This is a genomic window from Sphingobium baderi (assembly GCF_001456115.1).
Taxonomy (GTDB): Bacteria; Pseudomonadota; Alphaproteobacteria; order Sphingomonadales; family Sphingomonadaceae; genus Sphingobium; species Sphingobium baderi_A.
Window position 1 is genome coordinate 1,437,004 of record NZ_CP013264.1, and the last position, 456,333, is coordinate 1,893,336.

432 protein-coding genes, 3 tRNA genes, 13 pseudogenes and 1 other annotated feature (2 of these 449 cut by a window edge) are annotated in these 456,333 nt (G+C 61.8%); of the genes and pseudogenes, 267 read left to right on the forward strand and 181 right to left on the reverse strand.

Annotation, left to right across the window (positions count from 1 at the left end; genetic code table 11):
* Positions 1-793, forward strand: partial view of a ParB/RepB/Spo0J family partition protein gene (locus ATN00_RS07220; RefSeq protein ID WP_062063527.1) — the end only. Its footprint begins 1,250 nt before the window's first position; the window shows 793 of its 2,043 coding nt (coding positions 1,251-2,043); its start codon lies beyond the left edge, outside the window; the stop codon is at positions 791-793.
* 196 nt (positions 794-989) lie between these two features.
* Here the strand turns inward: ATN00_RS07220 and ATN00_RS07225 are convergent, their stop codons facing one another.
* The 5 genes from ATN00_RS07225 to ATN00_RS23625 form a co-directional block, all read right to left on the reverse strand.
* Positions 990-1,277, reverse strand: a complete 288-nt coding sequence (locus tag ATN00_RS07225) for a hypothetical protein (RefSeq protein WP_062063528.1) — start codon at positions 1,275-1,277, stop codon at positions 990-992.
* 52 nt (positions 1,278-1,329) lie between these two features.
* Positions 1,330-1,689, reverse strand: a complete 360-nt coding sequence (locus ATN00_RS07230) for an XRE family transcriptional regulator (RefSeq protein WP_082635119.1) — start codon at positions 1,687-1,689, stop codon at positions 1,330-1,332.
* Between the two features lie 128 nt (positions 1,690-1,817).
* Positions 1,818-2,147 (reverse strand): type II toxin-antitoxin system RelE/ParE family toxin, encoded by a 330-nt coding sequence (locus ATN00_RS07235; RefSeq protein WP_062063530.1) that lies wholly within the window; start codon positions 2,145-2,147, stop codon positions 1,818-1,820.
* Complete coding sequence (locus ATN00_RS07240) at positions 2,144-2,368, reverse strand: ribbon-helix-helix domain-containing protein (RefSeq protein WP_420496695.1); 225 nt, start codon at positions 2,366-2,368, stop codon at positions 2,144-2,146. Before ATN00_RS07240 ends, ATN00_RS07235 begins: the two co-directional genes overlap by 4 nt.
* Positions 2,349-2,528 (reverse strand): hypothetical protein, encoded by a 180-nt coding sequence (locus ATN00_RS23625; RefSeq protein ID WP_197413682.1) that lies wholly within the window; start codon positions 2,526-2,528, stop codon positions 2,349-2,351. The genes ATN00_RS07240 and ATN00_RS23625 overlap by 20 nt, the downstream gene beginning before the upstream one ends.
* A gap of 325 nt (positions 2,529-2,853) precedes the next feature.
* Between ATN00_RS23625 and ATN00_RS07245 the strand changes: the two genes are divergently transcribed.
* On the forward strand, positions 2,854-7,134 hold the full coding sequence (locus ATN00_RS07245) for a strawberry notch family protein (RefSeq protein ID WP_062063534.1): 4,281 nt from the start codon (positions 2,854-2,856) through the stop codon (positions 7,132-7,134).
* A 75-nt stretch (positions 7,135-7,209) separates the two neighbouring features.
* Here ATN00_RS07245 and ATN00_RS07250 read toward each other — a convergent pair whose 3' ends face one another.
* Positions 7,210-8,250, reverse strand: coding sequence for a Ros/MucR family transcriptional regulator (locus ATN00_RS07250; protein WP_231746411.1), 1,041 nt, complete (start codon positions 8,248-8,250; stop codon positions 7,210-7,212).
* Between the two features lie 105 nt (positions 8,251-8,355).
* On the opposite strand from ATN00_RS07250, the gene ATN00_RS07255 reads away from it, so the two are divergent.
* From ATN00_RS07255 to ATN00_RS07285, 7 genes are all read left to right on the forward strand, one after another.
* Positions 8,356-8,841, forward strand: coding sequence for a hypothetical protein (locus ATN00_RS07255; RefSeq protein ID WP_062063536.1), 486 nt, complete (start codon positions 8,356-8,358; stop codon positions 8,839-8,841).
* Entirely contained in the window at positions 8,834-9,496 is a 663-nt protein-coding gene (locus ATN00_RS07260) for a hypothetical protein (RefSeq protein WP_062063538.1), read from the forward strand. The genes ATN00_RS07255 and ATN00_RS07260 overlap by 8 nt, the downstream gene beginning before the upstream one ends.
* 43 nt (positions 9,497-9,539) lie before the next feature.
* A complete protein-coding gene (locus tag ATN00_RS07265) occupies positions 9,540-10,244 on the forward strand; it encodes a hypothetical protein (protein WP_062063540.1) in 705 nt (234 codons plus the stop codon).
* Positions 10,245-10,392: 148 nt separating this feature from the next.
* Positions 10,393-11,211, forward strand: a complete 819-nt coding sequence (locus tag ATN00_RS07270) for an N-6 DNA methylase (protein WP_062063542.1) — start codon at positions 10,393-10,395, stop codon at positions 11,209-11,211.
* A gap of 32 nt (positions 11,212-11,243) precedes the next feature.
* The gene (locus ATN00_RS07275) at positions 11,244-11,585 is read left to right on the forward strand and encodes a hypothetical protein (protein ID WP_062063544.1); all 342 of its coding nucleotides are present in this window, start codon (positions 11,244-11,246) and stop codon (positions 11,583-11,585) included.
* A gap of 5 nt (positions 11,586-11,590) precedes the next feature.
* Positions 11,591-12,622 (forward strand): deazapurine DNA modification protein DpdA family protein, encoded by a 1,032-nt coding sequence (locus ATN00_RS07280; RefSeq protein WP_062068509.1) that lies wholly within the window; start codon positions 11,591-11,593, stop codon positions 12,620-12,622.
* A gap of 17 nt (positions 12,623-12,639) precedes the next feature.
* On the forward strand, positions 12,640-12,924 hold the full coding sequence (locus tag ATN00_RS07285) for a hypothetical protein (RefSeq protein ID WP_231746412.1): 285 nt from the start codon (positions 12,640-12,642) through the stop codon (positions 12,922-12,924).
* A gap of 76 nt (positions 12,925-13,000) precedes the next feature.
* Here ATN00_RS07285 and ATN00_RS07290 read toward each other — a convergent pair whose 3' ends face one another.
* The gene (locus ATN00_RS07290) at positions 13,001-13,225 is read right to left on the reverse strand and encodes a hypothetical protein (RefSeq protein WP_231746413.1); all 225 of its coding nucleotides are present in this window, start codon (positions 13,223-13,225) and stop codon (positions 13,001-13,003) included.
* A gap of 124 nt (positions 13,226-13,349) precedes the next feature.
* Entirely contained in the window at positions 13,350-15,080 is a 1,731-nt protein-coding gene (locus ATN00_RS07295; RefSeq protein ID WP_062063548.1) for an ABC transporter ATP-binding protein, read from the reverse strand.
* A gap of 189 nt (positions 15,081-15,269) precedes the next feature.
* Between ATN00_RS07295 and ATN00_RS07305 the strand changes: the two genes are divergently transcribed.
* The 9 genes from ATN00_RS07305 to ATN00_RS07345 all read left to right on the forward strand — a co-directional run bounded on the left by ATN00_RS07305 (position 15,270) and on the right by ATN00_RS07345 (position 21,529).
* Positions 15,270-16,466 (forward strand): hypothetical protein, encoded by a 1,197-nt coding sequence (locus tag ATN00_RS07305; protein ID WP_062063552.1) that lies wholly within the window; start codon positions 15,270-15,272, stop codon positions 16,464-16,466.
* An 86-nt stretch (positions 16,467-16,552) separates the two neighbouring features.
* Positions 16,553-16,765, forward strand: a complete 213-nt coding sequence (locus ATN00_RS07310) for a hypothetical protein (RefSeq protein WP_062063554.1) — start codon at positions 16,553-16,555, stop codon at positions 16,763-16,765.
* Between the two features lie 83 nt (positions 16,766-16,848).
* Complete coding sequence (locus ATN00_RS07315; RefSeq protein ID WP_062063556.1) at positions 16,849-17,316, forward strand: hypothetical protein; 468 nt, start codon at positions 16,849-16,851, stop codon at positions 17,314-17,316.
* Positions 17,309-18,571, forward strand: a complete 1,263-nt coding sequence (locus ATN00_RS07320; protein WP_062068514.1) for a hypothetical protein — start codon at positions 17,309-17,311, stop codon at positions 18,569-18,571. Before ATN00_RS07315 ends, ATN00_RS07320 begins: the two co-directional genes overlap by 8 nt.
* A gap of 52 nt (positions 18,572-18,623) precedes the next feature.
* Positions 18,624-19,058 (forward strand): DUF4262 domain-containing protein, encoded by a 435-nt coding sequence (locus ATN00_RS07325; RefSeq protein WP_062063558.1) that lies wholly within the window; start codon positions 18,624-18,626, stop codon positions 19,056-19,058.
* A 25-nt stretch (positions 19,059-19,083) separates the two neighbouring features.
* The gene (locus ATN00_RS07330; protein ID WP_062063560.1) at positions 19,084-19,395 is read left to right on the forward strand and encodes a hypothetical protein; all 312 of its coding nucleotides are present in this window, start codon (positions 19,084-19,086) and stop codon (positions 19,393-19,395) included.
* Positions 19,396-19,532: 137 nt separating this feature from the next.
* Positions 19,533-19,994 (forward strand): hypothetical protein, encoded by a 462-nt coding sequence (locus tag ATN00_RS07335; protein ID WP_062063562.1) that lies wholly within the window; start codon positions 19,533-19,535, stop codon positions 19,992-19,994.
* 15 nt (positions 19,995-20,009) lie between these two features.
* Positions 20,010-21,092, forward strand: coding sequence for a DUF5983 family protein (locus ATN00_RS07340; RefSeq protein WP_062063565.1), 1,083 nt, complete (start codon positions 20,010-20,012; stop codon positions 21,090-21,092).
* 23 nt (positions 21,093-21,115) lie between these two features.
* Positions 21,116-21,529: a hypothetical protein gene (locus ATN00_RS07345; protein ID WP_062063567.1), complete on the forward strand. Its 414-nt coding sequence runs from the start codon at positions 21,116-21,118 to the stop codon at positions 21,527-21,529.
* A gap of 20 nt (positions 21,530-21,549) precedes the next feature.
* Here ATN00_RS07345 and ATN00_RS23630 read toward each other — a convergent pair whose 3' ends face one another.
* The gene (locus ATN00_RS23630) at positions 21,550-21,714 is read right to left on the reverse strand and encodes a hypothetical protein (protein ID WP_197413683.1); all 165 of its coding nucleotides are present in this window, start codon (positions 21,712-21,714) and stop codon (positions 21,550-21,552) included.
* Positions 21,715-21,848: 134 nt separating this feature from the next.
* Here ATN00_RS23630 and ATN00_RS07350 point away from each other — a divergent pair, with 134 nt between their 5' ends.
* From ATN00_RS07350 to ATN00_RS07405, 12 genes are all read left to right on the forward strand, one after another.
* On the forward strand, positions 21,849-23,840 hold the full coding sequence (locus ATN00_RS07350) for a DUF5983 family protein (RefSeq protein WP_231746414.1): 1,992 nt from the start codon (positions 21,849-21,851) through the stop codon (positions 23,838-23,840).
* Positions 23,837-24,679 (forward strand): hypothetical protein, encoded by an 843-nt coding sequence (locus tag ATN00_RS07355; protein WP_062063569.1) that lies wholly within the window; start codon positions 23,837-23,839, stop codon positions 24,677-24,679. Before ATN00_RS07350 ends, ATN00_RS07355 begins: the two co-directional genes overlap by 4 nt.
* Positions 24,680-24,740: 61 nt before the next feature.
* A complete protein-coding gene (locus ATN00_RS07360) occupies positions 24,741-25,943 on the forward strand; it encodes an ATP-binding protein (RefSeq protein WP_062063571.1) in 1,203 nt (400 codons plus the stop codon).
* 12 nt (positions 25,944-25,955) lie between these two features.
* Positions 25,956-27,239 carry a hypothetical protein gene (locus ATN00_RS07365; protein WP_062063573.1) on the forward strand — a complete coding sequence of 428 codons (1,284 nt, stop codon included), beginning with the start codon at positions 25,956-25,958 and terminating at the stop codon, positions 27,237-27,239.
* A gap of 39 nt (positions 27,240-27,278) precedes the next feature.
* Positions 27,279-27,485 (forward strand): hypothetical protein, encoded by a 207-nt coding sequence (locus ATN00_RS07370; RefSeq protein ID WP_062063574.1) that lies wholly within the window; start codon positions 27,279-27,281, stop codon positions 27,483-27,485.
* On the forward strand, positions 27,482-28,432 hold the full coding sequence (locus ATN00_RS07375; protein WP_062063576.1) for a hypothetical protein: 951 nt from the start codon (positions 27,482-27,484) through the stop codon (positions 28,430-28,432). Before ATN00_RS07370 ends, ATN00_RS07375 begins: the two co-directional genes overlap by 4 nt.
* 622 nt (positions 28,433-29,054) lie before the next feature.
* Positions 29,055-29,525 carry a DUF736 domain-containing protein gene (locus ATN00_RS07380; protein ID WP_062063578.1) on the forward strand — a complete coding sequence of 157 codons (471 nt, stop codon included), beginning with the start codon at positions 29,055-29,057 and terminating at the stop codon, positions 29,523-29,525.
* An 87-nt stretch (positions 29,526-29,612) separates the two neighbouring features.
* Positions 29,613-29,891: a hypothetical protein gene (locus tag ATN00_RS07385; protein WP_062063580.1), complete on the forward strand. Its 279-nt coding sequence runs from the start codon at positions 29,613-29,615 to the stop codon at positions 29,889-29,891.
* Between the two features lie 71 nt (positions 29,892-29,962).
* Positions 29,963-30,973 (forward strand): DUF2493 domain-containing protein, encoded by a 1,011-nt coding sequence (locus tag ATN00_RS07390; RefSeq protein WP_062063582.1) that lies wholly within the window; start codon positions 29,963-29,965, stop codon positions 30,971-30,973.
* Between the two features lie 70 nt (positions 30,974-31,043).
* A complete protein-coding gene (locus ATN00_RS23920) occupies positions 31,044-31,262 on the forward strand; it encodes a DUF6117 family protein (protein WP_062063584.1) in 219 nt (72 codons plus the stop codon).
* Between the two features lie 512 nt (positions 31,263-31,774).
* Complete coding sequence (locus ATN00_RS07400; RefSeq protein ID WP_062063585.1) at positions 31,775-32,755, forward strand: DUF2493 domain-containing protein; 981 nt, start codon at positions 31,775-31,777, stop codon at positions 32,753-32,755.
* 281 nt (positions 32,756-33,036) lie between these two features.
* Positions 33,037-33,549 (forward strand): hypothetical protein, encoded by a 513-nt coding sequence (locus ATN00_RS07405; protein ID WP_062063587.1) that lies wholly within the window; start codon positions 33,037-33,039, stop codon positions 33,547-33,549.
* A 15-nt stretch (positions 33,550-33,564) separates the two neighbouring features.
* On the opposite strand, the gene ATN00_RS07410 is transcribed toward ATN00_RS07405, so the two are convergent.
* Complete coding sequence (locus ATN00_RS07410; protein WP_062068516.1) at positions 33,565-33,801, reverse strand: hypothetical protein; 237 nt, start codon at positions 33,799-33,801, stop codon at positions 33,565-33,567.
* 198 nt (positions 33,802-33,999) lie between these two features.
* Between ATN00_RS07410 and ATN00_RS07415 the strand changes: the two genes are divergently transcribed.
* Together ATN00_RS07415 and ATN00_RS07420 are read left to right on the forward strand one after the other, a co-directional pair.
* Positions 34,000-34,347, forward strand: coding sequence for a hypothetical protein (locus ATN00_RS07415; RefSeq protein WP_062063588.1), 348 nt, complete (start codon positions 34,000-34,002; stop codon positions 34,345-34,347).
* Positions 34,348-34,827: 480 nt separating this feature from the next.
* Positions 34,828-35,292 (forward strand): universal stress protein, encoded by a 465-nt coding sequence (locus ATN00_RS07420; RefSeq protein ID WP_062063590.1) that lies wholly within the window; start codon positions 34,828-34,830, stop codon positions 35,290-35,292.
* Between the two features lie 13 nt (positions 35,293-35,305).
* Here the strand turns inward: ATN00_RS07420 and ATN00_RS23370 are convergent.
* Positions 35,306-36,063, reverse strand: a protein-coding gene (locus ATN00_RS23370) for an IS5 family transposase (protein ID WP_156415239.1) whose coding sequence is annotated in 2 segments (ribosomal slippage) — positions 35,306-35,745 and positions 35,745-36,063 — 759 coding nt in all. Because the reading frame shifts where the segments join, the coding sequence is not laid out codon by codon here.
* 154 nt (positions 36,064-36,217) lie between these two features.
* Here ATN00_RS23370 and ATN00_RS07435 point away from each other — a divergent pair.
* Positions 36,218-37,975, forward strand: a pseudogene (locus ATN00_RS07435) (copper-transporting P-type ATPase); the annotation flags it as partial.
* Positions 37,976-38,008: 33 nt separating this feature from the next.
* On the opposite strand, the pseudogene ATN00_RS24355 reads toward ATN00_RS07435, so the two are convergent.
* Positions 38,009-39,169 (reverse strand): annotated as a pseudogene (locus tag ATN00_RS24355) (IS3 family transposase).
* A 53-nt stretch (positions 39,170-39,222) separates the two neighbouring features.
* Between ATN00_RS24355 and ATN00_RS07450 the strand changes: the two are divergent.
* Positions 39,223-39,702: pseudogene (locus ATN00_RS07450) on the forward strand (HAD-IC family P-type ATPase); the annotation flags it as partial.
* Positions 39,703-40,057: 355 nt separating this feature from the next.
* Here ATN00_RS07450 and ATN00_RS07455 read toward each other — a convergent pair.
* The gene (locus ATN00_RS07455) at positions 40,058-41,173 is read right to left on the reverse strand and encodes an IS110 family RNA-guided transposase (RefSeq protein ID WP_030092861.1); all 1,116 of its coding nucleotides are present in this window, start codon (positions 41,171-41,173) and stop codon (positions 40,058-40,060) included.
* Positions 41,174-41,576: 403 nt separating this feature from the next.
* Between ATN00_RS07455 and ATN00_RS07460 the strand changes: the two genes are divergently transcribed.
* A complete protein-coding gene (locus ATN00_RS07460) occupies positions 41,577-44,486 on the forward strand; it encodes a Tn3 family transposase (protein WP_006961814.1) in 2,910 nt (969 codons plus the stop codon).
* A gap of 40 nt (positions 44,487-44,526) precedes the next feature.
* Positions 44,527-45,495, forward strand: coding sequence for a recombinase family protein (locus ATN00_RS07465; protein WP_225870698.1), 969 nt, complete (start codon positions 44,527-44,529; stop codon positions 45,493-45,495).
* Here the strand turns inward: ATN00_RS07465 and ATN00_RS07470 are convergent.
* The 4 genes and pseudogenes from ATN00_RS07470 to ATN00_RS07485 form a co-directional block, all read right to left on the reverse strand.
* Positions 45,462-46,103: a glutathione S-transferase family protein gene (locus tag ATN00_RS07470; RefSeq protein WP_197413684.1), complete on the reverse strand. Its 642-nt coding sequence runs from the start codon at positions 46,101-46,103 to the stop codon at positions 45,462-45,464. The two genes, ATN00_RS07465 and ATN00_RS07470, sit on opposite strands and share 34 nt — an antisense overlap.
* Before the next feature lie 22 nt (positions 46,104-46,125).
* Entirely contained in the window at positions 46,126-46,578 is a 453-nt protein-coding gene (locus ATN00_RS07475) for a MarR family winged helix-turn-helix transcriptional regulator (protein ID WP_062063601.1), read from the reverse strand.
* 11 nt (positions 46,579-46,589) lie between these two features.
* A complete protein-coding gene (locus ATN00_RS07480) occupies positions 46,590-47,015 on the reverse strand; it encodes an organic hydroperoxide resistance protein (protein ID WP_062063603.1) in 426 nt (141 codons plus the stop codon).
* Positions 47,016-47,107: 92 nt separating this feature from the next.
* Positions 47,108-47,735: pseudogene (locus tag ATN00_RS07485) on the reverse strand (recombinase family protein).
* A gap of 135 nt (positions 47,736-47,870) precedes the next feature.
* Here ATN00_RS07485 and ATN00_RS24360 point away from each other — a divergent pair.
* Positions 47,871-50,833: pseudogene (locus ATN00_RS24360) on the forward strand (Tn3 family transposase).
* Positions 50,834-50,909: 76 nt separating this feature from the next.
* Complete coding sequence (locus tag ATN00_RS07495) at positions 50,910-52,025, forward strand: IS110 family RNA-guided transposase (RefSeq protein ID WP_030092861.1); 1,116 nt, start codon at positions 50,910-50,912, stop codon at positions 52,023-52,025.
* A 405-nt stretch (positions 52,026-52,430) separates the two neighbouring features.
* Here the strand turns inward: ATN00_RS07495 and ATN00_RS07500 are convergent, their stop codons facing one another.
* Both ATN00_RS07500 and ATN00_RS07505 read right to left on the reverse strand, forming a co-directional pair.
* Complete coding sequence (locus ATN00_RS07500; RefSeq protein ID WP_062068521.1) at positions 52,431-53,585, reverse strand: epoxide hydrolase family protein; 1,155 nt, start codon at positions 53,583-53,585, stop codon at positions 52,431-52,433.
* A gap of 78 nt (positions 53,586-53,663) precedes the next feature.
* On the reverse strand, positions 53,664-54,659 hold the full coding sequence (locus ATN00_RS07505) for a hypothetical protein (protein ID WP_062063605.1): 996 nt from the start codon (positions 54,657-54,659) through the stop codon (positions 53,664-53,666).
* A 144-nt stretch (positions 54,660-54,803) separates the two neighbouring features.
* On the opposite strand from ATN00_RS07505, the gene ATN00_RS07510 reads away from it, so the two are divergent.
* From ATN00_RS07510 to ATN00_RS07525, 4 genes are all read left to right on the forward strand, one after another.
* On the forward strand, positions 54,804-55,391 hold the full coding sequence (locus ATN00_RS07510; RefSeq protein ID WP_197413687.1) for a TetR/AcrR family transcriptional regulator: 588 nt from the start codon (positions 54,804-54,806) through the stop codon (positions 55,389-55,391).
* Position 55,392: 1 nt separating this feature from the next.
* The gene (locus tag ATN00_RS07515) at positions 55,393-55,638 is read left to right on the forward strand and encodes a helix-turn-helix domain-containing protein (RefSeq protein ID WP_062063609.1); all 246 of its coding nucleotides are present in this window, start codon (positions 55,393-55,395) and stop codon (positions 55,636-55,638) included.
* A gap of 8 nt (positions 55,639-55,646) precedes the next feature.
* Positions 55,647-55,937 carry a hypothetical protein gene (locus ATN00_RS07520; protein ID WP_156415240.1) on the forward strand — a complete coding sequence of 97 codons (291 nt, stop codon included), beginning with the start codon at positions 55,647-55,649 and terminating at the stop codon, positions 55,935-55,937.
* A 246-nt stretch (positions 55,938-56,183) separates the two neighbouring features.
* A complete protein-coding gene (locus ATN00_RS07525) occupies positions 56,184-56,777 on the forward strand; it encodes an outer membrane protein (RefSeq protein WP_021228529.1) in 594 nt (197 codons plus the stop codon).
* Between the two features lie 72 nt (positions 56,778-56,849).
* On the opposite strand, the gene ATN00_RS07530 is transcribed toward ATN00_RS07525, so the two are convergent.
* The 5 genes from ATN00_RS07530 to ATN00_RS07555 all read right to left on the reverse strand — a co-directional run bounded on the left by ATN00_RS07530 (position 56,850) and on the right by ATN00_RS07555 (position 64,880).
* Positions 56,850-57,464 carry a TetR/AcrR family transcriptional regulator gene (locus tag ATN00_RS07530; protein ID WP_021228528.1) on the reverse strand — a complete coding sequence of 205 codons (615 nt, stop codon included), beginning with the start codon at positions 57,462-57,464 and terminating at the stop codon, positions 56,850-56,852.
* 234 nt (positions 57,465-57,698) lie between these two features.
* Positions 57,699-59,096, reverse strand: coding sequence for an efflux transporter outer membrane subunit (locus ATN00_RS07535; RefSeq protein WP_021228527.1), 1,398 nt, complete (start codon positions 59,094-59,096; stop codon positions 57,699-57,701).
* A gap of 2 nt (positions 59,097-59,098) precedes the next feature.
* Positions 59,099-62,257, reverse strand: a complete 3,159-nt coding sequence (locus ATN00_RS07540) for an efflux RND transporter permease subunit (protein WP_021228526.1) — start codon at positions 62,255-62,257, stop codon at positions 59,099-59,101.
* A gap of 3 nt (positions 62,258-62,260) precedes the next feature.
* The gene (locus ATN00_RS07545; protein ID WP_062063613.1) at positions 62,261-63,409 is read right to left on the reverse strand and encodes an efflux RND transporter periplasmic adaptor subunit; all 1,149 of its coding nucleotides are present in this window, start codon (positions 63,407-63,409) and stop codon (positions 62,261-62,263) included.
* Between the two features lie 874 nt (positions 63,410-64,283).
* Entirely contained in the window at positions 64,284-64,880 is a 597-nt protein-coding gene (locus tag ATN00_RS07555; RefSeq protein WP_062063617.1) for a TetR/AcrR family transcriptional regulator, read from the reverse strand.
* Positions 64,881-65,493: 613 nt separating this feature from the next.
* On the opposite strand from ATN00_RS07555, the gene ATN00_RS07560 reads away from it, so the two are divergent.
* The 3 genes from ATN00_RS07560 to ATN00_RS07570 all read left to right on the forward strand — a co-directional run bounded on the left by ATN00_RS07560 (position 65,494) and on the right by ATN00_RS07570 (position 67,969).
* The gene (locus ATN00_RS07560; RefSeq protein WP_062063619.1) at positions 65,494-65,877 is read left to right on the forward strand and encodes a hypothetical protein; all 384 of its coding nucleotides are present in this window, start codon (positions 65,494-65,496) and stop codon (positions 65,875-65,877) included.
* 213 nt (positions 65,878-66,090) lie between these two features.
* The gene (locus ATN00_RS07565; RefSeq protein ID WP_062063621.1) at positions 66,091-66,927 is read left to right on the forward strand and encodes a universal stress protein; all 837 of its coding nucleotides are present in this window, start codon (positions 66,091-66,093) and stop codon (positions 66,925-66,927) included.
* Between the two features lie 91 nt (positions 66,928-67,018).
* Positions 67,019-67,969: a polyprenyl synthetase family protein gene (locus ATN00_RS07570; RefSeq protein ID WP_082635126.1), complete on the forward strand. Its 951-nt coding sequence runs from the start codon at positions 67,019-67,021 to the stop codon at positions 67,967-67,969.
* 78 nt (positions 67,970-68,047) lie between these two features.
* Here the strand turns inward: ATN00_RS07570 and ATN00_RS07575 are convergent, their stop codons facing one another.
* From ATN00_RS07575 to ATN00_RS07590, 4 genes are all read right to left on the reverse strand, one after another.
* Positions 68,048-69,712 carry an electron transfer flavoprotein-ubiquinone oxidoreductase gene (locus ATN00_RS07575; RefSeq protein WP_062063624.1) on the reverse strand — a complete coding sequence of 555 codons (1,665 nt, stop codon included), beginning with the start codon at positions 69,710-69,712 and terminating at the stop codon, positions 68,048-68,050.
* Positions 69,713-69,766: 54 nt separating this feature from the next.
* Complete coding sequence (locus ATN00_RS07580) at positions 69,767-70,084, reverse strand: 2Fe-2S iron-sulfur cluster-binding family protein (RefSeq protein ID WP_062063626.1); 318 nt, start codon at positions 70,082-70,084, stop codon at positions 69,767-69,769.
* 9 nt (positions 70,085-70,093) lie between these two features.
* Entirely contained in the window at positions 70,094-71,029 is a 936-nt protein-coding gene (locus ATN00_RS07585; protein ID WP_062063628.1) for an electron transfer flavoprotein subunit alpha/FixB family protein, read from the reverse strand.
* Positions 71,030-71,136: 107 nt separating this feature from the next.
* Positions 71,137-71,886: an electron transfer flavoprotein subunit beta/FixA family protein gene (locus tag ATN00_RS07590; protein WP_062063630.1), complete on the reverse strand. Its 750-nt coding sequence runs from the start codon at positions 71,884-71,886 to the stop codon at positions 71,137-71,139.
* 115 nt (positions 71,887-72,001) lie between these two features.
* Between ATN00_RS07590 and ATN00_RS07595 the strand changes: the two genes are divergently transcribed.
* Together ATN00_RS07595 and ATN00_RS07600 are read left to right on the forward strand one after the other, a co-directional pair.
* The gene (locus ATN00_RS07595) at positions 72,002-72,805 is read left to right on the forward strand and encodes a FadR/GntR family transcriptional regulator (protein ID WP_231746463.1); all 804 of its coding nucleotides are present in this window, start codon (positions 72,002-72,004) and stop codon (positions 72,803-72,805) included.
* Positions 72,806-72,868: 63 nt separating this feature from the next.
* Positions 72,869-74,059, forward strand: coding sequence for a CaiB/BaiF CoA transferase family protein (locus tag ATN00_RS07600; RefSeq protein WP_082635127.1), 1,191 nt, complete (start codon positions 72,869-72,871; stop codon positions 74,057-74,059).
* 38 nt (positions 74,060-74,097) lie between these two features.
* On the opposite strand, the gene ATN00_RS07605 is transcribed toward ATN00_RS07600, so the two are convergent.
* Positions 74,098-75,237: an acyl-CoA dehydrogenase family protein gene (locus ATN00_RS07605; protein WP_062063632.1), complete on the reverse strand. Its 1,140-nt coding sequence runs from the start codon at positions 75,235-75,237 to the stop codon at positions 74,098-74,100.
* A gap of 122 nt (positions 75,238-75,359) precedes the next feature.
* Between ATN00_RS07605 and ATN00_RS07610 the strand changes: the two genes are divergently transcribed.
* On the forward strand, positions 75,360-76,592 hold the full coding sequence (locus ATN00_RS07610; protein ID WP_062063634.1) for a LysR family transcriptional regulator: 1,233 nt from the start codon (positions 75,360-75,362) through the stop codon (positions 76,590-76,592).
* Between the two features lie 11 nt (positions 76,593-76,603).
* Here ATN00_RS07610 and ATN00_RS07615 read toward each other — a convergent pair whose 3' ends face one another.
* The 5 genes from ATN00_RS07615 to ATN00_RS07635 all read right to left on the reverse strand — a co-directional run bounded on the left by ATN00_RS07615 (position 76,604) and on the right by ATN00_RS07635 (position 83,533).
* Complete coding sequence (locus ATN00_RS07615) at positions 76,604-78,091, reverse strand: aldehyde dehydrogenase family protein (RefSeq protein ID WP_156415241.1); 1,488 nt, start codon at positions 78,089-78,091, stop codon at positions 76,604-76,606.
* A 19-nt stretch (positions 78,092-78,110) separates the two neighbouring features.
* Positions 78,111-79,736 (reverse strand): GMC family oxidoreductase, encoded by a 1,626-nt coding sequence (locus ATN00_RS07620; protein ID WP_062063635.1) that lies wholly within the window; start codon positions 79,734-79,736, stop codon positions 78,111-78,113.
* Entirely contained in the window at positions 79,733-81,043 is a 1,311-nt protein-coding gene (locus ATN00_RS07625; protein ID WP_062063637.1) for an MFS transporter, read from the reverse strand. Before ATN00_RS07625 ends, ATN00_RS07620 begins: the two co-directional genes overlap by 4 nt.
* A gap of 111 nt (positions 81,044-81,154) precedes the next feature.
* Positions 81,155-82,021 carry a PDR/VanB family oxidoreductase gene (locus ATN00_RS07630; protein WP_231746416.1) on the reverse strand — a complete coding sequence of 289 codons (867 nt, stop codon included), beginning with the start codon at positions 82,019-82,021 and terminating at the stop codon, positions 81,155-81,157.
* 219 nt (positions 82,022-82,240) lie between these two features.
* Complete coding sequence (locus ATN00_RS07635; RefSeq protein WP_231746417.1) at positions 82,241-83,533, reverse strand: Rieske 2Fe-2S domain-containing protein; 1,293 nt, start codon at positions 83,531-83,533, stop codon at positions 82,241-82,243.
* A gap of 388 nt (positions 83,534-83,921) precedes the next feature.
* Here ATN00_RS07635 and ATN00_RS07640 point away from each other — a divergent pair, with 388 nt between their 5' ends.
* The 13 genes from ATN00_RS07640 to ATN00_RS07700 all read left to right on the forward strand — a co-directional run bounded on the left by ATN00_RS07640 (position 83,922) and on the right by ATN00_RS07700 (position 100,514).
* A complete protein-coding gene (locus ATN00_RS07640) occupies positions 83,922-86,051 on the forward strand; it encodes a TonB-dependent receptor (protein WP_231746418.1) in 2,130 nt (709 codons plus the stop codon).
* 68 nt (positions 86,052-86,119) lie between these two features.
* On the forward strand, positions 86,120-86,899 hold the full coding sequence (locus tag ATN00_RS07645; RefSeq protein ID WP_062063643.1) for an SDR family NAD(P)-dependent oxidoreductase: 780 nt from the start codon (positions 86,120-86,122) through the stop codon (positions 86,897-86,899).
* A 167-nt stretch (positions 86,900-87,066) separates the two neighbouring features.
* On the forward strand, positions 87,067-88,110 hold the full coding sequence (locus ATN00_RS07650) for an aromatic ring-hydroxylating oxygenase subunit alpha (protein WP_062063645.1): 1,044 nt from the start codon (positions 87,067-87,069) through the stop codon (positions 88,108-88,110).
* A gap of 101 nt (positions 88,111-88,211) precedes the next feature.
* On the forward strand, positions 88,212-89,408 hold the full coding sequence (locus ATN00_RS07655; RefSeq protein WP_062063647.1) for a Bcr/CflA family efflux MFS transporter: 1,197 nt from the start codon (positions 88,212-88,214) through the stop codon (positions 89,406-89,408).
* An 842-nt stretch (positions 89,409-90,250) separates the two neighbouring features.
* Entirely contained in the window at positions 90,251-92,623 is a 2,373-nt protein-coding gene (locus tag ATN00_RS07660) for a TonB-dependent receptor (RefSeq protein ID WP_062063649.1), read from the forward strand.
* A 54-nt stretch (positions 92,624-92,677) separates the two neighbouring features.
* On the forward strand, positions 92,678-93,610 hold the full coding sequence (locus tag ATN00_RS07665; protein WP_062063651.1) for a DUF7064 domain-containing protein: 933 nt from the start codon (positions 92,678-92,680) through the stop codon (positions 93,608-93,610).
* Position 93,611: 1 nt separating this feature from the next.
* Positions 93,612-94,790: a phosphotransferase family protein gene (locus ATN00_RS07670; protein ID WP_062063653.1), complete on the forward strand. Its 1,179-nt coding sequence runs from the start codon at positions 93,612-93,614 to the stop codon at positions 94,788-94,790.
* A gap of 3 nt (positions 94,791-94,793) precedes the next feature.
* Complete coding sequence (locus ATN00_RS07675) at positions 94,794-95,306, forward strand: hypothetical protein (protein ID WP_062063655.1); 513 nt, start codon at positions 94,794-94,796, stop codon at positions 95,304-95,306.
* Positions 95,307-95,349: 43 nt separating this feature from the next.
* Positions 95,350-96,279: a DUF7064 domain-containing protein gene (locus ATN00_RS07680; protein ID WP_062063657.1), complete on the forward strand. Its 930-nt coding sequence runs from the start codon at positions 95,350-95,352 to the stop codon at positions 96,277-96,279.
* 14 nt (positions 96,280-96,293) lie between these two features.
* Positions 96,294-97,466, forward strand: a complete 1,173-nt coding sequence (locus ATN00_RS07685) for a phosphotransferase family protein (RefSeq protein WP_231746419.1) — start codon at positions 96,294-96,296, stop codon at positions 97,464-97,466.
* Between the two features lie 3 nt (positions 97,467-97,469).
* Positions 97,470-97,976, forward strand: coding sequence for a hypothetical protein (locus tag ATN00_RS07690; RefSeq protein ID WP_062063661.1), 507 nt, complete (start codon positions 97,470-97,472; stop codon positions 97,974-97,976).
* Complete coding sequence (locus ATN00_RS07695; RefSeq protein WP_062063663.1) at positions 97,973-99,400, forward strand: MmgE/PrpD family protein; 1,428 nt, start codon at positions 97,973-97,975, stop codon at positions 99,398-99,400. Before ATN00_RS07690 ends, ATN00_RS07695 begins: the two co-directional genes overlap by 4 nt.
* A 19-nt stretch (positions 99,401-99,419) precedes the next feature.
* Entirely contained in the window at positions 99,420-100,514 is a 1,095-nt protein-coding gene (locus ATN00_RS07700; protein WP_062063665.1) for a Zn-dependent alcohol dehydrogenase, read from the forward strand.
* 180 nt (positions 100,515-100,694) lie between these two features.
* Here ATN00_RS07700 and ATN00_RS07705 read toward each other — a convergent pair whose 3' ends face one another.
* The gene (locus ATN00_RS07705) at positions 100,695-101,435 is read right to left on the reverse strand and encodes a tyrosine-protein phosphatase (RefSeq protein WP_062063666.1); all 741 of its coding nucleotides are present in this window, start codon (positions 101,433-101,435) and stop codon (positions 100,695-100,697) included.
* 312 nt (positions 101,436-101,747) lie between these two features.
* On the opposite strand from ATN00_RS07705, the gene ATN00_RS07710 reads away from it, so the two are divergent.
* Positions 101,748-102,479: a MerR family transcriptional regulator gene (locus tag ATN00_RS07710; protein WP_062068531.1), complete on the forward strand. Its 732-nt coding sequence runs from the start codon at positions 101,748-101,750 to the stop codon at positions 102,477-102,479.
* Here ATN00_RS07710 and ATN00_RS07715 read toward each other — a convergent pair.
* Complete coding sequence (locus ATN00_RS07715) at positions 102,469-103,569, reverse strand: NAD(P)-dependent alcohol dehydrogenase (protein WP_062063668.1); 1,101 nt, start codon at positions 103,567-103,569, stop codon at positions 102,469-102,471. The two genes, ATN00_RS07710 and ATN00_RS07715, sit on opposite strands and share 11 nt — an antisense overlap.
* Before the next feature lie 215 nt (positions 103,570-103,784).
* Between ATN00_RS07715 and ATN00_RS07720 the strand changes: the two genes are divergently transcribed.
* From ATN00_RS07720 to ATN00_RS07730, 3 genes are all read left to right on the forward strand, one after another.
* Positions 103,785-105,086, forward strand: coding sequence for a cytochrome P450 (locus ATN00_RS07720; RefSeq protein ID WP_062063670.1), 1,302 nt, complete (start codon positions 103,785-103,787; stop codon positions 105,084-105,086).
* 164 nt (positions 105,087-105,250) lie between these two features.
* Positions 105,251-107,563, forward strand: coding sequence for a TonB-dependent receptor (locus ATN00_RS07725; protein ID WP_231746420.1), 2,313 nt, complete (start codon positions 105,251-105,253; stop codon positions 107,561-107,563).
* 67 nt (positions 107,564-107,630) lie between these two features.
* Positions 107,631-109,139, forward strand: coding sequence for an aldehyde dehydrogenase family protein (locus ATN00_RS07730; protein ID WP_231746421.1), 1,509 nt, complete (start codon positions 107,631-107,633; stop codon positions 109,137-109,139).
* A gap of 327 nt (positions 109,140-109,466) precedes the next feature.
* Here ATN00_RS07730 and pcaF read toward each other — a convergent pair whose 3' ends face one another.
* From pcaF to ATN00_RS07745, 3 genes are read right to left on the reverse strand one after another with little or no spacing between them, the layout of a single operon-like run.
* Positions 109,467-110,672, reverse strand: coding sequence for a 3-oxoadipyl-CoA thiolase (pcaF, locus tag ATN00_RS07735; RefSeq protein WP_062063674.1), 1,206 nt, complete (start codon positions 110,670-110,672; stop codon positions 109,467-109,469).
* Positions 110,673-110,703: 31 nt separating this feature from the next.
* Complete coding sequence (locus tag ATN00_RS07740; RefSeq protein ID WP_062063677.1) at positions 110,704-111,354, reverse strand: 3-oxoacid CoA-transferase subunit B; 651 nt, start codon at positions 111,352-111,354, stop codon at positions 110,704-110,706.
* Positions 111,355-111,368: 14 nt separating this feature from the next.
* On the reverse strand, positions 111,369-112,058 hold the full coding sequence (locus ATN00_RS07745) for a 3-oxoacid CoA-transferase subunit A (protein WP_062063679.1): 690 nt from the start codon (positions 112,056-112,058) through the stop codon (positions 111,369-111,371).
* A 109-nt stretch (positions 112,059-112,167) separates the two neighbouring features.
* On the opposite strand from ATN00_RS07745, the gene ATN00_RS07750 reads away from it, so the two are divergent.
* Positions 112,168-112,938, forward strand: coding sequence for an IclR family transcriptional regulator domain-containing protein (locus tag ATN00_RS07750; protein WP_062063681.1), 771 nt, complete (start codon positions 112,168-112,170; stop codon positions 112,936-112,938).
* On the opposite strand, the gene ATN00_RS07755 is transcribed toward ATN00_RS07750, so the two are convergent.
* The gene (locus ATN00_RS07755) at positions 112,935-113,201 is read right to left on the reverse strand and encodes a carboxymuconolactone decarboxylase family protein (RefSeq protein WP_062063684.1); all 267 of its coding nucleotides are present in this window, start codon (positions 113,199-113,201) and stop codon (positions 112,935-112,937) included. The two genes, ATN00_RS07750 and ATN00_RS07755, sit on opposite strands and share 4 nt — an antisense overlap.
* 871 nt (positions 113,202-114,072) lie before the next feature.
* Between ATN00_RS07755 and ATN00_RS22800 the strand changes: the two are divergent.
* Positions 114,073-115,391: pseudogene (locus tag ATN00_RS22800) on the forward strand (IS1380 family transposase); the annotation flags it as partial.
* A gap of 17 nt (positions 115,392-115,408) precedes the next feature.
* A pseudogene (gene istB / locus ATN00_RS07770) lies at positions 115,409-116,107 on the forward strand (IS21-like element helper ATPase IstB); the annotation flags it as partial.
* A gap of 49 nt (positions 116,108-116,156) precedes the next feature.
* Here istB and ATN00_RS07775 read toward each other — a convergent pair.
* Positions 116,157-116,465 (reverse strand): annotated as a pseudogene (locus ATN00_RS07775) (IS110 family transposase); the annotation flags it as partial.
* A 406-nt stretch (positions 116,466-116,871) separates the two neighbouring features.
* Between ATN00_RS07775 and ATN00_RS07780 the strand changes: the two are divergent.
* Genes ATN00_RS07780 through ATN00_RS24295 form a run of 4 tightly spaced genes read left to right on the forward strand, consistent with a single transcriptional unit; the run spans position 116,872 to position 123,350 of the window.
* Entirely contained in the window at positions 116,872-117,171 is a 300-nt protein-coding gene (locus ATN00_RS07780; protein ID WP_062063691.1) for a hypothetical protein, read from the forward strand.
* Entirely contained in the window at positions 117,168-119,267 is a 2,100-nt protein-coding gene (locus ATN00_RS07785) for a type IV secretion system DNA-binding domain-containing protein (protein ID WP_062063692.1), read from the forward strand. The genes ATN00_RS07780 and ATN00_RS07785 overlap by 4 nt, the downstream gene beginning before the upstream one ends.
* Positions 119,264-122,230 (forward strand): MobF family relaxase, encoded by a 2,967-nt coding sequence (gene mobF / locus ATN00_RS07790; RefSeq protein WP_062063693.1) that lies wholly within the window; start codon positions 119,264-119,266, stop codon positions 122,228-122,230. Before ATN00_RS07785 ends, mobF begins: the two co-directional genes overlap by 4 nt.
* A 10-nt stretch (positions 122,231-122,240) precedes the next feature.
* The gene (locus ATN00_RS24295) at positions 122,241-123,350 is read left to right on the forward strand and encodes a restriction endonuclease (RefSeq protein WP_335338090.1); all 1,110 of its coding nucleotides are present in this window, start codon (positions 122,241-122,243) and stop codon (positions 123,348-123,350) included.
* 348 nt (positions 123,351-123,698) lie between these two features.
* Here ATN00_RS24295 and ATN00_RS22805 read toward each other — a convergent pair.
* Positions 123,699-124,109: pseudogene (locus ATN00_RS22805) on the reverse strand (IS91 family transposase); the annotation flags it as partial.
* Between the two features lie 9 nt (positions 124,110-124,118).
* A complete protein-coding gene (locus ATN00_RS07805) occupies positions 124,119-124,946 on the reverse strand; it encodes a tyrosine-type recombinase/integrase (RefSeq protein ID WP_231746422.1) in 828 nt (275 codons plus the stop codon).
* A 432-nt stretch (positions 124,947-125,378) separates the two neighbouring features.
* Here ATN00_RS07805 and ATN00_RS07810 point away from each other — a divergent pair, with 432 nt between their 5' ends.
* A complete protein-coding gene (locus ATN00_RS07810; protein ID WP_197413689.1) occupies positions 125,379-126,146 on the forward strand; it encodes an IS5 family transposase in 768 nt (255 codons plus the stop codon).
* A 60-nt stretch (positions 126,147-126,206) separates the two neighbouring features.
* On the opposite strand, the gene ATN00_RS07815 is transcribed toward ATN00_RS07810, so the two are convergent.
* From ATN00_RS07815 to ATN00_RS07835, 4 genes and pseudogenes are all read right to left on the reverse strand, one after another.
* Positions 126,207-126,515, reverse strand: coding sequence for a hypothetical protein (locus ATN00_RS07815; RefSeq protein WP_156415242.1), 309 nt, complete (start codon positions 126,513-126,515; stop codon positions 126,207-126,209).
* 180 nt (positions 126,516-126,695) lie between these two features.
* Positions 126,696-127,441 (reverse strand): annotated as a pseudogene (locus ATN00_RS22810) (IS5 family transposase).
* Positions 127,442-127,541: 100 nt separating this feature from the next.
* Positions 127,542-128,699 carry a cytochrome P450 gene (locus tag ATN00_RS07830; RefSeq protein WP_197413690.1) on the reverse strand — a complete coding sequence of 386 codons (1,158 nt, stop codon included), beginning with the start codon at positions 128,697-128,699 and terminating at the stop codon, positions 127,542-127,544.
* 148 nt (positions 128,700-128,847) lie between these two features.
* Entirely contained in the window at positions 128,848-129,237 is a 390-nt protein-coding gene (locus ATN00_RS07835) for a nuclear transport factor 2 family protein (protein WP_062063701.1), read from the reverse strand.
* Positions 129,238-129,362: 125 nt separating this feature from the next.
* Here ATN00_RS07835 and ATN00_RS07840 point away from each other — a divergent pair, with 125 nt between their 5' ends.
* Complete coding sequence (locus ATN00_RS07840; protein ID WP_062063703.1) at positions 129,363-129,686, forward strand: 2Fe-2S iron-sulfur cluster-binding protein; 324 nt, start codon at positions 129,363-129,365, stop codon at positions 129,684-129,686.
* 33 nt (positions 129,687-129,719) lie between these two features.
* Entirely contained in the window at positions 129,720-130,931 is a 1,212-nt protein-coding gene (locus ATN00_RS07845) for a cytochrome P450 (protein WP_231746423.1), read from the forward strand.
* Between the two features lie 130 nt (positions 130,932-131,061).
* On the opposite strand, the gene ATN00_RS07850 is transcribed toward ATN00_RS07845, so the two are convergent.
* From ATN00_RS07850 to ATN00_RS07885, 8 genes are all read right to left on the reverse strand, one after another.
* A complete protein-coding gene (locus ATN00_RS07850) occupies positions 131,062-132,279 on the reverse strand; it encodes an aromatic ring-hydroxylating oxygenase subunit alpha (RefSeq protein WP_062063704.1) in 1,218 nt (405 codons plus the stop codon).
* A 223-nt stretch (positions 132,280-132,502) separates the two neighbouring features.
* A complete protein-coding gene (locus tag ATN00_RS07855) occupies positions 132,503-135,187 on the reverse strand; it encodes a TonB-dependent receptor (protein ID WP_062063706.1) in 2,685 nt (894 codons plus the stop codon).
* Positions 135,188-135,973: 786 nt separating this feature from the next.
* Positions 135,974-136,804: an SDR family NAD(P)-dependent oxidoreductase gene (locus tag ATN00_RS07860; RefSeq protein ID WP_062063708.1), complete on the reverse strand. Its 831-nt coding sequence runs from the start codon at positions 136,802-136,804 to the stop codon at positions 135,974-135,976.
* Positions 136,805-136,876: 72 nt separating this feature from the next.
* The gene (locus ATN00_RS07865) at positions 136,877-137,722 is read right to left on the reverse strand and encodes a metal-dependent hydrolase (RefSeq protein ID WP_197413691.1); all 846 of its coding nucleotides are present in this window, start codon (positions 137,720-137,722) and stop codon (positions 136,877-136,879) included.
* A 62-nt stretch (positions 137,723-137,784) separates the two neighbouring features.
* Complete coding sequence (locus ATN00_RS07870) at positions 137,785-139,050, reverse strand: aromatic ring-hydroxylating oxygenase subunit alpha (protein ID WP_062063711.1); 1,266 nt, start codon at positions 139,048-139,050, stop codon at positions 137,785-137,787.
* A gap of 33 nt (positions 139,051-139,083) precedes the next feature.
* Positions 139,084-139,431, reverse strand: coding sequence for a thymidine kinase (locus tag ATN00_RS07875; protein ID WP_062063712.1), 348 nt, complete (start codon positions 139,429-139,431; stop codon positions 139,084-139,086).
* A 73-nt stretch (positions 139,432-139,504) separates the two neighbouring features.
* Entirely contained in the window at positions 139,505-139,849 is a 345-nt protein-coding gene (locus ATN00_RS07880) for a hypothetical protein (protein ID WP_062063714.1), read from the reverse strand.
* 234 nt (positions 139,850-140,083) lie between these two features.
* On the reverse strand, positions 140,084-141,109 hold the full coding sequence (locus tag ATN00_RS07885) for a zinc-dependent alcohol dehydrogenase (protein ID WP_062063716.1): 1,026 nt from the start codon (positions 141,107-141,109) through the stop codon (positions 140,084-140,086).
* A 234-nt stretch (positions 141,110-141,343) separates the two neighbouring features.
* Here ATN00_RS07885 and ATN00_RS23635 point away from each other — a divergent pair, with 234 nt between their 5' ends.
* From ATN00_RS23635 to ATN00_RS07910, 5 genes are all read left to right on the forward strand, one after another.
* Complete coding sequence (locus tag ATN00_RS23635; RefSeq protein WP_197413692.1) at positions 141,344-142,018, forward strand: TetR/AcrR family transcriptional regulator; 675 nt, start codon at positions 141,344-141,346, stop codon at positions 142,016-142,018.
* A 163-nt stretch (positions 142,019-142,181) separates the two neighbouring features.
* Positions 142,182-142,583, forward strand: coding sequence for a nuclear transport factor 2 family protein (locus ATN00_RS07895; RefSeq protein ID WP_197413693.1), 402 nt, complete (start codon positions 142,182-142,184; stop codon positions 142,581-142,583).
* A gap of 163 nt (positions 142,584-142,746) precedes the next feature.
* The gene (locus tag ATN00_RS07900) at positions 142,747-144,024 is read left to right on the forward strand and encodes an aromatic ring-hydroxylating oxygenase subunit alpha (RefSeq protein WP_062063721.1); all 1,278 of its coding nucleotides are present in this window, start codon (positions 142,747-142,749) and stop codon (positions 144,022-144,024) included.
* A gap of 166 nt (positions 144,025-144,190) precedes the next feature.
* On the forward strand, positions 144,191-144,967 hold the full coding sequence (locus ATN00_RS07905; protein ID WP_197413694.1) for an SDR family NAD(P)-dependent oxidoreductase: 777 nt from the start codon (positions 144,191-144,193) through the stop codon (positions 144,965-144,967).
* A gap of 43 nt (positions 144,968-145,010) precedes the next feature.
* Complete coding sequence (locus ATN00_RS07910) at positions 145,011-145,733, forward strand: SDR family NAD(P)-dependent oxidoreductase (RefSeq protein WP_062063724.1); 723 nt, start codon at positions 145,011-145,013, stop codon at positions 145,731-145,733.
* 35 nt (positions 145,734-145,768) lie between these two features.
* Here ATN00_RS07910 and ATN00_RS07915 read toward each other — a convergent pair whose 3' ends face one another.
* Both ATN00_RS07915 and ATN00_RS07920 read right to left on the reverse strand, forming a co-directional pair.
* Complete coding sequence (locus tag ATN00_RS07915; RefSeq protein WP_062063726.1) at positions 145,769-146,599, reverse strand: SDR family NAD(P)-dependent oxidoreductase; 831 nt, start codon at positions 146,597-146,599, stop codon at positions 145,769-145,771.
* Between the two features lie 11 nt (positions 146,600-146,610).
* Entirely contained in the window at positions 146,611-147,423 is an 813-nt protein-coding gene (locus tag ATN00_RS07920) for an SDR family NAD(P)-dependent oxidoreductase (RefSeq protein WP_197413695.1), read from the reverse strand.
* Between the two features lie 301 nt (positions 147,424-147,724).
* On the opposite strand from ATN00_RS07920, the gene ATN00_RS07925 reads away from it, so the two are divergent.
* Positions 147,725-149,068 (forward strand): MFS transporter, encoded by a 1,344-nt coding sequence (locus ATN00_RS07925; protein WP_082635131.1) that lies wholly within the window; start codon positions 147,725-147,727, stop codon positions 149,066-149,068.
* 36 nt (positions 149,069-149,104) lie between these two features.
* Here the strand turns inward: ATN00_RS07925 and ATN00_RS07930 are convergent, their stop codons facing one another.
* The 5 genes from ATN00_RS07930 to ATN00_RS07950 all read right to left on the reverse strand — a co-directional run bounded on the left by ATN00_RS07930 (position 149,105) and on the right by ATN00_RS07950 (position 152,952).
* On the reverse strand, positions 149,105-149,503 hold the full coding sequence (locus ATN00_RS07930; RefSeq protein ID WP_062063731.1) for a DUF4440 domain-containing protein: 399 nt from the start codon (positions 149,501-149,503) through the stop codon (positions 149,105-149,107).
* A gap of 36 nt (positions 149,504-149,539) precedes the next feature.
* Positions 149,540-149,950, reverse strand: a complete 411-nt coding sequence (locus ATN00_RS07935) for a hypothetical protein (protein WP_062063732.1) — start codon at positions 149,948-149,950, stop codon at positions 149,540-149,542.
* Positions 149,951-150,226: 276 nt separating this feature from the next.
* The gene (locus tag ATN00_RS07940; protein WP_197413696.1) at positions 150,227-150,934 is read right to left on the reverse strand and encodes a GntR family transcriptional regulator; all 708 of its coding nucleotides are present in this window, start codon (positions 150,932-150,934) and stop codon (positions 150,227-150,229) included.
* A gap of 49 nt (positions 150,935-150,983) precedes the next feature.
* Positions 150,984-151,742 (reverse strand): alpha/beta fold hydrolase, encoded by a 759-nt coding sequence (locus tag ATN00_RS07945; protein WP_156415243.1) that lies wholly within the window; start codon positions 151,740-151,742, stop codon positions 150,984-150,986.
* Complete coding sequence (locus ATN00_RS07950; RefSeq protein WP_082635132.1) at positions 151,726-152,952, reverse strand: epoxide hydrolase family protein; 1,227 nt, start codon at positions 152,950-152,952, stop codon at positions 151,726-151,728. The genes ATN00_RS07945 and ATN00_RS07950 overlap by 17 nt, the downstream gene beginning before the upstream one ends.
* Before the next feature lie 241 nt (positions 152,953-153,193).
* Between ATN00_RS07950 and ATN00_RS07955 the strand changes: the two genes are divergently transcribed.
* On the forward strand, positions 153,194-153,481 hold the full coding sequence (locus tag ATN00_RS07955; RefSeq protein ID WP_062063737.1) for a putative quinol monooxygenase: 288 nt from the start codon (positions 153,194-153,196) through the stop codon (positions 153,479-153,481).
* 152 nt (positions 153,482-153,633) lie between these two features.
* The gene (locus tag ATN00_RS07960; RefSeq protein ID WP_013039168.1) at positions 153,634-154,998 is read left to right on the forward strand and encodes a transposase; all 1,365 of its coding nucleotides are present in this window, start codon (positions 153,634-153,636) and stop codon (positions 154,996-154,998) included.
* Here ATN00_RS07960 and ATN00_RS07965 read toward each other — a convergent pair.
* Positions 154,967-156,079, reverse strand: a complete 1,113-nt coding sequence (locus ATN00_RS07965) for an LLM class flavin-dependent oxidoreductase (RefSeq protein ID WP_062063738.1) — start codon at positions 156,077-156,079, stop codon at positions 154,967-154,969. The genes ATN00_RS07960 and ATN00_RS07965 overlap by 32 nt on opposite strands.
* A 532-nt stretch (positions 156,080-156,611) precedes the next feature.
* Positions 156,612-157,175 carry a DUF1993 domain-containing protein gene (locus ATN00_RS07975; protein ID WP_062063741.1) on the reverse strand — a complete coding sequence of 188 codons (564 nt, stop codon included), beginning with the start codon at positions 157,173-157,175 and terminating at the stop codon, positions 156,612-156,614.
* A gap of 252 nt (positions 157,176-157,427) precedes the next feature.
* Between ATN00_RS07975 and ATN00_RS07980 the strand changes: the two genes are divergently transcribed.
* The 8 genes from ATN00_RS07980 to ATN00_RS08015 all read left to right on the forward strand — a co-directional run bounded on the left by ATN00_RS07980 (position 157,428) and on the right by ATN00_RS08015 (position 163,947).
* A complete protein-coding gene (locus ATN00_RS07980) occupies positions 157,428-157,937 on the forward strand; it encodes a hypothetical protein (protein WP_156415244.1) in 510 nt (169 codons plus the stop codon).
* Between the two features lie 68 nt (positions 157,938-158,005).
* The gene (locus ATN00_RS07985; protein WP_082635133.1) at positions 158,006-159,985 is read left to right on the forward strand and encodes an MDR family MFS transporter; all 1,980 of its coding nucleotides are present in this window, start codon (positions 158,006-158,008) and stop codon (positions 159,983-159,985) included.
* Between the two features lie 147 nt (positions 159,986-160,132).
* Positions 160,133-161,050 carry an acetylglutamate kinase gene (gene argB / locus ATN00_RS07990; RefSeq protein ID WP_062063747.1) on the forward strand — a complete coding sequence of 306 codons (918 nt, stop codon included), beginning with the start codon at positions 160,133-160,135 and terminating at the stop codon, positions 161,048-161,050.
* A 111-nt stretch (positions 161,051-161,161) separates the two neighbouring features.
* Positions 161,162-161,452, forward strand: coding sequence for a YggT family protein (locus tag ATN00_RS07995; RefSeq protein ID WP_062063749.1), 291 nt, complete (start codon positions 161,162-161,164; stop codon positions 161,450-161,452).
* Entirely contained in the window at positions 161,449-161,775 is a 327-nt protein-coding gene (locus ATN00_RS08000) for a DUF167 domain-containing protein (RefSeq protein WP_062063751.1), read from the forward strand. Before ATN00_RS07995 ends, ATN00_RS08000 begins: the two co-directional genes overlap by 4 nt.
* Positions 161,772-162,665, forward strand: coding sequence for a bifunctional methylenetetrahydrofolate dehydrogenase/methenyltetrahydrofolate cyclohydrolase FolD (gene folD / locus ATN00_RS08005; protein ID WP_062063757.1), 894 nt, complete (start codon positions 161,772-161,774; stop codon positions 162,663-162,665). Before ATN00_RS08000 ends, folD begins: the two co-directional genes overlap by 4 nt.
* Entirely contained in the window at positions 162,662-163,333 is a 672-nt protein-coding gene (locus ATN00_RS08010; RefSeq protein WP_062063759.1) for a Cif family virulence factor, read from the forward strand. Before folD ends, ATN00_RS08010 begins: the two co-directional genes overlap by 4 nt.
* Complete coding sequence (locus tag ATN00_RS08015; protein ID WP_062063761.1) at positions 163,330-163,947, forward strand: MarC family protein; 618 nt, start codon at positions 163,330-163,332, stop codon at positions 163,945-163,947. The genes ATN00_RS08010 and ATN00_RS08015 overlap by 4 nt, the downstream gene beginning before the upstream one ends.
* A gap of 4 nt (positions 163,948-163,951) precedes the next feature.
* Here ATN00_RS08015 and ATN00_RS08020 read toward each other — a convergent pair whose 3' ends face one another.
* Complete coding sequence (locus tag ATN00_RS08020; protein WP_062068542.1) at positions 163,952-164,302, reverse strand: DUF3140 domain-containing protein; 351 nt, start codon at positions 164,300-164,302, stop codon at positions 163,952-163,954.
* 66 nt (positions 164,303-164,368) lie between these two features.
* Positions 164,369-165,049 (reverse strand): YiaD family glycine zipper/OmpA-like lipoprotein, encoded by a 681-nt coding sequence (locus ATN00_RS08025; protein WP_062063763.1) that lies wholly within the window; start codon positions 165,047-165,049, stop codon positions 164,369-164,371.
* 152 nt (positions 165,050-165,201) lie between these two features.
* Between ATN00_RS08025 and ATN00_RS08030 the strand changes: the two genes are divergently transcribed.
* Positions 165,202-166,518 (forward strand): hemolysin family protein, encoded by a 1,317-nt coding sequence (locus ATN00_RS08030; RefSeq protein ID WP_062063765.1) that lies wholly within the window; start codon positions 165,202-165,204, stop codon positions 166,516-166,518.
* Positions 166,515-167,342 (forward strand): kinase, encoded by an 828-nt coding sequence (locus tag ATN00_RS08035; RefSeq protein WP_062063767.1) that lies wholly within the window; start codon positions 166,515-166,517, stop codon positions 167,340-167,342. The genes ATN00_RS08030 and ATN00_RS08035 overlap by 4 nt, the downstream gene beginning before the upstream one ends.
* Positions 167,343-167,429: 87 nt before the next feature.
* Here ATN00_RS08035 and ATN00_RS08040 read toward each other — a convergent pair whose 3' ends face one another.
* Entirely contained in the window at positions 167,430-168,026 is a 597-nt protein-coding gene (locus ATN00_RS08040) for a TlpA family protein disulfide reductase (RefSeq protein ID WP_062063768.1), read from the reverse strand.
* 43 nt (positions 168,027-168,069) lie between these two features.
* On the opposite strand from ATN00_RS08040, the gene argH reads away from it, so the two are divergent.
* The 4 genes from argH to ATN00_RS08060 are packed head-to-tail and all read left to right on the forward strand — an operon-like array spanning position 168,070 to position 171,755.
* Positions 168,070-169,440 (forward strand): argininosuccinate lyase, encoded by a 1,371-nt coding sequence (argH, locus tag ATN00_RS08045; protein WP_062063770.1) that lies wholly within the window; start codon positions 168,070-168,072, stop codon positions 169,438-169,440.
* Positions 169,437-169,700: a hypothetical protein gene (locus ATN00_RS08050; RefSeq protein WP_062063772.1), complete on the forward strand. Its 264-nt coding sequence runs from the start codon at positions 169,437-169,439 to the stop codon at positions 169,698-169,700. Before argH ends, ATN00_RS08050 begins: the two co-directional genes overlap by 4 nt.
* Before the next feature lie 22 nt (positions 169,701-169,722).
* A complete protein-coding gene (gene lysA / locus ATN00_RS08055) occupies positions 169,723-170,988 on the forward strand; it encodes a diaminopimelate decarboxylase (protein ID WP_062063774.1) in 1,266 nt (421 codons plus the stop codon).
* The gene (locus ATN00_RS08060; protein WP_062063775.1) at positions 170,988-171,755 is read left to right on the forward strand and encodes a precorrin-2 dehydrogenase/sirohydrochlorin ferrochelatase family protein; all 768 of its coding nucleotides are present in this window, start codon (positions 170,988-170,990) and stop codon (positions 171,753-171,755) included. The genes lysA and ATN00_RS08060 overlap by 1 nt, the downstream gene beginning before the upstream one ends.
* Here ATN00_RS08060 and ATN00_RS08065 read toward each other — a convergent pair.
* Entirely contained in the window at positions 171,752-172,375 is a 624-nt protein-coding gene (locus ATN00_RS08065) for a response regulator (RefSeq protein WP_062063777.1), read from the reverse strand. The two genes, ATN00_RS08060 and ATN00_RS08065, sit on opposite strands and share 4 nt — an antisense overlap.
* 74 nt (positions 172,376-172,449) lie before the next feature.
* Positions 172,450-173,106 (reverse strand): TetR/AcrR family transcriptional regulator, encoded by a 657-nt coding sequence (locus ATN00_RS08070; protein ID WP_062068543.1) that lies wholly within the window; start codon positions 173,104-173,106, stop codon positions 172,450-172,452.
* Between the two features lie 87 nt (positions 173,107-173,193).
* On the opposite strand from ATN00_RS08070, the gene ATN00_RS08075 reads away from it, so the two are divergent.
* The 3 genes from ATN00_RS08075 to ATN00_RS08085 are packed head-to-tail and all read left to right on the forward strand — an operon-like array spanning position 173,194 to position 177,402.
* Positions 173,194-174,708, forward strand: coding sequence for an efflux transporter outer membrane subunit (locus ATN00_RS08075; protein ID WP_062063779.1), 1,515 nt, complete (start codon positions 173,194-173,196; stop codon positions 174,706-174,708).
* Entirely contained in the window at positions 174,701-175,858 is a 1,158-nt protein-coding gene (locus ATN00_RS08080) for an EmrA/EmrK family multidrug efflux transporter periplasmic adaptor subunit (protein ID WP_062063781.1), read from the forward strand. Before ATN00_RS08075 ends, ATN00_RS08080 begins: the two co-directional genes overlap by 8 nt.
* Before the next feature lie 11 nt (positions 175,859-175,869).
* Entirely contained in the window at positions 175,870-177,402 is a 1,533-nt protein-coding gene (locus ATN00_RS08085; RefSeq protein ID WP_062063783.1) for a DHA2 family efflux MFS transporter permease subunit, read from the forward strand.
* 36 nt (positions 177,403-177,438) lie between these two features.
* On the opposite strand, the gene rsmA is transcribed toward ATN00_RS08085, so the two are convergent.
* The 4 genes from rsmA to ATN00_RS08105 all read right to left on the reverse strand — a co-directional run bounded on the left by rsmA (position 177,439) and on the right by ATN00_RS08105 (position 182,953).
* A complete protein-coding gene (gene rsmA, locus ATN00_RS08090) occupies positions 177,439-178,287 on the reverse strand; it encodes a 16S rRNA (adenine(1518)-N(6)/adenine(1519)-N(6))-dimethyltransferase RsmA (protein WP_062063785.1) in 849 nt (282 codons plus the stop codon).
* The gene (pdxA, locus tag ATN00_RS08095; RefSeq protein ID WP_062063787.1) at positions 178,277-179,302 is read right to left on the reverse strand and encodes a 4-hydroxythreonine-4-phosphate dehydrogenase PdxA; all 1,026 of its coding nucleotides are present in this window, start codon (positions 179,300-179,302) and stop codon (positions 178,277-178,279) included. Before pdxA ends, rsmA begins: the two co-directional genes overlap by 11 nt.
* Entirely contained in the window at positions 179,280-180,665 is a 1,386-nt protein-coding gene (locus ATN00_RS08100) for a peptidylprolyl isomerase (protein WP_062063789.1), read from the reverse strand. The genes pdxA and ATN00_RS08100 overlap by 23 nt, the downstream gene beginning before the upstream one ends.
* An 86-nt stretch (positions 180,666-180,751) precedes the next feature.
* A complete protein-coding gene (locus ATN00_RS08105; RefSeq protein WP_082635312.1) occupies positions 180,752-182,953 on the reverse strand; it encodes an LPS-assembly protein LptD in 2,202 nt (733 codons plus the stop codon).
* A gap of 249 nt (positions 182,954-183,202) precedes the next feature.
* Here ATN00_RS08105 and ATN00_RS08110 point away from each other — a divergent pair, with 249 nt between their 5' ends.
* The 4 genes from ATN00_RS08110 (at position 183,203) to chrA (ending at position 187,011) form a co-directional block, all read left to right on the forward strand.
* Positions 183,203-184,648 carry a leucyl aminopeptidase gene (locus ATN00_RS08110; protein WP_062063791.1) on the forward strand — a complete coding sequence of 482 codons (1,446 nt, stop codon included), beginning with the start codon at positions 183,203-183,205 and terminating at the stop codon, positions 184,646-184,648.
* The gene (locus tag ATN00_RS08115; RefSeq protein ID WP_062063792.1) at positions 184,648-185,085 is read left to right on the forward strand and encodes a DNA polymerase III subunit chi; all 438 of its coding nucleotides are present in this window, start codon (positions 184,648-184,650) and stop codon (positions 185,083-185,085) included. The genes ATN00_RS08110 and ATN00_RS08115 overlap by 1 nt, the downstream gene beginning before the upstream one ends.
* 91 nt (positions 185,086-185,176) lie before the next feature.
* Positions 185,177-185,599 carry a nucleoside-diphosphate kinase gene (ndk, locus tag ATN00_RS08120; RefSeq protein ID WP_062063794.1) on the forward strand — a complete coding sequence of 141 codons (423 nt, stop codon included), beginning with the start codon at positions 185,177-185,179 and terminating at the stop codon, positions 185,597-185,599.
* A gap of 221 nt (positions 185,600-185,820) precedes the next feature.
* Positions 185,821-187,011 carry a chromate efflux transporter gene (chrA, locus tag ATN00_RS08125; protein WP_062063796.1) on the forward strand — a complete coding sequence of 397 codons (1,191 nt, stop codon included), beginning with the start codon at positions 185,821-185,823 and terminating at the stop codon, positions 187,009-187,011.
* 6 nt (positions 187,012-187,017) lie between these two features.
* Here chrA and ATN00_RS08130 read toward each other — a convergent pair whose 3' ends face one another.
* From ATN00_RS08130 to ATN00_RS08140, 3 genes are all read right to left on the reverse strand, one after another.
* Positions 187,018-187,701, reverse strand: a complete 684-nt coding sequence (locus tag ATN00_RS08130; protein ID WP_197413700.1) for a glutathione S-transferase family protein — start codon at positions 187,699-187,701, stop codon at positions 187,018-187,020.
* 71 nt (positions 187,702-187,772) lie between these two features.
* Positions 187,773-190,166 carry a membrane-bound PQQ-dependent dehydrogenase, glucose/quinate/shikimate family gene (locus ATN00_RS08135; protein ID WP_062063797.1) on the reverse strand — a complete coding sequence of 798 codons (2,394 nt, stop codon included), beginning with the start codon at positions 190,164-190,166 and terminating at the stop codon, positions 187,773-187,775.
* A 123-nt stretch (positions 190,167-190,289) separates the two neighbouring features.
* Positions 190,290-191,504: an MFS transporter gene (locus tag ATN00_RS08140; RefSeq protein ID WP_062063799.1), complete on the reverse strand. Its 1,215-nt coding sequence runs from the start codon at positions 191,502-191,504 to the stop codon at positions 190,290-190,292.
* A 97-nt stretch (positions 191,505-191,601) separates the two neighbouring features.
* Here ATN00_RS08140 and ATN00_RS08145 point away from each other — a divergent pair, with 97 nt between their 5' ends.
* On the forward strand, positions 191,602-192,399 hold the full coding sequence (locus ATN00_RS08145; protein ID WP_062063801.1) for an AraC family transcriptional regulator: 798 nt from the start codon (positions 191,602-191,604) through the stop codon (positions 192,397-192,399).
* A 43-nt stretch (positions 192,400-192,442) separates the two neighbouring features.
* On the opposite strand, the gene ATN00_RS08150 is transcribed toward ATN00_RS08145, so the two are convergent.
* From ATN00_RS08150 to ATN00_RS08160, 4 genes are all read right to left on the reverse strand, one after another.
* Positions 192,443-193,492 carry a tyrosine-protein phosphatase gene (locus tag ATN00_RS08150; protein ID WP_062063803.1) on the reverse strand — a complete coding sequence of 350 codons (1,050 nt, stop codon included), beginning with the start codon at positions 193,490-193,492 and terminating at the stop codon, positions 192,443-192,445.
* A 108-nt stretch (positions 193,493-193,600) separates the two neighbouring features.
* Positions 193,601-195,976, reverse strand: coding sequence for a TonB-dependent receptor (locus ATN00_RS08155; RefSeq protein WP_062063805.1), 2,376 nt, complete (start codon positions 195,974-195,976; stop codon positions 193,601-193,603).
* A 269-nt stretch (positions 195,977-196,245) separates the two neighbouring features.
* Positions 196,246-196,350: an Arm DNA-binding domain-containing protein gene (locus tag ATN00_RS23640; protein ID WP_231746424.1), complete on the reverse strand. Its 105-nt coding sequence runs from the start codon at positions 196,348-196,350 to the stop codon at positions 196,246-196,248.
* A gap of 164 nt (positions 196,351-196,514) precedes the next feature.
* Positions 196,515-196,588 (reverse strand) — tRNA-Cys (locus ATN00_RS08160).
* Between the two features lie 192 nt (positions 196,589-196,780).
* Here ATN00_RS08160 and ATN00_RS08165 point away from each other — a divergent pair.
* From ATN00_RS08165 to ATN00_RS08190, 6 genes are all read left to right on the forward strand, one after another.
* Complete coding sequence (locus ATN00_RS08165; RefSeq protein WP_062063807.1) at positions 196,781-197,413, forward strand: protein-L-isoaspartate O-methyltransferase family protein; 633 nt, start codon at positions 196,781-196,783, stop codon at positions 197,411-197,413.
* A gap of 13 nt (positions 197,414-197,426) precedes the next feature.
* Entirely contained in the window at positions 197,427-198,908 is a 1,482-nt protein-coding gene (locus ATN00_RS08170; protein ID WP_062063809.1) for a TolC family outer membrane protein, read from the forward strand.
* Positions 198,909-198,974: 66 nt separating this feature from the next.
* Entirely contained in the window at positions 198,975-199,481 is a 507-nt protein-coding gene (locus ATN00_RS08175) for a DUF2497 domain-containing protein (RefSeq protein ID WP_062063811.1), read from the forward strand.
* Between the two features lie 106 nt (positions 199,482-199,587).
* Entirely contained in the window at positions 199,588-201,627 is a 2,040-nt protein-coding gene (locus ATN00_RS08180; RefSeq protein ID WP_062063813.1) for an alpha/beta hydrolase family protein, read from the forward strand.
* Between the two features lie 104 nt (positions 201,628-201,731).
* Complete coding sequence (locus ATN00_RS08185; protein ID WP_062063815.1) at positions 201,732-204,431, forward strand: valine--tRNA ligase; 2,700 nt, start codon at positions 201,732-201,734, stop codon at positions 204,429-204,431.
* A 38-nt stretch (positions 204,432-204,469) separates the two neighbouring features.
* Positions 204,470-205,927, forward strand: coding sequence for an MATE family efflux transporter (locus ATN00_RS08190; RefSeq protein ID WP_062063817.1), 1,458 nt, complete (start codon positions 204,470-204,472; stop codon positions 205,925-205,927).
* Between the two features lie 6 nt (positions 205,928-205,933).
* On the opposite strand, the gene ATN00_RS08195 is transcribed toward ATN00_RS08190, so the two are convergent.
* Positions 205,934-207,592, reverse strand: a complete 1,659-nt coding sequence (locus ATN00_RS08195; protein ID WP_082635313.1) for an ATP-binding protein — start codon at positions 207,590-207,592, stop codon at positions 205,934-205,936.
* A gap of 255 nt (positions 207,593-207,847) precedes the next feature.
* On the opposite strand from ATN00_RS08195, the gene ATN00_RS08200 reads away from it, so the two are divergent.
* On the forward strand, positions 207,848-208,912 hold the full coding sequence (locus ATN00_RS08200; RefSeq protein ID WP_062063819.1) for an acyltransferase family protein: 1,065 nt from the start codon (positions 207,848-207,850) through the stop codon (positions 208,910-208,912).
* 3 nt (positions 208,913-208,915) lie between these two features.
* Here ATN00_RS08200 and ATN00_RS08205 read toward each other — a convergent pair whose 3' ends face one another.
* The 11 genes from ATN00_RS08205 to ATN00_RS08255 form a co-directional block, all read right to left on the reverse strand.
* On the reverse strand, positions 208,916-209,920 hold the full coding sequence (locus tag ATN00_RS08205; protein ID WP_062068551.1) for an LLM class flavin-dependent oxidoreductase: 1,005 nt from the start codon (positions 209,918-209,920) through the stop codon (positions 208,916-208,918).
* A 54-nt stretch (positions 209,921-209,974) separates the two neighbouring features.
* A complete protein-coding gene (locus ATN00_RS08210) occupies positions 209,975-210,415 on the reverse strand; it encodes an Hpt domain-containing protein (RefSeq protein WP_062063821.1) in 441 nt (146 codons plus the stop codon).
* 55 nt (positions 210,416-210,470) lie between these two features.
* Entirely contained in the window at positions 210,471-210,710 is a 240-nt protein-coding gene (locus ATN00_RS08215; RefSeq protein ID WP_062063823.1) for a sulfurtransferase TusA family protein, read from the reverse strand.
* Positions 210,697-212,064 (reverse strand): ribosome biogenesis GTPase Der, encoded by a 1,368-nt coding sequence (gene der / locus ATN00_RS08220; RefSeq protein WP_062063825.1) that lies wholly within the window; start codon positions 212,062-212,064, stop codon positions 210,697-210,699. The genes ATN00_RS08215 and der overlap by 14 nt, the downstream gene beginning before the upstream one ends.
* A 33-nt stretch (positions 212,065-212,097) precedes the next feature.
* Positions 212,098-213,441, reverse strand: coding sequence for an outer membrane protein assembly factor BamB family protein (locus tag ATN00_RS08225; RefSeq protein WP_231746467.1), 1,344 nt, complete (start codon positions 213,439-213,441; stop codon positions 212,098-212,100).
* 14 nt (positions 213,442-213,455) lie between these two features.
* Positions 213,456-214,154 carry a tetratricopeptide repeat protein gene (locus ATN00_RS08230; protein ID WP_062063828.1) on the reverse strand — a complete coding sequence of 233 codons (699 nt, stop codon included), beginning with the start codon at positions 214,152-214,154 and terminating at the stop codon, positions 213,456-213,458.
* A 74-nt stretch (positions 214,155-214,228) separates the two neighbouring features.
* A complete protein-coding gene (gene panB / locus ATN00_RS08235; protein ID WP_062063830.1) occupies positions 214,229-215,101 on the reverse strand; it encodes a 3-methyl-2-oxobutanoate hydroxymethyltransferase in 873 nt (290 codons plus the stop codon).
* A gap of 90 nt (positions 215,102-215,191) precedes the next feature.
* Positions 215,192-217,651: a TonB-dependent receptor gene (locus ATN00_RS08240; RefSeq protein ID WP_062063832.1), complete on the reverse strand. Its 2,460-nt coding sequence runs from the start codon at positions 217,649-217,651 to the stop codon at positions 215,192-215,194.
* Positions 217,652-217,808: 157 nt separating this feature from the next.
* Positions 217,809-217,982: a YezD family protein gene (locus tag ATN00_RS08245; RefSeq protein ID WP_231746425.1), complete on the reverse strand. Its 174-nt coding sequence runs from the start codon at positions 217,980-217,982 to the stop codon at positions 217,809-217,811.
* Positions 217,983-218,084: 102 nt separating this feature from the next.
* Entirely contained in the window at positions 218,085-218,747 is a 663-nt protein-coding gene (locus ATN00_RS08250) for an RBBP9/YdeN family alpha/beta hydrolase (protein ID WP_062068555.1), read from the reverse strand.
* 157 nt (positions 218,748-218,904) lie between these two features.
* Positions 218,905-219,270 (reverse strand): PRC-barrel domain-containing protein, encoded by a 366-nt coding sequence (locus ATN00_RS08255; protein WP_062063835.1) that lies wholly within the window; start codon positions 219,268-219,270, stop codon positions 218,905-218,907.
* A 101-nt stretch (positions 219,271-219,371) separates the two neighbouring features.
* On the opposite strand from ATN00_RS08255, the gene ATN00_RS08260 reads away from it, so the two are divergent.
* Positions 219,372-219,803 (forward strand): OsmC family protein, encoded by a 432-nt coding sequence (locus ATN00_RS08260; protein ID WP_062063837.1) that lies wholly within the window; start codon positions 219,372-219,374, stop codon positions 219,801-219,803.
* An 86-nt stretch (positions 219,804-219,889) separates the two neighbouring features.
* Here ATN00_RS08260 and ATN00_RS08265 read toward each other — a convergent pair whose 3' ends face one another.
* The 8 genes from ATN00_RS08265 to ATN00_RS08300 all read right to left on the reverse strand — a co-directional run bounded on the left by ATN00_RS08265 (position 219,890) and on the right by ATN00_RS08300 (position 229,379).
* Positions 219,890-220,708 (reverse strand): class I SAM-dependent methyltransferase, encoded by an 819-nt coding sequence (locus ATN00_RS08265; protein WP_062063839.1) that lies wholly within the window; start codon positions 220,706-220,708, stop codon positions 219,890-219,892.
* A 139-nt stretch (positions 220,709-220,847) separates the two neighbouring features.
* Positions 220,848-222,371, reverse strand: a complete 1,524-nt coding sequence (locus ATN00_RS08270) for a TadA family conjugal transfer-associated ATPase (protein WP_062063840.1) — start codon at positions 222,369-222,371, stop codon at positions 220,848-220,850.
* Positions 222,372-222,847: 476 nt separating this feature from the next.
* Complete coding sequence (locus ATN00_RS08275) at positions 222,848-223,102, reverse strand: ATP synthase F1 subunit epsilon (protein WP_062063842.1); 255 nt, start codon at positions 223,100-223,102, stop codon at positions 222,848-222,850.
* A gap of 50 nt (positions 223,103-223,152) precedes the next feature.
* Positions 223,153-224,598, reverse strand: coding sequence for a F0F1 ATP synthase subunit beta (atpD, locus tag ATN00_RS08280; protein WP_062063844.1), 1,446 nt, complete (start codon positions 224,596-224,598; stop codon positions 223,153-223,155).
* Between the two features lie 25 nt (positions 224,599-224,623).
* Positions 224,624-225,508 (reverse strand): F0F1 ATP synthase subunit gamma, encoded by an 885-nt coding sequence (locus ATN00_RS08285; RefSeq protein ID WP_062063846.1) that lies wholly within the window; start codon positions 225,506-225,508, stop codon positions 224,624-224,626.
* 55 nt (positions 225,509-225,563) lie between these two features.
* The gene (gene atpA, locus ATN00_RS08290) at positions 225,564-227,093 is read right to left on the reverse strand and encodes a F0F1 ATP synthase subunit alpha (RefSeq protein WP_062063848.1); all 1,530 of its coding nucleotides are present in this window, start codon (positions 227,091-227,093) and stop codon (positions 225,564-225,566) included.
* Positions 227,094-227,095: 2 nt separating this feature from the next.
* Positions 227,096-227,650 carry a F0F1 ATP synthase subunit delta gene (locus tag ATN00_RS08295; RefSeq protein WP_062068557.1) on the reverse strand — a complete coding sequence of 185 codons (555 nt, stop codon included), beginning with the start codon at positions 227,648-227,650 and terminating at the stop codon, positions 227,096-227,098.
* A gap of 181 nt (positions 227,651-227,831) precedes the next feature.
* Positions 227,832-229,379, reverse strand: coding sequence for a S1C family serine protease (locus ATN00_RS08300; protein WP_062063850.1), 1,548 nt, complete (start codon positions 229,377-229,379; stop codon positions 227,832-227,834).
* A 138-nt stretch (positions 229,380-229,517) separates the two neighbouring features.
* On the opposite strand from ATN00_RS08300, the gene ada reads away from it, so the two are divergent.
* Positions 229,518-230,579 carry a bifunctional DNA-binding transcriptional regulator/O6-methylguanine-DNA methyltransferase Ada gene (gene ada / locus ATN00_RS08305; protein ID WP_062068559.1) on the forward strand — a complete coding sequence of 354 codons (1,062 nt, stop codon included), beginning with the start codon at positions 229,518-229,520 and terminating at the stop codon, positions 230,577-230,579.
* Between the two features lie 252 nt (positions 230,580-230,831).
* On the opposite strand, the gene ATN00_RS08310 is transcribed toward ada, so the two are convergent.
* Together ATN00_RS08310 and ATN00_RS08315 are read right to left on the reverse strand one after the other, a co-directional pair.
* Positions 230,832-233,003, reverse strand: coding sequence for a primosomal protein N' (locus tag ATN00_RS08310; protein WP_062063852.1), 2,172 nt, complete (start codon positions 233,001-233,003; stop codon positions 230,832-230,834).
* Positions 233,004-233,047: 44 nt separating this feature from the next.
* Entirely contained in the window at positions 233,048-233,713 is a 666-nt protein-coding gene (locus ATN00_RS08315) for a DUF2490 domain-containing protein (RefSeq protein WP_062063854.1), read from the reverse strand.
* A 154-nt stretch (positions 233,714-233,867) separates the two neighbouring features.
* On the opposite strand from ATN00_RS08315, the gene fsa reads away from it, so the two are divergent.
* Together fsa and ATN00_RS08325 are read left to right on the forward strand one after the other, a co-directional pair.
* Positions 233,868-234,521 carry a fructose-6-phosphate aldolase gene (gene fsa / locus ATN00_RS08320; protein WP_062063856.1) on the forward strand — a complete coding sequence of 218 codons (654 nt, stop codon included), beginning with the start codon at positions 233,868-233,870 and terminating at the stop codon, positions 234,519-234,521.
* A 68-nt stretch (positions 234,522-234,589) separates the two neighbouring features.
* Positions 234,590-234,931 carry an antibiotic biosynthesis monooxygenase family protein gene (locus tag ATN00_RS08325; RefSeq protein ID WP_062063857.1) on the forward strand — a complete coding sequence of 114 codons (342 nt, stop codon included), beginning with the start codon at positions 234,590-234,592 and terminating at the stop codon, positions 234,929-234,931.
* A 12-nt stretch (positions 234,932-234,943) separates the two neighbouring features.
* Here ATN00_RS08325 and ATN00_RS08330 read toward each other — a convergent pair whose 3' ends face one another.
* A complete protein-coding gene (locus tag ATN00_RS08330; protein WP_062063859.1) occupies positions 234,944-235,621 on the reverse strand; it encodes a spermidine synthase in 678 nt (225 codons plus the stop codon).
* A 161-nt stretch (positions 235,622-235,782) separates the two neighbouring features.
* Between ATN00_RS08330 and ATN00_RS08335 the strand changes: the two genes are divergently transcribed.
* Positions 235,783-236,235: a 3'-5' exoribonuclease gene (locus ATN00_RS08335; RefSeq protein WP_062063861.1), complete on the forward strand. Its 453-nt coding sequence runs from the start codon at positions 235,783-235,785 to the stop codon at positions 236,233-236,235.
* A gap of 52 nt (positions 236,236-236,287) precedes the next feature.
* Here ATN00_RS08335 and ATN00_RS08340 read toward each other — a convergent pair.
* Positions 236,288-236,364, reverse strand: a tRNA-Arg gene (locus ATN00_RS08340).
* Positions 236,365-236,450: 86 nt separating this feature from the next.
* Here ATN00_RS08340 and ATN00_RS08345 point away from each other — a divergent pair.
* Positions 236,451-237,170, forward strand: a complete 720-nt coding sequence (locus ATN00_RS08345) for a queuosine precursor transporter (RefSeq protein WP_062063862.1) — start codon at positions 236,451-236,453, stop codon at positions 237,168-237,170.
* Between the two features lie 3 nt (positions 237,171-237,173).
* Here the strand turns inward: ATN00_RS08345 and truA are convergent, their stop codons facing one another.
* Complete coding sequence (gene truA, locus ATN00_RS08350) at positions 237,174-237,917, reverse strand: tRNA pseudouridine(38-40) synthase TruA (RefSeq protein WP_062063864.1); 744 nt, start codon at positions 237,915-237,917, stop codon at positions 237,174-237,176.
* A gap of 25 nt (positions 237,918-237,942) precedes the next feature.
* Positions 237,943-238,851: a methionyl-tRNA formyltransferase gene (fmt, locus tag ATN00_RS08355; RefSeq protein ID WP_062068560.1), complete on the reverse strand. Its 909-nt coding sequence runs from the start codon at positions 238,849-238,851 to the stop codon at positions 237,943-237,945.
* A 117-nt stretch (positions 238,852-238,968) separates the two neighbouring features.
* On the opposite strand from fmt, the gene recR reads away from it, so the two are divergent.
* Positions 238,969-239,565 carry a recombination mediator RecR gene (gene recR / locus ATN00_RS08360; protein WP_062063866.1) on the forward strand — a complete coding sequence of 199 codons (597 nt, stop codon included), beginning with the start codon at positions 238,969-238,971 and terminating at the stop codon, positions 239,563-239,565.
* Positions 239,566-239,596: 31 nt separating this feature from the next.
* A complete protein-coding gene (gene def / locus ATN00_RS08365; RefSeq protein ID WP_021245713.1) occupies positions 239,597-240,130 on the forward strand; it encodes a peptide deformylase in 534 nt (177 codons plus the stop codon).
* Between the two features lie 82 nt (positions 240,131-240,212).
* Here def and ATN00_RS08370 read toward each other — a convergent pair whose 3' ends face one another.
* The 9 genes from ATN00_RS08370 to ATN00_RS08410 form a co-directional block, all read right to left on the reverse strand.
* Complete coding sequence (locus ATN00_RS08370; RefSeq protein WP_062063868.1) at positions 240,213-240,539, reverse strand: hypothetical protein; 327 nt, start codon at positions 240,537-240,539, stop codon at positions 240,213-240,215.
* Between the two features lie 10 nt (positions 240,540-240,549).
* Positions 240,550-240,765 carry a hypothetical protein gene (locus tag ATN00_RS08375; protein WP_062063870.1) on the reverse strand — a complete coding sequence of 72 codons (216 nt, stop codon included), beginning with the start codon at positions 240,763-240,765 and terminating at the stop codon, positions 240,550-240,552.
* A 54-nt stretch (positions 240,766-240,819) separates the two neighbouring features.
* Positions 240,820-241,521, reverse strand: coding sequence for a phosphate regulon transcriptional regulator PhoB (gene phoB / locus ATN00_RS08380; RefSeq protein ID WP_031291547.1), 702 nt, complete (start codon positions 241,519-241,521; stop codon positions 240,820-240,822).
* A 2-nt stretch (positions 241,522-241,523) separates the two neighbouring features.
* Positions 241,524-242,219, reverse strand: coding sequence for a phosphate signaling complex protein PhoU (gene phoU / locus ATN00_RS08385; protein ID WP_062063872.1), 696 nt, complete (start codon positions 242,217-242,219; stop codon positions 241,524-241,526).
* A gap of 35 nt (positions 242,220-242,254) precedes the next feature.
* Positions 242,255-243,043 carry a phosphate ABC transporter ATP-binding protein PstB gene (pstB, locus tag ATN00_RS08390; RefSeq protein ID WP_156415338.1) on the reverse strand — a complete coding sequence of 263 codons (789 nt, stop codon included), beginning with the start codon at positions 243,041-243,043 and terminating at the stop codon, positions 242,255-242,257.
* A 5-nt stretch (positions 243,044-243,048) separates the two neighbouring features.
* Positions 243,049-244,293 carry a phosphate ABC transporter permease PstA gene (gene pstA, locus ATN00_RS08395; protein WP_062063876.1) on the reverse strand — a complete coding sequence of 415 codons (1,245 nt, stop codon included), beginning with the start codon at positions 244,291-244,293 and terminating at the stop codon, positions 243,049-243,051.
* Positions 244,290-245,684, reverse strand: a complete 1,395-nt coding sequence (gene pstC, locus ATN00_RS08400) for a phosphate ABC transporter permease subunit PstC (protein WP_062063878.1) — start codon at positions 245,682-245,684, stop codon at positions 244,290-244,292. The genes pstA and pstC overlap by 4 nt, the downstream gene beginning before the upstream one ends.
* Before the next feature lie 9 nt (positions 245,685-245,693).
* Positions 245,694-246,749, reverse strand: a complete 1,056-nt coding sequence (locus tag ATN00_RS08405) for a substrate-binding domain-containing protein (RefSeq protein ID WP_062063881.1) — start codon at positions 246,747-246,749, stop codon at positions 245,694-245,696.
* Between the two features lie 139 nt (positions 246,750-246,888).
* Positions 246,889-248,151 carry an ATP-binding protein gene (locus ATN00_RS08410; RefSeq protein WP_062063883.1) on the reverse strand — a complete coding sequence of 421 codons (1,263 nt, stop codon included), beginning with the start codon at positions 248,149-248,151 and terminating at the stop codon, positions 246,889-246,891.
* A 98-nt stretch (positions 248,152-248,249) separates the two neighbouring features.
* Here ATN00_RS08410 and ATN00_RS08415 point away from each other — a divergent pair, with 98 nt between their 5' ends.
* From ATN00_RS08415 to ATN00_RS08435, 5 genes are all read left to right on the forward strand, one after another.
* Positions 248,250-248,690 (forward strand): hypothetical protein, encoded by a 441-nt coding sequence (locus ATN00_RS08415; protein WP_062068561.1) that lies wholly within the window; start codon positions 248,250-248,252, stop codon positions 248,688-248,690.
* Between the two features lie 71 nt (positions 248,691-248,761).
* Positions 248,762-249,928 carry a glycosyltransferase gene (locus ATN00_RS08420; protein ID WP_062063885.1) on the forward strand — a complete coding sequence of 389 codons (1,167 nt, stop codon included), beginning with the start codon at positions 248,762-248,764 and terminating at the stop codon, positions 249,926-249,928.
* 70 nt (positions 249,929-249,998) lie between these two features.
* Positions 249,999-250,289, forward strand: coding sequence for an HPr-rel-A system PqqD family peptide chaperone (locus tag ATN00_RS08425; protein WP_231746426.1), 291 nt, complete (start codon positions 249,999-250,001; stop codon positions 250,287-250,289).
* Positions 250,286-251,149 carry an HprK-related kinase A gene (locus tag ATN00_RS08430; RefSeq protein WP_062063888.1) on the forward strand — a complete coding sequence of 288 codons (864 nt, stop codon included), beginning with the start codon at positions 250,286-250,288 and terminating at the stop codon, positions 251,147-251,149. Before ATN00_RS08425 ends, ATN00_RS08430 begins: the two co-directional genes overlap by 4 nt.
* A complete protein-coding gene (locus ATN00_RS08435) occupies positions 251,146-252,138 on the forward strand; it encodes a nucleotidyltransferase domain-containing protein (RefSeq protein ID WP_062063889.1) in 993 nt (330 codons plus the stop codon). The genes ATN00_RS08430 and ATN00_RS08435 overlap by 4 nt, the downstream gene beginning before the upstream one ends.
* A gap of 260 nt (positions 252,139-252,398) precedes the next feature.
* Here the strand turns inward: ATN00_RS08435 and ATN00_RS08440 are convergent, their stop codons facing one another.
* The 3 genes from ATN00_RS08440 to ATN00_RS08450 all read right to left on the reverse strand — a co-directional run bounded on the left by ATN00_RS08440 (position 252,399) and on the right by ATN00_RS08450 (position 255,540).
* Positions 252,399-253,760 carry an amidohydrolase gene (locus ATN00_RS08440; RefSeq protein WP_062063891.1) on the reverse strand — a complete coding sequence of 454 codons (1,362 nt, stop codon included), beginning with the start codon at positions 253,758-253,760 and terminating at the stop codon, positions 252,399-252,401.
* Between the two features lie 306 nt (positions 253,761-254,066).
* A complete protein-coding gene (locus ATN00_RS08445) occupies positions 254,067-255,035 on the reverse strand; it encodes a diacylglycerol/lipid kinase family protein (protein WP_062063894.1) in 969 nt (322 codons plus the stop codon).
* A 10-nt stretch (positions 255,036-255,045) separates the two neighbouring features.
* Complete coding sequence (locus ATN00_RS08450) at positions 255,046-255,540, reverse strand: DUF2141 domain-containing protein (RefSeq protein WP_062063895.1); 495 nt, start codon at positions 255,538-255,540, stop codon at positions 255,046-255,048.
* A 129-nt stretch (positions 255,541-255,669) separates the two neighbouring features.
* Here ATN00_RS08450 and lptF point away from each other — a divergent pair, with 129 nt between their 5' ends.
* Positions 255,670-256,893, forward strand: a complete 1,224-nt coding sequence (gene lptF / locus ATN00_RS08455; RefSeq protein WP_062068563.1) for an LPS export ABC transporter permease LptF — start codon at positions 255,670-255,672, stop codon at positions 256,891-256,893.
* Positions 256,890-257,990 (forward strand): LPS export ABC transporter permease LptG, encoded by a 1,101-nt coding sequence (gene lptG / locus ATN00_RS08460; protein ID WP_082635135.1) that lies wholly within the window; start codon positions 256,890-256,892, stop codon positions 257,988-257,990. Before lptF ends, lptG begins: the two co-directional genes overlap by 4 nt.
* Positions 257,991-258,042: 52 nt before the next feature.
* Here lptG and ATN00_RS23645 read toward each other — a convergent pair whose 3' ends face one another.
* Both ATN00_RS23645 and ATN00_RS08465 read right to left on the reverse strand, forming a co-directional pair.
* Positions 258,043-258,204: a hypothetical protein gene (locus ATN00_RS23645; RefSeq protein WP_197413701.1), complete on the reverse strand. Its 162-nt coding sequence runs from the start codon at positions 258,202-258,204 to the stop codon at positions 258,043-258,045.
* A 9-nt stretch (positions 258,205-258,213) separates the two neighbouring features.
* Entirely contained in the window at positions 258,214-259,296 is a 1,083-nt protein-coding gene (locus ATN00_RS08465; protein WP_062063899.1) for a fatty acid desaturase family protein, read from the reverse strand.
* 176 nt (positions 259,297-259,472) lie between these two features.
* Between ATN00_RS08465 and ATN00_RS08470 the strand changes: the two genes are divergently transcribed.
* From ATN00_RS08470 to ATN00_RS08485, 4 genes are all read left to right on the forward strand, one after another.
* Entirely contained in the window at positions 259,473-260,630 is a 1,158-nt protein-coding gene (locus ATN00_RS08470) for a hypothetical protein (RefSeq protein ID WP_062063900.1), read from the forward strand.
* Positions 260,631-260,706: 76 nt separating this feature from the next.
* Entirely contained in the window at positions 260,707-261,951 is a 1,245-nt protein-coding gene (locus ATN00_RS08475) for a glycosyltransferase family 4 protein (protein ID WP_156415245.1), read from the forward strand.
* Positions 261,952-261,958: 7 nt separating this feature from the next.
* Entirely contained in the window at positions 261,959-262,495 is a 537-nt protein-coding gene (locus ATN00_RS08480; RefSeq protein ID WP_062063902.1) for a sigma-70 family RNA polymerase sigma factor, read from the forward strand.
* Positions 262,488-263,216 carry an anti-sigma factor family protein gene (locus ATN00_RS08485; protein WP_062068566.1) on the forward strand — a complete coding sequence of 243 codons (729 nt, stop codon included), beginning with the start codon at positions 262,488-262,490 and terminating at the stop codon, positions 263,214-263,216. Before ATN00_RS08480 ends, ATN00_RS08485 begins: the two co-directional genes overlap by 8 nt.
* A gap of 9 nt (positions 263,217-263,225) precedes the next feature.
* Here the strand turns inward: ATN00_RS08485 and ATN00_RS08490 are convergent, their stop codons facing one another.
* From ATN00_RS08490 to ATN00_RS08520, 7 genes are all read right to left on the reverse strand, one after another.
* Positions 263,226-263,747, reverse strand: a complete 522-nt coding sequence (locus tag ATN00_RS08490) for a DUF2239 family protein (RefSeq protein ID WP_062068568.1) — start codon at positions 263,745-263,747, stop codon at positions 263,226-263,228.
* Between the two features lie 67 nt (positions 263,748-263,814).
* The gene (xth, locus tag ATN00_RS08495; RefSeq protein WP_062063904.1) at positions 263,815-264,588 is read right to left on the reverse strand and encodes an exodeoxyribonuclease III; all 774 of its coding nucleotides are present in this window, start codon (positions 264,586-264,588) and stop codon (positions 263,815-263,817) included.
* Positions 264,589-264,638: 50 nt separating this feature from the next.
* Positions 264,639-264,965, reverse strand: a complete 327-nt coding sequence (locus ATN00_RS08500) for a HesB/IscA family protein (protein WP_062063905.1) — start codon at positions 264,963-264,965, stop codon at positions 264,639-264,641.
* Between the two features lie 79 nt (positions 264,966-265,044).
* A complete protein-coding gene (locus ATN00_RS08505) occupies positions 265,045-265,770 on the reverse strand; it encodes a M23 family metallopeptidase (RefSeq protein WP_082635136.1) in 726 nt (241 codons plus the stop codon).
* Between the two features lie 105 nt (positions 265,771-265,875).
* Positions 265,876-266,685 carry a ferritin-like domain-containing protein gene (locus ATN00_RS08510; protein ID WP_062063906.1) on the reverse strand — a complete coding sequence of 270 codons (810 nt, stop codon included), beginning with the start codon at positions 266,683-266,685 and terminating at the stop codon, positions 265,876-265,878.
* A complete protein-coding gene (gene bcp, locus ATN00_RS08515; protein WP_062068571.1) occupies positions 266,682-267,143 on the reverse strand; it encodes a thioredoxin-dependent thiol peroxidase in 462 nt (153 codons plus the stop codon). Before bcp ends, ATN00_RS08510 begins: the two co-directional genes overlap by 4 nt.
* The gene (locus ATN00_RS08520; RefSeq protein WP_062063908.1) at positions 267,143-269,833 is read right to left on the reverse strand and encodes a bifunctional [glutamine synthetase] adenylyltransferase/[glutamine synthetase]-adenylyl-L-tyrosine phosphorylase; all 2,691 of its coding nucleotides are present in this window, start codon (positions 269,831-269,833) and stop codon (positions 267,143-267,145) included. The genes bcp and ATN00_RS08520 overlap by 1 nt, the downstream gene beginning before the upstream one ends.
* Before the next feature lie 146 nt (positions 269,834-269,979).
* Between ATN00_RS08520 and ATN00_RS23650 the strand changes: the two genes are divergently transcribed.
* Both ATN00_RS23650 and ATN00_RS08525 read left to right on the forward strand, forming a co-directional pair.
* Positions 269,980-270,111, forward strand: a complete 132-nt coding sequence (locus ATN00_RS23650; protein ID WP_231746428.1) for a NepR family anti-sigma factor — start codon at positions 269,980-269,982, stop codon at positions 270,109-270,111.
* 114 nt (positions 270,112-270,225) lie between these two features.
* Positions 270,226-270,564: a hypothetical protein gene (locus ATN00_RS08525; RefSeq protein ID WP_062063909.1), complete on the forward strand. Its 339-nt coding sequence runs from the start codon at positions 270,226-270,228 to the stop codon at positions 270,562-270,564.
* Here the strand turns inward: ATN00_RS08525 and ypfJ are convergent.
* A complete protein-coding gene (gene ypfJ / locus ATN00_RS08530; protein ID WP_062063911.1) occupies positions 270,561-271,445 on the reverse strand; it encodes a KPN_02809 family neutral zinc metallopeptidase in 885 nt (294 codons plus the stop codon). The two genes, ATN00_RS08525 and ypfJ, sit on opposite strands and share 4 nt — an antisense overlap.
* 151 nt (positions 271,446-271,596) lie before the next feature.
* On the opposite strand from ypfJ, the gene ATN00_RS08535 reads away from it, so the two are divergent.
* The 3 genes from ATN00_RS08535 to glmS all read left to right on the forward strand — a co-directional run bounded on the left by ATN00_RS08535 (position 271,597) and on the right by glmS (position 275,570).
* On the forward strand, positions 271,597-272,790 hold the full coding sequence (locus tag ATN00_RS08535; RefSeq protein ID WP_062068573.1) for a DUF3734 domain-containing protein: 1,194 nt from the start codon (positions 271,597-271,599) through the stop codon (positions 272,788-272,790).
* Positions 272,787-273,578 carry a 3-hydroxybutyrate dehydrogenase gene (locus tag ATN00_RS08540; RefSeq protein WP_062063912.1) on the forward strand — a complete coding sequence of 264 codons (792 nt, stop codon included), beginning with the start codon at positions 272,787-272,789 and terminating at the stop codon, positions 273,576-273,578. The genes ATN00_RS08535 and ATN00_RS08540 overlap by 4 nt, the downstream gene beginning before the upstream one ends.
* Positions 273,579-273,746: 168 nt before the next feature.
* Positions 273,747-275,570, forward strand: a complete 1,824-nt coding sequence (glmS, locus tag ATN00_RS08545; protein ID WP_062063914.1) for a glutamine--fructose-6-phosphate transaminase (isomerizing) — start codon at positions 273,747-273,749, stop codon at positions 275,568-275,570.
* 3 nt (positions 275,571-275,573) lie between these two features.
* Here glmS and ATN00_RS08550 read toward each other — a convergent pair whose 3' ends face one another.
* The 3 genes from ATN00_RS08550 to ATN00_RS08560 form a co-directional block, all read right to left on the reverse strand.
* Entirely contained in the window at positions 275,574-275,771 is a 198-nt protein-coding gene (locus ATN00_RS08550) for a KTSC domain-containing protein (protein WP_062063915.1), read from the reverse strand.
* Between the two features lie 33 nt (positions 275,772-275,804).
* A complete protein-coding gene (locus tag ATN00_RS08555) occupies positions 275,805-277,418 on the reverse strand; it encodes a carbon-nitrogen hydrolase family protein (protein ID WP_062063917.1) in 1,614 nt (537 codons plus the stop codon).
* An 87-nt stretch (positions 277,419-277,505) separates the two neighbouring features.
* Positions 277,506-278,726: an NADP-dependent isocitrate dehydrogenase gene (locus tag ATN00_RS08560; RefSeq protein ID WP_062063918.1), complete on the reverse strand. Its 1,221-nt coding sequence runs from the start codon at positions 278,724-278,726 to the stop codon at positions 277,506-277,508.
* A 172-nt stretch (positions 278,727-278,898) separates the two neighbouring features.
* Between ATN00_RS08560 and ATN00_RS08565 the strand changes: the two genes are divergently transcribed.
* Both ATN00_RS08565 and ATN00_RS08570 read left to right on the forward strand, forming a co-directional pair.
* Complete coding sequence (locus ATN00_RS08565) at positions 278,899-279,633, forward strand: phosphatidylserine decarboxylase (protein WP_062063920.1); 735 nt, start codon at positions 278,899-278,901, stop codon at positions 279,631-279,633.
* Positions 279,634-279,643: 10 nt separating this feature from the next.
* The gene (locus tag ATN00_RS08570; protein WP_062063922.1) at positions 279,644-280,420 is read left to right on the forward strand and encodes a CDP-alcohol phosphatidyltransferase family protein; all 777 of its coding nucleotides are present in this window, start codon (positions 279,644-279,646) and stop codon (positions 280,418-280,420) included.
* A 14-nt stretch (positions 280,421-280,434) separates the two neighbouring features.
* On the opposite strand, the gene ATN00_RS08575 is transcribed toward ATN00_RS08570, so the two are convergent.
* Positions 280,435-280,662, reverse strand: coding sequence for a hypothetical protein (locus ATN00_RS08575; protein WP_062063923.1), 228 nt, complete (start codon positions 280,660-280,662; stop codon positions 280,435-280,437).
* 250 nt (positions 280,663-280,912) lie between these two features.
* Between ATN00_RS08575 and rpsB the strand changes: the two genes are divergently transcribed.
* The 13 genes from rpsB to ATN00_RS08640 all read left to right on the forward strand — a co-directional run bounded on the left by rpsB (position 280,913) and on the right by ATN00_RS08640 (position 292,727).
* Entirely contained in the window at positions 280,913-281,671 is a 759-nt protein-coding gene (gene rpsB / locus ATN00_RS08580) for a 30S ribosomal protein S2 (protein WP_062063925.1), read from the forward strand.
* 105 nt (positions 281,672-281,776) lie between these two features.
* Positions 281,777-282,706 carry a translation elongation factor Ts gene (gene tsf / locus ATN00_RS08585; protein WP_062063927.1) on the forward strand — a complete coding sequence of 310 codons (930 nt, stop codon included), beginning with the start codon at positions 281,777-281,779 and terminating at the stop codon, positions 282,704-282,706.
* A gap of 170 nt (positions 282,707-282,876) precedes the next feature.
* Positions 282,877-283,602, forward strand: a complete 726-nt coding sequence (gene pyrH / locus ATN00_RS08590; protein ID WP_062063929.1) for a UMP kinase — start codon at positions 282,877-282,879, stop codon at positions 283,600-283,602.
* Between the two features lie 6 nt (positions 283,603-283,608).
* A complete protein-coding gene (frr, locus tag ATN00_RS08595) occupies positions 283,609-284,166 on the forward strand; it encodes a ribosome recycling factor (protein WP_062063931.1) in 558 nt (185 codons plus the stop codon).
* Positions 284,167-284,211: 45 nt separating this feature from the next.
* On the forward strand, positions 284,212-284,952 hold the full coding sequence (uppS, locus tag ATN00_RS08600; protein ID WP_062063933.1) for a polyprenyl diphosphate synthase: 741 nt from the start codon (positions 284,212-284,214) through the stop codon (positions 284,950-284,952).
* A 5-nt stretch (positions 284,953-284,957) separates the two neighbouring features.
* A complete protein-coding gene (locus tag ATN00_RS08605; RefSeq protein WP_062063935.1) occupies positions 284,958-285,734 on the forward strand; it encodes a phosphatidate cytidylyltransferase in 777 nt (258 codons plus the stop codon).
* Positions 285,734-286,891, forward strand: coding sequence for a 1-deoxy-D-xylulose-5-phosphate reductoisomerase (locus tag ATN00_RS08610; protein ID WP_062063937.1), 1,158 nt, complete (start codon positions 285,734-285,736; stop codon positions 286,889-286,891). The genes ATN00_RS08605 and ATN00_RS08610 overlap by 1 nt, the downstream gene beginning before the upstream one ends.
* A complete protein-coding gene (gene rseP / locus ATN00_RS08615; RefSeq protein WP_062063939.1) occupies positions 286,888-288,021 on the forward strand; it encodes an RIP metalloprotease RseP in 1,134 nt (377 codons plus the stop codon). The genes ATN00_RS08610 and rseP overlap by 4 nt, the downstream gene beginning before the upstream one ends.
* A gap of 85 nt (positions 288,022-288,106) precedes the next feature.
* Positions 288,107-290,767: an outer membrane protein assembly factor BamA gene (gene bamA / locus ATN00_RS08620; protein ID WP_062063941.1), complete on the forward strand. Its 2,661-nt coding sequence runs from the start codon at positions 288,107-288,109 to the stop codon at positions 290,765-290,767.
* Entirely contained in the window at positions 290,767-291,432 is a 666-nt protein-coding gene (locus ATN00_RS08625; protein WP_062063942.1) for an OmpH/Skp family outer membrane protein, read from the forward strand. Before bamA ends, ATN00_RS08625 begins: the two co-directional genes overlap by 1 nt.
* Positions 291,433-291,438: 6 nt before the next feature.
* Entirely contained in the window at positions 291,439-291,921 is a 483-nt protein-coding gene (gene fabZ, locus ATN00_RS08630; protein ID WP_062063944.1) for a 3-hydroxyacyl-ACP dehydratase FabZ, read from the forward strand.
* A gap of 121 nt (positions 291,922-292,042) precedes the next feature.
* Complete coding sequence (rpmE, locus tag ATN00_RS08635) at positions 292,043-292,267, forward strand: 50S ribosomal protein L31 (protein WP_021245674.1); 225 nt, start codon at positions 292,043-292,045, stop codon at positions 292,265-292,267.
* 157 nt (positions 292,268-292,424) lie between these two features.
* The gene (locus tag ATN00_RS08640; protein ID WP_231746429.1) at positions 292,425-292,727 is read left to right on the forward strand and encodes a putative quinol monooxygenase; all 303 of its coding nucleotides are present in this window, start codon (positions 292,425-292,427) and stop codon (positions 292,725-292,727) included.
* A 96-nt stretch (positions 292,728-292,823) separates the two neighbouring features.
* On the opposite strand, the gene aroB is transcribed toward ATN00_RS08640, so the two are convergent.
* The gene (gene aroB / locus ATN00_RS08645; RefSeq protein WP_062063946.1) at positions 292,824-293,939 is read right to left on the reverse strand and encodes a 3-dehydroquinate synthase; all 1,116 of its coding nucleotides are present in this window, start codon (positions 293,937-293,939) and stop codon (positions 292,824-292,826) included.
* Positions 293,930-294,478 (reverse strand): shikimate kinase, encoded by a 549-nt coding sequence (locus ATN00_RS08650; RefSeq protein WP_062068577.1) that lies wholly within the window; start codon positions 294,476-294,478, stop codon positions 293,930-293,932. Before ATN00_RS08650 ends, aroB begins: the two co-directional genes overlap by 10 nt.
* An 85-nt stretch (positions 294,479-294,563) precedes the next feature.
* On the opposite strand from ATN00_RS08650, the gene ATN00_RS08655 reads away from it, so the two are divergent.
* The 5 genes from ATN00_RS08655 (at position 294,564) to ATN00_RS08675 (ending at position 300,115) form a co-directional block, all read left to right on the forward strand.
* The gene (locus ATN00_RS08655) at positions 294,564-294,749 is read left to right on the forward strand and encodes a hypothetical protein (RefSeq protein ID WP_062063948.1); all 186 of its coding nucleotides are present in this window, start codon (positions 294,564-294,566) and stop codon (positions 294,747-294,749) included.
* 5 nt (positions 294,750-294,754) lie between these two features.
* Entirely contained in the window at positions 294,755-296,569 is a 1,815-nt protein-coding gene (locus ATN00_RS08660; RefSeq protein WP_062063949.1) for a hypothetical protein, read from the forward strand.
* A 3-nt stretch (positions 296,570-296,572) separates the two neighbouring features.
* Complete coding sequence (locus tag ATN00_RS08665) at positions 296,573-297,490, forward strand: tyrosine recombinase (protein ID WP_062063951.1); 918 nt, start codon at positions 296,573-296,575, stop codon at positions 297,488-297,490.
* Positions 297,491-297,501: 11 nt separating this feature from the next.
* Positions 297,502-298,446 carry an acetyl-CoA carboxylase carboxyltransferase subunit alpha gene (locus tag ATN00_RS08670; RefSeq protein WP_062063953.1) on the forward strand — a complete coding sequence of 315 codons (945 nt, stop codon included), beginning with the start codon at positions 297,502-297,504 and terminating at the stop codon, positions 298,444-298,446.
* 247 nt (positions 298,447-298,693) lie between these two features.
* The gene (locus tag ATN00_RS08675) at positions 298,694-300,115 is read left to right on the forward strand and encodes a M48 family metalloprotease (protein ID WP_062063955.1); all 1,422 of its coding nucleotides are present in this window, start codon (positions 298,694-298,696) and stop codon (positions 300,113-300,115) included.
* An 82-nt stretch (positions 300,116-300,197) separates the two neighbouring features.
* Here the strand turns inward: ATN00_RS08675 and ATN00_RS08680 are convergent, their stop codons facing one another.
* Together ATN00_RS08680 and ATN00_RS08685 are read right to left on the reverse strand one after the other, a co-directional pair.
* The gene (locus ATN00_RS08680) at positions 300,198-300,380 is read right to left on the reverse strand and encodes a Flp family type IVb pilin (protein WP_062063957.1); all 183 of its coding nucleotides are present in this window, start codon (positions 300,378-300,380) and stop codon (positions 300,198-300,200) included.
* A 136-nt stretch (positions 300,381-300,516) separates the two neighbouring features.
* A complete protein-coding gene (locus tag ATN00_RS08685) occupies positions 300,517-300,702 on the reverse strand; it encodes a Flp family type IVb pilin (protein WP_062063959.1) in 186 nt (61 codons plus the stop codon).
* 80 nt (positions 300,703-300,782) lie between these two features.
* Here ATN00_RS08685 and ATN00_RS08690 point away from each other — a divergent pair, with 80 nt between their 5' ends.
* Positions 300,783-301,190 carry a (deoxy)nucleoside triphosphate pyrophosphohydrolase gene (locus ATN00_RS08690; protein WP_062063961.1) on the forward strand — a complete coding sequence of 136 codons (408 nt, stop codon included), beginning with the start codon at positions 300,783-300,785 and terminating at the stop codon, positions 301,188-301,190.
* Positions 301,191-301,343: 153 nt separating this feature from the next.
* Here the strand turns inward: ATN00_RS08690 and bfr are convergent, their stop codons facing one another.
* The 3 genes from bfr to ATN00_RS08705 all read right to left on the reverse strand — a co-directional run bounded on the left by bfr (position 301,344) and on the right by ATN00_RS08705 (position 303,456).
* Positions 301,344-301,823 (reverse strand): bacterioferritin, encoded by a 480-nt coding sequence (gene bfr, locus ATN00_RS08695; protein ID WP_062063963.1) that lies wholly within the window; start codon positions 301,821-301,823, stop codon positions 301,344-301,346.
* A 160-nt stretch (positions 301,824-301,983) separates the two neighbouring features.
* Complete coding sequence (locus tag ATN00_RS08700) at positions 301,984-302,154, reverse strand: (2Fe-2S)-binding protein (RefSeq protein WP_062063965.1); 171 nt, start codon at positions 302,152-302,154, stop codon at positions 301,984-301,986.
* Positions 302,155-302,211: 57 nt separating this feature from the next.
* Positions 302,212-303,456 carry a DUF418 domain-containing protein gene (locus ATN00_RS08705; RefSeq protein ID WP_062063967.1) on the reverse strand — a complete coding sequence of 415 codons (1,245 nt, stop codon included), beginning with the start codon at positions 303,454-303,456 and terminating at the stop codon, positions 302,212-302,214.
* Positions 303,457-303,530: 74 nt separating this feature from the next.
* On the opposite strand from ATN00_RS08705, the gene ATN00_RS08710 reads away from it, so the two are divergent.
* Positions 303,531-304,301, forward strand: a complete 771-nt coding sequence (locus ATN00_RS08710; protein ID WP_062063969.1) for a methyltransferase domain-containing protein — start codon at positions 303,531-303,533, stop codon at positions 304,299-304,301.
* A gap of 190 nt (positions 304,302-304,491) precedes the next feature.
* On the opposite strand, the gene purL is transcribed toward ATN00_RS08710, so the two are convergent.
* On the reverse strand, positions 304,492-306,666 hold the full coding sequence (gene purL / locus ATN00_RS08715) for a phosphoribosylformylglycinamidine synthase subunit PurL (protein WP_062063972.1): 2,175 nt from the start codon (positions 306,664-306,666) through the stop codon (positions 304,492-304,494).
* A 100-nt stretch (positions 306,667-306,766) separates the two neighbouring features.
* Between purL and ATN00_RS08720 the strand changes: the two genes are divergently transcribed.
* Positions 306,767-307,204 (forward strand): DUF805 domain-containing protein, encoded by a 438-nt coding sequence (locus ATN00_RS08720; RefSeq protein ID WP_062068579.1) that lies wholly within the window; start codon positions 306,767-306,769, stop codon positions 307,202-307,204.
* Positions 307,205-307,268: 64 nt separating this feature from the next.
* On the opposite strand, the gene ATN00_RS08725 is transcribed toward ATN00_RS08720, so the two are convergent.
* Positions 307,269-307,652, reverse strand: a complete 384-nt coding sequence (locus ATN00_RS08725) for a hypothetical protein (protein WP_062063974.1) — start codon at positions 307,650-307,652, stop codon at positions 307,269-307,271.
* Positions 307,653-307,821: 169 nt separating this feature from the next.
* On the opposite strand from ATN00_RS08725, the gene ATN00_RS08730 reads away from it, so the two are divergent.
* The 6 genes from ATN00_RS08730 (at position 307,822) to ATN00_RS08755 (ending at position 311,752) form a co-directional block, all read left to right on the forward strand.
* Positions 307,822-308,082, forward strand: coding sequence for an exodeoxyribonuclease VII small subunit (locus ATN00_RS08730; protein WP_062063976.1), 261 nt, complete (start codon positions 307,822-307,824; stop codon positions 308,080-308,082).
* Positions 308,083-308,086: 4 nt separating this feature from the next.
* Positions 308,087-308,998, forward strand: coding sequence for a polyprenyl synthetase family protein (locus ATN00_RS08735; RefSeq protein WP_062063978.1), 912 nt, complete (start codon positions 308,087-308,089; stop codon positions 308,996-308,998).
* 2 nt (positions 308,999-309,000) lie between these two features.
* Complete coding sequence (gene coaD, locus ATN00_RS08740; RefSeq protein ID WP_062063980.1) at positions 309,001-309,507, forward strand: pantetheine-phosphate adenylyltransferase; 507 nt, start codon at positions 309,001-309,003, stop codon at positions 309,505-309,507.
* Positions 309,508-309,605: 98 nt separating this feature from the next.
* Positions 309,606-310,379 (forward strand): peptidylprolyl isomerase, encoded by a 774-nt coding sequence (locus ATN00_RS08745; RefSeq protein WP_062063982.1) that lies wholly within the window; start codon positions 309,606-309,608, stop codon positions 310,377-310,379.
* Between the two features lie 24 nt (positions 310,380-310,403).
* A complete protein-coding gene (queA, locus tag ATN00_RS08750; RefSeq protein ID WP_062063984.1) occupies positions 310,404-311,438 on the forward strand; it encodes a tRNA preQ1(34) S-adenosylmethionine ribosyltransferase-isomerase QueA in 1,035 nt (344 codons plus the stop codon).
* 104 nt (positions 311,439-311,542) lie between these two features.
* Positions 311,543-311,752 (forward strand): dodecin, encoded by a 210-nt coding sequence (locus ATN00_RS08755; RefSeq protein WP_062063986.1) that lies wholly within the window; start codon positions 311,543-311,545, stop codon positions 311,750-311,752.
* Between the two features lie 114 nt (positions 311,753-311,866).
* Here the strand turns inward: ATN00_RS08755 and ATN00_RS08760 are convergent, their stop codons facing one another.
* Entirely contained in the window at positions 311,867-312,787 is a 921-nt protein-coding gene (locus tag ATN00_RS08760; RefSeq protein ID WP_062063987.1) for a DUF2171 domain-containing protein, read from the reverse strand.
* Positions 312,788-313,040: 253 nt separating this feature from the next.
* Here ATN00_RS08760 and ATN00_RS08765 point away from each other — a divergent pair.
* From ATN00_RS08765 to ATN00_RS08810, 10 genes and pseudogenes are all read left to right on the forward strand, one after another.
* Positions 313,041-313,116: transfer RNA gene (locus tag ATN00_RS08765), tRNA-Ala, on the forward strand.
* A gap of 101 nt (positions 313,117-313,217) precedes the next feature.
* Positions 313,218-314,933 carry a site-specific integrase gene (locus ATN00_RS08770; RefSeq protein WP_156415246.1) on the forward strand — a complete coding sequence of 572 codons (1,716 nt, stop codon included), beginning with the start codon at positions 313,218-313,220 and terminating at the stop codon, positions 314,931-314,933.
* Between the two features lie 609 nt (positions 314,934-315,542).
* Positions 315,543-316,336 (forward strand): annotated as a pseudogene (locus ATN00_RS22825) (transposase).
* Positions 315,824-315,932: a sequence feature (AL1L pseudoknot), on the forward strand. (Overlaps the previous pseudogene by 109 nt.)
* Positions 316,337-316,365: 29 nt before the next feature.
* Positions 316,366-316,779, forward strand: a pseudogene (locus tag ATN00_RS22830) (transposase); the annotation flags it as partial.
* Positions 316,712-317,113: a phosphoketolase family protein gene (locus ATN00_RS08785; protein WP_062063993.1), complete on the forward strand. Its 402-nt coding sequence runs from the start codon at positions 316,712-316,714 to the stop codon at positions 317,111-317,113. The pseudogene ATN00_RS22830 and the gene ATN00_RS08785, both read left to right, overlap by 68 nt.
* Before the next feature lie 230 nt (positions 317,114-317,343).
* The gene (locus ATN00_RS08790; protein WP_062063995.1) at positions 317,344-318,702 is read left to right on the forward strand and encodes a spinster family MFS transporter; all 1,359 of its coding nucleotides are present in this window, start codon (positions 317,344-317,346) and stop codon (positions 318,700-318,702) included.
* Between the two features lie 74 nt (positions 318,703-318,776).
* The gene (locus ATN00_RS08795) at positions 318,777-320,015 is read left to right on the forward strand and encodes a cytochrome P450 (protein WP_062063997.1); all 1,239 of its coding nucleotides are present in this window, start codon (positions 318,777-318,779) and stop codon (positions 320,013-320,015) included.
* A gap of 76 nt (positions 320,016-320,091) precedes the next feature.
* A complete protein-coding gene (locus ATN00_RS08800; RefSeq protein ID WP_062063999.1) occupies positions 320,092-322,392 on the forward strand; it encodes a TonB-dependent receptor in 2,301 nt (766 codons plus the stop codon).
* 14 nt (positions 322,393-322,406) lie between these two features.
* Positions 322,407-322,769, forward strand: coding sequence for a nuclear transport factor 2 family protein (locus tag ATN00_RS08805; protein ID WP_062064001.1), 363 nt, complete (start codon positions 322,407-322,409; stop codon positions 322,767-322,769).
* Between the two features lie 24 nt (positions 322,770-322,793).
* Positions 322,794-323,570, forward strand: coding sequence for an SDR family NAD(P)-dependent oxidoreductase (locus ATN00_RS08810; protein ID WP_062064003.1), 777 nt, complete (start codon positions 322,794-322,796; stop codon positions 323,568-323,570).
* A gap of 24 nt (positions 323,571-323,594) precedes the next feature.
* Here ATN00_RS08810 and ATN00_RS08815 read toward each other — a convergent pair whose 3' ends face one another.
* Positions 323,595-324,617 carry a hypothetical protein gene (locus ATN00_RS08815; RefSeq protein ID WP_062064005.1) on the reverse strand — a complete coding sequence of 341 codons (1,023 nt, stop codon included), beginning with the start codon at positions 324,615-324,617 and terminating at the stop codon, positions 323,595-323,597.
* The gene (locus ATN00_RS08820; RefSeq protein ID WP_197413702.1) at positions 324,614-325,516 is read right to left on the reverse strand and encodes a Rieske (2Fe-2S) protein; all 903 of its coding nucleotides are present in this window, start codon (positions 325,514-325,516) and stop codon (positions 324,614-324,616) included. Before ATN00_RS08820 ends, ATN00_RS08815 begins: the two co-directional genes overlap by 4 nt.
* 131 nt (positions 325,517-325,647) lie before the next feature.
* Between ATN00_RS08820 and ATN00_RS08825 the strand changes: the two genes are divergently transcribed.
* Positions 325,648-326,373: a GntR family transcriptional regulator gene (locus tag ATN00_RS08825; protein ID WP_062064009.1), complete on the forward strand. Its 726-nt coding sequence runs from the start codon at positions 325,648-325,650 to the stop codon at positions 326,371-326,373.
* Here ATN00_RS08825 and ATN00_RS08830 read toward each other — a convergent pair.
* Positions 326,370-327,290 (reverse strand): NAD(P)-dependent oxidoreductase, encoded by a 921-nt coding sequence (locus ATN00_RS08830; protein ID WP_062064011.1) that lies wholly within the window; start codon positions 327,288-327,290, stop codon positions 326,370-326,372. The genes ATN00_RS08825 and ATN00_RS08830 overlap by 4 nt on opposite strands.
* Before the next feature lie 49 nt (positions 327,291-327,339).
* Between ATN00_RS08830 and ATN00_RS08835 the strand changes: the two genes are divergently transcribed.
* Positions 327,340-327,717, forward strand: a complete 378-nt coding sequence (locus ATN00_RS08835; protein ID WP_062064013.1) for a carboxymuconolactone decarboxylase family protein — start codon at positions 327,340-327,342, stop codon at positions 327,715-327,717.
* On the opposite strand, the gene ATN00_RS08840 is transcribed toward ATN00_RS08835, so the two are convergent.
* Together ATN00_RS08840 and ATN00_RS08845 are read right to left on the reverse strand one after the other, a co-directional pair.
* Positions 327,714-328,973 (reverse strand): cytochrome P450, encoded by a 1,260-nt coding sequence (locus tag ATN00_RS08840; protein ID WP_062064015.1) that lies wholly within the window; start codon positions 328,971-328,973, stop codon positions 327,714-327,716. The genes ATN00_RS08835 and ATN00_RS08840 overlap by 4 nt on opposite strands.
* A 28-nt stretch (positions 328,974-329,001) precedes the next feature.
* Positions 329,002-329,460 (reverse strand): ester cyclase, encoded by a 459-nt coding sequence (locus tag ATN00_RS08845; protein WP_197413703.1) that lies wholly within the window; start codon positions 329,458-329,460, stop codon positions 329,002-329,004.
* Between the two features lie 164 nt (positions 329,461-329,624).
* Between ATN00_RS08845 and ATN00_RS08850 the strand changes: the two genes are divergently transcribed.
* From ATN00_RS08850 to ATN00_RS08875, 6 genes are all read left to right on the forward strand, one after another.
* On the forward strand, positions 329,625-330,887 hold the full coding sequence (locus ATN00_RS08850) for a cytochrome P450 (protein ID WP_062064019.1): 1,263 nt from the start codon (positions 329,625-329,627) through the stop codon (positions 330,885-330,887).
* Positions 330,888-330,960: 73 nt separating this feature from the next.
* Complete coding sequence (locus ATN00_RS08855; RefSeq protein WP_082635139.1) at positions 330,961-333,309, forward strand: TonB-dependent receptor; 2,349 nt, start codon at positions 330,961-330,963, stop codon at positions 333,307-333,309.
* Positions 333,310-333,329: 20 nt separating this feature from the next.
* Positions 333,330-334,094 (forward strand): SDR family NAD(P)-dependent oxidoreductase, encoded by a 765-nt coding sequence (locus tag ATN00_RS08860; protein ID WP_062064023.1) that lies wholly within the window; start codon positions 333,330-333,332, stop codon positions 334,092-334,094.
* Positions 334,095-334,118: 24 nt separating this feature from the next.
* Positions 334,119-334,436 carry a 2Fe-2S iron-sulfur cluster-binding protein gene (locus tag ATN00_RS08865; protein WP_062064025.1) on the forward strand — a complete coding sequence of 106 codons (318 nt, stop codon included), beginning with the start codon at positions 334,119-334,121 and terminating at the stop codon, positions 334,434-334,436.
* A gap of 5 nt (positions 334,437-334,441) precedes the next feature.
* On the forward strand, positions 334,442-335,311 hold the full coding sequence (locus tag ATN00_RS08870; protein ID WP_197413705.1) for an SDR family oxidoreductase: 870 nt from the start codon (positions 334,442-334,444) through the stop codon (positions 335,309-335,311).
* Positions 335,312-335,322: 11 nt separating this feature from the next.
* A complete protein-coding gene (locus tag ATN00_RS08875; protein ID WP_062064029.1) occupies positions 335,323-335,718 on the forward strand; it encodes a nuclear transport factor 2-like protein in 396 nt (131 codons plus the stop codon).
* Between the two features lie 23 nt (positions 335,719-335,741).
* Here the strand turns inward: ATN00_RS08875 and ATN00_RS08880 are convergent, their stop codons facing one another.
* Genes ATN00_RS08880 through ATN00_RS08890 form a run of 3 tightly spaced genes read right to left on the reverse strand, consistent with a single transcriptional unit; the run spans position 335,742 to position 337,849 of the window.
* A complete protein-coding gene (locus tag ATN00_RS08880; RefSeq protein WP_062064031.1) occupies positions 335,742-336,152 on the reverse strand; it encodes a nuclear transport factor 2 family protein in 411 nt (136 codons plus the stop codon).
* Positions 336,142-336,741: a malonic semialdehyde reductase gene (locus tag ATN00_RS08885; protein WP_257720661.1), complete on the reverse strand. Its 600-nt coding sequence runs from the start codon at positions 336,739-336,741 to the stop codon at positions 336,142-336,144. Before ATN00_RS08885 ends, ATN00_RS08880 begins: the two co-directional genes overlap by 11 nt.
* Before the next feature lie 25 nt (positions 336,742-336,766).
* Positions 336,767-337,849 carry a phosphotransferase family protein gene (locus ATN00_RS08890; protein WP_082635141.1) on the reverse strand — a complete coding sequence of 361 codons (1,083 nt, stop codon included), beginning with the start codon at positions 337,847-337,849 and terminating at the stop codon, positions 336,767-336,769.
* Positions 337,850-337,966: 117 nt separating this feature from the next.
* Between ATN00_RS08890 and ATN00_RS08895 the strand changes: the two genes are divergently transcribed.
* The 4 genes from ATN00_RS08895 (at position 337,967) to ATN00_RS08910 (ending at position 341,431) form a co-directional block, all read left to right on the forward strand.
* Positions 337,967-339,076, forward strand: coding sequence for a TIGR03857 family LLM class F420-dependent oxidoreductase (locus tag ATN00_RS08895; protein ID WP_062064035.1), 1,110 nt, complete (start codon positions 337,967-337,969; stop codon positions 339,074-339,076).
* Positions 339,073-339,825, forward strand: a complete 753-nt coding sequence (locus ATN00_RS08900; protein WP_062064037.1) for an SDR family NAD(P)-dependent oxidoreductase — start codon at positions 339,073-339,075, stop codon at positions 339,823-339,825. Before ATN00_RS08895 ends, ATN00_RS08900 begins: the two co-directional genes overlap by 4 nt.
* Positions 339,825-341,138 (forward strand): MFS transporter, encoded by a 1,314-nt coding sequence (locus ATN00_RS08905; RefSeq protein WP_062064038.1) that lies wholly within the window; start codon positions 339,825-339,827, stop codon positions 341,136-341,138. Before ATN00_RS08900 ends, ATN00_RS08905 begins: the two co-directional genes overlap by 1 nt.
* 83 nt (positions 341,139-341,221) lie before the next feature.
* Positions 341,222-341,431 (forward strand): helix-turn-helix domain-containing protein, encoded by a 210-nt coding sequence (locus tag ATN00_RS08910; protein ID WP_257720663.1) that lies wholly within the window; start codon positions 341,222-341,224, stop codon positions 341,429-341,431.
* A 70-nt stretch (positions 341,432-341,501) separates the two neighbouring features.
* Here ATN00_RS08910 and ATN00_RS08915 read toward each other — a convergent pair whose 3' ends face one another.
* Complete coding sequence (locus tag ATN00_RS08915; protein ID WP_062064040.1) at positions 341,502-341,810, reverse strand: DUF4917 family protein; 309 nt, start codon at positions 341,808-341,810, stop codon at positions 341,502-341,504.
* A gap of 416 nt (positions 341,811-342,226) precedes the next feature.
* Between ATN00_RS08915 and ATN00_RS08920 the strand changes: the two genes are divergently transcribed.
* Entirely contained in the window at positions 342,227-342,505 is a 279-nt protein-coding gene (locus ATN00_RS08920; protein WP_062064041.1) for a type II toxin-antitoxin system ParD family antitoxin, read from the forward strand.
* 2 nt (positions 342,506-342,507) lie between these two features.
* The gene (locus ATN00_RS08925) at positions 342,508-342,819 is read left to right on the forward strand and encodes a type II toxin-antitoxin system RelE/ParE family toxin (RefSeq protein ID WP_062064043.1); all 312 of its coding nucleotides are present in this window, start codon (positions 342,508-342,510) and stop codon (positions 342,817-342,819) included.
* Between the two features lie 78 nt (positions 342,820-342,897).
* On the opposite strand, the gene ATN00_RS08930 is transcribed toward ATN00_RS08925, so the two are convergent.
* Positions 342,898-343,407 (reverse strand): hypothetical protein, encoded by a 510-nt coding sequence (locus ATN00_RS08930; RefSeq protein WP_156415248.1) that lies wholly within the window; start codon positions 343,405-343,407, stop codon positions 342,898-342,900.
* An 80-nt stretch (positions 343,408-343,487) separates the two neighbouring features.
* Here ATN00_RS08930 and ATN00_RS08935 point away from each other — a divergent pair, with 80 nt between their 5' ends.
* From ATN00_RS08935 to ATN00_RS08965, 7 genes are all read left to right on the forward strand, one after another.
* Positions 343,488-343,784 (forward strand): hypothetical protein, encoded by a 297-nt coding sequence (locus ATN00_RS08935; RefSeq protein ID WP_062064047.1) that lies wholly within the window; start codon positions 343,488-343,490, stop codon positions 343,782-343,784.
* A gap of 63 nt (positions 343,785-343,847) precedes the next feature.
* Positions 343,848-344,363, forward strand: a complete 516-nt coding sequence (locus ATN00_RS08940) for a hypothetical protein (protein ID WP_062064049.1) — start codon at positions 343,848-343,850, stop codon at positions 344,361-344,363.
* 127 nt (positions 344,364-344,490) lie between these two features.
* The gene (locus ATN00_RS08945) at positions 344,491-344,736 is read left to right on the forward strand and encodes a hypothetical protein (RefSeq protein ID WP_062064051.1); all 246 of its coding nucleotides are present in this window, start codon (positions 344,491-344,493) and stop codon (positions 344,734-344,736) included.
* A gap of 530 nt (positions 344,737-345,266) precedes the next feature.
* Positions 345,267-345,518 carry a helix-turn-helix domain-containing protein gene (locus ATN00_RS23655; protein ID WP_197413706.1) on the forward strand — a complete coding sequence of 84 codons (252 nt, stop codon included), beginning with the start codon at positions 345,267-345,269 and terminating at the stop codon, positions 345,516-345,518.
* A 253-nt stretch (positions 345,519-345,771) separates the two neighbouring features.
* Entirely contained in the window at positions 345,772-347,364 is a 1,593-nt protein-coding gene (locus ATN00_RS08955) for a site-specific integrase (RefSeq protein ID WP_197413707.1), read from the forward strand.
* A complete protein-coding gene (locus tag ATN00_RS08960; protein WP_062064058.1) occupies positions 347,361-348,440 on the forward strand; it encodes a site-specific integrase in 1,080 nt (359 codons plus the stop codon). Before ATN00_RS08955 ends, ATN00_RS08960 begins: the two co-directional genes overlap by 4 nt.
* Positions 348,441-348,670: 230 nt before the next feature.
* Positions 348,671-348,886: a DUF6538 domain-containing protein gene (locus ATN00_RS08965; RefSeq protein ID WP_062064060.1), complete on the forward strand. Its 216-nt coding sequence runs from the start codon at positions 348,671-348,673 to the stop codon at positions 348,884-348,886.
* A 277-nt stretch (positions 348,887-349,163) separates the two neighbouring features.
* On the opposite strand, the gene ATN00_RS08970 is transcribed toward ATN00_RS08965, so the two are convergent.
* Entirely contained in the window at positions 349,164-351,638 is a 2,475-nt protein-coding gene (locus ATN00_RS08970; protein WP_062064062.1) for a TonB-dependent receptor, read from the reverse strand.
* A gap of 254 nt (positions 351,639-351,892) precedes the next feature.
* On the reverse strand, positions 351,893-353,497 hold the full coding sequence (locus ATN00_RS23660) for an amidase (RefSeq protein WP_062064064.1): 1,605 nt from the start codon (positions 353,495-353,497) through the stop codon (positions 351,893-351,895).
* 232 nt (positions 353,498-353,729) lie between these two features.
* Between ATN00_RS23660 and ATN00_RS08980 the strand changes: the two genes are divergently transcribed.
* Positions 353,730-355,100: a FadR/GntR family transcriptional regulator gene (locus ATN00_RS08980; protein ID WP_062064066.1), complete on the forward strand. Its 1,371-nt coding sequence runs from the start codon at positions 353,730-353,732 to the stop codon at positions 355,098-355,100.
* A gap of 167 nt (positions 355,101-355,267) precedes the next feature.
* Here ATN00_RS08980 and ATN00_RS08985 read toward each other — a convergent pair.
* A pseudogene (locus tag ATN00_RS08985) lies at positions 355,268-355,920 on the reverse strand (DUF899 family protein).
* 84 nt (positions 355,921-356,004) lie between these two features.
* Between ATN00_RS08985 and ATN00_RS23380 the strand changes: the two are divergent.
* The 17 genes from ATN00_RS23380 to ATN00_RS09065 all read left to right on the forward strand — a co-directional run bounded on the left by ATN00_RS23380 (position 356,005) and on the right by ATN00_RS09065 (position 371,444).
* Entirely contained in the window at positions 356,005-356,325 is a 321-nt protein-coding gene (locus ATN00_RS23380; RefSeq protein WP_062064070.1) for a hypothetical protein, read from the forward strand.
* Between the two features lie 178 nt (positions 356,326-356,503).
* The gene (locus ATN00_RS23385) at positions 356,504-357,409 is read left to right on the forward strand and encodes a tetratricopeptide repeat protein (protein ID WP_156415249.1); all 906 of its coding nucleotides are present in this window, start codon (positions 356,504-356,506) and stop codon (positions 357,407-357,409) included.
* Positions 357,410-357,717: 308 nt separating this feature from the next.
* Complete coding sequence (locus ATN00_RS09000; RefSeq protein ID WP_231746430.1) at positions 357,718-358,446, forward strand: DUF2569 family protein; 729 nt, start codon at positions 357,718-357,720, stop codon at positions 358,444-358,446.
* A gap of 527 nt (positions 358,447-358,973) precedes the next feature.
* Complete coding sequence (locus ATN00_RS22840; RefSeq protein ID WP_082635143.1) at positions 358,974-359,186, forward strand: Flp family type IVb pilin; 213 nt, start codon at positions 358,974-358,976, stop codon at positions 359,184-359,186.
* Between the two features lie 50 nt (positions 359,187-359,236).
* Positions 359,237-360,187: a Flp pilus assembly protein CpaB gene (cpaB, locus tag ATN00_RS09005; protein WP_082635144.1), complete on the forward strand. Its 951-nt coding sequence runs from the start codon at positions 359,237-359,239 to the stop codon at positions 360,185-360,187.
* Positions 360,188-360,197: 10 nt separating this feature from the next.
* Positions 360,198-361,700, forward strand: a complete 1,503-nt coding sequence (locus tag ATN00_RS09010; RefSeq protein ID WP_082635145.1) for a type II and III secretion system protein family protein — start codon at positions 360,198-360,200, stop codon at positions 361,698-361,700.
* A 13-nt stretch (positions 361,701-361,713) separates the two neighbouring features.
* Positions 361,714-362,010 carry a hypothetical protein gene (locus tag ATN00_RS09015; protein ID WP_062064073.1) on the forward strand — a complete coding sequence of 99 codons (297 nt, stop codon included), beginning with the start codon at positions 361,714-361,716 and terminating at the stop codon, positions 362,008-362,010.
* A gap of 17 nt (positions 362,011-362,027) precedes the next feature.
* Positions 362,028-363,593 carry a pilus assembly protein TadG-related protein gene (locus ATN00_RS09020; RefSeq protein ID WP_062064075.1) on the forward strand — a complete coding sequence of 522 codons (1,566 nt, stop codon included), beginning with the start codon at positions 362,028-362,030 and terminating at the stop codon, positions 363,591-363,593.
* An 8-nt stretch (positions 363,594-363,601) separates the two neighbouring features.
* A complete protein-coding gene (locus ATN00_RS09025) occupies positions 363,602-364,144 on the forward strand; it encodes a TadE/TadG family type IV pilus assembly protein (RefSeq protein ID WP_062064077.1) in 543 nt (180 codons plus the stop codon).
* Positions 364,141-364,791: a TadE/TadG family type IV pilus assembly protein gene (locus ATN00_RS09030; protein ID WP_062064079.1), complete on the forward strand. Its 651-nt coding sequence runs from the start codon at positions 364,141-364,143 to the stop codon at positions 364,789-364,791. The genes ATN00_RS09025 and ATN00_RS09030 overlap by 4 nt, the downstream gene beginning before the upstream one ends.
* Positions 364,792-364,848: 57 nt before the next feature.
* Positions 364,849-366,060: a CpaE/TadZ family protein gene (locus ATN00_RS09035; protein ID WP_082635146.1), complete on the forward strand. Its 1,212-nt coding sequence runs from the start codon at positions 364,849-364,851 to the stop codon at positions 366,058-366,060.
* Positions 366,060-367,421, forward strand: coding sequence for a TadA family conjugal transfer-associated ATPase (locus tag ATN00_RS09040; RefSeq protein ID WP_062064082.1), 1,362 nt, complete (start codon positions 366,060-366,062; stop codon positions 367,419-367,421). Before ATN00_RS09035 ends, ATN00_RS09040 begins: the two co-directional genes overlap by 1 nt.
* On the forward strand, positions 367,421-368,422 hold the full coding sequence (locus ATN00_RS09045) for a type II secretion system F family protein (RefSeq protein ID WP_231746431.1): 1,002 nt from the start codon (positions 367,421-367,423) through the stop codon (positions 368,420-368,422). Before ATN00_RS09040 ends, ATN00_RS09045 begins: the two co-directional genes overlap by 1 nt.
* An 8-nt stretch (positions 368,423-368,430) precedes the next feature.
* On the forward strand, positions 368,431-369,387 hold the full coding sequence (locus ATN00_RS09050; protein WP_062064086.1) for a type II secretion system F family protein: 957 nt from the start codon (positions 368,431-368,433) through the stop codon (positions 369,385-369,387).
* A 1-nt stretch (position 369,388) separates the two neighbouring features.
* Entirely contained in the window at positions 369,389-370,162 is a 774-nt protein-coding gene (locus ATN00_RS09055; protein WP_062064088.1) for a tetratricopeptide repeat protein, read from the forward strand.
* A complete protein-coding gene (locus tag ATN00_RS09060) occupies positions 370,159-370,932 on the forward strand; it encodes a tetratricopeptide repeat protein (protein ID WP_062064090.1) in 774 nt (257 codons plus the stop codon). Before ATN00_RS09055 ends, ATN00_RS09060 begins: the two co-directional genes overlap by 4 nt.
* On the forward strand, positions 370,929-371,444 hold the full coding sequence (locus ATN00_RS09065) for an A24 family peptidase (protein WP_062064092.1): 516 nt from the start codon (positions 370,929-370,931) through the stop codon (positions 371,442-371,444). Before ATN00_RS09060 ends, ATN00_RS09065 begins: the two co-directional genes overlap by 4 nt.
* Before the next feature lie 37 nt (positions 371,445-371,481).
* On the opposite strand, the gene ATN00_RS09070 is transcribed toward ATN00_RS09065, so the two are convergent.
* Positions 371,482-372,114: a response regulator gene (locus ATN00_RS09070; protein ID WP_231746432.1), complete on the reverse strand. Its 633-nt coding sequence runs from the start codon at positions 372,112-372,114 to the stop codon at positions 371,482-371,484.
* Entirely contained in the window at positions 372,114-373,835 is a 1,722-nt protein-coding gene (locus tag ATN00_RS09075; RefSeq protein ID WP_156415250.1) for a sensor histidine kinase, read from the reverse strand. The genes ATN00_RS09070 and ATN00_RS09075 overlap by 1 nt, the downstream gene beginning before the upstream one ends.
* Before the next feature lie 419 nt (positions 373,836-374,254).
* Between ATN00_RS09075 and ATN00_RS09080 the strand changes: the two genes are divergently transcribed.
* Genes ATN00_RS09080 through ATN00_RS09105 form a run of 6 tightly spaced genes read left to right on the forward strand, consistent with a single transcriptional unit; the run spans position 374,255 to position 390,159 of the window.
* Positions 374,255-383,473, forward strand: coding sequence for a beta strand repeat-containing protein (locus tag ATN00_RS09080; RefSeq protein ID WP_062064098.1), 9,219 nt, complete (start codon positions 374,255-374,257; stop codon positions 383,471-383,473).
* 50 nt (positions 383,474-383,523) lie between these two features.
* The gene (locus ATN00_RS09085; RefSeq protein ID WP_197413708.1) at positions 383,524-384,237 is read left to right on the forward strand and encodes an OmpA family protein; all 714 of its coding nucleotides are present in this window, start codon (positions 383,524-383,526) and stop codon (positions 384,235-384,237) included.
* Positions 384,238-384,253: 16 nt separating this feature from the next.
* On the forward strand, positions 384,254-385,642 hold the full coding sequence (locus ATN00_RS09090; protein ID WP_062064100.1) for a TolC family protein: 1,389 nt from the start codon (positions 384,254-384,256) through the stop codon (positions 385,640-385,642).
* 37 nt (positions 385,643-385,679) lie between these two features.
* On the forward strand, positions 385,680-387,851 hold the full coding sequence (locus tag ATN00_RS09095) for a type I secretion system permease/ATPase (RefSeq protein ID WP_062064102.1): 2,172 nt from the start codon (positions 385,680-385,682) through the stop codon (positions 387,849-387,851).
* The gene (locus tag ATN00_RS09100) at positions 387,848-388,873 is read left to right on the forward strand and encodes a cell wall hydrolase (protein ID WP_231746433.1); all 1,026 of its coding nucleotides are present in this window, start codon (positions 387,848-387,850) and stop codon (positions 388,871-388,873) included. Before ATN00_RS09095 ends, ATN00_RS09100 begins: the two co-directional genes overlap by 4 nt.
* Entirely contained in the window at positions 388,870-390,159 is a 1,290-nt protein-coding gene (locus ATN00_RS09105) for an HlyD family type I secretion periplasmic adaptor subunit (RefSeq protein ID WP_062064103.1), read from the forward strand. Before ATN00_RS09100 ends, ATN00_RS09105 begins: the two co-directional genes overlap by 4 nt.
* A 6-nt stretch (positions 390,160-390,165) precedes the next feature.
* On the opposite strand, the gene ATN00_RS09110 is transcribed toward ATN00_RS09105, so the two are convergent.
* Positions 390,166-391,179 (reverse strand): transglutaminase-like cysteine peptidase, encoded by a 1,014-nt coding sequence (locus tag ATN00_RS09110; RefSeq protein ID WP_062064105.1) that lies wholly within the window; start codon positions 391,177-391,179, stop codon positions 390,166-390,168.
* A 454-nt stretch (positions 391,180-391,633) separates the two neighbouring features.
* On the opposite strand from ATN00_RS09110, the gene ATN00_RS09115 reads away from it, so the two are divergent.
* Together ATN00_RS09115 and ATN00_RS09120 are read left to right on the forward strand one after the other, a co-directional pair.
* A complete protein-coding gene (locus tag ATN00_RS09115; RefSeq protein WP_062064107.1) occupies positions 391,634-392,398 on the forward strand; it encodes an NUDIX hydrolase in 765 nt (254 codons plus the stop codon).
* Positions 392,399-392,400: 2 nt separating this feature from the next.
* Positions 392,401-393,126, forward strand: a complete 726-nt coding sequence (locus tag ATN00_RS09120) for an extensin-like domain-containing protein (protein ID WP_062064109.1) — start codon at positions 392,401-392,403, stop codon at positions 393,124-393,126.
* Positions 393,127-393,139: 13 nt separating this feature from the next.
* Here the strand turns inward: ATN00_RS09120 and trpE are convergent, their stop codons facing one another.
* Both trpE and ATN00_RS09130 read right to left on the reverse strand, forming a co-directional pair.
* Positions 393,140-394,669, reverse strand: coding sequence for an anthranilate synthase component I (trpE, locus tag ATN00_RS09125; protein WP_062064111.1), 1,530 nt, complete (start codon positions 394,667-394,669; stop codon positions 393,140-393,142).
* Position 394,670: 1 nt separating this feature from the next.
* Positions 394,671-396,626 carry a peptidylprolyl isomerase gene (locus tag ATN00_RS09130; RefSeq protein WP_062068591.1) on the reverse strand — a complete coding sequence of 652 codons (1,956 nt, stop codon included), beginning with the start codon at positions 396,624-396,626 and terminating at the stop codon, positions 394,671-394,673.
* A gap of 157 nt (positions 396,627-396,783) precedes the next feature.
* Here ATN00_RS09130 and tpiA point away from each other — a divergent pair, with 157 nt between their 5' ends.
* From tpiA to ATN00_RS09145, 3 genes are all read left to right on the forward strand, one after another.
* Positions 396,784-397,524: a triose-phosphate isomerase gene (tpiA, locus tag ATN00_RS09135; RefSeq protein ID WP_062064113.1), complete on the forward strand. Its 741-nt coding sequence runs from the start codon at positions 396,784-396,786 to the stop codon at positions 397,522-397,524.
* 253 nt (positions 397,525-397,777) lie between these two features.
* Positions 397,778-398,158: a preprotein translocase subunit SecG gene (gene secG, locus ATN00_RS09140; protein WP_021245624.1), complete on the forward strand. Its 381-nt coding sequence runs from the start codon at positions 397,778-397,780 to the stop codon at positions 398,156-398,158.
* Positions 398,159-398,247: 89 nt separating this feature from the next.
* A complete protein-coding gene (locus tag ATN00_RS09145) occupies positions 398,248-399,882 on the forward strand; it encodes a CTP synthase (protein ID WP_062064114.1) in 1,635 nt (544 codons plus the stop codon).
* Positions 399,883-399,954: 72 nt separating this feature from the next.
* Here ATN00_RS09145 and ATN00_RS09150 read toward each other — a convergent pair whose 3' ends face one another.
* Positions 399,955-401,139, reverse strand: coding sequence for a PQQ-dependent sugar dehydrogenase (locus tag ATN00_RS09150; RefSeq protein WP_062064116.1), 1,185 nt, complete (start codon positions 401,137-401,139; stop codon positions 399,955-399,957).
* Between the two features lie 113 nt (positions 401,140-401,252).
* Here ATN00_RS09150 and ATN00_RS09155 point away from each other — a divergent pair, with 113 nt between their 5' ends.
* Entirely contained in the window at positions 401,253-402,437 is a 1,185-nt protein-coding gene (locus ATN00_RS09155; protein WP_062064118.1) for an acetyl-CoA C-acyltransferase, read from the forward strand.
* 51 nt (positions 402,438-402,488) lie between these two features.
* Here ATN00_RS09155 and ATN00_RS09160 read toward each other — a convergent pair whose 3' ends face one another.
* Positions 402,489-403,331, reverse strand: a complete 843-nt coding sequence (locus ATN00_RS09160; protein ID WP_062064121.1) for a sterol desaturase family protein — start codon at positions 403,329-403,331, stop codon at positions 402,489-402,491.
* A 100-nt stretch (positions 403,332-403,431) separates the two neighbouring features.
* On the opposite strand from ATN00_RS09160, the gene ATN00_RS09165 reads away from it, so the two are divergent.
* From ATN00_RS09165 to ATN00_RS09190, 6 genes are all read left to right on the forward strand, one after another.
* A complete protein-coding gene (locus ATN00_RS09165; protein WP_197413709.1) occupies positions 403,432-404,343 on the forward strand; it encodes a LysR family transcriptional regulator in 912 nt (303 codons plus the stop codon).
* 191 nt (positions 404,344-404,534) lie between these two features.
* Positions 404,535-405,578, forward strand: a complete 1,044-nt coding sequence (locus ATN00_RS09170) for a COX15/CtaA family protein (protein ID WP_062064125.1) — start codon at positions 404,535-404,537, stop codon at positions 405,576-405,578.
* Positions 405,575-405,919, forward strand: a complete 345-nt coding sequence (cutA, locus tag ATN00_RS09175; RefSeq protein WP_231746434.1) for a divalent-cation tolerance protein CutA — start codon at positions 405,575-405,577, stop codon at positions 405,917-405,919. Before ATN00_RS09170 ends, cutA begins: the two co-directional genes overlap by 4 nt.
* 159 nt (positions 405,920-406,078) lie before the next feature.
* Entirely contained in the window at positions 406,079-406,558 is a 480-nt protein-coding gene (gene rplM, locus ATN00_RS09180; protein WP_082635149.1) for a 50S ribosomal protein L13, read from the forward strand.
* Positions 406,558-407,103 (forward strand): 30S ribosomal protein S9, encoded by a 546-nt coding sequence (gene rpsI / locus ATN00_RS09185; RefSeq protein ID WP_082635150.1) that lies wholly within the window; start codon positions 406,558-406,560, stop codon positions 407,101-407,103. The genes rplM and rpsI overlap by 1 nt, the downstream gene beginning before the upstream one ends.
* Before the next feature lie 199 nt (positions 407,104-407,302).
* On the forward strand, positions 407,303-407,485 hold the full coding sequence (locus ATN00_RS09190) for a CsbD family protein (protein WP_062064127.1): 183 nt from the start codon (positions 407,303-407,305) through the stop codon (positions 407,483-407,485).
* 80 nt (positions 407,486-407,565) lie between these two features.
* On the opposite strand, the gene ATN00_RS09195 is transcribed toward ATN00_RS09190, so the two are convergent.
* Positions 407,566-408,951: an alanine/glycine:cation symporter family protein gene (locus tag ATN00_RS09195; RefSeq protein WP_062064129.1), complete on the reverse strand. Its 1,386-nt coding sequence runs from the start codon at positions 408,949-408,951 to the stop codon at positions 407,566-407,568.
* A gap of 93 nt (positions 408,952-409,044) precedes the next feature.
* Here ATN00_RS09195 and glmM point away from each other — a divergent pair, with 93 nt between their 5' ends.
* From glmM to ATN00_RS09220, 5 genes are all read left to right on the forward strand, one after another.
* Positions 409,045-410,385, forward strand: a complete 1,341-nt coding sequence (glmM, locus tag ATN00_RS09200) for a phosphoglucosamine mutase (protein WP_062064131.1) — start codon at positions 409,045-409,047, stop codon at positions 410,383-410,385.
* On the forward strand, positions 410,385-410,609 hold the full coding sequence (locus ATN00_RS09205; protein ID WP_062064132.1) for a DUF1272 domain-containing protein: 225 nt from the start codon (positions 410,385-410,387) through the stop codon (positions 410,607-410,609). Before glmM ends, ATN00_RS09205 begins: the two co-directional genes overlap by 1 nt.
* Positions 410,606-411,367: a bifunctional hydroxymethylpyrimidine kinase/phosphomethylpyrimidine kinase gene (gene thiD / locus ATN00_RS09210; RefSeq protein ID WP_062064134.1), complete on the forward strand. Its 762-nt coding sequence runs from the start codon at positions 410,606-410,608 to the stop codon at positions 411,365-411,367. Before ATN00_RS09205 ends, thiD begins: the two co-directional genes overlap by 4 nt.
* Positions 411,360-411,959 carry a ribonuclease HII gene (locus ATN00_RS09215; RefSeq protein WP_062064135.1) on the forward strand — a complete coding sequence of 200 codons (600 nt, stop codon included), beginning with the start codon at positions 411,360-411,362 and terminating at the stop codon, positions 411,957-411,959. Before thiD ends, ATN00_RS09215 begins: the two co-directional genes overlap by 8 nt.
* A 159-nt stretch (positions 411,960-412,118) precedes the next feature.
* Positions 412,119-412,742: a L,D-transpeptidase family protein gene (locus ATN00_RS09220; protein WP_062068598.1), complete on the forward strand. Its 624-nt coding sequence runs from the start codon at positions 412,119-412,121 to the stop codon at positions 412,740-412,742.
* A gap of 198 nt (positions 412,743-412,940) precedes the next feature.
* Here the strand turns inward: ATN00_RS09220 and ahpF are convergent, their stop codons facing one another.
* Together ahpF and ahpC are read right to left on the reverse strand one after the other, a co-directional pair.
* Positions 412,941-414,524: an alkyl hydroperoxide reductase subunit F gene (gene ahpF / locus ATN00_RS09225; RefSeq protein WP_062064136.1), complete on the reverse strand. Its 1,584-nt coding sequence runs from the start codon at positions 414,522-414,524 to the stop codon at positions 412,941-412,943.
* A 154-nt stretch (positions 414,525-414,678) separates the two neighbouring features.
* On the reverse strand, positions 414,679-415,242 hold the full coding sequence (ahpC, locus tag ATN00_RS09230; protein ID WP_021245608.1) for an alkyl hydroperoxide reductase subunit C: 564 nt from the start codon (positions 415,240-415,242) through the stop codon (positions 414,679-414,681).
* A gap of 220 nt (positions 415,243-415,462) precedes the next feature.
* On the opposite strand from ahpC, the gene ATN00_RS09235 reads away from it, so the two are divergent.
* Positions 415,463-415,915 carry a hypothetical protein gene (locus ATN00_RS09235; protein ID WP_062064138.1) on the forward strand — a complete coding sequence of 151 codons (453 nt, stop codon included), beginning with the start codon at positions 415,463-415,465 and terminating at the stop codon, positions 415,913-415,915.
* On the opposite strand, the gene ATN00_RS09240 is transcribed toward ATN00_RS09235, so the two are convergent.
* Positions 415,916-416,260 (reverse strand): ArsR/SmtB family transcription factor, encoded by a 345-nt coding sequence (locus ATN00_RS09240; RefSeq protein ID WP_062064139.1) that lies wholly within the window; start codon positions 416,258-416,260, stop codon positions 415,916-415,918.
* A gap of 287 nt (positions 416,261-416,547) precedes the next feature.
* On the opposite strand from ATN00_RS09240, the gene ATN00_RS09245 reads away from it, so the two are divergent.
* Both ATN00_RS09245 and folP read left to right on the forward strand, forming a co-directional pair.
* Positions 416,548-417,672: a site-specific DNA-methyltransferase gene (locus ATN00_RS09245; RefSeq protein WP_062064140.1), complete on the forward strand. Its 1,125-nt coding sequence runs from the start codon at positions 416,548-416,550 to the stop codon at positions 417,670-417,672.
* Between the two features lie 81 nt (positions 417,673-417,753).
* A complete protein-coding gene (gene folP, locus ATN00_RS09250) occupies positions 417,754-418,878 on the forward strand; it encodes a dihydropteroate synthase (protein ID WP_062064141.1) in 1,125 nt (374 codons plus the stop codon).
* Here the strand turns inward: folP and ATN00_RS09255 are convergent.
* On the reverse strand, positions 418,875-419,507 hold the full coding sequence (locus tag ATN00_RS09255) for a hypothetical protein (RefSeq protein ID WP_062068600.1): 633 nt from the start codon (positions 419,505-419,507) through the stop codon (positions 418,875-418,877). The genes folP and ATN00_RS09255 overlap by 4 nt on opposite strands.
* Positions 419,508-419,598: 91 nt before the next feature.
* Positions 419,599-421,041, reverse strand: a complete 1,443-nt coding sequence (locus ATN00_RS09260) for a sigma-54-dependent transcriptional regulator (RefSeq protein ID WP_062064143.1) — start codon at positions 421,039-421,041, stop codon at positions 419,599-419,601.
* Positions 421,042-421,193: 152 nt separating this feature from the next.
* Between ATN00_RS09260 and ATN00_RS09265 the strand changes: the two genes are divergently transcribed.
* From ATN00_RS09265 to ATN00_RS09285, 5 genes are all read left to right on the forward strand, one after another.
* Positions 421,194-421,319: an aa3-type cytochrome c oxidase subunit IV gene (locus tag ATN00_RS09265; RefSeq protein WP_062064144.1), complete on the forward strand. Its 126-nt coding sequence runs from the start codon at positions 421,194-421,196 to the stop codon at positions 421,317-421,319.
* 26 nt (positions 421,320-421,345) lie between these two features.
* Entirely contained in the window at positions 421,346-422,467 is a 1,122-nt protein-coding gene (locus ATN00_RS09270; protein WP_062064145.1) for an NAD(P) transhydrogenase subunit alpha, read from the forward strand.
* Between the two features lie 76 nt (positions 422,468-422,543).
* Positions 422,544-422,828, forward strand: coding sequence for a proton-translocating transhydrogenase family protein (locus tag ATN00_RS09275; protein WP_021245599.1), 285 nt, complete (start codon positions 422,544-422,546; stop codon positions 422,826-422,828).
* A gap of 20 nt (positions 422,829-422,848) precedes the next feature.
* Positions 422,849-424,279: an NAD(P)(+) transhydrogenase (Re/Si-specific) subunit beta gene (locus ATN00_RS09280; RefSeq protein WP_062068602.1), complete on the forward strand. Its 1,431-nt coding sequence runs from the start codon at positions 422,849-422,851 to the stop codon at positions 424,277-424,279.
* Between the two features lie 85 nt (positions 424,280-424,364).
* On the forward strand, positions 424,365-425,057 hold the full coding sequence (locus tag ATN00_RS09285; protein ID WP_062064146.1) for an aspartate/glutamate racemase family protein: 693 nt from the start codon (positions 424,365-424,367) through the stop codon (positions 425,055-425,057).
* 298 nt (positions 425,058-425,355) lie between these two features.
* On the opposite strand, the gene ATN00_RS09290 is transcribed toward ATN00_RS09285, so the two are convergent.
* The 8 genes from ATN00_RS09290 to ATN00_RS09325 form a co-directional block, all read right to left on the reverse strand.
* Entirely contained in the window at positions 425,356-425,784 is a 429-nt protein-coding gene (locus tag ATN00_RS09290) for a DUF2147 domain-containing protein (RefSeq protein ID WP_062064147.1), read from the reverse strand.
* Positions 425,785-425,914: 130 nt separating this feature from the next.
* A complete protein-coding gene (locus ATN00_RS09295) occupies positions 425,915-426,904 on the reverse strand; it encodes a type II secretion system F family protein (protein ID WP_062064148.1) in 990 nt (329 codons plus the stop codon).
* 18 nt (positions 426,905-426,922) lie between these two features.
* Entirely contained in the window at positions 426,923-427,921 is a 999-nt protein-coding gene (locus tag ATN00_RS09300) for a type II secretion system F family protein (protein ID WP_062064150.1), read from the reverse strand.
* A 56-nt stretch (positions 427,922-427,977) separates the two neighbouring features.
* On the reverse strand, positions 427,978-429,258 hold the full coding sequence (locus ATN00_RS09305) for a pilus assembly protein CpaE (RefSeq protein ID WP_062064151.1): 1,281 nt from the start codon (positions 429,256-429,258) through the stop codon (positions 427,978-427,980).
* Position 429,259: 1 nt separating this feature from the next.
* Positions 429,260-429,916 carry a CpaD family pilus assembly protein gene (locus ATN00_RS09310; RefSeq protein ID WP_062064153.1) on the reverse strand — a complete coding sequence of 219 codons (657 nt, stop codon included), beginning with the start codon at positions 429,914-429,916 and terminating at the stop codon, positions 429,260-429,262.
* 16 nt (positions 429,917-429,932) lie between these two features.
* Positions 429,933-431,441: a type II and III secretion system protein family protein gene (locus ATN00_RS09315; protein WP_062064154.1), complete on the reverse strand. Its 1,509-nt coding sequence runs from the start codon at positions 431,439-431,441 to the stop codon at positions 429,933-429,935.
* A gap of 1 nt (position 431,442) precedes the next feature.
* On the reverse strand, positions 431,443-432,438 hold the full coding sequence (cpaB, locus tag ATN00_RS09320) for a Flp pilus assembly protein CpaB (protein ID WP_062068604.1): 996 nt from the start codon (positions 432,436-432,438) through the stop codon (positions 431,443-431,445).
* A gap of 63 nt (positions 432,439-432,501) precedes the next feature.
* A complete protein-coding gene (locus ATN00_RS09325) occupies positions 432,502-432,936 on the reverse strand; it encodes an A24 family peptidase (RefSeq protein WP_231746436.1) in 435 nt (144 codons plus the stop codon).
* Between the two features lie 78 nt (positions 432,937-433,014).
* Here ATN00_RS09325 and ATN00_RS09330 point away from each other — a divergent pair, with 78 nt between their 5' ends.
* The 4 genes from ATN00_RS09330 to ATN00_RS09340 all read left to right on the forward strand — a co-directional run bounded on the left by ATN00_RS09330 (position 433,015) and on the right by ATN00_RS09340 (position 435,968).
* Positions 433,015-433,968, forward strand: coding sequence for an alpha/beta hydrolase (locus ATN00_RS09330; RefSeq protein ID WP_062064156.1), 954 nt, complete (start codon positions 433,015-433,017; stop codon positions 433,966-433,968).
* Positions 433,965-435,068: an NAD(P)/FAD-dependent oxidoreductase gene (locus ATN00_RS09335; protein ID WP_062064157.1), complete on the forward strand. Its 1,104-nt coding sequence runs from the start codon at positions 433,965-433,967 to the stop codon at positions 435,066-435,068. Before ATN00_RS09330 ends, ATN00_RS09335 begins: the two co-directional genes overlap by 4 nt.
* 23 nt (positions 435,069-435,091) lie before the next feature.
* Positions 435,092-435,268, forward strand: a complete 177-nt coding sequence (locus ATN00_RS22845; protein ID WP_082635152.1) for a YegP family protein — start codon at positions 435,092-435,094, stop codon at positions 435,266-435,268.
* 76 nt (positions 435,269-435,344) lie between these two features.
* Positions 435,345-435,968, forward strand: coding sequence for a cation efflux transmembrane domain-containing protein (locus ATN00_RS09340; protein ID WP_062064159.1), 624 nt, complete (start codon positions 435,345-435,347; stop codon positions 435,966-435,968).
* Positions 435,969-435,980: 12 nt separating this feature from the next.
* Here the strand turns inward: ATN00_RS09340 and rnhA are convergent, their stop codons facing one another.
* From rnhA to ispH, 3 genes are read right to left on the reverse strand one after another with little or no spacing between them, the layout of a single operon-like run.
* Complete coding sequence (gene rnhA, locus ATN00_RS09345; protein WP_062064160.1) at positions 435,981-436,427, reverse strand: ribonuclease HI; 447 nt, start codon at positions 436,425-436,427, stop codon at positions 435,981-435,983.
* Positions 436,424-437,401, reverse strand: coding sequence for a homoserine kinase (gene thrB, locus ATN00_RS09350; protein ID WP_062064162.1), 978 nt, complete (start codon positions 437,399-437,401; stop codon positions 436,424-436,426). Before thrB ends, rnhA begins: the two co-directional genes overlap by 4 nt.
* 3 nt (positions 437,402-437,404) lie before the next feature.
* Positions 437,405-438,364, reverse strand: coding sequence for a 4-hydroxy-3-methylbut-2-enyl diphosphate reductase (gene ispH, locus ATN00_RS09355; protein WP_062064164.1), 960 nt, complete (start codon positions 438,362-438,364; stop codon positions 437,405-437,407).
* A 153-nt stretch (positions 438,365-438,517) separates the two neighbouring features.
* On the opposite strand from ispH, the gene ATN00_RS09360 reads away from it, so the two are divergent.
* The 9 genes from ATN00_RS09360 (at position 438,518) to tatC (ending at position 445,645) form a co-directional block, all read left to right on the forward strand.
* Positions 438,518-439,126, forward strand: coding sequence for a hypothetical protein (locus tag ATN00_RS09360; protein WP_062068606.1), 609 nt, complete (start codon positions 438,518-438,520; stop codon positions 439,124-439,126).
* A gap of 110 nt (positions 439,127-439,236) precedes the next feature.
* Positions 439,237-440,964, forward strand: coding sequence for an arginine--tRNA ligase (argS, locus tag ATN00_RS09365; RefSeq protein WP_062064165.1), 1,728 nt, complete (start codon positions 439,237-439,239; stop codon positions 440,962-440,964).
* Positions 440,965-440,996: 32 nt separating this feature from the next.
* A complete protein-coding gene (locus ATN00_RS09370) occupies positions 440,997-441,716 on the forward strand; it encodes an SPOR domain-containing protein (protein ID WP_062064167.1) in 720 nt (239 codons plus the stop codon).
* Positions 441,717-441,774: 58 nt separating this feature from the next.
* Positions 441,775-442,791, forward strand: a complete 1,017-nt coding sequence (gene nagZ, locus ATN00_RS09375; protein ID WP_062068608.1) for a beta-N-acetylhexosaminidase — start codon at positions 441,775-441,777, stop codon at positions 442,789-442,791.
* Positions 442,792-442,802: 11 nt separating this feature from the next.
* Positions 442,803-443,585: a segregation and condensation protein A gene (locus tag ATN00_RS09380; protein ID WP_062064168.1), complete on the forward strand. Its 783-nt coding sequence runs from the start codon at positions 442,803-442,805 to the stop codon at positions 443,583-443,585.
* Positions 443,582-444,175 (forward strand): SMC-Scp complex subunit ScpB, encoded by a 594-nt coding sequence (gene scpB / locus ATN00_RS09385; RefSeq protein WP_062064170.1) that lies wholly within the window; start codon positions 443,582-443,584, stop codon positions 444,173-444,175. Before ATN00_RS09380 ends, scpB begins: the two co-directional genes overlap by 4 nt.
* 28 nt (positions 444,176-444,203) lie before the next feature.
* The gene (locus ATN00_RS09390; protein ID WP_062064171.1) at positions 444,204-444,440 is read left to right on the forward strand and encodes a twin-arginine translocase TatA/TatE family subunit; all 237 of its coding nucleotides are present in this window, start codon (positions 444,204-444,206) and stop codon (positions 444,438-444,440) included.
* 27 nt (positions 444,441-444,467) lie between these two features.
* Complete coding sequence (gene tatB, locus ATN00_RS09395; RefSeq protein ID WP_062064173.1) at positions 444,468-444,872, forward strand: Sec-independent protein translocase protein TatB; 405 nt, start codon at positions 444,468-444,470, stop codon at positions 444,870-444,872.
* Complete coding sequence (gene tatC, locus ATN00_RS09400) at positions 444,869-445,645, forward strand: twin-arginine translocase subunit TatC (protein ID WP_062064174.1); 777 nt, start codon at positions 444,869-444,871, stop codon at positions 445,643-445,645. Before tatB ends, tatC begins: the two co-directional genes overlap by 4 nt.
* Before the next feature lie 67 nt (positions 445,646-445,712).
* Here tatC and ATN00_RS09405 read toward each other — a convergent pair whose 3' ends face one another.
* Positions 445,713-445,841 (reverse strand): entericidin A/B family lipoprotein, encoded by a 129-nt coding sequence (locus ATN00_RS09405; RefSeq protein WP_062064176.1) that lies wholly within the window; start codon positions 445,839-445,841, stop codon positions 445,713-445,715.
* Positions 445,842-446,165: 324 nt separating this feature from the next.
* Positions 446,166-447,110, reverse strand: coding sequence for a cell wall hydrolase (locus ATN00_RS09410; RefSeq protein ID WP_062064178.1), 945 nt, complete (start codon positions 447,108-447,110; stop codon positions 446,166-446,168).
* Between the two features lie 215 nt (positions 447,111-447,325).
* Between ATN00_RS09410 and ATN00_RS09415 the strand changes: the two genes are divergently transcribed.
* The 9 genes from ATN00_RS09415 to ATN00_RS09455 form a co-directional block, all read left to right on the forward strand.
* Positions 447,326-448,321 carry a cysteine synthase A gene (locus tag ATN00_RS09415; protein WP_062068610.1) on the forward strand — a complete coding sequence of 332 codons (996 nt, stop codon included), beginning with the start codon at positions 447,326-447,328 and terminating at the stop codon, positions 448,319-448,321.
* 43 nt (positions 448,322-448,364) lie between these two features.
* Positions 448,365-448,670 carry a hypothetical protein gene (locus ATN00_RS09420; RefSeq protein WP_062064180.1) on the forward strand — a complete coding sequence of 102 codons (306 nt, stop codon included), beginning with the start codon at positions 448,365-448,367 and terminating at the stop codon, positions 448,668-448,670.
* A gap of 34 nt (positions 448,671-448,704) precedes the next feature.
* The gene (locus ATN00_RS09425) at positions 448,705-449,931 is read left to right on the forward strand and encodes a Gldg family protein (protein ID WP_062064182.1); all 1,227 of its coding nucleotides are present in this window, start codon (positions 448,705-448,707) and stop codon (positions 449,929-449,931) included.
* A 187-nt stretch (positions 449,932-450,118) separates the two neighbouring features.
* The gene (locus ATN00_RS09430) at positions 450,119-450,616 is read left to right on the forward strand and encodes a division/cell wall cluster transcriptional repressor MraZ (protein ID WP_062064184.1); all 498 of its coding nucleotides are present in this window, start codon (positions 450,119-450,121) and stop codon (positions 450,614-450,616) included.
* Positions 450,613-451,578, forward strand: coding sequence for a 16S rRNA (cytosine(1402)-N(4))-methyltransferase RsmH (rsmH, locus tag ATN00_RS09435; RefSeq protein ID WP_062064186.1), 966 nt, complete (start codon positions 450,613-450,615; stop codon positions 451,576-451,578). Before ATN00_RS09430 ends, rsmH begins: the two co-directional genes overlap by 4 nt.
* Positions 451,575-452,225 carry a hypothetical protein gene (locus ATN00_RS09440; RefSeq protein WP_062064187.1) on the forward strand — a complete coding sequence of 217 codons (651 nt, stop codon included), beginning with the start codon at positions 451,575-451,577 and terminating at the stop codon, positions 452,223-452,225. The genes rsmH and ATN00_RS09440 overlap by 4 nt, the downstream gene beginning before the upstream one ends.
* The gene (locus tag ATN00_RS09445; protein ID WP_062064189.1) at positions 452,225-453,940 is read left to right on the forward strand and encodes a peptidoglycan D,D-transpeptidase FtsI family protein; all 1,716 of its coding nucleotides are present in this window, start codon (positions 452,225-452,227) and stop codon (positions 453,938-453,940) included. The genes ATN00_RS09440 and ATN00_RS09445 overlap by 1 nt, the downstream gene beginning before the upstream one ends.
* Complete coding sequence (locus ATN00_RS09450) at positions 453,937-455,382, forward strand: UDP-N-acetylmuramoyl-L-alanyl-D-glutamate--2,6-diaminopimelate ligase (protein WP_082635154.1); 1,446 nt, start codon at positions 453,937-453,939, stop codon at positions 455,380-455,382. The genes ATN00_RS09445 and ATN00_RS09450 overlap by 4 nt, the downstream gene beginning before the upstream one ends.
* Positions 455,379-456,333, forward strand: the 5' portion of a protein-coding gene (locus ATN00_RS09455) for a UDP-N-acetylmuramoyl-tripeptide--D-alanyl-D-alanine ligase (protein ID WP_062068614.1). Its footprint extends 440 nt past the window's final position; 955 of the gene's 1,395 nt are visible here — the first part of the coding sequence; it begins with the start codon at positions 455,379-455,381; the stop codon falls past the right edge of the window. The genes ATN00_RS09450 and ATN00_RS09455 overlap by 4 nt, the downstream gene beginning before the upstream one ends.

Consider the following 456,333-nt stretch of genomic DNA (forward strand, 5'->3'; position numbering starts at 1 on the left):
GGACGAAGCGCGAAACAGTGGCCCGGTGATGAGCCAGCGCCTGCGCGAAATGCTGGCGATGATGAAGACCGAACTGCTGGCGGTCCATGTCGCCAGCAATCCCGCATTCGCGCTGGATCTGGGCACCTTCATCATGGTGGACTGCGAATGCCGTTTCTCGTCCTTCGACATTCCGAGCGATCTGCGCGCCTCGGCTCCCGCCCGTCTCCTCGCGGACTTCAAGCCCGAGACGGCCGCTGCGGGGGAATGGACGAAGCTCGATGAGGCGCTCGACCGAAGCTGGGTCAACCACCAGGCCATCGCGGATCGCTACGACGCCTTCTGCGGACTCCCCGATGAAGCGCGCGCGGCCTGGCTCGGCTGGGCGATCGCGCGCACGCTGCAGGCCGTCCCGATCGGCCGCCGCGAAGCGACCTTCCTCGATCATCTGGGAACGAAGCTCGGAATCGATGTCGCGGCCTGGTGGCGCCCGACCGCGCTCACCTACTTCGACAAGCTGACGAAGCCTGCCATTCTCAGCCTGTTCCAGGAGATCGGTGGACTGGAGCTGCAATCCCGCTACGCCGGTTCCAAGAAGCACGATCTTTCGGCTTCGGCCGAGCGGCTTTTCGGAGGCGACGTCATCATCGAACCCGAGATCAAGGAACGAGCGCTTGCATGGCTCCCGGAAGCCATGCGCTTTGGTCCGGCTGAAATCGCTGGCGAGCCGGAAGAGACGCACGACGATCACGACACGTCACCCGCCGGGATCGTCGATGCCGATAACGACGATCAGATCTCCCAGGCTGCCTGATCGGGACCGGGGGGATGGGCTACAAGCCTGTCCCCCTGGCTTCGAGGTTGAACTAGCGTGCCAGACGCCGAAATGGCGGCATTCGGGCACCAACTCCAACGCGACCAGTCCGAAATTTGTCCCCGCGTCTGCGCGAAGTCCAGCATGATGACGGTGACAATTCGCCCTCGAACAGAGCGTATATGCTCTGTCTCGGCTACTGCTGCGATTCTCCTGTTTCCCAATGCAGGAACAGCATCCCCGGCTCCGCCAATGCTTCCCGCAACTCAGCGAACGGGGCTACCAGAGGAAATTGGTCGCGTGCGACAGCACAGAATTCGGTCCATTGACCCTCTTCATCAATCTCGATGAACATCCTGTCCTGTCGAAAGCCTATGCCGACGGTTACCCGGCTTGGCTCATCGTCGGGACCGCGCACAGCGACGATAGTCGATATATTGGCCCATTTCTCGAACCAGCTCGCGCTTCGATCGCCGACTTCCACGCCTGCACTTGAGCGGTCCGGATATTGGAGCGAGGGGTGAGCGGGAGAGCGATCAGTGCCCGGCCGTCGCACCAGTTTCCCTGCTACGTCGGCACCGCCGCTTCGGCAGGTGGCCATCGGCAAGATCGGAATAATTGGCGAGGGTCACCGGAGGGCGATCGGGAAATTCGGCCACGAGCTTCAGATTGCCGCCCATCGCGGCAACGTAGCTTGTGAGCGTCGAGAGCAGGAGATCCGTTCGCCTCTCAAGCCGTGAGACATTCTCCTGCTCCAGGCCGAGCATCTCCGCTATCCGGTCTTGGGTCAGCTTCCTTGCCTGCCGCAGATCGCGCAGCGTCATTTCTTCCGCGATCAATTCGGCGGCACGAGCGTCGATCGTCTCGCGCTGTGCGGGCGTGAATGTGCACGAAATTCGTCAAGCGTCTTTGTCATGCTTGACCTCCTTTCTGATCTGCCCACAGACTGTCTCCATCTTAGGATTTGCCCCGACCGAGAAACGACGCACCCCGAGCGTTATCCCATAGGATCTCGCGCGGCCGACTAATGATCGTTGGGATCGTCGAGCCAGGCCGGAAGGTCGCGGCGCGCGTCGAGCACGCGCCACACATCGATTTGGTCGTCCCGCTCGATATAGAAGACCAGCCACGGAAAGCGTGCGAGGCGGCGATGCCGCAGCCCCGGCAGGGCCAGCTCATGCGCGTAGCGCGGCGAGCCGATGCCGGGATGTTCCGCGACTACGCGATAGGCCCCTTCGAGTGCTGTTACGAAGCTGAGTGCGATATCCGGCCCGGCCTCGCGCGCATAATGGTCGATGGCGTCTTCGACGTCGCGATGAGCCTTGTCGCGGGGAACGACCCGCTTGACGGTCATGCAGCGCGGCGAGCCCGCGCGCGTAGCCCCTCGAAATAGTCGTCATCCGCCGGGGCGCCCGGCGCCGATTCTGCGCCGTCGAGCAACAATCCTCGCAGCCGTTGGCGGTCCTGATCCTTGCGGATCAACTCGCGCACATATTCGCTGCTCGTACCATACCCGCGCCCTACGACTTGTTCGTCGACGAAGGCCTTGAGGGTGTCAGGCAACGAAATGTTCATCGTGCTCATATCGGCTATATAGCTCGTTTGGCAAAATTTGGCAAGATGGTCGCAACAACCAGTCGGTCTCGCTGGCATATGCGCCCGGCGCCACCCTGGCACGGACCTGCGCCGGCATGTCGTTCGGCAGCACCACGCTGAGCTGTTCGGTCCTCCGCATGAACCAGCACTCCTTATGAGGCTGATTTGATCCAATTCGCGCGTCCCTTCAAGGTTGGGATCAGCAATAGGTCGGGCAATGCGAGCATGCATTTGTTGCGCGCCGTCGTCCGTACCACAGGGGCGGCCCTGGCCACCGTTCCTCATTCCACACATCAGTCGAGCTGCGGCGAAGCTGCCTTCGCCCACGCGCCTCTACAGGACGTGCGCGCCCTTGAAACTCGCCCAAATCGCCATCGAGTATCCGATCACGAGAATCGATGCACCCCGACGGAGGAGAGCGGGAAGGGGACAAGAGGATTGTCCTGTTGTCCCAAGAGGTGCCCATGAACTTGCCCCAGCTTGCCTTGTCGCAGACCCGAGACAGCGCTGCATGCCTGTCCGACGTCGCCCGCTCTCTTTGCCACCGCTTGCACAGCGGCGCTTCCGTCAGTCGCCAGGGCCTCAAGCGATTGATGACCGAGGCTTATGGCGGTGACGATGCCGGCGGCCTCTGGTCAATGCGCGACGCCTATGACGCATTGGAAACCGCCCAGGTCCTGCTTCTCGCCGATCCGCAGAACCCGCTCCTGGGCGGCACGCCGGCCGACATTTTCGAACGCCTGCGGCAGTTCGAGCGCGGCTTGCCGACCCAGACCTACCGTTCGGAAAAGCAGATCGACCTCCAGCAGTTCAGCACGCCGATCACCCTGGCCTGGCTCGTGGCCATGGCGGCGTGCTGCGGACCGGACGATATGCTGCTCGAACCCTCGGCCGGCACCGGCATGCTGGCGGTCCATGGCCTGCGGGCGGGCGCACATCTGCTTCTCAACGAACATGATCCCGCCCGTGCCGCCCTCCTGTCCCAGAATCTCGGCCAGATTGTCACCCGCCATGATGGCGAACATATCCATGATCTGCTGATCAGCGAGCGGCCGCCGACGCTGGTGCTGATCAACCCGCCCTTCAGCCGCAGCAATGGACGCGGGATCGACCGCCATGCCGGCGCGCGCCATCTGCGCGCGGCTCTCGCCTGCCTCGCGCCGGGCGGGCGATGCGTGGCCATCATGCCGACCAGCTTCTCACCCGAGGGCTCGGCAGCACTTGGCTATAATGCCGTCGCCGAACTTGTGCCGCCCCGCGTCGAACTTACCATTTCGGGCAGTCCCTACGCCAAACATGGCACGGGGATCGATGTAAGGTTGCTGGTCTTCGACAAGGGATGGACCGGCACGCCCGAGCGCCATTTCGCCAGTGATATCGACGCTGCGCTGCGCCTCGTGCTTGCCATGCCTGATCGGCTCGATCCCATGGAACCGCCGCCGCTTGCCCCGCCGCCGGCCGCCGCTACGCCCCGCCCACTTGTCCTCGCCGCCCCATCCCCCGCCTTGCTCTTTGCGCGCATGAATGGCCAAAGGCTCGCGCCACCCTCGCGGATCGCCGCCACAGCAGATGAGGCGCGACCGATCAGCTATGCCGCGCACCAGACGCCGCTTGCGCCTGGCGAGACCGTGGGCATTTATTCCGCCTGGCGCCTCGCGCGCATCGCCATCGAAAATGCTTCCCGGCATCCCGATGACCTGGTTGAATCCATCGCCATGGCTTCGGTGTCGCTTCCGGTACCGCGCTATCAGCCGATACTCCAGGACCGGGCGATCAGGGCTCTGTCGGAGGCGCAACTCGAAACCATCATCTATGCGGGCGAAGCGCATGAGCGCGATCTTACTGGACGTTTCTCGGCCAATCTTGCGGGCGATCGACTGATCGAGGACAGGGATGGCCAACCCTATCGCACCGGCTTCTTCATCGCCGATGGCACCGGGGTCGGAAAGGGCCGCGAGGCGGCCGGTATCATTCTCGACCAGTGGAACCGCGGCAATCGCCGCGCGATCTGGATTTCCATGGCCGACCTCATCGAGGACGCACGGCGCGACTGGACGGCATTGGGCGGTCTCGCCATCGATATCCAGCCGATCGCAAATTTCCCTCTCGGTAAACCGATCACAATGGAAAGCGGCATCGTCTTCCTGACCTATGCCGCCCTGCGCTCCGCCCGCCATGACGCTGCATCGCGCCTGCAGCAATTGCTGGACTGGACCGGCGAGGACTTTGCCGGCGTGATCGTCTTCGACGAATCCCATGCCATGGCCCATGCCGGCGGAACGGAAACGGATTTCGGGAAGGCGCAGGGGTCGGAACAGGGGCTGGCGGGCGTTCGGTTGCAAAATGCCCTGCCACGAGCCCGCATCCTCTATATGTCCGCCACCGGCGCGGCCAGGCCCGAGAACCTCTCCTATGCCGTGCGGCTCGGCCTGTGGGGCACCGGCACGGCCTTTGCCACGCGCGACATGTTCATGAAGGCGATGGAGGAGGGCGGCATTGCGGCGCTTGAGGTCGTTTGTCGGGATCTCAAGGCGATGGGCCTCTATACCGCCCGGGCCCTGAGCTTCGCGGGCGTGGAATATGAGCCGCTGGAACATGTGCTCACGCCGGACCAGATCGCTATTTACGACGCCTATGCGGACAGCTGGAGCATCATTCACCGCGGACTTCGCGACGTGTTGGCCGAGATCGGTATCGTCGACCGGATATCGGGCAAGACGCAGAACGCGCGCGCACGCGGATCTGCGCTAAGCGCCTTTGAGTCCGCGAAACTGAGGTTCTTTTCCAGCCTTCTCGTGAGCCTGAAAATTCCCTCGCTCATCAAGGCGATCGAACAGGAACTGGCATCGGACAACGCTGTGCTGGTGCAACTCGCAAGCACGGGCGAGGCCATCATGGACCGACGGCTCTCCGAACTCTCTGCGCAAGAGCGGGCAATGATGGATGTTCAGGTTTCCCCCAAAGAGACCCTCATCGACTATTTGAAGAACGCCTTTCCCATCCGCCAGATGCGCGTCTTTCGTGCCGACGATGGCGCCGTGCGCGCCGAACCGATGACCGACGCCGACGGTAATCCGGTCCTGTGCAGGCAGGCGATCGCTGCTCGTGACGCACTAATCGAGGAACTGTGCGCGCTTCCCGCGATTCCGACCGCGCTGGACGCCCTGATCGCGCATTTCGGAACCGATCGCGTCGCCGAGATCACCGGGCGCTCGCGGCGCATCGTGACCGATGTCACCGGAAAGCAGAAGATCGAGAGGCGGGGCGCCCGCGCCAACGTCCTCGAAGTCCAGGCCTTCCAGAATGGGAGCAAGGCGATCGCCGCCTTTTCGCTCGCGGGCAGCACGGGCCGGTCCATGCATTCCGATCGGAACTGCCCGACCGCTCACCGTCGGCGCGCGCATTTTCTTCTCGAGCTGGGCTTCCGCATCCTCTCGGCCGTACAGGGCTTCGGGCGCAGTCATCGCACCAATCAGATGACCGCGCCTGTCTATCGCCCGCTGACCACGGATTGCAGGGGCGAGCGCCGCTTCCTCAGCACTATCATCCGCGGTCTCGAAGCATTGGGCGCCTTGACGAGGGGGCAGCGCCAGACCGGATCGCAGAACCTCTTCGATCCATCCGACAATCTGGAATCGGACTATGCGCGCGACGCACTCACGCAATGGTTCCATCTCCTCTACGAGGGCAAGCTGCGCAGTGTTTCGCTCAAAGCCTTTCAGGAGATGACGGGTCTTGAACTGTGCGGCGAGGGCGGGGAATTGCTCGAGCGCCTGCCTCCCATCCATCGCTGGCTCAACCGCATCCTGGCGCTGCGGATCGCCACCCAGAATAGTATATTCGAGGAGTTTCTGGGGCTGGTCGAGGATCGCGTCGAAGCGGCGCGCACGGCGGGCACGCTGGATCTGGGTATCGAGACCATCCGCGCTGACCGCATGGACCTGCTGTCCGATCAACTCTTGCGCACCGATCCCGTGACCGGCGCCGAGACGCGGCTATTGCGCCTGGAACTGCACCGGCGGCCGCCGATCACCAGCTGGGCCATGCTTCAAATCGAATGCAAGGATGCAGACGATATCGCCTGGCTTCGCAATGCCCGCTCCGGTCGTGTTGCGCTGCGCGTGCCGACATGGCCGGGGCAGGACGAAGAGGGCAACTGGATCGAGCGATGCTATCTTCTTCGTCCCACCGGCCAGTCCCGCATGGAGGTTGCGGCCCTGTCGGCCAGCCACTGGAGCGAGATCGAGCGCGACACATTCCAGTTCCTCTGGGAGCAGGAAGCGGCCGAAGCCGGCAAGAATCTTCTGGTCGAGACAATTACGCTCGCGACCGGGCTGCTATTGCCCGTCTGGAACAAGCTGCCCGAAGATGATGTGCGCGTCTGGCGGATCGACGATGGCGCCGGCACGTCGATCCTGGGACGTATCATCCATCCTGCCGCCATCGAACGGCTCGAAAGGGAGTTCGGGCTCGATGGCGGCATTGCCCTTGGTCCTGAAGAAATCATCGCCGGCGCGCGCGCGGGCACCGGCGTTCCGATCCCTGCCCTGGGAACGGCAAGGCTCGTGCGGGTTCACGTCAACGACAGTCCCCGCCTCGAAATCCGCGACTATCGGCCCGAAGACCGGACCTGGCTGAAGGCCTGCGGCGCGTTCAGCCAGGTTGTGGCCTTCAAGACCAGATTGTTCCTGCCGCCGGAAAGGGCGCGGGACATCCTTGAAAGGATCATCGCCGAGCGCGGCTGATGAAAGCTTCCCGCGGTCTGGGAAACGCCGGACGGGCGAAGTGCGGCTTGTTCCCACCCACTTCGCCGAAGATCATCATTCCGCCTGTGCCGGCACCTCCGGTTCGCCCCCATCCTGTTTCACCGGCGTCGCGCGGCGCCGGGGCGCCTTCGGCTTCGTGGATGGAGTTGCCTCTGCGGCTGCGGCTTTCGCAGGCCCTTTCTTTCTGGAGGCTGGCTTTGCAGGTTCCGCCGCAGCCGGCACGGCTGGAACTTCCTTCGCAGGCGCAGGCGTAACCGGTGGCGTCGGGGACTTTGCCTTCGCCGGCGCCTTCTTCACAGGCGTCTTCTTCACAGGGGATTTCTTTGCCGCGCCTTTCCTGGCCACAGGCTTTGCCTTCGCAGTGGTTTCTTCGCCCTGCGCAGGTGTAACTGCCGGCTCCGGCGTCGATTCGGGTACAGCGGTCCCGGCCTCGCCGCCCAGATCGGCAAGAGCAGCCCTGACACGGACGCGACGGGACTTCTTCTCAGGGACAGGGTCAGCTTCAGCGACCGGTGCGATCTCAGGCGCGGCCGCCGTCGCCGCTGACGAGCCGGCGTCAACCACAGGCGCAGCTTCGACTGAGGGCGCCTCGGCCGCCGACTTTGCGCCAACACGCCTCCCAAGCCCGATCTGCGCGGCGACGGCGCGTCGATGCTCCGAATAGGCCGGCGCGATCATCGGATAATCCTTGGGAAGATTATAGCGTTCGCGATATTCCGCCGGGGTCAGTCCGTTTGTCGCCAGGTGGCGCTTCAATGTCTTGTACGGCTTACCGTCGAGCATGCTGATGATGTGCTCCCGCGAAGCCAGGCTTTTGCGGATCGACACAGCCGGAGCATATTCGGGCGCTGCCGGCGTCTCTACAGTGGCTTTTCGTTCCAGGGCGTCACGGGTCGCTTCGATGATCCCGGCAATATCGCCCGCCGGCACCTGATTGTTCGAGAAATAGGCGCTCAATAACTGCACCGTCATGGCGGTGAAATCGGGCTGCTCGGTGTCGGCCACGGTAAACTCCCTGAACTGGAAGGCCATGAAGATGGCGTTAATTGCGGGAAAGAAGTTGGTCCGACAGCTAAGCGGGAATGCGCTGCTCATGCAAGCGCCCCGTGCATCGCGCTCGCATCGGTCCGAAAACGGGAAGGGGAGGAAGAGGGCAAGATCGGGACCGATTGAAGGTCTTGTTTCCAGGAAAGGCATAGCATGGCCGACCGCGTATCTGCCCACATCATGATCGGGGGCGTGCTTGCCCGCTCCCGATATCCCGAACTCGTCCAGGCTATCGGGAACGATAATCCTTCTATCGATTGGGATGGCACGCCGTTCAACCCTATAGATATACCCATCGATACGCCCCTTGCGCTGATGGATCATGACGTCGCCCATGGTCGTTTCGAAGAGATCGAACATGCCTGTCGCCGCCATGGTCTTCACTATGTTCGCTGGTCCGGCGGCTATCCCGGCAGCTTCCCGTCTGTTCGGCTACTCTACCTGGGCCATGGCGAGCCAAAACAGGTTCTGACAACCGAAGAGGATGAGCAAGTCTTCCCCATCGAACGCATCAGGGAATTGGGAAGCATCGAGGCGATCGAAACGGAATACCGGCTTGCTCGAACGAACCCGCCCCCGCTGGTCCTGATCGATGACGATTCCCGCGATCCGGCTATTTCGGAGACCGTCCATGGCTGATCACTATGTCCAGGGGTCCTTCGCTTTCACTTGCACGGCCGCCGAAAGCGCCCTGATCGAGGAGGCGTGGCAGCACGCTGCCGACCTGCTGGGGGACTTCGCGCCAGGCGAACCGAGCGCGGCGTTTCTGGCCGCCTTCATGCCAACGGATCTCGGCAATCCATTCAACGGCCTGCTCGCGATCTTCGATGATCCTGCCTTTCCCGATTTCGGCGCGGAGATCCAAATTGAAGGTGATGCAGACTGTGTCGTCTCGATCTACGGCACCACGGACTTCCAGCCAGGTCCGATCGCCGAACTCATCCGCCATTGTTGCCAGGAGAGTTTGAAGGCCAGACCCATTGGTTTCGACTGGAGCTATAGCTGCTCCCGTCCCCGTCGCGACACCTTCGGGGGAGGATGGTGCGCGGTATTCGCCGATCATGTCGAGTTCGAAACCACGCAGGAGCAACTGGCGCGACGACTGGCCATATCCGCACCCATGCCAATGCGGGACCCGCCCGATCCATGGATCGACGACCCCGACCACCCGTCCGTCGACTGGGCAGCCGAGGTTCTGAATGGAGACACGCGTCTTGGCTATCTCGAGTGGGCGCTCGCTCGCGCTGACGCAGGCGATAACGGCCAGGCCCTGACTGTACCGCCGCCAGCCTGACCGGCCCACTCCCCGAATTTTCTCCAAGCACAAGGACATTATCATGACCGACGCCATCGCGCCGGGCGCTTCTGCGCGCCTGTATAGCCAGACCGAACATGATGAACGGGGGAACTTCCACTATGAAGGCGACCTCTATCTTGCCGGTGAAGCGCTGCTGCCGCTTGCAGCGCGGATCGAACGCCATCTGGCCGAGTATTTTTCCACAACCACCTTCGCGATCCGCACCGAGAAATTTGCCGGGGGACGCAAGGTCATCGCGGAGATCCTCGATACCCCGACCGACCTGACTGGCCGCGACGCGCAGAATGCCTTCATCGTCGAGATACGCGATCAGATGGAACGGTTCGGATTCACAAGGACGAATCCGCTGCAAGACTTCTGGTCATGCAGTTTCTATTGCGACGTGCGCATAGGCCAGGCCTATTGGGCGGCGCTGGCAAAGCGCCAGGGTAACCGCAATCCGGTCGATACGGTGATATCGTTGGCGGCGTTCAAGAAGCGCGTCAAAGCTGGTGACAGGCTGAAACTGATCGACGCGCCGGCCGGTCATCGCCTGCTTGGAACGAACCGCGAGATCACGAAGGTGCGCTCGGGCGATCTGATCCTCGAAGGACGCTCCTATCTCAGCTTTCCGCGGGCATCGGCTTTTGCCTGTGACGGCCGCCTGATCCGGATCGCCATCGGCTCGGAATATGGTCCGGATGATCACCTGCTCTACGAGTGGACTCGTAAGTCTGTGGCCTGAGCAGAGCCACATCTTCAGGGCATGATCTCTGCAGACCGCCCGCAATCCCGGACAGCCGTAAAGACAAGGGGGTGGCAAAAGACCTCTGAAGCCGGTCCTCCCGCCCGCGCGCTCCCGTCTCCCCCTCATCACCGATCCGGAGGTTCCGATGCATGAGCCCTATCTCAAGGCGATGGCAGCGCTTCTCCGCCGCAGCCAGCCGCGCCACGATCTCTACACCGTTTTCGGTCATTGCATGGAGGCGATGGCGCTCGCCATAGCCAACAGCGTCGATCTGCGTCAGCGCGAGCCGCGCGAAGCGCGCTATCTCGACATTGTCGGCCACTACCGGCCAGATGTGCTCGATCTGTTTCCGCAAGTCCTCGCTGAACTGGTGCAGGCTCTCGAAGCCGGTCCAGGCGACGTACTGGGCGCCCTGTTTCACGACCTCGAGCTTCACAACAAGGCGAGGGGACAATTCTTCACGCCCTATACGCTCAGTCGATTCATGGCTAAGGTGACTATCGGAAATCCGGAAAGCGTAAGATCGATCATCGGCGATCATGGCTTCGTGACCGCCATGGAGCCGGCATGCGGCGCGGGGTCGATGGTCATCGCGCTCGCGGAAGCCATGCGCGATCTCGGGATAAACTATCAGCGCCATCTTCATGTCACTGCGATCGATATCGACCCGCGCGCGATTCATATGGCCTATATCCAGCTCTCGCTGCTGCATGTGCCGGCGCATCTCATGGTCGGAAACTCCCTTTCGGGCGAGACAGCCGAGCATTGGTACACGCCGGCCCATATTCTGGGTGGATGGAACGCCCGGCTCGCCTGTCGACGACGCCATGAGCCCACTGGCGAAACGCATGTGCATCCTGTCGAAGCGCCACCTGCGCCAGTCCCGATGCGCCATACGGTCCCACCGTTTTGCGAGCCCCGCGCCTCGACGCCGGCCATGCCACAGCAACTGACCCTTTTCTGACCATCCAGAATTTCACAATGCAGGAGACTGGCATGTTCCATCATGTCCATATCACCGCACTCAGCCGAACGTCGGCCGGGATGACAGTCATAACGCTGGCCATCTGCGGACCGCGCGGCGGCATGCGCGCCGTCGAAGATATTTCGCTCGAAGAAGCCGAGAAAATGGCGGCGCGGCTTCAGGCTGCCATCACCGCCGCGCGCGCCGGGCTCAACACGGATCCCGCCGACGCCTTCATCCAGGATGTCATCGCGCAGCTCGGCGACCCTGCTCTTGCTCTCGATCCCTCTTTCCGCAGATGGTGCGGCGCAAATCATGGCCTGCTCACCGCTCGCCAGACCGCAGAGCGCTGGTGCCGCTGGCGCGTCGCCTGAGCCCCATGGCGATCGAGATCATGATAGGCCTGCCGCACCTGCGCGAGGGGCCGATATTGAACCGCGCCCGTGCCATGCAGGTGCCGACCCTCATCTCCGCGAACGCGCTGTCGCGCTGGAACCGCAGCAAGGGCTGGCCCGAGTGGCAGGGATGGCGCATGGACTTGCTGAAAAATGCCGACGGATTGTCCAACCTATCATTGGATTCCGCCGGATTCGTGGCTTTGTCCCAATATCGCGGATATCCTTGGGCGACCGAACAATATCTCGATCTCGCAGCAAGCTATCCGTTCCGCTGGTTCGCCAGCATGGACTATTGCGTCGAACCTGAGATCGCGCCCGATCGCGAAGAGGTGCGTGACCGGATTTCGAGAACCATCCGGGTCAATCGCGATTGCTGGCGCGGCGCGCACGACCGCGGCATTGCCCATCGCTTCATGCCCGTAGTGCAGGGCAGGGTTGCGGGCGACTATGAATTTTGCATCGATGCGCTTGGCGACATCATCGATGCCGTGCCTCTGGTCGGGATCGGCTCGATGTGCCGCAGGTCCGTCGGCGGCAGTGACGGCGTGATCGCCATTTTTGAGCATCTCGATCGCATTCTGGGCGAAGGGACAATGGTACATGGCTTCGGCATAAAGGGCACGGCCTTGAGCAAGCTGCGCGGGCTCGAACATCGCATCCAGACAGTCGACAGCCAGGCCTTCGGAATTGCCAGCAGGATCGAGGCGCGCCAGCGCGGCATCTCCAAGACCGATGCCTTCGTTGCCGATCATATGGAAAGATGGGCCCGCCGCCAATATGCGCGGTCCGCCGACGCGCCGACGCCGATACAGGGCGAACTGCCACTTGGCCCCGATGACTGCCCACCGCGCGATCCGTGGGAGAGGGCGATCGCGCAGGCACGCGCCGAAATCCGGGCGCTGATCGAGGAGGGGCAACTCTCGCACAACGAAATTTCTGACGCCTGGGTCGCGCAGTGGGCGGCCGATCTCTTTCAGGCCGAACCGCTTATGTCCTCGGCAAGCCCTCAATGATCCGCCACGGCGAAAGCATGAAACGCATCCTGCCCGATCTATTTGCGGGGGACGAGGTCAGGGCCGAGCGCTACCATCGCGGCTGGGCATTCCAGATGAAATGCGGCCAGCTCGGTCGCCAGCTCTGGTTTGAATATTCTCCGCACGGACTGTGGACCGCCATCGGCACCTGGCGCACCCTGGACACCGGACTCTGGCTTGCCGCCCGCCTCCGCGCCGGAACGCATTTCTGGGATGAAAGCTGCCAGACCGCCCGCCTATATGGTGAAGACGTCTATTCCGCTCTGCGGGACGAGGTGTGACGCGAACAAGCGAAGCTTCGGTCAGCAAAAGCTGAGGCGCGGCCCCGTCATCACTCTTCGCAGCGACGCTATGCGATCAAGCCCCAAGCGCAATGTCCGGAGGAATCGTCCCCTTCCGGCCTACCAGCCTTGCCCCGAAATCATCCTCGAGCGCCACTTTGGCAAGTGCATATTCGACGAGATCGGTTGTCGAGGCGACGCCGCTACGTATCTTGGCGCGATCGATGAGTTGACGCGACACGCGCGCGCTGAGCGAGATGTTTGTGCCTGACAGCAAGCCTGCCGCTTTTGCGGCGGCCACGACCGCTCGATGTCGCTGGGACAGATAATCTTTGTGCTTTACCGGCGTCGGGAACCCCTTCCATTGAACATATACGCCGATGTGCGAAGCTTGGGAAACCTTGCCGGGATGCTCTCCTCCAACCTCACTCTTGCAACCCATGCCACAGAGCCGGGTAGGACGCGCATCGCCGCATCAATTCCGCATGCGATCCGCTGCCGACCAGCTTCCCGCCTTGCATGAAGAGAACCTGGTCGGCGCCCTTGGCTGTCGCCAGGCGATGGGTGATCATGATGAGCGTCGTCGCGCTATTTGTCCTGCGCCGGAGCCTTGCGATCACATCTGCCTCGCTGCGCGGATCGAGTGCGGATGTGCTTTCATCCAGTATCAGGACCGGCACGTCGACCCCCGCCAACCGGGCAAGCTCCAGCTTCTGGATCTGGCCTCCCGACAGGCGCTCGCCCTGTTCTCCCAATTCCATATCGAAGTCGATCGGTCTTCCAGGCTCGTGGAAGCGCCAGACATGAAGCAGTTCCTCGACGTCGCTGATCTGCTGGTTCGCCGGGGGATAGAGGATGTTCTCCCGCAGCGACCGGTTGAACAGACCGATGAACTGCGGCGCATAAAGAATATGGCGATGACGTTTCCCCCAGGGGATCGTCGCCATATCAACCCCTGCAATCTCGACTTTTCCCGAAGCAGGTGCGAGCACGCCGGCCAGAATTTGTGCAAGCGTGGATTTGCCTGAACCATTCGGGCCAACAATCGCGACGAAGCGCCCTGATGCGATATGCAGCGAAATCCCGGCGAGAGCGGGCAGGCCATCACCATAGCTGAAGCTCACATTTTCGGCGGCGAGATCGGCGTCGGCAAAGCGGTCGGGCTGCCGGCAACCCGGCTCGCCATCGTCATGCGTTAATGCCAGCACGTCGCGGATGTTCGCGATCGCGACGCCCGCCTGCGCCAGGATGTAGCCCAGCGCGCTCAGCGGAACCGTCAGCCGAAAGGCGTAGGTTTGCAGCAGCACGAATTCGCCTGCCGTCATTCGGTCTTTGCCGACGTCCAGTCCGGCCAGCATCAGCAGGGCCACAAGCCCGGCGCCGACAATGCAGAATTGCAGCGACGCCATGACGGTCAGCGAACGGTACATGGCCACGCTGGCGTGCCGCCTGGCGCTCAATGTCCTGCCCACATAGAGGAGTTCACGATCGAGGGCGCCGTTGAGGATGACGCGGCGGGCATTGCGGACGATGTCGCCGATCGTGCGGGACACATGCGATGCAGCCGCATTGGTCGCATCGGCATGCACACGGTGGCGTGCCGCACCCATCCAGGTCGCCCCGAGGAATCCCAGAAGCGTAAGCCCAAGGATAAGGACATAGCGCGGTTCGATCAGGCTGGCGATCACCGCGAGACTGGCGAGAGCCTGCAGGAAGACGGGTCCCAGCCGCCAGATCAATCCTTCCACGACCAGCGTCAGGCTATAGGGCAATCGCTCCAGCATGCCAGGAACGCGTCCGCTCCGGCTGTCGCGCGCCGCGGTGATTTGAGGCAGGGCGGCGGCAAGCGCATGGGTGGCGAGGCGTCGGCCCAGTGCATCGACCATAATCGCGGTACAGGAAAGCCTGGCCGTTTCCAGGATGGAGGCACCCGCCCAGCATCCCACGAACAGCAGGATGTACAACAACAATTGCACAGGCGGTCCCACTGGTCCCGCCAGCGTGTCGATCAGCAGCTTGAGCGCATAGGGTCCGGCAACGCCCATCGCGATCACAAGGGCTTCAAGAGCAAAAGCCTCTATCAGGCTTCGCCTGGCGCCGAGGTCCGCCGACAGCATCAGCCGGATCAGCTGGACCAATATACCGAACGTCGTCACTGTATGGACCTCCTGGCGATCAATGGATGAGCCAGAAGGAGGATTTGGAACGCGGCCTCTATCCTAGCGTCAAATCCGGGCGTTGCGAAGCCGGGATCGCGAGACGCAAGGAAAGGGAAGGGAGGGGCGGGAATGTGACGGGAGACGTGGATCGTCCCGTCCTTCCTCACTCTCAAGGAGATGGTTCCCATGGCGACCCTTGCCCGCATGAACGAAGCGCCCCCTGTATCCGCCCCCTATCGCATCGATGTCTCGCGCGGCCGAATGAGCAGCCGCGTATCGTCGGAATGGTTTTCACGCCCCGACGATGAGAAGTATCTTTCGCTGACCAGCCTCTATGATGCTGTGCGCGGCCGCGCGGACCGGGCGACCACGCGCATCGTCGAAAGCCGCGCGATCCGGGTCGAGGCGAAAAGCGACAATCCCGAACGCCTGATGCTGATGGCGCCCGGCGATGATCGCCCGCTGGCGCCGACCAACTGGTCCTTCGGCCAGGTGGCGAGCCTGGTTGGAGCGCCGGCTTCCTATCTGCGCCAGCTTCCGGCCGCCCTTGCGGGCATCAACCTGCAGCACGGGCTCATGACCCACCGCGGGGAGCAGGTCAAACTGCTGCAGACGGACAATGGCAGGACCGAACTGCGGGCTGCAACCGGTTCCGAATATGGTCGCATTTTCGACTGGGAGCTGGTCCAGGCGGTGATGGCCTTCGCCGGTGATGGCGTCGGCGATACGCGATGGAAGGTCCCGGGTACCATCCAGTGGGGCAGTATGACCTACAACCCTCATGTGGATATCACCAGGGAGACGACGACACTTTACGCCTCGGACAGAGATATTTTCCTGTTCCTCGTCGATGATACCCATCCGATCGAGGCAGGAAAACTGCCAAATGGTGATCCAGACCTGTATTTCCGCGGCTTCTATGCCTGGAATAGCGAGGTCGGCTCGAAAACCCTCGGCATCGCAACCTTTTACCTCCGAGGCGTTTGCGCGAACAGATGCCTTTGGGGTGTCGAGAATTTCGAGGAGGTCAACATCCGCCACTCGAAATTCGCCGGCGCCCGTTTTGCTCATCAGGCGGCACCCGCACTCGAGCATTTTGCGAACTCCTCGCCGTCGCATTTCATCTCCGGCATCAAGGCGGCGCGCGAACGGATCGTCGCGCGCAAGGAGGAAGATCGCGAACCTTTCCTGCGCAGGCGCGGTTTCTCCAAAGCGGAAACCACAAAGATCATCCAGACCGTGCTTGCCGAGGAAGGCCGGCCGCCTGAATCCATCTATGATTTCGTGCAGGGCATAACCGCGCTTGCCCGGACAAAGCCCCATCAGGACAGCCGCCTCGAACTGGAAACCAAGGCCCGAAAGCTCCTCGAACAGGCGCTCTGACGTCCGACCTCCTTTCGCTTCTCCCCTTTCCGGTCCGGCATCCTGGTCCCGTGCCAGGATGCCCTTTCTCATGAAAGGATGCTCTCATGCGTCCCCACAAATCTGCTCCCTTCCAGGAGTTTACCGTCGACGTAGCCTTTTTCAGCGGGTCGGACCCTTTCGCCACCGAGACATATCGGATTCCGGCCGCGACATGGTTCAGTGCGCAGCAGCAGGCGCTGCATATGTCGGTGAACAGCGTCTACGACAATGCGCGCATTCCCGATCTGCGTCGCACTGCCACCGTCCGGCCCGCCTGACGCGGGTCTGCGATCACGCCGAAAAGCCAGCCACTGCGCCGTATCATGCGTCGCAGTGGCCGGTCCCGATCAGGGGAATCATCATGCAGGAACCCGACGATCGCATGTGGCGTGCGCTGCTCGATTTCCGCGCGCGCCATGGCAGGCGCTGGAAAGACGCGCTCAATCTCAAATGGATGAACGGCGACGACGAGCGTGAGCCAGATAGCGCATCGCTTCGTACGATCCGCAATCATTTCGGGCCATCCTGGTTCTGGAACCTGCCGAAGCTTCGCCTCGACGATGCGGCGCGGCGTCTCGCCAATCTGGAAAAGCTTCCAGACATGTGCGCCTGCCCACATCCGGACACCGGTAAGACTATCATCATCAAGCGCGGCGAGACCGGATATTGGCCGATGTCCTCGCTCATCGCCGTCGATGCGTTCAACGCCAGTTTCAACGTAACGCCCGCCGCGATCGCAGCCATGCAGGCCGGCGCCATGTTCGGATGGCATGTTGGGGCGGCCGATCCCGATCGCTATGACGCGGCCGGCCACAGCTGCCATGACTGAAGCCTCGACAGCCTTCGATCCCGCCGATGCGCGATGCTGGATCGCGCGGGGTCGCCCTGAGCATCATGCAGAGCAACTGGCTCGCGCCTGGGCTGACTTCCCGGATCTTCCAAATGAGGCGCCAGCGCAGGACCGGATGGCCCGCATTCGTGAACGGGTCGCAGCGCTCCGTCCTCTCAACGACGCCATCTACGAGGAGGGCGAACGCGAGAGGAAACGCCGGAATTTCGCCTTTATCGAGCGCCGTGTGGCCGCCGGCGGCGCCGACACGCGCGATCATGTCATCCTGCAGGCCCGGATCCGCCATGGATATGACTGGGACGATGCCGTTCAATATGGGGACGGCACTATTGCGGCACTTTCAGGCTGGGAGCCGCGCCGATCCTTCCATACCCCGAGTGGCGCGAACGCTGATCCTTTCGAGCGTGCCTACGCTCAGGGCTTTCGCGACGCGGGAGGCTGCTATGACGACCCGTTCGATGCGGCCAGGCGTGCCTATGCTGCTGCTGCCGCGATGCCATGTGAGGCACGAAGCGCCCCTGGCCAGCCGTTGTCCCGGCCGCTCCCAAGCAGTTGGCCTCTCCCCACGGACGCGCCGCGCCCCACGCGATGGTCGAGGCGCCTGCTGATCCTAGGCGAGGCCACCGCGGCGGACACCGGTCTTGACCTTCCCGCCATGCTCCAGTCCCGGCCAGGTCATCAGGCGATGACAGCCATTCTGGCTCTTCCCGGACAGGGATTTCGCCTATGGAATAGTGTCTGCAACGCCGAAACGGCGCGTGCGCTCAGCTCCTTGCCTGTCCTGCTCGCCGATATCGATCCTGATGATCTTCTGGTTGTCGCGCATGGCGCGGATCTCGACTGGATCGACCGTCACGCCGATTTGCTTCCGCTATGCCGCACCATGGAGAGAACACGAAACTCCGTGATCCAGCAACGCGGCCAGCTGCGCGTGTGGCTCGATCGAGGGTTGGATGCCGGCGAAACCAAGGCCGGCGGTCATATCTGCTGGACGAAGATCGCCCAGGGGCTCTCCGGCCGTCTTGGCGAATTCACGGCCCGTTATGCAGGGCGAGCTCGGCCGCGCGGCCACCACATCGTGGTCGAACTCAAAGACGGAACGTCCGCAACCGGCTTCATGACCCCGCAGGGCGAACCGCTCAGACCTGAAGCGATCATCTCCAACAAGGCGCATTTGCGCAAACATATGGCGGCAATGCTGCGCCGCTTCGCCTCAGCGGTCCCGCACTACTGACCTGTCCCGAACGAGGCGACGCCGGCTCGCATCAGGAAATTGGAAGCCCATCATGACCATCCTCACGACCAGCACGGCCGTCATTCAATCCAACATCGACAGGGCGGGCCAACATATTTTCGCAATCTTCCCCGACGCCGACACGGCGGGCTTCGCCTACACGATCGGCAACGCCCGCCTCGGCCTGCCCGAACTGCTGATCATCGGCAATTTCGCGCCGCACCTGATGGCATCGGTTCTCAACGAAGTCGGTCGGCGAATGCGTCAGGCGGACCAGGTGCCCGACAAGGATATCGATATCGGCGGCGCCTTCCCGATCCGTCCGCGCCTTGCCGGGGCGGCGGCGCGCAGCGCATTCACTATCCAGGTCGGGCGCTTTCTTGGCCATGAGGAATATGCCGTCGTCCAACTCCTTCTGCCCGATCCGATGGGCCTTTATCCGGGCGAGGCGAGGTGCGACCCTCGTTATGACGTGCCCCGCCCATGATGTCCTGCCCTTGAGGAACGCGGCCATGCGCCCGAACGCGAAAGGCCCAAATATGGAACCAGGCCAGCAAAACCGGTTGCCCCTGATCGTCAGGCAAGCCGGATATCCAGACATCATGGTGGAAACGCTCGCGGAAGCGTCGCGCCACTATTGCGAACGCCGCGATCAGACTGGTCTTGGCGCCAGTGCATTCCCGGAAGCCGAGCTCATCCGGGAGGGCATCGTCGTCGGCCGCATCAGCTACAATGGCCGTATCTGGAATCCCATCCCATGGCGACCGGGAGACAGGCCCATCTACGACAACGCAACTTGTCGCGGTGGCGAGCCAGAGAGCTGACATCCGTTTCAGCCAGATCGGGCCCCTTCTTCAAGGACATACAGACCGCCTTCACGACCGGGTTACGAAGCGAAGGGGGGAGGGGGCGTGCGTGAAACCGCGAGCAGTATTGCGCACGCATATGAAGGAAATGCCCGATGGATATGATCACCTGCAGGACCCGCATCAGCGGGCAGGCTCCGCTTTACAGCTATCGGGTCCTGGTCCCGCTGGACCAGCTTGCTCTCCACCGTCGGCACCATGTTGTCATTCTTCATGTCCCGACACCGGCGGGCCGGCAGCCCTGTACCCGGCTCGCCGACGTGCTGGCGCCAGGCCGCTGGTTCGAGCGCTATCTCGCCGTGCATTGCGGCCTGGCCGCGCGCCTCAACCTCGTGTCGCGCCGTGTCGAGGCCATCATCCTGCAGGCCATTTTCCCTGAAATGACCGCGCGTCTCGTTCCGCCGATGCTTCTGCTCGACCATGAGCCTGGCGAGGCCCGCCATCGCGTCTCCGGCATCGATTTCAATGCTGCCTTCGATAGCCTTGCACCCAGGATCGAAACGCTGATCGCCACCGATCTCGGCCTTTGTCGCAACAATCACCGCCGCGCAGCCTGAAGCAGGATTGAGCCCATGACCCGCTATGCCCCCTTTCATCTCGAAATCGCCGCCTGCCTATGGGAGGCGGTCCTGACTTTGCGTGATCGGCCTGCCGCCGAACCCGATGCGCTCGACCGCGCCCTGGCCATCCGCGGAACGTTCGACAGGCTTGGGGCTGAGACCCTGCGTCCCATCATACTCAGCTGGACCGCTACGGTCGAACGGGCATTGCAGGGCCTTGATGACGATTGCCCCTTCGGTCTCGACTGGGCCTATATCGGCCGATGGCTGGCCGAAAGCGTCGACTGGTCCCATCCGCACCACCCGGTCCTGCGTTCCGATGCGGCCGGACAGGACACTGAACAGGCTTGGCCGACCGGTATGGGGGAAGAGCCATCGCCGGGACCGACGGATATCGCCGGCCGCGACGATCACCTCGCTCTGCTGGCGCGGATACGCTCGGCCATCGAATATCCCGAGAACCTCGCACACTCTGCGCGCAGCGAACTGATCGCGGCAATCCACAGCGCCGAGGACCACATCGAACGATCGCCCTTGCCCTGGCCGGTCAAGCTTCATGCCGCCGCTATCGAGCACCGCTACGGCACCAATATTCATGCCGCGATCGATGAGTCATCTCTGGACGCGGAAATCGCCGCCTGGTGCCGCGAGTGGTGGAAAGAAACTGGCGACGAGCGCGATCCCGTCACGCTGGACGATGAAACCGTGATTGCCATCTATTTCGACGGGCACCCCTCGGACGGATGCGCCAAAGACCTACTCCAGGTCACGCCGCCGCTTTTCCACACAAGCCTCGCTCCGAAATCGGTGGAAACCGGACGCTATTGCGTGCTCTCGACCGCGCATCTGACGGTCCAGACCGCCGGCCTTCTCGATGGCTGGGCATCCTGGCCGCCGACCGAGCGGCCGATCGACATCGCCGCCTCCGTCTACGGCTGGTTCATTCCCACCCGTTCGCTCGACGAAGCGCGCCAGACGCAACTGCCGGCAGACCTGCTGCGCCTGATGGCGTTCGGCCGAAGCCGGAGCTTCCAGTTCCTTCTGCTCGATTGCGACGGTGACCGCTCGGATGATCTGCCTGTCCACGACTGGTGATCCTAAAATCGAAAGGAATCCCGATGATTGGAACGCTTGAACGCGCCGCGGTACCCTGCCGCTCGGCCAGCGTACGCACACCGCCGACACTTTCCGCCCTGCCGCTACAATCGGGCAAGCTTTATCTTCGGCTCTACCACGGCCGCGCCACGCCGGGCGAACAGATGGAGGACTGGGGCAGCGATGGCCCCGTGATCGGACCGCTGGCTTCGATCCACGTGACTTACATGTGCCAACTGAAATTCGCCGCAGCCCCGGACGTCATGGAACGCTTTTTCCCGGAGGTCATGGCGCAGTGGCGCGCGAGCGGCGTTAGCAACGGTCACGGACCGCTTTGCGACTGGCAATTCAACGTGATCGACGATCTCATTGAATATGGCGGCATACTATATGGGGATTGGTCGATTTTCCTCGCCGACGATCAGGCTGCGCGCTAACCTATTCTGGCCTCACCCGATCATGGGCTATCGGCCCCACGCTCCAGCAGCGACAACAACATCACATGGAGCGCATCTTCCGCGCGCTCCCGTCTTGTCACATCGCTCGAGGCCAGATCCTTTCTCATCCAGTCGGGCAATCGCCGCAGAAGATCGCGCAGTTTCGCATCGTTTGAATGGCTCATCCCTCTCTCTTTGCAGGACGGTCATCCTGGCGACAACCGTCTTGCCCACATCTCATCGGCAAACCGGGATGAAAGGGGAGGGGGCGGCGCAAGAGAGGCGGACAGAGGGTCCGTCGCCGAGACCGGAGATGATCATGCCTCTTCCCGCCACCATCCAGACGGCCGTCAGCCAGGACGCGATCCGCCGCGCATCGCGTCTCTTCTCGGGCGACAGCCGGGACTGCCTCCACGAAATGTGCCAGAATGCGAGGCGGGCCGGCGCCACGCGCATCGCCATCGATCTCACCCGGCAGGATGGCCGGTTCTGCCTGCACATCCGCGACGATGGTTGCGGCATCGACGATCCGGCTGCCCTGCTGCTGTTGGGGCATTCGGGCTGGGACCATGACATCGCGCGATCCGAAGATCCCGCCGGCATGGGCATGTTCAGCCTTGCCGGCCGCACCGTCGACATCCAGTCCTTCTCACCATCGGCCGGCACGGCATGGAAAGTGCGCATCCCGGCAGAGGCTTGGGACAGCGGCGCACCGCTACCGCTTGAACAAGGCACGATTGGCTGGGGCACGCTGATCTCTGTCGAAATGCCCGATGACTGGCAGTTGGGTTTGAACAGCATTGTCGCGGATGTCGCGCTCCACTTTCCCCTGCCGATAACGATGAACGGGATGTTGCAGCCGCGAGAAGATTTTCTGCGGGAAGCTCTGTTCGTCGAGGAAACATGCGGATGCCGTATTGGCGTCTATAATCTCGACCCAGACTTGCAACATGGCCGCCGCATCAACTTTCACGGTTTGCGTGTCAAATGCGCCTTGCCCACAATTGGCGAGATCAAGGACAGTTTCGACCACTGGGCGGTCCGGATCGATATTGTCGACGCGCACGATATCCAGTTGCTATTGCCTGCCCGCAAGGAGGTCATCGAAAGCACAGCGCTGCAGGCCCTTCGCGAAGCCGCGGAACGCGCCATTTACAAAGCCATCGGCGCCAAGGCAGATCATCGTCTCGCATTCGCCAATTGGCAACGGGCAGGCGACCTTGGCGTGGCACTGCCTGAGGTGCGCTCCGGACTTTCAACGTGGCGCCCGGAAACTGCCGACGATTGCCATGGACGCGCTAGCGCAACGATGGCTCCCGAGGGCGCCATGCTGATTGTTCCCACGCTGGAACCCGACATTGCGCAGGCTCTGGCGCTCGCCCGGGACAAATTGCCCCTCCGGGACTTTCAACTGGTCGAAGCGGAACGTCCACTGCAAGGCTATGCCTGGTATGACGCCCTGCCGATCATTGAGCAGATCTCCTTTCGCATTCACCGTGATGGCGCGGAATATCGCTATGATGACGAGACCTGCCTCCCCGCTGATATGGCTTCAGGCCTCAGCGACAGGATTGTCGTCGAACTGATTGTCGCCCAAGTTGGGCACGAGGGTGCATCGCGAAGCGTCCATGCCGTCGAAATCCCGGCTCTTGTGTGCCGCAACGGCGGCTGGGATTTGGAGGAGGCGCTCATCTTCGCGACGCAGGACGGTGGCATCAAACCCGCTCGACTGGGCCGCATGATCTATGCGAGCCTCTTCTGTTCGAGTGACGACAGCGACTGCGACAGCTGGGAAACCCAATCCCGAGCCTTCGAGCGCGATGCGCAGCACGAAGCGACCCGGATCCTTCTTGGAGACGATGCCGCTATCCTCGAAGCCATCAATATGAGCGCGTGGGATCATCTTGGCCTGCTCGATGACTGGCCCGAGCGCCCTGACGAACTCTCCCCTGAAATCTGGGCGCTGCTGACCCACGCGCGCAAGACCGGCGCCAACTGGATCAGCTTCGACCGTGACGAACCGCCTTGCAAGCGATTTCCGGTCTTTTCCGAGGTGACAGAAACAGCGTCAGAGGACGCCGGCGATCTTGCCGCACCGGTGGCCACCGCGAACCCTGTGGCCGGGAGGACCACCGTTCGATGCGGCTCTTGCGGCAGCGCTGATGTGATGCGCGACGCCTGGGCCTGCTGGGACGATGACACCCAGGACTGGGTGCTCGGCTCGGTGTTCGACGCAGCCTTCTGCGAGACTTGCGAGAACGACACCACACTGGTCGTGAAAATCCTTGAAAGCACGGAGATTGCAGCATGATCCTGCCATCGGGCTCCACTGACCATCCTGTCACCCATGTCGCGCTCAGCAGCCTCGAACGCTCGGCCTTGCAGGTCGCTCTTTTCGATCCCGCAGCCATATCGTCGATCCGCGGCGGGGCGCAGCTCAACCTCATCGATGTTGACGACAGCGGCACGCTCAAACATGCTGTCGCCCTCTGCGATTATCCCGATGCGCTCTGGCGCGCGGTGGCGCCCGCCCTTGTCGACGCTCCGGCTCCCGCATCTGCACCGGTCCCGCTGGCCGAACTCTATGCGTCCCGCGCCGTTCCCGATCCGCAGCAGTGTGCCTGCTTCATCGCGCTAACACCCGCCGAACTGGAAGCGGCGCTCGAGGCCGACTATCCCGATGCGCTGGACCGGCGCGACGCCATCGGCGCGCGTATCCATTGCATGCATCAGCTGCGCTGGTTCAACGATATCGTCGCCTTCCTGCCACCCGACACGCTGTCGCAAAGCGGATGGCAGGCTGCCGCACAGCAGATCGAGCAGCCGGAAGGCCCCTGCTGGGCGCCTGAGCTCCTGCTGCGCCGCCGCTCGCTCTTTCGCGATCCGAAACTGGACCGCGCGTCCGCGCTGATCCGGGAAATCGAGGCATCGCTGTGGATAGCATGCGAGGCGCCATTCGGCGCCGGGCAGGATTTCGACGCCTATCGGGCCGGCCTGTTCAGCCAGGTGATGGTCGACGCCTGCGCGCTGGGAATCCTCCACGATGACGGCGATCGCCAGTTCGCTGTCGTGACCGATGCCCTGGAAGCGGCCGGTCATGACTGGCGCAATGCTGGACCCATCATTCTTCCGGCAGCGATCGCCGCCTGAACTTCCCCTCCAAACTCAATGCATACGGCCGCCTTTGGCGGCCGGTGAAGGAGTATGCCCGATGAACATTCCCATCAGCAGTTTCACACGCGACGCCCGCGTCCCGCTCGGCCACTGCTCGACTGGTCCCCTGGAACTGGATCTGGGCAAGCTGATGTCGGGCCGCTGCCTCATCCAGGGATCATCCGGCGCGGGCAAAAGCCAGACGCTGCGCCGGATCATCGAGGAAGCCTTCGACTATCTTACGACCATCATCGTTGACCCCGAGGGAGAGTTCGCCAATCTGGCCGCGCATATCGGCGCTACGACGGTTGTCGCGCGCGATTATGCCAATGACGGTCTTACCGCCCTTGCGCTCCGCACGCGCCAGCACCGCATTGCGCTTCACCTCGATCTCACTGATCTGGAACCCGATCACCGCATCGAGAAAGCTGCCGCCTTTTTCGCAGGACTCCTCTCCGCCCAACGCGAACATTGGGCGCATACGGTGCTGGTTTGCATCGACGAAGCGCATCTGCTCGCACCGCATATGGCGGCGTCCGCTCGCGATGCGGAAACGCGCCGCCTGGGTGTTGCCACACTGACCGACATGTGCGCACGGGGCCGCAAGCGCGGAATCGGCACGATCATCGCCACGCAGCGCCTCGCGAAACTCGCCAGTTCGGTGGTCTCGGAACTGCATAATCATCTGATCGGCCTCAACGTGTTTGACCGCGATGTGGCCCGCGCCGCCGACCTGCTCGGGTTCGGCAGCGATCAGGCAGCGTTGCTACGCCTGCTTCCACCCGGCGAGTTCTTCGCCTTCGGTCCCGCGCTGGCCGCCACGCCCGTCCTCGCGAAAATCGATCCGACGATCACACCGCATATCGGCCGCACGCCCGATCTGGTGGCCGCGGCCGACCCTGGCCCGGACGAGAGCCGCACTCTGCTCGACCTTGAAAATCTGCGCGAGGTCGCACCGAGCAGGACCAGCCATGCCGCCATGCGGGGGCAACGTGCGCTCGACGCCTTTCTGCTGGACCCTGCCGCTCCCGCCGCGGCGCGCATTGTCGGGGCCTTGGGCAACATAGCGCCCAATGCCACCACGGCCGACGATCTTGCGCGCCATCTCGCACTACCCACAAACGATGTGGACGCCGGGCTCGATCTGCTCGCTGCCATCGGCGCGTCCGACACGATGCCGCGGGGGGATACGCGTATTGCGCGTCTGTCGGCCCGGTTGCGCCTGCGCGTCGTCGATACGCCCGTCGTCGGCCTGGTCTGAGAGGAGCGCACCATGACCCAGAACAGCTTCGATCTCGACGCCGATATCGTCGAGCTGACACCCTTTGTCCCCGAAACGGAAGCCGTTCCGACCGCACCGCTTGTAGAGCTGGCTTTCCGTACGGACGCATGGCTCCCAGATGAGACAAGCCGCCTGCGCGCGGCATTTGCCGATGATCGAACCATCGACGAGATCGCCACCATGCTCGGCAGGCCCCGGGCAGGTGTCGCCACGCGTATCCATGACCTTGGCCTGCGCCGTAACTCCCGGCGATCCTGGAGCGACTGGGACGATGAGGAAATGGCACGCTGCTACGCACATGTCCCGACGGCAACGCTGGCCGCCCGGCTTGGCCGGGGCGTGAGTGCCCTCTATGCCCGCGCACGGCTGCTCGGCCTGTCCGAGCCCGGGTCCCCACCCTATAGTGGATGGGAAGATGCGCAACTTCGCGCCGGCTATGAAAAGGGCGTTCCCGTCGCCCAAATCTCCAGCCTCATCGGGCGACCGCTAAGCGGTGTCATCGCGCGCGCATCGGTGCTGGGCCTGCGTCATGCCTGCCAGCCGGACGACTGGAGCGACGCGGAAATGACCCGTGCGCTCAACCTCGCCACCACGGGAGCGCGCTATATGGCCATTGCCCGGATGCTGGCCCACGAAGGATTTCCCGAGCGCAACAGCCGCAGCCTGGGGCAACGCCTGCGCATGCTCGGCTATGGACGAGGCTGGGGACGTGCGTGGATCGCTGAAGAGGATGATCTGCTCCGCCATGCCTATGCGACAGGCGCGAGTCTCACGCCGCTACGGGAAAGGCTGGGCCGTTCGTCCCATTCCATCCGATGGCGCGCTGAAGCGCTGAAGCTTCGCGGCACCCATGTCCGCCGTGACGGATTTCGGCAGGGGCCGGTCTGGACCGCAGAGGATGAAGCGCGTCTGCGCGCCGATTATGGCAAAATCCCGACGCGTGAGATCGCCGAGGCATTAGGGCGCGGGCTTCGCGCTGTGCTCTACAGAGCCAACCATCTGGGCCTTGTCCACGGGTTCATGCGCCCATTCAGCAGCGATGAAGATCGGGCTATCCAAAACGCCTGGCTCCATGGCGTTTCGATGGTCGATGTCGCAGAGGCGCTCGGCCGCGATCCGGCGGTGATCGGCAAGCATGCGGCGCGGATCGGCTACCGGTTCAATGATCCGGCACGGCCAAGCCGGGGACCGCGAACGCGCCGGGCAAGCCGCGCGCCGGTGACGCTGGACAGTCTCCTCGCTCTCGATCCACCCGATCTGCCGATTGCGGCCTGATCGATTTCCATTCCCGGCCAACTCCTTTCGGAGGTTCCCATGGCTCTGCCAGTCCCGCCCGCCTGCCTCTCACCGCTGAGAAGCCAGTTATCCTCCTTCGATCGCGCCTATCGCATTGCGCTGAACCTGCGGCGCGCCACCGGCGTTCCTCATTATGTCGTGCGCGGTCTCGCGCCTTTTCAGGCTTATCGCGTCACCACCCGTCCGCCGCCATGGCCCGACCGTTGGCTGGCGATGGTCGCATGAGCGCGGGCAGTCGTGCGCCCGTCGTCGCGGCATGGGGGGCGGGCACTAATTCGACCGCGATGATCATCGAACTCGTGCGGCGCGGCGAAATCCCTGACATGACCTTGCTGGCGGCGATGCCCGAACAGCCGCACACGCGCAGGCTTATCCCGATATTTCGCCAGTGGATGGACGATCATGGCGTTCCGAACGAGATCGTCGAATATCAGGCCCGGTTCTTTAAACATTGGCCGCCCTACACCTCGCTGCTCGATGCCTGCCTGACGAATGGGACATTGCCGTCGATAGCCTTCGGTCAGCATAGCTGTTCGGCCCGCCATAAAATCTCCCCGCAGGATAAATGGGTCAAGGCATGGCCTCCGGCGCAACACGCCTGGGCAAAGGGCCGCAAGATTGTCCGCCTGATCGGCTACGATTGCTCCGTTCGCGACAATCAACGTTACGCACATCGCGTGGGGCATGTCGATCCGCTCTTCGAGTACAGATATCCGCTGAGAGAATGGGATTTTACACGAGAAGATTGTGAGCGCCTTATCGCGGATGAAGGTCTGCCTCCTTTTTATAAGAGTTCGTGCTTCTTTTGTTCCGGAATGCAAATTTCGGAGGTGCGCGCGCTGCCGCGCGAGGAATTGCGCCTTATCGTTCTGCTCGAAGCGCGCGCCGCGCCGAGGCTTCGAACCGTCGAAGGACTATGGCGCAAGTCGACGAAGAAACGTCCCGGTTCAATGACCGCGTTCATCCGTGCCGAAGGCTTGCTCGATCCCGATGAGATCGACGAGATCATCGCGACAGCGCCGCTCGACCTTCTCGAATTCCAGCGTGTGGCTGCAGCCGTTCCGATCGAGCAGCGATCCCATATCAGCACATGGATCGAGCGTTTCAATGCCGGGCGGGCCTGTGCTTCCCCGTCAAGCAATGATCCGGATGAGTTCCCCCGAGCAGCCTGATTCCAGTTTCTCGTCCACCATTGCACCTCCCTGATACCGGAAGCCATACGGCCATTTGGGATGATGGCCGACAAGATCAGCATAGTCCGCCCAAAGGTCTGCTCCGCCACCTCGCAGCCAATCCGGTCCAGTGCCTCTTGCCGTTGGTCCCACAAATTATCCCCCATAAGACAGAAGTCTACGGCGATCCCGCCGCGCGGCCCGCCGCCATCCTCCGATTGCTCCCGATACCGGAAACGCACCGGCTGGTGCCGTTCCAGCATGGGTCCGCCGGTTCCGCCTGCAGGGACCGCCTGATTATGCTGCCCGCGCCGCTACCGCTACTTCCGCTGGCGTAACGCCAGCGCGGCTACCGCCGCGCCTCCAGCCTCGCTCCCCAGCCCCTCTTCGGCCCCCCCCACCTCCGTCCCGGCCTCGCGCCATGTCGCGGTGGTCGCGCAGAGTTGCGGGCGGGCTGTGGCGTTGCGCGCGGGGCAGGCGGTGCGGCGTCGCGCGGGAGGCAGCGGAGCGCTGGTCCACGGGCGGACGGCGCGCGGGGAGAGGGCGGGACAGAGAGGAGAGAAGGACCGGGGAGGGTGTCGCCGGAGAATGGTTTCCGAGCGACATTCGAAAGGTCAAGACGATGAACATCGGTGAAATCTTCAATGTGAACAACCGCCTGACGGGCTCGATCGCCACCCGCACGATCGATCTCCCCCGCATCGGGCTGCGCAAGGTGATGAGCGAGAACGAGAAGGCCCCGGTCTATGAGATCCTCGCCCTCAACGTCGCGCGTCGCTGGGTCCAGATCGGCGCGCTGTGGGAAGCCGTGTCGAAGCGCACGGGCGAGGTCTTCCTCGCCGGGAACATCGACGATCCCAGCCTGCCCGAACCGATGCCGATCGCGCTCTTCCCGGCCGATCATGGCGGTTACATGGTCGCATGGCGGCGCGACACCATGCGCTCCGACTTCGGCGGCGGCATGGGCGTCAGCCGCACCAACTATGACGATCGCGGCCCGCGCGATCAGGGCGGCTTCGGCGACAGCACCGTGGGTGCAGGCGGCGAACTGACCGGCGCGGGTGCGCCGTTCGGCGAGGAGGATCCGTTCTGATCGCCGGTTGATCGGAACAGGTTCCGGGCCGGGGAGGCGTCAGGCTTCCCCGGCCCTTTTCTTTTCTCCTGTCTGAGGAGGCAGCCCATGCCGCTCCCTTCGTTGCACGACCTCGCCCCGTTCGCCGATCTCTCCGCGCTCTGCGCCGCGATCATGGCCAGTCCCGCCATCCGGGACATGCTTTCGCCGCCGCTTCTTGGCGCACACATTCCGAAGATCCCGACGGGGATCACCTGCGGCGAGATCATCGCCGCCATTTACGACCTGCTCGAGGGCACGCCCCTTGCCCCGCATGCCGCCGAAATCGTCGGAGCCGTCCTGACGCGCTCGGCCGCCTTCGCCGGCATCCGGGCGAGCCTGCACTGAACCGACATCCGGGGGGCGGGACGCCATCGCGTCCGCGCCCCTTTTTCTTTTCATGTCCACGGAGAACTCCCATGACCCGAGAACATTCGCGCAGCATCAGCCGCTTCGCAGACCTGCCGGCGCTGTTCGCCGAGATCACGGCGACGCCGGAATTCAAGCGCGCCTTTGGCGACCCTATCCCGCTTTCGATCATCAGCCCGGGGGACGAACCGGGCGAGCATGACATGCCCGAGCCGCTCCACGCGCAAGCCGACTGCGCCGGCATCATCGCAACCATCTTCGATCTGCTGACCGACACCCGTCTCGATGCGCTTGCGCCCGAGATTACATGGGGCATGGTCAACAGCTTCCACTTCGTCGCCGGCAAGCTCGAGCGACAGGAGGATGCGCTGGCCGACGAACTGCGCGACATGATGCGCCGTACCGATCCTTCCGAGGTGTTCAACACCGAACTGGAGGAGAAACAACTCCTGTGCCAGTCGCTGAGCGAACAGCGCGAGGCGGTCGAGTGCATGCGCGACTATGCCGCCGACACTTTTCGGGTGCTTTCGGGCCGCCCATGGTCGCCCGCGCGCGGCTCGCGCGTATCGAAGGTCGCGACCGCCACGCAGGTATCGATACAGGATTTCCTGCGCGCCCGGGAACTCGCCGAACGCGAGCGCTACCGCCCGCGTGGTCCGATCGTGGTCGCCTCGGGTCATGCCGAGTGGCATGACTGGCAGCAGCTCTGGGACCGGCTCGATACCATCCACGAGCGCATCCCGCACATGACGCTGGTGACGACCGCGCAGCGCAAGGGCTTCGACGCGATCGTGGCCTCATGGGCCGGCAACCGCGAGGTCCAGCTCGTGACCTATTCGCTGACGGGCTCGGGACGCGGTGCGCCCTTCGCGCGCAACCGCAAGCTGGTGGATCTCAAACCCGTCGAAGCCTTGCTGGGGGAGGGGTCGGGCATTCAGGCGAACCTCTATCAGGCGCTGCGCAAGGCAGGTGTCCCTATCCATGCCTTCCGCAAGGCGGATCAGGCTCCGGCCGAGAAGATCGCTCCGCCAGTGCGGGGCCGGCACCGTCGGGCGGCATAAGAGCCGCGAGGTTCATTCATCCTGTCGGGGACGGCGCTTCGCGCTGTCCCCATTTTCATGGGGACGTGTCATGGCGATACCCGATCACCACCGAGCCAATTTTCAAACATTGCTGCATGCCGCCCTGAGCGGCGATCTCTCGTTGATGGAGTGCGCCGATGCGGCTTCGGGTGAACCGCGCTTTGTCGTGTGCGCCGTCGGCCGGAGCCGGGACGAATTTCTTTTCACGCCATTCGGGCACCTGCATGAGGGCGATCCCTTCGCCGCCTATGTCCCGCCGGCAGCCTGAGCCGGGCACGTGTTCTCGAGCAGGCAGGAGATGCGGGCATCGCGAGCAAGCTTGCAATACCCTTCCATTCCCATGATCGTCATGGAGGCGTCGGTTGGCGTCAAGGACGGCGGGGCCCCACCATTTTGCTCCGCAAAATCGTTGCCCCCACCGCCGCTTCGCGGCCGCGTGCCGCGGTCCTTGACCCCGGCCCTCACCGTCCATGGGTTTTGAGGGAGGCGTCCGGAGGCACCCATTTGCGAATCAGGGGCATCGAGCCCCAGATTCGCAAAGCCTCTTCTCTCTCTCAAGAATTCCTATGGTGGCACGGGACCGCGTCGGCCTCAAGGACGACGGGGCCCCACCATTTTTTTTGGCGGGTTGGGCGTTGCGCCTGGCCTGCGATGATGGTGGCCGCCCAAAAAAATCGTGACCCCCATCGCCGGCTGCGCCGGTCGCTCCGCGATCCTTGACCCCGCCGCTCGGAGCCCGTGCCCAAGGGGGAACCTCTTTCGTTTCAACAGGAGGTTCCAATGACGACTATCAACCGCTCCGTCCGCCCGTTCTCCGACATCGCCGAATTCATCGCGCAGGAAACGACGGCCACCACCGACGATTTCCACGCCGCCTTCGCCTCCAATCTCGAGGGTATCCGCATCGGGCGCGGTGAGGAGGAGATGGCGACCGACATGCCTGATCCGAGGGAAGCGCAGCTCGCCGTCGAACTCATCGTCACGACGCTCTTCGACGTGCTGCGGGACACCCGGTTGCAGCCTGCTGCCGAACGCCTCGCATGGGGCATCGTCAACAGTTTCCATCATGTCGCCCAGCAATGGGAGGGTCAGGCCGAAAAGGCGACCCGCGATGTTCAGGACCTGCTGCGGTGCGCCGACGGCAGCGAAATCCACGGCGTCGAACTCGAGCAGGCACGGGACACGCTCGAATTTCTCGACGAAGCGACCGACGCCCTGCGGTGCATGCGCGACCATGCCGCCGACGTCTTCCACACCGAAACCGGACGGCCGTGGTCCGCGCCGAAGGGGTCGCTGGTGTCGAGCAAGCGCACCGCCTCGGTCATAGCCGCCACCGATTTCCTTGCCGCCCGCCGCCAGCGCCGCACCGACGCACACAACCCGCAAGGGCCCATCGTGATCTTCTCAGGGGGAGCCGACACATGGTTCGACGACCGCCTCATCTGGGCGAAACTCGACGAAGCGAAAACCCGCAATCCGACGATGGTGCTGGCGACGACCGCACAGGACAAGGGGTGCGACGCCATGGCCGCAGCGTGGGCAGCCTCCCGCAAGGTGAAGCTCATCACGTTCCGCCTCAGCGCAAAGCTGGGCAAGCGGGCGGGGTTCGTGCGCAACGAGCAGATGGTGGGCCTCCGACCCGTCGAAGCGCTGGTCTGCGAAGGATCGGGACTGCAATCGCACCTCGCGCGCCTCGTGAAGGAGAAGCGTATACCGGCGCGGTTCGTCAGGCTCAGCGATCAGGGATGGGAGGCGCAGTGAGCTTGCCAAGAGGATCGGTCCGGTTCACCGGGCCGGTCCTCATTTCTTTTTTGGAGCGTAGCTCTCGCCCCCGCTCAGGGACCCGCAAGCGGGCCCGTCGCGGGGCCGATGCGGAACCGCCAGGGCGGTCCCGGCCTCCTGCGCGCGGCTTCGCCGTGCTCGTCGCAGGGACACCCTTCGGGTGCGGTTTTGGCGGGGTTGGTTGAGGCGGCAAGGTCCGGTTCCGCCGCATAGAGAAGAGGAGGGCAGGGACGATTGGTTCATTCGAGGAGATTAAAGCCATGTCCGACCACATCCTTCCATCATCCACCAACCCGGCGGTCTTCATTTCAGGATCGCTGTCCATTACCGCGCTTCCCGAACCCGTCATCGAGCGTATCGACGGTATCGTCGAGCGCGCGCTTCCTGTCCTGATCGGGGATGCGCGCGGCGCGGACCGTGCCGTCCAGCGCTTCCTTTCCGATCGAAATATCGATGCCGTCATGGTCTATTGTTCGGGCGATGGACCGCGCAATAACCTTGGCAAATGGCCTACCCGAAACATCCCGTCTTCCGGGGCGAAGGGCACCGCTGCCTATCACGCGCCCAAGGACAAGGCGATGGCGCAAGATGCGTCCTGCGGTCTGGTGATCTGGGACGGTCGCAGTCGGGGAAGTCTCGCCAATATCCTCCGGCTAGCGGCGCGGGGGTGTTTCATTGCGATCTGGCTTGATCCTGAAGGCCGGTTCGTCACGCTGCGATCGGATTCCGACAGGGACAGCTTTCTCGAGGCGCATCCCTGCCGGAACCTGTGACTGCCTGCGGCGCGATCAGGTCGCTGCGGGCAATCCCTTGAGCGCCGTCAGCGCGGCACTGCCACCCACCCGGATCGCCTGTGTCAGAAGCTCCCGGAAATCCTTTTCCGTGAGCTTCTCCACCGGCACCTCCGCTATCATCGCGGCATATTTGCCGCGCAGGACACGGCGCGCGCTTTCCAGTTCATCGTTCATCTTGCGCTGACGCGCTTCCAGATCGGCGAGCCGATCCCTTTCCGTCATCTTCGGCATTTCCATCGTCCTTCCCCGATGGCCTGCCCGTCACCTGCGACTGTGCCACATCGACGGACCAGCGCAAGCGGGGATTGCCGCTTCCTGCGGAACCGGCGGGGCGTCGCGCCTGGCCGCTCCTGTCGATCCTTCACCGACCCATCCCATCTATCGGCCCGCGGTGCCTGTCGCCTGCGGCCCCCATCCAAGGAGGCTTCCATGCTTGCCATCGAACCCGATCTCGATCGTTTCGTCGAAACCCATGAACCCCATTACTTCCATGCACAGGCGAGAGGTTTCGCGCTCATCCGCAAGATCGAGCGACACCTCAAACGGGCCAATTCCTACGCTGGCCAATATTACGGCTACACCGATCACGAGACCGGCGATGTCGTGATCACCGGCGAGTGCGACGAGGAATATGAAGCCGAATGGAACAAGGCTTGCGACCTCGCCCGCATGGCCGCCCGCTCAAATGCGTACTGGATCATTCGGGCGCAGGGCCGGGACGACGAGACGGCGATGCTCATCCATGAAGCGCATATGTTGATCGCCCAGCAAGGCTAATTGCACCTCGGGATCGGGCCTGATGCCCGGTCCTCTTTTTTGTATTTGGGGAGACCCCACCCATGATCGACATTCCAAAAACCATCGTACCGATTCGCTCTGTAGATTTGCAGCAAGAGTGCCCCGCGCCTGCCGGTGCGAGGCTGCGCAGCGCGAGCGCGCTGCGTAAGGCGGGACGCACGGCGCGAGGCCGTTTTGTAATGGACCCTACGCACGGGTGCTGCGGGCGCATTACGGCCTGAAAACAGCAAGATACGGCTGTACTGCGCGTATTCCCACTGAACAAGACGGCTGTAGTACGCGAACCACCACACCCTAATCATTCAGCATATCTTATTGAATCGAAACCGGCAATTTCGTGATACATGTCCCACGCTGCTCCGGATTCCAGATCGGGATAATGCAGGTCACCGGCTCGGTGGATACGGTTGAATCCTGACCGAAATCATGATCTCTTCATCTCGAGTAAGGAAAGTATCCGTGGCTGAGCTGAACCAGGAGTATATCACCGACCTTGGTCGGGCGGTCGTGGCGACGGATTTCTCCGAGGCCTCGCTACAGGCGCTCCGGACCACGTTTGCGCTGTTTCCCGCGCGCGACCTGACTCTGTTACATGCGTATGACGTGCCCTTCTCGGGCATGCTCGATGAAAGGGACTATGTTCGCAACCTGCGCACGATGGAAAAGGACCGTGGCGCGAAATTCCTCAGCGACGAGCGTGTCGATGCAGGCGTGAGGGCCGGCGCCGATGTCGCGATCGAGCATGGTATGCCCGGGCGGCTGCTCGCCGATTATGTCGAGAACGAGCATGCCGACCTCACCGTTATTGGCGGCCACGGCTGCGGCGTGCTGTTCTACGCGCTGATCGGCAGCACCGCCCAGAGTTTGAGCGAAAGCCTGGAGGGTGATCTGCTCGTCGTCCACTATCGGCCAGGCAAGGGTTAGGGGCTGTCTGCATTCATCGTATCCAGATCATGGCGCATGCGAGATGGACGAAGCCCATGAAGGCAGCGGTGGTTTTCTCGCAGCGCAGGGCGATCCTTCGGAAGCGCTTGAGTTTGTTGAAGAAGCATTCGACCTGATGGCGCTCCTTGTAGAGCCTCCAGTCAATGGGCGGCGCGACAGCGCGGCTGGGATTGGCCTTGATTTGAGCGGTTGCGCGGAGGTCACCGGCAATGAAGGCGCGTAGCGGATCGGCATCGTAGGCAGCATCGGCGATGACGTGGCCGACGCCTTCCAGCCCGGACAGAAGCGTCTGAGCCTGCGGGCAATCGCCATATTGCCCTGGTGTTGGACATATCCGAAGCGGCAGACCGATCGCATCGACGGCCGCGTGCAGTTTGGTCGTCAGGCCGCCGCGCGAACGACCGATGGCGGCACTTTGAGCCCCCCTTTTGCGCCGCTCGCATCAGCGTGGACCTTCGAGATCGTGCTGTCGATCATGACATACTCAAAGTCGGGCGTATCGGCCATGGCATGGAAAAGCTCTTCCCACACGCCATTGTGAGACCAGCGGCGAAAGCGCGCATGCACCCCTGTCCACTTCCCGAAAACCTCGGGAAGATCCCGCCAATGCGCTGCGTTCCCTGCCATCCACAAGATCGCATCGACAAACAGCCGGTTATCCACTCCGCTCCGCCCAGGCGTCCCGGCACGACCCGGAAGATACCCCTCAATCCGGCTCCACTGCTCGTCCGTCAGCACTCGTCTGCTCAAAGATCGTCTCCTTCAACGACCTTGAATCAGAAATCTTCTGAAATGCGAATCCTATAAATGCAGACAGAGCCTAGGGCGTTGCGGCTCCTGGACACGCCGGCATGCTCGGCGACTGCCGATATGTGCAGTCCCATGAACGCAAGGCGATGAACCCATGAATCATCCTCCGCATCATGACCGCAACCCCGACTATGCGCACCACGGTGCGGCGCATGGTCGTGGCCTTGCGGCGGGAAATCGGCCTGAAGTGGCACCGGCGCCGGACGGGAGCGTCTACACCTGCCCGATGCATCCCCAGGTTCGGCGAGACGGGCCGGGTGCCTGTCCGATCTGCGGCATGGCGCTCGAGCCGGAACGGGCGGCTGCGCAGGCACTCAATCCCGAACTCCTGAATATGACGCGGCGCTTCTGGATCGCGCTCCTTCTCGCTCTGCCGGTGTTCTTGCTTGAAATGGGAGGACATCTCGTTCCGGCGATCCATCATCTGCTGCCACCTCATATCTCGACCTGGGTACAGTTCGTGCTGGCTACGCCCGTGGTGCTATGGGCCGGTTGGCCATTCTTCGAGCGCGCAGGCCTGTCGCTGTGGACCGGCCATCTCAACATGTTCACCCTCATCGCCATGGGGACCGGGGTCGCCTGGACCTACAGCGTCGTTGCCACACTCGTTCCCGGCCTCTTTCCGGCGGCGTTTCCCGGGGCGGACGGAACGGTCGCGGTCTATTTCGAGGCGGCGGCAGCGATCACGGTGCTTGTTCTCCTGGGACAGGTCCTTGAACTGCGCGCGCGGGAGCAGACCTCCGGCGCCATCAAGGCGCTCCTTGATCTCGCGCCCAAGACCGCGCGGCGCATCGCCCCGGATGGTACCGAAGCGGACGTCGCCGTCGACGATGTCCTTCCAGGAGACCGTCTGCGAGTGCGACCGGGCGAAGCGGTTCCGGTCGACGGAATTGTCGAAGACGGTCGATCCTCGCTCGATGAAGCGATGATAACGGGCGAGTCCATGCCGGTCACGCGCGGTATCGGCGAGCGGGTCATTGGAGGCACGCTCAACCAGAGCGGCGCGCTGGTGATCCGCGCCGAGCGGATCGGAGAGGATACGATGCTCGCGCGCATCGTCCAGATGGTCGCGCACGCGCAGCGATCGCGGGCGCCGATCCAGCGCATGGCCGACATTGTTGCGGGCTGGTTCGTGCCCGGCGTGATCGGTATCGCCGTGCTCGCGTTCGCCGCCTGGATGCTGTTCGGGCCGGAGCCCCGCTTTTCCTACGGTCTCGTTGCGGCGGTGTCGGTGCTGATCATCGCCTGTCCCTGCGCCCTGGGACTGGCGACCCCGATGTCGATCATGGTGGGGGTTGGGAAGGGGGCGGGTCTGGGCGTCCTCATCAAGAATGCCGAAGCGCTCGAGCGCATGGAGAAAATCGACACGCTGGTCGTCGACAAGACCGGCACCCTGACCCAGGGAAAGCCTGCGGTCACGTCCGTGGTAGCCGCGCCAGGATATGCCGAGGACGAAATAGTGCGCCTGTCCGCGGGCATCGAACGCGCTTCGGAGCACCCCCTGGCGCGGGCGATCGTCGCGCAGGCCCAGGTCCGCAGTATGGCTCTGCCGGACGTTTCCGCCTTCGATTCACCAACGGGCAAGGGTGCGCGCGGTGTCGTGGATGGCAAGAAGGTTGCGCTCGGCAATGCGGCGTTCCTCGGCGAGCTGGGCATCGATGTCTCCAGTCTCACGTCCCGGGCGGATGAGATGCGCCGAGACGGTGCTACCGCCATCTATGTGGGGATCGACGATAGGGTGGCCGGCATTTTCGCGATCGCCGATCCGGTCAAGCCGACCACGGCGCAAGCGCTCGAGGCGCTTCGCGGAGAGGGCATTCGAGTCGTGATGTTGACGGGCGACAACAAGACTGACCGGCCCCCACGGAGTGGTCCGGGTGGATTGTTAGTGCATTGACGCCTCCATCGCCAGTGTTGGCCGTAGGTGGAGCGAAGCGGAACCGGAGGGCTACACTGGCGATGGAACGGCTTCCGGCGCCGGTGGTCGATATCCGAGCGAGCTGTGCGGCCGGACGGTGTTATAGTGTCGCCGCCAGGCCTCGATCAGGATCCGGGCCTCGGCGAGCGAGTAGAATGAGCAGTTCATCGCGAAGCGATCCGTTGAAGCTTTCGCAATAGCCATTTTCCCATGGCGATCCGGGCGTGATGTAAAGCGTCTTCACGCCGATCTGGGCGAGCCATTGCTGCACTGCCGTCGCGATAAACTCCGGGCCATTGTCGGACCGTATGTGCGCTGGCGGCCCACGCGTGACGAACAGCTCGGCGAGCGCCGCCAGCACGTCATCGCTCCTGAGCTTGCGTGCCACCGGCAACGCCAGGCACTCCCGGCTCGCCTCGTCGATGATCGACAGGATCCGATATTTGCGCCCATCATGCGTCCGACCTTCGACGAAATCGTAGGACCAGACATGGCCGGGATACTCAGGCCGGAGCCGGATGCAAGATCCGTCGTTCAGCCAGAGCCGCCCGCGCTTCGGTTGTTTCTGCGGCACCTTGAGCCCCTCGCGGCGCCAGATACGCTCGACCCGCTTGCGGTTCACATGCCACCCCGCATCACGCAGCAACGCCGTCACCCGGCGATAGCCATAGCGACCATATTGCCGGGCGAGCGCAATGATATCCTCGGTCAGAGCCGCTTCGTCATCCGCCCCGCGGGGCGCCTTGCGCTGCGTCGATCGATGTTGCCCGAGCACGCGGCAGAGCCGCCGCTCGGACACCGGCATCATCATTCTGATGTGATCGATACAGCGCCTACGGCGCGCGGGGCTCAGAAGTTTCCCCGGGCGGCCTCCTGCAGGATCAACTTGTCGAGCGTCAGGTCCGAAATCGCGCGCCGAAGCCGCGCATTCTCCTTCTCCAGATCCTTCATCCGCCGTGCCTGATCGGTCTTTAGGCCTCCATATTCCTTACGCCACCGATAATAGGTCTGCTCGCTGACCGCGATCCGGCGACACGCCTCCGCAGTCGTGGCGCCCTGCGCCAGCACGACCTCCGCTTCACGCAGCTTGCCGATAATCTCTTCCGGGCGATGCTTCTTGGCCGGCATTCATATTCTCCTTCGTAATCCAAAATATCATCAATTTTGGACCACTCAGAAGGGGGCAGATCAAGACCACGGCCCAAGCCGTAGCCCGCGCGCTCGGCATCGATGAGGTGGAGGCCGATGTCCTGCCCGATCAGAAGAGCGCCATCGTAGCGCGGCTCAACGGGGAATCGCGGGTTGTCGCGATGGCCGGAGACGGTGTCAACGATGCGCCAGCGCTGGTAGCAGCGGATGTTGGCATCGCCATGGGCACCGGCACCGACGTGGCGATCGAGAGCGCTGGCATAACCTTGCTCAAAGGCGATCTCATGGGGATAGTACGGGCGCGACAACTCTCTCAAGCCACCATGCGAAACATCCGCCAGAATCTGCTGTTCGCCTTTGCCTATAATGTGGCCGGTGTGCCGATCGCGGCCGGCGTGCTCTACCCCGTTCTTGGAGTTCTCCTTTCACCGATCGTGGCAGCGGCGGCCATGGCGCTGTCGTCCGTGAGCGTCATCGGCAATGCGCTACGACTTCGCGCTATGCGTTTGTAAAGTCCGTTTAGGGGGCCGGTGAGAGGAAGGACAAAAACGTACGCTCTCATGACTGCCGTCCGAGACGCTGGCCGAGTTTACTCCTTCGCTGGCCGCTAGACCAGCGGTCGCATTGACCTTGGCGGGTGTGCCGCGGGCGCCTGATCGACGACGATTGATCACGCTCTCATCCGCGGGTTGGTTACCGCACTACCCGTATCCGTCGCTGGGCCTATCCTCCGTCTAAGTTCGGGCGTCGGACGAACCTGCCCCACCGTACACCGTGGATTGCCCATCACAGTCGGGTGCCCGCGGCACGCCGGCCAAGGCTATGCAGGTGGTGTGCTGGCGCCTCCTCTCACTGCTGTTTGGAAGATCAAGCGGCGACCGCCGGTGGTACGCGTCGGGCGATGTCCCAAGCATAGCCGACCAGTTCACGCGCAATCGCGGTGGTCACCTTGGGCTGGGGCTTGCCTGCGGCCGCGAGGCGACGGTAGCGCTGGCAGAGACGAACCTGCGCCTTCCATCCAATCGCCTGGATCTCTTCGGGTAAGTCGATGACGCGCTCACGATAGCGGCGTTCCTCGCGAGCGGGCAGTCGATACGACCAGCCAGCCTCGATCAGCATGGTGCGTGCCTGCGCGTTACCCGCGCGCGTGATCCGACCACGCTTGGTCCGGGCACCGCTGGAATGCTCGGACGGCACCAAGCCGACATAGGCCATCAACTGCTTGGGATTGTCGAAGCGGGTCAGATCACCGACCTCGGCGACCAGCGTCGCGGCGCTGACCAGCCTGATGCCGCGCAGGACCTGAAGATTGCGGACCAGCGGCGCGAAACGCCATGCATCCACCGCTTCGCCCAGCGCCGCCTCGAGCCGTCCAACCCGCGCCTGCGCCTCCAGGACCCGCTTCTGCATCTCCTCGAACGCCAGCTGCTGATGGGGGAAGTCGAACCGCTGTTCGGACAACCACCGCCAATACATCTTCGTCCAGGCCGCCTTGCCGCCGAAACGACGATCGTGCCGCAGCAGGAAGCTACGCACGGTCTGTTTGGCCCCGGTGGCATCTTCCTGTGCGCTGCGTCGGGCGCGGATCAGATCACGCACCGCCTCGTGCGCCTCGTCCGGAACCCAGATCGCGGTAAGCTCGCCGGCACGCAACAGTCGGGCCAGGGTCATTGCGTCACGCCGGTCGGTCTTCACATGATCACCTGGCCGTCGTGGCATCATCGAGGGAGCGATGACGATACAAGCCTGCCCCAGTTTCGTCAGCAGCCGGTGCAGGCCATAGCCGCAAGGACCAGCCTCGTAGCAGACGCTCAACCTCACGCCCGGCGCCGTCAGCCGCTTGACCAGCTTTCTGACCGCATCGTCCTCGTTGGCAACCGTACCGACGAAACGCACCTCGCCTCCGCGCTCTTCATCGGCAACTGCGACCGCGATGGTTTCCTTGTGCACGTCCAGACCGACGTATTTTACTGTCTCCGTCATGACTCGCCTCCAGTGCTGACAAATCCATCGTCAGCATCTCAGATTTGAGCCCTCGAGGCTCCGGCAGTCATGGGGTCTAAGCATCGCGCCGTGTTGGTGCGGTGCACACGGTCTGGACCGAGCAGGGTTTGTATGTTCGCTCCACAGCTCACTGCCGGGGATCAACAGAACGCCGGTCGTTGGACAGCGGCACATCTCTAATCCAGCTTAATTTCGAGGCCAGGATCGGCTTTCGCCATTGCGGTTTGAAAAGCAGGGCGGTCTGCCACTCGCCGCAAATAGGCCCAGTCGGCCCGAAGCTGCGATTTTGGTCATCTTGGAGAACACGTCGGGAACGGGCTGGTTGTTGTTGACGATCGCCCATGCGAGGAACGACGTTCCGCTCCGATAAGGGAGCGGCGTTATGAGCCTTGGCGTTTCGAGTGGGGATCTGATCGGCTCCTGGAGCCTGAGTTTTTCGGACATCGCGTTCGTGACCGGCAAAGCGGAGACGGCACGACTGGGATTGGCGGTTCAGCTTAGATTTTTCGCCGGGCATGGCTTCTTTGTGCCGGATCATGCGTCGATACCCTCCGACGGTGTCTTGTATCTGGCGGAGCAACTTGGTCTCGATGCCAAATCCGTGAACCACTATGATTTTTCCGGGCGCACCGCCCGCCGGCATTGCGCGGAGATTTTGCGGCATCTCGGGTTCCGCCGTATGACGCAGACGGATCGCAGGGCGTTGTCGAGGTGGATTTCCGACGATCTTTGTGCGGGCGGGCAGCCGATCAATGCCATGCTCGAGCATGTTTTCCTGTGGTGCCGCGACCGCCGTATCTATGGGCCGTCGCGCAAGGAGCTGGAACGCCTCGTCCGTTCGCAACGACACCTCTATCTGGAGGCCCTGTTGGCCCGAGTCCGCGATCGGCTTGCGCCGGATGCGGTCGCCTTGCTGGAAGCCTCGCTCGCCGATCCCGATGGCCCGACCGGCTTCAACACGATGAAGGGGGATGCAGGTCAGGCGACGCTCGAAAACATTCTTGGCGTGACCGCCAAACTCGCCTTTATCCAACGGCTTGCTCTTCCCCGAGATTTCCTATCGGTCACGGGCAAGGCATGGGTCGATCAGATCGTTCGCCGGGTTGCCGGCGAGAAAGCCTCGGAGATGCGCCGGCATGTACCGGCGCGCCAGCTCGGGCTCTATGCCGTTTATCTGATGGCGCGGGAAGCTCAGCTTACGGATGCGATGGTCGACCTGCTGATCGAGACGGTCCATAAGATCGGATCGCGCTCGAAACGCAAGGTGGTGGGCGATATCGCGAAAGACATCGAGCGGGTCTATGGCAAGGAGCGACTCCTGGTCGAGATTGCCAGCGCTTCGATCGACGATCCATCCGGGCGCATCTGCGATGTCATTTTCCCAATCGCCGGCAAGGACAAACTGGCGGCGATCATCAAGGAAAGCCAGGCAAAGGGCGCCTTGGATCGGCGGATCTACAAGGTGATGCGGAGGTCATGGGCCAATCATTATCGCCGTATGCTGCCAAGCCTGCTTTCGGCACTGGAGTTCCGGTCGAACAACGCCGTGTGGCGTCCGGTGCTGGCGGCCCTGGACTGGATCAGAAGCAAAGTGGATGATGGATGCCGCTACGTGCCGCCGCACGCAGTGCCGGTCGACGAGGTCATTCCGGCGAGATGGCGCAGTTCCGTCATTGATGAAGAGGGGCGCGTAAACCGGATCAGTTATGAGCTTTGTGTCCTCGCGCAACTGCGCGATCGCATCCGTTCTAAGGAAATCTGGGTTGTCGGGGCGGACCGATACCGCAATCCCGATGACGATCTTCCCAAGGACTTCGATGCGCGGCGAGAAGCATATTACACAGGATTGAACCTGACGGCGGATGCGCGTGCATTTTCAAGCGCCATCCGGGAAGAGCTTGCTCAGGAACTGTTGCTCCTCAATGCCAATATTCCCCGGAACGACAAGGTTCGGCTGCTGTGGCGCGGCGAGAACCGTATATCTCTCACCCCGTTCAAACCCTTGCCCGAACCCAGGGGTCTCGCCTCGATCAAGACCGAGATCGGCCAACGCTGGCCGATGACCGGGCTGCTCGACGTACTGAAGGAGGCTGCCCTTGATACGGGACTTCTCGAAGCGTTCGAAACATCGGCCTCGCGTGTTGCACTGCCGAAAACCGCGCTGGATCAACGTCTCCTGCTATGCCTCTACGGCCTGGGAACGAATGCCGGGCTCAAGCGGATCGCCGGCGCCACCCCCGATGTCAGCTATGAAGAGCTGCTGCATGTCCATCGCCGCTTCGTTCATGCCGCGGCGCTCAAGGAGGCGTGTGCCAGGGTTGCGAATGCGACCCTGGCAATCCGCAATGCTGCAGTCTGGGGGGACGCCGGCACGGCCTGTGCGTCAGATTCCACAAAGTTCGGAGCCTGGGATCGCAACCTGATGACGGAATGGCATGCGCGTTATGGTGGACGGGGCGTCATGATCTACTGGCATGTCGAACGACGCGCGACATGCGTCTATTCCCAGCTCAAGCGCTGCTCTTCCTCCGAGGTCGCCTCCATGATCGAGGGCGTGCTGCGCCATTGCACCGACATGGAAATCCAGCGACAATATGTTGATAGTCATGGCCAAAGCGCGGTTGGCTTTGCATTTTGCCGGCTTCTCGGATTTGAGCTTGCACCCCGCCTGAAAGCGATCGCTCGCCAGAAGCTGGCTCTTCCCGATGTCGGCATGCGAACGCGGCTTCCCCACTTGCAGCCGATCCTCTCCAGTCCGATCAACTGGGATGAGATCGAGCAGCAATATGACGAGATGGTCAAATATGCAGCCGCGATGCAGACAAAAACCGCCGACCCGGAGGCGATCCTGCGCCGGTTTAGCCGCTCCGAGGTGATGCACCCGACCTACAAGGCGTTGAGTGAGCTGGGCCGCGCGGTCAAGACGATCTTCCTGTGCCGGTATCTGCGCGAGGAGTCCTTCCGCCGCGAAATTCATGAAGGCCTGAATGTCGTTGAAAACTGGAACAGTGCCAATGGGTTCGTTTTCTTCGGCAAGGGCGGCGAGATCGCCACTAACCGCATCGATGAGCAGCAGCTCTCGGTCCTGGCGCTACATTTGCTGCAAGCGTCGCTTGTCTATGTGAACACCCGAATGCTTCAGAGCGTGCTGGTGGAACCGAAATGGACGGGCCGGATGACGCCGGATGATTATCGCGGCCTCACACCGCTGATTTACAGCCACGTCAATCCTTATGGCCGCTTCGACCTCGATCTGAATAGCCGGATCGATTTTGGGCGGCTTGCTGCCTGACCGGGGCCTTTCCGCTCGCACCATTTGGGTGCACCCGAACGTGACGATCGGAAGTGACATATACGACATGTCACAAAAGGGTGGTTCCGTCACCAATGTTACTGTACGAGGGCAAAGCCACCCTAATGTGACGGATTTGCCCATGACCCGCGTCGGCTACGCCCGCGTCAGCACCATCGACCAGGATCTCGACATCCAGGTTGCCCGGTTGAAGGCAGCGGGCTGTGAAATCCTCCGCTCCGAAACAGGCTCGGGCGCATCGCGCACTGGACGCACGGAGCTTGAGACGATCATGCAGTTCCTGCGCGCCGATGACGAACTCGTCGTCCTGCGTCTCGATCGGCTCGGTCGCTCCACACGCGATGTTCTCAATCTGGTTCATGAACTCGACCAGAAGGGAGCCTCATTGCGGGTGCTTGAGCCGGAGGTGACGACGGCCGGAAGCATGGGGCGGATGGTGATCACCATTCTGGGCATGGTCGCGGACATGGAACTGACGTTCATCAAGGACCGGCAGCGCGCCGGGATCGAGGCGGCGCGCGCCGAAGGCGTCTACAAAGGCCGGAAGAAAAACATCGATGACGATGAAATCCGACGCCGGATCACCGCCGGCGCGAGCAAGGCCAGCGTCGCGCGCGACCTCAAGATCTCAAGAATGACCGTCTATCGGGCGCTTGACGTCATTCCTTCAAGGATCGGGCTGCCGGAAAAGCCGCCTTCTGTCACCATCGCCCTGCATCTGACCATCGAGAACTTCAACAAGCATGGTCGTGGCAGAAAGCCCGCTCGCGAGCGCATTGAGGCGATGCTGGAGCGGGATTACCAGATGCAAAAGACCGGGAACTGCGATTACACGCTGACCGTCGCCTATGATCAGGGTGCCGATGGCGTCAGCCTCGATGATGAGATCGCATCTCTCCAGACAGAGATGTTCAACATCGCAGAGAGCTACAGGTGCTCGATCGAGACCGATGTTTACGAGATTGGAGGACAAGAGCGAGCCTGGTAGATCGCCATGTTCAATCTTTGTTCTTCAACATGGCCAAAATCGCAGCTTCGGGCCGACTGGGCCAAATAGGCGCGCACATTCGGATATGGCGAGAGATCGAGCGAGATGAAGCTGCGCATCGTCGTCAACGGGAACATGATCATGATGTCGGCGACGGTGAACACCTCGCCAGCCAGCCAGTGGTGGTTGTCCGCGAAATGCGTTTCAAGTGCCGTCAGATTGCGGCCCGCTCGATCCCGCATGACCTGGGCCATGCCGCCCTCAGCCATAAGCATCATCATGCACGGCATGAGCGAGCCGTTGGCGAAATGATACCAGTATAGGAACCGCGCGAAATCCAGATGCTCGACGTTCAGGGTCAGCCGCCCCCCGCCATGCCTGGCGACGATATAGTCGATGATGGCGCCGGACTCGGCGAGCGTCACCCCGTCGTCGGTGATGACCGGCGCGGTGCCGGAAGGATGGAGCGCCTTATAGGCAGCCGGTGCGAGCCGCGTCACAGGGTCGCGGTCGTAGCGCACTAGTTCATAGGGAATATCCAGTTCCTCGCACAGCCAGACGATCCGGTCTGATTGTGAGACGCCAAGATGGTGTACGGTCAGCATCATTCTCTCCCGATCGTTCAAGTTCTCAGGGTCGCGCCTGCTGAAGCACCGCGACAAGCGAGCGCACTTGATCGCGCAACTCCGCGATGGCCGCCTCGTCGATCGCCAGTCCAGACGATAATATCGCCGGTACTTTCGTGGCTTCTGCACGCAGGACACGGCCCTTCGCTGTTAGGCCGATCAACATGCGGCGCTCGTCGGCAGCGTCGCGTGTCCGACTGATCAACCGCGCGACTTCCAAACGCTTGAGGAGCGGCGTCAACGTACCGCTGTCCAGGTGGAGCATGTCGCCAAGCGAGCCGACCGTCTGCGGCTCCTGCTTCCAGAGCACCAGCATCACCAGATATTGGGGATAGGTCAGACCTAACTCGCCGAGGATCGGCCGATACAGCCGATTCAACAGATTGGAGGCCGCATAGAGCGGGAAGCAGACCTGCCGGTCGAGGTCGAGCGGATCGTCATCGCCAGGCAGGTCCATCGCTCTTCTCCTCAGTTAACCGACACCGTGATTGCGACGTCGATATTGCCCTTCACCGCGTTCGAGTAGGGGCAGACCGCATGGGCCTTTTCTACGATCTCTTCGGCGGCGGCCTGGTCGAGGCCGGTGATCATGACGTCGAGCGCCACGGTCAGCGCGAAACCGCCCGCACCGTTGGGCTGCATGCCCACATCGGCAACGACGACGATATCGTCGTCCTTCACCTTCTCGGAAGCCGTCCGCGTGACATGAATCACGGCATTCTCGAAGCAGGCGGCGTAGCCGGCGGCGAACAGTTGTTCCGGGTTGGTCGCGCCGCCCTTGCCGCCCAGCGCCTTAGGAAGTGCCAGAGGAAGGTCGAGAAGACCGTCATCACTCTTGACCGTGCCGGCGCGTCCACCAACTGCCGTGACTTTCGTGCTGTAAAGTGCGCTCATTGCTATCTCCATGTTTGATCTATACACAATAATATTGTGCACAATATATTTGTCAACCTCATCAGGGGCAGGGCTCACTATGCTCCTGAACCTCAAGGATTCGCGCGGGTTTTTCGTGTCAGAAGCTTCTGACCCTCAGGCCTGATCTGGCCATCGGGCGTGAGATGCCGATACAGCGTCTGCCTGGTGATAGCGAGTTCAGCACATAGCTCAGCGACTTTGGTTCCGGTTTCCCCATCGCGGCCTGCGCGAGGCGCAGTTTGGCGGGGGTCATCTTGAACGGTCTTCCGCCATGTCGGCGCGCGCACGGGCGGAAGCGAGGCCTGCGCGGGTGCGCTCGACAATCAGTTCGCGCTCGAACTCGGCAAGACCGGCAAAGATCGCGAAGATCAGTCGGCCGTTGGCGGTGGTGGTGTCGATCGATGCGCCTTCACCTGCCAACACTTTAAGGCCAATCTCGCGCTTGGTCAGGTCGCCGACCAGATTGACGAGGTGACGTAGATCGCGCCCGAGCCGGTCGAGCTTCCACACAACGAGTGTGTCACCACGCCGCAGGGCCCTGAGGCAGGCGTCCAGACCAGGGCGTGTATCGCGTCGGCCCGAAGCGGCGTCCTCATAGATATGGTCGGGATTTACGTTGGCCGCGATCAAGGCGTCGCGCTGGAGGTCGTGGACCTGGCTGCCGTCCGCCTTTGACACCCGTGCGTAACCGATCTGGATCACATATACGTCAGGTTGCGTGACACGGCGCTGTTGCCCGTCAAACTCCTCCTGATATGTAACATAAGCCGTCTTCAGTCTATGCTCCGTGAACAGGCGCGATTTCCTGGTTCGTGACCCGCAAACAGGATGCCCATGTCGTCCAAGACCATATTGTCGCCTGCGCAACGCATAGTGATCTTCGATCCCCCGACCGACCGCAAAACGATCGGGCGAATTTACACCCTCGGCCCCGATGACCTGACACAGGTGATGAAACGCCGGGGCCGAGCGAACCGCATCGGCTATGCTGTCCAGATTTGCTATCTGCACCATCCGGGCCGTAGCCTGCTTCCCGGCGAAGTGCCAACGACGGCCATGCTTGCGTTGCTATGCGAACAGAGCAAATGTCATCCCGATGATTTTACGGCCTATGCCGCCCGCGCCACGACACTTCGTGAACATCGTGCGGAAATCGAAGCATGGCTGGACCTGCGCCCCTTCAGCAGGGAGGATCTGCGGACCATGCTGTCGCTGGGGCTGGAGATCGCCGCATCGACCGATTGCGGCGAAACGATCGTTGCCGGCATGGTCGATCGGCTTCGGCTCGACCGGATCGTCCTTCCCGCTGCATCGAAACTCGAACGGCTCGCTCTCATCGCCCGAACCTGAGCGCGCAAAGCCGGCAATATCGGTTATCCGCGACTGCTCGGCCGAACAGGAGGCCGCATTGGAACACCTTGTCGCCTCCGACGATCACGGTCGCACCCCGTTTGGCTGGATACAAGACTGGTCGGAATCTCCCTCGGCATCGAAACTGAAAGCACTTGTCGCCAGGCTCGACACAGTACGGGCTCTCGGGATCACGTCGGACCGCGCCCGCCGCATCCATGCCGCGCGTTATGCCGTGATCGCGCGAACTGCCGGCATCGTCACCGCCCAGCACCTTCGTCGTCTCGAACAGTCTCGCCGCCTTGCGATGCTCACGACATCCGCCATCGAGGTGGAAGCAGCGTTGACCGACGCCGCGCTTGTCATGGTCGAGAAGATGGCGGGATCGCTGTTCCGGCGTGCCGACCGCACTCGATCGGATCGATTGCTGGGGCAGGCACGGTTGCTGAAGGACACCGCGCGCGTCCACGTCCAACTCGGCCGCCTGCTACTCAACGCCTATGCCGATGGGCGCGATGCCTTCGCGGCGATCGAGGATCGTTTGGGGTGGGATGAACTCATGCGCAGCGTCCGCTGCGCCGAAGATCTCACCGGGGCGGGCGACGATGGCCTTGAGGAAGTTGTGGAGCGATACTCTGCTGCCCGCTGGTTCGCGCCAACCTTCCTCGCCGCGTTTGCCTTCCGCGCTTCGCGTGCAGGCGACCCGCTGCTCGCGGCCGTCGAGACGCTGAAGAAAATGTATCGCGATGGCCGTTCGGTGCTGCCGAAGCAGGTTCCGACCAGCTTTATCAAGCCGCGCTGGCGCAAGGTTGTGCAGCCGGAACGCGGAACGATCGACCGGCGGGCTCATGAGATTGCGGTGATCGTCGATCTGCGCGAGCGGATCGGATCAGGCAGCATCTGGGTGGATGCAGCCGCGCCTCGCACGCTCGACGACTATCTTCTGCCCGTGCCAACGTTCGAGACCATGCGTGCGGGAAACACCCTTAATCTGGCTGTGTCGTCCGACTTCGCCGTGTGGATCGAAGAACGGCGAAGGCTGTTGACCAGGCGCATGAATGAGGTCGAACGGGCGGCGGCGGCCGACGCCCTGACCGATGTCACCATCGAGCGCGGGCAACTGCTGATTTCTCCCCTCCGACGCATCGTGCCCGACGATGCCGAGACATTGAAGGCCAGACTCTACGCAATGCTGCCGCGCGTGCGTATCACCGATCTGCTGGTCGAGGTCGCGGCTTGGTCGGGCTTCTCCGATCGCTTCATCCATGCCCGCAGCGGCGCGCCGGCGTCGGATCAATCCGCCCTGATGGCGGCGATCCTGGCCGATGCAACCAACCTCGGGCTGGGCCGCATGGCGGAAAGCTCACGTGGGCTGACCTTGCCGCGCCTGCGCTGGAGGGCGGAATGGCATGTGCGCGACGAAACCTATCTCTCGGCGCTGGCGGCGATCGTCGATTGCCATACCGCGCATCCGCTGGCGAGCGTATGGGGCCCAGGCGATACATCGTCGTCTGACGGGCAGTTCTTCCGGGCAGGCGGGCACGGAGAACTGCGGGCCGATTATAATGCCCGCTACGGTTCGGAAAAGGCGTGCTCTTCTACACCCATGTGACCGACCGCTTCACGCCGTTCCACACCAAGGTCATAGCCGCCAATGCCGGTGAGGCCGCCCATGTTCTCGATGGCTTGCTGGATCATAAAAGCGAGCTGGTGATCCGGGGAGCACGCAACGGACACCGCCGGCGCTGTCGATCATGTGTTTGGTCTATGCCATCTACTCGGCTTCCGCTTCGCCTCGCGCATCCGCGCTCTCAACGAGCGCCGCCTTTATGGTCTCTCACCGCTCGATCCCTGGCCGGTCCTGCGAGGGCTTGTCACCGGCCCTATCAACATTCGCGCCATCGAGGAGAATTGGGACGAGACGCTGCGCCTCGCCGCTTCGATCCGCGCCGGCACCGTCAGCGCCTCGGCAATGTTGCGTAAGCTCTCCGGCTATCCGCCCAAAATCCGGTTGCGCGCGCATTGCGGGAGATCGGGCGCATCGAGCGCACCCTGTTCATGCTCGACTGGTTCGACGATCCAGAACAGCGGCGCCGCACCGGCAGCATTCTCAACAAGGGCGAAGCCCGCAATGCGCTTGCCCGCGCGATTTTCTTCAACCGCCTTGGCGAGCTGCGCGACCGCACCTTCGAGAACCAGCGGCACCGGGCTTCCGGCCTGACGCTGGTCACCGCAGCCGTGGCACTATGGAACACCGTCTATCTCGATCGCGCCGTGCTACATCTGCGTGGCAACGGCGTCGAAGTGCCCGACGAACTGCTCGCCCATGTCGCCCTTTGGGCTGGGAACACATCGGACTTACCGGTGATTATCTCTGGAGAGAAATCGACAAACCCCGTCATCGGTTCAGGCCCTTGCGCATCCAACCGGCATGGCGCGATGCTTAGACCCCATGACTGCCGGAGCCTCGAGGGCTCAAATCTGAGATGCTGACGATGGATTTGTCAGCACTGGAGGCGAGTCATGACGGAGACAGTAAAATACGTCGGTCTGGACGTGCACAAGGAAACCATCGCGGTCGCAGTTGCCGATGAAGAGCGCGGAGGCGAGGTGCGTTTCGTCGGTACGGTTGCCAACGAGGACGATGCGGTCAGAAAGCTGGTCAAGCGGCTGACGGCGCCGGGCGTGAGGTTGAGCGTCTGCTACGAGGCTGGTCCTTGCGGCTATGGCCTGCACCGGCTGCTGACGAAACTGGGGCAGGCTTGTATCGTCATCGCTCCCTCGATGATGCCACGACGGCCAGGTGATCATGTGAAGACCGACCGGCGTGACGCAATGACCCTGGCCCGACTGTTGCGTGCCGGCGAGCTTACCGCGATCTGGGTTCCGGACGAGGCGCACGAGGCGGTGCGTGATCTGATCCGCGCCCGACGCAGCGCACAGGAAGATGCCACCGGGGCCAAACAGACCGTGCGTAGCTTCCTGCTGCGGCACGATCGTCGTTTCGGCGGCAAGGCGGCCTGGACGAAGATGTATTGGCGGTGGTTGTCCGAACAGCGGTTCGACTTCCCCCATCAGCAGCTGGCGTTCGAGGAGATGCAGAAGCGGGTCCTGGAGGCGCAGGCGCGGGTTGGACGGCTCGAGGCGGCGCTGGGCGAAGCGGTGGATGCATGGCGTTTCGCGCCGCTGGTCCGCAATCTTCAGGTCCTGCGCGGCATCAGGCTGGTCAGCGCCGCGACGCTGGTCGCCGAGGTCGGTGATCTGACCCGCTTCGACAATCCCAAGCAGTTGATGGCCTATGTCGGCTTGGTGCCGTCCGAGCATTCCAGCGGTGCCCGGACCAAGCGTGGTCGGATCACGCGCGCGGGTAACGCGCAGGCACGCACCATGCTGATCGAGGCTGGCTGGTCGTATCGACTGCCCGCTCGCGAGGAACGCCGCTATCGTGAGCGCGTCATCGACTTACCCGAAGAGATCCAGGCGATTGGATGGAAGGCGCAGGTTCGTCTCTGCCAGCGCTACCGTCGCCTCGCGGCCGCAGGCAAGCCCCAGCCCAAGGTGACCACCGCGATTGCGCGTGAACTGGTCGGCTATGCTTGGGACATCGCCCGACGCGTACCACCGGCGGTCGCCGCTTGATCTTCCAAACAGCAGTGAGAGGAGGCGCCAGCACACCACCTGCATAGCCTTGGCCGGCGTGCCGCGGGCACCCGACTGTGATGGGCAATCCACGGTGTACGGTGGGGCAGGTTCGTCCGACGCCCGAACTTAGACGGAGGATAGGCCCAGCGACGGATACGGGTAGTGCGGTAACCAACCCGCGGATGAGAGCGTGATCAATCGTCGTCGATCAGGCGCCCGCGGCACACCCGCCAAGGTCAATGCGACCGCTGGTCTAGCGGCCAGCGAAGGAGTAAACTCGGCCAGCGTCTCGGACGGCAGTCATGAGAGCGTACGTTTTCGACCAACCTCTCACCGGACCCGGTTTACTTCCCGCCGCCGAAAGGCAGAGACCCGGCGGCGGGGAGACGAACGTGATCATCCTTAACGGATTTGGCGGAAGCAAGTCCGCACTTCCTCGACGAAAAGTTCGGGCTGTTCGAACGCTGCGAAATGGCCACCTTTCTCAAGCTCGTTCCAATGGATGAGCTGAGGCGTGCAGCGTTCCGCCCAACTGCGCGGCGCCTTATATATCTCCTTGGGGAAAACACTATATCCGCACGGCAGGGGAACGGGCTCGTTCACGACGAAGGCGCCCTCGAAACTCTCCCAATAGAGCCGCGCAGAAGAGGCGCCGCAATTGGGTAGCCAGTACATCATGATGCTGTCGAGAATTTCGTCATAGCTAAAGATATTGAGCGGGTTACCCGCACAATCGGCCCAGCTCTGGAGCTTCTCGAATATCCACGCGGCCTGACTGACCGGCGAGTCGGCCAGCCCATATCCCAGGGTCTGGGGGCGACTCATCTGCTGCGTGGAATAGCCACTTTCCCAGCGCTGATAGTGCGCCATGGCTGCCAGCATCGCGGCTTCGTCGGGATTGAGATTTTCATAGGGCGGCGGGGGCATTACGACGGGCAAATTCGTGTGGATGGCCTTCAATCCGTCCGGTCTTTGCCGTGCCAGGGTGTGTGTGACTGCCGAGCCCCAGTCCCCCCCCTGCGCGACATATTCATGATAGCCCAGTCGCCGCATCAGCAGGTGCCAGTTTGAGGCGATCCGCTCAAGTCCCCAACCTGTCCCTGTTGGCTTGTCGGAGAACCCATAACCAGGCAAAGCCGGGATCACGAGATGGAATGCGTCTGCGGCATCGCCGCCGAAATCCTGCGGCTCGCTCAAGGGGGCGATCGTCTTGAGAAACTCGAGCACCGATCCGGGCCAGCCATGGGTAAGGATGAGAGGCAATGCATTGGCATTCGACGAGCGGATATGCAGGAAATATACATCCAGACCGTCGAGCGTTGTTTTGAACTGGGGCAGCGCGTTGAACGTCGCCTCGCAGCGGCGCCAGTCATAGCGATGGCGCCAGTAATCCACCAGCGCGCGCATATCGGCGACGGGTACGCCTTGCGACCAGTCGGCTACCGTCTCGGGTTCGGGCCAGCGGATGCGATCGAGCCGTTCATGCAGGTCGCGGATTTCAGCGTCGGATATGGAAGCTTCAAAAGGCCGGATAGTATCCAGCTCGGTGTCAGTCATGGCCATGGCCCCTCTTGAGAACCTATCCGGCGCCCTGTTTTCGGCAGGGCGCCGGACATTGCTCGAACTCGGCAGTGCTTAGATCTGCGGGATAGCCGCACCGACATAGTCACGTCGGACGCTCGGAGTGTTGGCAACCCCTTGCGGACGCTCACCCAAGGCAAACGGATGGCGGCCCAGGATGACGTACATCATGGCGCCCGTCTGGATGATGGCAATGATGCCGGTGAGGATACCGCCAAGCTGCGTAACCAGCGGCGAGAAGTTGCCCTGGATCACGAAGATGGCTGGCATGCCGGCGAGCGTGAACGCGCCGATGTAGCAGAACGGCATGAGAGCGAGAATGAACACGCTTTTCCAGCCGTTGAACCATTCGCGGAAGCGATAGGCGATCGCCACGCTCAGGAAGAGCGCCGAGACGTTGGCGAAGAGCCACCACCAAGGGAAGAGGTTGATCAGCACCAAAGGTTGATGCCCGAAATACATATAGATGCCGCCATAGCCCAGCAGAATTTCCTCGAGAATGATGTCGGCTAGTCCGGAAAGGGCAAGGCATATCCACAGCGTTCCTGTCTTCACCTGGCGCAGCAGCACCGCATAGAGGAGATAGCCAAGAATTGCGCCAAAAGCCCACCACATGACGCCGACATATGTGTCAAACTCGCGCCCCATGAGGAAGAAGAGGAGTTTGTCGGGATCGTGGGATTGGGACCAATAGCAGCCCGCCAGATAGTTATCGATTGCTTCGGGAACCACACAAAAAGCCGCGCCGAGCACCATCGCGATTGGTACGGTCGACTTATAGCGCCTGCTGTCGATACCAGCAATCACCATGAAGATAAGCGCGATACCAAGCATCACGCTCGTCGCGACGAAAACATGCTCCGGGTTCTGGGGGAAAGCGTCGTTCGGGGGAGCTGGGGTCCGGAAGGTAGGATCTAGAGTTACATGGGTTGAAGCATTCTGCGCGAACGCCATGTCGGGCCAGATGGTGCAGACCATGAAGCCCGCAATAAGTGCCAACGCCAACCAGGCCCATCTGGTTGACGGCTGTGCTTTGAGAGATGTGACCATGCTGCACCTCCTGCCGTGTTGTTAAAACCAACCATTTGGTTTATTGCTGGAGGCATGTCATCGCTTCAGAACCCTGTCAACGAAAATGTAGGAACCATGCCGACCAATGACCTAAGCAAATCCGCTCGAACACGTGAGCGCATCATGACCGCCGCAACCGAAGAGTTTGCCGCGTTCGGGATCGCCGGCGCGCGGGTCGACCGTATCGCGCGAACTGCGAGGGCAAATAAAAGTCAAATTTATGAGTATTTTGGTAACAAGGAGATGCTGTTCCAAGCAGTTCTCGAAAGGCAACTGAGCTACGTTTATCAGACTGTTCAGTTCGACCCAGACGACCTTCCCGACTACGCGGGTATGCTCTTCGACTTTGCTATGGATCATCCTGAACTGATGCGGCTCGTCCTGTGGAACGGCCTCGAGCAGAAGAGGGAATGGCCGTTAGAAGAGGCTCTGAGCCTCCCGACTCAGGTGCGGAGGATACGGGCCGCCCAGGATGCTGGACATGTTGGCACTGACTATCCAGCTGACTTCCTCCTCACGCTCATCATCACCTTAGCGTCTGCGTGGACGGCGGCTAATCCTTTCGGAATATCCATCACGCCTGACGCGGAGAGCAGGCGTCCTATGCTGAGGAAGGCAATACTGCGGGCGGTACAAACGCTCAGCTGTCCGCCCAGACTCAATTCGGTAAAGATCGGCGAGATGATAAATGGGTCGCAAAAGGCTGTTTGACATGGATGCGGCGCTTGACGCCGCCATGCGGGAATTTTGGGAAAAGGGCTATGAAGGAACAAGCCTTTCCGATCTGACCGCAGCCATGGGCATAGAAAGGCCGAGCCTTTATCGGTTCTTTGGGAATAAAGACGATTTGTTTCGACGCGTGGTCGAGCGATATGATGAATGCCATCTGCGTTTTGTCGCCATGCACTTGCAGCGCCGACAGTTTGCGAAGTCGTACGGCGCTTCCTTGAGGGATTGATTGAAACTGTGACCCAGAGCGAAATGCTTCGCGGCGCGCTCGATCTCAACGCCGGAATTGCTTGCGCGCCTGGTTGTGAGAAGATTCTCGCGGGATGGCGGGAAAGACATGAGCAGGCATTGACCACCCGGTTTGCAGAGGCACGCCGCACCGGTGACTTGAAGGGCAGTTTGCTACCCGAAGCGGCGGCTGGGTATCTGCTGTCGGTATCGGCAGGAATAGCCATCCGGGCCAAGGGTGGTGAGACGCGCGCAGTTCTGCAACAGATTGCGCATATTGCGTGCATCCCTTTCCGATAAATGATTTCCAACCCGGACTAGGCGGAGCGAGGACCTTTGGTGGCGAGATGCCGCTGCGGGCTCCATCACGGCCTGGTAAGGCGCCTTCTTACGCTTTCGCGCCTCGGATTGTGCCGGACGATCTCATAGCGGACGCGACGCCTTTCGAAATGCCTGCGATCACTTGACAAGCCAGATGCGATCCATATCTACGCGATGGGAGCGAGCGCTCACTCCTATCATAGTTTCCTTTGCAGGAGCGTTTTTATGAAGACATTGTTTGCAGGAAGCCTCGCCATTGTAGCGGCGCTGGCATGTGCCCCGGCTTCGGCCGAGGTTTTCGATGGTCCCTATCTTGGCGGCCAGGTCGGCTGGAATCACGACAAGATCGGACGTGCCAATACCGATATCGGCACTGTCGAGATCCGGGACTCGCGGGACAGCTTCGTTGGCGGTGTCTTTGCCGGTTACAATCACAAGGTCGCGCCCAAGGTCGTGCTGGGCGTCGAGGGCGGCTTTGCGATCGGCGCCGATGATGCCGTGCGCCGCGGCCCGTCCAGCATTGATCCCAGCTACACCTTCGACGTGTCGGCGCGCGCTGGATATCTGGTGACCGACCAGACCCTTCTGTACGTGCGCGGTGGATATGAAAACAGCCGGGCCAAGATCCGGACATCGGGCATCGACGGCACAATTCGGGACCGCGACAACTTCGATGGCTGGAGCGTGGGCGGCGGTGTCGAAAGGAGCCTCACCGACAAGGTGTCGGCACGGCTCGAATATCGCTACGCTGACCTGGGCGGCAGTGGCGAGACCTTTGATCGCCATAAGGTCCTGGTAGGCGTCGCTTACAATTTCTGAATTGAGAAACGCAACGAGGGCGTCGTGCGATCTGGCGCGACGCCCCGTCTGACCATTATTGAGAAAGGCCCGCTACCTTTGGTCACTCTCCGCCAGATCGTCCAAAATTTCCGCCACGGCATGTCGGATCTGCGTCCTGATCTTCTGGATCGTCAGCCCAGGAGCGACCATGCTCTTATGTCTGAGTGCAAATATATAGAGTATGAGGAACCTGGCGCAGGATAATTGCGCTGGCGTGGCGCCAGGCCTTGCCGCGAGGATCAGGTTTTCAAGATACCTTTGAAGGAAAAGGCAAAAACTTTGTATCGCAGCGGCTACCTCTGGATTGCGATACGCTTCAGCCATGATTTCGCTTGAAATGGCCTCGCGGTCTTCGGCGATGCAGCTGAGCAGGAGCGACGTCAGTTGATCGGCGGCCGCCAGCTGTCCGAAGTCCTCACGTCGGCGTAGGCACCGAATCTCGTTTTTCCAGGACCCAATTTCATCCTCGACCAGCTTGACGATAATTTCCTCCTTGCCGCTGAACGAGCGATAGATTTGTCCGACACTTATGCCCGCCTGCTGTGCTAGATCGGACATCGCTGCCTGATGAAAGCCGCGGTTGGTGAAAAGATGGCGGGCGGCTTCGATGATCTTCCGATTGGAGTCCGCTCGGCTCGGCTGCCCTGCGCATTTGTTGATCCCCATCTCCGTCTGCTTTCGTTTAATAGCGCCAGCCTGCCACCCGTCGCAGCCGACGAATAACGGTCCGGCTTATTCTGCCTTCCGGACCTGGCAATGCGCGGGCGGGAAGGGCGACGCCGCTCCCAGAGGCTTCGTGTCTGTAAGCCCTGGTCGGTCCGCCTCAGGCTAAGAATGCTATCCGACGTTGAGCGACAGCCGGGCGAGGCAGACCATCGCATGAGTGAGGGCACAGCAGCCTCATTTGAGACCTCCACCAAAGGCGCGATACAGTTCTATCGAATTTGCCTCCCGAACCAGCCTTGTGGCAAGCAGACTTTGCTCCGCCGCGTATAGGGCACGCTGAGCGTCTAGCGTTGCGAGGAAAGGATCGGTTCCCGCCCGATACCGCGCTTCGGCCAGTTGGTAAGCGCGTGCTGCGGCACTGTGCAGCGAAGTCTGCGCCTCGACCTGGCCTTGAATCGTATCTTTCCTGGCGAGCGCGTCGGCGGCTTCCCTGAAAGCGCGCTGAATCGACCGTTCATACTGCGAGACCATGACATCGTGCGTTGCCTTGGCATAGCGCAGGTTGCCCTGATTTCGGCCATAGTCGAAGATTGGCAGCGATGCGGACGGAGCGACAGACCAGTAGTCGCTGCCGTCGCCGAACAGGTTGGAGAGGCCGGCACTGATCGTGCCGAAAGCCGCGGTCAGCGATATGCGAGGAAAGAACGCGGCCCTGGCGGCACCGATATTGGCATTGGCTGCGCGCAGTTGGTGCTCGGCCGCGGCAATGTCGGGTCGCCGCAGCAGCAACTGTGACGACAGGCCCTCCGGAAGGTTTGCTATCGTCGCGCTTTGCGAACCGAGCCCTTCGGGCAGGAAACCCTCACTGAGGCTGGTGCCAGCCAACAGTTCAAGAGCGTTGCGGTCCTGTGCGATCAGACTCGTATTTTGCGCAATGTCCGAGCGCGCCTGATCATAGCTGGTTTGCGCTTGGCGGACTTCGAGTTCCGAAGCGACGCCTCCGGCAAACCGCGCTTTTGTGAGTTCGAGGGTCTGCCCGAACGCCTGAACGGTTTCCTGCGCTATCCTCAAGCGATCGCGGTCCGCCGCAAGCGTGAGCCAGGCTGATGCCGTTTCGGCGATTAGGCTCGTTTGCGCGGCATTACGAGCCTCGACGGTTGCAAAATATTGCTCCAGAGCCGCCTTGTTCATATCCCGGATCCGGCCGAACAGGTCTATTTCCCAAGCCGACGTGCCGATATTGGCGGAATAGATATCGACGCGCCCGCCGAAGATGGCGGTGCCCGCCGGTATATCCTGATAGGTGGCGCTGCCATTGGCGCCGATGGTCGGCAGGAGATCTGCCCGTTGCACCCGATAGAGTGCGCGTGCCTGTTCGACGTTGGCAAGTGCGATCCGCAGGTCACGATTGTTCTCAAGAGCCGCCTGGATGACGCTGTGCAGTCTGGTGTCAGTGAAGAAATCCTTCCACGCCAGATCTGCCGGGATTGCAGAGGCAGACGGGTCGTCTTGCGCGGCGGATGGCAATGCGGCCGGCACCGGCAGGCTTGGTCGGGTGTACTCAGGCGCCATGCTGCAGGCGCCCAGGGTCATGGCCGCGATCGAGGCGGCGGCGATGCGAAGCTTGGTCATCTTTAGGCCTCCTGCGGCTCAAAGCTGGAGGGAAGGGAAGGCGGCGCATTTTCCTGCGATCCGCCTTCCTGCCGGAAGAGCTTCTTCACCACGAGGAAGAATACCGGCACGAAGAAGATGGCGAGGAATGTCGCGGTCATCATCCCGCCGACCACGCTTCGCCCGATCGCATTTTGCCCGCCGGCGCCCGCGCCATTAGAGACGGCGAGCGGCAGCACGCCGAAGGTGAAGGCGAGCGAGGTCATCAGAATAGGCCGCAACCTCAGCTTTGCTGCCTCGTACGCCGCTTGCGCAGCGCCAAGCCCTTCGCGCATCTTCTCTTCCGCGAACTCTACGATGAGGATCGCGTTCTTGGCAGCGACGCCCACGGTCGTGATCAGCCCGACCTGAAGGTAGATGTCGTTGTTGAGACCGGTCAGCCAGGCAGCGATAAGCGCGCCGACCACGCCAAGCGGGACGACCAGGATCACAGCGATCGGAACCGACCAGCTTTCATACAAGGCGGCGAGCGAAAGGAAGACGATGAGGATCGAAAGCGCATAGAGCGCTGGCGCCTGGCCGCCCGAAAGCTTCTCCTCGTAGGAGATGCCGGTCCACTGGATCGCAACACCTTCGGGAAGCTGCTTGCCCAGTTCCTCCATGCGCGCCATTGCCGCGCCGGTGCTGTAGCCCGGAGCCGGGGCGCCGAGTATCTCGACCGAGCTGCGTCCATTATAGCGTTCAAGTCGCGCCGCGCCGTAGGACCAATTGCTATCGGAGAAGGCCGAGAAGGGGGCCATGGCGCCGTTGGCGCTGCGGGCGTAAAGCCTGCCGATGTCTTCTGGACTGCTGCGTGCGCTTTCGTCAGCCTGGACAAATACCTTCTTGATGCGTCCGCGATCAAGGAAGTCGTTGACATAGGCGCCACCGAGCGCGGTTGAGAGCGTGTCGTTGACATCGGCCAGATTGAGGCCGAGCGCGCCTGCGCGCGGCTGATCGACGTTCACCTTGAGCAGCGGCACGTCGTCTAGGCCGTTGGGTCGCACTTGCACGAGCATCTTGTCCTTGGTTGCCAGTTCCAGAAGCTTGTTACGGGCGGCGATCAGTCGATCGTGGCCGACGCGTCCGACATCGACGAGCTGCATGTCAAAGCCGGTAGCGTTGCCCAGCTCTACGATGGCGGGTGGAATGAAGGCGATCGCCTGGCCGGCCCGCAGCCCGGCGAGCGCCTTGTTCGCGCGTTCGGCAATAGCCATCGCCTTGTTCTGTGCGCCTGGCCGGTCCTTCCAGTCCTTCAGGCGAATGAAGACGAGGCCGACATTCTGGCCCTGGCCGTTGAAGCTAAATCCACCGACACTGAAGACCATCGACACATTGTCTTTTTCATTCGTCTGGAAATGTTTGCGGACCTCCCCAATGGTCGCGAGCGTCTGTTCCATCGTCGCGCCAGTCGGTAATGTGACTTGCGCGGCCATGATGCCCTGGTCCTCATCAGGCAGGAAGCCGCTCGGCAATTGCGCGAAGATTGCACCCATGCCGACCACCACCAAGCCATAGAGGAGAAGCGAGCGCTTCCAGCTTCGGTTCATACGCTGCACGCCATCGCCGTAGCGCGCGGTGGCGCGATCGAAGGTCCGATTGAACCAGCCGAAGAAGCCTTTCTTCTCATGGTGGCCATGGGCAGCGGGCTTGAGGATGGTTGCACACAGGGCAGGCGTCAGGATCAGTGCGACCATCACCGAAAGGGCCATGGACGTGACGATAGTGATCGAGAACTGCCGATAGATGATCCCGGTCGATCCACCGAAGAAGGCCATGGGCAGGAACACCGCCGAGAGCACCACGCCGATCCCGACCAGTGCGCCGCTGAGCTCGTCCATCGATTTGCGGGCAGCTTCCCTAGGCGAAAGTCCTTCTTCCTGGATGAGGCGCTCGACATTCTCCACGACGACGATCGCATCGTCGACGAGAAGGCCGATGGCGAGCACCATGCCGAACAGCGTGAGCGTGTTGATCGAGTAGCCCAACGCCAGCAGCACGGCAAAGGTGCCCAGCAAAACCACCGGCACAGCGATTGTCGGTATCAGTGTCGCCCGCCAATTCTGCAGGAAGAGCAGCATTACAAAGAAGACAAGGACGACCGCTTCGACGAGAGTGTGGATGACCTGCTCGATCGATAGTTCGACGAACGGCGTCGTATCGTAGGGATAGACGACCTTGATGTCGGGCGGGAACTGCTTGGAGAGTTCGGCAACCTCGGCCTTGACGGCTTCGACCGTGTCGAGCGCGTTGGCGCCCGGGGCGAGCTTGATCGCGAGCCCGGCAGAAGGCTTGTCGTTGTAAAGCGTCTCAAAGCTATAATTTTCTGTGCCGACTTCGATCCGGGCGACATCCTTCAGCGTGATCGTGGAGCCGTCGGGATTTGTCCGGAGCAGGATATTTCGAAACTGATCCGGGGTCTCGAGCCGCGATTGTGCCGAAACGGTGACGTTGAGCGCCTGTCCCGCCTTGGCCGGCAGATTGCCGATCTGACCGGCCGAGATCTGGGCATTCTGCGCTCTGATTGCGGTCTTGACGTCCGCGAAGGTGAGATTGAGGTTAGCGAGCTTGATCGGATCGACCCAGACGCGCATCGCATATTGCGCGCCCATCAGCAGCGTGTCGCCCACGCCGCTGATCCGGCTCAGTGGATCCTGGAGTTCTGACGCCAGATAATCGCCAATGTCCTCGCGGTTGTGGCTTCCATCCTCCGAATATAGACCGACGATGAGCAGGAAGTTCGCTGAGGATTTTTGAACGCGAACGCCCTGTTGCTGCACTTCCTGCGGCAGCAGCGGCATCGCCTGCTGGAGCTTGTTCTGCACCTGTACCTGGGCGATGTCGGAGTCGGTGCCCTGTTCGAAGGTCAGGGTGATGGTGAGATTGCCCGCCGAATCGCTATTCGACGAGAAATAGCGCAGATTATCGATGCCCTTGAGCTGCTGCTCGATGACCGTTGTGGTGGTCTTCTCAAGCGTGGTGGCGTCAGCGCCGGGATAAATGGTTTGAATGGCGATGGCAGGCGGCGCGATCTCCGGAAATTGCGATATCGGGAGCGTGCGGATTGCGAGCACGCCGGTTAGCATCAGGATGATGGCGATGACCCATGCAAAGATGGGGCGGTCGATGAAAAAGCGGGACATCGCTTACTTTCCCGCCAGCTGCGAGTTGCCAGATACGGGCGCCCTGGGCGTAACGGAGCTTCCCGGCTTCGCCTTCAGGAGACCGTCGACGATCAGGCGGTCACCCGGCTTCAGCCCGCTCGTGATCACCCACCGGTCGCCAAGCGCACGGTCGGTTGCGACGATCCGCTGCTCGACCTTGTTGTCCCTGTTTACGATCAGCGCTGTCGGCTCGCCGCGCTCGTTGCGGGCAATGCCGCGTTGTGGCGCAAGGATCGCGTTCTGGCGCACACCGTCGATAAGGCGTGCCCGCACGTACATCCCGGGGAGCAGCATGCCGTCGGCATTGGGGAAGGATGCTCGTAACGTCACAGCGCCAGTGGTCTGATCGACGGTGACTTCGGAAAACTGCAGTCGTCCCTCGACAGGGTAGGTCTTGCCGTTAGGCAGCACCAGTGCGACGCGGGCGCTGCCGTCGTCCCGCACGACCCCGCCAGCCTTCATCGCCTCCTTGAGTTCGAGAATTTCGGCGGCAGACTGGGTGACGTCGACATAAACACGATCGGTTTGCTGAATTATCGCGAGGGGGTCTGGCTGACCCGCCTGGACCAGTGCGCCTGGGGTGAAGCGCGAGCGTCCGATCCGTCCCGAGATAGGTGCCCGGATCTGTGTGAAACCAAGATTGACTTGTGCTGCGTCAACAGCAGCGCGCTGCGCTGAAACGTCCGCCCGGGCCTGTCGCGCCGCAGCATCCGCATTATCGGCCTCCTGGCGACTGACAGCATTGATGTTGACCAGTCCGCGATATCGTTCGGCTTGAAGACGGGTCGCGTCGATTGCGGCCTGCGCGCGAGCAAGGCTACCCTGGGCCGTACCTAAAGCGGCCCTGTAGGGCGCATCTTCGATCGCATAGAGAACTTGTCCAGCGTGGACGATGGCGCCTTCCTCAAAGAGGCGTCTGCGAATCACTCCGCTGATCTGCGGGCGCACCTCGGACGTCTCCACCGCCGTGACGCGTCCAGGCAACTCACTCATGAGGACCGCCGGCTCGCTCTTGAGCGTAACCACGCCGACTTCAGGCGGTGCAGTCTTCTCAGGCTCCTGCGCCCCGCAGCCTGCCAGCAGGATGACGCAAGAAAGGAGGGGGAGGGTGGTTCTTTTGTGAGGGACCATCGGATTTCCTGTCAGCACATGTAGGAGTGAGCGCTCATTCTCATGATGCGCTGCAATAGTCTTTCCCCGCCAGAGCGCAACGGAAAAATAGATTGGTCTGACTTTTGAAGATGGCCCAGGATTGAGCGAGGATGTTCGATTTGCACTGATCATCACGGCAAGCGGCATCACCGGCTGGCGGGTTGCTTGCTTCGTCGGGGCGAATGTGGAGTGATGATGGGTGCGCCGCGGCCGGCCGCGTTCACGGCTTGACCCTGGAGGGCGATGTACCTATCCAGTTCACGAACGGAGTGAGGGCTCACTCAAAACGAAATGGGAAGCCTCATTGCGGGGAAGTCGCTGAAAGCGGCGCCACCTCCCGATGATAGTCCTCTCTTCCGACCTGTCGCTCGGACGGACAAAAGCAGGGATTTCAGTGTGCCCTACCAGTTTGTTCTCGTCGTGCAAGACGACAGCTCGCGGCCCTGTTGCTTACAATTGGCTGGACAGCAATCGTCGTCGCTGCTCTTCGACGGCAAGTCGGACTGGGTATCCTTGGGCGGCTGGTTTTTCTGGGCGCGGCAATCTCCACCGTCATTGCCGGACTCGCGATGATCCTTCTGCCACACTCGGCTGTCGGGCCTTCCTGGCTCATCGGTCTCGCAGTAGACGCCTATCTCATGGCGGGCTTTCGCGCGCGTCAGTCGCTGCGACAGGCTGATCGGTCCGCCTCGATCATGTCGGCCATGCTTCAATGCATGCTTTGTTCGATCATCGTTTTCGCAGCGCGAACCACGGCGATTTGAAAAGAGGCTTTCAACCCGTGCCGTTACGCTCCTAGCCTATGCAAGCTCATCGGCACGGCCTCAGTATCGAGCGCCGTTACCGGGGTGTCCTACATCAGTCCCAAAGATCGCATCATCAACGTTGCTGTGGTCTGACTGGCCTTCTCGATGTCCGCGCAAGGCGCAATAGCAGGTCGATGCCCCAAGCCGATAAAGCAGGCCATCATAATATCGGCGTAGCTATCAAGTTCAGAGGCCGGCAGGTCAGGGCGTGCGAGCTCGGCGAGCCTGCGCACTCCGGTTCGATAAAATGCCGTTAGCGTGTCGAGGCGCTCGGCCACGGAGGGGTTGCGCCAGGCCTCGGCCAGAATCTCAAAAAGAAGCCCGCCACCCTCATTGTGCAAAGCAATTTCCGTTATGGCCTTGATTGCCTCGAACATCGTCTGCTCACCGCGCTCGACGGCATCGAAGATTGCGTGCATCTCCGCGACACGATACTTGGCGTCCTCCTCCACGATCGCGAGTACGATTTCGTCCTTGGCCGTGAAGTGGCGATAGATCTGCCCCATGCTCACAGACGCATCGGCCGCCAATTCCGCCGTTGTCGTCGCGTGGAAGCCCTTCGCGCCGAACAAGGTTCTCGCCGCGTTGATGATTCTCTCCCGCGGGGACTGGCCGGTCGCATATTTTTTCGAAGTCTGGTTCATACCGTGATCCTGTCTGATCGACCTGCCTATAGGCGCGGCGCATGCAGCGCAATCTCTCCGGCCTCCAATCTTCGGCCCGGTGATCGGCCGTTCTTCCTCGCATATTTGCCTCTTGACCATCCGGCGATGCCGTCTCATAAGTGCAGGAGTGAGCGCTCGCTCATACTTTGAATTTCGTCAGTCGAACACGAGATTCGGTTTCACGATTTTTGAAAAGGCGAGCGTTGACGATTGGACGGCAGCTTCTCGCATTGCACGAATGCGTGGTTGCCGTGCGTCAGTCTGCCAGTCGACATCGCCTGACGGGTATTCCCTCCCTCCCGTCGAGAGCCCTTCGGGTCGCCCCAAATGTCGGCTGGCAGGCTCCTTTGGCTGACCGCAGGTCGCGCGTTCACTTGGCAGGATCGTTTGCGTTATGAGTCCCGCGGCAGAGAATATGTCGTCCCGTCGGAGAAGACGATGGCCGGTGCGATCATTGGGCCGCATCGCATGGCGCAAATCCCCGACCGTTAGCGCATCACATCCCACTCGTTTGAGCGAAAGGCTCACCGGCGCAGGGCCGTTTGGGTTCCCTGCGCGTCCCCACGGCTCGATATGTTGCACAGGAGGAGCCTTGCCCAAAGGCGGATACCTGTCCGGCGGGAAGCCGCGCCGTGTCCTTTTGCAGACATTCGTTTTTTTCACCCTTTCGGCATGTCACAACATCGATGATGGCGGGCGGAGCGACGAGGGCCGCGATCATGAGAGCATGTCGCACTATGTTCCGCCTTCGGTCGCCAGAACGATTCGATATCGCTGTGACGACGGCAGTGAGATCTCGGTCGATGTTTTCGACGATAATCAAACTCTGTTTCTCCGCGACGTGGCCGGGTTTGCGAAGCTTAAGGCCGAGCGGGAAGGGGCTCCATTCTCGGGAAACGGCATCACGTTCATGGTCACGCGCGGGACCGGGATCCTGAATCGTCCTGGCGCCAAAGCCGTGCGTTGCAAATCATGAGGCGATCGAGTGATCCGGCGGGTCCGATCAGCTTCGCGCGATCTTGCTGCTCCGCTTTTGGGAACTATCGCAGGTTTCGGGCCCCGGAACTCAACACGCTCAGCCACGCGGCGCCAAATGCGTCTTGGTTTTCCCGGTGCCGGCGGCAGACGATCCTCCTGGCCGCGCAAGACATGCGCAACAGCTTACCACTTCATCGGAGAGGAGATAATCGTGTCGCTTCAGGATATCGTTGTCTATTTGGAAGACCTGCCTGAGGGCCAGTCAAGACTGGAATATGCCGCTGCCCTTGCGGCACGGTTCCATTCCCATCTCTCGGCGGTCTTTGTCGCCGACGCGCTCGAGTTGCACCGTTATTCTGGCTTTGCGGTGGGGACGGGCATCGCTCATATGTTCGCGCACCACAGTGAGCAGGTGCGCGCCGCTGCAGCGCGCTACCGAACGTTATTCGATGCAGCTCTCCTCCAGGAAGAACTGCACGGGGATTGGCGCATCTCGGACAGGGTCTGGGGTGAGGATCTAATGATCCATGCGCGCCACGCCGATCTCGCGGTTGTAGGCCCGGCCGATGGGCCATCCCGTCGCAAAACGCCATTGAGTCTGTCCGAAGACATGATCTTCGCATCGGGCAGACCCACTCTCCTCGTTCCCTCAGCATGGCGGTCTGATAGACAGGCGGATCATATCGTCATCGCGTGGAACGCGAGCGCCGAGGCATCCAGAGCGGTCGCGGGCGCGCTCCCGCTTCTGTACAGCGCCAAGCAGGTTTCCGTCGTTGTTGTCCCTCAGGCGGGCCTTCCGGTGCCGGACGGGATAGATCCGGGTAAGGCGATCGTTCGCCATCTCGGCTGTCATGGCGTCGTCGCGGACCTCTTCACCCTCGAAGGGAGCGAGGCCGGCCATATCGTCCTCGACTTTTGCATCGAACGCGACGCCGATCTTCTGGTTATGGGCGCCTATGGGCATTCCAAGCTGAGTGAAGCGATATTCGGCGGCGCGACGCGCTATGTCCTGCGTCATGCGGAAGTGCCCATTCTGCTCTCGCGATAGAGGCGGGTTCTATGTCTAGGGGTGCAGAACCGTGATCCAAGGCAATAAATTTCGTCAGGCCGGCCCTACACTGAACGCCGTTGCTGCACTGATGGGCGATGATCTTCGCATTGTGAACGACATCATCCGCAGACGAATGCAAAGCGAGGTGGCTCTGATCCCGACATTGGCAGGACACCTGATCGATAGCGGAGGTAAACGCCTTAGGCCCATGTTGACTTTGGCCTGCGCGCGTCTCGTCGGATACGAAGGCACGCTGCACCACAGCCTGGCGGCTGCGATTGAGTTTCTGCATAGCGCCACCCTCCTGCATGACGATGTAGTGGACGGATCTTCGCTGCGCCGTGGTCGCAAAACCGCCAATCTGGTCTGGGGAAATCGTGCGACCATCTTTGTCGGCGATTTTCTGCTGTCGCAGAGCTTCGAATTGATGATCGAAACGCAATCCTCTCGCGCCATCGAGCTTTTAAGCCGGGCGACGACGAAGATGGTGCGCGGCGAAATTGATCAATTGGGCGCCGCACGGCGTTTGGCAAGCAACGAGGCCGATTACTATGGCGTCATCAACGCCAAGACCGCCGATCTTTTCGCCGTTGCCTGCCGCATGGCAGCGGTGATCGCCGGGGAGAATGAGCGCCGCGAAGCGGCGTTGGATAGCTATGGCCGCAACATCGGAATAGCTTTTCAGCTCGTGGACGATGCGATCGACTATACCTCCAGCGATGCTGCCATGGGGAAAGCGGCGGGAGACGATTTTCGCGAGGGAAAGGTGACCCTCCCGGTCATCCTCTCGTACCGCGATGGCGACCCGCAGGTCCGCCGCTTCTGGCAGGACGTCATTTCCGGACGTACGCCCGCAGATGAGGCCGCGCTCGAACACGCGTTGCACCTTTTGGAGACGCGCGGCGCGATCGCAGAAACCCTGGCCCGTGCAAGATGCCATGCCGAGGCGGCAAAGAAGGCCATCCAGTATTTTCCCGATTCCGATCTGAAGACTGCCCTGATGGAAGCTGCCGACTTCTCTGTGTCGAGAACGTGCTGAATGACGCCGCAAGCTGTCGTCGGCGGACAGGCACGGCAGGCGAGCCGGTAGTGGTGCCGGCCCCGCCGACCGCGATCGTCACATGTTGGGATAATTCGGCCCACCGCCGCCTTCGGGCACGACCCAGTTGATGTTCTGGGTCGGATCCTTGATGTCGCAGGTCTTGCAATGGACACAGTTCTGCGCGTTGATTTGAAATTTGGGATCGCCGTCATCCTGGCCGACCACCTCGTAGACACCGGCAGGGCAGTAACGCTGCGCCGGTTCATCATAAAAGGGCAAGTTGTAACTGATCGGGATCGACGGATCCTTCAGTTGCAGGTGAACCGGCTGGTCTTCCTCATGATTGGTGTTCGAGAGAAACACAGATGACAGCCGGTCGAAGCTGATCTTGCCGTCAGGTTTGGGATAGTCGATCCTGGCGCAGGCGTCGCTACGCCGAATTTTCTCATTGTCGGGCTTGTGCTTCATCGTGAAGGGCAGGCCGATCCTGAGCGTGCGCATCCACATGTCGATGCCCGCCAGCAGCGTACCGATCGTGCCGCCGAATTTGCCGAGCAGAGGTTCGGCATTTTTGACCAGTTGCAGTTCCTTCGCGATCCAGCTCGACCGCAAAGCGTCCTCATACTGGGCGAGCACATCACCGTTTCGATCGGCTTGCACCGCCGCGAACGCGGCCTCGGCCGCCAACATGCCGGATTTCATGGCGGTGTGCGTGCCCTTGATGCGCGGCACGTTGACGAAGCCCGCCGAACAACCGATCAGCGCGCCGCCGGGGAAGACCAGCTTGGGGATCGACTGCCAGCCGCCCTCATTGATCGCGCGCGCACCATAAGACACGCGGCGGCCGCCCTCCAGGAACTTGCGGATCGCCGGATGCTGCTTCCAGCGCTGGAACTCTTCGAACGGGTAGAGGTGCGGGTTCCGGTAGCCGAGACCGACAACGAAACCCAATGCCACCTGGCCGTTTGCCTGATGGTAGAGGAAGCCCCCGCCATAAGCATCGGTCAGCGGCCAGCCCTGCGAGTGGATGACAAGACCCGGCTGATGCAGCGCGGGATCGATGTCCCACAATTCCTTCATCCCCAGGCCATAGACCTGCGGTTCTCTGTCGGCATCGAGTGCATAGTGGCGCTTCAATGTCTTGGTAAGGTGCCCGCGCGCGCCCTCGGCGAAGAAAGTATATTTGGCATGCAGTTCCAGGCCGGGCTGATAATCAGCCTTGCGATTGCCTTCCCGGTCGATGCCCATGTCGCCGGTTGCAACGCCCTTCACTGACCCGTCGTCATTGTAGAGGATTTCGGCTGCCGCGAAGCCGGGGAAGATCTCGACGCCCATGCCCTCGGCTAGTTCGGCGAGCCAGCGGCACAGGTTGCCCAGCGACCCGGTATAGGTGCCCTTGTTGTGCATCCAGGCCGGCGTCATGATGTGCGGCATCGCGATCTTGCCGGTTCTGGTCAGGAACCAGTGCTGGTTGTCTGTCACCGGCACGTCGGCCAGCGAACACCCCATGTCGCGCCACTGCGGGAGCAGTTCGTCCAACGCTTTGGGATCGATCACCGCACCCGAGAGGATATGGGCGCCGATCTCGGAGCCTTTTTCGAGCACGCACACAGCCAGCTCCATACCCCCGTCATTGGCGAGCTGCTTGAGCCGGATTGCCGCTGACAGCCCGGCTGGCCCGCCGCCTACGATGACGACGTCGTAGGGCATCGATTCCCGATCGCTTCCCGTCTCATTCATTGCCCATGCCGTCCATTTAACTCAACGCAAGCGCGTCTTTGCATGATCTGGGTCTCAATCTTCCGGGGCGATGGTGATCGTAAGTCCGTCGAGCACGTCGGACCAGGGGATCTGGCACGAGAGGCGGGAGACGTGTCTGCGATGCTCGGAGCTGTCGAGAAGGTCGTCTTCGTCTGCGCTCATCGCGGGAAGCTGATCGAACGAATCCTCCGCAATGAAGACATGGCACGTCGCGCAGGAGCAGCATCCGCCGCACAGCGCCATCAGTTCATCGATGCCATTCTCGCGAATTATTTCCATCACCGAAAGACCCGGCTCTGGGGTGACCCGCACCGCGCTTCCGTCTCTCGTGACAATGTTCAGTGTCGACATGGTATACCCTCAGCCCGAAAGCTTCTCTGTAAGTTCGGGCACGACCTTGAAGAGATCCCCCACAAGACCAATGTCGGCCACCTGGAAGATCGGCGCGTCCTCGTCCTTGTTGATGGCAATGATGGTCTTGGAGTCCTTCATGCCGGCCAGATGCTGGATGGCGCCGGAGATACCGACCGCGACATAGACTTCGGGCGCGACGATCTTGCCGGTCTGTCCGACCTGATAATCGTTAGGAACATAGCCCGCATCGACCGCCGCGCGGCTGGCGCCTACGCCAGCGCCCAGCTTGTCGGCGAGGGGGAAGATCACTTGCTCGAATGTCGGACCGTCCTTCAAGGCGCGGCCGCCCGATACGATGATCTTGGCCGACGTGAGTTCGGGGCGCTCGAGCTTGGCGATCTCGGCTCCGACGAAGCTTGAAAGGCCCTTGTCGCCGGTCGAGGCAACGGCTTCGACTGTGCCCGATCCACCGTCCCTGGCGGCCTTTTCAAACGCCGTGCCGCGCACGGTGATGACCTTCCTGGCGTCGCTTGACTTGACCGTCGCGATTGCGTTTCCGGCATAGGTCGGGCGGGTGAAGGTGTCGTCGCTCTCGACCGATAGGATTTCGCTCACCTGCATGACATCGAGCAGCGCGGCAACGCGCGGCGCGATGTTTTTGCCGTTCGACGTGGCGGGCGCGACGAATGCGTCGTGGCTGCCCATCAACTCAACGATGAGCGGCGCGACATTCTCGGCCAGCGCATGATCGAATGCCGCGTCGTCGGCGACATGGACCTTGCCTACGCCGGCGATCCTGGCGGCTTCGGCGGCGACGCCGTCCACGCCCTTGCCGGCGACGATCAGGTGAACTTCGCCGAGCTTCGACGCGGCAGTGACGGCGGAGAGGGTGGCGTCCTTGACGGCGCCGGCCTCATGCTCAACCCATACGAGAGTTTTCATCTTTTCAATCCTCTATCCCCGTTCGGGCTGAGCCTTGTCGAAGCCCTGTTCTTCTTGAAAAGGACTGTCCTTCGACAAGCTCAGGACGAACGGAATTGAAACCTGCCTCAGGCGGCGACGCCCATGACCTTGAGCTTGGCGACCAGCTCGTCGACGTCGGCGATCTTGATGCCGGCGGTGCGCTGGGGCGGTTCGACGACCTTGAGCGTGGTGAGGCGCGGGGCGACGTCGACGCCGAAGTCGGCGGGTGCCTTGGTCGCGAGCGGCTTCGATTTCGCCTTCATGATATTGGGCAGCGAGGCGTAGCGCGGCTCGTTGAGGCGCAGGTCGGTGGTGACGATGGCGGGGGTCTTCAGCTTGACCGTCTCCAGGCCGCCGTCGACTTCGCGCGTCACGTTGACGGTGTCGCCGTCGACTTCCACCTTGGAAGCGAAGGTGCCCTGCGCCCAGCCGAGCAGCGCGGCCAGCATCTGGCCGGTCTGGTTGCTGTCGTCGTCGATCGCCTGCTTGCCCAGGATGACGAGGCCGGGGGCCTCTTCCGCGACGATCTTGGCGAGCAGCTTGGCGACGCCGAGCGGCTCGACCTCATCGTCGGTCTGGACGAGGATCGCGCGGTCCGCGCCCATGGCGAGCGCGGTGCGCAGCGTTTCCTGCGCCTTGGCAACGCCGATGGAGACCGCGACGATCTCCGTCGCCTCGCCCTTTTCCTTGAGGCGGATGGCTTCCTCGACCGCGATTTCGTCGAACGGGTTCATCGACATCTTGACGTTGGCGAGGTCGACGCCTGTCCCGTCGGCCTTCACGCGGGGTTTCACATTGTAGTCAATCACCCGCTTAACGGGCACGAGGATTTTCATAAGAAACCTCCAAAAGTGATAATGGTCTAACCATTATGTGTGACTATGGTAGAGGTCAAGAAGCTTTAGGCAGTTCGATGCCCGCTGTGGTAGCGGAAGGAGGCATCTCTTGGACATGAAACTGGACTCAGAACGGATGATATCGAAAATTTCGGCGGATGAGCTGGGCTTCGCTCCCATAAAAACGCAGCGCGCCTTCGAGGTCATCTGCGAGCAAATTCGGGCACGTCTCGCCAGCGGCCTGCTCAAATCCGGCGACAAGCTTCCGGCCGAACGCGAGCTTGCCGCCGAGTTTCAGGTGAGCCGCAGCGCGCTGCGCGAAGCGCTGCGCAGTCTTGAGGTGGCGGGCATCATCCGGAATGTCAAAGGGGTCAAGGGCGGCGCGTTCATCCAGTCGGCCGAGCCCGACCGCATCGTGCAGGCGATGCAGGACTATGTGCATCTGGGAAACGTCTCGCTCGATGAGCTTACCGAAGCCCGTCTCGCCATCCAGGACATCATCATAAGGCTTGTCTGCGAACGCGCCACAGAGGCTGATTTCATCGAGCTCGAGGCGGTGGCCGAGCGGACCCGTCGTGAAACGACGGTGGATGCGCGCTACGAGTGTGCCGTACAATATTATGCGGTGCTCGCCCGGGCCACGAAAAATCGCATGTTCGGGATCTTCGTCGATTCCCTCTCTGCCATTCTGCACGAATTTGTGCGCGGACCTGATTATGAGACGCTGCAGAAATCGCTGATCGAATCGCGATTCAGGCTTATCGGGTATCTGCGCAAACGTGACGCCGAGGCTGCTGCGAGCGAAATGCGGCGGCATCTTGAGCGGGTACATCGTCACGTACGAAAGAATCTCAAAGCTGCCGCGAAGCCCAATCAGGAAACCACCGAGGCGACCCGCGGCTCTCGCAAGGCGCGTTGACCGGACGCCTACAATCCTTCAATAGGTAGGACCATTCAATCTATCTATTCGACAGGTGATGTGATGACCGACTCTGCTGGAAATGAGAGCCACGGCGCACTCGACGAGGTCCGTGTACTGGATTTCACGAGCGTGATGGCGGGACCCTTCGCGACCCGGATGCTCGCAGATCTCGGCGCGGATGTCGTGAAGATCGAATCGCTCGACGGCGATCAGGTGCGTTCCCGCCCTCCCGTTCGGGAAGGCTGCAGCGCCTATTTCGGTCATCTGAACGCAGGCAAACGCAGCATGGCCTGCAATCTCAAGTCGCCCAAGATTCGCTCCCTTATCCTTGACCTCGTCAAGCGCTTCGACGTTGTCGTCGAGAACTTCCGCCCTGGCGTCATGCAACGGTTCGGGCTTGATTATCAGGCGTTGTCCGCGATTAATCCACGGCTCATCTATTGTTCGATCTCGGGCTATGGGCAGCAGGGCCCCAAGGCGCACCATCCGGCTTATGCGCCGGTCATCCACGCGACCAGCGGGTTCGACATGGTCAACATGCACTATCAGGATGACGCATCGCGCCCGGCGGCCAGCGGCATCTTCATCGCCGACGTGCTGGGGGGCGTTCACGCTTTCGGCGCTATCCAGGCCGCGCTCTACCAACGAGAGAAGACCGGCAAGGGCCAGTATATCGACCTGTCCATGCTGGAGGCGATGGTCGGAATGCTGGTCTATGAGACGCAGGAGGCTCAATTCCCCGGTGGTGCGCGCCGGCCGCTGTACACGCCGCTCAAGACCCGGGACGGCTTCATCATGATCGCGCCAACCAGTCCTCGCAACTTCGAGCAGCTCAGCGATGCGGTGGGACATCCCGAATGGCGGGAGGATCCAAGATTTCGGACCGTTGCCGACCGCAATGCGAATTGGGCGACCCTGCTTGCTCTCGCCGAGGAATGGACCTGCCTGCGATCGTCTGAGGAGGCTGAGGAGATTCTGTCCGGGCACGGCGTACCATGTGGCCGCTACCGTGAAATGGCCGAGGTTCTCTCCGACCCACAGCTTGCCGCCCGCCAGGCTCTCACAACCATCAGCGATGCTGCGGGCCCCTATGCCGTTCCCAACCCGCCGTTCAGGATGAGCGGCTCGCGCGTGGAGGCTCGAAACCTCGTCGCGAGCCTGGGCCAGCATGGGCGCGCGCTTTTGACGGAGGAGCTTGGCGTGTCCCGGGACGACCTCGATGCCCTGCAAGCCGCAGGACAACTGATCTGACAAAAAAGGGGGAGGCCATCGGCGCTCCCCCTTTTCCCTTAGCGAAGCAACTCGCGGGCGATGGTGTTGCGCTGGATCTCCGAAGAGCCCTCATAGATCCGGGTGATGCGGATATCGCGATAGAGCCGCTCGACTGCAAAGCCCCGACAATATCCGCTGCCGCCGAAAATCTGGACGGCGGTATCGACGGTGCGGCTGCCCGCTTCGGTCGCGAAAAGCTTTGCCATCGATGCCAGTTCGCGGCTCTTGTCTCCCTGATCGTAACGCCAGGCAGCGTCGAGCAGGATCAGGCGAGCAGCGCGCATGTCGGTGGCCATATTGGCGAGATAGTGGCGGATCGCCTGGAATTCGGAGATGACGCCGCCAAAAGCGGGGCGGACTTTCGATTCATCGATCGCCAGCTCCAAGGCATATTCGCCCATACCGACGGCTGTTGCGCCGACGTTGATCCGCCCTTCATTGAGTCCCTCGAGGGCATAGCGGAAACCCTGTCCTTCTTCGCCGAGCAGCGCGTCGGCCGGAACTTGACATTCATCGAAGCTGAGTTCGAACACGCCGGGCGTCGCGGTGCCCATCAGCTCGATCGTGCCGGTAACGGCGAAGCCGGGCGTGTCGGCCGGCATCAGGAAGGCGGAGATACCGTTGCGGGCGCCCGCCGTCTTGTCCGTGTAGGCGTACACGATGATGTGTTTCGCCTTCTTGCCGTTGGAGATATAGGTTTTGCTGCCATTGATGCGCCAGCCATCGGCGTTGCGAACCGCGGTTGTACGCATGGAGCCCGGGTCGGAGCCGCTATTGGGTTCGGTCAGCGCAAACGCGATCGGAATTTCACCTGTCGCCATGCCGGGCAGCAGGGCAGCACGCTGTTCGTCGCTCGCATGATGGATGATGTTCTTGGCGCCTGGCCCCATGAGGGGTCTCAGTTCCGTCCAGAATTGAGGGGGGAGTCGGGCAAGCTCGATCTGCACCGCCGCCTGGGCCAGCGCACCGAGGCCCAGGCCGCCATATGCCTCCGGCAGCGCCATGCCGAAATAGCCGTTATCGACCAATGTCTGGCGAACGATCGGCGGAACTACCCCGGTGGCCTGGAACTCGGCTTCATAGGGAAGCAGATCGCGAACGATGGTTCGCGTAACATCACAAAATTCCTTGATGTCATCGGGGAGTTCAAAATCCATGACAATATCTCCGGTCATTGAGCGTTGATGGAAGGACCGGGCTTGGCTAGCATCTGTTTAATGGTCCGTCCATTTAAAATTTGTTTGGCTAGAGGCGTCACCTGGGATAGGCCTGCGCTCTGATGGCTGCCGACCCATTCGACATAAACCTGCGCCACCTGCGCGCTCTGATCGCCATCGAAGAGCATGGCAGCATCACGGCGGCCGCCGATGCCGTTAGTCTTTCGCAGCCTGCCTTGACGCAGGGCCTGGCGAAGCTCGAACGGCAATTCGGCTACACCTTCTTCGAACGGCGTTCCGGGGGGATGGTCGCCACGGCCATGGGGCGCATCGTTGTTGCACGGGCGCAAGCCGCGATCGAACATCTCTCGGCCGGAGCCAAGGGACTGTCAGCCGCATTCCTGCATCCGGATCGGCTGATGACCATGACCCAGCTTCGCGCGCTGCTGGCCGTCGCGGAAGCGGGTAGCTTTGCGGGCGCCGCGAATGTCACGGGGCTTTCGCAGACGGCCGTTCATCGAGCGGTCGGTGATCTGGAGCAGATCATCGGCGCGACGATCGTCGAGCGTCGTGGCCGTGTCGTCTGGCTCAACGCGGCGGGAAAGCGTCTCGCGCGAGGAACCCGCCTCGCGCTTGCGGAGATTTCGGCTGCGATCGTCGAGCTGGCGATCGATGGCGGTGGTGGAAGCGAACAAATCTCGTTCGGCGCGTTGCCGCTGTCCCGGCCACTGCTGGTCCCGGCCGCGATGGCGCAAATGGTGCGTGCCGAGCCGCGCGCCGCCTTCAAGATCCTTGAAGGCAGTTGGCGTGAACTGGTCGAACCGCTGCGCGACGGAGTTATCGACATGATCGTCGGCGCGCTTCGTCCCTATGAGATCGCAGATCTTTACCAGTTGCCGCTGGTTGAAGATCGACTGATCGTCGTTGCCGGCAGCCAGCATCCTCTTGTGGGGCAGGAGAATCCTTCCATGGAGCAACTCGCGTCCTATCCCTGGGTCGTATCACCGCCCAGCACGCCCTCCCGGGAGCAATGGGAACGCGTTTTCAAAGGGGCTTCTATGCCCGCAACGCCGATCGAGTGCAGTTCGGTGATGATCATAGGCCGACTGCTCTGGGAAACGAATTTCCTAACGCTGCTGTCGCCCGATCAGGTGGCACTCCAGATCCGAAGCGGACTTCTCGCGCAGATCGGCCAGCCTCTGGAAGGCACCAAGCGAACCGTCGGCATCACCACGCGTCGCAGTTGGCGGCCGACGGCAACGCAGCGCCGCTTTCTCGACATGCTCCGGGAAGCCGCGACGCAAATGCGATCCGAGGAGAACCAGCCCGGTCTGCGAGACTCAGGCTGGCTGTGAGAGGTTATGGTTTAGTCCAGCTTGATCCAGACGGCCTTGGTCTCGAGATACTCCTCGATATGATGCGGGCCTGACTCCCGGCCGAAGCCGCTCATGCCGTAGCCGCCAAAAGGTACGCCTGGATCAAGCACCTGATAGCAATTGACCCATACAGATCCGGCGCGAATGCCGCGAGCCATGCGATGCGCTGTGGCAAGGTCGCGCGTCCACACACCACTGCCAAGACCGAACTCGGTTGCATTGGCGCGCTCCAGAACTTCTTCGATCGTATCGAAGCTGAAGCTTGCAAGGACCGGACCGAAAATCTCCTCGCGCGCGATCGTCATCGTGTCCGACACATTGTCGAAGATGGTAGGTTGGATGAAATACCCACCGTCATAGCCGGTGCCCGAAAGACGCGCGCCGCCGACCAAGGCACTTGCGCCTTCAGCTACAGCGCCTTCCATGAAGCCGAGGATCTTTTCCATCTGAGGGCCTGAGACAACCGGCCCGATCTGTGTCTGCGGGTCCAGAGGATCGCCGACCTTCATCGTCTTCGTGAACGCGGCGAGGCGCTCCATGAATTCTTCGCGGATCGAGGAGTGGACATAGAGGCGGGTGCCAGCCGAACATATCTGCCCTGAATTGGCGAACACGGCCATGGCCGCTGCCGGCACCGCCTTGTCGAGGTCCGCATCTGCGAAAACGATGTTGGGGGACTTGCCGCCCAGTTCCACGCTCACACGCTTCATGGTAGGCGCGGCCGCGAGCAGGATTTTCTCGCCCACGCCGGTCGAGCCGGTGAACGCGATCTTGTCGACACCAGGATGAGCGGAAAGGGCGGCGCCGGCGTCGCCCTTTCCCGTCACGATGTTAATGACGCCCTCGGGGACCCCCGCTTCAAGGCACAATTCGCCGAAGCGGAGCGCCGAAAGCGGCGTTTGCTCTGCCGGCTTCATGACCAGCGTACAGCCGGACGCCAACACCGGACCGGCTTTCCAAACCGACATGCCGATCGGACCATTCCAGGGATTGATTGCAGCGACCACGCCAATCGGCTCCTTGAGCGTATGTGAAAGCACGTCGCCCGGCGCCGAATTGTCCAGCGTTTCGCCTGAAATCAGCGTCGCCTGACCGGCATAGTAGCGCAGCAGCGCGCCAGCGCGCACCTTTCCGAGCACGGTACGGCTGTAGGGCGCACCCAGGTCCAGCGTGTCGAGCATGGCGAGCTCATCGTAATGCTGCTCGACGAGGTCGGCGAGCCGCAGCATGATGCGCTGACGCTCTGCGCCCTTCATGCGGGCCCACGGGCCAGTGAGTGCGGCGCGAGCGACCTTGACGGCGCGATCGACATCTTCCGCGCAACCGTGCGCCACCATCGCAAGCAGGTCACCGGTCGCAGGGTTGCGCGTCTCGAACCTCTTTCCCGAAAGGGCAGGGACGCGCTGGCCACCGATCAGCATATCCTGTTCGGGTGTGTCGAGCAGGGCGGGGCGGGGAGGAATGGTCATCATATGCATGGGGCTCTCCTGTTCTGGTTCAGGCGGCTATGTTCGATTGAACGGCATCTTCGAGGATGAAGCGGGCGGCGCGCTCAGCGATCATCATGGTCGGCGCACTGGTATTGCCGCTTATGATCTCGGGCATGACAGAGGCATCGACGACGCGCAGGCCGGCGACGCCGCGGACCCGTAGCCGGCCATCGACCACGGCCATTGGATCGCTGTCGGGGCCCATCTTGCACGTGCCCGTGGGATGATAGGCGGTATTGACGATCTTGCGCAGCGCCGCATCGATCTCTGCATCGCTTTGATGTTGCGCACCCGGCTCGATCTCATTGCCGGTCATGGCGGCGAGGGCGGGCTGGGCGAAGATGCGTCGCGCCTCGCGGAAGCCGGCGATCAGCGTTTTCATGTCATAGGGGTCGGCGAAGAAATTGGGGTCGATAACCGGTTTGTCCTCCGGCCTGTTGCTCGCCAGGCGGACAGATCCCGCACTTTTGGGGCGCAACAGCTGTATGAGGCCCATATAGCCGTGCCGCCGCGGGACTGATCGCGCGTCGAGCTTCAGCCCGACCAGGAAGGTAATCTGGATGTCGGGGCGCCCGGATCCATCGGTGCAGAGGAAGCCGCCGCATTCCGCGACGTTGGAGGCCAACATGCCTTCCCGCTTCGCCAGATACCTGAAAGGGCTGGCAAGGATGCGGGGAAGAGCCTTGGGCGAAACCGCATAGGATTCGCCCGAAGGATTTTCCATTGCGACATGAACGGTGGGATGATCCTGCAGATGCGCGCCCACCCCCGGAAGGTGATGAACAGGCTTGATCCCCATCTCGCGCAGATGCTCTTCGGGCCCGACGCCCGAGAGCAGGAGCAGCTGCGGCGAATTGATGGCGCCAGCGCACAGGACAATTTCACGGCGCGCTGAGATCGTGCTCCGCGTACCGCTCTGCTCGATCTCGAGGCCAGTTGCGCGGCCGCGGTCGAAGAGGATGCGGCGGACCAGCGTGTCGGCCATGACGGTCAGATTGGGCCGGTGCAGGGCAGGATGAAGGAAAGCGCGCGCGCTGGAGAGACGCGTGCCGTTTCGCTGGTTGAGATCGTAGCGGCCAAAGCCGTCCTGTCTTTCGCCTGCAAAATCATCGTTGCGATGATGGCCGGCTTCAACCGCCGCGTCGACGATAGCGGCGGCGATTGGATTGAAGGAGCGCGGTTTCTCGACATCGAGTTCGCCGCCCTTGCCGTGCCAGGGCTTGTCACCTTCATGGTAATTCTCGACCGCCTTGAAGGCGGGCAGCACAGTGTCATAGGACCAACCGGTATTGCCGGCCTGTTCCCAGGCGTCATAATCCGCCTTCTGGCCCCGGATATAGACACCGCCATTGATCGCGCTGCAGCCTCCGAACAGCTTTCCGCGTGGAAAATTGATCTGCCGGTTACCAATTGCAGCGTTGCCGCTGAGCTGCTGTTTCCAGTTATATTTCTCATGCGGCAGCAGGAAGATATTGCCGACGGGCATCGCGGTCTTCAGGTTCACCGGCCACTTCCTGTCCGATGGTCCCGCCTCGATCAGGGCGACGCGAATGGCTGGGTCGGCTGACAGGCGGTTCGCCATCAGGCTGCCGGCTGAACCTGAGCCGATTACGATATAGTCGAAGTCACTCATGCGTTTGCGTCCTGCCGGCCGAGACGGGGGACATGGCCCCGCACGGTGATGAAACCAATGGCGTTGACCAGCATCAGGCCGGAGAGGACGCCGAAGAAACCCAGATTGCCGCCGCCGATCAGGCTGGCGCCGGCCACCGCGCTGACGATCGCGCCTGCACGTCCCGCAGCACCCATCAGGCCCAGCCCCCGGGCACGCACGGCGGTGGGGAAGGCATGTGCTCCGACCGCGAACATGGCCGACTGTGCGGCGCTGGCGAAAAGGCCGAGAGCGCCGAGGCTGGCGAGGACGGCGGGCTCGTTCCGCCCGCCTTCGATGGGGAGCAGGGCGAGGACGGCGCAAACAACCGCGCCAATGACTGCCATGAAGATAAGCGTGGGACGCGAGCCGAGCCGGATGATTGCAAGAGAGGCAAACATCGCGCCGATTGTGCCGCCGACGTTGAAGCTGGTGAGGCCCAGGCTCGCGGTCTGGAGACCGAAGCCCGCGCTGAACAGCATCGTGGGTGCCCAGTTGAACATCAGGTAGATCATGAACATGCCCGAGAACATCGCCAGCGAGAGGGCAAGGCTGTCCCGCAGCAATGCACCCCTAAGAAGAGCGCTGAACGGAGCGTGCGGCGCCTGCCCGCCACGGCCGGGTGGCTGCACGGCCGCCGGGTCGGGATGCCGGATGCGACGCAGGATGGCGTCGAGCTCGACGCGGCGGTCCGGGCGCTGGGCGAGGTAACGCGGGGATTCCGGCAGGATGAACCAGAGAAGAGTGACGAAGGCGAGGGTGATGATGCCACCCAGATAAAACAGCCAGCGCCATCCCAGCACCGGCAATATCGCCGCTGCGGCGACACCGCCCAATATGCCGCCGATCGACACACAGACTACCCCGAAGGTAACGGCCACGCTGCGCCACCGCGCCGGCGTGAATTCAGCGATCATGGCGCTCGCCGTGCCGGGAACGCCTCCCAGGCCGACACCGGCTATCGTCTTGAGGAGGGCGACATGCCATAGTTCGATGGAAAAGCCCGTGGCGAGCGTCGCGACGCCGAAAATCGCGACGCCAATCAGCAGGGCTCCGCGTCGCCCGAACCGATCACCAATCGCGCCGGAGGTCAGCGTGCCGATACCCATGCCAACAAATCCCAGGGCGAAGACAAAGCCAAGGGCATCGCGGCTGATGCCCCACTCCTTGAGCAATGAGGGGGCCGCAAGACCAAGCATTTGGTTGTCGAGACCGTCAAGTATGACGGTCGCAGCGATCATCAGGACCGCCCAAATCTGATATGAGGACAGGGGCAATGCATCGAGCATGCCCTCTCCCTCCTGTCTCATTGCGATACCTGCCAACGGCTTCTCCTCAGTGGGGATCATTGCCCCTTTTTATCATTCATCGGCCACCTATCCCTGGCCTCTTGCCGGATGCTAGATGTCGAGCACCAGGGTGGGCGTTTTCGATCCCGAGCAGCAGACCATGATCGACGTATTGGCCGCCTTCTCCTCGTCGGTCAGGAAATGATCACGATGATCTGGAATGCCATCCAGCACCTTGACCTGGCAGGTGCCGCAAACCCCCTCGGCGCAGGCAAAACCAATATCCACACCGGCACTTAGCAGTGCGTCGAGCATGGTCTCACCCTCCTCGACGGTGATGGTCTTGCCGCTTTTTGTCAGTTCCAACGTATAGCCGCCATCGGTCGCAACTTCCGTGTCGGCCGAGAAATACTCGATATGGGCGTGGCCCTTCGGCCGCGCTGCGTTCACCGCGACGAACGCATCCAGCATGCCCGACGGACCGCAGCAGTAAAGATGGGCATCGGCGGGGGCAGCGTCGCAGATCGCGCGCAGATCGAGACGTTGCCCACCAGGGATCGAATCGAACACGATGTGCGCCTGCGGGAAATTCTCCACGCGATCGACATAGGCCGCCCGTTCGGGAACCGCGGCGACATAGTGCAGTTCCCAGCTGCGGCCCAGGGCCTCGAGGCGGGAGACCATCGACAACATCGGCGTTATGCCGATACCGCCACCGATCAGCACGGTGTGCGCTGCCGATTCCTCAAGCGGGAAGTTATTCTTGGGTTCCGAGATTTCCAGTATCTCGCCGACCCGCCATTTCTCATGAATGTGGCGAGATCCGCCGCGGCTGTCGATCGTATGATGCACCGCAATCTCGTAATAGCTATGGATGGCGGGATCGTTGACGAGCGAGTAGCTGCGCGCGAGGCCAGGGGCGAGCTGCAGATCGATATGTGCGCCCGCAGTGAAGGCGGGAAGCTTTTCGCCCGGCAAAGGCTCCAGGATGTAACTGTTGATACCTTCCGCTTCCCAGCGGATATTGCGAAGCTTTACGCGCATCTACCTCTCCTCTTGGTGCGTAGCGCGCAGTGGCAATAAGTCTGAGACGCCATTGATCGACGCGCAGACCTTGCCCAACTCGTACCGTCACCTGTTCCTGATATATTGATGAAGGATTGGGACCGGTCATGGATAGCCGGTCCCGTTTAAAGCCTATTCCGCAGCCTCGATCTCATTGACCGGCCAACGCACGGCCTTGGCGAGCGCAGCCTGGTACGCTCCGGCGAGCGTATCGTTCGGATCGTGCAGGAAGGAGCCGGCGCGTGCCTTGTAGAAGACGTCGGGATTTTCGATACCCGGCGGCACCGTGCCCTTATTGGCAAACGCGCGGGCAGCCAGAAGAACCCGGCGGCGGACACGCGCGATCATCTGGTCGGTGGGCGCGAGGTTCTCGAAGCTGTGGTCGGTGATCGGACCCATGCTTTCGGTCACGGCCTGATCCTGCATCGTGATATTGGGGATGCCGGTGAACTGATGGCCGTTGCGCTGCGATTCCCGATCGATCGCCCAGTCATTGGCTTCGCTGTCGGTCGAACGCCAGCGGCCGAACCAGTCGGTCGTGTTGGGCGCATAGCTGATCTGGTCGAAGAGCGGCGTGCCGTCCTTGAGCGTTGAGTTGTAGGCGGGGTTGCCGGCGTCCACGCCGCAGGTGATGTCGAAAAGCATCGAATGCTCATCGTCCATCGGCACCCATGCGCGGGCGATGGCGCGGCTGACGAAGCGGTTATTGGGCGTCTGCGTCCAGAAGGGGAACATATAATGGGCAATGCGCCAGCTCATCTGGCCATCATCGTTCGGACGGTAGCCGCCATACATGACGCCCCAGTCGGACTGGGCGACTTCATATTCCGGTGCGCGGTTGAGCACAGTCGGGCGCATCGGATGGTCAGGTTCGAGATCGTCTGCTTCGATGCCGCCGACGTGGAGGAAGCCGACATGGCTGGTGTCGATATCTCCCTCGAGCGCCTGAAGCCAGTTGCAGTCGCGCTGCAGACACCAGATCTCGGCTTCGGGGTGCATCGTCGCCTCGATTTCCGGGAGCGGCGGCGGGGCCGCCTGGTTCTCACCCATATAGACCCAGATCAGGCCATTGGCCTCATAGGTCTTGTAGGCCTTGGCGTGCACCTTCTCCTTGAAATCCATGCGCGCGGGAACGGACGGCATATCGACGCACTTGCCGTCGACGTCGAACTTCCAGCCATGATAAACGCAGCGGATGCCGTTTTCCTCATTGCGACCGATGAACAAGGAGGCACAGCGGTGAGGGCAGCGATGGTCCATGATGCCGACCCGACCCGAACTGTCGCGGAAAGCGATCAGCTTTTCGCACAGGATCATCAGGCGAACCGGATCGCCATCAGCCGTCACTTCCGACGAAAGGCATGCCGGCAACCAATATTGCCGCATGAACGTCCCCATCACCGTTCCGGGACCTACCCGGGTCATATCTGCGCTGTCTGTCGATTGCATGATTCAGGCTCTTCCTTGACGTTTTGATGAACGCTTGCGCAGTGACCTTATCTCAAGCCACAGCGAGGCGCGGAAATTCCAATCATCATCGGATAGCCCGCGTCTCTGGCTGCCTCTAATCGGAACTTGGTCGTACCATTCAAAAACCGGGACGTAGCTATTGCCGCTTGCTTCAACTTGCTGTCTTACCCCGTGACCCAAGGCGAAAAATCGCCCACACACACAGGGGAGATGCTCGGCAATGCCTTTCAATCACAAGCTTTATTCCGCGCTCGCAGGCGTCATGCTTGCTGGTATTTATGGACCTGCTGCGGCTCAAACGTCCGCAGATGATCAACAACAGGACAATGCGCAGCAGGAGCAGGTGGCGGGCGACATCATCGTCACGGCGCAGCGGCGCGAATCGACCGTCCGGGAAGTGCCCTTTTCGATCGCGGCCTTCGGCGGCGAGGCGCTGCGCAATAGCCAGGTTTTCAGTCCGACGGCACTCACGCAGCAAATGCCGGGAATTACCATCAACACTTCAGACAAGTCGCTATCGATTGTCGCGATCCGTGGCAATGTCTCCACGTTCCGTACCGCCACACTGGACACGCCCGTCGCCTATTTCATGGACGACGTCTACTATGTCTTCAACAACGACCTCAACGCCAACTTCTTCGATACCGACCGTGTCGAAGTGCTTCGCGGGCCGCAAGGAACATTGTTCGGGCGAAATGTCGTGGGCGGCGCAATTGCGGTCATCACCAACAATCCCGCCTTCAAGGATGACTATTTCTTCCAGGTCACAGGCGGAAATGGCGGCTTCATCCGCACAGAGGGCATGGTCAACGGCACACTGGTGGACGATAAGATTGCGGCGCGTTTCGCCTTCAGTACCGAGAGTTCCGATGGACTTATCGACACGCCCAATCAATCCGGCAGCTATGGGAAGACCGATGGCTATGCCATGCGCGGCAAGCTTCTGTTCGAGCCGACAGACACGCTGAAGATCATTCTGTCGGGCGACTATAGCTTCACGAAGGGTAATGGTGGTGCCATCAGCCTGGGGGTTGGCGGTGTCCAGCGGATTCCCGCCACCTTTGGAAGCTATGATGACAGCGAGTGGACGAACAACGACTATGCTCGATCGCCCTATCGGCAGCGACTGCGCGGTGGCTATTTACGCGGCGATCTTGACCTGCTGGGCGGGACGCTCACGTCCATAACCGGCTATCGCATGAATGACAGCCGCGCGATCAACGACGATGTGCCGGTCGCGACCGTCGTGCCCGTTTTCGACCGCAGACAGGTGGTCAAGAACCGAAGCTTCACGCAGGAAGTCCGCTTCGCGTCCGCGCCCGGCCGCTTTTCTTATGTGGTCGGCGCCTACTTCCTGTCGGCGGACGTTTCGACGACGAACATCTTCTACTATAGTCCGTTGCCGGGTTCGGCAGTGAATGCCACTGTGCGGCGTAATCCCCAGGTGACCAACATCACACGCGTGCAGGATGGCAATATTCGAAGCATTGCGGTCTTCGGCGAGGGCACGTTCGAGATAACGGATCGATTGTCCCTGGTCGCCGGTGGCCGCTATACGTCTGATCGCAAGAAGATCGACTATCATGCTTTCTCGACCACCGACGCAGGGTCGATTCCCGGTTTCGGCTTTCCTGGCGAGGTGTTTGCGTCGGGCGGCAAGACTTGGGACGCTTTTACGCCCCGTGTTACGCTGAAATATGCGCCGGTCGACAAGGTCAATATTTACGCGACCTGGGCGAAGGGTTTCAAATCCGGCGGCTTTGTCGACAATGCCTACCTCAACCCGACGCTACCGCTCGAGCCGGAGAAGGCGCAAAACTACGAGATCGGCGCCAAGACCCGGCTGTTCCACAACATGCTCGACTTCAACGTCGCACTGTTCCAGCAAAAGACCAAGAACCTCCAGAATTTTTCTGGCGCGGGCGGCATTGCCCACACCTATAATGGCACGCTCAAGATGAAGGGCTGGGAAATCGAGTCGGTCCTGCGTCCGGTCGACGGGCTGCGGCTCACCGGCAATTACACCCATTTGATCGGCGAATACACGTCGTTGCGCGACCCGCTGGTCAATCTCGACTATTCGGGCAACCCGGCCAAGTTTGCGCCGCGCGACAGCTTCACGATCGGCGCAAGCTATGACCTGTCGATGGGCAATGGTGCGAAGCTGACGCCTCAGGCAGACTTCAACTATTCCAGCCGCATATCCACGGACGACGCGAACACTCTGCGCCTCTACGACAATCTCTACAACGACACGAAGGGGCGGACACTCAATGCCCGTCTCAACTATGAATCCGCCAATGGGCGCTGGACGCTTGGCATATGGGGAAAGAACCTCACCAACAACTATCAGATCGTCAACGCCGACGATATTACCGCCTTCCTTGCGATGCCTGGCAATGGCACCACCTATTGGAAGATCTTCACCAACACACCGCGGACATACGGGGTCACTTTGTCCGTGCGACCGTAAGTCCACTTCGCCCCGGGGGAGGATGCGAGTCCTTCCCCAACTCTTTCATCCCTATTCAGGATCCACCAATGGCCGACAGCTTCGATCTTCCCGCAAATGGCAGTTTCTCCTTCGATGGCCGTACGGCGCTCATCACCGGTGGCGGCCGAGGCGTTGGGGAAGCGATTGCTCGGGAGATCCATGCGGGTGGGGGCAGAGTGGCTGTGAGCGATGTCGATCTGGCGGTAGCCCAGGAAGTCGCGGACTCGCTCGATCCCAGCGGCGCAAGCGCCGTCGCTCTACAACTCGATGTCCGGGAGAAAGCAGATTTTCTTGCCGCCCGCGACCGTATCGCGTCGGAATGGGGGCGGATTGATATCGTTGTCAACAATGCAGGTTTCGCCAAGCGGACGCCCACCCAGGACATCACACCCGAAGAGTTCGACGCGATCGTCCAGGTCAATATGCGCAGCGTGTTCCTGAGCTGTCAGATCTTTTCCGAGCATATGCGGGAAAGCGGATATGGCCGGATCGTCAACATCACCTCACTCGCAGGGCAGAATGGAGGGACTGTCGCGTCGCCTCATTATGCCGCTTCAAAAGCCGGAGCGATCATGCTGACCAAATATTTCGCGCGATACCTGGCAGGAACCGGCGTAACCGTGAACGCCATCGCACCTGGACCGATCGACACTGCGAAGGCGCGGTTGTCGCCTGAGCAGATCGCTCGGGTTGAAGAGGAGGTTCCGATCGGCCGGTTCATGACGGTGAGCGAGATCGCCGCGGCCGCGGCGTTGCTCGCGTCGGATCGCGGCGGTTTCTTCGTGGGAGCCACACTCGATATGAATGGGGGGCTGTATCTGCGCTAACCCTGGGGGCGAAGCTATGTTCAAATCTCGTCCCTGTTTTCTTATGGCGATATTGGATTGCGATTGGCAAATCGATACCATGTGATCCTATCGTGCCGGAATAGTTTAATGGAGACGGCTGCGTGCGTGGATACGGGTAGTCGTTCGCCTGGCTGAGGAGAGGTCGGATGTTCATCTACAATACCTGGTATGTCGCTGCATTCGCGCATGAAGTCGCCCCCGGCAAAGTGCTTGGGCGGCGCTTTCTGGACAGGCCGGTGGCCCTATTTCGTACCGAGGATGGTGAGATCGCTGCCCTCGAGGATCGGTGCAGCCACCGGGCTATGCCGCTGAGCGCGGGCCATGTCGATGGGCAGGTGATCCGCTGCTGCTATCATGGCGTAGAGTTCGACAAGCGCGGCGCCTGTACCCGTATTCCTAATCAGTCCCGCATCCCCGCAGCCGCCAATGTGCGCTCCTATCCAGTTGTCGAGAAGGATCATCTGATCTGGATCTGGATGGGAGAAGCCGCGCTGGCCGATCCCGATATTATCATCGACAACCCCGAGCATAACGACCCAAGCTGGACGTGGCGGCCATACAACTTCCCGGTGAAGGCAAACTGGCAGCTGATCATCGATAACATCATGGACCTGACGCATGTTCCCTATATTCATGCGCGGACCATTGGCGGTAATCCCGAGCAGCATTATGGCGCCGATACGAAGGTCGAGTTCGACGGTCGCAAGGTGACCCTGCTACGCAAGATGCCCAATTCCGTCCCGCCTAAATCCTATATCGACGCAGGTGGCTTCAAGGGTCGCGTCGATCGCTGGCAGGAAGTGCGGTTCGAGCCTGGTATCGGCATGACCTGCCGGGTAAACGCGGGCGGCTGTGACGTTGGAACGGGCGCTTATGAAGGCAAGCGCGACAATGGTTTCATGCTTGCCAACAATCATTTCATCACGCCCGAGACTGAAACGACAAGCCATTATCTCTGGACGATCTGTACGACGGCGTCCAAGGAAAGCGGCGTCCCCGATGTGCTGTTCGACCAGTTTTTCGACACCATCACCGAGGACGAGGAAACACTCGCGGCGCAGCAGCTTCGGATCGATGACGAGCCAGGCCGGGCCTTTGTGGGTATCGCGAGCGATGGCGCCGTCAATCAGGCACGGCGTGTGCTTGAAGCGCTCCAAAGCGCGGAGGATGTCGGCTCGATCGCAGCCTGATCGCCGCTGGCAACAAAGGGGTGGAGCGCTATCCTGGCTGTCGCCCGTAGTGGCGGGCAACGGATGGGATTGCGTCTCGGCGGCGATTGACCCCGGATAAGATGGTTACTTCATCGACTGCTGAAGGCGAGCAAAAGTCCCGCCCACCACTCTGGCTGCTCGGAACGATCACGCTGTGCGGGACGCTCGGTATCCATATCTTCGCGCCCGCGTTGGCTCTGGCGGTGGCGGATCTCAGGGCAACGCCCGTGCAGTTGCAGCTCAGTATCAGCGTCTATGTGTGGGCGCTTGCTGTAGGCCAGCTGGTCCATGGTCCCATGGCTGATCGTTTCGGCAGGCGGCCGGTACTGCTCGGGGGCATCTTTCTCTATACAGTATCTGGCGTGGCGGCGGCGATGGCCGGATCCTCCGATGTCCTGATCGCGGCGCGCCTTGCGCAGGCGCTTGGCGGATGCTCCGGCATGGTGATCGCTCGGGCCATCGTCCGCGATGTGAGCATGAATTCCCAGGCGGCTCGCGATCTGGCTCGCCTTAACCTCGCGATCCTTATCGGTCCAGGAATCGGTCCCCTGATCGGCGGCGTTGTGGCGACGGCCTTTGGATGGCGCGCCGTTCTTCTCGTGCTCGCGCTGTTGGGGATTGTCGCCTTTCTCTCCGTGCTTATCCTGCTACAGGAAACGAACAGGGCGGGCGCGCAGCGAGGGAATATCGTCCTACATTATGCGGCGCTCGCGCGATCGCGCGCTTTTCTGGGATATGCGCTGGGCGGTGGATGTGTGACGACGAGCTGGTATGCGTTCATAGCTGCCGCGCCTTTCCTCTATCAACATCAGTTTGGCCAGTCGGCACGGGTGACGGGTGCGTGCCTTGGGATCGTTGTCATGGGCGCCTGGGTCGGCAGCTTCCTCGCGTCCCGTCTGGCATCGGCATCGCCGACGCAGCGCCTCCTGGTCCTGGGCCACTCGCTCTGCGCGCTCTTTGCGAGCGCGCTGTGCATTGTGATGATGTTCGATCTGGCATCCGCAATTGTCGTTACGGCGCTCATGTTTTTCTACACGTGTGGCGTTGGGTTGGCTGGGCCCGCCGCGCTCGCCCAGGCTACCGCGATCAAGCCAGACATGGCCGGATCCGCCTCAGGACTTTATGGCTTCTTCCAGATGGTCGTGGGCGCCGCAGCTGCTGCGTCGGTCAGTTTGGGTTCCAATCCCGGGAGGGCGGCCGCGATAGCCCTGCTGGCGAGCGCAGCGCTTGCCCAGGGGTTTTTTCTTGTCGCGCGGCGTCAGGCTCTCCCCGGTTGATTAGGGAGCACGGGCTGTTGATTTCTCAGCGCGATGGACGATCTCTCGAACCGTCCAACGCTTGGAAGGCTACGAACTTGGTTGCGAGGTTATGAACGTCTCCGATGCGATCCAACACTCGCTTCGAGCCTGACTAAGGTGCTGCAGCATCACAGCCGCCTTTCCCGAAACCGTCTGCACTGTCAATTCCAACGCTGAGACTCGCGCGCACCCGTGTTCGGTGCCTATTCAAACATCAACTCGATATTCAGTTTCAGGGATGCGATGTAATTTATACATTAATATCAATAAGTTAAAAACAATGAGGGTTCAGAAATCGTACAATGGTTAGACCGATTTATATTTGACGCTTTTTGCACGTCACGACTAAAGTAACTGCAACATCCAATACGTAATTGTCCGCAAGCGACAAGGCAGAGGGGGTAGTCTCATGGCGACGTTGTGACGACGGTCGGTTGGCGGGGTTTGCCGTCACCGAGCGCAATTCCCTCCCCATCGCAGATTGCTACGGTGGCTTGCTTCCATGTCGCGGCAATCTCCCGGCTGCAAGCAAAGCTCCGCTTGAGACCTTTCCGCCTCAAGCCGATGATTGGGCAGGTGAAACGATATTGTCGGTCCGCATGGCCCAGCGGATCAGTTCATCCCAGAGCGAAAGCCTGGAAGCAATAGCGCAGGGGCACCTGCACTTCTCTGTCTTTAATCTAATGGATTGACGCCGTGCCGCGCCTTTTGGCGATCTGGCGCAGGTTAAAACGCGCCTGGTTCTCAAAAAATATAAGAGATGCAGATACCAGAGTGTTTAGACCCTAATAGAGAATAACAATATTAATTTGGAGGGGATCATGAAAACTAAATATAACGTGCTACTTGGATCGGCAAGTCTTGCCTGCCTGCTTGCGGCCTCACCTGCGCTTGCGCAACAGCCGCAGTCTGCTGCAACGCAAATCGATACCAGCGATGCTGCCGATATTGTCGTCACTGCCAACAAGCGGCAGGAAAACATCAATAAGGTGGGCCTTAGCATCACCGCCGTCTCAGGCGAAGCGTTGCAGGATCGCAAGGTCACCTCGCTCGAGGATATCGCGAGTGTGGTTCCCGGCCTTGCCTTCGCATCGAGTACCGCCAATACGCCGATTTTCACGCTGCGCGGCGTGGGCTTCAATGAGAGTTCGCTAGGCGTCTATCCGGCCGTCAGCGTCTATCTTGATCAAACGCCGCTGCCATTCCCGGTGATGGCCAGCCACACCGCTTTCGACCTCGAGCGGGTCGAAGTTCTCAAGGGGCCGCAGGGGACGTTGTTCGGCCAGAACAGCACGGGGGGCGCGATCAACTATATCGCGGCCAAGCCCACTAACAGCTTCGAGGCTGGCGGTGACATCAGCTATGGCCGTTTCAACCAGATCGAGGGTAATGCCTTCGTCAGCGGTCCGATCACGCCGAACCTGCGTTTCCGCCTGGCTGGAACGGCTTTGCATTCGGATGATTGGCAGAAAAGTTACACGCGCGACGACAAGCTCGGCGAGCAGAATTACTATGCTGGCCGCCTGCTGCTCGACTGGGATCCGACCGACACGATCCGCTTCGCGCTTAACGTTAATGGGTGGCGGGACAAGTCGGACCCGCAGGCACAGCAACTGGTGCTGAAATTTGGCCAAATCCCCGCCTATGCCTCGCCCGCTCTGCTGAATTATCCCTTCCCGCGCGACAACGCCCGCACGGCGGATTGGTCGACGGGCGACCTGCGCCCGCGCGCAGACAGGAAATTCTTTCAAGCGGCGCTGCGCAGCGACTTCGACCTGACCGACAATCTGACGCTGACGTCGATCACGTCCTATGACGACTATAAGCAGAATCAGGTAACCGACGGCGACGGTATGAACCTGATCATCTTCGATCTCGAGAAGAATGATGGGTATATCCGGTCTTTCAACCAGGAACTGCGCCTGGCCAACGACCAGACCGGTACATTCCGCTGGATATTGGGCGCAAACTACGAAAAGAGCACGACCTTCGAAAATCAGATCCTGCGCTATATCGACAGCACCAATTACAATCCAAACAATCTGTACATCAATGCGAGCGGGGTCACCAACAAACAAAAGATCGAGAATTACGCCTTCTTCGGCAATGCCGAGTACAAGCTGACCGAGGAATTGACGCTCAAAGCCGCAGCCCGCTATACGCAGAGCCGCAACAATGTGAACATCTGCGGCTATTCGCCTGGCGATGGGCATGTGGCAGACCTGTTCAACCTGCTGGGATCGTTGCTGAGTTCCGTGCCCTTTACGCCTATCGGGCAGACCGACTGTTATACGCTGAACGAGACCAACACGCCGGGCGAGCCCTATGTACGGACGCTGAAGGAAGACAATGTCTCCTGGCGCGCGGGCATCGACTATCAGGTGACGCCGCAGACCCTGATTTACGCTAATGCCTCGCGTGGCTATAAGGCGGGTTCGTTCCCGAGCCTGGCTGCGGCGACCTACGCGGCCCTGGCTCCAGTGACGCAGGAATCGGTTACGGCCTATGAAGCCGGGGTGAAGACGCAATTGTTCGATCGCAAGGTCGGGTTGAACTTCGCTGCTTTCTACTATGACTATCGCGACAAGCAGATACGCGGCAAGACCACCGACCCGATCTTTGGCATTCTGGATGTTCTCGTCAATGTTCCCAAGTCCCGCATTCAGGGCGCCGAGGCAGATCTGACGCTGCGGCCGACAGACGGACTCACTATAACGGCCGCCGGCACCTTCCTGGATTCCAAGGTGCAGCGCTACGACGGCCTCAACGTCATCGGTGCGACCGATAATTTCCGGGGGGATCCGCTGCCCTTCACGCCGAAATGGTCCGGTTCGCTTAATGTCGATTACAAGGTTCGCATGCCCAATGGCGGATCGCCGTTCATCGGCTTCACGGTAACCGGCCGCAGCGCGTCCGACGCGACGCTGGGCGGTCGCCGAATAACCTTCCCGGCTTCGCCCGCCACGATCCTGAAGCCGGGTGTTGACTACATCTACAAGATCGATGGCTACGCGACCGTGGATGCACGCGTCGGCTATGTTTCCGACGGCGATCGCTGGCGCGTGAGCCTGTGGGGCAAGAATATCTTCAATGAATATTACTGGACGAACGTAATTCCCGCCAACGACAGCTCTGCACGCTTCGCGGGACGGCCGGCGACCTACGGCATAACGTTTGGCTTCAATTTCAACTGATCAGGGTGCGGCCGTCTTCATGGCGACCGCACCGTCCCGGCAAGAAATGAGGGTATGATGACCGAACTGACCACCGCATATATGACTGAAAACTGCGAACGTCACATACCGAATCCGGCGATCCCGAAGTGGAGCCAAAGCTATTATTTCAATTTCTACGATCGCAAGGCGAAGCTGGGCGGGTTCATCCGCTTCGGCTTCATGGAGAATATGGCTGAAACCAACGGTTTTGCTATATTCTTCAAAGATGGAAAGCCGCTTTTCACTCGGCTGAACATGCACCTCCCTTATACGAGTGATCGTCCCGAGGGCGGAGTGACCGTTGCGGGTGTGCGGCTGGAAGCCGTCCAGCCTCTCCAGGCCTGCCGGATCACGATAGACACCGAGGATTTCGGCGTCGACCTCTTGTGGGATCAGCGCTTCGCGATGGGCGATAGCATCGTGCCGAGCGAGGGCAGCGACGATGCGATCGCCCGCGAGCTGGCCTTTATCCACCTGGAGGGCCCCTGCGACGTGACCGGCACGGTTCGTGTGCGCGGCGGCGATATCATCGAGATCAATGATGCGGGTTTCCGCGACATCAGTTGCGGTCCGCGTAACTGGGCAGGCGTACAGCATTATCGCCTGGCTTGGCCGATCTTCGACAATGGCATGTCCTGCGTCGCTGTCCATGCCATCACCGAACATGGCGACAGCTATCAGAAGATCCTGCACGACGGCGAACGCTGGCATCATATCGGCAAGGTCGAGGAAGTTATCGAGTATGAGGCCGACGAGATGGGCTTCCGGCATGTCCATTGGAAAGTATGGGACGAGGACGATCGTCTGTGGGAATTTACGGCCCAGCCGCTGTTTCGCTGGCAATTCCCCTTCGACACCTTCGTGATGGTCGAACAGATGATGGAATACCGGCTGAGTGACGGGACCATTGGCTACGGGATGGGGGAGAGCGGTTTCCGTTTCCCCTGGGAAGGCAATGGCAACTGACATGAGCGACATTCTCCACTCGCCCGTCGTGGACGGCATCGACATCTGGAACCGCGACGACATGGAGCCGCGTATCCGGGAGATTCTCGACCGGACGGTGCGCAATCGCGCGAAAGGCCCCTATGCCGCGAAGACGGATGAAGAAGTGATCGCCATGCTCACACGCTACTTCACGGCCGAGGGACTGGAGGCGGTCGCCATCTCCGACGTGTTCCGCCTGGCTGGGGGGGCCTCGAAGGAGCAATTTGCTTTCACCTTGCGTCACGGCGAGGATGAGACGGGCGAACGCCTTGTCCTGCGCATGGACCCGCTGGAGGCGATCTCGCAGACCTGCCGCGGCCGCGAGGCGCAAATCCACCAGGCATTCGTCGATATATTGCCGGTTGCGTCAGTACGCAGCGTTGATGCCGACGGAGAGATATTGGGCCAGCCCGCGATCATCCTGGGCTTCGTGCTCGGCGTCACCGAACCCACGCAGGGCACCGGCCATGGCTTTTCTGGCATCGGAACACGCTATGACGATTGGTCGGCGAAACTGACACCCCAGTTTATCGACGCACTGGCGCAGGTGCACCGCTTCGACTGGCGGGCGGCTGACCTTTCCTTCTATGCCGCGCCTCAACCCGGCACGCGGCAGGCGGCGATCTGGCAGGTCAACTGGTGGTCACAGGTCTGGTGGGATGGCGTGGTTCAGCCTGTGGCGTTGCTGACCTACGTCGAACGCTGGCTGCGCGAGAATGCGCCGGTGTGCGAACATCCCGTGATGACACATAGCGATCTGCGGCTGGGCAATTTCATGTTCGAGGAACCGAGCGGAAAATTCACCGCTGTCCTCGACTGGGAGCTCGCCCACATCGGCGATTTCCATGAAGATATCGCCTGGGCCATTCAGCGGCTGTTCGGGACATGGACGGAGGATGGCGACTTCCTTGTCTGCGGCCTCATTCCGCGCGGGGACTTTTTTCGCGCCTATGAGGACGCTTCCGGCAATCGCATCGATCCGGTGAAGCTGCGCTATTATGAGGTGCTGAACGCTTACAAGTGCGCGGTCATCGACCTCGGCCAAGCGATGCGCGCCGCGACGCAGAGCAACAACCACCAGGATATTATCCTGACATGGCTCGGCTCGGCCGGGGCTGTCTTCCTCGAGCAACTCGTCACGCTGATCAGGGAGGCTTGATCCATGCTACCCAATATCGACCTGCGCATCGCCAACATGATCAAGGCACTGGAACAGGTGATCCTGCCTGCGTTGCCTCGCGAACAGCGGCAGGCGCGGGATCAGGCGATGCTGGTGGCCGGTCACCTGGGGATGATAGGCGAGCAGTGGAAATCCGCCCTGCGCTACGAACAGGTGAGCCTCGACGATCTGGCCGGGCTGGCGCGCCAACTTCTGCCCGATGCTCCTGAATTGCTCGGACCCCGGCTCGAGAACGCGCTGGCTGCTGCGGAGGCGTGTGACCGCGTCAATATCGCTGCGCTCGAACAGGCCAATATCGATCTCGGAAACGCCGTCGATGCGGTCATTTTGGGGGGCGAGGATCATGCACCGCTCAGCCAGGCGGCGTCCGATGCGGTGCTCGCTTATGGGCTGCGCCACGCACGGCGTGAGCGGACGTGGTTCAAAGCAAATCACCTCGATCCCGATCGGGACGAGCTGCCCGCCATTGCGGAGATTTTCGCAGGGGCGGACTGACGCCTGCGGCCGGGGAAAATGAAATAAGGAGAGGAACCCAGAGATGCCGGAAATCACGAAAGAATTTGCCGCCTTCCCTGTCGAGCATGCTTATCGTCACAAGCTGGCGGACGATGGTCGGGAATCGGCGACGCACCAGTTCGTACTGCCGCAATATGGCATCGCCGGCTTCTACTATCCCACTGTACGCGCCAACGGCCATGCCAAGGGGCGTCTTCACCTGTTCGGCCCCGCCTTCGAGGCGCCGATCGAGGAAGAGGTGGAGCTGATGGTGCCACCGGACATGGACTTTGACGACTGGCGTTTCGGTCCGCTGCTCATGGCAGTGCGCGAGCCGTTCAAGACGATAGACCTGGGTTGGGTCGGGGACCGTATCCAGTTCGAAGGCCAGTGGAAGGCGATCCATCCCCCCTATGCGTTCAGTTCGCACCCCAAGGGCAACCCGCCCTACTACGGTGATGATCGCACCGAACAGCATGGCATCATTCAGGGCAATTTGCGCGTCGATGGGCGCGACTATCCACTCAACGACTTCATGATCCGGGACCATAGCTGGGGGCCGCGTGTCTGGGGGCTCAACCAGCACTACAAGTGGATTCATGCGACGACGCCGAGCGTGTCAGTCCATTTTTTCGAGATGATGTCCTTCGGCAAGGTTGAGACGCGGGGATATCTCTACAAGGACGGTGTTATGCGCCATGTGGCGAGCGTCGATTACGACATCGATTTCGATGCCGATATGATGCACGATCGCCTCCGCGTGACCGTTACGGATACGGACGGGCGATCGGTCTTCGTCGATTGCAAGGCATTCGCCAAGTATCAGCTGGATCTCGACCCGGTCGTGCTGCTGAACGAGTCCGTCGTCATCGTGACAATTGATGGCGAGGAAGGCACCGGCTGGTGCGAGTTCTGCTGGAATCGCGACTATCTGAAATTCGCGACACCCTATGTCCAGCGCTTTGCATGGTGAAGGAGAACGCCACCATGCGGACGCCGCTCGCAGCCCGCGATGACGTTGATATCTGGGACCGCTCCGAAATGGAGCCGCGGATCCGCCACGTACTGGAACGTACCGTTCGCCTCCGTGACACCGGCCCCTATCGGCCGAAATCCGATGTCCAGGTCACGGCCATGCTGGAAGGGTTTTTTGCTGCGAAGAACCTGAGAGGCGTTGCCGTCACCGACGTCGAGCGCATGTCCGGAGGCGCGTCGAAAGAGCAGTTCGCCTTTACCCTCACGCATCGGGGCGACCGCACAGGTGAGCGACTGGTTCTGCGCATGGACCCGTTGGAGGCGATCGCCCAGACCTGTCGCGGTCGGGAGGGCGAGATCCAGATGGTCATGGGCGAGCATATGCCGGTGGCATCCGTGCGCTGGTTCGATGCCGATGGAGACCTGTTGGGACAGCCTGCGGTGATCCTTGGTTTTGTCGGCGGAGTGACCCAACCCAGCGAGGGCGGTAGCGCCGGCGTGTCGGGCATGGGCGGTCGGTTGGGCGCGCTCATTGATCGGCTCGCGCCCCAATATGTCGATGCGCTGGCGACGACCCACCGGTTCGACTGGGCAAGCGCAAACCTGCGCTATTTCGACGCACCGCGCCCCAACAGTAACCAGGCGGCGATCTGGCAGGTCAACTGGTGGTCGCAGGTATGGTGGGATTGCCTGGTGGAGCCGGTGCCCGTCGTAACGCTGGCGGAGCGCTGGCTGCGTGAAAATGCACCCCCGTGCGATTCCCCGATGCTGGTCCATGGCGATCTGCGCATGGGAAACTTCCTGTTCGAGGAGCCGAGCGGACGGTTCACAGCCGTGCTGGACTGGGAACTGGCTCATATCGGTGACTTTCACGAGGATATCGCCTGGACCATGCAGAAGCTGTTCGGCGCCTGGGGAGATGACGGTGTCTTTCTGGTCAGTGGTCTGCTGCCGCGCGAAGATTTCATTACCCAGTATGAGGCAGCGTCCGGCAATGTCATCGATCCGACCAGGCTTCGCTACTACGAGGTACTCAACGCCTACAAATGCGCGGTCATGGACCTGGGACAGGCGATGCGGGCGGCTGCCGCCAGCAATAATCATCAGGAAGTGGTGCTGACCTGGCTGGGATCGGCTGGCGCTGTCTTCCTTCACCACATCGTCCAGCTGATCAGGAAGGACTGAGCCATGCTGCCAAGCATTGACCTGCGCATTGCCAACATCGTCAAGTCACTGGAACAAGTGGTCCTGCCGGCGCTCGGCCCGCGCGAACGGCTTGCGAAGGATCAGATCGGCCTTTGTATCGGCCATCTGCGTATGATTGGCGAGCAATGGCGCTGGGCGGCCGCATTCGAAGGGGGATCGTTCGATGCCATGGTGGCGCTGGCAGAGGCGATGCGGCCCTCGGTCGACCCTTTTTATGTGGAGGAACTGGGCGCGGCGATCGAGGCGGGGAAGGCGGTCGACAAGCGGGATTTGGCCGCGGTCGAGCATGGTATCCTGGTCCTTGGCGGCCTGATCGACCGGATTATCCTCGGCGAAGACGGCAAGGTCGAATTGGCGCCCGCCGCACGAGACGCTGTGCTGGCTTATGGTGCGGCACAATCGATACGTGAGCGAACATGGTTCGCGGCTACCGGCCTGGACCCGGACGGGCAGGATTTGCCCGACATCCCTGCGATGATGGCATCATGAAGCACGAGAATCCTGTCCTGCCCGAGCATGATCCCGCCGGACCTTTGGCGAAGATGGTGGCTGAGACACGCTATCAGGACATTCCCGCGCCGGTGATCGATCTTGCCAAGCGTGCGATCCTCGATACGCTGGCGGTCACTGTGGCGGGTTCCGGTTGGGAAGTCAGCCCCGCCATTGCCGATCAGGTCGCCGAGTGGGGCGGCGCGCCGCAAGCCACCGTCCTGATACACGGGCACCAGGTACCCGCTCCCATGGCTGCTTTTGGCAATGGCGTAATGGCGCGCGCGATCGATATGGGCGATGTGCATGAAACCGGCGGTCATGTGACGGAATGGAATGTGCCCGCCATGCTGTCGGTGCTGGGCATTGCAGACGGGCCGGTCAGCGGAAAGGACTTTGTAACCGCCTATGTCACAGGCGCTGAAGTCGGCGTGCGCGCCAGCGCAGCGCTGAACCTTGTGCGCTACCACACGACATGGGGCATGCCCGGCGAATGGAACGGGCCGCTCTGCGCGACCGCTTCGGTGGCGCGTATCCTGGGCCTGGATGCCGACGAAACATGGAATGCGTTAGGTATGGCCTATACCGTCCATGGCATGTCGGAATATAATAAATATTCTGAAGGTACGCAGATGGCGCGCGTGCAGCACAGCTTTGCCGGGGATACGGCGGTAAAGGCGGTACTGCTGACCCGCCGCGGTGTGACGGCGCCGCGCGGCATATTCCAGGGTGTGCCGAGTGGCATATTGCGACATGTCGCGTGGGACGATGTGCGGCCCGAATTGCTGACCGAGGATCTGGGGACCCGCTGGCAGTTGGCCGAAGGGCTGTCGATGAAGCCCTATTCCGCGTGCAAATTTACCCACAGCTTCATAGCCAGCACGGTTGCTATCATGCAAGGCGAGGGACTGGACTGGCGCGATATCGATCGCATCGACTGCGTCGGCAGTACGGGCGCACGCATGACATTCGAGCCGGCGGCGGTGAAATGGAACCCGCGCTCCGTGCCGGAGGCAATGTTCAGCGCACCTTATACGATTGCCGCTGCCGCGATGACCGGTGGCTTCTTCCTTGAGGATTTGCACCCCGACCGGATCATGAATGCGGAGCGGCGCGAACTGATGCGACGGGTGCATATCGTCGCCGATCCCGATCATGCCGATCAGTTCGAGGGCTTCACGGTCGCAATCACACTCTCCGACGGACGCCGTTTCACCCATGTCACCCCTTATGTGAAGGGACATACGCGCAATCCGATGACCTGGGACGATTTGGCGGGCAAGCTGCGCCGCTGCGCCCCTTTCGCCGCCGTCCAGCTACCAGCGGACAACCTGGACATGCTTGTCGGGCTTTGCCGTGACATGGAACGGATCGATGACATGCGTCGCATCGTCGATTGCCTGACCCCCTCTCATCCCGCTTGAACCCGACCAGGAGAACATCATGAAAGCAGCCATTCTCAACAGCCTCGATGGCACCTTCCAGATCGAGGAGATCGAGATCGACGCGCCGCGCGGGCGGGAAGTTCTGGTCGAGGTCAAGGCATCGGGCCTGTGCCATTCGGACCTGCATTTCGCCGAGCAGGATTTCGGTGTCCCGCTGCCCGCCGTGCTGGGGCATGAACTGGCTGGGATCGTCCTCGCCATCGGTCCGGAGGTGCGGGAATTCGCGGCTGGCGATCATGTCGTGGGGTCGTTGATCCAGTTTTGCGGCCATTGCCGCGCCTGTATCGGCGGCCGCACCTATCAATGCACCCATCCTGAAGAAACGCTCCGGGATGATCCTGACCATGCGCATCGACTGACTCGGGACGGAGATGGCGTCACGCAGGTGTTCGGAACCGGGGCCTTCGCCGAGCGGGCGCTGGTGCATGAGAACCAACTGGCTCTGGTACCCAGGGAACTACCCTTTGCGCAGGCATCGCTGCTGGGTTGCGGCACCATCACGGGCGCCGGCGCCGCCATCAACACCGCAGCCGTGCGTCCCGGCGATACGGTGGCGGTAATCGGCATCGGCGGTGTGGGCCTTAACGTCATATCCGGAGCGAAGCTGGCCGGGGCGTCACGGATTGTCGCCATCGACATGCAACCGAAGAAGGAAGAACTGGCGCGTCGCTTCGGTGCGACCGACTTCATCGATGCATCGGCTGGTGACAGCGTGGAGGCGGTGCGCATGTTGATCGAAGGCGGGGTCGACCATGCGTTTGAGGTGGTCGGCATCAAGGCCACATCGGAACAGGCGATCAAGATGGCGTGCAAGGGCGGCGGCGCCTATCTGATCGGCGTACATTCGCCGGCGAAGACAATCGATGTCAATGTGACGATTGATTTACTGACCAATCAGGTCGATCTGCGCGGCGTGTACATGGGATCATCGAACATCAAGCACGACATCCCCATGTACGCTCAGCTTTACCTACAGGGAAAGCTCAACCTGGACGATCTCATCTCACGCGAAATCAACATCTCTGAGATCAATGATGCTTACAAGCAACTCAAGGAAGGCGCTATCGCCCGGAGCGTGATCACATCCTTCTAGGATCGCATTGATCTGGCATGTGCCATTGGACTGATAGCGAAAGGGGGCGCGGACTGCGCCGCCTTTCACACGAGGTTGCTGGTCAAGACGGAACGGCTTCCGGCCTAATGGGGAGGCCATGAACACTAAGCACGAAAGCTGATTCTCCAAACCCTGTGACGATTGGCGTCCTGCCGGTAGTCAGATCAACGCGTCGGTGATCCGATTCCGCTCAGCAGCGCTGAAACCATGGTGGGCGAGATAGCCGCTGACCGATCCAAACCGGTCGCCGAGGGTCGCGAAGAGGCACTCGAGATAGGCGGGCTTGGTGCCAAGTATGACGTCCCTGCACTCGGGCGGAAGGTCGGCATAGAGGTGCAACTTGGCATCGGAAAGCATATTCTTGAAATGCATGTCGCCGTTGAGCTCGGAACTGCTGCGAACATAGTCGTCGACAATGGTTGCGCGTTGGACGCCCAGGAAATCGAGGAGCAGCGCGGATGCCGCGCCGGTGCGATCCTTGCCGGCCGAGCAATGGATAAGGATCGGCAAATTTCCATCCGAAATGGCACGGAACATTGCGATGAACTCGGGCGCATATGCATCGAGCATCAGACCGTAGAAGGTTGAGAATCCCGCGGCCCAGGCGGCGGCCGTCTTTTCCGATTCTGCGAAGATGCGATTGAAGATGAAGTCGGTGTCGGACTTTGGAGATAGATAGTCGCCAGCCGTCCTGAGGACAGCAGGTGTCGGTTGCGCCATCCGCTCACGTTCCGAGCGAAGGTCGATGATGCTTTTCAGACCCATATGCCGCACCGACTCCAGGTCGCCATCGGTCAGATGAGAGAGTTGGCTTGACCTGTAGACTTTGCCCGTCCGGATGGTGCCGTCCCGCGCAGCGTGGCCACCTAGATCGCGGAAATTCGGAGCACCTACCAGCATCTCATGTTCTCTCCTGCAAACCACGATTTTGCAGGAGAGGCTAGGATATCAACCTTGGTCTTCCCTAATTCAAATTACGAAAAGCGATTGGAAATTCTGCAGGTTCTGTTGGCTCGTCGCCCGCGCGGATATCGAACGCGAGAAGAATATGGTCCAGCGTTCCCGTATAGAATGTAAGGCCGGAATACGTGCTGATCGGCCCGCCAGCGTGGACAGGCTGTCCAATGCGTCGATTCGCTGCGGTAGCCCACATTGCCGGAGGGTTAAGAGCGCGTGTTGCTCGCCCTGCTCTCCCATGCTTTAGAGAACTCTATGAAGATGCGCGAACTTGAGCAACGGACCGGGGTCCATAGGGAGGTGATTCGCGTCTATTTGCGAGACGGGTTGATCCCCGAGCCCGCGCGACCTCGCCGGACAATTGCGATCTATGGCGAGGAGCATGTCCAGGCCATCGCGGCTATACGCCGCCTTCAGCGAGAAAATCGTCTCACCCTTTCCCAGATTCGTGCGCTTATGGACGGCGAGGCGGCCGAGGCTCGGCTTGATGCCGCGGCATTCGATCAGCTCGAGCAATTAGTTGATCACCGCACGGGTGGGGATGGGCAACCGGTGCTGATCACCACGCTAGAGCGGGAGTATCCGCAAGCGCTGGAGGATGCCCATATCCTTGCCAGGATCGGTATATTGGAGATTATTGAGACATCGGATGGTGAAGCACTTTCCATCTCCGCGGTGCATCTCGTCCGTATCTGGGGCCAGATGCGCAAGGCCGGCTTCGACCAGCGACTGACTTACTCACCTGATATATTGGGCTTCTACACAAAGGCTGCGGAGTTTGTCGGCAACTGGGAGGCCCAAACGTTCTTCGAGCGGACGAACGAGCGTGTCACAACGCGCGAAGCGGCGGATCTTATCGAGCAGGCCTTGCCTCTTATGCTCGATTTCTTTGGATTGCTTCGACAGCGTGCATTTTTCCGGCATCTGGAGAAACTGCATGCGGGCGGCAGCGATCGGCCGCCCGACGAACTCCCGGCTACATCGTGAGAATGGCCTTTACGCACCGGCCGGCATGCTGATCGGCGATGGCTTCGTTGATCTGATCCAGGCGATATGAGCTGATCATGCGATCGATCGGAAACTTGCCTGCCAGGAAAAGGTCGACAAGCTGCGGAAGAAAGGTCTGGGGATCGGCGTTTCCTTCGGTGACGCCGCTAATTTGAATGCCCAGCGAGAGCATCTGCAGGATATTGAGCGAAACTGCAGCATCGGCAGACCTGGGTACGCCAACCGTCGCCAGCCTGCCACGCACGGCCAGAGTACCAACGGCGGCTTCGATGACCGGGGCTATGCCGGAGGTGTCGAGTACGTTCTCGACGCCGGCTGGCACAATGGCACGAACCTGCTCTGCGAGTTCCCCTGCGGCTGGATCGATCACGTGGGTGGCGCCGAGATCGATAGCCATTGCGCGGCGGGAGGGAAGAGGGTCAGACACCAGGATCATATCCGCCCCTCTTACCACTCCTGCCATCACCGCGCTTAGTCCGACGGGACCGCCTCCAGTGACAAGCAGGCTTTCACCCTGCTTCAGTTGCAAGGCGTGGAAAACGGCACCGGCGCCGGTCATGATACCGCAGCCAAGCGGGCCAAGGAGCTCGATCGGAGCATCCTTGGTCACTTTCACGGCGTTTTTGGCCGCTACAATGGCATGTGTCGCGAATGACGACTGGCCGAAGAAGTGACTGCTTACCTCACCATTTTGATCGTGCAGACATGAGGTTCCGTCCCGTCGCCGTCCGCTGAAATTCAATGGTGTGAACTCGCGGCAATAGGCCGGCTGCCCGGTGATGCATTGTGGGCATTGCCGACAGGCCGCGAATCCCAGCACGACGTGGTCGCCGACGCTGAGGCCTTGAACGTCTGCTCCGATCGCCTCTACGAGGCCGGCTCCTTCATGGCCAAGGACGGCCGGCAAGGGAACCGGCAGTATCTGATCGCGCACCGCGATATCGGTATGGCAGAGGCCGGTAGCGACTACGCGCACCAGTATTTCATCGGCTTGGATATCTAGCATATCGAGGGTCTCGACGCTGAAATCCGCACCTGCATTCCTGGAAACTGCCGCGCGTATCTGCATATGTCTCTCCCATTCAAACTCGGTTCCGCTATTCAGATTGCGGAGGGTGAATGCTCTGCAGCCGCTGATAAATACCTGATTATACGTATATTTATCTGAGGTGCGGTTAAATGGTCCGACCGCCCTATAAGATTGACGGTGATCAAAGTCCAGTGTTACGTCTGCGGAACACGCAACGCAGCAGGGCTTATTAAGCCGCTGGAGAGGGTATATGCATGGCCACTACGTTTGAACCCGACACCCGTCCCATGATTCCGGACGACATCGCCAGGATCGTGGTTTCACCCAAATCCTACACTAATGACGAGGTTGTCTATGGCGCCTTCAAGTGGCTGCGCGAGAATATGCCGCTCGGCGTAGCCGAAGTACCCGGCTACGATCCGCTTTGGATCGTGACGAAGCACGCGGACATCCGCGAAGTTGAAAAAAACGCGAAGCTGTTTCACAACGCCGATCACAATCCGGTGCTGAACGACCAGGCCTCCGATGCGTTTACGCGCGAGATCAACAACGGATCACTGCGGATCCTCTCGTCGCTGACTTATATGGATCCGCCCGAGCATGGCAGCTTCCGCTCCGTGACCTCGAACTGGTTTCTCCCCGGTAAGATCAGCAAGCTCGAGGACCAGGTGCGGGTTCTTGCACGACAGTCGGTCGAAAATCTGCTGAGCTTCGATGGCGAGTGCGACTTCGTGAAGGATTTTGCGCTGCACTATCCGTTGCGCGTGATCATGACGCTGTTCGGCGTTCCCCCCGAAGATGAACCCCGCATGCTGAAGCTGACGCAGGAGTTCTTCGGCGTCCATGATCCTGAGGAACAGCGCCCCGAAATTGCGGCTGATCCGGTTGTCGGTGCTAAAATGTGGGCTGCGACGCTGGAAGACTTTTACGGATATTTCGACAAGCTCAGCGCGGCGCGCCGGGAGCAGCCCAACGACGATCTGCTCTCACTGATCGCGAACTCCCGCGTCAATGGCCTGCCGATCCCGCGGGCGGAGGCAAATGGCTATTATGTCGCCATCGCGACCGCAGGACACGATACGACCTCTTCGTCGACTGCAGGCGGCCTGCACGGCATGCTCCTATATCCCGAGAATTGGGACAAGGTGAAAGCCGACCCGGCGATGATACCCAAGCTTGTCGACGAAGCCATTCGCTGGACCGCGCCGGTCAAGCATTTCATGCGTAACGCGACCGAGGATACCGAGCTGCGCGGACAGACTATCCGCGCGATGGACCGTCTGATGATCTGCTACCCGTCCGGCTGTCGCGACGAGGAAGTGTTCGCAGACGCCGATCGATTCGACATAACGCGATCGCCCAACCAGCATATCGCCTTCGGTTTTGGTCCCCACATGTGTCTTGGCCAGCATCTCGCCAAGCTCGAGATGAGGGTGCTTTACGAAGAACTGCTTCCGCATCTTAAGTCTGTCGAACTGGCCGGTGAGCCGCGGCTGGTCGAAACCAACTTCGTGGGCGGTTACAAGAGCTTGCCGATCCGCTTCACCAAAAACTGACTTACGATATCCGACGAGGCGGTTCGTGCCCGCCCCGTCGGCAATAGCCAATAGACCGGTCAATCAAGTCCGGGAAACAAGCCTGTAAGATATGGGCGATCTTGAGGGAGGATAATGCTATGAGAGGAAGGAATCTATTTGTTGCCGGCTGTTCCATATTTGCGATGCAATCGCCGGCGATTGCCCAGACCGCGAGCGCAGAGCCGCAAGCGGAATCCGGAATCGGCGACATTATCGTGACCGCGCAGAAGCGAGAACAGGCGCTCAATGATGTCCCGCTGTCTATTACGGCGGCTTCAGGCGAGAAATTGCAGGACCAGGGTATCACCGACGTTGCCGATCTTGGGAAGATCGTGCCGGGTTTCAACTATACCGAGAGCGCCTTTGCGACGCCGGTTTACACCCTTCGTGGTATCGGCTTCTACGATACTTCGCTCGCCGCCAAGCCTACGGTCAGCATTTACCAGGATCAGGTCGCGATACCCTTTTCAATCATGACGCGCGGCGCGACGCTCGATCTGGAGCGCGTCGAGGTGCTCAAGGGACCGCAAGGCACGCTTTTCGGGTCAAATGCGACCGGTGGCGCGATCAACTATATCGCAGCCAAGCCAACGACGACTTTTAAGGCTGGCCTCGACGCGAGTATCGCCCGCTTTGGCGAGGTGACAGCCGGCGGTTTCGTGAGCGGCCCGATCAGCGACACTATCTCCGCGCGCGTGGCCGTCCGCACCGAGCAGGGCGGTGCATGGCAGCGCAGTTACACACGCGATGACAAGCTTGGCGATCGGAATTTCACGACCGGCCGTCTGCTCGTCGACTTCGAGCCTTCCGACGCGTTGCGCTTCGAGCTCAACCTCAATGGCTTCATCGACAAAAGTGATGGGCAGGCAGCCCAGCTCATAGGCGTGGTGCCGCTGGGCAACCCGGCGCGCGCGGGAGAGTTTTACAGCTACCCGATCGCGCCTCTCAATAACCGGGCGGCCGACTGGACACCGGGCCAGGATCCCAAACGCGACGATTGGTATTATCAGGCGTCCTTGCGTGGCGATCTCGATCTCAGCGACGACATCACTCTGACCTCGATCACAAGCTGGTCGAAATACGACATCGACGCGGATATCGATCCGGACGGCGTTGCCCTCCAGGGCTATTTCTACAACACGACCGGCCGTATCACCGCGCTTTCGCAAGAGCTTCGTCTGGGCGGGAAGACCGGCGACCTGAGCTGGATCATCGGTGGCAACTATTCTCGCGAAAAGACCTATCAGCATGACGAAGCAGCGTACCCCGATTCAACCTCGGCGTACCAGTTGGTCGATGCCGGCGTGGGCGTTCCGTTCTTTCGTTACTACCAATATTCCCAGCAGAAGTTCGTGAACAAAGCTGTTTTCGCCAATCTCGACTATGACATCGGCGAATTCTTCACGCTGCATGGCGGCATCCGTTACACGAAGATCAATATCGACTTCGCGGGATGCACGGCCGATCGTGGTGACGCGCTGGGCGTGGGAATAGAAAATCTGCTGAACTTCATCAGGGGTGGCGCGGGTCTCAGCCCAATTGACATTCAACCTGACGCTTGCGTTACTATCGATGCTGCAACCTTGACTGCTGGTGAAGTTCGTCGATCGCTCGATGAAGACAATGTGTCCTGGCGGGCTGGTCTGGATTTCAAGCCGAACAGGGACATCCTGCTCTACGCGTCGGTCAGCAAAGGATACAAGTCGGGCAGTTTCCCGTTGCTCTCGGCGAGCGACGCCAACCAGTTCAATCCGGTCACTCAGGAATCGGTCACCGCCTACGAGTTGGGCGCAAAGCTGACGTTGCTCGATCGTACCGCGCAAATCAATGGGGCTGTTTTCTATTACGATTATAGCGACAAACAGTTGAAGGGTCGGGTCGTTGCAAATCCCGACATTTTCGGTCCGCTTGAGGCGCTCGTCAACGTTCCCAAGTCACGTGTGCAGGGCGCCGAAATCCAACTCGATCTCGCGCCAACCGATGGCCTACGCTTTAGCATCGGCGGGACCTACCTCGACACCAAGATCAAGGGGAGCTTCGTCAACTATGACAGCTACGGGAACCAGGCCGATTTCGGCGGTTCTGCTTTCCCCTACACACCGAAGTACCAGATCGTCATAGACGGCCAGTATGATTGGGCTCTGAGTGATAATGTCGGCGCATTCATTGGCGCAAACATGAGTTTCCAGAGCGACACCAAGGCGGTTCTCGGCGATGCGAGGCAGACGCCCTCGCCGACGCTCACCGCGCAAGGCGGCCTGACGATCGCAGACTATACGCTGATCGATTTGCGTGCGGGTATCAACCTTGACGACAAACGCTACAAGATCAGCGCGTTCGTGCGAAACCTGACGAACGAGTATTACTGGTCGAACGCAACAAGGATCACCGACACGACCGTCAGGTTCGCCGGACGGCCGCGCACTTTCGGAGTCAGCCTCTCGGCCCGCTTATAGACTCTCCCCTGGGTCGTGCTCACGAAAGGCGAGCGCGACCCTTTCTTTTTCTTTTCGGAGACCTGACATGAACACGCTTATGACGATCGATCCACAATTGCATGGTGAACCTGGATTTGAGGTTAGGCTTCCCGATACGAGGATGCTGATCGGCGGGGAGCGGCAAGAAGCAGGCGCTGGAAAGCGGATCGAGATCGAAGATCCGGCGACGGGTAAGGTTTTTGCAAGTGTTCCGGCCGGGACGGCAGAGGATGTGGACAAGGCAGTCCGCCGCGCGCGGACAGCCTTCGAATCCCACTCTTGGTCGCGGATGCGTCCGCTTGACCGTGCCAAGATCATCGAGGCAATCGCCCGCAAGATCGAGGACAATGCAGGCGAACTCGCGCTCCTCGAAAGCTATGATAACGGCAAAACGGTCCATCACGCGATGGCGGTCGACGTCCCGGCCGCCGCCGACATCTTTCGCTACATGGCCGGCTGGGCTTCCAAGATTGGCGGGCAGGTGAACCCGATCTCCGGCGATGGGCGGCAGTATCACAGCTACTCGGTCCACGAACCGATAGGTGTCGTCGGACAGATCGTTCCGTGGAATTATCCTCTCGCCATGGCGGCCTGGAAGATTGCGCCAGCTCTGGCGGCCGGCTGCACCATTGTGCTCAAGCCGTCGGAAGTCACTCCGCTTACAGCACTGCGCCTTGCCGAACTGGCGCTCGAGGCAGGCCTGCCCGAAGGCGTTCTCAACGTCGTCACAGGCTATGGCCATGAGGCGGGACAGGCTCTGGTAGAGCATCCCGGTATCGACAAGATCGCTTTCACCGGTTCCACGCGCGTGGGTAAACAGATCGTGCAAACCGCTGCCAAGGATCTAAAGCGCGTGACGCTTGAACTGGGCGGTAAATCTCCCTCGCTGATCTTCGCGGACGCCGATCTGGAAAAAGCGAGCATTGGCGCCGCGCTCGCGATCTTTTTCAACTCAGGCCAGGTGTGTCTCGCCGCGTCCCGACTTTATGTCGAGCGCTCGGTCTATGATCGTGTGGTCGAAGGGGTGGTGCAAGCTGCGCGGAGCTTCAAACTGGGTCATGGCCGCGACCCGGACGCGATGCTTGGGCCTCTCGTCTCGCGGGCGCAGCAACAGCGCGTCCTCGACTATATCGAGCAGGGGCGATCAAGCGGCGCCGAAATCGTCACGGGCGGTGGAACAGGGGGCGAGGGCGGCTATTTCGTCGAGCCGACAATCTTCTCCAATCCAGGACCGGATTCCAGCATCGTGCGTGAGGAGATATTCGGACCGGTACTGGTCGCTACGCCATTCGATGATGTCGACGAAGCTGTCGCGGCCGCCAATGATACGCGCTACGGCCTTGCAGCGAACATCTGGACCCGCGATCTATCGCGCGCGCACCTGACCGCGCGTCGTCTTCAGGCGGGCACCGTCTGGATCAACACGCATGGGATGAATGATCCGTCCGCGCCGTTTGGCGGTGTCAAGGAATCGGGCTGGGGCCGCGAGGTCGGCGAAGAGGGTGTTCTGCACTACACCGAGACCAAGACGGTTACAGCCCTTCTCGCCGACTGAGGCAGGCAGACCCCGCCGACGGCCGACGGCCCTTATGGCAAGAACCGCATCGAGCATATATCTTGACCCGGTTCTTGCCATCAAACTCAAAGCGCGGTTGTAATGACGAAGCAGCAATTCCCGCGTGTCGGTAATTATGACTCAGTCGCGCAGTGCGATTCGCCAAGAGGCAGCAGATAGCGTAATTATCATGACATGTTCCGCCGTCACACGAACAATCAGGCTCGATGCGAGACGGAGTTGACGGAAGATCGTTAAAGGTTGGCAGCTCGCCATCGACAGGAGAACCGGGGCTGCCTCTCTGAGCCTGCCCCCAAGGCATTGCTCCTAGACGCGCTCTACGGCGAGCGCCAAGCCCATGCCGACGCCGATGCATAAAGTGGCAATGCCGCGCTTTCCACCCGTCCGCTCCAGTTGATGTACGAGCGACATTACGATGCGCGCGCCCGACATGCCGAGCGGATGACCGAGCGCGATAGCACCGCCATTGGGGTTCACATGAGGCGCATCGTCGCGCAGGCCCAAGCCCCGCATGACCGCGATGCCCTGGCTGGCGAACGCTTCATTCAGCTCGATGATATCGAAATCGCCGATGGCAAGGCCAAGACGCGTAAGCAGCTTCTGAGTGGCGGGAAGCGGCCCGATACCCATCACGCGCGGCTCCACCCCAACCGACGCCATCCCCAATATGCGTGCGCGGGGCGTCAGGCCGTTGGCTTTCGCCGCCTTTTCGCTCGCAACGATCATCGCTGCCGCACCGTCGTTGATGCCCGACGCATTCCCAGCTGTCACGCTGCCGTTGGGGAAAAGAGGCTTCAGTTTGGCAAGCGTCTCGATCGTCGTGTCGGCGCGAGGGTGTTCGTCCACGCTGACCTCGACCGTTTCGCCACGCTTCCGGCCTGGTACGGTGACGGGGATGATTTCCTGTGCGAAGAAACCGCTGGCCTGCGCGGCCGCGGCGCGCTGCTGGCTGCGAAGCGCGAAGCCATCCTGATCCTCCCGGCTGATACCGTGATCCTGCGCCACATTCTCGCCCGTTCGGGGCATCGTTTCGGTGCCGTAGAGCGCATCCAGGGTCGAATTGACGAAGCGCCAGCCCATCGTCGTATCCTCCAGCTTCTGGTTGCGGCCGAAGGCGCCGTCGGCCTTGCCCATCACGAAGGGCGCGCGCGTCATGCTCTCGACGCCACCTGCGATGGCTATCGCCATCTCGCCGCAGCCGATCGCGCGTGCCGCCGCGCCGACGGCCTCCAGACCCGAGGCGCACAGTCGGTTGAGCGTCACCCCCGGTACCGTGTGCGGCAGGCCGGCAAGGAGCAGGCTCATGCGCGCGACGTTCCGGTTGTCCTCGCCCGACTGGTTGGCGCAGCCATAGAAAACTTCCTCGATCGAGCTGGGGTCGAGGTCCGGATTACGCGCCAGCAGCGCCTTCATCGGCACTGCACCCAGATCATCGGCGCGGATATTGGCCAGGATGCCGCCATAGCGGCCAATTGGCGTGCGCACGGCGTCGCAGATGAAGGCGTCGATCATGGATTATCCTTTTGGCTTATACTTGCGGGTGTCAGGCCGCCTGCGCTTCGTTGCCGAGGGGCACGCCGGTCATTCGGCGCAGTTCGTCAAGCGATAGCCCTTCCACCATCTCGACCACGCTCGCGCCGCGTGGCCCAACATCGAATACGGCGAGGTCGGTATAAACGCGCGATACGCAGGCAAGGCCGGTCAAAGGATAGGTGCAGGCCTCCACCAGTTTGCTTGTCCCCTGCTTGGTCAGCAATTCCATCATCACGAAAGTCTGTTTGGCGCCAATGGCCAGATCCATCGCGCCGCCCACCGCCGGGATCGCTCCGGGCTCTCCGGTATGCCAGTTGGCAAGGTCGCCGTTCACGGCCACCTGGAATGCGCCCAGCACGCAGATATCGATATGCCCGCCCCGCATCATCGCGAAACTGTCTGCATGGTGAAAAAAGCAGCCGCCCGTCAGCAAGGTCACCGCCTGCTTGCCTGCATTGATCAGTTCCCAATCCTCCTCGCCCGGCGCGGGGGCGGGGCCCATGCCCAGCAGGCCGTTCTCGCTCTGGAGGAAAATGTCGCGGTCTTGCGGCAGATAATTGGCGACTTTGGTCGGCAGGCCGATGCCGAGATTCACATAGGCGCCTTCGGGAATGTCGCGCGCGACGCGTGCGGCCATCTCGTCGCGGTTCATGCGGTTCATGGGGGTTCTCCCGATTAGGCAGCGAGCGCGTGGTTGGTGGGGGACGCGATCTCGACGACGCGCTGCACGAAAATGCCGGGCGTCACCACGATCTCCGGATCGATGGCGCCAAGCTCCACGATCTCGCTGACTTGTGCGATGGTCGTGGTCGCGGCCATAGCCATGATCGGGCCGAAATTGCGGGCGGTCTTGCGATAGATGAGGTTGCCCCACCGATCGCCCTTGTACGCCTTGATCAGCGCGAAGTCGGCCTTGATCGGATATTCGAGCACATGGTGCACGCCGTCGATCTGGCGCGTTTCCTTCCCTTCGGCAAGCTGCGTGCCATAGCCGGTGGGCGTGAAAATGGCGCCCAGCCCCGCGCCGGCCGCCTGGATGCGGGCGGCCAGATTTCCTTGCGGCACAAGCTCCAGCTCGATCTGGCCTGCCCGGTAGGCGGCGTCGAAATGATGGGAATCGGACTGGCGCGGAAAGGAGCAGATGATCTTTTTCACTCGGCCCGCCTCGATGAGGGCGGCGACGCCAGCCTCGCCGTTGCCGGCATTGTTGTTGATGATCGTAAGGTCGCCTGCGCCGTGCGCGATCAGCGCGTCGATCAGCTGGTCGGGCATACCGGCCGTACCGAAGCCGCCGATCATCACCGACGCTCCGTCCAGGATATCCGCGACTGCCTCTTCGGCCGATGTGATGCTCTTGTCGATCATGGGCGACGCTGCTCCTTTGATATGGGTCCCTTCTTCGATCGTGGGTTTCTTGCGTCAACCGATAATCGAAGTATGAACCGATTATCGAACAATAATCTGGGGTGCGGCGATGGATGGTCGGAACGAACTGGAACGACCGGGCGACCCGGAATTCATGAGTTCGCTCGCGCGGGGGCTGGCGGTGATGCGGTGTGTCGCCGAGTCGTCCCGGCCGGTGACGATTGCCGACGTCAGCCGTCGCATCGGCCTCAGCCGCGCGGCGGTGCGGCGTTGCCTGCATACGCTCAATCTGCTGGGTTATGTCGGGCAGGATGCGCGCGGTTATGTCGTGCGGCGGCAGGCCCTGGCGCTGGGCCACCCCTATCTATCGCTCAATGCGCTGGCAGCACGCGCCCAGCCGCTCCTGAACCAGCTGCGCGACGCCATTTCGGAATCCTGTTCGCTCGGGGTTATGGAGGAAGACCAGCTACTATATGTCGCCCGATCGGAAGCATCGCGTATCATGTCGATCGGGCTGCGCGTGGGGAGCAGGTTGCCGCTTTATCCTACCTCGATGGGACGCGTGCTGCTTGCTGCCTGCGATCGCGAAGTGCAGGAGGCTTATCTCGATCGCGTCGACCTCAAAGCGCTCACGGACAAAACGGTGACCGGTCGCGGACAGCTGATGCAGATATTCCAGCGCGTTGCTACCGAGGGCTACGCTATCCTCGATGAGGAACTGGAGATAGGCGTGCGTTCAGTGGCCGTTCCGGTTAAAGGAAAGGCCGGGGTCGTCGCGGCGCTCAATGTCGGCATGTCCACCGCCCGCGTTTCTCTTGAGGACCTGCGTAAACGCATCCTGCCGGCTTTGCGCGAGACGGCAGCGGACCTCAGCCTCTAACCGTCGATTTCGGCTATGATCCTGGCCGCCTCGGCAAAGGCCGTGTTGGCGGCTGGAACACCGGCATAGATGGCCGTCTGCATCAGGACTTCCTTCATCTCCTCGCGCGTGAAGCCGTCGCGCGTGAGGCCAGCACGAACATGCAGCGCAAATTCCTCCCACCGGCCGAGGCTGGCGGTGATTGCCAGTACGATCAACCGCCGCGTGCGATCATCTAGACCTGCCCGACCCCATATCTCGTTCCAGGCGATCCGAGTGATCATTGCCTGGAAATCGCTGTTGAGGGCGGTACGCCCTGCCAGCGACCGGCCCACCTTATCAAAGTGCGGGCCCTGGCAGGCGATTTAGAGGGCAACGACAACCTGTTCGGCTCCGCATACAAGGCTTCCGATTCCCGAATGCCTCTTTGTCGTCGCTGGCCAAGTGATTTTGCTGTTGAGAATCACTTTCAATAAGGATAATCTGCGCCAGATTAATGCCCTCATGAGCGTTTGGTGTCTTTCCTGAACGCTCACGAGCTCGACCACCTCTAGGTCTGGCGCTGAGTGTCTGACACGGTCAGCGGAAACAGGAGTCTAACCAATGTATCTGACGACCCACCGCCCTCTTTCCAGCGATATCCGTCTGCTCAATAGGCCTATCGACATCTATCCTCACGCCTTCGAGCCTTCTCGGCTGGCAGCTGCAGCCGTCCGGTGCTGGGTTACGGCAAGGAGAGAATCGCTCGCGACGAGGGCACCGTTATATGAGCTGCTAGCCCCCTTTCGCTGTGAAGCCATGACCGCATATTTCGACAAACTCATGACACTCTTTCAAGAGTGCCTGGGAAGACCGATCCAGTTGGGCGATGCGTTTCTTTCAGCTGACGAAGAGATGCTGGTAGATCTGATAAAACTTGGGAGGTCGGCGGAGGCATATGCAGAATTATCGCATCTTGTAGATGCTGGACTCGAATGCAAAGACCTCCTGGCCAATCCAAGGTGTCAATTGCAACAATAATGTTCTACCTTAAGATGCCTACCATAAATCTAACCCGTAAAATTCACCAGGGACCGGTGGATGTGGCTTAACTTTCTGACGTATGATTTGGTTGCCTACACCGACCATCGTCATTTCTGGAGAGCCACACCCACCATGGATTATCCTACGCTGCCCCTGACTGGTTTGTCACCCGTTTCTGGCAAGCGTTTGAACGCCCAATTTGACAACGGCATGCTCTCTTCCGATGGCGGTCTGGTGCTGCTGCGCGAGGTCGAGCAGCGGTTTGCCGTAGCCGATCGCCTTCCGGCCTGCATCAAGGATCCGCGCGCGCCCGACCGTATCACCCACAGCCTGGCCGACATGATCCGGTTTTGTCTGATGATGATCGCGGCGGGCTATGAGGATGGCAATGACGCTTCCAGCCTGCGCATCGATCCGGCGTTCAAGATGGCGCTTGGCCTAGCTCCATCGGACCGTGCACTTTGCTCGCAGCCGACAATATCGCGACTGGAAAACCTGCCTGATACGCGTGCGCTCCTGCACATAGGCCGGTCGATGGTGGATCTGTACTGCGAGAGTTTCCGCAACGTGCCCAAGCGCATTGTCCTCAACATCGATGATACCTTCGATGCCGTGCGTGGTGGCCAGCAGGTGCGATTGTTCAACGCTCATCATGACGAATGTGAGTTCCAGCCCATCGTCGTGTTCGATGGCGAGGGCCGGTTCATCACAGCCGTTCTGCGCCCGGCCAAACGACCCGGCGGCAAGGAGATCAGGGCTTTCCTGCGTCGCTTGATGCGTGCAATCCGCGCCAACTGGCCAAAGACGGAGATCCTGCTTCGCGGGGACAGTCACTATTGCTGCCCTGAAGTCGTCGACTGGCGCCGGGCCGGCGGACATGAATTTATCCTGGGCGTCGCGCCCACATCGACATTGCGCCGTCACATTGCCGATCTCGAGGTAAGCATCGAAGCGCGCTTCGATGCCGCGCCCCAAGTCGGCAAAGCGCGTCGCTTCAAGTCCTTCCACGATGGCGCCAAAGCTGGAGCCGCGTCGAGCGGATTATCGCCCGTGTCGAGGTCGGCGATCACGGTGCGGACACCCACTTCATCGTCACCAATCTCAAGAAGGGCTCGCCCCGCCGGCTCTACGAGCAGGTCTACTGCCGCCGAGGTCAGGCCGAAAATTACATCAAGTCCTGGAAAACCCACCTCGCTGCCAATCGCACATCCTGCACAAGGGCCACCGCCAACCAGTTGCGCCTATTTCTTCATGCCGGGGCCTACTGGCTCATGTGGGACCTGCGTAGCCCCATGCCCAAACGTTCAGCCTGGCGTACCGTCCAGTTCGATACCTTGCGCCTGCGCCTCATCAAGGTCGCTGCCCGCGTCACCGAGTTGAAGACCCTGATCCGCATCCAATTGCCCAACGCATGTCCGGACAAGAAAATCTTCCGCCTGGCCCTCCCCCGCGACGAATGGCTCGGGCTCTCGCCGAACGCGATCGTCGCCGGATCGGGCGTCATCTGGCTGAAGCCCACCTGCCGGCGGGCAAGACGTTGGACTGCTTCGCCTTCGAGGCCGTGCCGATGATCTCCAAGGCACAGGTCATGGCCCTGTGCGCCGGCGATGGCTGGCTCGACCAGGGTTCCAATCTCATCCTGTTCGGCCCGCCAGGCGGCGGCAAAAGCCATCTGGCGGCGGCGATCGGCCTGGCATTGGTGGAAAATGGCTGGCGAGCACTGTTCACCCGCACCTCTGACCTCGTCCAACGTCTGCAGGTTGCTCGCCGCGAACTGACGCTGGAATCCGCAATCGCCAAGCTCGACAAGTATCATCTGCTCATTCTCGACGACTTCGCCTACGTCTCACGCGACCAAGTGGAAACCTCCGTTCTCTTCGAACTGATCAGTGCCCGATACGAGCGTAAATCCCTGCTCATCACCGCCAACCAGCCCTTCGGCGAAGGGAGCCGCGTCTTCCCGGACCCGGCAACGACGCTCGCTGCGGTCGACAGGCTCGTGCATCATGCCACGATCTTCGAGATGAACGTCGAAAGTTATCGCCGGCGCACGGCTCAGGCCCGCCGCACCGGGGCTGGACGTCCCGCCGCCTACACCACTCCGAAAGTCCTCGAGACCATCCGCGACAATCAGGATGAGAACGAGGTCCTTGCCAGCGACAATTAAAATCGGCACTGAATGACGCGCCGCGACAATCACATTCTCATCCTGTTTGTCGCGCTACATCGCAGAACGCTTCGGCATCCGCCGCATCGGTCTTCCCGCGCTTCACGTATGGCTTAACATAGGCCGGCGGCATGAGGCGAACCACATGGCCGATCGCGATGAGTTCGCGCGCCCAGTGATGCGCCGATGCGCAGGCTTCTATACCGATCAGGCAAGGCGGCAACTCCGCGAAGAACCGGATGACCTCGGACCGGCGCAGCTTGCGCCGGATCAGCACCTTGCCTTCGGCAGCGATGGCGTGCACCTGAAGCACATTGTTCGCCAGATCCAATCCGACGGTGACAACCTCCTGCTCCATGTAACGACTCCTAGACGTGGGCCTACAACGACCACATCATCGCACAGCTACGCTGGTGCGGAGGTCGTCCACCACATCACGTCACATCTCAAGCGAACGATGGGCATCCGAAGGCTGAAGTTGGAAGGACTGAGCGGCAAGGCAAAGGAATTCCTGATGGCTGCGGCGGGCCAAAACCTCCTCGTGCTCACCAAGCCCGCAACCATGGCAGGATGATAGGGCTGCTGGCCGCGCCGATCATCGTCCCTGCGCCTCGCCGTATCGCCGTCAGCCCAACGACTTTTTCAACAGTCTCTTCTGATTACGGCTGTCCGTATCGCAGCGACTTGCGCGACGAATACGGATTCGGTAATATGAAGCCGCTTCATGACATCTGCGAAGGTATCCGACAACGGAGTTCCTTCGCTTGCCCAAGCTCAATTTTCGTCTCGATGAGGCGCTCCATCTTGCTTTGATCCGCCGCGCTCGCGGCGCGAACCTGCCCTTGTCGGTCTTCATCCGACAGGTGCTCGAGCAGGCCGTCGATCAGCGCAAGCGCTATGTCTTTTCCTCTCAGGACGAGATACTCGCCACCTCGATCCAAATCCTCTCGATCGTCGCCACATCCGTTGGTCAACAATCCCCCGCAGCACTTGAGCAGGGCATGACGCAGGCGCGCGCCATCCTCGCCGAGCGCGGGCTGCTGGGCGGGGAGGATGTCCGGTGAGTATTTTCCGCAACGACACGCTGGGTTCATGGACCCGCGGCGGACAGGCTATCGTCCATAACGTCCGAATGACGACGCAGGTCTTCTACCAGACCCTGTTGGCCAGCTTCATAATCTGGATCATCGGCACATTCTGGTACGCCTTCGAGAAATCGACAGAGTATGAACGCTTCGTCCTGCTCAAACTCGCCGAGGCGATGATCAAGGTCGACGCGGCAGCCGGTACCAACGATCCCGTTCAGTTCCGCACGCCCGAAGGCCAGGCCTACCGGACTTCGGCGGACTGGCTCGTTGCGTCCAGCCTAGCCAGGAAGACCTTGCATGCGTTTGAGGTCTATCTGCTCCATGGAGCGCTGATCTCGGGTGTGTTCAGCCTCGTCATGCTGGCTTGGGCCTGGTTCTATTTCACCCGAACGGGCAGGGGGCTTGGCTCCAACGAATATCTGCGCGGTGCCCGCTTCGGCACGATCCGGCAGGTCAAGCGCGCACTCTGGCGCCAGACCAAGGGACCGCTCCTGATAGGCAAAGTGCCTGTGCCGCAAGCCTATGAGCCCGAACATATCCTTTTGTGCGGCGCGCCTGGCACGGGAAAGACCAACCTCATCGTCGGCATGCTCGAGGGCATCCGCAAATCGCGCCGGCGCGCCATCGTCTATGACACCGCCGGCACCTTCGTCGAGAAATTCTACCGGCAGGGCACCGATATGCTGCTCAACCCGCTCGATCAGCGTACGGCGCGCTGGTCACCCTGGGTCGATGTGCCGCGCGACTATCACTATGATCAGATCGCCGAATCCACCATTCCCGACAAGCATGGCGATCCCTTCTGGGCGAAGGCGGCTAGAGGCACGCTGGTAGCGGTGATGCGCAAGCTCGCCCGCCAGAAGCACACCTATGTCTCAGTCCTGCTCGACAGGCTGCTCCGCTCGAAGCTCAAGGACCTTGCAGCCTTTGTCAGTGGTACCGATGCCGCCGCCTTCATCAGCACTGAGGGCGAGCGCACATCCGCGGGAATCCAGGCCGAACTCGCCTCGGTGATGCGCAGTTTCGGCTATCTTGACGATACCGACGACGGCTTCTCCATCCGCGATTGGGTCGAGAAGGGCGAGGAGGGAAGCTGGCTCTTCATTACGGTGAAAGCCGATCAGCTTCCCTCGCTGCGCCCGCTCATCACCGTCTGGCTGGATATCGCGATCAGCGCGATTATGAGCCTGACCCCCGATCGTGACCGCCGCCTCTATTGCGTGATCGATGAATTGCCGACGCTGCAGAAGCTGCCATCGCTCTCGGACTTCCTCGCCCGTGCCCGTAAATATGGCGGGTGCGGCATATTGGGCTTTCAGTCCTACCCGCAACTCGAAGCGACCTATGGCATCCAGGATGCCGCCGCCATCACCGGCTACTGCTCGACTTGGGTCGCGCTGCGAGCCAACGACACAGCGACAGCAAAACATGTCTCGGAAAATCTCGGCCAGGTTGAACAGGTCGAGGCGAACGAGGGCATGTCCTATGGCGTCAACGACATGCGGGACGGCGTCAACCTGTCACGCATGCAGGTGACCCGGCCGCTGGTCATTCCGACCGAGGTCACCAACCTTCCCAATCTTGTCGGCTTCCTTCGCTTTGGCCGCAATCTTCCGGTGGTGCGTTTCGACAGCGCCTTCAACGCTATCGCGTCGCTGGGACCGGCCTTTCTCGAACGCACCGATCCACCGGTGCTGGTCGACAAGGCCAAAGATCTGGTTCGTATCGCCCATGCCGAAGCCCGGGTGAGGGAAGCCATCGAGCGAGAAAGCGCACAGAATCTGCCCCCTCCGACACCTCCGCAAGCGGCTGCAGACGTGCCGGAGAAGTCGGCGCCGTCGTCGAAAGCTCCCCGTACGTCACCACGGCAACCCGACCTGTTCAATCCGCCGCAGGCGAAGGTCGATCCGAAGCTCGTGGAAGACATCCTGCACGCCAGGGAAGGCGACGACCTGCCCGTCCCGCCACGCGAGGCCTGGACCATCCTCGCCGGTAAACAGGGGGAGATTCGCTCCGATCTTGTCCAGCATGGCCGCGATGATGGGCCACGTGAACCCGCGAAGCCGGCATGATCCAGCCTCGGCGCCTGTACGGCAAGCCTGCCAATATCGCCCGCTACTATACGATCGGGGACTATTACACCAAGGGCGGTGATGAGCCTTCCGAATGGGGCGGAAAACTCGCCGCAGATGTCGGTCTCTCCGGGCCGGTCGATCCTAAAATGTTCCGCGAGCTCCTGGCCGGCAAGGTCGGCGACCAACAACTGGGCCGTTACCGCGCCGACGGAACAATCCAGCATCACCCAGGCTGGGACTTCGCGGTCAATGCGCCCAAGTCCGTTTCTATCATGGCACTGGTCGCTGGCGATGAGCGTGTGCTGGCAGCTCATGAACAGGCGGTGACGGCAGCAATCGGCTATCTGGAGGAACAGGCGCAACTGCGCCGCCGTGACGAGGGCAAGATCGTCCATGAAACGACCGGGCGCATTCTCGTCGCCCGGTTCACCGAACATGGCAGCCGCGAACTCGACCCACATCTCCACACCCATGTCGTCGTCCTCAACATGACCAACCGCCAGGATGGCGATCCGATGGCGAGCCTGGAAAGCAGGGTCATGTATGGCGAGCAGCGCGTTGCCGGACAGATCTACCGCAATGCGCTGGCCTTCGCCTTGCGCGAAGCAGGGCACCAGATCGATTTTGATCCGCGCTCCGGCCTGTTCGAGATACGCGGCGTTCCCCAATCCCTGATCGAAAAATTCTCACAGCGCGCCGAGGAGATCGAGGATCATGCGCGCGAGCACGGGCTGGTCGGCCAGAAGGCGCAGCGCGCCTCCTTCTATGCGACACGCAAGGCCAAGGTGAAGATCGGCCATGAAGAACTCCTTGTCCAGTGGCTCCAGCGCACCGGGGCATTGCTCGAGGTGCTGGAGAAGATCGTCGCCGCCGGCAGGGAGCGGGAAGGCGAGCACCTGTCTCCCACGGACAGGGAAGCGTCCCGCGCAGCGCTCTTCGGACTCCGGCAACTGGAAACCACCGAAGCGGTCAACAACCTGGGCGATATCTTGCGCACCGGTCTTGCCGCCCATGTCGGAGAGGTTCGGCTGGAGGATGTGCGACCGCGGCTCGAAAACCACGAAGCGATCCGCAAACTGCTGCCGACGCACGAGCAAACCGGTGACAAGATTCTGACGCGCGGGCGGACCAGCCGTAAGTCCTGGCGGCTTGAACTGGCCCTGACCCAGCATATCGCCCTTGGCCTTGGCGATGCCCGGCCCATCGCATCGAGCGACCGTGTTCTGCGTGCCCTCGAGGACACCATATTGAACCAGGAACAGCAACGCGCGCTTGTCGAAACGGCGCTGACGCGTGACCGGATCACTGGTATCCACGGCGTCGCGGGCTCCGGCAAATCGACCCTGGTGAAGATCCTCGGCGAGGTGGCCGAACCCGGCACGACCCTGATCGCGCTCGCGCCCACATCCTCAGCGGCGGCGGAACTGGGGACCAAGGCGAACATCGCTTCCCATACCGCCGCGAGTTTCGTTGCCCGTGGCGGGCAGGGGATCACCGACAGTCATGTGCTGGTGCTCGACGAGGCGGGTCAATTGGGTAACCGTCAGGCCCGCCGTCTGCTGGAGATCAGCAGGTCGACAGGCGCTCGGCTGTTGCTGCTGGGAGACGAGAAGCAGACCGGAGCTATCGAGCAGGGCAAACCCTTCTGGCTGATGCGTCGCCTCGGTCTCCCGACCGTCGAACTGACGGAGGCGGTGCGACAGGAAACCAGGACCATCAAATCGGCCGTGACGGCGGCTCGCGCAGGCAATTTCGCAGCCGCCCTGGGCAAACTCGACAGCGTCAACACGGCCGGCGACAACGAAGAGATGGCCACCCAGGTCGTTAGCGCCTGGGTCCGCCTCAAGGCGGAAACACGGACCGGAACGAACATCCTGGTTCTCGACAACGCCACCCGGCTGATCGTCAACAGCAAGATCCGCGAGGCGCTGAGAAATGAAAACGCGCTCGCTGCCGACGATAGCCGGCTCTCCATCCTCGCCCCTGCCGGCCTTACCGACATCGAGAAGCATATGGCCCGCTTCTACGGAGCAGGGCAGGTTGTACGGTTCGACCGCGACATTGCCAGCCTGGGTGTAGCGCGCAGCGCGGACTATCGCGTGGTCGGACTGGGACGGGACGGCAACGGCCGCCAGGTCGTCCGTCTTGTCGATGAGCAGCGACGCACCATCAAATGGGATCCGCAGACCACCAAGGCGCGGCATATCAATGTGTTCAATCCCGAAGAACGGGAACTGGCACAAGGCGACCGCATCCAATGGCGTCTCGTCAATCGCGATCTCGATCTGCGCAACGCCGAGCGCGGCACGGTGGAGAAGCTGGACGGAGACATGGCCACAGTCCGCTGGGATCGCGGCGGGCGTGTCCAGCAAGTCAATCTGTCCGAACACCGAACCTGGGATCATGGCTATGCCGAGACCGTCTATTCCTCCCAGTCGAAGACCTATCCGCGCGTTTTCGTTCTGGCACCCGTCGAGTCGCCGCTGGTCAACGCCCAGAACTTCTACACCGCCATAACCCGGGCGATGTACGGCGTGCGGCTATGGACCAATGACGTCAAGGAACTGATCGCCAAGCTGGAACGCCAGTCCGGGGAGAAAACCTCTTCCGCCGAAGGGCTGGGGCGGATGAAGCAAAATCAGGTCGTTGCCTTCGGCACGCGCCATGAAGGACGCCTCGCAACGCTCAAGACCGAACAGGAACAAATGCGCACGCAGCGTCGCGATCATGCGCTCGAACATTATCTCAACCGGCGGGATGCGCCGCCGCGAGGGGCAGCTGAACATCTTGCCGAAGGCGCCCGAAGTATCGCGCAGGTACTTGACCGGTTTCTGGGCGGCATCCTCGATCATGCACGTGCGCAGCGCGATGCCCATCACATCGAGGCGTCGGCCCCGGTGCCAGAGCAGCCGCGATTGCCACAGCCTCATTCCGAACCTGCCCATGGGCCCGAACGATAAGGTCGCCGCCATGCTGCTTGCTCTTTCCGCTATTCTCGTCGCGCTGCTGGCGCTGTTGCCCCATCGCGCCCGCGTGCCGATACGCCATCGCTGGCGCCGTCGACAGGCGAGGACCATGGCGCTTCAACTGAGCGGGAGAGACCGTCTGCAGCCACCCCAGCTTCTCTATGCGCGCCTGCGTGCCATGGATCCCTTGGCATTCGAGGAACTGCTGCTCGAATGTTTCGAGCGGCGCGGGCATGGGGTTGTTCAAGGCCGCCGCTACACTGGTGATGGCGGAATTGATGGGCAGGTCATGATCGACAGCGAGATCTGGTTGATCCAGGCGAAGCGCTATGCTGGCGCTATCCGTCCGGAACATGTCGCAGCCTTCGAAGCACTGTGCCGTGCAAAAGGACGACGGGGCCTGTTCATCCATACCGGCCGTACAGGTCCGCAAAGCCGCGTCATGGTGACGGGGAACGCCCGTGTCGCAATCGTTTCCGGTCGCGCGCTGCTGTCCCTTGTGACCGGCGGTCCGCTGCCTGAACTGGCAGCCCCTTGCCAACTACGCCGACCAATATCGCAGAGTGGGGGGACGGACATGATGTGGGGCATAACCAAACTCTTGTGGCCGGCCATAGTTATAGGGACGCTTGTACCGCAACTCGCTTGGGCGAAATCTGGAAGCGCGCAGGCCGAACGTATCATCGCTGACTGCATCCATCGTGCATCACTGGGAAGACCCTGGCTGGAAAAGACACTTTGGGGATTGCGGGACCAGGAGGCTGGCTGGATCGGCGCAGAGGTCGCAAACACCAACGGGAGCCACGATCTCGGGCCGATGCAGGTCAATAGCTGGTGGATACCCAGAATAGCAACGTTGCTAGGGCGCACCGAAGTTGATGTCCGCCGATGGTTGCAATTCGATGCCTGCTTCAACGCAGACGCCGCCCGGTGGATATTTCTTTCAGCGCTGCGATCAACGCGTAATTATTGGAAAGCGGTTGGCATCTACCATAGCCCAACGCCGTGGCGACAGGAGCATTATCGAAATTCGGTGGTTGCGCACATGCGGGTCAGGTACGGAAATAGTATCTTTCGCGCACGTGGAGCAAGGACGTCCAATGTGGTTCCATGACGGCGGCTCCGAGCCCATGTCTCGGAGGCTATCGCCTGAGGTGATCGCGCGGCACTAATCCACCGTGGTGGAAGAAGAGCGATCTTCCCCGCGACTCAATGTGCGGAATGATCAATGCCGAAACACGCCCGCCCGGCATCTTTCTGAACGATCTTCGGGACATGCTGAGTTCGTGCCTCATCGATGACGATGTACCCTCCTCGCAGAGCCGACGCGAGTTCCCTTGGCGCAGCGTGGTTCCGTCCAACTAGCGGGCAGTGTTCGAGCCGGGCTTCTGGACACTTCTGTGGACCTCGATCTTTTCGGCCCGGACAACATGCGGCCACCTAAATGCAAATTTCGCCGTGGGTGCCGGTCGACCTGTGCGATGGTCTTGAGCGTCACGGCGACGGCTTCGAAGAGAATGCCATAGAGCAGCCGCTTGTTCTGGTAGGCGATCGCAGCGACCTCGCCGGGCACGGTAAATACGACATGGAAATAGGGAACGGGCAGAAGGTCAGCTTCACGATCGGCAAGCCACTGGTCGCGGGCAATACCTTGGCACTTCGGACAATGCCGGTTGCGGCAGGAGTTATAGGCGACACGCGAGTGCGCGCAGTCATCGCAGGTCTCGACATGCCCACCGAGCGCCGCCGTCCGGCACAACTCGATCGCGGACATGACGCGGCGTTCCACCCGGCCGAGGTGGCCGTCGTGAACGCGGGCATAGGCATGGCCATGACGGCGGAATATATCCGCCACCTCCAACTCGGAGCGCACGGTGGCGCGTCAGGCGGGTGGCACCACCTCGAGGGTCAAGCAATCAAGCGGGCTCTGCGCCGCAGCGATCGTGGTCGTGGCAACCTGCGTGTAGCGCGCCGTCGTCGACAGGCTGTTGTGCCCCAGCAAAACCTGAATGATGCGGATATCGACACCGCTCTCCAGAAGGTGGGTGGCAAAGCTGTGCCGCAACGTGTGCACGCTGACCTTCTTGGTCAAACCTGCCGCCTTTGCGGCGGACCGGCACGCCGAATGCAGAACGGTAACGTTGATCGGCCCGTCTTCCCGTCCTGGAAAGAGCCAGTCGGTTGGCCGCGTCAGGCGCCAATAGGTGCGCAGGATATCGAGCAGTTGGGCCGACAGCATCACCGTGCGATCCTTGGCGCCTTTGCCATGCCGGACCTGGAGCAGCATCCGGTCGCTGTCGATATCGCCGACCTTGAGGCTCACGACCTCTGATACGCGAAGTCCGGCGGCATAGGCTGTGGTCAATGCCGCCCGCGTCTTCAGGGACGGAACCGCTTCGAGAAAGCGCACCACTTCGTCAGCGCTCAAAATCGCCGGCAACTTGCGGGGCATCCGCGCATAGGCAATCCGCTCGGGTATCTCGCCCCGGTTCAGCGTCACACCGTAGAAGAACCGCAACGCGCAAACGGTCTGGTTCAGCGACGGCCAGGATATGCCCTGAGACACGAGATAGACCTGAAATGCCCGGACATCCTCGAGCCCAAGCCGATCTGGCGAGCGCCCGAAATGGCGGCTGAACTTCGTGACGGCGTGCAAGTACGATCGTTGTGTCGCCGGCGACAGGTTGCGCAGCATCATGTCGTCGATCATACGGCGGCGCAGCGGGCTCACCGCTGGCGTGGTGGTATCAGCCATGGGATGGTCTCCTGATCAGGGGTTGGTCTTCAGCAACCAAACCTTCCCATCAGGAGGCCATTCCAGCCAATACGCACGCCTCTCCCGCGTCAGCGGGTTCGTTCAATCCCAATGAGTCAGCCTCAACGGGATTTGGTATCAGGGAGACCTGTGCGCGGGTGGGTGTAGACAGGCGCCTCAAATGCTGATTCTATGGGCTTTCCAGGGAGGAGAGCGGCAGTGGCGCAGCGTTCAATTGGTCAGGACCGGTTTGGGTTTTCAGGGTCCGAGCGCACGACGTCATCGTTGGACGCGCTTGTATCGCTGGTTGATTGGCACGCGGTCGCGGTTCTTCTTGATCCGCTTTATCCGGCCTCCAAAGGTGAGCCCGCCTAGCCGCCTCTGGCAATGTTCAAAGCCCTCCTGTTGTCGATCTGGTATGATCTGTCCGATGTGAAGCTGGCTGAGGCCCTTGACGATCGGGCCTCGTTTCGCCGCTTCTGCGGGTTTTCCGCGAATGAGGCGACGCCAGAGCGTACCGCGTTTGTCAGGTTCCGTCGGCTGCTGGTCGCGCACCAACTTGACCGATCGCTGTTTGAAACCGTGACCATGCAGCTCAAGGCCAAGGCAGTGACTGTCAAGACCGGAACCCTGGTCGATGCCACCATCATAGCCTCAGCAAGTGAAGGCGATGATGATGCGCGCAGGGTAAAACACAAGGGAAAGCGGGCCGTTCACGGCTTCAAGGCCCATGTTGGCGCCGATGCCGATACCGCGTTGGTCGAGGAAGTGTCGATCACATCGGCCAATATCAATGACGGCAAAGCGGGACCCGATGCCTTGCCCGACAATCCCGGTGAGGTGTTTGCCGACAGCGCCTATCGCGGCAATCACTTTTGTAATGCGGTGCTGGCAAAGGGCGGCATTCCCCGGATCGTCGCCACCGGCATGTGGGGCCGCGACGAAGCTGAAACGCTCCGCAAGCTCCATGAATGGAATCAACCGATCCATCGCGTGCGCGCCCGCATCGAGAAGATCTTCGGTACATGGAAACGATCCTACGGCTTGCGCCGAATGCGATGGCGAGGTCTCGCCAAAGCCGCCGTCCAAGTCCGCCTCACAGCCATTGCCTACAACCTCGAGCGCACGATGAATATTCTCTTCGTTCCAGCATGATATCGCCTCCGACCGCAAAGCGCAGGCCGGATCGATAACCCATCGAATAGCTGCGCGATTTCATAGCTCTACGCCCACCCGCGCACAGGTCTCATCAGATCGCCACGCGTAGTATATGTTGGTGTCGGTTGTTGCGAGCCCCCGCAACCACCGAGACCGACAAACCAGATTTTTCATGTGTTTGTCGGTCTCTGTTAGATCGCCCTCCCGCAACCACATAAAAACCACCACCCCCAAACCCGCCCGCAAGGCGGGCTTTTTGCGTTCAAAGGCCAAGGCCATCGACAGAATGCCAGCCAGATCGCCGCGCACGTCGATCTCCCGTGCGCCACCCACCACCAGCACAATCGCCTCGACAAAACCCCGCAAAGCCGTGCCCGGCCCCGCCTGAAACAAGAATTGCGCGAGCGCGACATCCCGCTTCGCCTACACCCCCCCGCATCCCACCAGCTATCCCGCCGATCAATCCCATGATCGGATACAAAGGCAGCAGTACCCGTCTACGGTAGCCAATCTTTCTTGGGCGCCTTCATCCTGATGATGCTGGCGTCACCAGAAAGTAAGTATGGCAGCGAGGAAGACGCCTGCCATATAGTTGGCTGCGAGCTTGTCGTAGCGGGCGGCGATGCATCGCCAGTCCTTCAGGCGGCACCAGAGGCGTTCGACGAGGTTGCGGGTTCGATAGGCGTCACGATCATAGGGGATCGGTTCTTTGCGGCTGCGGGTAGCGGGGATGACGACCTCGGCACCCTGGGCCTGGATAGAGGTGCGGATGGTATTGCTGTCATAGCCACGGTCGGCAATGAGCCGGTCGAAGCGGCCATGTGCAGCTTCGATCAGGGCGGGCGCGATGGTCATGTCGGAGAAGCTGCCGGGCGAGATCAGCAGGACGCGTGGCCGTCCGGCAGCATCGGTCAGTCCGTGGATTTTGCTGGTGCGTCCGCCGCGCGAGGTTCCGATGCCTTGAGCGAATCTCCCCTTTTGCGCCGGCTGCCGAACGATGAACCTTGATGCTGGTGGAACCGATCGCGGACGAGCCCCACATCCCGCTATATCCGGTCAACGCCTCGAAGACGGCGAACCAGACGCCTTGCCCGCTCCAGCGGTGGAAACGGTTGTAGATCGTTGTGCAAGGTCCGTGTCCCGCGCCACCGCGCACCGATCTTGAGCATGTGAATGATGTCCGAGATCACCCGCCGGTCATCGACACGCCGCGCACCCTTGCGTCCCTGCGGCAGCAAAGGCTCGATCTTAGCCCACTCCGCATCGCTCAACCACGTCAACTGCCGCGCCATCAATGTCTCCTGCTTCTCACAGAAAGCATTGAACCCGCCGAAACGGTCTCGCGCAACCTTATTGAGTACAGACCCTAGATTGGCCCGCTAAGGATGTCGGTCACCAGCTGACATTCAGGCAGCGTAGCGTGGGCATCATTAACTGCGGCGTGTACAAACGGCCGCCGTCGCCGACGAGTTCGAGGTCTGGAACATGATCCAGCAGTATGTCGAGGGCGATCTCCCCTTCAAGATGGGCAAGCAGGCGACCGACGCACATATGAATACCTCGCCCCCAGGCCGGTGCAATTTTCAGGTCGTTACGAAAAATATCAAATCTGTCGGCGTGATCAAACACGGTTTCGTCATGATCTGCCGCCATCGTGCAGAGCTGAATTAATGACCCCTTAGGGATTGGTATTCCCCGGATTTCTACATCCTGTGTCGCAACCCTGATCGGCCCGCGTCCGGGATCCCTGAAGCGTACGCTTTCTTCGAAAGCTTTGGCGAGCAGGCTACGGTCGGCTCGAACGGCCTCCCACTGATCACGATGGTGGAGAAGATTCCACACCATATTGCCTATGGCCGTGCTGGTTGTATCCGTCCCGCCGAGAAGCATCGAGCTGACAAGGCCGAGAATCTCTTCCTCGCCCAGCGCATCCCCTTCATCGGCTGCGGCCAGCATCTTCGAGATCGCATCCTCGCCGGGCCGTTCGCGCCGGTCATGGATCAGCTTGCGGATGAAGCTGTCGAAATCCTGAAGCGTCTCGGCAAGGCACTCTAGCCGTTCTGGCGAGGGGTTGGTGGTGATGAGTTCGAGCGAGGCATCGACCCATAGCCGATAGCGATCATAATCTTCTACAGGAGCGTCGAGCAACGCGGCAATCGCCATCATCGGAATGCGATCGGCGTAGCTGGTCACGAGATTTGCCTGGCGATCTGGACTGCGTAGCATCTCATCGACGAGTTGACGCGCAATCTGGCGAATCTGATCGGCGTGTGCAGCTATGATGCGGGGCGAAAGGGCGGCTTGCATGTAGCGCTTCAATCGCCCGTGGGCCGGCGGATCGGCGGCTGCGAGCTGAACCTTCATCGGAAACCCCAGCGGCAGACGCGTGCGGAATCCCGCAGGGACTTCGGGAACGGTAACGAACATCCGGTTCGAGAAGGTTTCTGGATCATTCGCGATACGCGTAATGTCATCCAGTCGGGTCACGACATACCAGCCATATTTAGGCATGAAGAAAACGGGATGGTTACGGCGTGCCTGCGCCAGCAAGAAATGAGGATCAGCGACCTGATCAGGATCGAGCGGGTCCAGCTCGGCGAAAACGGGAACGTCGGATGATATTGCCATATTCACCTAGGCTCTCCTTGTTTGATCTTCTCTCTTTAATAAAGGCGGACGCGAATTGTGCGGAGGACTTCTAACTAGGCGTCGCTCCGAACGCCTTTTCTGCCGCTCCAGTGTCGAAAAAGGCATGAACTTTATAGACCAGCCCGTCTTTCAGCGTCATCAATTCGCAATAATTATTGTCATAGATGCGCCCATCTTCATATTCGAAATGTCCCACCATCTCGACGGCGACGCGATCCGCATCGGCAGTCGAGGTGATGACGGTGAACCCGCCCGTTTTTGCACTGTGCAACATGTGCAACGAGGCAAGGAATGCATCATGATCGAGATGGCCCATGCCGTTCAGCCACCAGTCGAGATCTGGGTGGATCAGTTTTTTTACGGTTGCCATGTCGCCAGATCCAACAGCTTTCACCAGCCGGAGCGCGACGTCGCGATTCTTCTCAATGTCCTGATTCATCGGCTATCCTCATCCTTTCCCGCTTTTGTCAGCGGTATTCTGTGGTAAGATAGTTATCCCCCAGCTGTCGACAATGAAATAGGCGGCTGGTCGTTAAAGTTCGATACGAATAGAGCGGGAGAGGAATGCAGATCATCTTTCGAAACGCCGAAGCCGGCGAGCGCATTGTAATGGCGAGTGAGGGCGACACGCTGATGCATGTCGCGCTGGCCAACGATATAATCGGTATCCCAGGAGACTGCGGCGGCCAATGCGCCTGCGGCACATGCCATGTCTATGTAGATCCGGCATGGGTTGAGCGAGTTGGCCGCGTCGAACCCGGCTCGACGGAGGAAACCATGATCTTTGGAGCGCCTGTCGATGCCCGCCCGAACTCGCGGCTCGCATGCCAGGTTAATCTGATTGCAATTCACGACGGGTTGATTGTGGAAATCCCGGAAGGCCAATAGACAAAATTATAAAAAAACGACGAGGAGGGTATCTTGCAACAGATCATGGAAGCCGCAGATGCGCTGGATGTCAGTCATCCGCAGATTTATCGCGACGATAGCTGGCGCCCGCTATTCGCTCAGCTTCGCGCGGAGCATCCGGTATATTACTGCCCACGGAGCCGTAGTGGGCCCTATTGGTCGATCACGCGTTTTGCCGATATTGTTCGCGTCGATACCGATCCACTGTCATTTTCTTCTTCTTATCTTCATGGGGGGGTCACGATAGAAGATCGCGTCGCAGCTTCATTCATGCAAATGGACCCACCAGTACATACGGAAAAGCGAAAGAATGTAACGGCGGTGGTTGCGCCCAGGAGCCTCGCGCAAATGGAGAGTCTGATCCGTGAGCGCGCCGGCAGGGTGCTGGATGCGTTGCCGCGCAACGAAGAGTTTGATTGGGTTCAGCGGGTTTCGATCGAGTTGACATCGATGATGTTGGCTACATTGTTCGCCTATCCCGTCGAACAGCGGCACAAGTTGGTGCACTGGTCCGATGTGCTGACCGCCGATCTCGACGATCCCGAAAGCCCCGTCCGGACCGAGGCGGAGCGCCAGGCTGGCCTCCAGGACTTCTACATGACGATGATGGAGCTTTGGCAGCAGCGTCAGAAAGAGGAACAGAGCTACGATATCATTTCGCTTCTCGCACATGATGAGGGTGTGCGCTCCGCCTCCTTCGACGAAATCTGCGCGTTGTTCGGTTTGTTTCTCGTGGGAGGAAATGACACAACCCGCAACTCGATGTCAGGCGGCGCATGGGGCTTCAGCGAGTTTCCTGATGAATGGCGGAAATTGAAGGCCAATCCAGGGTTGGCCGGAAATGCTGCAGCGGAAATAATCCGTTACCAGACCCCGGTCATCTATCAGCGCCGCACGGCGACATGCGATGTTGAATTGGGTGATCAGACGATTGCCGCAGGTGACAAGGTCGTGATGTGGTACATTTCCGGCAATCGCGATGAGAGCGTCTTTAAAGACGCCGACAGACTCCAGATCGATCGCCCCAATGCCCGGCAGCATACCGCCTTCGGAATGGGGCCTCATCGCTGCCTCGGCGCGCGGCTTGCCGAGATGCAATTGCGTATCCTTTGGGAGGAGGCCCTTATACGCGATCTCGACATCGAGATTCTCGGGCCGCCGACCTACGCCTTTTCGAATCTTGTCCGTAGCCCGCTTAGCCTGCGCGCCCGCATCAAGGGTTGATTCTGCTCGCCGTTGCGGATCGATCGTTGCTATCGGCGGATTGGCGATAATGAGACTATATGGGTGATTGCGGCAAGATTTCTGTCATTTACGGATGAGCTGGGGCAGAAATGCCCCACTCCAGCATCGCTCACTCCGCCGGGTGATCTTCATCGCCGAATGCTGCCGTCATTACCGGCACTACACGCAAGTGAGAGGGTATGTTATCGCGTCCGATTTTCTGGTCGATATGCTCATTATACCACTGCAAATACTGCTCTTGATAGCTCAGGGTCAGAGTGGAAAGATCACCTTCACGCATGGAGCGCTGAATTGTGGTGAACAGGCCAAGATCTTCGTCAAGGATCTTTACTTGATAGGCGCTGAATTCATCCCAATATGCGCGGTCGGCATCGGAATCTTTCAATGTCTCGCCGAATATAGTGGAAACGACAGCCATCCGGTCATGTCCTATCGGCCAGAAGTTCATCCAGTTGAAGCCTGATGGGTCCAGTGCCGTGAAGCCGTTAGGAAAGCGGGGCAGGGCGACGGTCAGGCTCCTGAACCTCTCATCCAATCCCTTGATGTCGCTGGCGCCGTAGAGATTTTCTATGCGTTTACGGGTTGTGAAACGGGCGTGCCCGTTTTCCAGCGGTGTGACGACGAAGCTCTTTGAATCGAGGAACGGCGCTATGGTTTTCTGATGGACAGTCGCGACATGATAGATTTCCAGAAAATTGTCATAAGCTGTCTTCCAGTTGCACGCGATCTCCGTCCGCAATGTGCGCTTGACCACCATGCGCTCGAACGGGAAGCTCTCCGCTTGTGCGGCGAGCGGGGCGATGAAGTCGGCCAAAGGCTCCGCCGCTTCGTCGAAATTGATGAAGATGAAACCGCGCCATAGCTCGCAGCGCACCTGGAGCAGCGGCTTTTCCGCCTTGTTCAAACAGGCGAAGTTATGTGCTTCCGGTACGGACCTGAGTTCGCCGTCGCTGGCATAACCCCAGGCATGATAGGGGCAGATGAAGCGCTTTGCGATGCCCGCCGGTTCAGTCACCAACGCCGCGCCGCGATGGCGACAGGCGTTCTTGAATGCGCGGATGGTCCGGTCCTTGCCTCGGCTGAGAATGACAGAGCGATCCATCTCGGTGAACAGCTTGTAAGCGCCGGGTTCAAGCAATTCGCTTTCATGACCGGCATAGAGCCATGTCTTGTTGAAAACATACTGCATTTCCAGAGCAAAGAAGGCCGGATCGCAGTAGCGGGCGGTTGGCAAATCGGGCAGCGCGGGGAAATCCGCCGGATAAGTGATGCGCTTTGCTTCCCGTTCGACGCGCTCAATGAGCGTTGCGGCCGCTTGGCTGTCCATGTCACTCCACTCCTGAATTCAACGGCACTATCCCTGCGTGCTTTCCGGCATCTTACCAGTGGGGGCGATAGGGTAACAGCGCCGAAGATTGACGCACCGTCCGTCTTGCGCGGCGCTGGGCGAGTTATTGCGATTGCTCGTCTTGAATAGTCATACGTGGCTTGAGTTGCGAGGGAAGGGCGCGGCAACGGCGTCCTTCCCTCGCCATCGCTGACGAAAGACTTCAGCGTTCCGCCGAGCGACCGAACCGTGCCCGAAGCTGCACACCGTACACGCGCGGATCGCCATAGACATAAGGTGTCGTACCGAGCTGGGAGCTGACGAGGTTGCCCGCGCCGGTCCTGTATGTCTCGTTGAACAAGTTCTTCACGAAAATGCTGAGGTCGACTGCATTGTCCATGATATTGTTCCAGTCGAGACGCAGATTGACGATGGCGTAGGGAGATTGCTCCTCTGGCGTGAGCGAGAAAAGAGCATCGTCCGAGACGCTCGTACGAGACTGATACGACACATTGCCAGCCAATATGAAGTCACCCGTGTCACCTGCATCATATTGATATCGCGCCGCGACGTCCAACTTGTGCTTTGGCGCACCCGTTATGGGGGTACGAGATCGTTCTATGATCGCTCCGTCTGACGGACGGACGATCACGCCCGGAAAACTCCTGAACTTGGCATCGAGATAGGCGTAATTGACATTGACCGTGAAGGCGGGGGTGAAACGGATGACTTGTTCGAGTTCAAGGCCGCGCGATCGCAATTTTGCGGCATTCTCGATCTGGTTCGATGCGGTCTGGCCGTTGAAGAAGGAAGTGGCGCGATGCAGGCCGGAGAAATCCGCCTGGAACAGCGCCAGATTGGTCCGCATGCGGATGCCGCCCAGATTATAATCTGCCTTGATGCCCAATTCATAGTCAGTGACTGTTTCAGGCTTGAACGTCGGCAAAGCCGCTGCCACCCCGTTCTGGGCCGGCAGGATCGACTGGATGTTGATGCCTCCCTGCTTGAAGCCCTTGCGCGTGGTGCCATAAACCATGACATCCGGCGAGAATTTATAGTCGAGCGAAAAAGTATAGCTGTCCGCCGTTTGCTTGAGGGAAGCGGGGATCGGATCGTCCGTCGTGATAGCCGGGTTGTCCGGTGCGACGATCACGCCCGTGGGGGGGAGAAGCGCGTTCACCGCCAGAAGCGATTGTTTGACAACGCTGTACCGATAGCCGCCGGTCAAACGCAGGCCTTCGAAGCCGAAGGCGGCGAAATCGATGGTCGCCTGCCCGAAATAACCGGTTTGCGAAGATTTATAGTCGCGATTGTAGCCAGTCGATATGCCCGGAAGTCCCGCCGGAACCGTGAAGGCGCCGTTCAGCGTCTGGAAGATGGCCGGATAGTTGAGATAGGCGTTCACGTTGGAATGTTCCGTGAAGTAGCCGATCATCCAGTCATGGCTGCCGCCGATCTGGCCGGACACCTGTGCTTCTTCCGACCATACGTCGAACCAGTCATTCTTGCCGGCGCCATAATCCCTGACATTGACCTGTCCGGTGCAAAGCGTGGGCGTGCAGTTCGGGTTGCTGACATCGAGGTCGTTATAGACCACGCCTGAGCCGACGCCGCCCTGAATCTCCCGGACAACTTCGGAGTGAAGATTGCGTGTCGTGGAAAAGATGTTCTTGAAGCTGGTGTCGCCCAGGAATCCAAGCTCGCCGAAATTCAGCTCGGTAGTGTTGATCAGCTGTTGGACCTGTGAACGAAGAAAGTTCGGCCTTGTGGTCGCAAGCCGCCGGACGCTTCCGCCCGCCGCGATGCGCGCTGCTTCTCCGTCAAGGCTGGCGCGGACGCCGTTGATGAGGGCAATTCGCTCGTTAATGCAGTTCGCAACCGACTTGCCGCTGGCTGCATAGAGCGCCGTGATGCCGGGATTGGTGCAAAGGCCAGCCACCGATATATAACCATAACCGCTGGCGGTCGCCTCGGTTACTCCAGGCGTAACGCCCAGGATGCCGGCTCCCACCCGCGTGTCGAGCAGCGATCCGGTTATGACCGATCCGCCGGGCAGGCGCGGATCCACAACGCGGCGTGCCACGCCATTGGGTTCGTAGGTGCCAAGAACGCTCGCCGTTCCATTCTCCTTGATGTTCACATCCGAGAAGATGGTGGTGCTCGTCAGCCAGTCGGTCGGTCGCGCCAGCACGCTGATCCGGTAGGACGAACGGTCGCGGTCATCCAGATCCTGTCCGGTTGTAAGACTTTTCGAGAAGCCGTCATGATAGCTGTAGTTGCCGGCCACGCGGATCGCGAGCCGGTCCTCAAAGATCGGCACGTTCACCGCGCCGGTAAACTCCCGGGAACTGTAGTTGCCCAAGGCTGCCTCGAAGAACCCGTCAAACTCGCCCGAAGGCGCCTTGGGGGTCAGCAACACCGCGCCGCCAGTCGTTGAGCGGCCGAACAGAGTACCCTGCGGGCCCTTCAGAACCTGGACTGACTCCAGATCGTAGAAAGTGATGTTGGACCCCCCGGAGGCGGAGTTGGTTTGCTGCGGCACATCGGCGAAATAAGTGACCACCGATGGCGAGCTCCCGAAGGTCGCGCCCTGGCCACGGATGAAGTAAAGCACGTCGTTACGTTGCGAACTGCCGGTGGCGGCGACAATGCCGGGCGTCGAATTGCCGAGATCATATGGCGTGGTAATCGCCTTTTCACGCAGGACATCGGCCGTAATCGCAGTGATCGCTACAGGAACGGACTGAAGGCTTTCAGCCCGCCGGCGCGCGGTGACGACGATATCCGATATTTCGTTATCGCTTACAGATTGAGTGGAGGTATTGCTTTGTGCATAAGCACCCGGAGACGCTGCGAATATTGCACTGATACCGGCAAGCAGAGCCTTTTTGGGAATTTCCCTCATCATCGTCCTCCCCATGATCGAATCATTTCTCGTGACTTGTCGCCGCGCCTGCAATGTGAGTGGAAGGGCAGCCGGTCTGATCTTCTTGATTGTTATCAATCCTGCACAACCGCGCGGCGTAATGCAACGTAAAAATCATGCACGAAAATTCAAAGTTTGATTGAGAAGTCAAGGTGGAGCGGAAATCAAGGCTTTGATCTTCCCTTTTCTAGGATTATGGCGGCAGGCATTGCACGGCGCAGAGGAGGGCGTGTCGCTCCTAATGCGTAAAGATATATATGGGCTAAAAGGCTCGATGCGATCTGGCTTCATCACTGCGGCAACGCCTTGCATCGAATGGGTTGGGCATATCATATATGGCGTGTCGAATAATGCACGACGTGGCGGATTGTCATTCGGGGCCGCAGATGGCCGCCCAACAGGGCGATGTCGACGCTGCCGTGAAGGTCGCTCGTCAACCTGTAGACTGCGTTGCTATCAAGCAGTCCGGCTGGAACCGGAAGGGGAGCAAATTAGCTATCCAGAAATACATTGAATAAGGCGTGTGACGGTGAAGCTTTAGTTCGCAGTCCGGGATCGCTCTGGCTTTGGCCGGGCGGTCATTATTTCTGTATCCCGCACCAATTTCCCGGGGCATCATCTATATAGATCATGCTCAACGCTCAGCGGGGTGGCGGTCGAACAGTTCCTGCTGATCCATGGCGCTGTGCCGGTAGCGTCCATGTGCGAAAGGCGGCATGACCGACGCATGATATTTGCGTGGCAAGCGCGTATCGATGAGGAAGGCGATCAGTTCTTACCATCTCCATCCTGTGCTGCCATATGGGCAAACAGATCGCGGAACTCCGCCAGTGAAGGGGCGTGATTGGAATAGCCTCCATCGACATGCAAATTCTGACCGGTCGTATAGCGGGACTCATCCGACGCCAGAAATATGGCAGCCTTCGCGCAGTCTTCCGGCGCGCCGATGAATGGCGTCAGCTTGTGACGCAGCATGAGCTGGCGGATCGGTTCGGGCATATTGTCCTCCAATGCGCCTGAGAGCACCAAACCTACCATCAACACATTGGCGCGAATGCCGAATTTTCCATATTGCGCCGCAATATTGTAGGTGAGGTTGTGCACACCGGCTTTGGATGCGCCATAAGCGGTCTGGCCGATATCGCCTTGCAGCGCTTTGGTGGAACCAGTCGTGATGACGTTGCCACCACCCTGTCTCAGCATATGGGGGATCACATGCTTGGCGCAAAGCATGGGGCCGCGAAGATTCACGGCCATGGTGCGGTCCCATAGATCGACGTCCATGTTTACCACATCACGATCCTGCATCATGATGTCGCCAGTCATCGCAGCATTGTTGTGCAAGACGTCGATTCGACTATAGGTCTGGATCGCATAATCGACCAGGCCCTTTACGGCGGTTTCATCCGAAATATCGGCTGCAAAGGGATGTGCATTGCCACCCGCGGCAACGATATCGGCCGCAACCTTCTCCGATGATTTGCTCTGGCTTGCGACAATGACTTTGGCGCCTTCCCGGGCATATGCCTCGGCACAGGCTTTACCGATTCCTGATCCCGCGCCGTTGATGAGGATGACTTTACCGTCGAGCCTTTTCACGTTTCTGTGTATCCCTCTGAAAATTGGACGCCCGTTTGCAAAAGATGCAGGTCAGGATGGCAGGGACGAAATTCAGGCTGCGACGACTTCCCTATCGGCGTCATATTTCTTTTCGAACTGCTCCAGATAGGCACGATAGCCTTGAGGTTCCCGTCGCTTGGCGGGGTCGTAGAAGGGTGAGCAAATCTGGAAGAAGAAACTCACGAAGTGGCGGCCCATCACTTTCCGGGCATATTTGTCGCGCACGAGTGATTCTTTCAATTCGGCTGGCGTCATCTTCGCGCGATCATGCTCCAGCAGTTTCTTTGAAACCATCATCTGAAATCGACCGAGATGGACCAACGCATAGAAGTAACCATATATTCGATAGAAATAGGCGAAGATCGGATTTAGGCCGCTGAGTTCATGATAGACATCCGAGCATACGGTACGATGCTCGAACTCTTCGGCCAAATGCCATCGCCACATGTCCGTGGGCTCCGCATCGGCGCCCTCCAGCAGTTCATTATAATCCTCGAAATAGAGCTGGCAGGCCGTCGCGCTCAGCGACTCGAAGCCTTCGCAATAGGCGAGATTGAAGCGCAGTGATTTCGTTTCAAGAAATCGCTTATATGTCGCCTCATAGTCTCTCTCAATCGGCTTCAGCCAGGCATAGCCCAGTTCGTGCATACGCCTGTTGAAGGCGATGTGTTGCTTGCAATGCTGCATCTCCTGCTTGATGAAGATATCCAGCTCTTCTACCAGGCGCGTCTTGGAGGGCTCGATAAGGGGCTTCGCCTTTATCATCACCTTCAAGAGATAGGGTTCGATATAGGCGGGAATCAGCGAGGCCGCGTTGGCACGCTGTGCAAACTCCCCATTGGGAGCCCAACGCGCGCGAATGTTCGAGAAGTCGAACTTGGGGAACCTGACTTTCATCTTATTGCCTTTATGCACCTTGGGAGCCATCGCAAGACGCCGAATATACCCTCGAGCCTGCTTTATTCCGCCGCTTCCGCGCTATGTTGCCCGGGAAGCATCCCGCCGCCCGCCAGATAGGCTTCGTAGTCACGCGTGAACATGCGGAGCAATGGTTCGTTCTCGCCGAAATTCTGTACCTTTTTGCCGCCGGTTTCCAGCCCGATCTGCTGGAGGCGTGACATCGCCATATCCTCGACAACGACATCGCGCGTCGCCGCCAGCGTGTGGGCCATCGCGAATTCCTCGCGCAGGTTCTTCGGCGCATGACGGCTATAGATTCGTACTTCCATCCGCATGCGGTTGTGGCTCAGCGGCCAGAACTGATAGAATAGATATCCGTTTGCCAACGGCTGAAGCGAAATATTTGGAAAGATCGTGATGGTCTCGGTTCCGAAGTTCGGGATATTGAGCCGATTGATCCCCGGATGCTCGTAGAAACCCGCCCGGCCCTCGGCGATGGCCTGTTGATCGGGGGCGGATGTCGGCAGCATCTGGGAATAGACCCAGCTCAGGACCGGCGCGTCCGGGTTATAGTCGAAATTGCGCTGCACCGTTCCCGCGCTGTGCGGCCCGAACTGTTTGATGTCGAGATAGTTGAGATGTGGGTTCTCTTGAGGAACCACAGCCGGACGCAGCGTCTTTTGATGCAATATGGCGACATGGTAACCCTCGTTGAAGGCATTGACGAGGTTCTTCCAATTGCAGTCGATCTCATCGGTCACTTGCACGTAGAAGGGGAACTGGTCGAACGGCGCTCCATCCAGCATCACGTCCAGGCCTGCGAGGAATTCGCGGAGCGAAACTTCCGGCGTGTCGGCGAAATTCAGGAAGATAAACCCGTTCCATGTGTCGAGATGGATCGGCGCAAGTCCGTTCTTGGCCTTGTCCACATGTGGGAAGTCCTGTGCAGATGGCACCGCGTTTAGGGAGCCGTCGATGCGATACAGCCATGCGTGATAGGGACAGCGGAACGTCAGCGCATTGCCCCGCTCCTCGCAGACAAGCGCCACTCCCCGATGCGAGCAACTGTTGTGGAAGGCGCGGACCTGCCCGTCCTTTCCGTGTGCGATGATGACATTCGCGCTGAGGGTCGGTATTTTACGCACCACGAAATCGCCGGGATTTCCAACCTCCTCGACCCGTCCGACCATGAGCCATGCGCGTCGAAAGATCATCGCCTGCTCGCGCTGGAAATATTCCGGCGAGGTATAATATTCCACCGGCACTGTGCCATCGACGAGGCCCATGTCGTGGGCCTTGGTCATATATTGGCTGATGTCGACCATATGTTATCCTCTTCCGCCAAGCGGTTTGCCGCTTCAATGTGGCCGGTAGCCTACCCATTCCATTTTGACGCTGTGCGGGAATGGAGCATAGGGCACATGCGGCTGTTCGAAGATTTCCACCGCCTGCGCGGCCTCAGTCAGGCCCAATATCACGCGCAGCAGCAATGCCTCCTGCTCCGGCAGCGCAATCGGATCGAACCCATCGAGATAGGAAAATATCTCCTCCAGACGAGGAGCGAGCGCGGCGTGGAACGCTTTCAAATCGGAATAGGCCAGTTCCTGCCGTTTCCTGTACCGTTCATCCTGCGTGTGCAGATTGCCCCAGGTAGCCACGAAAGGCTGTAGGAAGGCAAATTGCTCTGGAAGCTGCAATGTCGTCATGATGATGCTCGATCAGGTCTGGAATAAGATGGCTGGCGGCGAACTTTGAGGGATGCCCCCGGACGCTGCAAACCTATTTATACTCGTTCCATTCGATGGCCATGTGATGCGGGAAGGGGGCATAGGGCACGCCCGGTTGATCGAACACCTCGATCGCCATCGCTGCCTCGGTCAGGCCCAAGGCGGTACGGTAGAGGAGAGCCTCTGAAGCTGGCAGGCGGTCCATCGGGAACTTGTCCAGATGGTCGAAAATCTCTTTCAGGCGCGGCGCAGTGGCGTCGTAGAAAGCCTTCAGATCCTTCATGCTGCTCTGCTGGCGGAAGAGGTAGCGTTCCGCCTGATCCTCAAGCTTGCCCCACGTTCCGGCATAGGGCGCAAGCGCTTCGAACCCTGCTGGAAGGGAAACTGCCTCAATCATAAATCATCTCTCCCCAATTTCGCGCCATTCTCTATGGCTGGCGCTGAAATCGTTCTTTCCGAGCAGCCCCGGTCGCTGGTCTGGGTGCCGGCGCCATGTGATACTGAGACTATGCACAATCCGGTCTGTATTGGCGAGGCTTCGATATTGACGCCGCGTCCACTGCATCCAAAGAGAGGTGCGCGAGCGATCGGCATATCGGGTTGCGGCGCATCGACAGCCCGGAACATCAGGTCACCAAGGCTTGATCATCACCTTGCAGTGATTGTTGCGGCCGCGCAGTTCCTCGAACATGGCAGGCGCATTGTCGAGCGGGACGGTGTCGGTAATCATGGCTCGCGGTTCCACATGCCCGTTGTCGAGCGCGCCGATGGCGATCTCGAACTCGCGTGTGTCGTACATGTTGGTATAGCGGATCGTCGCCTCTTTCATCATGGCTGGCATGGCCGAGAAGGTGTCTGGCATCCAGCAGAAGCCGGGTGCGGCGATCATGCCCCGGCGACGAACCGCGGAGACCGCCTGATCGAGCGAACCGGCGACGCCAGCACATTCGAATACAATGTCGGCGGGCCTCCCGAGCGCTTCCGCGCTTTGTTCCGCAAAGGTGCGCCCTTCCTCGGGCAGGATGAATGCGTCGACGCCAATTGCCCGCGCGATCTCCTCTCGGCGGTCAGAGGTGGCGGACATCACGACTCGTTCAGCGCCGGAAAGTCGCGCCCAATAAGCGGCGGCCAGCCCGATCGCCCCTGCGCCCATGACGAGCACGCGATCGCCGCTCTGGATTCCCGAAGCGCGCACGGCACGCAATGACACTGCCAGCGGCTCCACCAACGCTCCATCGTCGAAACTCAGCGAACGTGGCAGGTTCACGCACCAGAGCGCGTTAGTCAGTAAATATTCGGCATAGCCCCCCGTCACTCCAAATGCGCCGAACATGCCGAATGCCGTGCAACCGACCGCGTCGCCCGTCTTGCAGGCCACGCATTCGCCACAGGTCAGGAAAGGCAAGACCGCGACATGATCGCCAATGGCAAGGTTCTCGACACCGGTGCCCGTCGCCACCACTTCGCCCGCAACCTCATGACCGGGAACCGCGCCGTCGTCGAAAGCGTAGCTGTGTCCTTCCGCCATGTGCAAGTCGCTGCCGCAGATGCCGCAACGATGCACTTTTACAACTACTTGCCCGGCCGCAGGCGTCGGATCGGCTACCAGTTCGATTCCGAGTCGTCGCCTGTCCGTGCGGAAAACTGCAGCGCGCATTTCATCTTCCTCTCATATGCAGAGCCCCGCTCGGGGCGGTTGCTTTTGCGACGAGCGATGTGCCCATGGCGACATAAGGCGAAGCGCTTCGCTCCGCTCTTTCTGCTGCGAAACCCGACAGGCGTTTCATGTCAGCTCTTGCCCCTCCCCATTGGGAAAACTGCTCTTGGCTTGCGGCAGGGATGTGATTTCTCCCGTGGCGCATTATATTGGCGCCATGATCGGGACCCTTTTTTGCTGCCCGCTGTCCGGGCGTCCATGTGTATGACCGACCCTGACCTGACAGGCAAGGCACGCGTTGCGCGCGATTCTTCCCGCACGATCGGGCAAATTCTTGCCGCTGCGCGACAGGAATTCATCACGAATGGCTTCGATGGCACCAAAATGGAGCATATCGCGCGTCGGGCCCAGGTCAGCAAGCAGCTCGTTTATTCCTACTTCAACGGGAAGGAGGAACTCTATGCCGAACTCTCCAAGGAGATTTCGCGGGAGGCGTACAGGCGGCTGCTTGTCATCGACTTCGACGCCATGGAACCGCAGGTGGCAATTCGCGCCTATATAGAAGGGGTCTATGACCACTTTCTTGACGATCCGGCCATCGGATTGCTCACGGTCGACCAGAGCCTGCATGGGGGCGCTCACATCAGATTGCCGGGAGGCGAGACGCGGCGCATGCAACTCGACCTCTACCAGCGCATCGATCGTGTGCTGAAAAGAGGCCAGGCAGATGGCATTTTCAGTGATTTCATCGGGTCGGACATGCTGGAATTCATGACGACGATCATCGTTTCGGGGTGCGTGTCTTCACGCGGAATGTTCGAGCGGTTTGTGGGTCGATCCGCAGAAACCGATGCAAATTATTGGCGTGCCCACTCAGTTGAATTCATCCTGCGCGCGTTGAGGGCATAAGGCGGAATCAGCCGACTTCTCATTCGTGCAGAGGGCAGCAGTTGGCCAAGTTGGCATCGCGAGCGATCTTTGCGTAATATCGGCCTGCCCACAGACAGGTGTCGACCAGTCGATGCCTATGGATAGCCATAGTCGATAACAAGTTTTCGGATGGAGGATGTCGGTGACGATTGATCGCGATGAAGCGATGCGCCTGGCCCAGTTTTGGGCAAGTGTTTCGGAAGAGCATAATACGGACAAGTTCCAGACTGTTCTGCATGATGATTTCACCATGTGGTATAACTTCGATCCGCAATATCGCTCGCGCGCGGAATTCGTCGAGACGTTGAAGGCGGCGCATGCGATGTTCGAGAATCAGAAGAACGAAGACCTCAAGATCACGATAACCGAGCGAGGCTTCATCTTGCAGGCGACGATGACCGGCGTTCTGGCCGGAGAGAACATCTCCTCACCCTATTGTTTCGTCGCCGAGGTTCGCGAAGGCAAGGTTTATCGGGGGGAGGAATATTTCGACACGGCACAACTCACCAAAAAGGCGGGCCGACCGGGAGAAGGTATGGTCTGAAGGGGGCTGGCGCCGGGCCGAATGTTGACGGTGTGTAAAGCGGCGAACTTTGGATGTCCCTCGCGTCTCTGCTATATCGCTCTCGAACAAGATGAGCGGCGCCGACCGCTCATCATAGGAATCGCGCGCCACTCAATTGGCGACTGCGTAGAGGAGACCTGATATGGGTATGCAGCAGCCAGTCTTGACGCCTTTTGACCTGGGTACTGGTGAACTGCGGCCTGACCCCTTCATCATGGAAACCGGCAAGGTCGATCTCGGCGTGTACTACAAGCAGGAGCGGTTCGAGGCGGAAAAGGAAATTTTCGGCCGCGTTTGGTTGAACGTCGCCGAGACGGCCGAATTGGTCAATCCCGGCGATTGGATTGTCCGCGAGGTCAAGGTGCGGTCGGTTTCGGTGATCATCGTGCGTGGCAAGGATGGTGAGATCCGCGCCTTTCACAATATATGTTCGCATCGCGGGATGAAGCTCGTCTGGGACGAGAAAGGCCGCGGGGGCAAGTTTTCCTGTCCCTATCACGCCTGGATGTTCGACTGGGCAGGGGATCTCATCAATATCCCTGACGAAGCCTGCTTCAGCTATGTCGACAAGAAAGAGAGCGGCCTTACCCCCATCCGCTGTGAGACTTGGGAAGGTCTGATCTTTATCAACCTTGATCTGGAAGGTACGCAGTCGCTGGCCGACTATCTGGGGCCGCTGACCGAACGGCTCAAGAACGTCCCCTTTGCCAGCTATCCTTACACGGCTCGTGTCGGCTCGATGATTGACGCCAATTGGAAGCTCGCGATTGAGGCGCAATGCGAGGCTTATCACGTCCGGGCACTCCACGCCCGTACCGTCAGCAAGATGCTGTCGTCGACGGACAACCCCTTTGTTCATCCGCTCCACGTCGAATATCTCGGCGCGCATCGGATGAATTCCGTACCGCGCAATCCCGACTTCGAATTATCACCAGCCAAGCTCGTACAGGCATTTTCCTTCATGAACGCGCAGCAAATGGTGATCGCCGACACCGGCGCTCAGGATAAGCCGGAGGAAACATTTGCCGGTCATGAGGATATAAACCCCACGCGCTCTAACTTCTGGGGTAACGATCAATTCGTGCTTTACCCTCACTTTATCTTTCACCTCTCACTTGGCGGCTGGTGGCTGCATCGTTTCTGGCCGATCGCGGCGAACAAGTGCTACTGGGAGGCGGTCTATCACTTTGAACGGCCCCAGAGCCTGCGGAACCAGTTCGCTGTGCAATATTCACTGGCGCTGAATCGCGATACGTTGATGGAAGACAATCTCGCACTTGTGCAACAGCAGATGGTGATGGAAAGCGGCGCGAAGAAAATCGTGCAGTTCGGTGAGCAAGAGGGCCTCTGCAAGCATCTGGCCGCAGTTTCGGAAGCTGCCGCGAACGATATCGCAGCCGCGAGGATCGCAGCGGAATAGACTGGCTATCGGAAAAAGCCGCGTCGTCAAGCGAGTGCGCTGCTTTTCGACTGCACCGGTACAGATCGGATTCCGCGTCTGCTGGAAATGTGGCGGCTGTTCTTATGCGGTGCAATCCTACCAAAGGGCGAACATGGATCTCGGAATCGCAGGAAAAAGGGCGTTGGTGACTGGCAGTACGTCCGGCATCGGCGCGGCGACAGTCAGGATGCTTGCAAGCGAAGGGGTAAAGGTCGTCATCCATGGTCGTAACGCCGAGCGGGCGGAGGCCATTCGCTTCGAAATCGAAGGAAATGGCGGCGATGTGGCGATTGCCTTGGGCGATCTCAGTAACGATCAATCAGCCGAAATGGTGATGCGGATGGCGCTATCGGCCTATGGCGGCATCGATATTCTTGTTAACAATCTGGGCCATTATGAGCCGTTCGCGCATGCCTGGACGGACGCGACACCTGATCAATGGGCCGAAACCTACCAATCGAATGTCATTGCAGCGGTCCGGACGGTGCGCGCCTGCGTCGGTGGGATGAAGGCGGAGGGTTGGGGGCGCATCATCAATATTGCGAGTGGCGCCTATACCGAACCACCACCGGATTTCCCGACCTATGGCCCGTCTAAAGCGGCTCTCGTCAACATGTCGGTGGGACTCGCGAAGGCATTGGCGAACACCGGCATTACGGTAAATACGATCAGCCCCGGCAATGTACTGACCGAAACCCTGAAGGGTTATCTGCCGGCTATTGGAGAGGCGAACGGCTGGGAGGAGAAGGACCTCGATGGCCTAGAGCGGCGGTTCGCCCGGCAATGGCGCAGCCTGGTCAACCGGACAGGGCGGGTCGATGAGATTGCCGCGCTCATCTGTTTTGTTGCGAGTGTCCATTCATCATACATCACCGGCACTAACTATCGGATCGACGGCGGTTCGCACGCCACGCTGAACTGATGGCAAGTCGGCGGTCGAGCGTCTGGACATAGGGGAGAGTGGAATGAGACTTGAGGGCAAGGTAGCGATCATTACGGGCGCTGGCAGCGGCATGGGCGCCGAAGAAGCGCGAATGTTTGCAGCCGAAGGCGCGAAGGTCGTGATCACCGACATCGTCGGCGATGCGTCGCGCGAGATCGCCGGGCAAATTGGAGAAAGCGCCATCGCGATAGAGCATGACGTCGCGGACGAAGAGGGGTGGGCGGGAGTGGTCGCAAGCACCCTCGACACGTTCGGCAAGATCGACATTTTGGTGAACAATGCCGGCATCACAAAGGCTGACACCTTCGACAACACCGACGCCGCGTTTCTCCGCAGGATGCTGGACGTCAATATCGTCGGCTCCTTCCTCGGCATGAAGGCCGTGTGCGGCCCGATGAAGACCAATGGTGGTGGCGCGATCATCAACATCGCGTCGGGTCTCGCCTTCACCAGCCTCCCTGGCTACTTTGCCTATGGCGTGTCCAAATGGGGCGTGCGCGGCATGACCCGGCTGGGAGCCAAGGAACTGGCGCCCGACAATATCCGCGTCGTGACGCTGACACCGGGTGCGGTCGAAACGCCATCTTTGGTGCCCTCCGTGCGGGAAAACGCCAAATCGATAATCCCGCTTGGCCGGGTAGGTGGGGCTGATGAGTTCGCCCGCGTCGTCGTGTTCATGGCGTCGGACGATGCCAGCTATGTTTCGGGTGCCGAATTCCTGATCGACGGGGCCATGATCTGCTGACGGGAAAGCAGGCGGCGCGTCGCCGTCGCCTGCCCTTATATGGTCCCCCAATTCGCTCTACAATGCGCCTCGAACTGTTCGCGATTGTCTGCAACATGGGCAAAGGCCTTGGTCACGCCGCCGTCGATCCGCAGGATCTGGCCCGTTACGAAACGCCCTTCGTCCGATGCCAGAAGCGCGACCATGGCGGCTATATCCTCGGAATATCCAAGTTCCGGCGTCAGGTGATGGCGCACCACGGCCTTGATCATCTCCGGCTGGTTGGCCCGGCTGTTTTCGGTCGGAACCATGCCTGGCGAGACGACGTTGCAGGTGATCCCCTGTTTGCCATATTGGGTAGCGACATAGAGCGTCAGCGTGTTGACCGCTGCCTTGGCCGAAGCGTAGGCGGTGCGGGCGACATCGCCGAGAAGCGCTGCGCCCGAACTTGTATTGATGATCGCTCCGCGGCCTGATGCTATCAGCGCCGGCAGAGCATATTTGATCGCCAGAAACGTTCCCCGCGCGTTGCACAGGAAAGTGCGGTCCCAAATCTCTATGGGAAGGTCCATAGCGGGGCCGTCATTCTCCAGCACAGCGGGGCGGGTGTCGGCGGCGTTGTTGAACAGCACCTCTACCTTGCCATAATGCGCCAGCGTATCGTCGATCAGCTTCTTTATGCTGACCTCGTCGGCCAGATCGAACGGTAGCGCGATGGCGTCTCCGCCTTGTTCCCGGATATCCGCCGCGACTTTGTCCGCACCGGCAAGATCGATGTCCGCCAGCACGACCTGCGCGCCTTCCGAGGCGAGCCGCCGCGCGGTGGCGGCGCCGATGCCGACCCCGGCGCCTGTGACGATGGCGGTTCTGTCCGTCAGTCTACCCATCTCGCTACTCCTCAGTTCTTGTAGGCGTCGATCCCGCCGCGCGTATCCGCGACATGGGGGAAATGCGTGGAGATGCCGCCATCGACTGGGATAATCTGTCCGGTAATAAACCGGCCGTCGTCCGATGCCAGCAATGCAATCATAGCCGCGATATCGTCCGGATCGCCCAAGCGTTCGGTAAGGTGGTGGGCAAGATAAAGATCCATATTGTGGCCTTGGTTCTGGCGCGTAGTTTCCGTCACCACGAGTCCAGGCGACACGGCGTTGCAGCGGATACCCTTTTTCCCATATTGCGCCGCGACATACTCGGTCAGCATGTTGATCGCGGCCTTGGAGGCCGCATAGGCCGGGCGGAACAAATCGGCACGCAGTGAGGCGCCTGAACTCGTGTTGATGATGGACCCAGCACCCTGCTTCACCATATGCGGCAGCACATGCTTGATCATCAACATTGTGCCGCGCGCGTTGACCCGGAAGACGCTGTCCCAAATGTTCGCGTCCATAAACTCCATAGCAGCGTCCTGCGACATGATTTCGCCGCGTGTATCGGCGGCGTTGTTGAGCAGCACGTCGATACGTCCGTATACATTAGCGGTGTGTTCGATGGCGTGTTCGATGCTGCTCTCTTCGTTAAGGTCAAGATGGAGCGCAAAGCATATGCCACCTGTGGCGCGCACCTGCTCGGCCGTGCGCTCGGCGCCATCGACATCGATGTCGGCGAGGACGACCTTGCCGCCTTCGCCTGCAAGCCGTTGCGCGGCCGCCGCTCCGATGCCGCCATTGCTGCCGCTGATGATGGCGACCTTGCCCTCCATTCTCTTCATGAGACCTCCTCCGGGTTTTCGTGCTCAGGCTGGCAACGGACGGCGGACGCCACCGTCATCGCTTCCAAAATCATTATATGATAGCATAATCCATGTACTATTCTGGAATATCGGGGAAGGCGGATCAAGGGCATTCATGATGGTCATTGAAAAAGCCGATCACCCATATCCTTTGACCATCCAGTCACGAGGGGCAGATCAACCATGATTGATCCATGAGTAGCTGACCCCGTCGAATGACAGGAGGAGGGCGTACGATACCGGATAGATTTCCCGAACAAACAGAATAGTGGATGCGTGAATGGCCAGACATCTTTCTAACGGCACTCTTGCCGCCTTGGCGGCTCCGGCGCTTCCAATGGCCGCACTCACCTTGCCGCTGATCATCTACCTTCCCGAATATTACGCCCATCGGCTCGGGTTGAACCTGTCGATAGTCGGCCTGATCTTTACCGTTGTACGTCTGGCAGACCTGCTTTTCGATCCATTTGCCGGTAATCTGATGGACAGGACGCGGACCCGCTTCGGGCGATTCCGGCCATGGCTGCTTCTGGGTGGCCCGCTGGTGATGCTGGGCGCTTGGGTGCTGTTCATGGCGGACGAGGGCGTGGGGCCGCTCTATCTGTCGTTGGGTCTCGTCCTGGCCTATGCAGGATATTCGATCGTCATTCTCGCGCAGATGGGGATGGGGGCGGCCATCACGCCGGATTATCGGGAGCGGTCGCGCGTGTTCGCATGGTGGCAGATCTTCAACACCCTCGGGCTTATCCTCGTCATGCTGATGCCCATCCTCTTTGCGGAACGGATCTCTGATGACAGCAGCTTTACCGTTCGTACGATGGGCTGGTTCGTGTTGGGCGCCGTTCCCGTCACCATAGGCGTCACGCTGTTTTATGTGCGCGAGGAGAAGGCTCCGCCGCTGGCCCATGCTGCGAAGCTGCGCGATTATACTGGCCTGTTCACTTTGGGGTCTGCTCGCCTCATACTCACGACGCAACTTCTTCTTGGCCTGGGGCTGGGCATCAGTGCTTCGGTTTTCCTCTTCTTCTTCACCATGCTGAAGAAGGTGCCTTTCGAATATGTCGGACTGCAATTCGTAGGGTTCTATCTGGTCAGCATTGTCGCGGCCCCAGGTTGGTCGATGCTCGCCAACCGCATTGGCAAGCACCGTGCGCTTATGGTGGGATCGGTAGGATTTGCTGCATATATGGTGCTCATGACTGCGATGCCGCCCGGCAATCTGTGGTATTTTGGCGGCATGGCAATCCTCGGTGGAGCGGCCGCCTGCGCTGCGGACATGTTGCCCCGCTCGATCATGGCGGATGTCTCCGACGAAGATCAGTTGGTAAGCGGTCAGGACCGAACAGGTCTCCTCTTTGCCCTGCTCACCGTAACGCACAAGTTCGGGCAGGCGCTGTCGATCGGCATCGTCTATTTCGCGCTGGATTTGATCGGCTTCAGGCCCGGCAGTGCGGACAATAGTACGGCCGCGCTTTCCGGCGTGACGATCCTCTATGGCTTCGTCCCCATGTGTCTCTATCTGCTGGCGGGGTTGACCGCGCGGATGATGCGGCTGACGCCGCAGCGCCATGCAGAAATCCGTTCTGAAATCGAGGCGCGCCGAGCGATTGACAGCCGGAGTTGAACTATCGTCCGCCGGATAAAACTGAAAGATTGGCGTTCAGGAAGGAGTGAAATCAATCGGTGGAAGCGACAGGCCATCCATATATTCGTCACATCGCGTGATCTGCTGGCCTCTTGTGTGGAAGACCATGGCAAAGGGTACGTCGTTGCGGGTGACTCCGTTAACTGTGATGTCCGCCTTGCACCGCTGTAACACCCTGTTATCGTTCATGGGCGTAAGCTCGATATCCTTGAAGCGTATCCGCATGACCTTGAGTGCTTCGACGAGCATGTCGAATTCTTCGTCCTTGTTCAGTTCCTTCCGCACTGTGGCATGCCATTGGATGAAGTCGTCCGCCGCGACCGACTTCATGCCGTCGAGGTCGCGCTCTCCCCAATAATGATTCCACTTTTCTACGGCTGCAATCGCTTCGGACCTGCCTGATGCGTCGTTCATGAAGAAGATCCTTCAAACTAATATTATGGAACGAGTTTAGAAGAAGCGGACCCCTTTCGGCCATTCCAGCTTCGGCAAGCCGGTGCTGTCGAGATATGTCTCGCATCGCGAAACCCGACGACCGCGCGTGTGAAAGACGAGCAGCATCGGAATGCCGCGGAAATTGCCCTGATCCGTATCGAATGATGCCAGATGCTGCTGAACCACGCCAAAAGATGTCAGATTTCGGCGCACATCATAATATTGGTTGTTACGCGTTACTGTCGTCAACCAATGGAAAGATTTGATCGCTGCTGCATGGGGGACTTCGATATGGTCGCAATTGTTCCACAAGACGAAGTCGCCGGTCAGAAAAGTGGCCTTGCGATCAATGTCATGCGCCAACCATGATGAGGTGAACCCCTCTACCGCGGCTGTCGCGTCGGCTTTATCCACAAGCGTGTTCATTCCTTCTCCTCTCCGGCGGCGAGCAACCTGGCGTCGAATGCCATGTTGACACCCTCGTTCTGGTCCTCATGCTCTGCGTTGCCTGCTTGTCCCGGCAGGTTATCGCTATTCATTGGCGTTCGTGGCCAGCACGCTGACATTGCGACTTCCAGATCACCGCCGGAGGAGCATCATTCCAGTATTGCCATCACATTATGCACGATATGTTGCATCGTCCAGCGAAATTCCAGCGGCTTGCGCGAGCGTTCAGGCTCCAACGACGTTTCTTTCCGACAGCTACGTTGTTCGTCGCCGTCGCCGCCGCGGGGCTGCGCCATCCTTGCCGGGAAGGGGCGCTTCAAGGTTCGATTCAATGAAATCCACCACTTTGTGATGGGTTTCGCTCCAGAGCGTGGCGGCTTTGACGACATCGCGTTCAATGATGGCATCGATGAATTTCCGGTAGTCTTCATGCAGGCCACGTTCGAACATCGCGAGCTGGAGAAATGTCTGCCGGTAGCGGAGTTGTTGGGCGTAAAGCAGCGACCACGACCAGAGCAGCCATTTGTTGTCGCAGCAGGAGAATAGAGTGCGGTGGAACTGCTCGCGATGCTGGACATAGGAATTCATGCTGGCCGGTACGTCGCATGCCTCGCTCAGTATGCGGGAAGCGATGTGATAAGAGGACAGCAGGGCACCTTCCCACGCATAATCGCCATTTTTCACCGAAGAATCGAGCAATGTCAGCTCGATCGTCAGGCATGCATTCGCTAACTCGCGATAGCCCTCCGCCGAAACGGGGGCGGCGCGGAAGCCGCTATTGCGTTCTATCGTAACCAGTTCCTCGGCGGCCAGCCGCGACAATCCTTCCCGCACCGCGGCTTGGCTGACACCCAGATCGCGTTGCAGTTGCGAGATGTTGAGTCGTGAACCCGGCGGCAACTGGCACGATATCAACGCCGCGCGCATCTCGACATAGGCGCGATGCGTGACGCTTCGATCCACCGCCGCATCACCCGCAGAACTGTGCGCTACCGAATTTTCGTACATTCAATCAGAGCCTCGGTCGCAGAAATTCCACCGCACGTTCGGGTGCGCCGACGATGAAGGCGTGGTCGATTTCCGGCCCCATCGTTTCGACATTCCAGCCAAGCTTGCGGGCTTTTTCATGCTGCGGTTCCATAACATCGCCGACAATACCCAGATAATCGACAGGCTTGTCAATAGCGTCACCACCGCTGGTCACTGGGCTGACCATACAGCGCAAGGGCATGTCGCTCAGGTGGGCCAACATCCATTCTTGCCGCTCGGTTGTCATTTTCATCGGCTTGTCTTGAGCGGCCGTCCGCTGCATCTCCGCAACGCCGGTTCCGATGGCGCCTTTGCCTGATGCAAGCAAGGCGTTGAGCCCCATGGCCTCTTCGTTCGACATATAGCCCATGGCCTCGCCAACGCTCTTGCCCGCTTCGGGGACGATCCCGTCAAAATATACGACGCGGCGGATGCGATCGCCGGCGCGAGCGATCACGCCCGGAGCTACGGACCCGCCATAGCTGAAGGGGACAAGCACGACATCGCGGACGTCTTCAAAGGTCAGCATGTTCACTATATCCGTCACGTGCACCTCATGGGTCACGTCACGGCTGATCAGGTGTGAACGTTCGCCGAAACCGGTGAAGGTTGGCGTCAATATATGGTGACCTTCGCCGCGCAGTGTGGTGGCGATCTCATTCCACACCCATCCGCCCATGCCGCCGCCATGAAGAAAAACTATATTGGCCATTGTCTCATACCTTTCAGCGGATTGATCCACAGCGGTCGCGCGTTGGTTTGGGCAGTTCCTCGGTCAGTCTGGTTTTGGCGCCCCGGGTCGATTGATTGCGAAAGAAAGCGCGCACCACGCGCAGAAAATCTTCCTTACGCTGAAAAGCTGCGAAATGGCCCCCTGCGGGCAAGTCCTCCCATAGGTGGATATTGGGGTAGTTCCATTCGACCAGCGCCCGCGGCCAGCGGAATGGTTCGCCTGCAAATCTTGCAACCCCGGTGGGGATCTCGACGCGGGAATGGGTATATTGGGTGCGATAATTATTCTCGTGATAGAGCCGGAAACTGGACCCTGCGGTGCCGGTAAACCAATAGACGCTTAAATTGTCGAGAAGATGGTCGATGTCGAACGCATCCTCTAGATTCCCGCCATGATCGGTCCACGACCAGAATTTGTCGATGATCCAACCAGCCAGCCCGGCAGGGGAATCGTTCATGGCGACGGCGAGCGTCTGTGGGCGGGTTGTCTGGATCTGGGCATAGGCGCCATCGATCATCAGGTGATGACGCAATTGATCCAATTCGTGCTGATCCGCTATACTCAACCCCTCGACCGGGAGCATGGGATTGGCATTGCCGCCTGGCGCCATGTTTATATGCAAAGCCGCGACATTTTGCGGGAAATCCTGCGCCATGCGACTGGTTGTCAGAGATCCCCAGTCCCCACCTTGCGCGAAATAGCGTTCATACCCGAGCGCGCGCATGATGGCGTTCATCATGGAGGCTGCCTTGGCGATGTTCACACCATGATTGCGCGTAGGCCCCGAGAAACCATATCCCGGCAGCGAAGGCACCACGACGTGGAAGGCGTCGGCCGGATCGCCGCCATGCGCCTCCGGGTCCGACAGCGGCCCGATCAGATCGAGAAATTCGACCACTGAGCCCGGCCAGCCGTGAACGAGTATCAGTGGCCGCGCTGTCGGCACCCTGGATGGCACATGATAGAAATGGAGGCGCTCGCCCTCTATTTCAGACACATATTGTGGCCAGGCATTAAGGCGGGTGACATGGCCGTCGAAGTCGAAATCATGCTGCCAATAATCGCACAGTTTTTTGAGATATGCCCCGTCAACGCCATAACTCCAGTCCGAACCCGGTAGCCAGTCTGGCCAGCGTGTCTGCGCCAGGCGGTTACGCAAATCCGCAACCTCGTTCTCTGACAAGCTTGCGTGAAATGCTTGTATGGCGATGTCATTCATAAGGTTTCAACGATAAGAAATTGAGCCGCCACACAGCATATGTCGATCCCGTTTAAGCAGCGGGCGCCCTTGCTCGTCTCTGATCCTGACTGGTTCATTTCGCCTCCGGGAGTTATCGCAGGTAACGTATCGTCAACAATATGTCGTTGCGGCTGCAAATGCCGTGGCTCATTAGGCATTGGATACGCCTTCCTCAGCTTGAAAGGGGAGGTTTCCGGCGAGCCGTTCTCAGGAGAAGAATATGGCCATGATGCGTTCCTATATAATGATCGCCGCACCCGGGCAGATTGACATTCTCGAGCAAGCCTTGCGAGAACTTGCGGCGAAGATATCGGCCTGCGATGGCACTGAAGGAACCGAATTGTATCAGGACCTCGATCATCCCGAGCACCTGACTTTCCTGGAGCGCTGGACCTCGCCTGAGGCACAGGAGGCTGCCGGCAAGGTCCTCGGCAAGGAGGCGTTCGCGCCTATCATGGCTGCACTTGCCGCTCCTCCGACCGCGACGTCGCTCGGCCGGCTGATCTGAGCGCCGGAGGAGATGCGAGGCGATTGCTGTTGAGGTTGTGTATCAGGGCCACCGGAGCTGTCCTCACTCGGCAGCTTCCGTAACAGGCCGTTGACGAAGTCGGCGGTGGCTGATTCAGTGCGGCAGTGGGATTGTCTGGCGGGTTAGCGGCGATGGCGATGGGGCGTGATAGCGAGGTCCAGTCCGATTTGATCGTGACGTGGGCGGAGATACCGCGTTCACCGGGGCATGTTTTCTACGACAAGCTCCAGAAGCTGCTGGCCGAGGCGGGCTTCGATGGCTTTGTCGAGAAGACGTGCAAGCCCTATTATGCGCCGCGGATGGGAGCCCCGTCGCTGCCGCCGGGCCGCTATTTCCGCATGCTGCTGATCGGCTATTTCGAGGGCATCGACAGCGAACGCGGGATTGTCTGGCGCTGTTCGGATTCGCTGTCGCTGCGGGAGTTCCTGCGACTGTCGAGCCGCGACAAGGTCCCTGATCATAGCTGGTTGTCGAAGACGCGGAGCCGCCTGCCGCACGAGGTACATGACCAGATCTTCGGCTGGGTACTGGCCCTCGTCGCCGGGCACGATCTGGTGAAAGGCGAGCGGATCGGCGTCGATGGCTCGACCATGGAGGCGAACGCCGCGCTGCGTACCATCGTGCGGCGTGACAATGGCGAGACCTACCGCGAGATGCTGGTGCGCATGGCGCAAGAGAGCGGCATCGACACGCCGACGATCGACGACCTTGTCCGGCTCGATCGCAAACGCAAGGGCAAGAAGCTGTCGAATGCGGACTGGGCGAGCAAGACCGATCCCGACGCGAAGGTCGCGCGGATGAAGAACGGCTCGACGCGTCTGGCCTACAAGCCCGAACACGCGGTCGATCTCGACACGGGTGTTATCGTGGCAGCGCCGATCCACCCGGCCGACAAGGGCGACACGACAACGCTCGACGCCACGCTGGAGACGGCAGCACGCAACCTCGCCGACATTGGCCTGGCGCCGACGTCCGGGGATCCCTGCGATCTTGTGACCGATAAAGGCTATCATTCGCGCGAGCTCCTCAAGGGTCTCGACGGCGACATCTGGAAGACGCGCATCGCCGAGCCGGCACCGCCGAATGGATATCTGCGCTGGCACGGCGACGAGGCTGCCCAGAAGGCCGTCTACGCCAATCGGTCTCGCCTGAAATCCGCCGTCGGACGCAAGGCGATGCGCAAGCGTGGTGAGATGGTCGAGCGTAGCTTTGCCCACGTCCTGGATCGCGGCGGCATGCGCCGCGCGTGGCTGCGCGGGCGCGAGAATGTTCACAAGCGTTATTTGATCCACGTCGCCGGGTTCAATCTTGGCATTCTCATGCGCGCCCTGTTCGGTTGCGGCACTCCGAGGGGCGCCAGGGGCGCATCCAAGGCATTCTTGTTCGTAGTTCAGACCGATGTTGCGCTCGTCATCGCCCTCGTCGCCGAGTTCGACGGAGAAAGGGCCATGCTCCTCATCGTTTTTACCCCTGAAGGCGCTGACAGACCCGGCTGAAAACCGACTTCGTCACCGCGCTGGTAAGCCTCTTTGCAAAGCTCCCGGTGTCCCATGCCTGAACCTTCGGCAGCACCTCCTTGCCGAACAACTCGAGGGATGCGCGCTGTTGTTCGGGTGAGCCGACCACGAACGGCAAATCGCAGACGCCGACGCCAATGTCGCGCAAGGTCTGGAACTTTTCGATGAGCGTGTCGGGCGATCCCACGAAATAGGGCTTGGCAACCAGATCGAGGACCGGAGGACCGCCCAGCGTGGCCGACTGCAATTTGCCCTGCTCCTCGGCCTGCTGGCCGAAGAAGCTCTCCAGATCGGCATAGGCCTGCTGATCGCTGGGCGCGCAATAAATGATTCCGCGATAGATTACGTGATTGGGCGTAGGCTCCCAACCTTCCTTGGCGCATTCGGCGCGATAGAGGCCGATCCACTTCTTCACGACTTCTGGCGGCGCGAAGGAAAAACCGATACCGATCCGGCGCTTTGCAGAAAATACTACCGAATCCTCACTATTCCCCGATCCGAATACTGGAGGATGCGGCTGCTGCGTAATACGCGGCCAGATCGACACGGTATCGAATTTATACTGATCGCCCTTCCAGGAAAATGGCTTTTCGGAAGTCCAGGCCTTCAAAATGAGATCAATGCCTTCCTGCGTCATCTTCTTGGTCAGTTCGGCCGGCGTATCGTAGGTTTTATGCTCGTTCGGTGTGCCCCGCAGGAACAGGACTTCCATGCGCCCACCACTCAAGGCGTCGAGCATGGCGACTTCTTCAGCGAGCCGGATCGGATTGTTCAGCGGCACGAGCGGGCCAAGCAGGGCGACACGCGCACGCTTGGTGCGCTGAATGATCGCAGATGCCATGATCATCGGATTCGGCGTCATCTGGTAAGGCGCGTAATGATGCTCAGAGACGCTGATCCAATCGAAGCCGAGACGTTCAGCAAGTTCGACCATGTCGAGATATCGTGCATAGGATCTCTGCGCCACATCCGGCCTGCAGAACTCCGGAGATGCGGGCCAAATCTCTATCCCGGGCGCCGGCCCATCATATCCGGTCATGCAAAGATATGATAGCTTCATCTGCCTCTCCTGATGTCATTTCGAGAGGGACGTTTTACCCTTTTTTCGGGAAATGCAAGGAAATTATGCACAAATGGTATATCATGCACGATTATGCGTGGGGTGCCATTGCTGATGCCCAACGTCGCGAGTGGAGCAGGGAGTGCAAAAACACGCTTCTCCTCCGAATCGCATATGCATATTTCGGTACATTGGCTCTGGTTCGGAAACGCGATTTGATGGCCAGATCACGAACGTGTGGACTTGGCTCTGTCCGGATCGAGATGTGCCCGTTGGACATCGGGGAGGAGTAGCAATTTGGGTTGACCGACCGATTTCGGTCAACGGCTGCTTCCTGCCATTACAAAGTTTCGGCAATGTCCCGTGCTGCGTCATTGCTGTCATCGCTGGATTCACGCAATTGTTTGATAGCAGTCTGGTTCCACGCTCGACCTCGCGAGAATGGAGCGAACATGAGCGATTTTACTCCAACGTGGTGATCATTCGGCGAAGCGATCGGCAACTTAGAAACCACGATCAGCTCGCTCGCTCTCTATTGCTCGGGCAAGGTGCCTGGGCGCAGATATGCGAACATGTGCGCGACATAGTCGGCCTTCCCTAGGTCAACGCCTCGGGCGCGCAGGATCGCGTAAGCGGTCATGACGTGGAAATAGAATTGCGGTAGCGCCCAGTCGCGGACATATTGCTCGGCAGTGAGATCGAACACCATGCCCTGCGGCAGCGTATGAGCAATGGGCGTCGCTGGATCGATCTCGGGCGCATCTGCTGCCGCCACCTCCACGATGCTGATGGTTGCGGCGATCCTTGCAAGCGCGTCGGCGATGGAGCCGGAGTGCTCGGCCGCGTTGCGTCCCTCATCCAGCAATACTTCGATTGATGGCGGGAAAGCTTCTTGCCGCAGCCGAAACACGCCCTCCTGTGCTTGCACGCAAGCGAAGCAGATCTGGGTTGAAAGTGGGAACATGTCGGGCGCAAGGCGAGCCGTGAGCAGCGTCTGCGCCACTTCCTGCCCCTTCTCGTCGACTTTGCGGAGCCAAGCCGCAAGCGCTCCCAGCATCTGGACGTAGGTAGGCGCGAGCATGTCTTTCAGCATCATGATGATCTTTCTTCTTCTGCGGCCCTGGTTTGTCTGGCCGTTACGGTCTTTTAGCCAGGCCCAACCACCAGCGCCACATCCGCCTCGTTGAGGACGGGAGCGCAAGACATCGACCGGGAAGCAATCCTTCAGCGTCCATGTAAAAGTACCACGACTTGGTGACCACATTGCATTCGATTGGCAGCGCTCCAGCGCTAAACCGAGGCAACCCGCGATATCACAAGCGGGGACACGACATATGAGAAGTCGAACATGCCGATTTCAGCAAATTGGATGGTACGAAGTCCGGCGGCTGTCATTATCGCTGCGATGCTCTGGGGCGCGTCGGTGGGCGCCGGTCCAACCGAGGCCGCAGGGACGGCGCCCCCATCAACGCGGCCTAGCAACATCTTCGACTTGGGGGAACTTGATCGCCTGTCAGATGAAGTCTGGAAGGAGAGCGGGCCATTTGGAATATTCCTCCAGGACGAGGTTTCGCACGAGAGTGACCGGATGAATGTCGATCCAACCTCGTGGGAGGATCTGGCCTTTTACTCGGTGCTGAAATCGGGTGATACGGAAATTTACTTCGCGGCGATCACCATGTTCTCCGGAGGCAAGCCCCACATCGCGTTTCTGGTAACTCGCGGCAAATATGGTGATCGAACCAAGATCGTGACCGACACCGAACTTTTGCGCGGTGCCAGTGCATCCGTCTCCAACTGGGTAATACCCGCTTTCGCTACCGCAACGGCAGGCCTCCCAATGTTCGACAGTCCATGAATTAGTGCTTGTGGATCAGGCGCCAGACGTAAGATGAGCGAAGCAAGACGGAGAAGGAAACGCCCCCCATGCCACAAAATACATCAATCATGCCGGCGTCCGCGACTCCCCCACCGCAATCGGTCCAACTGATTTTTTGGGCGCTTATGTTGGTGATGCTGCTGGCATCGCTCGACCAGACGATCGTTTCCACGGCGCTGCCGACGATTGTGGGTGAGTTTGGCGGGTTGGCGCACCTTTCGTGGATCGTCACCGCCTACATGCTGGCGACGACCATCGTCACGCCGCTCTACGGCAAGCTTGGCGATCTCTTCGGACGCAAAATCGTGCTGCAGGGTGCGATCCTGCTGTTTCTTCTCGGATCGGCGCTGTGTGGCTTAAGCCGTTCAATGGGCGCACTGATTGCGTTCCGGGCGCTGCAAGGTCTGGGCGGCGGCGGGCTGATGGTGACGAGCATGGCGGCAATCGGCGACATTATTCCGCCCCGGGATCGGGGTCGTTATCAGGGCTTCTTTGGCGGCGTCTTTGGGCTGTCGACCGTGCTTGGGCCATTGATTGGCGGGTTCTTCGTCGAGCATCTGAACTGGCGCTGGATTTTCTATATCAACCTGCCGCTGGGTCTTGCCGCCTTGGGCGTGATAGCCATCGCATTCACCTCGCCAGCCAAGCGGCAGCGGCCCGCGATCGATGTCGCCGGCGCCGCGCTGATGGCGGTCATGTTGACGTCACTTGTCCTTTTCACCAGCTTTGGCGGCAATATCAATCCCTGGAGTTCACCTACGATCCTGGGTCTGGCCGCGCTGACACTGATCACGCTCGCTGGTTTCATCATGGTTGAGTCCCGCACCGCCGAACCGATCCTGCCGTTGCCGCTTTTCCGCAATCCGACCTTCCTCGTCGCCTGCGCGGTCGGGTTCATCGTTGGCCTCGCGATGTTCGGTTCGGTGACATATATGCCGATCTATCTGCAGGTGGTGCAGGGTGTGAGCCCATCCACCGCCGGGTTGCAATTGACGCCGATGATGGGCGGTGTACTCGTCACCTCGATCGTCAGCGGACAGATCATCAGCCGGATCGGGCGCTACCGGTTGTTTCCCATCATTGGCACCGCAGTGATGACGATCGGCCTTGCCTTGCTTTCTACTCTCGGCATAGCGAGCAGTATCTGGGCGGCGCCGGCGTACATGTTGGTGCTGGGACTTGGCCTGGGCATGGTCATGCAGGTGCTGGTGCTTGCCGTTCAGAATGCTGTCGACTACCGCAATCTTGGCGTGGCTACCTCGGGCACAACCTTGTTCCGTTCGATAGGCGGTTCCATCGGGGTGTCGCTGTTCGGCGCAATCTTCGCCGCGAATCTTGCCAGCGGCCTAGCCAGCCGAATGCCGGTAGGGATGGCGCTTCCAACCGCGAGCGACGCGGCAGGAATCGCTGCGCTCCCGCTTGGCGTCCGCAACATCTATCTGGAAGTGTTCACGGCCGCCCTGCATCCGGTCTTCCTGTCAGCGGCGGTCATCGGGGCGTTTGCCTTTCTGCTGACCTGGTTTCTCAAGGAGGTGCCGTTACAGGACGGCGAGCGGTCGGAAACAATCGGCGAGAGCTTCGCGATGCCGCATGATGCGACGTCGCTGGAGGAGCTCCAACTGATCGTGACTCGCCTGGGCCAGCGCGAACATCGCTGGGAAACCTATCGTGGTATTGCCGAACGGTCCGGTGTCTCGCTCAAGCCGGACGAAATGTGGCTGCTGGTGCAACTCAGTCGGGAAGAGGGCCGGTTGTCCGGGCACATCACGGAACCGGAGTTGCGGCCGATCGCCAGTCGCCTGGAGAATGCAGGCTTGTTGCTACGTCATGGAGAAGGCGATTTTGTTGTGTCTGAATCTGGCCGCCGGACGTTTGAGCGGATCATAACGAGCTATCGCGACAGGCTGGCCCAAATTCTCGACCGGTGGTCGCCTGATGAGCATGAGGATGTTAGGGCAATGCTCAACGGCCTGGCGCGCGATTTGGTGGCAGAGCTGCCTGCTGCCAACGATCGACTGAGATCCTAGGCGGATATCAGTATCGTTTGGACATGAAGCTCAACAGCCATATCGGCCCCGGATTTGGTACATTGTATGATCGCCAGATGAAAATCCGGGCGCCTGATGAAATGGAGGAAAGACCGCGCAAACTTGCGGCGGCGGGTCATTGGCCTTATGCGCGCGCGCATGACCAATAAGCATGCTCCCGAACCCGCGATCCTCGCGAAGGCCGAAACCCTCGTCGAAGCGCTGCCCTATATGCAGCGTTATGCGGGCAAGACCTTTGTCGTGAAATATGGCGGTCATGCCATGGGCGATCCTGAAGCGGCGCGCGATTTCGCGGAAGATGTGGTGCTGATGAAGGCCGTCGGCATCAATGTCGTGGTCGTTCATGGCGGCGGGCCGCAGATCGGCGCGATGCTCAAGAAGCTGGGCGTCGAATCGCATTTCGTCAACGGTCTGCGCGTGACCGATGCGGAAACGGCGCAGATTGCCGAAATGGTGCTGGCGGGGTCGATCAACAAGGAAATCGTCGGCTGGATTTCCGGCGCGGGGGGCCGTGCGGTCGGCATTTCCGGCAAGGATGGCGGGCTGGTGCTGTGCGAGAAGGTGGGTGGCAGCCGTGCGCCCGATCCCAATAGCGGGATCGAGCGGCATGTGGACCTGGGCTTCGTCGGCGATCCCGTGCGGGTGGACCGGCGTATCCTCGACACACTGTCGGGGGACGGCATCATTCCGGTGGTGGCGCCTGTGGGCATCGGTGCGGACGGCCACACCTATAATGTCAACGCCGACACCATGGCGGGCGCGATCGCGGCCGAGCTGGGCGCATCGCGCTTTTTCCTGCTGACCGATGTGGCTGGGGTGCTGGATAAAGAGGGGCATCTTCTCACCGACCTCGATCCGCAGGCGATCAAGGGATTGCAGCAGGACGGCACGATTACAGGCGGGATGATCCCGAAGCTGGAAACCTGCGTGAAGGCGGTCGAAGGGGGCGTGGACGCCGCCGTCATTCTGGACGGGCGGGTGCCGCACGCGATGCTGCTCGAAATATTCACGGATCGGGGCGCGGGCACGCTGGTTCGGCGCTAAGGCAGGTTTTCCGGCGAAAATTGCCGACCGTTGGTGGAATAGGCCGTGCTGGCGGCTTGTGACGGGGCGCCTGCCTCGGCTAGAGGAAACATCCAGCATATTGGAGACTTCATGGCCTACGCGCTCTATCAGATCATCGTCATCCTGCTCGACGTGTTGTGGTGGGTCATCATCATCCAGGCCATAATGAGCTGGTTGATCGCCTTCAACGTCATCAACACCTATAGCGACGTGGTCCGCACCATCATGGTCGCGCTCGACCGGATCACCGCGCCGATCTATAATCCAATCCGAAAGGTGATGCCGGATCTGGGCGCGCTTGATCTGTCGCCGATGGTCGTGCTGTTGGCGATTCTCATCATCCGGCAGGCGATATTGCCGCCCCTGTTCGGGCTGGTGTGACCGCCTGGAGTCGCGACGGTGATGACCTGCTGCTGCGCGTCAGGTTGACGCCGGGCGCGGCGCGGGAAGAGATTGGCGGCGTCTGGACGGATGAGAAAGGCGTGCTCTGGCTCAGCGCCCGCGTGCGGGCCGTGCCGGAAAAGGGCAAGGCCAATGCCGCGCTGATCGCTTTGCTGGGCAAGCGACTGGATTGGCCCAAAAGCGCGATTTTAGTGGAATCGGGTGACACCAACCGGCTAAAGCGGCTGCGGATGAAGGGTGGCGGCGAAGGGGCGGCGCTCCAGCGTCTTTCCGCCATGATCGAGGAACAGGGACAAGCATGACCATCGGCAAGATCATCGACGGTAAGGCCTTTGCTGCCACGCTGCGGACGCAGGTGGCGGACGGCGTGGCTGCCTTTGCGGAGCAGGCCGGTCGCAAGCCCGGGCTGGCTGTGGTGCTGGTGGGCGAGGATCCGGCCAGTTCCGTCTACGTCCGCAACAAGGGCAAGATGACGGTCGCGACGGGCATGGAGAGCTTCGAGTTCAAGCTGCCCGCGACCATTGGCGAGGAAGAACTGCTCGACCTGATCGAGGAACTGAACGCGGACGAACGGGTCGACGGCATATTGTGCCAGTTGCCGCTGCCGAAGCATATCGACGAGGCCGCCGTGATCGCCGCGATCAGCCCGGACAAGGATGTGGACGGCTTCCATGTCGTCAATGCGGGGCGGCTCGCGACCGGGCAGGAGGCGCTGGTGCCGTGTACGCCGCTGGGTTGCATCATGTTGCTGAAGGACGAGCTGGGCGACCTCAGCGGACTGGAGGCCGTGGTGGTCGGGCGCTCCAATATCGTGGGCAAGCCGATGGCGCAGTTGCTGCTCGCGGAAAACTGCACCGTCACCGTCGCACACAGCCGCACCCGCGACATCGCGAGCGTGGTGCATCGCGCCGACATCGTGGTCGCGGCTGTCGGGCGCGCGGAGATGGTGAAGGGCGAATGGATCAAGCCCGGCGCGACCGTGATCGACGTGGGCATCAACCGGATCGTCGATACCGAAGACGGCAAGAGCCGGATCGTGGGCGACGTCGCCACTGCCGAAGCACTGGCCCATGTGCGCGCCATAACGCCGGTGCCTGGCGGGGTAGGGCCGATGACGATCGCGGTGCTGCTGCGAAACACGCTGGTCGCGGCTCATGCGCGGGCGGGGTTGCCCAAGCCGGAGGGGCTGTGAAAGCACCCGCGGCGCTCCTGCTGGTCAGTGCGTTCGCGCTGGTCGGCGCGAGCCCGCCAATGCGATTCCAGCCCGATCCGAGTTCCGTGATCGCAGCGGAGATCGCCTTCAACCGGCTGGCGCAGGCGAAAGGGCAATGGACTGCCTTTCGCGAAACCTCAGCGGAGGAGGCGGTGTTGTTCGTGCCGCAGCGCGTGCTGGCGAAGGAGTGGCTGAAGAAACAGGCCGATCCGCCCGCTTCGGTGCAATGGTCGCCGTCTATCGTCTATGTGTCGTGCGACGGGCGGCTGGCGGCGAGCACAGGTAACTGGAAGCGCCCGGACGGGTCGGTCGGCTATTTCACGACCATCTGGCAGCGCGACAAGAAGGGCGCGTGGAAGTGGATCATGGATCATGGCGACACGCTGGCCAGTCCGCGCGAAGCGCCGGAATATCTGACCGGCAAGGTCGCGACCTGCAAGCGGCGCGGGCCAGGTGAGGGGCCGGCCGTTACTGCCGCTCCGCCACCGGGGCGCAAGGGCGAAGCGCCTCCCGCGCCGAAGGACGAAAGCCTGCTCTGGTCCGCCGATGTGGCGGGCGATGGCAGCCGCCATGTCACCGTGCGAATGTGGACCGGGGCCGATTATGAGACGGTGATCGATGACAGAGTGGGAGCGCCTGCATCATGAGCGAGCTTTTCCTTTCCGCCTTCGTGACGCTGTTCGTGGTGATCGACCCGCCGGGTTGCGCGCCGATCTATGCGAGCCTCACCACCGGCGCGAGCGCGGCGCAGCGGCGGAGTATGGCGATTCGCGCGGTGGGCATCGCCGCGGCGATCCTGTTGATCTTCGCCCTGTGGGGCAAGCAGTTGCTCCATATCCTTGGCATCGAACTGGACAGCTTCCGCATTGCGGGCGGGATCATGCTGTTCATGATCGCCATGGACATGGTGTTCGAAAAGCGGACCGAACGGCGGGAAAGCCGGGCACAGAAGGTCGCCGAAACGCCGCAGGTGGAGGATGTTTCCGTCTTTCCCATGGCGATGCCGATGATCGCGGGGCCGGGTTCCATCGCGACGGTGATGCTGATGATGTCGCGCGCCGAGGGCATGACGGAGCGGCTGGTGGTTCTGGGCGCGGTCGGGCTGACGCTGGCGTTGATGCTGGGATCGCTGCTGGCGGCGGGGCCGATCATGGCGCTGCTGGGGCAGAAGATCGAGGCGGTGATTACCCGCCTGCTGGGCGTGCTGCTGGCGGCGCTGGCGGCGCAGTTCGTGATCGATGGGCTGAAGTCGAGTTTTTGAAGCGTCAAAGACTTTTTAGCGGATCATGCCCCCAGTTCATGAGGGAATAGCGCCAGCGTGACGTGAAGATGTTCGTCGGCTGCTGCGCCGTGTGGCGCTTCACGTAATTTATAACCTTTCGCATATGCGCGAAGTCGTCGTTGGTCAGTTCCTCAAAGGGTGTGTCCAGCAAGGCCACGATGCGACGGCCGCTGGCGTGACCAATGCTTTCCCGCGCTTTGCCGTCTGCGCCTTTCCACCCGACCGCCTTGCTTTCCGGCGTGTCGAGCCATTCTTCCAGCTCTTTGGCGCTCATATTGACGGCTGCCATGAAATCCCGGGCAACATGATTATGATCGAATGTCTTTGAGGCCATGGATCCCCATTCCATAAGCATGTGGGGAAAAAGGCCCCTCGCTCCATGGAGGGGCCTTTGACAGGATCAGGACCGCACGTCGGCTTCGGTGACGGGCGCGATCTTGATTTCCACGCGGCGGTTGGCGGCCTTGCCTTCCTCGGTCGTGTTCGACGCAATGGGCTGCGTCTCGCCGAAGCCGCGCGTTGCGATGCGGGCGGATTGGACGCCGTGGGATGTCAGATAATCGGCGACCGACTGGGCGCGCCGTTCGGACAGGCCCTGATTATAGCTGTCGCTGCCGTCACTGTCGGTGTGGCCGTACACGTCGATATAGGTTTTGGGATATTGCGCCAGCACCGATGACACATCGTTCAGCGTCGGCTGGAACTGCGGCTGCACGGCGGCGCTGTCGAAGCCGAAGGTGATGCCTGACGGCATCCGCAACAGCAGATTGTCGCCATCGCGGATCACGTCCACGCCGGTGCCGGCGGTTTCTTCCCGCAGCTTGCGTTCCTGCGCGTCCATATAGCTGCCAATGCCCGCGCCCGCGATGGCGCCGATGCCGGCGCCCAGGATCTTTTCCGTGCGATCATGGCGTCCGCCGACCAGATCGCCCAGCAGATAGCCGCCGAGCGCGCCGCCGATGCCGCCGATCGCGGCCTTTGAAATCTGGCGATTTCCGGTTTGCGGGTCGGTCGTGCATGCCGTGGTCGCCAGCATGGCGGCAACGCCCGCCGCGCTCATGATACGATAGGAAAGTTTCATCGGTCCTGGTCCCTTGTCTTATGCGTCTCTGGTGACGATGCCGCTTGAAATGGTCGAGCGGTGAACTTTGTTCCACTATCGAACTGAACCGACGATGATGGGACTGTTGTGAAATTGAAAGAATAGGCGTTATAGGGTGGATATCGACCGCCATGGCCACGCTTTCCCCTCATTCACTGTCGCCCTTTCCCTGGGTCGATCTTTTCATCATCCTGGCGCTGGTGGCGCTTAATGGCGTGTTCGCCATGTCGGAACTGGCCATCGTGTCGGCGCGCAAGCCGCGCTTGCAGGCGATGGAGAAGGCCGGGCGTCGCGGCGCGCGATCGGCGCTGGCGCTGGCGGCCGATCCGGGCAAGTTCCTGTCCACCGTGCAGATCGGCATCACCCTGATCGGTATCATCGCGGGCGCCTATTCGGGGGCGAGCCTGGGCGGGCCGGTGGGCGAGCGGTTGCAGGCGCTGGGACTGTCTTCCAATGTGGCGGAGAAGCTGGGCTTTGCGTTGGTGATCGGCCTGACCACCTATGCTTCGCTGATCGTGGGGGAACTGGTGCCCAAGCAGTTCGCGCTGCGCCGCCCTGAAGTCATCGCCGCGCTGGTCGCCACGCCGATGATGTGGCTGGCGAAGCTGACCGCGCCGGTGGTGTGGGTGCTGGACGGGTCGAGCGCGCTGATCTTCCGTCTGCTGGGCATGACCCGCGAGTCCGAGGATCATGTGACGGCGGAGGAACTGCATCTGATCGTCGCGGAAGCCAGCCGGTCGGGCGTGATCGAGGAAAGCGAGCGGGCGATCATCTCCGGCGTGGTGCGGCTTGCCGACCGTCCAGTGCGCGAGGTGATGACGCAGCGCATGGATGTCGACTGGATCGATATCGGCGCGGACGAAGCGACGATTCGCGCGCGCTTGCTGGAAACGCCGCATACGCGTCTGCCGGTGGGGCGCGGGTCGGTCGAGGATCTGGTCGGCATCGTGCAGGCGCGCGACATCATGGCGGCGCTGTTCCGGGGCGAGGCGCTGGATCTGGGCACGCTCATTCGTAAGGCGGAGGTCGTGCCGGATCAGGTCGATGCGATGGACGCGCTGGAAGTGCTGCGCCGGTCCGATGTGCCGATGGTGATGGTGCATGACGAATATGGGCATTTCGAGGGAATCGTGACGCCCGCCGATCTGCTGTCCGCCATTGCCGGGCATTTCGCGTCGGACCGGGACACGGACGAGGAGCCGGATCTGGTCGAGCGCGAGGACGGCAGCCTGCTGGTATCGGGGCAGATGCCGGTGGACCAGCTGGCGGAGCGGATCGGCATCGACCTGCCGGAGGACCGCGACTATGCGACGGTCGCGGGCCATGCGTTGTGGCTGCTCAAGCGGCTGCCCGAGGTAGGCGATTATGTCGACGATCAGGGCTGGCGCTTCGAAATCGTCGATATGGACGGGCGCAAGATCGACAAGCTGCTCATAGCGGAGCGATGACCCAAGGCGACGGTCCCGCGCTGGATGCCGTGGCTGGGATGCTGGCGCGCGATATGGCCCAGGCGCCGGATCGTCTGTTCGTGTTGGGCATCTGCGGCGCGCAGGGAAGCGGCAAATCCACGTTGGCCGGGGCGCTCAAGGCGCGGATGGAGAAAGCGGGCGTGGCGAGCGCGATCTTGTCCATCGACGACCTCTATCTGCGCCGGGCGAAACGGGAGGAACTGGCGCAGACGGTTCATCCGCTACTGCGGACGCGGGGGGTGCCGGGGACGCATGACGTCGCGCTGGGGCTGGAGGTGATCGCCGGGCTGGAGCGGGGCGAGGCGGTGGCTTTGCCGCGCTTCGACAAGGCGACGGACGACAGGACGGATGAGGCCGATTGGGAACGGGCGGCGGCGGGGACGCGGCTGCTTGTGCTGGAGGGCTGGTGCGTGGGTGCGCGGCCGGAGGCGGATGCGGCGCTCGCGAAGCCTGTTAACGCGCTGGAGCGGGTGGAGGATGCGGGCGGCGTCTGGCGGCGCTTCGCCAATGACGCGCTGGCGGGGACGTATCAACCGTTGTTCGCCCGGCTCGACCGGCTGGTGCTGCTCGCCGCGCCGGGGTTCGGGGTAGTGCGGCGGTGGCGGGCGCAGCAGGAAGAGGAATTGCGCGCGCGGGCAGGGTCTGGCATCGCGAGCGTGATGGACGATGCCGGGATCGCGCGCTTCATCCAGCATTATGAGCGGCTGACCCGGCATATCCTGACCGAAATGCCGGACCGGGCCGACCTGACCATCGCACTGGGGACGGATCGGGACGTGCGAGGCATCCATTCACGGCGGTGAAGCTTCGTCCGCGAGTCGCTGCGAGGCTCACCATGCGAAAGTTGCAGAGGTGGGCTTGACGCCGCATATGCCTCGCGGCGGAACAGGTCAGGATTGCATGGCCTCGGCGATCAGGGCGTGGGCTTCCTTGCCGTTCCAGTCCATTGCGCCGATGACGCGGGCGACCTCCTTGCCCTGCGCGTCGTAGAGGATGGTGGTGGGCAACATGCCGGTGGCATAGTGGAAGCCAAGCTGGTTTTCAGGGTCTATCCAGCTTTTCAGGTGCCTGAAGCCCTGTTTCGCGAAGAAGGGCTGCACGATTTTTCCGCCCTGGCTGTCTTGCGAAACGGCAACGACGCTCAGCCCCTTGGGCCCATAGGCGGCGGCGACCGCATCCAGCGTCGGCATTTCCGCGACGCAGGGCGCGCACCATGTTGCCCAGAGATTGACCAGCAACGGTTTTCCGGCGAAATCCGGCAAGGTCGTGTCATTGCCATCCAGCGTCTGGAAAGTCAGGTCCGGCGCGGGGGTTCCGGCCTTGGACCGATCCAGTGTATAGCTGAATTCGCCCTTGCCGCTTGCCGAGGAGCCGGTTGCTTCGCCGCTGGTGATCGGCGCGGGCGCTTCGCCGTTCGCTGCCGCTTGCCCCGCGGGCGGTGATTGCCTATCGCACGCGGCAAGGCTGGCCAGCAGGAGCAGTGTCATTACGCAGGGTAAGGAAGTTCGCACGGGAGAAGGCTCCAACAGCATGTGGGGCGGACGCTTCGCGGCGGGTCCGGCTTCGATCATGCGGGAGATAAATGCCTCCATCCCATTCGACAAGCGATTGTGGAAGCAGGACATCGCCGGGTCCAAGGCGCATGTCGCGATGCTGGCGAAGCAGGGCATCGTCGATGGCGATGACGCGCAAGCGATCACTGAGGGACTGAACCGCATCGCGGCGGAATATGAAGCGGACGGCGTGCCGGTCGACCTCGACCTGGAAGACATTCACATGGTCACGGAGTCGCGGTTGGCCGAATTGATCGGCCCGGTGGCGGGACGGCTGCACACGGCGCGGTCGCGCAATGATCAGGTGGCGACCGATTTCCGCCTGTGGGTGCGCGATGCGATGGATGAGGTGGGCGCGGGGCTGGCGGCGCTTCAGCTTGTCTTGCTGGCGCGGGCCGAGGAGCATGCCGGTGCGGTGATGCCGGGTTTCACGCATCTGCAATCCGCGCAGCCAGTGACGCTCGGGCATCATCTGATGGCCTATCATGAAATGATCCGCCGCGACCGCAGCCGTTTTGCCGATGCGCGCGTGCGAATGAACGAATGTCCGCTGGGTGCGGCGGCGCTTGCCGGGACGGGCTTTCCCATCGACCGCCATGCGACGGCGGCGGCGTTGGGTTTCGCCAAGCCGACCGACAACAGCCTCGACAGCGTTTCGGATCGGGACTTTGCGCTCGACTATCTGATGGCGGCGACGCAAGTGGCGTTGCATCTTTCGCGCCTGGCCGAGGAGTTCATCATCTGGGCGAGCCAGCCCTTTGGTTTCGTGAAGCTGCCTGACGCCTATTCGACGGGCAGCTCCATCATGCCGCAGAAGCGCAATCCCGACGCAGCCGAACTGGTGCGCGGCCATGCGGGGCGGATCATGGGTTGCATGAATGCGCTCTGCGTCACGATGAAGGGCCTGCCGCTCGCCTATTCCAAGGATATGCAGGACGACAAGCCGCCGGTGTTCGAGGCGCATGACCTGCTGGGCCTTTCCATCGCGGCGATGACCGGGATGATCGAAACCGTCACGTTCCGCACGGATCGGATGCGCGCACTGGCGGAAAGCGGTTTTGCGACGGCGACGGACTTGGCCGACTGGCTGGTGCGGGAGGCGGACGTGCCCTTCCGTGAGGCGCATCATATTACCGGGCGCGCTGTGGCGGCGGCGGAGGATGCGGGGGCGTCATTGGCCGACCTGCCCATCGAGACGCTGAAAGCCATTGATCCGCGCATAGATGAGCGCATTTATGCGGTGCTGACGGTCGACGCATCGGTCGCCAGCCGGAAAAGCCACGGCGGCACCGCGCCGGAACAGGTGCGGGCGCGGATCGCGCAAGCCAGGCGGGAGAAGGAAGCATGACGATCAGGTTGCACAGAGGGCTGGCTCTGGCGGCTCTGGCTCTGGTGCTGGCGTCCTGCGGCGGACGTCAGCCGCTCAAGCCCATTGAGGGGCAGAGGCTGCCCGCCGTGCCGGTGGGCGCGGCGACGGCCCCGACCGCGCAGGATCTGACCACACCTTCGACACAGGCGCGGCCCGAACGCAATGTCGAACTGCTGACGCAATCGCGCCAGCGCAGCGACGACGAGTTCGACCTGCCGCCCGAACGCGACCCGCAATAAGCCCCGACAGGACAAAGACACCTTGGACCATTTCGATTATCTGGACGGCGCCATGCATGTGGAGCAGGTGCCCATGGCCGCGATTGCCGATGCCGTGGGCACGCCGGTCTATGTCTATTCGACCGCGACGCTGACGCGCCATGTCGGCGTGTTTCGCGATGCGCTGAGCGCGCTCGACAATCCGTTGATCGCCTTTGCGGTGAAGGCCAATCCCAATGCGGCGGTGCTGGCGACGCTCGCGAAATTGGGGCTGGGCGCGGACGTGGTTTCGGGCGGAGAATTGCTGCGCGCCATCGCGGCGGGGATACCCGCCGACCGCATCGTCTTTTCGGGCGTGGGCAAGACGGCCGATGAAATGCGGCTGGCGCTGGAGCATGGTATTTTCCAGTTCAATCTGGAAAGCGAACCGGAAGCGGAGATGCTCTCCGACGTGGCCCTTTCCATGGGCAAGCGCGCGCCGGTGGCCTATCGCATCAACCCGGACGTGGATGCAGGCACCCATGCCAAGATTTCGACCGGCAAGTCGGAGAACAAGTTCGGCATCCCCTATGACCGGGCGCTGGATTCCTATGCGGCGGCGCGTGATCTGCCCGGTTTGGACGTGCAGGGCGTGGCGGTGCACATCGGCAGCCAACTGACCGATCTCGCGCCGTTGGAGGCGGCCTTCGTCAAGGTCGGCGCGCTGATCGGCAAGCTGCGGGAGGCAGGGCATGACATTCGCACCGCCGATCTGGGCGGCGGGCTTGGCGTGCCCTATGATCCGTCCAAGCCCGTGCCGCCCAGCCCCGCCGACTATGGCGCGATGGTGACTGAGGTGACGCAGGGATGGAACGTCCGCCTGATGTTCGAGCCGGGACGCGTGATCGTCGGCAATGCGGGTGCTCTGCTGTCGCGCGTGGTGCGGGTGAAGCAGGGCGCGCAAGCGCCTTTCGTGATCGTCGATGCGGCGATGAACGACCTGTTGCGGCCCAGCCTCTATGATGCATGGCATGATATTCGCGCCGTGCAGCCCGCCGGCAGCAGGGGGGCTGCCAATGTGGTGGGGCCGGTGTGCGAGACGGGCGATACCTTTGCGATGCATCGCGACATGGATGTGGTGCAGGCGGACGATCTGGTCGCCTTCATGACGGCGGGGGCCTATGGCGCGACCATGGCGAGCACCTATAACAGCCGCGCGCTGACGCCCGAAGTGCTGGTGTCGGGCGACAAATGGGCCGTGGTGCGCGCGCGTCCGCCGATCGAGACGTTGATTGCCGGGGACAGCATCCCCGATTGGGTCAGAGACTGATGCACAGCCTGCCCGTCTTTCTGCGATTACGCGGACGGGCCGTGATCCTGATCGGCGAGGGTGAGGCGGCGGACGCCAAGAGACGGCTGCTGGAGCGGGCCGGGGCGCGTGTCGTGGGGGAAGAGGCGGAGGCTGCCCTTGCCATCGTCGCGAATGGGGATGAAGCGGCCGTGGCGCGGCTCAAGGGACGGGGCGTGCTGGTGAACGCGACTGATCGGCCGGAACTGTGCGACTTCACCTTGCCTGCCATTGTGGATCGCGACCCGGTGCTGATCGCCGTCGGGACGGGTGGCGCTTCGGCAGGGCTGGCGAAAGCCTTGCGGCAACGGATCGAGACGCTGCTGCCCGCGCGGCTGGGGGCTTTGGCGACGGCATTATTTGAAGCGCGGGAAGCGATTCGGATGCGATGGCCCGATGCGGCGGCGCGGCGGCACGCCATTGATGCTGGCCTGGCCGAGGGCGGGCCGATCGACCCGTTGCAGGGCGATGCGGACAAGAGCGTGGCGACCTGGCTGGCGGGAGACATTGACCGGGACGCACGCGGGCTGGTGGCGATCCGCCTTGCTTCCACCGATCCCGATGATCTGACGCTGCGGACGGCGCGGCTGCTGGGCGCGGCGGACCGAATCTACCATAAGCCGGATGTCCCGGTAGCGATATTGGATCGCGCCCGCGCTGACGCAGCGCGGATCATCGCGGATGCGAAGCCCCATGGGCAGGAGCAAGGGCTGACTCTCTGGCTGGAGATGGCAGAGCGGCGTTGTTAGTGGCGCGCCGCGTTCAGCCTTGCGATCTCGTCATGCAGAGCCTGTATCGAGGAGACGAGGCGAGCGCGGTCGGCCTGCAATTCATTCAGGGCTTCGCGCGTTTCCCCCAGTTCCACCGCGCGGCGGGCGATGCGGGCATCGAGTTCCGCATTGTGGCGGTTAAGCGCGCCCACCTCTTCCGCCCGGACGCATAGATGCCGCAGGCGGGCGTCGAGGAGGTCGAAATCCAGCGGTTTGGCGATATGGTCGTCCGCTCCGGCTGCCAATGCCTCTACCGCCAGCGGTCGTTCGAGGCGACCTGCCATGGTCACGAAACAGGCATGGGGGGACAGCGCCGACGCGCGAATCTTGTCCATCGTCGCGACGGCGGGCAGCATCGTCAAACCCATGTCGAGCAGAATGATGTCGACCGGCCGCGTGATGAGCAGGCTGAGCGCTGTCAGTCCATTCTCCGCCAGTCCCACATCATAGCCCAGATGGGAAAGACGACGGGCTATGACCGCGCGCGCCATGGGATTTTCGTCAACGATGAGGATACGCAGCCGCCGCTCGATACGCGGAGCGCCTTCATCCATCGGATTGCGCGTGCCGTTGCGCTGGCTGCGTCTGAAAATCTGCATGGCATCCCATCCTTAGCCTGAAGGAAGGATAGGAGCGGCGCGCAAAGAAATGGTTAATGCAGCGGCGTGCGCGATCAGTCCGACTTCGGTTTAACGGGTGCATAGGCGCGCAGGAAGATGTCGACCGCGAAATCGGCATCGGCCGCTATCATTTCCGGCGTTGCGGTCACAATCTGACCCACCAGCAATTCCTGATGGCATCTGCACATCACCAGCGCCGTAAGGGCGCGCGCAGCGGCCTGCGGATCGGCTTTCCGCAAATGTCCTCGTTCCATGGCGCCCGACAGAAAGTCGGCGATCAATGCCCGGCTCAGGCGCGGTGCGCGTTCATAGAAGATCCTGCCCATTTCGGGGAAACGCCCTGCTTCGGACGAAACCAGCCTGTGCAGCGCAATGGCCTGGGGCGATGTTACCTTTTCCAGCAGGCTGAGGGACACCCGGCGCAACGTCGTTTCCAGATCGCCGCATGCATCGAGGATTTTGGAAAGATGAGCGCGATAGGCCGTCGTTACCTGTTCCAGCACGGAGGCGAACAGTTCTTCCTTGGAAGGGAAGTGATTCCAGAGCGTCCCCTTTGACCCTCCCAGCGTGGCCGCTATCCCCGACATTGTGGTGCCGGCATAACCATTTTCCAGAAAATATTGCGCGGCCACGTTCAAAATGGCGTCGCGCCGGTCCCGGCGGCGGGCCTCTCGGCGGGTCAGTACGGATGACAGCGAACCGGTCGACATAACCGTACCATAGAGTATGATATTTTCGTTGACAAGGGCATGCAGCGGGGGCAAGGGCCATTTTCATACTAGATGGTACGGTTTGATATGCCCATGAGTCGTCGTCCTTTCCCGGTTCGCGGCGCGCTGGCCACATTTGTGGCGGCCGCGCTGACGGCGTGTGCGGCGGTGCCCGATCTGGGGCAGAAACCGGAAGTTCGTTCGGCGCAAAGCGTGGCCGCTACACGCAGTCTGGCAGCCGATGCGCGCGCATGGCCGGGCGAGGGTTGGTGGACGGCTTATGGCGACCCGCAACTAACCGCCCTGATCGAAGAAGGGTTGCGTAACGCACCCGACATGGCGGCCGCCGCCGCGCGTTTCCGGCAGGCGCAGGCCATGGCGCAGCAGGCGGGCGCGCCGCTGCTGCCTTCGGTCGATCTGGATGCAAAGGCGGGCGCAACCAAGCAAAGTTATAATATGGGCATGCCCAAGGAATTTGTGCCCAGGGGTTGGCTAGGTACAGGGCAAGTCGGGCTGAATTTCGGGCTGGACCTCGATCTGTGGGGCAGGAATCGCGCTGCGCTGGCCGCCGCGACGTCGGAAGCGCGGGCGGCGGAAATCGACGCGCAGCAGGCCCGGCTGGCGCTGACGACGGGCATTGCGGACGCCTATGCCGATCTCTCCCGGCTCTATGATGAAGCCGATATTCAACAGCGGGCGCTGGACATCCGGCTGGCGAGCCGCAAGCTGGTGGCCGACCGCCTGAGCAATGGTCTGGAAACCCGGGGCAGCGCGCGGCAGGCCGACGCGACAGTATCGACGGCCAAGGCGCAACTGGCCGCCGCGAAAATGGCGATAGAATTGCGCCAGCATCAAATTGCGGCGCTGATCGGCGCGGGACCGGATCGCGGGCTGGAGATTGTCCGGCCGCAGGTGGACGGCCTGGAGCCGTTGGGCCTTCCCGCCGATGTCACGACCAATCTGGTGGCGCGCCGTCCCGACATTGCCGCTGCGCTCGCCCGCACGGAGGCCGCCGCCAAGCGGATCAAGGTAGCGCGGGCCGACTTCTTCCCCGCGATCCGGCTGAGCGCGCTGGTGGGCGTGCAATCGCTGGGATATGAGACGATATTCAGCGGCACGCAGCCGTCTGGCAATGCAAAACCCTTTGCCAACACCTTGTTCGACAAGGATTCCCTGTTCGGCAATGTCGGCCCCGCCATCAGCTTGCCGATATTCCACGGCGGCGCGTTGCAGGGGCAGTATCGCGGGGCGCGGGGCGCCTATGACGAGGCCGTTGCAGCCTATGACAAGACGGTGCTGGCCGCCTATCAGCAGGTGGCCGATGCAGTCACCAGCCGCCGGGCGCTCGACCAGCGGTTGGGAGATGCCCGTGCCGCGATGATCGCATCGGAGGAAGCCTATGCCATCGCGCGCAAACGCTATGACGGTGGGCTTTCCACCTATCTTGACGTGCTGAACGTGGAGGACCAGTTATTGTCCGCGCGCCAGTCCGTCGCGGAACTGGAAGCGAGCGCCTTTTCGCTCGACATCGCCCTTATTCGTGCGCTGGGCGGCGGTTTTGCCGCAAGCGACGCTATTCCCAAGGACCGACCCAATGGCTGACGCCACCCAGGAATTCACTGCCGAGACGGATCAGACCCCCGACGTCGATCAGGAAAAGCGGATGGCGACGCGCCGGAAATGGCTGCTTCGCCTGCTGATCGCCGTGCTGGTGCTGGGGGCGCTCTATGGCATGTGGTATGTGCTGGTTGGGCGCAATCATGTCAGCACCGACAATGCCTATGTGAACGCCGAGGTCGCGCAGGTGACGCCGCTGATCTCCGCGCAGGCGATAGAGGTCAATGTCACCGACACGCAGGCCGTGAAAAAGGGCGACATATTGGTGAAGCTGGACCCCACCAATGCGCGCATCGCGGTGGAGCAGGCACAGGCCGATCTCGCCGAAGCGCGCCGCCGGTTCCGGCAGACGTCGGCCACAAGCGGTGCCTTGTCCGCGCAGGTAACGGCGAGAGGCGCCGACATCGCGCAGGCGCAGGCGCAGCTTGCCACCGCGCAAGCGGATTTCGAGAAGGCGCGGGTGGATTTGCAGCGGCGTGAGGCGCTGGCGCCGGATGGCGCGGTGTCGGGCGATGAACTGACCAGCGCGCGCAAGGGTTATGCGGCGGCGAAAGCGGCGCTCGACCTGGCTCGTGCGGGTGTGGCGCAGGCGCAGGCGACTCGTGTAGCGGCTGCCGGAGAGCTGGCCGCCAATGACGCGCTGGTGAAAGGATCGACGGAGGACACCGATCCCGCCGTGCTCGCGGCCAAGGCGAAGCTCGACAGCGCGCAACTGGACCTTGATCGCACTATCATTCGCGCGCCGGTCGATGGCGTCGTGACAAAGCGGCAGGTGCAGGTCGGCCAGCGGGTGACGCAGGGCAGCCCGATCATGACCATCGTTCCGATTACGCAGGTCTATGTCGACGCCAATTTCAAGGAACGTCAGCTACGCTATGTGAAGGTGGGCATGCCAGCTGAACTGACGGCGGACATTTACGGCAGCGGCGTCGTCTATCACGGGCGGATCATCGGTTTTGCGGGCGGGACCGGATCGTCCATGTCGCTGATCCCGGCCCAAAATGCGACCGGCAACTGGATCAAGGTGGTTCAACGCCTGCCGATCCGCATTGCCCTTGATCCCAAGGAACTGGCTGAACATCCCCTGCGGGTAGGGCTGTCCATGGAAGTTGACGTCGACATTTCGGGCGATTGAGGAGAAGGCCCGTGAGCGGCTCTGAAGATACATTCTCGCTCCTGTCACCGCGCAAACGCCTGTTGGCGGGGCTGGTGCTGGCGCTGAGCAACTTCATGGTCGTGCTGGACCTGACCATCGCCAATGTGTCGGTGCCGCATATTGCCGGCAATCTTGGCATCACGCCCGATCAGGGGACGTGGATCATCACATCCTATGCCGTGGCGGAAGCGATCTGTGTGCCGCTGACCGGATGGCTGGCGCAGCGCTTCGGCGTCGTGCGCGTCTTTATGGTAAGCATGATGGGTTTCGGCCTGTTTTCCCTGCTGTGCGGTCTGTCGATGTCGCTGGGCATGATCGTCATGTGCCGGATCGGGCAGGGCCTGTGCGGCGGACCGATCATGCCGATGTCGCAGACGCTGCTGATGCGGATATTCCCACCCGAACAGCGCGGCGGGATCATGAGCATATGGGCCATGACGACGCTGCTAGGGCCTGCCATGGGTCCGATCGTTGGCGGTTATATCAGCGACAATTGGAGCTGGCACTGGATCTTCTTCATCAACCTGCCGATCGCGGCGTTGTGCATCATGGCGGCCGCCGCGCTGCTGAAGCCGGTGGAAACCGAAACACAAAAGCTGCCGATCGACTTCGCCGGTCTGGCTTTGCTGATCTTCTGGATCGGGTGCCTTCAGATCATGCTGGACATTGGGCGGGACCGGGACTGGTTTGGCGATCCGCTGATCGTCATCCTGGCGATAATGGCGGGAGTCGGTTTCCTCGTCTTCATCATATGGGAACTGACGGAGGAACATCCCATCGTCGATCTGCGCGTGTTCCGCCATGCCGGCTTTTCGTCCGGCGTGTTTACGCTAGCGCTGTGTTTCGGCGCCTATTTCGCCAGCATCGTCGTGGTGCCGCAATGGCTCCAGCTTTCCATGGGCTATACGGCGACCTCGGCGGGTATCGTCACGGCCTTTACCGCGATGACGGCGCTGATAACCGCGCCCATTGCGGGCCGCATGATCGGAAGCGTGGACGTGCGGATCATGATATCCGGTGGGGCGGCGTGGTTGGGTTTGGCGGCGTTCTGGCGCGCGCACTGGACCACAGGCGCCGATTTCTGGACTTTGTCCATGCCGCAGATCTTTCAGGGGTTCGCCATGCCCTTCTTCATGATCCCGCTGACGACGCTGACTTTGAGTTCGGTGGAACCATCGGAAACGGCATCGGCCGCGGGCATGCAGAATTTCCTGCGGACCATGGCGATCGCGATTTCCACCTCTCTCGTGCTGACGATATGGGGCGACGGGCAGCGGGTGGCGCGCAATGAAATGGCGTCCACGCTCCAGGCGGGCGATGTGCAGGCGCAACTGGGTGCAAGCGGCTTTTCCCTGGAAGAGACGCGGCAATACATCTCCAATCTGGTCGATCAGCAATCGATGGTCATCTCCATGAACTATGTGTTCTTCCTGGCGATGATATTGCTGTTTATCGCCGCCGCCCTCGTCTGGCTGGCGCCCAAGCCAACCGGTGAGGTGGTCGATACGTCTGCGGTGCATTGATGGGCGGTGGAGGCGGCTTGCAGGAGCCGCCGTCGCTTATGCCTGCATCTGGCCCAGATGGCGGGCGATCTCGACAAATTCCTCGACACTGACCGTTTCGGCGCGGCGTTGGGGATCGATGCCGACGGCCGCCAGCGCATCCAGCCCGCCGGGTAACCCTTTCAGGCTCTGGCGCAGCATCTTGCGGCGTTGCCCGAAGGCGGCGGCGGTCAGCCGTTCGAGATGCTTGAGCGATACCCCTTCCGGCGCAGCCTTGGGCGTGATGTGAACCACCGCCGACATGACCTTGGGCGGCGGAGTGAAGGCGCTTCGGTGCACCTTCATCGCGATGCGCGCGTCCGAGCGCCACTGGGCCAGCACGGCAAGGCGGCCATAATGATCGCCGCCCGGCTTTGCGACGATGCGTTCGGCGACCTCCATCTGGAACATGAGCGTGAGAGAGGTCCACCAGGGCGCCGGGCTCCAGCCCGCCGACAACCAGCCGATCAGCAGCGCGGTGCCGATATTATAGGGCAGGTTGGCGATGATATGGGGGTTCTTGCCCGCCTCGGCGTGCGCGTCGACCTCCATGGCGTCGCCGGAGATCACGCGAAGCTGTCCGGGGAAGGCCACCTCCAACTCGGCCAGCGCGGGAAGGCAGCGGGCGTCCCGTTCCACCGCGACCAGGTGCGCGCCCGCGCGCAGGATGGCGCGGGTGAGACCGCCGGGACCGGGGCCGACCTCGAACGCGGCCTGTCCTTTCAGCGGGCCGGGAATGGCAGCGATGCGGTCCAGAAGTTGCTCGTCCAGCAGGAAATTCTGGCCGAGCGCCTTGCTCGCCTGAAGCCCGTGCGCGGCGATGACTTCGCGCAGGGGGGGGAGGGGCGGACAGAGATCAGCCGTCATGCGTCAGGCGGGCGCGAGCAGCTTCAGCGGCCATTTTGAGAGCGGCCATCATCGCCCCCGGATTGGCGCTGTCGGTGCCCGCAATGCCAAAGGCGGTGCCATGATCGGGCGATGTGCGGACGATCGGCAAGCCCAGCGTCATGTTGACCCCATCATCGAAATGCAGTGTCTTGAGCGGGATCAGCGCCTGATCATGATACATGCAAAGCGCCGCGTCATAGCTTTCGCGGGCGCGGGAATGAAACAGGCCATCGGCTGCGAAGGGGCCGCGAATATCCAGCCCTTCCGCTCGCAGCGATTCGACGGCGGGGCCGATGATGTCGATTTCCTCACGGCCAAGCGCGCCGCCTTCGCCCGCATGGGGGTTGAGGCCAGCGACCACAAGGCGCGGGCGGGCGATGCCGAAATTGCGGTGCAACCCTTTGGCCGTGGTCAGCGCGCGGGCGCGGATCAGGTCGATGGTGAGGGCGGCGGACACCTCCGCCAAAGGGATGTGGATGGTGATGGGCACCACCTTCAGCGACGGTCCGGCCAGCATCATGACGGCATTATGCGGCGCCACGCCGCATCGTTCGGCGACAAATTCGGTCTGTCCCGGATGAGCGAAGCCGACGCCGTAAAGCTGTTCCTTGCCCACCGGCGCGGTCACTATGCCCGCCGCCGATCCACTGCGGGCGAGGCCAACGGCGACTTCCAGTGCTTGCAGCGCGGTGCGCGCGCCGTCGATGCTGGGATTGCCGGGCGCGATCTCGCCCGCTTCGACGACCTGAAGGCACGGCAGGGCGGAACCGAAGGCTTCGGCCGCTTCCTGCGGCGTGCTGATGGTTGCGATGGGGCCGAGCCACACCGCGCGCAGGGACGCCGCGTCGCCTACCGCGAAAAAGGGCGGCAGGCCGCGCGCTTCGCGCATGACCCAGCTTTTGGCGACGATTTCCGGCCCGATCCCCGCCGGATCGCCGAGTGAAACGGCGAAGGGCGGCAGGCCGGCGGGATCAGTTATATTCGATAATGGCATCGCGTCGCAGATCGCGCAGGTAGATGCGGGCGCGCTTGTTGACCCGTTCCTCTTCCATCTGCGCCATGATCTGATCGGCGCTGGGCGCGCCGCCAGCGGCGGCATCGTCACGGCCGCACAATATCAGCACGCGCACGCCGTCATTGATGGAACCGAACGGAGGCGTCGATTCGCCGACCTGCAGGCCGAGGAGAATGTCCTGCAATTGCGGCGGCAGATCACGGACCTTCACATTGTCATTGTCGATGACGTCCGCGCCGATCTTCGCACCCAGTTCATTGGCCTGGCCACAGCCCTTGATGCCCTTGACGGCCTCGGCGAAAGTGCCGGCCTTCTGGCTTGCCTGCTCTTTCGTCGTGCCTGCCGGGAAAGAGATGGAAAGCTGTTTCAGGCTGAGCAGCGAATCGCGCGGATCGGCGGTCAGGACCTTGCGCTTGTCCATCACGTAAAGGATCGACACGCCGCCGGGCACCTCGATGGGACCGGCAAGCTGGCCGATCTGCATTTCATTGGCGGCCTGCGCCAGTGCATCGGGCAACTGTGCCGGACGGACCCAGCCCAGATCGCCGCCGACCGCCGCCGTGGAGGCTTCGGAAAACTGGCGGGCATAAGCCTGGAAGCTGCCGCCCTTCTTGATCTGTTCGATGATGTTGCGGGCGTTTGCCTGAATTTGCGTCAGGTTTTCGGGCGTGGAGGACAGATAAATTTCGCCGATCCGAAATTCGTCGCTGCCCTTCGCGGCGTTGAGGCGATCGACGACCGACTTCACCTCTTCCTCGCTCACATTGACGAAGGGCTGAATGTTGCGGCGGAGCAGACGGCTCCACGCCATTTCGCCTTCGATCTGGCGCTTGATGCTGGCGGCCGCACTGCCCTGCGCGCGCAGATACTGGTCGAACTGAGCGGGGGACTGACGGAAATTGCCCGCAACCCGCTGATAGCTTTCCTCGATTTCCTCGGGCGCTACGCGAATGTCGTTGGCGGCGGCTTCCTGAATCTGAAGCGTTTCGTCGATCAGGTTACGAAGCACCTGAACGCGCAGCCTGTCCTTTTCCTCGTCCGACACCTTGCCGCCATTGGCCGCGATGATCAGGGCGAGGCGCTGGTCCACGTCCGTGCCCGTGATGATCCGGCCGTTCACGATGGCCGTCGCCTTGCGGACATTGGGGTCGCTCTTGCCGAAGACGGTGACGTCCTGGGGCAGGTTGAGCTGCTGGCTTGCGACATTGTCATCGTCATTCACCGTCTGAGCGGTTGCGCCAGACACGCCCAGTCCCAATGAGGCGGTGGACAGCAAAACAGCGCGCAGGCCAGAAATAATGGCCCGGGAAATGCGATTTGACTTGGAAACGACAGGCTGCATCGTCGGCAAAACTCTCCAATACGGTCCGGCGCGTAATGCGCGGGTCCGCCTTAACCCCTGCTGAGCGCTGGCGGGAACGCCGATCCTTATATGCCAATATTGCGAAAAGCCAGCCGCAGTTGGAAAGCATTGCCCTTTCGCGCATCGCCGGTGGTCTGATAATCGCGCCGCCAGGTAAGGCCCAGCGTCAGGCAATCATCCTCATAAGCGATGCCGAGGCGGTGACGCACAGGTTCATAACCGTCCGCAAGACTGAGCGGATCTTCCTTCTTGTCGGTAAGGTCTATGACGGTCGATCCGAACACGGACCAGAAGCGAGCGAATTGGACGCGGCCGCCCAGACGCAGTTCCTCGCGATCCTGCAAATCCTCCAGTGCCAGCCCTGCATTGCGATTAAGCCGCAGATAGCCGACCATCGCATAGGTTTTCCTGCTGCCGACAGTGGCGTCGATTTCATTGCGGCGGATGGACAGGCCGTCCTTGTCCAATCGGAAGCGATGGGTAAGGCTGATGAAATCCTTGAAGCGGACGGTCGTGCGTCCCACGATGTCGGAGGTGCGGTCCGACAGGCCGGTCCCATCGGGTAAAATGCTTTCCCGACTGTCGAGGCGGTAGCTCTGGCCCACGATGCTTTCCAGCGTGAAATCAGGCAAAGTCAGACTATATTCCAGGCCATAGGTGATGCGGGTCGAATCCTCGAACCGGTCATAGCCCGCGAAACGGTTGAGCGCGAAGAGGTTGCTGTCCTCCAGGTCGACGGCGCGGGCGTCTTCATTGGGCACGGACAGATTTGCCAGATGCGGCGCGGCGACAATCTGGATGCGGGGCGTGATGCGCTGCACGCCGCCGAAGGCTTCGCCCATGAAGGGCCAGCGCACGTCGATCGCCGCCGCCGCGATGCCGCGCGCCTTCCAGCCCGGATCACCGCGATAGCTGATCGTGTCGGTCAGCAGATTGTCGCTGCTGTGATAGACGTCGCCGCGCAGATAGGTGGTGAAGCTGACTTCCTGCCCCATGCCCGTCAGCTTGCGGAGGTTCCATTCAAAGGCGGCAAAGGCGCGCTGCGTGTCCTGTCCATGGGTGCGAGTGATGGCGAGCGTGTTGGCCTGCAACTGAATGCGTCCGCCCAGCAGGGGGTCGGCCATCCGCAGGCGATAATCCATCACGGGCAGCGCGATCGGCGTTTCTCCCTGCGAATCGCCGGCGCGCAACGTCTGCACCGCCCAGCCCGCGAGCGAGAAATAGCTGTTGGTCCCAATTTTCTGCACGCCCAGGGTGGAACGCAGGCGGTCGTCCCGGCTGATGTCGTAGCGGCGCAGGAAGGTGCGGTCGGTGGCCACGCGGATTGATCCGTTGACGCTCCATTCCGGCGTGATCTGCAATCCGCCGCTCGCGTCGATATAGCCACGAATATCGCGTTCCGACCCGGGCATGCCGGTGGGGAATGTATCGGCGATGCCGACGCGCCGCCCATGGGTGACATAGCCGGTGATCTGATAGGCGCCCCGATCCCACAGGTGCCGGAACGTCGTTTCCAACATGGGCAGCGTGTCGGAATAAATGTGCGGCGTGACGGTCAGGTCGCGATTGGGCGCAAGTTTGAAATAATAGGGCAGCGCGACTTCAAAGCCGTTGGTCCGGTCATAGCGGATATTGGGGACGAGCAGGCCCGTGCCCCCATTGTCGCCCACCGGATGCGAAAAGCCCGGCAGGGGGATCAGGGGGAGACCGAACAGTTCGACCGTCGCGCGGCTGTATGTCACGCGCTGGCGATTGGGGTCGTAGATGACCTTGACGGCGTTGATCTGCCAGGTGGGTTCCTTGGGGCAGCCATCGCTGTCTTCGACCGAACAGCCGGTATAGGCCGCCTTGTGCAGCGTGTAGATGCCATTGACCCGCTCGCCCTTGACGGCGGCCAGCCGTCCGCCCGATTCCAGCACCATCAGCATATTGTCGACCGCGCCGTCCTTCAGCGTGTCGGTCACGTCGAAACGGTCGCCATAGGCGGTATTGCCTTCCGGGTCGGTGACGGAGACATTGCCCTGCGCTTCCACCTGTCCCGTGTTGCGGTTCCACACCACCTTGTCCGCGCGCAGCCGGTTGCCTTCCCGCAGGAGTTGGACATTGCCATTGGCCGTGACGATTTCGCTCTGGCTGTCATAGACCAGCGCATCGGCGGCAAAGCCTATCTGGTCGTCCGTTTCCGGCACTGGGGCATCGGGCGCGCTGATCGGCGTCTGCGGTTCGTTGAGTTGCTGCGCCAGAGCATGAGCGGAAAAAACCGGCATGGGCAGCGCGGCGCCAACAAGCAGGGCAGCACGGAGGAAAGAGGAAGAACGGTTCGTCTGCAAAGGATGGGGCCTTTTCGCGGGCGCTTCTTTGCAGTCGCCTATCGCATTGCTTTGCCCGCGCCGCAATCGGTCGTGGCGGCTCTTTTGCTCTAAATCGGTCGAACGGCCTTTGCCAGACGAAGAAAGCCGCCTATCTGGCAGGCATAGGTCCGCGCAGGCCACATGAGATGAAGAAAAGGTTCCAGGATGGATATCAGGTTCAACCCCTCCCGCCCCGACGCCGATACGCTGGTGTTCGCTGTATCGAAAGGCGCCGTTGAAACATTGCCGCTGACGGCATCGCCGACATTGATCGCGGGCGCTTCCGCGGCCCGCTTCACGGGCGAGGCAGGGACCAGTTTCGAGAGCTTCGCGGAGGAAGGCGGCAAGGTGCTGCGCGTCGTCCTGCTGGGCATTGGCGGGGGAAGCGAAGCCGATCTGGAACGCGCGGGCGGCGCGCTCACCGCGAAGCTGGCGACCAGCGGCGCGGTTCATGCCGCCGTTGAATTTCCCGGCGGCGTTACGGGCAAGGATGCGGCGCGGCTGGCCTTTGGTGCGCTGCTGCGCGGCTGGCGGATCGAGACCTATCGCACGCGCCAGCCGGAAAAGGCCAAGCCGACGCTCAAGATGGTGACGATCGTTTCCGCTGATGCCGGGTCGGAGTGGGATAAGCTGTCCGCGCTCGCGGCGGGCGTTGCCTTTACCCGCGAACTGGTGTCCGAACCGGCGAACATCCTCTATCCGGAGAGCTTCGTCGAACGTTGCCAACATCTGAAGGAACTGGGCGTCAAGATCACCGTGCTGGACAAGGCGGCGATGACGGAACTGGGCATGGGCGCGCTGTTGGGCGTGGCGCAGGGTTCGGTGCGTGAGCCGCGCCTGCTGGCTCTGGAATGGGACGGCACGGACGGCGCGCAGAAAAAGCCGGCGGTCTTTGTCGGCAAGGGCGTCACCTTCGACACCGGAGGCATTTCCATCAAGCCCGCCGCGGGCATGGAGGATATGAAGTGGGACATGGGCGGCGCGGGCGCGGTCGCGGGCGCGATCAAGGCGCTGGCCGGGCGCAAGGCGAAGGCCCATGTCGTCGGCATTTGCGGCCTTGTCGAAAATATGCCCGATGGCGCCGCGCAGCGTCCGGGCGACATCGTGACATCCATGTCCGGACAGACGATCGAGGTGCTCAACACCGATGCGGAAGGACGCCTGGTCCTGTGCGACGCGCTGACATGGGCGCAAAAAACCTATGATCCCGAAATATTGGTGGACCTTGCCACGCTGACCGGGGCGATGATCGTGTCGCTGGGCAGCGAATATGCGGGCATCTTCGCCAATGACGATGGGTTGGCCGACGGCCTGATCGCCGCGGGCAAGGCTGCGGGCGATCCGCTGTGGCGTTTCCCGTTATCGGACGCTTATAACAAGCTGATCGACAGCCCGATTGCCGACATGAAGAATATCGGGTCGCGCTACGCCGGCTCGATCACGGCGGCGCAGTTCATCCAGCGCTTCGTCGACGATGGCGTCAAATGGGCGCATCTGGACATCGCCGGCATGGTCTGGGCGGACAAACCCGGCCCGGTGTGGGACAAGGGCGCGACCGGTTATGGCGTGCGTTTGATCGACCGCTTCGTGGCGGACAAGTTCGAAGGCTGATGCAGGTCGATTTCTACCAGCTCAGCCGTGATCCCGTGGACCAGGTGCTGCCCGCCATCGCGGCGCGCGTGCTGGGTCTGGGGGAGCGGCTGCTGGTGGTGGCGGCTGAGCCGGAAAGGCTGGACCGGATTTCCGCGGGACTTTGGGGCGGGCCGCCCGACAGCTTCCTCGCCCATGGCCGCGCCGGCGATGGGCAGGAGGACATGCAGCCGATCCTGCTGTCGCAAACATGCGCGGCGGGCAATGGGGCGCGGCATGTGGCGCTGGCCGACGGGCGGTGGCGGGACGAGGCGCTGATGTTCGAGCGGGCCTTTCATTTCTTCGATGCTGACACGATCGAGTCGGCAAGGGAAAGCTGGCGGGCGCTGGCGAAGCGCGAGGGGGTGGAGCCCCGCTTCTGGCGCCAGGAAGGGCGAAAATGGGTCCGCGTCGCCTGATGCGCGGCGAACACAGGCCCCTTGCAGCGGAAAGCCGCCCGGTCTAAAGGGCGCGCGATCTTATCCCAACAATTCGGAGTTTCCGGGTCTCATGGCCGTCACGCGCACCTTTTCGATCATCAAGCCCGATGCGACCCGTCGCAACCTGACGGGCGCCGTCACCAAGAAGCTGGAAGAAGCGGGCCTGCGGGTCGTCGCCTCGCGGCGCATCCGCATGAGCCGCGAGCAGGCTGAAGGCTTCTACGCCGTGCATAAGGAACGGCCCTTCTTCGCCGATCTGGTCGCTTTCATGATTTCCGGCCCGGTCGTCGTGCAGGTGCTGGAAGGCGAAGACGCCGTGAAACGCAATCGCGACATCATGGGCGCCACCAACCCGGCCAATGCCGACGAAGGCACCATCCGCAAGGAATATGCCGAATCGATCGAAGCCAATTCGGTCCATGGTTCGGACAGCGAGGAAAATGCCGCGATCGAGATCGCCTATTTCTTCAAGCCGGAAGAAATCGTCGGCTGATCCGCGCAGCATCGCAAAAAAGGAAGGGTCGGGCGATAGCCCGGCCCTTTTTCTTTGGTTATTATGCGCTGCGCGTCTTCCCCACCTTTCCTTGGAACGCTCCTTTTCATTTCGCATGGCGATGCTATCATGGCTCCACGGGCCTTATGCGGGCGCCCGTCCAGACGATGGCCGTCCAAGTCCGCTCCTGAAAACCGCGTATTTGCGGTTGGGAGCTGTTCATGACTGAAGACAAAGCCTGTTCGCCGCCGCCGCTTTCTCTTCCCGGTCTTTTCATCAGGTTCCTGCGCTTCGGCTGCCTGGCCTTTGGCGGCCCGGTCGCGCAGATCGCGATGATCCGGCAGGCGCTGGTCGAGGAGGAGCATTGGCTGAGCAGCCAGCGGTTCAACCGTCTGCTGGCCGTCATGCAGATATTGCCGGGGCCCGAAGCGCACGAGTTGTGCGTCCATATGGGCATGATGGCGCGCGGTCGGCTGGGCGGTTTCCTCGCGGGGCTGGGCTTCATGTTGCCCGGGTTCGTGCTCATGCTGCTGTGCGCCTTCGCCTATGTGCGGTTCGTGGCGGGTGTTGGCGCGTTCGACGGCGCATTGCTGGGCGTGCAACTGGCTGTGCTAGGCGTGATCGCCCGCGCCGTGCAGCGGATCGCGGTGCATATATTGGTGGACCGGATGCTGATCTTGCTGGCGGCGATTTCCGCCACCGCCACGCTGGCGGGGCTGCCGTTCTGGGGGCCCTTGCTGGCGACGGGGCTGGTCTATGCATGTGTGCGAAGCCTCCCGCTCGCTGGCGTCTTGGTCATCGGGCTGTGCGTGGGCGGATGGCTCATCCTGCCTCATGGCGGTATGCCTTTGCCAGCCGAAGCGGTGCGCGCGACGGCGGCGGGAGCGGTCGCGTTGTTCCTGACCGGGCTGAAGGGTGGATTGCTGACCTTTGGCGGGGCCTATACCGCCATCCCTTACGTGCGCCACGACACGGTGGGTCGGGGCTGGATTTCCGACGGGGCCTTTCTGGATGGCGTGGCGCTGGCCGGAACATTGCCCGCGCCGCTGGTGATATTCGGAACGTTCGTTGGCTATGTCGCGGGTGGCTGGGCCGGAGCGATCGCGGTGACGGCAGGCATTTTCCTGCCCGCCTTCGCCTTTTCCATGATCTTCTTCGAAAGACTGGAGGCGGTGGTCGAAAATGCGCTGCTGCACCGCTTTCTGGACGGGGTGGGGGCTGCGGTGGTCGGCACGATCGTGGCGACTTTGTTGCAGTTGGGCGCTTCGACCTTCGCCCGTACGGAGGATTGGGCGTTCGCCATCCTGCTGGTCGGGGCGAGCCTGTTCGCCGCTTGGCGGCTCAAGGGCAAATGGGTGACGCCCGCCATCGTCGCATCGGGCGCGGCGATCGGCTGGGCGGTCTGGCGGTAGGAAAAGTCAGGCGGGGCCGCTGCTGTGAGGAGGCGCCTCGAAGCGATCAATCACCCATTCTTCCGCCTGCGCGCCGCCGATCCATTCCTGCATCCACGGATGGGCGATGACCGCGTGCATATAGGCCTGGGCAAAGCGGGCGACGGGGAGTTGATAGGTGATGAAGCGCGTGACGATCGGCGCGAACATCACGTCGGCTGCGCCGAATGCGCCGAACAGGAAATCGCCTTCGCCGCCATAGCGGGCGCGCGCCTGTGCCCAGAGTTGCATGATGCGCGCAATGTCCTGCGTCACGGCTTCGGATGGCGGGACGGCATCATAGATCTGGCGGATATTCATGCTGTGCTCGCGGCGGAGCGCGGCGAAGCTGCTGTGCATTTCCGCCGCCATGGAACGAGCCATGGCGCGGGCAGCGGGATCGGCGGGCCAGAACTGGTCGCCGCCCGACTTTTCATTCAGATATTCGATGATCGCCAGGCTGTCCCACACGACGATGTCGTCGCCGTCCCAGAGGATCGGCACCTTGCCGGAGGAAGGCGCGAACTCATCGCCTTCGCGCCGCTTTTCCCAGGCTTCGTCATAGAGGGGGACGACCACTTCCTCGAACGGGAGGCCCGATAGTTTGCACGCCAGCCAGCCGCGCAGCGACCAGCTCGAATAGGCTTTGTTGCCAATGAACAGCTTCATCATGGCCCCAGCTTTAGTCGGCGGGGACAGAAAGTCGAGAGCGTGAAGGCGTCAATATGACGGCAGGAGCGATGTCAGGGCAGGACGTAGGCGATCACTTCGTCACCGATGGGCGTTTCCATGAAATGATGCCCGCCGGCCATGATGACCAGATATTGCTTGCCATTCTGGCTGTAGGTCATGGGCGTTGCTTGACCGCCAGCGGGCAGCGTATCCGTCCACAAAGTCCTCCCGGACCGCAAGTCGATGGCCCGGATCAGATTGTCGGTTGCGGCCGCGATGAAGATCAGGCCGCTCGCCGTCACGACCGATCCGCCATTGTTGGGCGTACCGATGGTCAGCGGCAACATGGACGGTATGCCGAATGGCCCGTTGGTCCGCGCCGTGCCGAAGGGCCGGTCCCAGATCGTCTTCCCCGTCGCCATGTCGATGGCCCGGATACCGCCATAAGGGGGCTGCTTGCACAGCATGCCCGTGAAGGGCAGGCGCCATCCGGCGTTGACGTCGACCGCATAGGGCGTGTGCGCCTGCGGATCGCCCGCGCCTTCCGCCCCGCCGATCCGCCCGCGCGCCTGATCGCGCGGCGCCCACCCCTTCTTGTTCGCTTCCGCGCGCGGGACAAGGCGAACATAGTTGGGCATGTCGTTATAATTGGCGACGATCACACCGCGCGCGGGATCGACTGCGACCCCGCCCCAGTCCGTGCCGCCATTATAGCCGGGATATTCGATCGAACGGCGATCCGCCTCCGGCGGCGTGAAGAAGCCCTTGTAGCTCGCCCGGCGGAACTGGATGCGGCAGATCATCTGGTCGATGGGCGACATGCCCCACATGCTCCGTTCGGTCAGGTCGGGCTGACGCAATGTATGATAGAGGGAGACGATTTGCGTGGGCGCGCGCTGTTCGGGTTCGACCCCGCCGCCCGGTGCGCGGATCGTTCCGATGGGCGTGAGAGGCTGCCCGGTGCGCCGGTCGAGGATGTAGATGTCGCCCTGCTTGCTGGGCAGCACCATGGCAGGCACTGCGCCTCGGGCAGTCGGAAAGTCGATCAGCGTCGCCTGCGCGCCGAAATCATAATCCCACACATCCTTGCGAACGGCCTGGAACGACCAGCGCGGCTTGCCCGTCGCCACGTCGATGGCGACGAGGGAGGTAGCGTAGCGGTTTTCCTCCGGCCGGCGCAGGCTGCTGTAATAATCCGCCGCGGCATTGCCCATCGGCAGATAGACGAGGCCCAGTTGCTCGTCTCCCGATGCGATGGTCCACATATTGGGCGTGCCGCGCGTATAGCTCTGTCCGGCGGGCGGCGGGCCGCTGCGTTCCGGGTGCATCATGTCCCAGGCCCAGCGCATCTGGCCGGTGACGGCGTCATAGGCTTGGATCACGCCGGAAGGCGCCCAGCGGTCCTGCCCGTCGAGCACCTGATGGCCAGTGACGATGGTGCCGCGCACGATCGTTGGCGGCGAATTGATCGACACATAGCCCGGAGGCACCTGACCCATGCCGTCGGTGATCCGCACTTGCCCGTTCTGGCCGAAGTCCCGGCATAGTTGGCCCGAGCGGGCGTCGAGCGCGATGATGCGGGCGTCCAGCGTGCCCAGGATGATGCGCTGCGCGCAGGCTGTATTCGCTGCCGCGTCCGGCACCGCGAAATAGCTGACGCCCCGGCACGCGGCCGTATAGGGAATGGCATCGTCCGAAACCTTGGGATCGAAGCGCCACTTCTGCTGCCCCGTTGCAGGGTTCAGGGCGATCACCATGCTTTTGGGCGTGCAGACATAGAGCGTGTCGCCGATCTTGAGCGGCGTGTTCTCCGCGCCATAGGTGCTGCGGATCTGCGCCGACTGCGGGAGGTCGCCGGTGTGGATCGCCCATGCGCGCTGGAGACCGGCCACATTGGCGGGCGTGATCTGGTTCAGCGGCGAATAGCGCCTTGCGCTGTTGGTGCCGCCATAGGCGGGCCAGTCGGCGCCGGTCGCGCCGAGCGACGGATCGGCCATCGCATAACGACTGCCGGGCAGTTGGCCCTGCATGGCCGGAATATAGTTGCCTGCAATACCCCAGCCGAAGATCAAAGCAGCCACAAGCACCACCGCGACACTGATCCCGGCGTTGCGCCACCGGTGACGCGCGCGCGTCATGGTCGGCATGATGAGCAGGAGCGCGATCAGCAGCACCAGCGGCGCGACCACACGCGGCACAAGCGCCCACGGTTGCAACCCCACTTCCCACAGCGCCCATAGCAGGGTGACGACGAAAATCGCGATGTAGAGCCATGCGCCCGCCATGCGCCCGCGCAGCAGCAGGACGCCTGAAACGATCATCGCAAGGCCGGTTGGAAGATAATAGGCCGATCCGCCTTCGATCAGCAGCCATGCGCCTCCTATGGCGAGAATGAGGCCGATGAGAGCGAGGAGGATCCCCAGGATGGAAGCCGGGAGGGAGCGCTGTTCGGAGGAATTCGTCATGCTGGAAGTCTCTCGCGAAGGGAAGGCGGCGTTCGGGACGCTTCCGGTAAAAGAGACATGCCTTGCTTGTGTTCCGAACATGAACAAAAATTCACGCGTTTCGATCCGGCGCGCGGGGCGGCGTTATGCCCCCGCGCGCGTGGCGGGATTGGGCAGGAAGATGGCGAGCAGGCCGATGGCGGGCAGGAAAGCACAGATGGCATAGACCATTTCAATGCCCGTCCGGTCCGCCACTTCGCCCAGCACGGCCGCGCCGACCCCGCCCATGCCGAAGGAAAATCCGAAGAACAGGCCCGAGATCATGCCGATCTTTCCCGGCACCAGCTCCTGCGCGAATACCACGATAGCCGGGAAGGCCGAGGCAAGGATCAGGCCGATGACGACGGTCAGCGGTCCGGTCCAGAACAGGCTGACATGCGGCAGCAGCAGCGTGAAAGGCAGTGCGCCGAGAATCGAAAACCAGATCACATATTTCCGCCCGAACCGGTCACCCAGCGGACCACCCGCTATCGTGCCCACGGCAACCGCGCCCAGGAAAGCGAACAGGTGCAACTGGGCCACTTCGACGCTCACCGCGAAGCGATGGATCAGATAGAAGGTGAAGTAGCTGGTGAGGCTGGCCAGATAGACATATTTCGAGAAGATCAGGGCGAGCAGGATCGCGATGCCGCCCAGCACCTTGCCTCGGGGCAAGGTTGGCATGACATGCCCGCTTGCATGGCCGCGCGAGAGGCGGGCAAGGCCATGGTGCTTGTACCACTGGCCGACATTCCACAGGATCGCGCAGGATAGCAGGGCGAGCATCGCGAAGAAGGCCAGGCTCGACTGGCCCCAGCGCACCACCACCACCGCCGCGGCAAGGGGGCCGAGCGCCGATCCCGCATTGCCGCCGACCTGGAACATCGACTGGGCAAGACCGTGCCTGCCGCCAGCCGCCATGCGCGCCACGCGGGAGGATTTGGGATGGAAGATCGACGATCCCATGCCCAGCAAGGCCGCGGCGACCAGCAGCAGCCAGTAGCTGTGCGCGATCGAAAGCAGGACGAGTCCGGCCAGCGAAAATAATGTGCCGCCCGGCAAGGCGTTGGGCGTTGGGCGTTTGTCGGCATAAAGCCCGACCAGCGGCTGCAGGATCGACGCGGTCATCTGATAGACCAGTGTGACCAGGCCGATCTGGCTGAAGGAGAGGGCGAGTTCCGCTTTCAGGCCGGGATAGATGGCCGGCAGCAGCGACTGCATCATGTCGTTAAGCAGATGGCAGAAGCTGATCGCAACGATCACGCCGAATATGGTGGTGTTCGTATCGCTATGGAGCGGGGCTGCTTTGGTGGCGTTCATGGTTCGCACTCGTCAGATGGAATGCGGTCGCCATAAACGCTCCCATTTTGTCCCGCATTCCTGTATGGGTCTTTTTCTTTTGAGAGTGGGACATTCTGTGTCTTGGTCCGACCCGGCCCTGGTCGAGCATATCGATCGTCCGATCGTGGGCATCGGCAATGAATATCCGCCGGCTTTCGAGTTGGACTGGCATCGGCATCGTCGCGGCCAGTTGCTTTATGCCGCGCGCGGCGTGGTAGTCGTCAGCACACCCTATGGCGCTTGGGTGGCTCCCCCCGAGCGTGCGATCTGGACCCCTGGCGGGGTCAGCCATTCGGTGCGGATGGTCGGCGCGGTCAGCACGCGCAGCGTCCTGATCGAGCCTGATGTCCACGGCTCGCTGGGCGATGCCAGCAAGGTGATTCAGGTCTCGCCGCTGCTCCGCAGCCTGCTGGAGGCTGCATGCGATATTGAACCGGAATATGAGGTCGGCGGGCGGGACGGCATGGTGATGGCTCTTCTGCTTGCCGAACTGGCCTGCGCGCCGACCGTGCCGCTGGCCGTTCCCTTTCCTAAACATGCCGCCATGGCGCGCAAATGCCAGATGTTCCTTGACGCTCCGACGCCGCACGACACCATCGACCAGTGGAGCGCCGATCTGGGCATGGGGCGTCGGGCGTTCACGCGCGCATTCCGCAAGCAGACCGGCCTTAGTTTCCGGGCGTGGCGACAACAGGCATGCCTGCTCGTAGCCTTGCCGAGGCTGGCGGCGGGAGAGGCCGTGACCACCATCGCGCTGGACCTCGGCTACGAAAGCCCTGCCGCCTTTACGACGATGTTCAAGCGCCTGATCGGTGTGGCGCCCAGCCATTATCGGCCGACCGATGGAAAGCCCGAAAAAGCGAACGGGTCCTGAAGCGTTCGGCCAGACTATCCCCGGCCGAACGCCAAGGCATCATTCATTCCAGGTAATTGGCGCGCAGTGCCGCCAGGTCCACCTTCGTCACGCCGATTTCCTGTTCCAGATAGGCGTCGACCGAACCCCAGCGCTTATCGATTTCGTCAAAGGCGTGGCTCAGAAAGGCGGTGCCATCAGGGTCTTTGAGCGGTTGCGGTTTCGCGACGGCCGGGTCTTGCTGAAATTTGGCGAAATACATCGCCACTGGATTGTTCGCCTGGGCGACGGTGTCGATCTTCGGCATTTCCCACTCGGGACGCCTGTAGGTGGTCGACAGATGATAATCGGCGATGATCGTATCGCGCGGGACGCCCAGTGCGGACAGGATCATGCCGGTTACGAAGCCGGTGCGATCCTGCCCCGCCGTGCAATTATAGGCGATGGCGCCCTTGTTCGCCTTCAGATCCTGGAAAATCAGCCGCAGTTGCGGCGCCATCATGGTCGGCATGGCCTGGTAGACGGCGGCGCCATTTTTCGGCACGCCATTGCCGGCCAGCGCCATCATCGAATAGCCGACAGCCTGATAGGGCACGCCATCGACGCGCGTGGGCGCGATCACGCGTTCCTCGTTCGAACGCAGATCGACCAGATTGGCCAGCTTGAGCGACTGGATTTCCTTCACGTCGGCATCCGAGAGAAGCGGTTGGCCGCCCGAACGATAGATGAGGCCCCAGCGCACATGCTTGCCGCCTGCCGCCGGATAGCCGCCAATGTCCCGAAAGTTCGATCCCTGCCGCAGCGGCAGCACCCGTTCGGCGACGCGCGCCAAGTCGCCGGACTGGCGATCTTTCAGCAGAAAATAGGCGCGTTCTCCTGCGGGGATCGTCACGGTTTCCGTCCCGTCGCGATCCGCTTTCGACACCAGCCTTGCCGTGCCGGGCGTCGCGGCCGGATCGTTGGACAGAAAGACGTCGACGGGGTTTTTGTCGGTCCAGGTGACCGTCAGCGTGTCGGGCGCCGTTCGCGTCACCAGCGGCGCGTCGACCGACGCTGCATAAGCGGAACCGGCATAGAGCAGCGCTATCAACGGCAAGATGATCTGATGTTTCATGGGATCGTTCCTGTATCCTGGCCTGTGCGACGACCGTGCAAGACTTTTATTGAATTTTGATGTCGAAAGGAACGATGTCGGCTCGTCGCCGCCATCGTTCCCATCCGGTCAGAAACGCAGATTGATTTCGCCGCCGAAAGTGCGCGGCTCATTGAAGAAGCCACTCAGGCCGGAAGTAGGGCTAAGCGATTTGTAGAACAGATGCTGTTCGTTGAAGAGGTTGCGGGCCCACAGCGCGAAGCTCATCCTGGCGTCCATGCTGCCCATGTCCACATCCGCGATGGCGAGGCGACCGTTGACGATGAACGCTTTTTCGGTGCGCGGCTGGTAGATGTTCGCTGCATTATCCGGGCCGACATAGACGGGATCGGTCGCGTTGGAATAGAAGCCGCCATCATAATTGCCGTCCAGATGCGCCCGGATGGTGAAGCCATTGAATGGCAATTCATAGTCGATCGAGCCGCTCGCCGAATGCTTGGGCGTGTAGGTCTGGTAGATCGGCACCGCGACGGTGCTGATGACGCCCAGCGCATTGGGGTAGGGGTTCACGGTCGCGGGGATGCGGACATATTGATAGGAATAGGCGGCGGACAGCGTCAGACCCTCCAGCGGGTTGACGGTCAGTTCCGCTTCCACGCCGTGCAGGCCGCCCTTGCCCGGTGCGTTCACCGTGGACAGCGTCGTGCGCGTCTGTCGCACGCCGCCCGTTTCATAGGGGCGGCTGAAGTCTACCTGGATATTCTTGTAGGTGCCGGCATAGGCAGCGATGTTGAAGCGCGCATGATTGTCAAAAAACTCGGTCTTCGCGCCGATTTCGAAGATCGAAACCGACTCCGGGTTGAACGGATCATATTCCTGTGATCGGGAGTTGGCGCCGCCGGACTTATAGCCGGTGGACCATTTGCCGTAGACATGAACATCCTTCGTCAGGTCGATCGAAAGATTGACCATCGGATCGACGCGCGACCAGCTGGCGTCCAGCCCGATTTCGCCCGCCACGCCGTTCCGGTCGACCGGCAGCGCGCCGTTCACAATCTCCAGCGCGCCGTGCTTGCTGTCCTTGGTCCAGCGCAGGCCGCCGGTGAGATGCACGGCGTCGTCGAGAATGTCGGGCGTCCATGTCGCCTGACCGAAGGCGCCGATGCTCTTTGTCGTGACATGGCTGGACCGGTCGATCCGCTGGGCAGCCGGATCGAGCGAGAGGATGGTATAGGCCGATCCTTCGGCATTGGTGAACATGTTGGTGTTGTAGGCCTGTGCATTGTCACGCACGCGCTCGCGATAATAGAGCGCGCCTGCGACGAATTTCACGCGACCGATATCGCCGATGGCCTGGATTTCCTGGCTCCACTGGTTTTGCCAGAAACCGGCGAGGCTGGCGCGGGCGAACTGGAAACCGGTAAAGCCGGTGGCGGGGTTCAGCGCGGACGCAGGGGTCGACATCGCCGTCGCGGCGGAGCCGTTGTCGAACTGGCTCTGCTCAAGCTTGCGGTAGGAGGTGATCGACTTGAGCGTGAGTTCGGGCGCGGTGTCCCATTCCAGCGTCAGGCGATGGCCATGCACCCGGCCGACGCTCGGCAATTGCGTCACACCCACATTGGCGGTGCGGACGCGATCCGGCTGGACCGTGGCGGCGTCGGCCAGTACGTTGGTGCCGGGCCGGATCATATTCAGATAGAGCGAGGTCGACTCGTCCTTTGAAATGTCGAAGCTGTAGTCGGCGCTGAAGTCGGACGACGGCTTCCAAAGGGCTTCGACATGCAGACCGCGCTTGTCATACTGGTTGAAGCCTTCGGCGCCCGCGAGCGGGTTTTTCACCAGCGGGTTGCGATGGGCCACCACGCCGTCGATCTTGAGCGCGATATTGTTGAACGACGGCAGGTCCAGATGCACCTCGCCCTTGTACATGCCGAAATTGCCGATGCCGCCGGTGGCGTTCATGTGCAATTCGCCGGTCGGCTTTTTCGTGACGATATTGACGGCGCCGCCTTCGGTATTGCGGCCGAACAGGGTGCCCTGCGGTCCTTTCAGGACTTCGATATTCTCGATGTCGAACAGGGCGGTGCCCAGACCCTGAGCGCGGCCCAGATAGACGCCATCGATATAGACGCCCACGCCCTGATCGCGGGCGGGCTGGTTGCCGTCCGACAGAACGCCGATACCGCGGATGTTCACGATCAGCGCGGAATTACGCGAGTAAAAGGGCGCGATCTTCAAGGACGGAATGGCGCCGTCGCCCAAGTCGACGAGCGATGTGACATGGCGATTGGTGAGGTCGTCGCTTCCCATCACCGAGATCGAGATCGGCGTGGCCTGGAGATTTTCGGGACGTTTCTGGGCCGTGACGACGATCTCCCGAAGACCGCCGCCATCCAGAGCCGCATCGGGTGCGACGGGTTCGGCCGCCAATGCGGGCATTGTGCTCAAGGCAGCGAAAATGAAGCTGGAGGCCGTGGCGGCCATCCGTGCGCGTATGCTGATCATGATTTCCCCTTGGATCGAACCTGCCTGTTTCGGCGGGTCTTGCCGTGTCCCTTAGGGAAGCGATGTTTCGGCTGCGCGACGGATCAATTGCCGATTTGCGACTGTTTGGCGGAGCTTTTGAGACAGGCGGCAAGGGAAAGCATGCTTTCAGCGCGTCGAGGTTCCGATCATCAGGGCGTAGTGAGATTTGGTATATTTTTCAGATATTCGGGCGGGGAAGGCGATAACTTCCCATCACAGAGAGAGGACGTCATGCACGAGCTACGCCTTCATGCCATCACTAAAAGCCAGAAGAAAAGCCCCTGCGCGTCCGTGGCCTTGTAGGGCTTTTCCTTGGGCTTGGCGTTTTGGATTGCGATGTCGGTCAGCACCATTCGGGAGCCTCGCTTCTACAGGGGCCTCGCGAGGCCCCCAAAAAAGGCCTCCATCATCCGCGGCTATAAGCAAACAGAGGCCATCACTGACAACCAGAGGATGACATTATGATAATGGAAATAAAGAATTTTTTACCATCAGCATGCGTGGGCTGACAGGTTTATGGAGGCCCGAGCCGGAATCGAACCGGCGTGCAAGGATTTGCAGTCCTCTGCGTAACCACTCCGCCATCGGGCCATCCCAAGTGGTGGAGGCCGCAAATGTGCGGCTTTGGGAGCAAAGTCAAGCGCGCTCGCGGTCATGGGCTGCAAGAATCTGGCCTGGCATCGCGTAAAGCTGCTTGGCGTGGGCTCTGTGCTGATTTAGAGGTCCGGTGAACGTCTTGCTGTATTGCATTGTCAATACAGTTGTGCCAAGCGAGGAACTGTCGTGACCGAGCAGAATTTTTCATCAATGCGGGCCGCCATGGTCGAAAGCCAGCTTCGCACCAGCGATGTGGATGACCAGCGCGTGATCGCCGTGATGGCCCGGGTGCCGCGGGAAGATTTTCTGCCTGTGGAGCGCCGCGCCATGGCCTATATCGACCGGCCCGTGCCGCTGTCGGGTGGCCGCGCGCTCAATCCTCCGCTGGTGACGGGCCGGCTGCTCAAGGAAGCCCAGGTCGAGCCGGGTGATAAGGTGCTGCTGATCGGTGCGGCCACGGGCTATAGCGCGGCGCTGCTGGCCGGATTGGGCGCTCTCGTCACCGCCGTCGAGGAAGAAGGCGGGCCGGAGATCACGGTGCAGGGCGTGACTGTCGTGCGCGGTCCCCTCCATGCGGGAGCGGCGCGGGGTGCGCCCTATGACGTGCTGTTCATCGACGGGGCGGTGCAGGATGTGCCGGCGGCGCTTGTTGCCCAGCTTGCCGAAAGCGGGAGAGTCGTGACCGGCCTTGTCGAGCGCGGCGTCACGCGTTTGTGTAGCGGTCGCGTCGTGGCGGGTACGCTGGGGCTTTCGCGGCTGGCGGATATCGAAATGGTGGTGCTGCCGGGCTTTGCTGCGCCGGAGCGTTTCACCTTCTGAAAGACGGGAATAGATGACGGCAAGGCGACATTCCCTCCGGCTCTGCGCCGCCACGGCCTTGCTGGTTTCTTCCGCAATGACGGGTCAGGCCTGGGGCGAGACGCTGCAGGGCGCGCTCGTCAAGGCCTATCGCTCCAACCCGACGCTGACCGGCGCGCGAGCGGGGCAGCGGGCGACGGATGAGAATGTGCCGATCCAGAAGGCGGCCGGGCGGCCCGCGCTGGATGCGACAGGCAGCTATTCCGAAAGCATATTGAAGCCGACGATCAGCTTCACCTCGCCCCAGCGGACGATTGACGCCAACGCGCAACTGAGCGTGCCGATCTATTCGGGCGGCGCCGTCCGCAACGGCGTCAAGGCTGCGAAGGTCCGGGTCGAGGCCGGGCAGGCGAACCTGCGAGGTACGGAAGCCAGCATCTTTTCCCAGGTGGTCGCCGCTTATATGGACGTGATCCGCGACGGCGCGATCGTGTCGCTGAACCGCGCCAATGTGAATGTGCTGGAAGTCAATCTTCAGGCGACGAACGACCGGTTCGAGGTGGGCGACGTAACGCGCACCGATGTCGCGCAGTCCGAATCGCGTCTGGCGCTGGCCCGATCCGATTTGCAGACGGCCGAAGCGAATCTGATCACCAGCCGGGAAAATTATGTCGCGCTGGTGGGGGAAGCCCCGGACAATCTGGAGCCGCCGCCCGCCTTGCCGGGGCTGCCGGACTCGCCTGCCGCGGCGGTGCAGGTGGCGCTTAACGATAATCCCGATATTCTCGCCGCGAAAAAGGCCAGCGACGCCGCGCGCTATGATGTGAAGGTGGCCAAGGCGGGCACGTCGCCGCGCCTGTCGGCCTTCACGCAGGCGGGTTACACCAATTATCTGGACACGCTGCCCAATGGGGGGGCGAATGGCGAGATCGGTGCCGGTCCGCAGATCAACAAGCAGGCCGCTGCGGGCGTTCAACTCAACATCCCGCTTTATCAGGGCGGCGGGCCGGGTGCGCGGGTGCGGCAGAGCCAGGCATTCGAATCGCAGGCGATGGAGCAGCAGATCGAGGTCGAACGCGGCGTCATCGCGCAGACGCGTGCTTCTTACGCCAGCTGGCAGGCGTCGCTCCAGACCATCGCATCCAGCCAGAAGGCGGTGGACGCCGCCAGCCTGTCGCTGGAAGGCGTGCGGGCGGAAAATTCGGTCGGCAGCCGGACGATCCTCGACATCCTCAATGCCGAGCAGGAAGCGCTGAACGCGCGTGTGGAGCTGGTGTCCGCGCGCCGCAATGCCTATGTCGCGGGCTTCAGCCTGCTGGCCGCCATGGGGCATGCCGAAGCGCGCGACCTGGGGCTGGAAGGCGGGACACTCTATGATCCCATGGTCAATTATGACCGTGTGAAGGGCAAATGGTTCGATTGGGACTATGATCGCGCGCCCACCCCGCAGGCGACGCGCACCGTTGACACGCCCGCACAAAACGCCAATGTGGAGGCTGGAGCCGCACAGCCTTGAGCTGGCGGGATTATTTGCACGGTCTTGAGAACGGGCAGGGCTGAAACAAGCCGTTAGGGAACGTCCATGGGTGACATGAGCAAGGAACCCTCGATGGAAGAGATCCTCTCATCCATCAAGCGCATCATCGCCGAGGAAGGCGAAGAGGCCGTGCAGCAGGCCGCGCCGCGCCGCGGTCGTGGCGAATCGGCGAAGGCCCCGGTGGAGTTGGGCGTGCCCGCTCCGGCGGTTGAATCCGCTATAGAGCCCGCTATAGAGGAAGTGCTGGAACTGACCGATGAGGTCGGGATGGAGGATGAACCCATGCCCGTTTCCAAATCTGCCGCCGCTGCCGGGCCGGAAGCGGCGGGAAGCGACGGCATCCTGTCGGTTGAAAGCGAGGTTGCCGCACGCCATTCGCTCTCGGCGCTGTCCTCCATGCTGGTGACGCCCAAGGATGGCGGCGACAATACGCTGGAGGGGCTGGTCCGGACTATGTTGCGGCCCATGCTGAAGGACTGGCTGGATGCCCGCCTGCCCGCGCTGGTCGAGGATATGGTGGCGAAGGAAATCCAGCGCATCACCGGACGCTGAGCAGGCGGCTCTCCGGTTCTTGCCGACGCTGTATTGTCGGCCTAATACCCTTCCATCATGGCGGCACGGATGAAAGCCCGCGCCGTCCGATAGCAAGGGACCATTCATGAAACATATATTGCTTGCCGGACTGGCTGTCCTGATATTGTCGCAGGCTCCAGCGGTCGCGCGGCCCTTTACGCCGAGCGACATGGTCGGTCTCAACCGCATTTCCGCGCCGGTGGCGTCGCCCGACGGCAAATGGCTGGCCTATCAGCTTCGCGTCACTGATTTGTCGGGTAATCGGGGACGCACGGACCTGTATCTGCTGGACATCAGCCGCAAGGGGCAGGCGCCGAAAATGATCGCGTCGAACCCGGACAAAAATGAGGCTTCACCTGCCTTCTCGGCGGATGGCGCATCGCTCTATTTCGTTTCGAACGCCAGCGGTGACGATCAACTCTGGCGCGTGGCCCTTGCTGGCGGACAGCCGGAACAGGTCAGCCGGGCGCCGGGCGGTGTTTCCGGCTATCTGCTCAGCCCCGATGGGCAGAAAGTGGCGCTTTGGGCCGACCGGCCGGTGGGCGCGCAGGTGCTGAACGATGTAAAGCCCGCCGGTCCGCCGAGCGCGGGAACGGGCCGCGTCTATGAGCAACTGTTCGTGCGCCATTGGGACACATGGGCGGACGGCCAGCGGTCACGGATCTTCGTCATGCCCCTGTCGGGCGGGCAGCCGGGCGGCAAGGCAGTGTCTGTGATGGGTGGCCTTGTCGGGGATAGCCCGTCCAAGCCCTTTGGCGGAGCGGAAGAAATTGCGTGGAGCAGGGATGGCAAGACGTTGTTCTTCACCCTGCGGGAAGCAGGGCGGATCGAACCGCTTTCCACCAACCTCGATATTTTCGCCGCCCCGGCGGATGGCAGCGCCGCTCCGATCAACCTGACCGACCCCAATGACGCGACCGACACCATGCCTGCGGTGTCGCCCGACGGTCAGTGGCTGGCCTATGCGGCGATGCAGCGTCCGGGCTATGAGGCTGACCGGCTGGTGCTGATGCTCCGCAACATTGCGACCGGCGAGACGAAGGCGCTGACCGAAGCATGGGATCGCTCCGTGGCGACGATCGCGTGGGAGGCGGATGGCAAGGGCATCCTCGTCACCGCTGACGATGTGCTGGATCATCCCGTCTTTCGCGTCGATGTCGCCTCCGGAAAGGTTGCGCGCCTGACGCAGGCGGGCCATGTCGGCAGCGTGACGCCGCTGCCCGATGGCGGCTTCGTTTATGCGCTCGATAGCATCCAGTCGCCTGCCGATTTCTGGAAGATGCCGGCCAAGGGCAAGGCTTTGCGCCTGACCAGCGTCAACGCCGACAAGCTGGCGGGCGTCGATGACGTGTCGGTCCAGCGGTTCAGCTTCAAGGGCGCGAATGGCGATACCGTCTGGGGTCAGATCGTGAAGCCCAAGGGGGTTGCGGGCAAGCTGCCGGTGGCTTTCCTTGTCCACGGCGGTCCGCAGGGGAGCTTCAACGACAGCTGGTCCTATCGCTGGAATCCCAAGGCTTTCGCGGCTCATGGCTATGCCGCCGTCATCGTCGATTTCCATGGGAGCACGGGTTATGGCCAGGCCTTCACCGACAGCATCAACAAGGATTGGGGCGGAAAGCCGCTGGAAGACCTGAAGCTGGGGCTGGCGGCGGCAGCGGCAAAGGATGCCCATGTCGATGCGGGCAATGCCTGCGCGCTGGGGGCCAGCTATGGCGGCTATATGATGAACTGGATCGCGGGCATCTGGCCGGACGGCTTCAAATGCCTCGTCCAGCATGACGGCGTGTTCGACGCCCGCGCCATGGCCTATGAAACCGAGGAGCTGTGGTTCGATGAATGGGAACATGGCGGCCCCTATTATGAAAAGCCCGAAGAGTTCGAGAAGTGGAACCCGGTCAATCATGTGGCCGCATGGAAAACGCCGATGCTGGTCGTGACCGGCGAAAAGGACTTCCGCATCCCCTATACGCAGGGACTGGCGGCCTTCACCGCGCTCCAGCGGCGCGGTGTGCCGTCGAAGCTGCTGGTGTTCCCGGATGAAAATCACTGGGTGCTCAAGCCCCGCAATTCACTGCAATGGTATGATGAGGCGCTGTCCTGGCTGGACAAGTGGACGCGCAAGTAAAGAAGGCTTGAATGGTAAAGGGAGGGCGTTTTTTTGATTGCCGCATCGCGTAAAGCGAAAAACCGGTTCCCACTTTTTCGCGTGATGCTCTAAGGCGCCTTCCCATGACTGAACTGCCTAAGACCTTCGACCCCGCCGCAATCGAATCCCGCTGGTATGCCCATTGGGAGAGCAATGGCCTGTTCCGCCCGGAACGGCCCGACGCAGAACCCTTCACCATCGTGAATCCGCCGCCGAACGTGACCGGCAGCCTGCATATCGGCCATGCGCTCGACAATACGTTGCAGGACATCGTGATCCGTTACGAGCGGCTGCGCGGCAAGGATGCGCTGTGGGTCGTGGGGACCGACCATGCGGGCATTGCGACGCAGATGGTGGTGGAGCGGCAATTGAACGCCGCCGGGAGCAAGCGCACGGACTTCACCCGCGAGGATTTCGTCGCGAAGGTGTGGGAATGGAAGGCGGAGAGCGGCGGCGCGATCACCGGCCAGCTTCGGCGGCTGGGCTGCTCGATGGACTGGGCCAATGAGCGCTTCACCATGGATGAGGGCTTTTCGCGGGCCGTCATCAAGACGTTCGTGGAACTGCACAAGCGCGGCCTGCTCTATCGCGACAAGCGGCTGGTGAACTGGGACCCGCATTTCCGCTCCGCCATCTCCGACCTTGAGGTCGAGACGAAGGAAACGAATGGAGGCTTCTGGCGGTTCAGATACCCGCTGGCGGACGGAGTGACGCTGGCCGATGGGTCGGATCATATCGTTGTCGCCACCACCCGCCCGGAAACGATGCTGGCCGACATGGCGGTGGCCGTGCATCCCGACGATCCGCGCTACAAGAATGTGATCGGCAAGGACATTCTCCAACCCATCACCGGCCGCCGCTTCAGGGTGGTGGCGGACGAACATGCCGACCCGGAACTGGGATCTGGCGCGGTCAAGATCACGCCCGGCCATGACTTCAACGATTTCGAGGTTGGCAAGCGCGCGGGGATGAAGGCCGCCGACATGCTCAACATGTTCGATGCCGACGCCAATGTGATCCAGACGGCGGACGGCCTGATCCCGGATCGCTTCCTTGGCCTGCACCGTTTCCGCAGGGATGGCGTCGACGGCGCGCGCGAACTGGTGGTCGCGGAGATGAAGGGGCTGGGCCTGCTGGTGCCGCATGTCACGAAGAACAAGGACGACGAACCGCAAGAGGTCGACTTCGAACCGCGCACGATCCAGACGCCCTATGGCGACCGTTCGGGCGTGGTGATCGAACCGTGGCTGACTGACCAATGGTATGTCGACGCCGAAAAGCTCGCCGTCGCGCCGATGCAGGCGGTGCGCGACGGGCGGATCGAGATCGTTCCCAAGACGTGGGAAAAAACCTTCTTCAACTGGATGGAAAACATCCAGCCCTGGTGCGTCTCCCGCCAGCTCTGGTGGGGGCACCAGATTCCGGCATGGTATGACGAGGACGGCAATCCCTACGTCGCCGAGACGGAGGAAGAGGCGCAAACTCTTGCGGGCAACAAGAAACTGGCCCGCGATCCCGACGTGCTCGACACATGGTTTTCCTCCGCGCTCTGGCCTTTCGGCACGCTGGGCTGGCCTGAACAGACCGAAACGCTCGCCAGGCATTATCCCAACGACCTGCTGATTTCGGGCTTCGACATCCTCTTCTTCTGGGATGCGCGCATGGCGATGCAGGGGCTGGAGTTCATGGGCGACGTGCCTTGGCGCAAGCTTTATCTGCATGGACTGGTGCGCGCCGCGGACGGGCAGAAAATGTCCAAGTCCAAGGGCAATGTCGTCGATCCGCTCGGTTTGATCGACACGTTCGGTGCGGACGCGCTGCGCTTCTTCATGGCGGCCATGGAAAGCCAGGGCCGCGACGTGAAAATGGATGAGAAGCGCGTTGAGGGTTATCGCAATTTCGCGACGAAGCTGTGGAACGCCGCCCGCTTCCTGCAAGCCAATGGCGTGGGCGCATCCGCCAGCCATGAAGCGCCGTCGGCGCAGGCGCCGGTCAATCGCTGGATTGTCGCGGAGACGGTTGCGACGGTGCAGGCGATCGACGCCGCGATGAAGGAACTGCGCTTCGACGCGGCGGCAAACGCCATCTACCACTTCATCTGGGACCAGTTCTGCGACTGGTATATCGAACTTTCCAAAGGCCAGATGGATGAGGAAACCCGCGCCGTCGCGGGCTGGGCTTTCGACCAGATCCTCGTCATGCTGCACCCCTTCATGCCCTTCATTACCGAAGAGTTATGGCATGCGATGGGCGCCCGTCAGAATGACCTGATCGTCGCCCAATGGCCGCAGGCGCTTCACGCCGTGGACGGCGAGGCGCAGTCGGAGATCGACTGGCTGATCCGGTTGGTGAGCGCCATTCGTGCGGCGCGGACCGAACTCAACGTGCCACCCGGCGCGAAGATGAAAGCGCTGGTGCGCGATGCTTCGGAAGAAACACGGCGGCGGCTCGACCGGCAGGGCGCGGCATTGGCGCGGCTGGCACGGGTGGAAAGCCTGTCCTTCGGCGATGTCGTCGAGGGCGGCGCGGCGCAGATCGTGGTCGACGAGGCGACCTTCATCCTTCCGCTGGAAGGCGTGATCGACATTGCGGCGGAAAAGGCGCGCCTTGCCAAGGCGCTTGAGGCAGTGGAAAAAGAGCGCAACTCGCTGGCAGGGCGGCTTGGCAATGCGAGTTTCGTCGAAAAGGCGAAGCCCGAAGCCGTCGCCAAGGCGCGCGAAGATCATGCGGAAAAAAGCGCCGAAGCGGAAAAGCTGAAAGCGGCACTGGAACGGCTCGGCTGACCGAGCTGGCCCGCCGTTATAAAAGAGGGGATGACAGGATGGCGGCAGCAACCGCGGGCAAGGGTGGCAAAGACCTGATTCGGGGACCGATAGCATCGACCCTGTTGTTGTTCGCCATTCCGACGCTCGCCTCCAACGTGCTCCAGTCGCTGAACGGATCGATCAACGCTATCTGGGTCGGCCGCTTCCTGGGCGCGCAGGCGCTGGCGGCGACGGCTAATGCGAACATCATCATGTTCCTGATGTTCTCCGTGGTGTTTGGCTTTGGCATGGCCTCCACGGTGATGGTCGCGCAGGCCATGGGTGCGGGCAATATGGACGCGGCGCGGCGAGCCTTCGGATCGGCGATCGGCTTCTGCTTCGTGCTGGCGATGGTGGTTGCGGTCGGCGGGTGGCTTGGCGGCCCCGCCTTGCTGCGCCTGCTCGCAACGCCGCCGGAGGCGTTTGACCTCGCCCTCATCTATCTTCGCGTCATCTTCGTGGCGATGCCGGCGACATTGCTCAGCGTCATGATGATGATGGGCCTGCGGGGCACGGGTGATGCGCGCACGCCGCTGATCTTCATGATCGTCAGCGTGGCTATCGACCTGGTGCTCAATCCCGTGTTGATTCTGGGGCTGGGGCCGATTCCGGCGCTGGGCATCGGCGGATCGGCTGCGGCCACGGCGATTGCGGGCTTTGCCAGCCTGATCGGTCTTGTCTGCTATAGCTATGCCAAGGACTTGCCATTGTGTCTGAAAGGGCGCGAAATCGCCTATCTGCGTCCGGCGTGGGCGGAGGTGCGGGTGATGCTGGGCAAGGGGCTGCCCATGGGATTGCAGATGATCGTCATGTCCGCCTCCGGCCTCGTGATGATCGGTCTCGTCAATCGCGAAGGGTTCCTCATCACCGCGGCCTATGGCGCGGCCCAGCAGATCTGGACCTATCTCCAGATGCCCGCCATGGCCATAGGTGCGGCGGTCAGCGCCATGGCGGCGCAGAATATCGGCGCGGGACGGTGGGACAGGATCGGCCGGATCGCCGGTTACGGCATACTCTATCTGCTTGCGATCACCGGCGCGATGATTGCCGTGATCCTGCTGTTCCACGAACCCTTGCTGGCCCTGTTCCTCGGCAGCAACGAAGCTGCCAGCGCTGCCGCATGGGAGATGCAGCTTCGCGCGAGCTGGAGCTTCATGCTGTTCGGGCTGGTCATGATCCTGTTCGGCGTGATGCGCGCCAATGGCGTGGTGGTGCGTCCGCTGCTGATCCTGATCTTCACCCTGTTCGGTGTTCGGCTGGGCTTCTATTATTGGGCCTATCCGCATATCGGCGCGAATGCGCTGTGGTACAGTTTCCCGGTGGGATCGAGCGTGGCGCTGGCGCTGGCGGCCGCCGTCTACCTGCACGGGGGATGGCGCAAGGCCAAGCTGATCGTGCCGCTGCACGAAGAGGAATGCCGCGAATCCGTCCATGCCGAAAGCGAACCGGCCGGACGCATCGCGCCAGCCGGATAAGGCTGGTCAGCGTCCCTGAGAGCGCCAGCGTGTGATGGTGCGGTCGAGAATGTCGGCCTCGCCGCCTGTTTCGCGCCATTGTTCCGTGAAGCTGGGGTCGCCTGAAGCGGGCCGCCGCTCCTCCTCCAGCGTGTCGAGCGCGACGCGGATCGGTACGGCGACGCCTTCGCCACAGATGATCGCCTCGCGATTGCGGAGCGCAGGGATCGAATCGAGGAAACCGCGCGCGCCCTCCGGCATGGCGGCCTTCACGAATGCCTGGTCGCGATCATTGTTGAGGCGCATCGAAATGATCGTGCCGCACTGCGAAAGCACGCCTTCGGCCAGGTCTGATGGGCGCTGCGTGATAAGGCCCAGCGACACGCCATATTTGCGGCCTTCCTTGGCGATCCGCTCCAGTATGCGGCGGACGGCCTGACCCGATCCCGCCGTGGTGCTGGGGATGTATCGATGCGCTTCCTCGCAGACGAGGAGGATGGGCCGCTGGGGCTCATCCCGCGCCCAGAGCGCATAGTCGAACACCAGTCGCGACAATACCGACACGACGACGGATGTGATGTCGGAGGGCATGGCCGACACGTCGATGATGGAGATCGGCTTGCCGCCGGAAGGCAGGCGGAAAATCTTCGCGAGGAAGTCCTGCATGGTGTCCGCCACCAGCATGCCCGAGAACATGAAGGAATAGCGCGGGTCCGACCGGATTTCGTCGATCTTGGTCTTGAGCCGCATATAGGGCAGGGTGCCGGTGCCCTTTTCCAGCTTGCCCATTTCATTCTGCAGGATGTTGGTGAGGTCCGACAGCAGATAGGGGATGGGGGAATCGACCGTCAGGCGACCGATGCTTTCGGCAAGCCGGTTCTTCGAGCGCGCGGCGAGCAGGCATTTGGCGAGGATGTCGCTGTCCACCGTCCGCTCGGACCCCTGCGACGTCACGAACACCTCGCAATGCTCTTCGAAATTCATGAGCCAATAGGGCAGCGCCAGATTGTTGACATCGAACACGGCGCCGTTGCGGGCAAAGGCGGCGCCATATTCGCCATGGGGATCGATCATGACGATATGGCCCTGCGGCGAAAGGTCGCAGATACGGTGAAGGATCAGTGCGGCGCTGGTCGACTTGCCGGTGCCGGTGGAACCCAGCAGCGCGAAATGCTTGCCCAGCATCGAATCGACATATAGCGCGGCGCGCGTGTCTGCGGTGGGATAGACCGTGCCGATCTGCACATGCGGCTTGTCGTCGGCGGCGTAGATTTGCCGCATATCTTCGCTGGAAACCGGATGGATTTCTGCGCCAGGCCGGGGGTAGCGGGTCACGCCGCGACGGAAATGGTGGATGCAGCGGGTGACCGGTTCTTCCTCGCCCTCGCCCAGAAAGTCGATGTCGGCGATGATGGTGCCATCATTGGCGCGATCCAGCGCCATGGCGCGGATGCTGGCGATCAGCCAGCTCTGGCCGACGCGCATCTTCACCTGGCTGCCGACCTGCCCCGCAGTTGCGATGCAGGGATCGTCATGTTCGCCCAACTGTTCCAGGCGAACGGCGTCGAGGATGATTTTGGAGCTTGATCCGGCCGTTTCGAACACCATTCCGATCGGTCCGACGAGGGAGAGGGGCACAGGCGCAGCGGCCGGTTTGAAATGAACTGCGTCTGACATGTAGTTCATGATTATTTCCCATCCCCCCATGGCCGGTTCATCTTCCGGCAAACAGGAGGACGCTAGCGCCGATTGGTAAAAATAGGCTTATGCAGCGCAGAATGTGCGGAAGTGGGCGCATGATGACGCGCAATAGGTTAAGCGCGGCTTGTCGAAGGTCCGTTTTGGATCGGATTGGAAGCGGGACGGGCGGAGGAACATGAATCAAGTCGGGGCATTGAACATGCGTAACGATCCGGAGCTTGCGTGCAGACAAGATTGACGATGAACCCCGCGCGCCAGTCGGATGCCATCTCCATTGCCCGCGTCCTGTGCATATTGGGTGTGGTCTATGTGCATGCCTGGACGGGGCTGAGCGGCGCTGATCTGGCGCAGCTTCGCGGCACGCCGCAGGAAAGCCTCCGCTGGGTGCTTATGGAGATTTTCGGCCATAGCGCCGTACCCTTGCTCGGGCTGATTTCCGGCTGGCTGGTGAGCGGTTCGTCCCGTACGCGGGACTGGAGCAGCCATATCGGCCGCAAGGCGCAAACCATATTGCTGCCCATGCTGACATGGAATGCGCTGGGCATCCTACTGGTGTCCGGCGCGGCATTCCTGTTCCACATGCTCGCGCCCGTGCCGCATTCGGCGGAATGGATCGTGCAGGAACTCTTCATCGTCAGCCGCAATCCCGACATCAATGTGCAGATGCCTTTCCTGCGCGATCTCTTCCTGTGCATGCTGGCGGCACCCCTGCTGGTGCGATTGCCGGGCTGGTTGCTGGTGACGGTGGCGGGCATGGCGCTCGCCTGCCAGATCAGCGGGCTGGGGCCGCCCGTGCTGATGCGGCCGTCGATCCTGTTCTTTTTCGTCATCGGCATGCTGGCGCGGCGCGGAACGCTGGCGGACCGGACGGCGGCGCTGCCTTTTGCGGTGGCCGCCGCGCCCTTCCTCCTGCTCATGTCGTTTCAGCTCCTGCTGATCCTGCCCCCCGGTCCCGATCCGTCCGGGGTGCCGGGCGCGACGCTCGACATGGCGGTGCGGATCGCCGCGGCCCTGTTCTTCTGGCGGCTGTCCTGGGCACTGGCCGACAGTCCGGCGCGGGGCTTGCTGCTGAAGATCGAGCCCTATGCCTTTCTGCTGTTTTGCGTGCACCTGATCCTGATTTGGCTGGGCGGCCCGTTGCTGGGCATGTTGTTCGGGAAGCTGGGTTCGCCCCTCTATCCGGTCTACCTGATCGCGCAGCCGTTCCTCGTCCTTGCGGCGGTGGTCTTGCTGGGCACGCTGCTCAGCCGGATGGCGCCGGGCGTTGCCGCGTTCCTGAGCGGCGGACGGTTGCGCGAGGCGTAAGGATCAGGCCGGCTCGCGGGCGTTGATCGCCTGTGCGGCGGCCATGGCGATGGCGAAGCTGTGCTGGCGGGCTGCCGCGTCGAAAATCTGTCCGCTGACGATGATTTCATCGGCGCCGGTGCGGTCGATGAAGGCGGCCAGGTCGCGCTCCACATCGGCCTGCGTGCCGATGCTGGAAGCGCTGAGCACCTTGTCCAGCATCTTGCGGGCCTGAATGGGCAGCGTTTCATAATAATCGCGCACGGGCGGCTGCAACTTGCCGGGCTGGCCGAAGCGGAGGCTGACGAAACTCTGCTGCATCGACGTGGCGATCCACTGGGCTTCGTCCATCGTGTCCGCCGCAAAGACATTGAATCCGGCCATGACATAAGGCCGGTCAAGCTGCGCCGAGGGACGAAATTCGCTGCGGTAGAGGGCGATCGCCTCATCCAGCGCGGCGGGTGCGAAATGGGAGGCAAAGGCATAGGGCAAACCCAACGCGGCAGCCAATTGTGCCCCGAACAGGCTCGACCCCAATATCCAGAGCGGCACATCCGCGCCCGCGCCCGGCGTCGCCTGAATGCCCAGGCGCGGATCGTCCGCGAAAAAGGCCTGAAGTTCCATGACGTCGCGAGGGAACTGGTCCGGCCCGCCCGTCAATGTCCGCCGCATCGCCTGCGCGACACGCTGGTCCGATCCCGGCGCGCGGCCAAGGCCCAAATCCACCCGTCCGGGAAACAGGGCGGCTAATGTGCCAAATTGCTCGGCGATCAGGAGCGGCGCATGATTGGGCAGCATGATGCCGCCCGCGCCGATACGGATGGTCGATGTCGCATGACCGGCATGGGCCAGCACAACGGCTGTGGCCGCCGAAGCGATGCCCACCATGCCATGATGTTCAGCCACCCAATAACGGTGATAGCCCAGCTCCTCTGCATGGGCGGCTAGTGCGGCAGCGTGGGAGAGGGCGGTGGAAGCGTCGCTGCCTTCAGTGACAGGGACGAGATCGAGCAGGGAAAGAAGGGTCATGACCCGCATATGGGGACAAGCCCCGTTTTGTTTCAACACGAAATCTGGGCGGTTTCACACCGCCCGGCCAAATCCGGCTGTCGCGCTTGCCGCGCGGCGGCCGAAAGCGGCTGGTTTCCGCACGGCCAGCGGATTGGCTTCCCGGTCCAGCAGTGCGAGCGTTTCGGCGAAACATGGACGCAGGGCGACCACGATCTCGATCAGTTCTTCCGGGCTTTCATGACATTCGACGCAGCGGCGGGCGACCATTTCGATCTGTTCCGCCATGAAGCTCAACCGATGGGCGCCGAATTGGGCGGCTTCCCCTTTCAGCTTGTGGGCGGGAGCCACGAGGGCGGCGGCGTTGCGGTCGCGAAAGGCTTGTTCGATCAGGCCGATCGCCTTTTCGCCATCCTCGCGAAAATAGCCCAGAATCCGCATGAACGCCGTGGCCAGTTCGGCTCGGGTCCGCTTAAATTCCTGCCAGTTCACCAATTCGGCATTGCCGTGGGGCACCCTCGCCACTCCTTGCTCAAGCGGAACGGCATAGGGAGGCCGCGTAAATAGCAGGTTAAGGGCGCGAACCTGTCTCCCGGTGCCGGACGATCGAAAAGCATCCGCCATCCATCGTCGCGAAGGCCCAGCCCTGTTCCCGCGCCAACGCTTCCAGTTCGCCCGGCGCGATGGGGTCGTCGGCTTCGATGATGATCGCATCGGCGTCCCGCATGGCGCGGGCGGCGCGCAACGCGGGCCATGGGCATTTCATGCCCCGCGCGTTCACATGGGTCGGCGCGGCGCTATTTGCTGGCATAAGGGTTCTTGGCGCTCCGCAGCGTCAAACGCACCGGCACCGCACCGAAGCCCAGTTCCTTGCGGATGCCGTTCACCAGATAGCGGCGATAGCTTTCCGGCAGTTCATCCAGCCGCGTTCCGAACAGCACGAAGGTCGGTGGCCGCGTCTTGTTCTGGGTGATGTAGCGCAGCTTGATCCGCTTGCCGCCGGGGGCAGGGGGCGGGTTGGCTTCCAGCGCCCGTTCGAACCAGCGGTTGAGGATGCCGGTCGACACGCGCTGCGACCATGAGGTGCGCGTTTCGAAGGCGACGCGGATGAGGTCGTCCAGTCCTTTGCCGGTCGCGGCGGATACGGTCATGATCGGCACGCCGCGCACCTGCGCCAGGCCATCGGACAGCGCCTGCTTGATGCCCTGATAGAGCGCCGAGCCATGTTCCACCGTGTCCCATTTATTGAGCGCGATGACGAGCGCGCGCCCTTCCTCCAGCACCTTGTCGGCGATGCGAAGATCCTGCGCTTCCAGCCCTCGCGTGGCGTCGAGCAGCAGCACGACGACCTCCGCGAAGTTGACGGCGTTGAGGCCGTCCGACACGGCGAGCTTTTCCAGCTTGTCCTGCACCTTGGCGCGTTTCCGCATCCCGGCGGTGTCGATCAGGCGGACGGGTCGCTCTTCACCATCGGCGTTGGTCCACGCCCAATCTACGGCGATACTGTCACGGGTGATCCCTGCTTCCGGGCCGGTCAGCAGGCGGTTTTCGCCCAGCAGCCGGTTGATGAGCGTGGACTTGCCCGCATTGGGACGGCCGACGATGGCGAGTTTGAGCGGTGCGCTTTCATCGTCCTCGTAAAATTCCTTCTCATGCTCCTCGCCATCCTCGCGTTCGAGATGGGGGAGGAGCGCCTGGAACAGGTCCGCAAGGCCCTGCCCATGTTCGGCGGAGAAAGGAATGGGTTCGCCCAGGCCGAGGCTGAAGGCTTCCATGACGCCCGGATCGGCCGCCTTGCCTTCCGCCTTGTTGGCCACCAGCACGACGGGCGCAGGACTTTCGCGCAGCCAGCGGGCGATTTCCTCGTCCAGCGGGGTAATGCCCGCGCGCGCGTCGATCAGGAACAGGGCGACATCGCAATTCTGGACCGCCGCCTGCGTTTGCATCCGCATCCGGCCGGGCAGGGTCTGGGGGTCTTCTTCCTCATACCCCGCCGTGTCGATGATCGTGAAGTCGAGGCCGAGGAGATGCGCCTCCCCCTCCCGCCGGTCGCGCGTGACGCCGGGCTGGTCGTCGACCAGCGCCAGTTTCTTTCCGACGAGCCGGTTGAAGAGGGTGGACTTGCCCACATTGGGCCGCCCGACAATAGCAACTGTGGGCAGCATGATGAGGGCCCGTTTCCTTCTTTCCGTAGCGCCTTACCGTAGCGCCGTCAGCTTGCCGTCATCGGCAAGAATATAGAGCGTGTTGTTGGCCACCACCGGGGGCAGCGACATGCGCTTGTCCATTTCGATATCGGCCTGCACCGCGCCGGTCGCGGGATCGGCATAGACCAGATCGCCGTGCGTCGATACCAGAACCAGGCGATTGCCCGCCAGAACCGGGCCGGTCCAGCGAATCGCCTTGTCCTTCTTCTTTTCCTTCTGCCAGCGGCGAAGCTGGCTGATCCATCGGATCTTGCCGGTGGCGCGCGCCACGCAGAGCAGCTTGGCGTCGCTGGTGACGACGAACACCCATTCGCCCACCACCCACGGCGTCGAAATGCCGCCGATATTGATTTCCCACAGGCGCTGGCCGGTGACGAGTTCATAGGAGGCCATGCGGCCCGCCTGTCCGATGGCGAACACGCGGCCACGGTCGATCACCGGGTCGGCGTCGATGTCCGTCAGCGATGCGACCGCCGTGGAAATGCTGGTGCGCGAAAGAGCATCGCCCCAGAGCGAGCGGCCATTTTCATAACGATAGGCGGTGAGTTCGCCGGAGCTGTATCCCGCGATCACCGTGCCTTGCGCGGCGGCGGGGGCGGCGACGCCGAACACGCCCGTCACCTGAAGCGTCCCGCTGTCGGTCCACTGGACCGCGCCATCGGTCTGATTGAGCGCGAAAATCTGGTTGTCCTGCCCCATCACATAGGCATGGCCGTTGGCGAGTGTCGGCGCGCCGCGCAGCGGGCCGCCGGGCCGCTTCTTCCAGATGATGGCGCCGTTGCTGGCATTGAGCGCGGCCACGTCGCCGATGCCGGTGCTGGCGAAGACTCGGTCGTCCACGACGCTGACGCCGCCGCCGAACAGGGCGCGGCCATTGCCTTCGGAAGGCAGGGGGGTCTGCCACAGCTTCGCGCCGCTATTGGCGTCATAGGCGATGACATGGGCGCCCGCGTCGATGACGTAGAGCTTGCCGCCCACGATGACCGGCGCTGCCGCCAGCCGCGCCTTGGGGGTGCTGCCCTCGATGGACGCGGACCAGATTTGCCGCGGCGAAGCGCCCAGCGCGAGATGTCCCATGGTCTTGGACGGTGCGCCGCCCGGCTGCGACCATTGATCGTTGGCATAGGGTTCGGGCAGCGTGACCGGCACGTCGGCCAGCGTCGGATCGACCTCCACCCCCTGTTCGGCGGTCAGGATCGATGTCCGCTTGCCGACCACGGGTGTCTTTGGCCCGCCCTTCTTGCCGCCGACGATGCCGCAACTGGCCAGCATCGCTACCATGGCGGCAACGGTCAGGGCACGGCCCATGGCCGAAAACTTGGTCATTTCCTGCATCCCCATGCGCTCGCTTATCCCTCAGAGCCTTCGGTCGGCGTTTCGACCGCGTCCACCCCCAATAGCCCGGCCATCTGTCGCGCGCGTGAACGGATGGACTGCGGCACATTCTTGTCCTTGGCCATGGCCGCGAAAAGCGGCCCGGCGAGATCGCGTTTGCCCATCTTCATATAGGCGATGGCGACCATTTCCCCGGTGCTGCCGAACCACGGCGCGCCTTCGACGGCCAGCGGCTTCAGCCGATCGACGATCTGCTGGGGCTTAAGGCTTTCATATTCCAGCGCCGTCTGCCGGATCAGGGCGAGGTCGCGATAGGGCTGGTCCAGCGAGCTGTCCTGCGCCATCGCCTGATAGATGGCGATCGCGGTCTTTGCATCGCCCTTGCCCGAAGCGGTGCCCGCCTTGATGAGCTGGGCCGAAGCGCGATAACCCGGCTGGCTTGCCTGCGCCAGCGCATCCAGCTCCTTTGCGTCCGGCGCGCCGCCGCCCATGGCGGTGCTCAGCACCTTGTCCATCTGTTCGGACACGGCTTCCGATTGGGTCTTGCTGTGATGCTGCCAATAGAGCCAGCCCCCGAAAGCCGCGAGGCCGACGACCACCGCAACGGCGATCCAGCGCCCGAACCGCTGCCAGAAGGTCAGCAGCCGGTCCTGACGGACGGCATCGTCCACCTCGCGCATGAAGGCTTCGCTATTTTGCGGCGTCAGGGCCACGCTCGTCTCCGGGAAATATGATGGTCATTATGTCGAAAGGCGCGATCATTAGCGGTCGCGGGGCAAGGCGCAAATCACTTTTTGGGCCGATAGACCTGATCTTCGGTCGGAAAGGCGCGGGCGCGCACGTCGGCGGCATAGTTTTTGACCGCCCCTTCGATCGTTTCGGCCAGATTTTCATAGCGTTTCACGAAACGCGGCACCCGATCGAACATGCCCAGCATGTCGTCGATCACCAGCACCTGCCCGTCGCACCGGGCCGATGCGCCGATGCCGATGACCGGGATGTCGATGCTGCCCGTGATGGCGTCGGCCAGTTCCTCCATCACGCCTTCCAGCACGACGGCGAAGGCCCCGGCATCCGCCACGGCGCGGGCGTCGGCCATGATCTTGGCATGTTCCTGCTGGCTCTTGCCCCGCGCGCCATAGCCGCCCAGCGCGTTCACCGCCTGCGGGGTAAGGCCGATATGCGCCATGACGGGGATGCCCCGCTGGCTCAGGAAAGCGATGGTTTCGGCCATCGCCTGCCCGCCTTCCAGCTTGACGGCGGCGCAGCCCGTTTCGGCAAGGATGCGGCTGGCGGCGGCAAAGGCCTGCTGCGGGGAAGCTTCATAGGCGCCGAAGGGCATGTCGACGATGACGACGCTGTGATAGCTGCCGCGCACTACCGCCGCGCCATGGGCGATCATCATGTCGAGCGTCACCGGCAGGGTGGAAGGCAGGCCGTAAATCACCTGCGCCAGCGAATCGCCCACCAGCAATATGTCGCAATGGGGATCGAGGATCTGGGCCTGCCGCGCGGTATAGGCGGTCAGCATCACCAGCGGCTCGTCCGTTTTTCCCTCGAACTTGCGCCGCTGGATGGCGGGCACGGTCAGGCGCTTCATCGGCGCCGGGGTAGGATTGGCGCGGCTGGTCGACGTGTCGAGCGTGAAGGTCGTGGACATGGGCTGTGCTCTACCCCAGCCGCTTCCCCGGCGCAAATGCCGGGCCAGCCGGATCGGCATTATGTGCCGCCCCGACTGGCCCGGATCGTATCAGAACGAGAATTTGATCGTTCCGCCCCACGTCCGGGGGTCGCCGGGCTGACCGGCGATCAGGCCGGTGTTGCCGGGCGCGACCTGAAGATTTTCGATATAGTTCACATCGAAGGCATTCCGCACCCAACCGAAGATGTCGAAACCCTCGCCGCGGAAACCGGCGCGGAAGTTGGTCAGCGCATAGCCCTTCACCTCCGTATAGATTGACGGCGAGGCGTTCGAATTCCAGCGCGAGCGGTAATTGCCGTCGACACCCAGATAGACCTGGCCTTCCTTCGCCAGCAGCGTAACCGGGGCGTTGACCTCCGCGCCGTAGGAGAAGGCCCATTTCGACACGCCGGGCAGGCCCTGACCGGAAATGTCGCACTGCCGCGGGCTGAGCGCGCCAGGGACGCCGGGCTGCGAATAATCGGGCGTGGCGTCGGCGGGCTGCAACGTGCCGCCGGACAGTTCGGGCGGGCAGGGGGCGTTGGTGAACTTCTTGTACTTGGCGTCGGTATAGGCGCCGTTGGCGTAAGCGGTGAAGCGTTCGCTGGCGACGACCTTGAAGTCCGCCTCGATACCCTGCGACCGGACCTTTTCCGCATTGGCCAGATATCCGCGCACGGTGCCGAACTGACCGCCGTTCACCGTCGCCTGGAAATTCTTGATGTCGGTGCGGAAGGCGGAAAGGTTGAAGGTGGCCCGGCGATCCCAGAACTGGGTCTTGAGGCCCACTTCGAAATGGTTGACCGATTCCGGCTTCACCGTGCCCGCGTCGTAATTCACCGTATTGTCGGCGTTGAGCGGCAGGCCGTTCTGGTTGATGCCCAGCGTCTTGAAGCTCTTGGCATAGGTCGCATAGGCCAGGATGTCGCGGGCGATCTTGTAATTGACGTTGAAGTCGTAGGTGAAGTTCCAGGCGCTGTCGGACGGCGCGCTGACCTGCGGCTGGTAAACGCCGCATTGCGCGGCGAGCACGGCGGGCAGGGCCGTGCCCGGCGCCGGGGTGCAATTGAGGGTCTGGCCAGCGCCGTCGGTGACGACGCGCTGATAATAGCCGGACTTCTTGTCATAGTTGAGGCGCGCGCCCGGCTGGATCGTCAGGGCGTCCGTCACCTTCCAGCTGAGCTGACCGAACAGCGCCGCGCTGGTGCTCTTGAGATATTGCGTGTTGGTGGCGGTCAGGCCTTCGAGGACGCTGGGATCGCTCGCCAGTGCGCCGGACAGGCTCCACCGGCTGGCGTCGGAGCCTTGCTGCTCGGTGCCCTGCGTGTCGATCCGCTGCTTGAAGCCGAACAGTCCGACCACGAAGTCGATCTTCTGGCTTTCATAATTATAGCGGAATTCCTGGCTGTACTGGTCCTGCTGCGAAGGGTTTTGCGACTTGGATACGATCGACAGGCCGGTGAAATCGCGATCATTCTCCGGCTTCCAGTCCCAGAAGCGCCAGGCGGTGACGGAGGTGAAGGTGCCGGCGCCGACATCCCACTTCACCCGGAGCGACGCGCCGCCGATCTTGTTGCCCGCATTCAGGCTGGCGTCGGTGTCGGTCAGGCGGTCATAGGGATTGGTGCTGGGCACGGCATAGTTGCGGCCGGGACTGGCGGCGTTGATCGCGTTGACGAGTTCGTCATATTGCCGGTTGGGCGCGCGCTGGGTCTTGCCGACGCGGACATAGACGGTGCCGCAGCATTCCGGGTTCTGCTTGCTATAGTCGCCCGACAGCGTGATGCTGAGATCCTCGTTGGGCTTGAACAGCAACTGGCCGCGAATGCCCAGATTGTCCTGTTCGTTGACCCAGCGGTCGGTGGTCGTGTTGTAAAGCGTGCCGCGCCGACTGGTCGAGGCCACGGCGATGCGCGCGGCGATGGTGTCCGACAGGGGGCCGGAGATGGCGGCCTTGGCCTGCTTGTAGTTGAGATTACCGACGGTCAGTTCGGCGCGGCCCTCGAAATCGAAGGTCGGCTGGTTGGTCGTGATATTGATTGCGCCGGCGGTAGTGTTCTTGCCATAGAGCGTGCCTTGCGGGCCGCGCAGCACTTCGACCTGAGAGACATCGAGGAAATCGAAGGTCGCGGCGGCGACACGCGAATTATAGACGTCGTCGACATAGATGCCGACACCCTGCTCAAAGCCATCGCTGGTCAGGCCGAACGGCACGCCAAGGCCGCGGATGTTGACCGATGTGTTGCGCGGATTGGTGGTGTAGACTTGCAGCGTCGGCGCGAGCTGCTGGAGTTTCACGACGTTGAAGTTGCCGGTGGCTTCGATGCTGTCGCCACGGATCACGGAGATCGCCAGCGGCACTTCCTGCGCCGTTTCCTGACGGCGGCGGGCGGTGACGATGATCACCTCGCCACGGCTGCTGGCTTGTTCGGTGCTGTCCGCGGCGGGCGGAGCTTCCTGTGCAAAGGCCATGGGTGTGATGATGGATGTGCCCGCCACGCTGGCGAGCAACAGGAAACGCGCAATCATATTTTTCCCCTTCCGGATGTCCGGTGAATGTTGATCGCGGCCTTTCCGGTGGTCCGGTCAAAACCGATGCTTGGGGTATTCTCATTGGTGCGGCTTACCCCCCAAAGCCGCTCGCCGCCCTTTTCGGCAGCGCAAATCATATGGCCCCCGTTCCCTGTCAGGCGTGGAGGCGCGTTTTTTCCGTCACGTCGATCTGCACCACGCGCGCGTCATGCACGGTCAGCGTGATGGAGCCGAAGCGCAGCGCTTCCAGAACGCCGCGCACCTTGTCGATGCTGAGCGTGATGTCGGGACGCGTTGCCGCGGCGCGGTCGTGGCGGATATCTGTCATGGTCTTTTCATTCATAAGTGTTGGGCTCGCTATATCTCAACTATAATGATAGACAAAAAAGCAAATATAGGGAGCATGCAAGTTTGTCTTGCAACGCTCGGGTCAACGCGATGCGCTGATGCGATGGGCGTCCTGATGCACGGGATGGATGGCAGGGCGAATTTGCCGCATGGCGCTGGCCTGATCGTGTGCCTGATCGATCAGGTTTTCCAGCAGGCTCTGGCCAAAGGCCCAGTCGCCCAGCCGCGATTCGGCGTTGATATGGCCGCTATGGCCCGCATCCATGAACTTGCTGCCCCAATTCTTGGCGATGCTGTGGGCGCGTTCGAAGAAGATATAGGGGTCGTCCCGGCTCGCCACGACTATCGACGGAAAGGGCAGGGGCGCGCAAGGCGTCGGGCCGAACCCGCCGATGGTTTCGGGTGTTTCCATCCGGTCGCAATCGGGTGGCGCCACCAGCAGCGCGCCCGTCACCGGCCAGCCATAAGCCTGGCTTTGAAGCGCGCCCCACCATGCCACCGCCAGGCAACCCAGACTGTGCGCCGCCAGCACCACCGGCGCTTCCGCTTCGCGGATGGCCGTATCGAGTCGGGTGACCCATGCATTGCGATTCGGGCTGGCCCAGCTACCCAGATCGACTCGCTGGCAGTCGCCACGCCGTGCTTCCCACAATGTCTGCCAATGGCCTGGACCGCTATTGTTAAGGCCCGGAATCGTCAGCACGACGGGCTGGCGGGTGTCACGGGCATATCCGAAATATTCCATGGTGAGCAGCCTCATCCTCACGCCTAGATCAGGCCCTCAATATAATTCTATTTATTTAGTAGACAATAGAAAAGCGGCAGGATGTGCCTGACGTCGGCTAACCTATCTGGAGGGGAGGGCAGGAAAAGCTGGCGGCAACCATCCTCCCCTCCGGCGCCTACCAGGGATAGACCAGCCCATAATATTGGTAGACGCTGCGCCCATAATTTTCGTCATAATCCGGGCGGTTCTCGGCATTGTGGCTGGGTGCTTTTTCCAGCACTTCCTTGCTGAGGTCGACCACATAGCCGCCCTTGTCCACATCATAGTCCAGCATCGACCAGGGCAGCGGATAATGATCGTTGCCGATCCCCAGAAAACCGCCGAAGGACAGCGTTGCGTAACGCACCTGCCCACCCCGCTTTTCCACCATGAAATTGGATATGTGGCCCAGTTTCTCTCCCGCCAGATTGAATACGGCGGTGCCTTCGACGCGGTCGGATGCGATCAGGTCGCGGCCGGCTTCCACTCCTATGTCGGTCATTGCCATTCTCCTGTAAGACAAGGTGCCGAAAATCGGCGTCTCTATAATGCAACCATGAGGGCGAGATCGAGTTCCACTCGCGACAGAGCAGGAGTAAAGTCATGAAGATCAATCGCAGCGGATCGGCCGTCTGGAGCGGCGGCCTGAAGGACGGCAAGGGTGCGATTTCCACCCAAAGCGGTGCACTCAATGCCTATCCCTACGGTTTTGCCGCCCGGTTCGAAGGCGTGCCCGGTTCCAACCCGGAGGAGTTGATCGGCGCAGCCCATGCCGCGTGCTTCACCATGGCGCTATCGCTGATCCTGGGTGAAGCGGGGCTTACCGCCGAAAAGATGGAAACCGCCGCCGTCGTGACGCTGGAGCAGCAGGAGGGTGGCTTTGTCATCACCGCCAGCAAGTTGACCCTCAAGGCGAAGATACCGGGCGTCGATACCGTCGCCTTTCAGGAACTGGCCGCCAAGGCGAAGGCGAATTGCCCCGTCTCCAAGCTGTTGGACACGGACATCAGTCTGGATGCCGAGCTTTTGGGATAGTCATATCCTGCGCGTCCGCGACCATGTTTCCGTCGGGCGATGCGAAGGCGGCTGGCCCAATCACGCTTGCGACTCCGATTATTATTCTATGTCGCCGGCTTGCGAAATTTGAGCGTCATGCGGTCGCTTTCGCCGATCGCCAGATATGTGTCCCGGTCGGCATCTCCCTGGCTCAGCACCGGCGGCAGGGTCCAGACACCCTTTTCCCAATCGGCCGTATCCTTGGGATTGGCGTTGATTTCCGACGCGCCGACATATTCGAAACCGGCCGCCTCCGCGATCTGGCGGACGGTCGAAACCTTGAGATAGCCGCTGGTCTTTTCCAGCGCGCTGTCGCGATCTTCCGGCAGGCGATGGTCGACGATGCCCAACGTGCCGCCGGGTTTCAGCATGACGAACAGGGTTTTGAATGTCGCCGCCTGCGAACCGCTGGCTACCATATTGTGCACATTGCGGAAGGTCAGGACCGTATCGACCGTCCCGGCGGGAATCTGCGCGGCCTGATCGGGATAGGCGACCAGCTTCACCCGATCGTAGACATTCGGCTTGGCGGCCAGAAACGCCTTGTAGCCATCGAGATAACGTCCGCTGGGCTGCAGCGCGTAGAAGGTGCCCTGATCGTGCAGCAGCGGAGCGAGTATCTCGCTATACCATCCGCCGCCCGGCGAATATTCCACCACCGTCTGCTGGGGCGTGATCCCAAAGAAGGCGAGCGTTTCGGCCGGATGGCGGTAGCGGTCGCGCGCGACATTGGCGGGGGTGCGATTGGGATCGGCGACAGCGGCGCTGATCGGGTCGGCCGCCTTGTGCGCGGCATGATCGCCATGGCCCGCATGTTGCGCGGCGAGCGGTGCGATGGGCAGGGCGGTTGTCAGCAAAAGGCCGACGCAGGCGAGGCGGTTCATCGGACACCCTCTTCTTTTTGGGACGGGCCCTGAAGATGACGGCCTCTTCCCCTCCGCGCAAGGGGGCATGGCGAACGACGCCCGTCAGCCATGTTTCGTCACAAAAGTTCAAGCCGTTCGCGAAAAAGCGATCTGCGTCCTAGAGGCAGGCTTCCAGGAAAGGCTGGTCGAAACCGAACTGTCGCGCCTTGTCCAGCGTATAGGGGCGCAGGCCCATGGAGCGATATTCGCCCACGATCTTCCCGCTGTCGTCCTCATCATGATATTCGAACTTGAACAGTTCCTGCGTGACGATGACATCGCCCTCCATCCCGATCACCTCGGTGATGTTGGTGACGCGGCGGGAGCCGTCGCGCAGGCGCTTCACCTGCACGATCAGGTCGACCGAATCGGCGATCTGCTTGGAAATCGCTTCCTTCGGAATCTTGATGTCGCCCATCAGGATCATATTCTCCATACGGCCCAGACACTCGCGCGGGCTGTTGGAGTGGAGCGTGCACATGGAGCCGTCATGGCCCGTGTTCATCGCGGCGAGCAGGTCGAAACATTCCGCGCCGCGGATTTCGCCCAGGATGATGCGGTCGGGGCGCATACGCAGGGCGTTCTTGACGAGGTCGCCGATGCTGATCGCGCCCTGACCCTCTAGGTTCGGCGGGCGGGTTTCCAGCGGCAGCCAGTGCGGCTGCTGCAGGCGCAGTTCGGCCGCGTCCTCGATGGTCAGCACGCGCTCGCCCGGATCGATCATCTTCGACAGGGCGTTGAGCATGGTGGTCTTGCCCGAACCCGTGCCGCCCGAAATCACGATATTGAACCGACAGGCGCCCGCGATCTTGAGCGCGGTCGCCATCTTCTGGCTCATCGCGCCCCACTGGGACAGCATGTCGATGGTGATCGGCTTGGCGGAGAATTTACGGATGGAGATGGCCGTGCCGCGCAGCGAGAGCGGGGGCACGATCACGTTGACGCGGGAGCCGTCGGGCAGGCGCGCGTCGGCCAGCGGCGTGGTCTGGTCGACGCGGCGGCCCACCTTGTTCACGATGCGCTGGGCGATCTGGAACAAATGCTCCTCGTCGCGGAACTTGATCGGCGCGATCTGGAGCTTGCCCTTCTTTTCGATATAGGTCTGGTCGGGGCCGTTCACCATGATGTCGGTGACGTCCGGGTCGGCCAGCAATTCCTCCAGCGGACCAAGGCCCAGCAGTTCGTCCACCAGCACCTTTTCCAGCGCGAATTGTTCGCGCCGGTTGAGGGTGAGTTTCAGTTCCGCCAGCACTTCCATGATGATCGGCCGGAATTCCTCGGCCAGCTCATCCTTGGTAAGGGTCGCGGCGGCTTCGGGATCGACGCGCTCCAGCAGGCGGGGGAGCACCTGTTCCTTGATCTTGTGGACCGATGCCTCGAAGCCCTGCGGCCCGGTATCCGCCGTATGTTCCAGGTTCGCGCGATCGGCCAGGCGCTGCATCGCATCGGCGTTGCGCTGCATCTGGCTGGTGGGCGCGGACAGGGGGTCGAGGGGCGCTTCCCCCGGCAGGGCGATCGTTTCGAGCGGCGGGAACTGTTCCCCTCCCTGCGTCTCTTCGCGCACCGGGGCATGCATGGGTCGCGCGACGCCGAAACCCGGCTTGATGCCGGCAGGTCCATTTTTCCGTCCAAATGCGCTCATGACTCTCCGCCGCAAATTGCGTGTTCAGGCTGACCATGCAGGGCAAGGCCAACCGGATATGGCTGGGAAAGGTGAATAGGGCGGAAACTTTGACAAATGGCTAATGCGGCCGAGGGCGCGGCGGGCAAACAGCGGCGGCGCTGGCGGTTAGGGGGAGTGGCCTGTCCGCCATTCCTATCTCCGTTCGCCCTGAATAGGGGCAGAGCGGAGCCGAAGGCCCGTATCGAAGGGTTTCTCGCCCGCCACTGTCCTTCGATACGCCCCTTCGACAAGCCTGTCGTCAGCCCTGTCGAACGACTCAGCCCCTATTCAGGGCGAACGGAGGAAGAAGTTCGCCTCTGGCCGTAACCGGTCGTCTCGCGATACGAAGGCCCCCAAATCAGCCAGCACCCAAAAGAAAAACCCCGCACCATAAGGGCGCGGGGTTTATTCTCCTATCCATACCCATCCTGCGATGGGACTGGAAAGCGGTGATTTCAGCCCGCGTGTTCAGCGAGAACGGTCAGGCCCTTTTCATTGACCTCCGCAAAGCCGCCCTGCACGGGAATGACTTCCGGCGCGGCGCCCGCCGCGCTGAAAATCTGGATCGCGCCGTCGCGGACGGTCGACATGAAGGGCGCATGGCCTTCCAGCACGCCGAAGTCGCCATCGGTGCCGGGCACCACGACCTGCCAGACCTCCTCCGAACGGACGAGCTTTTCCGGGGTCACGAGTTCGAAATGCAGTGCCATCTTCTTTTCCTTGGCCCCTCCCGCCGGGGGAGGGGCTTTGAGCTTGCGACTTACGCGGCTTCAGCAGCCAGCTTCTTGGCCTTTTCGACCACTTCGTCGATGCCGCCGACCATGTAGAAGGCTGCTTCGGGCAGATGGTCATATTCGCCTTCGACCACGGCCTTGAACGACTTCACCGTGTCTTCGATCTGGACGAACTTGCCCGAAATGCCGGTGAAGACTTCGGCGACGTGGAAGGGCTGCGACAGGAAGCGCTGGATCTTGCGCGCGCGGGCGACCGTCACCTTATCCTCTTCCGACAGCTCGTCCATGCCCAGAATGGCGATGATGTCCTGCAGCGACTTGTATTTCTGCAGGATTTCCTGAACGGCGCGGGCGGTGTCGTAATGTTCCTGACCCACGACGCGCGGTTCCAGAACGCGGCTGGTCGAATCGAGCGGATCGACCGCCGGATAGATGCCGAGTTCGGAGATGGCGCGGTTGAGAACGGTCGTCGCATCAAGGTGCGCGAACGAGGTCGCGGGCGCCGGGTCGGTCAAATCGTCCGCGGGAACGTAGACGGCCTGCACCGAGGTGATCGACCCCTTGTTGGTGGAGGTGATGCGTTCCTGAAGCTGGCCCATGTCGGTCGCCAGCGTCGGCTGATAGCCCACGGCCGAGGGAATACGGCCCAGCAGCGCCGACACTTCCGCGCCCGCCTGCGTGAAGCGGAAGATGTTGTCGACGAAGAACAGCACGTCCTGCCCTTCCTGATCACGGAAATATTCCGCGATGGTGAGGCCGGAAAGGGCGACGCGCGCGCGGGCGCCCGGCGGTTCGTTCATCTGGCCGTAGACCAGCGCCACCTTGGACCCTTCGGAGATCGCATTGCCCTCGGCATCCTTGGCGATGACGCCCGCGTCGAGGAATTCGTGATAGAGATCGTTGCCCTCGCGGGTCCGCTCACCCACGCCCGCGAACACGGAAGTGCCGCCATGGCCCTTCGCGATGTTGTTGATCAGTTCCTGGATGAGCACGGTCTTGCCCACGCCCGCGCCGCCGAACAGGCCGATCTTGCCGCCCTTCGCATAAGGGGCGAGAAGGTCGATGACCTTGATGCCGGTGACGAGGATGCTGGCGTCGGTCGACTGGTCGACGAACTCGGGAGCCTTGGCGTGGATCGGGGCGGTGAGGGTGGTTTGCACCGGACCGCGCTCGTCGATCGGCTCGCCGACGACGTTCAGGATGCGGCCGAGCGTCGCGGGGCCGACGGGAACGCTGATCTGCGCGCCGGTGTCGGTCACTTCCTGACCGCGGGTCAGGCCCTCGGTCGAATCCATCGCGATGGTGCGGACGGTGTTTTCACCCAGGTGCTGGGCGACTTCCAGCACCAGCCGCTGACCGTTATTGCTGGTTTCCAGCGCCGAGAGAATTGAGGGCAGCGCATCGGGGAAGGTCACGTCGACGACAGCGCCGATGACCTGCGAGATGCGGCCTACATTGTTGGTGGTTGCCATGACTGCTTCCTTGCGTGCGGTTGTCTTAAAGGGCTTCCGCGCCCGAGATGATTTCGACGAGTTCGGTGGTGATCGCGGCCTGGCGGCTGCGGTTGTACTGGATCGTCAGCTTGTTGATGAGGTCGCCGGCGTTGCGGGTCGCATTGTCCATGGCGGTCATCGACGCGCCCTGTTCGGACGCGTTGTTTTCCAGCAGCGCCTTGAAAAGCTGCACCGTGATGTTGCGCGGCAGCAGGTCGTCGAGGATCGCTTCCTCGCTCGGTTCATATTCCACCGTCGCGGCGATGGCGTTGCGGTCGGCGTCCTCGGGGATCTTGACCGGGATGATCTGCTGCTCGGTCGGGATCTGGGCGAGGGCCGACTTGAAGCGCGAGAAGAAGAGATGCGCGACGTCGAACTTGCCGTTCAGATACATGTCGGTCAGTTCGTGGGCGATCTGTTCGGCCTGGCTATAGCCCGGTTCCTTCGCGCCGGTGGTGTCGAACTGGGCGACGATCATGCCGGGGAAAGTGCGGTTGATGACCGGACGGCCCTTGCGGCCGATCAGGTAGAAGCGAACCGTCTTGCCCTGCTGGATGAGTTCGTCGGCCCGCGCGCGCGCCGCCTTGACGATGTTCGCGTTGAACGCGCCGGCAAGCCCGCGGTCGGAGTTGGCGACGACCAGCAGATGCACTTCATCCTTGCCGGTGCCCGCGAGCAGCGGAGAGGCGCCTTCGCCCGATCCGCCCGCGATCTTGGACGCGAGGGAGGCGACAACGGCTTCGAGACGCTGGCTGTAGGGGCGCGCGGCTTCGGCCGCGGCCTGCGCCTTACGCAGCTTCGCGGCGGCGACCATCTGCTTCGCCTTGGTGATCTTCTGGGTCGACTTCACCGACCCGATGCGGAGCTTCAGTTCCTTGAGGCTGGCCATGACGAACCTTCTGGTTCGTCATCCCGGCATGGGGACCGGGATGACGGTTACAATCTTACGCGAACGTCTTGCCGAACGCGTCGAGCGCGGCGACGAGCTTTGCCTTTGCGCCATCGCCCAGATCCTTGCTGTCGCGGATTTCCGCGAGGATTTCGGGGTGATCGTGACGCAGATAGGCCAACATCAGTTCTTCGTAACGGGTCACGTCCTTGACCGGCACGCTATCCAGATAGCCGTTGGTGCCCGCGAAGATGGACGCGGTCTGCTCCTCGAAGGGGAGGGGCGAGAACTGGGCCTGCTTGAGCAGTTCCGTCAGGCGCGCGCCGCGGTTCAGCAGCTTCTGCGTCGACGCGTCGAGGTCCGAACCGAACTGGGCGAAGGCCGCCATTTCGCGATACTGCGCCAGCTCCAGCTTGATCGAGCCGCTGACCTTCTTCATCGCCTTGGTCTGCGCGGCGGAACCGACGCGCGACACCGACAGGCCCACGTTGATGGCCGGGCGGATGCCCTGGTAGAAGAGGTTGGTTTCCAGGAAGATCTGGCCGTCGGTGATCGAGATCACGTTGGTCGGGATGTAGGCGGACACGTCGCCTGCCTGCGTTTCGATGATCGGCAGCGCGGTCAGCGAGCCTGCGCCGTTGGCGTCGTTCATCTTCGCAGCGCGTTCCAGCAGGCGGCTGTGCAGATAGAAAACGTCGCCCGGATAGGCTTCGCGGCCCGGAGGACGGCGCAGCAGCAGCGACATCTGGCGATAGGCGACGGCCTGCTTGGAAAGATCGTCATAGACGATGACGGCGTGCATGCCGTTGTCGCGGAAGAACTCACCCATGGTGACGCCGGTATAGGGCGCCAGATACTGGAGCGGAGCGGGTTCCGAAGCGGTCGCGGCGACGACGATGGAATATTCCATCGCGCCATTTTCCTCAAGCTGCTTCACGATCTGCGCGACGGTCGAACGCTTCTGGCCGACGGCGACGTAGATGCAGTAGAGCTTCTTCGACTCATCGTCGCCCGCATTGACGCCCTTCTGGTTGATGAAGGTGTCGATCGCGACGGCGGTCTTGCCGGTCTGGCGGTCGCCGATGATGAGTTCGCGCTGGCCGCGGCCCACGGGGACGAGGGCGTCGATGGCCTTGAGGCCGGTCTGCACGGGTTCATGCACCGACTTGCGGGGGATGATGCCCGGCGCCTTGACTTCCACGCGCTTGCGCTCGGTATATTCGATCGGGCCCTTGCCGTCGATCGGGTTGCCCAGGCCGTCCACGACGCGGCCCAGCAGGCCCTTGCCCACCGGAACGTCGACGATGGTGCCGGTGCGCTTGACGGTGTCGCCTTCCTTGATCTCGGCGTCAGAGCCGAAGATCACGACGCCGACATTGTCGGCTTCCAGGTTCAGCGCCATGCCCTGCACGCCATTGGCGAACTCGACCATTTCGCCCGCCTGAACGTTGTCGAGACCATGGACGCGGGCGATGCCGTCACCCACGGTCAGCACGGAGCCGACTTCGCTCACCTGCGCTTCGGTGCCGAAATTGGCGATCTGGTCCTTGATGACCTTCGAAATTTCTGCGGCGTTGATATCCATGTTCAGCCTTTCATCGCCATGGCGAGACTATTCAAACGGGTGCGGATGGAGCTGTCGATCATCTGGCTGCCGATCTTGACGACCAGCCCGCCGAGAATCGCGGGATCGACTTTCGCGTCGACCGCGACATCGCGGCCGACACGCGCCTTGAGGCTCTTGCTCAGGGCGGTGATCTGGGTCTTGGTGAGCGCATGGGCGCTCGTCACTTCGGCGCGAACCTCGCCCTTGTGATTCGACAGCAGCGTTTCATAGGCGCGGATGACCGCGGGAAGCTGCGACAGGCGGCGGTTCTGCGCCAGCACGCCCAGGAATTTGGTGGTCAGGGGGTCCGTCCCGATCGACGCGGCCACGGCGGTCATCGTCTTGCCCGCCGCATCGCGACTCAGCACAGGGCTGTTGATAAGCCCCTTGAAATCAGCCGACTGCGCGATCGCGGCCTTGAGAGCGGCAAGGCTCTCGGCAACGGTGTCGAGCGTCTTGCCGTCGCGGGCCAGATCGAACAGCGCCACCGCATAGCGGCCGCTTAGGCTAGCCTGAATACCGCCGGTAGTCTCCACGCGCTTACCGTCCTCCACTCAATATGCCGGTCATGCAAAGAAAGGGGAGCAGTCACGCCCGTTCCCCTGTTGCGGGGCCGGTTAGCAGCGCGATTATGACTATGCAAGCCATGGAGCGCGATTCATTCGCATGGGGTCAGACATGGCCCCATGGCGGGGCCTCCCTCGACCGGCCAAATGGTCAGTTTTGGGGGTCGGCGGGGGCCAGCCGGCCCTTCTGGCACCGATAGACCAGCCGTTCATTGGGCTGGGCGGGCAGAAGGGCGGACAGATCGGATCGCAGCGCCGAAATGCGGGCGAGCAGGTCGGAATCGCTGCTGCACCCCTTGATCGGCTTGTCTTTCAGGAGCGCGCGGGCCTTGTCCATCGTGTCGCCATCAGGCAGCCAGCGCTGGACCCTGAGCAGGCCGGTCGCCGGGTCGAATTCGCTGACGCTCACGAAATTGCGGTCTTCGGGCACATGGGCGCGCTGCCATTTCGTGCCGGTGGAGACATATTGCGTCTGCCGGTCGACGCAGCCGCCTTCGGCCCAGTGGAAGGGAATGTCATTGGCCTGCGACACCGTCAGGCGGCTGCGGCTGAGGTCGATGCGGCAGATATTGTCGCCCGCCCATGCGAATGCCCGGTTGCTGACCGTCCCTTGATCCTGGGGCAGGACGATCCGTTCGTCGATGCTGGAGAAGCTGGGCTTGAGAAAGAACAGCCCCAGCGCGGCGAACAGGGCGACGCCCCCGCCGGCAAGCCACCATGTCGCGCGCTTTTCCCGCTTCTGCGAGTAGAACAGGCCGCCCGCGCCAAGGCACAGCACCGCGACCGCCAGCAGCACCGCCGCGCCCGCCATGGCGTTTTCGCGGGCGGAGATCACGTCGCGTTCCGCGTCGTCGCGGGCCTTTGCCATCGCCGCTTCATGGGTGTCGGCCTGCGCCCGTTCGCTTTGCTCGGTCGCCTGCGCCTCACGCTGGGTGATGGCCGCTTCGGCCGCGTCGGCTTCGGCCATGGAGCGGCACGGGACGACCGTGTGCAGCGACGACACGCCCGCCTGCCGCAGGAAGGAGGCGACCTCCCGCCAGGAAACCGCGAATCCGAACTCGGCGTCATTGCCGTCCGACACCGAACCGAAGCTGTTGACGCCCAGTACCCGTCCGCAATCGTCCACCAGCGGCCCGCCGCTATTCCCGGCGGCGAGCGGAGCGGTGTGAAGGATCGTGTCGAAGCTTTGGGTCGATCGGCCGGAGGAGACATTGCCGCTCGTTTTCACCGTGCCCAGCGGCTCCACCATCTGCTTGAGGCCCAGCCCCTGCGCCCGGTCCACCGTGCCGGGATAGCCGATGGCGGTCACATGCTGCCCATCGCTGACCGCACCCGCATAGAAGGTGCTGACGGGCAGGCTGCCTTCTTCCAGTTGAATCAAAGCCAGGTCGTTGCCCGGCGAATAGGCGATGACGCGCCCGCCAAAGGTCTTGCGCCCTTCGGACGGGATCACGCCGATGACGAGATTCTTTTCTTCGCGCGTCAGTTCGACGACATGGGCGTTGGTCAGCACCTTGTCCGGCGCGACGGCAAGGCCGCTGCCATGGCCCACGAAATAAGCCTCGCTTCCGTCCGTCGCGACCAGCACGACGCGGACCACGCCGCGTGCGGCGGCGGCGATGTCCTGCTGTTCGGCGCGCGCCATGGCGGGCATTGCGAGGGCAAGGATCAGGCAGAGGCGGCGAAGGAAAGCGACCATAGTGGCGCGCATACATATGCTAAGGCCGCCATTAGGCAATCGGGAAATATGCGGAACGCCGGCGAAGCGGAAATGAATATCCGTTTTGACAGCAAGCGGCGGGAAGCGTGGCGATTCCCTTCGGCTTATCCCATATGCATGAACCAGATGACTCATCCCTATGCCTCCGAGCGGACCATGCCCGATCCCGACGCCTGCTGGGACGCCTTCCTGCGCCGCGACCGCGGGGTGGACGGCCAGTTCGTCGGCGTGGTCCTGACCACCGGCATTTATTGCAAGCCAAGCTGCGCTGCGCGTCATCCGAAGCGGGAGAATATGATCTTCCTGCCCGATCCGGCGGCTGCGCGGGCGGCGGGATTTCGCGCCTGCCTGCGTTGCCGTCCCGATGAGGTCGGGCGCGACAGGCTGGCGGTGGAAGCGGCCAAGGCCCTGATTGCCGGAGCCGAAACGCCGCCGTCGCTCGATGAGGTCGCGGCGCATGCGGGCTATGCGCCGCATCATTTCCACCGCCTGTTCAAGCGGGAAACGGGGATGACGCCCGCCGCTTATGCCCGCGCCCTGCGCGCCGAGCGGCTGAAAGCGGCGCTGGGAGAGGAGAATAGCGTGACGGAAGCGATCTATGAAGCGGGCTATAATGCGCCGAGCCGTGCCTATGCCGATGCGGAGCGTCATCTGGGCATGACGCCCAGCGCCTGGAAGAATGGTGGTGCAGGGGTGGCGATTCGTCATGCGCTCGTCCCCACCAGCCTCGGGCCCGCGCTGGTTGCAGCAACGGAAAAGGGGCTGTGCCGCATCAGCTTTGATGAGGATGAAGCCGATCTTCGCCGCTATTTTCCCAAGGCGGAGCTATTGCCCGCCGACGCGCGCCTCGACGCATTGGCGAAGCAGGTCTCGGCTCTGGTGGATGACCCGGCAGCGGGCGCGGATCTGCCCGTCGATGTGCGCGGAACCGCGTTCCAGCAGGCGATATGGGCAGCCCTGTGCGCCATCCCGCCCGGCGAAACCCGCAGCTATGGCGAAATCGTGGCCGCCATCGGCAAGCCGGGCGCGGTGCGCGCGGCGGGAACGGCCTGTGGCGACAATAATCTGGCCGTCCTCATTCCCTGCCACCGCGTGCTGCGGAGCGATGGCGGCATGGGCGGCTACGCTTATGGGATCGAACGGAAGCGGGCCTTGTTGGAGCGGGAAAAGGAGCGTTAAGGGGCGATCCTCCTTTCCTTCCAGCACCCCGCTTGTCACCATTTCGCGTGTGATTCGATGTCATTGGGGGATGACTGAACATGAGGGCGTTTCGCAGGCTGCTGGTCCTTTTCGCCGCTGCGCCATAAGACGGGGAAGGGCGATCTGGAAGCGGGCAGCCCGGCGCGCGTCTACCTGCTTGCCAATGACCGCAAGGGGAAGGCGCTCGCCCGCAATTCCAACTGATGCAGGGCCTTTCGATCACGATCCCGCTTACATGAAGCTGTAGGGATCGACGTCCACCGCGACCCGCGTGCCCGATTTCCATGTGAGGTTGCCCAGCCATTCGCGGATGGCCGCCTGTATATCCACCTGCCGCGTCGCATGGATCAGCAGGCGATGGCGGTGCCGTCCGCGCAGGACCGACAGCGGCGCGGGCGCGGGACCATAAACCCGCATCCCTTCGACCAGCGGCGCGGATTTTCCGATCAGGCGGGCGACCTGCGCGGCTTCGTCGGCATCCTCGCTCGACACGATGATCGCGGCGAAGCGGCCGAAGGGCGGCGCATTGGCGTGGCGGCGATTCTCCGTCTCCACCGCATAGAATCGTTCGACATCGCCCGCGATCAGCGCCTGTATGACCTCGCTTTCGGGCATTCGCGTCTGGATAAAGACACGCCCCGGCTTCACGCCGCGCCCCGCGCGCCCCGCCACCTGCACGATCTGCTGGAAGGTCCGCTCCGACGCGCGCAGGTCGCCGCCTTCCAGCCCCAGATCGGCGTCGATTACGCCCACCAGCGTCAGATTGGGGAAGTGATAGCCCTTGGTCACAAGCTGCGTGCCGATGATGATGTCGACCGCGCCTGCCTCCACCGACTTCACGAACTCCGCCACCTTCGCCGGGGACCAGAGCGTGTCGGATGTGACGATGGCGGTGCGCGCCTGTGGCCAGAGCGCCTTCACCTCGTCCGCGATCCGCTCGACGCCGGGGCCGCAGGCGACAAGGCTGTCCTCCTCCTTGCACTCCGGGCAGAAGCGGGGCGAGGGGATCACATGGCCGCAATGATGACAGGCCAGCCGCCGGGTCAGCCGGTGCTCGACCATCCACGCGGTGCAATTGGGGCATTGGAAGCGATAGCCGCAATGGCGGCACAGCGTCAGCGGCGCATAGCCCCGGCGGTTGAGGAACAGCAGGCTCTGGTCGCCCTTCGCCATATTCTCATCGATAGCGATCACCAGCGGCGGCGCGATCCAGCGCCCCCGTTCGGGCGGGTCGGTCAGCAGGTTGATGCCTGCAATGTCCGGCATTTCCGCCCCGCCATAGCGCCCCGGCAGCTTGATTTCCCGATAACGGCCCAGCTCCACCTGATGCCGCGTCTCTATGGCGGGCGTGGCCGAAGCGAGCACGACGGGGAATTTCTCGATCAGCCCGCGCATCACCGCCACGTCGCGGGCATGATAGTGGACGCCATCCTCCTGCTTGAAGCTCGCCTCATGCGCTTCATCGACGACGATCAGGCCCAGATTGGGGTAGGGCAGGAACAAGGCCGATCGCGCGCCCACGACCACCCGCGCCTCGCCCGCCGCGATGGCGCGCCAGGCCCGCCGCCGCTCGCTCTGGCGCAGACCGCTGTGCCAGTTGACCGGCACCGTGCCGAACCGCTTTTCGAACCGCTCCAGAAAAGGCTCCGTCAGCGCGATTTCGGGGAGCAGCACCAGCACCTGCCGCCCTTCGCGGATCGCGGCGGCGATGGCCTCGAAATAGACCTCCGTCTTGCCCGATCCCGTCACGCCGTCCAGCAGGAACGGCGCGAAGTCGCGGGCATGAACCGCCTCCACGAAGCTGTCGGCGGCGGCGCGCTGCTGGTCCGACAAAGCGGGCGGCGCATGATCGGGGTCGGGCTGCGGGAAGGGGGTGTCGACGCTCACCTCCATCGCCTCGAACGCGCCCGCCTTGATGAGGCCGCGAATCACCGCGTCGCTCACCCCGCCGATCATCGCCAGCTCGCGGATCAGCCCCTGCCGCTCGCCGATCCGTTCCATGGCCTGCGTGCGCTGCTCGGTCATGCGGTCGGGCAGGGTGCCGGTGGCGCGATATTCGATGACCGTCCGCGCGCCCTCCAGCGCCGCCATCGACGCCAGCGTCATCCGCAGCACGGCGGCGGGCGGCGCGAGATAATAATCCGCCGTCCATTCGATCAGCCGCCGCAGCGTCTCCGGCACCGGCGGCGCATCGACCAGCGCGACGATGTTCCGCAGGCGATTGTCGCCCACGCTCTCCACATCGGGGAAAGCATCCTCCTCCCACACCACGCCGACGATCTGGCGCGGGCCGAGCGGCGCGACGACGATGCTGCCGGGCCTGGCGTTCATCCCGTGCGGCACGCGATAATCGAGCGGCCCCACAGCGGCGTTCAGCAACAGGACACGGGCGCGCGAACTCATGGCATGTCCCTACCGCGCATGGCCGTGGAGGCAAAGCCGCTGCGTCAGATTTTCCAGGCGAGCGTCAGCCAGGGGACGTGCGCCACCGCATCGGGCCGGTGATCGCGAAAGCTCTGCTGGCGCATATAGAGCAGTTGCACGTCCATCGCCTTGCTCACCGCATGGCGCAGGCCGATCTGGTGACGCATGGTGGCCAGCCCGCTTTTGTCCGAAGGCCTTGCCCGGTTGAGGTGGAAGAAGACTTCCACCGCCCCCACGATCGTCCAGCGCCTGTCGTCATCGACCGGCACGCTGGCCTGCACCCGTTGCCGCAATCGCCAGCTTGCGCGGTCGGCCGTGTCGAAGAAACGCTGCTCCAGCCGGGTGCGGGCCTGCCAGATGCCCCGGCTGAACGTCACCTGCTGGAACAGGCGCATCTCCTCTTCCGCCTTCCCCTCCGCATAAGCGATGCCGCCTCCAACCAGCACGCCCTGCGCGACGCGATGATCCAGCGCCACCCGGAAAAGGCCTTGCTCATCGTCCGACCGCGCGCTGCGGAAACGCTGGCTCATGTCCAGCGTCACAGTGTCGGCCTCGCTGGCCTGGATCGCCACCGATTCGCCTATCCACGCCTGATTCTCGTTCGTTTCGGCAAAGGCGGGCATGGCCGTCAGCAGGGGAGACAGGGTGAGCGCGCCCGAGAGGATATGCAGACGCGGGGGTAACGGCATGGATCGGTCCTTTGGAAAGGTGCCGCTGCCATAAAGTTGCGCTAGGCCCGATGCAAAGCCTTTGCGGTTCAGGCGATGGCGATGTGATGGCGATTCCGGCCACCAGCCGCTAAAGGGCAGGAACGATTCGTCCCTTCGCCCGGAGCCTCATACCATGAAATTCTTCGTCGACACCGCCGACACCGCCGAAATCCGCGAACTGGCCGCCACCGGCCTGCTGGACGGCGTCACCACCAACCCCTCGCTGATCGCCAAGTCGGGCCGCAAGTTCATTGAAGTGGTGGAAGAGATTTGCGGCATCGTCGATGGCCCTGTGTCCGCCGAAGTCGTCGCGCTCGACCATGAAACGATGATGAAGGAAGCCGCCATCCTGCGGAAGATCGCGGACAATGTCTGCATCAAGGTGCCGCTCACCATCGATGGCCTGAAAACCTGCAAGGCGCTCAGCGACGATGGCTGCATGGTCAATGTGACGCTGTGCTTTTCGGCCAATCAGGCGCTGCTGGCGGCGAAGGCGGGCGCGACTTTCATCTCGCCCTTCGTCGGCCGTCACGACGACAATGGCTTTGACGGCATGAAGCTGATCGAGGACATCCGCCTGATCTACGATAATTATGGCTTCACAACGGAAATTCTGGTCGCCTCGGTCCGTCACCCGATCCATGTCCTGGAAGCCGCGAAGATCGGCGCGGACGTCATGACCGCCCCGCCAGCCGTCATCAAGGCGCTGTTCAACCATGTCCTGACCGACAAGGGCATCGCCGGGTTCCTGGCGGATTGGGAAAAAACCGGCCAGTCGCTTCTCTGATTATAGGGCGGGGCTGGAAACATCTCCGGCTTCCGGTCATTCTCCCTTGAAACAAGGGAGAGAAAGCCATGTTCGTCGCGGTTTACTGGTGGCGCGTCCACCCCGGCAAGGAAGACCAGTTCCGCGCGGCATGGCGCCGGGGCACGGACCTCATCCGTGAAAAATATGGCAGTTATGGTTCGCGCTTGCATCGCGACGGGGACGGGCGTTTCGTCGGCTATGCCGAATGGCCGGACGAGGCCACATGGCGCGCGGCCTTCGACCGGAAGATGGTCTATGACGATCCCGAAACCCGCGCCGCCTTCAGCGACGCGGTGGCCGAAGTGCCGCCCGATGCCGATCCCATTTTCACCATGACCGTCACGGACGACCTGCTGCTGCGGTCGCGGGGCTTTCCGGCGGAAGGCTGACGGCCGGGGCGTTCAGCGCGCGGCCTTTTGCGCGAACCAGATGATATGTTGCGGGCCCTTGCCGTTGCTGCGGGCCCGAACCCTGACTTCATCGACGACAAGGCCGGTTTGGGACAGGCGGCGCGCAAAGGCGGCATCCGGTGCCGCCGACCATATTGCCAGCACGCCGCCCGGTCTGAGCGCGGCGATGGCTGCCGCCAGACCTTGCGGTGAATAGAGACGATCATTGGCCTGGCGGACCAGCCCATCGGGACCATTATCCACATCGAGGAGTATCGCATCGTAACGGCTGCTGGCGGCAGCGATCACGTTCGCGACATCATCCTCGATCAGGCGCACGCGCGGATCGTCGAGGCAACCGGCCGCCAGTTCGATCATCGGCCCGCGCGCCCAGGCGATGATCTCGGGCACCAGTTCGGCCACGGTGATCTGCGCCGATCCGTCCAGCGCGGCGAGCGCGGCGCGCAGGGTGAATCCCATGCCATAGCCGCCAATCAGGAAATGCGGGGATTTGCGGCCATGCAGCCGTTCGCAGGTCATATGGGCGAGCGCCTCTTCCGATCCGCTCATCCGGCTGCTCATCAACTCATTGCGGTCGAGCACGATCATGAAATCCCCGCCGCGCCGATAGAGCGTCAGTTTTTCGCCACCGGGGACAGTGGCCGATCCGATATATTCCCGTGGCTGCATGACGTCTTTCTCTTATGGGGCGGTGGTTTGGCTTCGCCTCCTCCTATGGCATGTCACGGTCATGCGCCAAGCAAAGCTGCGATGGAGGGTTTACGGACAGGAGGCGCGGCGGCATAGCGGCCGGACATTGTTGGCTCCCCACTTTGAAAAGCGTTCCTCCATTGCGATACTTTCTTGATACCGAATTCAATGGCTTCGGCGGAGATTTGATCAGTCTGGCGCTCGTCCCGGAATATGGCGATCAGGATTTCTACGTGTCGTTGCCGCTTCCCGCGAAAGTCCATTCATGGGTGCAGCAGAACGTCATTCCCTATCTCCGGTCCGTTCCGCTGGGGGTCGATCATATGTTGAGCCGCGAACAGGCGGCGCGGCATATCGAAGTCTATCTGGCGAACGACCCGGACCCGGTGATCGTGGCGGACTGGCCGGACGATCTGGGCTATTTCTGTCATCTGCTGGTGACTGGACCGGGCGAGATGATCACCATCGACGGGCTGCGTCTGGAATTGATCAACGCGGCGGGTTTCAGCGCGGCCGCGAACAGCAGGATGCCCCACAACGCCCTATATGATGCCCGCGCGCTCAAGGACTTCTGCCTGGGTTCGGCTTATTGACCGCTCGCGCGGCTGCCTCAGCGTTCACCGCGCTATCCCGGCTGGGCAGGAATGGCGACCCCGGCAGGATTCGAACCTGCGACCATTCGCTTAGAAGGCGAATGCTCTATCCAGCTGAGCTACGGGGCCATCGTTGCGCTCGATAGCGGCGCTTGGGGCGGTGTGCAATCATCAGCGGCATTTGCAATCCTGCACGCACAGGATATGCAACATGCATGAACGACGCGGGGGTCCGGAAAATCGATGCGGCGACGCTGGGGGCACGCCCGCTGCGCTATTTCGATTTCTTCATGGCGGCCTTCGTCGCGATCCTGCTGCTGTCCAACCTGATCGGCGCGGCCAAGCTGTCCTCGCTGGGCGGCGTCACGTTTGGCGCGGGCATATTGTTCTTTCCGCTGGGCTATGTGATCGGCGACGTCCTGACCGAAGTCTATGGCTATGCCCGCGCGCGGCGCTGCGTCTGGGCGGGGTTCGTCGCGATGCTGTTCATGGCGCTGATGAGCTGGGTCGTGGTGGGGCTCCCCCCGGCGCAGGGCTGGCCCGACCAGAAAGCCTATGAAGCCGTGTTCGGCAGCACCTGGCGCATCGTCTTTGCCTCGCTCGTCGCCTTCTGGGCGGGGGAACTGGCGAACAGCTTCGTCCTGGCGAAGATGAAGCTGCTGACCAAAGGCAAGCATCTGTGGACCCGCACCATCGGCTCGACGATCGTGGGGCAGGGGGTGGACAGCCTGCTTTTCTATCCGCTGGCCTTTTACGGCAACTGGACCACCGCGCAGGTTCTGACCGTGATGGTCACCAACTGGGCGATGAAGGTGGCATGGGAAGCGGTGCTGACGCCCGTCACCTACCTCGCCGTCAACACGCTCAAGCGCCGCGAAGGGCTGGACGTCTATGACGAGGGCACGAACTTCACGCCCTTCCGCACCCGCATCTGATCCTCAAGCCGGATAGTCCGCCCGCACGAAATACAGCCCGTCCGGCGGCGCGTTGAGCGCCAGCGCCGCCCGGTCCCGCGCCTCCAGCGCCCTTTGCATGTCCGTCGCGCTCCACCGTCCCATGCCCACCATGGCGAGGCAGCCCACCATCGAGCGCACCTGATGATGGAGGAACGACCGCGCCGCCGCATGGATCGCGATCCGGTCGCCCGCCCGCTCCACGTCCAGCCGGTCGAGCGTCTTTATGGGGCTTGTCGACTGGCAATGGGCCGAACGGAACGTCGTGAAGTCATGCAACCCGACGAGCACTTGCGCCGCTTCCTGCATCGCCTTTTCATCGAGCGGCTGGATCACCCGCCACGCCAGCCCGCTTTCCCATGTCAGCGGCGCGCGCCGGTTGACGATGCGATAGACATAGGACCGCCCCACGCAGGAAAAGCGCGCATGCCAGTCATCCGGTACCGCCTCGCACGCCAGCACCGCGACGGGATGGGGCCGCAGCCGCGCATTGACCGCCTCCATCAGCCGGAAGGGCGGCATGTCCTTTTCGACATCGGCATGGCACCGCATCGCCAGCCCATGCACCCCCGCGTCGGTCCGCCCCGCCGCATGGATCACGGCGCGCTCGCCCGTGACAGCGAAGATCGCGTCCTCCATGGCCTGCTGCACGCTTGGCCCATGCGCCTGCCGCTGCCAGCCCATGAAGGGCCGCCCGTCAAATTCCACGGTGAAAGCGAAGCGGGTCATGGATTATCGAACGGCCATGTAGGGCTCAGCCATCGACCCGGCTGCCCGCGGGCATGTCGAACCCGCGCAGCAATTCCCCCGCCGACATCGCGCCCTTGCCCGCCCGCTGGATCAGCGTGGGCCGGATCGCGCCATGCCCGCACCCGATCAGCAGGCTGTTGTCGAGCAGTTCGCCCGCCGCTCCGCCATGCTCCTCCACCTGCGCCGCGAGCACCCGGAACCGCTCGCCGCGATATTCGAAGAACGCGCCGGGAAAGGGGTTGAAGGCGCGCACTTGCCGCTCGACCTGATGCGCGTCCCGCGAAAAGTCGATCCGCGCTTCCGCCTTGTCGATCTTCGCGGCGTAGGTGACGCCCTCTTCCGGCTGCGGCACCGGCGGATGCAGCGACAGGTCATCGAGCACCTCCACCATCAACGCGCCGCCCGCCTCCGCCAGTTCCTGCGTCAATTCACCTGCCGTCTTGTCCTCGATCGGCGTCACATGCTTGGCGCGCATCGGACCGGTGTCCAACCCCGCTTCCATGTCCATGATCGTGACGCCGCTCAGATTATCGCCCGACAGGATCGCCCGCTGGATCGGCGCGGCGCCCCGCCAGCGCGGCAGCAGCGAGGCATGGATATTGAGGCACCCGAAACGCGGCGCATCCAATATCGCCCTGGGCAGGATCAGCCCATAGGCCGCCACGACCGCCGCATCGGCCTTGAGCGCCGCGAAATCGGCCTGCACCGCCGCGTCCTTCAGCGTCAGCGGCGTCCGCACTTCGACCCCCCTTTCTTCGGCGCGGCTGTGCACGGGGGAGGGGCGCAGCGCCTTGCCCCGGCCCGCCGGACGCGGCGGCTGGCTATAGACCGCGACGATCTCATGCCCGGCCCGCGCCAGCGCGTCGAGCGCCGGAACGGCGAAATCGGGGGTGCCCATATAGACGATACGCATAACGGCCTTCTTGCTTGGTTCCCTGGCACCGCATCCGAAATGCGCTTGCCGGCGCATTTCCGAGGAAGCCTCTCAAACTCTTTTGACCCTCAGCTTGCAAGCCCTTATCTCGGTTCCATGGCTTCTCCAGAAATCGACGCGCTGACGCAGGCGCTTTCCCGCCTGCCGGGCCTTGGCCCCCGTTCGGCGCGGCGGGCCGTGCTGCACCTGCTCAAGAAGCGCGAAACCGCGCTCGAACCGCTCTTGCGCGCATTGGAGGCCGTGAACGAACGGCTCGTCACCTGCGGCATATGCGGCAATGTCGACACGGTCGATCCCTGCGGCATCTGCGCCGATCCGCGCCGCGACGCCCGCGCGCTCTGCGTGGTGGAGGATGTGCCGGACCTGTGGGCGCTCGACAAGTCGCGCCTTTTCCCCGGCCGTTTCCATGTGCTGGGCGGCCGCCTGTCCGCGCTGGAGGGCGTGCGGCCTGAAGACCTCGGCATCGACACGCTGGTCGCGCGCGTGGAGGCGGGCGGCATAGACGAAGTCGTCCTCGCCATGAACGCCACGCTGGAGGGGCAGACGACCGCCCATTATCTCGCCGAAAGGCTGGAGCGTTTCCCCATCCGCCTCACCCAGTTGGCCCATGGCGTGCCGGTCGGCGGAGAGCTGGATTATCTGGACGAAGGCACTTTGGCGCAGGCGTTGCGCGCCCGCCGTCCGGTCGCTTGAAAAAAGCGGCTAATCCGCTTATTTTGCGATCATGGCCATTCTTCCCATCCTTGAGGCGCCCGATCCGCGCCTGCGTACCATTTCGACGCCCGTTGAGGCGATCGACGACGATTTGCAGCGCCTGATCGACGACATGTTCGAAACGATGTATGACGCGCCCGGCATCGGCCTCGCCGCGATTCAGGTCGGCGTGCCCAGGCGCGTGCTGGTGATCGACCTCCAGGAACCCGAATCGGACGAAGAAGGCGCGCCGTCGGTCAAGAAGCCGCTGGTCTTCATCAACCCCGAAATCCTCGAAGGATCGGACGACCTGTCGGTCTACAATGAAGGCTGTCTCTCCGTCCCCGACCAATATGCCGAGGTGGAGCGCCCCGCGACCATCCGCGCAAGCTGGATGGACCGCGACGGCCGCATCCATGAGGAACAGCTGGAAGGCCTCCTTGCCACCTGCCTCCAGCATGAGATGGACCATTTGCAGGGCGTCCTCTTCATCGACCACCTCTCACGCCTGAAGCGCGACATGCTGCTGAAGAAACTCGACAAGGCGCGGAAGGCGGCGGCCTGAATTTGGCGTGACGTCCAAACACAAAAGCGCCCCAGCTGAAAGGCCGGGGCGCTTCTGTTTTGGTAGAATGGGCTTACGATCATTAGCGGCCGCCTAGCGGTCCATCCGGCAACGTTTTGAGATAGTCCAAAATCGCTTCGACAGTGGCAATGGATGCGCGGTGAGCTTCGTCCGTAATCGGACCAAGGCCCATGTGCTCTGAACCGATCCGGTCTAAGTAAGCAACAGCCTCTTCAGTCGTCTCGCCGCGATGCAGTTTACTGACAACCTGTAACAGATAGCTGTCGTACTCATCCGCAGCGTTTTCTTTCCAATCATCTGTGTCGAACGATCGGATGCCGATTGGGTCCCAATGGTCCCAACCAATCTGCCGAAGGTGGCTGAGCTGGATTTTTGGATAAGGGTTCATGGCTCCATCATTACACGGGCAATCTCAGCTTCCCACCCAAATCGGATAGCGCCGCCGTCTCGCCGCGATGCAGTTTACTGACAACCTGTAACAGATAGCTGTCGTACTCATCCGCAGCGTTTTCTTTCCAATCATCTGTGTCGAACGATCGGATGCCGATTGGGTCCCAATGGTCCCAACCAATCTGCCGAAGGTGGCTGAGCTGGATTTTTGGATAAGGGTTCATGGCTCCATCATTACACGGGCAATCTCAGCTTCCCACCCAAATCGGATAGCGCCGCTACGCCACCCCATCCGTATCCAGCGCATAGCCCGCCGAGCGCACCGTCCGGATGATGTCCTGATATTTGCCGTCCGCGTTGATCGCCTTGCGGAGGCGGCGGATATGCACGTCCACGGTCCGCAGCTCGATGTCGCTGTCCTGCCCCCACACGCTGTCGAGCAGCCGCTCGCGTGAAAAGACCCAGCCCGGATGCTCCAGAAAGTGCTTCAACAAGCGGAACTCGGTCGGCCCCAGCGGAACCACCTGTCCGCCGCGCCGGACCTTGTGACCCACCGTGTCCATCTCGACATCGGCGAAGCTCAGCGTCTCTCCGGCCAGCGCGGGCCGCACCCGCCGCAGCACCGCACCCACGCGCGCCACCAGCTCGCGCGGCGAAAAGGGCTTGGTCACATAATCGTCCGCGCCCGTCTCCAGGCCGCGCACGCGGTCCTCTTCCTCGCCCCGCGCGGTCAGCATGATGATCGGCACGTTGGCCGTCCCGTTCATGCGGCGCAGGCGGCGGCACACCTCGATCCCCGACAGGCTCTCCACCATCCAGTCGAGCAGCACGATGTCCGGCGCGTTCTCCTGCGCCAGCAGCAGCGCCTCCTCGCCGTCGACCGTGTGGGCGACCTCGAAATCCTCCCGCTTGAAATGCCAGATCAGCAGTTCGGCGAGCGCCGCGTCATCCTCGACCAGCAGCATCTTGGCACGGGCCACGCTCAATCCTCCGCCTGGCCGCTGCCGCCGCGTTCGCGGTCGGGCGCCGTCTGGCCGGTCGCGGCATAATAGACCATCTCGGCCACATTGGTCGCATGGTCGCCGATCCGCTCGATATTCTTGGCGACGAACAGCAGATGCGCGCATTCGCTGATCGTCTTGGGATTTTCGACCATGTAGGTGACCAGCGAGCGGAAGACGCTGTCATAGAAATCGTCCACCACCGTGTCCCGCTCGATCACCGCCACGGCCAGGTCCGCGTCCCGCGCGGCGAAGGCGTTGAGCGCATCATGCACCATCTCGCCCGCCACCTGCCCCATGGACGGCAGCATCGACATCGGCTCCAGCGTCCGCTTGTTGGTGGCGATGGAGGGCACGCGCTTGGCGATGTTCTTGGCATAGTCGCCGATCCGCTCCACCACGCTCACGATCCGCAATGCGGCGATCACGTCGCGCAGGTCGTTCGCCATCGGGGCGCGCAGGGCGATGATCTGGATCACCAGCTTCTCGACCTCCGATTCCAGCGCGTCGATGCGCTTGTCCTCGGCCACCACTTGCGCGGCCAGTTTCTTGTCATGCCGTTGCAGCGACAGCATCGCATTTTCTATCGCCGCCTCCGCGCGCCCGCCCATCTCGGCGATAAGGCCGCGCAGCTTGTCGATTTCCTCGTCGAACGCCTTGATCGTATGTTCAGCCATGTCTTGTCTCTCTCCCGCGCCGGTCGGCCCCAAAGTCAGCCGTAGCGCCCGGTGATGTAATCCTTGGTCCGTTCCTGCCGCGGATTGGTGAAGATGTCGGACGTCACGCCATATTCCACCAGCTCGCCCAGGTGGAAAAAGGCCGTCCGCTGCGACACGCGCGCCGCTTGCTGCATATTGTGCGTGACGATGACGATGGCGTAACGCCCGCGCAATTCGTGGATCAGTTCCTCGATCTTCGCCGTCGCGATGGGATCGAGCGCGGAACAGGGTTCGTCCATCAGGATCACTTCGGGTTCCACCGCGATGGCCCGCCCGATGCAAAGCCGCTGCTGCTGCCCGCCCGAAAGCGCCGTGCCGCTGTCGTGCAGCCGGTCCTTCACCTCGTCCCACAGCCCCGCGCGGCGCAGCGACTTTTCGACGATCACGTCCAGATCGGCCTTGCCCGCCGCCAGCCCGTGGATGCGCGGCCCGTAAGCGATATTCTCGTAGATCGACTTGGGGAAGGGATTGGGCTTCTGGAACACCATGCCCACCCGTGCGCGCAACTGCACCACATCCATGGAAGGGGCATAGATATCCTCCCCGTCCAGCGTGATCGCGCCTTCGACGCGGGCGCTCGCCACCGTGTCGTTCATGCGGTTGAGCGTCCGCAGGAAAGTCGACTTGCCGCAGCCCGAAGGACCGATGAAGGCCGTCACATTGTCCATGTCGACGTCGATCGACACGCCCTTGATCGCCTGCTTGTCGCCATAGAACACCTTGACGTCGCGCGCGGTCATCTTGGTTTCGGTGGCGGGGGTCAGCGTTTGCGGTTCATGCATCATATTTACCACCGTTTTTCAAACTTGTTACGCAGGTATATGGCGAGGCCGTTCATCGCGAGCAGGAAGACCAGCAGCACGATGATGGCGGCGGACGTTTTTTCGACAAAGCCCTTCGACACTTCGTCGGACCACAGGAATATCTGCACCGGTAGCACGGTCGCGGGGTCGGTGATCCCGCCCGGCGGCGTCGCGATGAAGGCGCGCATCCCGATCATCAGCAGCGGCGCGGTTTCGCCCAAAGCGCGCGCCATGCCGATGATCGTGCCGGTGAGGATGCCGGGCAGCGCCAGCGGCAGCACATGCTGGAACACCACCTGAACCGGGGAAGCGCCGATGCCGAGCGCCGCGTCGCGGATGCTGGGCGGCACGGACTTGATCGCGTTGCGCCCGGCGATGACGATGACCGGCATGGTCATCAGCGCCAGCGTCATGCCCCCCACCAGCGCGGCCGAACGCGGCAGGTGCATAAAGTTGAGGAAGATCGACAGCCCCAGCAGGCCGAAGATGATCGAAGGCACCGCCGCCAGATTGTTGATCGACACTTCGATAATGTCGGTCCACCAGCTCTTGCGCGCATATTCCTCCAGATAGAGCGCGGTCGCCACGCCCACGGGAAAACTCAGCAGCAGCGTCACCAGCATGGTGAGCAGCGATCCCTTGAACGCCCCCCAGATGCCGACCTGCGTCGGATCGGTGCCGTCGCTCCCGGTCAGGAAGCTCGCGTTGAACCCGGTCGACAACACGCCCTGCTGCTTCAGCCGCGCGACGGCGGCTTCGGCCTGCGGCGATCCCTTGCCCTTGGCGGCCAGGTCGATCACGGTCGAGGCGGGCACGCTGATGGTTTCGGTGCGGCTGAGAATCTTCGGGTCGGCTTTGATCGCGTCGCGGATGCTGGTCCAGGCGGTCGGCGACAGCAGCGCGTCGGCGTCCGGCCCCAGCGCCTTCTTCGCGACCTCGCTCGTCACCATGGGCAGGTTCGCGCCGACCAGCCCCTGATCGGTGATATTGGCCGGGTCGAGCAGCAGCGGCGAGGCCGGGAAATCGACTTGCAGCGCGATCTCCGTCCGGGTGAAGCCGCGCAGCCCGTTGCCCAGCATGGTGAACAGCAGGAAGGCGAGGAAAGCGGCGGAAAGCATCACCGCGAACAGGCCCATGAGCTTGAAGCGCCGTTCGGCCGCATAACGCCGCGCGATCCGCTTCTGCATCACGTCCGACTTCCAGTCGGTGGGGTTGCGCGTCGCACTCATTCGTAAGCCTCGCGATATTTCTTCACGACCCGCAGGGCCACGATGTTGAGCAGCAGGGTGACGATGAACAGCACCAGCCCCAGCGCGAAGGCCGCCAGCGTCTTGGCGCTGTCGAACTCCTGATCGCCGGTCAGAAGCTGGACGATCTGCGTCGTCACTGTCGTCACGCTGGAAAAGGGATTGAGCGTCAGGTTCGCGGCAAGGCCCGCCGCCATCACCACGATCATCGTTTCGCCGATGGCGCGGCTGACGGCCAGCAGCACGCCGCCGACCACGCCGGGGAGCGCCGCGGGGATCAACACCTTGCGGATCGTCTCGCTGGTCGTCGCGCCCATGGCGAGGCTGCCGTCGCGCATCGACTGCGGCACGGCGGCGATGCTGTCGTCTGCCATGGACGACACGAAGGGGATGATCATCACCCCCATCACCAGTCCCGCCGCCAGCGCGCTTTCCGAACTCGCGCCATGAATGCCGACGCTCACCGCGAAATCGCGGAGCGCAGGCGCGATGGTGAGCGCCGCGAAATAGCCGTAAACCACAGTCGGGACGCCGGCCAGCACCTCAAGGATGGGCTTCATCCACTTGCGGACCTGCGGCCGCGCATATTGGGTCAGGTAGATGGCGCTCATCAGGCCCAGCGGGATGGCGACCACCATGGCGATGATCGCGCCGATGAAGATCGTGCCCCAGAATAGCGGCACCGCGCCAAAGGCGTCCTTATTGCCATAACCCATCGCCGCCGACTGCGGGCTCCATTTGGTCCCGAACAGGAAGTCGACCGGGTTCACCATCGAAAAGAAGCGGATCGATTCCCACAGCAGCGACACGACGATACCCAGCGTGGTCACGATCGCCAGCAGCGACGCGATCAGCAGCGACGCCATCACCAGCCGCTCGACCCGCGTGCGCGCCCGGAAATCGGGCCGGACGCGGGTGAAGGCATAGGCTCCGCCCGCAAAGGCGAGCACCAGCGCCAGCGCCGCGCCTGCTATGCCATATTCGTTCATGGCCGTGCGATAGGGTTCGACCAGCGCCCGCGCGGCGGGGTTGAAGGCGGCGGCCTGCGCGCCCGACGCGATGTTGCGCGCCTCGCCCAATATGGCGGATCGGGAGAAGGCATCGGCGGGCAGGCTCTGCGCCGCCGGGTCGCTCAGCACCGTCTGGGTGATCAGGCCGGGCGACACATTGGCCCATATGGCGAGGAAAATGGCGGCGGGGATCAGTGTCCACAGCGCCACATACCAGCCATGATAGCCCGGCAGGCTATGCACGGCATCACGCCGCCCCGACGTCCGCGCCACGGTTTGCAACCGCAGCGCGCGCGCGCGCGCGCTGACCCAGGCGATCGCGCCAAGGCCAGCCAGCAGCAGGAAGATTGCAGGTCCGGTCATCGCTGTCGCTTATTTCAGGACCGAACCATCCAGCACGGTCAGCGATTTCACCGCTTCCGCGCTCGCCTTCCGCACATCGTCGGGCGCTGCGACCATGCCGCGCTTGGTCAGCGGGCCGTCCGGGGCCCAATTGGCGGCGAAGGCGTTCAGATAGGCCTGAAGCCCCGGAACCGCCTGCATATGCGCCTTCTTGACGTAGATGTAGAGCGGACGCGCGCCCGGATACTGGCCGGTCGACACCGTTTCATAGGTCGCCTCGACGCCGTTGATCGGCACGTCCTTCAGCGTATCCTTGTTTTCTTCCAGGAAGCTGAAGCCGAAGATGCCCAGCGCGTTGGGATTGGCGCCCAGCTTCTGCACGATCAGATTGTCGTTTTCGCCTGAGTCCACATATTTGCCGTCCTCGCGGATGCGGGTGCAGGTGGCCTTATATTCGTCCTCATTCTTTTCCTTGAGCGCCTTCATCGCCTCGTCGCTCTGGCAGCCCTTCTCCAGGATCAGCTCGGCCAGCGAATCGCGCGTGCCGCTGGTCGACGGCGGGCCAAAGACGGAAATGGGAATGGCGGGCAGGCTGGGGTCCACATCCTTCCAGCTCTGCGCCTTGTTCGGGCCCTTGCCATAGGGGTTGGCGGCCAGCGCCTCATAGACGATCTTGGGGGTCAGCTTGAAACCCGGTCCCTTGCTCGATTCGGCGAAGGCGAGGCCATCGACGCCGATCTGGATCTCCACGATGTCCTTGACGCCATTTTGCTGGCACATCTCGAACTCGGCCTTCTTCATGCGGCGCGATGCGTCGGCGATGTCGGGATATTGCGCGCCTACGCCCGCGCAGAACAGCTTCATGCCGCCGCCCGTGCCGGTCGATTCGATGATCGGCGACTTCATGCCCGGATTGCCCTGCACGAACAGTTCGGCGACCGCCGTGGCGAAGGGATAGACGGTGGAGGAACCGACCGCGCGGATCTGGTCACGGGTTCCGCCCGCGCCGCCGCCGCTTTGATCGCCGCAGCCGGCAAGGGTGAGCGCGGCCACGGCCGTCGCGGCAAAGAGAGCGAAATGCTTCACGGAAACCTCCATCATTGCAAAGGCCGCGATTCGCTGGTCGCTGCCCCCCGATGGGTCTGCGCCTAGCTGCGGTTCATCGCGCCTTTGTGACACTCAGGTTTCAGTTTCATGACAATAGGATAGGAACGCCGCAAAAACGCTATCCCTTCGCCATCTCATTCATGATTTCGCCGGCAGGCATCTTCGGCAGCAGCACGACTATGGTCGTCCCCTTGCCCACGATGCTGCTGATGTCCATCCGCCCCCGATGGCGCTCCACGATATGCTTGACGATGGCCAGACCCAGCCCGGTGCCGCCCATGGCCCGGCTCCGGCCCGAATCCACGCGATAGAAACGCTCCGTCAGGCGCGGCAGGTGATCGGGCGCGATCCCTTCGCCCTCGTCCGCCACGGTCAGCCGCGTCATGCCGCTCGGGCCTTCCGTCAGGGTCACGCGGATCGGCGTGCCGGGGCGGCCATATTTGGCGGAATTGCCGATCAGATTATGCAGCAACTGGGAAAGCTGCGCGCGATCGCCCCGGACGGGCGGCAGACCGGCGTCGATACTGATTTCCACCTCCGCCCCACGCTCGCCATGGCTGGTGCGGAACACGCCCGCGACTTCCGCCACCAGGCCGGAAAGATCGACCGCGCTGTCGGGCGCGCGGTATTTGTCGGCTTCGATCCGCGACAGGGAGATAAGGTCGTCGATCAGACGCTGCATCCGCCGCGCTTCACCGTCCATGATCTTCAGGAAGCGTTGCCGCGTTTCGGTGTCCTTGCCCAGTTCCGGGTCGGCCAGCGTTTCGATGAAGCCCAATATCCCAGCCAGCGGAGTCCGCAGTTCATGGCTGGCATTGGCCACAAAATCGACCCGCATCCGCTCCGCCGCATAAGCGCCGCTATGATCGACCAGATGGACTAGCCGCCACATTTCTTCCGCCGCGCCAAAGGGAGCGATCCGCATTTGCCAGCGCTGGTCCCGCGCGCCTAGCCCCACCAGTTCAACCATATCCGCTTCGGTCATCGCCGCCATGTTCGTCAACCTTTCGGCGGCTGCCGGATGGCGGATGGCGATGCGGGCATCCTCACCCTCGATATATGCGCCCAGCAACAGTCGCGCCGCGCGATTGGCGCGCAGAATGCGTCCTTTCTCGATCAGCAGAAGCGGGTCGGCTATGCCCTCCAAAAGATCGGCAAAGCCGGGCTGGTCGATCAGCCTGGGGGATAGTGGCGCATCCTCCACGCGTTCCTGGACAATGCCACGCTGGCCTCCTTGCGTCGAGATCAGAAGGACGAGCACACCCGCCAGCACCGGCAGCACGATGGCCAGCGGCGACGCGCCGAGCAAAAGTGCGCCTCCTGTGCCCAGCAACAGCATGGCGATGGAAGCCGTGATCTGCGATACGCTCAGTCGATTCATGGTTACCGCGCTGGATTCTTCCGGCTTTTACTGCGATGGCTAGAGGTATAGCGCGTAAAATTTACGCTTTGGCAAGCGCGATAGCGGATCATGACGAAATGAGCGAGCCCATGACCGGACAGGATGATCCTCAGCAACCCTCCGCGCAGGAAGGGCAAGAGACGGCGCACGAGCCGGTGTCGTCGCGTCGGCAATTGCTGATGGGTGGCGCGATCGCCGCGTCAGCCATCGTATCGATACGTCCCGCGCTCGCCAATACCGCTGCGTCCGTCCTCAACTGTACCATCCCCGTGCCCGATCAGGCGCGGGCGGGCAACTATATCGCGCCCAACGGACAGGTCGTGCCCGCCGGAACGCCCGGCGCCTTTCCCGCGGCGGGACGGAGCTATACCGGCGAACAGGTGAAGCAGGCTTTGCGGGGAAGGCCGCTGCCGGGGACCGGCTATGAGCAGAATCAGGCCTATCTGAACTATATTCGTCGCCTTCAATCGGGCACCAGCGGCTTTACCTGCTACGCCTCACTTCAGATGCCGCGTTGATTTTCCAGGGAGCGCATATGGCTTTTTAGCGTTGATGCCGTTGCATTACGGCGCAGTGTTTAGAGGCCTCCATGTTTCATACCCGTCCGCCGGTGGCGGAATCTTTTTCCATTGCGATCTATCTTTATGAGCCGAGCGACGGCGGGCTGGATCGGATTGCCATTCTGTTTGCCAGCCATCTTGCGCGGCGCGGCGTGCGGGCTGAATTGTGGATGGCGCGAAGGGAAGGACCAGTGGCAGGGCTGATCGATCCGGCGGTCACGGTGCGTCGCGTGCCGTCGCCGCCTTTGCCCCGACGTCTGGCGATGATCGCGCAATTTCCCGCCTTGGCGGCCATGATAAGACGGCATCGTCCCGCAATCCTCTGTTCTGCCGGAAATCAAAGCAATATGCTGGTTGCTCTGGCAGCGTTGGGTACTGGCACGCGCGCGGTCGGGCGTATTTCCAATCCTCTGATTTATGCTCATCAAAGGCGTCTGGCCGCTTATTTCCGACTCCGCCGTTTTCGCGCCATAGCTCGCGCCTGTGCGATGACCATAGTGATGGGAGAGCAGGATCGCCGCATGCTGATGGCGCCGGGACCGTTGGCGGCACATGACGTCCGCCTGTTGCCGCGTCCTAGCGTAACGCCAGCGATGGAGGCCGCGTTCGCGGCACGGCAACGCCGCCATCTGGACGATCCCTTCCGCTTGCTCATGGCCGGTCGTCTTACCGTGCAGAAGGATCACGCGCTGGCGCTGCGAGCGCTGGCTCGCTTGCCGCATATCGACTGGCGCTTGAAAATTGCGGGCGATGGCCCGTTGCGCGAAGAACTTGGCCAGCTATGCGAGGAACTGGGTATCAGCGACAGGGTCGATTTCCTTGGTTTCGTCATTGATCCCCAGCAACTCGCAGCCATGATGGGGCAGGTCGACCTGCTGCTTCAGCCTTCCCGATGGGAAGGATTGGCCGGCACCGTCATCGAAGCACTGGGTTGCGGCGCGGGCGTGGTGGCGACCGATAGCACGGCTAATATCCGGCCTGTGTTGCAGGCGGCAGGACAGCATGATCCGGTTCCGGTCGGGGATGAGGCAGCCTTCGCACGCGCCATTGAATGGGCGTTGGCCCATCCCGCCTCTCCGGAACAACTGGCCGCTGCGACCAGTCCGTATCGGCTGTCTCATGCGCTGGATGAATATTTTCGTGCCTGTCAAAGCCTGAGTGTGCAGCATTATTCCAGGGCGACATCGCCAGTGTGATCGGGATGCGTTAGTCACCTGCTTACCCCTTTGCGTTATGGCGGAGGCGGCAATTAAACGGGGTAGGGCTGTGACAGTCGATCAATGCTATCATGAGGAGGCGCAGGGAAGCATTATTTCCCGAATCCTTGATGACATGGTGCTGCTCTATCACCGCCCCTCCGGCCAGACGCATATGGTTATCAGTCCCGTGCCGGAAATCCTGGCCGCGCTGAAGGATAGCGCCCCGGCGTCGGCGCAAATCCTGTATGAACGGTTATCGCGCCTCTACGACCTGGGACCGGCTGGCACCGCGCTGGCGGAGATAGAGGGACATCTGGTGAACATGACGGCGCTGGGGTTAATCCGCACAGCCGCATGAAGCATCGTATCACCCTTTCCATTGGCCCGGCGACCTTTCGCATCGGGTCGGCATGGCCAGACCCGATCCGGGAATTGAAGCGCCTCTATGCCGACTATCCCGCGCCTGCGGGCGATTTCGCCGATTTCACCGTCCGGCTCGAGCCGGCCGGGGCGTTGCGCCGCTGGCTGCGCCCATCCATCTTCATTACCGGTGATCACGGCCTGGCCGATGCCGCGCCCATGAGCCTGCCGCATGGCCTGCTCGCCGCAGAGATGGGGATGAACCTGCAAATGGCGCTAGGCTGGCGGCGGCACTTGCTCCTCCATGCCTCCAGCGTGGAAAAGAACGGGCGCGTGTTGGTCATGACCGGCGAGTCCGGGTCAGGCAAATCCACGTTGGCGGCGCAACTGGGCGAGCGTGGCTGGCGGTTAATGGGGGATGAATTTGCGTTGCTCGATCTGGCGACGGGAGTCGTGCTGCCCTTTCCTCGCCTCGTCTCGCTCAAGAACCGGGCGATCGGCGTGATGGCGGCTGAAGTGCCTGCGGAGCGGATGGGGCCGCTGATGGCCGGCACGGCCAAGGGCGACATTCGCCATATGGTGCCCCGTGCCGAGGCCGTGGCGCGCATGGATGAAGGCGCTTCCCCTGCACTGCTGTTGTTTCCCCGATTCGGCCATGCGCCGGATATCCGTTCCGTTGGACATGGAGAGACGTTCATGCGGTTGACACAGGCGTCGACCAATTATGTGGCGCTGGGCGAGCCGGGTTTTGCGGCGCTGACCCGCTTTGTGAAAACCGTGCCGGCCAAGGCTATCGATTTCCCATCGGGCAACGAGGCCATCGCCATGGTCGAACGACTGTGGGAACAACGCGCGTGAATGCGTTGCCGCTTGTCTGCGCTTTGCGGGAGCCCGGCACCGTCGCGGCGTTCGGGGCGGAGCAATGGAATATGCTGATCGCCATGGCGCGGGCGGAGCGGTTGATTGGTACACTCGCCGTGCGGATCGGCGACATGCCAGTGCCGGAAGCAGTGCGCTTCGTGCTGGCCGACGCACGGTTGGATGCCGAGTGGGAGGCACGGCAGGCGCTATGGGAGGCGGATCGTGCGGCGGTCGCGCTGAAGCCGCTGGGGTTGCGGGTCGTGTTGCTCAAGGGCACCGCTTATGCGGCTGCGAGGTTGAAGGCTGGGGAGGGGCGGTTCATTGGCGATCTCGATATCCTCGTGCCGCGCAATGCGATGGCGGAGGTGGAGAAATATTTGATGGCGGCGGGATGGGAGTGGGTGAAGCCCGATCCATATGACGACGCCTATTACCGTCAGTGGATGCATGAACTGCCGCCGATGATCCATCAGGAGCGGGACCGGATGATCGACGTGCATCACACCATCCTGCCGCTGACGGCAAGGCAAACGCCGGATGCGGGGGCGATGATCGCGGACGCCATTTCCGTAACCGGCGGATTATATGTCCTGTCGCCGGAAGACCGGATCTGCCACGCGGTCGCGCATCTGCTGGCGGATGGCGATCTGGCGGGCGGTCTGCGGAACTTGTGGGACATATATTGCCTGCTGGGGGAGGTGGACGCCGGAGCGCTGGAAACGCGCGCCGGGCGGCATGGCCTGTCGCGCCATGTGCGGCAGGCGCGGCGGCTGGCCGATGCGCTTTATGGAGAAGGGCGGAGGCGGCTCACGCCGTGGGATCGGATCGTCATCGCCCGTCTGCTGGCCCGCGACGGCTGGGGCAGGGAAACGCGCAAAGGGCTGCGCTTTGCCTTCTATCTCCGCTCGCACTGGCTGCGGATGCCCCCGATGATGCTGGCGCGGCATTTGTTCACCAAATGGCGCAAGGGGCATCGGCCGGTTTAGATGACGATGGCAGGTTGGGTGGTTTTCAGACAGGCAGCTTGCGGGAAAGTGTGGCCTGATGGAAGTCATTCCACGGCGCCGGAAAACCCCTCGACTCGCATTGTCGGACAGTTTCTCAATCCGACAGTGATTCTCGGACAACCCAATGCACGACACGGCCGCACAACACCGACAAGCAGGTGTTTTCCGTCAGTGTCGGCTTTAGAGTGCGGTGCAAGGCTTGATAAATGACCGGCAATTGGTCGTTTCCCGTCCTGCCATCAATCGCGCTTCAATATGTCCAGCGCCAGCACGGTCAGGGCTTCGCTTGCGGTGGCGACGACCTTGTCGGCTTCCGGCGCCCAAAAGGGGCTGTGGAGCGAGGGGAGGGAGAGCTGACCCGCCGCTGCCTTCGCCATCTGGTCTGCGGGAACGCCGCCGACCCAGAAGATGAAACTGTTGATATTCTTGTCCGCGCGGTAATAGCGGCCGAAATCCTCGCCGCCCATGACTGGCGGAGTTTTCACCACCTGGTCTTGTGCAAAATGACCACGCAGCAGGGTCGCCATCTGTTCGGCAAATTCCGGCGGGTTGTAGGTGGAGGGCGTGAATTCATCCTTTACCGATACCACCGGCATCCGGTCTTCGGAAATGCCCGCCGCTATGGCCTCCCCCCGGGCGATCCGCTCAATCCCCTTGATGAGCTTTGCTCGCGTCTCGTCGGAATAGCTGCGGACAGTCAGTTGCAGCTTCGCCTCGTCGGGGATGATGTTGTGCTTGGTCCCGCTCTGAAAGCTACCGACGGTGACGACCGCGGGGTCTTGGGGATCTTGCTCCCGGCTCACCAGCGTCTGGAGAGTGGTGACGATGCGCGCGCCCAGGACGATGGGGTCCTTGGTCGCCTGCGGATAGGCGCCATGGCCGCCTATCCCCTTCACCACGATATCGACGCTGTCCACATTGGCGAGCGCATAGCCGGGCGTATAGCCGATCTTCCCCGCCTCCAGATTGGCGGCGTCGTGGAAGGCGATGGCATGGGTCGGGCGCGGGAAGCGGTTGTAGAGCCCGTCCTCCAGCATCGCCCGCGCGCCCTTGCCGGTTTCCTCGGCGGGCTGCAGGATCATGACCAGCGTGCCTTTCCACTGGTCTTTGCGGGCGGAAAGCAACTTCGCCGTTTCGATAAAGGCAGTCATGTGCGTGTCATGACCACAGGCGTGCATGACGCCGGTGTCCACGCCCTCCGCCGTCTTGGCGCGGACCTTGGAGGCGAAGGGGAGGCCGGTCTGCTCCGTCACCGGCAGGCCGTCCATGTCGGCGCGGATCAGCAGCACGGGGCCGGAGCCGTTCTTCATCACCGCCACGACGCCGGTGCCGCCGACTTTTTCGGTGACGTCGAACTTCATCGTCTTGAGCCGTTTGGCGAGCTTGACGCCGGTTTCGCTTTCCTGGCCTGACAGTTCGGGGTTGGCGTGCAGATCGCGGTAGAGCGTCATGAGGTCGTCCATGTCGCCTGCGATGGCCGCGCCGATCTCGCTTTGCCGGGGCGCGGGTGCGGGCGGGGCCGCCGGGGAAGGCGGCGTTTGGGCGCTGGCGATGGAGGACAGGCTCACCGCGGCCAGAACAGCCGTCAGCATATGACGCATGAATGAAACTCCGTTGCGGGGCGGACAGCATAAGAGCAAGGCGAAGGGATGGGAAAGGGGGTTTGTTATGTTTACAGGACCGGTTTCGGCCAGAAGCGGACAACCCACCTCCGTTCGGGCTGAGCCTGTCGAAGCCTGTCCTGAGCGACGCCGCGGGCGGCGTTGAAGGGCCTTCCACTGAGCGAAGCGAAGAGGCCTCCCTTACGATCGGCCTAGCCCTTCGACTTTGCTCAGGGCGAACGGAGATAAGGGAATGTCCACCTTCCACCCCAACCCGCTATTGATCGAGTGTCGACGAAGGCGCGTTCAAGCCGCCAGGCGCAGGAACGGCACCGGTTGGGTTGAGCGCAGGACGATAGGGTGGCCCTCCGACGCTTCGAACAGTTCGCCGTCCAGGATGACGCTGCTGCGGTCGCCTTCGATGCGGATGGTGTCGCCCTGTTCCAGATGGATGCCTTGCATATGCGCCTTGCCCACGCGCTTGAAGATGCTGGCCCAGGCGAGCCGCACCAGCGCGGGAACGCTTTGGTCCACCGCCATCAGCTTCATGTTGCCGCGCTGGCTTTCGCCCGGGCGGGTGCCGAGCAGCAGCCGCTCCAGCGTAGTGACGATCAGCACGGAAAAGCGCCCCACCAGCTCGCCCTCGCGGATAAGTGAGATGCGGACCGGGCGGCTCGACGGCGGCAGGAAGCGCGCGCGGACGCCGAACAGCAGCGACACCAGCACGGCGATGGCCGTCAGGAAATGGCTGAGGCCATTGGACAGGCCCAGCGGATAGATCTGATTGCGGCAATAGAGGATCGAATCGGCAAGGCCCGCGCCGCCAAGGAACATGCCCAGCACCGGCCGTGTTTCCGCCCGCCCGTCAGACAGCGCGATCAGCTCGCGCGCGACGACATGATCATCCACGCCCGACTTGGCGATGGCCACGATCCGCTCCAGCGCCTTGATCGGATCGCCATGGATGCCAAGGTCCAGCGCGATGAGATTGGTCTTGCCGTTGGGCAGCACCGCGATAGGCGGCACGCGGCCCTGGAAATGCTCACCCTGATAGAGTTCCGTCAGCGCCGCCTGCACCGTGCCATCGCCACCATTGATGACGATCACGGTAGGGTCGATGCGGGCGAAGATCTGAAGCGCCCGGCCGATCTGGTCGACATGCTCCACTTCATAATGGAAGATGTCAGGGTTGCTGGCGCAATAGCTCCGCACCCGCGGCAGGGTCTGCCGGTTGCCCGTGGATTTGGGATTGGACAGGAGCGCGACGCGGACCATGGCTATATCGTCACATATATTTGAGGTTGATTGTGATCCGGGTCACGCCCGGCCCGGCATAAAATGCTGCCTTGTCGACCGAGGGCTTGCCCAGGTTGAAGATGCTGATGCTCGGATTGTTGGAAAAGCCGCCACCGTCGCGGGAAATATCGGTTTTCCCGTTTCCGTCGCGATCATGGCGCACGGCGATGCCATATTTGCCCGGCTCCGGCACCGGCATACAGAAACGCATGGTGCCGTTGCTGGGACGAGCCGTGGTTTCGATGCGGTTGAGCCAGGCGCCCTTGGCCAGCCAGGCGCTCCGCGTGGCAGGATAGGACTGAAGCCGCACGCTGCCCGTCGAGGCGACGAAACCGCGCACGTCCACCAGCACCGCCGGCCCCTTGGCTGACGCGGTGCACAGATCCATGTCGTTTCCGACCTCGCGATGCTGGGCCCATGCCGGGGCAGCGGCGAACAAAGCCCCCACCGACATCAGTCCTGCAACAACTTTCAACATGACCATTACACTCCTGGAAGCTATAGCCGCCCGAACGGATCGGACGGCGGCCCTGTTCGCCCCACTTTTTCCGTAGAATCGCATATGGTCCGGCTTTGCGGCCAAAACATGGTGATGGGACGACGACATATTGAAATGCTGACCGCCATCGATCGATACCTCGCCCGTCTGATTGCCTTGCCCATGCTGGGCACGCTGGTGATCGCCGCCATGCTGCTGGTGCTGGACAAGATGCTGAGCCTGTTCGATTTCGTCGCGGCCGAGGGCGGACCGGTCAGCGTCGTCTGGCGGATGCTGGCCAATATGCTGCCCGAATATCTCTCGCTCGGCATTCCGATCGGGCTGATGCTGGGCATATTGCTCGCCTTCCGCAAGCTGGCGCAGACGTCGGAGCTGGACGTGATGCGGGCGGTGGGCCTGTCCTATGGGCGGCTCTTGCGGGTGCCCTATATGTTCGCGATCGGTATGGCGGTCCTCAATCTGGGCATTGTCGGTTTCGTTCAGCCGCTGTCCCGCCATGCCTATGAAGCGTTGCGCTTCGAACTGCGCTCCGGCGCGCTGGGCGCGTCGATCAAGGTGGGCGAGTTCACCAGCCTGGGTAAGCGCATGACCATGCGGATCGAGCGCAGCTTGGATGAGGGACGCAATCTTCAAGGCATTTTCGTGCGCGCGGAGGGCAAGAACGGCCAGTCGCTTGCTGTCACCGCGGCGCAGGGCAGCTTTCTGGCGACGGACGATCCCGACACGATCATCTTCCGCCTGCGCGATGGTGTGCTGGTGAACAATGCGCCCAAATATAAAACGCCGCGGATACTGTCCTTTTCCAGCCACGATCTGCCCATCGACCTGCCGCAGATCGAGAGCTTTCGCGGGCGCGACGTGGACCGGGAAAAGACAATCAACGAACTTGTCACCATAGCCCATGATCCCGCCACACCAAAAAAGTTGCGGAACGAAGTGCGCGCCAATTTCCATTTCCGCGTGGTGGAAGTGGTGATGATGCTGCTGCTGCCGCTGGCGGCGCTGGCCTTTGCTATTCCGCCCAAGCGATCCACATCGGCGCTGGGCGTATTCCTCTCCATCGTGTTCATCGTGACCTATCACAAGATCAATCAATATGGCGAAAGCGTCGGCGCGCTGGGGCGGGTCGATCCGATCATTGCGCTATGGGGGCCATTCCTGCTGACGTCGGTGCTCATCTTCTGGATGTATCATGTGGTCGCGCATCGTCCCGGCGGCCAGCCAATTGGCGCGCTGGAATATGCCTTTGCGAAGATCGGCAAGCAGGTGAGCCGTATCCTGCCGCTGAGCAACCGGCGTAACGGCAGTTCTACGCAAGAACCGCAGGGAGCGGCGTGATGTTCGATTTCTTCCCGTCGCGCCAGATCAGCTTCTACATGGCGCGGCTGTTCTTCACCCGGACCTTCGCCGTGCTGGCGATGCTGGTGGTGGTGCTCCAGATGCTCGACTTGTTGGGCGAATCGGGCGACATCCTGGCTTATGCGGGCAATGGCGACGCGCAATTATGGCATTATGTCGGCCTGCGCGCGCCGCAGATCGTTGCCCGTTTTCTGCCATTTTCCGTGCTGCTGGGCACGCTCATCATGCTGGCGACGCTCAACCAGAACAGCGAGATCATCTCGATGAAGGCGGCGGGGCTGTCCGCGCATCAGATATTGGCGCCGCTCATCGCTTCGGCGCTGGGCGTGGCCCTCATCAGCTATGCCTTCAACGAGCGGGTCGTGGCGCGCTCGACAGCCGCGCTCAGCGCCTGGCAGGCGGTCGATTACGGCCCGATCCCGCAGGATAGCGGAGTCAAGGTCAATCCCTGGGTGCTGGATGGCAACAATCTCGTCAACGCCACCATCGTTGCGGGCCGGGGCACGGCGACGCAGTTGCGGAAAGTGCATATCTACAATCGCGTCAACAACAGCCTGACGACCATCGTGCGTGCGCCCAAGGGCCATTATGACGCCGGCGCGAAGGATTGGGTATTGGAAGGCGCGCAGCAATTCGACGTAGCGCGCGGCACGGTGCGGGATTTGGGCACGGTCCATTTCGGGCGTGATATCAGGCCGGAGCAGTTCACCCTGGCCAAGGTCGATGCCGATGCGTTGACCTTTGGCGATTTGCGTTCCGCCATTGCCGACCTTCATGACGCCGGGCGGCCTACATCCGAACTGGAAGCCAGTTTGTGGCACAAGCTGTCAGGGCCGCTCTCTGCGATCCTGATGCCGATACTGGGGTCCGTGGCAGCGTTCGGGCTGGCGCGCTCAGGCCAGCTTTTCGTCCGTGCGGTTCTGGGGATGGCGCTGGGCTTCGCCTATTTTGTGGCGGATAATTTCTCGCTCGCCATGGGCAGTCTGGGCGCTTATCCGCCTTTCCTTGCAGCGTGGGCGCCTTTCTTGCTGTTCCTGCTGGTGGGCGAAACGGTGCTGTTCAGGACGGAGGAATAGGGGGGAGGAAGATGGTCCAGCGCAAGGCCAAACCGATTCACATCCTTCCATGTCAATAATATTCGGCCACCGCATAGGGCGGCCCGTTGTACCAGTTTGAGTCTGGCGCATCGAGTTTGATTGCGACCACGATACGAGTGCCGACGTCGGTGCAGCGCCAGCGACTTCCACTCATCATGAATTCGCCGCCGATAACGAAATCAGCCTGCTTCATTCCCGCCATTCAGCGCCGCGTCATGGTGCTTCGCGCGATCTTGCCGACCAAGGGGAACATCCCCTTGTAGTTCCCGCGATGATAGGGCGAGTCCGCTTCCAGCGTCGCAATCAAGCGGCGATGCGCCTTGCTCAGCCCGTGATAGGGAACGCTCGGCAGCAGGTGATGCAGCGCATGATAGCGCAGCCCCACCGGCGCCCAGATCGCGGCCAGCGGGGAAGGCGGCGGCACGTTCACGGAATCCAGATATTGCGCCGTCACGGTCATCGCATCTCCCTCATTTTCCCAGAGATGCGCGACCAGCGTGCGAAGCTGGTTGATGACGGTCATGCCCGAATGCACGGCCATATAAATCAGCAACGGCTTCCACCCGAAGGCGAACACGCTGCCCACCAGCGCCAGCGCAAAGACGCAAGCGCCTGCTTCCTGCCATGCCCATTGCCGCGCAAAGTTACCTTCGGGTGCACGGCGGCGATAGGCCGGATTGATCGACAGCGCCGAAAATTCCGCCACCACCTTCTGGCGAAGCGAGGGGATGAGCACGGACAGTGGCGTCAGCACGCCAAAGCGCAGGATCAAGCCAATCGGCGCCAGCGCCGCCACGATGATGAACAGGGGCAGCGACCAAGGCTTCATCAGCGCGAGAGGTAGATATTCCGGATCGTTCGCGGTGCCGTAACGGGTACGGGCATGATGCTGGGTATGCACCTCCTCATACATGAAAGAGGGGATCATCAGCGGGATGCCGACCAGTAGATTCCATGCGAAACGGAAGCCCGGAAGCGCGCCTTCGCGAATATGTGTTAGTTCATGGATGAAGCTCGCCGCGCGATAAAGCGCCAGCATTGCGACCAGCCCGGAAATGACGGCCAACGCCGTGCTGTCAAACAGCACCGCGCCCGCCAGCGCTGCATAGCCCAGCAATGCGGATGCGAGGAAATCTGGCCAGTAAATCGCGGGATTGGCCGTCGACAGCGTGCGCGTCAGTTCGGCGGCGGCGCGCAGCATCGCCGCGTCGTCTGGTATCGGCTTGCGGGCCTGAGCGTCCGGCGTCCGGTGCGCGGCGGCAAGAACAGGGTCATGCACAGTCATGCAGGCGTTCCTAAAACGCAATTGCGCTGAGATCGTGGCAGCAACGTGACATATTCGCCCAGTTGCAGCCATAACGCCACATCCCGTTCGTCTCCGGATGGCGGTAAGTCCCTGATTGACAATCGCCGTCCAACCGTCGAACTGCTCCCCCTTTCTCTCAGTGAAAGCGGTCAGCCGTGGCGTCTCATGATCTGGTGATTTCCCCCGTATCTTCCAAGGGTGAATTGAAGGCATTTGTCGATCTGCCCTGGCAGCTTTACGCTAACGACCCGCACTGGGTGCCGCCGCTCAAGAGCGAGGTCTACGGGATCATAAGCCCCGGCAAGAACCCCTTTTTCGAACATGCCGAGGCGCAATATTTTCTCGCCCGGCGCGGGCAGAAAGTGGTTGGGCGCATCTCCGCCCATTTCGACCGGCTGGCGCTGGCCATGCCGGTGGAGCAGGGCATGGGGCCAGGTACCGGCAATTTCGGCCTGTTCGAAGCCGAGGATGCTGAAATCGGTGCGGCGTTGATTCGGGCGGCGGAAGGCTGGCTGAAGGCCAAGGGCATGACCCGCGTCGTCGGTCCGGTTTCGCTGTCGATCTGGGAAGAGCCCGGCTTGCTGATTCAGGGCTTCGATCATGCGCCCACGGTGATGATGGGTCATAACAGCCCTGCCTATCAGGGGATGATCGAGGGCGCGGGTTACAGCCCGGTCAAGCAGCTTAAGACCTATGAGCTTGACATCACGCAGGATTTTCCGCCGCTGATCCAGCGCATCGTCACATCGGGCGAAAAGAATGCGCGGATTCGCATTCGGCAGGTCGACAAGTCGAAATTCGACGAGGAAGCCGCAATCATCCTGCGTATCCTGAACGATGCCTGGGGCAATAATTGGGGATTCGTGCCGATCACCGATCATGAGGTTGAGCATTTCGGTAAGCAGTTGAAGCCTATCGTGCGTGAAGACCTGATCATGATCGCCGAACTGGAGGGGGAGCCGGTGGCATTCATGATCACGCTGCCCGACCTCAACGAAGCGATCAGGCCTTTGAATGGATCTCTTTTCCCCTTCGGCTGGGCCAAGCTGCTCTGGTGGCTGCGTAATCCGAAGGTCCGCACCATGCGGGTGCCGCTGATGGGCGTGGTGCAGCGGTTGCAGGCGTCGCGCCTCGCCAGCCAGTTGGCCTTCATGATGATCGAATATATCCGCCGGAGCGCGATCACCCGCTATGGGGCCAGCCGGGGTGAAATCGGCTGGGTGCTGGATGATAATCAGGGCATGAACGCCATCGCCGACGCCATCGAGAGCAAGGTGAACAAGGTTTATCAGATATACGAAAAGGCGCTCTGAGGGCCTTTTTCCTGCCTTTCATTTGGAAAGATCCGGCGCGTGGGAATAAACGCCGCGCGCCAGCCATATGCGCGGCATGACGACCCATTTCGCCGACATGCACATATCCCCTTTTCATCGCCCCGGCTGCGCGATCGCTCTTCGTGGAGCGTTGGGCCGACCGCTGCGCGTGGCGCTGTTTTCGGGCAACTATGATTGCGTTCGGGACGGCGCCAATCAGGCGCTCAATCGCCTTGTCGCCTATCTGCTGGATCAATTGGGCGCGCAGGTCCGCATCTATTCTCCCACCGCGCCCCGTAAGGCGTTCGAATCGGTCGGCGACATTTGCTCCGTTCGCTCGCTCAGCATTCCGGGCCGGCCGGAATATCGGCTGGCATTGGGCTTGACCCGCGCCGCAAGGCAGGATCTGGAACAGTTCGCACCCGATGTGATCCATCTTTCCGCGCCCGACTTGCTGGGCCGACAAGCCCAGAAATATGCGCGCCTTCACGGCATTCCGGTGGTCGCCAGCCTGCACACCCGCTTTGAAACCTACCTCGACTATTATCGGCTCGGCTTGTTGCGTCCCGCGGTCGAGCGTTATCTTGATCGCTTCTATAGCGAGAGCGATCATATATTGGCGCCCACGCCGCCCATAGCACAGGATATGGCCGCCGATTTCGGCGCGGGAAAGGTGTCGATCTGGGGCAGGGGAGTCGATCCAGCATCGTTCCGGCCCGGGCTTCGCGACGAAGGCTTCCGCTCCGCGCACGGCTATGCGCCCGATGATGTGATCCCGCTGTTCTTCGGGCGGCTAGTGCTGGAAAAGGGGTTGGGCATCTTTGCCGAGACTGTCGCCCAGGTACGCGCGTGCGGACATGATGTGCGGCCCCTGATCGTCGGTGAAGGCCCGGCACGGGGCTGGCTGGCGGAACGGATGCCCAACGCCACCTTCATGGGCCATTTGTCGGACGAAGCGCTGGGCCGCGCCGTGGCCAGCGCGGACCTGCTCATCAACCCCAGCGTTACCGAAGCCTTCGGCAACGTCAATTTGGAGGCGATGGCATCCGGTCTTGCTGTCGTGTCCGCTGATGTCGCCAGCGCGGCGGCGCTCATTGCCCAAGGCCGGACGGGATTGCTGGCTCCGGCTGGCGATGTGGCGGCCTATGTGGAGGCAGTCATCGAACTGGTGACGGACAGGGAGAAGCGGCTGGCGATTGGCGCCGCGGCAGCGGAGGCGGCGGCGTGTCATCGCTGGGCGGATGTTCTGGAGGATGTCGCGCGCGCATATTGCCATGTTCTCCACATCCCGCTTGCCGTGCCGGTGGGACAGGCGGCATGATGGGCATATGAGGGACAGGACAGGCGATCATCCCGACATCACCGCCGATCTGCGCGCTATGCGCCGCTATGCCCGTTCGCTGACGCGTGACGATCAGGATGCGGATGATGTGGTGCAGGATGCGCTGGTCCGCGCCATCGAACGGAGTGCGACCTACCAGCCTGAACGCCGCCGCCGTCCCTGGCTGCTCGCCATCGTCCACAATGTCTTCCTGTCGGCCAAGCGGCGCGAAGCGGCAGAAGCGCGGCGCAACGGCCGTTTTGCCGAAACGATGGTGGACCGGATCGACCCGGCGCAGGAAGAACATGCGCGGCTGGCTGAAATCGCCCGCGACTTTGCCGCCTTGCCGGACGCGCATCGCGCGGTGCTGCACCTGATCGGGGTGGAGGGGTTGAGCTATCAGGAAGCAGCCGCCGCGCTGGATGTGCCTTTGGGCACGGTCATGTCACGGCTCTGGCGCGCTCGCGCGGCTTTGCGGCGGGATGAGAAGGAACGGCAGCAACATGGACCCGGCCTACGCCTGGTGGGAGGACGAGATGACTGACGATCCGATCGATCTGGAGATCAACGCCTATGTCGACGGTCAGCTCGATCCCGACCGGCGGTTCGCGGTGGAAACGCATTTGTCGCGTCATCCGGTGCGTGCGGCGCAGGTGATGGATGACCTCAGCGTTCGCAGCGCGCTCGCCCTGCTGACGTGGGATGCAAGCCCGGTGAAGGGCGAGGGGAAGAAGCCGCTGGCCGCGCAGTTGAACCCGCGCCGCAAATCCTTGTGGCGCCGCGCAGTTCCGCTTGGGGCGTCTTTCGCGGGAGTTGCGGCGGCGGCAACTGGTTTCGCCGTCATCACCGAAGGGCCGCCGGGCTATGTAAATTATGCGGTCACCTCTCACCGCATCGCCATGTTGCGGGCGCATATGGATTCACAGGCTGAAACCACGCATTTCGATTCGCAGGAAATCGCTTTGCGAACTCGCATCGCCATGCCCAAATTCCCGCAGGACTGGCATGTGACCGACGTGCAGCTTTTTCCGACGAACAAGGGGCCAGCGCTGTTGGTCGCGGTGCGGACGGAGGGGGGGCAGAAGCTGTCGATCTTCGCCGTGCGGGAAAAGACCGACGCGCCCGAGCGTCCCGATGCCATCCGCGAAGGCGAGCAATCGGTGGCCTATTGGCGGCGCGGCGACATGTCATATGCCTTGACCGGCGAGGAAGAGCCGGGCGCGATCGACGCTACCGCCGAAGCACTCGCCCAGCATCGGTCCTGACAGAATCCGTCAGGCGGCGAAAGCCGGTTCCGCCAGCGCCTCGCCATGGTCACGAATCGCGCGGGGCCATGGGGCGCAGGCAGCTTCGAACGCGCTTTTGTCCTTCGCATAGAGCGCACGCATCGCTGCCTCATAACCCGGCCGGTCGCCCGCCATCACGGTAAGGAAATGATAGGCTGCATCCATGGCGGCGCGGGGCGATGGGCTACCCACGCTATCCTTGCGCGCTGCTTCGACCAGCCGCCGCAAGGTGGCGGAAGCGCCGCCCGGTTGCGCCGCCAGCCATTCCCAGTGGCGAGGGAGGAGGGTTATTTCACGCGGTTGCACGCCCAGTCTGGGACGCCCGCGCCCGCGCGGTGCCTCCGCGACGGGACCGCGCAGGTCGATATCCACCTGCCGCCCCGTCACATCGTCGAACAGCAGGATATTCTGTGCGTCCTTGCCCATGGCGTTGAGGGCGGCGCGTATCTCCTCCTCATCGCCCGTCGCGATCCATGTTTCGTCCGCAAAGGCCGTCAATGTGCGTGTCATGCCGATCTCCTTCGGCATGCTATTTATTATCCGGGTATTATTTAGTCAATATGATCCGGGTAAAATATCAGATCCGTAGCTCTACCCACGTCGGCGCATGGTCGCTGGCTTTTTCCCGCCCCCGGAATTCCTTGTCCACCTGAGCATCGATCAGGCGGTCCGCGGCGGTGGGGCTGAGCAGAAGATGGTCGATGCGAAAGCCCGCATCGCGCGGCCAAGCGTTCATCTGGTAGTCCCAGAATGTCCAGACACCCCCGGCAGGATGGCGGCTGAGAATCGCGTCGGTCCACCCATCGCCCAGCAGGCGGCGATAGGCGGCGCGGCTTTCCGGCTGCATCAGCGCGTCATTGGCCATCGCCTTTACGGAATAGACGTCCCGGTCGCGCGGAATGACATTATAGTCGCCCGCGAGGATAGCGGGTATTTCCTCCGCCCAGATCTGAGCCGCGCGGTCACGCAGCCTTTTCATCCAGCGCAGCTTGTAATCGAACTTCGGGCCAGGCTGCGGATTGCCGTTGGGCAGGTAGATGCTGGCGACGCGCACGCCCTTCACGTTCGCTTCGATATAGCGGCTATGTTCGTCCTCCGGCTCGCCATCAAGGCCGCGCCGGACTTCAACGGGCGTTTCCCCGCGCGCGAGGATGGCGACGCCGTTGAAGCCTTTCTGCCCGTGCCAGATCGCGCCATAGCCCGCATCCTCTATATCCTTCACAGGGAAGGTTTCGTCGGATGTCTTGATCTCCTGAAGGCAGGCGATGTCGGGCCGCGTTTCGTCCAGCCACTCCAGCAGACGCGGCAAGCGCGCCTTGATCCCATTGATGTTGAAAGTGGCGATGCGCATGGCGGTGACTCCTCGCCAGCCTCCCTAAAGAGAAGAAACGCCCTTGGCTATCAGATCGAAAAGCTGGTGCCGCAGCCGCAGCCGGCGGTGGCGTTGGGGTTCGTCACCTTGAACGCCGCGCCGCCCAGATCGGACACGAAATCGACCGCGGCCCCACGCACCAGGTCGATGCTGACATCATCGACGACCAGCGTCACGCCATCCCGCTCCGCCGTCAGATCGCCCGTTTCCACCGCATCGGCTAGGCCGAAGCGGTATTGGAAGCCTGAACAGCCGCCGCCTTCCACGGCAAGGCGCAGGATCGCGGGCTTGCCTTGCTTGGCGGCGATGGCGGCCACGCGAGCGGCGGCGGAGGGTGTCAGATCAATGTCGGCCATGGATGTTAGATAGGAGCAAGCGAAAGGCCCGGCAACCCATGAGCGCCGGGCCTTTGAAAAGCTTATCGGTAAAGCGCGCTTAGTCGGCCGCTTTTTCTTCAGCCTTGGTCGGGCCGCCCATGGCGATCGGCGGCTTGGTGTTCATCGCGATCAGATAGTCGGGACCGGCGACGAAGGGAATTGGATTGATGGCCTGTCCGTCGACGCGGACTTCATAGTGGAGGTGACTGCCGGTCGAACGGCCCGTGGAGCCCATCAGGCCGATGACCTGACCGCGCCGCACATAGCTGTTCGCGGCCACCAACAGCTTCGACATATGGCCGTAGCGCGTTTCCATGCCGTGACCGTGCGAAATCTGGACGAGATTGCCATATCCGCTGGCCCAGCCCGCGCGGCTGATGATGCCGTCGGCAGTGGCGTAAATCGGGGTGCCGATGGGACCGGGGATATCCACGCCCTTGTGCATCCGCGCGCCGCCTTTGAAGGGGTCGGAACGGACGCCGAAATTGGAGGTCAGCGACAGCTTTTCAACGGGACGGCCGGAAGGGATATAGGCAGTCGACTTGGCATTGCCGTCAAGGCGCTGGAGGCTGGTGAAGAGGTTGGAGAAACCGACATCGGAAGGTCCAAGCGGGCTCATGTTGATTTCGGATGCGTCGCCATAAGGGTCGTCATCGTTCGAAGCGTGGGCTGGAACTGCGGCGCACAGTGCGCCTGCGATGCCTGCCCCTCCCATAAACTTGATTGTCTTTATGACAGACAGGAACAAACGCGCTCTACGAGCATTAATCGAACGAATTGACATGCCGACCCCGACTTTTCCCGGAGGCTTATTTGCCTCTCGGCCCTCTCCGTTTGACTTCAAGCGAACTCAATCACCCCGCGATGGATGCAGAGTGCAAATCCCGGCTCATGTTGCAAGCGCGACATAAAAATCACGCGTTAAACCGGCTTGTCGACGCGCCGAGTCGTTGAACGGGGGCTTAACGGGGCCGCGAAAATGCCTTTTCACAAGGATTTGGTAATGATTGGCGGGGTCTACGCCCATTCGCCTTGTCGCGTCGCAAAACCATTTCGTCCCTGCCGCGACATGGCGAATCTCATCTGTCATGATTCGCCCTAACATGCGTGCCGATGCAAAATCGCCGGCTCCCTCGAACCGTTCGATGGTGGCGGGGGTGATGTCGAGCGCGCGGGCTTCCAATACCATCGGCACGATGGCAAGTCGGGCGAGCGCGTCACCCGCCGTCTCGACCGCCGCCTGCCATAGCCCGTCATGGGCGGGCAGCGCGCCGTAAAAGCTGCCCATCTGCCGCAATCGCCGGTCGAGCAAGGCGAAGTGCATGGCTTCCTCCGCGCCGACCTGCATCCAGTCGCCGGTAAAGGCTGTCGGGAATTGCCCGCCGAACCGTCCGATCATATCGAAGGCAAGGTCGATGGCGACGAACTCGATATGAGCGAGCGCATGGAGCATGGCGATCCGCGCCCGCTCCGATCCGATCTTGCCGCGCCGGGGCATCTGATTGGGCGGTAGCAGTTCCGGCACAGCCGGGCGCGCGGGGCGATCGGGCATCGCGGCATCGAAGCGATGTGCCAACTGCCCCAGCCGCCACGCTCGCGCGACGGCCCGCGCCGCCATCAGCTTGTTGCGGGGATCGGGCGTCAGCAGCACATGCGCGCAAGCCGTGCCCACGCTGTCGATGGCAACGGGCAGGGTCAAAGCGCCTTCGCGGCCTCCAGCACATCGGTGGCATGGCCTTTTACCTTCACCTTGGGCCAGACGCGGACGACCTTGCCATCCGAGCTGATCAGGAAGGTGGACCGCTCGATCCCCATATACTTACGGCCATAGAGTGATTTTTCGACCCATGTGCCGAACGCCTCGCAAGCCGAGCCCGGCTCGTCGGAGGCGAGCGTCACGGTGAGGCCATATTTGTCCGCGAATTTCTTGAGCTTTGCGGGCTTGTCCTTCGAAATCCCGACCACAGGCACGCCGAGCGTTGCGAAATCCGTGCCTAGTTCGGTGAAATCCTTTGCCTCATTGGTGCAGCCGGGCGTGTCCGCCTTGGGATAGAAATAGACGACTACCGGCTTGCCCCGATAGCGTGTCAGCGTGAAATCCGCGCCGTCCGCATCCTTCAGCGCCACGTCGGGCGCGCTGTCGCCTTGTTCCAGCATCATGGCTTCTCCTCGAATGGCGCGGCGAGCGCATTCCATGTGTCGCGCACGCTTTGCCGCGCATGGGCGTAGCTGTCCAGCAGCGCGCCCCAGCTTTCCATCCCGCAGGCCCGCGCCACCAGTTCCCGGCTTGCCTCACGCGGTTCGGTCGATTTGGGCGAAACGAGCCGCGACACCACCAGATAGCGTGTGATGAGGTCATGCGCGGCGATCAGGTCGCTGGGGAGGTGCCCGGCCTCGACGAGTTCGGCCAGCGCCTTGCCCAGATCGGGATCGAACGCCATGCCGTGGCGGAATTGTGAGATGTGGATCAGGAACTCCAGGTCGACAAGGCCACCCGACACCAGTTTTACATCCATCTCGCCGACCGGCGGCTTATGCTTTACAATGTCGGCCCGCATTTTCACCGCATGGCGCGCCAGATCGTCGAAATCGCGTGGCCGCTCCAGCGTTTCGGCGAGGATGGCGTTCAATGCTTTGCGGGCTTGCGGGGAGCCGAAGACTGGCCGCGCGCGGGTGAGCGCCAGATGCTCCCAGTCCCAGGCATCCTCCCGCTGATATTTGGCGAAGCTATCGAGGCTGACGGCCAGCAATCCCTGTGCGCCCGAAGGGCGCAACCGCGTATCGACTTCGTAAAGCGGCCCGGCAGCGGTGGAGACAGACAGTGCGTTGGTGATGCGCTGTCCCAGCCGATTGAAATATTGCGTCGCGCCCAGGGGTTTCGGCCCGTCCGATTCCGTCATGAAATCGCCGGTGAACAGGTAAACGAGGTCGAGGTCCGACGCATGGGTCAGCACCCCGCCGCCCATGCGCCCCAGCGCGATGATCATGAGTTCGCCGCCGGGCACCTTGCCGTGCTGCGCTTCGAATTCCGCGGCTGTGGCTGCGCCCAGCGCCTCGATGGCGGCTTCCGCCACACGGGCATAGCCGCGCCCGACTTCCAGTGGATCGCTGCCCCGAACGATCTGCGCGCCCAAGGCAAAGCGGCGGTCGCCTACCCGTTGCCGCACCCGGTCGAGCAGCATCTGGTAATCCTCGCCCGGTTCAAGCTGTGCGAATTGCTGCGCGAGCACCTCCACCGATGGCGGCGGGTCGAAAGCTGAGGTGTCGATAAGCCCGTCGAGTAATTCCGCCCGCCGTCCCAGCGCATCGGCCAGCGTGGGTGCATGGCTCAATATCTCCGCCAGCAATTCGACCAGGCCGGGCCGCGCGGCCAGCAGCTTGAAGAAGTTGATGGCGCTCGGCAGCCGCCCGATCATGTCGTCCAGCCGGTTGAGCGCCCGGTCGGGGTCCGGCGCCTTGGCGAGCGTCCGCATCAGGCCGGGCAGCAATTCTTCCAGTGCTTCTCGCGCCGGGGCGCTGCGTAGCGCACGGATCGTGCCGCTGCGCCAGCGGGTTATGCGGGCAAAGGGTGTCTCCGCATCGGCAAAGCCCATCTCGCTAAGCTGTGACTTGAGCTTTTCCTCGTCATGGGACAGGTCCGCCTTGTCCTGCTCAGGGGTCAGCCTGTCATAATTGCGCCCCACCCACTCCACATCGGGGCGCAACAGGTCCAGCAGCGCCGCGCCATCCTCCAGACCATGCAGCCGCGCCACATTGTCCAGGGCTTCGGCTTGTTTGGGAAGTTCATGGGTCTGCCGGTCCTCGACCATCTGCAAGCGATGCTCAATGGTGCGGAACAGGACATAGGCTTCGTCCAGTCGGGCCGAAATCTCCGGCTCGAACACGCCCGCCTGCGCTAGCGCGGCCAGCGCCTCGCGGGTATTGCCGGACCGTAGCGCCGGATTGCGCCCGCCATGGATGAGTTGGTGTACCTGCGCGAAAAACTCCACCTCGCGGATGCCGCCGCGTCCGCGCTTCAGATCATAGCCAGGCCCGAAGGCCTGCCCCTGAGCATAATGATCGCGGATGCGCTGGGAAATATCGGTGATTGCGTCAATGGCGCTGAAATCGAGGCTCCGCCGCCACACGAAGGGCCGGATCGCCTGCATGAAATAGTCGCCCAGCGCAATGTCGCCCGCTGCTGGCCGAGCGCGGATGAAGGCGGCCTGCTCCCACCCCAAAGCGGTCGATTCATAATATCCGATGGCTGCTTCCACCGGTAACGCGATGGGCGTCGCCTCGGGGGAGGGGCGCAGCCGCAGATCGACGCGAAAAACATAGCCGTCCCCATCCCGCGCCGTCAGCAATTCGCTCATCCGCCGGCCAATGCGGACGGCGGCGTCGGCTACATCTTCGCGCTCGCCATGGGGCAGGGTTGTGGGGTCGTAGAGCAGGATCGGGTCGATATCCGACGAATAATTCAGTTCCCTGCTGCCATGCTTGCCCAAAGCCAGCACAACGAAGCCGCGCCGTTCCGCATCGGGATAGCGTTCCGCCATGGCCGTCTGCAGCGCTTCCTCCAGTGCTTCGTCGGCGAAGTCGGACAAGGTGCGCGTCACCCGGTCCAGCCCCCATGCGCCGGAAAGGTCCGCCGCGGCTGTCACCAGCGCCAACGCACCGCGCCGCCGCCGCAGCGATCGCGTTACATTGTCGTCGCCTTCCGCTACGGCGCGCGCGGCCCCCATCGCGGCGTCATAATCGCCGGTGGCCAAAATCTCCGTCACCGCCGGAAAGCGATCCATCAGCCGCGCCAGAAAGGGCGAATGCGCTCTTATCCGTGCCTCCAAGTCGGCCCAATCTTTTGCCATATCTTCTCCCATGGGCACAGCCTATCGCGTCCGCTTGCGATGAAATCCAGAAACTTTTGTGCGGCCTATCCGTTCTTCAGGTCATGGATTTGCATCGCAAAGCGACTGGCCGATCGGCGAAGGACCTTACACCGGGACGCGGCGGAATGGTGACTATCGGCTTGCCTTCTCCTGACGAGGGCATCGGCAGAGCATTGCGTTCAGTCTATTGCCCAGTGATGCAGGATGGGTTGCCCGACGATATGCTCGCGTTGCTGGCGCAACTGGATCGGCATTAAGGCTGGTCCTTGATCGAACGGGACAGGCCGCGCTTTCTCACCTCTCGGATCGCATATCTTGTTTACATTTTCCTATAATATCGTGTCCCGCAGATTTCGTGGGAAGCATGTCGCATGATCTACAAGGCATTTGCCGCCGCCACATTGGTGCTGGCGCTTCTGATCGGACTGATGGCGGATCGCCTGACTCCGTCCCGCGTCCCCGCGGAGAGCCATGCCGTGCCTGCACCAGTTGTTAGCGAAACGCCCCCTTATGTCAGCGCGCCTCCGGTGGAACAGGAAATCGCGCCTTTGGATGCCACGCCCGCTCACATGCCCGCTTTCGGTCAGCCCATGCCCGGATCGGATACGCCTAGCCTCAGACCCGGCGACGGTCTGCCCGGAGCGTCAATCCCGCCTGCTCCCCAGAATGACGAGGAAGCCAAAGGGACGGACGCCGAAACCCCCGGTTAAGCGCCCCGCCCGAAAGTGTCGCACTGGGCGGGATCGCCACTGTCCAGTCCGCGCCGCAGCCATTCCATCCGTTGTTCGCTGCTGCCATGGGTGAAGCTTTCGGGGACCGGTCGCCGTCCAGCCGCCTTTTGCAACGTATCGTCGCCGATTGACTGGGCCGCCTTCATTCCTTCCTCCAGGTCGCCGGCTTCCATGAGGCCGGTGCGCTTGGCCCACACGCCTGCATAGCAATCCGCCTGCAATTCGACGCGGACTTGCAACGCATTGCCCTGCGCCTCGCTGACGGCGCGCTGCTGCTTGTTTACCTGGCCCAGAGTGCCTTCCAGATCCTGCACATGATGGCCCACCTCATGCGCGATGACATAGGCTTGCGCGAAATCGCCCGGTGCGCCGAAGCGCTGCTGCAATTCGGTGAAGAAGTCCGTATCCAGATAGACTTTCTGGTCGTTCGGGCAGTAAAATGGCCCCATCGCGCTTTGCGCGGCACCGCAGCCAGACGTGCCGGCCTGGCTGTAGAAAGAGAGGATGGTGGGCTGATATTTCTGTCCCGATTCCTGGAAAACCTGCCCCCAGACCCGCTCGGTCGATCCCAGCACCTTCAGTGACCAATGCTGGATGTCGCTTAGCTGCTTGGGATCGCTGCTGGCAGGTGCGCTTTGCTGCTGAGGGGCGATCCCGCCGCCGCCCAGCAAATTGAGCGGATTGACCCCCATGACCGCCAGGATGATGAGCACCACGACGATCCCGCCGCACCCGAAGCGGCTGCCGATCAGCGGCAGCAACATGCCCAGGCCGCCGCCCAGGCCCCCGCCGCCAAAACCGCCGGAACGGCCGTCCTGTACCTCGAAATTGGAGCTTTCCTGTTCGTCGTCCAGCCGCATCGCATCCTCGTTTCTGCGCGTCTGCTCCTTTGCCTACGCGATTTAGGGGAAGGTGGAAACTGTCCTGAAAACACCATGGGAGGAATCCGACTAGATTCTTACGGGAGATTAAGTTGGAATGATGGTCGCAAAGACTATATTGCACTGCGACATGGCTGATAGTGAACCGGAATCCCCTTCGTCCCGCCCCCGGCGGCGTACCGCGCCCCTGCCGCTTCCCCAGCAGGTTGCATTGCTGTTGCAGGGCGGGGGGGCACTCGGCTCCTTTCAGGCGGGCGTCTATGATCGGCTCGACGGGCTGGGGATCGACGTCACTTGGGTCGCGGGCATTTCTATCGGTGCGGTCAATGCCGCGATCATCGCGGGCAATCCGCCGCACCGCAGGCTGAGTCGCCTCAAGAAATTCTGGCTGACCGTGTCGGGCGGCATGCCTAATGTCATCCTGCCCGAAATCGACCATATCCGCGAATTCGCGCATCTGATGGCGGCGGGCACGGTCGCTGGTTTCGGCGTGCCGGGCATGTTCCGCCCCCGCCTTTGGCCTGCGCCGCTGATGCCCGAAGGGACGCCGGGCGCGATCAGTTTTTACGACAGCGCGCCATTGAAGGATATGCTGGACGCCTGCGTCGACTGGGACCTTCTGAATGACGGCCCGGTGCGGCTTTCGGTCGGCGCGGTGGACGTAGAAAGCGGCAATTTCGCTTATTGGGATACGCGCGGCCCCGGCGGCAATTCCACCCGCATCGATGCGCGTCATATCATGGCGTCGGGCGCCCTGCCGCCTGGCTTGCCGCCAGTGGAGATCGACGGGCGCTGGTATTGGGACGGCGGCATCGTGTCCAACACGCCGCTGGCCCATGTACTTGACCATCAGACCGACGATATGCTGGTGTTTCAGGTGGACCTGTTTCCTGCCGCCGGACCGATGCCGCGGCAGATCACCGACGTTTATTCCCGCACCAAGGATATTCAATATTCCAGCCGCACCCGGCAGGTGACGGATCAATATCTGCGCCTGCGCCGCGAACATGGAGCGATGCGCGCCTTGCTCGACAAACTGCCGCCGGAATTGCAGAACGACCCTGATGCCCGCCGGCTGCGCGACATGCTGGATTGCGGATCGGTGAACATCGTCCATCTGATCTATCGCAGCCGCAATTGGGAAAGCGGCGCGCGCGACTTCGAGTTTTCGCGCCCCACCATGCTCGACCATTGGAGTCAAGGCCGGGAAGCCGTGGAGGAAGTGATGCATAAGGGCGACCTGATCGCCCGCAACATCATGGACGGCAAAAGCGCTACCTTCGACCTCGACGCCCCCGATCACCTCAAGGAGAAAAAGGCATGAGTAAGTCCCTCGCCGGAAAGACCGCCCTTATCACGGGTTCCACATCGGGCATCGGCCTCGCTTATGCCAAGGCGTTGGCAGGGGAGGGCGCGAATGTCGTCATCAACGGGTTTGGCGATGCGGATGCGATTGAGAAGGAGCGGCAGGGGCTGGAGACGCTCTCCGGCGCCAAGGCGCTCTATTCCGGCCATGACCTGACCAAGGTCGACCAGATCGAAGCGATGATGAAGGATGCGGCGGGCGCCTTTGGCGGCGTCGACATCCTCATCAACAATGCCGGGATGCAGCATGTAGCCCCGGTGGAGGAATTTCCGCTCGACAAATGGGATCTCATCATCGCGCTGAATCTGAATGCGGCCTTCCATACGACGCGGCTGGCCATTCCCTGGATGAAGTCGAAGAAATGGGGCCGCATCATCCAGACCGCATCGGCTCATTCGCTGACCGCATCGCCCTTCAAGAGCGCCTATGTGACTGCCAAGCACGGCCTTGCGGGCTTCACCAAGACGGTGGCGCTGGAAACGGCGACCTGCGGCATCACCGCCAACTGCATTTCGCCCGGCTATGTCTGGACGCCGCTGGTGGAAAACCAGATTCCCGACACGATGAAGGCGCGGGGCATGACCCGCGAGCAGGTGATGAACGACGTGTTACTCGCGGGCCAACCAACCAAGCAGTTCGTGACCGTGGATCAGGTCGCCGCCATGGCGCTGTTCCTGTGCAGCGACGCCGCCGCTAATATCACCGGCGCCAACATGAGCATCGACGGCGGCTGGACCGCGCAATAAGCGACGCCTTCACTCCCCCTTCCGCTGGCGGGAGGGTGGGGAGGGTGGGGCCTTCGTTCTGTGGCGTGAAATCTTCGCCATCTTCCGCCTTCGTTAATGCCTTGTGGAAATGACCCAGCTATAGGGCGATGAACAGCGCATCTTTCTCTTCACGGGGCTTTCACATCCATGTGCGGTATTATCGGGATCATCGGCAGGGACGACGTGGCGCAGCGGCTGGTGGACGGCCTGCAGCGCCTGGAATATCGCGGCTATGACAGCGCGGGCGTCGCCACCGTCCATGACGGCCTGATCGACCGCCGCCGCGCCGAGGGAAAGCTCGTCAATCTGGTGAAGGTGCTGGCGGATGCGCCGCTCCCCGGCACCATCGGCATCGCCCACACCCGCTGGGCCACCCATGGCGCGCCGACCACCAGCAACGCCCATCCCCATGCCACGCGCGAAGTCGCCCTCGTCCACAATGGCATCATCGAGAATTTCAAGCCGTTGCGCGAGGAACTGATCGCGCGGGGCCGCGTCTTCGACAGCCAGACCGACACGGAAGTCGTCGCCCATCTGGTCAGCGAACTGGTCGAGCAGGGCGCATCGCCCCAGGAAGCTGTCGAACAGGTACTCCCCCGCCTCCACGGCGCCTTTGCACTGGCCATCCTGTTCCGCAGCCATCCCGACATGCTGATCGGGGCGCGCCTCGGATCGCCGCTGGTCGTCGGCTATGGCGAGGGGGAAACCTATCTGGGTTCCGATGCCCTCGCACTCGCGCCGCTGACCCAGCGCATCGCCTATCTGGAGGAGGGCGACTGGGTCGTCGTCACCCGCGACGGCGCGGAGATCTTCGACAAGGACAACAATCCCGTCGAGCGTCCCGTCACCATTTCCGGCGTTACCGGCGAGCTGATCTCCAAGGGCAATCACCGTCACTACATGCTCAAGGAGATTTACGAGCAGCCGGTGGTCGTGGCGCAAACGCTGCGTTCCTACTTGCGCCGCATGGAGGATCAGGTGTCACTGCCGGTCCCCGATTTCGACCTGAGCGCGATCCGCCGCGTCACGATCGTCGCTTGCGGCACCAGCTTTTATGCGGGCATGGTCGCGAAATACTGGTTTGAGCAGTTCGCCCGCGTCCCCGCCGACATCGACGTGGCGAGCGAGTTCCGCTACCGCGCGCCGGTGATGGAGGATGGCGGGCTGATGATCGTCATCAGCCAGTCAGGTGAAACCGCCGACACGCTAGCCGCCCTGCGCCACGCCCGGGCCGAGGGGCAGAAGATCGCCGCCGTCGTCAACGTGCCGACCAGCACCATGGCGCGGGAGGCGGACCTGCTGCTCCCCACCCATGCAGGGCCGGAGATCGGCGTCGCCTCGACCAAGGCGTTCACCTGCCAGCTTGCGGTTCTGGCTGCCTTCGCCGCCAATCTCGCCCGCGCCAAGGGACGGCTGGACGAAAAGGCGGAGAAAGAACTGGTCCGCCACCTCGCCGAAGCGCCTGCGGCCCTGAACGCCGCATTGGCCTATGATGAATCGATAGAGGCGATGGCGCATCTGATCGCGGGCGCGCGCGACGTGCTCTATCTGGGGCGCGGACCGGATTATCCGCTGGCGCTGGAAGGGGCGCTGAAGCTCAAGGAGATCAGCTACATCCACGCCGAAGGTTATGCCGCTGGCGAGATGAAGCATGGCCCGATCGCGCTGATCGACGATCAGGTGCCGGTGATCGTCCTGGCGCCCAGCGGGCCGCTCTTTGAAAAGACCGTCAGCAATATGCAGGAGGTGCAGGCGCGCGGTGGCAAGGTCGTGCTGATTTCCGATTATGACGGCGTGCAGGCGGCGGGGGAGGGATGCATCGCGACCATCACCATGCCCAAGGTCCACCCGCTGATAGCGCCGATGGTCTATGCCGTGCCGGTGCAGTTGCTCGCCTATCATGTCGCCGTGGCCAAGGGCACGGACGTTGATCAGCCGAGGAACCTTGCAAAATCCGTCACCGTCGAATGAGGATCAGTGCAGTTCGGTAAAGTCGTAACGGTCGCGCACGCGGGCGTTGAAAAAGCGGCCCTTTGATGGCGCAACTCGCATCCGTTCGACGATTTCTTCCGGCACGTCGAAATAGCGGTAGCGGCGGCCGCTGACGAACAGGATGTCGAGCGCATGGGCGCTGGCGTCATAGTCGAAGCGGTGGATGACGGTCGACGGCATGAAACGTCAACCGTCTGCTCAAGAACGGGTTCCTCAGCCGCCGCCCGGCGCATTGTGCCCGCCCGCCGGGACCGGCCCGCCGCTGGGCGCATGGGCGTGGTCGGGATTGCTGTCCCAGTCGATATGATAGAGATCGAACCGCCGGTCGCGCAGGTTCCTGACCGTGCCCTCCGCCCGCGCCCAGCTCAGGTCCGCGAGGTTCACGTCCGCCATCGTCAGCGTCTCCACATTTTCCGTCGATTCCGCCGCGATCCCGTCGCGCGCGAAGGGCAGGTCGCAGGGTGTCAGGATCGCGCTCTGGGCATATTGGATGTCCATATTGTCGACATTGGGTAGATTGCCGACATTGCCCGACATGACCACATAGCACTGGTTTTCGATTGCCCGCGCCTGACAGCAATAGCGCACGCGCATATAGCCTAGACGGCTGTCGGTGCAGAAAGGGACGAAGATGATGCGCGCGCCCTGATCCACTAGCCGCCGCGCCAGTTCTGGAAACTCGCTGTCGTAGCAGATCAGCACGCCGATGGGGCCGCAGTCGGTCTGGATCACGTCCAGCGCATCGCCCCCCTTGATGTTCCACCAGAAGGCTTCGTTGGGCGTGGGATGGATCTTTTCCTGCCGGTGCAGCGATCCATCGCGTAATGCCACATAGGCGATGTTCTGGATGTCACCATCCTCGGCGCGTGTCGGATGGGAGCCACCGATGATGTTGATATTATATTCCAGCGCCATCCGCTCCAGCTCCTTGGTCAGGCGCGGCGTGTAGCTGGTCAGCCGGTCGATGGCCTCGATAGGCGCCAGCTTCTTCGTCTCATAGGAAAGGAGGGGCAGGGTGAAGAGTTCGGGAAAGACGATGAAGTCCGACCGATAATCCGCCGCTACGTCCACGAAATATTCGATGTTCCGGATGAATTCGTCGAAATCCTTCACCGCGCGCGCCTGTAGCTGACAGGTGGCGAGGCGGACGCCCTCCACCCCGCGCGGTACCCGCATTTCGGGCGCTTCGTCGGGGTCGACATAGGGGTTGCGCCAGACCAGATGCGCGGCGTGGCCCGCCGATTGCTTGTCTTCGGGGAGGTAGTTTTCGAGAACGCCCAGCGGCTCGAACTGGTTCTTGAGCTGGAAGCTGATGACCTGATCGCGCAGCTTGCCAGTGACGACTTTGTCCAGATAATCCGTAGGGCCCTCGACCCGCCGCCGCGCGCGGGCATAGCCCGGCATCCGCCCTGCGATGACGATGCCGTGCAGATCCAGTTCCTCGGCCAGTTCCTTCCGCTCGTCATAAAGCCGTTGGCCGATCCGCAAGCCCCGCAGCTTGGGGTCCACCGCCATCTCATAGCCGTAAAGCCACTCGCCCGCCGCACTGTGCCGCGTGCCGAAGCCGTTGGCGGTGATCTCCTCCCAGTCATGGGCGGAAAAGGCCATGGTCTTGCTGACCCGCATAGTCGCGCAATAGCCCACGACCTTATTGTCGTAGAGCGCCACGAAGCAGCCCTTTGGGAAGTTGTTGATCTGTCCCCTTATGGTGGCCAGCGAATAGTTGGGCATGCCGGGGTAGACGCGGGCAATCAGCCGCTGGATGGCGCGCACGTCGGCGGGAAGGGCGGCGCGAACCTCAAGGCGTTTGCGGGCTGTGCTCGTCATTGTGTCGCTCCCTGGTCATGGAAAAGGCGGCGCTGGTGTCCAGCGCCGCCCTCATTCCGTTTCCGTATTGAAAGCCTGAGAAGGCGATCAGTTCCACTTGCCCATTTCGGCTTCGAGGTTGACGCGGATCTGTTCGAAGAACTGTTCCGTCGTCATCCATGCCTGATCCGGGCCGATCAGCAGTGCCAGATCCTTGGTCATCGCGCCGTCCTCGACGGTCTTGATGCAGACCCTTTCCAGCGTTTCGGCAAAGCGCGTGACATCCGGTGTATCGTCGAACTTGCCGCGGAAGGACAGACCCTGCGTCCAAGCGAAGATCGAGGCGATCGGGTTGGTGGAGGTCGCCTTACCCTGCTGGTGCTGGCGATAGTGGCGGGTGACGGTGCCGTGCGCTGCTTCCGCTTCGATCGTCTTGCCGTCGGGCGACATCAGGACGGAGGTCATGAGGCCGAGCGAACCGAAGCCCTGCGCCACCGTGTCGGACTGCACGTCGCCGTCGTAATTCTTGCAGGCCCAGACGAACTTGCCGCTCCACTTGAGGGCGGAAGCGACCATGTCGTCGATCAGGCGATGTTCGTAGACGATACCGGCCGCTTTGAACTTGTCCGCGAATTCCGCATCGAACACTTCCTGGAACAGGTCCTTGAAGCGGCCGTCATAGGCCTTGAGGATGGTGTTCTTGGTCGACAGGTAGAGCGGCCATCCACGGTCGAGCGCATAGTTCATGCTGGCCTTGGCGAAATCGCGGATCGATTCGTCAAGGTTGTACATGCCCATGGCGACGCCGGAGGAAGGGAAGTTGAACACATCATATTCCAGTTCCTTGCCGTCGGTGCCGACCCACTTCATGGTCAGCTTGCCGGGTCCGGGGACGCGGAAATCGGTGGCGCGATACTGGTCGCCAAAGGCGTGGCGGCCAACGACGATCGGGTCGGTCCAGCCCGGCACCAGACGGGGCACGTTGCGGATCACGATGGGTTCGCGGAACACCACACCGCCCAGGATGTTGCGGATGGTGCCGTTGGGCGACTTCCACATCTGCTTCAGATTGAATTCCTCGACGCGCGCTTCGTCGGGGGTGATGGTGGCGCATTTCACGCCGACGCCATATTCCTTGATCGCGTTCGCGCAATCGACGGTGATCTGGTCGTTCGTCTCGTCGCGCTTCTGGACGGAAAGATCGTAATATTTAAGGTCGATGTCCAGATAAGGAAGGATGAGGCGCTCGCGAATCCACTCCCAAATGATCCGCGTCATCTCATCGCCATCGATTTCAACGATCGGGTTCTTGACCTTGATCTTCGCCATGCGCCTGTTTCGCTTTCTTCGCTTTGGATGGAATTTCGGACTCGCCCTAGGGAATGCGGCGGCAATGTTCAACCCGCCCGATTGCCCTTGCGAGGCAGGATCAATTCATCTGTCTGGCCGCTTCAGGCCATCGGGCGTTGTCACTGCCCTTGTCTCTCCCTAAAGACGGCTTATGGAAAATGACGAACTGACGGTCGCACTGGGCGGCAATGTGAAATGGCGCTTTCCCTCCGTGCATCCCGAAGGCGTGAAATTCGGCCTGATTGCCGCGGCGATCACCGGCGTTCTCTTTCTGCTGGGCTGGGAAATAGCGGGTTGGCTTATGGTCATCGTGACCATGTGGGTGCTGGCTTTCTTTCGCGATCCGGTCCGCGCCGTGCCGCAGGATAAAAATGCGATCGTCGCGCCTGCCGATGGCCTCATTACGCTGATCCAGCGTGTGCCGCCGCCGCGTGAGATGGCCGGGGCGGACGGGCTGGGCGATCAGCCGATGATCCGCGTGTCTATTTTCATGAGCGTGTTCGATGTGCATATCAACCGCACGCCCATTGGCGGGACGGTGAAGGCGGTCGTCTATATTTCCGGGAAGTTCGTGAACGCCGATCTCGACAAGGCGAGCGAGGATAATGAACGCCAGCATATATTGGTCGAGCGGCATGATGGCGTGCGCGTGGGCTTCACCCAGATCGCCGGGCTGGTCGCGCGGCGGATCGTGCCATTCGTGAAGCCGGGCGACATGGTCGCGGCGGGACAGCGCATTGGCCTCATCCGTTTTGGCAGCCGGGTGGATGTTTATCTGCCCGCCGGAACCGCCCCCCGCGTGGTGCTGGGGCAGCGAACCGTGGCGGGCGAGACGATTCTCGGTCAGATGGGGGACATGCGCGTCATCAAGGGTATTCAGCAGTGAAGGGCCGACAATGAGGCAGCGGCGGACCATCCCGCGCGGATTGCGTCGGGGGATCACCCTGCGGATGGTCGCGCCCAACGCCGTGACGGCCATGGCGCTGTGCTTTGGTCTGACCGGCGTGCGCTATGGTATTTCGGGTGAATGGGAGAGGGCGGTGCTCTCCATCCTGTTCGCAGGGGTACTGGACGGGTTGGACGGACGGATCGCGCGTCTGTTGCGGGGCGAGAGCCGCTTTGGCGCGGAATTGGATTCGCTGTCCGATTCGATTGCCTTTGGCGTAGCGCCCGCGCTGATCCTGTATCTCTGGTCGTTGCAGGCCATGCCGAAGTTCGGCTGGATATTCGCCCTCGCCCATGCGCTGTCCTGTGCGCTGCGGCTCGCCCGCTTCAACGCCAATATCGATGCGGACGAACAGCCGCATAAGTCGGCGGGCTTCCTCACAGGCGTTCCGGCACCTGCGGGAGCGGGCATCGCCTTCATGCCCATGTATCTGTGGCTGGTGACGGGAGAGCAGATCTTCCGTGAATGGTATGTGGTCGCGCCCTGGGCGGCCTTCACGGCATTTCTCATGATCTCCAGCATCGCGACCTATAGCTGGTCGGCGCTTCGTCTGCGAAAACGGATAAGGCTGGAAGCGATCGCCTTTGCGGGCCTGCTGGCGGCTTTGTTGATTACCGATCCGTGGTTGACGCTGCTGGTCCTGTGCGCGGGTTATGTCGCGACCATTCCCTTTGGCATATTGTCCTATGCCCGGATCAGGCACCACCATTCAGGTCTTGCTGTCTGACGCCTGCCGCAGGTTCATGCGATTAAGGCGCGGACGGGAAAGGTTTGTATGCTTGAATGACGCCCGCCCGGCACGCGGCGGCGGCTGATTCGCAAACGATAGACCGGGGCTTCCCGTGGGATGGGCTCGAACAGCAAGGCCGCAACCATCTTGTCATGATAAAGCGCGAACATCCCGATGATCGTGGCGACCGCCAACAGGAAAGAAGCGAAGAAAACAACTGCTGCGAAGAGGGTGAACATAAGGCGCTCACTTTCTATCTTGCCATTCGCATGGCCTGATCATGATGACGGCGCAAACGGCCTCGAGCGGCCCTTTGTTCCTGATGTTCTCCATATGTTCCATTTTGATCGGCGCGTCAAGCCCTCTTGCATCTGCGCGCGCGCGCCGGTAAAGGGCCGCCCATTCCACATGGGAATCGCACATATCCGGTGCTGAAGGGCTTCCTTCGGTTCCTGATTCCCAGAGGCATCAACCGGAAGGAGAAAAATTATGGCGGCTCCCGTCGTCACCATGAATCAGCTGATCGAAGCCGGCGCTCACTTTGGGCACCAGACCCACCGCTGGAACCCGCGCATGAAGCCGTATATCTTCGGCGACCGCAACGGCATCCACATCCTCGACCTGTCGCAGACCGTGCCGCTCTTCGCGCGCGCTCTGGACTTCGTGTCGGGCACGGTTGCCGCAGGCGGCAAGGTTCTGTTCGTCGGCACCAAGCGTCAGGCGCAGGAGTCCATCGCCGAAGCCGCGCGCAAGTCGGGCCAGCATTTCGTCAACCATCGCTGGCTGGGCGGTATGCTCACCAACTGGAAGACGATCAGCCAGTCGATCAAGCGTCTGAAGACCCTGGAAGAGAAACTGTCGGGCGATACCCACGGCCTCACCAAGAAGGAAGTGCTTCAGATGACCCGTGAGCGCGAGAAGCTGGAGCTTTCGCTCGGCGGCATCCGCGACATGGGCGGCATTCCGGACGTGATGTTCGTGATCGATGCCAACAAGGAAGAGCTGGCGATCAAGGAAGCCAACACGCTGGGCATCCCGGTCGTCGCGATCCTCGATTCGAACGTCTCGCCCGACGGCATCGCTTTCCCGGTTCCGGCGAATGACGACGCCAGCCGCGCGATCCGCCTCTATTGCGAAGCCATCGCCGCCGCCGCGACCAAGGGCAACCGTGGCGCGCAGCAGGCTGCGGGCGTCGACCTGGGCGCTCTGGACGAGCCCGAGGCCGAAGAGGTCGTCGCGCAGGCCTGATAGCGGTCTTTGAACTGCAAAGTAGACAGGCTAGGGCGCGCTCCACTGGAACGCGCCCTGCCGCTTATTTGGAAACATTGAACTTCAAACTTTAGGAGCCGAAACATGGCCGAGATTACCGCTGCTGCCGTCAAGGAACTGCGCGACCGTTCGGGCGCGGGCATGATGGACTGCAAGAAGGCGCTCGCCGAAACCAATGGCGATATGGAAGCCGCCGTCGACTGGCTGCGCGCGAAGGGTCTTGCCGCCGCGCAGAAGAAGTCGAGCCGTACCGCCGCCGAAGGTCTGGTGGGCGTCGCTGTCGCGGGCACCAAGGGCGTAGCCGTCGAGGTGAACAGCGAAACCGACTTCGTCGCCAAGAATGACCAGTTCCAGGATTTCGTCCGCACCGTCGCTGAAATCGCACTGAAGAGCGGCGCCGCCGACGCCGAAGCGCTGTCGGCGCAGGCGCATCCCGCGGGCGGCACCGTGGCGGAGAAGCTGGTGTCGAACATTGCCACCATCGGCGAAAACCAGACTCTGCGCCGCGTTGCCCGGCTTGAAGTAAGCCAGGGCGTCGTCGTTCTCTATGTCCACAACGCCGCGGCGCCGGGCCTGGGCAAGATTGGCGTGCTGGTCGCGCTGGAAGGCGATGCGCCGGCCGACGTTCTGGAACCGCTGGGCAAGCAGATCGCGATGCACATCGCCGCTGCCTTCCCGCTGGCTCTGTCGGCGGCTGACATCGATCCGGCACAGCTGGAGCGTGAGCGTGCCATCGCCGCCGAAAAGGCGGCCGAATCGGGCAAGCCTGCCGAAATCGTCGCCAAGATGGTTGACGGCGCGGTAGCCAAGTTCGCCAAGGAAAACGCCCTGCTGTCGCAGCTTTTCGTGATGGACAACAAGACCCCGGTCGCCGATGTCGTTGCCAAGGCGGCGAAGGATGCGGGTGCGTCCATCAGCTTGAAGAACTATGTCCGTTTCCAGCTCGGCGAAGGCATTGAGAAGGAAACGAGCGATTTCGCAGCTGAGGTAGCCGCCGCTGCCGGCGTCGCCTGATCTGGCAGGCCGTTCGGTTCGGGCGACATCGGGAGGCGCGGCTTCTCGACAAGTTCAGGACCAACGCTAAGGAAAGCTTCGGGTCTTAAAACCCCGCTTCACATAATGGCGCGCACTGCCTAAGGTGCGCGCCATTTCCTTGCCCGTTTATAGATGGAATATTGCCCCGCATGACACGCCCGCCCTTCAAGCGCATATTGCTGAAACTCTCGGGCGAGGTGCTGATGGGGCAGGGGCAGTTCGGCATCGATCCCGAAACGGTGGATCGCGTCGCCAGAGAAATCGCGGCGGCCAAGGATGCGGGTTTCGAGCTGTGCGTCGTCGTGGGCGGTGGCAATATCTTCCGTGGCCTTGCAGGCGCGGCCAAGGGGTTCGACCGGGCGAGCGCCGACTATATGGGGATGCTGGCCACCGTCATGAACGCGCTGGCCGTGCAGAACGCGTTGGAAAAGATCGGCTATGACACCCGTGTCCAGTCGGCGATCCCGATGGCGTCGGTCTGCGAATCCTATATCCGGCGCAAGGCCGTGCGGCACATGGAAAAAGGCCGGATCGTCATCTTCGCGGCGGGCACCGGCAGCCCTTTCTTCACCACCGACACCACGGCGGCCCTGCGGGCTGCGGAAATGAATTGCAATGCGCTGTTCAAGGGCACCAGCGTCGACGGCATCTACAATGCCGATCCCAAGAAGGTGCCGGATGCGGCCCGTTATGAGGAAATCAGCTTCGACAAGGTGCTGAACGACAACCTCAAGGTCATGGACGCAAGCGCCATTGCGCTTTGCCGCGAAAACAATATTCCCATCGTCGTCTTCAACATCCGCGAAACCGGAAACCTGGCCAAGGTGCTGGCAGGTGATGGCGTCGCGACGATCGTTCAAAATCAGGAGCGCTGAAAACCCATGGCTCAATATGACAAAGCGGACCTTGAGCGCCGTATGGCGGGCGCCATCGAATCGCTTAAAGGGGATCTGGCTGGTTTGCGCACCGGGCGCGCCAATGTGCAGCTTCTCGATCCGGTGACGGTCGAAGTCTACGGCGCGCATATGCCGCTCGGCCAGGTGGCGACCGTCTCCGCGCCCGAACCGCGCATGTTGTCCGTGCAGGTGTGGGACAAGGGCAATGTGGGGCCGGTGGACAAGGCGATCCGTTCGGCGGGCCTTGGCCTCAACCCCATCGTCGATGGTCAGACGCTGCGTCTGCCGATCCCTGACCTGACCGAGGAGCGCCGCAAGGAACTGGCCAAGCTCGCCAGCAAATATGCCGAAGGCGCGCGCGTCGCCGTCCGCAATGTTCGCCGCGACGGCATGGACAATCTGAAAGCTGACGAGAAGAAGGGCGAGATCAGCGAGGACGAACGCAAGCGCAAGGAAACCGAAGTCCAAAAGCTGACCGACAGCGTCATTGCGGACATCGACGCGGCTGCGGCCTCCAAGGAGAAGGAAATCCTCGGCCGTTGAGCCGAGGCCCTTGTCGTCCGTGACTCGCGCGAGCATCCTATCCTGATGGCAAGCCAGGCCCAGCCCGATCTTCATCCATCCGGTCCTGCCCATGGCGCGCGCCATGTGGCCATCATTATGGATGGCAATGGCCGCTGGGCGAAGAAGCGCCTGCTTCCTCGTATCGCGGGGCATCGCGCCGGGGTGCAGGCGGTGCGCCGCGTTGCGCGCGCGGCACGGGAGCTAGGGCTGGAATGTCTGACGCTCTATGCCTTCTCGTCGGAAAACTGGAAACGGCCCGCGCATGAGGTCGCCGATCTGATGGCGCTCCTGCGGCATTTCATCCAGTCCGATCTGGACGAGTTCCATGCCAATGGCGTGCGGTTGAGGGTGATCGGCAATTATCAGGTGCTCGACCCGTCGCTGGTGACGCTCATAGAAGGGGCTGTTTCCCGCACGGCCGGCAATAGCGGGCCGATTGTCGCTATCGCCCTTAATTATGGGGCGCAGGATGAACTGGTCCGCGTCGCGCAGGCACTGGCGCAAAAGGCGGTGGACAGGGTGATCGCGCCGGACCGGATCGGCATCGAGGATATTGACCGCGCGCTCTACACCGCTGATCTGCCGCCGCTCGACCTGCTTATCCGAACATCGGGCGAGCAGCGCCTCAGCAACTTCATGCTGTGGCAGGCGGCCTATGCCGAACTTTACTTCACGGAAACGCTATGGCCGGATTTCGATGAAACCATGCTCGCGCAGGCGCTGGACGCCTTTCGATTGCGGGACCGGCGCTTCGGCGGGTTGTGACGCATATGGCGAGTGAATTACGCACCCGCACGATCGTCGGCCTCGGCTTGGTTGCGCTTGCGCTCGGCGCGTTGTTGATGGGCGGTTTCTTGTTCTGGCTGCTGCTGGTCGTCGCGGGCGTCCTCATGCAGGGTGAGTGGGGCGCGCTGGTCGGCGCTTCCGAAGAGCGCAGGCGCATGGCCATGTTTGCTGTCTCCGTGCCGCTCGCCATTCTATGCCCCTTGGCGGCGGGCATTTCCTGGCTCGCGTTCGTGTTGATGATGAGCGCCTTTTTCTTCGTGCTGCTGACGGGGCGCTCGCTCGCTCTGGCGCTGGGCGTTCTGTATGTCTGCGTGCCGGTCATGGCGTTGCTGCTGTTGAGAGGGCAGGCGCCTGACGGATACGGTCTTTTGCTGGCCTTCTGGGCCTTGGCATTGGTGTGGGCGACCGACATCGGCGCGTATTTCGCGGGGCGCTCCATTGGCGGGCCGAAGCTGGCGCCGCGCGTCAGTCCATCGAAAACATGGGCGGGATTGGCTGGCGGCGTGCTGGCGGCTCTGCTGACCGGTTTTGCGCTTCATCGTTTTGCCGGATTGCCGATCCAGCTTGCTGCGGCCAGCGGCTTGCTGGCCGTGGCGGCGCAGTTGGGCGACCTTCTGGAAAGCGCCATGAAACGGCGCGCCGGTGTCAAGGATAGCGGCGCATTGCTGCCCGGGCATGGCGGCGTGATGGATCGTCTGGACGGCGTTGTCGCTGCCGCGCCCCTGGCGGCTGCGCTTTTCCTGCTGGTTGGCGCAGCCTGATGCGGAAGGTTTCCATCTTCGGCGCGACCGGGTCGGTCGGCATGTCGACGCTGGACCTTATTCAGCGTGATCCGGATGGTTATGAAATTGTCGCCCTGACTGCCCATAACGATGTTCAGGGGCTAGCGGGGCTGGCAAGGCAATATGGCGCAGCCATGGCCGTGATCGGTCGGGAGGATCTCTATGGCGCATTGAAGGATGCGCTGGCCGGTTCCGGTATTCGGGCGATGGCCGGGGAGGCCGCCCTTATCGAAGCGGCGCAAGCAGGCGCGGACTGGAGCATGGCGGCGATCGTCGGCTGCGCTGGTCTGCGGCCAACCATGGCGGCGTTGCGGACAGGCGGCACGGTGGCTCTGGCGAACAAGGAATCGCTGGTGTCGGCCGGGATGCTCATGACCGATGCAGCGGCGGCATCGGGCGCGACATTGCTGCCCGTGGACAGCGAGCACAACGCCATCTTCCAGTGCCTTGCCGGCAGCAGTCTGGAGGAAGTCGCCCGCATCACCCTTACCGCAAGCGGCGGCCCTTTTCGCACGTTCAGCCGTGACGAGATGCGTCACATCACTCCCGATCAGGCCGTTGCCCATCCCAACTGGTCGATGGGCGCGAAGATCAGCGTCGACAGCGCGACGATGATGAACAAAGGGCTCGAACTGATCGAGGCCGCGCATCTTTTCCCCATTGGACTGGATCGGATCGAGATACTGGTCCATCCCCAGTCGGTCATCCATTCGATGGTGGAATATCGCGACCGCTCGACGCTGGCGCAGCTGGGGTCGCCCGACATGCGGATTCCCATCGCTCATGCGCTCGCCTGGCCCAAGCGGATCGCCACGCCCTGCCGGCCGCTCGATCTGGCGTGCATCGGTCGCCTGGATTTCGAAGCGCCCGATGAGAATCGCTTCCCTGCCCTGCGGCTCGCGCGGCAGGCGGCGCAGGCGGACGGTGCCGTTCCCACGATCCTGAACGCCGCCAATGAGGTTGCCGTTGCCGCTTTTCTTGAACGTGCCATCGGCTTCCTTGATATCGCCACGATTGTGGAGGATGTAGTGAACCGCTATAGCGCGGCTGTGCCCCGTCAGATCGACGATGTGCTGGCTGCCGATGCCGAAGCGCGCGCCATGGCAAGGCAGGTGATGGAAAGATTGACGGTTTGATCGAAAATCCCGGCTTCCTTTTGACCGTTCTCGCTTTTGTTGCGGTTATCGGACCACTCGTCTTTGTGCATGAGATGGGGCATTATCTGGTTGGCCGCTGGTGCGGGGTGAAGGCTGACGCCTTTTCCATCGGCTTCGGCCCGGAACTGGCCGCATGGGTGGACCGCCGGGGCACGCGCTGGCGCATCGCGGCCTTTCCGCTGGGCGGCTATGTGAAGTTCAAGGGCGACATGAACGCCGCCAGCCAGACCGATCCCAAATGGCTGGAACAGTCCGCAGCCGAACGCGCGCAAAGTTTCCCCGCAAAACCCTTGTGGCAGCGGGCGGCGATTGTCGCGGCAGGCCCGGTGATCAATTTCCTCTTTGCCATTGTGATCCTGGCCGCTTTCGCCTTTGTTCATGGGGAAAGCCGGACTCCCGCCATAGCAGGTCAGGTACAACCCGGCAGTGCCGCCGCCGCGGCGGGCATTGAGTCCGGGGATCGCATCGTCTCGCTCAACGGGCGGGAAATGGCGACGTTCGATGACATTCGCCTCTATGCCCAGATCCGTCCCGGAGAGCCGGTGACGATCGTGGTGGAGCGCGATGGCCAGAAGTTCGACCGGCAGGGGCAGATCGGCAGCGTTGAGGAAAAAGACGGCTTCGGCAATAGTTTCCGCATCGGGCGGCTGGGCATTGCGCCCGGCGCCCCGGTGATCGAACCTGTGAGCCTGTGGCGTGCGCCGATAGTCGCCATCGACCGCACGGGCGACATCGTGCGGACCATGGTGGAGACGCTGGGGCAGATCGTCGGCGGTGGACGGTCCGTGAAGGAATTGGGCGGCCCGCTTAAGATCGCGGAAGTGTCCGGTCAGGCCGCGACGCTGGGCGTGGAGAGCTTCGTCTTCTTCATGGCGCTCATTTCAATTAATTTGGGGTTCATCAATCTGTTGCCAATCCCGATGCTGGATGGCGGGCATCTGCTGTTTTACGGGCTGGAGGCGATACAGCGGCGGCCCGTCAGTCCGCAGGTGCAGGAATGGGCCTATCGGTCCGGTCTGGCGCTGTTGCTGACGGTGATGATGCTGGTGACTTTCAACGATTTGTCTTCTTTCGGGCTCTGGGAGCGTCTGTCTGACTTGATCGGTTGATCCGCATCGGGCAGGGAGACGCGATTTCGCATCGTCTATACGGACGGCAAAGAACTTTATTTTGAGGGTGGAGCGGGTGACAGCGATGATGAGCAGCAACAGGCAGCGTCCGGTCGTCGCGGCCTTGCTTGCGACAACGATGATCGCGGGCCTGTCCGCCGTGCCGGCTTATGCCCAGCAAAGTGCGCCTGCGCCTGCCGCGCCGCCTGTCGCCGCCCCCGCAGCGGCGCCTGCCGGAACCGTTCGCAGCCTGACCGTCTCGGGGCAACAGCGTCTGGAGCCGGACACGGTGCTGTCCTACACCAAGCTGCGTCTGGGCCAGCCCTTCACGCAGGAATCGCTCGATCAGGCATTGCGCGATCTCTATGAAACCGAACTCTTCGCCGATGTGCAGATCCGCAACGACAATGGTGCGCTCACCATCGAGGTGAAGGAAAATCCGGTCATCAACCGCATCGTCCTGGAAGGCAACAAGCGCCTGAAGGAAGAGAAGATCCGGCCGGAAATCAAGCTCGCCCCGCGCCAGATATATACCCGTTCGAAGGTTCGTGCCGACGTTGCCCGCATCATCGAACTGTATCGCCGCCAGGGTCGCTTTGCCGCAACGGTCGAACCGAAGATGGTGCAACTCGACCAGAACCGCGTCGATATCGTATTCGAGATTTCGGAAGGGCCCAAGTCCAAGGTCCGTCAGATCAATATCATCGGCAACGAGAAGTTTGGCGATGGCGAATTGCGTAGCCAGATGGTGACGAAGCAATCGCGCTGGTTCCGGATTTTCTCGTCCGGCACCAGCTACGATCCCGACCGTCTGGCCTATGACCAGCAGAAGCTGCGTCAATTCTATCTGACGGAAGGCTATGCGGACTTCCGTGTGACGTCGGCGGTGGCGGAACTGACGCCCGACAAGCAGGACTTCATCATCACCTATGTGGTGGAAGAAGGGGATCGCTACAAATTTGGCGATGTGAAGGTAGAGAGCGACATTCGCGACCTGTCGGGCGATTCTCTGACCAAGATGCTGCCCATGAAGAAGGGCGCCTGGTACAATGCCAAGCAGGTCGAAGATACGGTCGATACGCTGAGCGAGACCGCGGGCCTGTTCGGCTACGCCTTCGCCGACGTGCAGCCGGATTTCCAGCGCGACAAGGACACGCTGACGATGGGGATCAATTTCCGCATCGCCAATGCGCCGCGCGTCTATGTTGAGCGGGTGGACATCAACGGTAATACGCTGACGCAGGACAAGGTCGTCCGCCGCGAATTTCGTCTGGCCGAAGGGGACGCCTTCAACAGCTTCCTCGTCAAGCGGTCCAAGGATCGCATCAATTCGCTCGGCTTTTTCCAGGAAAAGCTGGAGGTGGAGCAGAAACCGGGCTCGGCGCCCGATCGCATCGTGCTTGAAACCAACGTGCAGGAAAAATCCACCGGCGAACTTTCGCTGTCGGCCGGTTTTTCGTCATTGGAGCGGTTCATCGTATCGGCGTCGATCACCCAGCGCAATTTCCGTGGCAAGGGCCAGGAACTCCGCACCAGTGTCAACTGGTCCAGCTACTCGAAGTCGGTTGAGCTAGGCTTCACCGAACCCTATTTCATGGACAAGAACATCGCGCTGGGCGGCGACATTTATCGTCGTGACCTCAACAGCTTCCGTTATCTCAACAATAACGACCGCGATACGACCTATGAACAGACGACCACCGGCTTTCAGATCCGCGCGGGCGTCCCGATCACCGAATATATGTCGCTGGCGCTGCGCTACAGCCTGAATTTGGATGATGTGACGCTGGACAAGGATACCTATTATTCCGATCCGGATGGTTCGGGTCCATTGGAATCGCAATGTGATCCCTTGCTTGCAGGCCGCTATCTCTGCGACGCCATCGGCAAGCGCACCACATCGTCCATCGGTTATTCGCTGATTTACGATACTCGCGATAATCGCATCCGTCCGACGCGCGGTCATAACATCGTTCTGAGCCAGGATTTTGCCGGGCTTGGCGGTAGTGTCAAATATGTGCGTACCCGCCTCAACGGTTCCAAATATTGGCCGTTGGGTGGCGGTTTCATTTTCTCGCTGTCCGGCGAAGGCGGCTATATCCATTCGCTGGAAGGGGAGCGCCGTGATGCTTCGGGCGATTTGGTTGACAAGGTTCGTCTGACTGATCGCTTCTTCCTGGGTGAGCCGCAAATTCGCGGTTTCGACATTCGCGGTATCGGTCCTCGGGTCAAGCGTTTCTACCTCACCAAGGATGCGGACGGGAACTATGTACGCGGGAGCGGAAGCAACAGCGTTTCCGACGATGCCTTGGGTGGCAAAATCTACTATATGGCGCGCGCTGAAGTCGAAATTCCATTGGGTTCCGGTGCACGCGAAATGGGGCTTCGGCCTTCGATATTCGTTGATGCCGGCGCCGTAGCCGGGCTCAAAAATCCCTCGGTTATTTCCCACTCGCCAGGCGTTTGCGCCAACAACACAACCGGTGCGCGTACGCCGGCAGTGAGCGACGGCGTGTGTCCAGGCGACAATATTACAGACCCAACCCAGAACACGCATTCTCTTCTCATCGGGCCGTTCGAGGAAGAATATCTCGGCGACACGCTTAAACCGCGTGTGTCCGTTGGCTTTGGCGTCAACTGGAACTCGCCTTTCGGGCCGTTCCGCATCGACATCGCCAAGGCCCTGCTCAAGGAACCAGGGGACGATACCAAACTGATCACCTTCAACGTAGGGACTCAATTCTGATGAAAATGATCTTCAAGGCCGCCGCGATCGCACTCGCGCCCGTTTCCGTCATCGCGCTTTCGACCGCGCCCGCTGTTGCCCAGTCGAAACAGGGCATCGCTGTCGTCGACATCCAGCGCGCCGTTGCGACCAGCAACGCCTACACCGCCGCACGCGGTCAGATCCAGACGACCTACAAGGCGCAGATCGACAGCTTCACCGCGCGCAAGAACGCCATCGACGCCGACCTGAAGGCGAAGGCGACCGCGCTGGAAACTGCCGCGAAGGCTGCCGGTGGCAAGAGCACGCCCGCGCTTCAGGCGCAATATGAAGCCTACCAGAAGGCAGGACAGGACGGCCAGGCCGAATTGCAGCGTTTGGGCCAGCCCATCGGTCTCGCCAACGCCTATGTCGAAGAGCAAATCTCGGCGAAGCTGTCCGATGCGCTCAAGACCGCGATGAGCAAGGCGAAGGTTGACCTGGTGCTTGGCCCCGACGCCACCGTTTCTTATCAGCCCAGCGTCGACATCACGCAGAATGTGGTGACCGAACTCAATGCGCTGGTTCCCTCCGTCGGCATCACGCCGCCGGCCGGCTGGCGTCCGGGCGGTCAGCAGCAGGGGCAGGCACCCGCGGCGGCTGCTCCCGCTCCCGCCAACCCCTCGCAGCAGCCGACCTCGCGCTGATCGAAGATGACCGATCAGCCTGAAGCGGCTGCCGCTGCTCTTGGCCCCATGGATGTCCGCGGGGTCATGGCGGCGCTTCCGCACCGTTATCCGATGCTGCTCGTCGATCGCGTGGTTTCGCTTGTGCCTAATAGCGCGATCCACGCGGTGAAGGCGGTTTCCGTGAATGAGCCCTTTTTCCAGGGCCATTTCCCGACACGGCCGATCATGCCGGGCGTGCTGATCGTGGAAGCCATGGCGCAGGCGGCGGGCGTGCTCGCCGTAGAAACCATGCAACTCGCCAATTCCGGCAAGCTGGTCTACTTCATGAGCATCGACGGCGCGAAGTTCCGTTCGCCGGTCGAGCCGGGCTGCCTGCTGGACCTTCATGTTGAGATCACCCAGTCGCGCGGCGCGATATGCAAATTCGCGGGCAAGGCGATGATCGAGGGCAAGCTGGTGGCGGAAGCCAACTTCGTCGCCATGATCTCGGACCCGCCGAAGGACTGACGGGCAGGGGGAAAGGGCAGCCTTTCCCCCTTGCTTTTGGGCGGAAACGCATGTAACCGCGCGCCTTCGCCATTTTGGGCATCCACGGCCGGTCGGAAACCGGCCATATATGGAGCAAATCATGAAAGCCGATACGCATCCCGATTACCACTTCATCACCGTCCAGATGACCGACGGTTCGACCTTCCGCACCCGCTCCACCTGGGGCAAGGAAGGCGACACGATGGCGCTCGACATCGATCCCAAGTCGCACCCGGCATGGATCGGCGGTCAGCGTCAGCTCGACCAAGGCGGCCAGGTGGCGCGCTTCAACAAGCGTTTCGGCGGCTTGACGCTGAAGAAATAATCTCATCCGCGAGGATGAGTGAGAAGGGCGCCCGTAACGGCGCCCTTTTGTTTTGGGCGGTTGTGCGGGCGATTGGGCAGGTGAGCACTGCGGCAGCTTCCAGATGCCCACGGACGAGAAGCAGACATGCTACTTTCATCCGATTCGATGCTCACCCTTGCTGCTGCTGATAATTGGAACAATGCGCCTTCCGGCCGAAAATTTAGCGGCGGCGCGCCTCATCATGAGACGAATGGCCGTCGCTAGTCGTGCAGAAGAAGGCTGCATCGAATATGGCTATGCGGAAGACCTGTTCGATGCCGGCCTCATCCACGTCAAAGAATTGTGGACCGACCAAGTGGCATTGGATCGCCATTTCTCATCGGATCATATCGCTGAATGGCGGGCGGCATGGCCTGATCTTGGTATCGGCAATCGCGATTTGCGTGTCTATGATGTTGACGAGCCACGTTGGACTTGATCCGCGCCCCGTTGGTCCGCTTTCAAACACCGACTAAGCCAGCCTTGTTAGCAAAAAAAATGGCCGATTGCCGCCAAAACCAACAAGGGTTCGTCCTCACTCCCCGGCGGTGGTGCGCTCCTCATCAAGGAATGCCGCCACATCGGCCAGCGCCACATCCTTCGACAGGAATGATCGGCCGATCCCCCGCGCCAGCAGGAAGGGAAGGGTGCCAGCCGCCATCTTCTTGTCGTGCAGCATGTGTGCGACCAGCGCCGCACCATCCGCCTGCACATGCGCGCTGGCAAGATCATATGGCAGGCCCACTGCCTTGAGATGCGCCGTCACGCGCTCTGCTTCGCTCGCCGGGCAGAGGCCGAGCCGAGCCGAGTAGCGGAAGGCCAGCGCCATGCCTGCCGCCACGCCTTCGCCATGCAGCAGCGTGTCGGAAAAGCCCGTATCGGCTTCCAGCGCATGGCCGAAGGTATGGCCAAGGTTGAGGAGGGCGCGACGGCCCGATGTTTCGCGTTCGTCGTCGGCGACGATGGCGGCTTTGGCCCGGACGCTGCGTTCGATCGCATATTCGCGGGCTTTGGGGTCGCCCGCCAGCAGCTTGTTCCCCTCCCGCTCGCACCAGACGAAGAAATCGGGATCGTCGATCAGGCCATATTTCACGACCTCCGCATAACCGGCCCGCGTTTCGCGTGGCGGCAGGCTGTCGAGCGTCGACGGGTCGATCAGGACAAGGGCAGGCTGATAGAAGCTGCCGATCAGATTCTTGCCGGCCTTGGCATTGATGGCGGTCTTGCCGCCGACCGAACTATCGACCTGCGCGAGCAGGGTCGTGGGCACCTGAATGAAATGGCATCCGCGCTTCAGGATCGACGCGGCGAAGCCCACCAGATCGCCGATCACGCCGCCGCCCAGCGCCACGATATGATCGCCACGCTCGATCTCCAGCGCGAGGAGGTCGTCCAGCAGGCTTTCCAGGTGCCGCCAGCTTTTGGTCGGCTCGCCGGGTGGCAGGATGATCGGCTCGACGCTCACATTGGCGGCGCGCAGGCTCGCCTCCAGCCGGGGAAGTTGCGCGGCGGCGACATGCGCGTCGGTCACGACAACCAGCCGCCCCTTGCGCGCATAACCCGCCAGATAGCTGCCCGCACGATCCAGCGCGCCCTGTTCGATCATGATGTCGTAACTGCGCGCGTCCAGCGCGACTTGCACTATTGCCATGCTGGAAGTTGCTCCAATATCCGTTCGACCGCGATTTCATGCGGCGCGGCGATGCTTTTCACATGAATGGGAGCGAGCGCGTAGACCGGATTGCGAACGGCCGCCAGTTCAGTCAGCACCACGCGCGGGTCTTTCCCCTTGAGCAGGGGACGCCCTTCGCGGCGGGACACGCGGTCGACCAATATGTCGATGTCGGCGTCCAGCCATATGGCGGTCGCCTGATCGAGGATCAGGGCGCGCGTGTCGTCTTGCATGAACGCGCCGCCACCCGTTGCGATGACCTTTGGCGCGCCATCCATCAGGCGCGCGATCACCCGGCGTTCGCCGTCGCGGAAATGCGCTTCGCCGAAGCGTTCGAAAATCTCGCTAACGCTCATCCCGGCGGCCTTTTCGATCTCTTCATCGGCATCGACGAACGCAAGGCCGATGCGCGCGGCAAGGCGCCGCCCCACCGTGGATTTGCCGACACCCATCATGCCGACCAGAACGATCGGTCCGCGCTTCAGGGCGGCTGCCGTGGATTTGCTGTTTCGCTGCATGGCGACCGGGGCTATACAGCCAGCCGTCACTGAGGCAAATCGCAACTTTCCTTTCTTGAACCGGCAAAGGGCCGCAGAAGGACACATGAAGAACAATCGTTCCTACAGCAGTTTCGAAGGTAGATCCCGTCGCCGGACGCGGTTGCCCATCATTCCCGTCATATTGGTGATCCTGTTGATTGCGCTGATAGCTTTCCTCTGGTCGCGCGGCGGCGAACAACCGCAGCAGCGCGTGGAAAAGGTTATCTCCGCCGAAAAGCTGGGCAAATAAAGCCGATGCCGTGTCGTCGGGGGAATGCGAAGTGGACGCTGGGTACGCTTGCCCTTGCGCTGGCTCTGCCGGTTGTGGCGCAGGATGCGCCTGAATCCTTGCTGCCTCCGGGTTTTGGCGACGCGCCGACCTCGCCTGCACCCTCGCCATCGCAACCCGGATGCGCCTCATCGCCTTCACCGGCCACGCCTGCCCCCGCGACACCGCCGCCCGCTCTTTCCCTAACCCTCCCGGATGAGGCGACGGCGAACAACAGCGCGGCGCAAGAACTGAGCGCAGCGGAACTCGCTGCCCAGAAGGCGAAATATGATCTCCCGCAAAGCGCCCGCCGCTCGCTGGATCGCATTGGCCCGCTGACGCCGCAGACATTGGGACTGGAGCCTGATGCGTTCGGATCGGAATCCGGCCAGTTCCTCGCTATTTTGATGAAGGAGACGCGCGCGCCGATCGTGTCGCGCTGGGGTTCCATTCTGCTGCGCCGGACGCTGCTGACCGCGACGGATACCCCGCGCGGCATCGACGGCGCGGACTGGGTGGCGGAACGCGCCTGGCTGTTGCTGCGTATGGGGGAGGCCGACAGCGCTCGCCTGCTGGTGCAGAGCGTGGATGCGGACCGCTTCACGCCGCGCCTCTATGCGGTCGCCATGCAGACCTATCTGGCGACGGCGGACCCGGCGGGACTGTGCCCGCTGTCTGCGGGCGCGCTGAAGGTCAGCAAGGAACCAGGTTGGGACATGACCCGGGCGATCTGCGCGGCGCTTTCCGGTGATCAGGGGTCGGCCAGCGGTGCGCTCAACCAGACGCGGCGTCGCGGTATCGTGCGTGGGATCGACTATCGGCTGGCGGAAAAGATGGTCGGCACCGGATTCAACGCCCGCCGGTCAGTGAAGATCGAATGGGACGGGATCGACCGGCTGACAGCGTGGCGGTTCGGTCTCGCGACGGCGCTGAATGTCGAAATCCCGGCAAATCTCTATGCGACGGTTGGGCCGCATGTTCGGGCGTGGGAAGCGCGCGCGCCTGCTCTCTCCGTGGTTCGGCGTCAGCCGGGCGCGGATATGGCGGCGCGCCTTGGCGTGTTTTCGAGCCGGGCGCTGGTCGGCTTTTACAGCGAGTTGGGCGCGGAAGGCGATGCGCCGGCTGCGCTTGGCGACAGGGTCGACGCCTTGCGCGCCGCTTATGGAGGGCCGACCGTCGCCGCCCGGTTGCAGGGGATGCACACCATCTGGCAGGACAGCGCGCGGCCTGATTATGTCGGCCTGATCGCCACCGCGCGGGCGGCGGCGGCACTGCCCGTCGCGCAGGTGGAAGCGCGCGATGCGGCCAGCCTGGTCGCGGCGATGCTGACGGCGGGATATGATCGCAATGCAGCGCTCTGGGCGCGCGCGGCGGGAACGCTGGATGGCGATGGCGCGTCCGATCTTTGGGCGTTGCTCGCTGTCGGCGCGCCCAGTGCGCTTGTCGAAGTCAGCCAGAGCCGCGTGTCCGGCTTTATCGACGACGCCGGTCCCGCGCGTGGAGGTCTGCTTGTCGCCGCCTTGGCGGGCCTGTCGCGGCTTTCATCATCCGATGCTGCCGCGCTGGCGCAGGATAATGGCTTCACCCTTGCCGCTAACAGCCGGTGGGCAAGGGCGATCGGGGCCGCGGCCCAGCGGGGAGAGAAGGGAACCGTTGCCCTGCTCGCCGCTGTCGGCATGCAGGCGGCGGAATGGGGACGTCTGCCGCCCGGTCATCTGTTCCACATCGTCGCCGCATTGCATCGTGTGGGGCTGGATCCCGAAGCACGGATGATCGCGGCGGAAGCGCTGACCCGCGCCTGATCCATGAATGACGACGCCGTCCTGATCGACCGCTTTCTGGAAATGATGGCGGCGGAACGGGGGGCTTCGCGCAACACGCTGCTGGCCTATCGCACCGATCTGGAAGGAGCGGGGCGAATCGCGGGTGGTCTTGCGGAGGCGAACGCGGAGCGGCTGGCCGCATTGCCGGAGGCCTGGGCGGAACTTGCTGCGTCCTCGGTTGCGCGAAAAGCGTCGGCTCTGCGCGCTTTCTACGCCTTTCTGGAAGAAGAGGGGCTGCGGCGCGATAATCCGTCCGCCAGCCTTCCTCGCCCGGTCACGCGCCGTCCGCTGCCGAAAATTATCTCCGTGCAGGATGTCGAAAGGCTATTCCACCAGATTGAAGAACGAATCGCAGTTTCACATCCTTCGCCGCTCGACCTGCGGCTCGCCGCGCTGATCGAACTGCTCTACGGCTCCGGCCTGCGCGCCACCGAACTGGTGTCGCTGCCACGCCGCGCGCTGGCGACGGACAGGCCCTTTCTGATCCTCAAAGGCAAGGGCGGGCGGGAGCGGCTTGTCCCGATCTCCGACCGGGCGCGGGCAGCGGTCGCCGCATGGCTGGCCCATGTGCCCGCGGACAGCCCCTGGCTGTTTCCCTCCGGCAAGAGCCATTTGAGCCGCATCCGCCTCTATCAACTGATCAAGGCGCTGGCCGCCGCCGCCGGGATCGCGCCGGATCGGGTAAGCCCCCATGTTCTGCGCCACGCCTTCGCCACACATTTGCTGGAAGGCGGGGCGGACCTGCGCGCGCTGCAATCCATGCTGGGCCATGCTGACATCGGCACCACGCAGATTTACACTCATGTCGACAGCCGCCGACTGGTCGAACTGGTCAACAGCCGCCATCCTTTGGCGACGATGGCCCATCGGCGCGTTGACGGCGAAGCCTCTGCGCCTTAACGCCTTCGCCCATGGTAAGCTTTCTGGAATTTGAAAAGCCGATCGCGGAGCTTGAGGCCCGCATCATCGAACTGCGCGCCACCGCCAATGTGGGCGACATCGACATAGATGGTGAAATCGACAAGTTGGAGCAGCGCGCTGCCAAGATGCTGGCGGACAGCTACGCCAAGCTGACGCCGTGGCAGAAGACGCAGGTTGCACGTCATCCCGAGCGCCCGCATTTCAAGGATTATGTCGCGGGCATGTTCGACGATTTCATGCCGCTGGCGGGGGACCGCGCCTTTGCCGACGATCAGGCGATATTGGGCGGCCTTGCCACGCTGGGCGAGCGGCGTGTCGTCGTGATCGGCCATGAAAAGGGCGACGATACCGCCAGCCGTGTTCGCCATAATTTCGGCATGGCCAAACCGGAAGGCTATCGCAAGGCGATCCGCCTGATGCAGCTTGCGGACCGCTTTGGCCTACCGGTCGTCACGCTGGTCGATACGTCCGGCGCATTCCCCGGCGTGCAGGCGGAGGAGCGCGGGCAGGCCGAAGCCATCGCCCGCTCCACCGAACAATGTCTTGCCCTTGGCGTGCCGATGGTGGCCGCTGTCGTGGGTGAAGGCGGATCGGGCGGGGCTGTGGCGTTGGCGGCCGCGAATCGCGTCCTGATGTTTGAACATGCGGTCTATTCGGTGATTTCGCCCGAGGGGTGCGCCTCGATCCTGTGGCGCACTGCCGACAAGGCAAGCGACGCCGCCACCGCCATGCAAGTCACGGCGCAGCATCTGCATGCGCTGGGCGTGATCGACCGCATCGTGCCGGAACCGCTGGGCGGGGCGCACCGCGAGCCGGCCGCCGCCGTCGCCAACCTCGCCGCCGCGATAGGCGAGGAACTGGATGCCTTGTCCGGCATGGATGCCGCGGCGCTACGCACGGACCGCGCCGACAAGTTCCTAGCCATCGGCGCCTAAATCCGTTCTTCAAGGAAGGGGGACCGCCGCGAAGCGGTGGTGGAGGGGTAGTGCCCTCTCGATAGCGGAGATACGCCTCCGTCAGTTCCCTCTCAGAGGATTGGCATCGCGTTTACCTCACCCTTCCGGAAACAGTGACAGTCCTTTATCGTTCCGCCATCATGAGAGCGGAAAGGGGCTGTTAGCTGTGAAGAAACGATATGTCTGGACTTGCGCCGCAACAGGAACGCTGACGCTGGTGGGGGCCATGGCCGCCGCGCCATCCGTGATCGGGCAGCAGCGCGCCATCCGCACCGTATCTTCGATCAACCCGCAGGAAAAGGAAGCAGGCGCGAAGCAGCATCCGCAACTGCTGGAAGAGTTCGGCGGCGCCTATGCGGGACCGCAGGCGAAATATGTGGAGGGCGTGGGCCGCCGCATCGCCGTCCAGTCGGGTCTTTCCAACGCGCAGAGCGACTTTACCGTCACGTTGCTCAATTCGCCGGTGAACAACGCCTTCGCGATCCCCGGCGGCTATGTCTACGTCACCCGCCAGCTCATGGCCCTGATGAACGACGAGGCGGAATTGGCGGGCGTGCTCGGCCATGAAATCGGCCATGTTGCCGCCCAGCACGGCCAGCGGCGGCAGAAAACGGCCCAGCGCAACGCCGTGGGCGGCGCCTTGCTTCAGGTTCTGACGGGCGCGCTGCTGGGCGATTCGGCGATTGGCGGCCTGCTGCAAAAGGGGATCGGGACGGGCAGCCAGTTGCTGACGCTCAAATTCTCCCGCTCGCAGGAATATGAGGCGGATGATCTGGGCATTCGCTATCTGGCGTCGGGCGGCTATGATCCGCGCGCCCTGTCCGATATGCTGGCCTCGCTCGCCGCGCAGAGCAGCCTGGACAGCCGTGTGACGGGCAATGCGGGTTCCATGCCGGAATGGGCGAGCACGCACCCCGACCCGGCATCCCGCGTCGGCCGCGCCGCGCGGGAAGCACAGCGCAGTGGCTCCACTGGCACCGTCCGCAATCGCGACGCCTTCCTGAATGCGGTGGATGGCGTGCTTTATGGCGACGATCCCAAGCAGGGCGTGATCGAAGGCAGCCGCTTCCGCCACCCCGACATGCGCCTCGCTTTTACCGCACCATCCGGTTTCGGTATGGAAAATGGCGGGAGCGCCGTGACCGTCGCGGGATCGAGCGGGCAGGCGCAATTCAGCAGCGCATCCTATTCGGGTAATCTGGCCGCCTATATCGACGCCGTGCTCGCCAGGCTGGGCGGCGGGAAAGCGCCGGCAGGCGATGTCAGCCGCACCACGGTCAACGGATTGCCCGCGGCATGGCGCACGGTGCGGGCCAATACGCAGTCGGGGCAAGTCGACGCGACGGTGTTCGCTTATGATTTCGGGGGCGGCAAAGCCTATCATTTCCTGCTGCTGACCGGCGCGGGGCAGGGCGTGGGGCCGTTCGCGTCCATGGTGCAGTCGGTGCAGCGTCTGTCCGCGCAGGACGCCGCCGCGATCAGGCCGCGCCGGGTGGAGGTTGTCACTGTAAAGGCGGGCGACACCGTGCAGTCGCTGGCGAAGCGGATGGCCTATTCCGACTTTCCGCTGGAACGGTTCCTGACGATCAACGCGTTGACCGCGCAATCGGTGCTGCGGCCGGGGCAGCGGGTGAAGATTGTTGTTTGACGGTAGTGGTGCATAAGAAAAGGCAGGGGAATTGCTTCCCCTGCCTTTCCCGATTGAAGCGGCGAATTGCCGTTTGCAGCTATTACTGACCAGCAGCAACGCCTTCGTTGAGCGCATCAGAGGTCGTATTGAAGGTAGTTTTCAGGCTGCTGCCCAGCGAGGTCATCGCGCCAATGGCGGCAACGGCGATCAGAGCAGCGATCAGACCATATTCAATGGCAGTCGCGCCTTCTTCATTCTTCAGCATCTTGCGAATAAACTGCATGTTTTGTCTCCATACCCAGAGAAATCGTTCAACTACCCGGCTTGTCTTCTTTGACCGGAAGATAAGCAGGTCCCGATTTAAGGGAGTTCGGTTGAGAAAAACTTAATGACAAGTCCATTTTGTCAAATATTGATGGTTAGTGGGGATTAACTTCTTCCGCCACATGATTCCACATTGCGATGGACCCGCTCGCGAATTGACTGACGGCGGAAACAATTGCGAGAAAAATAAACGCAAGGATCAGTGCATATTCGATCGCCGTCGCGCCGCGCTGGCATTGCGCCAGGGCACATCGGGCAATAATGTCGATCAGCCCCCGCATTTACATTCCAGTCCGTTGCAGACAGTCCCGGCTGGCTGTGTAAAGGAGGCGCGGTTAACAAAGCCCTTTCGTTGGACCCTATGATGCAGATTTCTCCCCTCCTGGTTGTGGCCGCGGCGCTGGTCGATGCGGACGGACGCGTGCTCCTGCAACAGCGGCCGCCTCACACGTCCCTGCCGAACCTGTGGGAATTTCCCGGCGGAAAGGTGGAGCCGCAGGAAACGCCCGAAGCAGCGCTGGTGCGGGAATTGGAGGAGGAACTGGGCATCAGCACCCATGCAAGCTGCCTGGCCCCCGCGACCTTCGCGAGCGCGCCGCTGGGGGAGCGCCATCTGTTGCTGCTGCTCTATGTGTGCCGTAAATGGCATGGCGTGCCCGAAGCCCGCCATGCCACGGCGCTCAAATGGGCGCGCCCAGCGCAGATGTATGCGCTGGACATGCCGCCCGCCGACCTGCCGCTGATCGGGCTGTTGGAGTCGTTGATTTAGAAGGGAGGCTACCAGAGCTGCGATCCTGCGGATCGCATGCCCTCACCCCGCTATGCTAAGCGGCACGCTGCCAAATCTTTGCACCCCTCTCCCCAAAGGAGAGGGGTTGGCTACCTTATCATTACCGCCATCGGCACCGCTTGAGTGTTTCCGTTATCCCTCGGCGGCCTCGCTCTGCAACTGGATGTAGTTTTGCAGGCCCATCCGATCGATCATCTCGAACTGCGTTTCCAGCGTGTCGATATGCTCTTCCTCGCTTTCAAGGATGGACTGAAACAGATCGCGCGACACATAGTCGCGGATCGACTCGCAATAAGCGATGCCATCCTTGAGCGTCGGCAGAGCCTCATATTCCAGTTCGAGATCGGACTTGAGCACTTCTTCCACCGTTTCGCCGATCTTGAGGCGGCCAAGCAACTGGAAATTAGGCAGGCCGTCAAGGAACAGGATGCGTTCCGCCACCTTGTCGGCATGTTTCATCTCGTCGATCGACTCTTCATATTCGAACTTGGCGAGCTTCTTGATGCCCCAATGATCGAGCATGCGATAATGGAGGAAATATTGATTGATCGCGGTCAGCTCGTTCTTGAGAACCTCGTTCAAATAATCGATGACTTTGGGATCGCCCTTCATGGGGGGAATGCTCCGGTTATTGGAAAGTGCCGGGCATTATAAGGCGATAGGGACTGGTTGTTAAGCCAAAAACCCTTGAAAATCCGCCATTTTTTGTAAGGCTATTGCTTCGGGTTTGCGATTGGAAGACGGCTATTCATGCACCTGCCTCGCAATGCTTTTAAGCGGTGGCCCGCTCTGCGGCGATGATGGTGCGGGCAAAGGAAACGCACTGGCCGCATTTGGGGCGGCGGCCGAAACGGGCATAGGCGTTGCATGGCGTATCCGCGCCATCGCGCACGGCGTCCTTCAGATCCTTTTCCCGAATGGCATTACAAACGCAAACGACCATGTCTCGCACTCCTGACCAAGCAGATAGCGCAGATGATAATAGGTCGCAATAGTCCCATCAGATGTTTTTGCGAATCTTTTGCAGCCGTCCTTTGGCGAGGCTGCGCCACAGCCATTCCAGCGGCCCGGAACCGAATCGCTTCAGCCAGAGCGGCGACCACAGCAGCATGACGGCCCATCCCCCCAGCACGAACAGGGGCAGGGCGGCGGGCCGGACCTGCCCGAACAGGCCAAGGCCCCAGCCATAGAAGATCGCTGTCATCACCAGGCTGGTGCCCAGATAATTGCTGAACGCCATGCGCCCGGCGGCGGCGATGGCGGACGTGATTCGGCTTTGGCCGCGCCCGGCGAGAAGCCACAGGATCAGCGCCGCCCATCCCACCGTCAGCGGAATGCGAAAGGGGAAGGACCAGGCCATCATGCTGCCCAACGCCGGAAGCGCCGCGAATCGGCTGAGGACCACCCACAGGGCCAGCGCGGCCATGGGTGGTAGGCCGATCAGGAAACAATGCCGCGCCGTCCGCCAATATTGCTCCGCGCTCCAGCGTCCTGTCAGGAAACCACCCTTCAGCATCGCCATGCCCAGCAGCATGAAGCCCAATGTTTCGAGCGCGGTGAACAGGAACGACCAGAACCACTGGCCCGGATAGCCCGCCAGATGATGCCGGACGATATCGACGAATCCGCTTCGGTAAGTTGCGGTCTCGGCATGGACGGCGGCGCTGCGCGGATCGGAATAGGGCGCGATGAAATGAGTGAAGCCGTCGCGGATATCGGCGGCGGTTCCGGGCGCAGATGCCGCGTGGGACCAGCTATAAAGGCTGAGCAGAAAAGCGACGCAGAGCAGGAAATGGAGCAGGAAGAAGAGAAACGCCCATTTCACCAGCGACAACGGCTCGTGCCGGATAAACAACAGAGCAACCAGCCCCACGATCGCATAGGTCATCAATATGTCGCCCCACCAGAGCAGCAGATAATGGGCGAGGCCGAACAGAAACAGCCATGCGGCCCGCACCATCTGGGCACGGCGGCCATCGCGTCCGGCCATTTCCTCCCGGTCGATCAGCAGCAGCATGGACGCGCCGAACAGCAGGGCGAAGAGACCGCGCATCTTGCCGTCAAAGAACAGGAAGCCGACTGCCCAGAAAGCGACATCGCTGGCCGAAAGCGGACCCGATACCGCCGGATTGAAATAGGCGGGTTGGGGCAGGGCGAAGGCCGTGATGTTCATCCAGAGGATGCCCATGACCGCGCAGCCGCGCAGCACGTCCATCGAAAGGAGGCGGGAGGAAGGCGCAGTCATCAACGGTCCTTGTAAAGAGTTTGGCTTGGTAAAGAAGCTGGCAAAGCGCGGAAGGCTCTGCCATGCGACTAGCCATGAACATGGGCCGCAAGCAACGGATAAGCGATGCGTTCGGCGCGGCTGCGGCGCGCTATGACGATCATGCCGGGCCGCAGCGGCTGGCGGCGGCGCTGGTCGCGGATCTGGCGCAGCGGCAGAAGCCCGCCGGTGTTGAGCGCATATTGGAGATCGGCTGCGGCACGGGCTTCCTGACGCGGGATATTCAGGCGCGCTGGCCCGGCGCGGAACTGGTGGCGACGGATTTGTCGCCCGAAATGCTAGCACGGGCCTCGGCGGGCGGTTTGGTCGCGGGAACCTTCCTGCCGATGGATGGGGAGATTCCGGCGTTCGATGGCGAATGGTTCGATCTTATCCTCTCCAGCCTCGCCTTCCAGTGGTTCGACGATCTGGGAGGGGCGGTCGGACGGCTGGCGGGGTTACTCCGGCCGGGGGGAAGCTTGATCTTCTCCACGATGGGGCGGGGCAGTTTCGCCCGGTGGCGTGCCGCCCATGCGGCGTGCGGACTGGCGGCGGGCGTGCCGGACTATCTCGATCTGAACGATTTGCGCGCGATTCTGACGCCCTTTGGCGATGCCTTTGCTTTTGACGAGGAATATGCGCTGCCTTGCGGAGGCGCCATGGGATTGATCGCACACCTCAAGGGCATCGGCGCAGTAGTACCGAGCGAGGGAAGAAAACCGTTAAACCCCAGTGATTTGCGACGCGTGATGGCCGCCTTTGAGGCGCAGGGCGGGGATGATGGCTATCAGGTGCTCTTCGGACGCGTAACGCGCTCGGGCGCCTGATGCAGCATCATCGTCGCGCGGATCTGGGACGGATGGATTGCGGAACGGCAGCTTTCCTCACCCCGTTCATCCTGAGTAACCACTGAGCTTGTCGATACGGGTGTCCGGAATAGCCGAAACTGGTCGCTTTCGAACATCCCCGCCTCATCAAAACATGAGTTGGTGAAAGGAGGAAAGCTCCCCTCCGTCCTTACAGTTCCGCATCCATCAGGTTCGGGAAGAAGCCTTCATGCGCCCCACGTAGGGCGTCCAGCGTCACGCCCACAATCTTATCACCTTGGCAGGTGCCGATGCGGGTCGCGCCGGGGATGGCGGTGCCTTCGGGTGCGGTGACGATGTAACGGCCCTGATCCTCGCCGAATGCGGTGGCGGTCGTGAGATTCGCGCTCAGTTCCGCGCCGATATTGCCGGACAACGCCATTTCCGCGACTGCGACCAGAAGGCCGCCGTCGGAAATGTCATGGACCGCCGTGACCTTGCCTTCCGCGATGAGCGCGCGGACGGTTTCGGCGTTGGCGCGTTCCGCCTTGAGGTCGACCTTGGGCGCTTCGCCCGCTTCCCGGCCCGCTATTTCGCGCAGCCAGATGGACTGACCCAGATGCGTGCCTTCTGCGCCGATCAGCCAGATGGCGTCGCCTTCCGCCTTGAAGGCGACGGTCGCCATGACGTCAATGTCCTTGAGCAACCCGATTCCGCCGATGGCGGGCGTGGGCAGGATGGCAGAGCCGCCGCCTGTTGCCTTGGACTCATTATAGAGGCTGACATTGCCTGACACGATTGGGAAGTCGAGCGCGCGGCAGGCGTCGCCCATGCCTTCCAGGCAGCCGGTGAACTGCGCCATGATTTCCGGCCGCTGCGGATTGGCGAAGTTGAGGCAATTGGTGACGGCGAGCGGTGTCGCGCCGACTGCCGTAATGTTGCGATAGCATTCTGCGATGGCCTGCTTGCCGCCCTCATAGGGATCGGCATAGCAATAGCGCGGGGTGCAGTCGGTGCTGATCGCGATTCCCTTTTGCGAGCCGTGGACGCGCACAACTGCCGCATCGCCGCCGGGACGCTGCACCGTGTCGGCGCCGACCATGTGGTCATATTGCTCCCAGATCCAGCGGCGCGACGCGATGTCGGGGCTGCCCATCAACTTCACGAGGTCCGCGCCGATGTCGGACGCCGGAATGTCGCCCAGCGGCTGAACGCCGGACCATGCCTTATATTCGTCCTTCGGCATGGCGGGGCGGTCATAAAGCGGCGCGTCGTCGGCCAGCGGGGCGAGCGGAATGTCGCACACCGTTTCGCCATGGTGGACGAGGACCATGCGGCCCGTATCGGTGACTTCGCCGATGACCGCGAAGTCCAGTTCCCACTTGCGGAAGATGGCTTCGGCAAAGGCTTCCTTGCCGGGCTGGAGCACCATCAACATGCGCTCCTGCGATTCCGACAGCATCATTTCATAGGCGCTCATGCCGGTTTCGCGTTGCGGCACCTTATTCATGTCGAGCAGCAGGCCGACGCCGCCCTTGGACGCCATTTCGACGCTGGAAGAGGTGAGGCCTGCCGCGCCCATGTCCTGAATCGCGACGATGGCGTCCGACGCCATGAGTTCGAGACAGGCTTCGATCAGCAGCTTTTCGGTGAAGGGATCGCCGACCTGCACGGTGGGGCGTTTCGCATCGGCATCATCGCCGAAATCGGCGGAGGCCATGGTCGCGCCGTGGATGCCGTCGCGGCCGGTCTTGGACCCGACATAGACGATCGGGTTGCCGACGCCCGACGCCGCCGAATAGAAGATCTTGTCGGTGTCAGCGACGCCCACGGTCATCGCGTTGACCAGGATGTTGCCGTCATAGGCGGGGTGGAAATTCACCTCGCCACCCACGGTGGGCACACCCACGCAATTGCCGTAGCCGCCGATGCCATGGACTACGCCGGAAATGAGATGCTTCATCTTGGGGTGATCGGGCCGTCCGAAGCGCAGCGCGTTCATGTTCGCGATCGGGCGCGCGCCCATGGTGAACACGTCGCGCAATATGCCGCCCACACCGGTCGCCGCACCTTGATAGGGTTCGATGTAAGACGGGTGGTTGTGACTCTCCATCTTGAAGATCGCCGCCTGCCCGTCGCCAATATCGACGACGCCCGCATTTTCGCCAGGGCCGCAAATGACCTGTGGCCCTTCGGTGGGCAGTTTTTTCAAGTGGATGCGGCTCGATTTGTAGGAGCAATGCTCCGACCACATGACCGAAAAGATGCCAAGTTCGGTGAGATTCGGTTCCCGGCCGAGCGCATTCAGGACGCGATCATATTCTTCCGGGGAAAGCCCGTGTTCGGCGACGATTTCGGGCGTGATCTGGGTGGCGGTGCTGGACATGAGCGCGCCTTTAGCCGCGTGGGCGCGGATAGACAATCCTTGCGGCGTCCTGTGTGGAAAACATGCTATGGTCGTGCGTTGGAAAGGGGAGGAGACCGTCATGGAATGGATGCTGTTGCCGCTGCGCCGCTATGCGAGATTTTCGGGAAGGGCGCGACCGAAGGAATATTGGATGTTCGCACTGTTCCTGATCCTCGCCGCGATCGTGATCAGCATCGTCGAAACCATGTTGGGCCTCAACGTGACGCAGCGGTGGGTCGATCATGGCCCATGGTGGGTCGATGCGGGTTACCGGACCCAGGCCGGGCCGCTGACGGGACTGTTCGTGCTGGCGATGTTCATCCCGCAGCTCGCGGTGTCGGTCAGGCGGCTGCATGACACGGACCGCAGCGGATGGTGGCTGCTGCTGATCCTCCTGCCGTTGATCGGCGGTATCATCCTGCTGGTTTTCTTCATCATGAGTGGGACGCGTGGCGCCAATCGCTTCGGCCCCGATCCGATCGAGGTGGGCGAGCCGGAACTGATCCGCAGATCGTAAGGGCATAAAAAGGCCGGACCTCGATGAAAGGTCCGGCCTTTTTGCTATCACGGAGATTCAGGACTCAGGCCTTGCAGCCCAGCGCGCTCTTGCCCGGCAGGGTGATGGTGACCTGCTTGCCATTGCCTTCAATCTTGTAGCCATCGGTGGCTTCGAACGGCTGGCCGGCTTCGGCGGCGACCAGCTTGGTCGGCGACCCGGTTTTTTCAGTACGCAGGTTCGCGGTCTTGTCGTCGCTCAGGAAGTCGACGAAGACGAGGCTGTTGTCCTTGCAGCGATACTGGAAGCTGTTCTTCACCGACGGCGGGAGTTCCACCGGCGCGGCGTTGGCAAGCTGCGAAGCCATCGGGTCGGCGGGGCCGCCCACGACTTCGGGTTCATCATTCTTGTTGCAGGCCGACAGCAAGGTCAGGGCCGCGACGGCGGTCAGGGGGAGATAATATTTCATAGCGGGCCTTCTATGTGCACTTGCAACAAGTGACGTCAACGCAAAAATAGTGAATTTGCCTGTTATATTCTTATGCGTCAGCGTGACGGAACCATGACAGGGCCGCATGATGGGGCCACGGGTGCCATGCGGACTTGACCGCGCGGGCGGTGAAGGCCAATGCAGGGCCATGGCCGAAGAGAGCATGACGCAGCCGACCGACCCCAGCACGCTTTCGTTCGAGGAGGCGCTCCGCGCGCTCGAATCGATCGTGCGGCGGCTGGAAAATGGAGACGTGCCGCTGGACGAATCGATCTCGCTCTACAGCGAGGGCGAGGCGTTGCGGAAGCAGTGCATGGAACGATTGCAGGCGGCAGAGGCGCGCATCCAGAAACTCACGCTCGACGCGAGCGGCGCCGTCACCGGCGCGCAGCCCTTCGGCGCGGATTGACGGGATGAAGGGAGGCGGCGCCTCCGCAGGTGCGTTGATTGCCCAGCAGTCCGCCCTGATTTCGGCCGCGATCGACCGTGCCTTCGACACTTTGCTCGCCGTGCCGGACGATGCGCGGGCGCGCCTTTATGACGCGATGCGTCATGCGGCCATCGGCGGAGGCAAGCGCCTGCGCCCGCTGCTGGTGCGGGCGGCATGCGACCTGTTCAATATCTCGCCTGAATCGGCGCTGCGTGTAGGACTGGCGGTCGAGTGCATCCATGTTTATTCATTGGTGCATGACGATCTGCCTGCGATGGACGATGACGATATGCGGCGCGGCAAGCCGACCGTCCACAAGGCCTATGACGAAGCGGCCGCGATTCTGGTGGGTGACTGCCTGCAAAGTTTCGCCTTTGAGATATTGGCCGACGAGCAGACGCACCCGGCGCCTTTCGTGCGGGTGGAGCTTGTGAAGGCGCTTGCGCTTGCCAGCGGGGCGGCGGGCATGGCGGGCGGCCAGATGATGGATCTGGCGGCGGAAGACAGCCGCTTCGACCTTGCCACCGTGACGCGGCTCCAAAATCTCAAGACCGGGGCGCTGATCGGCTTTTGCGTCGATGCCGCAGCGATCATGGCGCGCATCCCGCCGGAAGGGCGCACGGGGCTGCACGGCTATGCGCGCGACATTGGCCTCGCCTTCCAGATCGCGGACGACCTGCTCGATGTCGAAGGTGATACGGCCGCCGCGGGCAAGGCGCTGGGCAAGGATGCGTCAGCGGGCAAGGAAACCTTCGTTTCCCTGCTGGGCGCCGATCGGGCGAGGGAGCAGGCGCAATTGCTGGTCGATCAGGCCAAGGCGCATCTGCATGGTTTCGGCAAGCGGGCTGATCTGCTGTGCGCCATTGCCGATTATATCGTGGAAAGGGATCGGTAGGCATGAAACAAAGGGTGGGGGTCTATCCCGGCACATTCGATCCCATCACGCTGGGTCATATGGACATCATCCGGCGCGGGGCGAAGCTGGTCGACAAGCTGGTGATCGGCGTCACGACCAATATTTCCAAATCGCCGATGTTCAGTGACGAGGAGCGGCTGGATATGGTGCGCCGCGAATGCGCCGGTATCGATACGGAAATCGTCGTTACCGGCTTCAACTCGCTGCTGATGGACTTTGCCGAATCGCAGCAGGCCAGCATCATCATCCGGGGTCTGCGCGCCGTCGCGGACTTCGAATATGAATATCAGATGGCGGGAATGAACCAGCAGATCAATGGCCGCGTCGAGACTGTTTTCCTGATGGCGGACGTGTCGTTGCAGCCGATTGCGTCGCGCCTGGTCAAGGAAATCGCGCTTTACGGCGGCCCCATCCATAAATTCGTCAGCCCGACCGTGTGCGAGGAAGTGGAAAAACGCGTCGCGGCGTTGGGACGCAAGGGCGGATAACGCACCGCTCAGCCTTCGTTCAGTTGCCAATCGCGAAGAGCGCGCTATCAGGGGGCAACTTCGCCATCGGTCAATAGAGAGTTAGGGAAAGCTTATCCATGCGGTTTACTTCGGCGCTCAAGACCGTGGCGATCGGTTTCGCCCTCTATGCGTCCAGCGGCGCGGCTCTGGCGCAGGGCGGCGGACAGGGACAGGGCGAGGAACTGAAGAAGGCGGAAATGTCCGCCGTCGCGGAAAAGAACGCCAAGGCGCTGGAACAGTCCGGCACGCCCCAACTTCCCCCCGCCAGCATCCCGGTCGATCCGCAGAATGTGTGGGATCTGGACCTGTCCACTGGCGGCCGCGTGCGGATTCAGCTTCGTCCCGATGTCGCGCCCACGCATGTGGAACGGATCAAGGAACTGACGCGGCAGGGCTTTTACAATGGCCTTAAGTTCCATCGCGTGATCCCCGGCTTCATGGCGCAGGGCGGCGATCCCAAGGGCGATGGCACGGGCGGTTCGACGCTGCCGGACCTGAAGCAGGAATTCAACTGGCTGCCCCATGTGCGCGGCGCGGTGTCGATGGCGCGCGCCCAGTCGGAGGACAGCGCCAACAGCCAGTTCTTCATCGTGCTGCTGCCCCGGCTTCAGCTCGACAAGAAGTATACCGTCTTCGGCCGCGTGATCGAAGGGATGCAATATGCCGATGCGATTGCGCCGGGTGAGCCGCCCGCCAACCCCACGACCATCCTGCAGGCGTCGATCGAAAGCGATGGCAAACCGCCAGTGACGGCGCCCATCGCTCCGGCTGTTCCTGCGGCGAACGTGCCGTCGGTGCTGCCCTCCGCGCAGCCCGCCCCGGCCCAGCCGCAATCCTCACCGCAGCCATAAGCGGCGGCCCGCGCGGCGACTTCCATGCGCGTAGACCTGTTCGATTTCGACTTGCCGCCCGAGCGCATTGCGCTGCGCCCGGCATCTCCGCGCGATTCGGCGCGGCTGATGCTTGTGGCGGGGGATGCGCCGATCGCGGACGGGGTCGTGCGCGATCTGCCTGCCTTGCTCCGCAAGGGCGACGTGTTGGTATTCAACGATACGCGGGTGATTCCGGCGCAGCTTGAAGGCATACGCGGGCAGGCAAAGGTCGGCGCGACGCTGCACAAGCGACTGGGGCTGCGGCAATGGCAGGCGTTCCTCCGCAATGCCAAGCGGGTGCGCGACGGCGACCGGATCGACTTCGGCGCAGGCGTCACCGCTATTGCCGGGCCTCGCGACGAAGATGGCGGCGTCACGCTGAGCTTCGAGGGCGATGAGCCGGTCGAATTGCTGCTGGAACGGGCGGGGCGGATGCCCTTGCCCCCCTACATCGCCAGCAAGCGCCCCACCGATGAGCGCGACAGGGCTGATTATCAGACGATGTTCGCGCAAAAGGACGGGGCGGTGGCCGCGCCTACGGCCGCGCTCCATTTCACGCCGGAACTGATGGAGGGGCTGGCGAAAGCGGGGGTCGCGACCGAGACCCTGACGCTGCATGTCGGCGCCGGGACATTCCTGCCGGTGAAGGCGGATGACACGGACGATCACCGGATGCATGCCGAATGGGGCCGGATCGACGCGGCGACTGCGGACCGGCTGAATGCGGCGAGGGCCGGGGGCGGACGACTGATCGCGGTGGGCACCACCAGCCTGCGCTTGCTGGAAAGCGCGGCGGGAGAGGATGGCGTCATCCGTCCGTTCGAGGACGAAACGCGCATCTTCATCACGCCGGGCTATCGGTTCCGGGCGGTGGACGGCCTGATGACCAATTTTCACTTGCCCAAATCGACCTTGTTCATGCTGGTCAGCGCGCTGATGGGACGGGATCGGATGCAGGCGGCATATGCCCACGCCATATCGCAGGGCTATCGCTTCTACAGCTACGGGGATTCGTCGCTGCTGTTGCCTCAAGGATAGGACCGGGCTTTTCGGCGCAACGCCGGCAAGCCGGCCATATCACGCTTGTCAGCCGGGTGGGGCAGGCATAGCCTTCTCTCAAGGATAACGAAGGAGAGGATGCGATGGAGGACCATGTCTACAAGCTCGTCGAGATCGTCGGCACATCCCGCAAGAGCACCGATGACGCCATCCAGAACGGCTTGACCCGCGCCAGGGAAACGCTCCGCAATATCCGCTGGTTCGAACTGGTCGCGGTGCGCGGCTTCATCGACCGGGACGGCGCAACCCAATATCAGGCCACGCTGAAACTCGGCTTCACGCTGACCGACTGATCGCAGGGATGCGCGTTGGGATTTACGCTCCGGAAAAGGCAAGCCTTCATCTGGCGGCATGAAAAAGGGTCCGGCCAAAAGACCGGACCCTTCCCTTCGTAACCTGCCGCGGTTTCAGCGGTCGCGGTTCTTTTGATAGGGGGCGTTGTCCGTCGACAATCCTTCGCCGCTCCATGCGGCGGGGTCGATATCGCGCTCTCCGAACAAGGCGTTCTTATCGCCTTCCGTGCGCCAGGCGGCCTGCGCCTGATCGGCCGACTTTTCCAATATCACCCTCTGCGCGTCGACGGATTTGATCCAGGAGGATGGAACGGAATGATGCACACCGCCTGCATCTTCGTCAGTCCGGGTCAGGATCATGCGGTCGCCGCGCAGCTTGTCGACAGTGCCGACATGTTCGCCATCGCTGCCGACCACTTCCATATGTTCGCGCACCTGGGCCAGCGCCTGGCGCTGTTCGCCCCGCCGGTTGCGCCAGGTCCCGAACTCGCTGTTGAAGCGTTCGCGGTTTTCGCGCCGATATTCGGCATAGTCGCGGTCCAACTCCTCGATCCGCTGCTGGCGCCATGCATAATAGCTGGCGTCGTGATGCTCGCCATAATCATGTTGCGGTCCATAGGCGCGGACGCGAGATCCGTGATCCTCGCCGCCCAAGCCGCTAGGGTCGCCGGTATAAGGCGCATAGCCCCGCCCCGGCAGATAACGGTCGCTGCCCGAAGTGGAAGCATAGCCCACGCGGCTGCTCTGGTCGCGCGGATCGCCATAGGGGCGGTTGTAATATTCATCATAGTCGCGTCTGCGTTCGGCTTCCTCATCGCCGAACCAGCTGCGGATTTCATCGCCCGCCCGGTCGAAGAAGCCGCGTTCGTCGGGATCATAATCGGTTGGCGCCGAACGATAGGATCGCCCACCGCCGAACTGGGCCCGCGCGCCATAGCGATAGCCGCGATCATCGCGCCACTCGCGGGCGCCGGTATAGCGCGGCTGCCCGGTATAAAGATCGTCACCGTAGCGGCGTCCGCTCTGGTAACCCATGGTCCTTCTCCTTGCCTGCTGTTGCGGCGGCTTTTCCCTTGCCTGTTGCAAGCGCCGTCATCCCACCAATGAGCGGCGCGATCCTTCGTTCCGGGCGTTACGCAGGGGTAACATCGCTTCTTTCCACCAGCCTGCCGAACGGGCGGCGCGGCAGGCGGCAAAGGCTTGATCGAGATCAACGGAAGAAGCCGATTCTTCTCGCAAAAAAGACCGTTGCATGGCGTGGAAGGCTCGCTTATAGGCTGCGCTCCTTGGGGCCGTAGCTCAGCTGGGAGAGCGCGTCGTTCGCAATGACGAGGTCAGGGGTTCGATCCCCCTCGGCTCCACCATTTCTCTTCTAACGCCTTGATTATGGGCGGTTAGCTAGAAAATCAGCCACTTATGCCTGCCATTTGGTCACACCAATGGTATACAGCAGGGCATGAAAGACGTGGCGGAAACCCTTCATCTGCAAAAGCGCGGCGGCGTCTGGTATTATTTCCGGCGTGTGCCCAAGGCGCTCGTTGCGGCCATCGGAAAGCAGTTCATCAAGCAGTCGTTGGGAACGTCCAGCCTTACCGAAGCGAAGCGGCTTCGCACCATCCATGACCTGAACTCGGACGCTTTGTTCATGGCGGCCGAGAAGGAAGGGATCGGTTCGGGTAAAGGATCGAAACATCCCGTGCTACCGCTGGCGACGCTGACCGAGCATATTCGTTCGATGATCGCCGTCATGGATCGCCAGGCCGCAAATAAATTGCTCCAGGAACCTCCGGTAGACCGGGCCAGCCTGAAGGAAGGGCAAGCCGACGCGGAATATGAGCTAGGCATCCTCACCAACCCCGCCGATCCGCGCCAGCATGAACTGATAGGCCGCGCTGGGCAAAGACTGCTGGACCAGATCGGCGCGGATATCCCCGACCTGTCGAAAGCGGCCAAGTTCGAGGAAATTGTCCGACGCGGCCTCATCGAACTCTGTCGCCGCAGGCTGGATCGTTATGCTGACCGCTATGACCGCCCCTATTATGACAGCCTGTTCGATCCGGCACGACCGGCCAGCGTGACGCTGGAGGAACTGTCCCAGACCTATCTGGCCGAGAAGGAAGAGGACTATCATCTCAACGGGGTCAGCACGAAGCGACTGGACAAGATCAAGGCCAGCGTGGCCGTCTTGTGCGAGATGATCGACGGGCAGATGCCGGTCCATGCGATAGATGATGATGTCGTGCAGCGGGTGCGGAGCCTGCTCGCGCAGATGCCGTCGAATCGCACCAAGCTCTATCCGGGCCTACCTCTTGGTGCGGCGATCGAACGCGCGAAGAAGGACGGCAAGCCCGGTCTCTCCTCCTCCACGCAGGCGCATTATCTGGAAATCCTGCGGGATATGCTGAAGGTAGCGGTGCGGAAGAAATATCTGACGTCCAATCCTGCCGAGGAGGTCAAGCCGCTGAAGAAGGATGGTGTAACTGCTGCCGAGAAGCGCAGGCCGTGGACGGACCAGCAACTGCGCGAGTTTTTCATGGGCAGCAGCTTCTACCGTTCCTGTGCACCGGGGGCCACGAAGCCCTATACTGGAAAGGATCGCGACTGGCGCTTCTGGCTGCCGCTGCTGATGCTGTTCAGCGGTGCCCGGCCCAATGAGATATGCCAGCTTCACGTCGATGATATCGCCCGGACACCGATGGGCATCTGGTATGTGTCCATGACCGACGAAAAGGTCGGAAACAGCCTCAAGACCCAAGCCAGCCGCAGAAGAGTTCCAATTCACTCCGAACTGATACGGATCGGCTTCCTTCAGTTCGTGGACCGGCAGAAGCAGCAAAGTGCATCCGCGCGCCTGTTCCCGACCCTGAAGCCGAATAAATATGGCAATCTCGCCTGGTATCCGGTCAAGCGGTTCAACGAGCAGTTCCTGCCTGTTGCCATGACGCTGGAGGAGCGGCAGTCGCTTTACTCCTTGCGACACAATGTCCGCGATGCCCTACGCCGGGCGAAAGCGCCTGCTGAGACCCTATTGGCCGTGACGGGCTGGTCGCCCTCCGGTAAGGCAGTCAGTGACAACTATGGCGATCCTGGCAACCCGGATCATCATGCCGAATATGTCGAGAAGATCGGCTATGCGGGGCTGGACTTGTCGTTCCTGTATGCGCCCTCATCTGGGACATAAGTGCGGAGCATGAGCATTCTACCAAGCCAGGGTAGCGCAATGTCAGGAGTTCAGTAACGCTATCACCGTAAGCACGATTGTCGCGTACATCATCACCTTGATCTGAAACAGATCACGTTTGATCAGGTTGAACCGCATATCCATAGAATCGATCTATCTCCCCCGGTTGGCGAGGTCCACCAATTCTGGAGTTCATGATACTCTGCCGGCCCTGCTCGCGATCGAAGGTCGGAGGAACAGAAACGCCGATAGAGCGGTCTTACATTCATCAGCGCCTAAGATGGCAATGGACTGTCTGACTGACCGTGAGAAAAAACCAAACGTATCGGGTCGAGGTCACTATCTGGAATATCGCTGAGTACCATTAGGTCATAGAGGTGAACACCGAAGCCTTGTAGGCGCATATTGGGCGGGTCAATATCGAGTATCGACCAGATAGGCGCGCTGCCGAAATTGACTAAGCCCGCTTGGAAAAGTTTTAATATTTCGGATAAATAGGCTGCATGCTGCGGCCCATTAGTCCTCTTCTGCTGGACTTTTCCATCAGTCAGGGGTTTGAACCGCGCCGGGTTTGCCGGAGGCTCCAACTCCTGAGAAGGTGGAGCCTGTATGAGCAAGACAACGAACAAGTTTGCACCCGAGGTTCGCGCACGGGCGGTGCGGATGGTGGCCGATCACGAGCGCGATTACCCCTCTCGCTGGGCTGCGGTGGTTTCGATCGCGGAGAAGATCGGCTGCGTTCCGCAGACGCTGCATGAGTGGGTGAAGAAGGCTGAGGTGAACAGCGGCAAGCGCGCCGGTGTCCCGACCGAGGTTGCCGACAAGGTGAAGGCGCTGGAGCGCGAGGTCCGTGAGCTGCGGCAGGCCAACGAGATTCTGCACAAGGCGTCAGCATATTTTGCTCAGGCGGAGCTCGACCGCCCGTTCCGGCGATGATCGCGTTCATTGACGATCACCGCGATACCTATGCTCGGCGGATCATCGGCTGGCGGGCCAGCAGGACGGCCCATGTCAGCTTCGTCTTCGACGCCCTGGAACAGACGCTTCACGATCGCCGTCCGACCCATCGGGGAGGCCTGATCCATCATAGCGATCGTGGGTTGCAATACGTGTCCATCAAATACACCGAGCGCCTCGCCGAGGCCGGGATCGAGCCGTCGGTAGGCAGCGTCGGCGACAGCTACGACAACGCTTTGGCCGAGACGATCAACGGCCTCTACAAAGCGGAGGTGATCCACCGGCGTGGACCGTGGCGCAGCTTCGAAGCGGTCGAGTATGCCACGCTGGAATGGGTCGACTGGTTCAACCATCGTCGACTGCTGGAGCCCATCGGCAACATCCCGCCCGCCGAAGCTGAAGATCAATATTATGCTGCCGCGAGCAACATCGATATGGCAGCGTGACTCACAACCAAACGCCTCCGGCAGACCCGGTGCGGTTCAATGAGGCTTGGCGGACTGCTCTTGAGGATTGGTTGAAGCCGTTTTTGACGGCGCTCGGCCATAAGACGCGCGGTCGGATGTGCCCTTCGTATGTTGCAGGACTGATCGGCCCGGGGGACCGCAAGAGTGTTCAGCCGATGGCCGCGCGCGACGGTGCAGTCAGCTACGACCAGCTTCATCACTTTGTGGCGAGCGGCGTCTGGGATGCGGCTCCGTTGGAAGCGGCGTTGCTGACCAAAGCCGATGAGCAGGTCGGCGGTGAGGACGCCTGGCTGATCGTCGATGATACGGTCTTGCCAAAGAAGGGACGCAGTTCGGTTGGGGTTGCGCCGCAATATGCCGGCGCGCTGGGCAAGAACGCCAACTGCCAGACACTGGTATCTGCCGCCCGACGCGAACTGCCTCCTTTCGGTCGCCGACCACTGCCTGCGAAGCCGCAACTATCTGAACCTCATCGTCATCGACAAGCAGCCCCAGCTCCAATGGCTGACCATCGACGAGGCCGAGGCCCATTGCGCGCACGGAGCGGGCGTCTGGGACATGTACAGCAACGGCGCCGAGGCGCCCGACATCGTGCTCGCCTGCGCCAGCGACATCCCGACCCAGGAAACCGTGGCGGCCGCGTGGCTTCTCCGGCGCTATGTGCCCCAGCTCCGGGTGCGCGCCGTGACATCCAGGGGATCAGGTTCGGCCGCTGCGCTCCCCGACATGATCAGACCTTGTCGATCTTCGAGGTAGAGGGCACTTGCTCGCCCATCCTGGCAGAATTGAGGCAGTGGGTCGGGAGAAGCTCTCAAAAACTAACAAATAATGTCCCAAGCGGCCGGTCTCGAACATACTTTTCAGATCGGTCTCAAGTTCACCGTCTTACACGCCAGCTTTTTTCTTCGCGAACGCGAACACCACTTTCCAAATTATCGATAATCGGTATGTTGGCTGGATAACGAGACGGGAGAGAGGTAGCATTGATGGCCATGACAGCGGTTGGGCAATTCTCCCGTCCCAAGCTCCTTGCCGTGCTGCTTGTCACCTATATGGTGAATTACGCAGATCGAATGACAATCTCCGTGCTGGGAGAGTCGATCAAGCGCGATTTGGCATTGAGCGATGCCCAAGTTGGAATGCTGGGCGGCACGGCATTCACAATCCTATACGTGCTGGTGAGCTTTCCCGTCGGGCGGCTGGTCGAACGCCACAGGCGGGCGACCATCATGTGGATAGCGATAGGCCTGTGGTCGACCGCCACCGTCGCGTGCGGCTTTGCGCGGAATTTCACCGAGCTTGCGCTGTGCAGGGCGGCCGTCGGCGTGGGCGAGGGCGCCTTCATCCCGGCGGTGCTGTCGCTTCTCTCGGATTACTTCCCTCCCAACCGCAGGGCTTCGGCCTATTCGACCATCGTGCTTGGACTTCCCCTGGGCGGCATGATCGGCGCCATCGTCGGCGGTTGGGTCGCCGCGCGTCATGGCTGGCATATAGCCTTCATGGTGATCGGCGCGCCGGGGCTGCTCATGGCCTTGATCGTTCGGCAAGTGGTAGTCGAACCGCCACGCGGGTCCTCAGACGGCGCGGCGCCCGCGGGCAATGTTCCAACCATAGCAGACGTCCTGAGGACGCTGGCTAGTAAGCCCGCATTTCTCCACCTGACGCTCGGCGGCGGCCTTGTTCAGATCGTTTCCTATGCGATCGCACTTTTCCTCTTTCCCTATCTGACCCGGAACTTCGGAGTGAATTACGCGCAGGCGGGCCTGGCCGTGGGGTTGCTGAACGGGGCTTCCCTGACGGTTGGCATATTGGGGGGCGGCCTGTTGTCCGATCATCTGGGTAGCCGTGACGTGCGCTGGTACGGATGGACGCCCGCCATCGCCATGCTGATGACGTTCCCGGTTTATCTGGCGTCGCTCTTCCAGTCCTCATGGCTCATAACGACAATGCTGCTCTTTATACCGTCGGCGGTCGCGTCCGCCTTCGCCCCGACCATCGCGGCAACCATCCAAGGGCTTGTGCCACCAACGATGCGGGGGACGACCGCTGCGCTGAACGGCGCCATGAGCCATGTGATCAGCCTGGGCTTGGGATCCCTGCTGATCGGCCTCGTCAGCGACCATTTCACCCGATTGAGCTTCGCCATGGCCACGGGAGGAAGGGATTATGCCCAATGTGGGACCGGCTCCCAGCCCGCCCTGGCAACGCTTTGCCAGCAGTCGTCGGGGCAGGGGTTGCGGTGGTCGCTCATGGCGCTGTCGGCGTTCCTGCTATGGGGATCGATTCATTTCCTGATTGCTTCGCGGTCGCTGCGCCGGGATTACGGCCATGGCGCCACCCAGTGACAACGGGGCTCCTTGACGCGAAGAAACAGTCGCGCTAACCACGTTTTGTAGATAATCGATAATCGAGAGTGTGTATGGCGAGCTTGGCCGAGATTGAGGGGTTCATTGCACCCGAGGCTTTTTTCGAGCTGGATCTGGGTGACGAGGATTTCCGCCAGAATGCGGTAGATCGCTACGCGTCTCTATGGGCCACCCGGCAGCCTTTCTATGCCCGGCGCCTCGGCATACCTGCCGTCGTATGCAGCCGTGCCAGGGATGTTCGGGAAGTCATGCTGAACCCCTCCCGGTTCGTCATGAAGGCGCCGAAGCTGCCCGGATATGAGTCCTTCGACATCTTTGGCGGACTGGAAAGCGTGCTCCAGATGGACGGCGACCGCCACGGGCGGGTGCGGCGTCTCATGAACCCTGCATTTTCGCCCGCATCGCTGCCCGCGATCCGCCCGGCGGTCGAACGCATCGTCAAGGAGCGGCTGGACGCCATAGAGGCAACCGGACCGCACTTCGATGCGATGCAGGACTTATGCGATCACCTGATTGTCCGCTCGCTGCTCGATGCCACCTTCCAACTCAATCCCACGCAGCAGGCGGCGTTTGAGCGTGTGCATCGCGCGATCTTCGCGATGAACTTCCGTCCCGGCCAGGCACGGCCGCAAGAGTATACCGAAGCGATCGAGGGCGCGCGCGCCGTGATCGCCGATCTTATCGAGGACCGCCGGCACAATCCGCGCGACGATTTCATCAGCAAACTCATCAGTGCGCGGGACGAGGGCAGTAAGCTCGACGATGCCGAACTATACGGCCAGATCAACACGATCTGCGGCGCCGCGCTGGGATCGACCGCCACCAGCCTGGCGGCCGCGCTCTACCTCTTGGGCCGCAATCCCGACCAGTTCGACATGCTGAAGCAAGATCATTCGCTCATCGATGACGCATTGGAAGAATGCCTTCGCATGCATTGCCCGGGCTTCTTCTTTTTCCCACGCTTTGCCGCCTGCGACACCGAGATCGGCGGCACGCCGGTGTTGGAGAACATGCTGATACTCGCCTCGCCGCAGGCGGCCAACTTCGATCCGGAGGAATATGAACAGCCCGGGAAGCTGGACATCCGCCGTAAGCCCAAGCCGCTGACTTTCGGCGCGGGAAGCCATCACTGCATCGGCGTCCTGCTGGCGAAGATGACCATGCGCATCGGCATGCGCGCGATATTGGAGCGGTTCCCGGGCATTCGACTGGCAGATCCCGCATTCAGGCCGACCTACGGAGGCAATGTCGGGACATTGACCATCGCATCCCTGCCGATGTGGCTTTCATAGGCAGCGAGCAGGCTTCGGCATCAACGACAATAACCGGCTGCTAACGCCGGATTTTAGGGAAGGGGAGTATAGTTACATGAACCAGGGATATCGTTTCAAACGCTCGGGGCTCCGGTTTGCCCTGTTGGCAAATGTCGGATTGATCGCGTTCGCGCAGCCCGTCCAGGCGCAGGTTGAAACGGCGGCGCAGTCCACTGATTCGGGCGGCCTGCAGGACATCGTTGTCACCGCCCGGAGGACCGAGGAATCGGCGCAACGCACGCCCATCGCCATCACGGCTCTCTCGTCCACCGATCTGGAACGGCGCCAGATCACAGATCTGAAGGGCGTGCAATATTCTGCCCCCAACATCAACATCGCCACCTATCCGGGGGACCCGTCCTCGATCACAATCCAGATGCGCGGCCAGGTCCAAACCGACCTTGTAGCGACGAGCGACCCCGCGATCGGCGTTTATCTCGACGGCGTCTATCTGGGGCGCGGCAACGGCAGCTCGCTGACCACCCTCGACCTTGAGCGGATCGAAGTGCTGCGCGGGCCACAGGGCACGCTGTTCGGACGGAATACCACCGGCGGCGCTCTCAACATCGTGTCGAAGGATCCCTCGGACAAGCTCGAAGGCTTCATGTCCGGCAGCGTCGGAAAATTCGACAGCTTCGATCTCAGCGGTGCGCTCACCATCCCCATCAATGACAAGCTGGCAGTGCGCGGCGCCTTCCAGCATTCGCAGAGCGGGGGGTATTTCAAGGACACCTACAACGGCCAGAACCTGCTCGATAACAATGTCGATGTCGCTCGGCTGAAGCTCAAATGGCAGCCGACGGATGCCTTCACCGTGCTGCTGGCCGGGGACTATAGCGACATCACCGGCAATGGCGCCGCCTTCAAGCTGATCTCCGTGACACCCGGGGCGGCGCTCAACCTGCTGCCGGCGGCGCAGCCCGGTGTCGATGGGGGACGTGCCGTGTCCTCCTATATCGGCGGTGACCCCTATGCGAACCAGAGCCAACTCGACAACGCCTATCATGCGCGGTTGTGGGGAACGTCGTTGACGATGACCCTCGACCTGGGCGACGCCCAGCTCAAGTCGATCACCGCCTATCGCGAGTTGAAGCGCACCGCCGCGTTCGACTATGACGGCACGCCTTATGTGATCGCGGAGGCGAACAGCGTCGACCTGAGGCAGCATCAGTTCTCGCAGGAACTCCAGTTGAACGGATCGGCGTTCGATCATCGGCTCACTTATACCGGTGGTTTGTTCTACTTTGCCGAGCATGCGCGGGACATCACCCGCAACGACTATCTCATCGGCCTGGCGCCGCCGCCCTTCACGCGCGCGATCACCGATGGGGAGGTCGAGAACGACTCATATGCAGCCTACGCTCAGGCCACCTATGAAGTGCTCGCCAACACACGGATCACCGCGGGGCTTCGCTACACGCGTGACACCCGTGAGCTCATCAGTCGCAATCGGGGCTTCAGGAGCGCCACCTTCGGCGGGCCGGTCACGTCGGAGGTCTGCAGCCTGGTAGCCGTCGTGCGCGATAATCCTGCGGTCTGCCAGGCCACCTTGAACGCGGACTTCGGCTACTGGTCTTATACGCTGGGCGTCGACCACCAGTTGACCGACAATGTGCTCATCTATGCCCGGACGGGACGGTCCTATAAGGCGGGCGGGTTCAACATCCGTTCGACCACGGTGCCCGATTCCTTCGCGCCCTTCGCCCCGGAGAAGCTAACCGACTATGAAGTGGGCGTAAAGGCCGACCTTTTCGACCATCATCTCCGCAATAACCTGGCAGTCTTCTATTCGGACTATCGCAACATGCAGCGCACGTTGCAGGTCGCGACGCCCGCCGGGCCCAATCCCTCCGCCAACTTCACGACGAACGCCAAGAAGGCACATATCTTCGGCATCGAGAACGAACTGACCGGCCAGATCGGCGGCCTGCGCGTGACGGTGTCGGGCGGTTATCTCAAGCCGGTCTATGACGACTATCGCGATACCGCAGCGCCGTTCACGGACCGCAGCGGCGAACCCTTCATTGAGGTGTCCAAGTACAATGTCAGCGTGAGCGGACAGTACGAACTCGCGACCGGCTTTGGCAAGGTGCGGATCGGCGGCGATTATTCCTATCGCACAAAATTCTACTTCGCGCCGCAGGACACGATATTCCAGAAGGGCTATGGCCTTGCAAATGCTCAGGTCGCCGTGGACCTGAACGCGATCCCTGGGCTGGAGGTGAGCGCCTATGTCCGCAACCTTACGGACAAATATTACAACATATACATGCTTCAGCTTCCGGCGCTCGGCTTCGCATCGGTCACTCCGGGCGAACCGCGCACCTATGGAGCGAAGGCGACGTTCCGGTTCTAGAAGGAGCGATACAGATGAATGACGCGGACGCGATCCGCAATCTGGTGGCGTCCTACAGCCTGGAGGCCGATGCGCGAAATGTCGCCGCCTGGGCGGCACTGTTCGCGGACGACGGCGCTCTGATCCTGAACGGCACCGTTCAGGGCCAGGGGCCGGCGGACCTTCATGACTGGTTCGCCGGCCGCTCCATGCCGGCGGGCTATCACATGGTGGCCAACCTGCGTTTGGACATCCAGTCCGACGAGGCGACGGGCGTTGCCAATTTCATCTCCGTAGGCGTCGACAACAAGGTCGGCGCGCGCGGGATGTATCGGGCGGTTTTCGTGAAGCGCGGGAACGACTGGAAGATCGCCGAGTGGCGCATCGAAGTCGCCTGATCATCTATTTCGGGAGTTGAAGACATGACGGATCGTTTCGAAGGCAAGGTGGCGCTCGTCACGGCGGCGGCGGCGGGAATAGGCGCCGCCACGGCACGGGCATTTGCCGAAGGCGGCGCCCGCGTGATGCTGTCCGATATCGACGTGCAGGGCGGGGAGGCAATGGCCGAAAGTCTGCGGGCTTCCGGCGCTCAGGCCGATTTCACGCCCGCCGATGCCACGTCCGAAGAGGAGGTGGCGTGGTTGGTTGCAAGGACGGTCGAGATGTTTGGCGGCCTTCATCTCGCGGCAAATGTCGTGGGGGATTCCGTTGGTGACGCGAACGGTCCGGACATGCATCTGAAGAGCGTGGAAGGGTGGGATGCGACCTTCGCGATCAGCATCCGCAGTGCCTTCATCTCGATGAAGCATGAGATCGCCCATATGATCGGGCATGGCGGGGGAGCGATCGCCAATGTGAGCTCGCTGGCAGGCATGGTGTATGTGCCGGAGTCGGGCGCTGCCTATTCATCGGCAAAGGCGGGCATCATCCAGTTGACGCGCTTCGCGGCCGTCACCTACGCTGACCGCGGCGTGCGCGTGAACTGCATCGCTCCAGGGGTCACGCCCACGCGGGCCTATTACAAGCGGGGACCGGAAGCGGCAGCGCAGCAGATCGCCCGGATGGTGGACCGCCAGGCGATCAAGAGGGCCATCGAGACGAGTGAGCAGGCGGCGGCGATCGCCTGGCTATGTTCGGATGACGCAGCCATGATCACGGGGCACAACTTGCCCGTCGACGGGGGCTGGTCGGCGCGATAGCCGCGCGACCACACCCCGCTCGGTTCAATCCAGGCGCTTGATCTTCAGGACCGACGCGACATCCGCTCCCTCGCGATAGTCGTTCCGGTAGGACATGTCTCCAGCCTCCTGCCGTGCGACCAGTTCACCGTGCAGCTTGCGGTAATGCAGGCCGGCGGCATCGAAGCGTGTGCTGCAATCGCGCCGGGGGGGACGGTTATAGTAGCGTGGGTTCTGCGGATTGAGCACGAACTCATCCTGGCCGGCAATGATCGGCGCGGTCGCCGGCCAGGCATGCCGAAATTGCATATTGTCGGTCTGCTCGATCCCGAACGCGAAGTTCGCGCGGGTCAGCGTCCGCGATTCCGGTGTGTTCGATTGCATTAGCGGAATCGACGGGGCCGTCGAATAATGGGAGTGCAGGAAGCATACACCGCTGCGGATGAAGATGTGCGTGAACACCGTCTGATCCTGAAGCTTTTCCTCCACGCCGAGCACCTCCCGCTGAAAGCGTGACGTCAGCCGACCCTTGACGGTACGGATCATCGTCACCGTTTCCGATGTCGATTGGAAGGTGATCGCATCCTCCTCCGCATGTTCTGCGGCACCCGTCATGCTGCCATGCACGAAATCGATGTGGGTGAGATCCAGGATATTCTCCAGCACCAACTCATAGGTGCAATGGAAGAAGTTCACGCCCCGCGCATGGGCAGGTTGCGATCGGTTGCGCCATAGGAAGGGAATTTCGGGGATGAGCGTCGGGTCGGCGTTGTGGCTATCGCCGTACCAGACCCAGACATGCCCGTAGAGCTCGTGGACCGCATGCACCGTCACCGGGCCTGCAGTAGGATCGGACGGATGCCGGCTTTCGGCGTGCCAGCCATCGTCGCCCAGCCAGATATAATAAGGCGTCGAATGAACCATCCGCATGATCGGCCCACGCCGGGCGTCCGGCACATGCGCGACCGGGAACCAAGCGTCTCGGAGAATGAAATCGCCCGGCCGCCAATCCGCCGAGGGCGAAGTGATGGCCTGGGTGCGGGCGGCCGCCTGTTCCAGAACATTCATGCGAATTCTCCTTCTCCGGTGGGTGCGAACGACGCGCTGCACAGCCTTGAACAATAATCCTTGGCCTTCATGACCGCATGAGGATCGATCCTGTCCCTGGCCGTGATCCGAAGCAATCCGCGCTGCGTCGCCGTCCCCGTACCGCGCCACTTCACCGCAGTCAGTGCCCGCTCGACCGGGCGGGCGATAAGCATCGTTTCGGACAGCAGCTTACGCGAATTGTCCAGAAGCTGCAGCTTTGATTGACGACCATCCCGACGGACATTGAGGACGAGGGAATAGGGGAAATCGGAAATGACCCGACCGGATCGCGCGGTGGCGCGCGATGCCACGCCATATTCGACACATATGCTTTTGGCGTCCAGGATCGGATCGCCGAAGCGATGATCGTCCCGCGAGGCAAGGCCATTGATGTCGAGAATCGCGCCGGGCGCATCGAGAAGGAGGTCGATAAACTCGCGGAACGGATAGGCGATCAGGCGTTCGCCGAACCACTCCGCCGCCATCGGGGACATGGCGAGCGAGAGCGGTGGCGCCGTAGGCTCCAGGCCGCCCGTCCACAGCTGAAGGAAGCCGTCCTGTTCATGAACGGCATAGCCTGTCACCCGATAGCTGCGCGGGACCTTCTCGTCCGCCGACAGGTTCGGAATGACCTTGCACGCACCGCTGCCGTCATAGCGCCAGCCATGATAGGGGCATTCAATCAAACCCGTATTGGTGATGCATCCGAGCGAAAGCGGTGCCCGGCGATGCGCGCAGGCATCCTCCAACGCTCTCGGGACCCCGTGGGCATCACGGAACAGCACATATTCCACGCCATCGCAGTGCACGCCAACGGGTTTGTCCGCCGGCAGAGATTCAGACAATCCGATGACCTGCCACTGATTCTCTTTCGACATCCCTATCGAATTCTCCTGATATTGCCTGTTTTCCAGCATAAAATTGGCTTTGCCAGCACGCCAAGCGTATTGTCAACGATTATCGATATTTTGGTCTGGACTGATGCGTGCACACCTCTATAAGCGTAGCCATGAAGCCTGCGAGAAGCATAACAGAGCAGATTTACCGGCAGCTGAAGCTGGAGTTGCTACAATGTCGACTCAAGCCCGGAGAGCGTCTGCGGACGAACGAACTGAGTGCGCGGTTCGGCGTCAGTCTTTCGGGTATTCGGGAGGCGCTGTCGCGGCTGAGTGCGGACGGACTGGTCGAGACCGATCCGCAGCGCGGCTTCCGTGCTGCGCCGCTGTCACGGCAGGATCTGCTTGCCCTCACCGAGGCGGCGATTGCCATCGACAGCATATGCATTCGCCAGTCGCTAAAACAGGGAAACAAAAGCTGGGAGCAGCGACTCATCAAGGCGCGTGACAAAGTTCTCTCCAGCGTCGTGATGTCGGATGCCGGCGGCCGGCTCAACATGCAGTTCATGGCGGACCATCATGACTTTCATCAGGCGCTCGTAGCAGCGTGCGACAATCGCTGGTTGCTCAAGATGCGCGATACCTGCAATCTGCAGGCGGAGCGCTATCGCCAGCTCTGCGTGCCGCGAAGCCCTTCGCTCGACCAGATTAACGCCGGTTATAGGGAAATCACCGAAGCGGCGATCGCGCGGGACGGCGATCGCGCTTCCGAGCTCATGGCCGTTCAGTTCGAACGCAACGCGCAGCGTTTTCTGGATGCGCTGGAAGATATGGACAGCCTCGTCTTCTGGAGCGATCACGACGAACGGGGTGCGGACGAGACCGTAAACGCTTTTTAGGCGTCGCCGGAATGCCTCTCGCCATTTCGAACCTCGACACCGGCTTGTTCTTCCACAACCCGGATGAGTGCAGATACGTCGTCCTCGGCCATGCCCGCCTGAACCGCCTTCTCCCAAAGCTGGGCCGCACCGATCAGGGTCGGAGCCGCGTCGAGCGGAAAGTCGACCGTCGCGGCCGCCTCGACTGCCAATTGGACGTCCTTGTGCAGAAGGCCGAGCCTGGGGCCGCTGTCGAACCGCCCGCTCAGAATGGCGGACGCCCGCCGATCGACAAGTGCCATGCTTCGGGCGCTGCCCGCGTTGAGGACATCGATCATGACCTTGGCATCAAGACCCAGTCGGGTGCCCATGACCAATGCTTCGAAAGCGCTGGCCATATTGGCGGCGGCAACCACATTGTTGACGAGCTTCATCAATTGGGCCTGACCGGGTTGGTCGCCGATATCGAAGATCGACGTGGAAAGTCGTTCCAGCACCGGTCGTACGGCGATACGCGCTTCGGCGCGCGCCGCGAGCATGATCGCCAGCGCGCCCTGACGTGCGACCGGCGCACCGCCCGAGACGGCCGCATCGATGAATTCTACTCCTTGCGTAGCCATGATCCCCGCGATCTCCCTGGCCGCATCAGGTCCGATCGTGGACGTCTCGATATAATGGTGAACCCGCGATCCCGCGGCGACCTCGGCCGCAACGCTGCGGCTGACCTTGACGGTTGGCAGGCTGGCGATCACGACAGCGGCGCCATCGGCGACCTCTCGGGCGGAAGAGGTGGTACGCGCGCCACGTTCTTCCAGCCGTTGCATGGCCAGGGGATCAAGGTCGTGCACAAGCAGCGGCGTGCCGACATCCAGCAGGCGGTCGCCTATTGCGGCACCCATGTTGCCAAGGCCGAGCAGGCCGATCGCGGTTTCACTCATCCATCAGTCTCCTCGACACTCATCTTATTGCTTCAGGAAAGGGCATCCCATGTCGGATAAAGGCGAAAGCGGCCGCGCGGTTCTGGCGGAGGTCATGGGCCAGGCCTATGTCGACGCGCGTCAGGCATCGATCACGGACTTCAACCGGCCGTTGCGGACGTTCATCGACGAGAACTGCTTCGGCGATGTCTGGACGCGCCCCGGCCTTGAACGGAAAACGCGAAGCCTGATCCTCATTTCCACGCTGATTGCCCTCAATCGTCCGACGCAGGTGGAGGCGCACGTCCAGTCGGCCATCAACAACGGCGCGACCGTCGGCGAGATACAGGAGGTCCTGTACCAGACCATCGCCTATTGCGGACTGCCGGCGGCGGCGGACGGCTTTCGTGTTGCGGAGGCGGTGCTCCGCAAGATGGGAAAGCTTTAGCCTGCCAGCACATGGAGGGGGCGCCAGGACCGCATCAGGAAGCCGCTGAACGCGGGAGCCGGACGGCTCGGATCCAGGCGCATCGCCGGAAAGCGGACCAGCATCTTCGACACGGCGCTGGCGATCTCGGCACGGGCGAGATGGGCGCCAAGGCATGTACGCGGCCCATAAGCGAATGCTAGATGATCGTGGGGCCTGGCGCGTTCCAGATCGACGGCATGCGGGCATCCATAGTGCCTCGGATCGCGATTGGCGCCGATGATAGCCACGGTAAGCATGTCGCCCTGTGCGATGGACTTGCCATTCAACTCGGTCGAGGCGCTGGCGCGACGCGGACGGAACTGAATGCTGCCGTTCAGCCGGAGCACCTCTTCCACGAACCGGTCGAGATAGCGACTGCCTTCGTCGCGCACCTGCGCCATCAGGCTGTCGTCGGTCAGCAGCATGTGGAAGGCATTGCTTATTGCGTGCGTCGTCGTGTCTACGCCGGCGAAGAGAAGGCGGCGGCAGGCGTCGAGTGTGTCCAGTTCGTTCCAGTCGTCAAATACCCGATGGCCGCCGCGCCAGAGCTGGCTGATGAAATCCGAGCCTTCTCCGTTCTTGCGTTCCGATACGAGGGGTTTGAGAATGTCGTTCAGTTCTTCGGCGGCGGCGATGGCCTCGTCGGCCACGCGGCGCGCTTCGGCCGACGCCTCTCCCTCAAGCTGCAGCGCATTGGCGACGCTTGCGAACCGGCCGATGGCGTCATTGAGGGCCTTTACATGATCCAGATATGCGTGATCGTGCTGCGGAAGGCCAAGCAACTGCGCGAAGATGCCCATGGGGACGCGTTCGGCGAAATCCTCGACGAGGTCGAAGGCCGGTCGATCTTCCAGGCCTTTGATCAGATGGTCTATCCAGGGATCGACAAGATCCTTGCGATACTCCCGGACGACCTTGGGCGACAGCAACTCCACCAGCCACCACTTATGGAAGGCACGGTGCCTCTCGCCCTTCAGGAACATGGAGGACCGCGGGTTATCGGAGCGGATCTTCATGTAATCACCGCCGGCTTTCATCGACATATAGGGGTGCTGGAACAGTTCATCGTCCTTCAGCACTTCCTGGGCGAGATTGTAATTCGCCACGATCCAGCTTCTCATGCGGTCGTCCCAGGCAATCCCGCCCATGGATTGGACCTCCTCGTAAAAGTCGAAGGGCGGCTTATCCGCGGTATCCCAATAGGACGATTCCAGGGTGATGCTTTCGGCTGTCATGACTTTGTCCTTGGGGGCCTGTTGATGCTTATCGGTTATAAGCGGCGGTGGGCTTCAGCTTGGCGTCGAGCACGCCCAACTGAACGAACTTGCCGAGAACGTCGGCGATGCTGAAGATCTTGACGATCTTCCCGTCACGAAAGCTGATGATCGAGAACCATTCGATGTCGAATGTGCGGCCGCTGGCATCGAGGCCCATATACTGACCGTCGCTGTGGGTTCCGATCTGACGGCAGAGCGCCCACACGTCGTCGCCGTCCGCCGTCATCCGCACCACCGAATAATGCGATGGCTGGAACGTCCTGTAGCTCGCCACCGGTGACTGCTTCCAGGCTGCGTAGCCGGTAAGGTCTGGACGGGACGGGTTGCTGTATTCGAAATCGGGATGGAAGAACGCGTCCATGGCATCGAAATCGCCGCGATTAAGTACCTCCTGAAGGTCTTTCCACGCCTGCATATGCCTTTGTGCCTTGGACTCGTCGGTCATCACTGCTCTCTCCCGGTCTGGTTGACGCAGGCTGCCAGCAAGCCGCCTGCACGGTGCAGTCTTAGGGATGCGCGTGAACAATTGCACGAAAAATCGACAATCGATTGACAGCCTCTTTTCGCTGGGGCACTCAGGGCGAAATATATGAGATTGAGGAGGGCGCATTGACGCAAACCCTGGTGCAGGACGGACTGGAACGCATAGAAGACGTCCTTTCGGCCAAGCCCTTTTTCCCGCTGGACCTCACCGATGATGGCCTGAGGCAGGTGGCTTTGCGTGATTATGTTCCCGGTTGGGCCACGAGCGCGCCGTTCTACGTGCGCCGCAACGGCATCGCGGGGGTGCTTTGCACGCGCGCCGCCGACGTGCGTTCTGTCTACATGGACACCGACCGTTTTGTCATGAAGTCGCCCGGCCTGCCCGGCTATGAGGTGTTCGACGTGTTCGGCGGGCTGGAAAGTGTGTTGCAGATGGACGGGGACCGCCATTCCCGCGTGCGGCGCCTGATGAATCCTGCATTCTCTCCCGTTGGGCTGACCAATATCCGTCCGGCGATGCAGAAGATCGTAACGGAAAGCCTGGACGCCATCGCGGCACGCGCGCCGGCCTTCGACGCCATGGCCGATTTCTGCAACACGCTCATCATGCGGACGCTGCTTGATGCGACGTTCAATCTGACGCGAGAGCAGCAGGCTGCATTCGAGCGGATGCACAACAGCATCGCGATGGCGACCCAGTTTCGGCCGGGGGAGGCGCGACCGCAGGAATTCACGGACGCCGTCATCGCCGTCCGTACGGTGATTGCCGAGGTCATCGAGGAGCGTCGGCGCACGCCGGGCAATGATTTCATCAGCAGCCTCATTACGGCCCGCGACGAGGGCAGCAAGCTCAGTGATGAGGAGCTTTATGGTCAGATCAACACGATATGTGGTGCTGCCATCGGTTCGACGGCGGGGGCGCTGGGTGCAGTACTGTATGTTCTGGGCAAGAACCCGGCGGAATTCGACAAGCTCAAGCGCAATCCCGAGATGATTGCGGTCTCCTTGGACGAATGTACCCGCATCCACGGGCCTGGCCTGTTCTCGTTCACGCGCTTTGCAACCGCTGACACCGAAGTGGGTGGCACGCAAATCCTCAAGGACATGCCCGTATTCGTGTCGCCCCAGGCGGCAAATTACGATCCGGAAGAATATGATGATCCCGGACGGCTCGACTTATCGCGCAAGCCGAAATCGATCATGTCCTTCGGCACCGGGCCCCATCATTGCATCGGCGTCAGAATGGCAAAGATGGCGATGCAAATGGGTTTGGCCGGCTTGATCGAGCGCTTTCCCGGCCTGCGTCTTTCCGACCCGGATTTTACGCCGGTCTATTCGGGCAGCGTCGGGACAATGTCGATCGTCAGCCTGCCGATGCTGACCCACTGAACGCGGCCTTACCGGCCTTTCGGCAACTGCGGATGATCCGCCAAAAGTAACAAATATTCTGGGAGGGGAAATTATGTCCAAGGAAAAATCACGTCGTCTGTCCATGGCAAGCGCCGTTGCGGTGATTTTCATACTCGCTGGCGGTGGATCGGCGATCGCGCAGGATCAGGCGGCCGCGGCCGCCAGCCCGGATGATCAGGGCGGCGCCTTGAGCGACATCGTCGTTACCGCCCGCAAGGTCTCGGAGAACCTCCAGACCGTCCCCGTCGCCATTACCGCGTTTTCCGGGGAGGCGTTGAAGAATGCAGGCATCAACAATGTCTTCGACATCCAGGGCAAGGTGCCCAATCTTTACCTGCAAAACAGCGCGATCGACGCGGCCGGCCTGACGATCGCCATGCGCGGGCAGAAGCAGAACGATTTCATCCTGACGGTCGATCCGTCCGTAGGCCTCTATGTCGATGGGTTCTACCATCCGCGCACTTATGGAATGCGTAGTGCGATGGTCGATGTCGAACGTCTGGAAGTCCTGCGCGGGCCCCAAGGGACGTTATATGGCCGCAACACGACGGGCGGCGCACTCAGCATATATTCCGCGCAGCCCACAGATGAACTGGGTGCCTCGATCGCCGTGAAGGGCGGTGACCACGGTTCCTTTGAGGGAACGGCGATCGCCAATATTCCGCTCAGCGACAATGTCTCGACCCGCTTCGTCGTGCAGCATGGGGAGCAGGACGGCCTCGGCAGTGACGGCCTGAGCAATGATGTCGCATCGGAAAACCGGACCTATGTGCGCGGCAAGATCAAGGCGGACATGGGGAGCATCCATGCCACCGTCACCGGGGTCTATTCGCGGGTGAATACCGGCGGCGCGTTGCTCAAGCTCGGCGGCCTCGCTCCGGCCTCCTCGTGCCCCACTCGCGGCCTGGACGGATGTATCGCGACTTATCAGGTCGTGGCCGAACTCTATGGCCTGGCAGGTCTGGCCAATCCGGCGCAGCGTGCCGCCGGCGAAGCGGCGCTGGAATCCTATCTAGGCGGCAGCGGCCGCAAAAGCGGGAGCCTGTACAAAGCATTTTCCACGTTCGAATCCCAGGAGGTCAATCTCGATCTCTCGGCAGACCTGAACGATACCCTGACCGTGCGGTCCCTGACCGGCTATCAGCATTTCACGCGGGGCAACAACACCGACGACGACGGCACGCCCTTCACGATCCTCAATGCCGAACAGCGCACGCGTGAGAAATATTTCAGCCAGGAATTGCAACTGCTGGGCGACATGAATTCGCTCCAGTGGGTGCTGGGCGCTTATTACGGACGTGAGAGCGGCAGCGAGGTTTCCACTTCCGTCGCCATTCCGCTGCTCAATCCTATGGCGCTGGTCACTGACGGAACGATCGTCAACCGATCGCTGGCGGCGTTCGCGCAAGCGACGTGGACCTTCGCGCCGGAAACCCGGCTGACGGGCGGCATCCGCTATTCCAGCGACCGGCGGATCCTGGTTTCGCGTACCCACGACAGCACCGGCGCGTGCGTGGTCCCGGCTGGCGCACTCACCGGAGCGCCGGGCAACCCGGCCAATGGTCCTTCGCAATGCCCCCGGACCTTCTCCAACGACTTCTCCGACCCGTCCTGGCTGATCTCGATCGATCATCGCTTTTCCCCCGAACTCTTCGCCTATGCCAAGGTCGCAAGGGGGTATCGCACCGGGGGACAAAATCTGCGCGGCAGCTATGTCGATACGGCCTTCCAGCCGTTCGAGCCGGAGACGGTCACCGAATATGAGGCGGGCATAAAGGCGGATCTGCTGGACAGGCACCTGCGTGTGAACCTGGCCGCCTTCTACGACGACTACAAGAATATCCAGCGATCGGTGACCGTGCTCACTCTTCGGCCCTCGCCCTCGACCATCGTCACCAACGCGGCGAGCGGACGGATAAAGGGTGTCGAAGCCGAGGTTGAGGCGAAGCTGAACCCGGTCTTCAGCTTCGGCGGAAACGCGAGCTACACCGGCGCCAAGTACAAGAAGTTCATCGACGTCATCGGTGATCGCAGCGATGAAACCTTCGGCGTGCCCAAGTGGATGGCGTCGGTCCATGGCCAGATTGACCTGCCGACTTCCATGGGCGCCCTGAATGCCCAGCTCAGCTATGACTGGCAGAGCAAGACCGTTCTGGCGCCGGAGGCGCAGTTCGACGACCAGGTCACGCAAAAGGCTTATGGCTTGCTGAATGGCCGCGTGGCGCTGGACCTCGACTCGGTCAACGGCACGGTGGCAATCTATGGCCGCAACATCCTGAATAAATCTTATGCGAGCGGTGCCATTGCCACCGACCGCGCCCTCGGCTTCAATGCCGTGGTCTATGGCGAACCGCGCAGGGTTGGTGTCGAGCTGACGCTGCGCTTCGGCGGAATGCGGTGATAACGGAAGGAGTGGCTGCAATGGACCTGGAGGGAAAGACTGTCCTGGTTATCGGAGCAGGCTTGCTCGGTGGACCGGCGGCGAAGGCTCTGGCGCTTTCGGGCGGCAGCGTCGTGGTTGCCGACATCGACCACGATGCCGCCAGCCGGGTCGCGGGAGAGATATCCGACGCCGGCGGGAAGGCGCTGCCCGTCGTCATCGACCTTAGCGACGAAAAGAGTGTGGAATCCGGAGTCCGGGATGCGGCAGCGTTCACCGGTCGGCTCGACGGTCTTTTCGTAAATTCCTATGATCCGGTTGCTTCCTCGCAGGACAGGAATATCGTCGATATCGATCTTGCCGCCTGGCGGCGGTCCCTTGATGTCAACCTGACCGGCTATCTCCTGGCGATGCGCAATGCACTCCCGTTCCTGCTGGACGCGGGGGGAGGGGGTATTGTCCTCACGTCCTCCTCCGATTCGTTTGATAGTCCGCCGACTCGGGTCGCTTATCCGGTGACGAAATATGCGCTGCATGCGCTGTGCCGGCACGTCGCATCGAATTGGGGCCGGAATGGCATCCGGTGCAATGTCATCGTCCCCGGCCTCGTGCCGCGCCTCCTGCCGGACGGCAGCTTCCCGCCCGAGCGCGTCAACTTTTACGCCCGCTATCAGGCGGAAACCCCGAGCACCCGGCTGGGCCAGCCCCGCGACATCGCTGCCATGGTCAGCTTCCTTCTTTCCAACGAGGCGGAATGGATCAACGGACAGATCATCGGCGTCGACGGCGGCCTTGTGCTGCGCTGATCCGGTCACGCGAGGGAACTGGTCATGGTAACGGTCACTGTGGTGGATCGAAACGGGATTTCCCGGCGCGTCGATCTCCAGGGATCCGACTCCCTGATGCTGGCGCTGCGCGATGAGGCAGGTTTCGAAATCGCCGGAGAGTGTGGCGGCTTCTGCATTTGCGGGACCTGCCATGTCTACATCGCCCGGTCGGAGCAGGCGGCGTTTTCTCCCCCGTCGGAGGAGGAGAGCGAGCTCGCAGCATTCCTGCAGCATTATGGCCCGGACTCGCGCCTGGCTTGTCAGATTCCGCTCGCCTCGGTGCCCGAAGGCCTGACCATTCACATCGCGCCGGAAGAATGATGACCATGGTGGAAACGAAACGGCTGTTCGCGGACGACGACTTCGCTGGGCGCGTGGCCTTCGTCACGGGCGCGGCCAGCGGCATCGGTCATGGCCTTGCCCGCTTGTTGGCCGAGCGGGGGGCACGGCTCGCGATTGCGGATGTGCGCGCCGAAGCGATCGAGGAAACGGCTCACGGTTTGCGCGATACCGGCGCCGAGATCATCGCCCTTCCGCTGGATGTAACGGACAGGCAGGCGGTGGTGGATGCGGCGGATACGGTGGAGAAGTATTTCGGCGCCGTCCATCTGGTGGCCAACAATGCCGGTATCGCACAGGTCGGGACGCCGCTGGATCAGGTCGACGAGGACACCTATCGCTGGATGTTCGAAGTCAACGTCCATGGCATCTCGAATGGCATGGCCGCATTTGCCCCGAAGCTGAAGGCGAACGGGGCAGGCGGGGGCCATATCGTCAACACGTCGTCGATGGCGGGGCTTTTCATGGTGCCGGGCTGGCACATCGGCCTGTATGCGGCCAGCAAGATGGCGGTCATTCCACTGTCTTTCGGTATGCGGCTTGCTCTGTCGCCCTATAATATCGGCGTTTCGGCGGTGTGCCCGGGACGCGTCTGGAGTGATCTGCGGCGCAATTCAGCCTTGCTGGCACCGCATGCCGGGCCGCAGGTATCCAACCTGCCCGACGACATCGACGACAAGGTGATGACACCCGCTCAGGCGGCACGGATCATATTGAGCGGTGTGGTGGCCGATCGTGCCCTGATCCTGACCCACCCGGAGCATGCACGGGAGGTGTCGGACTATCACGCCCTGATCATGGATGAATTTGCCTATTGGTCCACGGCCGTCGATCGCCTGGCCGAGACCCCAAGCTGAAGGAGAACACGATGTCGAACATTGATATGGTTCACAAGTTCATGGACGCGGTAACTGCCCGTGATCTGGATGCGTACCGCGCGCTCTGCGAACCGACCTACACCCTGTGGCACAGCTACAACCAAGTTGACATGGATATCGAGACCTCCGTCAGGGCGCTGCAGATGATGATCCGCGTCATGCCCGAGATCGAATATATCGACCGTGACATCTTCGAGGCGCCGCGCGGCAGCGTGATCGCGCAATATATCTGCCGGGGCAGCACCATATTGGGCGAGGCCGTGGCGTTGCACGTCATGCTCCGGATCTTCTTTTCCGAGCGTGGGCTGGTGCAACGGATCGAGGAGTATGTCGACAGCGGGGAATGCATGGTGATCCGCCGCGCGGGGGAAGCCCAGGCGGCCTGAGGGCTCCTGCCGGTCCCGGGCGTTCAGCTTTGCGAGGTGTCCTTCTCGGGCCCGGTAAGGGGCGCTAGCGCGGCGGGGTTCACATATTCCTCGATGCGATGGATACGGCCGTCAATGCATCGCAGGCGAACCGCCACCGTGACATCCACTCCGATACCGTCCGGGCGCACGCCGTGCAGTGTGTGAAGCGCCAGCGCGCCGTCCGGCAGGGACATGTAGTCCCGCTCCGCATAGACGAATTCCGCCAATGCTTCCCGGAACGCCGCGAGCTTCGGGACCATCTGAGAGAAGGGTTTGTCCAGCCCGTCGTAATTATGCCATATGACGCAGCCGGTGGTTGCGAGGGATGAGACAAGTGCGCTGTCGCCGGCCGAGATTGCGTCGAAGAAACGATGGGCCAGCGTCTCGCCGTCCTGCTCCGTCTCAAAACTCAAGGCAGGCCTCCTCATAGTCGAGCCGTGGATTGCGGGGGAACAGTTCCTCCTGCTTGCCGTAGCCGATATTGCAGAGGAAATTGCTTTTCCAGCGTCCGTCGGGAAAGAACTCCGCATCGGTCGCCGCCCGGTTGAAGCCGGACATCGGGCCGCAGTCGAGGCCCAGGGCTCGCGCCGCCATGATGAAATAGGCACCCTGAAGCGTCGAGCTGCGCGTCGCCGTATCCAGGATGACGTCGTCTCTGCCGACGAACGAGGCTTTCATGTCGCGGGAAGGAAACAGCTTGGGCATCAGCTCGTAGAACGCGCTGTCCCATGCGATGATAACCGTGCAGGGCGCCTGCATGACCTTGTCGACATTGCCGGGCGACAGCAGCGGCTTCAGCCTTTCCTTCGCCGCGGCCGACCGGACGAACGCGAAGCGGCCCGGCGTGCTGTTTGCCGCCGTCGGACCCCATTTCATGAGATCATAGATCGCGTGCAGCGTTTCGTCGGCAACCGGCCGGTCGGTCCAGCCATTGTGGCTGCGTGCCTGCCTGAACAGGCGGTCGAGCATCGGATCATCAGTAGGCAATTGATATTGGGACAAGGTCGATTCCTTGAAAGAGGCAGAATTAGCGGTGAGATGCTGCGGCTACGAACTGTCGGAAATTGTCGCCTGCCTGCGGTTCTGGCAAGCCGAGAAGACGCGCCAGCATGCCCGCGATGGGATTGGACAGGGATGCGTCGTTGTCAGCCGGCAATTTGCCGTTCTGCTTGAGCCGGTCGATCGTGCGCGCGACTACCAGGGACATGCGGACGCCGCCCATGATCTCGAAATAATCCATGGCCCGCAGGGGGCGGCCAAGGCTGGCTTCGACTATGGCGATGCACTGCTCCCTGTCGGGCTTGCCGTCCATGGGCGGATGACCGCTGCTCCGCCGCCGGTCCATGAAGAGCCACCAGCCCAGGTCGACCTCCGCCGGGCCGAGCGCGGCCGCCTCGAAGTCGAGCACGCCCTCGACTGTCAGGTCTGCGTTGAAAAGCATGTTGCCGGGGTTGGAATCGCCCCAGATCAGGCTGACCGGTAGGCCGACGGGGCGGTTCTGTTCAAGATAGGCGATTCCCGCATCTATGATGGCATGCCGGTCACCGCGCAGGACATCGTCGCGCCACGCCCGAAGCCAGCCGAGATATTGGTCGATGCCGGTTTTTCCATATTCCGGGTGGTCGAGGAACGCGCAGCCCTGCCAGTCGAGCCGGCCGATGCGGCCCAGAACGGTGAGGGCATTGGTCCACAGCCGGCTGCGCTCTTCCGGCCGCAGCTCCTTCACCCAGCCGGCCACCAGATAGCTGGGCGATTGCGGAAAGCCGCACCCTTGGATGCGGTCCATCGCCATGAATCGGCGGCCGTTCCCACCGGTTTCGGTGCCGATCACCCGCGGCGCCTGTATGCCGTTCAGGCGAAGGGCGTCGGCGACGGCAGCCTGAGTCGCGATGTCGGTGCCAAGGAATATTTCCATGCCTGGATGCTCGAAGCGCAGCACGACCTCGCGCGGGCCGGTGACGGCCGAGTGCAGCGACGCGATGACGGTCTGGGCGGAGAATCCGTTAGCGCTGGCGGAAATATCGGCGAGTTCCAGGCTGGCATCGTCCAGCCACTCGCGCATACGGGGGAGTGCGGACGCTGCCAGCACATGTCCCTCACGATCTGCCATTCATGCTGCCCTCCAATTATATTCGGCTTGCTATCCGAAAATATCGCTGGACGTCAATAATCGATAATCGTTAGGAAAGTGCCATGCGGGCCTTGGATCCGACGATGGGAGTGAGAGATGGCCGAAAGTGAAGGCTCCGTTCTGAGTTCGCAAGTCCTGAGCGCTTATGTGCTTCCCGGGCGCACGCTCGATCCTGGACGGATAATCCTTGAGGCTCAGGCGGCCCGCGCAGCGGGACTGGGGGGTGTCTGGATATCGGAACGCTTCGCGTTGAAGGAACCCGCCGTATTGTCCGGCATGGTGGCCGCATCGGTTCCCGGCCTGCGCATCGGCGGCACGATGTATGCCCATATGCGTCATCCGGTCGTGACGGCGAGCGTCGCCAACCTGATGCAGGCGCTGACCGGGGACAAGTTCATCCTGGTGCTGGCCCGCGCGGTGCCGGCATACTTCACCGGCTATGACGTGCCGGCGCTGACCTTCGAGCGTCTGCGTGACTATGTTGCTTTGTTCCGGTCCCTGATAGCGGGCGAACGCATTGACTATGAAGGACCCCTCGGCACATTTGCGAATCTGAAGCTGACCGATCGCCACGAGGGTCCGCCGCCGCCGATCATGTTCACCGCCGTCGGTCCGAAGGCGCTCGCCTTTGCCGGTCGACATTGCGACGGCGTGCTCCTGCATCCGCTGCTAACGACCCAGGCGGTCGCGCGATCCGCAGCGATCGTGCGCGACGCTGCGCGGGAGGCCGGCCGCGATCCGGCCGCCGTGCGGGTGGTGGCCAATGTCGTGGTAGCGCCCGATCTGCCCAAGGATGAGGAAGCAGCGGTCATCGGCGGCCGCGCCGTGACCTACCTGCAGTCGAAGGCAATGGGTCCGCTGCTGGCCGGGGTCAACGGCTGGGACATCGGCGCGGTCGAAAATCTGCGATCTCATCCCAGTATCGCCCGATTTGCCGGTCGCAGCATTTCCGAGGAATTGATGCGCAACGAGCTGGTCGAAGCGAGCCAGGCCATTCCCGCCGAATGGCTCGATCAAGGCACCGCTGCGGGTACCGCTGTGCATGTGGCGGGCCGGCTGTGCGAATATCTGGCCGCGGGCGCCGATGAAATACTGCTTCATGGCAGCACACCCGACAGGCTGGGCGGTCTCGTCCCTGCGCTCAGCGAAATGCTGCCCGCCTGTATGGCACAAATGGGACGTGGAATTTCAGGAGAAGTGTCGTGATCGACTTCACCGGCAAGGTCGTACTTGTCACCGGCGCGGCCTCCGGCATTGGACGCAGTTGCGCTCTGACCTTTGCCCGTTATGGCGCCGCAGTTATTGCCGCCGACATGACGGAGGCGGGCGGGCTCGAGACCGTGGCCATGGCGCGGGATCTGGGCGCGGATGCGGCGTTCATCAGTGTCGACGTGTCACGCGCGGCGCAGGTGGATCAGATGGAGGCATTGGCGAGGGAGCGCTTCGGCGGCCTCGATGCAGCAGTGAACGCGGCGGGGATTCCTGGAAGGATGTCGTCGACCCTCGACGTCGACGAGGCGGACCTGGATCACATTTATGCCGTCAATGTGCGCGGCATTTGGCTGAGCATGCGCGCGGAGCTTCGGTTGATGATCGAGCGAGGGGGCGGTTCGATCGTCAACATCTCCTCGGGTGGAGGTCTTCTTGGTGCGCCGGGCCTTCCGGGTTACAGTGCCTCCAAGCATGCGGTCGTTGGGCTGACGAAGACGGCCGCCCTGGAATATGCGTCCGCCAATATTCGTGTGAACGCGGTATGCCCGGGCGGTGTGCGGACGCCGATGATGGAAATCGCCATACAGGACCCGGAGCGTGCTGCGCGCATCATGCGCGGACCGATGGGCCGTCTGGCGGAACCACAGGAGATCGCCGACGCCGCCGCCTGGCTCTGCTCCGACCGTGCCTCCTTCGTCACCGGCGTTCCGTTGCCGGTCGACGGTGGCATCATGGCCAATTAATGGCCACTTCCTCCATTGACGCGCCGATCGCGGAACAGGGCACGGCTGTTGCCAAGACCGTCAGGCGCACCGTGCCGCTTTTTCTGCTGTGTTATATTATAGCTCAGGCCGACAAGCAGGCATTCGGCCTGACGGTCGCGGCGATACAGCAAGACATCCATATCACTGACACGCAAATCGGCCTCCTGCAGGGCGCCGTCTTCGCCATTGCCTTCTCGCTCGGCGGCTTGCCAATGGGCTGGCTGGTCGACCGGAGGAATCGGGTCCATATCGCCGCGATCTGCCTCACCATATGGAGCATCGCAACCGCGCTGTCGGGTTTGGCACATAGTTTCGAAGCGTTGGTGATGTGTCGCGGGGTCACCGCCTTTTTCGAGGCTGGATTGGCTCCGGCAGCATTTTCCTTGTTCAGCGACCGGATCGGAGCCGGCCAGGCCGCACGCGCCAGTGCGATCTATATGCTCGCACCGTTCCTGGGGGCTGGCGTCGCAATGATCGGTGGGGCGGGCGTAGGCCAACTCTTGCCACACTGGCCGCTGGCAGCCCAGTTCGGATATGATGGGACATGGCGGCTCATCTTCCTGATGATCGGCGCGCCAGGAGTCCTGCTCGGAGTGCTGCTCCCGCTGTTATTGCGGGATACGCGCCGGCGGGCGCCTGTCCGCCGCGCGGGAGACGCCGCCATACCGGCTTGGGCACCCGTGTTCGGCGCGCTCTTTGCCCGACGTGGTTTCCTGATGAGCTATCAGCTCGGCATGGCGATGTTCGTGGCGTTTCTATCGATCTACGTCGCATGGTTCCCAACCTATCTCATTCGTGGCTTCGACTTGGGACTGGCGGGGACCGGGGCGATGGCGGGCGCGACGTACATGATCGGCGGCGTGGCGGGGACCGTCTTCACGATCGCCAGCATGAAGACCAGGAGAGACCTTTCCCAGGTCGTCGGCTGGCTGGCCAGATCCATTGCGTTGCTGGTGCCTATTGCCGTGCTGCTGCCGCTCGTGCCCTGGATTTGGGCGATCATTCCGATCTATGCGGCCTTCGCCTTCCTGACCGCGACCGTGCTTGCCGTGATGATCGTCCCGCTGCAACTGGCGTTGCCGCTCGACATGCAGGGGCGGGCGATCGGTGTGTTCACGCTCATCGTCACCGGCGTCGCGGGAAGCCTGGGGCCTCTGCTCACCGGATGGATTACCCATTCCTGGGGCTTGCAGCTGGGTTCGACGATGTTCGCTTTAGGATCGTTCTGCATCGTCGGCGCCACGCTATTGATGAGAAATGCCACCGTCGCAATGGACCGTACCGTACGGTAAGCTCTGTCTGGAGCACTCACATTGCTATCGTCATCCTCCGCGCATCCGGCGTAACAGCCCAAGCTCCATGCGAAGGCCCGAGCCTGACTGGGCGGCAGGCTGAATGTGTGGCGCTGGTCGCGCGCGGGAAGACCGACTGGGAGATCAGTCAGATCCTCGGCATTGGGCAGGAAACGGCGATCCAGCATGTAAAGGATGCGCGCGACCGCTACGGCGTGACGAAGCGCACACTTTGGGCGATCCGCGCCTTGTTTGATGGACAGATCAGCTTTGCAGATGTTTTCGGCCGATGATCTCCCCAGGACTGGGGATAACCGAAAGGACGCGGGCCTGATCGACTGACCGCCTCACCAAAGGAGGCTGTCATGCATATCGAAATCGGCGCTGCCCGCGCCATGGAAACCGCCTGTTCCGTTCGATGTTCGAGGAACGCAAACGGGTAGTGGCGGCGCTCTCCAGAGTGCGGATGACCGCCTCGAAATCCTTGGTGCCGAGGGCCGCAAATACTGCCTCCACCTCGGGGGCACCGGAAAAATCGGCCTGATCGTAGAGAGAGCCATAGTGGAAAATGTCGCCCCGGCACGCGATGCTGAAGCCGTTGCCCAGCAGCAGGTGCCGCTTCGAGAACTGCTCTGAATCCGCGATCGCCTGTTCGAACGTCAGTAATGCCAAGATTTGCCCCTAGCACCAGTAGCGAGTGCAATTGTCGGTCCCCGGAATGACCATCGCAAAAATTTCCAGTCACTCCGTTGCCATCGGCTGCCGCTGAACGAATGATCTCCTTCGGACGGCGCCTAGAGGTCCGCTCAAGGCTTACATCGCGGCCTCCGCCGGGAAAGCTGAACCGACGGTAGCTTTCAGGGAGGTCGTAGCTCATCTCGAACGGCTGCTGTGTTGGCGGCAGCGGTCATTACAGGATGTCGCCTGGAATGTCCGCATTCCTAGGATCGCTTCCCTGAACCCGACCGTCGCGAAAGTCCCAATCGCAGACATCTCTTCAGCGATGGGGGAGCCGCTTGATGTCGCACGGTTGAACCGGTTGAAAACTCCATCGAGTAGGATTAAATCCTATTTTAGGAGATGTAGCCATGCGATCGACTCAACAATTCAGCGTTACGTTGCCCAACGAGATGGCCGCTCAGGTACGCGCTAGAGTGGCATCGGGTGAATATGCCAGCGAGAGCGAGGTCATTCGCGATGGTCTGCGGGCGCTTCAGGCTCGCGACCGCGCGATTGATAACTGGCTGCGTAATGAAGCGTTGTCCTCCTATGACGCTTATAAGGCCGACCCTCAAAGGGGCGTATCCTTGGATGATGTGAAAGCTGGGCTTGCCGCCCGTCATGAACGCACCGCCAAACGCGGCTGACCATGGGTTATCGCATTGTCGTCACGCCGGAAGCGCGTGACCAGCTTGATGCGATATATGATTATATCGCCTATGCAGCCACTCCCGACATCGCTCGGCAATTTACCGATGGCATTGTCGATCGTCTGGCGATGCTCACCGATTATCCCCGGACAGGTTCACCACGCCATGATCTGCGGCCCGGATTGCGTACTCTGGCTTATCGGCGCCGCGTGACCATTGCCTTCATGGTCGAGGAGGCTGCGGTTGTGGTGATCGGCTTCTATTATGGTGGGCAGGATTTCGAAACCATGCTCCGTGATGAGCAGTCATGATCAGGAATGAACAGATTGTGTGGCGGAAAAGAGTGGATAATGAGTATATCCACTCTGCGCCGTCTCACCGGCACAAGGTCATTCGATTGCCGGAAGCGTGATGCCTCCGGCGATATTACCCACAACCTTCGCCAGCTCTGCTATATTCACGGCTGGGGCCAGGCCCTGAACGGTCTTCAGGCTGATCCGCTTGATGTCAGGCAAGCTGCCGGACGGGATGACGAAGAACTCCCATTGGGAGGGATCGCGATGATCGGCGCTGTCGTCGTAGATACCGTGATGGGCGAGGACATAGAGATGGGCCGCCCGCCCGGGTTTCTCGATCCACCTCGTACCGCCCTCCCAATAACCGGTCCGGGCCGCGACATCGAAGCTGGGCTTGTTGGGCTTGTCCGTTCCCCAGGATTGCCGGGCCGCCGATTGCTTCACTTCCAGACGCAGGCCGTCTGATCGTTCGAAATCCCACCCGGCATAATCAGCGCTGCACCATGTCCATTCCGGCTCCAGCGCGAGCGCGATGATCGCCTCCGCGACATGCCCCCTCAGGATATTGGTGATCAGCGGTTTGCCGAAAGCGGCCTGTGACACCTTCTCGACCACTTCCGTGGTGCCGAAACCGCGTGCCGTAGAAATTGATACGTGTTCGATGTTACCCTCCGTCGCCCTGAATGGATCGGGGCGACGGCCTGAGCCGGATGTTGGAAACCTCGGCAAAGCACAAGGCGCTGCCGCCTTTGGGCAGAGCCTTGGACATGCGCGACAGCCATCCGGCCGCCGAAATCGATGACCGGTTGCTTTGCTCTGGGGTTTCCACGCCCCACTCCCGACCTATCGAGAGCAGGACGGTCTTAGCCAAAGACGGCAGTGAAGGAAAGTTGCTGTTCCCGCAGAGGGCGGATCAGGCTGATTGTATTGATGAGCGGTCGCACCTCGATCCGCAGGAATTGGCGCTTTTCCGGCAATAACCCATTGTTCCGGTGTGTCTTTTCCATAGGAAATAAGTCCCAACAACTTCAAAGGTTTATGCAATGAAAGGGACTGAAACCAAAGCGCCCGGAGTGCCGCAGGCGCTTGTCGATCTGGTCGGCGATCATTTTCTGGAAGCGGCCCGTTATCTGCGCGAGATACAGGACGCCTATCCCAAGGAATTTGTATCGGTTGCCAAAAAGCTGAAGGTCGGGCGACGTAAAGCCTATGAGCTTGTACGGATCGATCGCCGATTCCACGATCTGGGCATAGCGCCCGAGCGGCTGAGGCAGATCGGTTGGACCAAATTGGCGCATCTCGCATCCCATGTGGATGCCGACAATGTCGAGAAATGGTTGGCGCTGGCGGAAACCGTCACTGCCCATGAGTTGAAAATGCTGCTTCGGGGCACGGTGATCGATCCCGAAACGAGGGCGGTCGTCCTGTATCTCGACAAAGTTCAATATGGCATTTTCGAGACGGCGCTGCTAACCGCAGGCGCGATTAAGGATTCCGGATGCCTGCTGAACAGGGAGGCCGCCCTTACGAGGTTGCTCGATGGAGTTGTGGTCGAGTGATCCCTGCCTCCGCCGGGGAACTCCAGCGCAATGGCCTGGGCTAAGGTTTGTCCCGGCGCCGCAAAGCTCTCTTGCGTTGCCCGGTGGTTCGGCATCATCTTCCTCATCGAACAGGAGGAACTGGCAAATGAACGATGTGGGTCGACAGACGATAACGCTCGATGACATCGAGGAGCATGAAACGGCACGCTGGATCGACGAACAGCTCGACCGGATCGAACGTCTCGTCCGCGAGCATGGAGCTGACGACGAGATGCTGGAAGCGATCAGTTACTTGCGCGAGGATAATGAGAGTTGGGTTCCGTCTGAAGTCGAGGAACTTGATCGATCGGGCAGGCTGCTGGTGCCTCGTGAGCGAGGAGACAGCCACTGATCCTGCCCCGGAGGCTGGATACCCTATAGTCTGGGGCAGCCTTTCCCCGGGCACTGCTGCGTTGCGCGTTCTTGACCACCTCCATGTGCTGTGGCACAAACCCGGCAGTTCATCAGAGGGCAGGGCCGCCTGAACGCCGATACCGGCATTCGATGACTTGGATAGTTCCAACGTCATTGAAAGCTCCGGCCCGTGTTTCGCCTTTTCCCTTATCAGCACTATCATGCCCCGGTTGATCTGGCGGCTGGCATCCGTTCGCCCGCGTGCTTTGAAAGCGGGGCGATGCGTCCGTTCGGTGCCGCGCCGGTGCCCTTGGCGCGTTCATCGCTTCCTCCCCCCTCACGCGCTCCGCCGCCAATAGCAGCATGGTGAGATGGGCTGTGCAGGCCTTCTCCACCCCTACCGATGCGGTGACATCGAACGCTGATAATGCTGCCTTCGATCATCCCGCCACGCACGGCTGCACGGCGTATCATCCTCTTCGAACGCTGCCGGGCAGCCAGAAGATCCATGCTGAAAAGAGGCAGGATATGAAGATCAACATCAAATGCAGGAAGGGCGCGCTAACGGCCCAGCCCCTGCCGGGCACCAAGCCCGACCAGATTGTCGCCATGCCCGTCGAACTGCTGACGGTGCGCGAGGCCGCGAGCATTGCCCGGGTATCGGAACCCACCATTCGCCGCTGGCTTCGGTGCGAAGGGCTTCCCCGCTTTGGTTCCAAGGGCCGGGTCAGGATCGACAAGGCGGACCTCGTGAAGTTCCTTAAAGGCGAGGGTGCCTGATCCTTGTGAATACCCCAAATAACTATAGCCAGGGAATAATATATATGGGGTTTCACAATTTTCCATGATTGAGCAAAGGTAATTAACAATGACCAATAATGCTCATAACAAGGTAAAATCAGGGCTAAATGAATTGCTCCTGACATTTGCAGATTTGAGCGCATATTTGATCAAAAGTGATCGCCCTCATACCGAAGTGATCTTTTTGTGTTCCGCGCTGAGGGTAGCCGACCGACTGATCGGTCATGGCGTGATGGATACTCCCGCTGACCAGCGCCAAGTCTTCGCACGGTTGGAAGAGCTATCACCGGCCATGGCCAATATGTCGGAAGGGTCCTATGCCAACTTCAAGTCACGGATACGCAAGGTGTTCCGTTTGGCCCATGGCAGGGCGTTCAACCCACGGTCGCGTTACCCGCTCACCGGGGAATGGGGAGCCTTGCAGGCAACTCTCGATGTCAGGACGCAACGCTCCACATCCCGTCTGTTTCACTTCGCAGCCCGTCACGGCGTTCTGCCAGAGCAGATGTCTGACGCCCTGCTTGAGCGCTTCGTGGCCCATCTGCGCGATGAGGCGATGATCGGCAATTGGCTAGGAACGCTCCGGGAAAATATCAAGGTCTGGAACAGGCTGGCTGCTTCGCGGGACGATCTTCCGTTTCTGATGCCGCCTCCGGTTAAGCGGACTCCTTATTGGATAGCATTTGAGGAATGGCCAGAAGGGCTGCGTGAAGAAGTGATGGCCCTGCTTCACAGGTTTGCCAATCCGAATATTTTCATGGGCCGGAAAGTCAGGAAGCTCTCGCCAAATACGGTGCAGCAGTATCGTCACATGATTGCCACTCTGGTTTCGGCCATGGTCGGTGATGGAGTTCCGCTCGCGCGCCTGAACAGCTTGGCTGTTGCTCTGCATCCCGATCATGTTGCGCGGGCGCTTGCGTTTCTCGCCGCACGTGGCGGAGGTATCGTAACTGCGACCATGATGCAGATGATGATCCGTGTTCGGGTTATTGCTGGCATGTGCAATTTGCCGGAGGAACAGCGGGAAGAGCTTGAGGCCATTTCGTATAATCTGGAGGAAAACGCTCCGCCGGAACGCAAAAGGCGGTATATGGCCTCGAAAAACCGGGTGCTTCTGGACCGGATCGAGCATGACAAGCGGTTCGCCGCCCTCGTCTTTACGCTGCCTGATCGTCTCGCGAGCGAAGCCAGGGCAAAGGAGGACAAACGGTCTGCGCCCGCGCTGATGCGTACGGCGCTTGCCATCCATCTCCTCCTTACCTGTTCCATGCGGCGGGAAAATCTTGTCAATTTGGAGCGGGGCCGGTCGATCAAGCGGATCGGCCAGCCGCCGGATCATAAGTGGATCATCGATCTGACACCTGAAGAGGTGAAAAACGGACAGGAATTGCGGCATGAACTGGAAGGGCCGACCGTCGAATTGCTGGAGGAATATCTCGCCGATTGGCGTTCGCGGCTTTGCGCCAAGCCCAATTCCTGGCTTTTCCCCGGACCGGATGGGGAGAGGATAGACCCCAGGACCATGGCGGTCGCGGTGCAGGCGCAATCAAGGCGCGTGTTGGGCGTTGCCATCTCTCCTCACCAATTCAGGCATATTTCAGCCGACAGCTTCCTTCAGGCTCATCCTGACAAGCTCGATCAAATCAGTGAGCATCTGGGCCATCGCGACCGGAACACCACGCGCTACTATTATGCGCGCTCGAAACAGAAGCAGGCAAGCAGGGCCTATCGCAAGCATGTATTGAAGCTGCATGACGAGGCGACCCGCTATCTTGTCCGGCATGGCCGCAAGCGCAGGCATTCCGATGGGAGTGACGAGCTATGATGCCGCCATTATGCCTCAGGGTTGAGGATTGGCCATCCATCGACCAGCAGATATGGCGTGAAGCACGCATGCCGATGCGGTTCGACCGCCGTGCGCGGATCGCCGGAGGTTGGAGCGAAGCGCGTTGCAAGATCGTCTGTCAGGGATATGGTCAGTGGCTTTCCTGTCTCATCCGCTGGGGAGAGCTTGATCCCACGGAGCCTCCAGAAAGCCGGGTGACGCACGAACGGATCGAAACGTTCGTCACCGAGATTCAGGCACGGGTTGCACCTTGGTCGGTCGCGATGATGGTGCAGGCCACTCAGCGCATGCTGACGGTCATGGCTCCGGATCATGACTGGCACTGGCTGGATGCCGTGGTTGCCAACCTGAAGCGCCTTGCCCGACCTGCTCGCGATAAACGGCCCCATATGGTCGATCCCGTCCAACTCTATGGGCTCGGTATCGGCCTCATGACGGAAGCGCGGCGACGGGCAGCGGATGGAGACTATCATGCCGCGACCATGGGCCGCGATGGTTTGATCATTGCCACCCTGATCGCCTGTCCTGTCCGCATCGCCAACCTGACGATGATCGAGATCGGCCGCCATCTTTTAGCCGCCGAGGGTGCGTATATGCTGAGGTTCAGCGAAGAGGAGACCAAGACCGGGCGCGCGATCGAGGCCGAACTGCCGCCGCAACTGACGCCCTGGATCGACTTCTATCTGCGCGTCCATCGCCCGCGTCTGCTTGAACGCGGTGACGACAGGTCGACCCGCAATTTGTGGATCAACCGGTGGGGAACCCCGATGATCGAGCATGCGGTCCGTGATCAGATCAGGAAACGGACAGGCGATGCGTTCGGCAGGCATGTCTGGCCCCATCTGTTCAGGGCTATCGCGGCAACGGGTATGGTCGACCACGCGCCAGAGCAGGCCGCGCTGCTTCCCGATCTGCTGGGGCATGGCGATGAGCGGACGAGTAAGCGCCATTATGTGCTCTCTTCCGGCACGATGGCGCACAGGGCCGTGCAGTCGGTGATGCTCGATCTTCGTCGAGCTGCTGCTGGCTACCTCAGGTCTGGCGGACGAACATAAACGGGGTTAGGGGGTACACATAAATCCCCTTGGCCCAGGGTTACACATCTGGTATACACGAGATGTGATCACTTCAGGTAAGTGGTTGATTTTCTTGTGAGAGATAGCCAAGGATTAACTCCCCCTCGGCTCCACCAACCCTCCTGAAAGGGTTGTCGGAAAGAAAAACCATTGGAAAACAACGGGTTTTCACGGTTGCCTGTTACGTTTGTAACAGGAGCAGCGTAGCAATGTGTACGTATCTCGAACAGGTCGGTAGCACCTATTATTTCCGGCGCATGGTGCCCGCAGAATTGTGGGCGATCATCCGCACGAAAACCGGCAAGCCCCGGTCGGAATGGAAGATCTCCCTCAATATGAAAGACAGGGCGGAAGCGAAGCGCCTCCTGCTGGTTCGTATCCGGGCCACAGACGTTGAAATGGGCGCGGCCTGCCGCTTTGGCTAGGGGATTGAGAACCCTATGATGTCAGGACATGACGTCGACGTTTTGCGATCATTCGGCCGCTAGGTTGCGTGGCAAAGAGTAGCGAGAGCGGCGCTGATGCGAGGCTAACGGAGCCGAGGTAGGAACTTTTGCTCTTATCGTGGCGGGACGTGAGAACGGGGCTTTGTGGGCAGCAGGCGTGCTGAGGCTATAGATCGCACTATTGTGGAGCAGAAAAAATGAAGGCCGTGCATTAGCGCGACCTTCATTTCTGTGCGAACTGCTGCTTGGGAGCAGGTCAGAACTTGTAGCCGATCGTGGCTCCAAAGGTTTGCGGCGCGCCCTGGAACTTTATCGACTGACCTAACGACAAATAACCGTTGAACTGAGACACGTAATAATGCGTTTCCAACAAATTTTTGCCCCAAATGGATAGCTCAATACCATTATTTAGTTCCAGGCCGATCCGGCCGTTGAGCAATCCATAGCCCTTGAGTTTGCACTGCTGATTATACACAGCATAATCGGCGGCGCGCTTGGCGGCGGTGTCGGCCGGGTTCGTCGCGCTCGTTCCATAGGTCAGGTCGGGCGTATCGTTACACATCGCACGACTTCCCTGATAGGCATAATTCATGCTGGCAACGAGTTCGCCCCCTGAATAAGGAATACGTTGGGTGGCCGCCACATTATATATCCATTTTGGCGCCTGGAGCACTTCTTCGCCGCTACGGTCAATCGTCATACCGGTCACGCCGCTCACTCCTGTGAATGAACCCGCTTTATATTTTGACCAGAGGCGGGAAGCCGCGACATTCAGTTCCATGCCTTCCCAAGGTTGGGCGGTGGTTTCCAGTTCGATACCATGGGAACGGACCTTGCCCGCATTCTGGACGAATTGTGTCAGCGCGCCATTGGCGAACAGGTTTACAATGTTCTGGGCATCGTTGCGCCAGACGTAGAAACCGGCAAGATTAACGCGCAGGCGGCGATCCAGGAAATCACCCTTGAAGCCGATTTCCGCATCTTTCACTTTTTCAGGTTTGAAAGACCCAAATCCGGGCGGCGTTTGACGGGTGTTGAAGCCGCCGGCCATCGCGGCGCCGCCGGTCTTGGCATAGATGAACTTGCCGTCTCCCATTTGATAATCAAGGCCCAGTGTCCATGCGGGATATTTGAATTTGGCGCTCAGCGGCTGGGCACAAGCATCGCCTGCCACTGTTCCGGCATTGACCCCGACCTGACAGGTGCCAGGCTGCACCACGCGCACCGGGAAGCCGAGCGATGCGACGGGCGTGATGATATATTCCGGAGCCGAGGTCGCGTTGTTTATACCGCGCCGGACGATACTACGGGTATCCCAGGTATAACGAAAGCCCGCCGTCGCACGCAGCGAATCGGTCAACTCGTAATTTGCCTGGGCAAACAATGCTCGCGACGATGATTTGAAATTGGAAAAACCGAACGTCGATGGGGCAATCTGACCATTGGCATAATTCGGCCCAAACGCCGGATTAAGAGCGAGAAACTTTAGATCCGTCTTCTGGAAGGGATAGGATTCCGTTTGTTCATGGCCGCTTTCGCGGAAGTACATCCCGCCAAAAATCCAGTCGAGACGGTCAACCTTGCCTGAAATCTGCAACTCTTCGCTGAACTGCCGCTGCACATAATCGGACCCGTAGGAAATGACAGGCACGGGCGTGCCGTCAATATCGGCCTGATCGCCGGTGTTCGAATGCCGCCATGCCGTAATCGACTTGATCTGGGCGCCGCCGAGGTCGTATTCGATCGTGCCGCTCACGCCTTCCGCCCGGTTGTGATTCCATGGACTGTCAACATTGTCGCTACCAGTTTGCGGATTGCTATAGTTTCGATAGAAATTATTGCCCTGGGACTGAAGATACTGGCTTATATTCTGGCTAGCATAAAGGCCTGCAGATGCTCCGGTAGGATTGACTGCTGTCAGAGCAGAGTTGTTGTAGCTGTCCTTCGTACGAATAATATCGCCACGAATGATGATTTCCAGCGGCGATCCTGCGGGTGCGAAACGCAATGTGGCGCGCGCGTTGATGTCATGCTTGATCGTTTCAGGATCCACCGCGCGCAGAGGATTTTTCCCCAGAGGACCACGTTCCGAATAACGGCCCGCCACGCGAAGCGAGAGTTCGTCACCATTCAGCGGCAACGTGACGGCACCTTCAACCGAACGGAAATCGCGATTGCCCAGCGTGCCCCGTATATAGCCGGTCAGTTCACCGCCGGGGACGACAGTCGTCAAATTCAGCGCACCGCCTGTGGTATTGCGACCGAACAACGTCCCCTGGGTGCCGCGCAGCACTTCAGCTGACGCAAGATCCAGCAGGCCGAGATTTCCAATCATCGGACGGCCATAATAAACACCATCGACATAGATGCCCACGGCAGCATCCGTTGCCGAATTCGGTGAATTTTGGGCATTGCCGCGAATAGCGACATAGGCAAGGCCTGAGTTGCCGGTGCCTCCGATCTGGATGGAAAGGCTGGGCGCCGCCTGTACGATCTGGGCGACGCTGGTAATTTGCCTCTGCTGCAAGGCGGTGGTGTCAAGCGCGGTTACGGCGACCGGCGTGGTCTGAAGATTTTCGCTGACCTTTCGGGCCGTGACGACAATCTCGCGAATGCCTCCCTGATCCTCGTCCACTGCTCCCGCTTGCGCTGCCGCAGGCGCGATCGACAATAGTCCAAGCGATAATATAGTTGTGGCGAAAAGAGTGCTTTTTTCAATATAAATATTCATTATTTTACCTCCCACTACAAATTAATATTTAGATCATTGGTCGTTACGAATATTTTCGTTGACGATATTATGCCTTTGCCAGGGGCCCAATCGCTTCCGGCACTTCAATGAAATCAAGGAAACCGCGCGCCTCCGGCTCGCGCCAAAATAGGCAAGCCGGAGGCTCACATCGCTTTGCAGCATCTTTGGCTCAGATGAGCGGCCTAAAGGTCACTTATCTCCTTGCTACCGTCTGTAATTTGGCGCTTCTCCGGTCACGCTATCGGGGGAGATCCCAGTTGCGGCAGTGCGGCCTCGACAGCACGTGCCACACGAAGGACGGTCGCTTCGCTGCCCCACTGCCCCAAAATCTGAAGACCCACCGGCAATCCGCGCACAAGTCCACAAGGCACCGTTACAGCGGGATAGCCCATGGTATTCGCGATAAAGGTGAAATCGGTGCCCATATACATATTGTCATAAGGGATCGCCCAGCCGGACGGCACCGAGGGCGCGACCGTAAGCATCGTCGGCGAACAGATAACGTCATGCTTGGCGAAGATCGGATCAAGTTGCCCATGCAATTCCTTATCACTGGGCAAGCCATTGAGGTTGGGTGGAAACTTGCTCATCAGGCGCTGCGGGGGCGACAGCAGTCCACTATGCTCCGCCAGGAATTTCTTGATCGGCGGAAGCTCGAAGCAGGGAATGCCGGTGACACTGCTCTCGATCAGCCATTTTTCCATCATGCTGGTATCCGGTACGTCGCCTACGGGGTCCATCTCGAATCCGCCCTGCCCGACCGCCCGCTGAAGGTCGGCCAGCAAGTCGCCATTGCCCCAAGGATGCGAAATCAGAGCCGTCGACATCGTGACGTCGGCTCCCGCTCCTGCGAGCGCATGTGCGGCCAATTGAGCCGAGGCAAGAACCGCCGGATCGGGCTTTAGCCTGCCGAAATCGGGTGACCATGCGACCCTCATGCCACGCACGCCTGTTTCGAGCCCGGTTAGCCCGTCTGGGGCGGGGGTTTGAATGGCCCGGCTCATTCGCGGGTCGGGTCCGGAGATAATCTGTAGCACCACCGCCGCGTCGCGCACCGACCGCGCCATCGGTCCTGCGCTTCCCCGCAGGCCGCAGTGAAAACCTCCATAGCCGGGAACGCGCCCAAATGTCGGCAGGACACCGACGAGGCCGCATAATGAGGCAGGGATGCGGGTCGAGCCGCCACCATCCGTTCCGATCGCGACAGGCACCATGCCAGCCGCCACTGCGGCTCCGCTGCCGCCACTCGATGCCCCTGGAATGCGCGAAGTATCCCATGAGTTGACGGCTTCCCCCGCCACATAGGATTTCGAGCGGGGCCATGCCGCGAATTCGGGCATGTTCGTCGTTCCCACGATGATCGCGCCGGCGGCGCGGAGGCGTTCGACGATCGTGCCGTCAAAGCTCGGCCGGAAATTGGCAAACACCTGTGAGCCGCATGTCGAGGGCAGCCCCTTCGCCCAGATCTGGTCCTTTATCCCCATCGGCACACCATGCAGGGGCCCCAGCGGCTTACCATTAGCCACTGCCTTGTCGGCCTCGCGCGCTGCGCGGCGGGCACCGTCAGGATCGACATGAACAAAGGCGTGGAGCAACGGATTCAGCCGTTCGATCCGCGCCAGGAAATGGTTGGTGACTTCCAGCGCGGAGACTTCCTTTTTGGCTATCATGTCGCGCAAACGCGTCGCGGGCAGCCAGGTAAGTTCATCGCCGGTCGATGTGGCCGCCCGCGCGACGTTCCCCAGGAGAGGTGCGGTGGCCGCACAGGCCATGCCGCCCAACATCAAGCGCCGGGAAATGTTGATGTTGATGCCGCTATCCCTGTCGTCCTTACCCATCACCCGCTCCTCGAATCTAATTAACAAACCTATTTATCCCCATTAAATTTGAGTTTGTCGATATGATTGTTGCAATAACATACCTAATTAAATGGCTGTTTACGGCGCCGGGATGCGCTTGGGCGAGAAGGAAGAGGCGCGGATCCGTTGCCTTTCAAGCGCATGAGAGGGTAATGGTTGCGCGGGATGTTGCCGATCCGGATTTGGAAAATGCGTTGAAAGGAAGCGTCATTTGGCTGAAGCGAAAGCGGCGGTACTGGCCCGTCAGATTGCCCAGGACCAGGCAAGGTCGGGATTGCAGGCCGGCTCGCTCTTCGGTTCAGCCACGCAATTAAGGGCCCGATATGGGGTGACCGAGGCGATGCTGCGCCAAGCGGTGCTTCTGCTGGAAGAAAAAGGCATCGCCTTTTCACGCCGCGGCGTGGGCGGGGGGATTATCATCGGTGCCCCCGATAGCAGTTCCGCCGCGCGCACGGCTGCCATATATCTTCAGTTTCAAGGGGCGACTGCCGAACTGTGCGAATTATCGACGCGGGCCAATCATTGGCTTACCGCATTATCATCGAAAGACGGACTCAGCCTCGCCACTGCCGATTACCTCAGAGCCGAAGCGGCACGGCTGGCGAAGATCAATTTTGCGTCGGAGGCTTATCGCCATCTCCAGCTCCGGACGATCATCGCGGCAAGCGCGGGTGGAGCTGCGCTTGCCCTTTCCACGCAAGTGGTAAACCAATTGTTGCTCGATCTTACGGTGGACACGAACGTGTATCGCTCGACCAGCGAAAGATATCGGCTCTATTGGGAAATGACGCACAAAAAGCTGGAAGCTTTCATTGCCGGCGACGTGGAGGCAAGTATTCGCCTTCATGACGAGAACCTCAGTCTCGTCGAACGTGAGGTCCAGAGGAGTGCCCAATCGGAAGGTGAGGCCGAACGGCCTTTACCACAATCTCGCAAGGCCGAATGGGTAGTACGTGCGATCTTGCGCGACATGCGAAACAGAGGCTGGGTAGCCGGAGACCGGCTCGGGTCGGAGCCCCAACTCATGAAGGCTTATGGCGTCAGCCGACCTGTCATCCGCCAGGCCGTGCGCCTGCTCGAGTTGCATCGAGCAGCTGCGATGCAGCGTGGGGCTCACGGTGGGCTGGTCATCAGCACGCCCGATGCTGAATATGCCACCCAAGCCATGGTCAAACATTTGCAGGAAGCGGGCGCAAGTTGCGCGCAGGCGCGAAACTTGCGGCGGGAAATTCTTCTTCGCCATGTTCCAGAGTTTTTGCCGGGACATATTCCGCATCTGGAGGCGGCGTTTCGTGCCATGGCAAAGAAGATGCCGAGCGAATTTTGGGCGACCGGTGCGTCGGCTCTCACCGAAATCTGTCGCGGTGCGAACAATATCGTCGGGTTATTCTTGGTGAACACTTTGCGAGAATTCGAATATGATCATACCGAAGTGCAATCGCCAACTGATCCCGATCGCCATGCGGCGCTGCAGGCTCTTGAAGCGGTAGTGACATCGATCGTTCGGAAAGATAGTTCGCGTGCACAACGCGCAATCATCCAGTACTGGATGATTGAAGGCCGATATTTAGCGAATCGCTGAATTCTAATAGGCTTAGATGCCTTTGGACCGACGTCTGAAGAGTAGCCAAGTCGGCTGATTGTCCTTCAGGCTGATGGTGGAACGGAGGCGAGCGATCGGTCCAAAAAATAGTAATATCGTTTAGGTTCGATTCCGGCTCGGCCTAAAATTATAATAAGTATCTGATTTTAAGCATGTTTGTTGTCGGGCCAGTTCATCGCGCCCATCAGCAGCTCTGTCCTGCGATGATGGGGCGAGTAGCTGTGGAATATGGCGCCCGCCTCATCCTTCACGAACAGGCTTGGCCCGAACATGTCCGCGCTGCGCTGTCTCTTCAGCCCGTAATTGTAGAAGGCGCGGGCCGTCTCGCGATCCTCCTGGTGAACGATACGCCGAAATCGTGGTTGAAATCGCCTTCACCCGATGACACCCAAGGGCCCGATGACACCCAAGGGAAGGTCCAGCCCATTCTCGCCCTGACCACCTCGATCCACTCGATGGGAGCGGGGGCGGCGAAGGCGAGGTCAGCATGCTCGAAATGCCGCCGGGCGGCATTGGCATGATCCATTGTGTAGGAGCAGCCGGGGCTGAGATGCTCGGAGCTTGGTGTCAGCATGAAGGGATAGATGGCGAGCTGGCTGTGACCGTCGAACAGATCGGCCAAGGTGCACGCGCCATCTGGTCTCTCGAAGAGATAGTCCTTGTCCACCCGCACCCAAGGCAGCGCTCGACGCTTGGCACGTGGTGTATCGAGGGCGGCGTGGGTCATGGCGCGTTCCTTCTCGAACAGTGCCTTGTGCGCGCTCAACCAGTCCTCGCGCGGAACGATCTCGTGGGTCATGGTCCTTCTCCTTTCATGATCGACAATCGCGGCCAGCCAGATTCAGCCAAGGGCGACAGATGAACGAGGCTCATCAAGAGGTACATGACAGTCATGCCGTCGATAGGCAGGAACGTTCGTCTCGCCGCGCACAAGGCAAGCGGCGGGGCGTCGAACGCCGAGACCAACGCCATGGCCATCAGGCTCGGTGTGGCCGACAGCGTGATCCAACGGGTCGGACCGCTCGGCTTGTCTGCTGCCATGGAGATCGTCATGCTCCACTCCGAGGAACTCGAGCCGGATTTACTGGCGACCGCCGGCAAGGTCGACTCCCTGGAACGCGGCCGTGCCTGTCGCTGGATGGCACGGCAGATGCCGGGTTTCCCGACAAGCTTGTTACGCCCGGTCGCGCTGACGTTTGGTTAGCTCCTGTCGACGCAAATGATGATAGGAGTGCAAACATGAAAATATCGGCCGCAGAAATCACTCGTGAATACGGTCCCTTGCCCGGCATCGACACTGTCCATGGTCTCAGCTTCGACGGGCGCTATATCTGGTTCGCGCCGACAAGGTGAACGCCCTCCATTCCAACAGCGGCGAGCTCGTGCGTACAGTCGACTTCCCGCCGATGCGGGGGCGGCATCCGACGGCACCCGTCTTTTTCAGATCGGCAAAGCGGTCATCCGCAAGATCGACCTCCAAGCTGATAAGTTCATTTCCAGCATTCCGACACCTTGGCAAGCCAATCCCCACCATCCGGGCAGCCGGGATCGCGGCGAGGGCGATCCTGCGCCAGCACAAGTCGCGCAGCCAACAAATCGTCGGACCAGCGGTCGTCCTTTCCACCCATTTCCCTTTATTCCCGACGGCTGTCGCGGATATTGAAGGCGCTGACGACAACGGGCGGTCGGTGATTCCGTCCGGGGCTGCATGGGAAAAGAGCGGAGGGGCTATGTCAATTTATGGCCGGGCAAGATCGATTGGTTTTGGGATATTGCTGCTCGTGGGGTTGCCGCTGTCCGCGGAAGCACAAACCCCGTATATCCCCGATGTCACGGAAGCGCGGGAACAGGAATGGAGATCCCTCACAGCATCCGCGCAAAGGGCCTATGAGGCGGGCGGCAGCGCCGAAGGCGTCGAGCAAGCGCGCAAAGCCTTGTCTATCGCGGAGGAATTATTTGGCGGGGATGATCCCCGCACCTTGATTTCGGAAAATGATCTGGCGTTGCATCTGGATGCGCTTCATCACGATGCGGAAGCGGAGCGATTATTCCGCCAGATATTCGAAGCCTATCTTCGAACACGTGGCGAAGATGACCAGAATACACAGCTGGCATTGGAAAATATCATCGATTTCTATATTTCGCGCGAGCGGATCGATATCGCGAGATCCACGGCGGAATATGCATTGGACAGCTTCCGCAGGACAACGGGAAAGAATAGCGATCGAAGCAAGCGAATGGAGCGCATCGTTGAAAGATTGACGCAGATCCCAGCAGCGAAGGATTAATATGACCTGGGCAGAGACGGATTTCGAAGTCAAATAAAGACTGAATATCAATATTCATATATCGCGATTGACATATGCAGTATCGTTTTTCGATCCGTTATGCAGGAGCGCAGTTGATATGGCTCTTTAACATGTGCTGACGGTGTGGATTTCATGTTCTTATGAACCAATTGCGGCCTTGTGCGTTTGCTGTTTGTTAACCAACTTGTGATGATGATGCGCGCATGCAAGGCAATTGGCAGATGATGAAGACGGGGTGGTTCGCATTGGGTCGAACCCTGTATGCCAAAAGTGTTGCGGCTGTGAACATGATCGAATTGAACATGTGCGGCATCGTGACCGGATGGGTTGTCGTCGCCGCCTTGATGTGCGGCATCCGCATCGCTTTCCCTGCGACGCCGCTGAGACACGGGGCGGTAGCCACGGCGGCTGCTTTCCTGCCATATCTGGTGGTCGTGGGATTGCCTCTGGTCGCATTGGCATGGGGGTTGCGGTTGTTTCCGCGCGGGGCGCTGTTCGACCAGCCCTCCATCCGGCTGGCTCAGGTCGGATGCTGGCGGCGCGTCGATTGCTTGACGGCGCGCGACATGTCGCATCATGGGTTGTTCGGCCTGATGGCGTCGCTGCTGATCGGGTTGCTCATCAATGTCCCGATCCGCACGACCGAGTTCCTGACCGCTATGCCCGCGCTGGGCAGCCATGCGCCGCATTGGTTCACGGGCATCTACATGCTGATGCTGGCCGATTGCGCCATCATCAGCAGCCTGTATCTGTTCGCTTTCGCCATGGCGCTGCGGATGCATCCCCTGTTCCCCCGCTTCCTGTTGCTGGTCTGGGGCGTGGACCTTCTGGCGCAGATCGGCATTGCCAAAGGGGCGGCGCTGATGGGGGCCATGCCCCATGATGTCCAGGATGCAATGGTCGAATTGCTATCCGGCAATCTCAAGAAAGTGCTCATCAGCGCGGCGATCTGGCTACCCTATCTGCTCTTGTCGGAGCGGGTGAACCTGACGTTCCGACACCGCCTGCCTGCCTGAAAGGCGGAACGCGAGGAGAGGTTGCGGACGCTCGCACCCACGGGGGGGGAAGCGGATCGTCCACTCCCACCCAAAACCGTCATTCAGCGCAAGGGTTCGCAGATGGTATCACTGCCTTCTTTTTCCACATATTTCACGCTGTTAACCAATTTCTCATTGCGTGACGGAGTATTTTGACGTCACTATCCTGGACATGGAAACTCTTAGTGATAGCCAGTATTAACTACGATTTATACTGTTATATATCTAAAGTTATAGTATATTGATTCGGTGTAAATTCTTGCGTTAACTATTTCTGAGAGCGGCATGGTTAACAAAATATTGGCGTAACACATTGAAAAAAAGTGTTAAAAAAAGGTGTATTGACTATTCGGGGCATCGGGGCGCTATTTGTTCTCGTCTTCGCGGAAATGCCAATGCCTGGCAGTCGTCGAAAAGTCGACGCCGGGGTCGCAAGGTAAAAGGCCCCGCCGCGCAAGTCAGTGGGAAAGCCGGATAGTCCGGTTTAGTAATCGGGGTGACTAGACATGACGATCTTCAAGAATCTGTGGAAAGATGAGGGCGGCGCTTCGGCAGCGGAATATGCGCTGATCCTGGCGATTGTGGGCACGGGTATTGCTGTTGCTGCGGCAACACTGGGTGGAGCAATTTCTGGTGCAATGACGAAAGCGACGGATTGTATTAATGAGGGTGCGGGGCAGGGAACTTGTCCGGCTGCCCCCGTCGATCCGAACGCTTGATTTAATATCTGAACTGCCGATGTCTTTGCATCGGCAGTTCATTGCTTTTGATGGCTTTGGGGGAACAAGCCGTGGGGCAGCGCCGATCTTTAATCATTCTGGTCTTCGCAATTCTGCTGGGCCTTGCGGCGGTCTATATCGCTAACACCTTCCTCCTCAAGAAGGAGCAGCAGCAGGCGCAAGTGCCTGAAGGCATGGCGAAAGTCATCGTCGCGCGGATCGCGCTGCCTTATGGCACCCCCATCACCAATGAGAATATCCGCGTGGTCGACTGGCCGCGCGGCGCTTTGCCTGCGGGCACCTTCCATTCGCCGCTGCAACTGACCTCCGCGGGCAAGCAGCGCATCGTCATTCGCGCGATCGAGGCGAACGAACCCATATTGCCCAGCAAATTGTCCGGCGAGGGCGGTCGCGCTTCCATGGCGGGGCTGTTGCGCGCGGACATGCGCGCCACCGCCGTGCGCGTGAGCGACGTCGCGGCTGCGGGCGGCTTCGTGCTGCCGGGCGACATGGTCGACGTGCTGGTCACGCGGCAGGAACAGAATGAAGCGGGCGGCCAGTCGCAGCAGATCACCGACGTGCTGTTGCAGGGCGTGCGCGTGATCGCCATCGACCAGAACGCCAACGACAACACGAAGGACCCGACGGTCGGCAAAACGGCGACGCTGGAAACCAGCCAGGTGGATTCGCAGAAGCTCGCGCTGGCGCAGAATGTGGGCCAATTGACGCTGGTGCTGCGTAACGTGTCCGACAAGCCCAATGACATGGTGCAGACCGTGGGCGTGGAGGATCTGCGCGACGGTGCCTATGTCGGCGGTTATCGTGGGGTTGCGCCGGCCTATGCTGGGCTTCCCGACGGGTTCATGCCCAGCGCGCCGCGCTATCGGCCTGCCGCCCGTGCGGTTACGGCGGCGACGCCCAAGCTCAAGTCCACCGCGACGGTCGAAATCGTGCGGGGGATCAAGGGCAGTTCTTATGAGGTGAAGCGCTATGGTAGATAAGGGGGCGCATATGCGGCTGGCACTGGGGGGTGCCTTCGCGCTCGCGATGATCGGCGGCGTGCCGGTCGCGAACGCGCAGGCGCAGCTTGCCGCAGGGGTACGGAGCAGCGATGCGATGCATGCCGGGCAACTCGACGTGCCGCTCAACAAGAGTCAGGTCCTGACCGTCGACCGCCCCTTCGCCAAGGCGCTGGTAGGCAGCGACGAGATCGCTGACATTCTGCCGATGACCAATCGCTCGCTCTATGTGCTGGGCAAGAAGGTAGGGACAACCAGTCTGACGCTGTATGACAGCCGCAACATGCTGATCGCGGTGGTGGACGTGGCGGTCGGCCCGGATGTGGTGACGCTGAAGCGGCAATTGGGTGAACTGATGCCGGGTGAGCCAATCAGCGCGCGCATTTCCAATGACGCGGTGGTGCTGACGGGCACGGCCTCGAGCGCGGCAACGATCGGACGCGCGACGGAAATTGCCAAGACCTATGCGGGTGGCGAGGACAAGGTCGTCAACATGTTGACCGTGGGTGCTTCGCAGCAGGTGATGCTGGAGGTACGCTTTTCGGAGGTGAACCGGGGCGCGGCGAAGCAACTGGGCTTCAACCACAGCTTCCTGGGGAACAAGACATCGGGCAGCATCGGCAATCTGGCCGGGCAATCCATATTGGGCACGCAGGACAATGGTGTGCCGACCATCGCGGTGGATGGGCTGAAGGATGTGTTCGGCGTGGGCACGGTTGCCTATTCCATCGGCAGCCTCAACCTTTTTTCCGCGCTGGACGTGCTGGAGCGCAAGGGGCTGGTGAAGACGCTGGCCGAACCGACGCTGGTAGCATTGTCCGGGGAGACGGCCTCTTTCCTCGCAGGCGGGGAATTCCCGATCCCGGTGATCCAGGGCAGCAACAATGGCGGCGGCGGTGGCGGCGGCAACAATAATGGCGGCGGCGGCATCACCATCGAATTCAAGCCCTTCGGCGTCAGCCTGGGCTTTACGCCCACGGTGTTGAGCGACGGCATCATCAATCTGGTGGTGGAGCCGGAGGTCAGCTCCATCGACCCGTCCGCTTCGGTGACGATCAACGGCCTCGTCATTCCGGGCCTGTTGACGCGCCGGGCCAAGACAGTGGTGGAACTGCGGGACGGGCAGAGCTTTGCGATTGCGGGACTGCTGCGGAACGATTTTCAGGATACGGTGCGGCAATTGCCCATCCTCGGCTCCATCCCGATCATCGGGACGCTGTTCCGGTCCACCGGCTTCCAGAAGCAGGAGACGGAACTGGTGATCGTGGTGACGCCGCGCCTGGTGAAGCCGATGCGGGCGGAAGATGTCCGGCTGCCTACCGACCGGGTGGGCAATCCACATGAACTGGACCTGTTCATGATGGGGCGGACGGACAAGGCGGTGGGGATAAATCCGCTCGATCCCAACGCCATGCCGCCCGAAGCCGGGAGGGGCAGGGTGACCAGCCCCGCCTCCGCGCCGCAGCCCGACGCGCAAAGCGGTTATGAACCATGAAGGGGGAAGCGTGATGCGTTATTCCATATTCGCCTGCTGCGCGCTGATCCCGTTGGCGGCGGCCTGCACGCCCAATGACCCGACGATGGGCGGCGCTATCCGCACCAACTATGCCCAGCAGGTCATAAACCCGGCCCCGCTTTATGAAGGGCAGGAGATGGAAGGTGGCGACGGCGCGCGCGCGGCGGCGGCGGTGGAACGCTATCGCACCGACAAGGTGAAGCAGCCCCGCACCATTCGCACGACTTCCGGCAGCGGCGGAGGGGGCGGCGGCGGAAGCAGCGGCGGATCGAGTTCAGGTGGTTTTTAGGAAGTTGGGGTGAGGTCATGTCCATCAGGCGCAAAAGGCTGATAGCAGCGACGGGGGGCGCGGTTGCGCCTACGGTTGCGCTGTCGCTCTTTGCCTTGATCGCTGCAGGTGGAATCGCGTTTGACTATGCGCGGCTGGTGGCAATGGACACGGAACTGCAAAGCGCAGCCGATCAGGCCGCGCTGGCGGCCGCGAGCCAGTTGAATGGGAGGAGCGGGGCCTGTGCAAAGGCGGTGCAGGCCGCGCGCGACTTGATCCGGAATGATACCCGTTTTGCTAATGACAATAATGGGTTGGCCGTGTCGATCGCCAACGAAACGGATTGCGATGCGACGGGCGATGTCCGTTTCTATGCGACAAAGGATAAATCCACGGCCGCCACCGATGATGCAACGGCCAAGTTTGTGGAGATCAAGGTGGGCACCCGCCGTGCCAATTATGCCTTCACGCCCATCGTCGCGGCGTTTTACGGGGATGCATCCGCAAAAGCCTATGCCGGGGTCGATGGCGCACTCTGCGCGGTTGTGCCTTTCTTCATCTGCAATCCCGATGAGCCGCTAAGCAATATAAATCCGCTCTATCCCGTTTCCATCGCGCCGGGGACCGGCATTCGGATGCTGGAGGGCGGCAATCAGAAGGGTCCCGGTAATTTTGGCTTCCTGGCTTATGCGGGACAAGGCGCGAATAATCTGGCAGCAGCTTTGTCGGCCAATGCGGTGTTGGACGATTGCTCCAGCGTATCCGTTTCTGTCGAAACAGAACCGGGGCAGATGACATCGGTGTTCGATGCGCTAAACCGGCGTTTCGACATCGTTGGCAATGGTAACACTTGCCCGCAGGGATCGTGTTCCCCCTCGACAAATGAAGTCAAGGATCTGGTCCGGCAGGCAAATAGCTGCAACTGGAAGGAGAACGACGCAACGGCAGCAAGTCTTTCGACTAATAGTCCCGGTCGTTATAGGCCTTCGACTAATGCTCCGTTGACTTCAACTGTCACGCCAGAAATCATGGGACTTCCCCGCGACATATGCCACGCCGTCAGCAATACGGGGGTATGTGCCGGAAGCCAGATCGGCAATAGCGTATGGGATCGCGGTGCATATTTCCGTGCCAACCATCCCGGTCTCGACTGGATGAACGAGCCAGGGTTGGGTGCGAACGTAACCCGCTATCAAACCTATTTGTGGGAAGCGGAGGATTCGGCCAATCGACTGAGAACCAAGCCATCGTCTGCAAGCGGGTGGGCGGCCTATGGTTCACCGCAGCCAGGAGTTTGCAGCGCGCCGGGCATAGCGCCCAACACCAATGGCATGGACCGCCGGCGGTTGACGGCAGCGGTCGTCAATTGCCGGGCCGCAGGCAATATCAACGGGCGCAAGACGATCCCCGTTGCGGCGTTTTCCGATATCTTCCTGGTCGAACCAAGCATGAACCGAACGAAGTGCAGCAGTGGTAGCGGTTGCAACGAGAAGATCACTGATAATCAGGACATCTATATCGAATTCATTGGGGCATCAGGCACGGGCCAGGGCGGTGGCACCCCTCAGATCACACGGCGCGATACACCGCGCCTGATCGAATAGGTGCAGCGATGTGGACAGGCCTGTTAAACAAGCAATCCGGTACAGCGGCCGCTGAGATGGCGCTGGTGACGCCACTGCTCATCATATTGATGTTCGGTTCTGTTGAACTGGGCAATTATTTCCTGAGCGAACATGTCGTGGTGAAGGCCGTGCGGGATGGCGCCCGCTATGCGGGCCGGCTCGGTTTTTCCAACTATAGTTGCTCTTCTGCGTCTACTGAAAATACGCCGGGAGGCAGCGTCGTTGCAAATACGCGCAATCTGGTGCGGACAGGGCAGGTCACAGGCGGCACATCGCGACTGGCGGGCTGGACCAGCGATGAATCCATCAGTGTGACCTATGACTGCGTGGATTCAGCCAGCACCAATCCTTCCAATCCTATCTATTCCGGCATCTATAGTGGTATGACCTATATTCCAGTGGTGAAGGTGGCAATTGTGACTTCTGGCGAACATCGCCTCAAATATAACTCCCTTTTCAACGACCTGGGATTTGCAGGCAGCACCTTATATCTGAGTGCCAGTTCGCAGTCGGCAGTGATGGGGTTATGAGACAGCTTTCTTCCCTTGCCGGCGACAAGCGGGGGGCAACGGCCGCGGAATTCGCGATGGTGCTGCCGTTGCTGTTGATATTCCTGTTGGGGATCATCGACGCCGGGCGTTGGATGTGGACCTTGAACCGGGCAGAGAAAGCAACGCAATTCGGCGCACGCTATGCCGTGGTTACGGACATGGTCCCCAATGCACTGGCGAACTACAGCTTCGCCGCGCAGGGCGGAATTCCGCAAGGCCAGCCAGTGGGGATGGCGGACTTTGGTGGCGTGCGTTGCATATCCAGTGGAACTGCTGCGACATGCACATGTCAAGGAAGCAAATGCGGCCCTTCACCGCTCATCAGCAACCAGGCGAACGCGAATGTGGCGTTCGGACTGATCGTGAAATGCATGCGCCGGATATTGGGGGAACTACCCAGTAGCGCGGTGCAGATCGACTATATCAATTCGGGCCTGGGATTTTCGGGCGATCCCAATGGCCCGGACGTCGCTCCACTGGTGCGGGTCAGCATCACGGAGGACGGTATTCCCTTCACACCGATCGCGCTTTTCAATCAATTTACCTTTCCCATGCCGTCTGTCGCCGCCGAACTGACGATGGAGGACGGGCAGGGCAGCGATTTTGCGAAATGTCCATCGTCATGAAGTCAATCACGGTAAAATAGCGAGAGGCAATCAGTCACATTGAAAGGTCATCGAACAGTGGGCATCGGAACAAAGGCAGGCGAACCGGAAATCTGGACGCTCGACAGCGGGCGGAACGGAATCGACGTCATCCTGTCGGAGGAAGAAGTGCGCTCGTCGGACCTGACGGCTGGCGAGGGGACTGGACAGGTGTTGCGGCTTACCATGCAATCCGTCGATGCGGCGCTGCCTGCCGCGGTGATTGAGCAAGCCCATGCCCTGTTGCTGGAGGTGCGCCCCGACAGCTTTGTGTCGATGGAACGGTTAAGAGGCTTGCGTCGGTCGCATCCAGACTTGCCGGTCGTAGCGGCGGTGCGCGATGCGACTTTGCCCGTGATGCGCGAATTGATGCGGGGCGGCGTGACCGACGTAGTCAGCCTCCCGCTGCGCGCCGATGAACTGTCCAATGTGCTGCGCGATCTGGCGGCATTGTTGGAAAAGCGACAGGGTTCGATCGCCCATGGCCAGCTCATCACGTCGATCAAGACAGTGGGGGGTGTGGGTGCCACCACCATATTGACGCAGATGGCCAGCCTGGATGCGCGCAAGGGTGCGGCGTCAGAACGACGCGTCTGCCTTATCGACCTGGACGTGCAGTTCGGCAATGCGGCGACCTATCTGGGTGCGGACAGTTCATTGACACTCAACGATTTGTTGGCTGCGGGCAATCGTGTGGATGCCGAACTTTTGCGGACCGTCACGTTCCAGACCGCATCGGGACTGAACCTCATCACCGCACCCAGCGACATCATGCCGCTTGAGGCTGTCGACCCGGAACAGATTTATCGTGTTGTCGAACTGGCCCGGCAGGAGTTCGACGCTGTCTATCTGGACCTGCCAGGCAACTGGACCAACTGGTCGCTGTCGCTGGTCGCGCGGTCGGACATATTGTTGCTAGTCGTGGAACTCAGCATCGCGAGCCTGCGGCAGGCACGGCGGCAGATCACGCTGCTGCGGAATGAGGGCATCAATCCGAAGCAACTGCATGTGGTGGCTAATCGCGTGGAAAAACGGCTGTTCCGACCGATCGGGCTGGAGGAAGCGGAAAGAGCGCTGGATCATCCGATCGAATTCAGCATTGCCAATGATTTCCCGCTGGTCAATTCGGCGCTGGATCAGGGCGTACTGATCGAGGATCTGAAAGCCAAAAGCCGAGTGTGCAAGGATTTCCAGGCGCTGGTGGAGAATTGCGCCGCGCAGGCAGCGCAGAGCAGGCAGGGTCAGGGCTGATGTGGAAGATCGACAAATCCGGTCCGGTCGAGACGGAGCGCGCAGAAACGCCCGAAGAGGTCAATGACCAGCGCCGCGAACGGGACGAGCAGCGGCATATCGATCTGAAGGTGGCGCTGCATCAGAAGTTATTGGACCTTATCAACCTGTCGGCGCTGGACAGCATGTCGCGCGCGCAGGTCGAAGCCGAGATCGGCGAGATCGTCTATGAACAGCTTGCGCTTCAGAAACATGCACTCAACCAGGAGGAAAGGCGGCGGCTGGTTGGCGATATATTGGACGAACTGCTGGGGCTGGGGCCGCTGGAACCTCTGCTGAAGGACGCCACGGTCAACGACATATTGGTCAACGGCTATAACCTGGTGTTCGTGGAACGGCACGGGCGGCTTGTGGAAACGCCGGTGCGCTTCAAGGATGAGAAGCATCTGCTGCGTATCATCCAGAAGATCGTGTCGGCGATCGGACGTCGGGTGGATGAATCGGCGCCTTATGTCGACGCCCGGTTGGCGGACGGGTCGCGCGTCCATGCCATCGTGCCGCCGCTGGCGGTGGATGGATCGCTGCTTTCCATCCGCAAATTCGCGCGCGTGCCGATCGACATGGCGAAGCTGGTGGCGCTGGGCAGTGTTCCAGAAGCGGTGGCCGACGTGTTGCAGGCAGTGGTCGGGGGGCGGCGCAACGTGTTGATTTCCGGCGGCACGGGATCGGGCAAGACGACGCTGCTCAACGCCATGTCCGCGTCCATCGCGGCCGATGAACGCATCCTGACCATCGAGGATTCCGCAGAGCTTCAGTTGCAGCAGCGCCATGTGGCGCGCCTTGAAACGCGGCCCGCCAATCTGGAGGGGCGGGGCGAAGTCACGCAACGCGATCTGGTGAAGAATGCGCTGCGTATGCGGCCGGACCGGATCATCGTCGGCGAAGTCCGCGCCGGTGAAGCCTTTGACATGTTGCAGGCGATGAATACCGGCCATGACGGGTCGATGACCACGGTCCACGCTAACACGCCGCGCGATGCGCTGGCGCGCCTGGAACAGATGATCGGGATGAGCGGAATCGATATTGCGCCCCGCTCCGCCCGCGCGCAGATCGCTTCGGCGATCAATGTGGTGGTGCAGGTGGGACGGCTTGCCGATGGGCGCAGGCGGTTGCTCAGCCTGTCGGAGATCACCGGCATGGAAGGGGAAGTCATCACCATGCAGGAGATTTTCCGTTTCCGCATGACGGGCCGTGACGAATATGGCGGGGTACTAGGCCGGTTCGAAGCGACCGGGATCAGGCCGCATTTCCTGGGCGAGCTGGCGGATCGCGGGCTGCATCTGCCGCCCGAACTGTTCCGGCCCGATATGGTGATCCACTGATGCCCAGCTATGTCATCCGCATCATGGTGCTGGTGCTGCTGTTCGTGGCGGTGTTGCTAGCCATCGAGGGGGGTGCGGGCTGGTATCGCAGCCGCGTTGGAACGAGCCGCGCCGTCAACAAACGGTTGAAGCTGATCGCCAGTGGCGCGCAGCGCAATGTCGTGCTGTCCAAGCTGCGCCGCGATGATGAGGCCGCGCGCTATGATGCGGAAAGTCCGTTCGGCCGCATGGCGTTGAAACTGGTGCACATGCTGCATGGCGCGGGCATCCCCTATACCGCACAGCTGGTGATGAGCGGCATGGCGCTGGCGGTGGCTATCCTGTTCGTGCTGGTAATGCTGCTGGCAGGCGTGGGCGGTTACGCGTTGACCGGCGGTGTAATCCTCTTAGCGCTGGTCTTTGCGATTGCGCTGGGTGCGGGCTTGCCGCTGTCGGTGATTTCGCGCCTTAACCAGCGGCGGCACAAGAAGATGGAGGACCAATTCCCGGTGGCGCTCGACACATTCGTCCGCGCCTTGCGGGCTGGGCATCCGATCGCGGCGGCGCTGGACCTGCTGACCGTCGAGATGAAAGACCCCATCGGCACCGAATTCGGCATTGTCGCGGACGAAGTGACCTATGGCGCGGACTTGCGGGATGCCCTGCAACGCATGGCCGAAAGGTGGGGCATGAACGACCTGCATATGTTTGTCGTGTCGCTTTCGATCCAGAGCGAAACGGGCGGCAATCTGGCCGAAATTCTCGAAAATCTGTCCGGCGTTATCCGGGAGCGCCACAGCCTGTTCATGAAGGTGCGCGCGTTGAGCTCCGAAGGTCGGACGACGGCGTTGATGCTGACGGTATTGCCCGTGCTAGCGTTCGTTGCGCTATTCATGATGAATCCCGGCTTTTATCTGGACGTGGCGCAGGACCGCATGTTCATCATCGGGTTCGGCGGTCTCGCGATGCTTTATGCCGTCGGATTCGTCACGATCCGGCGCATGGTCGACATTAAGGTCTAGGGCGCGCCATGGGGGAACAGTTCACATCGCGCTATCTGATCCTGGGGATCGTGTTCATCGTGGTGGTAGTGGCCGTCATGGTGGCGAGCACGATTGTCAGCCGCAATGTCGCTGTGCGCCGCCGTCTCGAAAATTTGAGCGGGATGACGGCGGACATGGGCAGCGTAACACTGCGTGGGGCGCAGGTCAGCAATGAATGGACCCGCATCGCCGCTCGGCTGGAGAAGGCGGGCCTGTCGCTCGCCGATACGAAGAACGAGGCGCTTCGCAGGCGGTTGATCGCGGCGGGCTATGTCAGCCCGGAAGCACCGCGCATATTCACCCTGATCCGGCTGATACTGACGTTGGGACTTCCGGCGCTGCTGCTTCTCTTCAGCCTTGCGTCGGCGGAGCCGCCCAGCATCTTCAAGCTCTATATTTTCGGCGTGGGTGTGGCGGTATTCGGGCTATACCTGCCAAATCTGTGGATCGCGGCCAAGGCTGATCGGCGGCGCGAGGCCATCGTCAACGGCTTTCCCGACGCGCTCGACCTGATGCTCGTATGCGTCGAAGCTGGACTTGGGTTGGAGGCCGCGCTTGACAGAGTGGGGCGCGAACTGGCCCTTTCGCAGCCTTTGGTGTCGCAGATGCTGGGTAAGGTCGTGCTGGAACTGCGTGCGGGGCGCAGCCGCGCCGATGCCCTGCGCGGCATGGCGGACGATAATGAGATCGAGGAGATTCGATCCTTTGCGACCATGCTGATCCAATCGGACCAGCTAGGCACAAGCGTGGGGCAGACCCTGCGCGTCTATGCCGCCGAAATGCGGGAAAAGCGGCGGATGCGCGCGGAAGAAAAGGCGCACAAGCTGCCGGTCAAGCTGTCCGTGCCGCTTGTTGCATGCATGTTGCCTGTGATGATCGGCGTTCTGATGCTGCCGGCGATGATCCGGGTGGTGCGGGAATTGCTGCCGGCGATGGGGGGATAAGATGAGCAGAGCCAGTTGCATCCTGTTGATGTTCGCCGCAGGAACCCTGCCGGCATGTTCGGCCTTTTCGGGCGGCAAGAAGGTGGAGGTGCGCGCAATGGGCGGCAATGCCATCCGGCCGTCCGATGTTGCGTCAGCCCAAGCCCTGTTCCGGCGCGGGGAATATGCGCTGGCGATCGAAACCTATCGCCAGCTTTTGCGTACTCAGCCGGACAATGCGGATGTCTATAATGGGCTTGCGGTCAGCTACGCCGCACTGGGACGGCATGACTTGAGTAACCGCTTCTTCGAACTGGCATTGTCCCTTGATCCCGCCAGTACGAAAGTAAGGCGCAACTATGCGCTTAGCCTGGAGCGGCAGGGGCGGATGGAAGACGCCAATGTGCTGTTGGGACAGATCGGCTCAACGCCGCGGGTCAGTCTGGCCCAGATAGCGGAACGATCCGTTTCGGCCGAGGGAGAGGCGCAGAAAATGGCGGCGCCGGGACCGCACCTCAGCCGTCAGTCCGACGGCGAAGTTCGGCTTGCGACGGCGCTTCCCGAAAAATCGGTGGCGCTGGGTATATGGGCGAACAGCATCACCGTGAAGATCATCGACAGGCCAGCGGCGGACAAGACGGACAAGCAGGCGGCGCCGGACAAGACCGCGCCTGAAACGCCCGTTGCGGAAACGGCTGGTGAGGGGGAGAAATTGTCGATCAACGCCGCAGGCCGCAGGGACCGGGCGTTCGCACGGCTGTGGACGCGCATCCGCACTCTGGAGGCCGGAGGGTGAAAGCCGCGCTGGCCCTGCTTGCGCTGAGCGGCGCGCTGTTCTCCGCCATCGTGCGGGCGGAAGATGTGGCCGAGGCATCGGATGGCAGTCCGGACAGCGTTTTTCTCGATCAGATCGAAGAGGCGGCGGATGCGGGCCGGTTCGTGCAGGTTGCGGCGATGCTCAAGCGAACGCCGCAGCAGGACACACCCAGGCTGGCGGTGATCGAAGCGCAATTGCTGGCGGCCGCGGGACGGCCGGAAGCGGCATTGACGGCATTGGAAAAGGTGGAGGCGGCGGGATATCGTTCCTGCCGGTTGTCGCGGCTTGTGGGCGATCTTCTCGACCGGGGCGGGAAGGTGGAGGAGGCGGAGCCTCATCTGTTGAACGCGGTCCGCCAATGTCCCGGCACATGGCAGGGATGGGAAGCGCTGGCACTCCATTATGACCGGCGCCAGCAATGGGCCAGGAGCGGTTCGGCTTATGAAACGGCTTTCCGCCTGACGGATCGCCCGGCACGCATCGCCAATAATTATGGCGTCTCTCTGCTGCGGCAAGGGCGGGCGAAAGAGGCGGCCAATCTGTTCGCCGAAGCGGTGAGCCGGGACGGATCAAACCCTCGCTATCGCAACAATGAAGATAGCGCGCGGGCGAAAGCTGGATTGCCTTTGCGGGATGCTGTGGAACCGGTTGGGGAGGATCAGGCGCTGCGTCTGGCCGATGCCGTTCGGCGGGCGGGGCAGATGCAGGCATTCGCTGCCGGGATCGAGGAAAAGAAGGGGGAACCATGACGCATATCATTCTGGCTCTGGTGACGCTGCTGTTGATCCTGGCCGCTGTGCAGGATGTTATGATGTTGCGGATTTCAAATGCCTTTCCCGTGGCGCTGATCCTCCTGTTCGGCGCGTGGGTGGCCGTTGTCGGCTTTACTGCGGCCTTGTGGTCCAACGCGCTGTCCTTCCTTGTCGTGCTGGGGATGGGGGCCTTCTTCTTTTCCCGCCAGTGGCTTGGTGGCGGCGATGTGAAATTGCTGGCGGCGAGCGCCCTGTGGTTCTCGTTCAAGGGTCTGCTGCCTCTGGTCGTCCATGTAACGATATTGGGCGGTATGCTGGCGCTGGTTTTCATCCTGTTGCGCCGGCTTGTCCCAGCCGGGAACAAGGAGGGTGGAAATCCTGCCTTGAAAGCTAAGGGACCGATTCCCTACGGCTTGGCCATTGCCGCAGGCGTGATTGCCTGCCTGTATCTTTACGGGCCGCATCCATCGCCTGCCGGTGGACTTCCGTCCTATATGCGAGTGAATTGACAGGCAACGAACGTGCTCGAAGACGCAATCTTTGCGTTTAGTGCGTTTCTTCGGGGATCATCGAAACGATCAGTTCGGCGCGCGACTTGACGCCAAGCTTCTGGAAAATGCTGTGCAGATGGACCTTGACCGTGCCTTCGGTCAGGCCGCATTTTTCAGCAATGGCTCGATTACGCAGACCTGCGCGAATGAGTTGCGAAATTTCCTTCTCCCGTTCGGTCAGCAGGTGGACGGACTTGGGTTTCTTGCTCTTGGCATTGACGCTGTAGCGCAACGCCCTGTCCATGATCGCTGGGTCGATGCAATTTTCGCCGGCTTCGACCTTGGCGATGCAGGCGAGCAATTCCTGCGGATCACTTTCCTTGAGCACGATACCGTTCACACCCATTGCGACCGCGGCCAGTGTCTGCGCCGGGGAAATGTAAACGGTCAGAAAGATTGCGGGCATTGAATATCCGCTGGCGCGCACTTCACCGAGGACGGACAGGCCGCCCCCGTCCTTCATGCTGAGGTCCAGGATGAGGATGTCGGCTTCCTTGCTCGCGACAAGTTCCATGGCTTCCCGTTCCGACTTGGCACTGCCCAGAACATCGTGGCCATTGCTTTTCAGAAATTGAGTGAGGCCATCCAGAAATATTGGATGATCGTCGACTACGATAAGCTTGGCCATTATATTGACGACCTATCTTTGGTTATAGGTATCTGAATACTTAACAGGGAGCTTTTGTCCAGTTTGTCAAAATAAGCTCTTCCTCCAATGGAAGTCAATCGCTGCGTCAGGGAACGGGACTGCACAATCAACTCCTTACCGTCGTCTGTAAGCGGGATTTCACCTTTGCGCCGTCCGGAATCATCGCGAAATGCAATCATCAGATGGCCATCCGCGACAGATATGGCGATTGATAGCCTACGCGCCTTGGCATGTTGGACGGCGTTGGCTGCCATCTCGCGGATGAGGAATTCGACCTGGATGGCGATGGTGCGGGATACGAGGATTTCGTCCTGATCGAAGAGCGGATGACAATCGATGCCCCATTGGCTTGAGGCGGTCACGGCGCATTGCCTGATCCGCGCGACAAGGTCCTGCCGCTCATGCACGGTGCGGGCGCTTTCGTTCAGAAGTGCCCGCAGTTCAGCTTGCTCGCGGATGACCAGATCTTCCAGGTCTTGTATGTCTCGCGTGATGTCGATCGGCTTTTGCCCTTCAATTTGACCGCGCATCGTGGCCAGACGCATCCGCATCGCCGCCAGCGTCTGTAGCACGCTGTCATGCAGGTCGCGGCTCAATGCCTGCCGAGCCTCCGCAAAGGACCGCTCGCGCCAGGCGGAAAGGAAGTAGAAGCGCTCGAAAAAGGATTCGACGCCTTCCTGAATGGAAACCAGCTGATCGAGGGCGCCGGCGGTCCAGCCATGGCGTGTTTCGATGAGCACCGTGCCGGAAATATCTCCGGCGGCGATAGGAAAGCCGACACCATAAGCCATGCCGAAAATGCGGGATTGCGCCTCGATCAATTCCGGCACCGATCGGAAACGCAGCGTGCCTATGCTGTTTCTGACGAGCACTTCCTCCGATTGCCGGTTGAACAGGAACGGCGTGTCGGCAATCCGGGAATTCAACAGTTCCGATACGAGCGCGTCGGGCAGGCTGGGCGTATCGCAGGCGCCGCTGTCCCATGCGAAGCAGCGCACTTCGCCGTTGTCCAGATTACGCCAGATCAGCCCGACCTTGCGCGCGTCGCCGATGCGTGACAGCTCCTCCAGCAGGGCTGAGGTAGGCAGGCTGTGCATATTGCCACCTACGGCCTGAAGCCGGTCCGCCCAATGCTGCAAGTGTCCGCGGCGCACCATCACGCCCATGAGCGCCAGCGCGCCCAAACATCCGATCAGCACGGTCGCGCCATCGATCTTGATCAATATGTCCGAACGAAATGCGTGCATCCCCCATGGCTCATAATGATGGCGCAAGAGCACCAGCAGGATCACGCCTCCCGCGATCATGGTCGCGATCGTTCTCCCCAGCCGTTCATGCACCGCCCAGAGAAGGATGAGCGTGGCCCCCAGCGCTGGCAGTTCCAACTGTCGGAGCAGCGCAACGATCACCATCAGCAATTGGAAATCGATCAACAGGATCACCGGTCGGACGGCCATTTCGATCCGCGTCGGCAGGAACAGGACCGCCGGGAAAAGGACTGCCCAGGCCAGAAGGGCGAACGACACATAAACCAGAGTCGGCGCCATGTCCGGATATTGGCCGCCAATGGCCTCCAGGCTCGTCTGTGCGAGGAAGGCCACGGCAATCCGCGCGACGGCCAGGATGATCATGGGCGAGCGGCTGACCCATGCCGCTATGCGACCCAAAGTCAGTCCTGAAAGCCTTGCGAGTCGTTCCACTGCGCCCTTCTCCGAGTCGTTCGTTTCGGTATCGACGGTTAACCATGACAGGTGGCGCCGATAGTATGAAAGGTATAGATGATAAATAAAAAACTATATCTTTCGCAATATAACCAAAGTAATTTTCCTATAGCAAGTCGTTTAAAATGGTTAACAAAACTTGAATTAGCATGACTCTGGATTTGCCTTATCTTAGGATTGGATATCGGGTCAGATAAAACACTTTAATAATGATTAATCCGGGGTTGGGTGACTTTGGAAAGTCGATCCAGCGAAAGATAGCGCAAAAAGGGCAATAGCTGATCCGCTAATGCCAAAAAACGCGGCAAAATACGATCCCGACGCCTTGACGCATTCGGGTGATTGGTTTTCCGCGCGCTGCTTTCCAGGGCCCCGCAACGACATGTTGGGGAAGTCAGATGGATTTCGAGCGCGATTGGGATGTCTCTGCAGCCGATGATCGTCAGCCAGCACTGGGCAATGAGGTGTCCGCCGCATTGCGTGTACAGATGGCGATGTCACAACCCGGCAGAATGCAGCACATCACCCCCGGGCCGGACGGCGTGGTTGTCCTGCCCGCCGGAACGGACCTGAACCAGATCCATGTGGTCGGCCGTGATCTGGTGGTGGCGTTGCCGGATGGCACCCAAATATTGATCGAGGACGGTGCGGTGTTCGTGCCACGGCTTGTTCTTGGCGACGTCGAAGTTCCCACCATCAACCTTGCCGCGCTGCTGGTCGGCGAAGAGCCGCAACCCGCGGCTGGTCCCCCACAAAGCTCCGGCGGCAATTTCGCCGGTCCTCCAGGGGACATCGGTGACCGTCATGGACTAGGCGATCTGTTGCCACCGACCGAGCTTGTCTTCACGCAGCCCGAACAGCGTGAAATCATCCCCGTCGCGCCCGACGACGACGATCAGCCGGAAGTAACGATTGTCACACCAAATCAACCGGCGGGTGTCAGCGATGCGAGCGCGAACGTTAGTGAAGCGGGGCTGGGGCCGCGCGAAGGTGAACCCGCCGGTTCCGCCTCGGCAGGCAATAGCGAGACAACTAGCGGCACCATCGTCATTTCGTCGCAGGATCAGCCAGCGACAGTGACCATCAACGGCGTTGTTGTGACCGCCGTGGGGCAGACGATCACGACGGATATTGGTGTCCTGACCATCACGTCCATGAACAATGGGACGATCGGTTACAGCTATACCCTGACCGACAACATCATCGGCCCGCCTCCGGCCGAAATCTTCACGGTCGTGGTTACCGACGCGGATGGCGATCAGGCCACCGCCACGCTCACCATCTTCATTGCGGACGACGTTCCGACCGCCGTCAACGATGTCGACAGCGTGACCGAGGACGGTCCCCTGGTCGCGGATGGCAACGTGCTGACGGGGGTCGGTGGCGGGGACGCCAATGGCACGGACGGCGTGGCCGATGTGCAGGGTGCCGATGGTGCGGTGGTTTCGACCACCGGCACTTTCCAGGGCAGCTATGGTGTTCTCACTCTCAACGCCGATGGCAGTTACAGCTATACGCTGGCCAATGGAAATCCGGCGGTTCAGGCGCTGGTCCCAGGCCAGACCCTGACGGAAAATTTCAACTACACCATCACCGATGGGGACGGCGACACGTCGACCGCGACGCTGACCATCACCATCAACGGCGCGGATGACGGCGTCACGATCACAGGGCTGGATCGGGATCCGGGCGTGAACGGCGCTGAAGAGGTCGTTCTGGAAAGCGATCTGGCGGACGGCAGTTCGCCCGACGCGGCGGCGCTGACGCAGCAGGGATCCTTTTCCATCGCCGCGGCCGATGGGCTGGCGACCGTCACCATCGGTGGCGTGGCGGTGCTGTCCAATGGTGGCTTCGTGGCCGGACAGGTCATCACGACGCCACAGGGCACATTGACCATCACGGGTTTTACTCCGACCTCCGAGGCGGGGGGCGCGGTGACGGCCGGTACGTTCACCTACACCTATGTGCTGACCGACAATAGTCTGGATCACAGCACGCCGGGGGCGGACAGTCTCTTCCAGAGCTTCGACGTGGTGGCCACCGATCGCAACGGATCGAGCGATAGTGCAACGCTGGATATCCGGATCGTCGATGATGTGCCCACGGCCCATGACGACGTAGATGGCGTCGCGGCGGGCAGCTATGGGCCGGAAGGCGGCAATGTCATTACCGGAGCGGGGACTGTATCCGGGGCTGCCGGCGCTGATGTGAAAGGCGCTGATGGGGCGGTCGTGGCGGGCGTGGCCGCAGGTGCCGGGGGAACGGCGCAGGTCGCGGCGGGAAGCGTGGGCACGGCGATTGCCGGTGCTTATGGCACGCTGACGCTCAACGCCGATGGCAGCTACAGCTATGTCCGCGCGGCGGGCACGCCAGGCGGCGTCAGCGACAGCTTCACATACACGCTGCGGGATGGGGATGGCGACCTGAGCGCCGCGACGCTTCGGATCGACATAGCCGACAGCCAGGTCGTCATCATCTCCATTCCCCGCGTGGGGGATGGAACGGTGGTCGATGAAGCCGGGCTGGACGATCCGGTCGGTTCCAACGCCGCAGCGGATGTAGAAACCACAAACGGCACGATCACCTATTCTTCACCCGATGGTCCGTCGACGATTACGATCAATGGCACGGTCGTCACCGCCCCCGGACAGACCATCGTCACCGACAAGGGCGTGCTGACGATCACCGGCCTGACGGATGGTGGGATCGACTATTCCTATACGCTGACGGACAGTACGACCGGCGACGATGTCACCGACAGCTTTCAGGTGACCATCACCGACGTCGATGGCGATAGCGCCACCGACACGCTGGTCATCACCATCCTCGACGATGTGCCGACAGCGGCGAATGACGTCGATTCCGTGCGGGAAGACGGACCGCTGGTAGCCGACGGCAATGTCATGACGGGTTCGGGCGGCACGGACGCTAATGGGACAGATGGCGTCGCGGATGTGCCGGGCGCGGATGGCGCGGCTGTCACGGGCATTGCCTTTGGGGGCACGGCAGGCGCTGTAGGTGCCCTGATCGCGGGCGCTTATGGCACGCTTCAGATCGAAGCGGACGGAAGCTACCGCTATGTGCTGAACAATGGGAATGGCGTCGTTCAGGGACTGGATTCGAATCAGACCCTGACCGAAACCTTTACCTATACGCTGACTGACGGGGATGGAGACACCTCGTCCGCGACGCTGACCATCACCATTCAGGGCCGCAATGACGGCGTGACCATTACCGGCCTTGATGGACAGGGCGCGGAAGAAACCGTCTTCGAGAATGATCTGGCCGAGGGCAGTTCGCCCGACGCGGCGGCGCTGGCCCAGACCGGCAGCTTCACCCTGAGCGCGTTGGACGGCGTGTCGACGATCACGGTCGGCGGCCAGTCGATCTTCGCGAACGGCGCCTTCACCGGAGCGACGATCTCCAACGCTTATGGCAGTTTGCAGATCACCGGCTTCACGCCCGTGATCGGCGCGGACGGCGATGTCATTGGCGGCGAAGTTTCCTACACCTATACGCTGAACGACAACACCCTGCTGCACACCGGCGGCAATGACGGGAGCCTGACCGAGAGCTTCGCGGTGATCGTCACCGACACGGACGGATCGACGGACAATGCCAGCCTCGACATTCGCGTGGTCGATGACGTTCCGGTCGCGAATGACGACAGCGCGACGCAGCCCAGCGAAAATGCACCGGTGTTGATCAATGTCTTCGCCAATGACGTGGCGGGTGCGGACGGCGTCAACCTTGCCAGCGGCGTGGTTCTGGAAAGCGCCGCCGCCAAGGGCACGGTGGTCTATCAGGGCAATGGCGTCTTCCTCTATACGCCCGCAGCAGGCGCGGAGGGGCAGGACAGCTTTACCTATACGATCACGGATAGAGACGGGGATCAGTCCACGGCCACGGTGACGATCACGCTGGCGGGGGATTCGGAACCCACGGTGCGGGTTTCCGATCTTACCGTATCGGAAGCGGGCCTGCCGGACGGGACGCAGGCAGCAAGCGATCTGGAAACCGACAGCGGCACCATGACCATCGCCACTGGCGGGGATGCGCTGGCCAAGGTTGCGGTGCAGGACAAGGATGGAAACTGGATCGACGTGACCGCGGCCACCGCCGGATCGCCGATCGTGGTGGCGGGCGCTGGCGGACAATTGACCGTTACGTCCGATGGCGCCGGGCATTACAGCTACAGCTATACGCTTACCGATAATGACCCGACCCATCCCGACAATGATCCGGGCGATGGCGACGGCATCAGCGGCGCGGCGGATCCCAAGGCGGGCGACAGCTTTGCGGTTCGCGTGACGGACAGCGATGGGGACGTGTCGCCCACGGATCATATCAATGTGACGGTGCTGGACGATGCGCCGACGTTGACGGTCGATGGCCAGATAAGTGTTGTGGAAGGGGCGACGGCGACGGGCACCTGGTCGCAGGTGATCGGCGCGGACCAGCCGGGGGCGAGCACGGTCGTGGTGGTGGGCGCGAACAGCTATGCCATCGGCGCGCCGATCAATACGGGGCTGGGCACGCTGACGGTCAACGCCAATGGGACATGGAGCTTTGTGTCCAGCAACAATCTGGACAATGATCTCAATCCGTCGCTGAGCTTCACGGTGAAGGTGACGGATGTGGACGGCGACGTGGCGCAGGACACGCAGACCATCGCCATTGCCGATGGCGCGGGGCCGGCGGCGGGCGGTCCGCTCACCCTGGCGCTGGACGACCAGAATCTGGCGGACGGGACGACGCCCGGCAACCCTGATTTTGCGTCAGGCACGGTGAGCTTCACGGCCGGATCGGATGCGCTGACGGGCTTTGCCTTTGCGGCGGGGACCGGCGCGCTGGGCGGCGGTCTGACGTGGAACCGTGTGTCGGGCACGCTGATCGAGGGCTGGGACGGTCCTGTGGGCACCGGCACGAAGATCGTGTCGCTGGCGCTGTCGGCGCCTGCCTCTATCGGAGCGGGGCTGAACGGCACCGTGACGGTGACAGCGACGCTGCTCGACAATTATGACAGCCACCCCGGCATTAATCTGGATGATCTGGTGGCGCTGGGCAATATCGGCGTGGTGGCATCCGATCAGGATGGCGACAGCGCCACCGCCACGGTCAACCTGACCGTGTCCGACGATGTTCCGACGTTGATGGTCGATGGCCAGACGAGTGTTGTGGAAGGGGCGGCGGCGACGGGCACCTGGTCGCAGGTGATCGGCGCGGACCAGCCGGGCGCGAGTACGGTCGTGGTGGTGGGCGCGAACAGCTATGCCATCGGTGCGCCGATCAATACGGGGCTGGGCACGCTGACGGTCAACGCCAATGGGACATGGAGCTTTGTCTCCAGCAACAATCTGGACAATGATCTCAATCCGTCGCTGAGCTTCACGGTGAAGGTGACGGATGCGGACGGCGACGTGGCGCAGGACACGCAGACCATTGCCATTGCCGATGGCGCGGGGCCGGCGGCGGGCGGTCCGCTCACCCTGGCGCTGGACGATCAGAATCTGGCGGACGGGACGACGCCCGGCAACCCTGATTTTGCGTCAGGCACGGTGAGCTTCACGGCCGGATCGGATGCGCTGACGGGCTTTGCCTTTGCGGCGGGGACCGGCGCGCTGGGCGGCGGTCTGACGTGGAACCGTGTGTCGGGCACGCTGATCGAGGGCTGGGACGGTCCTGTGGGCACCGGCACGAAGATCGTGTCGCTGGCGCTGTCGGCGCCTGCCTCTATCGGAGCGGGGCTGAACGGCACCGTGACGGTGACAGCGACGCTGCTCGACAATTATGACAGCCACCCCGGCATCAATCTGGATGATCTGGTGGCGCTGGGCAATATCGGTGTGGTGGCATCCGATCAGGATGGCGACAGCGCCACCGCCACGGTCAACCTGACCGTGTCCGACGATGTTCCGACGTTGATGGTCGATGGCCAGACGAGTGTTGTGGAAGGGGCGGCGGCGACGGGCACCTGGTCGCAGGTGATCGGCGCGGACCAGCCGGGCGCGAGTACGGTCGTGGTGGTGGGCGCGAACAGCTATGCCATCGGTGCGCCGATCAATACGGGGCTGGGCACGCTGACGGTCAACGCCAATGGGACATGGAGCTTTGTCTCCAGCAACAATCTGGACAATGACCTCAATCCGTCGCTGAGCTTCACGGTGAAGGTGACGGATGCGGACGGCGACGTGGCGCAGGACACGCAGACCATCGCCATTGCCGATGGCGCGGGGCCGGCGGCGGGCGGTCCGCTCACCCTGGCGCTGGACGATCAGAATCTGGCGGACGGGACGACGCCCGGCAACCCTGATTTTGCGTCAGGCACGGTGAGCTTCACGGCCGGATCGGATGCGCTGACGGGCTTTGCCTTTGCGGCGGGGACCGGCGCGCTGGGCGGCGGTCTGACGTGGAACCGTGTGTCGGGCACGCTGATCGAGGGCTGGGACGGTCCTGTGGGCACCGGCACGAAGATCGTGTCGCTGGCGCTGTCGGCGCCTGCCTCTATCGGAGCGGGGCTGAACGGCACCGTGACGGTGACAGCGACGCTGCTCGACAATTATGACAGCCACCCCGGCATTAATCTGGATGATCTGGTGGCGCTGGGCAATATCGGCGTGGTGGCATCCGATCAGGATGGCGACAGCGCCACCGCCACGGTCAACCTGACCGTGTCCGACGATGTTCCGACGTTGATGGTCGATGGCCAGACGAGTGTTGTGGAAGGGGCGGCGGCGACGGGCACCTGGTCGCAGGTGATCGGCGCGGACCAGCCGGGCGCGAGTACGGTCGTGGTGGTGGGCGCGAACAGCTATGCCATCGGTGCGCCGATCAATACGGGGCTGGGCACGCTGACGGTCAACGCCAATGGGACATGGAGCTTTGTCTCCAGCAACAATCTGGACAATGACCTCAATCCGTCGCTGAGCTTCACGGTGAAGGTGACGGATGCGGACGGCGACGTGGCGCAGGACACGCAGACCATCGCCATTGCCGATGGCGCGGGGCCGGCGGCGGGCGGTCCGCTCACCCTGGCGCTGGACGATCAGAATCTGGCGGACGGGACGACGCCCGGCAACCCTGATTTTGCGTCAGGCACGGTGAGCTTCACGGCCGGATCGGATGCGCTGACGGGCTTTGCCTTTGCGGCGGGGACCGGCGCGCTGGGCGGCGGTCTGACGTGGAACCGTGTGTCGGGCACGCTGATCGAGGGCTGGGACGGTCCTGTGGGCACCGGCACGAAGATCGTGTCGCTGGCGCTGTCGGCGCCTGCCTCTATCGGAGCGGGGCTGAACGGCACCGTGACGGTGACAGCGACGCTGCTCGACAATTATGACAGCCACCCCGGCATCAATCTGGATGATCTGGTGGCGCTGGGCAATATCGGTGTGGTGGCATCCGATCAGGATGGCGACAGCGCCACCGCCACGGTCAACCTGACCGTGTCCGACGATGTTCCGGTGGCTCTGGCAACTGCGGGCGAAGCGCGCGGCCCTGAACTCATCACTGTCGATAATGTGAATGGCAACTTTGCAACGGGCCAGTTCTCGATGCACTTCGGGGCCGATGGCGCGTCATCGTCCGGCTTCAATATTACCGGTCCGACAATCGCCGGCGTTCACTACACAGAAACGGATGTATTCAATCCCATGACGGGTCAGTTTCTGAGGACTGAACTGCTTGCGGAAGTCGGTGGAGGAGGTACGCCGGGAACGGCCGATGATCTGTTCAAGCTCACGGTCAATGCAGACGGTTCCTATCGGTTCGACCTGATCAATGCCGAACAGGTGACGACGGAAACGATTTCCTTCGCGTCTCTTGGTGCGGGCGGGCCGGGTTTCCGGGAATTGGCGGATGATTCTGCAACGACCGGCGTCAATGAAGCGGGGCGGGTTGAGTTCCAGTCGAATGGAACCAACGGTGTCAATGCAAGCACGCCGGGCTTTGGCGTTGACAACCAGTGGACTGATCCCGGCGAATGGTTTTCCATGGAGTTCCACAACCCAGGAACCGTTGGCAATGATCCCGCATGGGTCAATCCTGATCTGCTCGACTCCATAACATTCGGTGTTCAGCAGGTTCAGCATGGACCAGTTGATTTCACATGGACGGCGATACGCTATAATTCGAACGGCAGTATAGCGGCCACGGAAAGCGGTAGCTTTACGGCGAATGCCGCAGGGCAGATCACAGTCGATCCGACGATTCAGTTCAGCGAGTTCCGGATCGAAAATGTAGATACGAATGGCGCTGTGCGGTTTTCGACCGCGGTCAGTGTGGGAAGGCTTGTCCTGCCCACGGATCAGAATCTTGCCTTCCAGGTGAATGGAACGGATGGCGACGGCGATCCCATGGCACCGATCACTATCGGGGTTTTCGTCGATGCGACGCCATCCCCAATTCCTCCGATAGCCTTCGACCTTGACGGTGATGGACTGGAATTCCTGGGTCTGGCTGCTGGTGTGAGTCATGATTACGGCAGCGGGGAAGTGGCCACGGCCTGGGTGGCTTCCGACGACGGGCTGCTGGCTCATGCCACGGAAGGCGGCTACGATGTGAACTTCGCGGACGATGTTGCTGGCGCGACCAGTGACCTTGAAGGCCTGCGCCTTGCCTATGACAGCAATGGCAACGGCTTGCTTGACGCGGGCGACGCGGCCTTCAACGAATTCGGCGTGTGGCAGGACGCCAACAGCGATGGAAAGGTCGATGCGGGCGAATATGTCTCGCTGACCGATGCGGGCATCCAGTCGATCCAGCTCATATCGGACGGGCAGGCCTATACGACCGCCAATGGCGATGTGAAAGTGGTGGGTGAAGCGACCTACACAAAGACGGACGGAAGCACCGGCGCTGTTGGCGATGTCGTCTTTGCCACCGCGACCAGGGACACCGACAGCAGCAAGATCGCGGCGGCATCGACGGTGGCGTCGGGACTCAATCAGGCGCTGATCGCGGCGAGCCTCATCGCGGCGGCCGACCTTAAGCTGGCTCCCGAACATGTTGATCCTCTCGTGCAGCATCAGGACGGGGCACGGGCAGGTGACGCCGATCAGTTGGCGGCCGCTCAGGGCGGATTCGAAGCGCTCACGCCAATCGCTTCAGCCACCACCTCGCCTTCGGATGCATTGGCTGACGATCCGCGTGACGGCGCTCAGACACAAGCGGCCGAACGGACGAGTCATGGCGCGGAGGAGGCATCCGTCGATCATGCCGGTCTTGCCGGAGGTGACGGGGCGGCCACCGCATCGGCTGACAATGCAGGCGGATCGGATCAGTCCGCGCCGCTCGAACATCAGGCGCTGCTGGCGCAACCGATCAACCTGGCGAATTTCGATGGTGCGGCGGCGATGCTGCCCGCCCATCAAGCCGCGATCGCGGACAATGCCGCGACAGCCGCGCAGGTCGTAACGGAGGCACTGGGCCAAGGCGATGCGCCGAATATCGAAGCGCTGCTCGCCGCGCTTCCGGCCGGGCCGCATGCCATTCCGCTCTTCAACGCGGGTGCGGCTGAATTGCTCGACGGCGGGCATCTGGCGGCGCTCGCGCATGGCGCGGGCGGGGCATTCGACGCCGCGATGGCCATGCACGAGGCGATGGCTGTCGCGCACGGCTGACGGAAGGCCGGGAATTACACTGTCTCGCGGGGAATATGGGGAGAGTAGTTATGCGATATGGGATCGGAATGATCGCATCGGTCAGCGTGGCGGCTGTCATGATGCCTTTGACGGCATGGGCGGCGCCAGCTTCGCCCTTGCTGCAACTGGATAAATCATCGCTCAAGGGAGAGCTGCAAAGTCGCTATGATATAGCGGTCGCGGCGGTCGGCGATCCGGCGACGCGCGCGGCGCAGGATAGCCGTTTCACCTGGGCGGTCGAAGGCAAGAATCAGTGCGGCATCGCGCTGGGTTTTCTGAAATCCGGCACGAAGGATGCCGACAGCATCAACAAGTGCGACGCCTTTGTGGCCCGCCTTTCGGCGGCGCCACCGCCGCCGGCGTCTCCTGCGCCGCCAGCCCCACCCGCGCTGGACTGTGTATCGGCGCCGGCGGTGTCAATCTTCTTCGACTGGAACCAGGATGTGCCGCTCCCCGAAGGTGCGGATACGATCACCACGCTGGCCCAGTCCGCTGCCCAGTGCGGTTGGGCGAACCTGACCGTGACGGGCTACACTGACACGTCGGGCACCAACGTTTATAATGACAGCCTGTCCCTGCGCCGTGCGCGCAATGTCGCATCCATGCTTGAACAGGCGGGCATACCGGCCGGCTCCATGACCGTGGATGGGCGCGGCGAAACGCTGCTGAAAATCGAAACCCAGGATGGCGTCCGCGAACCGATGAACCGTCGGGTCGAAGTGACTGCCGCGACAGCACAATAAACAAGGGGTGGAGAAAATGACCATTAAGACATGCGGCAGCCTGATTGCTCTTGGTATCGCGGCGATGAGCGGAGCGGCCTGGTCCCAGACGACGGACCTCAAAAGCGCAATCGAAACAGCGATCGACAGTCATCCTGAGATCAATCAGGCCATCCAGAACAAGGAAGCGATCGAATTTGAGCGCGAGCAGGCACAGGGCCTGTTCCTGCCGCGCATCAGCGTCGAAGGGTCGGCGGGCGTCCGCCGCCTGGAAAACCGCACGCGCCGTTCGCTGAACCTTGATGACCAGACGCTCTATCCGCTGGAAGCCAACGGAGTCATTGAACAGACCGTGTTCGATTCCGGCTATCGCAGCGCGGAAAAGCGGCGGCAGGCGGCGCGCACGGACGGCGCGGCCCTGCGTGTCGGAGAACGGGCGCAGTTCGTGGCGCTGAATGTCACGCGCCAATATCTCGACTATATGCTCCAGCAGCGGATCGTCGCCGCTTCGGAAGATAATATCGCCTTTCACCGGAAGCTGCTGGGCGACCTGAACGAAGGCGTTTCGCGCGGTTCCATCAGCATCGCCGATCAGCAGCAGGCCGAGGAACGGCTTCAGTCGGCACTGGTGCGAAAGAGCGAGGCGGAACAGGATATGGTCAATGCCGCCATTTCCTTCCGCACCCTGACCGGCCTGTCCATCGATCAGGTGGCGATGCCGGATTCCGTGACAGCCGCCGTGCCGCCGACGCTGGACGAAGCCATCGCATCTGCCCGCACCGAAAATCCGCTGATCCGTGAAGCGGAGGCGGACATTCAGGCTGCCCATGCCGTCGTGGATGAAGCGAAAGCGGAACTCGGGCCGACGGTAACACTGGAAGGCCGCGGCCGGGTCGGTCAGGATGTGGACGGTTTCCGCGGCAACACCAATGATGTGCAAGGCCGGGTGGTCCTGCGCTGGCAGCTCTATAATGGCGGTATCAATCGCGCCAAGGTGCAGGAAATGAACCGGCGGGCCAGCGAAGCGCGCTTCCGCCTTAGCCAGCGCCAGCGCGAGGCGGAAGATGATGTCCGCACCGCCTGGAACCGCTGGGATACGGAAAAGAAGCGGCTGGTGGACCTGCAGCGGCAGGGCACGGTGTCCGACGCGCTGTTGGTGTCCTATCGGGAACAGTTCAATGTGGGGCGGCGGTCGTTGCTCGACGTGCTGGATTCCCAGAACACTCGCTTCAATACGCAGGTGCGGTCTGAAACGGCTCGTTTTTCCGAGATATTCGCGCAATATCAAATTCTTGCAGCATCCAATAAACTTTTGGACGCTCTGGGATTGGCGGCGCCTACGGGCGCGGATGCCTATGCGCGCAAGAAATATCATGTGCCCGACCTGCCCCCTGCCGAATTGCAGAGACGCCGTTATCCGGGCTGAGTTCATACAGGGGCGCGAAAGCGCCGCGGGGTAGAAAATGTTGAAACGAAGCCGTGTGAGCGGTCTGGCCGAATGGCTGGGCGATGCGCTGACGTCTGATGACGAACTGGTCGAATGTATCGCCGATGTGGCGCGGCATTTCGACCGTTCGCCTGCCATCATCGGCCTGCGGGCGGGACTTGCGCTCGATGAGAGGGGACGCCTGCCCTTTCATCAGGCGGAGGCCGCGCTCGATCAGGTCGGGTTGCTGACCGATCATGTGCGGGGACGGCTGGACAAATGGCGGGCGCATGATCTGCCCGCCATCCTGCCACTGACAGAGGGGCGCTATCTGCTGCTCATGGATGTGCAGGGTGGTGATGCGCTGGTGCATCTGCCTGGCATGGACGAACCGATCTGGGTGGCATCGGACCAGCTCGCCCACCGTTTCACGGGCGAAGCTCTGGTCGTCATGGCCGATCATGGGCGCGAGCGCGCCGAGGAACGGCCGTGGGATGAACGGGTGCGCCAGCACTGGTTCTGGCGGGAAGTGTGGCGTGTGCGCGGTTCCTTCCTCTACGTCATGCTGGCGGCGACGATCATCAACCTGCTGGCTTTCGCGCTGCCGCTTTTCACGATGAACGTCTATGACCGGATCATCCCCAACAAGGCGGCGGCGAGTCTGTGGGTGCTGGGTGTCGGCGTGCTGCTCGCCTTCATGCTGGATTTCGCGCTTCGCCTGGCACGCGCGCGGCTGGTCGATGAAGCGGGGCGGCAGATTGATGAACGACTGTCGCAGCGCCTCTTTGAAAGGGTGTTGAATGTCCCGCTCACCAACCGGGCTGGCAGCACCGGCGCTTTGGCGCGGCGCGTGTCGGAATTCGAACTGGTGCGGGAATTCTTTGCCTCGACCACAGTCGTCCTGATCGTGGACGTAGCATTCCTTGCTGTCTTTGTGGGGCTGATCGCCCTGCTGGGCGGTTGGCTCGCGATGGTGCCGGTTGTGATGATGGGGATCATGGCGACGGCGGGCTATTTCCTTCAGCGCTCGATGGGGCGCCTGTCGCGTGACGCCCAGGCCGACGCCAGTCTGCAAAGCTCCACCCTGGTTGAAGCCATTGGCGGCATCGAAACGCTGAAGGCCTGCCGGGCCGAGGGGCGGATGTTGGACCGCTGGCGGCGCTATGCACGGATGAGCGCCGTGACGCAGGAGAAACTGCGTCGTTTGAGCGCGACCTCCGTAACCCTGGCCGCGCTGTGCCAGCAGGTGACGAGCATCGCCTTGGTGATCGGAGGCTTCTACATGTTCGCGGCAGGCGACATCACGATGGGCGCGATCATCGCCATCGTGATGCTGGCCGGGCGGTCGCTCGCTCCGGTCGGGCAGTTGGCCTTCGTGATCGTACGGGCGCGGCAGGCGATGACCACGCTCGATAGCCTGCAAACGCTGATCGACCAGCCTGACGAACGGCTTGATGGTGCGCGCGGCATCATTCCGAAATTCCGCAAAGGGGCGATAACCGCGCAGGATATGGCTTTCGCCTATCCGGGAGCAAGCCAGCCGAGCCTGAGGGGTATCAATCTGCATATCGAACCGGGCGAGCGGATCGGCATCATCGGCCGGGTCGCGTCGGGCAAGTCGACGCTGGGCCGGGTGTTGTGCGGGCTTTATCCGCCCAGCGACGGACTGATGCTGGTGGATGATATCGACAGCCGCCAATATCACCCACACGAACTGCGCTCCGCCTTCCGCTATGTCGGGCAGGATGCGGAACTGTTCAGTGGATCGATTCGCGAAAATCTGATGCTTGGCGCGCATCAGGCGGACGATGAACGGTTGCTGAAGGCGTTGGAGCGTTCGGGTGCGGGGCGTTTCTTCGGCCGGGATGCCGCGGGGTTTGATCTGCATATCGGGGAACGCGGCAGCCGCCTGTCCGGCGGGCAGCGCAGCTTCCTGGTGCTGGCACGCGCGCTAGTTGACCCGTGCCATTTGCTGTTTCTGGATGAACCGACCGGCGCGATGGATCAGCAAACCGAGACGCTCTTCATCGATCATCTCGAAAAGGCGTTGCAGCCGGATCAAACCCTGATCGTGTCGACCCACCGGCATGGGTTGCTCAATCTGGTCGACCGTGTTCTGGTAATTGATCAGGGTATGGTGGTGGCCGATGGCCCGCGAGACCGCATCATCGGGCAGCTTCAGGATCTTTCCAAGGGAAAGATGCAATGAGCAGGGTAGGTTCACGCCCGCTGTTCCGCAGCGCCTTGCTGGCGGCTCCGGCGGCGGCACTGGCCGCTATGGCCGCCCTGTGGAACTTCGGCCCGGAAAGGGCGGCGGAGCCGGGCATTGCGGTTAGCATTGCGCCATCCGGGCGCATCATACCTCGTCAATATGCGGCGTTGGTCCAACTGACTGAAGAGGCCGAAGTTGCCGAGGGGGTGGAGGGCGATGCGGCGCGGCAGGAAAACAGCCGTCTTCGCTTCGCCAGCGACGCCATCCGCCCGGCGGCGTCCTTTCGGGTGGCGACCGGTGCGGAAGCGGACCATGAACGTGCGCTGCAATGCCTGACGCAAGCCATTTATTATGAAGCAGCGCGGGAGCCGGAGGACGGGCAGCGAGCGGTGGCGCAGGTCGTGTTGAACCGCGTGCGGCATCCCGCCTTCGCCAAGACGGTGTGTGGCGTCGTTTATGAACGGTTCGACGCTGCGGTGTGCCAATTCAGCTTCGTTTGCGACGGAGCGCTGGCGAGGCGGCCCTTACCCGATTTGTGGGAAAAGGCGCGCCGCATCGCCGCGCAGGCGTTGGCTGGCAAGGTTTATCCGGGCGTGGGTACCGCGACCCACTATCATGCCGATTATGTGTTTCCGCGCTGGGCGCCGCACCTTGCCAAGATCGCGCAGATCGGGGCGCACATCTTCTATCGCTGGCCGGGCGGCTGGGGTTTGCCCCGTGCTTTTACCGGCCATTATGCGGGCGGCGAGCATATACCGGTTTTAGACCCGGCGCGCTTTGCAAAGCTTGCGGAGCCGCAGATCGACTATCCGTCGGTCGCTGCCCTGCCCGAACGGCGCGCGGCGAACGATCTGGGCGGGCGGCTCGATCCCAGCAAGGGATGGAAACTTTCCATTCCCGACCCTTCGCAGACGCGTGGCTCTCTCGACACCATGCTTGCCCAACAGGGCAGCGGTGCGCCTGCTGGCCGGACTATGGCGCTGGCCGACGGACAAGGACAAAAAGGGGTGAACCCATGATTGCGCGCTGGATCGCCTGGCTTCGCGGAAAGTCCGGCAGCCAACAGGTCATTCTCTATAGCGGCGGCGGCATGATCGTCTTTCTTCTGTGGGCGAGCCTCGCATCGGTGGATGAAGTGACCCATGGGCAGGGCCGCGTGATCCCGTCCAGCAAGGCACAGGTCATCCAGAGCGCCGAACCCACCACGATCGAGGAAATCCTGGTCCGGTCCGGGCAGAAGGTTGCCAAGGGTCAGTTGCTTGTCCGGTTGGATGACGCGATGCTGGCATCGGAACTGGGACAGATTCAGGCAGAAACACGATCCCTGACCGCACGTGCCGACCGTCTGGCCAATGAGGGAACGGGTGCGTCCACCGTTTGCGATCCCGGTGCGAACGGGCGCATCAGCAGCGAATGCCAGCAGGAACAAGCGCTGGCGCAAGTGCGCGATTCGGCCTTGCGCAGCCGTCAGGCCGGCCTGTCCGCGCAAGTGGAGCAGCGCCGCCGCGAAATGGGCGAAGCGCAGGCGACTATTAACAGTCTGGGCGGCAGCGTGCAGCTTTCCCGTAAACGGGTGGAGATGCTGGAGCCGCTGGCGGCGAAGTCGATCGTTCCGCAGACCGAATTGCTGGACGCGCGTCGCGAGCTTGTGGACGCGCAGGGTCGTCTCGACGCGGCCCGCCAGCAGGCGTCGCGTGCCGCCGCCGCCATCCGCGAAGCGCAGGCCCAACTGGCTGAGGCCAATTTCCAGTTCAAGCAGGACGCGCTGAACGAACGCAGCCAGTTGGAAGCGAAAATCGCCGTTAACAGCGAATCCTTGCGGGGGGCGCGGGGCCGGGCGCAAAGGGCGGAAATTCGATCCCCGGTCGATGGCGTGGTGAACGATGTGCAGGTGACGACCATTGGCGGCTTCGTCAGTCCCGGGCAGAAGATCATGCAAATCGTCCCCGTCGGCGAAAAGCTGCTCGTTGAGGCTCGCGTCAAGCCCAATGACATTGCCTTCATCAAGGTGGGAGATAGGGCTGTTGTGAAGGTGACGGCTTATGATTTCTCCATCTATGGGGGATTAAGCGGCACGGTGCAGCAAGTGTCGGCCGACAGCGTTTATGACGAAGCGACGCGGGAAGCCTATTTCACTGTCGTGGTGGAAACCGACCGCGCCTGGCTGGGATCGGGCAGTCACCGCCTGCCGATTACGCCGGGCATGGTATGCGACGTGGAGATATTGACGGGCCGCAAGTCCGTGCTCGCCTACCTTTTGAAACCGGTGATGAAAGCGCGTGAGGAGGCGCTGAGAGAGCGGTGATCGCCCTTATCGCGCGGCGAACTGCGCGGTACGGGGCGTCGTCACCCGGTAGCCGTGCGTCCACCGGCCATAGGTGTTGAAGCTCATGATCGGGCGATAGTCGCTGATCTGCGAAGACGGCAAAACCCTGTCCGTCATATTGTCGAGCACCAGCAGTTCTCCATCAATCCGTACCGCCAGAACCGCGTGGTCCGCCCTACGGACAAGATCCTTGACGATCACGAGGAACATCGACCGCTGGTCGAAGCCCGCGGCTTCCAGCAGCTTCATTTTGGCGATGGCATAGTCTTCGCAATCACCCTTGCCCTGCTGGAGCGACTGGCTGGCCGCAGCCCAGCGGTCCGCTCCGATCCTGTCATCTGTGAAGCGCAGGCGCTGGTTTACCCAGCGATTGACCATCTCGGCCTGTTGCTGGCGTCCGGCCTGTCTGGCGCTGTGGACGAGGGTGCTCCACATGCCGGCGCGAGGAAGGGGCTGCGATGCGCTCGCCCATTTCGGGTCCAGCGATGTGCGGCCTATGGGCAGCGCCACCGATCCAAAAATGTCCGGTTGGCCGGATCGTGGGGTGGACGAAAGTAAAGTGGGTGTGGATCGCGGTAGAGCGGTGAAGGAGTTCGCTGGCTGAACTGCCGCCGCCGTTGGGGCGGGTTGAGGAGGGCTTTCCGGCGTCAGCCCCCGCATGAATGCGGGCATCAGGTCAGGCGTGCGGAAAAGCGGGGCTGGACGATCCAGCACAAGCGTCACCCCCAGCAACTGCCAGCCGGGGAGTTTGTTCGCATATTCGGCGATCCGCTGGTTATTGACGACAGGCATGGCCGTGAAGGATAGGGTGAGCGGCTGGGCCTCTGCTTCTACGCTTATCGACTGCCTTGCGCTGATTTCCGCAAGCCGATTGGAGCCGCCGAACAGATCCGACGCCAGCCTCGCCTTTGCGGAAACGGCGGCATAGGTCTCGATGGCCGGCGGCTTCATCATGTCATTGGCAAGGATGCGGGACGATGATGCAGGGTTCTGCGCCATAGCAGGTCCGCTGGCGGCGACCAACAAAAGGCCACATGTAAGGCGGCACGCCGGTAGGAACACAAAGCGAGACATGCTGCTCGATATGGCGAACGAAGCATAAAATTCGGTGAGGCATCTTGGTTAACGATGGCGCAAGGCGTGGCCTTCCTATGATGCCTACAAGGCCGACCCTCAACGAGGACTACCGCTGGACGATGTGATGCTGGGCTTATGGCTCGCCAAGAGCGCACCGCCAAACGCGATTGATCATGGGCTATCGCATTGTCGTTATGCCCGAAGCGCGTGAGTGGTTGATGTTCATACAAGAGACGGTTGAGGACTAATCCGCCCTCGGCTCCACCATTTTCCTTTGAATATTCCACGAGTCGGGAAGATTCTCGCAAATCTTCACTGCATCGGAAATGCAGGCGGGCCTTTACCGTCGCCGCCGATGGAGCGTAGATCGGACAGCATGACAGACGTGGAATATCTGGCACGGCCCGCTGCAACGGTGGTGGTCGTGCGCGACAGGCCGCAAGGCCCGGCGGACATCCTGATGATGGAGCGAGCGCGCAGCATGGCTTTTGCAGGGGGCGCGCTGGTGTTTCCGGGCGGGGCCGTGGACGACGGGGACCGGGCATTGGCGGCGCGCCTTGCCAACGGGCTGGAACTGGACGACGCGGCGGCGCGGATCGCTGCCATTCGCGAAACGCTGGAGGAAAGCGGTCTTGGCATAGGCTTTGTCGCGCCACCCGCACCGGACCTGCTGGCCGCGATGCGCCGGGCGCTGGCGGATGGCGCGGACATGGCCGCGCTGGTGGATGCCCATGGGCTGGAACTGGCGCTGGACCGGCTCGTGCCCTTTACGCGCTGGCTGCCCACGGTCAGGACGGCGCGGATTTTTGACGCCCGTTTCTATCTGGCAAAGGCGCCCGACGATCAGGAAGGAAGCGTGGACGCGACCGAAAACACCCGCCTGTTCTGGAGCAGCGCCCGCGCGACATTGGCGCGCTGCGCGAGAGGGGAAGGCCGCACCCTCTTTCCCACTCGCCGCAATCTGGAACGGTTGGCCCAGTTCGACACGTTTGACGCGTTGGCCGCCCATGCCGCCGCGACGCCGCCGGACAAGGTGAGGCCGTGGATCGAGGATCGTGACGGCGTGCCGCATTTATGCATTCCCACATATCTGGGTTATCCGGTCACGTCGGAGCCGGTTGCGACCGCTTTGCGCCATTAGGGATGCGTCCCAGATTCCGATTGATGCGTCGGCTCGCCCTGTTGCTCCTGTTGCTTGCGCTGTTGCTGGCGGGATGGGCTTTCATCCGCCAGCGGCCGCAGGATCTGCCCTGGACGAAGCTCGACCTTGCCCAGCCCGTCGGACTGTTCACCGGGCGCAAGCTGGCCGCGTTGACCCGCGATTCCGCGCTGTGCCGGGCGCTGCTGGACAAAGCTGGAATATCCTATCGCGCCATGCCGCCGGGTGGGGAAGGGCGCTGCGCCTTTCGCGACAGCGTGCGCCTTGCCCCTGATCGGGAAGCCATCGCGCTGTCGCCCGCGTCTGTCGCGCCGTCCTGTCCCGTCGCGGCGGCGATCAGGCTATGGGAATGGCATGTGGTCCAGCCCGCCGCGCTGCGCCTGCTGGGCCAGCCGGTGCGAACGGTCACGCATTTCGGCGCCTATAGCTGTCGCCGCATGTATGGACGCGACACGGGGGCGTTCAGCGAACATGCGACTGCCGACGCCATCGACATAGCGGGCTTTGTACTGGACGATGGGCGCAGGATCACCGTGGCGGCGGACTGGAACGGGGAGGGAAAGGACGCGGCCTTCCTGCGCGCGGTGCGGGACGGGGCCTGCGGCTTGTTCTCCACGGTGCTGTCGCCCGACTATAATGCGGCGCATCGCGACCACCTTCACCTCGATCAGGCGGAACGGGGCGCGACCGGCTGGCGGGCGTGCCGTTAGGACGGGCTGGACTTTACTGCCCGAAGCCGGAATCGCGGGCCAGCGTCACGGCTTCGCGCGCGGCGGCGAACAGTGCACCACCCTTTGCTTCGCACTCGCGCTGTTCATAGGCCGCTTCGCTGTCGGCGACGATGCCCGCGCCCGCCTGCACATGCATGACGCCATCCTTGAGCACGGCGGTGCGTAGGACGATGCAGCTGTCCATATTGCCGTCCGGCGCGAAATAGCCGACGCATCCGGCATAGGCGCCGCGCGTTTCGGGTTCCAGTTCCGCGATGATCTGGCAGGCGCGGACCTTGGGCGCGCCGGAGACGGTGCCTGCCGGAAATCCCGCGAACAGGGCATCGAGCGCATCCTTGCCGGGCGCGATCCGGCCGACGACGTTCGACACGATGTGCATGACATGGCTGTAGAACTCGACGGTATAACTGTCCGTGACCGTCACGCTGCCCGCCGCCGCGACCCGGCCGACATCGTTGCGGCCCAGGTCCAGCAGCATCAGATGCTCCGCTCGCTCCTTGGGATCTGCGAGCAGGCTTTCGCGATTGGCCGCATCCTCCACCGCCGTTTTCCCGCGTGGGCGCGTGCCCGCAATGGGACGGATGGTGACTTCCCCGTCCCGCGCGCGGACCAGTATTTCCGGGCTGGAGCCGATCAGCGCAAAACCGGGGAGGTCGAGATAATAGAGGAAGGGCGAGGGGTTGATCCGCCGCAAGGCGCGATAGAGCGCGATGGGCGGCAGAGTGAAGGGGCTGGTGAAACGCTGCGCCAGCACGACCTGAAACACGTCGCCCGCGACGATATAATCCTTCGCCCGATGGACCATCGCGGCATAGCGGTCCGGCTCCAGCACCGGGGTCAGCGTGATGTCGGCGATGTCGGCCGACGCGCCCTGTTGTGGGATCGGCGCTGCGAGGCGGGCGGCGACCGCGTCGATCCGGTCCAGCGCTTCCGCAATTGCGCGGTCGGTATCGCTCACATCTTCCTTCCACACCGGCGCGACAAGATAGAGCGCGTCGGCGAGGCGATCGAACACCAGCACGACCGTCGGCCGCACGAACAGCATGTCGGGGATGGCGATGGGATTGGGATCGGGACGGGGCAGCTTTTCCACCAGTCCGATCGTCTCATAGCCGAAATAGCCCACGAGGCAGGCGAGCGCGGGGGGGAGCGCCGGGTCCATCTCCGCCCGGCATTCCGCCACCAGCGCGCGCAGGGCGTCGAGCGCGCCCGCCTTCTGCGTGACGAATGCATCGCGGTCGGTCGCCCATTGGCGGTTGATCTCCGCCTGTTGCCCCTGCGCCCGGAACACAAGGTCGGGGGCAAGCCCGATCAGGCTGTAACGTCCCCGCACCGCGCCGCCTTCCACCGATTCCAGCAGAAAGTCGCCGCGATCCGGCTCGAACAGCTTGAGGGCAGCGGAAATGGGCGTGTCGGTGTCGGCAATCTGCCGCCGCCACACCAGAGCGGATTTGCCCTGCGCCAGCGCCTCGCGCGCGGTCGCGATGCCGTCTGTCGCCGTCTGCCCCGCCGCTGCCGTCATCTTACTGGGCGCTGCTGTTGGTCGTGGTCAGGGCGCGCTGAACGCCTGCAACGGCATTGGCGTTGCGCCTGACGCCGATCTCCTTTTCGACAGCGCGCTCGAACTGCTGGCCATATTCCTCGCCGACCGCATTGCCCAGTTGGTCGCGGACCTGTGCCAGTAATTCCGGCTGGCTCTTGGCGTCGCCGCTCTTGATCGCGTTCAGCTGCACGATGAAATAGCCGCGGTCCTGCCCGATCGGCAGCGTCTTCACGCTGCCCTGCGCCATGGAAAACAGGATGGCCACCTCTGCCGGGGGACGCTGCTCCCCGCGCATGATGTCGGCACGGCGGCCGCCCAGCACCTGCGGCGCGGGCAGCTTCACGCCCGCCTGCGCGATGGCGTCGGCCAGTTTCGCGCCCTTGGCGACCTTGGCGCGGATGTCCTCCGCCAGCTTCTTCGCCTTCTGGTTGCCCTGATTGAGCTTATATTGCACCGCCACCAGCGCCTTGACCTTGGCGAGGGGCGGGGGCGCGGCCGCCACGATCTCGCCTGGCGCGGCGAGCGCATAGCGCTTGTCCGGCGTGATCGGCACGAGTTGCGCGTCGTCATCCGCGCTCATGGCGAAGACCGGCGCCAGCAGCGCCTTCACGTCGGCGGTGGGTTCGTGGAGCTGGTCCTCCGCCTGCTTGCCGTCCGCCAGCAGCAGCGGCGTGGTTTCCAGCTTTAGCCCATTATCCTTCGCCACTTCCTCGAAGGTGCCGCCATCGGCGATCTGGTCCTCGATCTTGCCGGTGAAATCGGTCAGAAGCTGTTTTTCCTTTTGCGCCCGCAGCGTTTCGACGATTTCGCCCTTCACGGCCGCCAAGGCCTTGGCCGGGACGCTCTGAACGCCCGTGACGCGCAGCAGAACCCAGCCCAGCGATCCGCGCACCGGTCCCACCAGATCGCCCTGCTTCGCGGCGAATGCGGCGTCGGCGACGGCCTTCGACGCCGAAGCGGTCAGCGCCTCGCGGCTCTGGTCCTTGACCGCCGAAACGGAAAGGCCCGCGCCCTGCGCCGCGATGGCGAGCGATTTGCCGCCCTTCACCTGATCGGCAATGGTCTTGGCCGCCGCCTCGGTCGGCAGCACAAGCTGTTCGACGCTGCGGTTTTCCTTGGCGGCATAAGCGCCTTTGTTCTGATTATAGGCGGCTGTGATCTCCGTCTCGGTCGGCTGCGACGCCTGCGCGAAGCGTTCGGCGTCGATCACGGCGTAGCGGATGCGGCGTTGTTCCGGGATGGTGAAGCGTGCGGCGTTCGCCTTATAAAATTCATTGAGCTGCGCGTCGGTCGGCTCCTTGTCCTCAAGGAACGCCATAGCCGGTATCGCCGCGACCGTGCCCTGGCGCGCTTCCAGCAACAGCGAGGCATAGGGCAGCACCAGGCTGTCGGGCAGCTTCACGCCCAGGCCCAGCGGGGCCAGCATCTGCTTTTCCAGAATCTCGCGGCTGATGTCGTCGCGTAGCATCTGTTCGGTGATGCGCTGGCTGGCGAGAAGCTGGCGGAACTGATCCTGGCTGAAATTGCCCGCCGCGTCCTGAAAAGCGGGAATCTGCGCGATCTGCGCGTCGACCAGCCGCTTACTGATATGGACGCCCTGATCCTTCGCATATTCCTTGATGGTGAGCGAGGAAACCAGCTGGTCGTAGATCTGCGCCGCGCCGCCCTGCGCGAAGAAATCCGAAATCTGCAACCCCGGATTGGACCGGCGCGCATTTTCGAACACGCGCTGCACCCGGTCCTGCAACTCCGTCGCGGTGAGTCGCGATCCGCCGACCTTCGCCACGGTTTCGCCGGTGCCCAACATGCTGCCGGTGCCGAACTTGCCGCTGGTGACATCCCCCAGGATGAAGGCGGCGGCGATCACACCCAGAAACAGGATGGCAAAGACCGCACCGAACTTGGAGTGGATGAGGCGGCGGAAAGTTGAGAGCATGAATAAAGGCTTCCGAACAGCAGCGGTGAGGCGGCCCGCTTTAAGGGCGGATCGACGCGGCGGCAAGGTCTGGCGGGATGGGGCAGGCTGGACAAATGCCGCCACGCCGTCCATCGCGCACGCCACACGCAGCATGATATTCAAGGGGAAATGATCGATGGGCAGGCGCAAGCTGGTTGTCGGCAACTGGAAGATGAACGGCCTCAAGGCGCAATTGGGCGAGGTGGAAGCCATCGGCGTGCTCGCCGCGCGGCACCCTGTTGTCGAGGTGGGGCTGTGCCTGCCCGCCACGCTCATCGCCCCGGCGCAGGCTATCAGGGGCGCTGCCTTCATCGGCGCGCAGGACTGTCATATGAAGGACAACGGCGCGCATACCGGCTGCCTGTCCGCCGCGATGCTGGCCGAAGCGGGCGCAAGCTGGACCATCGTGGGCCATAGCGAGCGGCGGCAGGATCAGGGGGAAACCGACGGCGATGTCGCCGCCAAGGCGCTGGCCGCGAAGGCGGCGGGGCTGCATGTGATCCTGTGCGTGGGCGAAAGTCTGGACGTGCGCGACGCGGGCCATGCGGAATCGGTTGTCTCCGCGCAGCTTCTGGCCTCCCTGCCCGAAGGGGCGGCGGCGGACTGGCTCGCCATCGCCTATGAACCCATCTGGGCCATCGGCACCGGCCGCATCCCCACCATGGAAGCGGTAGAAGCCATGCACCGCGCCCTGCGCGCCGCGCTCGCCACGAAGATCGGGGCAGAGGCGGAAGGAATGCGAATCCTCTATGGCGGCTCCATGAACGGCGACAATGCGGCGGAACTGTTGGCCATCGCGGACGTGGACGGCGGCCTCGTCGGCGGCGCGAGCCTCACCGCCGCGAAATTCGCGCCCGTGATCGCGGCGGCGGGCTGAACCTTCGGGTCATGCTTGCTGAGGGGGAAGCAAAACCATAGCCTCGCGCTGGACCGGTTATGGCTATTTTCGGATATTCCTCACTCCGTTCGCCCCTACTCAGGACGAACGGATTTGAGTGCCCGCAAACCACCCATAACCGCTCCTCCGCAAACCCTATTATCGCCCGAACCGAACCCTTCCGGTTGCCCCCGCGTCTTATCAACGCTATGTGCGCGGCAACGCACCCTTCACCGGACAGAAACGCAACCGCATGTTCACCTTCCTCCTCGTCGTGCAGGCCATTGTCGCCGCCTGCCTCGTCACCGTCATCCTGATGCAGAAGTCGGAAGGCGGCGGGCTGGGCGTCGGCGGTTCTCCGGCGGGGTTCATGTCGGCGCGCGGGGCGGCGGATTTCCTCACCCGCTCGACCACGATTCTCGCGACTATATTCGTCGCGCTGTCGATCACGCTGGCGGTCATCGCCTCCGTCCGCCACGCGCCCAGCAGCATCGACACCTCGCTGGTGAAGCAGGCCCCCGCCACGCCGCAGCAGGCTCCGGCGGCCGGCGGCAACGCCGATCCGCTGGCGGGCGCGGCCGGCGCGGTCGGCAACGGCAGCGCCTCCAACGGCGCGGTTCCGCTCGCCAACTGACCTTTTCGTCGATCGATTGATCTTTTTTGCGTGCGTGGGGATTCCCGCGCTTGCCCAACTCGCTTGTAAAAGGCTAAGCCTCCTCTCCCATGGCGCGGTATATTTTCATCACCGGCGGCGTGGTCTCCTCGCTTGGCAAGGGCCTGATGGCCGCTTCGCTTGCAGCTCTGTTGCAGGCGCGAGGTTTCCGTGTGCGAATCCGGAAGTTCGATCCCTATCTCAACGTCGATCCGGGCACGATGAGCCCGTATCAGCATGGCGAGGTCTATGTGACCGACGACGGGGCGGAAACCGACCTCGACCTCGGCCATTATGAGCGGTTCACGGGCGTTTCGGCGCGCCAGTCCGACAATGTGACGCAGGGCCGCGTCTATCAGACGATCATCGCGCGGGAGCGGCGCGGCGACTATCTGGGCGCGACGGTGCAGGTGATTCCCCACGTCACCGATGAGATCAAGGCGTTCGCCATCGCCGACACCGAAGACCTCGACTTCGTGCTGTGCGAGATCGGCGGCACGGTGGGCGACATCGAATCGCTGCCCTTCATGGAAGCGATTCGCCAGCTTCACAACGATCTGGGCCGCGGCCAATCGATCTTCGTCCATGTGACGCTGGTCCCCTATATCGCGGCGGCGGGCGAGCTGAAGACCAAGCCGACGCAGCACAGCGTCCGCGAACTCACCTCGCTCGGTATCCAGCCCGACATTCTCCTGTGCCGCTGCGAACAGCCGCTGCCCGACAGCGAGCGGCGCAAGATCGCGCTTTTCTGCAACGTGCGTCCCGAAGCGGTCATCCCCGCGCTCGACGCCAGCAGCATCTATGCGGTCCCGACCCAATATCATGCCGAAGGGCTGGACGACGAAGTGCTCCGCGCCTTCGGGATGGAAGGCGCGCCGCAGCCTTCGCTCGACCGCTGGCACGACATCATGGACCGTCAGCAGAACCCCGAAGGCGAAGTCACCATCGGCGTGGTCGGCAAATATGTCGGCCTCCCCGACGCCTATAAATCGCTGCACGAGGCGCTCCATCATGGCGGTTTCGCCAACCGGGTGAAGGTCAACATCCGCTGGATCGACGCTGAACTGTTCGAGGAAGAGGGCGCGGACATCGCCGCCCGGCTCGAACCCATGCACGGCATCCTCGTCCCGGGCGGCTTCGGCGTGCGCGGCAGCGAGGGCAAGATCGCCAGCGTCAAATTCGCCCGCGAACGCGGCGTGCCCTTCTTCGGCATCTGCCTCGGCATGCAGATGGCCTGCATCGAAGGGGCGCGGAACACGGCGGGGATCGCCAACGCCTCCACCACCGAATTTGGCGAAACCAGCGAGCCGGTCGTCGGCCTCATCACCGAATGGATGAGCAAGGAGGGCCTTCAGCAGCGCACCGCCGACACCGATCTGGGCGGCACCATGCGTCTGGGCGCCTATCCCGCGAAGCTCACCGGCAACAGCGTCGTCGCGGGCATCTATGGCGCGACCGAGATCAGCGAGCGCCACCGCCACCGCTATGAAGTCAATGCGGGCTATCGCGAGCCATTGGAAAAGGGCGGCCTCATCTTCTCCGGCATGTCACCGGACGGCACTCTGCCGGAGATCGTCGAGCGGCCCGAGCACCCCTGGTTCGTGGGCGTGCAGTTCCACCCGGAACTCAAGTCCAAACCCTTCGACCCGCACCCCCTCTTCGCGGGCTTCATCGAAGCGGCGCTCAAGCAGAGCCGGCTCGTGTAATTATCTCCGTTCGTTTCAAGCAAAGTCGAGAAGCCGCCAACCGCTTCTCGACTTTGCTTGAACGGATATAAGCTATTTCGCAGGCGTCAGCTTGAGCAGCCGGCCCTGCGATCCCCGCCCGCCATCCTCCAGCAGCCACAGCGCGCCTTCCGGCCCTTGTTCCACTTCGCGGATGCGCGCGCCCATGTCCCACTGGTCGGCCTTGGCGGCGTTCTCGCCGTCCAGCTTCACCCGGACCAGCGCCTGCCCCGACAGCGCGCCCAGGAATAGCGACCCTTTCCACTGCGGAAACAGGTCGCCCGAATAATAGACCAGTCCCGCGGGCGAGATGGAGGGATTCCACCAGACCTTGGGCGCCTCGAACCCGTCATGGGGCTGGTGATCGGGAATGTCGCGCCCGTCATAATGGCTGCCGTTCGACGCCTTGGGATAGCCATAATTCGCCCCCGGCTTGATGAGGTTCACCTCGTCGCCGCCCTGCGGCCCCATTTCCTGCTCCCACAATCGCCCGTCCTTGTCGAAGGCCAGCCCCAGCAGGTTGCGGTGCCCGTATGACCAGACCGCCGGATGGAATCCCTTGCCGGCCAGCGGATTGCCTGCCGCCGCCGTGCCGTCGGGATTGAGCCGCAGCACCTTGCCCAAGGTCGCCTTCGGGTCCTGCGCCGGATCGAATTTCTGCCGCTCGCCATTGGTGAAGAACAGATATTTTCCGTCCGGTGAAAAGGCGATGCGCCCGGAATAATGGCCGTTCCCGTCCACATAGGGGGCGGCGCGGAAGATCGTCCTGAAACCGTTCAGCATCGCTTGCGGAGGGCAGGGCGCGCGGACGCATTGCACCTGCCGCTCGACAAGCTGGCCCATGCCCAGCGCCACGCCCTTGCCGCCCGCGCCCTGTTCCGACCAGCTCAGATAGACGATGCCATTGTCCTTGAACTGCGGATGCAGCACCACGTCCATCAGCGCGCCTTGCCCCGCGCTGTCCACGCGCGGCCCGCCGTCGATGCCCACCTGGACCTTGCCGTCCCAGCTCTTATCCTTGTTGCGCGGATCGAACAGCACCAGTTCGCCTGCCTTCTCCGTCACCAGCAGGCGGCCATCGGGCAGGAAAGTCATCGCCCAGGGTGCATCGAAATCGGTGATCACCTCGGACTTGAAGGGCTTGCCCGCCGTCTCGGCGCGGTTCTGCCCCGTCGCATTGTCGGCCGAGCAGGCCAGCAGGACGAGCGGCAGGGCGGCGAAAGAAAAATGGCGTATCATATGTTTCTCCCTTGCGCTTCCAACCCACGGGCGGGCGGCGCGTTCCGCATTGCAATCGGCGGCTCTGGACCTAGATAGATCTTGTAATATTATTGCACGGAAAGGAAATGGCCATGAGCAGCGATCCGGTCGTCATCGCGGGCTATGCGCGCACGCCGATGGGCGGATTCCAGGGCGCGCTGTCGCCGCTCAAGGCCACGGAACTGGGCGCGGCGGCGGTGAAGGCGGCGGTCGAGCGCGCGGGCGTCCCCGCCGATGCCATCGACCGCATCTATATGGGCTGCGTTCTCCCCGCCGGCCTGGGCCAGGCTCCCGCGCGCCAGGCGGCGCTGGGCGCGGGCCTGCCGCAATCGGTCGAGGCCACGACCGTCAACAAGATGTGCGGATCGGGGATGCAGGCCGCGATCATGGCGCAGGAGGCGCTTCTTGCCGGGACCGCCGATATCGTCATCGCGGGCGGCATGGAAAGCATGACCAACGCCCCCTATGCGCTGCCCAAGCACCGCTCTGGCGCGCGCATCGGCCATGACCGCATCATCGACACGATGATGATGGACGGGCTGGAGGACGCCTATGAACCCGGCAAGGCGATGGGCGTCTTCGCCGAGGAAACCGCGCGTGATTATCAGTTCACGCGGCAGGATCAGGACGCCTACGCCATCCGCTCGCTCGAACGCGCCAACGCGGCCATAGCCAGCGGGGCCTTTGCCGGGGAAATCACGCCGGTCACGGTCAAGGGCCGGGGCGGCGACACCATCATCGACACCGACGAACAGCCCGGCAAGGCGAAGCCCGACAAGATTCCGTCGCTCAAACCCGCCTTCGTCAAGGACGGCACGATCACCGCCGCCAACGCCTCCTCCATCTCGGACGGCGCGGCGGCGCTGGTGATGACGCGCCAGAGCGTCGCGGAAAAGCTGGGTCTGCCCATCGTCGCGAAGGTCGTCGCCACCGCCGCCCACGCCCATGAGCCGCCCAAATTCACCACCGCGCCGGTCCCTGCCATGCGTAAGGTGCTGGAGAAAGCAGGCTGGTCGGTCGAGGATGTCGACCTGTTCGAAGTCAACGAAGCCTTCGCCGTGGTCGCCATGATCGCCGCGAAGGAACTCGCCATTCCCGCCGAAAAGCTCAACGTCAACGGCGGCGCGACGGCGCTCGGCCATCCCATCGGCGCGAGCGGCGCGCGCATTCTCGCCACCCTGATCGCCGCGCTCCAGAGCCGGGGCGGCAAGCGTGGCGTCGCCTCCCTCTGCATCGGCGGCGGCGAAGCGACCGCGATGGCGATCGAACTGGCGTAAAAGCAGGACGGCTGGGTGGATCGAAGCGGCGCATGGGATGGCCGTTTCGCGCTACGATAATGGTTTGCTCTCTGCCTCGCCTGACGGATGCCCGGCGATCAGCGCGCCGAGGCGGAGGGGTGAGAAAGCGTCGTCCGCCCAATGTGGGGTGTTGCCGGGAATGCCATAGCGGAACGGTCGGCCGGTCGGGATGTGCAAGGTGCCGAACATCCAGTCATAGATCGACAGAAAGACACCGAAGTTGCGGAAATTGCCCCCGTCGCGGCCATAGCCATGGTGGCTGTGATGGATACCCGGCGAGATAAAGACATGCTCCAGTCCGCGGAACAGCGAGCCGAAAACGGAGTGCCGCCTGATCGCATCGTCCCAGCGGAAATCGCTGTGGGTGAAGATGCCCCAGAAAGTGAAAATCACGATCGCAAGGCCTGCTGCCTGCGCCTGACCCAAATAGATCGCCAGCGAAAACACCCAACCCAGACCGCCGACCAGAATCCAGAACGGACTGATCCGGAAGTTGAGCAGCACGTTCACATATTGGGCGGTGTGATGCGTGCGGTGCATGCGCCAAAACCAATCGAACCACCGGCTGCCTTTCAGTTGGTGGCTGCCGCGATGAACCCAGTAATTGGCGAACTCCGCTAAGAGGATGATGGCGATCAGCGCCGGCAGGAAGGGCACATTATGCAAAGCCCCCTGTCCGCTCGGAAACAGGTAAGCAATGGCCATCGCCACTACCGCCGTGCCCGCCGGTCGCACCAGCGCCGCGCCAAGCATGCAAATGCTGTTCACGATCCAGTCGCTGCGGCTGTAAATTTTACGGTGTCGGCCGGCGATCACCTCCGCCAGCAGGATCACGCCGGTTACCGCCAAAACCCACAGTCCCAGATGGTTCATGTTTCTTCCTCGCCTATGGCTCCTATCGTTGCAGAGCCGATGTCTCGCGTCTAATGCATATGAATAATATTTTTGATGATTAGGATGCATCAAAATGGACTTGCGTAACCTGCGCCATCTGGTCGCCCTTTCCCGCAGGCTGAGCTTTTCACGCGCCGCCGACGATTTGGGGCTGTCTCAATCCGCACTCACCCGCAGCATCCAGTCCTTGGAGCGACAGGCCGGAATGCGGCTGTTCGATCGGGGTCGCGGGGGGGTAAGTCTCACCTCGCAGGGTCACGTTGTAGTTGAACGCGCCAATGCATTGCTGACCCAGGCAGATGATTTCGAACGCCAGTTGCGACACACCGCGCGAGGGGAAGAAGGCCGGGTCAGCTTCGGCATGGCGCCATTACCGGCCTGGACCTTACTGCCGACCCTCTTGTCAGAAAGCCTTCAAGCATTTCCAGCGCTCACCAACGAAGTCGTGGTCCGCAATGTCGAGGCGCTGTGGCCGCTTCTGTTAGCGGGTGATATAGAGTTTTTCGTTAGTGCAGAAGGGCAGGCGCCTGATGCGCCGCGCGTGCGCGCCGAAACGCTTGGCCACTTCCCTGTCACGCTGATTGTCCGTGCTGCTCACCCGCTGTTGAAAGAAGATTGCCCGGATCAGGAATTTCCCGTGCTGCTTTCCAGTCGGGCAACCGCGAACATGGCCATATTCGACAACCTCCGCAAATGGGCGGCAGGCCCTCCGCATGTGGTGGAGGATTACGCCACGCTGGTCATGCTCACCAAGTCCACTGATGCGATCTGGGTTTCATCGGCCTATTCCGTCGCACGGGATCTCGAAGCCAAACGGCTTCATGCCCTTGATCGGCTCGGCACCGGCACGCCCCAGAGTTTTCGAATGGTTATTTACTCGCTCGATCGTCGCTCTCAATCACCGGGAATGCTAAGGGTGAAACAGGCCTTTCGACAGCAGATACAAGGACTGCGGAACGCGCTCAGCACATCCAGTTCCGGAACCCGATAGCACTCGATCCCGTCGGCGGTGGCTCAGGCCTGAACGCAGGGGCGACAGAAAGACAGCCATGCGGTGCCGCTGTCGCTGTGCCAAACGGCAAAAATGATGCGTAACATTGCCCGTCCTTCGCTCCGATAGGGCATTTTGTCCCCGGCGCGCCCCCTTGAATCCCGCGAGGCTTGGGCGCATGAACCCGGCCCATGACCGCGACCGCTTTTCGTTCCGCCGCGCCTGCCGCGCGTCCCGCCGCCATTGCCCGCTGGCTGCTCATGGTGGCCTTTCTGGTCTTTTGCATGGTGGTGGTGGGCGGCATCACGCGGCTTACCGAATCGGGCCTGTCGATCACCCAATGGAAGCCGATCACCGGCGCGATCCCGCCGCTGACCCACGATCAGTGGATGGAGGCGTTTCGCGACTATCAGCAGATCCCCGAATATCAGCAGCTTCGGCAAGGCATGAGCCTCTCCGATTTCCAGTTCATCTTTTTCTGGGAATGGGTGCACCGGCTGCTGGGCCGCCTGATCGGCGTCGCCTTCGCTCTCCCGCTTCTCTGGTTCGCGGTGAAGCGGGCGATCCCGGCGGGCTATGGCCTGCGGCTCGTCCTCTTGCTGGTGCTCGGCGGATTGCAGGGCGCGATCGGCTGGTGGATGGTGAAGTCGGGCCTGTCGGTCCGCACCGACGTCAGCCACTATCGCCTGGCCGTGCATCTGCTGATGGCGCTGTTCATCATGGGGGCGCTGATTTGGACGGCGCTCGACCTTTTTGCGCTCGCCCGCTATTCCCGCGCGCGGCCGGCCCGGCTTCGGCCCTTTGCGTTGCTGGCGCTGTTCCTGTTGTTCGTGCAGCTTCTGTTCGGGGCGTTCACCGCCGGGCTGAATGCCGGCTATGTCTCCAACACATGGCCGCTGATGAACGATCATTTCGTGCCGGAAGGGATCGAATGGGTCGGCTCGCTGTGGGCGACGGTCTCCAGTGATCCCTATCTCGTCCATTTCATCCATCGCTGGTGGGCGTGGATCGCGGCGCTGGCGCTCATCATGCTCGCGCGCAAGGCGAAGCGGGCGGGGGAGCGTGGGCCGTCCATTGCGATCAATGCGGCGGTGGGCACACAGATCGTCCTTGGCATCGCCACCGTCCTCAGCGGCATCGCCCTGCCGCTCGCCGTGCTGCATCAGGCGGTCGGTGCGCTGGTGGTCGCCTCCGCCACATGGGGCGCGCACGCCATCGGCATGCGCCGGGCATGATCGGCGGCGTCGCGATCGTCTACACCCTGTTCGGATCGGCGGAGAGCGCCGAGCGTATCGCGCGGCAATTGGTGGAGGAACGGTTGGCCGCCTGCGCCAACATGCTGGCGCCCTGCACCTCGATCTACGCATGGGAAGGCGCGCTCCAGCGTGAGGCCGAGATTCCCGTCCTGCTCAAGACCGCGCCGGAAAAGCGCGATGCGCTGATGGCGCGGCTGGCGGAACTGCACGACTATGAAGTCCCCGCCATCCTTGCGCTGCCGGTGGACGCCGCCCATGCGCCCTTCGCCCGGTGGATCGCTGGCCAGACCAGCGGCGCGGCGCATTGTCCGTCGGACTGAAAGGCGAGCGATGTGCCACCGTAAATCAAGAGGTATTATTTTACCCGTCGCGAATCCCGCAGAATCTCTTGACTTCCGCCTCCCCACCCGTCATGAGCGCCCATCTTCCGACCGTCCCAAAGGCGTTCGGTTCACTATTTCATTCTGGAGATTGGCACCATGAAGGCGCTGATGAAGACCACCAAGCCGGCGACCCCGGCAACGGTCGAAAAGAAGTGGATACTGATCGACGCGGAAGGTCTCGTCGTCGGCCGTCTCGCTTCGACCGTAGCGAATATCCTGCGCGGCAAGCACAAGGCGAGCTTCACCCCGCACGTCGATTGCGGCGACAATGTCATCATCATCAATGCCGGCAAGGTGAAGTTCACCGGTCGCAAGATGACCGACAAGGTCTATTACAAGCACACCGGCTATGCCGGCGGCATCAAGGAAACCACGCCCGCCAAGATCCTGGAAGGTCGTTTTCCTGAGCGCGTCCTGGAAAAGGCGATTGAGCGGATGATCCCTCGTGGTCCGCTCGGCCGTCAGCAGATGCGCAACCTCCGCATCTTCGCCGGCGCCGAACACGCTCATGAAGCGCAGAACCCCGAAGTGCTCGATTTCGCGTCGCGCAACCGCAAGAACAAGGTGGGTGCATAATGTCTGATAACCGCCAGTCCCTGTCCGACCTCGCGTCGCTCACCGCCAATGCGCCTGCCGCTGCCGAAGCGCCCGCCGCTGTCGCAGCCGCGGATGCCGAAGCGCCCATTGCGCCGCCGCAGCCTTCGGCGCCCCTGCGCGCCCAGGAAATCGACAGCCTCGGTCGCGCTTATGCGACCGGCCGCCGTAAGGATGCTGTCGCTCGCGTCTGGGTGAAGCCCGGCACCGGCAAAATCACGGTCAACGGTCGCGATCAGGAAATCTATTTCGCGCGGCCCACGCTGCGACTTGTCATCAACCAGCCCTTCGGCGTCACTGAGCGTGAAGGTCAGTATGACGTGATCGCGACCGTCAAGGGTGGCGGTCTGTCGGGTCAGGCTGGCGCCGTGAAGCATGGCATTGCCCAGGCGCTCAGCAAATATGAACCGGCGCTCCGCAGTGCGGTCAAGGCCGAAGGCTTCCTGACGCGCGACAGCCGCGTCGTCGAACGTAAGAAGTATGGCCGGGCCAAGGCACGCCGCAGCTTCCAGTTCTCGAAGCGCTAAGCAGTTCGTTACGGAAATTTCGAGAAAGGGGCCGGTTTTCCGGCCCTTTTTTGTTATTGGTCGAGTGGCTTCAGACCTTTGGTCCTTTGATAAGCTCAACAGGCTTCGCAAGCATTGCTTTCATTCCGTCCCCGTTCCGGTGGCAACCGCTTGCCCCGTCGCTCGTTGACCCCGTAACTCTAACCAAGGAGAGAACGACATGGGTGAGATGACAGACAAGATGAAGGCCGCTGGCAACAAGGCGGCTGGGTCGGTCAAGGAAGCGGTCGGCAAGGCTACCGACAACGAACGGCTCGAGGCAGAAGGCAAGGTTCAAAAGGCCAAGGGCACGGCGCAAGATGTGGCCGGTTCTGTCAAAGGAGCGCTTGGCGACAAGATTTGACCTTCAGGATTTCGTAGCGACAAGAGCTCCGCTCCTTTCGGGAGCGGGGCTCTTTTTGGTTTCGCAGGATTCGACGCATGTCAGGGAGCGCGATCTGTCTCGTCTTTATTTCGCAGATAGCTCCGCACGTCCCTCCGCAACTCTCCGGCGCATAGATACAACGCAATGACATTGGGAATGGCCATCAGGAAGAAACTGCTGTCCACGATGCCGACCACCCGGCCCAGATCGATTGCTGCCGCCGGGGGCAGAGCGACGATGTAGAGGATCTTGTAGGTCCACTGCGCCTTTGACCCGTTGCCGAACAAATAGCCCCAGGCTTGCAATCCGTAAAAGCCCCATGCCACCAGCGTCGAATAGGCGAAGAGGAACACCACTACCGCCAGCAGCCACGGAAACCAGGGTGATACCTTAGCAAAAGCGGCCGAGGTAATCGCGATCCCCTCCAATCCCGTATTCCACGTTCCCGCCACCACCAGCGCCAGCCCTCCGAAGGCGCAGACGATCATCGTGCCCAGCAGTGGCTCCAGCAGCGCGACAAGGCCTTCGGACACCGGATGCCGCGCCCGTGCGAGGCTATGTGCCATTACGGCGGACCCCACGCCCGCCTCGCTCGCGAATACGGCGCGACGCATTCCGGCAACGAAGGCGCCCACCGCGCCGCCCGTCGCTGCGCTGCCAGTCGATGCGCCCTGCCAGATTTGTGCCAAAGCCGATGGGATGCCATCGATATGAAGGATCAGGATTGCCGCCACACCCGCCAGATAGACGGCGACCTTGAGCGGCGTCAGGCGCTTGGCTACCTCGCCCAGCCACGCCGCGCCACCCAGCGTCACAAGTGCCACCGCTCCGGCGAGAAATACGCCATAAGCCCATCCGTTGCTAAGGCCCGTCACCACCTTTACCTGCGCGAAACTCTGATTGACCTGAACCATCGGGATTGCCCCGAACAATGCGAAAAAGGCGTAAAGTCCGCCCAGCAGCATCCCGATCTTCGGCCACCCCCGTGCGGCGCCCACGGCTTTGAGCACATACATCGGTCCGCCATGCACATGGCTTTGGCTATCAAAGACCCGGTATTTAAGGCCCAGCGTCACCTCCGCCATCTTTACGGTCATCGCGAACCAGCCGATGACGAACATCCACAGGATCGCGCCTGGGCCTCCCATGGTCAGCGCCACCGCCACCCCTGCGATATTGCCAAGCCCGATGGTACCAGACAGGGCCGTTGACAGCGCCGCCCATTGACTGACATCGCCCTTTGCCTCGCTTTTGCCGGGCTGGGTTCGCAGGATGCGGAGCGCCCGTCCGACCTGCGTCACGTTGGGGAATCCTAGCCAGATGGTGAAGAATAGCATCGGCACGGCCAGATACAGTACGATCAGCTCGATTTGCGTGCCTAATATCGGCACTTTGAAAAACACCGCGTTCGACAGTGCGTCGACCCATGCGTTGAATCTTTCCATCCGCTACGATTGACCGCTGCCCGGTGGAAAGTCGAACAAAGATTGCTATGGAGACGATGCATTTCCCGCACCTGACATGAGCGGACTGGATTTATGAGCAGACAATATTTCGGTACCGACGGAATCCGGGGCCGCACAAACCAATGGCCGATGACCGCCGAACTGGCGATGAAGGTCGGCATGGCCGCGGGCCGCCACTTTCTGCGAGGCAGCCACCGTCACCGCGTTGTCATCGGTAAGGATACGCGTCTGTCAGGCTATATGGTGGAAAATGCGCTGGTCGCGGGTTTCACCGCCGTGGGAATGGATGTCGTGCAGTTCGGCCCGATCCCGACGCCCGCCGTGGCTCTGCTCGCCCATTCGATGCGTGCGGATTTGGGCGTCATGATTTCGGCCAGCCATAATCCCTATTTTGACAATGGCATCAAGCTGTTCGGCCCGGACGGCTACAAGCTGTCGGACGAGGATGAATTGAAGATCGAGGCGCTGCTGGATCAGGACATCCCGCTCGCCGCATCGCAGGACATTGGCCGCGCCCGCCGGGTCGAAGATGCGCGTGGCCGTTATATTCACGCAGTCAAGTCCAGCTTCCCTGCCGATCTGCGGCTGGATGGCATGAAGATCGTGGTCGATTGCGCCAACGGGGCCGCCTATCAGGTCGCGCCCTCCGCCCTCTGGGAACTGGGCGCGGAGGTGATCGCGGTCGGTGTCGCGCCCAACGGCACCAATATCAACGATGGATGCGGCTCCACCGCGCCTCTGCTGTGTCAGGAAACCGTGCTGTCTTCCGGCGCGGACATCGGCATTGCGCTGGACGGGGATGCGGATCGCCTGATCGTGGTGGATGAGAAGGGCAATATCGTCGATGGCGATCAGATCATGGCCCTGATTGCGGCCAACTGGGCGCGGGAAGGAACGCTGCGCGGAGGCGGGCTGGTGGCGACGGTGATGTCGAACCTCGGCCTTGAGCGATTCCTGACAGGACAGGGTATCGGCCTGGAGCGCACCAAGGTGGGCGACCGCTATGTTCTGGAGCGGATGCGCGAGGGGGGGTTCAATGTCGGCGGCGAGCAGTCGGGGCACATGATACTGTCCGACCATGCGACGACGGGGGACGGCACCATCGCCGCTCTGCAAGTGCTGGCCGCGCTCGTCCGCTCCGGTAAGCCCGCCAGCGAGGTGTTGCATCAGTTCGATGCGGTACCGCAGCTTTTGAAGAATGTCCGCTTTGCAGGTGGTAGGCCTTTGGAACATGACGAGGTAAAACGCGTGATCGCTCAGGTCGAGGCGGAATTGGCGGGGGCAGGGCGTCTGGTCATTCGCCCGTCCGGTACGGAGCCGGTGATCCGTGTGATGGCGGAAGGAGATCGGGAAGAACAGGTAAGGGATGTGGTCGAACGCATCTGCGCCGCTGTGGAGAAGGTCGCGGGCTGATGCTTGAGATGCGGCCTGATTGCGAATGTTGCGGCGTTGACCTTCCCGCTGACGAGGCGGGGGCTTTCATCTGTTCCTTCGAATGCACCTTCTGTGCGGCCTGCGCGGAAGCCATGGACGACCGATGCCCCAATTGCCGCGGAGAATTGATGGACAGGCCGACGCGGGTCGGCAAGGCGCTGATGGCCAGCCCGGCATCGATGGAGCGGCGGCACAAGGCATGAAGGTCGCGCGCATCCTCATCATCGCGGGCTCCGATAGCGGCGGCGGCGCGGGGATTCAGGCGGATGTCAGGACCGTCACCCTGCTCGGCGGCCATGCCATGACCGCGATCACCGCGATCACCGCCCAAAACACGTTGGGCGTGCAGGCCGTGCATCTTGTGCCGACCGAGCTGGTGCTGGCGCAGATGGAGAGCGTCATCGGAGATATCGGCGTCGATGCGGTGAAGATCGGCATGATCGGTTCGGCGCAAACCGCCGCCGCCGTCGCGGAAAGACTGGCGGTGCTGGAAGGCGTGCCCATCGTATTCGATCCGGTGATGGTTGCCACCAGCGGATCGGCGCTGGCGGACGAGGCGACCGTAGCGGCTTTCGAAAAGCTGATGGCCTTTGCGACACTGGTGACGCCCAATCTGCCCGAACTGGAAGCGCTGGGCGGGGAGGAGGTAGCGATCCGCTTCGCTACCCATGTGCTTGCCAAGGGCGGGCATGGCGAAGGTCCGATGCTGACCGACCGGCTGATTGGGCCGCGCGGCGCCATCAAGGTATGGAGCAACGCCCGGATCGATACGCCGCACACTCACGGCACCGGCTGTACGCTGGCAAGCGCCATCGCGACCGGACTGGGGCAGGGCATGGATATGGTCGACGCCATCGAGCGGGCGCGCAAATATGTGAGGGAAGCCCTGTCGCTTGCGCCGGGACTGGGACACGGACATGGGCCAATGGGCGCGCCTTTGGAGTTTCACGCCCATGCCTGATTTCACGCATGAGCTTCGACATCATCCCGGCCTTGTTGCGGGCGTGGACGAAGCGGGCCGCGGGCCGCTGGCCGGGCCGGTGGTCGCGGCAGCCGTCATCCTGCACGCGAAGGATTGCCCGGATGGCCTGAACGACAGCAAGCAACTCACCGCCGCTCGCCGCGCTAAGCTGGAAGTGGAGATAAAGGCCCGGGCGCTATGCTGGGGCGTTGCTATCGCCAGCGTGGCGGAGATCGACAGCCTCAACATCCTCTGGGCGACGATGTTGGCGATGAAGCGGGCTATGGAGGCGCTGAACGCCGACTGCGCGCATGTGTTGGTGGATGGCAATCGTTGCCCCGACTGGCGTTGGCCCGCGACCGCCGTGGTGGAGGGCGACGCCAAATGCCTCTCCATCGCCGCTGCTTCGATCATCGCCAAGGAAACGCGGGACCGGATCATGGTGGAGGCATCCGCGCGCCACCCGCATTATGGCTGGGAAAGCAACAAGGGCTATGGCAGCCCCTATCATCTGGCGGCGCTGCGCGAACATGGACCTACACCACTGCATCGGCGTAGTTTCGCGCCGGTGGCGCAACTGCTACTGCTTTGATCCCTGTCCCACGATGGGACTGATGCGACGAACCGATTCCGGCAGACTAGCGCATGGGCGGCATGTGGTTAAAGAAGCCTTATGCCTTCTGGTTTACGCTTGTTCTTTCCGTTGCTTGTGCTGGCGGCTTTTTTTTCAGCACCCCCGGTGGTCCGGGCTATGCCGATTCCCGCCGATCAAGTCGCGCTTGGCCCGGGCGAATATCGCTGGCTGAGTGAAGGACCGTGGGCCGGTCCGCTCTATATGATCATCAGTATCGAAAAGCAGATGGTGCATGTCTATGACGGCGACCGGTTGATTGGCGCCGCTTCGGTATCCACTGGTATGAAGGGGCACCGAACGCCGACCGGGGAATTCCCCATCCTGCAGAAACGGCAATGGCACCGGTCCAATATCTACAGCAATGCGCCGATGCCTTTCATGCAGCGGCTGACATGGGATGGCATCGCCCTCCATGCAGGACATAATCCGGGCTATCCGGCCAGCCATGGCTGCATTCGGCTGCCCTATGGCTTTGCCAGCAAACTATTCGGCCTGACCCGGATCGGAACGCCGGTGAGCGTGACGACGGATCAACTGAGTCCGGTTCTGATGGTCGGCACGCTGGTGCTGGCTGATCCGGATGATCCCGCCAGTGCGATTGTCACCTTCACGCCGCCCGACGTTGAGGCCTTGTCGGAAAGGACCGTCCTATCGCAGCAGAGCGCGCAATTGCAGGAGCAACAGGATGTGCCAATCCTGAAAGTCGATCCAGCTATTTTCCGGTTCCGGACCAGGCGCTGACGAAAACCTCCCTCGGGAGAAACGCGCCTCAGTTCGATGCAAAGGGCCATCGGATCGACTTCATCGGACGTGAGGATGAAGGAATGTGCATTGGCCTAAACGGTCATGCATCTTCAATCATTGACTCCACAAACAAGCTGGACGGCCAAGCCTTTGAGGATCGGCCGCCCTCTCCAAAGTCCACCCAACGCGAGCCAGTCAGGCCGCCTCGGCCGCTTCCTCACTGGCGGGGAGGCGGATCATATAGTCGAAGGCGGAAAGCGCCGCCGTCGATCCTGCGCCCATGGCAATGACGATCTGCTTGTAGGGCACGGTCGTGCAGTCGCCCGCCGCGAATATGCCGGGCTGACTGGTTTCACCGCGGGCATCGATCTCGATCTCGCCGCGTGGGGACAGGGAGACTGCATCCTTCAGCCATTCGGTGTTGGGGACGAGTCCGATCTGAACGAAAATGCCCTCAAGTTCGACATCATGTTCGGTGCCATGATTGCGATCCTTGTAGCTGAGACCCGTCACCTTGTTGCCGTCGCCATGCACCTGCGTGGTCAGCGCCGAGGTGATGATCTTCACATTGGGCAGGCTGGCCAACTTGCGCTGGAGTACCGCGTCGGCCCGCAACTGGCTGTCGAATTCGATCAGCGTCACATGGGCGACGATGCCGGCAAGGTCGATGGCTGCTTCGACGCCGCTATTGCCGCCGCCAATCACGGCCACGCGCTTGCCTTTGAACAACGGGCCGTCGCAATGTGGGCAATAAGCTACGCCCTTGTTGCGATAGTCGTCTTCACCCGGCACGCCCATCTGCCGCCAGCGCGCGCCGGTGGAGAGGATCACGGTGCGCCCCTTCAGCGACGCGCCATTTTCCAGCACTACCTCATGATAGCCGCCTTCGGTCTTGGCCGGGATCAGCTGCGCCGCCTTCTGAAGGTTCATGATCTCCACGTCATAGTCCTTGACGTGCTGCTCCAACTGCGCGGCCAGCTTCGGTCCCTCGGTATGGGGGACGGAGATGAAATTTTCGATCGCCATAGTGTCGAGCACCTGGCCACCGAACCGCTCCGCCGCGACGCCGGTGCGGATACCCTTGCGCGCGGCATAGATAGCCGCCGCTGCGCCAGCGGGGCCACCGCCGACGATCAGCACTTCGAAGGGGTCTTGTGCCTTGATCTTCTCTGCCGCGCGATCGGCCGCGCCACTGTCAATTTTCGCGACGATCTGCTCCAGTTCCATGCGACCCGAAGCGAAAGGCTCTCCGTTCAGGAAGACGGTGGGCACCGCCATCACCTTGCGCGCATCGACTTCCTGCTGGAACAGCGCGCCGTCGATGGCGACATGGCTGATGCGGGGGTTAAGCACGCTCATCAGGTTCAGTGCCTGCACCACGTCCGGGCAGTTCTGGCAGGAAAGCGAGAAATAAGTTTCGAAGGCGAAGTCGCCGTCCAGATCTTTGATCTGCTGGATAAGATCCCGCGCGGCCTTCGACGGATGACCGCCGACCTGGAGCAAGGCGAGTACCAGTGACGTGAATTCATGCCCCATCGGCAGGCCCGCAAAGCGCACGCCGATATCAGTGCCCACCCGGCGGATGAGGAAGCTGGGTTTGCGCTTGTCGTCATCGGCGCGAACCACGGCAACCTTGTCCGACAGTTCGGCGATTTCGTTCAAAAGTTCCTGCATTTCACGCGATTTCGCGCCGTCATCCAGCGAAGCTACCAACTCGATCGGCTGGGTGATGTTCGCCAGATAGCCCTTGAGCTGTCCTTTGAGATTTACGTCCAACATCGTTTCTGGCTCCGTTGCATGAATGGGAAGCGCAAGCCGCCCGTGTCCGAGGGACAGGAAAGCCCATCCCTCGGAAAGATTGGTCTGAAATATTCAGAGATCAAGCCGCGCCGGACCGGGGACGTTCCCCCAAGGTCCGGTCGCGGAAAAGTCGTCAGATCTTGCCGACGAGGTCGAGGGAGGGGGCAAGGGTCTTTTCACCCTCTTCCCATTTGGCCGGGCAGACTTCGCCGGGGTGGCTGGCCCAATATTGTGCGGCCTTGATCTTGCGGAGCAGTTCGGTCGCGTTGCGGCCGACGCCTTCCGGGGTGATCTCGACAAGCTGGATCACGCCTTCCGGGTCGAGCACAAAGGTGCCGCGGTCGGCCAGGCCAACGCCTTCGCGCAGGACGCCGAACTGGTTCGACAGGTCGTGATTCTGGTCACCCAGCATGTAATAGTTGATCTTGCCGATCGCCGGCGAAGTGTCGTGCCATGCCTTGTGGCAGAAATGGGTGTCGGTCGAGACCGAATAGACTTCCACGCCCATGCCCTGAAGGGTGGGGTAGATGTCGGCTAGATCTTCCAGTTCGGTCGGGCAAACGAAGGTGAAGTCGGCCGGGTAGAAGAAGAAAACGGCCCACTTGCCCTTCACGTCGGCGTCGGTAACGTCGACAAACTTGCCTTCCTTGAATGCGGTCGCCTTGAACGGCTGCAGGGGGGTGTTGATAAGAGCCATGGGCTTTCCAGTTCCTTCTCTGGGGTTGCTGTTGCCCGGCCTATGTAGGGATGGGAACGAGTCGGGGGAAATTGGTTTTCTCGGACTTGCAGATAGAGAAAATCGATTACACAATTGCGAATTGATCGATCGGATCATTTTTAGTTAGTGAACTCCGCTGCTTTTTGGGCATTGGCTTCTATGTCCGTGTTAGAGGGATGAATATTCACAGGAGAAGAATATGGCGCGCTTTCGTTTCCTTCCCGTTGCGTTCGCAATTGCGCTGACTGGCTGCTCCAAAAGCACGGAAAATGTGGCAGGCAACACAATAATGCAGCCGGGTAGTGCCGAAACGATAGAGGATGTGGATGCGCTGGGTAACGGCGCGCCCGAAGCGGACCGCCTGCCGACGGATGATTGGGTGGGACGGTGGACCGGCCCAGAAGGGTTGTTCCTGGACATTCAGCCTTCGCCCGATGGAAAATCCGGGCATTATGTTATCACCAATCAGGACACGCTCGACCGAAAGGGAAGTTACAACGGACTGGCGGATGGCAGCACAATCCGTTTCGTGCGCGATGGGCAGGATCTGGCGATCCGTCCCGGCTCAGGTAACGAGACGGGCTTCAAATATCTGGTGGAGAAGGATGATTGCCTGATCGTGATACCGGGACGGGAAGGTTATTGCCGCTAGCTATTCGCCATCGCCCAGATCCTCCAGAGCCGTGAACCGCTGTGACCAGAGGGCTCCGTAAACGGCCATCCACTGAACGATTGGAGCCAGCCCCTTGGCGTGGGCGGTATAATAGGTTTCCCGCCCGGCACGACGAGCCGTAACAAGCCCCGCCAGTTTCAGCTTGCCGAGATGACGGGACACCATAGGCTGCGACACACCCGACACGGCGGTAAGGGCGTGAACGCTCTGCTCTCCTTCGCGCACCAGATATTCGAGTATGGCGCGTCGCGTGCCGTCCGACAACGCTTTGAACAAGGCGTCGCGTAGGGCGGAACGGTCTTCCTTATAAGAATGGGCAATCATTTGATCACATAATCATTGGGTTATGAGTTGGTCAAGCGAGAGCCGATTTTTGCCTTGCTCTCATCTGTTAACCAAAAAAACTTCGAGGGCGTCGCAGGTTGAGTCTTTTTAGTCACACTACCTGATATGGAGTCTTGCTGCCATTTGCAGGCTCAATATCTCGTGCCTACCCTCTTCGTTCTCCCTCCTGTTAACCTTTTTATGAGGGTTAACTGATAAGCTACTGATCTTGACGGTGGACTCCTGAGGACTCATCGCTGGTCCTCGAAACATATGGGGGTTGCTGCATGGGTGTCATGGAACGCGTCGCGCTGCGGCGGAAGAAGGCGGTCGCGCCGATAGAGATTGAGGCGGACCGCCTGCTGCGGGGCGATTGCATCGCGGAAATGGCGAAGCTGCCGGACGCCTGCATCGACATGATCTTCGCTGACCCGCCCTATAATCTGCAATTGGGCGGCGACCTGTTCCGGCCCGAAGGCGGGCGCGTAGACGCAGTAGACAATGATTGGGACAAGTTTGACACGCTGGGAGCCTATGATCGCTTCACCAAGGCGTGGCTGAAGGAAGCCCGCCGCATTCTGAAGCCCAACGGCACCATCTGGGTGATCGGCAGCTACCACAATATCTTCCGCGTCGGTACGGCCTTGCAGGATGAAGGCTTCTGGATCTTGAACGACATCATCTGGCGCAAGGCGAATCCGATGCCCAATTTCAAGGGCACGCGCTTCACCAACGCCCATGAGACGCTGATCTGGGCCAGCCAGGGCGAAGATGCGCGCTACACCTTTAACTATAAGGCGATGAAGACGCTGAACGACGAACTGCAGATGCGCTCTGACTGGGTGCTGCCGATCTGTGGTGGGCAGGAGCGGCTGAAGCGCAACGGTGCCAAGGCGCATCCGACGCAGAAGCCTGAGGCGCTGCTCTATCGCGTGATGCTGGCTTGCACCAAGCCGGGCGATGTGGTGCTCGATCCTTTCTTCGGCACGGGCACGACGGGCGCGGTCGCCAAGCGCCTGGGCCGCAAATGGATCGGCATCGAGCGTGAAGACAGTTATATCGAGGTCGCGCTGGAGCGGATCGAAGCAGCGTTGCCGCTCGACGAATCGGCGCTCACCATCATGCAAAGCGCAAAGGCCCAGCCCAAGGTGGCATTCGGCACGCTGGTAGAAACCGGCTATTGTCAGCCCGGCACGGTGCTGACCGATGTGAAACGGCGTTGGCAGGCGGTGGTGCGCGCGGATGGCTCGCTCGCCGTGGACAAGGATAGCGGATCGATTCACAAGATGGGCGCGACGCTGCAAGGCGCGCCGAGTTGCAACGGTTGGACCTTCTGGCATCATGAGGTGGACGGCAAGTTGCAACCCATCGATACGCTGCGGCAGACCTATTTGCTGGCTAACGAACCTTGATTTCTCGATCCGTTCGCGCTGAGCCTGTCAAACCCTGTAGGAAATGTGCCCGTCGACAGACCCAGAGCCAGCGGAGTGTAGATGAACCTGCCCGATATTCCCGCCGACGCCCGGCTATACCTCAAGCCGACATGGTTCGTGCCGTCGCCCATCGGATTGCCGGACGGGGCGGCAGCGCGCATGAGCAATGGGCTAATCTGGTTCCAGGGCTATGAACTGACGGCGCGGCGAAATGGCGAGCGGATAGTGCGCGTGACGATTCCGGTCGACAGTTTTGCTGACGCTCTGGTGAGTTTGCCGGAGTCGTTGACCGAGCGGGCACACAGTCTGGCCGCGAATATTTCTGCCCAGCGCTCTCCGCTGATGCTTGGCGAGCGAACTATCCGGTTTGATGCGCCGCAGGTTATGGCAATCCTGAACGTGACGCCGGATAGCTTTTCCGATGGCGGCAAATATATGGAAGACCCCAATGCGGCGGCAGATGCAGGCTTCGCCATGGCATCGGCTGGGGCCGCATTGATCGACATAGGCGGAGAATCCACCCGCCCGCGCGCCGAGAAGATATGGGAAGGCGATGAGATCGCCCGCATCGTTCCCGTTATCGAACGGTTGGCGATGGCTGGCGTGTCCGTATCGGTCGACACGCGCAAGGCCGCGGTGATGGAGGCGGCGCTCGCCGCAGGGGCGAAGGTCGTCAACGATGTGAGCGCGCTGCGGTACGATCCGCGCAGCATGGAGGTCGTGGCGGCGGCGAAATGCCCGGTGATATTGATGCACGCGCCTTCGGCCGGGGACGATCCGCATGACAATCCGGCTGGCTATCGTGACGTCGTGGCGGAAGTTTTCGACATGCTGGAAGAACGGATAGAGGCCTGCGTGGCGGGGGGGATCGCACGGGACAGGATCATGGTCGATCCGGGCCTGGGCTTCGGCAAGGGACTTGCGGATAATCTGGCGCTCGTCAATGGGCTGGCGACGTTTCAGGGACTGGGCGTGCCATTGCTCTTTGCGGGAAGTCGCAAGCGTTTGATTGGTGCGCTCTCCAACGAAGCGGCTGCTTCCGAAAGGCTGGGCGGATCAATCGCCCTGGCATTTCGCGCGGCCGAGCAGGGCGCCCAGATGGTGCGCGTCCATGACGTCAAGGAAAGTGTTCAGGCACTGCACCTTTGGCGCGGCCTTGCCGATGCAGGATTGAGCGCCGTCTAATTGCCCGCCGCGTTGGATGCCTGAACAGGCGTCGGCACCTGACCTTCCGGCGTTTGGCTCCTGGGAGCGAATACCCGCAGGCTGTCGAGCAGTTTTTCCGCAATCGCCTGATATTGTTCGCTCAACATTTCAGGATAGACGAAAGTGGCGGTCACAATCGATCCATCCGGCTGTTTCAACAGGCGAATGGCGACGTTATTGCCTTCGCCATCATTCGCTGTGCCCCGATATTCATTGTCGCCGATAAAGTCGCCATCGACGCCCTCCGAACCGCTGCTGACGGTTTCCACGATCTGCTGCAATGTCTTGTCGGCGCCATTCTTCTGCCAAAAGACGCGGACATCCGCGCCAGCGCCCGGATCTTCATAGACGATGCCGTCTGCATTGCTGGCCGATCCATCCTTCACCCAACCTTCAGGAAAGGTCACGGAAAAGCCTCGATCCGCATTCACATAATTGCGGTTTTCCGTGTCTTCCGTCTTCTGTTGATTGGAGATTGCGCTGGCCGCCGCCGCATTGGCTGCCGCCGCCAGTTCTTCCTGGCTGGGCGTGTCGCCCACAGGTTCAGCCCGCCCGCAGGCGACAAGGGCGAGCAAAGGAAGGCAAGCGGCAAGGGAAGCAGGTTTCATATCCTGTTCAAAAGCATAGCCGCCGTCATTTTTCAACGACGCAGCGCATATCTTTAGGACGATTTGCCTTTGTATCGGGATGCGCGGGCTATCAGGCAGCGTTGTCGATGCCCAGTTCTGCGAGTTTCCGATAAAGGGTCGACCGGCCGATGCCCAGGCGTCGTGCGACTTCCGTCATGCGCCCCCGATAATGGCCAATGGCGAGGCGGATCACGTCGGCCTCTATTTCGGCAAGCTGGCGGACATGACCGTCGCCTTCGAACAGGGTGATACCCGCTCCTTCGCGATGTGGCTGGCGGGGCGGGAGTGTTTGAAGAGACGGCAGCGCATTGCGCGCGCCAAGCTGCGCCGCGATCTGGGGAAAGTCCTGCGGTGTCAGGGCGTCTCCTTCGCACAGTACGGCGGCGCGGAACAGGGCATTTTGAAGCTGGCGCACATTGCCCGGCCATTCATGCTGCATCAGCAGCGCCAACGCCTCATCCGTCAGGCCCAGACTCCGCAGCCCAGGCTGTTCAGCGATCCGGGCAAGCAGATGGCGACAGAGCGCCGGGACGTCGCCGATTCGCTCACGCAGCGGAGGAATCGTCAATTGCACGACATTGAGGCGATAATAGAGGTCTTCGCGGAAACGCCCCGTCTCTATTTCATCCTGCAACCGCTTGTTGGTCGCGGCGATGAGCCGCACATCCACATGAACCGGACGGCGCGCGCCGATGGGCTGCACTTCCCCATCCTGTAGCACGCGGAGCAACTTGACCTGTGCCTCGAATGGCATTTCGCTGACTTCGTCGAGGAAAATCGTCCCTGTGTCCGCTGCGATGAACTTGCCGATATGGCGTTCGAAAGCGCCGGTGAAGGCGCCGCGTTCGTGACCGAACAATTCGGATTCGACGAGATTGGCAGGAATGGCGCCGCAGTTGATAGTCACCATCGGCTGCTTGTGACGAGGGGAAGCAGCGTGAATCGCGCGGGCGATGACATCCTTGCCGACGCCGCTTTCGCCTTCGATCAGCACTGGGACGCGGGCGCGGGCAGCCTTGGCAGCGACAGCGAGCGCTGCGCGAAATCTGGGAGCCGAACCCACCACATCCTCGAAAGAAAGGGGGGCGGTGATCTTCTCCGTAAGGGGGCGCAGTTCGCTATTGATATCGTCTTCGCTGAGCGTTGCGTTTAACGCAGCCAGCAGCCGTTCGGGCGCGATCGGCTTTGACAGATAGTCGGTGGCGCCCGCGCGCATAGATTCGACGGCGACCGCGACATTGTCATGAGCGGTCAGCACAAGGATGGGCAAGGCAGGCCGCCGCGCGCGCAATTCCCGAATCAATTGCGTTGGTTCAAAGGATGGGCACCACTGGTCCAGCAGAATGGCGTCAAGCCGCATCCCGTCCTGCGTGCCCAGCGTGGCAATCGCAGTTTCCCCGTCGTTCGCGAAGATCGTGCGCCAGCCGACCCGCGCCGCGAGCGCCGACACAAGACGGCGCTGCGCGGGTTCATCGTCGATCAGCATCAACATGGGAACGCCGTCGCGCGCCATTTCATCCCTCATTCCATTACAGGCCGCAAAGCCTAGCGCGGGGGAGTAAAGGCGGCCTTAACCTGAAAGATTTTCTTGTGCGATGCGGGTTGAGGGTCGGGCAGGCAGAAGATAAGAGGTTTGCCGAATATGTTGCCAGGAAGGAAGAGGGCATGGCCCAAGAGGGAAATATAGATAGCGCAACCGAAACCTATGAAGGGTTTGTGGCCGTCATGAAATGGGGCACGATCGCCTCTCTGATCGCAGGTGCGATTGTGGTGCTGCTGATCTCGAGCTGAAGGTCGGTTCGCACAGGGGGATGTCCATGAAAATTGCAATTATCAAGGAGCTCGCCGCCGGCGAGCGCAGGGTCGCTGGTACGCCGGAGACCGTGAAGAAGTTCAAGGCGCTGGGCGCTGATGTGGCGGTCGAAAGCGGCGCGGGGCTCAACGCCTCGATTGCCGATGCCGACTATGCCGCGGCCGGAGGCGTGGTGGGTGATCGTGCTGCTGCGGTTGCCGGCGCGGACATTATTTTGGGCGTGCAGGCGCCCGATCCGGCGACTCTTGCCGGGGCGAAGCCGGGCGCTTGGATTGCCGCCGGCTTCAATCCCTTTGGTGAGCGCGGCCGCGTGGATGCCTATGCCGCCGCCGGATTGGAGGCGCTGGCGATGGAGTTCATGCCGCGCATCACGCGCGCGCAGTCGATGGATATTCTTTCGTCGCAATCGAACCTGTCCGGCTATAAGGCCGTGCTTGATGCCGCCGCCGAATATGGCAAGGCTTTCCCGATGATGATGACGGCTGCGGGCACGGTGTCCGCGGCCAAGGCCTTCATCATGGGCGTGGGCGTCGCCGGGCTTCAGGCGATCGCGACCGCTCGCCGTCTGGGCGCGCAGGTGTCGGCGACGGATGTGCGCTCGGCCACCAGGGAGCAGATCGAATCGCTCGGCGCCAAGCCAATCTTCGTCGAAAGCGTCAAGGGCATCGAGGGCGAAGGCTCCGGCGGCTATGCCACCGAAATGTCGGAGGAATATCAGAAAGCGCAGGCCGAACTGATTTCCAGCCACATCGCCAAGCAGGACATCGTCATCACCACGGCGCTGATTCCCGGACGTCCCGCCCCGCGCCTCATCACCGACGCGCAGATCGCGACGATGAAGCCAGGCAGCGTGATCGTCGACCTGGCCGTCGAACAGGGCGGCAATGTCGAAGGAGCAGTCGCTGGTGAAGTGGTCGAACGTCACGGCGTCAAGATCGTAGGGCATCGCAACGTGCCTTCGCGGCTGGCGGCGGATACTTCGGCCCTGTTCGCGCGCAATCTCTACAATTTCCTGTCGGCCTTTTGGGACAAGGAAAAGAACGCGCCAGTGCTAGACGAAGAGATCGGCAACGCCATCCGCCTGACGCAGGGCGGCAAGGTCGTGAGCGAACGCCTTCTGGGGTGAGGTAATAGCGCGTGGCCTGAAGGCTGCGCGCATCATGTCCCGCAGCAAAAAGCGGGACGAACGGGGAGTAGGAAAGATGGACTTCATCTCCATCCTGTCGATTTTCGTGCTGGCGTGTTTCGTTGGCTATTATGTGGTGTGGTCGGTGACCCCGGCGCTCCACACACCATTGATGGCGGTCACCAACGCCATTTCCTCCGTCATCATCGTTGGCGCGCTGGTCGCGTCCGCCGAGGCGGGCAGCGCGGCGGCCAAATATCTGGGCCTGATCGCGGTGACGCTGGCGTCGGTCAACATCTTCGGCGGCTTTGCCGTGACTGAACGGATGTTGGCGATGTACAAGAAGAAGGAGCGCAAATGATGCTGCAGACCGTCATTGCGATGGCCGCCGCTGGCGCTGAAGGCGTCGCTGCTTCGCCCTTCGTTTCGCTCGCCTATCTGATTGCAGGCGTCCTCTTCATCCTCGCGCTGCGGGGCCTGTCCAGCCCGGCTTCGAGCCGCCGGGGCAATCGCATGGGCATGGCGGGCATGGCGATTGCCGTCGCCACCACGCTTTATACCCATGACGTCATCTCCCTGCCGGAGATCGTGGGCGCCATCGCCATCGGCGGCGCCATCGGCTTCGTTATTGCGCGCAAGATCGAGATGACCGCGATGCCGCAGCTCGTGGCAGCGTTCCACTCGCTCGTCGGTCTGGCAGCGGTGCTGGTCGGCGCGGCGGCTTTCCTCAATCCGGGGGCTTTCGGCATATTGGATGCGCTGACCGGCGAGATCCACAACGCCAGTCGTATCGAAATGGGGCTGGGCGTCGCCATCGGCGCGATCACCTTCTCTGGTTCGGTCATCGCCTTTCTGAAGCTCAACGGCAACATGTCGGGCAAGCCGATCATGCTGCCCGGCCGGCATCTCATCAACCTGGCCATGCTGGCTGCCATTCTGGGGCTGATCGCTTATTTCGTGACCGATCAGAGCCCGTGGATCTTCTGGACAGTCACGGCGCTGAGCTTCATCATCGGCTTCCTGCTCATCATCCCCATTGGTGGTGCGGACATGCCGGTCGTGGTGTCGATGCTGAACAGCTATTCGGGCTGGGCTGCTGCTGCCATGGGCTTCACGCTGGGCAATAGCGCAATGATCATCACTGGCGCGCTGGTGGGGTCGTCGGGTGCGATCTTGTCCTACATCATGTGCAAGGCGATGAACCGCAGCTTCATTAGCGTGATCGCAGGCGGTTTCGGTGCGGAGACGGCTTCGGCAGGCGGTGGAGCGGCGATCGATCGTCCCTATAAGCGCGGCAGTGCGGAGGATGCAGCCTTCCTGATGAAGCAGGCGGACAGCGTCATCATCGTGCCGGGCTATGGCATGGCGGTCAGCCAGGCGCAGCACGCGCTGCGCGAAATGGGCGACCTGCTCAAGAAGGAAGGCGTGTCGGTCAAATATGCGATCCATCCGGTCGCGGGCCGTATGCCGGGGCACATGAACGTGCTGCTGGCCGAAGCGAACGTGCCCTATGACGAGGTGTTCGAGCTGGAGGACATCAACAGCGAATTCGGCCAGGCCGACGTCGCCTTCGTCATCGGCGCGAACGACGTGACGAACCCGGCGGCGAAGACCGACAAGACGTCGCCCATATATGGCATGCCCATTCTGGATGTCGCCAATGCGAAGTCGGTGTTGTTCGTGAAGCGCTCCATGGGCGGGGCTGGTTATGCCGGCGTCGACAATGAAGTCTTCTACATGGACAACACGATGATGCTGCTGGCCGATGCCAAGAAGATGGTCGAGGAAATCGTCAAGGGGCTTGCCCACTAAGGCAGGCTTCCCGTAACGCTGTGACGGACGGTGGTGCCCAGGCGCCGCCGTCCGTTCGCTTTTTGCAAGAGTATGTGACCCGCTTATGCGTAAACTCGGCCTGATCGGTGGTCTCAGCTGGATTTCCACCGCCCGCTATTATGAGATCATCAACCGGACTGTCCATCGCGCGAAGGGCGGGCAGCATAGCGCGCCGCTGCTGATCGAAAGCCTGGACTTTGCTCAGGTCGCGGGCAGTGTGACGCAGGACGATTGGGATAGCGCGGCGGAACATCTGACCGGCGCGGCGCGACGGCTGGCGCAGGCGGGGGCGGAAAGCCTGCTGATTTGCGCCAATTCCATGCACCGAATTTATGAGCAGGTTCAGGAGGCGGTTAGCATACCGATCATCCATATCGCCGATGTCGTCGGCGCGCGGATGGCGAGCGACAATATCGAGAAAGCCGCGCTGATCGGCACCCGCAATGTCATGATGGAGAAATTCTACCGGCAGCGGCTGGTCTCGCACGGCGTATCGTTGTTGCCGCCAAACATGGAATTGGCTGAGCGGATCAATCACATCGTCTATGACGAACTGACGCTGGGCAAGGTGAGCCGCGAGAGTGAGCGGTTCATGAAGTCGGAACTGACCGACATCGCCAAGGAGGATGTGCAGGCGGTGGTGCTGGCTTGCACCGAACTGGAGCTGGTGGTCGATGTGAAGGCGAATGTGCTGCCCATCTATGACTGCACCTCGATTCACGCCAAGGCAGGGGCGGCTTTCATCCTTGGTGAATAGGAGCCGGGCGTTCGTGACCCAGGTGGCGAAGGCTGTGGGTGGAGAGCGGAACGGCTGCCCCCTCGCTCGTTCTGAGTAGCCTCTGAGCCTGCCGAAGAGGCGTATCGAAGGACATAGGTTGTGCCAGCCCCTTCGATACGAGTCTTCGGTTTGGCCAAAAGCCAAGTTCATCCTGAGCGACTGCTACAAACAGTCAGTCGAAGGGCTCAGTTCCTACTCAGGGCGAACCGAGTGACAAATGTTCGAAAATGACCGATGACTGTCATCGCCAAACAAGCGGCGATGCGGCGATCGGGCCTTATCGCACTGGCGTCCAGACTTGCGCCTTGCAGAAGAAAGCGATGCAGCCCTGCACTTTCAGCGTGCCGTCGGGCTTACGGTTGGCCTTGCTGGTATAGCTTTTGCCGCTTTCCGGGTCATAGATAGTGCCCTTCCAGAAGGAACCCGCATCATGGAAGCCGCTCAGCAGCGCCAACCCTGCCAGCGGTTTGGATCGCAGCGCGGGATCGGGATTGTTGATGTCTGTTTGCGGACGGCCCGGTGTGGGCTTCATGATGCGTTCGATGCGACCGCACAGATTTTTGCCGCAGGGCGCGATCAGGACGATGGCCTTGCCCTCGACCGTGGTCCAGCGGCCATTGATCGGCTCCGCAGCCAGCGCCGGGATGACCGTGACAAAAAGCGCGGCGGGCGCGAGGGCGGCAAAAAGGCCGGATTGGGAGAACATGGGCAACCTCATCCTGTCTGTTTGTTTCCGGCAGGATAAGATGGGAACATGGCGCGCGCCACCGCCAAGAATCGGCGGGTGGTGTAGGACGAAAAGGGACGCTACGGCGACGCCCCTTTTGGCATGGAATTTATTTGAAAGCCTGGCTGATTGAGCAGGCCGCCGGACCCAGAATGACGACAAACAGGGTCGGCAGGATGAAGAGAATCAGCGGCACTGTCATGATCGCGGGCAGGCGGGCGGCCTTTTCCTCGGCGCGCATCATGCGTTCGTGGCGGAATTCGGCGGACAGGACGCGTAGCGCGGAGGCCAGCGGTGTGCCGTATTTCTCGGTCTGGATCATGGTCGTCACCACGCCCTTCACCGCGTCGAGATTGACCCGTGTGGCAAGATTTTCAAAGGCCATGCGGCGATCGGTCAGGAAGGCCAGCTCAATGGCGGTAAGCTGAAACTCGTCGCCCAGTTCGGGATAGGCCTTGCCCAGTTCGCGCGCGACGCGGCTGAAGGCGGCATCTACCGTCAGGCCCGCTTCGGCGCAGATCACCAGCAGGTCGAGCGCGTCGGGCAGCCCTTTGCGGATTGCGGCGGACCGCTTCTGCACCTTGTTGTTGATATAGAGGTCCGGCCCCTTGTAGGAGAGCAGCAGTGCCCCGGCGAACACCATGAACCGCTTGAAACCGCCCCAGTCGGGGAAGAAATCCACGCCATAGATCAGCAGCGCTGCGAGGCCGCCGCAGATGATCGGCAGGACCATGCGGGCGAAGATGACGGCGACGGCCCATTCCTTCGACCGGATACCCGCCTGCGCCATGCGGGTCTGCACGTCGCGCAACTGGTCGTCCTGCAACACCTGAAGGCTGGACAGGAAGGACCGCATCCGATCGGTCGTCTGGTTCTTCTTGACCAGCTTGGCGCGGCGTTTGGCCGTGGAAGCGGTGATGCCGGCCTTGAGCTGCTCGCGGCGCTCGTTCAGGGCCTTGACCCGCTTGGCCATCGGATCGCGCACGGTCATGACCGTGTAGAGCGCGAAGATCACGGCCATCGTCGCCAGCCCGGCCAGCAGCGTGCCGAAGTCGGTGGCGGTGAGACCAAAAAGGGTGCCTGTAGGGGTCGCTTCCATGATTGCCTTGCTCCCCAGTCAGATCTCGAAGTTAATCATCTGCGCCATGATGAAGGCGCCGATGCCCATCCAGCACATGCCCCCGATGCCGATTACCTGCATCAATGACAGGCCGAACAGGCCCATGGGATCGGGCGTGTAGAAGGGGCTCATATAGTTGAAGTTGATGTAGCTGATGAGGCCGAAGACGATGAAGGGCAGCGCGCCGATGATATAGGCGGATGCCTTGGATTCAGAGGACATCGCCCGGATCTTCAGCTTCATCTGCGCGCGTTGGCGCAGCACCGTGGCTAGGTTCGACAGCGTTTCGGCGAGATTGCCGCCGGTTTCGCGTTGGATCGCAAGCGAGATGACGAAGAACTGGAATTCAGCCGTGCCCAGCCGATCCGCGGTTTCCTGAAGCGCCTGGTCCATCGTCTTGCCGATCTTGATGCGTTCGGTGATGAGGCGAAATTCTTCGCCCACGGGGCCGGGAATTTCCTGGGACACGACGCCCAGTGTCTCGGCGATGGGGAGGCCCGAGCGCAGGCCACGCGTCAGAAGTTCCAGCGCATCGGGGAATTTGGCGTTGAACTGAGCGATCCGCTTGGCGATGAGGCGACCGACCCACCAGTGGGGCAGACCCAGACCCGCCGCCAGCGATACCATCAGCGAGAATATCAGCGGAAAACCGCGCAGCATCATCACGGCGGCCATGAACAGGAATATCACGGAGCCGGCCGTCATATACTGGCTGAGCGTCCACTTCTTGCCGGTCATCCGAAGCCGCTTGGTCAGATTTTCCGGATTCGGGATCAGCGACACCAGCATCTTCATTTCGGTGGCGGGCTGGCGGCTGTCGATCACCCGGCGCATGCGCGCTTCCAGCACCGCTTCGGCGGAATCGCTATGCCGCCCGCGGATCAGCGCCATGCGGCGCTTGCGGGCCTTGTCGGGCGACGGGCCGGAAAAGGCCGCCATGACGAGTCCCAGAAGGGTCGCCAACAGCACCGCCATCAGGATCATCTTGCCGTCCATGTGCTCGCCTGTTCCGTTTCAGCAGGGGACGCGCCGCCTGACGGCCGCGCATCGCATCAGTTGTTCAGCGCCGCCTTTTCCTTACGGCGCGAAGGGATCATGTTCTTGAGATCGCCGATTTTTCCGAGCAGGGAGTCGCCCTTTTTGCGGCTGCCCTCTTCCTCTTCAGCTTCGGCTGCGCCCAGCACTTCCTTCACCATCGCGGTGCAGGCCGCGCCGACCTTGCTCCCCTTGGCGGCTTCGGCCAGCGTCTTGCCAAGTTTGGCAGCCTGGGAAGCGGCCTTGAGGTCGAAGGGGACAAGCACGTCAATGGCGCGTTCGATCGATTGTTCGAAATCCTTGCGGCTGATTTCCGGCGAACCGGGATGGACGCGGTTGGCAACCACCAGCACGCGCGCGTGGGGCGCGCCCGTCTTGAGCCAGGACAGCAGCCGAATGGTGTCGCGAGCGCCTGCCAGCGTCATTTCGGTAACGACCAGCGCAACATTGACGTCGCCCATCAGATGCGGATGCTGGATCATCATGCCGCGCGGCAGGTCGATGACCGTACATTCGAAGGCGGAGTGGAACTCCTCCAGCAACTGATAGAAGGCGCCGCCGTCCGTCATCATCGGCATGCTGATCGGCGCTTCGGCCGACAGGATCGCCAAATTGTCGCTGGCCCTGACCATGGCGCGTTCGATGAACAGGCCGTCGATGCGGCCGGGATTTTCAATGGCGTCGATCAGGCCGCGTCCCGGCTCCAGATCCATGGAGAGCGCGTTGGTGCCGAAATGAACGTCAAGGTCGAGAAGGGCGGTCGTGCGCTGATGCTGGCTGCTGAGTACCCATGCCAGCGATGTAGCGAGGCTGGACGCGCCCACGCCGCCACGCGTACCGATGACGGCGGTGGTCATGTGCGGTCGTTCCACCGTGCCTTCGCGGGGCGCGAAGAACACGGCCTGCGCTTGCGCGAGCGCATCGCGAAGCTGGTCGGCGCCGAATGGCTTGAGCAGATAATCCTGAATGCCGCTGGCCAGCAGGTCGCGATAGAGGCGCACGTCGTTGACTTGCCCCGCGGCGATCACCACCGTGCCGGGCTCGCACACTTCGGCGAGGCTGTTGATGTCGCTCAGCGGATCGCCGCTTTCGGACATGTCGACAAACAGTATCTGCGGCGATGCGGTGATCGACAGGCTCTGCACCGCGTTACGCATCCCGCCCTTGTTCACCTTTTCCGGTGCCCAGCCCATTTCGGCGGCCACTGCGCGAAGAAGATCGAAGCTGTGATCGTCGCAAACGAAGGCGTGGAATGGATCACGCTGGCCGTTCATACCGGGCTTCCAGGGTGCGTTCATCTCAATTGCCTCCCGTCGCCGACAGTTGCTTCAAATCGCCCGATCCGGTCGGCGCCTTGTCACGATAGGTGGAAATGGCGCGGTTCGACGTCGCAGTGCGCAAGGAGCTGTCGCCGCCCTGACCGCGGACCAGATCATCTGGATTGGCGACCATGGTGGCAATGTTGCTGTTCACGCCGCAACCGAAATTGGAAGATGTGCCAAGGTTCATGTCGACTTCGGTCCTGGATCGCCAGTCGGGGCAGCCCGGCACACTGGCCATGGCGCGGCGCACGATCAGGCGGACGCTGCCTTCAGGCGCGTCGCCAGCGACCGCCGAGCCGTCCTCGTCGATCAACAGGCCATGACGACCCACGGCATTGGCGATGCCTTCCCGCAGCGCCGGGTTGGTATAAGCCGGGTCGCCAGCCAGCGAGACGCGGTCGCCATAGCCAAGGCCGATGGACGCGAACCAGTCGTCCAGACGGCGTGCTTCCGAAGCGGTCAGGCCGCCGTCCATGCCGCCCTGCACGTCGAAGGTGTAGGCTGCATGGCTCACCACGGGCTGATGCACAGAATCCACGCTGCGGTTGGATTCGCGCGCGTCGACGGTGACGGGCAGGGCCATCAGGGCGATGAAGCCGAGGCGGACGATGGTTTTTGGGGACAGGGATGTCATGCTTTTCGTCCTTCCGTCAGAAGCTGAAACCGGGAGCGGCGTCATCCGACTTGCGGCGACTTTCTCCCCGAGCGGCGAGTGCTGGCGTGGAAGCGGCGGCCTGCGGACCGGGAGCGGGCATCGGAACTTCCGGACCGCGGCTGGGCGCAGGTGCCCGTCCACCGCTGACGCCATCGCTGCTTTGTTGCAGGAAAAGGCCCTGGCCTTCGTTGGCGGTGCGGAAGGCATCCGTCGGCAAGCGCACGTCCGACGCATTCATCGGCTTCACCAGATAGGGCGTCACTACGATCACCAGTTCGGTTTCATTGCGCTGGAACTGGCGTGATTTGAACAGGCTGCCCAGAACCGGGATATTGCCGAGGCCCGGAACCTTGTTGATCGTGTTGCCGGTTTCGTTGTTCAGCAGCCCGGCGATCATGAAAGCCTGACCCGAACCCAGTTCCACCGTGGTTTCGGCAGTACGGCTCTTGAGCGCGGGCACGTTGCTGTTGATCGAAAAGTCGAGGTTTGACACGGTCGGTCGCACCCGCAGGGATATGCGTCCATCGGCCAGCACGGTTGGCGTGAAGGCCAACTGCACGCCATATTGCTTGAATTGGATGCTGTTGCCCTGTGTGCCGTTGCTGACTGTGTAGGGATATTCGCCGCCCGCCAGGAAGCTGGCGGTTTCGCCTGACAGCGCGGTCAGATTGGGCTGGGCCAGGGTCGTCGCGAGCCCGCTCGATTCAGCGAGATCCAGCACGGCGCCAATGTCCATTCCCAGAATGCGACCGACACCGCCAAGGCTGTAGCCGCCATCTATGGGGAAGTTGAAGCTTCCCGAGCCATTGTCGTTGAAAGTGATGGCATCGCGCGTGCCGCCGCCGATACCGCCGTGCCACTTGCCGCCGCTAGGGTCGAACGATTTCCAGTTCATGCCGATCTTGTGGCCGAGGTCGCGGCTGACTTCCGCGATCTTGACCTGAAGATTGACCTGAAGCGGCGTCGCCATACGCAGCCGGCTAACCACGGTCACATCCTTGCCGACGAAGGCCTGCGTCAGGCGTTCGGCTTCGGCAGCGTCTTCGGGCGCGGCGATGGTGCCGGTCAGAAGAACCATGCCGTTCATCTTGTTGACCGCGATATCCGCATTGGGCATCGCCAGACGCAGCATGTCGTCGATGCTGGTCAGGTTGTTGCCGACCCGTACCGTGCCAGAAAACAACACCTTGCCATTCTTGGCGGTGGCAAAGACGGTGGTTTCGCCCGCCTTCTTCGCGATCAGGTAGAGCTGGTTCTGCGAACGGACATGCACGTCGACCACATCGGGATCGGCGATCACCACGTCAGACATGGACGCGGGCAGGTTGACCACGCGGCTTCCACCCACGGACAGCAGGATCGCATTGTCCTGCATCGAGGAGGGCGCCGCATTGAGCGCAGCGGTAGGCATGGCTGCCGCCGTCAGCGCAAGGCCGAGGGCGATTGCCGGTGTAGCCATCGGCTTGATCGCCGCGGTTCGGCGGAGCAGGTGCAATCCCTTCATCTTATTTCCCCCCGACCGGAACTTCGGTCACATTGGTGCCGCGCGCCACGCGGATCGTCGGGCCTTGGGCAGTTCCCACGGGAGCACCATCGGGACCGGCGGACTGTTGCGGCTTGGCCGGGACGCTGCTGCGCTGATAACGGGAGACGTCGGCGCCAGTGGAATAGGTGCCGCCGCGATCGACAGGGCGGGCCTGAAGACTGGCGAGCATCTTCTTTTCAGCATTCGGATTGGCGCCGTCGGGCAGATCCTGATCGGTGCCGGCAATGGCGGCGTCCAGTTCGGCGGCGTTGTCGGCGATCGAGCGGAGCGATAGCGACAGTGAACCGACGGTTTGTGCGACCGCGATCTTCTCCGCGATTTTGGGCGTCACTTCGAGCGTGACGTTGGAATAAGTCTGCACGACCGGTTTGCCGTCGTCACCCATGGCGTCCATGCGCTGATCGGTGGCGAGTACGCGAAGGTTGCGGAGGATGGTTTCGGAAACCTTGAGTGGGTCGCCGTCGCCGCCGCCCGATACGCTTTGCGTCAGGACGAGATCGACGCGGTCGCCCGGAAAGACGAAGCCCGCGACGGAGCTTTGCGTGGAAACGGGAACGGTCACGGCGCGCATGCCCGGGCCGAGCGCGGCGGCCAGAAAGCCCCTGTCGCCCGGTTTGATGAGCGAACCCTGCGTCAGCGGCTGACCGGCCGTAATGGCGTTACGCACCACGCTGCCCGCCAGCTTCGCGGGGTCGGCTTCGCCTTTCAGATAATAGGCCTGCTCGACCAAATCCTTGGGCCAGGGCTGGAAGCGAAAGCTTTCAGCGTCGAGGATGGTCCCTACCGGCAGCGCCTTCGTGGCGACGAGTACATGCGGCTGATTGGCTTCGACCGGCATCGACGCGGCGTTTACCTGCGGCGCGCTGGAGGAGCTTAACATGCTGCGCGCCAGCAAGGCCGTCGTGATCGCCACGAACAGCGCCCCCACCAGCAGCACGATCTTTTTTGCGTCCATGACGAAATTCGCCTCCCTCAAGCGGGTGCATTGCCCCCGGCACCCACCTTGCATCCAGAATGGTTAAAATATCGTTGGCCAAATCAGCCACAGCGCCGACAGCGAAATCGCAACGCCATAAGGGATTTCGGGCTGCCCAAGCCGCCGGGTCATGCGGTGGTGTACCACGGTGACGATAGTGACCACGCCGCCCAGCACCGCCATGAGGACGATCAGCGACATGACCACCTGCCACGGGAACCAGAGCGCCAGCGCCGCCAGCAGCTTGACGTCGCCGCCACCCATCCAGCCCAGCGAGAAGAGGCCCGCAAAGATGCCGAAGACGATAGCAGCGATGAGAAGCTGTCCCGCTATGTCAGGCCAGAGTGGCATGCCGCTCGCTACCCACCAGAGCGGCGCCAGCGCGGCCACGGCCAGATTGAGCCTGTTCGAGATGATGCGCGAACGCAGGTCCGTGACGGCTGCTATGATCAGCAGCACGCCCAGCAGACACAGCATCGCGACTCTGAAATATTCCCCCATCATGCGTCAAAGGTGTAGACCCGATGGCTTACCAAATCGTAACCATGCGGCCCGATGGATTCGCCCACTTCCCTACCTCCCGCTTTCGACCGGCGCGCCTGGCCTGAGCGGGGACGGCTGGATTATTGGCAGGCGGCGGATGGATGGCCGCTGCGTCGGTATCGATTGGGCAGCGGGGAGCGGGGACGGATGCTGCTGCTCAACGGGCGCGGCGACATGATCGAGAAATATCTGGAGGTGATTCAATATTGGGCCGATCGAGGATGGGCCGTCACCGCCTTCGACTGGCGGGGGCAGGGGGGGTCGGGGCGGCTGACCGATAATCCGATGACCGGCCATATCGAAAATTTTGGCCAGTGGATTGCCGACCTTGACGCCTTTGCTGCCGAGTGGCGAGGCGAAGGGGATGGCCCAACGGCGATGATCGCGCATAGCATGGGTGGGCATCTGATGCTGCGGGCTCTGGCAGAGGGCATGGTGGCCCCCGATGCCGCGGTAGCCGTCGCGCCGATGCTGGGCATACATAGCGCGCCATTGCCGCGATGGCTGGCGATTGGGATCGCGGAAATAATGTGCCGTCTTGGATTTTCCCAGCGGCAGGCGTGGACGCAGCGGGAGGGCTCTGAACGGCAAAGGCAGATGCGACAGAAGCGCCTGACCCATGACCCGCTTCGCTATGCCGATGAACTGTGGTGGCGGGACCATAGCCGGGACATCGCGCTAGGCCCGCCAAGCTGGAACTGGGTGCGGCAGGCTTTGGCGTCGACTCGCGCGCTGGAGGAGGATGAGGCGCTGGACCGGCTGGCGGTTCCGCTGCTAATCCTTGCCGCGAGGAATGATGCGCTGGTATCGACGCCCGCTATCCGGCGGATCGCGGCGCGGATTCCCCATGCGACACTGCATGTTTACGGGGTAGAAGCGGCGCATGAAATCCTGCGCGAACTGGACCCGGTGCGACAGAATGCACTGGCGCGGATCGACGCCTTCCTGGACGAGAATGCGCGTTGACCCGTTTTGATGTCGTAATCGTCGGCGGCGGCATTGCCGGTGCGAGCCTGGGCGCGGAACTGGCGGCGCAGGCATCGGTGCTGATCCTGGAGAAGGAGGAGGTGGCGGGCTATCACGCTACGGGCCGCTCGGTCGCCTTCTGGGAGGAAACCTATGGCGGGCCGCAGGTGCAGCCGCTGACCACCGCGTCGGGACCAATGTTGTTGTCGCCCGATCCGGATTTTTCCGAGCGTTCCTTCGTGTCGCCGCGCCGGACATTGCATGTCGGGCGCGTGGGCGATGAAGGTGCGCGCGACCGGCTGTTGGCGAGCTATGTGGGGAAGGTCGCGCTGGAGCGGGTCGATCCGCAGGTGGTCGTGCCTGGGTTGCGGCCGGAATGGATGCTGGGCGTGCTGGAACCGGAGGTGAAGGACATCGACGTGGGCGCGCTGCATCAGGCATGGTTGCGGCTTTTTCGGCGGAGGGGTGGCGAAATGCGCCTGATAGCGGCGCTCCGCTCGGCGCAGCGGCAGAGCAATGGCTGGCGGCTGGAGGCGAGCGGTGGACCGATCGCCTGTGGTGTGATCGTCAATGCGGCAGGCGCATGGGCTGATGATGTAGCGCGTGTCTGCGGCGTTGCGCCGCTGGGGATTAAGCCTTTGCTCCGGACCGTATTGCAGTTGCGGGTGCCGGCGATGCCTTCGATGGATTTGCCGTTGGTCATGGACCTGGGCGGCGGCTTTTATTTCAAGCCGGAGGGGGAAGGGCGCATCTGGCTGACTCCGCATGATGAAGTGCCATCGCCGCCCTGTGACGCTGCGCCAGATGAACTGGCGGTGGCGCAGGCGATTGCACGCTTTCAGGAAGCGGTGAACTGGCCCATCGAAGCGGTCGAGCGCAAATGGGCGGGGCTACGCAGCTTCGCGCTGGATCGCGCGCCGGTTTATGGTTACGATCCGGATATGCCAGGCTTTTTCTGGTTCGCTGGGCAAGGTGGGTTCGGTATCCAGACCTCTCCGGCGGCAGCGTTGCTGGGGCGTGCGCTGCTGATGAAGGAGGCAGCGCCGGAAATCATTGCCAGCCTTGATTTTGCTGCCTATTCTCCAACGCGGTTTCGGTAGCGCAACAACCGGAGGGTCGAGTCATGGCGCATAAATTCGTGATCGAAAAGAACAAGGCGGGCGAGTTCGTCGCCAAGTTCAAATATAATAGCGAAGTGATCTTCTGGACCGAAGGCTATTCCAGCAAGGCGGGCGCGAAGAACGCAATCGAATCCATCCTAAAAAACGGCCCTGGCGCTGAAGTCGAAGACGCGGGATAATTGCCCATCATCTTGCGTGGGCCAGGGCAGGTTGTGATCGATTGCGGATATCGGAAAACGGGTTCATGTTGGCCCGATGGCTGATAACTGCTGCTCCTCAAAAGGCTCTGAAATTGAGCGTCTTGCAAGGCAAGGGGATCAGCGCAGAGTCCTGATTGTCGTACTGATTATCAATGCGGTGATGTTCGTGGCGGAGTTCGGTGCGGGCGTCATCGCGGGTTCGACAGCGCTGATGGCTGATGCAACGGACATGCTGGGCGACGCATTGGTTTATGGCATAAGCATCTATGCCCTCGACCGTAGCGCGCGCTGGAAAGCGGGTGCGGCGATGTTCAAGGGATTGTTCATTCTGTTGCTGGGCGTGGGCATCGTTATCAATGTCGTTGTCAAGATCAGGACGGGCATCCCGCCGTCATCCGCGCTGATGCTGATCTTCGGCGGCCTCGCCTTGATGGCGAATGCCTTCTGCCTTCGGCTGCTTTGGGGTTTCCGGCAGCAGGACGTGAATATGGCGAGCACGTTCGAATGTTCGCGCAACGATGTCATATCGAATGTAGGCGTGCTGCTGGCGGCTGGAGCCGTGGCGTTGTTCCATTCGCCATGGCCTGATATCGTCATTGGTTCCGTTATGGCGGTGCTTTTCCTGCGTTCTTCCGTGCGCGTCATCGCGGATGCGACGCTCCATCTGCGCGCCATATAGGATTGCTTTCTCCTATCTTCGAAAACTCTCCGCCGCCGCGCAGGCGAGCTGGTCGGCGCGTTCGTTTTCGGGGTGGCCGGCATGGCCCTTCACCCATTGCCATGTTATCTGATGGCGGGCGGCGGCCTTGAGCAGGGCCTGCCAGATTTCCGCGTTCTTGACCGGTTTTTTGTTCGCCGTCTTCCAGCCATTCTTCTGCCAGCCAAAGACCCATTTGGTGATGCCGTCCATCACATATTTGCTGTCGGTGTAGAGCGTCACGCGGCAGGGGCGTTTCAGCATATCCAGCGCTTCCACCGCCGCCATCATCTCCATGCGGTTGTTGGTGGTCTGCACCTCGCCGCCGGAAATTTCCTTTTCCTTATCACCGAAACGCAGCACAGCGCCCCAGCCACCTGGGCCCGGATTGCCCTTGCATGCCCCATCGGTGAATATCTCGACTTGCGGAAGGTCGCTCATGCACCCAGCAGGTCCGTCGGGTTGGCATGGGCGTAGAAGTCAAGGCGGCGCATGAAGGCGAGCGGGTCCTTGCGCGTCACCAGCGCGTCGGCAGGCGTGTTGATCCAGTCATAAGCGCGCGTCAGCAGGAAACGCAGTGCTGCGCCCCGGCATAGGACCGGGAAAGCAGCGCGCTCTTCCTCCGACAAGCCGTGCGTCTCCACATAACCAGCGCCCAGAGCGGCAGCACGGTCGCCATGCCAGATCGCGCCGTCATGGCTGAATACCCAGGCACTATGCGTGACGGCAAGATCATAGGCGCGGATGTCGGTGCAACTGAAATAGAAGTCGATGAGGCCCGTTACCTCATCACCCAACATCAACACATTGTCTGGGAACAGGTCCGCATGGATAACGGCACGGGGCAGATCGGCAGGCCAATGGGCGTCAAGGAAGGCCAGTTCTTCGGCTACGCGCGCGCCAATGCCGGGGGCGATGCGGTCGAAATCCTCGCCGCATTTCGCCGCCAGATCGTGCCAGCCGGAAAGGTCGAGCGCGTTAGGACGCTCGCCAGTGAAGCCCTCCGCCGCGCGGTGCATCGCGCCCAGCGCCGCACCCGCCGCCCGGGATTGGGCCACGGTCGGTTCGGTGATGGAAATGCCGGTCAGAAACTCGATCAGGCAGGCAGGCCGTCCGGCAAGCTGTTGCAATCGCGTGCCGTCTCGCGCCGGGATGAAGCGGGGCACACGCACGCCGCCCGCGCCCAGATGGTCCAGTAAGTCCATGAAGAAGGGCAGGTCCGCCTCATCCACCCGCTTCTCGTAGAGGGTCAGGATATAGCGGTGACCATTGCCGTCCGCGCCGGTGGTTTCGAGCAGGTAGTTGCTGTTCTCCACCCCCTCGGCAATGCCCTTGGCGGAGACGAGGCGGCCTGCGTCATAGCGCGTGAGAAAGGTGTCGATGTCCTCAGCGGGAACATGGGTGTAGACGGCCATGAGTTACGCTGCCTCCAGCCCGCGCGGCAGCTTGAAGGAAATGCGTTCCTGTGCGGTTTCCACCTGTTCCTCCCGCACGTCGAAATGGCGGGCGATGAGGTCCACGACTTCGCGCACCAGCACCTCCGGAGCGGAAGCGCCTGCGGTCAGGCCCAGCGTCTTTACGTCTTTCAGCCAGTCGAGATCGATGTCTTCCGCACGCTGGATCAGGCGGGCAGGCGTGCCTTCGCGCTGAGCGACTTCGACGAGGCGCACAGAATTGGAGCTGTTGGGCGCGCCGATCACATAGAGAGCGTCGCAGCGGGGCGCGATGGTCTTGACCGCCGCCTGACGGTTCGAAGTAGCGTAGCAGATGTCCTCGCCCTTGGGCGGTTGGATCGCCGGAAAGCGCCGTTCCAGCACGGCGACGATAGCGGTGGTGTCATCCACCGACAGCGTGGTCTGTGTCAGGAAGGCGAGGTTTTCGGGATCGGCGGGCGTGAAGGCTTCGGCGTCCTCCACCGTTTCGATGAGCGTCATCGTGCCTTCGGGCACTTGTCCCAGCGTGCCGATGACTTCGGGATGCCCCTTGTGCCCGATGAAAAGGATATGGCGGTCCGCCTTTACATGCCGCTCCGCCTGTCTGTGTACCTTGCTGACCAGGGGGCAGGTGGCGTCCAGATAGGAAAGGCCGCGCTCTTCGGCTTCGGCGGGAACCGCCTTGGGCACGCCATGGGCGGAAAAGACGACCGGCACGCCATCGGGCACCTGATCCAGTTCTTCCACGAAAATGGCCCCTTTGGCCTTCAGATTGTCCACCACATATTTGTTGTGGACGATTTCATGGCGGACATAGACCGGCGCGCCATATTTCTCGATCGCGCGCTCAACGATGACGATGGCGCGATCGACGCCGGCGCAAAAGCCGCGCGGGGCGGCGATCAGCAGCGTCATTGGTGGGCGAGGCGAAGGTGCGTTCGTCATGAAGGGTGGCTCTAGGTGAATATCATCGCGGATGAAAGCGGCTTCCTTTCGGTTGCACGGGCGGCGGGGGATGGATAAGGAAGCCGAACGCCTGAGCCAAGGGCCCATGCCAAGGAACCGCCTGTGACATTGCCTCGTATCGCGCTGACCGGAATGATTCTTCTTGCTCTTGCTGGCTGTTCGCGCCGGGGAGAGATCGACCCGACGGGCGGCATCGTTTCCGTGCGTTCGGCTTGTCCGACAGCCGCGATTCCCGCCTATACCGGTGACATCACCCTGTTCAATCCGGCCCAGAGCCGCGACGCTTCAGCCATCGACGTGGTGGCGAACATCACCGACCTGCGCTCTACCTGCGCGGATGGGGAGCAATTCTATACCGAAGCGACCTTTACCGTGAATGCCCGCCGCGGCGATCCGACCGGTGCGCGGCAGGTGACGCTGCCCTATTTCTCCACAGTCGTGCGCGGCGGCAATGCCGTGATCGCCAAGCGGGTGGGGCAGGTGACGCTGAACTTTGCGCCGGGCGAATATCGCGCGAGCGCGATGGCGAAGGCCGGTTCTTATGTGAACAAAAGCGCCGCGACGCTGCCCGAGGACATCCAGCAGCGGATTACCGCAAAGCGCAAGGCGGGTGATGAGGATGCGGCGATCGACCCTTTCTCGCAGCCGGACGTCAAGGCCGCATTGCAGCGAACCAGCTTCGAGTTGCTCATCGGGTTCAACCTGACCCAGGACCAACTCAAATATAACGCTACCCGTTAAGCCCATTGTCTTCCGTTCGGGCTGAGCTTGCGAAGCCCTGACCTTTTCGAGGAAAGGACGGCCCTTCGACTTCGCTCAGGGCGAACGGCGTTGAAGGAAAGTCCGCTCCTGTGTCCCTTTATACCCGTTTCACCGCTCATCTGAACGTCGTGCTCGACGCGTTGGAAGCGGACGGCGCGCTGCCCGCCGGGCTGAACCGCAAGCCCGTGACCGTGGAGCCGCCGCGCGACCCTTCGCATGGCGATCTTGCTACTAATGCCGCCATGGTTCTCGCCAAGCCGGCGGGCACCAATCCGCGCGCTCTGGCGGAGAAGATCGTCGCGGGCCTTTTGGCGCTGAATGAGGTGGAGAGTGCGGAGATCGCCGGGCCAGGCTTCATCAATATGCGCCTCACCGATGCGACATGGCGCGCGGAACTGGCCGCGATCCATGTCGAGGCCGACGACTATGGCCGCTCCGACACAGGCGCGGGCGTGACCGTCAATGTCGAATATGTCTCCGCTAACCCGACTGGCCCCATGCATATGGGTCATTGCCGGGGCGCGGTGGTGGGCGATGCGCTCGCCACGCTGCTGGAGGCGATCGGGCACAAGGTCATCCGCGAATATTATATCAACGATGCGGGCGGGCAGGTGGATGTGCTCGCGCGGTCGGCCCATGTCCGTTACTGCGAGGCATTGGGCGAGGATGTAGGGGATATCCCGGAAGGGCTCTACCCCGGCGACTATCTGGTGCCGGTGGGCAAGGCGCTGGCTGCCGATTATGGCGACAGATATGTGGGCGCGCCGGAGAGGGAATGGCTGGTGCTGTTCCGCACGAAAGCTGTCGCCGCAATGATGGATATGATCCGCAGCGATCTGGCGCTGCTGGGCATTCATCACGACATCTTTTCGTCCGAGGCGGAATTGCAGGCGGCGGGAAAGCCGGAAGCCGCCGAAAAATGGCTGCGCGACCATGATCTGGTCTATGATGGCGTGCTTGAAGCGCCCAAGGGTGAGACGCCGGACGATTGGGAGCCGGTCGAACTGCCGCTGTTCCGCTCGACGAAATTCGGTGACGATCAGGACCGGCCGATCAGGAAGTCCAACGGAAGCTGGACCTATTTCGGCGCGGACATGGCCTATCATTTCCAGAAGGCGCAGACGGCCGACCAGCTCATCGACATTTGGGGCGCGGATCATGCGGGCACGGTGAAGCGGATTCAGGCGGCCGTTGCGGCTTTGACCGAGGGTAAGGCCCGCTTCGACGTGAAGCTGATCCAGATGGTTCGCCTTCTGCGCGATGGCGAGCCGGTGAAGATGTCCAAGCGCGCGGGCAATTTCGTGACGCTGGCCGATGTGGTGGGTGAAGTGGGCAAGGATGTGGTCCGCTTCACCATGCTCACGCGCAAGGCTGACGCGCAGATGGACTTTGATTTCGCCAAGGTGGTGGAAGCGTCGAAGGATAATCCGGTTTTCTATGTCCAATATGCCCATGCGCGCATTTCCTCGCTCGCACGGCGGGCGGAAGAAGCGGGGATGGAACTTCCTGCGCCCGACCTGTCCCGCCTTGGGACGGAGGAACTGAACCTGGTGAAGCTAGCCGCCCAGTTTCCCCGTGTGGTGGAGGGGGCGGCGCAGGCCCGCGAGCCGCATCGTATTGCCTTTTATCTCAATGACTTGGCTTCCGCTTTCCATGGCTGGTGGAACATGGGGAATGACAATCCGCAGGCGCGCGTCATCCTTATGGATGATCCCGCAACGACTTCGGCGCGGCTTTTCTTGAGCCGCGGAATAGGGCAGATAATCCGCAATGGTCTTGCCCTGATGGGTGTGGCCGCGCTGACAGAGATGCAGTGAAGACGAACGGAGTTTTGGCGGAGTTCTGAGTGATGGGCGACTATGTGCGGGGCCAGTTGGACCTGGATGACGATGATCGCCTCCCCTGGCTGGAACCGGCGATAGAGGAGGAAGATGAGGAACGTCTTTCGCCGCTTCGGCTGCTGGTGTTCATCCTTGTCGGCCTTGCGCTGATCGGCGCGGTTGTCGCTGGTATCTGGTGGATTCAGAATCGGAGCGGCGGTGCAGGTGGCGAGGGCAAGCTGATCGCGGCCCCCGCCGACGACTACAAGTTGCCCGCTAAGGATGCCGATGCGCGGAAGTTCGCGGGAGAAGGTGACGCCAGCTTCGCCGCGAGCGAAGGCGTGGCGCGCGACGGGCGCATCGATCCCAGCCGCGTGCCCGAAGCGCCGATCACCGCGACCCGTCCGGCGCCGGAGGATAGAAAAGCTTCGTCTGCTCAGCCCACGCAGAGCGTCACGACTCGCGTGGCCGATGAAACCAACGCGAAGCCGGTGGCGGCCACGCCAAAATCCGGAGCGGCAGGCGGCATGATCCAGTTGGGCGCCTATGGCAGTCAATCAGGCGCCAAGGATGCATGGAAGCGCCTGTCCAAACGTTTCGCCTATCTGGAACCGTTCACCATGTCGGTCGAATCGGCGGAGGTCGGCGGGAGCACTGTCTATCGCCTGCGCGCGGCAGCTGGCGGACAGGCCAGCGCGATCTGCGGCAAGCTCAAGGTCGCAGGCGAAAGCTGCATCGTCGTGAACTGAAGGGGGCGGTCGCTTTTACCCCTTCGACAGGGCGCACATGAGCCGCTACGATCAGGGTATGAAGCCTGTTATTTTCGGTCTTTCCGGTGAAGCCCTGACCCCTGACGAACGCGCCTTTTTCGCGGAGGCAAAGCCAGCGGGCTATATCCTGTTCCGGCGCAATATCGCGGACAGGACGCAGATTCGCGCGCTGACCGACGACTTGCGGGCGCTGCATGGGCGGGACGATCTGCTCATCATGATAGATCAGGAGGGCGGGCGCGTTGCGCGGATGCAGGCGCCGGTATGGCCCAGTTTTCCGCCCGGCGCGGTGTTCGACCGCCTTTACGATGTGGCGCCGTCCAGCGCTATCGCGGCGGCGCGAGCCAATGCCTGCGCTATTGCGACGACGCTGACGGAGGCAGGGATAGGCGTGGATGCCTTGCCCCTGCTCGACGTGCGGCAGGAAGGGGCGAGCGACATCATGGGCGACCGCACGTTGGGCGCGGAACCGATGCGGGTCGCCGCGCTGGGGCGAGCGGTGCTGGCGGGACTGGCCGATGGCGGGGTGGTCGGCATCGTCAAGCACATGCCCGGCCATGGACGGGCGATGGTGGACAGCCATCATGAATTGCCGGTCGTCACCGCCGATGAGGAGGCGTTGGAGAGCGATCTCGCCCCTTTCCGGACCCTCAAGAACGCGCCGATGGGGATGACGGCGCATGTGGTCTATACGGCGTGGGACGCGGAACGGCCCGCAAGCCTTTCGCCCGTGGTCATAGACCGGATCATCCGCCAACGCATCGGGTTCGATGGGCTGCTCATGTCCGATGACCTCGATATGAAGGCGCTAAAAGGCGGTATCCCGGCGCTTGCGGCTGGGGTCGTCGCGGCGGGGTGCGATCTGGCGCTGAATTGCTGGGGACGGATGGAGGACATGGTCGGGATTGTGGAGCAGTTGCCCGAAATATCCGAAACATCGCGGGCGAGGCTTGACCAGGCGATGGCGTCGGTGAAGCGTCCGGCCGACGGGGGGTCGTCGCTTGAGGAGTTGCTTGCCACGCGGGATGCGCTGCTGGCGCCGGTTCTGGCATAGGGAGAGCAGGAGTGGACGACCTGTTCACGCCCGTCGCCGCATCCCGGCCCGATATACTGACCGTCAGCTTCGATAGCTGGGAAGGGCCGCTCGACTTGTTGTTGGCGCTGGCGCGGACGCAGAAGGTCGACCTGCGCGAAATCTCCATCCTCGCGCTGACGGAGCAATATCTCGCCTTTATCGACGGCGCGCGGCAGTTGAAGCTGGAACTGGCGGCGGATTATCTGGTGATGGCGGCATGGCTTGCCTATCTCAAGTCCGCGCTATTGTTGCCGAAGGAAGCGCAGCCCGAACCCAGCCCCGAGGAACTAGCGCTACGTCTGCAACTCCGGCTCCAGCGTCTCCATGCCATGCGGGAATCGGGTGCGCGGCTGATGGCGCGGGACCGGATAGGGCGCGATGTGTTCGTGCGCGCAGAGCCGGAGGGATTGCGCCTCGTCCGTAAGGCGAAGTGGGATGCGAGTCTGTTCAACATTCTCCGGGCTTATGGGCAGGTGCGGGCGCGGACGCAGCCGGTGCTCCATCGGGTCGCCGTCCGCCCCGTGATGACGCTCGATGAAGCTATTCAGCGGGTCAGCGCGCTGGTGGGTATGGCGTTGGACTGGACGCGGATCGAATCCTTTCTGCCCGCGGGACTGGATGCACCCATGGCGAAATCGGCTCTGGCCAGCAGCTTCGTCGCGGCGCTGGAACTGGCGCGGCAGGGGCGGCTGGATATCTGGCAGGAAGGAATATTCGAACCGATCTTCCTGCGCGCGGCGACTCCAGCCCAGGAGAAGGAGAGGCTGTTGTGACGGCGGAGGCCGACGATTTCCTGCGAGCGGTGGAAGCGGCGTTGTTCGTCGCGGAAGAGCCGCTGACGCTGGCCGATCTACGGCTCCATGTGGGGGAAGCCGGTGACCTTTCCGGCGTGCTTGCGGCATTGGCGGATCATTATGCCGGACGCGGCGTCAACCTTGTCGAAAGGGGCGGGCGCTGGCATTTTCAGACTGCGGCCGACCTGGCCCATATCTTGCGTCGTGAGCGCGAGGAAACGCGTAAATTATCCCGCGCGGCGATGGAAACGCTGGCCATTATAGCCTATCATGAACCTGTAAGCCGCGCCGAGATAGAGGCCATTCGCGGCGTGCAGGTGGCGAAAGGAACGCTGGACGTTCTGATGGAAGCGGGCTGGGTTCGGCCTGCCGGGCGGCGCGAAGTGCCGGGACGGCCGCTCATCTATGTGACGACCGTAGAGTTTCTGTCACATTTCGGCCTTAGCAGCCGCCGGGACCTGCCGGGCATCGATGATCTGCGCGCGGCGGGTCTGCTGGACCCGGTGGATTTGGCGTTGGAAGGGTTGGGAAACCAATCCGTAGTGGAAAATGATGAGGAAGAAGCCTAGATAGGCCCTCTTTCAGGAGTATTGCATAATGGGTTCCTTTTCGCTGATGCACTGGGTCATCGTGCTCCTGGTGGTCATGCTGCTGTTTGGCGGCGGCCGGATTTCCGGGCTGATGGGTGACGTCGCCAAGGGTATCAAGAGCTTCAAGAAGGGCATGGAGGATGACGACGACGTCAAGCCAGCCAAGCCCGCCCAGCGAATCGAAGGACAACGTGTTTCCGAACAGGATGCGCCGACCGCCACGGAAGAAAAGACCGGCGTCTGATTTTTCCTCAGACTGCGATAGGCTGGCATGTTTGATATTGGGTCGTCCGAACTTCTGCTGATCGTGATCGTCGCGGTGGTCGTGATTGGTCCCAAGGATTTGCCGCGCGCGCTCTACAAGGTGGGGCAGATCGTCGGTAAGGCGCGTGGCATGGCGCGCCATTTCCGCACCGGCATCGACGCCATGGTGCGGGAGGTCGAACTGGAAGAACTGGAGAAGAAGTGGGCGGAACAAAACCGTCGCATCATGCAGGAGCATCCGCCCGAAACAGCCGAATCGATGGAGCCGCTGCCTGCACCGGCAACGACGTTGGAGGAGGATAATAGCGCTGCGGACGTAAAGCCCGCTTTTGTTGCGCGATCGGCTTCCCCTGCGTTGGAAGCGCCCACCGCAGATGAGGCGCAGGACCGGAAGGGCGATGCGGCTGCATGATGGACATCGACGATACCAAGGCGCCATTGCTCGATCATCTGGTCGAATTGCGTGGACGGCTGCTGAAATGCGTGTGGGCGTTGTTTCTCACGGGCGCTGTCTGCTTTTATTTTTCCGACAAGCTGTTCGCGCTACTGGTCCATCCGCTCAAGGAAGCCTTTGGCGATGCGGGCGGCCGACTGGTCTATACCAAATTGTATGAAGCCTTTTTCGTGCAGGTGAAGATTGCGATCTTCGGTGCTTTCTTCCTGTCCTTTCCGATCATCGCAAACCAGCTATGGGCCTTCGTCGCGCCGGGGCTTTACGCCAAGGAAAAGAAGGCGTTGCTGCCCTTCCTTGTCATGACGCCGGTGCTGTTCGTCATGGGCGCATCCCTCGCCTATTTCGTAGTGATGCCAACGGCATTTCATTTTTTCTTGCAATTTCAAGGGAATAGTTCGGGACTTTCGGTCGAGGCACTGCCATCCGCCGGGGATTATCTGACGCTGGTGATGCAGTTTATCCTAGCCTTCGGGATCAGTTTCCTAATGCCCGTGCTGTTGATGCTGCTCAATAGGGCGGGGTTTGTGACGCGGGCGCAGTTGATCAGCCTGCGCCGCTACATGATCGTGGCGGCCTTCATTCTGGCGGCAGTGCTGACGCCGCCTGATGTTGTGTCGCAACTGATGCTAGCGATCCCACTGCTGCTGCTTTACGAGATCACGATCATCGCCATCTGGTTTACCGACCGGCGCAAAGCGCAGGAAGAAGCGACAGAGAGCGCTTCGGCCTGAGTTTTTCTTAACAAAAAAAGCCCGCCGGCAGGCGGGCCATGTCGGGAGAAATCATGAAGGAAATGGCTTAATTTGCCGAGTCTTCCACGGCTTCCCCTGCGCTCTGCACATCGCGTCCTGCGCCTTCCACTGTATTGCAGGCCGCAACCATCAGGGAACCCGTCAGCAGCAGCGCGACAAGAATCTTCTTCGTCATGCAACCTCTCCTTGAAAACACTCGGTCCGGCTCTGTTGGGTGAACCGGAGACAAGGGAATAACCCCTGTCCGCCGAAAGCGTTCCGTGCAAGAAACCATTCTGATTTCAGTATTTTGTGCCCCTGAAATAGTCTGAGCCCGGAACGCGTCGGGGGGGGGGAAGCGTTCCGGGCTCATGTTTTTTTGGATAGCAAGAGCGGGGGGCAAAAGATTTGCTATCCGCAGATCATAACGCTCATCCCAGAAGGGGGTTCCCAGCCAATTGAAAAAAATCGTGATTTTATTTTCTTTTTTTTCAATCGCTTGCTAAAAATCGCCGAGAAATCAGGTCAAAGGCTTGCCGCTATTTCGATATTCGGGACGAATGGTGGATTCAGGCAAGGCCTGGACAGGCTGTGAAGGGACTATCGGCATCGTCTGGTAGGAAGGAGAAGGCTGGACCGCATAGGGCATCTCAAAGGCGTCAAGAGGCGCCACAGGCTTGGCTGGCCACGTCCGCCGCGCAGGGCCGGATTGCATCTCGCGCCCGCCATAGGGGATACGAAAAGCGGCTGGCGTCCCGTGGAACCCTGAATTGCGGTAAAAGATGTGCGCGCCGATCACTGCCACTGCCTGAAGGGTGCTGGACCATGGGGGGCGGACGGCTAGCGTATGATAATGTGTGGCAAGACCCACGGGACGATAGACCAGTCCAGAAAGGGCCTGGTCCGCGATGCGCTGTGCCCGCGTCCAGGCGCGGATGTCGGGCGCGCGGGCCATGGACCCATCGCAACTGAAGGTGAACTGGCACCGATAGTCGGTGCGTTCCGACCCTTCATACACGACGCCGCACACGCTGTTGGGCCAGAGCGGGCTGCGGACCCGGTTGAGTACGACCTGCGCGACGGCGCGTTGCCCGTCTTCCGGCTCATTGCCCGCTTCATAATAGATGGTCGACGTCAGGCAATTGAGTGCACGATAGCTGTCGAGCGCCGTCAATCCGCGAAAGGCCATGGCAGGGGCCGCCTGCACTTGAGCCAGGCCCATCACGTGTTCGCTGCGCGATATCTGCACGCCTGGCACGGGATCGAATGCGCCCTGCGCGAAGAAAAAGGCGGAGCCTGGGAAATTCTGTCCCGCTTTCTCGGCGGGATCGTCGTCGGTGATGGGGGTGTCCAGCATGTCGAGGGGCGCTGCAGTGATAAGGTGCGGCGCCGCAAGCGCGGTCATCGCCACGGCGGCAAGGGCACCATGCAGCTTCCATCTGTTCCCCGCCATGCGAGACTGCATTACCCGTCCTTGCGAATTTCGCCCATTGCCCGGCGCTCTCGATCCGCCCTAACTCAAAGAGGTTGCGATTTCCTGTCCGGATTCGCGATCGTCCCGCTATGGTACGTTCTGCCTGTTACAGGTTAACGCGCGGCAAAGGGATGAAAACTGAGGCTTTGCGGGCCGATGTATTCCATTGCTTGGCAAGGCGCTGTCTGGTCCGCTATGCGGATGTCATGCTGGTCCAAAAAGATAGTCTCGCCCTTATCGGCAACACCCCTCTCGTGCGCCTCGCCGGTCCTTCCAGCGAAACGGGATGCGAGATTTTCGCCAAGTGCGAATTCGCCAATCCGGGTGCTTCGGTGAAGGATCGCGCGGCGCTGTTCATCGTCAATGACGCTGAGGAAAAGGGATTGCTCAAGCCCGGCGGGACGATCGTGGAGGGGACCGCAGGCAATACCGGCATCGGTCTGGCGCTGGTCGCCAATGCGAAGGGCTACAAGACGATCATCGTCATGCCGGAAACGCAGAGCCGCGAGAAAATGGACACGCTGCGCGCGCTGGGGGCGGAACTGGTGACCGTGCCGGCCGCGCCCTACTCCAATCCCGGCCATTTCGTGCACACGTCGCGCCGCATCGCGGAAGAGACCGACAATGCCGTCTGGGCGAACCAGTTCGACAATATCGCCAATCGCAAGGCGCATATCATGGGCACCGCCGAGGAAATCTGGACACAGATGGACGGGCGGATTGACGGCTTCACCTGCGCGGCAGGGACAGGTGGCACGATTGCGGGTGTGGGACTAGGGCTGAAGGCGCATGATGAGGCCGTCACCATTGCCCTCAGCGATCCATATGGCGCGGCGCTCTATAATTATTACGCGCATGGCGAGTTGAAAGCGGAGGGCAGTTCCGTCGCGGAGGGCATAGGACAGGGGCGCATCACCGCCAATCTGGAAGGCGCTCCCATCGACACGCAGTTCCGCATTTCCGATGATGAGGGATTGGCCTGGGTCCGCCGCTTGCTGGCCGAGGAAGGGCTGTGCCTGGGCCTGTCGTCAGGCATCAATGTGGCGGGCGCAGTGGCGCTGGCGAAGCAACTGGGTCCGGGCAAGCGGATCGCGACGATCCTGTGCGATACAGGTTTTCGCTATCTTTCAACGCTTTATAATCGGGAATGGCTTGAATCTAAGGGCTTGACGGTGTTCCCTTGGTTCGCGCACAATCGTTGACAGGCCGATAAGGTCGCGGCTGTCAGAAAAAAAAGAGCAGATTATGGCTGAAACACCCCGCCGACAGGAAGGGTTGCAGCGCGTCCAGATCGGCTTGACGGGTCTCGCGGGCGTGGTGCTGCTGGTCGGTCTTGCGAATATCGTGATTGACAAGGCGCGAGTGGACGATGCCATCGCGCCGCCTCCAGTCGTGCCCACCGCTGGGGCCAATGCCGTGTCGCCCAAGGAACCACTGGCGGAACTGGGCGTACAGCCCGCGCCGGAGCAGGCGCCGGTCGTGCCCGATCTTCAGCCCGATCCCTATCTCAGGAAACCGATGGATCGCGATCCGCAGGCACAGCCGCGCTGACGAGCGATAAGCCGATAGAGGGTCCGCATCACGCATGATCGCGATGGGGCGCTGCCTGTTGATACTGTGCCTGCCGATGCTGGTGCTGCTGAGCGGTTTACCTGCCGTGCTGCATGGTGGACAGGTCGACGCGATGCGTTGGGCATGGCCTGCCATGTTGATATTGACGAGCGCTGGCTGGATCATGGGCCGTGCGCGGTTGAAGCTGACGCTGTGGATTTCGACCGTTGCAGCCGGAAGCGTTCTTCTTCTGTGTGTCGTCGCAGCGGGGCGTGCGCCTCCACCGTGGCCGATGTTGCTTTTGTTGGTCATTGCCTGTGCTGCGGGTGCGGGTGGCGCTGTGTGGCGGTCGCGCTGGCCGCTAGCGTTTGGCCTGCTGGCGGTCGCGGGGCTGGCATGGTTTGTTGGACGGGCTTCTCCAGTCAGGCAGGTGGCGGATCGGCCGGCGCTTGCCGTCATCACGGCCCTGCCCCTGTTCTGGCGCGAGGGAGAACTTGGCCTAACCGCTCGGACGGATGCGCTGATCGTCGCACTGCTGCGTCGCCGCTTCGATGTGCAGCCATTGGATAGCGCCCTGTCGCCTGACCTGCGGAGGATGGGGCTGCTGATGCTTGCCCAGCCGCGCGGGATGGAGGCAGGGGAACTGGTCGCCATCGACCAATGGGTGCGAGAGGGCGGGCGGGTGCTGATATTGGCTGATCCGCTGTTGCTCTGGCCATCGACCTTGCCGTTGGGCGACCGCCGCCGTGCGCCTCCCGCCAGCCTGTTAGGTCCATTGCTGGATCATTGGGGTGTGCGGCTGGCCCCGGCCGAAACGATGGGGGAGGGGCGACATTTTCTGCCCGACGGTTCTTTATTGACGAGTATGGCGGCCTCTCGGTTTGAGGTGCGAGAAGAGCATTGTCGGCCCGAAGCATCCGGGCTGATTGTCCTATGCCGGATAGGGCGGGGCACGGCTATCATGGTGGCCGATGCGGATATGATCGACGACCGGCTTTGGCTGGCCGATCCTGGCCGCCCCTTGTTGCCTCAGCAATGGAGTGCCGATACCCCTGCGCTGGTCATGCATTGGCTTGGCCAATCGCTTTCCGGCGAGCGACGCTGGGTGCGCTCGGAAGATGATCTGGTGCGAGCGGTACGCTGGGCGGCGCTGGCCGGGATTTTATGGGCGGGATTGGGATGGATGTGGTTTGGGCGCGTGAAACGCCCGATTGCGAGTGGGCAGATGGCAGCCGTAGAGAGAGAAATAGGGTCAAAGTAGAAATAAAAACCAGAACAAAACAGGATTTCCCAGATTTTACCGACTTTTCCCTTTTCTTGACGCTTGGGGATTGGTATCTGATTGCCTATTGGGGTTGTCAGGCTTCGTGCGCGTAATGTGCTGGATCGCATCGGCGATTTAGCGAGCGATGGCCTGCGCTCTGTCAACAGGGGCGAACAGGCCAAAAGTGTCGGAACTCATTCTCTATACGGGCAACGCGTTCAGCGTCGCGGACGGCAAAGGTCGTTTCGTGCTGCCCTTGGAGATGCGCCGGCAGGTGAAGCTCTCCAGCGGAGGCGAGAACCGCCTCTATATGTCCGTTCATGTCGAAAATGGCTGCGCTACAGGCTTTGGCGAGTCGCATCGCCGCTTCCTGTTCGGTGAAGTCGAGGAACTGGCGCGCGAAGCGCGGGCGCAGGGCCACGACTATAATGCCGATCTGGAGTTGGAGCGCCGCCTTGGCACCATTGAGGAAGTGAATTTCGACGAAGGCGGCCGCTTCGCCATGCACCCCGATATCAAGGAGGAATATGGGGTCACTGACGCCGTATTCTTCTATGGCGTGGGCCGTTACATCCAGATCTGGAAGCCCGAAGCGCTGATAGACAGCAAGAATCGCCCGGAATTGATCCGTAATAAGGTGCGCCGTTGGCTGGATCAGCGAGAAGCGGGGGGCGGCAAATGACCCTCTCCGCCGATCCCGATCGCCATATTCCCGTCCTGATTCATGAGGTGCTGGATGCCCTCGCCATCAACCCCGGCGAGCAGCATGTCGATGGCACGTTCGGCGCAGGTGGTTATTCGGCGGCGATGGCGGGGAAGGGCGCGCAGGTTTTCGCTTTCGACCGTGACCCCGATGCGATCCGCGAAGGGCAGGCGCTGGCATCAGAAAAGGGCATAGCCCTGATCGAAGGCGAGTTCTCCCGTATGGAGGCGCTGTTGGCGGAGCGTGGCGTGACGAGTGTTTCGGGCATAACGCTCGACATCGGCGTTTCGTCTATGCAACTCGACAGGCCGGAACGAGGCTTTTCCTTTCAGGCTGATGGGCCGCTCGCCATGACGATGAGTCAGGACGGTATGAGCGCGGCCGATTTCCTGAACAACGCCCTGGAGCAGGACATAGCCGACGTGCTCTATCGCTATGGTGAAGAGCCGCGTTCGCGCCGGGTCGCGCGGGCCATCGTCGAGGCGCGGCCGCTGGAGCGGACGGGGCAGCTTGCTGCCGTGGTGCGCCGGGCGCTGGGCCACAAGCCCCATGACAAGAAGGACCCGGCAACCCGGACCTTCCAGGCTATCCGCATCCATGTGAACCGCGAACTGGAGGAACTGGAGCGCGGGTTGGAAGCGGCCGAGGCCCTGTTGGAAGAGGGCGGTCGTCTGGCTGTCGTGACTTTCCACAGCCTTGAGGATCGGATCGTCAAGCAATTCCTGCGCCAACGTTCGGGCAGCGAAAGCGGTGGATCGCGCCACATGCCCGAGCGGCAGGTCAACGAACGCCCTACTTTCGAGCGCCCCGCCAAGGCTGTGCGTCCCGGTCAGGCCGAATTGACGCGCAACCCCCGCGCCCGTTCCGCCACGCTTCGCAGCGCCGTCCGCACCGGTGCGCCAGCCCGCCGTTCCAACACCAGCCGGAGTGATCGGCCATGATCGCGGTCAAGAGGTTGCAGAGCCTGATCTGGGTGTTCCTCGTCGCGCTGGGCGCGCTGGGCGCTTATCTGGTTTCGCTCAAGGTCGCGACGGAACGCAACGAACTGATGCGGGTCAAGGCGCAGATTGTGCGAGCCAATGGCGACATCCGTTATCTGGAAACCGAATTCAGCGCGCGGGCGAATATGCGGCAGCTTGAGCGCTGGAATCAGGATGATTTCATGTATGCGACCCCGACTGCCCAGCAATATCTGGCGGGCGAGCGGGCGCTGGCGCATCTGGACGGCGTTCAGCCCAATGGTCCCGATTATGTCGCGCCGCCGGTGATGGTGGCGATGGTGCAGACGCCCGCCGATCTGCCGTCCGCCGCGCAGCCCGCTCCGGCCAGTCCTGCCGCGACGCAGATCCGCAGCGACATTGCCGTCATCCGCGAAGCCCATGCGGCCGATAATGTCGACAGGATCGCGAAGCCCACCAAGCCAACGCTTGCGGAAAAGGCGAAGCGCGACGCCGACACGTCCCGCCCCAATCCGGTTGCGCGCCGTGCCGAGCGGATGGCGATGCTGGACGCCAAGCTGCTGGATGACAGCACGCTGGGGGACCTCAGCGCCAAGGCTGCGCGCGAACGCAGGAAGGAGCCGCGCTGATGGCGACGATCATCGTCCAGCCAGGTGGTGCAAGGGCCGGGCGGCAGCGGATCAACCTGACTGCCATTGCCCATAATCGGCTGATGCTGCTGTTGCTGTTGTTCCTAGCCATCACTGCGATCCTGATCGGCCGGCTCACCTGGGTCGGCTTCTTTGCTGATGGCGGGCGGGGCGGGGACGGGCTTTCGGGACTGCTCCCCGCGCGCGCGGACATTGTCGACCGCAACGGCGTGCCGCTGGCGCGAACGATGGATGCCTATTCCATTGCCGTGCGTCCATCGAAGCTGATCGGCGAACCGGCGGAACTGGCGCGCAAGCTGCACGAAATCTTCCCTGATGAGCCGGAGACCGAGTTTTACAAGAAGCTGATCGGCAAGGGCTGGGCCTATCTGCGTCGCCGTGCTTTGCCCGAAGAAGTGGCGGCCGTGAATGCGCTGGGCGAAATCGGCATCGAATTCCCACGCGAAAAGGAACGACTCTATCCGCAGCGGACGCTGGCAGCGCATGTGCTGGGGTTTGCGCCCAATGCGGACGGCGTAGGCGGCATGGGCGTGGAAGCGGCTTTCAACGATCGCCTGATCGATCCGGCGCTGCGTGGGCAGCCCTTCGCCATTTCGATCGACAGCCGGGTGCAGGGCGCGCTGGAAAGCGAGCTTTATGCCCAGATGGTCGCGCAGAACGCGAAGGGCGCGGGCGGGGTCATCCTCGACGCCAATACCGGCGAGGTGATCGCCATGGCCTCTATCCCCGTGTTCGATCCCAATAAGTTGCAGAATTACGCGGGCAAGAAATGCTCTGATTCGCCGCTCTGCAACCATATCGTGCAGGCGCGTTACGAACTGGGTTCGACCTTCAAGCCTCTGTCCATTGGAGCGGCCATGGATCGGGGCGTCGTCACGTCGATGAGTAAGCGGTATGATGCTACCGCTCCGCTGGCCGTCGCGGGCTTCAAGATCAAGGACGACCATCCGCTCGGCCGCTGGGTGAATGTGCCGCAGATCCTTGTGCACAGCTCCAACATCGGCACTGCGCGCATCGCGGACGAAATGGGTGCCGAGCCGTTGCAGCATCTTTTCCGCGAACTGCATTTCGACCAGCGGGCCCCGATCGAGCTTAACGAGCGCGCCAAGAGCATCTGGCCGTCGAGTTGGGGGCGCATTACCACCATGACGGTATCCTATGGCCATGGCATCGCGGTCACGCCGCTCCACCTTGCGGCCGCCTATGCGGCGCTGGTGAATGGCGGCATGTGGCGTCCGGCCACGCTGCGGAAGCTGAAGCCCGATGAAGTGCCGCAGGGCCATCGCGTTTTTTCCGCTGCCACCAGCGCGCGGATGCGGCAACTGTTGCGGATGATCGTTTCAGCCGGTACAGGGCGGAGCGCCAACGCCGTGGGCTATCGCATTGGTGGCAAGACAGGCTCCGCCGAAAAGCCGGAAGAGGGCCGCTATAACAAGACTTCACTGGTGACGACTTTCGCTGCTGCTTTCCCGATGGATAATCCCCGCTATGTCGTGCTCACCATGATGGATGAGCCGAAGGGGAACGCGCAGACTTTTGGTTTGCGGACGGCCGCCTGGACGGCGGCGCCGGTGGTGAAGCGGGTGGTGGAACGCACCGCGCCGATGCTGGGAATCATGCCCGACGAGCAGCGTGACGTCGATATTTCCGACCTCATGCCGCTGCTTGGCGGAGACAAGGGAGAAAAAGAGTGACGCGCCTCGGGTCGCTAATCGAGGAGCTGGATGTCGAGGTCGACGGTGACGCCGGCCTCGACACGTCCGTCACGGGTTTTGCGATTGATAACAGGAAGGTCGCGCCGGGCACAGTCTTTGGCGCGTTCCAAGGGCTGCGCGTCAATGGTGAGGTTTATATTCCTGACGCTGTGAAGGCGGGCGCGATTGCCGTCGTCGCCCGGCCCGAAGCCAAGGTCGAGGGCGCGGTGCATATCGCCCACCCCAATCCGCGCCGCCTGTTCGCCTTGCTCGCCGCACGCTATTTTTCGCCTTTTCCTGATGTAACCGTCGCTGTCACCGGGACCAATGGCAAGACGTCCACTGTGGAATTGACGCGACAGCTTTGGCGGATGCTGGGGCACAAGTCGGCGTCCATCGGCACGCTGGGCGTCACCACGTCGGTCGATCAGGTTTCGACCGGCCTTACCACGCCGGACATCGTGACCTTTCTGTCCAACATGTCGGGTCTCAGACGCGAGGGCATCACTCATGCCGCGTTCGAGGCGTCGAGCCATGGCCTCGCCCAATATCGAACCGAAGGACTGCCGGTCGTGGCGGGGGGGTTCACTAACCTGTCGCGCGACCATCTCGACTATCATGGCGACATGGACAGCTATTTCGAAGCCAAGATGCGGTTGTTCGACGAAGTGGTCGCACCAGATGGCGCCGCGGTCATCTGGGCAGATGACGAATGGTCGGACAAGGTTATCGAACGGGTTACGAAGCGGGGGCTTCGTCTGCTGAGCGTCGGGGTGAAGGGGCAGGCACTGCGTCTTGCCAACCGCACCCCGACCCAGTTGGGTCAGGCGCTTGAGATTGAAGCGGATGGCAAAATCTACAAGGTCAATCTGCCGCTCATCGGCGCCTATCAGGCGGCTAACGCTCTCACGGCGGCGGGCCTCGTCGTGGCGACGGGTGGGGATATAGCCAAGGTGCTGGAACTCTTGAGCCGGGTCCAGCCGGTGCGCGGGCGGCTGGAGCGCGCCGTTATCAGCAAGGCGGGCGCGCCGGTCTATGTCGATTATGCCCATACGCCCGACGGCCTGCGCGCCGCTATCGAGGCGCTGCGTCCGCATACGAAGGGCCGCCTGATCGCTCTCTTTGGCGCGGGCGGAGATCGCGACGCGGGCAAGCGACCGCTGATGGGTAAGGTCGCGACCGAGCTTGCCGACCATGTGATCGTGACGGATGACAATCCCCGTTCCGAAGACCCCTCCGTCATTCGTTCCGCTGTGATGGCGGGCGCTCCGGGTGCCGAGGAAATCGGCGGGCGGCGCGCCGCCATCGCCGCGGCCATCGCGCAGGCGGGGGCGGATGATATTGTGCTGCTGGCGGGCAAGGGACATGAGCAAGGGCAGATCATCGGTGACCGCGTGCTGCCGTTCGATGACGTCACCGTGGCGCGGGAGTGCGCGGGGTGAAAGCTGACCTCTGGACCTCCGGGGAAATTGCTTCGGCCACGGGCGGCGCCGCGACGGCGCCGTTTGCCGTTTCCGGTGTGGCCTTCGACAGCCGCGAAGTGACCCAAGGCGACCTGTTCGTCGCGATGAAGGGTGAAACTACCGACGGGCATCGCTTTGTCGACAAAGCCTTCGCGCAGGGCGCGGCGGGCGCCATCGTCAGCGAGCCGGTCGATTATCCGCATGTGCTGGTGCCCGACAGCGTCGCCGCTCTGGAGGGGCTGGGCCGCGCTTCGCGGGCACGGATGGGGGGGAAGGTGATCGGCGTCACCGGATCGGTGGGCAAGACCGGAACCAAGGAAGCACTGTTCCAGGCGCTTGACCGCAGCCATCCGGCGTTCGTGCACCGCTCGGTCAAAAGCTACAACAACCATGTGGGCGTGCCTCTGAGCCTGTCGCGGATGCCCCGTGACGCGGCCTTCGGCGTGTTTGAGATGGGTATGAATCATGCGGGTGAACTTGCCGCGCTCACCCGGCAGGTGCGTCCGCATGTCGCCATCGTCACCGCCATCGCACCCGCGCATATCGAATTTTTCGGCACCGAAGACAAAATCGCGCAGGCCAAGGCGGAAATCTTCGAAGGGCTGGAGCCGGGCGGCACGGCGATCATCCCCTATGACAGCCCACATGTCGCCATCCTTTACGAAAAGGCGGAGAAGCACGCGGCGCGTGTTTTGACTTTCGGCTTTGGTGAGGAAGCGGATGTTCGTGTGAGGGAAATGGTTCCTGCGGCGAGTGGCGGAACGCTGGTGACGGCGGTTTTGTCCGACGCTGAACTGTGCTTCACCGTTGCGGCGCCGGGCGACCATTGGGTGTCGAATGCGCTAGCGGTGCTGGCGGCGGTTGAGGCGTTGGGCGGCGATTTGGCGATGGCGGGGCTTGCACTCGCTGAGATGCCAGGCCTGCCGGGAC

Coding starts and splice junctions, on each gene's coding strand:
- ATN00_RS07235 (WP_062063530.1), bottom strand. CDS start 2,147: ATGACCGTCAAGCGGGTCGTTCCCCGCGACAAGGCTCATCGCGACGTC.
- ATN00_RS07240 (WP_420496695.1), bottom strand. CDS start 2,368: ATGAACATTTCGTTGCCTGACACCCTCAAGGCCTTCGTCGACGAACAA.
- ATN00_RS23625 (WP_197413682.1), bottom strand. CDS start 2,528: ATGCGGAGGACCGAACAGCTCAGCGTGGTGCTGCCGAACGACATGCCG.
- ATN00_RS07245 (WP_062063534.1), top strand. CDS start 2,854: ATGAACTTGCCCCAGCTTGCCTTGTCGCAGACCCGAGACAGCGCTGCA.
- ATN00_RS07250 (WP_231746411.1), bottom strand. CDS start 8,250: ATGAGCAGCGCATTCCCGCTTAGCTGTCGGACCAACTTCTTTCCCGCA.
- ATN00_RS07255 (WP_062063536.1), top strand. CDS start 8,356: ATGGCCGACCGCGTATCTGCCCACATCATGATCGGGGGCGTGCTTGCC.
- ATN00_RS07260 (WP_062063538.1), top strand. CDS start 8,834: ATGGCTGATCACTATGTCCAGGGGTCCTTCGCTTTCACTTGCACGGCC.
- ATN00_RS07265 (WP_062063540.1), top strand. CDS start 9,540: ATGACCGACGCCATCGCGCCGGGCGCTTCTGCGCGCCTGTATAGCCAG.
- ATN00_RS07270 (WP_062063542.1), top strand. CDS start 10,393: ATGCATGAGCCCTATCTCAAGGCGATGGCAGCGCTTCTCCGCCGCAGC.
- ATN00_RS07275 (WP_062063544.1), top strand. CDS start 11,244: ATGTTCCATCATGTCCATATCACCGCACTCAGCCGAACGTCGGCCGGG.
- ATN00_RS07280 (WP_062068509.1), top strand. CDS start 11,591: ATGGCGATCGAGATCATGATAGGCCTGCCGCACCTGCGCGAGGGGCCG.
- ATN00_RS07285 (WP_231746412.1), top strand. CDS start 12,640: ATGAAACGCATCCTGCCCGATCTATTTGCGGGGGACGAGGTCAGGGCC.
- ATN00_RS07305 (WP_062063552.1), top strand. CDS start 15,270: ATGGCGACCCTTGCCCGCATGAACGAAGCGCCCCCTGTATCCGCCCCC.
- ATN00_RS07310 (WP_062063554.1), top strand. CDS start 16,553: ATGCGTCCCCACAAATCTGCTCCCTTCCAGGAGTTTACCGTCGACGTA.
- ATN00_RS07315 (WP_062063556.1), top strand. CDS start 16,849: ATGCAGGAACCCGACGATCGCATGTGGCGTGCGCTGCTCGATTTCCGC.
- ATN00_RS07320 (WP_062068514.1), top strand. CDS start 17,309: ATGACTGAAGCCTCGACAGCCTTCGATCCCGCCGATGCGCGATGCTGG.
- ATN00_RS07325 (WP_062063558.1), top strand. CDS start 18,624: ATGACCATCCTCACGACCAGCACGGCCGTCATTCAATCCAACATCGAC.
- ATN00_RS07330 (WP_062063560.1), top strand. CDS start 19,084: ATGCGCCCGAACGCGAAAGGCCCAAATATGGAACCAGGCCAGCAAAAC.
- ATN00_RS07335 (WP_062063562.1), top strand. CDS start 19,533: ATGGATATGATCACCTGCAGGACCCGCATCAGCGGGCAGGCTCCGCTT.
- ATN00_RS07340 (WP_062063565.1), top strand. CDS start 20,010: ATGACCCGCTATGCCCCCTTTCATCTCGAAATCGCCGCCTGCCTATGG.
- ATN00_RS07345 (WP_062063567.1), top strand. CDS start 21,116: ATGATTGGAACGCTTGAACGCGCCGCGGTACCCTGCCGCTCGGCCAGC.
- ATN00_RS23630 (WP_197413683.1), bottom strand. CDS start 21,714: ATGAGCCATTCAAACGATGCGAAACTGCGCGATCTTCTGCGGCGATTG.
- ATN00_RS07350 (WP_231746414.1), top strand. CDS start 21,849: ATGCCTCTTCCCGCCACCATCCAGACGGCCGTCAGCCAGGACGCGATC.
- ATN00_RS07355 (WP_062063569.1), top strand. CDS start 23,837: ATGATCCTGCCATCGGGCTCCACTGACCATCCTGTCACCCATGTCGCG.
- ATN00_RS07360 (WP_062063571.1), top strand. CDS start 24,741: ATGAACATTCCCATCAGCAGTTTCACACGCGACGCCCGCGTCCCGCTC.
- ATN00_RS07365 (WP_062063573.1), top strand. CDS start 25,956: ATGACCCAGAACAGCTTCGATCTCGACGCCGATATCGTCGAGCTGACA.
- ATN00_RS07370 (WP_062063574.1), top strand. CDS start 27,279: ATGGCTCTGCCAGTCCCGCCCGCCTGCCTCTCACCGCTGAGAAGCCAG.
- ATN00_RS07375 (WP_062063576.1), top strand. CDS start 27,482: ATGAGCGCGGGCAGTCGTGCGCCCGTCGTCGCGGCATGGGGGGCGGGC.
- ATN00_RS07380 (WP_062063578.1), top strand. CDS start 29,055: ATGAACATCGGTGAAATCTTCAATGTGAACAACCGCCTGACGGGCTCG.
- ATN00_RS07385 (WP_062063580.1), top strand. CDS start 29,613: ATGCCGCTCCCTTCGTTGCACGACCTCGCCCCGTTCGCCGATCTCTCC.
- ATN00_RS07390 (WP_062063582.1), top strand. CDS start 29,963: ATGACCCGAGAACATTCGCGCAGCATCAGCCGCTTCGCAGACCTGCCG.
- ATN00_RS23920 (WP_062063584.1), top strand. CDS start 31,044: ATGGCGATACCCGATCACCACCGAGCCAATTTTCAAACATTGCTGCAT.
- ATN00_RS07400 (WP_062063585.1), top strand. CDS start 31,775: ATGACGACTATCAACCGCTCCGTCCGCCCGTTCTCCGACATCGCCGAA.
- ATN00_RS07405 (WP_062063587.1), top strand. CDS start 33,037: ATGTCCGACCACATCCTTCCATCATCCACCAACCCGGCGGTCTTCATT.
- ATN00_RS07410 (WP_062068516.1), bottom strand. CDS start 33,801: ATGCCGAAGATGACGGAAAGGGATCGGCTCGCCGATCTGGAAGCGCGT.
- ATN00_RS07415 (WP_062063588.1), top strand. CDS start 34,000: ATGCTTGCCATCGAACCCGATCTCGATCGTTTCGTCGAAACCCATGAA.
- ATN00_RS07455 (WP_030092861.1), bottom strand. CDS start 41,173: ATGACGGAGACAGTAAAATACGTCGGTCTGGACGTGCACAAGGAAACC.
- ATN00_RS07460 (WP_006961814.1), top strand. CDS start 41,577: ATGAGCCTTGGCGTTTCGAGTGGGGATCTGATCGGCTCCTGGAGCCTG.
- ATN00_RS07470 (WP_197413684.1), bottom strand. CDS start 46,103: ATGATGCTGACCGTACACCATCTTGGCGTCTCACAATCAGACCGGATC.
- ATN00_RS07475 (WP_062063601.1), bottom strand. CDS start 46,578: ATGGACCTGCCTGGCGATGACGATCCGCTCGACCTCGACCGGCAGGTC.
- ATN00_RS07480 (WP_062063603.1), bottom strand. CDS start 47,015: ATGAGCGCACTTTACAGCACGAAAGTCACGGCAGTTGGTGGACGCGCC.
- ATN00_RS07495 (WP_030092861.1), top strand. CDS start 50,910: ATGACGGAGACAGTAAAATACGTCGGTCTGGACGTGCACAAGGAAACC.
- ATN00_RS07500 (WP_062068521.1), bottom strand. CDS start 53,585: ATGACTGACACCGAGCTGGATACTATCCGGCCTTTTGAAGCTTCCATA.
- ATN00_RS07505 (WP_062063605.1), bottom strand. CDS start 54,659: ATGGTCACATCTCTCAAAGCACAGCCGTCAACCAGATGGGCCTGGTTG.
- ATN00_RS07510 (WP_197413687.1), top strand. CDS start 54,804: ATGACCGCCGCAACCGAAGAGTTTGCCGCGTTCGGGATCGCCGGCGCG.
- ATN00_RS07515 (WP_062063609.1), top strand. CDS start 55,393: ATGGATGCGGCGCTTGACGCCGCCATGCGGGAATTTTGGGAAAAGGGC.
- ATN00_RS07525 (WP_021228529.1), top strand. CDS start 56,184: ATGAAGACATTGTTTGCAGGAAGCCTCGCCATTGTAGCGGCGCTGGCA.
- ATN00_RS07530 (WP_021228528.1), bottom strand. CDS start 57,464: ATGGGGATCAACAAATGCGCAGGGCAGCCGAGCCGAGCGGACTCCAAT.
- ATN00_RS07535 (WP_021228527.1), bottom strand. CDS start 59,096: ATGACCAAGCTTCGCATCGCCGCCGCCTCGATCGCGGCCATGACCCTG.
- ATN00_RS07540 (WP_021228526.1), bottom strand. CDS start 62,257: ATGTCCCGCTTTTTCATCGACCGCCCCATCTTTGCATGGGTCATCGCC.
- ATN00_RS07545 (WP_062063613.1), bottom strand. CDS start 63,409: ATGGTCCCTCACAAAAGAACCACCCTCCCCCTCCTTTCTTGCGTCATC.
- ATN00_RS07555 (WP_062063617.1), bottom strand. CDS start 64,880: ATGAACCAGACTTCGAAAAAATATGCGACCGGCCAGTCCCCGCGGGAG.
- ATN00_RS07570 (WP_082635126.1), top strand. CDS start 67,019: ATGGGCGATGATCTTCGCATTGTGAACGACATCATCCGCAGACGAATG.
- ATN00_RS07575 (WP_062063624.1), bottom strand. CDS start 69,712: ATGAATGAGACGGGAAGCGATCGGGAATCGATGCCCTACGACGTCGTC.
- ATN00_RS07580 (WP_062063626.1), bottom strand. CDS start 70,084: ATGTCGACACTGAACATTGTCACGAGAGACGGAAGCGCGGTGCGGGTC.
- ATN00_RS07585 (WP_062063628.1), bottom strand. CDS start 71,029: ATGAAAACTCTCGTATGGGTTGAGCATGAGGCCGGCGCCGTCAAGGAC.
- ATN00_RS07590 (WP_062063630.1), bottom strand. CDS start 71,886: ATGAAAATCCTCGTGCCCGTTAAGCGGGTGATTGACTACAATGTGAAA.
- ATN00_RS07595 (WP_231746463.1), top strand. CDS start 72,002: ATGAAACTGGACTCAGAACGGATGATATCGAAAATTTCGGCGGATGAG.
- ATN00_RS07600 (WP_082635127.1), top strand. CDS start 72,869: ATGACCGACTCTGCTGGAAATGAGAGCCACGGCGCACTCGACGAGGTC.
- ATN00_RS07605 (WP_062063632.1), bottom strand. CDS start 75,237: ATGGATTTTGAACTCCCCGATGACATCAAGGAATTTTGTGATGTTACG.
- ATN00_RS07610 (WP_062063634.1), top strand. CDS start 75,360: ATGGCTGCCGACCCATTCGACATAAACCTGCGCCACCTGCGCGCTCTG.
- ATN00_RS07615 (WP_156415241.1), bottom strand. CDS start 78,091: ATGCATATGATGACCATTCCTCCCCGCCCCGCCCTGCTCGACACACCC.
- ATN00_RS07620 (WP_062063635.1), bottom strand. CDS start 79,736: ATGAGTGACTTCGACTATATCGTAATCGGCTCAGGTTCAGCCGGCAGC.
- ATN00_RS07625 (WP_062063637.1), bottom strand. CDS start 81,043: ATGCTCGATGCATTGCCCCTGTCCTCATATCAGATTTGGGCGGTCCTG.
- ATN00_RS07635 (WP_231746417.1), bottom strand. CDS start 83,533: ATGACCCGGGTAGGTCCCGGAACGGTGATGGGGACGTTCATGCGGCAA.
- ATN00_RS07645 (WP_062063643.1), top strand. CDS start 86,120: ATGGCCGACAGCTTCGATCTTCCCGCAAATGGCAGTTTCTCCTTCGAT.
- ATN00_RS07650 (WP_062063645.1), top strand. CDS start 87,067: ATGTTCATCTACAATACCTGGTATGTCGCTGCATTCGCGCATGAAGTC.
- ATN00_RS07655 (WP_062063647.1), top strand. CDS start 88,212: ATGGTTACTTCATCGACTGCTGAAGGCGAGCAAAAGTCCCGCCCACCA.
- ATN00_RS07660 (WP_062063649.1), top strand. CDS start 90,251: ATGAAAACTAAATATAACGTGCTACTTGGATCGGCAAGTCTTGCCTGC.
- ATN00_RS07665 (WP_062063651.1), top strand. CDS start 92,678: ATGATGACCGAACTGACCACCGCATATATGACTGAAAACTGCGAACGT.
- ATN00_RS07670 (WP_062063653.1), top strand. CDS start 93,612: ATGAGCGACATTCTCCACTCGCCCGTCGTGGACGGCATCGACATCTGG.
- ATN00_RS07675 (WP_062063655.1), top strand. CDS start 94,794: ATGCTACCCAATATCGACCTGCGCATCGCCAACATGATCAAGGCACTG.
- ATN00_RS07680 (WP_062063657.1), top strand. CDS start 95,350: ATGCCGGAAATCACGAAAGAATTTGCCGCCTTCCCTGTCGAGCATGCT.
- ATN00_RS07685 (WP_231746419.1), top strand. CDS start 96,294: ATGCGGACGCCGCTCGCAGCCCGCGATGACGTTGATATCTGGGACCGC.
- ATN00_RS07690 (WP_062063661.1), top strand. CDS start 97,470: ATGCTGCCAAGCATTGACCTGCGCATTGCCAACATCGTCAAGTCACTG.
- ATN00_RS07695 (WP_062063663.1), top strand. CDS start 97,973: ATGAAGCACGAGAATCCTGTCCTGCCCGAGCATGATCCCGCCGGACCT.
- ATN00_RS07700 (WP_062063665.1), top strand. CDS start 99,420: ATGAAAGCAGCCATTCTCAACAGCCTCGATGGCACCTTCCAGATCGAG.
- ATN00_RS07705 (WP_062063666.1), bottom strand. CDS start 101,435: ATGCTGGTAGGTGCTCCGAATTTCCGCGATCTAGGTGGCCACGCTGCG.
- ATN00_RS07710 (WP_062068531.1), top strand. CDS start 101,748: ATGAAGATGCGCGAACTTGAGCAACGGACCGGGGTCCATAGGGAGGTG.
- ATN00_RS07715 (WP_062063668.1), bottom strand. CDS start 103,569: ATGCAGATACGCGCGGCAGTTTCCAGGAATGCAGGTGCGGATTTCAGC.
- ATN00_RS07720 (WP_062063670.1), top strand. CDS start 103,785: ATGGCCACTACGTTTGAACCCGACACCCGTCCCATGATTCCGGACGAC.
- ATN00_RS07725 (WP_231746420.1), top strand. CDS start 105,251: ATGCAATCGCCGGCGATTGCCCAGACCGCGAGCGCAGAGCCGCAAGCG.
- ATN00_RS07730 (WP_231746421.1), top strand. CDS start 107,631: ATGAACACGCTTATGACGATCGATCCACAATTGCATGGTGAACCTGGA.
- pcaF (WP_062063674.1), bottom strand. CDS start 110,672: ATGATCGACGCCTTCATCTGCGACGCCGTGCGCACGCCAATTGGCCGC.
- ATN00_RS07740 (WP_062063677.1), bottom strand. CDS start 111,354: ATGAACCGCATGAACCGCGACGAGATGGCCGCACGCGTCGCGCGCGAC.
- ATN00_RS07745 (WP_062063679.1), bottom strand. CDS start 112,058: ATGATCGACAAGAGCATCACATCGGCCGAAGAGGCAGTCGCGGATATC.
- ATN00_RS07750 (WP_062063681.1), top strand. CDS start 112,168: ATGGATGGTCGGAACGAACTGGAACGACCGGGCGACCCGGAATTCATG.
- ATN00_RS07755 (WP_062063684.1), bottom strand. CDS start 113,201: ATGATCACTCGGATCGCCTGGAACGAGATATGGGGTCGGGCAGGTCTA.
- mobF (WP_062063693.1), top strand. CDS start 119,264: ATGATCCAGCCTCGGCGCCTGTACGGCAAGCCTGCCAATATCGCCCGC.
- ATN00_RS24295 (WP_335338090.1), top strand. CDS start 122,241: ATGCTGCTTGCTCTTTCCGCTATTCTCGTCGCGCTGCTGGCGCTGTTG.
- ATN00_RS07805 (WP_231746422.1), bottom strand. CDS start 124,946: ATGATCGACGACATGATGCTGCGCAACCTGTCGCCGGCGACACAACGA.
- ATN00_RS07810 (WP_197413689.1), top strand. CDS start 125,379: ATGTTCAAAGCCCTCCTGTTGTCGATCTGGTATGATCTGTCCGATGTG.
- ATN00_RS07835 (WP_062063701.1), bottom strand. CDS start 129,237: ATGAATCAGGACATTGAGAAGAATCGCGACGTCGCGCTCCGGCTGGTG.
- ATN00_RS07840 (WP_062063703.1), top strand. CDS start 129,363: ATGCAGATCATCTTTCGAAACGCCGAAGCCGGCGAGCGCATTGTAATG.
- ATN00_RS07850 (WP_062063704.1), bottom strand. CDS start 132,279: ATGGACAGCCAAGCGGCCGCAACGCTCATTGAGCGCGTCGAACGGGAA.
- ATN00_RS07855 (WP_062063706.1), bottom strand. CDS start 135,187: ATGATGAGGGAAATTCCCAAAAAGGCTCTGCTTGCCGGTATCAGTGCA.
- ATN00_RS07865 (WP_197413691.1), bottom strand. CDS start 137,722: ATGAAAGTCAGGTTCCCCAAGTTCGACTTCTCGAACATTCGCGCGCGT.
- ATN00_RS07870 (WP_062063711.1), bottom strand. CDS start 139,050: ATGGTCGACATCAGCCAATATATGACCAAGGCCCACGACATGGGCCTC.
- ATN00_RS07875 (WP_062063712.1), bottom strand. CDS start 139,431: ATGACGACATTGCAGCTTCCAGAGCAATTTGCCTTCCTACAGCCTTTC.
- ATN00_RS07880 (WP_062063714.1), bottom strand. CDS start 139,849: ATGATTGAGGCAGTTTCCCTTCCAGCAGGGTTCGAAGCGCTTGCGCCC.
- ATN00_RS07885 (WP_062063716.1), bottom strand. CDS start 141,109: ATGCGCGCTGCAGTTTTCCGCACGGACAGGCGACGACTCGGAATCGAA.
- ATN00_RS07900 (WP_062063721.1), top strand. CDS start 142,747: ATGGGTATGCAGCAGCCAGTCTTGACGCCTTTTGACCTGGGTACTGGT.
- ATN00_RS07910 (WP_062063724.1), top strand. CDS start 145,011: ATGAGACTTGAGGGCAAGGTAGCGATCATTACGGGCGCTGGCAGCGGC.
- ATN00_RS07915 (WP_062063726.1), bottom strand. CDS start 146,599: ATGGGTAGACTGACGGACAGAACCGCCATCGTCACAGGCGCCGGGGTC.
- ATN00_RS07920 (WP_197413695.1), bottom strand. CDS start 147,423: ATGAAGAGAATGGAGGGCAAGGTCGCCATCATCAGCGGCAGCAATGGC.
- ATN00_RS07925 (WP_082635131.1), top strand. CDS start 147,725: ATGGCCAGACATCTTTCTAACGGCACTCTTGCCGCCTTGGCGGCTCCG.
- ATN00_RS07930 (WP_062063731.1), bottom strand. CDS start 149,503: ATGAACGACGCATCAGGCAGGTCCGAAGCGATTGCAGCCGTAGAAAAG.
- ATN00_RS07935 (WP_062063732.1), bottom strand. CDS start 149,950: ATGAACACGCTTGTGGATAAAGCCGACGCGACAGCCGCGGTAGAGGGG.
- ATN00_RS07950 (WP_082635132.1), bottom strand. CDS start 152,952: ATGAATGACATCGCCATACAAGCATTTCACGCAAGCTTGTCAGAGAAC.
- ATN00_RS07955 (WP_062063737.1), top strand. CDS start 153,194: ATGGCCATGATGCGTTCCTATATAATGATCGCCGCACCCGGGCAGATT.
- ATN00_RS07960 (WP_013039168.1), top strand. CDS start 153,634: ATGGCGATGGGGCGTGATAGCGAGGTCCAGTCCGATTTGATCGTGACG.
- ATN00_RS07965 (WP_062063738.1), bottom strand. CDS start 156,079: ATGAAGCTATCATATCTTTGCATGACCGGATATGATGGGCCGGCGCCC.
- ATN00_RS07975 (WP_062063741.1), bottom strand. CDS start 157,175: ATGATGCTGAAAGACATGCTCGCGCCTACCTACGTCCAGATGCTGGGA.
- ATN00_RS07980 (WP_156415244.1), top strand. CDS start 157,428: ATGCCGATTTCAGCAAATTGGATGGTACGAAGTCCGGCGGCTGTCATT.
- ATN00_RS07985 (WP_082635133.1), top strand. CDS start 158,006: ATGCCACAAAATACATCAATCATGCCGGCGTCCGCGACTCCCCCACCG.
- argB (WP_062063747.1), top strand. CDS start 160,133: ATGCGCGCGCGCATGACCAATAAGCATGCTCCCGAACCCGCGATCCTC.
- ATN00_RS07995 (WP_062063749.1), top strand. CDS start 161,162: ATGGCCTACGCGCTCTATCAGATCATCGTCATCCTGCTCGACGTGTTG.
- folD (WP_062063757.1), top strand. CDS start 161,772: ATGACCATCGGCAAGATCATCGACGGTAAGGCCTTTGCTGCCACGCTG.
- ATN00_RS08015 (WP_062063761.1), top strand. CDS start 163,330: ATGAGCGAGCTTTTCCTTTCCGCCTTCGTGACGCTGTTCGTGGTGATC.
- ATN00_RS08020 (WP_062068542.1), bottom strand. CDS start 164,302: ATGGCCTCAAAGACATTCGATCATAATCATGTTGCCCGGGATTTCATG.
- ATN00_RS08025 (WP_062063763.1), bottom strand. CDS start 165,049: ATGAAACTTTCCTATCGTATCATGAGCGCGGCGGGCGTTGCCGCCATG.
- ATN00_RS08030 (WP_062063765.1), top strand. CDS start 165,202: ATGGCCACGCTTTCCCCTCATTCACTGTCGCCCTTTCCCTGGGTCGAT.
- ATN00_RS08035 (WP_062063767.1), top strand. CDS start 166,515: ATGACCCAAGGCGACGGTCCCGCGCTGGATGCCGTGGCTGGGATGCTG.
- ATN00_RS08040 (WP_062063768.1), bottom strand. CDS start 168,026: ATGACACTGCTCCTGCTGGCCAGCCTTGCCGCGTGCGATAGGCAATCA.
- argH (WP_062063770.1), top strand. CDS start 168,070: ATGTGGGGCGGACGCTTCGCGGCGGGTCCGGCTTCGATCATGCGGGAG.
- ATN00_RS08050 (WP_062063772.1), top strand. CDS start 169,437: ATGACGATCAGGTTGCACAGAGGGCTGGCTCTGGCGGCTCTGGCTCTG.
- ATN00_RS08060 (WP_062063775.1), top strand. CDS start 170,988: ATGCACAGCCTGCCCGTCTTTCTGCGATTACGCGGACGGGCCGTGATC.
- ATN00_RS08065 (WP_062063777.1), bottom strand. CDS start 172,375: ATGCAGATTTTCAGACGCAGCCAGCGCAACGGCACGCGCAATCCGATG.
- ATN00_RS08070 (WP_062068543.1), bottom strand. CDS start 173,106: ATGTCGACCGGTTCGCTGTCATCCGTACTGACCCGCCGAGAGGCCCGC.
- ATN00_RS08075 (WP_062063779.1), top strand. CDS start 173,194: ATGCCCATGAGTCGTCGTCCTTTCCCGGTTCGCGGCGCGCTGGCCACA.
- ATN00_RS08080 (WP_062063781.1), top strand. CDS start 174,701: ATGGCTGACGCCACCCAGGAATTCACTGCCGAGACGGATCAGACCCCC.
- rsmA (WP_062063785.1), bottom strand. CDS start 178,287: ATGACGGCTGATCTCTGTCCGCCCCTCCCCCCCCTGCGCGAAGTCATC.
- pdxA (WP_062063787.1), bottom strand. CDS start 179,302: ATGCCATTATCGAATATAACTGATCCCGCCGGCCTGCCGCCCTTCGCC.
- ATN00_RS08100 (WP_062063789.1), bottom strand. CDS start 180,665: ATGCAGCCTGTCGTTTCCAAGTCAAATCGCATTTCCCGGGCCATTATT.
- ATN00_RS08105 (WP_082635312.1), bottom strand. CDS start 182,953: ATGCCGGTTTTTTCCGCTCATGCTCTGGCGCAGCAACTCAACGAACCG.
- ATN00_RS08110 (WP_062063791.1), top strand. CDS start 183,203: ATGGATATCAGGTTCAACCCCTCCCGCCCCGACGCCGATACGCTGGTG.
- ATN00_RS08115 (WP_062063792.1), top strand. CDS start 184,648: ATGCAGGTCGATTTCTACCAGCTCAGCCGTGATCCCGTGGACCAGGTG.
- ndk (WP_062063794.1), top strand. CDS start 185,177: ATGGCCGTCACGCGCACCTTTTCGATCATCAAGCCCGATGCGACCCGT.
- chrA (WP_062063796.1), top strand. CDS start 185,821: ATGACTGAAGACAAAGCCTGTTCGCCGCCGCCGCTTTCTCTTCCCGGT.
- ATN00_RS08130 (WP_197413700.1), bottom strand. CDS start 187,701: ATGATGAAGCTGTTCATTGGCAACAAAGCCTATTCGAGCTGGTCGCTG.
- ATN00_RS08135 (WP_062063797.1), bottom strand. CDS start 190,166: ATGACGAATTCCTCCGAACAGCGCTCCCTCCCGGCTTCCATCCTGGGG.
- ATN00_RS08140 (WP_062063799.1), bottom strand. CDS start 191,504: ATGAACGCCACCAAAGCAGCCCCGCTCCATAGCGATACGAACACCACC.
- ATN00_RS08150 (WP_062063803.1), bottom strand. CDS start 193,492: ATGAAACATCAGATCATCTTGCCGTTGATAGCGCTGCTCTATGCCGGT.
- ATN00_RS08155 (WP_062063805.1), bottom strand. CDS start 195,976: ATGATCAGCATACGCGCACGGATGGCCGCCACGGCCTCCAGCTTCATT.
- ATN00_RS23640 (WP_231746424.1), bottom strand. CDS start 196,350: ATGGTGCTGACCGACATCGCAATCCAAAACGCCAAGCCCAAGGAAAAG.
- ATN00_RS08170 (WP_062063809.1), top strand. CDS start 197,427: ATGACGGCAAGGCGACATTCCCTCCGGCTCTGCGCCGCCACGGCCTTG.
- ATN00_RS08175 (WP_062063811.1), top strand. CDS start 198,975: ATGGGTGACATGAGCAAGGAACCCTCGATGGAAGAGATCCTCTCATCC.
- ATN00_RS08180 (WP_062063813.1), top strand. CDS start 199,588: ATGAAACATATATTGCTTGCCGGACTGGCTGTCCTGATATTGTCGCAG.
- ATN00_RS08185 (WP_062063815.1), top strand. CDS start 201,732: ATGACTGAACTGCCTAAGACCTTCGACCCCGCCGCAATCGAATCCCGC.
- ATN00_RS08190 (WP_062063817.1), top strand. CDS start 204,470: ATGGCGGCAGCAACCGCGGGCAAGGGTGGCAAAGACCTGATTCGGGGA.
- ATN00_RS08195 (WP_082635313.1), bottom strand. CDS start 207,592: ATGAACTACATGTCAGACGCAGTTCATTTCAAACCGGCCGCTGCGCCT.
- ATN00_RS08200 (WP_062063819.1), top strand. CDS start 207,848: ATGAACCCCGCGCGCCAGTCGGATGCCATCTCCATTGCCCGCGTCCTG.
- ATN00_RS08205 (WP_062068551.1), bottom strand. CDS start 209,920: ATGACCCTTCTTTCCCTGCTCGATCTCGTCCCTGTCACTGAAGGCAGC.
- ATN00_RS08215 (WP_062063823.1), bottom strand. CDS start 210,710: ATGCCAGCAAATAGCGCCGCGCCGACCCATGTGAACGCGCGGGGCATG.
- der (WP_062063825.1), bottom strand. CDS start 212,064: ATGCTGCCCACAGTTGCTATTGTCGGGCGGCCCAATGTGGGCAAGTCC.
- ATN00_RS08225 (WP_231746467.1), bottom strand. CDS start 213,441: ATGCAGGAAATGACCAAGTTTTCGGCCATGGGCCGTGCCCTGACCGTT.
- panB (WP_062063830.1), bottom strand. CDS start 215,101: ATGTCCACGACCTTCACGCTCGACACGTCGACCAGCCGCGCCAATCCT.
- ATN00_RS08240 (WP_062063832.1), bottom strand. CDS start 217,651: ATGATTGCGCGTTTCCTGTTGCTCGCCAGCGTGGCGGGCACATCCATC.
- ATN00_RS08245 (WP_231746425.1), bottom strand. CDS start 217,982: ATGACAGATATCCGCCACGACCGCGCCGCGGCAACGCGTCCCGACATC.
- ATN00_RS08250 (WP_062068555.1), bottom strand. CDS start 218,747: ATGGAATATTTCGGATATGCCCGTGACACCCGCCAGCCCGTCGTGCTG.
- ATN00_RS08255 (WP_062063835.1), bottom strand. CDS start 219,270: ATGACCGACATAGGAGTGGAAGCCGGCCGCGACCTGATCGCATCCGAC.
- ATN00_RS08260 (WP_062063837.1), top strand. CDS start 219,372: ATGAAGATCAATCGCAGCGGATCGGCCGTCTGGAGCGGCGGCCTGAAG.
- ATN00_RS08265 (WP_062063839.1), bottom strand. CDS start 220,708: ATGAACCGCCTCGCCTGCGTCGGCCTTTTGCTGACAACCGCCCTGCCC.
- ATN00_RS08270 (WP_062063840.1), bottom strand. CDS start 222,371: ATGAGCGCATTTGGACGGAAAAATGGACCTGCCGGCATCAAGCCGGGT.
- ATN00_RS08275 (WP_062063842.1), bottom strand. CDS start 223,102: ATGGCACTGCATTTCGAACTCGTGACCCCGGAAAAGCTCGTCCGTTCG.
- atpD (WP_062063844.1), bottom strand. CDS start 224,598: ATGGCAACCACCAACAATGTAGGCCGCATCTCGCAGGTCATCGGCGCT.
- ATN00_RS08285 (WP_062063846.1), bottom strand. CDS start 225,508: ATGGCCAGCCTCAAGGAACTGAAGCTCCGCATCGGGTCGGTGAAGTCG.
- atpA (WP_062063848.1), bottom strand. CDS start 227,093: ATGGATATCAACGCCGCAGAAATTTCGAAGGTCATCAAGGACCAGATC.
- ATN00_RS08300 (WP_062063850.1), bottom strand. CDS start 229,379: ATGGTCGCTTTCCTTCGCCGCCTCTGCCTGATCCTTGCCCTCGCAATG.
- ada (WP_062068559.1), top strand. CDS start 229,518: ATGAACCAGATGACTCATCCCTATGCCTCCGAGCGGACCATGCCCGAT.
- ATN00_RS08310 (WP_062063852.1), bottom strand. CDS start 233,003: ATGAGTTCGCGCGCCCGTGTCCTGTTGCTGAACGCCGCTGTGGGGCCG.
- ATN00_RS08315 (WP_062063854.1), bottom strand. CDS start 233,713: ATGCCGTTACCCCCGCGTCTGCATATCCTCTCGGGCGCGCTCACCCTG.
- fsa (WP_062063856.1), top strand. CDS start 233,868: ATGAAATTCTTCGTCGACACCGCCGACACCGCCGAAATCCGCGAACTG.
- ATN00_RS08325 (WP_062063857.1), top strand. CDS start 234,590: ATGTTCGTCGCGGTTTACTGGTGGCGCGTCCACCCCGGCAAGGAAGAC.
- ATN00_RS08330 (WP_062063859.1), bottom strand. CDS start 235,621: ATGCAGCCACGGGAATATATCGGATCGGCCACTGTCCCCGGTGGCGAA.
- ATN00_RS08345 (WP_062063862.1), top strand. CDS start 236,451: ATGAACGACGCGGGGGTCCGGAAAATCGATGCGGCGACGCTGGGGGCA.
- truA (WP_062063864.1), bottom strand. CDS start 237,917: ATGACCCGCTTCGCTTTCACCGTGGAATTTGACGGGCGGCCCTTCATG.
- fmt (WP_062068560.1), bottom strand. CDS start 238,851: ATGCGTATCGTCTATATGGGCACCCCCGATTTCGCCGTTCCGGCGCTC.
- recR (WP_062063866.1), top strand. CDS start 238,969: ATGGCTTCTCCAGAAATCGACGCGCTGACGCAGGCGCTTTCCCGCCTG.
- def (WP_021245713.1), top strand. CDS start 239,597: ATGGCCATTCTTCCCATCCTTGAGGCGCCCGATCCGCGCCTGCGTACC.
- ATN00_RS08370 (WP_062063868.1), bottom strand. CDS start 240,539: ATGAACCCTTATCCAAAAATCCAGCTCAGCCACCTTCGGCAGATTGGT.
- ATN00_RS08375 (WP_062063870.1), bottom strand. CDS start 240,765: ATGAACCCTTATCCAAAAATCCAGCTCAGCCACCTTCGGCAGATTGGT.
- phoU (WP_062063872.1), bottom strand. CDS start 242,219: ATGGCTGAACATACGATCAAGGCGTTCGACGAGGAAATCGACAAGCTG.
- pstB (WP_156415338.1), bottom strand. CDS start 243,043: ATGCATGAACCGCAAACGCTGACCCCCGCCACCGAAACCAAGATGACC.
- pstA (WP_062063876.1), bottom strand. CDS start 244,293: ATGAGTGCGACGCGCAACCCCACCGACTGGAAGTCGGACGTGATGCAG.
- pstC (WP_062063878.1), bottom strand. CDS start 245,684: ATGACCGGACCTGCAATCTTCCTGCTGCTGGCTGGCCTTGGCGCGATC.
- ATN00_RS08410 (WP_062063883.1), bottom strand. CDS start 248,151: ATGAATCGACTGAGCGTATCGCAGATCACGGCTTCCATCGCCATGCTG.
- ATN00_RS08415 (WP_062068561.1), top strand. CDS start 248,250: ATGAGCGAGCCCATGACCGGACAGGATGATCCTCAGCAACCCTCCGCG.
- ATN00_RS08420 (WP_062063885.1), top strand. CDS start 248,762: ATGTTTCATACCCGTCCGCCGGTGGCGGAATCTTTTTCCATTGCGATC.
- ATN00_RS08430 (WP_062063888.1), top strand. CDS start 250,286: ATGAAGCATCGTATCACCCTTTCCATTGGCCCGGCGACCTTTCGCATC.
- ATN00_RS08440 (WP_062063891.1), bottom strand. CDS start 253,760: ATGCGTCATATGCTGACGGCTGTTCTGGCCGCGGTGAGCCTGTCCTCC.
- ATN00_RS08445 (WP_062063894.1), bottom strand. CDS start 255,035: ATGGTCCGCGTCGCGCTCCTGTCCAATCCCAAATCCACGGGCAACCGG.
- ATN00_RS08450 (WP_062063895.1), bottom strand. CDS start 255,540: ATGGTCATGTTGAAAGTTGTTGCAGGACTGATGTCGGTGGGGGCTTTG.
- lptF (WP_062068563.1), top strand. CDS start 255,670: ATGCTGACCGCCATCGATCGATACCTCGCCCGTCTGATTGCCTTGCCC.
- ATN00_RS23645 (WP_197413701.1), bottom strand. CDS start 258,204: ATGAAGCAGGCTGATTTCGTTATCGGCGGCGAATTCATGATGAGTGGA.
- ATN00_RS08465 (WP_062063899.1), bottom strand. CDS start 259,296: ATGACTGTGCATGACCCTGTTCTTGCCGCCGCGCACCGGACGCCGGAC.
- ATN00_RS08475 (WP_156415245.1), top strand. CDS start 260,707: ATGACGACCCATTTCGCCGACATGCACATATCCCCTTTTCATCGCCCC.
- ATN00_RS08480 (WP_062063902.1), top strand. CDS start 261,959: ATGAGGGACAGGACAGGCGATCATCCCGACATCACCGCCGATCTGCGC.
- ATN00_RS08485 (WP_062068566.1), top strand. CDS start 262,488: ATGACTGACGATCCGATCGATCTGGAGATCAACGCCTATGTCGACGGT.
- ATN00_RS08490 (WP_062068568.1), bottom strand. CDS start 263,747: ATGACACGCACATTGACGGCCTTTGCGGACGAAACATGGATCGCGACG.
- xth (WP_062063904.1), bottom strand. CDS start 264,588: ATGCGCATCGCCACTTTCAACATCAATGGGATCAAGGCGCGCTTGCCG.
- ATN00_RS08500 (WP_062063905.1), bottom strand. CDS start 264,965: ATGGCCGACATTGATCTGACACCCTCCGCCGCCGCTCGCGTGGCCGCC.
- ATN00_RS08505 (WP_082635136.1), bottom strand. CDS start 265,770: ATGTCAATTCGTTCGATTAATGCTCGTAGAGCGCGTTTGTTCCTGTCT.
- bcp (WP_062068571.1), bottom strand. CDS start 267,143: ATGCTGGAACAAGGCGACAGCGCGCCCGACGTGGCGCTGAAGGATGCG.
- ATN00_RS08520 (WP_062063908.1), bottom strand. CDS start 269,833: ATGGCAAAAGATTGGGCCGACTTGGAGGCACGGATAAGAGCGCATTCG.
- ATN00_RS23650 (WP_231746428.1), top strand. CDS start 269,980: ATGGTGACTATCGGCTTGCCTTCTCCTGACGAGGGCATCGGCAGAGCA.
- ATN00_RS08525 (WP_062063909.1), top strand. CDS start 270,226: ATGATCTACAAGGCATTTGCCGCCGCCACATTGGTGCTGGCGCTTCTG.
- ypfJ (WP_062063911.1), bottom strand. CDS start 271,445: ATGCGGCTGGACGACGAACAGGAAAGCTCCAATTTCGAGGTACAGGAC.
- ATN00_RS08535 (WP_062068573.1), top strand. CDS start 271,597: ATGGCTGATAGTGAACCGGAATCCCCTTCGTCCCGCCCCCGGCGGCGT.
- ATN00_RS08540 (WP_062063912.1), top strand. CDS start 272,787: ATGAGTAAGTCCCTCGCCGGAAAGACCGCCCTTATCACGGGTTCCACA.
- glmS (WP_062063914.1), top strand. CDS start 273,747: ATGTGCGGTATTATCGGGATCATCGGCAGGGACGACGTGGCGCAGCGG.
- ATN00_RS08550 (WP_062063915.1), bottom strand. CDS start 275,771: ATGCCGTCGACCGTCATCCACCGCTTCGACTATGACGCCAGCGCCCAT.
- ATN00_RS08555 (WP_062063917.1), bottom strand. CDS start 277,418: ATGACGAGCACAGCCCGCAAACGCCTTGAGGTTCGCGCCGCCCTTCCC.
- ATN00_RS08560 (WP_062063918.1), bottom strand. CDS start 278,726: ATGGCGAAGATCAAGGTCAAGAACCCGATCGTTGAAATCGATGGCGAT.
- ATN00_RS08565 (WP_062063920.1), top strand. CDS start 278,899: ATGGAAAATGACGAACTGACGGTCGCACTGGGCGGCAATGTGAAATGG.
- ATN00_RS08570 (WP_062063922.1), top strand. CDS start 279,644: ATGAGGCAGCGGCGGACCATCCCGCGCGGATTGCGTCGGGGGATCACC.
- ATN00_RS08575 (WP_062063923.1), bottom strand. CDS start 280,662: ATGTTCACCCTCTTCGCAGCAGTTGTTTTCTTCGCTTCTTTCCTGTTG.
- rpsB (WP_062063925.1), top strand. CDS start 280,913: ATGGCGGCTCCCGTCGTCACCATGAATCAGCTGATCGAAGCCGGCGCT.
- tsf (WP_062063927.1), top strand. CDS start 281,777: ATGGCCGAGATTACCGCTGCTGCCGTCAAGGAACTGCGCGACCGTTCG.
- pyrH (WP_062063929.1), top strand. CDS start 282,877: ATGACACGCCCGCCCTTCAAGCGCATATTGCTGAAACTCTCGGGCGAG.
- frr (WP_062063931.1), top strand. CDS start 283,609: ATGGCTCAATATGACAAAGCGGACCTTGAGCGCCGTATGGCGGGCGCC.
- uppS (WP_062063933.1), top strand. CDS start 284,212: ATGGCAAGCCAGGCCCAGCCCGATCTTCATCCATCCGGTCCTGCCCAT.
- ATN00_RS08605 (WP_062063935.1), top strand. CDS start 284,958: ATGGCGAGTGAATTACGCACCCGCACGATCGTCGGCCTCGGCTTGGTT.
- ATN00_RS08610 (WP_062063937.1), top strand. CDS start 285,734: ATGCGGAAGGTTTCCATCTTCGGCGCGACCGGGTCGGTCGGCATGTCG.
- bamA (WP_062063941.1), top strand. CDS start 288,107: ATGATGAGCAGCAACAGGCAGCGTCCGGTCGTCGCGGCCTTGCTTGCG.
- ATN00_RS08625 (WP_062063942.1), top strand. CDS start 290,767: ATGAAAATGATCTTCAAGGCCGCCGCGATCGCACTCGCGCCCGTTTCC.
- fabZ (WP_062063944.1), top strand. CDS start 291,439: ATGACCGATCAGCCTGAAGCGGCTGCCGCTGCTCTTGGCCCCATGGAT.
- rpmE (WP_021245674.1), top strand. CDS start 292,043: ATGAAAGCCGATACGCATCCCGATTACCACTTCATCACCGTCCAGATG.
- aroB (WP_062063946.1), bottom strand. CDS start 293,939: ATGGCAATAGTGCAAGTCGCGCTGGACGCGCGCAGTTACGACATCATG.
- ATN00_RS08650 (WP_062068577.1), bottom strand. CDS start 294,478: ATGCAGCGAAACAGCAAATCCACGGCAGCCGCCCTGAAGCGCGGACCG.
- ATN00_RS08655 (WP_062063948.1), top strand. CDS start 294,564: ATGAAGAACAATCGTTCCTACAGCAGTTTCGAAGGTAGATCCCGTCGC.
- ATN00_RS08660 (WP_062063949.1), top strand. CDS start 294,755: ATGCCGTGTCGTCGGGGGAATGCGAAGTGGACGCTGGGTACGCTTGCC.
- ATN00_RS08665 (WP_062063951.1), top strand. CDS start 296,573: ATGAATGACGACGCCGTCCTGATCGACCGCTTTCTGGAAATGATGGCG.
- ATN00_RS08670 (WP_062063953.1), top strand. CDS start 297,502: ATGGTAAGCTTTCTGGAATTTGAAAAGCCGATCGCGGAGCTTGAGGCC.
- ATN00_RS08675 (WP_062063955.1), top strand. CDS start 298,694: ATGGCCGCCGCGCCATCCGTGATCGGGCAGCAGCGCGCCATCCGCACC.
- ATN00_RS08680 (WP_062063957.1), bottom strand. CDS start 300,380: ATGCAGTTTATTCGCAAGATGCTGAAGAATGAAGAAGGCGCGACTGCC.
- ATN00_RS08685 (WP_062063959.1), bottom strand. CDS start 300,702: ATGCGGGGGCTGATCGACATTATTGCCCGATGTGCCCTGGCGCAATGC.
- ATN00_RS08690 (WP_062063961.1), top strand. CDS start 300,783: ATGATGCAGATTTCTCCCCTCCTGGTTGTGGCCGCGGCGCTGGTCGAT.
- bfr (WP_062063963.1), bottom strand. CDS start 301,823: ATGAAGGGCGATCCCAAAGTCATCGATTATTTGAACGAGGTTCTCAAG.
- ATN00_RS08700 (WP_062063965.1), bottom strand. CDS start 302,154: ATGGTCGTTTGCGTTTGTAATGCCATTCGGGAAAAGGATCTGAAGGAC.
- ATN00_RS08705 (WP_062063967.1), bottom strand. CDS start 303,456: ATGACTGCGCCTTCCTCCCGCCTCCTTTCGATGGACGTGCTGCGCGGC.
- ATN00_RS08710 (WP_062063969.1), top strand. CDS start 303,531: ATGAACATGGGCCGCAAGCAACGGATAAGCGATGCGTTCGGCGCGGCT.
- purL (WP_062063972.1), bottom strand. CDS start 306,666: ATGTCCAGCACCGCCACCCAGATCACGCCCGAAATCGTCGCCGAACAC.
- ATN00_RS08720 (WP_062068579.1), top strand. CDS start 306,767: ATGGAATGGATGCTGTTGCCGCTGCGCCGCTATGCGAGATTTTCGGGA.
- ATN00_RS08725 (WP_062063974.1), bottom strand. CDS start 307,652: ATGAAATATTATCTCCCCCTGACCGCCGTCGCGGCCCTGACCTTGCTG.
- ATN00_RS08730 (WP_062063976.1), top strand. CDS start 307,822: ATGGCCGAAGAGAGCATGACGCAGCCGACCGACCCCAGCACGCTTTCG.
- ATN00_RS08735 (WP_062063978.1), top strand. CDS start 308,087: ATGAAGGGAGGCGGCGCCTCCGCAGGTGCGTTGATTGCCCAGCAGTCC.
- coaD (WP_062063980.1), top strand. CDS start 309,001: ATGAAACAAAGGGTGGGGGTCTATCCCGGCACATTCGATCCCATCACG.
- ATN00_RS08745 (WP_062063982.1), top strand. CDS start 309,606: ATGCGGTTTACTTCGGCGCTCAAGACCGTGGCGATCGGTTTCGCCCTC.
- queA (WP_062063984.1), top strand. CDS start 310,404: ATGCGCGTAGACCTGTTCGATTTCGACTTGCCGCCCGAGCGCATTGCG.
- ATN00_RS08755 (WP_062063986.1), top strand. CDS start 311,543: ATGGAGGACCATGTCTACAAGCTCGTCGAGATCGTCGGCACATCCCGC.
- ATN00_RS08760 (WP_062063987.1), bottom strand. CDS start 312,787: ATGGGTTACCAGAGCGGACGCCGCTACGGTGACGATCTTTATACCGGG.
- ATN00_RS08785 (WP_062063993.1), top strand. CDS start 316,712: ATGCCGGCGCGCTGGGCAAGAACGCCAACTGCCAGACACTGGTATCTG.
- ATN00_RS08790 (WP_062063995.1), top strand. CDS start 317,344: ATGGCCATGACAGCGGTTGGGCAATTCTCCCGTCCCAAGCTCCTTGCC.
- ATN00_RS08795 (WP_062063997.1), top strand. CDS start 318,777: ATGGCGAGCTTGGCCGAGATTGAGGGGTTCATTGCACCCGAGGCTTTT.
- ATN00_RS08800 (WP_062063999.1), top strand. CDS start 320,092: ATGAACCAGGGATATCGTTTCAAACGCTCGGGGCTCCGGTTTGCCCTG.
- ATN00_RS08805 (WP_062064001.1), top strand. CDS start 322,407: ATGAATGACGCGGACGCGATCCGCAATCTGGTGGCGTCCTACAGCCTG.
- ATN00_RS08810 (WP_062064003.1), top strand. CDS start 322,794: ATGACGGATCGTTTCGAAGGCAAGGTGGCGCTCGTCACGGCGGCGGCG.
- ATN00_RS08815 (WP_062064005.1), bottom strand. CDS start 324,617: ATGAATGTTCTGGAACAGGCGGCCGCCCGCACCCAGGCCATCACTTCG.
- ATN00_RS08820 (WP_197413702.1), bottom strand. CDS start 325,516: ATGTCGAAAGAGAATCAGTGGCAGGTCATCGGATTGTCTGAATCTCTG.
- ATN00_RS08825 (WP_062064009.1), top strand. CDS start 325,648: ATGAAGCCTGCGAGAAGCATAACAGAGCAGATTTACCGGCAGCTGAAG.
- ATN00_RS08830 (WP_062064011.1), bottom strand. CDS start 327,290: ATGAGTGAAACCGCGATCGGCCTGCTCGGCCTTGGCAACATGGGTGCC.
- ATN00_RS08835 (WP_062064013.1), top strand. CDS start 327,340: ATGTCGGATAAAGGCGAAAGCGGCCGCGCGGTTCTGGCGGAGGTCATG.
- ATN00_RS08840 (WP_062064015.1), bottom strand. CDS start 328,973: ATGACAGCCGAAAGCATCACCCTGGAATCGTCCTATTGGGATACCGCG.
- ATN00_RS08845 (WP_197413703.1), bottom strand. CDS start 329,460: ATGACCGACGAGTCCAAGGCACAAAGGCATATGCAGGCGTGGAAAGAC.
- ATN00_RS08855 (WP_082635139.1), top strand. CDS start 330,961: ATGTCCAAGGAAAAATCACGTCGTCTGTCCATGGCAAGCGCCGTTGCG.
- ATN00_RS08860 (WP_062064023.1), top strand. CDS start 333,330: ATGGACCTGGAGGGAAAGACTGTCCTGGTTATCGGAGCAGGCTTGCTC.
- ATN00_RS08865 (WP_062064025.1), top strand. CDS start 334,119: ATGGTAACGGTCACTGTGGTGGATCGAAACGGGATTTCCCGGCGCGTC.
- ATN00_RS08870 (WP_197413705.1), top strand. CDS start 334,442: ATGGTGGAAACGAAACGGCTGTTCGCGGACGACGACTTCGCTGGGCGC.
- ATN00_RS08875 (WP_062064029.1), top strand. CDS start 335,323: ATGTCGAACATTGATATGGTTCACAAGTTCATGGACGCGGTAACTGCC.
- ATN00_RS08890 (WP_082635141.1), bottom strand. CDS start 337,849: ATGGCAGATCGTGAGGGACATGTGCTGGCAGCGTCCGCACTCCCCCGT.
- ATN00_RS08895 (WP_062064035.1), top strand. CDS start 337,967: ATGGCCGAAAGTGAAGGCTCCGTTCTGAGTTCGCAAGTCCTGAGCGCT.
- ATN00_RS08905 (WP_062064038.1), top strand. CDS start 339,825: ATGGCCACTTCCTCCATTGACGCGCCGATCGCGGAACAGGGCACGGCT.
- ATN00_RS08920 (WP_062064041.1), top strand. CDS start 342,227: ATGCGATCGACTCAACAATTCAGCGTTACGTTGCCCAACGAGATGGCC.
- ATN00_RS08925 (WP_062064043.1), top strand. CDS start 342,508: ATGGGTTATCGCATTGTCGTCACGCCGGAAGCGCGTGACCAGCTTGAT.
- ATN00_RS08935 (WP_062064047.1), top strand. CDS start 343,488: ATGGATCGGGGCGACGGCCTGAGCCGGATGTTGGAAACCTCGGCAAAG.
- ATN00_RS08940 (WP_062064049.1), top strand. CDS start 343,848: ATGAAAGGGACTGAAACCAAAGCGCCCGGAGTGCCGCAGGCGCTTGTC.
- ATN00_RS08945 (WP_062064051.1), top strand. CDS start 344,491: ATGAACGATGTGGGTCGACAGACGATAACGCTCGATGACATCGAGGAG.
- ATN00_RS23655 (WP_197413706.1), top strand. CDS start 345,267: ATGAAGATCAACATCAAATGCAGGAAGGGCGCGCTAACGGCCCAGCCC.
- ATN00_RS08955 (WP_197413707.1), top strand. CDS start 345,772: ATGGATACTCCCGCTGACCAGCGCCAAGTCTTCGCACGGTTGGAAGAG.
- ATN00_RS08960 (WP_062064058.1), top strand. CDS start 347,361: ATGATGCCGCCATTATGCCTCAGGGTTGAGGATTGGCCATCCATCGAC.
- ATN00_RS08965 (WP_062064060.1), top strand. CDS start 348,671: ATGTGTACGTATCTCGAACAGGTCGGTAGCACCTATTATTTCCGGCGC.
- ATN00_RS08970 (WP_062064062.1), bottom strand. CDS start 351,638: ATGAATATTTATATTGAAAAAAGCACTCTTTTCGCCACAACTATATTA.
- ATN00_RS23660 (WP_062064064.1), bottom strand. CDS start 353,497: ATGGGTAAGGACGACAGGGATAGCGGCATCAACATCAACATTTCCCGG.
- ATN00_RS23380 (WP_062064070.1), top strand. CDS start 356,005: ATGACAGTCATGCCGTCGATAGGCAGGAACGTTCGTCTCGCCGCGCAC.
- ATN00_RS09000 (WP_231746430.1), top strand. CDS start 357,718: ATGATCGAATTGAACATGTGCGGCATCGTGACCGGATGGGTTGTCGTC.
- ATN00_RS22840 (WP_082635143.1), top strand. CDS start 358,974: ATGACGATCTTCAAGAATCTGTGGAAAGATGAGGGCGGCGCTTCGGCA.
- cpaB (WP_082635144.1), top strand. CDS start 359,237: ATGGCTTTGGGGGAACAAGCCGTGGGGCAGCGCCGATCTTTAATCATT.
- ATN00_RS09010 (WP_082635145.1), top strand. CDS start 360,198: ATGCGGCTGGCACTGGGGGGTGCCTTCGCGCTCGCGATGATCGGCGGC.
- ATN00_RS09015 (WP_062064073.1), top strand. CDS start 361,714: ATGCGTTATTCCATATTCGCCTGCTGCGCGCTGATCCCGTTGGCGGCG.
- ATN00_RS09020 (WP_062064075.1), top strand. CDS start 362,028: ATGTCCATCAGGCGCAAAAGGCTGATAGCAGCGACGGGGGGCGCGGTT.
- ATN00_RS09025 (WP_062064077.1), top strand. CDS start 363,602: ATGTGGACAGGCCTGTTAAACAAGCAATCCGGTACAGCGGCCGCTGAG.
- ATN00_RS09030 (WP_062064079.1), top strand. CDS start 364,141: ATGAGACAGCTTTCTTCCCTTGCCGGCGACAAGCGGGGGGCAACGGCC.
- ATN00_RS09040 (WP_062064082.1), top strand. CDS start 366,060: ATGTGGAAGATCGACAAATCCGGTCCGGTCGAGACGGAGCGCGCAGAA.
- ATN00_RS09045 (WP_231746431.1), top strand. CDS start 367,421: ATGCCCAGCTATGTCATCCGCATCATGGTGCTGGTGCTGCTGTTCGTG.
- ATN00_RS09050 (WP_062064086.1), top strand. CDS start 368,431: ATGGGGGAACAGTTCACATCGCGCTATCTGATCCTGGGGATCGTGTTC.
- ATN00_RS09055 (WP_062064088.1), top strand. CDS start 369,389: ATGAGCAGAGCCAGTTGCATCCTGTTGATGTTCGCCGCAGGAACCCTG.
- ATN00_RS09065 (WP_062064092.1), top strand. CDS start 370,929: ATGACGCATATCATTCTGGCTCTGGTGACGCTGCTGTTGATCCTGGCC.
- ATN00_RS09070 (WP_231746432.1), bottom strand. CDS start 372,114: ATGGCCAAGCTTATCGTAGTCGACGATCATCCAATATTTCTGGATGGC.
- ATN00_RS09080 (WP_062064098.1), top strand. CDS start 374,255: ATGGATTTCGAGCGCGATTGGGATGTCTCTGCAGCCGATGATCGTCAG.
- ATN00_RS09085 (WP_197413708.1), top strand. CDS start 383,524: ATGCGATATGGGATCGGAATGATCGCATCGGTCAGCGTGGCGGCTGTC.
- ATN00_RS09090 (WP_062064100.1), top strand. CDS start 384,254: ATGACCATTAAGACATGCGGCAGCCTGATTGCTCTTGGTATCGCGGCG.
- ATN00_RS09095 (WP_062064102.1), top strand. CDS start 385,680: ATGTTGAAACGAAGCCGTGTGAGCGGTCTGGCCGAATGGCTGGGCGAT.
- ATN00_RS09100 (WP_231746433.1), top strand. CDS start 387,848: ATGAGCAGGGTAGGTTCACGCCCGCTGTTCCGCAGCGCCTTGCTGGCG.
- ATN00_RS09105 (WP_062064103.1), top strand. CDS start 388,870: ATGATTGCGCGCTGGATCGCCTGGCTTCGCGGAAAGTCCGGCAGCCAA.
- ATN00_RS09110 (WP_062064105.1), bottom strand. CDS start 391,179: ATGGCGCAGAACCCTGCATCATCGTCCCGCATCCTTGCCAATGACATG.
- ATN00_RS09115 (WP_062064107.1), top strand. CDS start 391,634: ATGACAGACGTGGAATATCTGGCACGGCCCGCTGCAACGGTGGTGGTC.
- ATN00_RS09120 (WP_062064109.1), top strand. CDS start 392,401: ATGCGTCCCAGATTCCGATTGATGCGTCGGCTCGCCCTGTTGCTCCTG.
- trpE (WP_062064111.1), bottom strand. CDS start 394,669: ATGACGGCAGCGGCGGGGCAGACGGCGACAGACGGCATCGCGACCGCG.
- ATN00_RS09130 (WP_062068591.1), bottom strand. CDS start 396,626: ATGCTCTCAACTTTCCGCCGCCTCATCCACTCCAAGTTCGGTGCGGTC.
- tpiA (WP_062064113.1), top strand. CDS start 396,784: ATGGGCAGGCGCAAGCTGGTTGTCGGCAACTGGAAGATGAACGGCCTC.
- secG (WP_021245624.1), top strand. CDS start 397,778: ATGTTCACCTTCCTCCTCGTCGTGCAGGCCATTGTCGCCGCCTGCCTC.
- ATN00_RS09145 (WP_062064114.1), top strand. CDS start 398,248: ATGGCGCGGTATATTTTCATCACCGGCGGCGTGGTCTCCTCGCTTGGC.
- ATN00_RS09150 (WP_062064116.1), bottom strand. CDS start 401,139: ATGATACGCCATTTTTCTTTCGCCGCCCTGCCGCTCGTCCTGCTGGCC.
- ATN00_RS09155 (WP_062064118.1), top strand. CDS start 401,253: ATGAGCAGCGATCCGGTCGTCATCGCGGGCTATGCGCGCACGCCGATG.
- ATN00_RS09160 (WP_062064121.1), bottom strand. CDS start 403,331: ATGAACCATCTGGGACTGTGGGTTTTGGCGGTAACCGGCGTGATCCTG.
- ATN00_RS09170 (WP_062064125.1), top strand. CDS start 404,535: ATGACCGCGACCGCTTTTCGTTCCGCCGCGCCTGCCGCGCGTCCCGCC.
- cutA (WP_231746434.1), top strand. CDS start 405,575: ATGATCGGCGGCGTCGCGATCGTCTACACCCTGTTCGGATCGGCGGAG.
- rplM (WP_082635149.1), top strand. CDS start 406,079: ATGAAGGCGCTGATGAAGACCACCAAGCCGGCGACCCCGGCAACGGTC.
- rpsI (WP_082635150.1), top strand. CDS start 406,558: ATGTCTGATAACCGCCAGTCCCTGTCCGACCTCGCGTCGCTCACCGCC.
- ATN00_RS09190 (WP_062064127.1), top strand. CDS start 407,303: ATGGGTGAGATGACAGACAAGATGAAGGCCGCTGGCAACAAGGCGGCT.
- ATN00_RS09195 (WP_062064129.1), bottom strand. CDS start 408,951: ATGGAAAGATTCAACGCATGGGTCGACGCACTGTCGAACGCGGTGTTT.
- glmM (WP_062064131.1), top strand. CDS start 409,045: ATGAGCAGACAATATTTCGGTACCGACGGAATCCGGGGCCGCACAAAC.
- ATN00_RS09205 (WP_062064132.1), top strand. CDS start 410,385: ATGCTTGAGATGCGGCCTGATTGCGAATGTTGCGGCGTTGACCTTCCC.
- thiD (WP_062064134.1), top strand. CDS start 410,606: ATGAAGGTCGCGCGCATCCTCATCATCGCGGGCTCCGATAGCGGCGGC.
- ATN00_RS09215 (WP_062064135.1), top strand. CDS start 411,360: ATGCCTGATTTCACGCATGAGCTTCGACATCATCCCGGCCTTGTTGCG.
- ATN00_RS09220 (WP_062068598.1), top strand. CDS start 412,119: ATGCCGATTCCCGCCGATCAAGTCGCGCTTGGCCCGGGCGAATATCGC.
- ahpF (WP_062064136.1), bottom strand. CDS start 414,524: ATGTTGGACGTAAATCTCAAAGGACAGCTCAAGGGCTATCTGGCGAAC.
- ahpC (WP_021245608.1), bottom strand. CDS start 415,242: ATGGCTCTTATCAACACCCCCCTGCAGCCGTTCAAGGCGACCGCATTC.
- ATN00_RS09235 (WP_062064138.1), top strand. CDS start 415,463: ATGGCGCGCTTTCGTTTCCTTCCCGTTGCGTTCGCAATTGCGCTGACT.
- ATN00_RS09240 (WP_062064139.1), bottom strand. CDS start 416,260: ATGATTGCCCATTCTTATAAGGAAGACCGTTCCGCCCTACGCGACGCC.
- ATN00_RS09245 (WP_062064140.1), top strand. CDS start 416,548: ATGGGTGTCATGGAACGCGTCGCGCTGCGGCGGAAGAAGGCGGTCGCG.
- folP (WP_062064141.1), top strand. CDS start 417,754: ATGAACCTGCCCGATATTCCCGCCGACGCCCGGCTATACCTCAAGCCG.
- ATN00_RS09255 (WP_062068600.1), bottom strand. CDS start 419,507: ATGAAACCTGCTTCCCTTGCCGCTTGCCTTCCTTTGCTCGCCCTTGTC.
- ATN00_RS09260 (WP_062064143.1), bottom strand. CDS start 421,041: ATGGCGCGCGACGGCGTTCCCATGTTGATGCTGATCGACGATGAACCC.
- ATN00_RS09265 (WP_062064144.1), top strand. CDS start 421,194: ATGGCCCAAGAGGGAAATATAGATAGCGCAACCGAAACCTATGAAGGG.
- ATN00_RS09270 (WP_062064145.1), top strand. CDS start 421,346: ATGAAAATTGCAATTATCAAGGAGCTCGCCGCCGGCGAGCGCAGGGTC.
- ATN00_RS09275 (WP_021245599.1), top strand. CDS start 422,544: ATGGACTTCATCTCCATCCTGTCGATTTTCGTGCTGGCGTGTTTCGTT.
- ATN00_RS09280 (WP_062068602.1), top strand. CDS start 422,849: ATGGCCGCCGCTGGCGCTGAAGGCGTCGCTGCTTCGCCCTTCGTTTCG.
- ATN00_RS09285 (WP_062064146.1), top strand. CDS start 424,365: ATGCGTAAACTCGGCCTGATCGGTGGTCTCAGCTGGATTTCCACCGCC.
- ATN00_RS09290 (WP_062064147.1), bottom strand. CDS start 425,784: ATGTTCTCCCAATCCGGCCTTTTTGCCGCCCTCGCGCCCGCCGCGCTT.
- ATN00_RS09295 (WP_062064148.1), bottom strand. CDS start 426,904: ATGGAAGCGACCCCTACAGGCACCCTTTTTGGTCTCACCGCCACCGAC.
- ATN00_RS09300 (WP_062064150.1), bottom strand. CDS start 427,921: ATGGACGGCAAGATGATCCTGATGGCGGTGCTGTTGGCGACCCTTCTG.
- ATN00_RS09305 (WP_062064151.1), bottom strand. CDS start 429,258: ATGAACGCACCCTGGAAGCCCGGTATGAACGGCCAGCGTGATCCATTC.
- ATN00_RS09310 (WP_062064153.1), bottom strand. CDS start 429,916: ATGACATCCCTGTCCCCAAAAACCATCGTCCGCCTCGGCTTCATCGCC.
- ATN00_RS09315 (WP_062064154.1), bottom strand. CDS start 431,441: ATGAAGGGATTGCACCTGCTCCGCCGAACCGCGGCGATCAAGCCGATG.
- cpaB (WP_062068604.1), bottom strand. CDS start 432,438: ATGGACGCAAAAAAGATCGTGCTGCTGGTGGGGGCGCTGTTCGTGGCG.
- ATN00_RS09325 (WP_231746436.1), bottom strand. CDS start 432,936: ATGCTGTGTCTGCTGGGCGTGCTGCTGATCATAGCAGCCGTCACGGAC.
- ATN00_RS09330 (WP_062064156.1), top strand. CDS start 433,015: ATGGATTCGCCCACTTCCCTACCTCCCGCTTTCGACCGGCGCGCCTGG.
- ATN00_RS22845 (WP_082635152.1), top strand. CDS start 435,092: ATGGCGCATAAATTCGTGATCGAAAAGAACAAGGCGGGCGAGTTCGTC.
- ATN00_RS09340 (WP_062064159.1), top strand. CDS start 435,345: ATGGCTGATAACTGCTGCTCCTCAAAAGGCTCTGAAATTGAGCGTCTT.
- rnhA (WP_062064160.1), bottom strand. CDS start 436,427: ATGAGCGACCTTCCGCAAGTCGAGATATTCACCGATGGGGCATGCAAG.
- thrB (WP_062064162.1), bottom strand. CDS start 437,401: ATGGCCGTCTACACCCATGTTCCCGCTGAGGACATCGACACCTTTCTC.
- ispH (WP_062064164.1), bottom strand. CDS start 438,364: ATGACGAACGCACCTTCGCCTCGCCCACCAATGACGCTGCTGATCGCC.
- ATN00_RS09360 (WP_062068606.1), top strand. CDS start 438,518: ATGATTCTTCTTGCTCTTGCTGGCTGTTCGCGCCGGGGAGAGATCGAC.
- ATN00_RS09370 (WP_062064167.1), top strand. CDS start 440,997: ATGGGCGACTATGTGCGGGGCCAGTTGGACCTGGATGACGATGATCGC.
- nagZ (WP_062068608.1), top strand. CDS start 441,775: ATGAAGCCTGTTATTTTCGGTCTTTCCGGTGAAGCCCTGACCCCTGAC.
- ATN00_RS09390 (WP_062064171.1), top strand. CDS start 444,204: ATGGGTTCCTTTTCGCTGATGCACTGGGTCATCGTGCTCCTGGTGGTC.
- tatB (WP_062064173.1), top strand. CDS start 444,468: ATGTTTGATATTGGGTCGTCCGAACTTCTGCTGATCGTGATCGTCGCG.
- tatC (WP_062064174.1), top strand. CDS start 444,869: ATGATGGACATCGACGATACCAAGGCGCCATTGCTCGATCATCTGGTC.
- ATN00_RS09405 (WP_062064176.1), bottom strand. CDS start 445,841: ATGACGAAGAAGATTCTTGTCGCGCTGCTGCTGACGGGTTCCCTGATG.
- ATN00_RS09410 (WP_062064178.1), bottom strand. CDS start 447,110: ATGCAGTCTCGCATGGCGGGGAACAGATGGAAGCTGCATGGTGCCCTT.
- ATN00_RS09415 (WP_062068610.1), top strand. CDS start 447,326: ATGCTGGTCCAAAAAGATAGTCTCGCCCTTATCGGCAACACCCCTCTC.
- ATN00_RS09420 (WP_062064180.1), top strand. CDS start 448,365: ATGGCTGAAACACCCCGCCGACAGGAAGGGTTGCAGCGCGTCCAGATC.
- ATN00_RS09425 (WP_062064182.1), top strand. CDS start 448,705: ATGATCGCGATGGGGCGCTGCCTGTTGATACTGTGCCTGCCGATGCTG.
- rsmH (WP_062064186.1), top strand. CDS start 450,613: ATGACCCTCTCCGCCGATCCCGATCGCCATATTCCCGTCCTGATTCAT.
- ATN00_RS09440 (WP_062064187.1), top strand. CDS start 451,575: ATGATCGCGGTCAAGAGGTTGCAGAGCCTGATCTGGGTGTTCCTCGTC.
- ATN00_RS09445 (WP_062064189.1), top strand. CDS start 452,225: ATGGCGACGATCATCGTCCAGCCAGGTGGTGCAAGGGCCGGGCGGCAG.